The organism is Leucobacter sp. WKLB1 (genome assembly GCF_059696215.1).
In genome coordinates this window covers 1884242-2345614 of record NZ_AP046115.1, presented here as the reverse complement: position 1 = coordinate 2345614, position 461373 = coordinate 1884242, and the positions used below count along the sequence as shown (strand labels likewise).

General features: G+C 66.7%; 419 protein-coding genes and 4 tRNA genes (2 of these 423 only partly in view). 272 read left to right on the top strand and 151 right to left on the bottom strand.

Going from position 1 to position 461373, the window contains the following annotated elements; all coding sequences use genetic code 11:
• The 20 genes from ACZF5Y_RS10675 to ACZF5Y_RS10580 all read left to right on the top strand — a co-directional run.
• On the top strand, nucleotides 1-758 hold the 3' portion of the coding sequence (locus ACZF5Y_RS10675) for a M16 family metallopeptidase (protein ID WP_497532633.1). It extends 637 nt beyond the left edge of the window; 758 of the gene's 1395 nt are visible here — the last part of the coding sequence; the start codon falls outside the window, past its left edge; its stop codon occupies nucleotides 756-758.
• Between the two features lie 46 nt (nucleotides 759-804).
• Nucleotides 805-1563 (top strand): 4-hydroxy-tetrahydrodipicolinate reductase, encoded by a 759-nt coding sequence (dapB, locus tag ACZF5Y_RS10670; RefSeq protein WP_497532632.1) that lies wholly within the window; start codon nucleotides 805-807, stop codon nucleotides 1561-1563.
• Nucleotides 1560-2018: a tetratricopeptide repeat protein gene (locus ACZF5Y_RS10665; RefSeq protein WP_497532631.1), complete on the top strand. Its 459-nt coding sequence runs from the start codon at nucleotides 1560-1562 to the stop codon at nucleotides 2016-2018. Before dapB ends, ACZF5Y_RS10665 begins: the two co-directional genes overlap by 4 nt.
• Nucleotides 2019-2131: 113 nt before the next feature.
• Nucleotides 2132-3730 carry an APC family permease gene (locus ACZF5Y_RS10660; RefSeq protein ID WP_497532630.1) on the top strand — a complete coding sequence of 533 codons (1599 nt, stop codon included), beginning with the start codon at nucleotides 2132-2134 and terminating at the stop codon, nucleotides 3728-3730.
• Nucleotides 3731-3843: 113 nt separating this feature from the next.
• Entirely contained in the window at nucleotides 3844-4845 is a 1002-nt protein-coding gene (locus tag ACZF5Y_RS10655; protein WP_497532629.1) for a GGDEF domain-containing protein, read from the top strand.
• 10 nt (nucleotides 4846-4855) lie between these two features.
• Nucleotides 4856-5665: a thymidylate synthase gene (locus ACZF5Y_RS10650; protein WP_497532628.1), complete on the top strand. Its 810-nt coding sequence runs from the start codon at nucleotides 4856-4858 to the stop codon at nucleotides 5663-5665.
• Between the two features lie 14 nt (nucleotides 5666-5679).
• Nucleotides 5680-6180, top strand: coding sequence for a dihydrofolate reductase (locus ACZF5Y_RS10645; RefSeq protein WP_497532627.1), 501 nt, complete (start codon nucleotides 5680-5682; stop codon nucleotides 6178-6180).
• A 22-nt stretch (nucleotides 6181-6202) separates the two neighbouring features.
• Nucleotides 6203-7180: a 4-hydroxy-tetrahydrodipicolinate synthase gene (gene dapA / locus ACZF5Y_RS10640; protein WP_053353629.1), complete on the top strand. Its 978-nt coding sequence runs from the start codon at nucleotides 6203-6205 to the stop codon at nucleotides 7178-7180.
• A 15-nt stretch (nucleotides 7181-7195) separates the two neighbouring features.
• Entirely contained in the window at nucleotides 7196-8872 is a 1677-nt protein-coding gene (locus ACZF5Y_RS10635) for a ribonuclease J (protein WP_053353438.1), read from the top strand.
• 4 nt (nucleotides 8873-8876) lie between these two features.
• Complete coding sequence (locus ACZF5Y_RS10630) at nucleotides 8877-9950, top strand: lipid II:glycine glycyltransferase FemX (RefSeq protein ID WP_497532626.1); 1074 nt, start codon at nucleotides 8877-8879, stop codon at nucleotides 9948-9950.
• Nucleotides 9950-11569, top strand: a complete 1620-nt coding sequence (murJ, locus tag ACZF5Y_RS10625) for a murein biosynthesis integral membrane protein MurJ (RefSeq protein ID WP_497532625.1) — start codon at nucleotides 9950-9952, stop codon at nucleotides 11567-11569. Before ACZF5Y_RS10630 ends, murJ begins: the two co-directional genes overlap by 1 nt.
• On the top strand, nucleotides 11566-12600 hold the full coding sequence (locus ACZF5Y_RS10620) for a lipid II:glycine glycyltransferase FemX (protein WP_497532624.1): 1035 nt from the start codon (nucleotides 11566-11568) through the stop codon (nucleotides 12598-12600). The genes murJ and ACZF5Y_RS10620 overlap by 4 nt, the downstream gene beginning before the upstream one ends.
• Nucleotides 12601-12715: 115 nt before the next feature.
• Nucleotides 12716-15610, top strand: coding sequence for an FtsK/SpoIIIE family DNA translocase (locus ACZF5Y_RS10615; RefSeq protein WP_497532623.1), 2895 nt, complete (start codon nucleotides 12716-12718; stop codon nucleotides 15608-15610).
• Nucleotides 15611-15666: 56 nt separating this feature from the next.
• Complete coding sequence (locus ACZF5Y_RS10610; RefSeq protein WP_497532622.1) at nucleotides 15667-16677, top strand: Cif family virulence factor; 1011 nt, start codon at nucleotides 15667-15669, stop codon at nucleotides 16675-16677.
• A 10-nt stretch (nucleotides 16678-16687) separates the two neighbouring features.
• A complete protein-coding gene (pgsA, locus tag ACZF5Y_RS10605; protein ID WP_497532621.1) occupies nucleotides 16688-17284 on the top strand; it encodes a CDP-diacylglycerol--glycerol-3-phosphate 3-phosphatidyltransferase in 597 nt (198 codons plus the stop codon).
• Nucleotides 17281-17883 carry a CinA family protein gene (locus ACZF5Y_RS10600; protein ID WP_497532620.1) on the top strand — a complete coding sequence of 201 codons (603 nt, stop codon included), beginning with the start codon at nucleotides 17281-17283 and terminating at the stop codon, nucleotides 17881-17883. The genes pgsA and ACZF5Y_RS10600 overlap by 4 nt, the downstream gene beginning before the upstream one ends.
• A gap of 22 nt (nucleotides 17884-17905) precedes the next feature.
• Nucleotides 17906-19363, top strand: a complete 1458-nt coding sequence (locus ACZF5Y_RS10595; protein ID WP_497532619.1) for an amino acid ABC transporter substrate-binding protein/permease — start codon at nucleotides 17906-17908, stop codon at nucleotides 19361-19363.
• Nucleotides 19360-20133, top strand: coding sequence for an amino acid ABC transporter ATP-binding protein (locus ACZF5Y_RS10590; protein WP_497532618.1), 774 nt, complete (start codon nucleotides 19360-19362; stop codon nucleotides 20131-20133). The genes ACZF5Y_RS10595 and ACZF5Y_RS10590 overlap by 4 nt, the downstream gene beginning before the upstream one ends.
• Nucleotides 20134-20352: 219 nt before the next feature.
• The gene (locus ACZF5Y_RS10585) at nucleotides 20353-20673 is read left to right on the top strand and encodes a helix-turn-helix domain-containing protein (protein ID WP_053353429.1); all 321 of its coding nucleotides are present in this window, start codon (nucleotides 20353-20355) and stop codon (nucleotides 20671-20673) included.
• A 116-nt stretch (nucleotides 20674-20789) separates the two neighbouring features.
• Nucleotides 20790-21023: a DUF3046 domain-containing protein gene (locus ACZF5Y_RS10580; RefSeq protein WP_497532617.1), complete on the top strand. Its 234-nt coding sequence runs from the start codon at nucleotides 20790-20792 to the stop codon at nucleotides 21021-21023.
• Here ACZF5Y_RS10580 and ACZF5Y_RS10575 read toward each other — a convergent pair.
• The gene (locus tag ACZF5Y_RS10575) at nucleotides 21020-21679 is read right to left on the bottom strand and encodes a CatA-like O-acetyltransferase (RefSeq protein WP_497532616.1); all 660 of its coding nucleotides are present in this window, start codon (nucleotides 21677-21679) and stop codon (nucleotides 21020-21022) included. The genes ACZF5Y_RS10580 and ACZF5Y_RS10575 overlap by 4 nt on opposite strands.
• Nucleotides 21680-21952: 273 nt before the next feature.
• Between ACZF5Y_RS10575 and recA the strand changes: the two genes are divergently transcribed.
• Nucleotides 21953-23017 (top strand): recombinase RecA, encoded by a 1065-nt coding sequence (gene recA, locus ACZF5Y_RS10570; protein ID WP_497532615.1) that lies wholly within the window; start codon nucleotides 21953-21955, stop codon nucleotides 23015-23017.
• Nucleotides 23018-23191: 174 nt separating this feature from the next.
• On the top strand, nucleotides 23192-23854 hold the full coding sequence (locus ACZF5Y_RS10565) for a regulatory protein RecX (protein ID WP_497532614.1): 663 nt from the start codon (nucleotides 23192-23194) through the stop codon (nucleotides 23852-23854).
• Between the two features lie 13 nt (nucleotides 23855-23867).
• On the opposite strand, the gene ACZF5Y_RS10560 is transcribed toward ACZF5Y_RS10565, so the two are convergent.
• Nucleotides 23868-24686 (bottom strand): N5-glutamine methyltransferase family protein, encoded by an 819-nt coding sequence (locus tag ACZF5Y_RS10560; protein WP_497532613.1) that lies wholly within the window; start codon nucleotides 24684-24686, stop codon nucleotides 23868-23870.
• Between the two features lie 92 nt (nucleotides 24687-24778).
• On the opposite strand from ACZF5Y_RS10560, the gene miaB reads away from it, so the two are divergent.
• From miaB to dapF, 4 genes are read left to right on the top strand one after another with little or no spacing between them, the layout of a single operon-like run.
• Nucleotides 24779-26347 (top strand): tRNA (N6-isopentenyl adenosine(37)-C2)-methylthiotransferase MiaB, encoded by a 1569-nt coding sequence (gene miaB / locus ACZF5Y_RS10555; protein WP_497532612.1) that lies wholly within the window; start codon nucleotides 24779-24781, stop codon nucleotides 26345-26347.
• The gene (miaA, locus tag ACZF5Y_RS10550; RefSeq protein WP_497532611.1) at nucleotides 26344-27312 is read left to right on the top strand and encodes a tRNA (adenosine(37)-N6)-dimethylallyltransferase MiaA; all 969 of its coding nucleotides are present in this window, start codon (nucleotides 26344-26346) and stop codon (nucleotides 27310-27312) included. Before miaB ends, miaA begins: the two co-directional genes overlap by 4 nt.
• A 16-nt stretch (nucleotides 27313-27328) precedes the next feature.
• Nucleotides 27329-27793: a GNAT family acetyltransferase gene (locus tag ACZF5Y_RS10545; protein WP_497532610.1), complete on the top strand. Its 465-nt coding sequence runs from the start codon at nucleotides 27329-27331 to the stop codon at nucleotides 27791-27793.
• A gap of 10 nt (nucleotides 27794-27803) precedes the next feature.
• The gene (gene dapF, locus ACZF5Y_RS10540) at nucleotides 27804-28685 is read left to right on the top strand and encodes a diaminopimelate epimerase (protein WP_497532609.1); all 882 of its coding nucleotides are present in this window, start codon (nucleotides 27804-27806) and stop codon (nucleotides 28683-28685) included.
• Here dapF and ACZF5Y_RS10535 read toward each other — a convergent pair.
• Nucleotides 28682-29149 (bottom strand): bleomycin resistance protein, encoded by a 468-nt coding sequence (locus ACZF5Y_RS10535; RefSeq protein ID WP_497532608.1) that lies wholly within the window; start codon nucleotides 29147-29149, stop codon nucleotides 28682-28684. The genes dapF and ACZF5Y_RS10535 overlap by 4 nt on opposite strands.
• Nucleotides 29149-29763, bottom strand: coding sequence for a class I SAM-dependent methyltransferase (locus ACZF5Y_RS10530; RefSeq protein WP_497532607.1), 615 nt, complete (start codon nucleotides 29761-29763; stop codon nucleotides 29149-29151). Before ACZF5Y_RS10530 ends, ACZF5Y_RS10535 begins: the two co-directional genes overlap by 1 nt.
• 86 nt (nucleotides 29764-29849) lie before the next feature.
• On the opposite strand from ACZF5Y_RS10530, the gene hflX reads away from it, so the two are divergent.
• Complete coding sequence (hflX, locus tag ACZF5Y_RS10525; protein WP_497532606.1) at nucleotides 29850-31427, top strand: GTPase HflX; 1578 nt, start codon at nucleotides 29850-29852, stop codon at nucleotides 31425-31427.
• Between the two features lie 76 nt (nucleotides 31428-31503).
• Here hflX and lipA read toward each other — a convergent pair whose 3' ends face one another.
• The 3 genes from lipA to lexA all read right to left on the bottom strand — a co-directional run bounded on the left by lipA (nucleotide 31504) and on the right by lexA (nucleotide 34039).
• Nucleotides 31504-32517 carry a lipoyl synthase gene (lipA, locus tag ACZF5Y_RS10520; RefSeq protein ID WP_497535331.1) on the bottom strand — a complete coding sequence of 338 codons (1014 nt, stop codon included), beginning with the start codon at nucleotides 32515-32517 and terminating at the stop codon, nucleotides 31504-31506.
• A 26-nt stretch (nucleotides 32518-32543) separates the two neighbouring features.
• Nucleotides 32544-33260, bottom strand: coding sequence for a lipoyl(octanoyl) transferase LipB (gene lipB, locus ACZF5Y_RS10515; protein ID WP_497532605.1), 717 nt, complete (start codon nucleotides 33258-33260; stop codon nucleotides 32544-32546).
• Between the two features lie 113 nt (nucleotides 33261-33373).
• Nucleotides 33374-34039: a transcriptional repressor LexA gene (lexA, locus tag ACZF5Y_RS10510; RefSeq protein ID WP_497532604.1), complete on the bottom strand. Its 666-nt coding sequence runs from the start codon at nucleotides 34037-34039 to the stop codon at nucleotides 33374-33376.
• 259 nt (nucleotides 34040-34298) lie between these two features.
• On the opposite strand from lexA, the gene ACZF5Y_RS10505 reads away from it, so the two are divergent.
• From ACZF5Y_RS10505 to ACZF5Y_RS10480, 6 genes are all read left to right on the top strand, one after another.
• Nucleotides 34299-34706 carry a LysM peptidoglycan-binding domain-containing protein gene (locus tag ACZF5Y_RS10505; protein ID WP_497532603.1) on the top strand — a complete coding sequence of 136 codons (408 nt, stop codon included), beginning with the start codon at nucleotides 34299-34301 and terminating at the stop codon, nucleotides 34704-34706.
• A gap of 26 nt (nucleotides 34707-34732) precedes the next feature.
• On the top strand, nucleotides 34733-35821 hold the full coding sequence (locus ACZF5Y_RS10500; protein ID WP_497532602.1) for a histidinol-phosphate transaminase: 1089 nt from the start codon (nucleotides 34733-34735) through the stop codon (nucleotides 35819-35821).
• A gap of 32 nt (nucleotides 35822-35853) precedes the next feature.
• Nucleotides 35854-36462 (top strand): imidazoleglycerol-phosphate dehydratase HisB, encoded by a 609-nt coding sequence (gene hisB, locus ACZF5Y_RS10495; protein WP_053388067.1) that lies wholly within the window; start codon nucleotides 35854-35856, stop codon nucleotides 36460-36462.
• Nucleotides 36459-37106, top strand: a complete 648-nt coding sequence (hisH, locus tag ACZF5Y_RS10490; protein WP_497532601.1) for an imidazole glycerol phosphate synthase subunit HisH — start codon at nucleotides 36459-36461, stop codon at nucleotides 37104-37106. The genes hisB and hisH overlap by 4 nt, the downstream gene beginning before the upstream one ends.
• Before the next feature lie 71 nt (nucleotides 37107-37177).
• Nucleotides 37178-37924 (top strand): bifunctional 1-(5-phosphoribosyl)-5-((5-phosphoribosylamino)methylideneamino)imidazole-4-carboxamide isomerase/phosphoribosylanthranilate isomerase PriA, encoded by a 747-nt coding sequence (gene priA, locus ACZF5Y_RS10485; RefSeq protein ID WP_053353411.1) that lies wholly within the window; start codon nucleotides 37178-37180, stop codon nucleotides 37922-37924.
• Between the two features lie 75 nt (nucleotides 37925-37999).
• Nucleotides 38000-38893, top strand: coding sequence for an SseB family protein (locus tag ACZF5Y_RS10480; protein ID WP_497532600.1), 894 nt, complete (start codon nucleotides 38000-38002; stop codon nucleotides 38891-38893).
• Nucleotides 38894-38899: 6 nt separating this feature from the next.
• Here ACZF5Y_RS10480 and ACZF5Y_RS10475 read toward each other — a convergent pair whose 3' ends face one another.
• Genes ACZF5Y_RS10475 through ACZF5Y_RS10465 form a run of 3 tightly spaced genes read right to left on the bottom strand, consistent with a single transcriptional unit; the run spans nucleotide 38900 to nucleotide 40386 of the window.
• On the bottom strand, nucleotides 38900-39226 hold the full coding sequence (locus tag ACZF5Y_RS10475) for a branched-chain amino acid transporter permease (protein ID WP_497532599.1): 327 nt from the start codon (nucleotides 39224-39226) through the stop codon (nucleotides 38900-38902).
• Nucleotides 39219-39986, bottom strand: coding sequence for an AzlC family ABC transporter permease (locus tag ACZF5Y_RS10470; protein WP_497532598.1), 768 nt, complete (start codon nucleotides 39984-39986; stop codon nucleotides 39219-39221). Before ACZF5Y_RS10470 ends, ACZF5Y_RS10475 begins: the two co-directional genes overlap by 8 nt.
• A gap of 10 nt (nucleotides 39987-39996) precedes the next feature.
• On the bottom strand, nucleotides 39997-40386 hold the full coding sequence (locus ACZF5Y_RS10465) for a DUF1844 domain-containing protein (protein WP_053353407.1): 390 nt from the start codon (nucleotides 40384-40386) through the stop codon (nucleotides 39997-39999).
• 192 nt (nucleotides 40387-40578) lie between these two features.
• Between ACZF5Y_RS10465 and infC the strand changes: the two genes are divergently transcribed.
• The 10 genes from infC (at nucleotide 40579) to ACZF5Y_RS10415 (ending at nucleotide 50407) form a co-directional block, all read left to right on the top strand.
• Nucleotides 40579-41232: a translation initiation factor IF-3 gene (infC, locus tag ACZF5Y_RS10460; RefSeq protein WP_075201432.1), complete on the top strand. Its 654-nt coding sequence runs from the start codon at nucleotides 40579-40581 to the stop codon at nucleotides 41230-41232.
• 75 nt (nucleotides 41233-41307) lie between these two features.
• The gene (rpmI, locus tag ACZF5Y_RS10455; protein ID WP_024356294.1) at nucleotides 41308-41502 is read left to right on the top strand and encodes a 50S ribosomal protein L35; all 195 of its coding nucleotides are present in this window, start codon (nucleotides 41308-41310) and stop codon (nucleotides 41500-41502) included.
• 53 nt (nucleotides 41503-41555) lie between these two features.
• Nucleotides 41556-41939, top strand: coding sequence for a 50S ribosomal protein L20 (rplT, locus tag ACZF5Y_RS10450; RefSeq protein ID WP_053353405.1), 384 nt, complete (start codon nucleotides 41556-41558; stop codon nucleotides 41937-41939).
• Between the two features lie 100 nt (nucleotides 41940-42039).
• The gene (locus tag ACZF5Y_RS10445) at nucleotides 42040-42873 is read left to right on the top strand and encodes a TrmH family RNA methyltransferase (RefSeq protein WP_497532597.1); all 834 of its coding nucleotides are present in this window, start codon (nucleotides 42040-42042) and stop codon (nucleotides 42871-42873) included.
• A gap of 1 nt (nucleotide 42874) precedes the next feature.
• The gene (locus ACZF5Y_RS10440; protein WP_497532596.1) at nucleotides 42875-43630 is read left to right on the top strand and encodes a LamB/YcsF family protein; all 756 of its coding nucleotides are present in this window, start codon (nucleotides 42875-42877) and stop codon (nucleotides 43628-43630) included.
• Nucleotides 43620-45542, top strand: a complete 1923-nt coding sequence (locus ACZF5Y_RS10435; protein ID WP_497532595.1) for a 5-oxoprolinase subunit B/C family protein — start codon at nucleotides 43620-43622, stop codon at nucleotides 45540-45542. The genes ACZF5Y_RS10440 and ACZF5Y_RS10435 overlap by 11 nt, the downstream gene beginning before the upstream one ends.
• A gap of 11 nt (nucleotides 45543-45553) precedes the next feature.
• Nucleotides 45554-46594: a phenylalanine--tRNA ligase subunit alpha gene (gene pheS / locus ACZF5Y_RS10430; RefSeq protein ID WP_497532594.1), complete on the top strand. Its 1041-nt coding sequence runs from the start codon at nucleotides 45554-45556 to the stop codon at nucleotides 46592-46594.
• Nucleotides 46594-49203, top strand: a complete 2610-nt coding sequence (gene pheT, locus ACZF5Y_RS10425; RefSeq protein WP_497532593.1) for a phenylalanine--tRNA ligase subunit beta — start codon at nucleotides 46594-46596, stop codon at nucleotides 49201-49203. The genes pheS and pheT overlap by 1 nt, the downstream gene beginning before the upstream one ends.
• Before the next feature lie 38 nt (nucleotides 49204-49241).
• Nucleotides 49242-49655: a VOC family protein gene (locus ACZF5Y_RS10420; protein WP_497532592.1), complete on the top strand. Its 414-nt coding sequence runs from the start codon at nucleotides 49242-49244 to the stop codon at nucleotides 49653-49655.
• Nucleotides 49652-50407, top strand: a complete 756-nt coding sequence (locus ACZF5Y_RS10415; RefSeq protein WP_497532591.1) for an SDR family oxidoreductase — start codon at nucleotides 49652-49654, stop codon at nucleotides 50405-50407. Before ACZF5Y_RS10420 ends, ACZF5Y_RS10415 begins: the two co-directional genes overlap by 4 nt.
• Nucleotides 50408-50413: 6 nt before the next feature.
• On the opposite strand, the gene ACZF5Y_RS10410 is transcribed toward ACZF5Y_RS10415, so the two are convergent.
• The gene (locus tag ACZF5Y_RS10410; protein ID WP_497532590.1) at nucleotides 50414-50845 is read right to left on the bottom strand and encodes a VOC family protein; all 432 of its coding nucleotides are present in this window, start codon (nucleotides 50843-50845) and stop codon (nucleotides 50414-50416) included.
• Between the two features lie 193 nt (nucleotides 50846-51038).
• Between ACZF5Y_RS10410 and ACZF5Y_RS10405 the strand changes: the two genes are divergently transcribed.
• From ACZF5Y_RS10405 to ACZF5Y_RS10370, 8 genes are all read left to right on the top strand, one after another.
• Nucleotides 51039-51944 (top strand): VOC family protein, encoded by a 906-nt coding sequence (locus ACZF5Y_RS10405; protein ID WP_497532589.1) that lies wholly within the window; start codon nucleotides 51039-51041, stop codon nucleotides 51942-51944.
• Between the two features lie 59 nt (nucleotides 51945-52003).
• A complete protein-coding gene (locus ACZF5Y_RS10400; protein WP_497532588.1) occupies nucleotides 52004-52735 on the top strand; it encodes a P-loop NTPase family protein in 732 nt (243 codons plus the stop codon).
• Entirely contained in the window at nucleotides 52732-54627 is a 1896-nt protein-coding gene (locus tag ACZF5Y_RS10395) for a YhgE/Pip family protein (protein ID WP_497532587.1), read from the top strand. Before ACZF5Y_RS10400 ends, ACZF5Y_RS10395 begins: the two co-directional genes overlap by 4 nt.
• 85 nt (nucleotides 54628-54712) lie before the next feature.
• Nucleotides 54713-55381, top strand: coding sequence for a GntR family transcriptional regulator (locus ACZF5Y_RS10390; protein WP_497532586.1), 669 nt, complete (start codon nucleotides 54713-54715; stop codon nucleotides 55379-55381).
• Nucleotides 55378-56916, top strand: coding sequence for an MmgE/PrpD family protein (locus ACZF5Y_RS10385; protein ID WP_497532585.1), 1539 nt, complete (start codon nucleotides 55378-55380; stop codon nucleotides 56914-56916). The genes ACZF5Y_RS10390 and ACZF5Y_RS10385 overlap by 4 nt, the downstream gene beginning before the upstream one ends.
• Complete coding sequence (gene prpB, locus ACZF5Y_RS10380; protein WP_497532584.1) at nucleotides 56916-57815, top strand: methylisocitrate lyase; 900 nt, start codon at nucleotides 56916-56918, stop codon at nucleotides 57813-57815. The genes ACZF5Y_RS10385 and prpB overlap by 1 nt, the downstream gene beginning before the upstream one ends.
• Before the next feature lie 88 nt (nucleotides 57816-57903).
• Nucleotides 57904-59043 carry a bifunctional 2-methylcitrate synthase/citrate synthase gene (locus ACZF5Y_RS10375; RefSeq protein ID WP_497532583.1) on the top strand — a complete coding sequence of 380 codons (1140 nt, stop codon included), beginning with the start codon at nucleotides 57904-57906 and terminating at the stop codon, nucleotides 59041-59043.
• A complete protein-coding gene (locus ACZF5Y_RS10370; protein WP_497532582.1) occupies nucleotides 59040-59816 on the top strand; it encodes an enoyl-CoA hydratase-related protein in 777 nt (258 codons plus the stop codon). Before ACZF5Y_RS10375 ends, ACZF5Y_RS10370 begins: the two co-directional genes overlap by 4 nt.
• Nucleotides 59817-59823: 7 nt before the next feature.
• Here the strand turns inward: ACZF5Y_RS10370 and ACZF5Y_RS10365 are convergent, their stop codons facing one another.
• Nucleotides 59824-60147, bottom strand: a complete 324-nt coding sequence (locus ACZF5Y_RS10365) for a putative quinol monooxygenase (RefSeq protein ID WP_497532581.1) — start codon at nucleotides 60145-60147, stop codon at nucleotides 59824-59826.
• Between the two features lie 116 nt (nucleotides 60148-60263).
• Here ACZF5Y_RS10365 and argC point away from each other — a divergent pair, with 116 nt between their 5' ends.
• The 14 genes from argC to ACZF5Y_RS10295 all read left to right on the top strand — a co-directional run bounded on the left by argC (nucleotide 60264) and on the right by ACZF5Y_RS10295 (nucleotide 76492).
• The gene (gene argC, locus ACZF5Y_RS10360) at nucleotides 60264-61325 is read left to right on the top strand and encodes an N-acetyl-gamma-glutamyl-phosphate reductase (RefSeq protein ID WP_497532580.1); all 1062 of its coding nucleotides are present in this window, start codon (nucleotides 60264-60266) and stop codon (nucleotides 61323-61325) included.
• Nucleotides 61322-62479, top strand: a complete 1158-nt coding sequence (argJ, locus tag ACZF5Y_RS10355) for a bifunctional glutamate N-acetyltransferase/amino-acid acetyltransferase ArgJ (protein ID WP_497532579.1) — start codon at nucleotides 61322-61324, stop codon at nucleotides 62477-62479. The genes argC and argJ overlap by 4 nt, the downstream gene beginning before the upstream one ends.
• 7 nt (nucleotides 62480-62486) lie before the next feature.
• Entirely contained in the window at nucleotides 62487-63389 is a 903-nt protein-coding gene (argB, locus tag ACZF5Y_RS10350; RefSeq protein WP_053353387.1) for an acetylglutamate kinase, read from the top strand.
• 11 nt (nucleotides 63390-63400) lie between these two features.
• On the top strand, nucleotides 63401-63922 hold the full coding sequence (locus ACZF5Y_RS10345) for a prepilin peptidase (protein WP_497532578.1): 522 nt from the start codon (nucleotides 63401-63403) through the stop codon (nucleotides 63920-63922).
• 212 nt (nucleotides 63923-64134) lie between these two features.
• A complete protein-coding gene (locus ACZF5Y_RS10340) occupies nucleotides 64135-65472 on the top strand; it encodes an ABC transporter substrate-binding protein (RefSeq protein WP_497532577.1) in 1338 nt (445 codons plus the stop codon).
• A gap of 6 nt (nucleotides 65473-65478) precedes the next feature.
• Nucleotides 65479-66828, top strand: coding sequence for an ABC transporter permease (locus ACZF5Y_RS10335; protein ID WP_497532576.1), 1350 nt, complete (start codon nucleotides 65479-65481; stop codon nucleotides 66826-66828).
• Entirely contained in the window at nucleotides 66825-67763 is a 939-nt protein-coding gene (locus tag ACZF5Y_RS10330; RefSeq protein WP_497532575.1) for a carbohydrate ABC transporter permease, read from the top strand. The genes ACZF5Y_RS10335 and ACZF5Y_RS10330 overlap by 4 nt, the downstream gene beginning before the upstream one ends.
• Before the next feature lie 21 nt (nucleotides 67764-67784).
• Nucleotides 67785-68489, top strand: a complete 705-nt coding sequence (locus tag ACZF5Y_RS10325; protein WP_497532574.1) for an HAD family hydrolase — start codon at nucleotides 67785-67787, stop codon at nucleotides 68487-68489.
• Complete coding sequence (locus tag ACZF5Y_RS10320; protein WP_497532573.1) at nucleotides 68486-71035, top strand: glycoside hydrolase family 65 protein; 2550 nt, start codon at nucleotides 68486-68488, stop codon at nucleotides 71033-71035. Before ACZF5Y_RS10325 ends, ACZF5Y_RS10320 begins: the two co-directional genes overlap by 4 nt.
• A 78-nt stretch (nucleotides 71036-71113) precedes the next feature.
• Entirely contained in the window at nucleotides 71114-71434 is a 321-nt protein-coding gene (gene fdxA, locus ACZF5Y_RS10315; protein ID WP_053353380.1) for a ferredoxin, read from the top strand.
• A 7-nt stretch (nucleotides 71435-71441) separates the two neighbouring features.
• Entirely contained in the window at nucleotides 71442-72557 is a 1116-nt protein-coding gene (gene dapC, locus ACZF5Y_RS10310; protein ID WP_497532572.1) for a succinyldiaminopimelate transaminase, read from the top strand.
• A gap of 160 nt (nucleotides 72558-72717) precedes the next feature.
• Entirely contained in the window at nucleotides 72718-74010 is a 1293-nt protein-coding gene (locus tag ACZF5Y_RS10305; protein ID WP_075201433.1) for a citrate synthase, read from the top strand.
• Between the two features lie 65 nt (nucleotides 74011-74075).
• A complete protein-coding gene (locus ACZF5Y_RS10300; protein ID WP_497532571.1) occupies nucleotides 74076-74846 on the top strand; it encodes an ABC transporter ATP-binding protein in 771 nt (256 codons plus the stop codon).
• Nucleotides 74843-76492 (top strand): hypothetical protein, encoded by a 1650-nt coding sequence (locus ACZF5Y_RS10295; RefSeq protein WP_497532570.1) that lies wholly within the window; start codon nucleotides 74843-74845, stop codon nucleotides 76490-76492. Before ACZF5Y_RS10300 ends, ACZF5Y_RS10295 begins: the two co-directional genes overlap by 4 nt.
• Before the next feature lie 35 nt (nucleotides 76493-76527).
• Here ACZF5Y_RS10295 and dapD read toward each other — a convergent pair whose 3' ends face one another.
• Complete coding sequence (gene dapD, locus ACZF5Y_RS10290; protein WP_497532569.1) at nucleotides 76528-77484, bottom strand: 2,3,4,5-tetrahydropyridine-2,6-dicarboxylate N-succinyltransferase; 957 nt, start codon at nucleotides 77482-77484, stop codon at nucleotides 76528-76530.
• A 99-nt stretch (nucleotides 77485-77583) separates the two neighbouring features.
• On the opposite strand from dapD, the gene dapE reads away from it, so the two are divergent.
• Nucleotides 77584-78681, top strand: a complete 1098-nt coding sequence (gene dapE / locus ACZF5Y_RS10285; RefSeq protein ID WP_497535330.1) for a succinyl-diaminopimelate desuccinylase — start codon at nucleotides 77584-77586, stop codon at nucleotides 78679-78681.
• Nucleotides 78682-78778: 97 nt separating this feature from the next.
• Entirely contained in the window at nucleotides 78779-78949 is a 171-nt protein-coding gene (locus tag ACZF5Y_RS10280; RefSeq protein WP_075201434.1) for a DUF3117 domain-containing protein, read from the top strand.
• A gap of 78 nt (nucleotides 78950-79027) precedes the next feature.
• Here ACZF5Y_RS10280 and ACZF5Y_RS10275 read toward each other — a convergent pair whose 3' ends face one another.
• Nucleotides 79028-79660 carry an O-methyltransferase gene (locus ACZF5Y_RS10275; protein ID WP_497532568.1) on the bottom strand — a complete coding sequence of 211 codons (633 nt, stop codon included), beginning with the start codon at nucleotides 79658-79660 and terminating at the stop codon, nucleotides 79028-79030.
• A gap of 183 nt (nucleotides 79661-79843) precedes the next feature.
• Between ACZF5Y_RS10275 and ACZF5Y_RS10270 the strand changes: the two genes are divergently transcribed.
• Together ACZF5Y_RS10270 and ACZF5Y_RS10265 are read left to right on the top strand one after the other, a co-directional pair.
• Nucleotides 79844-80212 carry a twin-arginine translocase TatA/TatE family subunit gene (locus tag ACZF5Y_RS10270; protein ID WP_497532567.1) on the top strand — a complete coding sequence of 123 codons (369 nt, stop codon included), beginning with the start codon at nucleotides 79844-79846 and terminating at the stop codon, nucleotides 80210-80212.
• Nucleotides 80212-81963, top strand: coding sequence for a putative bifunctional diguanylate cyclase/phosphodiesterase (locus ACZF5Y_RS10265; protein WP_497532566.1), 1752 nt, complete (start codon nucleotides 80212-80214; stop codon nucleotides 81961-81963). Before ACZF5Y_RS10270 ends, ACZF5Y_RS10265 begins: the two co-directional genes overlap by 1 nt.
• Nucleotides 81964-81993: 30 nt before the next feature.
• On the opposite strand, the gene ACZF5Y_RS10260 is transcribed toward ACZF5Y_RS10265, so the two are convergent.
• Genes ACZF5Y_RS10260 through ACZF5Y_RS10250 form a run of 3 tightly spaced genes read right to left on the bottom strand, consistent with a single transcriptional unit; the run spans nucleotide 81994 to nucleotide 85063 of the window.
• Nucleotides 81994-83160, bottom strand: a complete 1167-nt coding sequence (locus tag ACZF5Y_RS10260) for an Mrp/NBP35 family ATP-binding protein (RefSeq protein WP_497532565.1) — start codon at nucleotides 83158-83160, stop codon at nucleotides 81994-81996.
• Complete coding sequence (locus ACZF5Y_RS10255; RefSeq protein WP_497532564.1) at nucleotides 83157-83750, bottom strand: DUF1003 domain-containing protein; 594 nt, start codon at nucleotides 83748-83750, stop codon at nucleotides 83157-83159. The genes ACZF5Y_RS10260 and ACZF5Y_RS10255 overlap by 4 nt, the downstream gene beginning before the upstream one ends.
• Nucleotides 83747-85063: a magnesium transporter MgtE N-terminal domain-containing protein gene (locus tag ACZF5Y_RS10250; RefSeq protein WP_497532563.1), complete on the bottom strand. Its 1317-nt coding sequence runs from the start codon at nucleotides 85061-85063 to the stop codon at nucleotides 83747-83749. Before ACZF5Y_RS10250 ends, ACZF5Y_RS10255 begins: the two co-directional genes overlap by 4 nt.
• Nucleotides 85064-85468: 405 nt before the next feature.
• Here ACZF5Y_RS10250 and ACZF5Y_RS10245 point away from each other — a divergent pair, with 405 nt between their 5' ends.
• The 3 genes from ACZF5Y_RS10245 (at nucleotide 85469) to ACZF5Y_RS10235 (ending at nucleotide 88500) form a co-directional block, all read left to right on the top strand.
• Complete coding sequence (locus tag ACZF5Y_RS10245; RefSeq protein ID WP_497532562.1) at nucleotides 85469-86665, top strand: YncE family protein; 1197 nt, start codon at nucleotides 85469-85471, stop codon at nucleotides 86663-86665.
• Between the two features lie 72 nt (nucleotides 86666-86737).
• The gene (locus tag ACZF5Y_RS10240; RefSeq protein WP_239684034.1) at nucleotides 86738-87238 is read left to right on the top strand and encodes a YflT domain-containing protein; all 501 of its coding nucleotides are present in this window, start codon (nucleotides 86738-86740) and stop codon (nucleotides 87236-87238) included.
• A gap of 50 nt (nucleotides 87239-87288) precedes the next feature.
• Nucleotides 87289-88500, top strand: coding sequence for a hypothetical protein (locus ACZF5Y_RS10235; RefSeq protein WP_497532561.1), 1212 nt, complete (start codon nucleotides 87289-87291; stop codon nucleotides 88498-88500).
• Here ACZF5Y_RS10235 and hrpA read toward each other — a convergent pair.
• The 4 genes from hrpA to ACZF5Y_RS10215 are packed head-to-tail and all read right to left on the bottom strand — an operon-like array spanning nucleotide 88497 to nucleotide 94732.
• Entirely contained in the window at nucleotides 88497-92486 is a 3990-nt protein-coding gene (hrpA, locus tag ACZF5Y_RS10230) for an ATP-dependent RNA helicase HrpA (protein ID WP_497532560.1), read from the bottom strand. The two genes, ACZF5Y_RS10235 and hrpA, sit on opposite strands and share 4 nt — an antisense overlap.
• 32 nt (nucleotides 92487-92518) lie before the next feature.
• Nucleotides 92519-93211: a DUF3349 domain-containing protein gene (locus ACZF5Y_RS10225; RefSeq protein ID WP_497532559.1), complete on the bottom strand. Its 693-nt coding sequence runs from the start codon at nucleotides 93209-93211 to the stop codon at nucleotides 92519-92521.
• Nucleotide 93212: 1 nt separating this feature from the next.
• Nucleotides 93213-93515 carry a hypothetical protein gene (locus ACZF5Y_RS10220; RefSeq protein WP_497532558.1) on the bottom strand — a complete coding sequence of 101 codons (303 nt, stop codon included), beginning with the start codon at nucleotides 93513-93515 and terminating at the stop codon, nucleotides 93213-93215.
• Nucleotides 93516-93529: 14 nt separating this feature from the next.
• Nucleotides 93530-94732, bottom strand: coding sequence for an inorganic phosphate transporter (locus ACZF5Y_RS10215; RefSeq protein ID WP_497532557.1), 1203 nt, complete (start codon nucleotides 94730-94732; stop codon nucleotides 93530-93532).
• Between the two features lie 187 nt (nucleotides 94733-94919).
• Between ACZF5Y_RS10215 and ACZF5Y_RS10210 the strand changes: the two genes are divergently transcribed.
• The 3 genes from ACZF5Y_RS10210 to argG all read left to right on the top strand — a co-directional run bounded on the left by ACZF5Y_RS10210 (nucleotide 94920) and on the right by argG (nucleotide 98263).
• The gene (locus tag ACZF5Y_RS10210; RefSeq protein WP_497532556.1) at nucleotides 94920-95756 is read left to right on the top strand and encodes an aldo/keto reductase; all 837 of its coding nucleotides are present in this window, start codon (nucleotides 94920-94922) and stop codon (nucleotides 95754-95756) included.
• A gap of 7 nt (nucleotides 95757-95763) precedes the next feature.
• A complete protein-coding gene (locus tag ACZF5Y_RS10205) occupies nucleotides 95764-96762 on the top strand; it encodes a malate dehydrogenase (RefSeq protein ID WP_497532555.1) in 999 nt (332 codons plus the stop codon).
• A 79-nt stretch (nucleotides 96763-96841) separates the two neighbouring features.
• On the top strand, nucleotides 96842-98263 hold the full coding sequence (gene argG / locus ACZF5Y_RS10200; protein ID WP_053353361.1) for an argininosuccinate synthase: 1422 nt from the start codon (nucleotides 96842-96844) through the stop codon (nucleotides 98261-98263).
• Between the two features lie 369 nt (nucleotides 98264-98632).
• On the opposite strand, the gene ACZF5Y_RS10195 is transcribed toward argG, so the two are convergent.
• Nucleotides 98633-98881 carry a WhiB family transcriptional regulator gene (locus ACZF5Y_RS10195; protein WP_010156721.1) on the bottom strand — a complete coding sequence of 83 codons (249 nt, stop codon included), beginning with the start codon at nucleotides 98879-98881 and terminating at the stop codon, nucleotides 98633-98635.
• A 191-nt stretch (nucleotides 98882-99072) separates the two neighbouring features.
• On the opposite strand from ACZF5Y_RS10195, the gene ACZF5Y_RS10190 reads away from it, so the two are divergent.
• On the top strand, nucleotides 99073-99492 hold the full coding sequence (locus ACZF5Y_RS10190; protein WP_497532554.1) for a hypothetical protein: 420 nt from the start codon (nucleotides 99073-99075) through the stop codon (nucleotides 99490-99492).
• 197 nt (nucleotides 99493-99689) lie between these two features.
• Here ACZF5Y_RS10190 and bcp read toward each other — a convergent pair whose 3' ends face one another.
• From bcp to aroA, 3 genes are all read right to left on the bottom strand, one after another.
• Nucleotides 99690-100163 carry a thioredoxin-dependent thiol peroxidase gene (bcp, locus tag ACZF5Y_RS10185; protein ID WP_497532553.1) on the bottom strand — a complete coding sequence of 158 codons (474 nt, stop codon included), beginning with the start codon at nucleotides 100161-100163 and terminating at the stop codon, nucleotides 99690-99692.
• 96 nt (nucleotides 100164-100259) lie between these two features.
• The gene (rsgA, locus tag ACZF5Y_RS10180; protein ID WP_497532552.1) at nucleotides 100260-101321 is read right to left on the bottom strand and encodes a ribosome small subunit-dependent GTPase A; all 1062 of its coding nucleotides are present in this window, start codon (nucleotides 101319-101321) and stop codon (nucleotides 100260-100262) included.
• 4 nt (nucleotides 101322-101325) lie between these two features.
• On the bottom strand, nucleotides 101326-102831 hold the full coding sequence (gene aroA, locus ACZF5Y_RS10175) for a 3-phosphoshikimate 1-carboxyvinyltransferase (RefSeq protein WP_497532551.1): 1506 nt from the start codon (nucleotides 102829-102831) through the stop codon (nucleotides 101326-101328).
• Between the two features lie 44 nt (nucleotides 102832-102875).
• Between aroA and ACZF5Y_RS10170 the strand changes: the two genes are divergently transcribed.
• Nucleotides 102876-103490 carry a sigma-70 family RNA polymerase sigma factor gene (locus tag ACZF5Y_RS10170; RefSeq protein ID WP_156316697.1) on the top strand — a complete coding sequence of 205 codons (615 nt, stop codon included), beginning with the start codon at nucleotides 102876-102878 and terminating at the stop codon, nucleotides 103488-103490.
• Complete coding sequence (locus ACZF5Y_RS10165) at nucleotides 103487-103744, top strand: zf-HC2 domain-containing protein (protein WP_053353356.1); 258 nt, start codon at nucleotides 103487-103489, stop codon at nucleotides 103742-103744. The genes ACZF5Y_RS10170 and ACZF5Y_RS10165 overlap by 4 nt, the downstream gene beginning before the upstream one ends.
• 16 nt (nucleotides 103745-103760) lie before the next feature.
• Here ACZF5Y_RS10165 and ACZF5Y_RS10160 read toward each other — a convergent pair whose 3' ends face one another.
• From ACZF5Y_RS10160 to ACZF5Y_RS10145, 4 genes are all read right to left on the bottom strand, one after another.
• Nucleotides 103761-104681, bottom strand: a complete 921-nt coding sequence (locus tag ACZF5Y_RS10160; RefSeq protein ID WP_497532550.1) for an alpha/beta fold hydrolase — start codon at nucleotides 104679-104681, stop codon at nucleotides 103761-103763.
• Nucleotides 104682-104690: 9 nt separating this feature from the next.
• Nucleotides 104691-105059 carry a Fe-S oxidoreductase gene (locus ACZF5Y_RS10155; protein ID WP_497532549.1) on the bottom strand — a complete coding sequence of 123 codons (369 nt, stop codon included), beginning with the start codon at nucleotides 105057-105059 and terminating at the stop codon, nucleotides 104691-104693.
• Nucleotides 105056-105937, bottom strand: coding sequence for an arginase family protein (locus tag ACZF5Y_RS10150; RefSeq protein ID WP_497532548.1), 882 nt, complete (start codon nucleotides 105935-105937; stop codon nucleotides 105056-105058). The genes ACZF5Y_RS10155 and ACZF5Y_RS10150 overlap by 4 nt, the downstream gene beginning before the upstream one ends.
• A 66-nt stretch (nucleotides 105938-106003) precedes the next feature.
• Entirely contained in the window at nucleotides 106004-106840 is an 837-nt protein-coding gene (locus tag ACZF5Y_RS10145) for a DUF3097 family protein (protein ID WP_497532547.1), read from the bottom strand.
• Nucleotides 106841-107032: 192 nt separating this feature from the next.
• On the opposite strand from ACZF5Y_RS10145, the gene ACZF5Y_RS10140 reads away from it, so the two are divergent.
• Genes ACZF5Y_RS10140 through ACZF5Y_RS10130 form a run of 3 tightly spaced genes read left to right on the top strand, consistent with a single transcriptional unit; the run spans nucleotide 107033 to nucleotide 110079 of the window.
• Nucleotides 107033-107557 (top strand): hypothetical protein, encoded by a 525-nt coding sequence (locus tag ACZF5Y_RS10140; RefSeq protein ID WP_497532546.1) that lies wholly within the window; start codon nucleotides 107033-107035, stop codon nucleotides 107555-107557.
• 24 nt (nucleotides 107558-107581) lie between these two features.
• Complete coding sequence (locus ACZF5Y_RS10135; protein ID WP_497532545.1) at nucleotides 107582-108904, top strand: MFS transporter; 1323 nt, start codon at nucleotides 107582-107584, stop codon at nucleotides 108902-108904.
• Nucleotides 108905-108945: 41 nt separating this feature from the next.
• Entirely contained in the window at nucleotides 108946-110079 is a 1134-nt protein-coding gene (locus ACZF5Y_RS10130; protein WP_497532544.1) for an enoyl-CoA hydratase/isomerase family protein, read from the top strand.
• A 14-nt stretch (nucleotides 110080-110093) separates the two neighbouring features.
• Here the strand turns inward: ACZF5Y_RS10130 and ACZF5Y_RS10125 are convergent, their stop codons facing one another.
• Complete coding sequence (locus ACZF5Y_RS10125; RefSeq protein ID WP_497532543.1) at nucleotides 110094-110450, bottom strand: VOC family protein; 357 nt, start codon at nucleotides 110448-110450, stop codon at nucleotides 110094-110096.
• Nucleotides 110451-110534: 84 nt separating this feature from the next.
• On the opposite strand from ACZF5Y_RS10125, the gene ACZF5Y_RS10120 reads away from it, so the two are divergent.
• Complete coding sequence (locus tag ACZF5Y_RS10120) at nucleotides 110535-111473, top strand: DNA-methyltransferase (protein WP_497535329.1); 939 nt, start codon at nucleotides 110535-110537, stop codon at nucleotides 111471-111473.
• 4 nt (nucleotides 111474-111477) lie between these two features.
• On the opposite strand, the gene pdxT is transcribed toward ACZF5Y_RS10120, so the two are convergent.
• Nucleotides 111478-112152 (bottom strand): pyridoxal 5'-phosphate synthase glutaminase subunit PdxT, encoded by a 675-nt coding sequence (gene pdxT / locus ACZF5Y_RS10115; RefSeq protein ID WP_497532542.1) that lies wholly within the window; start codon nucleotides 112150-112152, stop codon nucleotides 111478-111480.
• The gene (pdxS, locus tag ACZF5Y_RS10110) at nucleotides 112146-113093 is read right to left on the bottom strand and encodes a pyridoxal 5'-phosphate synthase lyase subunit PdxS (RefSeq protein ID WP_497532541.1); all 948 of its coding nucleotides are present in this window, start codon (nucleotides 113091-113093) and stop codon (nucleotides 112146-112148) included. Before pdxS ends, pdxT begins: the two co-directional genes overlap by 7 nt.
• A 95-nt stretch (nucleotides 113094-113188) precedes the next feature.
• Here pdxS and pdxR point away from each other — a divergent pair, with 95 nt between their 5' ends.
• From pdxR to ACZF5Y_RS10095, 3 genes are all read left to right on the top strand, one after another.
• Complete coding sequence (pdxR, locus tag ACZF5Y_RS10105; RefSeq protein WP_497532540.1) at nucleotides 113189-114781, top strand: MocR-like pyridoxine biosynthesis transcription factor PdxR; 1593 nt, start codon at nucleotides 113189-113191, stop codon at nucleotides 114779-114781.
• A 4-nt stretch (nucleotides 114782-114785) separates the two neighbouring features.
• Nucleotides 114786-115508 (top strand): metal-dependent transcriptional regulator, encoded by a 723-nt coding sequence (locus ACZF5Y_RS10100; RefSeq protein ID WP_497532539.1) that lies wholly within the window; start codon nucleotides 114786-114788, stop codon nucleotides 115506-115508.
• A 148-nt stretch (nucleotides 115509-115656) separates the two neighbouring features.
• Entirely contained in the window at nucleotides 115657-116313 is a 657-nt protein-coding gene (locus ACZF5Y_RS10095) for an asparagine synthase (protein ID WP_497532538.1), read from the top strand.
• Nucleotides 116314-116355: 42 nt separating this feature from the next.
• On the opposite strand, the gene ACZF5Y_RS10090 is transcribed toward ACZF5Y_RS10095, so the two are convergent.
• Nucleotides 116356-116676, bottom strand: coding sequence for a GNAT family N-acetyltransferase (locus tag ACZF5Y_RS10090; RefSeq protein ID WP_497532537.1), 321 nt, complete (start codon nucleotides 116674-116676; stop codon nucleotides 116356-116358).
• 62 nt (nucleotides 116677-116738) lie between these two features.
• Between ACZF5Y_RS10090 and ACZF5Y_RS10085 the strand changes: the two genes are divergently transcribed.
• From ACZF5Y_RS10085 to ACZF5Y_RS10055, 7 genes are all read left to right on the top strand, one after another.
• Nucleotides 116739-117377, top strand: coding sequence for a hypothetical protein (locus ACZF5Y_RS10085; protein WP_497532536.1), 639 nt, complete (start codon nucleotides 116739-116741; stop codon nucleotides 117375-117377).
• Nucleotides 117367-119001, top strand: coding sequence for an adenosylhomocysteinase (locus ACZF5Y_RS10080; protein ID WP_497532535.1), 1635 nt, complete (start codon nucleotides 117367-117369; stop codon nucleotides 118999-119001). The genes ACZF5Y_RS10085 and ACZF5Y_RS10080 overlap by 11 nt, the downstream gene beginning before the upstream one ends.
• The gene (locus ACZF5Y_RS10075; RefSeq protein WP_497532534.1) at nucleotides 118998-120323 is read left to right on the top strand and encodes an amidohydrolase family protein; all 1326 of its coding nucleotides are present in this window, start codon (nucleotides 118998-119000) and stop codon (nucleotides 120321-120323) included. The genes ACZF5Y_RS10080 and ACZF5Y_RS10075 overlap by 4 nt, the downstream gene beginning before the upstream one ends.
• A gap of 68 nt (nucleotides 120324-120391) precedes the next feature.
• Nucleotides 120392-121222 (top strand): ABC transporter substrate-binding protein, encoded by an 831-nt coding sequence (locus ACZF5Y_RS10070; RefSeq protein WP_497532533.1) that lies wholly within the window; start codon nucleotides 120392-120394, stop codon nucleotides 121220-121222.
• 7 nt (nucleotides 121223-121229) lie between these two features.
• Complete coding sequence (locus ACZF5Y_RS10065; RefSeq protein ID WP_497532532.1) at nucleotides 121230-122114, top strand: amino acid ABC transporter permease; 885 nt, start codon at nucleotides 121230-121232, stop codon at nucleotides 122112-122114.
• Nucleotides 122111-122878 (top strand): amino acid ABC transporter ATP-binding protein, encoded by a 768-nt coding sequence (locus ACZF5Y_RS10060; RefSeq protein WP_497532531.1) that lies wholly within the window; start codon nucleotides 122111-122113, stop codon nucleotides 122876-122878. The genes ACZF5Y_RS10065 and ACZF5Y_RS10060 overlap by 4 nt, the downstream gene beginning before the upstream one ends.
• Nucleotides 122879-122998: 120 nt before the next feature.
• A complete protein-coding gene (locus ACZF5Y_RS10055; protein ID WP_497535328.1) occupies nucleotides 122999-124471 on the top strand; it encodes an MDR family MFS transporter in 1473 nt (490 codons plus the stop codon).
• Between the two features lie 51 nt (nucleotides 124472-124522).
• On the opposite strand, the gene ACZF5Y_RS10050 is transcribed toward ACZF5Y_RS10055, so the two are convergent.
• The gene (locus tag ACZF5Y_RS10050; RefSeq protein ID WP_497532530.1) at nucleotides 124523-125473 is read right to left on the bottom strand and encodes a LysR family transcriptional regulator; all 951 of its coding nucleotides are present in this window, start codon (nucleotides 125471-125473) and stop codon (nucleotides 124523-124525) included.
• Nucleotides 125474-125560: 87 nt separating this feature from the next.
• Between ACZF5Y_RS10050 and ACZF5Y_RS10045 the strand changes: the two genes are divergently transcribed.
• Nucleotides 125561-127186, top strand: a complete 1626-nt coding sequence (locus ACZF5Y_RS10045; RefSeq protein WP_497532529.1) for an aminotransferase class I/II-fold pyridoxal phosphate-dependent enzyme — start codon at nucleotides 125561-125563, stop codon at nucleotides 127184-127186.
• A gap of 101 nt (nucleotides 127187-127287) precedes the next feature.
• On the opposite strand, the gene ACZF5Y_RS10040 is transcribed toward ACZF5Y_RS10045, so the two are convergent.
• Nucleotides 127288-127512, bottom strand: a complete 225-nt coding sequence (locus ACZF5Y_RS10040; protein ID WP_053353337.1) for a hypothetical protein — start codon at nucleotides 127510-127512, stop codon at nucleotides 127288-127290.
• A gap of 131 nt (nucleotides 127513-127643) precedes the next feature.
• Here ACZF5Y_RS10040 and ACZF5Y_RS10035 point away from each other — a divergent pair, with 131 nt between their 5' ends.
• Nucleotides 127644-129332, top strand: a complete 1689-nt coding sequence (locus ACZF5Y_RS10035; protein ID WP_497532528.1) for a DUF885 domain-containing protein — start codon at nucleotides 127644-127646, stop codon at nucleotides 129330-129332.
• Nucleotides 129329-129715 carry a YchJ family protein gene (locus ACZF5Y_RS10030; RefSeq protein ID WP_497532527.1) on the top strand — a complete coding sequence of 129 codons (387 nt, stop codon included), beginning with the start codon at nucleotides 129329-129331 and terminating at the stop codon, nucleotides 129713-129715. The genes ACZF5Y_RS10035 and ACZF5Y_RS10030 overlap by 4 nt, the downstream gene beginning before the upstream one ends.
• A 26-nt stretch (nucleotides 129716-129741) precedes the next feature.
• On the opposite strand, the gene ACZF5Y_RS10025 is transcribed toward ACZF5Y_RS10030, so the two are convergent.
• From ACZF5Y_RS10025 to ACZF5Y_RS10015, 3 genes are read right to left on the bottom strand one after another with little or no spacing between them, the layout of a single operon-like run.
• Nucleotides 129742-130284 carry a hypothetical protein gene (locus ACZF5Y_RS10025; RefSeq protein WP_497532526.1) on the bottom strand — a complete coding sequence of 181 codons (543 nt, stop codon included), beginning with the start codon at nucleotides 130282-130284 and terminating at the stop codon, nucleotides 129742-129744.
• An 11-nt stretch (nucleotides 130285-130295) separates the two neighbouring features.
• Nucleotides 130296-130859: a hypothetical protein gene (locus tag ACZF5Y_RS10020; protein WP_497532525.1), complete on the bottom strand. Its 564-nt coding sequence runs from the start codon at nucleotides 130857-130859 to the stop codon at nucleotides 130296-130298.
• 51 nt (nucleotides 130860-130910) lie between these two features.
• Nucleotides 130911-132299 carry an aminopeptidase P family protein gene (locus tag ACZF5Y_RS10015; protein ID WP_497532524.1) on the bottom strand — a complete coding sequence of 463 codons (1389 nt, stop codon included), beginning with the start codon at nucleotides 132297-132299 and terminating at the stop codon, nucleotides 130911-130913.
• Nucleotides 132300-132362: 63 nt separating this feature from the next.
• Between ACZF5Y_RS10015 and ACZF5Y_RS10010 the strand changes: the two genes are divergently transcribed.
• Entirely contained in the window at nucleotides 132363-133217 is an 855-nt protein-coding gene (locus tag ACZF5Y_RS10010) for a PHP domain-containing protein (protein WP_497532523.1), read from the top strand.
• Between the two features lie 28 nt (nucleotides 133218-133245).
• On the opposite strand, the gene ACZF5Y_RS10005 is transcribed toward ACZF5Y_RS10010, so the two are convergent.
• From ACZF5Y_RS10005 to ACZF5Y_RS09995, 3 genes are all read right to left on the bottom strand, one after another.
• On the bottom strand, nucleotides 133246-135033 hold the full coding sequence (locus ACZF5Y_RS10005; protein WP_497532522.1) for an ABC transporter ATP-binding protein: 1788 nt from the start codon (nucleotides 135031-135033) through the stop codon (nucleotides 133246-133248).
• Nucleotides 135030-136643 (bottom strand): ABC transporter transmembrane domain-containing protein, encoded by a 1614-nt coding sequence (locus tag ACZF5Y_RS10000; RefSeq protein ID WP_497532521.1) that lies wholly within the window; start codon nucleotides 136641-136643, stop codon nucleotides 135030-135032. Before ACZF5Y_RS10000 ends, ACZF5Y_RS10005 begins: the two co-directional genes overlap by 4 nt.
• A gap of 185 nt (nucleotides 136644-136828) precedes the next feature.
• Nucleotides 136829-138439, bottom strand: a complete 1611-nt coding sequence (locus ACZF5Y_RS09995) for a DEAD/DEAH box helicase (protein WP_497532520.1) — start codon at nucleotides 138437-138439, stop codon at nucleotides 136829-136831.
• A gap of 141 nt (nucleotides 138440-138580) precedes the next feature.
• Between ACZF5Y_RS09995 and ACZF5Y_RS09990 the strand changes: the two genes are divergently transcribed.
• From ACZF5Y_RS09990 to ACZF5Y_RS09980, 3 genes are read left to right on the top strand one after another with little or no spacing between them, the layout of a single operon-like run.
• The gene (locus ACZF5Y_RS09990; protein ID WP_497532519.1) at nucleotides 138581-139300 is read left to right on the top strand and encodes a ferritin-like fold-containing protein; all 720 of its coding nucleotides are present in this window, start codon (nucleotides 138581-138583) and stop codon (nucleotides 139298-139300) included.
• Nucleotides 139301-139307: 7 nt separating this feature from the next.
• Nucleotides 139308-140486, top strand: a complete 1179-nt coding sequence (locus tag ACZF5Y_RS09985; protein ID WP_497532518.1) for a methyltransferase domain-containing protein — start codon at nucleotides 139308-139310, stop codon at nucleotides 140484-140486.
• Nucleotides 140487-140536: 50 nt separating this feature from the next.
• On the top strand, nucleotides 140537-141925 hold the full coding sequence (locus ACZF5Y_RS09980; protein WP_497532517.1) for a bifunctional phosphopantothenoylcysteine decarboxylase/phosphopantothenate synthase: 1389 nt from the start codon (nucleotides 140537-140539) through the stop codon (nucleotides 141923-141925).
• Between the two features lie 100 nt (nucleotides 141926-142025).
• On the opposite strand, the gene ACZF5Y_RS09975 is transcribed toward ACZF5Y_RS09980, so the two are convergent.
• Nucleotides 142026-142250, bottom strand: coding sequence for a DUF3107 domain-containing protein (locus tag ACZF5Y_RS09975; RefSeq protein ID WP_497532516.1), 225 nt, complete (start codon nucleotides 142248-142250; stop codon nucleotides 142026-142028).
• 205 nt (nucleotides 142251-142455) lie between these two features.
• Between ACZF5Y_RS09975 and ACZF5Y_RS09970 the strand changes: the two genes are divergently transcribed.
• Together ACZF5Y_RS09970 and ACZF5Y_RS09965 are read left to right on the top strand one after the other, a co-directional pair.
• Nucleotides 142456-145719, top strand: a complete 3264-nt coding sequence (locus ACZF5Y_RS09970) for a PD-(D/E)XK nuclease family protein (protein WP_497532515.1) — start codon at nucleotides 142456-142458, stop codon at nucleotides 145717-145719.
• Nucleotides 145716-149255, top strand: coding sequence for an ATP-dependent helicase (locus ACZF5Y_RS09965; RefSeq protein ID WP_497532514.1), 3540 nt, complete (start codon nucleotides 145716-145718; stop codon nucleotides 149253-149255). Before ACZF5Y_RS09970 ends, ACZF5Y_RS09965 begins: the two co-directional genes overlap by 4 nt.
• 9 nt (nucleotides 149256-149264) lie before the next feature.
• Here ACZF5Y_RS09965 and ACZF5Y_RS09960 read toward each other — a convergent pair whose 3' ends face one another.
• Nucleotides 149265-150572 carry a phosphotransferase gene (locus ACZF5Y_RS09960; protein ID WP_497532513.1) on the bottom strand — a complete coding sequence of 436 codons (1308 nt, stop codon included), beginning with the start codon at nucleotides 150570-150572 and terminating at the stop codon, nucleotides 149265-149267.
• Nucleotides 150573-150698: 126 nt separating this feature from the next.
• Here ACZF5Y_RS09960 and nudC point away from each other — a divergent pair, with 126 nt between their 5' ends.
• The gene (gene nudC / locus ACZF5Y_RS09955; RefSeq protein ID WP_497532512.1) at nucleotides 150699-151706 is read left to right on the top strand and encodes an NAD(+) diphosphatase; all 1008 of its coding nucleotides are present in this window, start codon (nucleotides 150699-150701) and stop codon (nucleotides 151704-151706) included.
• Nucleotides 151696-153396 carry an ATP-dependent helicase gene (locus ACZF5Y_RS09950; protein WP_497532511.1) on the top strand — a complete coding sequence of 567 codons (1701 nt, stop codon included), beginning with the start codon at nucleotides 151696-151698 and terminating at the stop codon, nucleotides 153394-153396. Before nudC ends, ACZF5Y_RS09950 begins: the two co-directional genes overlap by 11 nt.
• A gap of 3 nt (nucleotides 153397-153399) precedes the next feature.
• Here the strand turns inward: ACZF5Y_RS09950 and ACZF5Y_RS09945 are convergent, their stop codons facing one another.
• Together ACZF5Y_RS09945 and ACZF5Y_RS09940 are read right to left on the bottom strand one after the other, a co-directional pair.
• Nucleotides 153400-154257, bottom strand: coding sequence for a hypothetical protein (locus tag ACZF5Y_RS09945; RefSeq protein WP_497532510.1), 858 nt, complete (start codon nucleotides 154255-154257; stop codon nucleotides 153400-153402).
• A 269-nt stretch (nucleotides 154258-154526) separates the two neighbouring features.
• A complete protein-coding gene (locus ACZF5Y_RS09940) occupies nucleotides 154527-155951 on the bottom strand; it encodes a zinc-dependent metalloprotease (protein WP_497532509.1) in 1425 nt (474 codons plus the stop codon).
• A 129-nt stretch (nucleotides 155952-156080) separates the two neighbouring features.
• Here ACZF5Y_RS09940 and ACZF5Y_RS09935 point away from each other — a divergent pair, with 129 nt between their 5' ends.
• Nucleotides 156081-157214 (top strand): YlbL family protein, encoded by a 1134-nt coding sequence (locus ACZF5Y_RS09935; RefSeq protein WP_497532508.1) that lies wholly within the window; start codon nucleotides 156081-156083, stop codon nucleotides 157212-157214.
• Between the two features lie 105 nt (nucleotides 157215-157319).
• On the top strand, nucleotides 157320-160349 hold the full coding sequence (locus ACZF5Y_RS09930; RefSeq protein WP_497532507.1) for a UPF0182 family membrane protein: 3030 nt from the start codon (nucleotides 157320-157322) through the stop codon (nucleotides 160347-160349).
• A 661-nt stretch (nucleotides 160350-161010) separates the two neighbouring features.
• Here the strand turns inward: ACZF5Y_RS09930 and ACZF5Y_RS09925 are convergent.
• A tRNA-Met gene (locus tag ACZF5Y_RS09925) sits at nucleotides 161011-161084 on the bottom strand.
• 253 nt (nucleotides 161085-161337) lie between these two features.
• Here ACZF5Y_RS09925 and ACZF5Y_RS09920 point away from each other — a divergent pair.
• The 3 genes from ACZF5Y_RS09920 (at nucleotide 161338) to ACZF5Y_RS09910 (ending at nucleotide 169104) form a co-directional block, all read left to right on the top strand.
• Nucleotides 161338-164640 (top strand): hypothetical protein, encoded by a 3303-nt coding sequence (locus tag ACZF5Y_RS09920; protein WP_497532506.1) that lies wholly within the window; start codon nucleotides 161338-161340, stop codon nucleotides 164638-164640.
• A 189-nt stretch (nucleotides 164641-164829) separates the two neighbouring features.
• The gene (locus ACZF5Y_RS09915; protein WP_497532505.1) at nucleotides 164830-166590 is read left to right on the top strand and encodes a S1C family serine protease; all 1761 of its coding nucleotides are present in this window, start codon (nucleotides 164830-164832) and stop codon (nucleotides 166588-166590) included.
• 126 nt (nucleotides 166591-166716) lie between these two features.
• Nucleotides 166717-169104 (top strand): CDP-glycerol glycerophosphotransferase family protein, encoded by a 2388-nt coding sequence (locus ACZF5Y_RS09910; protein WP_497532504.1) that lies wholly within the window; start codon nucleotides 166717-166719, stop codon nucleotides 169102-169104.
• Here ACZF5Y_RS09910 and ACZF5Y_RS09905 read toward each other — a convergent pair.
• Nucleotides 169101-170156, bottom strand: a complete 1056-nt coding sequence (locus ACZF5Y_RS09905) for a glycosyltransferase family 2 protein (RefSeq protein ID WP_497532503.1) — start codon at nucleotides 170154-170156, stop codon at nucleotides 169101-169103. The genes ACZF5Y_RS09910 and ACZF5Y_RS09905 overlap by 4 nt on opposite strands.
• Before the next feature lie 96 nt (nucleotides 170157-170252).
• Here ACZF5Y_RS09905 and ACZF5Y_RS09900 point away from each other — a divergent pair, with 96 nt between their 5' ends.
• On the top strand, nucleotides 170253-171485 hold the full coding sequence (locus ACZF5Y_RS09900; protein ID WP_497532502.1) for a CDP-glycerol glycerophosphotransferase family protein: 1233 nt from the start codon (nucleotides 170253-170255) through the stop codon (nucleotides 171483-171485).
• On the opposite strand, the gene ACZF5Y_RS09895 is transcribed toward ACZF5Y_RS09900, so the two are convergent.
• Together ACZF5Y_RS09895 and ACZF5Y_RS09890 are read right to left on the bottom strand one after the other, a co-directional pair.
• Entirely contained in the window at nucleotides 171482-172207 is a 726-nt protein-coding gene (locus ACZF5Y_RS09895) for an ABC transporter ATP-binding protein (protein ID WP_497535327.1), read from the bottom strand. The two genes, ACZF5Y_RS09900 and ACZF5Y_RS09895, sit on opposite strands and share 4 nt — an antisense overlap.
• Nucleotides 172208-172253: 46 nt before the next feature.
• Nucleotides 172254-173042 (bottom strand): ABC transporter permease, encoded by a 789-nt coding sequence (locus ACZF5Y_RS09890; RefSeq protein ID WP_497532501.1) that lies wholly within the window; start codon nucleotides 173040-173042, stop codon nucleotides 172254-172256.
• Nucleotides 173043-173171: 129 nt separating this feature from the next.
• On the opposite strand from ACZF5Y_RS09890, the gene ACZF5Y_RS09885 reads away from it, so the two are divergent.
• The 3 genes from ACZF5Y_RS09885 (at nucleotide 173172) to ACZF5Y_RS09875 (ending at nucleotide 176148) form a co-directional block, all read left to right on the top strand.
• Nucleotides 173172-174272, top strand: a complete 1101-nt coding sequence (locus tag ACZF5Y_RS09885) for an ABC transporter ATP-binding protein (protein WP_497532500.1) — start codon at nucleotides 173172-173174, stop codon at nucleotides 174270-174272.
• Nucleotides 174242-175813 carry a hypothetical protein gene (locus ACZF5Y_RS09880; RefSeq protein ID WP_497532499.1) on the top strand — a complete coding sequence of 524 codons (1572 nt, stop codon included), beginning with the start codon at nucleotides 174242-174244 and terminating at the stop codon, nucleotides 175811-175813. The genes ACZF5Y_RS09885 and ACZF5Y_RS09880 overlap by 31 nt, the downstream gene beginning before the upstream one ends.
• Before the next feature lie 62 nt (nucleotides 175814-175875).
• Nucleotides 175876-176148, top strand: coding sequence for a DUF3039 domain-containing protein (locus ACZF5Y_RS09875; RefSeq protein WP_053353311.1), 273 nt, complete (start codon nucleotides 175876-175878; stop codon nucleotides 176146-176148).
• 75 nt (nucleotides 176149-176223) lie between these two features.
• On the opposite strand, the gene ACZF5Y_RS09870 is transcribed toward ACZF5Y_RS09875, so the two are convergent.
• Genes ACZF5Y_RS09870 through imuA' form a run of 4 tightly spaced genes read right to left on the bottom strand, consistent with a single transcriptional unit; the run spans nucleotide 176224 to nucleotide 183408 of the window.
• Entirely contained in the window at nucleotides 176224-177540 is a 1317-nt protein-coding gene (locus ACZF5Y_RS09870; RefSeq protein ID WP_497532498.1) for a nicotinate phosphoribosyltransferase, read from the bottom strand.
• Between the two features lie 41 nt (nucleotides 177541-177581).
• Nucleotides 177582-181121 carry an error-prone DNA polymerase gene (locus ACZF5Y_RS09865; RefSeq protein ID WP_497532497.1) on the bottom strand — a complete coding sequence of 1180 codons (3540 nt, stop codon included), beginning with the start codon at nucleotides 181119-181121 and terminating at the stop codon, nucleotides 177582-177584.
• A gap of 47 nt (nucleotides 181122-181168) precedes the next feature.
• Nucleotides 181169-182761: a DNA polymerase Y family protein gene (locus tag ACZF5Y_RS09860; protein WP_497532496.1), complete on the bottom strand. Its 1593-nt coding sequence runs from the start codon at nucleotides 182759-182761 to the stop codon at nucleotides 181169-181171.
• Nucleotides 182758-183408, bottom strand: coding sequence for a DnaE2-dependent mutagenesis accessory factor ImuA' (imuA', locus tag ACZF5Y_RS09855; protein ID WP_497532495.1), 651 nt, complete (start codon nucleotides 183406-183408; stop codon nucleotides 182758-182760). Before imuA' ends, ACZF5Y_RS09860 begins: the two co-directional genes overlap by 4 nt.
• A 111-nt stretch (nucleotides 183409-183519) precedes the next feature.
• Between imuA' and ACZF5Y_RS09850 the strand changes: the two genes are divergently transcribed.
• The 4 genes from ACZF5Y_RS09850 (at nucleotide 183520) to ACZF5Y_RS09835 (ending at nucleotide 187007) form a co-directional block, all read left to right on the top strand.
• A complete protein-coding gene (locus ACZF5Y_RS09850; RefSeq protein WP_053353613.1) occupies nucleotides 183520-183843 on the top strand; it encodes a DUF2469 domain-containing protein in 324 nt (107 codons plus the stop codon).
• A gap of 132 nt (nucleotides 183844-183975) precedes the next feature.
• Nucleotides 183976-184392, top strand: coding sequence for a YraN family protein (locus ACZF5Y_RS09845; RefSeq protein WP_497532494.1), 417 nt, complete (start codon nucleotides 183976-183978; stop codon nucleotides 184390-184392).
• The gene (locus tag ACZF5Y_RS09840) at nucleotides 184389-185348 is read left to right on the top strand and encodes an ATP-binding protein (RefSeq protein ID WP_497532493.1); all 960 of its coding nucleotides are present in this window, start codon (nucleotides 184389-184391) and stop codon (nucleotides 185346-185348) included. Before ACZF5Y_RS09845 ends, ACZF5Y_RS09840 begins: the two co-directional genes overlap by 4 nt.
• Nucleotides 185349-185363: 15 nt before the next feature.
• Nucleotides 185364-187007, top strand: a complete 1644-nt coding sequence (locus ACZF5Y_RS09835; protein ID WP_497532492.1) for a recombinase family protein — start codon at nucleotides 185364-185366, stop codon at nucleotides 187005-187007.
• A 183-nt stretch (nucleotides 187008-187190) separates the two neighbouring features.
• Here the strand turns inward: ACZF5Y_RS09835 and ACZF5Y_RS09830 are convergent, their stop codons facing one another.
• The 11 genes from ACZF5Y_RS09830 to ACZF5Y_RS09780 all read right to left on the bottom strand — a co-directional run bounded on the left by ACZF5Y_RS09830 (nucleotide 187191) and on the right by ACZF5Y_RS09780 (nucleotide 200687).
• Nucleotides 187191-187781: a hypothetical protein gene (locus tag ACZF5Y_RS09830; RefSeq protein ID WP_497532491.1), complete on the bottom strand. Its 591-nt coding sequence runs from the start codon at nucleotides 187779-187781 to the stop codon at nucleotides 187191-187193.
• Nucleotides 187782-187789: 8 nt separating this feature from the next.
• Nucleotides 187790-188251, bottom strand: a complete 462-nt coding sequence (locus ACZF5Y_RS09825; RefSeq protein WP_497532490.1) for a single-stranded DNA-binding protein — start codon at nucleotides 188249-188251, stop codon at nucleotides 187790-187792.
• Nucleotides 188252-188297: 46 nt separating this feature from the next.
• Complete coding sequence (locus ACZF5Y_RS09820; protein ID WP_497532489.1) at nucleotides 188298-190097, bottom strand: type IV secretory system conjugative DNA transfer family protein; 1800 nt, start codon at nucleotides 190095-190097, stop codon at nucleotides 188298-188300.
• Nucleotides 190094-190681 carry a hypothetical protein gene (locus tag ACZF5Y_RS09815; RefSeq protein WP_497532488.1) on the bottom strand — a complete coding sequence of 196 codons (588 nt, stop codon included), beginning with the start codon at nucleotides 190679-190681 and terminating at the stop codon, nucleotides 190094-190096. The genes ACZF5Y_RS09820 and ACZF5Y_RS09815 overlap by 4 nt, the downstream gene beginning before the upstream one ends.
• Nucleotides 190682-190841: 160 nt before the next feature.
• Nucleotides 190842-193883 (bottom strand): hypothetical protein, encoded by a 3042-nt coding sequence (locus ACZF5Y_RS09810; protein ID WP_497532487.1) that lies wholly within the window; start codon nucleotides 193881-193883, stop codon nucleotides 190842-190844.
• Between the two features lie 80 nt (nucleotides 193884-193963).
• Nucleotides 193964-194974: a DNA-processing protein DprA gene (dprA, locus tag ACZF5Y_RS09805; protein WP_497532486.1), complete on the bottom strand. Its 1011-nt coding sequence runs from the start codon at nucleotides 194972-194974 to the stop codon at nucleotides 193964-193966.
• Between the two features lie 168 nt (nucleotides 194975-195142).
• Entirely contained in the window at nucleotides 195143-196645 is a 1503-nt protein-coding gene (locus ACZF5Y_RS09800; protein WP_497535326.1) for a putative type IV secretion/conjugal transfer ATPase, read from the bottom strand.
• The gene (locus ACZF5Y_RS09795; protein WP_497532485.1) at nucleotides 196642-197463 is read right to left on the bottom strand and encodes a hypothetical protein; all 822 of its coding nucleotides are present in this window, start codon (nucleotides 197461-197463) and stop codon (nucleotides 196642-196644) included. Before ACZF5Y_RS09795 ends, ACZF5Y_RS09800 begins: the two co-directional genes overlap by 4 nt.
• Nucleotides 197464-197486: 23 nt before the next feature.
• The gene (locus ACZF5Y_RS09790; RefSeq protein WP_497532484.1) at nucleotides 197487-198956 is read right to left on the bottom strand and encodes an SCO6880 family protein; all 1470 of its coding nucleotides are present in this window, start codon (nucleotides 198954-198956) and stop codon (nucleotides 197487-197489) included.
• Nucleotides 198957-198961: 5 nt separating this feature from the next.
• Nucleotides 198962-200386, bottom strand: a complete 1425-nt coding sequence (locus ACZF5Y_RS09785; protein ID WP_497532483.1) for a conjugal transfer protein TrbL — start codon at nucleotides 200384-200386, stop codon at nucleotides 198962-198964.
• A gap of 31 nt (nucleotides 200387-200417) precedes the next feature.
• Nucleotides 200418-200687: a DUF6112 family protein gene (locus ACZF5Y_RS09780; RefSeq protein WP_022883069.1), complete on the bottom strand. Its 270-nt coding sequence runs from the start codon at nucleotides 200685-200687 to the stop codon at nucleotides 200418-200420.
• Nucleotides 200688-200789: 102 nt separating this feature from the next.
• Between ACZF5Y_RS09780 and ACZF5Y_RS09775 the strand changes: the two genes are divergently transcribed.
• Nucleotides 200790-202142: a hypothetical protein gene (locus ACZF5Y_RS09775; RefSeq protein WP_497532482.1), complete on the top strand. Its 1353-nt coding sequence runs from the start codon at nucleotides 200790-200792 to the stop codon at nucleotides 202140-202142.
• Between the two features lie 35 nt (nucleotides 202143-202177).
• Here the strand turns inward: ACZF5Y_RS09775 and ACZF5Y_RS09770 are convergent, their stop codons facing one another.
• The 10 genes from ACZF5Y_RS09770 to ACZF5Y_RS09725 all read right to left on the bottom strand — a co-directional run bounded on the left by ACZF5Y_RS09770 (nucleotide 202178) and on the right by ACZF5Y_RS09725 (nucleotide 211590).
• Nucleotides 202178-202444 carry a DUF6112 family protein gene (locus tag ACZF5Y_RS09770; RefSeq protein ID WP_497532481.1) on the bottom strand — a complete coding sequence of 89 codons (267 nt, stop codon included), beginning with the start codon at nucleotides 202442-202444 and terminating at the stop codon, nucleotides 202178-202180.
• Nucleotides 202444-203619, bottom strand: coding sequence for a M23 family metallopeptidase (locus tag ACZF5Y_RS09765; protein ID WP_497532480.1), 1176 nt, complete (start codon nucleotides 203617-203619; stop codon nucleotides 202444-202446). The genes ACZF5Y_RS09770 and ACZF5Y_RS09765 overlap by 1 nt, the downstream gene beginning before the upstream one ends.
• 7 nt (nucleotides 203620-203626) lie before the next feature.
• Nucleotides 203627-204328, bottom strand: coding sequence for a hypothetical protein (locus ACZF5Y_RS09760; RefSeq protein ID WP_497532479.1), 702 nt, complete (start codon nucleotides 204326-204328; stop codon nucleotides 203627-203629).
• A gap of 76 nt (nucleotides 204329-204404) precedes the next feature.
• Nucleotides 204405-205484, bottom strand: coding sequence for a ParB N-terminal domain-containing protein (locus ACZF5Y_RS09755; protein ID WP_497532478.1), 1080 nt, complete (start codon nucleotides 205482-205484; stop codon nucleotides 204405-204407).
• On the bottom strand, nucleotides 205481-206335 hold the full coding sequence (locus ACZF5Y_RS09750; protein ID WP_497532476.1) for a hypothetical protein: 855 nt from the start codon (nucleotides 206333-206335) through the stop codon (nucleotides 205481-205483). The genes ACZF5Y_RS09755 and ACZF5Y_RS09750 overlap by 4 nt, the downstream gene beginning before the upstream one ends.
• 521 nt (nucleotides 206336-206856) lie before the next feature.
• Nucleotides 206857-207552, bottom strand: a complete 696-nt coding sequence (locus ACZF5Y_RS09745; protein ID WP_497532475.1) for a DUF2637 domain-containing protein — start codon at nucleotides 207550-207552, stop codon at nucleotides 206857-206859.
• Nucleotides 207549-208466 carry a bifunctional DNA primase/polymerase gene (locus ACZF5Y_RS09740; RefSeq protein WP_497532474.1) on the bottom strand — a complete coding sequence of 306 codons (918 nt, stop codon included), beginning with the start codon at nucleotides 208464-208466 and terminating at the stop codon, nucleotides 207549-207551. The genes ACZF5Y_RS09745 and ACZF5Y_RS09740 overlap by 4 nt, the downstream gene beginning before the upstream one ends.
• On the bottom strand, nucleotides 208466-209554 hold the full coding sequence (locus ACZF5Y_RS09735; protein ID WP_497532472.1) for an ArdC-like ssDNA-binding domain-containing protein: 1089 nt from the start codon (nucleotides 209552-209554) through the stop codon (nucleotides 208466-208468). Before ACZF5Y_RS09735 ends, ACZF5Y_RS09740 begins: the two co-directional genes overlap by 1 nt.
• A gap of 225 nt (nucleotides 209555-209779) precedes the next feature.
• Nucleotides 209780-210721 (bottom strand): helix-turn-helix domain-containing protein, encoded by a 942-nt coding sequence (locus tag ACZF5Y_RS09730; protein ID WP_497532471.1) that lies wholly within the window; start codon nucleotides 210719-210721, stop codon nucleotides 209780-209782.
• Between the two features lie 179 nt (nucleotides 210722-210900).
• Nucleotides 210901-211590, bottom strand: a complete 690-nt coding sequence (locus ACZF5Y_RS09725) for a hypothetical protein (RefSeq protein ID WP_497532470.1) — start codon at nucleotides 211588-211590, stop codon at nucleotides 210901-210903.
• A 107-nt stretch (nucleotides 211591-211697) separates the two neighbouring features.
• On the opposite strand from ACZF5Y_RS09725, the gene ACZF5Y_RS09720 reads away from it, so the two are divergent.
• The gene (locus tag ACZF5Y_RS09720; protein ID WP_497532469.1) at nucleotides 211698-212351 is read left to right on the top strand and encodes a hypothetical protein; all 654 of its coding nucleotides are present in this window, start codon (nucleotides 211698-211700) and stop codon (nucleotides 212349-212351) included.
• Nucleotides 212344-212643: a transcriptional regulator gene (locus tag ACZF5Y_RS09715; RefSeq protein WP_497532467.1), complete on the top strand. Its 300-nt coding sequence runs from the start codon at nucleotides 212344-212346 to the stop codon at nucleotides 212641-212643. Before ACZF5Y_RS09720 ends, ACZF5Y_RS09715 begins: the two co-directional genes overlap by 8 nt.
• On the opposite strand, the gene ACZF5Y_RS09710 is transcribed toward ACZF5Y_RS09715, so the two are convergent.
• A complete protein-coding gene (locus ACZF5Y_RS09710) occupies nucleotides 212640-213761 on the bottom strand; it encodes a DNA cytosine methyltransferase (protein WP_497532466.1) in 1122 nt (373 codons plus the stop codon). The genes ACZF5Y_RS09715 and ACZF5Y_RS09710 overlap by 4 nt on opposite strands.
• 303 nt (nucleotides 213762-214064) lie before the next feature.
• On the opposite strand from ACZF5Y_RS09710, the gene mobF reads away from it, so the two are divergent.
• Both mobF and ACZF5Y_RS09700 read left to right on the top strand, forming a co-directional pair.
• Nucleotides 214065-217601, top strand: a complete 3537-nt coding sequence (gene mobF, locus ACZF5Y_RS09705; RefSeq protein ID WP_497535325.1) for a MobF family relaxase — start codon at nucleotides 214065-214067, stop codon at nucleotides 217599-217601.
• A gap of 149 nt (nucleotides 217602-217750) precedes the next feature.
• The gene (locus tag ACZF5Y_RS09700; RefSeq protein WP_497532464.1) at nucleotides 217751-218107 is read left to right on the top strand and encodes a sulfate permease; all 357 of its coding nucleotides are present in this window, start codon (nucleotides 217751-217753) and stop codon (nucleotides 218105-218107) included.
• A 296-nt stretch (nucleotides 218108-218403) separates the two neighbouring features.
• Here ACZF5Y_RS09700 and ACZF5Y_RS09695 read toward each other — a convergent pair whose 3' ends face one another.
• The 8 genes from ACZF5Y_RS09695 to ACZF5Y_RS09660 form a co-directional block, all read right to left on the bottom strand.
• Nucleotides 218404-219372, bottom strand: a complete 969-nt coding sequence (locus ACZF5Y_RS09695) for a helix-turn-helix domain-containing protein (protein WP_497532462.1) — start codon at nucleotides 219370-219372, stop codon at nucleotides 218404-218406.
• Between the two features lie 94 nt (nucleotides 219373-219466).
• Entirely contained in the window at nucleotides 219467-220153 is a 687-nt protein-coding gene (locus ACZF5Y_RS09690) for a response regulator transcription factor (RefSeq protein ID WP_497532461.1), read from the bottom strand.
• Nucleotides 220143-221348, bottom strand: a complete 1206-nt coding sequence (locus tag ACZF5Y_RS09685; RefSeq protein ID WP_497532460.1) for a sensor histidine kinase — start codon at nucleotides 221346-221348, stop codon at nucleotides 220143-220145. Before ACZF5Y_RS09685 ends, ACZF5Y_RS09690 begins: the two co-directional genes overlap by 11 nt.
• Before the next feature lie 98 nt (nucleotides 221349-221446).
• Nucleotides 221447-222262: an ABC transporter permease gene (locus ACZF5Y_RS09680; RefSeq protein WP_497532459.1), complete on the bottom strand. Its 816-nt coding sequence runs from the start codon at nucleotides 222260-222262 to the stop codon at nucleotides 221447-221449.
• Between the two features lie 34 nt (nucleotides 222263-222296).
• Nucleotides 222297-223103, bottom strand: coding sequence for a hypothetical protein (locus tag ACZF5Y_RS09675; protein WP_497532457.1), 807 nt, complete (start codon nucleotides 223101-223103; stop codon nucleotides 222297-222299).
• On the bottom strand, nucleotides 223100-224011 hold the full coding sequence (locus tag ACZF5Y_RS09670) for an ATP-binding cassette domain-containing protein (RefSeq protein WP_497532455.1): 912 nt from the start codon (nucleotides 224009-224011) through the stop codon (nucleotides 223100-223102). The genes ACZF5Y_RS09675 and ACZF5Y_RS09670 overlap by 4 nt, the downstream gene beginning before the upstream one ends.
• A 132-nt stretch (nucleotides 224012-224143) precedes the next feature.
• A complete protein-coding gene (locus ACZF5Y_RS09665; protein ID WP_497532454.1) occupies nucleotides 224144-225484 on the bottom strand; it encodes an FtsX-like permease family protein in 1341 nt (446 codons plus the stop codon).
• Complete coding sequence (locus tag ACZF5Y_RS09660) at nucleotides 225481-226194, bottom strand: ABC transporter ATP-binding protein (protein WP_497532453.1); 714 nt, start codon at nucleotides 226192-226194, stop codon at nucleotides 225481-225483. The genes ACZF5Y_RS09665 and ACZF5Y_RS09660 overlap by 4 nt, the downstream gene beginning before the upstream one ends.
• 417 nt (nucleotides 226195-226611) lie before the next feature.
• Here ACZF5Y_RS09660 and ACZF5Y_RS09655 point away from each other — a divergent pair, with 417 nt between their 5' ends.
• The 5 genes from ACZF5Y_RS09655 to ACZF5Y_RS09635 all read left to right on the top strand — a co-directional run bounded on the left by ACZF5Y_RS09655 (nucleotide 226612) and on the right by ACZF5Y_RS09635 (nucleotide 228849).
• Nucleotides 226612-227190 carry a hypothetical protein gene (locus ACZF5Y_RS09655; protein WP_497532452.1) on the top strand — a complete coding sequence of 193 codons (579 nt, stop codon included), beginning with the start codon at nucleotides 226612-226614 and terminating at the stop codon, nucleotides 227188-227190.
• A gap of 62 nt (nucleotides 227191-227252) precedes the next feature.
• Nucleotides 227253-227696 carry a DUF6389 family protein gene (locus tag ACZF5Y_RS09650; RefSeq protein ID WP_497532451.1) on the top strand — a complete coding sequence of 148 codons (444 nt, stop codon included), beginning with the start codon at nucleotides 227253-227255 and terminating at the stop codon, nucleotides 227694-227696.
• Entirely contained in the window at nucleotides 227689-228165 is a 477-nt protein-coding gene (locus ACZF5Y_RS09645) for a hypothetical protein (RefSeq protein WP_497532450.1), read from the top strand. The genes ACZF5Y_RS09650 and ACZF5Y_RS09645 overlap by 8 nt, the downstream gene beginning before the upstream one ends.
• A 4-nt stretch (nucleotides 228166-228169) precedes the next feature.
• Nucleotides 228170-228589 (top strand): hypothetical protein, encoded by a 420-nt coding sequence (locus tag ACZF5Y_RS09640; protein WP_497535356.1) that lies wholly within the window; start codon nucleotides 228170-228172, stop codon nucleotides 228587-228589.
• Complete coding sequence (locus ACZF5Y_RS09635; RefSeq protein ID WP_497532448.1) at nucleotides 228499-228849, top strand: pentapeptide repeat-containing protein; 351 nt, start codon at nucleotides 228499-228501, stop codon at nucleotides 228847-228849. Before ACZF5Y_RS09640 ends, ACZF5Y_RS09635 begins: the two co-directional genes overlap by 91 nt.
• A 77-nt stretch (nucleotides 228850-228926) precedes the next feature.
• On the opposite strand, the gene ACZF5Y_RS09630 is transcribed toward ACZF5Y_RS09635, so the two are convergent.
• Entirely contained in the window at nucleotides 228927-229463 is a 537-nt protein-coding gene (locus ACZF5Y_RS09630; protein ID WP_497532446.1) for a hypothetical protein, read from the bottom strand.
• Nucleotides 229464-229500: 37 nt separating this feature from the next.
• The gene (locus ACZF5Y_RS09625) at nucleotides 229501-230322 is read right to left on the bottom strand and encodes a hypothetical protein (RefSeq protein ID WP_497532445.1); all 822 of its coding nucleotides are present in this window, start codon (nucleotides 230320-230322) and stop codon (nucleotides 229501-229503) included.
• A 171-nt stretch (nucleotides 230323-230493) separates the two neighbouring features.
• Here ACZF5Y_RS09625 and ACZF5Y_RS09620 point away from each other — a divergent pair, with 171 nt between their 5' ends.
• The 4 genes from ACZF5Y_RS09620 to ACZF5Y_RS09605 all read left to right on the top strand — a co-directional run bounded on the left by ACZF5Y_RS09620 (nucleotide 230494) and on the right by ACZF5Y_RS09605 (nucleotide 235746).
• Nucleotides 230494-231180 (top strand): hypothetical protein, encoded by a 687-nt coding sequence (locus tag ACZF5Y_RS09620; protein ID WP_497532444.1) that lies wholly within the window; start codon nucleotides 230494-230496, stop codon nucleotides 231178-231180.
• The gene (locus tag ACZF5Y_RS09615) at nucleotides 231177-231755 is read left to right on the top strand and encodes a DUF8467 domain-containing protein (RefSeq protein WP_497532443.1); all 579 of its coding nucleotides are present in this window, start codon (nucleotides 231177-231179) and stop codon (nucleotides 231753-231755) included. The genes ACZF5Y_RS09620 and ACZF5Y_RS09615 overlap by 4 nt, the downstream gene beginning before the upstream one ends.
• 93 nt (nucleotides 231756-231848) lie before the next feature.
• Nucleotides 231849-233315: a hypothetical protein gene (locus ACZF5Y_RS09610; RefSeq protein ID WP_497532441.1), complete on the top strand. Its 1467-nt coding sequence runs from the start codon at nucleotides 231849-231851 to the stop codon at nucleotides 233313-233315.
• A gap of 559 nt (nucleotides 233316-233874) precedes the next feature.
• Nucleotides 233875-235746, top strand: a complete 1872-nt coding sequence (locus ACZF5Y_RS09605; protein WP_497532439.1) for a serine hydrolase domain-containing protein — start codon at nucleotides 233875-233877, stop codon at nucleotides 235744-235746.
• A 118-nt stretch (nucleotides 235747-235864) separates the two neighbouring features.
• Here the strand turns inward: ACZF5Y_RS09605 and ACZF5Y_RS09600 are convergent, their stop codons facing one another.
• Complete coding sequence (locus tag ACZF5Y_RS09600; protein WP_497532438.1) at nucleotides 235865-236404, bottom strand: hypothetical protein; 540 nt, start codon at nucleotides 236402-236404, stop codon at nucleotides 235865-235867.
• 35 nt (nucleotides 236405-236439) lie between these two features.
• On the opposite strand from ACZF5Y_RS09600, the gene ACZF5Y_RS09595 reads away from it, so the two are divergent.
• Nucleotides 236440-237150: a HEAT repeat domain-containing protein gene (locus tag ACZF5Y_RS09595; RefSeq protein ID WP_497532436.1), complete on the top strand. Its 711-nt coding sequence runs from the start codon at nucleotides 236440-236442 to the stop codon at nucleotides 237148-237150.
• 488 nt (nucleotides 237151-237638) lie between these two features.
• Here ACZF5Y_RS09595 and ACZF5Y_RS09590 read toward each other — a convergent pair whose 3' ends face one another.
• The 10 genes from ACZF5Y_RS09590 to ACZF5Y_RS09545 form a co-directional block, all read right to left on the bottom strand.
• On the bottom strand, nucleotides 237639-238184 hold the full coding sequence (locus ACZF5Y_RS09590; protein ID WP_497532434.1) for a hypothetical protein: 546 nt from the start codon (nucleotides 238182-238184) through the stop codon (nucleotides 237639-237641).
• Nucleotides 238185-238264: 80 nt separating this feature from the next.
• On the bottom strand, nucleotides 238265-239323 hold the full coding sequence (locus tag ACZF5Y_RS09585) for a hypothetical protein (RefSeq protein WP_497532433.1): 1059 nt from the start codon (nucleotides 239321-239323) through the stop codon (nucleotides 238265-238267).
• A complete protein-coding gene (locus ACZF5Y_RS09580; RefSeq protein ID WP_497532432.1) occupies nucleotides 239320-239955 on the bottom strand; it encodes a hypothetical protein in 636 nt (211 codons plus the stop codon). The genes ACZF5Y_RS09585 and ACZF5Y_RS09580 overlap by 4 nt, the downstream gene beginning before the upstream one ends.
• A gap of 499 nt (nucleotides 239956-240454) precedes the next feature.
• Nucleotides 240455-240778 (bottom strand): hypothetical protein, encoded by a 324-nt coding sequence (locus ACZF5Y_RS09575; RefSeq protein WP_497532431.1) that lies wholly within the window; start codon nucleotides 240776-240778, stop codon nucleotides 240455-240457.
• Between the two features lie 168 nt (nucleotides 240779-240946).
• Nucleotides 240947-241705 carry a TatD family hydrolase gene (locus ACZF5Y_RS09570; protein WP_497532429.1) on the bottom strand — a complete coding sequence of 253 codons (759 nt, stop codon included), beginning with the start codon at nucleotides 241703-241705 and terminating at the stop codon, nucleotides 240947-240949.
• Nucleotides 241702-243063 (bottom strand): Qat anti-phage system QueC-like protein QatC, encoded by a 1362-nt coding sequence (gene qatC, locus ACZF5Y_RS09565; protein WP_497532428.1) that lies wholly within the window; start codon nucleotides 243061-243063, stop codon nucleotides 241702-241704. The genes ACZF5Y_RS09570 and qatC overlap by 4 nt, the downstream gene beginning before the upstream one ends.
• Entirely contained in the window at nucleotides 243060-243785 is a 726-nt protein-coding gene (locus ACZF5Y_RS09560; protein WP_497532426.1) for a Qat anti-phage system associated protein QatB, read from the bottom strand. The genes qatC and ACZF5Y_RS09560 overlap by 4 nt, the downstream gene beginning before the upstream one ends.
• Nucleotides 243766-245802, bottom strand: a complete 2037-nt coding sequence (locus ACZF5Y_RS09555; RefSeq protein WP_497532424.1) for a KAP family P-loop NTPase fold protein — start codon at nucleotides 245800-245802, stop codon at nucleotides 243766-243768. Before ACZF5Y_RS09555 ends, ACZF5Y_RS09560 begins: the two co-directional genes overlap by 20 nt.
• A gap of 203 nt (nucleotides 245803-246005) precedes the next feature.
• A complete protein-coding gene (locus ACZF5Y_RS09550; RefSeq protein WP_497532422.1) occupies nucleotides 246006-246503 on the bottom strand; it encodes a hypothetical protein in 498 nt (165 codons plus the stop codon).
• A gap of 84 nt (nucleotides 246504-246587) precedes the next feature.
• Nucleotides 246588-247067: a GNAT family N-acetyltransferase gene (locus ACZF5Y_RS09545; RefSeq protein ID WP_497532421.1), complete on the bottom strand. Its 480-nt coding sequence runs from the start codon at nucleotides 247065-247067 to the stop codon at nucleotides 246588-246590.
• Between the two features lie 666 nt (nucleotides 247068-247733).
• Between ACZF5Y_RS09545 and ACZF5Y_RS09540 the strand changes: the two genes are divergently transcribed.
• Nucleotides 247734-249350, top strand: coding sequence for a recombinase family protein (locus ACZF5Y_RS09540; protein WP_497532420.1), 1617 nt, complete (start codon nucleotides 247734-247736; stop codon nucleotides 249348-249350).
• Between the two features lie 645 nt (nucleotides 249351-249995).
• Here the strand turns inward: ACZF5Y_RS09540 and ACZF5Y_RS09535 are convergent.
• A complete protein-coding gene (locus ACZF5Y_RS09535) occupies nucleotides 249996-250796 on the bottom strand; it encodes an ADP-ribosyltransferase domain-containing protein (protein WP_497532419.1) in 801 nt (266 codons plus the stop codon).
• A 243-nt stretch (nucleotides 250797-251039) separates the two neighbouring features.
• Here ACZF5Y_RS09535 and ACZF5Y_RS09530 point away from each other — a divergent pair, with 243 nt between their 5' ends.
• From ACZF5Y_RS09530 to dprA (ACZF5Y_RS09520), 3 genes are all read left to right on the top strand, one after another.
• Nucleotides 251040-251447, top strand: a complete 408-nt coding sequence (locus ACZF5Y_RS09530; protein ID WP_497532417.1) for a hypothetical protein — start codon at nucleotides 251040-251042, stop codon at nucleotides 251445-251447.
• A gap of 124 nt (nucleotides 251448-251571) precedes the next feature.
• The gene (locus tag ACZF5Y_RS09525) at nucleotides 251572-252210 is read left to right on the top strand and encodes an ATP-binding protein (RefSeq protein WP_497532416.1); all 639 of its coding nucleotides are present in this window, start codon (nucleotides 251572-251574) and stop codon (nucleotides 252208-252210) included.
• On the top strand, nucleotides 252207-253493 hold the full coding sequence (dprA, locus tag ACZF5Y_RS09520) for a DNA-processing protein DprA (protein ID WP_497532414.1): 1287 nt from the start codon (nucleotides 252207-252209) through the stop codon (nucleotides 253491-253493). The genes ACZF5Y_RS09525 and dprA (ACZF5Y_RS09520) overlap by 4 nt, the downstream gene beginning before the upstream one ends.
• A gap of 16 nt (nucleotides 253494-253509) precedes the next feature.
• On the opposite strand, the gene ACZF5Y_RS09515 is transcribed toward dprA (ACZF5Y_RS09520), so the two are convergent.
• A complete protein-coding gene (locus tag ACZF5Y_RS09515; RefSeq protein ID WP_497532413.1) occupies nucleotides 253510-253842 on the bottom strand; it encodes a DUF7882 family protein in 333 nt (110 codons plus the stop codon).
• 203 nt (nucleotides 253843-254045) lie between these two features.
• Between ACZF5Y_RS09515 and ACZF5Y_RS09510 the strand changes: the two genes are divergently transcribed.
• Nucleotides 254046-255752, top strand: coding sequence for a putative bifunctional diguanylate cyclase/phosphodiesterase (locus ACZF5Y_RS09510; RefSeq protein ID WP_497532411.1), 1707 nt, complete (start codon nucleotides 254046-254048; stop codon nucleotides 255750-255752).
• An 88-nt stretch (nucleotides 255753-255840) separates the two neighbouring features.
• Here ACZF5Y_RS09510 and ACZF5Y_RS09505 read toward each other — a convergent pair whose 3' ends face one another.
• A complete protein-coding gene (locus tag ACZF5Y_RS09505; protein ID WP_497532410.1) occupies nucleotides 255841-256593 on the bottom strand; it encodes an SDR family NAD(P)-dependent oxidoreductase in 753 nt (250 codons plus the stop codon).
• 182 nt (nucleotides 256594-256775) lie between these two features.
• Between ACZF5Y_RS09505 and ACZF5Y_RS09500 the strand changes: the two genes are divergently transcribed.
• On the top strand, nucleotides 256776-257729 hold the full coding sequence (locus ACZF5Y_RS09500) for a tyrosine recombinase XerC (protein ID WP_497532408.1): 954 nt from the start codon (nucleotides 256776-256778) through the stop codon (nucleotides 257727-257729).
• 8 nt (nucleotides 257730-257737) lie between these two features.
• On the opposite strand, the gene ACZF5Y_RS09495 is transcribed toward ACZF5Y_RS09500, so the two are convergent.
• The gene (locus ACZF5Y_RS09495; protein ID WP_497532407.1) at nucleotides 257738-258274 is read right to left on the bottom strand and encodes a murein hydrolase activator EnvC family protein; all 537 of its coding nucleotides are present in this window, start codon (nucleotides 258272-258274) and stop codon (nucleotides 257738-257740) included.
• Between the two features lie 307 nt (nucleotides 258275-258581).
• Between ACZF5Y_RS09495 and rpsB the strand changes: the two genes are divergently transcribed.
• The 8 genes from rpsB to ACZF5Y_RS09455 all read left to right on the top strand — a co-directional run bounded on the left by rpsB (nucleotide 258582) and on the right by ACZF5Y_RS09455 (nucleotide 264371).
• Nucleotides 258582-259451 carry a 30S ribosomal protein S2 gene (gene rpsB / locus ACZF5Y_RS09490; RefSeq protein ID WP_053353301.1) on the top strand — a complete coding sequence of 290 codons (870 nt, stop codon included), beginning with the start codon at nucleotides 258582-258584 and terminating at the stop codon, nucleotides 259449-259451.
• A 40-nt stretch (nucleotides 259452-259491) separates the two neighbouring features.
• Nucleotides 259492-260322 (top strand): translation elongation factor Ts, encoded by an 831-nt coding sequence (gene tsf / locus ACZF5Y_RS09485; RefSeq protein WP_497532406.1) that lies wholly within the window; start codon nucleotides 259492-259494, stop codon nucleotides 260320-260322.
• 126 nt (nucleotides 260323-260448) lie between these two features.
• Nucleotides 260449-261168 carry a UMP kinase gene (pyrH, locus tag ACZF5Y_RS09480; RefSeq protein WP_497532405.1) on the top strand — a complete coding sequence of 240 codons (720 nt, stop codon included), beginning with the start codon at nucleotides 260449-260451 and terminating at the stop codon, nucleotides 261166-261168.
• Nucleotides 261169-261245: 77 nt separating this feature from the next.
• Nucleotides 261246-261800, top strand: coding sequence for a ribosome recycling factor (frr, locus tag ACZF5Y_RS09475; RefSeq protein WP_497532404.1), 555 nt, complete (start codon nucleotides 261246-261248; stop codon nucleotides 261798-261800).
• A 6-nt stretch (nucleotides 261801-261806) separates the two neighbouring features.
• Complete coding sequence (locus tag ACZF5Y_RS09470) at nucleotides 261807-262724, top strand: phosphatidate cytidylyltransferase (protein WP_497532402.1); 918 nt, start codon at nucleotides 261807-261809, stop codon at nucleotides 262722-262724.
• A 50-nt stretch (nucleotides 262725-262774) separates the two neighbouring features.
• Nucleotides 262775-263329 carry a DivIVA domain-containing protein gene (locus ACZF5Y_RS09465; RefSeq protein WP_497532401.1) on the top strand — a complete coding sequence of 185 codons (555 nt, stop codon included), beginning with the start codon at nucleotides 262775-262777 and terminating at the stop codon, nucleotides 263327-263329.
• Between the two features lie 112 nt (nucleotides 263330-263441).
• Complete coding sequence (locus tag ACZF5Y_RS09460; protein ID WP_497532400.1) at nucleotides 263442-264065, top strand: aggregation-promoting factor C-terminal-like domain-containing protein; 624 nt, start codon at nucleotides 263442-263444, stop codon at nucleotides 264063-264065.
• A 9-nt stretch (nucleotides 264066-264074) separates the two neighbouring features.
• Nucleotides 264075-264371, top strand: a complete 297-nt coding sequence (locus tag ACZF5Y_RS09455; RefSeq protein WP_497532399.1) for an Rv1322 family protein — start codon at nucleotides 264075-264077, stop codon at nucleotides 264369-264371.
• On the opposite strand, the gene ACZF5Y_RS09450 is transcribed toward ACZF5Y_RS09455, so the two are convergent.
• Nucleotides 264368-264892: a ribonuclease H family protein gene (locus ACZF5Y_RS09450; RefSeq protein ID WP_497532398.1), complete on the bottom strand. Its 525-nt coding sequence runs from the start codon at nucleotides 264890-264892 to the stop codon at nucleotides 264368-264370. The two genes, ACZF5Y_RS09455 and ACZF5Y_RS09450, sit on opposite strands and share 4 nt — an antisense overlap.
• A 78-nt stretch (nucleotides 264893-264970) precedes the next feature.
• Between ACZF5Y_RS09450 and ACZF5Y_RS09445 the strand changes: the two genes are divergently transcribed.
• A complete protein-coding gene (locus ACZF5Y_RS09445) occupies nucleotides 264971-265699 on the top strand; it encodes an alpha/beta hydrolase (protein ID WP_497532397.1) in 729 nt (242 codons plus the stop codon).
• A 22-nt stretch (nucleotides 265700-265721) separates the two neighbouring features.
• Here the strand turns inward: ACZF5Y_RS09445 and ACZF5Y_RS09440 are convergent, their stop codons facing one another.
• Nucleotides 265722-268652 (bottom strand): hypothetical protein, encoded by a 2931-nt coding sequence (locus ACZF5Y_RS09440; RefSeq protein ID WP_497532396.1) that lies wholly within the window; start codon nucleotides 268650-268652, stop codon nucleotides 265722-265724.
• Between the two features lie 265 nt (nucleotides 268653-268917).
• Here ACZF5Y_RS09440 and ACZF5Y_RS09435 point away from each other — a divergent pair, with 265 nt between their 5' ends.
• The 10 genes from ACZF5Y_RS09435 to gatB all read left to right on the top strand — a co-directional run bounded on the left by ACZF5Y_RS09435 (nucleotide 268918) and on the right by gatB (nucleotide 281057).
• A complete protein-coding gene (locus ACZF5Y_RS09435) occupies nucleotides 268918-269718 on the top strand; it encodes a hypothetical protein (RefSeq protein WP_497532394.1) in 801 nt (266 codons plus the stop codon).
• Nucleotides 269718-270923, top strand: coding sequence for a DUF8094 domain-containing protein (locus tag ACZF5Y_RS09430; RefSeq protein ID WP_497532392.1), 1206 nt, complete (start codon nucleotides 269718-269720; stop codon nucleotides 270921-270923). Before ACZF5Y_RS09435 ends, ACZF5Y_RS09430 begins: the two co-directional genes overlap by 1 nt.
• Before the next feature lie 70 nt (nucleotides 270924-270993).
• Nucleotides 270994-271968, top strand: coding sequence for a co-chaperone YbbN (locus ACZF5Y_RS09425; RefSeq protein WP_497532391.1), 975 nt, complete (start codon nucleotides 270994-270996; stop codon nucleotides 271966-271968).
• A gap of 14 nt (nucleotides 271969-271982) precedes the next feature.
• Nucleotides 271983-273173: a cysteine desulfurase family protein gene (locus tag ACZF5Y_RS09420; protein WP_497532390.1), complete on the top strand. Its 1191-nt coding sequence runs from the start codon at nucleotides 271983-271985 to the stop codon at nucleotides 273171-273173.
• Nucleotides 273174-273231: 58 nt separating this feature from the next.
• Entirely contained in the window at nucleotides 273232-274398 is a 1167-nt protein-coding gene (gene mnmA, locus ACZF5Y_RS09415) for a tRNA 2-thiouridine(34) synthase MnmA (protein ID WP_497532389.1), read from the top strand.
• 29 nt (nucleotides 274399-274427) lie between these two features.
• Nucleotides 274428-276800, top strand: a complete 2373-nt coding sequence (ligA, locus tag ACZF5Y_RS09410) for an NAD-dependent DNA ligase LigA (protein ID WP_497532388.1) — start codon at nucleotides 274428-274430, stop codon at nucleotides 276798-276800.
• A gap of 119 nt (nucleotides 276801-276919) precedes the next feature.
• Nucleotides 276920-277576, top strand: a complete 657-nt coding sequence (locus tag ACZF5Y_RS09405) for a DNA-3-methyladenine glycosylase I (RefSeq protein ID WP_497532387.1) — start codon at nucleotides 276920-276922, stop codon at nucleotides 277574-277576.
• 84 nt (nucleotides 277577-277660) lie between these two features.
• The gene (gene gatC, locus ACZF5Y_RS09400) at nucleotides 277661-277981 is read left to right on the top strand and encodes an Asp-tRNA(Asn)/Glu-tRNA(Gln) amidotransferase subunit GatC (RefSeq protein ID WP_497532386.1); all 321 of its coding nucleotides are present in this window, start codon (nucleotides 277661-277663) and stop codon (nucleotides 277979-277981) included.
• A gap of 8 nt (nucleotides 277982-277989) precedes the next feature.
• Entirely contained in the window at nucleotides 277990-279540 is a 1551-nt protein-coding gene (gene gatA / locus ACZF5Y_RS09395) for an Asp-tRNA(Asn)/Glu-tRNA(Gln) amidotransferase subunit GatA (RefSeq protein WP_497532384.1), read from the top strand.
• A complete protein-coding gene (gene gatB / locus ACZF5Y_RS09390) occupies nucleotides 279540-281057 on the top strand; it encodes an Asp-tRNA(Asn)/Glu-tRNA(Gln) amidotransferase subunit GatB (RefSeq protein ID WP_497532383.1) in 1518 nt (505 codons plus the stop codon). Before gatA ends, gatB begins: the two co-directional genes overlap by 1 nt.
• A gap of 76 nt (nucleotides 281058-281133) precedes the next feature.
• On the opposite strand, the gene glpK is transcribed toward gatB, so the two are convergent.
• The 3 genes from glpK to ACZF5Y_RS09375 form a co-directional block, all read right to left on the bottom strand.
• Nucleotides 281134-282648, bottom strand: coding sequence for a glycerol kinase GlpK (gene glpK, locus ACZF5Y_RS09385; protein ID WP_497532382.1), 1515 nt, complete (start codon nucleotides 282646-282648; stop codon nucleotides 281134-281136).
• A 46-nt stretch (nucleotides 282649-282694) separates the two neighbouring features.
• Nucleotides 282695-283456, bottom strand: coding sequence for an MIP/aquaporin family protein (locus ACZF5Y_RS09380; RefSeq protein WP_497532381.1), 762 nt, complete (start codon nucleotides 283454-283456; stop codon nucleotides 282695-282697).
• Between the two features lie 105 nt (nucleotides 283457-283561).
• Nucleotides 283562-285283, bottom strand: coding sequence for a glycerol-3-phosphate dehydrogenase/oxidase (locus ACZF5Y_RS09375; protein ID WP_497532380.1), 1722 nt, complete (start codon nucleotides 285281-285283; stop codon nucleotides 283562-283564).
• A 79-nt stretch (nucleotides 285284-285362) separates the two neighbouring features.
• On the opposite strand from ACZF5Y_RS09375, the gene ACZF5Y_RS09370 reads away from it, so the two are divergent.
• Together ACZF5Y_RS09370 and dinB are read left to right on the top strand one after the other, a co-directional pair.
• On the top strand, nucleotides 285363-286358 hold the full coding sequence (locus ACZF5Y_RS09370; protein ID WP_497532379.1) for a sugar-binding transcriptional regulator: 996 nt from the start codon (nucleotides 285363-285365) through the stop codon (nucleotides 286356-286358).
• A gap of 26 nt (nucleotides 286359-286384) precedes the next feature.
• Complete coding sequence (gene dinB / locus ACZF5Y_RS09365) at nucleotides 286385-287614, top strand: DNA polymerase IV (protein WP_497532378.1); 1230 nt, start codon at nucleotides 286385-286387, stop codon at nucleotides 287612-287614.
• Nucleotides 287615-287620: 6 nt separating this feature from the next.
• Here dinB and ACZF5Y_RS09360 read toward each other — a convergent pair whose 3' ends face one another.
• The 3 genes from ACZF5Y_RS09360 to ACZF5Y_RS09350 are packed head-to-tail and all read right to left on the bottom strand — an operon-like array spanning nucleotide 287621 to nucleotide 288863.
• Nucleotides 287621-288229, bottom strand: a complete 609-nt coding sequence (locus tag ACZF5Y_RS09360; RefSeq protein ID WP_497532377.1) for a DUF2017 family protein — start codon at nucleotides 288227-288229, stop codon at nucleotides 287621-287623.
• Nucleotides 288226-288513 (bottom strand): ATP-dependent Clp protease adapter ClpS, encoded by a 288-nt coding sequence (gene clpS, locus ACZF5Y_RS09355; protein WP_497532376.1) that lies wholly within the window; start codon nucleotides 288511-288513, stop codon nucleotides 288226-288228. The genes ACZF5Y_RS09360 and clpS overlap by 4 nt, the downstream gene beginning before the upstream one ends.
• Before the next feature lie 2 nt (nucleotides 288514-288515).
• The gene (locus ACZF5Y_RS09350; protein WP_053388191.1) at nucleotides 288516-288863 is read right to left on the bottom strand and encodes a metallopeptidase family protein; all 348 of its coding nucleotides are present in this window, start codon (nucleotides 288861-288863) and stop codon (nucleotides 288516-288518) included.
• 134 nt (nucleotides 288864-288997) lie between these two features.
• On the opposite strand from ACZF5Y_RS09350, the gene ACZF5Y_RS09345 reads away from it, so the two are divergent.
• A complete protein-coding gene (locus ACZF5Y_RS09345; RefSeq protein WP_497532375.1) occupies nucleotides 288998-291322 on the top strand; it encodes a putative bifunctional diguanylate cyclase/phosphodiesterase in 2325 nt (774 codons plus the stop codon).
• Nucleotides 291323-291362: 40 nt separating this feature from the next.
• Here the strand turns inward: ACZF5Y_RS09345 and ACZF5Y_RS09340 are convergent, their stop codons facing one another.
• The gene (locus tag ACZF5Y_RS09340) at nucleotides 291363-292214 is read right to left on the bottom strand and encodes a hypothetical protein (protein WP_497532374.1); all 852 of its coding nucleotides are present in this window, start codon (nucleotides 292212-292214) and stop codon (nucleotides 291363-291365) included.
• A 298-nt stretch (nucleotides 292215-292512) separates the two neighbouring features.
• Here ACZF5Y_RS09340 and ACZF5Y_RS09335 point away from each other — a divergent pair, with 298 nt between their 5' ends.
• Nucleotides 292513-293235 carry a hypothetical protein gene (locus ACZF5Y_RS09335; RefSeq protein ID WP_497532373.1) on the top strand — a complete coding sequence of 241 codons (723 nt, stop codon included), beginning with the start codon at nucleotides 292513-292515 and terminating at the stop codon, nucleotides 293233-293235.
• Nucleotides 293232-294179, top strand: a complete 948-nt coding sequence (locus tag ACZF5Y_RS09330) for a ThiF family adenylyltransferase (protein ID WP_497532372.1) — start codon at nucleotides 293232-293234, stop codon at nucleotides 294177-294179. Before ACZF5Y_RS09335 ends, ACZF5Y_RS09330 begins: the two co-directional genes overlap by 4 nt.
• Nucleotides 294180-294303: 124 nt before the next feature.
• On the opposite strand, the gene ACZF5Y_RS09325 is transcribed toward ACZF5Y_RS09330, so the two are convergent.
• From ACZF5Y_RS09325 to orn, 5 genes are all read right to left on the bottom strand, one after another.
• Nucleotides 294304-294379 (bottom strand) — tRNA-His (locus tag ACZF5Y_RS09325).
• 132 nt (nucleotides 294380-294511) lie between these two features.
• A complete protein-coding gene (locus tag ACZF5Y_RS09320) occupies nucleotides 294512-295936 on the bottom strand; it encodes a mechanosensitive ion channel domain-containing protein (RefSeq protein ID WP_497532371.1) in 1425 nt (474 codons plus the stop codon).
• A gap of 1 nt (nucleotide 295937) precedes the next feature.
• On the bottom strand, nucleotides 295938-297563 hold the full coding sequence (locus ACZF5Y_RS09315; RefSeq protein WP_497532369.1) for an adenylate/guanylate cyclase domain-containing protein: 1626 nt from the start codon (nucleotides 297561-297563) through the stop codon (nucleotides 295938-295940).
• A 196-nt stretch (nucleotides 297564-297759) separates the two neighbouring features.
• The gene (locus tag ACZF5Y_RS09310; protein WP_497532368.1) at nucleotides 297760-298095 is read right to left on the bottom strand and encodes a hypothetical protein; all 336 of its coding nucleotides are present in this window, start codon (nucleotides 298093-298095) and stop codon (nucleotides 297760-297762) included.
• A gap of 71 nt (nucleotides 298096-298166) precedes the next feature.
• The gene (gene orn, locus ACZF5Y_RS09305; protein ID WP_497532367.1) at nucleotides 298167-298820 is read right to left on the bottom strand and encodes an oligoribonuclease; all 654 of its coding nucleotides are present in this window, start codon (nucleotides 298818-298820) and stop codon (nucleotides 298167-298169) included.
• A 141-nt stretch (nucleotides 298821-298961) separates the two neighbouring features.
• On the opposite strand from orn, the gene def reads away from it, so the two are divergent.
• Nucleotides 298962-299525 (top strand): peptide deformylase, encoded by a 564-nt coding sequence (gene def / locus ACZF5Y_RS09300; protein WP_497532366.1) that lies wholly within the window; start codon nucleotides 298962-298964, stop codon nucleotides 299523-299525.
• Between the two features lie 6 nt (nucleotides 299526-299531).
• Here the strand turns inward: def and ACZF5Y_RS09295 are convergent, their stop codons facing one another.
• Nucleotides 299532-300752 carry an MFS transporter gene (locus ACZF5Y_RS09295; RefSeq protein ID WP_497532365.1) on the bottom strand — a complete coding sequence of 407 codons (1221 nt, stop codon included), beginning with the start codon at nucleotides 300750-300752 and terminating at the stop codon, nucleotides 299532-299534.
• Nucleotides 300753-300820: 68 nt separating this feature from the next.
• Between ACZF5Y_RS09295 and ACZF5Y_RS09290 the strand changes: the two genes are divergently transcribed.
• Both ACZF5Y_RS09290 and ACZF5Y_RS09285 read left to right on the top strand, forming a co-directional pair.
• Complete coding sequence (locus tag ACZF5Y_RS09290) at nucleotides 300821-301438, top strand: PadR family transcriptional regulator (RefSeq protein ID WP_497532364.1); 618 nt, start codon at nucleotides 300821-300823, stop codon at nucleotides 301436-301438.
• Nucleotides 301435-302931: a DHA2 family efflux MFS transporter permease subunit gene (locus tag ACZF5Y_RS09285; protein ID WP_497532363.1), complete on the top strand. Its 1497-nt coding sequence runs from the start codon at nucleotides 301435-301437 to the stop codon at nucleotides 302929-302931. The genes ACZF5Y_RS09290 and ACZF5Y_RS09285 overlap by 4 nt, the downstream gene beginning before the upstream one ends.
• A 66-nt stretch (nucleotides 302932-302997) precedes the next feature.
• Here the strand turns inward: ACZF5Y_RS09285 and ACZF5Y_RS09280 are convergent.
• The 7 genes from ACZF5Y_RS09280 to ACZF5Y_RS09250 form a co-directional block, all read right to left on the bottom strand.
• Nucleotides 302998-303070 (bottom strand) — tRNA-Arg (locus ACZF5Y_RS09280).
• 84 nt (nucleotides 303071-303154) lie between these two features.
• Nucleotides 303155-304093 carry a GGDEF domain-containing protein gene (locus ACZF5Y_RS09275; RefSeq protein WP_497532362.1) on the bottom strand — a complete coding sequence of 313 codons (939 nt, stop codon included), beginning with the start codon at nucleotides 304091-304093 and terminating at the stop codon, nucleotides 303155-303157.
• 43 nt (nucleotides 304094-304136) lie between these two features.
• Complete coding sequence (locus ACZF5Y_RS09270; protein WP_497532361.1) at nucleotides 304137-304715, bottom strand: HhH-GPD-type base excision DNA repair protein; 579 nt, start codon at nucleotides 304713-304715, stop codon at nucleotides 304137-304139.
• Between the two features lie 71 nt (nucleotides 304716-304786).
• Nucleotides 304787-305284, bottom strand: a complete 498-nt coding sequence (locus ACZF5Y_RS09265; RefSeq protein WP_497532360.1) for a globin — start codon at nucleotides 305282-305284, stop codon at nucleotides 304787-304789.
• Complete coding sequence (locus ACZF5Y_RS09260; protein ID WP_497532359.1) at nucleotides 305281-306192, bottom strand: mechanosensitive ion channel family protein; 912 nt, start codon at nucleotides 306190-306192, stop codon at nucleotides 305281-305283. The genes ACZF5Y_RS09265 and ACZF5Y_RS09260 overlap by 4 nt, the downstream gene beginning before the upstream one ends.
• The gene (pepN, locus tag ACZF5Y_RS09255; protein WP_497532358.1) at nucleotides 306193-308778 is read right to left on the bottom strand and encodes an aminopeptidase N; all 2586 of its coding nucleotides are present in this window, start codon (nucleotides 308776-308778) and stop codon (nucleotides 306193-306195) included.
• Nucleotides 308779-308857: 79 nt separating this feature from the next.
• A complete protein-coding gene (locus ACZF5Y_RS09250; protein WP_497532357.1) occupies nucleotides 308858-308989 on the bottom strand; it encodes a hypothetical protein in 132 nt (43 codons plus the stop codon).
• A 183-nt stretch (nucleotides 308990-309172) separates the two neighbouring features.
• On the opposite strand from ACZF5Y_RS09250, the gene ACZF5Y_RS09245 reads away from it, so the two are divergent.
• The 12 genes from ACZF5Y_RS09245 to ACZF5Y_RS09190 all read left to right on the top strand — a co-directional run bounded on the left by ACZF5Y_RS09245 (nucleotide 309173) and on the right by ACZF5Y_RS09190 (nucleotide 320578).
• Nucleotides 309173-310141, top strand: coding sequence for an aldo/keto reductase (locus tag ACZF5Y_RS09245; RefSeq protein WP_497532356.1), 969 nt, complete (start codon nucleotides 309173-309175; stop codon nucleotides 310139-310141).
• A gap of 5 nt (nucleotides 310142-310146) precedes the next feature.
• Complete coding sequence (locus ACZF5Y_RS09240) at nucleotides 310147-310770, top strand: mycothiol-dependent nitroreductase Rv2466c family protein (protein ID WP_497532355.1); 624 nt, start codon at nucleotides 310147-310149, stop codon at nucleotides 310768-310770.
• Nucleotides 310771-310827: 57 nt separating this feature from the next.
• Nucleotides 310828-311319: a ribose-5-phosphate isomerase gene (locus tag ACZF5Y_RS09235; protein ID WP_497532354.1), complete on the top strand. Its 492-nt coding sequence runs from the start codon at nucleotides 310828-310830 to the stop codon at nucleotides 311317-311319.
• On the top strand, nucleotides 311319-312323 hold the full coding sequence (locus ACZF5Y_RS09230) for an Fpg/Nei family DNA glycosylase (RefSeq protein ID WP_497532352.1): 1005 nt from the start codon (nucleotides 311319-311321) through the stop codon (nucleotides 312321-312323). The genes ACZF5Y_RS09235 and ACZF5Y_RS09230 overlap by 1 nt, the downstream gene beginning before the upstream one ends.
• Nucleotides 312324-312519: 196 nt before the next feature.
• A complete protein-coding gene (locus ACZF5Y_RS09225; protein WP_497532350.1) occupies nucleotides 312520-313119 on the top strand; it encodes a dihydrofolate reductase family protein in 600 nt (199 codons plus the stop codon).
• 121 nt (nucleotides 313120-313240) lie between these two features.
• A complete protein-coding gene (gene rplS, locus ACZF5Y_RS09220; protein ID WP_053353259.1) occupies nucleotides 313241-313585 on the top strand; it encodes a 50S ribosomal protein L19 in 345 nt (114 codons plus the stop codon).
• Nucleotides 313586-313737: 152 nt separating this feature from the next.
• The gene (lepB, locus tag ACZF5Y_RS09215; protein ID WP_497532349.1) at nucleotides 313738-314457 is read left to right on the top strand and encodes a signal peptidase I; all 720 of its coding nucleotides are present in this window, start codon (nucleotides 313738-313740) and stop codon (nucleotides 314455-314457) included.
• Nucleotides 314458-314460: 3 nt separating this feature from the next.
• On the top strand, nucleotides 314461-315165 hold the full coding sequence (gene rnhB, locus ACZF5Y_RS09210; RefSeq protein WP_497532348.1) for a ribonuclease HII: 705 nt from the start codon (nucleotides 314461-314463) through the stop codon (nucleotides 315163-315165).
• 9 nt (nucleotides 315166-315174) lie between these two features.
• Entirely contained in the window at nucleotides 315175-316080 is a 906-nt protein-coding gene (gene murI, locus ACZF5Y_RS09205; RefSeq protein WP_497532347.1) for a glutamate racemase, read from the top strand.
• Nucleotides 316073-316813 carry a ribonuclease PH gene (gene rph / locus ACZF5Y_RS09200; RefSeq protein WP_497532346.1) on the top strand — a complete coding sequence of 247 codons (741 nt, stop codon included), beginning with the start codon at nucleotides 316073-316075 and terminating at the stop codon, nucleotides 316811-316813. The genes murI and rph overlap by 8 nt, the downstream gene beginning before the upstream one ends.
• Nucleotide 316814: 1 nt before the next feature.
• The gene (locus tag ACZF5Y_RS09195) at nucleotides 316815-317414 is read left to right on the top strand and encodes a non-canonical purine NTP pyrophosphatase (RefSeq protein ID WP_497532345.1); all 600 of its coding nucleotides are present in this window, start codon (nucleotides 316815-316817) and stop codon (nucleotides 317412-317414) included.
• 161 nt (nucleotides 317415-317575) lie between these two features.
• Nucleotides 317576-320578: an aminotransferase gene (locus ACZF5Y_RS09190; RefSeq protein WP_497532344.1), complete on the top strand. Its 3003-nt coding sequence runs from the start codon at nucleotides 317576-317578 to the stop codon at nucleotides 320576-320578.
• Between the two features lie 31 nt (nucleotides 320579-320609).
• Here ACZF5Y_RS09190 and mgtE read toward each other — a convergent pair whose 3' ends face one another.
• A complete protein-coding gene (gene mgtE, locus ACZF5Y_RS09185) occupies nucleotides 320610-321968 on the bottom strand; it encodes a magnesium transporter (protein WP_497532343.1) in 1359 nt (452 codons plus the stop codon).
• 365 nt (nucleotides 321969-322333) lie between these two features.
• Here mgtE and ACZF5Y_RS09180 point away from each other — a divergent pair, with 365 nt between their 5' ends.
• Both ACZF5Y_RS09180 and ACZF5Y_RS09175 read left to right on the top strand, forming a co-directional pair.
• A complete protein-coding gene (locus tag ACZF5Y_RS09180) occupies nucleotides 322334-323287 on the top strand; it encodes an endonuclease/exonuclease/phosphatase family protein (RefSeq protein WP_497532342.1) in 954 nt (317 codons plus the stop codon).
• Between the two features lie 147 nt (nucleotides 323288-323434).
• Nucleotides 323435-325108, top strand: a complete 1674-nt coding sequence (locus tag ACZF5Y_RS09175; protein WP_497532341.1) for a ParB/Srx family N-terminal domain-containing protein — start codon at nucleotides 323435-323437, stop codon at nucleotides 325106-325108.
• 54 nt (nucleotides 325109-325162) lie between these two features.
• Here ACZF5Y_RS09175 and ACZF5Y_RS09170 read toward each other — a convergent pair whose 3' ends face one another.
• From ACZF5Y_RS09170 to fepB, 5 genes are read right to left on the bottom strand one after another with little or no spacing between them, the layout of a single operon-like run.
• Nucleotides 325163-326008, bottom strand: a complete 846-nt coding sequence (locus ACZF5Y_RS09170) for a siderophore-interacting protein (RefSeq protein ID WP_497532340.1) — start codon at nucleotides 326006-326008, stop codon at nucleotides 325163-325165.
• On the bottom strand, nucleotides 326005-326865 hold the full coding sequence (locus tag ACZF5Y_RS09165; protein WP_497532339.1) for an ABC transporter ATP-binding protein: 861 nt from the start codon (nucleotides 326863-326865) through the stop codon (nucleotides 326005-326007). The genes ACZF5Y_RS09170 and ACZF5Y_RS09165 overlap by 4 nt, the downstream gene beginning before the upstream one ends.
• 10 nt (nucleotides 326866-326875) lie before the next feature.
• Entirely contained in the window at nucleotides 326876-327880 is a 1005-nt protein-coding gene (locus tag ACZF5Y_RS09160; RefSeq protein ID WP_497532338.1) for a FecCD family ABC transporter permease, read from the bottom strand.
• 47 nt (nucleotides 327881-327927) lie between these two features.
• Nucleotides 327928-329037 (bottom strand): FecCD family ABC transporter permease, encoded by a 1110-nt coding sequence (locus ACZF5Y_RS09155; protein WP_497532337.1) that lies wholly within the window; start codon nucleotides 329035-329037, stop codon nucleotides 327928-327930.
• Between the two features lie 5 nt (nucleotides 329038-329042).
• Nucleotides 329043-330041 (bottom strand): Fe2+-enterobactin ABC transporter substrate-binding protein, encoded by a 999-nt coding sequence (gene fepB, locus ACZF5Y_RS09150; protein ID WP_497532336.1) that lies wholly within the window; start codon nucleotides 330039-330041, stop codon nucleotides 329043-329045.
• Nucleotides 330042-330127: 86 nt separating this feature from the next.
• Between fepB and ACZF5Y_RS09145 the strand changes: the two genes are divergently transcribed.
• The gene (locus ACZF5Y_RS09145) at nucleotides 330128-331591 is read left to right on the top strand and encodes a helix-turn-helix transcriptional regulator (protein ID WP_497532335.1); all 1464 of its coding nucleotides are present in this window, start codon (nucleotides 330128-330130) and stop codon (nucleotides 331589-331591) included.
• Between the two features lie 9 nt (nucleotides 331592-331600).
• On the opposite strand, the gene ACZF5Y_RS09140 is transcribed toward ACZF5Y_RS09145, so the two are convergent.
• Both ACZF5Y_RS09140 and ACZF5Y_RS09135 read right to left on the bottom strand, forming a co-directional pair.
• Nucleotides 331601-331682 (bottom strand) — tRNA-Leu (locus ACZF5Y_RS09140).
• A 30-nt stretch (nucleotides 331683-331712) separates the two neighbouring features.
• Entirely contained in the window at nucleotides 331713-332501 is a 789-nt protein-coding gene (locus ACZF5Y_RS09135; RefSeq protein ID WP_497532334.1) for a TIGR00645 family protein, read from the bottom strand.
• A 264-nt stretch (nucleotides 332502-332765) separates the two neighbouring features.
• Here ACZF5Y_RS09135 and ACZF5Y_RS09130 point away from each other — a divergent pair, with 264 nt between their 5' ends.
• From ACZF5Y_RS09130 to ACZF5Y_RS09100, 7 genes are all read left to right on the top strand, one after another.
• Nucleotides 332766-333818 (top strand): TerC family protein, encoded by a 1053-nt coding sequence (locus tag ACZF5Y_RS09130; protein ID WP_497532333.1) that lies wholly within the window; start codon nucleotides 332766-332768, stop codon nucleotides 333816-333818.
• A 237-nt stretch (nucleotides 333819-334055) separates the two neighbouring features.
• Nucleotides 334056-335594, top strand: coding sequence for a 3-isopropylmalate dehydratase large subunit (leuC, locus tag ACZF5Y_RS09125; RefSeq protein WP_497532332.1), 1539 nt, complete (start codon nucleotides 334056-334058; stop codon nucleotides 335592-335594).
• 3 nt (nucleotides 335595-335597) lie between these two features.
• Complete coding sequence (gene leuD / locus ACZF5Y_RS09120; protein ID WP_497532331.1) at nucleotides 335598-336200, top strand: 3-isopropylmalate dehydratase small subunit; 603 nt, start codon at nucleotides 335598-335600, stop codon at nucleotides 336198-336200.
• Entirely contained in the window at nucleotides 336197-337627 is a 1431-nt protein-coding gene (gene murA, locus ACZF5Y_RS09115) for a UDP-N-acetylglucosamine 1-carboxyvinyltransferase (protein ID WP_497532330.1), read from the top strand. The genes leuD and murA overlap by 4 nt, the downstream gene beginning before the upstream one ends.
• Nucleotides 337628-337711: 84 nt before the next feature.
• A complete protein-coding gene (locus ACZF5Y_RS09110) occupies nucleotides 337712-338488 on the top strand; it encodes a lysophospholipid acyltransferase family protein (protein WP_497532329.1) in 777 nt (258 codons plus the stop codon).
• 20 nt (nucleotides 338489-338508) lie between these two features.
• Nucleotides 338509-339606, top strand: coding sequence for an NAD(P)H-dependent glycerol-3-phosphate dehydrogenase (locus ACZF5Y_RS09105; RefSeq protein ID WP_497535324.1), 1098 nt, complete (start codon nucleotides 338509-338511; stop codon nucleotides 339604-339606).
• The gene (locus ACZF5Y_RS09100; protein WP_497532328.1) at nucleotides 339603-340736 is read left to right on the top strand and encodes a D-alanine--D-alanine ligase family protein; all 1134 of its coding nucleotides are present in this window, start codon (nucleotides 339603-339605) and stop codon (nucleotides 340734-340736) included. Before ACZF5Y_RS09105 ends, ACZF5Y_RS09100 begins: the two co-directional genes overlap by 4 nt.
• Nucleotides 340737-340773: 37 nt before the next feature.
• On the opposite strand, the gene ACZF5Y_RS09095 is transcribed toward ACZF5Y_RS09100, so the two are convergent.
• Nucleotides 340774-341268 (bottom strand): DUF3515 family protein, encoded by a 495-nt coding sequence (locus ACZF5Y_RS09095; protein WP_497532327.1) that lies wholly within the window; start codon nucleotides 341266-341268, stop codon nucleotides 340774-340776.
• 110 nt (nucleotides 341269-341378) lie between these two features.
• On the opposite strand from ACZF5Y_RS09095, the gene thiL reads away from it, so the two are divergent.
• From thiL to ACZF5Y_RS09075, 4 genes are all read left to right on the top strand, one after another.
• Nucleotides 341379-342470, top strand: coding sequence for a thiamine-phosphate kinase (gene thiL, locus ACZF5Y_RS09090; RefSeq protein WP_497535323.1), 1092 nt, complete (start codon nucleotides 341379-341381; stop codon nucleotides 342468-342470).
• Nucleotides 342463-343089 carry an SIMPL domain-containing protein gene (locus tag ACZF5Y_RS09085; protein ID WP_497532326.1) on the top strand — a complete coding sequence of 209 codons (627 nt, stop codon included), beginning with the start codon at nucleotides 342463-342465 and terminating at the stop codon, nucleotides 343087-343089. The genes thiL and ACZF5Y_RS09085 overlap by 8 nt, the downstream gene beginning before the upstream one ends.
• 69 nt (nucleotides 343090-343158) lie before the next feature.
• Nucleotides 343159-343803: an RNA polymerase sigma factor gene (locus ACZF5Y_RS09080; RefSeq protein WP_497532325.1), complete on the top strand. Its 645-nt coding sequence runs from the start codon at nucleotides 343159-343161 to the stop codon at nucleotides 343801-343803.
• Nucleotides 343754-344929 carry a hypothetical protein gene (locus ACZF5Y_RS09075; protein ID WP_497532324.1) on the top strand — a complete coding sequence of 392 codons (1176 nt, stop codon included), beginning with the start codon at nucleotides 343754-343756 and terminating at the stop codon, nucleotides 344927-344929. Before ACZF5Y_RS09080 ends, ACZF5Y_RS09075 begins: the two co-directional genes overlap by 50 nt.
• 28 nt (nucleotides 344930-344957) lie before the next feature.
• Here ACZF5Y_RS09075 and ACZF5Y_RS09070 read toward each other — a convergent pair whose 3' ends face one another.
• The gene (locus ACZF5Y_RS09070; RefSeq protein WP_497532323.1) at nucleotides 344958-346565 is read right to left on the bottom strand and encodes a PucR family transcriptional regulator; all 1608 of its coding nucleotides are present in this window, start codon (nucleotides 346563-346565) and stop codon (nucleotides 344958-344960) included.
• A gap of 163 nt (nucleotides 346566-346728) precedes the next feature.
• On the opposite strand from ACZF5Y_RS09070, the gene gabT reads away from it, so the two are divergent.
• Nucleotides 346729-348066 carry a 4-aminobutyrate--2-oxoglutarate transaminase gene (gabT, locus tag ACZF5Y_RS09065; RefSeq protein ID WP_497532321.1) on the top strand — a complete coding sequence of 446 codons (1338 nt, stop codon included), beginning with the start codon at nucleotides 346729-346731 and terminating at the stop codon, nucleotides 348064-348066.
• A gap of 36 nt (nucleotides 348067-348102) precedes the next feature.
• Nucleotides 348103-349572 carry an NAD-dependent succinate-semialdehyde dehydrogenase gene (locus ACZF5Y_RS09060; RefSeq protein ID WP_497532320.1) on the top strand — a complete coding sequence of 490 codons (1470 nt, stop codon included), beginning with the start codon at nucleotides 348103-348105 and terminating at the stop codon, nucleotides 349570-349572.
• 180 nt (nucleotides 349573-349752) lie between these two features.
• Here the strand turns inward: ACZF5Y_RS09060 and rsmD are convergent, their stop codons facing one another.
• On the bottom strand, nucleotides 349753-350340 hold the full coding sequence (gene rsmD / locus ACZF5Y_RS09055; RefSeq protein WP_497532318.1) for a 16S rRNA (guanine(966)-N(2))-methyltransferase RsmD: 588 nt from the start codon (nucleotides 350338-350340) through the stop codon (nucleotides 349753-349755).
• Nucleotides 350341-350383: 43 nt separating this feature from the next.
• Here rsmD and ACZF5Y_RS09050 point away from each other — a divergent pair, with 43 nt between their 5' ends.
• The 17 genes from ACZF5Y_RS09050 (at nucleotide 350384) to ACZF5Y_RS08970 (ending at nucleotide 365982) form a co-directional block, all read left to right on the top strand.
• Nucleotides 350384-352576, top strand: a complete 2193-nt coding sequence (locus ACZF5Y_RS09050) for an ATP-dependent DNA helicase RecG (protein ID WP_497532317.1) — start codon at nucleotides 350384-350386, stop codon at nucleotides 352574-352576.
• Nucleotides 352577-352723: 147 nt separating this feature from the next.
• Entirely contained in the window at nucleotides 352724-353635 is a 912-nt protein-coding gene (locus ACZF5Y_RS09045; protein WP_497532315.1) for an ABC transporter ATP-binding protein, read from the top strand.
• Nucleotides 353636-353701: 66 nt separating this feature from the next.
• Entirely contained in the window at nucleotides 353702-354613 is a 912-nt protein-coding gene (locus ACZF5Y_RS09040) for an ABC transporter permease subunit (RefSeq protein WP_497532314.1), read from the top strand.
• A gap of 40 nt (nucleotides 354614-354653) precedes the next feature.
• A complete protein-coding gene (locus ACZF5Y_RS09035) occupies nucleotides 354654-356048 on the top strand; it encodes a sensor histidine kinase (RefSeq protein WP_497532312.1) in 1395 nt (464 codons plus the stop codon).
• A complete protein-coding gene (locus ACZF5Y_RS09030) occupies nucleotides 356045-356740 on the top strand; it encodes a response regulator (RefSeq protein WP_497532310.1) in 696 nt (231 codons plus the stop codon). Before ACZF5Y_RS09035 ends, ACZF5Y_RS09030 begins: the two co-directional genes overlap by 4 nt.
• A 103-nt stretch (nucleotides 356741-356843) precedes the next feature.
• Nucleotides 356844-357890: an iron-siderophore ABC transporter substrate-binding protein gene (locus tag ACZF5Y_RS09025; protein WP_497532309.1), complete on the top strand. Its 1047-nt coding sequence runs from the start codon at nucleotides 356844-356846 to the stop codon at nucleotides 357888-357890.
• Nucleotides 357887-358921 (top strand): FecCD family ABC transporter permease, encoded by a 1035-nt coding sequence (locus ACZF5Y_RS09020; protein WP_497532307.1) that lies wholly within the window; start codon nucleotides 357887-357889, stop codon nucleotides 358919-358921. Before ACZF5Y_RS09025 ends, ACZF5Y_RS09020 begins: the two co-directional genes overlap by 4 nt.
• Complete coding sequence (locus tag ACZF5Y_RS09015) at nucleotides 358918-359970, top strand: FecCD family ABC transporter permease (protein WP_497532306.1); 1053 nt, start codon at nucleotides 358918-358920, stop codon at nucleotides 359968-359970. The genes ACZF5Y_RS09020 and ACZF5Y_RS09015 overlap by 4 nt, the downstream gene beginning before the upstream one ends.
• A complete protein-coding gene (locus ACZF5Y_RS09010) occupies nucleotides 359967-360821 on the top strand; it encodes an ABC transporter ATP-binding protein (RefSeq protein ID WP_497532305.1) in 855 nt (284 codons plus the stop codon). The genes ACZF5Y_RS09015 and ACZF5Y_RS09010 overlap by 4 nt, the downstream gene beginning before the upstream one ends.
• Nucleotides 360818-361786, top strand: a complete 969-nt coding sequence (locus ACZF5Y_RS09005) for a siderophore-interacting protein (RefSeq protein ID WP_497532304.1) — start codon at nucleotides 360818-360820, stop codon at nucleotides 361784-361786. The genes ACZF5Y_RS09010 and ACZF5Y_RS09005 overlap by 4 nt, the downstream gene beginning before the upstream one ends.
• 68 nt (nucleotides 361787-361854) lie before the next feature.
• Nucleotides 361855-362346, top strand: a complete 492-nt coding sequence (gene coaD / locus ACZF5Y_RS09000; protein ID WP_497532303.1) for a pantetheine-phosphate adenylyltransferase — start codon at nucleotides 361855-361857, stop codon at nucleotides 362344-362346.
• Between the two features lie 30 nt (nucleotides 362347-362376).
• On the top strand, nucleotides 362377-362961 hold the full coding sequence (locus ACZF5Y_RS08995; protein WP_497532302.1) for a YceD family protein: 585 nt from the start codon (nucleotides 362377-362379) through the stop codon (nucleotides 362959-362961).
• A gap of 13 nt (nucleotides 362962-362974) precedes the next feature.
• Entirely contained in the window at nucleotides 362975-363178 is a 204-nt protein-coding gene (rpmF, locus tag ACZF5Y_RS08990) for a 50S ribosomal protein L32 (RefSeq protein WP_053353224.1), read from the top strand.
• A gap of 1 nt (nucleotide 363179) precedes the next feature.
• Nucleotides 363180-363920, top strand: coding sequence for a ribonuclease III (rnc, locus tag ACZF5Y_RS08985; protein ID WP_497532301.1), 741 nt, complete (start codon nucleotides 363180-363182; stop codon nucleotides 363918-363920).
• Nucleotides 363913-364869 carry a bifunctional DNA-formamidopyrimidine glycosylase/DNA-(apurinic or apyrimidinic site) lyase gene (gene mutM, locus ACZF5Y_RS08980; RefSeq protein ID WP_497532300.1) on the top strand — a complete coding sequence of 319 codons (957 nt, stop codon included), beginning with the start codon at nucleotides 363913-363915 and terminating at the stop codon, nucleotides 364867-364869. Before rnc ends, mutM begins: the two co-directional genes overlap by 8 nt.
• A gap of 4 nt (nucleotides 364870-364873) precedes the next feature.
• Nucleotides 364874-365368, top strand: a complete 495-nt coding sequence (locus ACZF5Y_RS08975) for a hypothetical protein (RefSeq protein WP_497532298.1) — start codon at nucleotides 364874-364876, stop codon at nucleotides 365366-365368.
• A 38-nt stretch (nucleotides 365369-365406) separates the two neighbouring features.
• A complete protein-coding gene (locus tag ACZF5Y_RS08970; RefSeq protein ID WP_497532297.1) occupies nucleotides 365407-365982 on the top strand; it encodes a hypothetical protein in 576 nt (191 codons plus the stop codon).
• 73 nt (nucleotides 365983-366055) lie between these two features.
• Here ACZF5Y_RS08970 and ACZF5Y_RS08965 read toward each other — a convergent pair whose 3' ends face one another.
• The 5 genes from ACZF5Y_RS08965 to ACZF5Y_RS08945 all read right to left on the bottom strand — a co-directional run bounded on the left by ACZF5Y_RS08965 (nucleotide 366056) and on the right by ACZF5Y_RS08945 (nucleotide 373397).
• Nucleotides 366056-370405, bottom strand: coding sequence for a discoidin domain-containing protein (locus ACZF5Y_RS08965; protein ID WP_497532294.1), 4350 nt, complete (start codon nucleotides 370403-370405; stop codon nucleotides 366056-366058).
• A 245-nt stretch (nucleotides 370406-370650) separates the two neighbouring features.
• Nucleotides 370651-371106: a MarR family winged helix-turn-helix transcriptional regulator gene (locus tag ACZF5Y_RS08960; RefSeq protein WP_497532292.1), complete on the bottom strand. Its 456-nt coding sequence runs from the start codon at nucleotides 371104-371106 to the stop codon at nucleotides 370651-370653.
• Between the two features lie 299 nt (nucleotides 371107-371405).
• Nucleotides 371406-372317 (bottom strand): GNAT family N-acetyltransferase, encoded by a 912-nt coding sequence (locus ACZF5Y_RS08955; RefSeq protein WP_497532291.1) that lies wholly within the window; start codon nucleotides 372315-372317, stop codon nucleotides 371406-371408.
• Between the two features lie 10 nt (nucleotides 372318-372327).
• A complete protein-coding gene (locus tag ACZF5Y_RS08950) occupies nucleotides 372328-372849 on the bottom strand; it encodes a DUF1648 domain-containing protein (RefSeq protein ID WP_497532289.1) in 522 nt (173 codons plus the stop codon).
• 29 nt (nucleotides 372850-372878) lie between these two features.
• Nucleotides 372879-373397, bottom strand: a complete 519-nt coding sequence (locus tag ACZF5Y_RS08945; RefSeq protein ID WP_497532288.1) for a DUF1648 domain-containing protein — start codon at nucleotides 373395-373397, stop codon at nucleotides 372879-372881.
• A gap of 140 nt (nucleotides 373398-373537) precedes the next feature.
• On the opposite strand from ACZF5Y_RS08945, the gene ACZF5Y_RS08940 reads away from it, so the two are divergent.
• The 4 genes from ACZF5Y_RS08940 (at nucleotide 373538) to ftsY (ending at nucleotide 379698) form a co-directional block, all read left to right on the top strand.
• Nucleotides 373538-373933, top strand: coding sequence for a DUF4260 family protein (locus ACZF5Y_RS08940; protein ID WP_497532287.1), 396 nt, complete (start codon nucleotides 373538-373540; stop codon nucleotides 373931-373933).
• A 103-nt stretch (nucleotides 373934-374036) separates the two neighbouring features.
• Nucleotides 374037-377774 (top strand): AAA family ATPase, encoded by a 3738-nt coding sequence (locus ACZF5Y_RS08935; RefSeq protein ID WP_497532286.1) that lies wholly within the window; start codon nucleotides 374037-374039, stop codon nucleotides 377772-377774.
• A gap of 3 nt (nucleotides 377775-377777) precedes the next feature.
• Nucleotides 377778-378785 carry a hypothetical protein gene (locus ACZF5Y_RS08930; protein ID WP_497532285.1) on the top strand — a complete coding sequence of 336 codons (1008 nt, stop codon included), beginning with the start codon at nucleotides 377778-377780 and terminating at the stop codon, nucleotides 378783-378785.
• A 37-nt stretch (nucleotides 378786-378822) separates the two neighbouring features.
• The gene (gene ftsY / locus ACZF5Y_RS08925) at nucleotides 378823-379698 is read left to right on the top strand and encodes a signal recognition particle-docking protein FtsY (protein ID WP_053353212.1); all 876 of its coding nucleotides are present in this window, start codon (nucleotides 378823-378825) and stop codon (nucleotides 379696-379698) included.
• Nucleotides 379699-379701: 3 nt separating this feature from the next.
• Here ftsY and ACZF5Y_RS08920 read toward each other — a convergent pair whose 3' ends face one another.
• Entirely contained in the window at nucleotides 379702-380247 is a 546-nt protein-coding gene (locus ACZF5Y_RS08920; protein ID WP_497532284.1) for a hypothetical protein, read from the bottom strand.
• A 78-nt stretch (nucleotides 380248-380325) separates the two neighbouring features.
• Here ACZF5Y_RS08920 and ffh point away from each other — a divergent pair, with 78 nt between their 5' ends.
• From ffh to ACZF5Y_RS08875, 9 genes are all read left to right on the top strand, one after another.
• The gene (gene ffh, locus ACZF5Y_RS08915) at nucleotides 380326-381888 is read left to right on the top strand and encodes a signal recognition particle protein (RefSeq protein WP_497532282.1); all 1563 of its coding nucleotides are present in this window, start codon (nucleotides 380326-380328) and stop codon (nucleotides 381886-381888) included.
• 9 nt (nucleotides 381889-381897) lie between these two features.
• Nucleotides 381898-383067, top strand: coding sequence for a hypothetical protein (locus ACZF5Y_RS08910; RefSeq protein WP_497532281.1), 1170 nt, complete (start codon nucleotides 381898-381900; stop codon nucleotides 383065-383067).
• A 138-nt stretch (nucleotides 383068-383205) separates the two neighbouring features.
• On the top strand, nucleotides 383206-383634 hold the full coding sequence (gene rpsP / locus ACZF5Y_RS08905; RefSeq protein WP_053388360.1) for a 30S ribosomal protein S16: 429 nt from the start codon (nucleotides 383206-383208) through the stop codon (nucleotides 383632-383634).
• A gap of 5 nt (nucleotides 383635-383639) precedes the next feature.
• Entirely contained in the window at nucleotides 383640-383915 is a 276-nt protein-coding gene (locus ACZF5Y_RS08900) for an RNA-binding protein (protein ID WP_053353208.1), read from the top strand.
• Complete coding sequence (gene rimM / locus ACZF5Y_RS08895; protein ID WP_497532280.1) at nucleotides 383915-384526, top strand: ribosome maturation factor RimM; 612 nt, start codon at nucleotides 383915-383917, stop codon at nucleotides 384524-384526. The genes ACZF5Y_RS08900 and rimM overlap by 1 nt, the downstream gene beginning before the upstream one ends.
• The gene (gene trmD / locus ACZF5Y_RS08890; protein WP_497532279.1) at nucleotides 384523-385263 is read left to right on the top strand and encodes a tRNA (guanosine(37)-N1)-methyltransferase TrmD; all 741 of its coding nucleotides are present in this window, start codon (nucleotides 384523-384525) and stop codon (nucleotides 385261-385263) included. Before rimM ends, trmD begins: the two co-directional genes overlap by 4 nt.
• Before the next feature lie 23 nt (nucleotides 385264-385286).
• Nucleotides 385287-386645: a MurT ligase domain-containing protein gene (locus ACZF5Y_RS08885; RefSeq protein WP_497532278.1), complete on the top strand. Its 1359-nt coding sequence runs from the start codon at nucleotides 385287-385289 to the stop codon at nucleotides 386643-386645.
• Nucleotides 386642-387364, top strand: a complete 723-nt coding sequence (locus ACZF5Y_RS08880; protein ID WP_497532277.1) for a type 1 glutamine amidotransferase — start codon at nucleotides 386642-386644, stop codon at nucleotides 387362-387364. The genes ACZF5Y_RS08885 and ACZF5Y_RS08880 overlap by 4 nt, the downstream gene beginning before the upstream one ends.
• 158 nt (nucleotides 387365-387522) lie before the next feature.
• Nucleotides 387523-388080 carry a YceI family protein gene (locus ACZF5Y_RS08875; protein ID WP_053353203.1) on the top strand — a complete coding sequence of 186 codons (558 nt, stop codon included), beginning with the start codon at nucleotides 387523-387525 and terminating at the stop codon, nucleotides 388078-388080.
• A 176-nt stretch (nucleotides 388081-388256) separates the two neighbouring features.
• Here ACZF5Y_RS08875 and ACZF5Y_RS08870 read toward each other — a convergent pair whose 3' ends face one another.
• Genes ACZF5Y_RS08870 through ACZF5Y_RS08860 form a run of 3 tightly spaced genes read right to left on the bottom strand, consistent with a single transcriptional unit; the run spans nucleotide 388257 to nucleotide 391051 of the window.
• Nucleotides 388257-389327 (bottom strand): FUSC family protein, encoded by a 1071-nt coding sequence (locus ACZF5Y_RS08870; RefSeq protein WP_497532276.1) that lies wholly within the window; start codon nucleotides 389325-389327, stop codon nucleotides 388257-388259.
• Nucleotides 389324-390373, bottom strand: coding sequence for an App1 family protein phosphatidate phosphatase (locus tag ACZF5Y_RS08865; protein WP_497532275.1), 1050 nt, complete (start codon nucleotides 390371-390373; stop codon nucleotides 389324-389326). The genes ACZF5Y_RS08870 and ACZF5Y_RS08865 overlap by 4 nt, the downstream gene beginning before the upstream one ends.
• A 9-nt stretch (nucleotides 390374-390382) precedes the next feature.
• Complete coding sequence (locus ACZF5Y_RS08860) at nucleotides 390383-391051, bottom strand: DedA family protein (RefSeq protein WP_497532274.1); 669 nt, start codon at nucleotides 391049-391051, stop codon at nucleotides 390383-390385.
• 290 nt (nucleotides 391052-391341) lie between these two features.
• Here ACZF5Y_RS08860 and ACZF5Y_RS08855 point away from each other — a divergent pair, with 290 nt between their 5' ends.
• From ACZF5Y_RS08855 to cydC, 4 genes are all read left to right on the top strand, one after another.
• Nucleotides 391342-392796: a cytochrome ubiquinol oxidase subunit I gene (locus ACZF5Y_RS08855; RefSeq protein WP_497532273.1), complete on the top strand. Its 1455-nt coding sequence runs from the start codon at nucleotides 391342-391344 to the stop codon at nucleotides 392794-392796.
• Nucleotides 392797-392805: 9 nt separating this feature from the next.
• The gene (cydB, locus tag ACZF5Y_RS08850; RefSeq protein ID WP_497532272.1) at nucleotides 392806-393834 is read left to right on the top strand and encodes a cytochrome d ubiquinol oxidase subunit II; all 1029 of its coding nucleotides are present in this window, start codon (nucleotides 392806-392808) and stop codon (nucleotides 393832-393834) included.
• A gap of 99 nt (nucleotides 393835-393933) precedes the next feature.
• Nucleotides 393934-395655: a thiol reductant ABC exporter subunit CydD gene (cydD, locus tag ACZF5Y_RS08845; protein ID WP_497532271.1), complete on the top strand. Its 1722-nt coding sequence runs from the start codon at nucleotides 393934-393936 to the stop codon at nucleotides 395653-395655.
• Nucleotides 395652-397397, top strand: a complete 1746-nt coding sequence (cydC, locus tag ACZF5Y_RS08840) for a thiol reductant ABC exporter subunit CydC (RefSeq protein ID WP_497532270.1) — start codon at nucleotides 395652-395654, stop codon at nucleotides 397395-397397. Before cydD ends, cydC begins: the two co-directional genes overlap by 4 nt.
• Here cydC and ACZF5Y_RS08835 read toward each other — a convergent pair.
• Both ACZF5Y_RS08835 and ACZF5Y_RS08830 read right to left on the bottom strand, forming a co-directional pair.
• Entirely contained in the window at nucleotides 397372-398202 is an 831-nt protein-coding gene (locus ACZF5Y_RS08835; protein ID WP_497532269.1) for an aminotransferase class IV, read from the bottom strand. The two genes, cydC and ACZF5Y_RS08835, sit on opposite strands and share 26 nt — an antisense overlap.
• Nucleotides 398199-398903 (bottom strand): maleylpyruvate isomerase N-terminal domain-containing protein, encoded by a 705-nt coding sequence (locus tag ACZF5Y_RS08830; RefSeq protein ID WP_497532268.1) that lies wholly within the window; start codon nucleotides 398901-398903, stop codon nucleotides 398199-398201. The genes ACZF5Y_RS08835 and ACZF5Y_RS08830 overlap by 4 nt, the downstream gene beginning before the upstream one ends.
• A 34-nt stretch (nucleotides 398904-398937) precedes the next feature.
• Between ACZF5Y_RS08830 and ACZF5Y_RS08825 the strand changes: the two genes are divergently transcribed.
• The 5 genes from ACZF5Y_RS08825 (at nucleotide 398938) to holA (ending at nucleotide 407948) form a co-directional block, all read left to right on the top strand.
• The gene (locus ACZF5Y_RS08825; protein WP_497532267.1) at nucleotides 398938-400440 is read left to right on the top strand and encodes an anthranilate synthase component I family protein; all 1503 of its coding nucleotides are present in this window, start codon (nucleotides 398938-398940) and stop codon (nucleotides 400438-400440) included.
• A 211-nt stretch (nucleotides 400441-400651) separates the two neighbouring features.
• Nucleotides 400652-403177, top strand: coding sequence for a leucine--tRNA ligase (leuS, locus tag ACZF5Y_RS08820; RefSeq protein ID WP_497532266.1), 2526 nt, complete (start codon nucleotides 400652-400654; stop codon nucleotides 403175-403177).
• Nucleotides 403178-403314: 137 nt separating this feature from the next.
• Nucleotides 403315-404271, top strand: coding sequence for a ComEA family DNA-binding protein (locus ACZF5Y_RS08815; RefSeq protein WP_497532265.1), 957 nt, complete (start codon nucleotides 403315-403317; stop codon nucleotides 404269-404271).
• Complete coding sequence (locus tag ACZF5Y_RS08810; RefSeq protein ID WP_497532264.1) at nucleotides 404268-406838, top strand: ComEC/Rec2 family competence protein; 2571 nt, start codon at nucleotides 404268-404270, stop codon at nucleotides 406836-406838. Before ACZF5Y_RS08815 ends, ACZF5Y_RS08810 begins: the two co-directional genes overlap by 4 nt.
• A gap of 69 nt (nucleotides 406839-406907) precedes the next feature.
• Nucleotides 406908-407948, top strand: coding sequence for a DNA polymerase III subunit delta (gene holA / locus ACZF5Y_RS08805; protein ID WP_497532263.1), 1041 nt, complete (start codon nucleotides 406908-406910; stop codon nucleotides 407946-407948).
• Between the two features lie 124 nt (nucleotides 407949-408072).
• On the opposite strand, the gene rpsT is transcribed toward holA, so the two are convergent.
• Nucleotides 408073-408333, bottom strand: coding sequence for a 30S ribosomal protein S20 (rpsT, locus tag ACZF5Y_RS08800; protein ID WP_497532262.1), 261 nt, complete (start codon nucleotides 408331-408333; stop codon nucleotides 408073-408075).
• Nucleotides 408334-408653: 320 nt separating this feature from the next.
• Here rpsT and lepA point away from each other — a divergent pair, with 320 nt between their 5' ends.
• The 6 genes from lepA to ACZF5Y_RS08770 all read left to right on the top strand — a co-directional run bounded on the left by lepA (nucleotide 408654) and on the right by ACZF5Y_RS08770 (nucleotide 415880).
• Nucleotides 408654-410507 (top strand): translation elongation factor 4, encoded by a 1854-nt coding sequence (lepA, locus tag ACZF5Y_RS08795; RefSeq protein ID WP_497532260.1) that lies wholly within the window; start codon nucleotides 408654-408656, stop codon nucleotides 410505-410507.
• Nucleotides 410504-411511 (top strand): DUF1990 domain-containing protein, encoded by a 1008-nt coding sequence (locus ACZF5Y_RS08790; RefSeq protein ID WP_497532259.1) that lies wholly within the window; start codon nucleotides 410504-410506, stop codon nucleotides 411509-411511. The genes lepA and ACZF5Y_RS08790 overlap by 4 nt, the downstream gene beginning before the upstream one ends.
• Nucleotides 411512-411517: 6 nt before the next feature.
• The gene (hemW, locus tag ACZF5Y_RS08785; RefSeq protein WP_497532257.1) at nucleotides 411518-412744 is read left to right on the top strand and encodes a radical SAM family heme chaperone HemW; all 1227 of its coding nucleotides are present in this window, start codon (nucleotides 411518-411520) and stop codon (nucleotides 412742-412744) included.
• 164 nt (nucleotides 412745-412908) lie between these two features.
• On the top strand, nucleotides 412909-413946 hold the full coding sequence (hrcA, locus tag ACZF5Y_RS08780; RefSeq protein ID WP_497532256.1) for a heat-inducible transcriptional repressor HrcA: 1038 nt from the start codon (nucleotides 412909-412911) through the stop codon (nucleotides 413944-413946).
• Nucleotides 413947-414003: 57 nt separating this feature from the next.
• On the top strand, nucleotides 414004-415101 hold the full coding sequence (gene dnaJ / locus ACZF5Y_RS08775) for a molecular chaperone DnaJ (protein ID WP_497532255.1): 1098 nt from the start codon (nucleotides 414004-414006) through the stop codon (nucleotides 415099-415101).
• A 2-nt stretch (nucleotides 415102-415103) separates the two neighbouring features.
• Complete coding sequence (locus ACZF5Y_RS08770) at nucleotides 415104-415880, top strand: 16S rRNA (uracil(1498)-N(3))-methyltransferase (protein WP_497532254.1); 777 nt, start codon at nucleotides 415104-415106, stop codon at nucleotides 415878-415880.
• 43 nt (nucleotides 415881-415923) lie between these two features.
• Here ACZF5Y_RS08770 and ACZF5Y_RS08765 read toward each other — a convergent pair whose 3' ends face one another.
• The gene (locus ACZF5Y_RS08765; protein WP_497532253.1) at nucleotides 415924-417339 is read right to left on the bottom strand and encodes a cation:dicarboxylate symporter family transporter; all 1416 of its coding nucleotides are present in this window, start codon (nucleotides 417337-417339) and stop codon (nucleotides 415924-415926) included.
• A gap of 184 nt (nucleotides 417340-417523) precedes the next feature.
• Here ACZF5Y_RS08765 and ACZF5Y_RS08760 point away from each other — a divergent pair, with 184 nt between their 5' ends.
• Genes ACZF5Y_RS08760 through ACZF5Y_RS08725 form a run of 8 tightly spaced genes read left to right on the top strand, consistent with a single transcriptional unit; the run spans nucleotide 417524 to nucleotide 424042 of the window.
• Nucleotides 417524-418879, top strand: a complete 1356-nt coding sequence (locus ACZF5Y_RS08760) for a sensor histidine kinase (RefSeq protein ID WP_497532252.1) — start codon at nucleotides 417524-417526, stop codon at nucleotides 418877-418879.
• Nucleotides 418876-419616 carry a response regulator gene (locus tag ACZF5Y_RS08755; protein WP_497532251.1) on the top strand — a complete coding sequence of 247 codons (741 nt, stop codon included), beginning with the start codon at nucleotides 418876-418878 and terminating at the stop codon, nucleotides 419614-419616. The genes ACZF5Y_RS08760 and ACZF5Y_RS08755 overlap by 4 nt, the downstream gene beginning before the upstream one ends.
• Nucleotides 419617-419625: 9 nt before the next feature.
• Nucleotides 419626-419976, top strand: coding sequence for a histidine triad nucleotide-binding protein (locus tag ACZF5Y_RS08750; RefSeq protein WP_497532250.1), 351 nt, complete (start codon nucleotides 419626-419628; stop codon nucleotides 419974-419976).
• Nucleotides 419966-420958 carry a PhoH family protein gene (locus ACZF5Y_RS08745; RefSeq protein WP_053388275.1) on the top strand — a complete coding sequence of 331 codons (993 nt, stop codon included), beginning with the start codon at nucleotides 419966-419968 and terminating at the stop codon, nucleotides 420956-420958. The genes ACZF5Y_RS08750 and ACZF5Y_RS08745 overlap by 11 nt, the downstream gene beginning before the upstream one ends.
• Nucleotides 420955-421416, top strand: a complete 462-nt coding sequence (gene ybeY, locus ACZF5Y_RS08740) for an rRNA maturation RNase YbeY (protein ID WP_497532249.1) — start codon at nucleotides 420955-420957, stop codon at nucleotides 421414-421416. The genes ACZF5Y_RS08745 and ybeY overlap by 4 nt, the downstream gene beginning before the upstream one ends.
• The gene (locus ACZF5Y_RS08735) at nucleotides 421413-422702 is read left to right on the top strand and encodes a hemolysin family protein (protein WP_497532247.1); all 1290 of its coding nucleotides are present in this window, start codon (nucleotides 421413-421415) and stop codon (nucleotides 422700-422702) included. Before ybeY ends, ACZF5Y_RS08735 begins: the two co-directional genes overlap by 4 nt.
• The gene (gene era / locus ACZF5Y_RS08730) at nucleotides 422699-423622 is read left to right on the top strand and encodes a GTPase Era (RefSeq protein WP_497532246.1); all 924 of its coding nucleotides are present in this window, start codon (nucleotides 422699-422701) and stop codon (nucleotides 423620-423622) included. The genes ACZF5Y_RS08735 and era overlap by 4 nt, the downstream gene beginning before the upstream one ends.
• A 51-nt stretch (nucleotides 423623-423673) precedes the next feature.
• Nucleotides 423674-424042: a DUF5684 domain-containing protein gene (locus ACZF5Y_RS08725; RefSeq protein WP_497532245.1), complete on the top strand. Its 369-nt coding sequence runs from the start codon at nucleotides 423674-423676 to the stop codon at nucleotides 424040-424042.
• A gap of 26 nt (nucleotides 424043-424068) precedes the next feature.
• Here the strand turns inward: ACZF5Y_RS08725 and ACZF5Y_RS08720 are convergent, their stop codons facing one another.
• Entirely contained in the window at nucleotides 424069-425880 is a 1812-nt protein-coding gene (locus ACZF5Y_RS08720) for a DUF2207 domain-containing protein (protein ID WP_497532244.1), read from the bottom strand.
• Nucleotides 425881-426108: 228 nt separating this feature from the next.
• Here ACZF5Y_RS08720 and leuA point away from each other — a divergent pair, with 228 nt between their 5' ends.
• The 7 genes from leuA (at nucleotide 426109) to ACZF5Y_RS08685 (ending at nucleotide 435529) form a co-directional block, all read left to right on the top strand.
• A complete protein-coding gene (leuA, locus tag ACZF5Y_RS08715) occupies nucleotides 426109-427887 on the top strand; it encodes a 2-isopropylmalate synthase (protein WP_497535322.1) in 1779 nt (592 codons plus the stop codon).
• Between the two features lie 93 nt (nucleotides 427888-427980).
• A complete protein-coding gene (gene ruvA, locus ACZF5Y_RS08710) occupies nucleotides 427981-428622 on the top strand; it encodes a Holliday junction branch migration protein RuvA (protein ID WP_497532243.1) in 642 nt (213 codons plus the stop codon).
• Entirely contained in the window at nucleotides 428619-429617 is a 999-nt protein-coding gene (gene ruvB, locus ACZF5Y_RS08705) for a Holliday junction branch migration DNA helicase RuvB (protein ID WP_497532242.1), read from the top strand. The genes ruvA and ruvB overlap by 4 nt, the downstream gene beginning before the upstream one ends.
• 171 nt (nucleotides 429618-429788) lie before the next feature.
• Entirely contained in the window at nucleotides 429789-430253 is a 465-nt protein-coding gene (yajC, locus tag ACZF5Y_RS08700; protein ID WP_497532241.1) for a preprotein translocase subunit YajC, read from the top strand.
• 64 nt (nucleotides 430254-430317) lie between these two features.
• The gene (gene secD, locus ACZF5Y_RS08695) at nucleotides 430318-432081 is read left to right on the top strand and encodes a protein translocase subunit SecD (protein WP_497532240.1); all 1764 of its coding nucleotides are present in this window, start codon (nucleotides 430318-430320) and stop codon (nucleotides 432079-432081) included.
• Between the two features lie 2 nt (nucleotides 432082-432083).
• Nucleotides 432084-433139, top strand: coding sequence for a protein translocase subunit SecF (secF, locus tag ACZF5Y_RS08690; protein ID WP_497532239.1), 1056 nt, complete (start codon nucleotides 432084-432086; stop codon nucleotides 433137-433139).
• A gap of 143 nt (nucleotides 433140-433282) precedes the next feature.
• The gene (locus ACZF5Y_RS08685; RefSeq protein WP_497532238.1) at nucleotides 433283-435529 is read left to right on the top strand and encodes a RelA/SpoT family protein; all 2247 of its coding nucleotides are present in this window, start codon (nucleotides 433283-433285) and stop codon (nucleotides 435527-435529) included.
• Between the two features lie 41 nt (nucleotides 435530-435570).
• Here ACZF5Y_RS08685 and ACZF5Y_RS08680 read toward each other — a convergent pair whose 3' ends face one another.
• Complete coding sequence (locus ACZF5Y_RS08680) at nucleotides 435571-436161, bottom strand: hypothetical protein (RefSeq protein ID WP_497532237.1); 591 nt, start codon at nucleotides 436159-436161, stop codon at nucleotides 435571-435573.
• A 93-nt stretch (nucleotides 436162-436254) separates the two neighbouring features.
• Nucleotides 436255-437493 carry a DUF349 domain-containing protein gene (locus ACZF5Y_RS08675; RefSeq protein ID WP_497535321.1) on the bottom strand — a complete coding sequence of 413 codons (1239 nt, stop codon included), beginning with the start codon at nucleotides 437491-437493 and terminating at the stop codon, nucleotides 436255-436257.
• Between the two features lie 188 nt (nucleotides 437494-437681).
• Between ACZF5Y_RS08675 and ACZF5Y_RS08670 the strand changes: the two genes are divergently transcribed.
• The 10 genes from ACZF5Y_RS08670 to aroB all read left to right on the top strand — a co-directional run bounded on the left by ACZF5Y_RS08670 (nucleotide 437682) and on the right by aroB (nucleotide 448671).
• A complete protein-coding gene (locus tag ACZF5Y_RS08670; RefSeq protein ID WP_497535320.1) occupies nucleotides 437682-438977 on the top strand; it encodes a replication-associated recombination protein A in 1296 nt (431 codons plus the stop codon).
• Between the two features lie 249 nt (nucleotides 438978-439226).
• Nucleotides 439227-439856, top strand: a complete 630-nt coding sequence (rpsD, locus tag ACZF5Y_RS08665) for a 30S ribosomal protein S4 (protein WP_053388288.1) — start codon at nucleotides 439227-439229, stop codon at nucleotides 439854-439856.
• Nucleotides 439857-440034: 178 nt separating this feature from the next.
• Complete coding sequence (locus ACZF5Y_RS08660; RefSeq protein WP_497532236.1) at nucleotides 440035-440256, top strand: hypothetical protein; 222 nt, start codon at nucleotides 440035-440037, stop codon at nucleotides 440254-440256.
• A gap of 61 nt (nucleotides 440257-440317) precedes the next feature.
• Complete coding sequence (gene alaS, locus ACZF5Y_RS08655) at nucleotides 440318-442972, top strand: alanine--tRNA ligase (RefSeq protein ID WP_497532235.1); 2655 nt, start codon at nucleotides 440318-440320, stop codon at nucleotides 442970-442972.
• Nucleotides 442973-442974: 2 nt separating this feature from the next.
• Nucleotides 442975-443544, top strand: coding sequence for a Holliday junction resolvase RuvX (gene ruvX / locus ACZF5Y_RS08650; protein WP_497532234.1), 570 nt, complete (start codon nucleotides 442975-442977; stop codon nucleotides 443542-443544).
• Nucleotides 443541-444650, top strand: coding sequence for an endolytic transglycosylase MltG (gene mltG / locus ACZF5Y_RS08645; RefSeq protein ID WP_497532233.1), 1110 nt, complete (start codon nucleotides 443541-443543; stop codon nucleotides 444648-444650). The genes ruvX and mltG overlap by 4 nt, the downstream gene beginning before the upstream one ends.
• Nucleotides 444580-445497 (top strand): shikimate dehydrogenase, encoded by a 918-nt coding sequence (locus ACZF5Y_RS08640; RefSeq protein ID WP_497532232.1) that lies wholly within the window; start codon nucleotides 444580-444582, stop codon nucleotides 445495-445497. The genes mltG and ACZF5Y_RS08640 overlap by 71 nt, the downstream gene beginning before the upstream one ends.
• A 72-nt stretch (nucleotides 445498-445569) precedes the next feature.
• On the top strand, nucleotides 445570-446766 hold the full coding sequence (aroC, locus tag ACZF5Y_RS08635; protein WP_497532231.1) for a chorismate synthase: 1197 nt from the start codon (nucleotides 445570-445572) through the stop codon (nucleotides 446764-446766).
• A gap of 13 nt (nucleotides 446767-446779) precedes the next feature.
• A complete protein-coding gene (locus ACZF5Y_RS08630; protein ID WP_497532230.1) occupies nucleotides 446780-447574 on the top strand; it encodes a shikimate kinase in 795 nt (264 codons plus the stop codon).
• Nucleotides 447571-448671, top strand: coding sequence for a 3-dehydroquinate synthase (gene aroB, locus ACZF5Y_RS08625; RefSeq protein ID WP_497532229.1), 1101 nt, complete (start codon nucleotides 447571-447573; stop codon nucleotides 448669-448671). Before ACZF5Y_RS08630 ends, aroB begins: the two co-directional genes overlap by 4 nt.
• Here the strand turns inward: aroB and ACZF5Y_RS08620 are convergent.
• Nucleotides 448668-450209 (bottom strand): AAA family ATPase, encoded by a 1542-nt coding sequence (locus ACZF5Y_RS08620; RefSeq protein ID WP_497532228.1) that lies wholly within the window; start codon nucleotides 450207-450209, stop codon nucleotides 448668-448670. The two genes, aroB and ACZF5Y_RS08620, sit on opposite strands and share 4 nt — an antisense overlap.
• 54 nt (nucleotides 450210-450263) lie before the next feature.
• Between ACZF5Y_RS08620 and ACZF5Y_RS08615 the strand changes: the two genes are divergently transcribed.
• Entirely contained in the window at nucleotides 450264-452279 is a 2016-nt protein-coding gene (locus ACZF5Y_RS08615; protein ID WP_497532226.1) for a vWA domain-containing protein, read from the top strand.
• Nucleotides 452280-452343: 64 nt separating this feature from the next.
• Nucleotides 452344-453321 (top strand): hypothetical protein, encoded by a 978-nt coding sequence (locus ACZF5Y_RS08610; protein WP_497532225.1) that lies wholly within the window; start codon nucleotides 452344-452346, stop codon nucleotides 453319-453321.
• On the opposite strand, the gene ACZF5Y_RS08605 is transcribed toward ACZF5Y_RS08610, so the two are convergent.
• Nucleotides 453318-453896, bottom strand: coding sequence for a thioesterase family protein (locus ACZF5Y_RS08605; protein WP_497532224.1), 579 nt, complete (start codon nucleotides 453894-453896; stop codon nucleotides 453318-453320). The two genes, ACZF5Y_RS08610 and ACZF5Y_RS08605, sit on opposite strands and share 4 nt — an antisense overlap.
• Nucleotides 453897-454026: 130 nt before the next feature.
• On the opposite strand from ACZF5Y_RS08605, the gene efp reads away from it, so the two are divergent.
• The 8 genes from efp to carB all read left to right on the top strand — a co-directional run.
• Nucleotides 454027-454590, top strand: a complete 564-nt coding sequence (efp, locus tag ACZF5Y_RS08600; protein WP_053353158.1) for an elongation factor P — start codon at nucleotides 454027-454029, stop codon at nucleotides 454588-454590.
• Nucleotides 454591-454596: 6 nt separating this feature from the next.
• Nucleotides 454597-455013 (top strand): transcription antitermination factor NusB, encoded by a 417-nt coding sequence (gene nusB, locus ACZF5Y_RS08595; protein ID WP_497532222.1) that lies wholly within the window; start codon nucleotides 454597-454599, stop codon nucleotides 455011-455013.
• A gap of 162 nt (nucleotides 455014-455175) precedes the next feature.
• Nucleotides 455176-455772, top strand: coding sequence for a bifunctional pyr operon transcriptional regulator/uracil phosphoribosyltransferase PyrR (gene pyrR, locus ACZF5Y_RS08590; protein ID WP_497532221.1), 597 nt, complete (start codon nucleotides 455176-455178; stop codon nucleotides 455770-455772).
• A complete protein-coding gene (locus ACZF5Y_RS08585) occupies nucleotides 455769-456725 on the top strand; it encodes an aspartate carbamoyltransferase catalytic subunit (protein WP_497532220.1) in 957 nt (318 codons plus the stop codon). Before pyrR ends, ACZF5Y_RS08585 begins: the two co-directional genes overlap by 4 nt.
• Complete coding sequence (locus ACZF5Y_RS08580; protein ID WP_497532219.1) at nucleotides 456722-458104, top strand: dihydroorotase; 1383 nt, start codon at nucleotides 456722-456724, stop codon at nucleotides 458102-458104. The genes ACZF5Y_RS08585 and ACZF5Y_RS08580 overlap by 4 nt, the downstream gene beginning before the upstream one ends.
• Nucleotides 458101-458658, top strand: coding sequence for a PH-like domain-containing protein (locus ACZF5Y_RS08575; protein ID WP_497532218.1), 558 nt, complete (start codon nucleotides 458101-458103; stop codon nucleotides 458656-458658). The genes ACZF5Y_RS08580 and ACZF5Y_RS08575 overlap by 4 nt, the downstream gene beginning before the upstream one ends.
• Nucleotides 458659-458711: 53 nt before the next feature.
• Nucleotides 458712-459881 (top strand): glutamine-hydrolyzing carbamoyl-phosphate synthase small subunit, encoded by a 1170-nt coding sequence (carA, locus tag ACZF5Y_RS08570; RefSeq protein WP_497535319.1) that lies wholly within the window; start codon nucleotides 458712-458714, stop codon nucleotides 459879-459881.
• A 4-nt stretch (nucleotides 459882-459885) separates the two neighbouring features.
• Nucleotides 459886-461373, top strand: the start of a protein-coding gene (gene carB / locus ACZF5Y_RS08565; protein WP_497532217.1) for a carbamoyl-phosphate synthase large subunit. 1800 nt of this gene lie beyond the right edge of the window; the window shows 1488 of its 3288 coding nt (coding positions 1-1488); its start codon is at nucleotides 459886-459888; the stop codon falls past the right edge of the window.

Genomic DNA, 461373 nt, shown 5'->3' with positions numbered 1-461373 from the left:
TCGTCACGGCGGCCGGTGCGGTCGATCATGATGCGCTGGTCGCGCAGGTGGTCGCCGCGCTGGATGCCTCAACGGAAGAGCGGTGGCACACCGACCGTGCGGGGGCGCCCGTGCGCCGACTGCAGCGCGCGGATACCGACTTCGCCGAAGCGACATCGCTCGACGCAGCGCAGGCCGCCGAGCCACGTGTGCAGATCACCGAGCGACCCTCCGAGCAGCTCAATCTCCTCATCGGCACGCACGGATTCAGCGCGAACGATCCGCGCCGCTTTGCGTTCGGCATCATGAACTCGGTGCTCGGCGGCGGCATGTCGAGTCGACTCTTCCAGGAGATTCGCGAGAAGCGGGGGCTGGCCTACACGGCCTACTCGTTCGGCGCGAGCTACTCCGACGCGGGCCTCTTCGCCATGTATGCCGGATGCGCTCCGCAGAAGGCGGCAGAGGTCATCGAACTGAGCCGCCTCGAACTGCGCGCCCTCGCGGATCGCGGCATTACCGCCGACGAACACGAGCGCGCGCTCGGCCAGATCGCCGGATCAACCGCGCTGGCGCTCGAGGATTCGGATACACGTATGGGGCGACTCGCGCGCGCGGAACTCGGCAGCGGGGAGCTGTTCGATCTGGACGCGTCGCTGGAGCGCTTCGCCGCGGTCACGCTCGACGATATCCGCGACGTGGCGGCGCAGCTTGCCGCGCGACCGCTCACGGTGGTCGCGGTGGGAGACGCGTCGCGATCTACCATCACGGAGCACGCCTGAGCCCGGCCAGTCCGGGCATGCGGTCGGTGCCCGGTAGCCTGGACGCATGACGCATCGTGTAGCCGTTTCGGGTTCGACGGGCCGCCTGGGCCGCCTCGTGTGCGAGGTGGTCGAGGAGCACCCCGATTTCGAGCTGGTCGCACGCCTGCGCAGCTCGTCGGCGCCCGAAGAAGGTGCTGACGCCGACATTCTGATCGACGTCAGCCGGCCCGACGCGTCCCCCGACATCGTGTCGCGTGCGCTCGCGCGGGGGCAGCAGATCATCGTCGGCACCAGCGGCTGGTCATCGGATCGCCTGGCCGAGCTCGAAGCCGGGCTCGCCGAGCAACCGGATCGCGGAGTGATCATCGTGCCGAACTTCTCGCTCGGTTCGGTGCTCGGCACTGCGCTCGCACGCATCGCCGCCCCCTACTTCGACGCGGTAGAGATCATCGAGGCGCACCACCCCGGCAAAGTGGATTCGCCGAGCGGCACGGCAGTGCGCACTGCGGAACTGATGGCCGAGGCCCGCGCGGGTCGACCGGTCGATGCGCCGTTCGCCGAGCAGCCGGCGCGCGGCGAACTCGTCGCGGGCATCCCGGTGCACAGTCTGCGGCTCGCCGGGGTCGTCGCCAAGCAGGAGGTGCGCTTCGGCGGGCCTGGGGAAGTGCTGACGGTAACCCACGACACGCACTCGAACGAGGCCTATCGCGCGGGCGTGCGAGCCGCGTTGGAGGCGATCGTCGCGGCGCGCGGCCTCACGGTCGGGCTCGATGCCCTGCTCGGGCTCGGCGCCATCGGCGCGCGCTCGGAGGGTGCAGCATGAGCGGGCGCACCCGCGCCATCGTCGGCGTCACGATCATGAGCGCCGTGCTGGTGCTCTACTTTGTGTTCGTCGGCATCCGCGCGATCGCGCTGCTCGGTTCCGGAGAGATTGTTGCGATCGTGATGGGTGCGGCGATGCTCGTGCTGCCGCTCATCGGCGCGTGGGCGCTGCTCCGCGAAATACGCTTCGGCAGCTCGGCGACGCGTCTGGCGGATCGGCTGGAGGACGAGGGGGCGCTGCCCGAAGAGCCGGTCGCCACCCATCCGTCCGGTCGGCCGGAGCGTGCCGATGCCGACGCGGCGTTCCCGCGCTACCGCGACGCCGTCGAAGCCGCGCCCGAGTCGTGGCGCGACTGGATGCGTCTCGGAATTGTCTACGACGCGTGCGGGGATCGGAAGCGCGCGAGGGGTGCGATTCGTCAAGCAATCGCGCTTGAACGACAGGATCTTCGGTGAGGTCCTCCACCGTTTCGTGAATCACTATCCACCTGCATAGACTCGATGCCCGGGCCGCCACGTCCGGATCATTCTGGAGCGAGCAATGATGCCCCGAAGTCTGGAAAGGTGACATGGCCAAGTACGATCTCAACGCACCGGAGCCCGCGACGCGAACGCTCGACTCGGTGAGCGGTATCAGCAAGAAGGGGCTCCCCTCGGGCACGGTGGGCGTGCTGGGCGCCCTCGTCATCGGCCTCTCGACGTGCGCTCCGGCGTACACCCTCACCGCGGCGGTCGGTCCGGCGGCGAGCGAGGTCGGCTACCAGACGCCCGCGATCTTCCTGATGGGCTTCATCCCGATGCTGCTCGTCGCCCTCGGCTATCGCGCGCTCAACACGGCGATGCCCGACTCAGGTACCTCGTTCACCTGGGCGACCCGCGCGTTCGGCCCCTGGATCGGGTGGATGGCCGGGTGGGGCCTCATCGCCGCGACCGTGCTCGTGCTGTCGAACCTCGCCGGCATTGCCGTGGAGTTCCTGTTCCAGTCGCTCAGCATCCTGATGAACGACCACTCGATCGCCGAACTCGCGACGAACAAGTTCATCAACATTGCGGTGTGCCTCGGGTTCATGGCCCTTGCGACGCTCATTTCTTACCGGGGCATGACCTCCACCAAGATCTTCCAGTACGTCACCGTCGTCTTCCAGATGGCCGTGATGATCTGGTTCATCGTTGCGATGTTCGTCGGCTCGGGCGACCCCGCCAACGTCGAAGGCCGCACCCCGGAGCTCTCCTGGTTCAACCCGTTCGAGGTGTCGAGCTTCAGTGCATTCGCCGCAGGCATCGCCGTCTCGATCTTCGTGTACTGGGGCTGGGACACCGTGCTCACGATGGGTGAGGAGACGAAGCCGTCGAAGGGCCGGCTCTCGACCGAGAGCAAAGCGGCGATGATCCTCATCGGTATCCTCCTCGTGCTCTACGTCGGCACCGCGACGGCAACGGTCGCCTATGCGGGCCTCGGCGACGGGCCGACGGGCCTCGGCAACTCCGCGATCGTGGAGAACGTCTTCGCCGCCCTCGCGCATCCCGTAATGGGGCCGGCGGCGATCCTGCTGTCGCTCGCGATTCTCGTGAGCGCCATGGCGTCGATCAACTCGACCGCCATCTCTCCGGCCCGCACCCTGCTCGCGATGTCGCACTACCGCGCGCTGCCCGCAGCGATCAAGCGCGTGCACCCGAAGTACAAGTCGCCGTACATCGCCCTGCTGCTCTCGTCGATCGTCGCCTCGGTGTTCTACGCGGTGATGCGCTTCATCAGCGAGGATGTGCTGTGGGACACGATCACGGCACTCGGCATGATGGTGTGCTTCTATTACGGCATCACCGCGCTCGCGAGTCCCTGGTACTTCCGCAAGACCGCGGTGCGCGAGGGCCTCGGTTCGGTGATCTCCAAGCTCGTGCTGCCGGGTCTCGGCGGAGTCTTACTGCTGATCGTCTTCGTGAAGACCACGATCGATGCAATGGACCCGGACGCCGGGTCGGGCAGCAGCATTGCCGGAGTGGGGCTCGTCGGCATCATCGGTGTCTCCGTGCTCGCCATCGGCGTCGTGCTGATGCTGCTGCAGGCGAAAGCTTCGCCGGCGTTCTTCCAGGGTGGGGTGCTCGCGCGCGTCGACGCGTCGAGCGACACTTCCGCCATGCCGGTGTTCGACGACGGCCTCGGCTCGTAGCGTTCGAGCAGCACTGATGCCGCCGCGCACGATTCGTCGTGCGCGGCGCGTCATTCCAGGTGCATGTTCACCGGTCATGACATAGGATCAGACCTCTGACAGACGGGTGGGGCATGATCGCGGTGATTCACAGGCTTCGTGCGCGCCAGAATGATCGCTCCATCGCGACGCTTGCGTTCCTCGTGGCCGGCGTGCTCTTCGCGAGCGTGAACGCGACGCTGTTTCTTCCGCCGGGCGATCAGCGACCCGACCTCGTCGCGGTCGCGATGGCCTGTCTGGTGCCCGCGGTCGCGATCGCGATCGCGGGGGAGCGTTTCTCTGCGACGGCATCAGGCATTCTCATGGTGGCCGCCTTCCTCGTCGTGGTTCCCTCGGTGCTGCTCGCCCCCGATCGCGTGCGCGCCCTGAACACGGCCCTCTTGTTCGGGCCGTTTTTCCTCTACCTCGTCTGGTTCTTCCCGATGTGGTTCGCACGTCTGCTCGGCTACGCATGGATCGGGTTCGTGGATCTGTTCATCCTGCTGCGTCACGGAGTGGAAATGTCGTCGGTGCTGCTCACACTGACGACGACGGGCCTGCTGCTCGGGGAGCTCATCGGCCTCTTCAAGCGTCGTCTCGAACGCGCGTCGCTGACCGACCCGCTCTGCGATGTCTGGAACTCGCGCGGATTCGCGCGCCTCCTCGAACGCGAGGTCGCGGGATCGCAGCGCAGTGGTCGACCGGTGACGCTGGTCTACCTCGATCTCGACGACTTCAAACTGATCAACGACCGACTCGGGCATTCCGAGGGCGACCGCGTGCTGCGCGACTTCGCGACGCAGATGCAGGATCGCTGCCGTCCCGGCGATGTCTTCGCGCGCTTCGGCGGCGACGAGTTCGCGCTGCTGCTCGTTGACGCCGACGCCGAAATGGCGCAGACAATCGCTGAGCGTCTGCACCGTGAGATTCCGACGCCCGGCTGGTCATACGGAATCGCCGAGTGGATGCCGGGCGAGACTGCGGATGCCTTCATTTCGCGCGCCGATCTCGGCATGCTCACCTCGAAGCGTGCGCGCAAAGCGAACGACAGCGGAGAGACCGAACATCGGGCCGAAGCGGAGCCCGAGCCGCGATAGACTCCTGCTCGTGAGTGCGAATGCGATCCTGACCCCCTACGAAGATCTGCTGCGAGAGGTGTACGAGCACGGCACGCAGAAGTCGGATCGCACCGGCACGGGCACGCGAAGCCTCTTCGGGCGGCAGCTCCGATTCGATCTCGCGGAGTCGTTTCCGCTCATCACGACGAAGCGCGTGCATTTCAAGTCGCTCGCGGTAGAACTGCTCTGGTTTCTCCGTGGCGAGGGCAACACGCGGTATCTGACCGATCACGGCGTGACGATCTGGGACGAGTGGGCCGACGAGAACGGCGACCTCGGCCCGGTCTACGGCGTGCAGTGGCGCTCGTGGCCGACACCCGACGGCGGTCACATCGATCAGATCGCGAAGGTTGTCGAGCAGTTGCGCGACACCCCGGACTCGCGTCGCATCATCGTGTCGGCCTGGAACGTCGCGGAGCTCGACGAGATGGCGCTCGCGCCGTGCCACGCGTTCTTCCAGTTTTACGTGGCCGACGGCAAGCTCTCGTGCCAGCTCTACCAGCGGTCGGCCGACATGTTCCTCGGCGTGCCCTTCAACATCGCCTCGTACGCGCTGCTGACGCTCATGCTCGCGCAGCAGGTCGGGCTGGAGCCCGGTGAGTTCGTATGGACGGGCGGCGACTGCCACATCTACGACAACCACGTCGAGCAGGTGGAACGGCAGCTGTCGCGAGATGCGTTCTCGTACCCGAAGATCGAGATCCGCAAAGCCGAATCGATCTTCGACTACACACTCGAAGACTTCGACGTCATCGGTTACGAGCACCACCCCGGCATCAAGGCGCCGGTCGCGGTCTGACCGTGCGCATCGGAATGATCTGGGCGGAGGCCCGCGACGGAGCGATTGGCCGTGATGGCGACATGCCCTGGCGTCTGCCGGAAGACGCCGCGTTCTTCAAAGAGCAGACCCTCGGCGCTCCCGTCATCATGGGTCGCAGCACCTGGGAATCGCTGCCCGAGCGATTCCGGCCGCTTCCGGGCCGGGCGAACATGGTGGTCACGCGCAACCCCGTCTTCAACGCACCGGGCGCGCGGGTGGTGGGTTCGCTCGACGATGCCGTCGCTTCGCTGACGGGTGAGGTCGAACCGGTGGATCGCGTCTGGGTCATGGGCGGCGGGCAGCTCTATCGAGCGGCCATGCCGATCGCAGATGAACTTGTGGTGACGAAAATCGACCTCGACGTGCCCGACGCCGACACCTTCGCTCCCGAGATCGGCCCGGAGTGGCAACTCGTCGACCCCGGCACCCCGCAAATCTCGCGCACCGGGCTCGCATACCGCTTCGAACGCTGGAGTCGCGCGCGTACCGTGTGAAATCGTCCGGTAGCCTAGTCTCGTGGCACACCCAGAGAATCCGTTCGGTCAGGTCCTTGTCGCTCTCATCACGCCGTTCCAGGCTGATGGCGAAGTCGATTGGGCCGCGACCGAGAAGCACATCGACGACTGCATTTCGAACGGTGCGGACGGCATCGTGGTCACCGGCACGACCGGTGAGACCAGCACGCTGACCGACCCCGAGAAGCTCAAGCTCGTCGAGGTCGCGAAGTCGGTGTCGGGTGGGCGTGCCAAGATCATCACGGGCGGCGGGTCGAACGAGACCGCGCACGCGATCGAGCTGTACCGCGCCAGCGAGAAGGCCGGCGCCGACGGTGTCATGATCGTCACGCCCTACTACAACAAGCCGACCCAGGCGGGGCTGCTGACGCACTTCCGCATGGTCGCCGACGCGACCGACCTGCCGGTCATCCTGTACGACATTCCCGGCCGCACCGGTGTGCCGATTAAGTACGAGACGATCCTGCGGCTCGCGAAGCACCCCAACATCCTCGCTGTGAAAGACGCCAAGGGCGACTTCAGCGAGGTGAGCCGGGTGCTGAACCAGACCGATCTCATGTACTTCTCCGGCGATGACGCGAACGTGCTGCCGCACCTCTCGATCGGCGCCACCGGGCTCATCGGCGTGACCGCGAACATCGCCGCAGCACCGTACCGCACCATCATCGATGCCGTGAACGCCGGTGACCTGCACACGGCGCGCGAAGTGCATCAGCGCCTCGAACCGCTGGTGCGCGCGGTCATGACCCACGTGCCGGGTACCGTCGCCGCCAAGTACATCCTCCACGGCCTCGGCCGTATCGGCAGCCCGCGCGTGCGGCTGCCCCTCGTCGGCCCGGAAGAGTGGGAGGCGGCGCTCATCGAAGACGAGCTCGCCCTCATCAAGGACTTCCCGGGTGTCGACCTTTCGAACTTCAGGCCGGACCGCAACGCGGCTGCCGGCGGTGCCCTGCCCCAGATCGCAGGCACCACCCGCTAACAAACAGGAGGCCCAGTGCCCAACCCCGTAATGACCCCGCCCAAGCTCGAGGCGGGAACCCTGCGCATCACTCCGCTCGGTGGTCTCGGTGAAGTCGGTCGCAACATGACCGTCTACGAGATCAACGGCAAGTTGCTCGTGGTCGACTGCGGTGTGCTCTTCCCCGAGGAGCACCAGCCCGGCGTGGACTTGATCCTGCCCGATATCTCGAAGATCGAGCACCGACTCGGCGACATCGTCGCGGTCGTGCTCACCCACGGCCACGAAGACCACATCGGCGCCGTGCCGTACCTGCTCAAGCGACGCGAGAATATCCCGCTGATCGGCTCGAAGCTGACGCTCGCGTTCGTCGAGGCGAAGCTCAAGGAGCACCGCATTCGCCCGGAGACCCGCGTGGTCGCCGAGGGCGATCGCATCACCACCGGCCCGTTCGATCTCGAATTCATCGCGGTGAACCACTCCATCCCGGATGCGCTCGCTGTCGCGATTCGCACCGAGGCCGGCCTGGTCATCGGCACCGGCGACTTCAAGATGGATCAGCTGCCGCTCGACGGCCGCATCACTGATCTTCGCGCCTTCGCCCGCCTCGGCGAAGAGGGCGTCGACCTCTTCATGACCGACTCGACCAACGCCGAGGTTCCGGGATTCACCGCCCTGGAGAAAGACATCGGGCCGGTGCTCGAGCGCGTGATCGAAAAGGCTCCGGGCAAGGTCGTGGTTGCGAGTTTCTCGAGCCACGTGCACCGCGTGCAGCAGGTGCTCGACGCCGCGCAGAAGAACGGCCGCCGCGTCGTGCTGCTCGGCCGCTCCATGGTGCGCAACATGAAGATCGCGTCTGACCTCGGCTACCTCACCGTACCCGAGGGCGTGCTGGTCGACTTGAAGAAGAGCGGCGACATCCCCGACGATCGCATCGTCTACATGTCGACCGGTTCGCAGGGGGAGCCGATGGCCGTGCTCTCGCGCATGGTCAACCAGGAGCACCAGGTCGAGATCGGCCCCCGTGACACCGTGATCCTGGCTTCGAGCCTGATCCCGGGCAACGAGAACTCGGTCTACCGCATCATCAACGGACTCATGAAGCTCGGCGCGAATGTCGTGCACAAGGGCAACGCCAAGGTGCACGTCTCGGGGCACGCCTCCGCGGGCGAGCTCATGTACTGCTACAACATCGTGCGCCCGAAGAACGTCATGCCGATCCACGGTGAGTACCGTCATCTCATCGCGAACGCTCGCGTCGCGATCGAGACCGGAGTGCCGCAGAACCGCACGGTCATTGCCGAGAACGGCACCGTCGTCGACCTGGTCGACGGCGTCGCACGCACCGTGGGGCAGCTCGAGATCGACTTCATCTATGTCGACGGCAAGAGCGTGGGGCGCGTCACCGACGACGATCTGCGCGATCGCCGCACGCTCGCCGAAGAGGGCTTCATCTCCGTCATCACGGTCGTGGAGACGAGCCTCGGTCAGATCGTTTCGGGTCCCGAGGTGCACGCCAAGGGGGTCGCCGAAGACGACCGGGTCTTCGACAAGATCAAGCCGCAGATCGCCGATGCGCTCGAGCAGGCGATGAAAGAAGGCGTCACCGATCAGCACGCGCTGCAGCAGATCACCCGACGCACTGTCGGCCGCTGGGTCGGCACGAAGCTGCGCCGCAAGTCGATGATCGTTCCCGTCGTGGTGGTGGTGTAACGCCGTGGCTCATGCTTCGGCGGGCGCGCACGCGCGCCTGGCCACCGCCGACGAGCGCGCCGACTGGGATGCGCTCATCGCGGCGAACCCGGGCGGCGGCGAGGTCTGGCAGGGGGCCGAATACCTCGCCGTGAAGCGCGCGCAGAACCGGTACCACGATCTCGCGGTGATTGTCGAGCGCCCCGGACGCCCATCGCTCGCCGTCGGAGTGCTCGCGAAGCGGGTGCCGCTGCTCGGCTCATGGTGGCATGTGCCGGCCGGGCCCTCTGCCGAGGGCACGGACGAGGTGCTCGAGGCGGCCACGGCCATCGGGGAACTGGCACGCTCACGCGGCGCGTTTCTGGTGAAGATCGAGCCCCGGCTCGGTCTGGCCGCGGTGTCTGAGATCCACGGGTCCGGGTATGCGAGCACCGTGCGCATCATCCCGAACCCGTCGACCATTCTGGTCGATGTCTCCGGAACCGAAGACGACGTTTTCGCGCGTCTCGGCAAGAAGGCCCGAAACGCAATCAACCGGGCCCGCCGCGACGGCATCGTCGTGACCCGGGTCGACGCGACCCCCGAACACGCGGCTCAGCTCTACCGGCTGCTGCAGGAGACCGCGGAGGGCCGCTTTGTGCTGCGTTCCGAGCAGTACTACCGGGAGTTCTGGCGCGAGTTCTCAGAGGCGGAGCAGGGACAGATGTTCCTCGCGCATCGCGACGGCGCGCTCGTCGCCGGTGCCTACGCGATGGGGCTCGGTGCGAAGACCACCTACAAAGATGGCGCTTCCGTGCGCGCGAAAACCGCATACGGAGCCTCGCACGCGCTGCAGTGGGAGGTGCTGCGCTGGGCCAACGAGCGCGGTGCCGTGGTGCACGACCTGTGCGGAGCACCGCCCGCCGACCGCGCCGACGACCGGGAGCACCCGCTTTTCGGCGTCGGGCAGTTCAAGCGCTCGTTCGCAGCTGAGATCACCGACTACGCGGGGGCGTTCGACCTGCCGCTCAGGTCGTTCCCGTATCGTGCATGGGTCACGCTCGGCGACCGTCTCGCACGACGCGCCTCGCTCGCCCTCCGGAAGGACCCGTACTACTAATGGCCGCTGGTCTCATCCGCGCGAGCGCGATCATGGCGTCGGGCACGATGGTGTCGCGCGTGCTCGGGCTCGTGAAGGCGGTGCTGCTCGCGTACGCGATCGGCAACGTCGGCTCGCTCTCGGCCGACGCGTTCGCGAACGGCAACCTGCTGCCGAACACGATCTACATGATCCTGCTCGGCGGTGTGTTGAACGCCGTGCTCGTGCCCCAGATCGTGAAGGCCGCGCATGGAGCTGACGGCGGCGCCGGGTACATCAACAAGATCCTCACTCTGGCGACCACCGCGCTCGTCGGCATCACGATCATCGCGATGCTGGCGGCGCCGTGGCTCATGCACGTGCTGGTGGCGGATTGGAGCGAACAGCAGATCGCCCTGGCGACGGGCTTCGCCTACTGGTGCATTCCGCAGGTCATCTTCTACGGCATCTACACGGTGATGGGGGAGGTGCTCAACGCGCGCAGCATCTTCGGCCCCTTCACCTGGGCGCCCGTGCTCAACAACCTCATCGCCATCGCCGGCATCATCGTGTTCATCGTGATGTTCGGTGCGGACCCGAACGGCCTGCTCGCCGTGACGAGTTGGTCACCCGTCATGATCGGTCTGCTCGGAGGCTCGGCGACCCTCGGCATCATCGCGCAGGCGCTCGTGCTCTTCGCATCCTGGCGCAAAGCCGGCATCCGCTACCGCCCCGACTTCTCCTGGCGCGGTGTCGGCCTCGGGCACACGGCGCGCATCGCTACCTGGACGCTCGCCATGGTCGGCGTGATGCAGATCGGCGGAGTGCTCACGAACCGCATCGTGTCGATCGGCTCGGGTGACGGGCCATCGTCGAGCGCGATGCAACTGGTGTGGCTGATCTTCATGATGCCGCACTCAGTGATTGCGGTGTCGCTTGCCACTGCCTACTTCACGCGACTCGCGGAGTGGGGGCAGTCGAAGCGCATGGCCGAGTTCCGGGAGGATCTCTCGGCCTCGCTGCGCCAAATGTCGCTGGTGATGATGCTCGCGTCGATCGCGATCATCGCGGCGGCACCATTCATCAGCCGCATCATCAATGTCGGAGCGAAAGAAGAACTGGTCGATCAATTCAGCGAGCCTTTGATGGCGTACGCCGTCAGTCTTGCCGCCTACAGCTTTCTGTTCGTCGTGCAGCGCGCCTTCTACGCACTCTCAGACACCCGCACCCCGTTTGTCTTTACTACCATTCAGATGGCGATCGTGCTCGTGCTCTCGTTCGGCATGACGTTCGTGGTCGAACCGCGCTACATCGGGCTCGGGTTCGCGGCGATCTGGTCGTTCGCCACGATCGTCGAGACGGTACTCGCCGTCTGGCTGCTGCGCCGTCGCATCCATGCCCTGGACGGACTCCGCATTCTGCGCAGCATCGTGAAGTTCGTGCTCGCAAGCATTCCGGCACTTGGCGCGGGGCTGCTCGTGACCTGGCTGCTGCGTGTCCAGTTCGGGCAGGTCAATGCCCTGCTCGCCGTCGTGTTGGCACTGGTCGTCGCCGTCGTCGTCACCATCATCTATCTCGGGGCGTTGCGCCTGCTGCGCTCGCCCGATCTCGCGGAGCTGACCGGATTCATCAGCCGCAAACTCGGAAGGACCCGATCGTGACCACCCTGAACGTCGCCCCCTGCACCGACCGGGCACTCTGGGACGCCACCGTTCGTACTCTCGGAGGCCATCCGCTGCAGCTCTGGGGCTGGGGGGAACTCAAGTCTGCGCACCGCTGGAGTGCCGAGCGCGTGCTCGTACGTTCCGGTGACGCGAGCGATGCGCCAGTCGTGGGCGCCGCGCAGCTGCTCACCCGCGCGCTTCCCCGGCCGCTCGGCGGCTTCGTGTACGCACCTCGGGGCCCCATGGTGGCTCGCGAGCCCGGTGCTGAAGACACCCCGGCGACCATTCCCGGGAGCGCCGCGGTCTCGGACGCCATCGCCGCCTACGTGCACCGCACGCGCCGCGCCGTCGCACTGTCGATCGAGCCCGATGAAGACGCGGGGGAGTTTCCGCTCTCGAACACGTGGCGCACAGCTGAGACGTCGGTGCTGCCGGCACGGACGCTGATTCTCGATCTGCGCAAGTCGGAAGACGACCTTCTGGGCGACATGTCGAAGAAACACCGTCAGTACGTGCGCAAAGCCGGCCGCGAGGAATCGCTCGAGATCCGACCGGTGGAGACGATCGCGCAACTCGATGTGTGCCTTGAGGTCTACCGGCAGACGAGTGAGCGAGCCGATTTCGGGCTGCATGAGGATTCGTACTACCACGACGCATTCACCATGCTCGGCGACGACTCGCCTGTGTGGGCGGCGTATGTCGACGATCGCCCCGTGGCCTTCCTGTTCATGGCGAAGTCCGACCGCACCGCGTTCGAGCTCTACGGGGGCATGGACGAGACCGGCCAGCGCCTGCGCGCGAACTACGCGCTGAAGTGGCACGTGATTCGGCACATGAAGTCGATCGGCATCGAGCGGTACGACTTCGGTGGGCTCATCAATGATGGTGTGACGACGTTCAAGAAGGGGTGGGCCTCGCACGAGAACCTGCTCGCAGGCACCTGGGATCGCCCGGGCTCCGGGTATGCGCTCTGGACGAAGGGTCTCCCGCTCGCGAAGCGTGCGGTGCGCGCACTGCGCCGACGCTGATTCGGCTGCCAGCACGCCGCTGTGCGGTCTGTAGTGACGCCGCGGAGTGCGGCGATTCCGGGGGAGCCCGGAGCGTCAACTCGCCAATGTCGGCGGTCGAACGTACCCTCTTAGCATGGCCAGTAAAGCTTCGTCGCGCCAGCAATCGGGCAAGACCGCGGCACGGGGTACCCGTTCCACGGCGACCCGGGCGACCGCAAAAACGAAGGTGCTCGCCGAGCCGGTGCACACGGACGGGGTGCTCGTGCGTGCCTGGAACGGGCTCGCGCACGCCGTTGGCGCCGCAGCCCGGGCGTTCCGCGTCGAGCCGCTCGCTCCTGAAGATCGCCGCGATGGTGTGCCACTGCTGCTGGTGCTGCTGGCCGTCGTCGGTGCTGTCATTGAATGGTTCTTCATCGGTCAGCCGTTCGCCGTCGCAATGGATGCATGGTCGTTCGGCGGCCTCTTCGGCCGTGTCGCCTTCGGGTTGCCCATCGTCATGGTCGGCTTCGCACTCTGGCTCTTCAACCATCCGTCGAGCGTGCACGATAACCGGCGCATCGCGACCGGTCTGACGCTTGCGGTGCTGTCGGTCGCCGGCCTCTGTCACCTGTACGGGGGGCGCCCGAATCCCTGGGAGCATCCGCAAGAGCTCAGTGCGGCCGGTGGAGTATTCGGATGGCTCGTCGGTGGCGCACTCGGCTATCTCACGTTGTGGGTGGCGGTGCCAGTACTCTCGATCATCATTCTGATGTCGGTATTGATCATCACGAAGACGCCGCCATCGCGCATTCTTCAGCGCCTGCGCGAGGCCTACGCATTCTTGTTCGGCGTCAGCCCCGCTGAGCACGGTGATGCCCAGGCCATCGAATCCCCGCGTCGTGGTCGCGGAGCGGAGAAAGACGAGCCCCAGGCACTCTTCGATCTCGAATCCGACGATGGTGACGGCGGGTCGATTCCGTGGTGGCGGCGCACGGCGTCGGGTCGCGAGGAAGACCCCGAGTACGCGGGCGACCGCAACGGCCTGGACGCCGTGCTCGGAGGCCAAGAACCCGAGCCTGATCGCGGGGGCGCGTTCGAGAAGGCCCTCGAGCCTGAGACCGTCACCGACGTGTTCCCGTCTGATTTGTTCGATGATCTGGATCAGGCCGAGGCTGCGGTGCAGGCGGCGACGCCCGCGCCCGCATCAGGTCTGGGTGATGACTCCTGGGACTCCTTCGGCGAGCCCGCCCAGACCGCCATCGTTCCGGTTGAGTCGACTGACGCATCAGCTGAGGCTTCCCCCTTTGTCGTCGCGCCCCCGCACGATCCGGCCAGCCAGGCCGCCTACCGGCTTCCCGATCAGTTCGCGCTCGCCACCGGCGACGCGCCGAAGACGCACACCGAAGCCAACGACCAGATCATGGCCGCGCTGGCGCGCGTCTTCGAGGAGTTCAAGGTCGACGCCCGCGTCACCGGGTTCTCTCGCGGCCCGACCGTGACCCAGTACGAGGTCGAACTCGGCCCGGGCGTCAAAGTCGAGAAAGTCACCGCCCTCTCGAAGAACCTCTCGTATGCTGTGGCGTCGAACGAGGTCCGTATTCTGTCTCCGATCCCGGGCAAGAGCGCCATCGGTATCGAGATCCCGAACCAGGATCGGGAGAACGTTGCGCTCGGCGATGTGCTCCGCTCGAATAAGGCGCAGCGCAGCACGCACCCGATGACCATCGGTGTGGGCAAAGACGTCAAGGGCGGGTTCGTCGTGGCGAATCTCGCGAAGATGCCGCACCTGCTCGTCGCCGGTGCGACTGGTTCTGGCAAGTCGAGCTTCATCAATTCGATGATCACGAGTCTGCTGATGCGCTCCACGCCGGCCGAAGTACGCATGGTGTTGGTCGACCCCAAGCGAGTCGAACTCACCGTCTATCAGGGCGTGCCGCACTTGATCACCCCCATCATCACTAATCCCAAGAAGGCGGCCGAAGCGCTGCAGTGGGTCGTGAAAGAGATGGACATGCGCTACGACGACCTCGCGAGTTTTGGCTTCCGCCACATCGACGATTTCAACGAAGCCGTGCGCTCAGGCGGCATCGTGCTCCCCGAGGGCAGCCAGCGTGTGCTGAAGCCTTACCCGTACCTGCTCGTCGTCGTCGACGAGCTCGCTGACCTTATGCTCATCGCCCCTCGCGATGTTGAGGACTCGATTCAGCGCATCACTCAGCTCGCCCGCGCGGCGGGTATTCACCTCGTGCTCGCGACCCAGCGCCCCTCGGTGAACGTGGTGACGGGCGTCATCAAGTCGAACGTGCCGAGCCGATACGCCTTCGCCGTGGCCTCGGGAACGGACTCTCGGGTCATCCTGGACGAGGTCGGTGCTGAGCGCTTGATCGGTCAGGGCGACGGACTCCTGCTGCTCAACGGGGAATCGACGCCGATGCGAGTGCAGGGCGCCTGGGTCGGTGAGGCCGAAATCGCTCAGGTCGTGGCGCACGTCAAAGCGCAGGCGCAACCCGAGTACCGGGCCGACGTGCAGCAGGTCGTCGAAAAGAAAGACATCGATGAAGACATCGGTGACGATCTTGAGGTGCTGCTCGCGGCGATTGAGCTCGTGGTCACCTCGCAGTTCGGCTCCACCTCGATGCTGCAGCGCAAGCTCCGTGTCGGGTTCGCCAAAGCGGGTCGGCTCATGGATCTGATGGAGTCCCGTGACATCGTCGGCCCGTCGGAAGGTTCGAAGGCCCGTGACGTACTCGTGAGTCCGGAACAGCTTCCTGAGGTCATCGCACGCATCAAGGGCGGCGGTTCGCCGGCAGCGCCGGCATTCGTCACGCCACCCAGCGCCCCCGTTGCGGCCGCTTCGGCTTCGGCAGTCGTCGACCCGACACCGACGACGCCCCTTGAAGCTGCGACTGATGTCATCGAACCGCTGGGCTCCGAACACGGCTATGGCGACACGAGATATGACGACCCCGTCGCGCAATATCAGGCATCGCTCGAAGAAGTTGACGGCGATACCGATGAAGACGCCTGGCAATTGACCGGACGCGATTGACGATGCGCCGGCCGGCCGTGCAGTGATCACCCGATCGACCGACTCGAGGAGGACCCATGACCCTGACTGATGAGACGGCTGAGCGCACAAGTTCTCCGAAATGGATGTGGGGAGTCACCGGGGCACTCGCGGTCGTCGTGCTCGGGGGAGCCGGCGCCGTTGTCGCGATCGATGCGCAGGACAACGATCGTGGAGCGGTGCGAGCGATTGCCGACTCGTACGTGGCCGCGGTGGAATCCGGCGACGTCGCCCGAGCGGAGGCGCTGTTCGATGGAGGGAAGACGTCGGACGCAGAGGTCACTCTGTCGCCCGAGGTCGTCGGTTCGGCTGCGCTGATTGCATACCCCGAATTGGAGCAATTCCGCGTCGACTTTGACGGCGGTCGTGCAGCGGCGCACGTTCGGTTCGAACTCGAGGGGGAACCCTACTCCGAGCGGCTCCAGATGCGTCGCGATGCCGATGGCGTCTGGAAGGTGACCGCAGGTCTGCGGTACGAGGTCGAGCTCGATTCGGCGTCCCGCGGAGCATTGGCGTTCCGAGGCATGGACCGTGCGTTCCCGAGCGACACCGAGTCGCTCACGATGTACGCCGGCGCCTACACATTCGTCTCACACAACAAGTACTTCATCACCGACAACGACGCGGAGTACGTCGCCGCATCGCCCTACGGGTCGATCTACGCGACGGATTGGTTGCGCCCCGGCCCCGGGTACGAAGCCGAGGTGCAACGGCAAGTAGAAACAGTGTTCGCCGAATGCGCGAAGTCAGACACACTCGATGCCCTGCGCAGCTGCGGTATTGAGGCTCCCGAACCGGACGCGCGATTCGCGAGCTCGTCAGAAGTGTCTATCTCTGTTGACATGGAGCGCGCACCGACGGCCAGGGTCGAACCGGGTATCACTGGGTGGGCGTCTCTTGCAGATCGAGGCAGCTTCGATCTCACCTACACCGGGCGCGATGCTTCCGGTCAACGGGTGACCGATCAGACGACGGCTTCGGCGCAATACGCGGACCTCGAGATTGCCGCGACCGAAGACGGCCTCAGCGTCGAAGTCACGAACTACTAGGCTGCTCATCATGACCGGCATCGAGCAGCCAGCAGCTGCACCCAGCAACTGGAACGCCCCGAATATCATTACCGGCGCGCGAATCGTCGCGACACCGTTCTTCCTGTGGATGCTGCTCGCCGGAGGCGCTGACGGCCCGTGGCGATGGGCCGCGGCCGTGTTCTTCGTGTTGGCAATCGCCACGGATGCCTGGGATGGCCATCTGGCCCGGTCTCGAGGCCTCATCACTGATCTCGGCAAGCTGCTCGATCCGATCGCCGACAAATTTTTGACGGGCGCTGCGCTCGTCGGGTTGTCGATCCTGCTGGAACTCCCGTGGTGGGTGACTGCAGTCATTCTCGTGCGCGAGATCGGCATCACTATCCACCGTCTGATGGTGGCGCACGATGTCGTGCTGGCTGCAGCCTGGGCCGGGAAACTGAAGACGGTGGCGCAATCAGTCGCAATCACGCTCGCGCTGCTCCCGTTGGCCAGTGTCATGGGGCCCGCCGCACCGGTCGCGGTGTGGGCCAATATCGTGACGATGACGATCGCACTTCTCCTCACCATCTACAGCGGCATCGACTACGTGCTCGGCTACCTGCGGGCGCGAAACGCGGCGCGATGACCGCGTCGCGACTCGGGGAGGAGGTCGTGTCGCTTGCGACGCGCCTCACCGCGCGTATCGCGATTGCGGAATCTCTGACTGGCGGGATGCTGACCGACGCGATCGTTTCGATTCCGGGGGCCTCGCGCGTGCTGAGCGGGGGCATCGTGGCCTACGACACATCGCTCAAGCGAACGTTGCTCGGCGTGGATGCCGGGCTCCTGCACCGACAGGGTCCGGTCGACCGACAGGTGGCGATCCAAATGGCAGCCGGCGTGCGCGTCGCCTGCGCGACGCCGCGCACGACATCAGCCGCCGCACCCGCCGACTTCGGTATCGCCACGACAGGTGTTGCGGGCCCTGACCCCGATCCGCAGACCGGGCAGCCTGCCGGTACGGTATGGATCGCTGTCGCCTGGGACGGGGGCGTCGAGTGCGAAGAGCTTGCCTGCTCGGGCGACCGTGCGGCGGTGCGTAAAGCGACCGTCGTGCGAGCGCTTGAGCTTCTGCACCGAGTGCTTGCGTCCGTAGAGAACGCCGCACCGCACCGTGCCGGCACCGACTCTCGCTACGCTGGAGACGAAACGGTCACCGCAGATCGCGGTGACCCCGTTCCGTAAAGGGGAAACGAGAGTGCCGAAAATGAAACGCTGGAACCGCGTGCGCGCGGGGCTCGCGGCGGGCTTTGCGGCGGTACTGCTGCTGGGAACTGCTGCAGCTGCGACGGCGGTCGCGCCGACTCAGGCCGAGGGGAAGACCTTCGTCATCGCGACCGATACGACGTTCGCACCGTTTGAATTCCGGGATCCGTCAACCGGTGATCTCGTCGGTATCGACATGGATCTGATCAATCAAATCGCTGAAGATCAGGGATTCGACGTCGAGATCCGCTCGCTCGGGTTCCAGGCTGCGCTGTCCGCGTTGCAATCGGGCCAGGCCGACGGAGTCATCGCCGGCATGTCCATCACCGACGAGCGCAAAGAGATCTTCGATTTCTCCGAGCCGTACTTCGAATCCGGCGTGCAGATGGCAGTCGCCGCGAACAACTCGAACATCTCGAGCTACGAAGATCTCGAAGGGGAGACCGTCGTCGCGAAGTCGGGTTCGGAAGGACTCGCCGAAGCCGAGAAGCTCTCCGGTGAGTACGGATTCACCGTGAAGGCACTGGACCAATCGGCGACGATGTACGAATCGGTCAAGAATCAGTCCGCGGTCGCGGTCTTCGACGATTACCCGGTGCTCGCCTACGGCATCACCCAGGGCAACGGTCTCAAGGTCGTGACCGACAAGATTCCGGGTGGTGAGTACGGCTTCGCCGTATCGAAGGGGAAGAACCCGGAACTGCTCGCAGCGTTCAACGATGGCTTGGCGAAACTGAAAGCCGACGGAGGCTACGACGACATCCTGAACACGTATCTCGGCGACACCGAGGCGACGTCGAGTGCCGGTGGAAACATCTTCGCCCTCGTGGGGCAGAGCTGGCCGGCGCTCTCGAAGGGCCTGTGGAACACCGTTTCCATCACCGTCGTCTCGTTCGTGATCGCGCTCGTGCTCGGCCTCGTCTTCGGGTTCATGAAGATCTCCACCTCGCGAATTCTGCGCGGGATTGCGAGCGTGTACGTCGCGGTCTTCCGCGGTACCCCGATTCTCGTCTGGGCGTTCCTGTTCTACTTCGGTCTGCCACAGTTGACCGGAGCGCCGGGCAACGTCTTCATGGCAGGCGTTGCAACGCTGGCATTGAACGCAGGCGCCTATCTGACGGAAATCGTGCGCGGTGGCCTGCAATCGGTCGACCCGGGCCAAATGGAAGCGGCGCGGTCGCTGGGGCTCGGCTGGGGTCGCTCGATGCAGCGCGTCGTCATGCCGCAGGCCGTGAAGATGTCGATGCCCTCGATCATCAACCAGCTCGTCATCACGCTGAAGGATTCGTCGCTGCTGCTGACGATCGGATTCGCCGAGCTGCTGTACCAGGCCCAGCAGATCTACGCGGCGAACTTCCGCACCACCGAAATGCTCATCATCGTCGGCGTGATGTACTTCATCGTCATCACCCTGCTGACCTGGCTCGCGAACATCGTTGACAAGAAGGTGAACAAGTGACCGAGAGAATCGTGACCGAAAACCTCGTGACCCACAATGGAACGCCGGCGATCGCCGTCACCGGGCTGCGCAAGTCGTTTGGGAGCAATGAAGTGCTCAAGGGGATCGACTTGACCGTCGAGGTGGGGGAGGTCGTCTCCCTCATCGGCCCCTCCGGGTCGGGGAAGTCGACGATCTTGCGATGCCTGAACCGTTTGGAAGAGCCTTCCGGGGGCAGCGTCGTCGTGGGTGGCGTTGAGATCACGCAGGGCAATGTCGATATCAATGCCGTGCGTCAGCACATTGGAATGGTCTTCCAGCACTTCAACCTGTTTCCGAACATGACGGTGCTCGAAAACATCATGCTCGCACCGGTCGACCTCAAGAAGAAGTCAAAAGCCGATGCCCGTGATGCTGCCCTCGCGCTGCTCGAGCGCGTCGGCCTCGGCGAGAAGGCCGATGCGCGGCCCGCTTCGTTGTCCGGCGGTCAGAAGCAGCGCGTCGCCATCGCCCGCGCGCTGGCGATGGAGCCGAAGATCATGCTCTTCGACGAGGCAACATCGGCGCTCGACCCCGAGATGGTGGGGGAGGTGCTGCAAGTCATCCGCGACCTCGCCGCCTCGGGTATGACGATGGTACTGGTGACGCACGAGATGGGTTTCGCGCGCGAAGTCTGCGATCGAGTGGTGTTCATGGCAGACGGCGTCGTCGTCGAGTCGGGGCAGCCGGAAGCCGTGTTCGGAAACCCGCAACAGCCGAGAACCCAGGAGTTCTTGTCGAAGGTGCTGTAGTGCTCGACCTGTGAATCGATGATGCGAAAGCTGGATCTTCGCTGAACTTGAGTCGCCTTGACTCAAGTTCAGCGAGATTTCAGGAATACAACGGTTATGCTCGGAGTTGTTCACAGTACGGCGATCGAGATTCGGTCGGCGCACTCGCAGCGACAACCGTGTCGCTCTGCGGGTATGGTGGAGGCACGACTCGGGTTGTGCACGTAAAGGAGGGTTCACATGGTGCTGATGCGTCAAGAGATCGGCGACGTGCTGCGTGACTTCCGGTTGCAGAAGGGCCGCACGCTGCGTCAGGTAGCCGGCGAGGCCAGTGTTGCACTCGGGTACCTCAGCGAGGTCGAGCGCGGGCAGAAAGAGGCGTCGAGCGAGATTCTTGCTGCCGTCGCCGATGCGCTTGATACGCCGCTGTCGGTCATTATGGGCGAAGTGAGCGAGCGACTCGCGGTGGTCGAAGGGCTGTCGCTTCCGATGGTTCACCGGGTGCCCGACACTGTGCCAGCGGAATTGGTCTCGGGCTTCGCGCCCGAATTGGTGTCTTAGTTCGTGCGCATGGAATGCGCCCGGCGCGCTGTGCCGGAAAGCGCCCGCCCCCATCGGGGCGGGCGCTTCGCTGTGCTCGGGGTTGGTCGTGGTCGCGAGGGAGCGCGCCTGTGCGCATGAGTGAGTTCCGACGTGCGTGCCGCGCGGAGTTCGGCTCGGAGTATGCGCCGATTCTGCTGCGAGATCACTGGCTTTCGGTGTTGGGCGGAACGGCTGATGAGGCGATCGCGCGAGGCGTGGCGCCTCGCGCGGTGTGGGATGCGCTCTGCGCCGACCTGCAAGTTCCTGTGGCGCGCAGGCACGGCCGCGGGCTCCCCGATCCACGAGACGGGGCCGGGCGCGAGCCTTAGGCGCCTTGCAGCCAATTGGGCTGAGCGAATCGTTCGCTGATGTCTGCCAGTAGGCGACCGCTGTGCAGGCCGTCGGCTGCGGCATGGTGCACCTGCAATGCGAGCGGGAGCAATACGCGTTCATCGCGTTCCACATACCTGCCCAGCGTGAAGATGGGTGCCAGGTGCTGCGTGCTCTTCGGAATGCTCAGCGCAAACGCCGTAAAGCTCGCCCACGGCAGGCTGGAAATGTCGAAGGTGTTCGGCGGGGCGTCGTGCTGAGGAAACATCTGAGTGGCGCGAGATGCGCGATCGATGAGTTCGCTGGCGCGATCGTGAAACTCGGTGAAGTCGCTGGAGTAGGGCGCCCAAACGGCACTGAATGTCTCTCGCTCCGGGTTGAGCACGGTGAACATGGGGTGCGTGCGTTCCCAGATCGCGGGGGCGCCTGAAGCCATCGACGTCATGCGGAACGGGTCGTGGCGCTGCACGGCATCGGAGATGGCCCAGATCTGAGCGGCGTATGCGCGCTTCCGGTAAGCGCGTGTCGCGGCGACGAATTCGGTGACATCGACCTCGACGGTGATGGCGTAGCTGCAGGGAACCCGCGAAAAGTAGTGTTCAAAGGCTTCGTGGCGGGGCCAGTGCTCGACGTCGATTGGTACGGCGGTATCCATGGTTCATTGTCCCAGAGGGTGCCGATGGTCAGGTAGGGCGGACACGCCGTGCGCATATTCGAAACTGTGTTCGAATGGTGTTATGTTCATCCACAGGTGGTTGTGTGCACGTATTCATCCACAGTTCCGTCAAACCGAGCTCGAATGTCGGTGGCGGAATCTAGGGTAATCAGCACACGGCACCCAACGCCTTGTCTGCCCCAATCGGGGCCGAGACAGTATGCAGGCACCACCACCCAGCGGCTCGCCGCGCAGATGAAAAGGAACCCAGCCATGGCAGCACCGAAAGATCGCGAGAAGGCCCTTGAGGCAGCACTCGCGCAGATCGACAAGAACTTCGGCAAGGGCGCGATCATGCGCATGGGCAGTCAGGAGCGCGCGCCGGTCGAGGTGATTCCCACGGGCTCGGTCGCACTCGATGTCGCCCTCGGTATCGGAGGCATCCCGCGGGGCCGTATCGTCGAGATCTACGGCCCGGAATCTTCGGGCAAGACCACACTGACGCTGCACGCTATCGCGAACGCGCAGCGGGCTGGAGGCATTGCTGCGTTCGTCGATGCCGAGCATGCACTCGACCCCGAGTACGCGAAGAAGCTGGGTGTCGATATCGATGCACTGCTCGTGGCACAGCCCGATACGGGTGAGCAGGCGTTGGAGATCGCAGACATGCTGATCCGGTCGGGGTCGGTCGACCTGGTCGTCATCGACTCGGTTGCGGCGCTCGTGCCGAAGGCCGAGATCGAGGGTGAGATGGGTGACGCACATGTCGGTCTGCAGGCTCGACTGATGTCGCAGGCCCTGCGCAAGATCACCGGCAGCCTCAGCGCGACGAAGACGACCGCGATCTTCATCAACCAGCTCCGTGAGAAGGTCGGGGTGTTCTTCGGCAGCCCTGAGACGACCTCAGGCGGTAAAGCCCTGAAGTTTTACGCGTCGGTACGACTCGATATCCGTCGTATCCAGACGCTTAAAGACGGTACTGACGCGGTCGGTAACCGCACGCGCGTCAAGGTCGTCAAGAACAAGATGGCGCCGCCCTTCAAGCAGGCGGAGTTCGACATTTTGTACGGCATCGGCATCTCGCGTGAAGGTTCGCTGATCGATTACGGTGTCGAGCAGGGCCTCATCAAGAAGAGCGGCGCTTGGTTCACCTATGACGGAGACCAGCTGGGCCAGGGCATGGAGAACGCTCGTCGCTTCCTGATCAACAACCCTGATATTGCGCTCGAGATCGAAGAAAAGATTCTGACGAAGCTGGGTGTGAACGGGCGCAAGGAAGAGGCTCCGGCTGAGCCCGCTGTGGCGGATGCAGCTCCCGAACAGCGGGCGAGCGCGTAGCCCATGGCCGTGCGCTTCTTGCCTCCGTCTGACGCGGAGCACCCGCGTCAGACGGAGGACCGAGGTGACCTCGCCGAGGTGATCGAGCTACGCTCACAGCTACGGCGCCCAGACCGGGTTGCCGCTGCCTCCCCGGAAGCGGCAAAGCCGTCCCCGGGCGTCGAGCCTACGGTGTTGCGGGGCCATGCTGGCTCCGAGGCGACGACGGGAACGCGACCGATCGTTCGTGCGGATTTCGGAGGCGTCGCGTCGCTGCTGCAGACCCCGCCCGAGGAGTCGACGGCCACTGAAACCGTGAGCATGCCCGACCTCGACGAAGAGCCCGAGAAGCCGATGCGTACTGCGCATGAAGACGGCGTGCGCGTGCTCGGTAGAAGAGCGCGCTCCAGCGGGGAACTCCGCGCGGAGCTCATGCGACTTGAGCACGATGCAGATGAGATCGAAACGGTGATCGACGAGTTCACCCGCAGTCTGTATCTCGATGACCTCGGCCTGGCCCGCACCCTTACGGAGAGGCTGCGTGACTCGAAAGGAGCGAGTCGCTCCCAGATTCGGGTCAAATTGAGAGCCCGCAAACTCCCCGACGATGCCATCGAAGCAGCTCTCGGCGAGCTCGATGTCGATCAGGAATTCGAGCTGATGCGTGAGACAGCGAAGCAACGAGCGGCGAAACTCGGTGGTCTGGAGCATCAGGTCGCCGAGCGTCGACTGCTCGGCTTCCTCGCTCGACGAGGCTGGTCGGGTGAGCCAGCGATGCGCGCGGCGCGCGAAGCACTGGAAGGGTCACGCCGAGCTTCGCGAGGCTCGCGCGGTGGTTCCGGCGTGCGGTTCCACTGACCGGCGCCATCGTTCAGCGCAGGAGCGTGGCCGCCAGTACGCAGGTGTGCCCGTCGCTCGCGTTGTGCCGCGTCGCCGCGTAGCCTTTTCTCGCGGCGCATTCGGCCGCCGCATCGAACTGCTCGTCATGCAGCTCGATCAGCAGAGTCCCCGCCTCCAGCTCACGTGCATCCTCGATCAGTCGGCGCACGTGATCCAACCCATCAACGCCGGCAGTCAACGCGGTGCGCGGCTCGTACTCGGATGCTTCTCGCGGCAACAGGGCGAGCGCGTCGTCTGGTACATACGGCGGCACGGCAGCAATCACATCGATCCGTTGATTGCATTGCCGAAGCAGCGTCGACAGCCCGTCGCTGACGCGCGTCTGCCCACCCGATCCGAGGTTCACCGACGCGTGAGCGACGGCACGTGCATCATGATCGACCGCCCACACTGCGGTGCTCGGACATGCGCGTGCCACCGACGTCGCGATGGGAGCGACGCCGCAGTAGGCCTCCACGAAGACGGTTGATACGCCAGCGCGTGCCACTCGCTGCACCCGCTCGACGGCGAGAGCAGCCAGAAAGAGCGAACGCTGACGCGGCACGAACACGCCTGGGCCGACCGACAACCGGAGGTCGCCGAACTCGACCCACCCCACCAGAGGCTCGAGAGGCTCACCCGCGGCCCGGCGTTGTTCCATCGATTCGAGCAGATGCCAGTCACCCGCTGCCCGTTCCCGAAGGATTTCGGCTTCCTGTTCGGCGAAGACGCTTCCGGCGGCGCGCAGCCGAGCGGTCAACCGCTCGTGCGACCAATGCTCCGCCGCTGCGGTATCAGGGGAACTCGGCATGCGTCGAGTGTACGCGCGCACGTGAGATGAGCTCGCGGGAGCCGCGTGCGTCCGTCAGGGAAGGTGCGGAGCCCGCGAGTACACTGAATCTCATGAGTTCCGCCCTTGCCGACCCCATCGAAATCGCCCCGTCGCCAGCCGCATTGCGCAGCGACGGCACGCGGCGGAGCTTTACGGTGCGCACGCTCGGCTGCCAGATGAACGTCCATGATTCCGAGCGACTCTCAGGCTCTTTGGAGGCCGCGGGGTACGTCGAGGCCGAGCGCGCAGACGACGCCGATGTCGTCGTCATCAACACCTGCGCCGTGCGTGAGAACGCGTCCAACAAGCTCTACGGCAATCTCGGTTACCTGGCCTCTGTGAAGCGCGAACGCGACGGCATGCAGATCGCCGTGGGCGGTTGTCTGGCCCAAAAAGACCAGGGCACGATCGTTGAAAAAGCGCCCTGGGTTGACGTGGTCTTCGGCACCCACAATATGGGGTCGCTACCGGCACTCCTGGAGCGCGCACGCCACAATGCCGAAGCGCAGGTCGAGATTCTCGAGTCGCTCGAGGTCTTCCCGTCGACACTGCCGACGAAGCGCGATTCGGCGTCGAGCGGTTGGGTGTCCATCTCGGTCGGGTGCAACAACACGTGCACGTTCTGCATCGTTCCCTCCCTGCGTGGCAAGGAGAAAGACCGCCGCCCCGGCGACATTCTCGCCGAGGTACGGGCGCTTGTTGACGACGGTGCGATCGAGGTCACGCTGCTCGGCCAGAACGTCAACACGTACGGCGTCGAGTTCGGCGATCGAGGGGCGTTCGCGAAGCTGCTGCGCGCCATGGGCGATATCGAGGGCTTGGAGCGCGTGCGTTTCACGAGCCCGCACCCCGCAGCGTTCACCGATGACGTGATCGATGCGATGGCCGAGACTCCCAATGTGATGCCGGTGCTGCATATGCCGCTGCAGTCGGGCTCCGACACGATTCTGAAGGCGATGCGGCGCTCCTACCGGTCGAAGAAGTTCTTGGGAATCCTCGACGCCGTGCGTGAGAGAATTCCGCACGCTGCGATCACTACCGACATCATCGTCGGCTTCCCCGGAGAGACCGAGGAAGACTTCGCCGATACGCTCCGTGTGGTTGAGCAGTCGCGATTCGCCAGCGCGTTTACGTTCCAGTACTCGATTCGCCCGGGCACTCCCGCGGCCGAAATGGACGGGCAGCTGCCGAAAGCCGTGGTGCAAGAGCGGTACGAGCGGCTGCACGCGCTGCAGGAGCACCTCTCGTTCGAAGAGAATCAGGCGCAGATCGGTCGCACGGTCGAAGTGCTGGTCTCGGCCGGCGAGGGCAAGAAGGACGCGGCGACTCGCCGGCTCTCAGGGCGCAGTGAAGACAACCGACTGGTGCACTTCGCAGTTCCCGAAGGTGCAGACGAACCTCGCCCGGGCGACGTGGTGCGCGTCGAGGTGACCTCGGCAGCTCCGCACTTCGTCATCGCGGATTCCGGCCTCCCGACAGAATCCGGTGTCCCAGGCACGTACGCGGTGCGTCGAACGCGCGCGGGCGACGCCTGGGATCGCCGGCAGGCCGAAAGCTGCGGCGTGCCGGCAGCGCCGGCCGCGGGCGACACGGCGCCCCGCGTTGTGAGCCTGGGGCTTCCCGCGATCCGCACGCGATGATCGCGCAGCAGGACGCTGCGTCACCGCGTCTCTGGGCGATCGTCGGGGCAACGGGCACCGGCAAGTCCGCGCTCTCGCTCGACCTCGCTGAACGGCTTGCCGAATCCGGGGTGCGCGCGGAGATCGTCAACGCCGATTCCATGCAGCTGTATCGCGGAATGGATATCGGCACGGCGAAACTGCCGCCCAGTGAGCGCCGGGGGATCCCGCATCATCTGTTCGACGCGCTCGAACCCCGAGAAGAGGCGACGGTCGCCTGGTATCAGCCCCGGGCCCGCAGGGTGATCGAGGAGATTCATGCGCGCGGTGCCGACGCGGTACTGGTCGGTGGATCGGGGCTGTACGTCTCAAGCGTGCTCTTCGACTTCCAGTTTCCGCCCCGCGATGACGCGTTGCGCGCCGCACTGGAAGCCGAACTGGCCGAAGACGGCGTGCACGTGTTGGTCGAACGGTTGCGCGGGCGTGACGCGGCGGCAGCCGATGCGGTCGACATACGCAACCCGCGTCGGGTCGTGCGGGCGCTTGAGGTCGCGCTGCTCGGCGGAGATGCTCAGGTCACGCTGCCTGCGGAGCCGAAACTCTGGCACGATCGTGCGCCCGGTGCGACCCGCATCGTCGGGGTGCGCGCCGAACGCGCGGATCTCGTCGAGCGGCTCGACCGACGCGTCGAGCAGATGTGGGCCGATGGCATTGTCGACGAGGCGCGCGGCTTACTGCCCCACGGGATCGCCGAGGGGCCGACTGCCTCGCGCGCGATCGGCTACGCGCAGGCGCTGGCGCAGCTCGAAGGCCGCCAGACGCAGGACGACGCCATCGCAGAGACGCGGATGCTGACCCGGCGCTATGCACGCCGCCAGGTGAGCTGGTTCAAACGCTACCCCGCGGTCGAATGGGTGGAGGCGGGGGAGCTGCCGCGATCCTGCACCGCCTCGGCCCCCGCAACCCCGCCGATATCGGCACCGTGACGTCGAGGAGTGACGCATGACGAACCTTCCCGGAGCGACCCCGAGCGAGACCGTGCAGATCCGGGCCTGCACAGACGACGATCGCGCCGCCGTGATTGGGTTGTGGGAGGCCGCCGGGCTCACGCGTCCGTGGAACGACCCGCAAGCCGATTTCGCCCGCAAACGGCTCGTGCAGCCGGAGCTCTTCTTGGTCGCGGTCGTCGGTGGCACGATCACCGGAACAGTCATGGCCGGCTATGACGGGCACCGTGGGTGGTTGTACTACCTCGCAACCGATCCGGCACGTCGCGGCGCCGGGATCGGGTCATCGCTCGTGCGTGAGGCCGAGCGTCGCCTCGTCGAGATGGGATGCCCGAAAGTGCAGCTCATGGTGCGTCCCGACAACTCCGGCGTGATCAGTTTCTACGAGGGCCTGGGCTACGGCGAGGGTGAAGTGCTGTTGCTCGGCAAGCGCACGATTGAGGACGCACCACCCGCGTAAACTGGTCGGTATGGCGACGCTCGCATTCACCAAGGGACACGGCACTGGCAACGACTTCGTGCTCTTCACCGACCCCGATGGCGAACGGGCGTTGACCCCGGAGCAGATCCGCTTTCTGTGCGATCGCCGGTTCGGTATCGGTGCTGATGGCGTGATTCGCGCCGTGCGTTCGCGGGCGCTGCCCGAGGGTGCCGCGATCCTCGCCGAAGAGCCCGATGCCGAGTGGTTCATGGATTACTGGAATGCCGACGGCACCCCGGCCGAGATGTGCGGCAACGGTGTGCGGGTTTACGCGCACTACCTCATCTCGGAGGGGCTCGTTGCTCCCGAGCGCCGCGACACCCTCCCGATTGGCACGCGCGCTGGCGTGAAAGACGTGCTGGCCGGAGTTTCGGGGTACACGGTCGACCTGGGGCGCTGGCGGCTCGCAGGTGAACGCCTGGTCGCCGCGCAGGGGCTCGACGTGGCGCGACCGGGGCTCGGTATCGATCTCGGCAATCCGCATGTCGTGACGGCGCTGGCGGATCCCGCCGAGCTCGAGGGGCTCGATCTTGCGCGGGTGCCCGCGCTCGACCCGGTGCCCGCCGACGGTGCAAACGTCGAGTTCGTCGTGCCCGAAGAACCGCTGATCCAAGACGGGGTTGCGCGCATTCGCATGCGCGTGCACGAGCGCGGGGTCGGCGAAACGCTGTCGTGCGGCACCGGCACCGCGGCGGCTGCACTCGCGTTCCGCCACTGGGGTGGGGAGGGCATGCCCAACCACTGGCGTGTCGACGTTCCGGGCGGCCGGTTGGCTGTGCGAATGTTTCCGACGGAGGAGGGCGAGCATGTGTCGCTCAACGGGCCGGCAGAGCTCGTCTACTCGGGCGAGATCGAACTGCCTGACGCTTAGAGGCCGGCCGTTTCGGATCCCGCTCGATTGCTGCGGTCCCGGTGACCGAGCGAGGTCTGGAAACGAACGAGATATCCGTCGGGATCGGCGACGATGAACTGGGCAACGCCGACCTCTCGGATTTCGTCGACGCGGTACCAGCGGGTCTCGGGTTCCATGAAGAGAGGGTGGTTCGCCACCCGAAGCGCTGCAAGAATCGGCGCAAGATCACCCACCGAGATCTGAAAATTGATGCCACGGCCCAGGGGGCGCTCAAGCGGGGCCGGAATCCAGTTGCGCCCGACACCCTGCTGTTCGAGCATGATGTGCGCGCTGCCTCGGGTGAGATAGGCGAACCCCTCCTCGGGACGGTCATACGCAATCTCGAATCCGCAGAGACCGCACCAGAATGCGAGGCTCCGAGGGGTGTCGTCAACGAGCAGCTCAGGGACGAGTGCTGGTGCGGGCTCGCATTGCGCCACCATCAGCGCTCGATGCGGATGATGTGGAAGCCCTTGTCGCGGGCCGCCCGCTCCACCTCGAGTTCGGTGAATTCGTCGGCGATCCAGCGCTGCAGCGAATCCGCTCCGAGATGCTTTGCAACCACAAGGTGCGCGAAGCCGCCCTCGTCCAAGCGCGGCAGCCAGGTGCGCAGAATGTTGTGCAGTGCCTCCTTGCCCACGCGGATCGGCGGGTTCGATCGAATCTCACCGAAGCGCAAATCGGCCGGCACTTCGTCGGGTGCGGCGACATGCACATTCGTGAGCCCGAGTCGGGTGGCGTTGCGGCGGGTGAGTTCGCGCGAGCGCTCGTTCACATCGACCGCCCACACGTCGCGCTCCGGAGATTCGAGTGCGGCGTCGAGCGCGATCGGGCCCCAGCCGCAGCCGACGTCGAGCACTGATGCTGCCCCCGCGCGGCCGAGGGCTTCGGCCGCGGGCAGCTCGCGGAGCAGAATCGCCGTGCCGCGATCGAGCTGCTCGGGGCTGAAGACGCCGCCGGCGGTGAGCACGGTGCGGGTCGCACCCGCGAGTTCGACCTCGATCTCACGGGGTCGGAAGTCGCCATCGGGTGCTGCGGAGAAGTAGTGCTGCGTCACGTGACCAGTATTCCAGCCCGAAGGGGGATGCGCCGACGGCGAACGCGCGACGCGCCCGGGCGCACGCCGCGTACACTTGAGGTCAGATGACGAAACGTAGTGCAGAAGATGCAGGCCTCGCAGTCGAGGACGCTCCCGTGACCGGTGAGCGCGAAATCACCCCCGCCGACTCGGTCGATCCGCTCGACCGGGTGCTGGCGCGTGCCCGCGCGACGGGCTCCGCCACAGTGATTCGCGATCTGACGAGCGGCGCGCAGGCGCTCGGCGATGCCGCGCACGACGAGCTCGGAGCGAATCTCGACGCGATTCGCATGGAACGCGAAGATCGCGCCTCCCTGAAACGCGTCGTCGGGCTTTCGACCGAGCTCGAAGATGTCACCGAGGTCGAATATCGCCAGCTGCGGCTCGAGAACGTCGTGCTCATCGGCGTCTACTCCCAGCGCACGACCGATGACGCCGAGAATTCGCTGCGCGAGCTCTCGGCACTCGCCGAAACCGCAGGCGCCCGAGTTCTCGACGGGCTGCTGCAGCGCCGCGCCAACCCCGACCCGGCGACGTACCTCGGCAAAGGCAAGGCCCAGGAGCTCGCAGAACTCGTTGCGGCCGTGGGAGCCGATACGGTCATTGCCGACACGGAGCTGGCCCCCAGCCAGCGTCGCGCGCTCGAAGACGTGGTGAAGGTGAAGGTGATCGACCGCACCGCGGTGATTCTCGACATTTTCAGCCAGCACGCGAAGAGCCGCGAGGGCAAGGCCCAGGTCGAACTCGCTCAGCTGCAGTACCTGCTGCCGCGACTGCGCGGGTGGGGTGAATCGATGTCTCGCCAGGCCGGTGGCCAGGTCGGGTCGGCGGGCGCGGGCATGGGCTCGCGCGGGCCGGGTGAGACCAAGATGGAGCTCGACCGACGCAAGATTCACACGCGCATGTCGAAGCTGCGCAAGCAGATCGCCGGCTTCGCCCCCGCGCGCGAGGCGAAGCGCGCGAACCGCAAGCGCGGCGAAGTGCCGTCTGTTGCGATCGCCGGGTACACGAACGCGGGCAAGTCGAGCCTGTTGAACCGATTGACCGGCACCCAGGAGCTGGTGCAGAACCAGCTGTTCGCGACGCTCGATACGGCAATCCGCCACGCCGAGACCGCGGATGGCCGCACGTTCACCTACGCCGACACGGTCGGCTTCGTGCGCAATCTGCCGCATCAGCTCGTCGAGGCCTTCCGATCGACGTTCGAAGAGGTGGGCGACGCGTCGGTGATCCTGCACATCGTCGACGGTTCGCACCCCGACCCCGAAGCGCAGCTGCGCACCGTGCGCGACGTCATTTCCGAGGTCGACGCGCAAGACATTCCCGAGCTCGTCGCCTTCAACAAAGCCGACCTGCTCGACGATTCGCAGCGGTTGGTACTGCACGGCCTCGTGCCCGATGCCGTGTTCGTGTCAGCACGCACGGGTGAGGGGATCGAGGAGCTGCAGCGGCGCATCGATGCGGCTCTGCCGGTTCCGGATCGCGAGGTCACCGTCATCGTGCCCTACGATCGCGGAGATCTCGTCGCCGAACTGCACGAGCGCAACCGCGTGCTCGAGACCGAGTACGTCGAAGCAGGCACCCGGGTGCGCGCCTACATCACCGCCGAGATGGCGTCGAAGATCGAACCGTATCTGATCTAGGACGTGTGTTCCGGGTGCCGACTGCAGCACGGCGCCCGGAACCCCCGTTTCGGCGCTGTCTTGAGGCGTTCCCGTGTTACACCGAGCCAACGGCCGAAGCGCCGATCGCCTGCGGGTAGGAGGCGGGGGCACGCTCGGTCAAGTGTCGCAGTGCCTCAGGCACCGGCCGACCTTGAGCCTGCATCGTCTGAGCCCAGAGCCGACCGGCGCGATACGACGAACGCACCAGCGGGCCGGCGAGTACCCCGTCGAATCCGAGCGACTCCGCCTCCTGCTGCAGTTCGACGAACTCTTCTGGCCGCACCCATCGGTCAATCGGGTGGTGTAGCGACGATGGGCGAAGGTATTGCGTCAGCGTGATGATGTCGCACCCGGCATCGCGCAACTCGACCATGGTGTCGGTGATCTCGGCGCGGGTCTCGCCCATGCCGAGAATGAGATTGGACTTCGTCACCATGCCGGCATCCCGGGCGAGCGTGATGACTCCGAGTGAGCGCTCATAGCGGAACCCCGGCCGAATGCTGCGGAAGATGCGCGGAACGGTTTCGAGGTTGTGCGCGAACACCTGCGGAGCGGCTTCGAAGACCTGCGCCAGATCTTCGGGGCGCCCGCCGAGATCGTCGGCGAGTACCTCGACGCCGGAACCCGGATTGAGTTCGTGAATCTGCCGGATCGTCTCGGCGTACAACCACGCACCGGTATCGGGCAGGTCATCGCGCGTCACGCCTGTGATCGTCGCGTACTTCAGGCCCATGGTGCGCACCGACTCCGCGACGCGGCGCGGCTCGTCGCGGTCGAGCGGCAGCGGTTTGCTGCTCGTGATCATGCAGAAGTCGCACCGACGCGTGCAGATCGACCCGCCGATGAGGAAGGTCGCTTCGCGATCCTCCCAGCACTCGAACACATTCGGGCACCCCGCCTCTTGGCAGACGGTGTGGAGCTTCTCGCTGGCAACGAGGTTGCGCACCTCTTGGTACTCGGGCCCCAGCCGTGCGCGCGTCTTGATCCACTCGGGCTTTTTCTCGATGGGCGTCTCGGCATTGCGTGCCTCGATGCGCAGCAGCTTGCGACCCTCGGGCTCCGGGCGCAGGCCGGTCGAAGGGAGGCGACGCGCGCTCATGCGACGAGCTCCGCGATTGCCTCGATCACGAGGGGGTGCAGGATCGGGGCGACTTCGGCCGGCCGCACCGTGCGCCCGGCGAGCGCGCTGATGGTGGTGACCCCGGCATCGCGAATGCCGCACGGTACGAACTGCGCGAACGGGGCAAGATCGTTGCTGCAGTTGATTGCGAGGCCGTGCGTGATGACTCCGGCCCGCGCATGCAGGCCGATCTGGGCAACCTTCGTCGGGGGATCGGCCGGTGTCGTCGCGTCGCACCACACACCGGAGCGCCCCTCGACGCGGTACCCGTCAACGCCGAGCGCGTCGAGCGTGGCAATAATGGCGGTCTCGAGCGACCGGACGAGATCGACCACGCCGGCTCCCGGACGCAGTCGCACGATCGGGTACGCAACGAGTTGCCCCGGCCCGTGCCAAGTGACCCGGCCGCCGCGGTCGACCGGAACGACGGGCGTACCGTCGGTGGGGTACTCGTCGCGGTCAGCGCGTCGGCCCGCCGTGTAGACCGCGGAGTGCTCGAGGAGCAGAAGCGTGCCGGAATCGGTGCCACGGGTCACGCGTTCCGCTGCTGCGGCCTGCAGGCGGAGTCCGTCGGCATATTCCACGAAGTCTGGCGCGAGGCCGATCACGTCCACTCGGGGTGATGTACCGAATCTGGCGACGGTGTACTGCGATGCGGAGGAGGACGGAGGTGCTGCAGCGATGCTGGACATGCGAACAGATTAGATGTACTCGGTGCAACAAATCAAATTGCGCGAAAAAGGCGCACACCTCATGGAGCGAAGTGTGAGCCTCGGGGCGTGAGGTGCAAGGGTCGGTTGTGGCGTTACACCGAGCGGAAGACTGCCACCACGCGACCGAGCACTTCGGCGTGGTCGCCGAGAATCGGTTCGAATGCGCTATTGCGCGGAAGGAGCCATGTGTGGCCGTCGCGGCGACGGAAGACCTTGACCGTGGCCTCGCCATCCAGCATCGCGGCGACGATGTCGCCATTCTCCGCTTCGCGCTGCTGTCGAATAACTACGAAATCACCATCGCAGATCGCAGCATCGATCATCGAATCGCCGACGACGCGGAGCATGAAGAGCTGGCCGTCTCCGACGAGTTGCCGGGGGAGCGGAACGATCTCTTCGACTTGCTGGTCGGCGGTGATGGGAACGCCTGCCGCAATCTGGCCGACGAGCGGCACGTACGCGGCTTCCTCGACCTGCTGGGTCGGCGCGTCTGCGACTGCGTTCGCAGTCGAAGCGAGTTCGACGAGGATCTCGAGGGCCCGAGGCCGGTTCGGATCTCGCCTGATATAGCCGCCCAGCTCGAGGCGGCTGAGTTGATGGGTCACGCTGGAGAGTGAGGAGAGGCCGACCGCATCGCCGATCTCGCGCATGCTCGGCGGGTAGCCACGGCTCTCGACGGAGCGCGCGATGCACTCGAGGATCGCCTGCTGCTTTTCACTCAGGGGCTTCGTGGAACGGGGCACGGCGGTGTCGCTCATCGCGGTCCTTTCTCGAGCCCGGAGGGCTGTCTGGCGGCGGCGATCCATGAATGTCGGTGGTGGCTGATTCAGTGATGCCGTTGACGAAACCATAGCCGCGACATTCGAACACGGGCAAACACGTGTTCGAGTGTCGGCGAAAAAGATCGGAACATATCTTCGATCACGGGCTTGAAGTTTCGATTCATCGAATATATATTCGAAACAGATGTTCGCACGGACGCATGTTCGTGGCGATCACGACCGAAGGGACACCATCATGAGCGCAATCGCGACCCTGACTCACGAGACGATGCCGGCACCGCGCGTGGCAACTGCGACGCTGCGACTGACCCGTCGTGGCCGTGTGGTGTTCGGCGCGCTCGCGACGGTGCTGGTGGCCGGAGTGCTCGCCCTGGTGGCAGCCTTCGCGGCACCGGAAGCGATGGCAACGGCGCAGGGCTCCGATGGTCAGCAGTTCGAATACGTAGTGGTGCAGCCGGGGAGTTCGCTCTGGTCGCTGGCGACGGAGCTCGACCCCTCTGCCGACCCCCGAGACCTGGTCTCGGAGATTGTGCAGCTCAACCAGCTCGACGAGTCGTCGGTGCAGGCCGGCGAGGCGATCGCTGTACCGCTGCGATACTCAGAAAGCCCGTTGGTCGTGTCGGGCGACGAACTCGGAGCCTGAGGTACTCTCGCCTCTAGACTGGTTCGGTGACCAGTCTGAGTGACCTTCCTCTCCGCGACAACCTCGTCGGCAAAGAGCCCTACGGGGCTCCGCAAGATGCGGTTCCTGTCAGCCTGAACGTGAACGAGAATACGCATACGATTCCGGAGCACGTCGCCATTGATATCGTGCAGTCGCTTGCACACGCAGTGACTGGCGTGAACCGATACCCCGATCGTGAATTCACTGAATTGCGTGAGGCGTTGGCCGGGTATCTCGGGCACGGTCTCACTGCGGAGCAGCTCTGGGCGGCGAACGGGTCGAACGAGGTGTTGCAGCAGATACTGCAGGCCTTCGGCGGGCCTGGCCGGACTCTCCTCAGCTTCACGCCGACCTACTCCATGTACCCGCTGCTCGCCTCGGGCACCGACACCGCGTGGATTCCGGTCGAACGCCCCGCCGACTATGCGCTGACGCCTGAGCTGGTGGTCGCTGCGCTGCGCGAGCACCAGCCCGACATCGCGATTCTCTGCGGCCCGAACAACCCCACCGGCACTCCGCTCGATCGCGCCGTCATTGAAGCGGCGTACGAGGCGTTCGACGGCATGCTCATCGTCGATGAGGCCTACCACGAGTTCGATGCGGAGCACGAGAGTGCTGTCACGCTGCTCCCGGGGCGTCACCGACTGTTGGTGTCTCGCACGATGAGCAAGGCATTCGCTTTTGCGGGGGTGCGCCTCGGCTATCTTGCGGCTGATCCCGCGGTCGTCGATGCGCTGCGGCTCGTGCGTCTGCCGTATCACCTTTCCGCGCTGACGCAGGCGGCTGCCACAGCAGCGATTCGTCACGCCGATGCAATGCTGGCCACTGTCGCTGACATCCGGTCGCAGCGCGATCGGCTCGCCGAGGCGCTGGTGCAGCTTGGCTATCGCGTGCATAATTCGGGTGCCAATTTCCTGCTGGTCGGCGGGTTCGCCGACCCCGAAGCGACCTTTGCCGCGTTGCGCGAGCAGGGCATCCTGATTCGCAACCTGAGTATTCCGGGGCACCTCCGCATCACGGCCGGTACCGAGGCCGAGACGAGCACGGTGATCGCCGCGATCACTGCGCTCGGTGCCGGAGGCGCCCGCTCCTGAGCGAGCTCCCGCAGACGGATAGACTGAACACCATGACCGCAGCACCGCGTACCGCCTCGCTCGAGCGTTCCACGAGCGAGTCGCAGATCAGCCTGAGCCTCAACCTCGATGGTTCGGGCGACTCCGACATCGACACCGGGGTCCCGTTCTTCGATCACATGCTGACGGCGTTCGCGCGCCACTCGCTCACCGATCTCACGATCCGTGCGACGGGCGATGTGCACATCGACGTACACCACACGGTGGAAGACACGGGCATTTTGCTCGGGCAGGCGATCCTCGCAGCGCTCGGCGACAAGTCAGGCATATCACGGTACGGCGACGCGCTCGTGCCGCTCGACGAGGCGCTCGCCCAGGCGGTGGTCGATATCTCGGGTCGGCCGTACCTCGTCCACTCGGGTGAGCCTGCAGGGTTCGAGTTCCATCTGATCGGTGGGCACTTCACCGGGTCCATGGTGCGGCACTTCTTCGAGGCGCTCACCCTCAACGCACGTCTCACGGTCCACCTCCGTGTGATCGAGGGTCGCGACCCGCACCACATCGCCGAAGCGGAGTTCAAGGCTCTGGCGCGCGCATTCCGCGTCGCCAAGGCGCTCGACCCCTTGGTCAGTGGAGTTCCATCCACCAAGGGTGCTCTGTGAGCGCAGCTGCTGGAGCCCGCAAGACGGTCGTCGTACTCGACTACGGTTCGGGCAACGTGCACTCTGCGGTGAAGGCACTCGTGCGCGCTGGTGCTTCAGTCGAACTCACGCGTGACCCCACAGCGGTGATGGACGCCGACGGCCTGCTGGTTCCCGGAGTCGGTGCGTTCGACGCGGTGATGCAACAGCTCAGCGCCGTTCGCGGCGACGAGCTGATCGACCGTCGTCTGGCTGGTGGGCGGCCGGTGCTTGGCATCTGCGTCGGTGAACAGGTGATGTTCGAGCGCGGCATCGAACGCGGTGTCGAGACGGAGGGGCTCGGCCAGTGGCCGGGCACCGTCCGCGAACTTGACGCAGAGGTGCTGCCGCACATGGGCTGGAACACGGTGTCGGTGCCCGAGGGGTCGCGGCTCTTCGCCGGAATTGAGCAGGAGCGCTTCTACTTCGTGCACAGCAACGCGGCGACCGAGTGGACGCTGGAGGGGCGCACGGAGGCGACCCGGCCGCTGGTGACCTGGGCCGAACACGGGGAGCGCTTTGTCGCCGCGGTTGAGAACGGTCCGCTTGCTGCGACGCAGTTCCATCCCGAGAAGTCTGGCGAAGCGGGCATCCGCCTGCTCCGCAACTGGATCAACACGTTGTAATCTGCACCCGCGCGTTCGTGCGCGGAACCGGCGCGTTGCGCGCGGAATCGACTCGAGGAGAATTCCACATCATGACCGAACTGGCCGAGGGCCCGAAGCTCCAACTGCTGCCCGCCATCGACATGGTCGACGGGAAAGCCGTGCGTCTCACGCAGGGCGAGGCCGGCACCGAGACCAATTACGGCAGCCCGGTCGACGCAGCGCTCGACTGGATCGATCAGGGCGCTGAGTGGATCCATCTTGTCGATCTCGACGCGGCATTCGGTCGGGGCAGCAATGTCGCCGTCGCGCGCAAGATCATCAAGCGCGCCGGGTCCGTGAAGATCGAATTCTCCGGTGGCATTCGTGACGACGCCTCTCTCGAGGCAGCGCTCGATATGGGTGCGACGCGGGTCAATCTCGGTACCGCCGCGCTCGAAAACCCCGAATGGACCCAGGCCGTCATTGCGCGTTTCGGGGAGCAGATCGCAGTGGGCCTCGATGTGCGCGGTGAAACACTGGCCGCCCGGGGTTGGACGCAGGAGGGCGGCAACCTCTGGGACGTCCTGGAGCGCCTCGAATCCGTGAACTGCGCGCGATATGTCGTCACCGATGTCACGAAGGACGGCACGCTGCAAGGTCCCAACGTCGATCTCCTTGCGAAGGTCTGCGCGCGCACCGATCGTCCGGTCGTCGCCTCGGGAGGCGTATCGAGCCTCGACGATCTCGCCGCACTGCGCCAGCTCGTTCCCGCCGGGCTCGAGGGTGCGATTGTCGGCAAGGCGCTCTACGATGGGGCCTTCACCTTGCCCGCAGCTCTCGACGTCGCCGGCCGCTGAGCCTGCTCGACTGACCGAGCACCGCCAGCTCAAGGCATCCTGAGCGGAACTCAGCGCAGGTGAACGGAGGATCCGATGGCCATCAAGAAACTCCCATCGACGGGTGACGCGCCGCGAGCAACCGGTGTCCCCGAGAGTCTGGTCGCGGGAGGAAACGGCGATTCAGCGGGGTTCCCCTGGGAAGGGCGCACCTTTGATCACCACGACACCGCGTTCGCGGGTGATGACGGGAGCACCCCGGAGGGGGTGACCTCGCTCATCGAGGCAGTGCGGCGGTCGGCGGCGAGTGCCGCTTCCGCCGCGACGGCGGGCGACTACTGGGATGCCGTTCGCGACGTCGCGGATGCGCACGCCGACGCGATCGCCGGTCTCGGCACCGAACGGTTCCTCGTGCCGATGCTCGCGGAAGCCGGTGCGCTCGGAGAGACGCCCGATGGGCGCACCGTCGAGAAGTCCCAGGAACTCTCGATCGTCACGGTTGCAGCACCTGACGGTCGTCGCGTGCTCCCCATCTTCAGCTCAGTCGAGACGCTCGCGCACTGGAACCCGGAGGCTCGGCCGATTCCGGTGCCCGGTGCGCAGGCGGCGCTCGCTGCGGGGCAAGACGGTACCGCGATGATCATCATCGATGCCGGCACTCCGGAGCGCGAGTACGGCGTGCGGCGTACGGCGCTGCACGCGCTCGCGCTGGGGGAGCGCGTGCTTCCCGCATGGGCGGACGCGGAGGTGCAGGAGGCGTTCCGTGAGATTGGTCTGGCCGATCCGCGTATCGATCTGGTCTGGCTGGCGCCCGACGACCTGGAAGGTCGCCTGCTCACGCCCGAAGTGTCGGTGCTGGTCCGTCTGAAGCCGGGCGCGGAACCGGAGCTTGCGGACGTGCTTGAGCAGGTGCAGTCGCGCATCGCCGCGTCTGAGATCGTGGCGGATCGCGTGGACTCCTTGTCTCTGCGTCCGACGCACGCGGCGTAGACGCGCTCACCCGAGGTTGATCAGCAGGATGTAGGCGGCGGTGCCTGCCGCAATGCTGACGAGTGCGCGGCGGCGACTGATCAGATGCACGATGATGGTGATCGCGGTCGCGATGAGCACTGCCCACCAGTGCTCGGGGGCGGCGACGATCTGATCACGAAGTACGACCACCGCCAGAATGAGCAGTATGCCGGCGGGCATCCATGTGCCGAGTCGTGCGATGAATCGTGAGCGGCGCAGCGGCTGCACAACGGCGAAGGGCAGTGCGCGCAGCGCAAGCGTGATGACCCCGGCGGTTGCGATCGCGACGATGAGGAAGACGGTGTCAGGCATTGTCGCCCTTCGCGGGTTCTGGGTGCCTCGCATCGGCATTGCGATCGCGGATGCGCTGCCACAGGAAGCGCCCGGTCAGCAGTACCGTGAAGAGCAGGAGCGCAACGAGCAGTGCGTAGCCGGGGGCGGCGAGGAGCGCTGCGGCGACTGAGAGTCCGGCGAGGAGCACGGTCGGGATCTCGCGTGTTCCGCGCACGGCGTCGAGCGTCATGACGACGAACAGCGCGACGAGCGCGAACTCGAACCCCTCGATCGGAGCGGGCAGCAGGCCCGCCGCGGCGACGCCGAGCAGCCCACCCGCCACCCAGTAGGCCTGCATGGCCAGCTGCCCGGACACGATCCGCGCGGAGGTCACTCCCGCATCATCGCGGAGTACGTACGTGGCGTAGGCCTCGTCGATCATCGCGTAGATCGCGTAGGCCCGAGCGGGGCCGCGGTCGACGCGCTCGATGGGAAACGAGAGTGCGTAGAAGACGTGCCGGAAGTTCACGGCGAACACCGTGACCGCGATCGTCACGAGCGGCGCTGCCGTGGCAAGCATCGACACCAGCAGGAGCTCGACGGAGCCCGCGAACACGCCGATGGACAGCGCCGGTGCCACCCACCAGGGGAGGCCGGCTTGAATGACCAGCACGCCGAGCGCGAACCCGAGCGGAGCAATGCCGATGCCGACGCCCAGTGAGTCGCCGATCCCCGCGGCGATCTGGGACCGTCGCGAGCCGGCGGGCTCCGCCACTGCGCGCGATGCGGAGTCTCGCACGAAGTTCGAGTTAGTTGACGGGGCCGGTGTACTTCTCGCCCGGACCCTTGCCCGGCTCATCAGGAATTGCGGACGCCTCGCGGAAGGCGAGCTGCACCGAACGCAGCCCGTCGCGGAGCGGGCGTGCGTGCGAGTCGCTGATCTCGGGCGCACCTGCCGTGATCAGACCGGCAAGGGCGTTGATGAGCTTGCGGGCCTCATCGAGATCGGTCTGGGTCTCGGGGTCATCAGCCAGGCCGCACTTCACGGCGGCGGCGCTCAGGAGGTTGACGGCCGCGGCGGTGATCACCTCGACCGCGGGGACCTCAGCAATGTCGCGCGTCGCCTGCGCGAGGTCATCGCGCTCATGCTCAGCGCCGGGAGCGGTCTCGTGCGGGTGATCGGCGGCGTGCTCGCTCATCGTGTCCTGTTCTTTCGCGCGGTAGGTGTGCTACCATAGGTTCGGTTCTCGGCGTTTTGCCGGGATACGGAAGAGGAGATTCTCCCACCCGGCACCGCTTTAAGGTTACCGGGTAGTTGACACCCCGCCGGTCATCCGGCAGCTCGACAAAGGGTGTAGGGCAGCGCGTGCGCGGCCCTGATCTCAATTTCCGTGGCTCCGCATCGGAGCGTCCACCCATTGAGATCAGAGGAGCCGGCGATCAGCGATCCCCGTACGAATGACAAAATCCGCGTCCCCGAGGTGCGACTGGTAGGACCCAGTGGCGAGCAGGTCGGCGTCGTGCCGATTGAGACTGCGCTGCGCCTGGCGGCGGATGCCGATCTCGATCTCGTCGAGGTTGCCCCCGGCTCGAAGCCTCCGGTCGCCAAGATCATGGACTTCGGCAAGTACAAGTACGAAGCTGCTCAGAAGCAGAAGGAAGCCCGTCGCAACCAGGCGAACACGGTGCTGAAGGAAGTTCGCTTCCGCCTGAAGATCGATACGCACGACTACGAGACCAAGACCAAGCGCGCTGTCGGCTTCCTGTCGCAGGGTGACAAGGTCAAGGCCATGATTCTGTTCCGTGGTCGCGAGCAGTCGCGTCCGGAGATGGGTGTGCGCCTGCTGCAGCAGTTCGCAGAAGATATTGCGGAATTCGGCACTGTCGAATCCAACCCCCGGATCGATGGCCGCAACATGGTCATGGTCGTCGCGCCGGTCAAGAACAAGTCCGAGGCCAAGGCGGAGCAGAACGCCCGTCGCGCCGAGGAGAAAGCCACTCGCCGGGCTGACAAGTCCACTGGAACGGTTCCGGCCGGCGAATGAACTGCGGGGCGCTGCTCGCGCAGCGCCCACCCGCAATCCGCGGCCGTGAGGCTCGCACACAACAAGGAGAAATCGATGCCCAAGCAGAAGACCCACTCGGGGGCCAAGAAGCGCTTCAAGCTCACCGGTTCCGGCAAGCTGATGAAGCAGCAGGCCGGCATGCGCCACAACCTCGAGGTCAAGTCCTCGAAGCGCAAGCGCCGCCTGAACGCCGAGCAGGTGCTCGCCAAGGGCGACGCCAAGCAGGCAATGAAGCTCCTCGGCCACTGAGCCGACGCGAGCGCACAGCTTTCATCTAAGAATTTTTGTAAGGAAGAACTGAAATGGCTAGAGTCAAGCGGGCGGTCAATGCCCACAAGAAGCGTCGCGTCATCCTCGAGCGCGCCGAGGGCTACCGCGGTCAGCGTTCGCGCCTGTACCGCAAGGCAAAAGAGCAGGTTATCCACTCGCTCGTTTACTCGTACAACGACCGTCGCAAGAAGAAGGGCGACTTCCGTCGCCTCTGGATTCAGCGCATCAACGCGGGTGCCCGTGCGAACGGCCTGACCTACAACCGCTTCATCCAGGGCCTGAGCCTGGCTGGCGTCGAGGTCGATCGCCGCATGCTCTCCGAGCTTGCCACCAACGAGCCCGCAGCATTCGCCGCGCTCGTCGAGGTCGCGAAGAACGCGCTGCCCGAGGACACCTCGGCTCCGAAGGCTGCGTAATCGCCGCGTTCTGAGCCGGCTGCTCGCGCAGCCACACCGCAGAGAACCCCCGCTCCGTTCGGAGGGGGGTTCTCGCGTTTCACGCCGGTACGCTGGGAGCGTGAATGATGCGATCCTGAGCAACCCGAAGTCCGAGCGCGTACGCCGTATCGCCTCGCTCGCCCGCAAGAAGGATCGTCAGTATCACGGCCGCTTCCTCGTTGAAGGGCCGCAGTCGGTACGCGAACTGCTCGTGCACCGAGCCGACCTGGTGGAAACGGTCTATGCGACCAGGGGTGCAGAGTCCTGGCAGCCCGAGCTCGATCGACTCGCGTCAGAGGCCGGGGTGCGACTCGAGCACGCGACGCCCGAGGTGATCGCGGCAATGGCCGAGACGGTGTCGCCGCAGGGAGTGGTCGCCATCGCGCGGATGTGGGAGAGCGATCTCGCCGAAACGCTGTCGGGTGCGCGACTGGTGGCGATCCTGCACGAGATTCGCGACCCCGGAAACGCCGGCACCGTGCTGCGCGCCGCCGACGCCGCCGGTGCGGATGCGGTGGTGTTCGCGGGAGAGAGCGTCGATCCGTTCCACCCGAAGGTCGTGCGTTCGACGACCGGGTCACTCTTCCACCTGCCCGTCGTGGCCGCCGGGAGCCTTGCCGAGGTCATCGGGGCCGCACGCGAGGCCGGCCTCCCGTCCATCGCGGCGGATGTGCGGGGTGCCGACCTGCTCACCGCCCGCATCGACGGGGTACTCGACGGCCCGGTCGCCTGGGTATTCGGCAATGAGGCGCGGGGCCTCACCGAGGCGGATCGAGCGCTCGCCGATCGATCGGTGCGGCTCCCGATCTACGGAGCCGCGGAGTCGCTCAACCTCGCCACTGCGGCGAGCGTGCTGCTCTACGAAACGGCGTTCGCGCAGCGCGCGGTGACCGGCGAGGCCGTGGGCGACTGAGATGCCGGTCATCGACCTGAACTGCGATCTCGGTGAATCGTTCGGGGCGTACACGTTCGGCGACGACGCCGCCGTGCTCGAGACGGTGACGAGTGCGAACGTCGCCTGCGGGTTCCACGGAGGCGACCCGCATGGCATTCGCGAGACCTGCCGAGCTGCCGTTGCGGCGGGCGTGACGATCGGCGCGCATCCGGGCTACCGCGACCTCGCCGGTTTTGGGCGCCGCTTCATCGAGTACGCGGCGCAGGAGCTGACCGATGAGGTGATCTACCAGCTCGGCGCCGTGCGTGCCATTGCCCGCAGCGTCGGCGGAGATGTTGCGTACGTCAAGCCGCACGGGGCGCTGTACAACGCCATCGCGACGCATGAGGCTCAGGCGTACGCCGTGGTCGAAGCCGTCGCGGCGTTCGACGCGTCGCTGCCGCTCCTGGTGCAGCCCGGCACGGCGGTCGCGCGGGCGGCGACGCACGCCGGAGTGCGCGTGATCGCCGAGGCGTTCGTCGATCGGGGGTATGCCGCAGATGGGCGCCTGGTGCCGCGAGGCGCGCCCGGTGCGCTGCTCGACCATGACGCTGCGGTCGCGCAGGCGATCGAGATCGCCGCGCACGGGAGTGTCACTGCGATCGATGGATCGGTCGTCTCGGTGCCCGCCGAGAGCCTGTGCTTGCACGGCGACCACCCGTCTGCCGTGCGACTCGCGGCCGACGTGCGCGCGGCGCTGGTGGCACGCGGAATCGAGATTCGCAGTGCCGTCTGACGAGTCGTTGATCGCGGCGCCGCTCGAAGCCGGAGTGCCGCTGATTCGGCCGATCGGCGACCGCGCATGCATCATCGACCTGCCTTCGCTGGACGCGGTGCTCGAGATGGCCGAGTCGATGCGCGCGGCGGCGCTCGACGGGGTGATCGACGTCGTGCCGGCGTCGCGCACGGTGATGGTGCGGTGCCGTGATCGGCGCAGTGTGTGGGCGGCGATGGATATCGCGCGCCGGGCGGCGGCGCAAACGAGCGGCGCCCGCGATGCCGGTGCACCGGGGCGTCATTTCGAGGTGCCCGTTCGCTACGACGGGATCGATCTCGGTGATGTGGCGCGGCTGACAGGGTTGAGCGTCGATACGGTGATCGCCGCGCACACGGGCACCTCGTGGACAGCGGCCTTCGGCGGATTCGCCCCGGGATTCGTCTACCTCACCGGGGGTGACGAGCGTCTTCGCGTACCGCGTCTCGATGCGCCGCGCACGACAGTGCCGACCGGGTCCGTCGCGATCGCCGCGGAGTACTCGGCCGTGTATCCGGGCGCCTCGCCGGGCGGATGGCGGGTGCTCGGACGCACCGAAGTGCCGTTCTGGGATGCCGAGCGCGAACCCGCGGCGCTGGTCGCACCCGGCGACACGGTGCGCTTCCGTGCCGTGCGAGAGGCGGTCGAGGTGGTCCGGTCGCCGGTCATCGAAGCGCCCGTGTCTCGTGAGATTGTGGATCACCCGGAGCCGCGAGACTCCGCGCTGCGGGTGCTCGACCCCGGTCTGCTGACACTCGTGCAAGACGCCGGACGACCAGGCTTCGCCTCTGTCGGGGTGACCGCCTCTGGAGCCGCCGATCGCAGCGCATTGCGGCGGGCGAATCGTACAGTCGGCAATGCAGACGGTGCGGCGGCGTTCGAAACGCTGAATGCCGCGCTGTCGATTCGGGCCGAGCGGCCTATCAGCGTCGCCCTCGCCGGCACGGACGCGCACGTCACGATCGTGGACGGTGCAGGCGCGCATCGCGCCGTTCCCAACGATCGCGCGGGGAGCGGCCTGATCGAACTCGCTGCGGGGGAGACCCTCGAGGTCGGGGCCGCGACTCGTGGGCTGCGAAGTATCGTCGCGGTGCACGGCGGTCTCGCGGTGCGCACGATACTGGGCAGTGCCGCGCACGACACGCTCTCGGGGCTCGGGGCCTCACCGGTCAGCGCCGGTCAGTGCTTCGCACTGGGCGCGGTTGACGGTGCGACGCGCGGTGCGGCACATGGCGCGGATGCAGTCGGACCTGATCGTGCGGCTGAGTCGGCAGACGACGTCGGAGGGTCGGAGACCGTCGAGCCCGCTACCGACGGTGCGTACGTGCTGCGCTTCGTGCCCGGGCCGCGCGCCGACTGGTTCGGCACCGGGTCGCTCGAACGGTTCGCCAGTGGCACCTGGTCGCTTTCTGCCGACGCGAACCGGGTCGGTCTGCGGTTCGACGGTGCGCCGCTCGAGCGCGCGAGCGACGCCGAACTGCCGAGCGAGGGGACCGTGCGCGGGGAGATTCAAGTGCCGCCCAACGGGCAGCCGGTGCTCTTCCTCGCCGATCACCCGGTGACCGGCGGGTACCCCGTGATCGGCACCGTCGTCGATGCTGACACCGACCTCGCCGCGCAATTGCGCCCGGGTGAGACGGTGCGCTTCGTGCCGGTCGACCCCGATGCGTTGCCGGATCGTCGTGAGTTCGAACGCCACCCCCCAGTGCACCGTCGCACCGGCGCCCCCGTGCGCTTTTCCATCGAGGTCGATGGGCGCCGTCGCGCCGTGTCACTGCCGGAACCCGTCGCCGCGGCGCTCGATCAGGCATGGGTGCAGGGGCAGGTCGACGCCGTCGACGTCTTCGCCGCCGCGCTCGCCGCCGCGACTGCCGAAGCGCCCGACCGACGGTAAGATCGATACTCGTGGCAGACACGAATCCCATCACCCAGGAAGCGGCCGACGCAGCCGTCGAGGCCGCGCTCGCGGCCTTTGCAGCGTCAGGCTCCGTCGCCGAGCTGAAAGCCGCGCGCACCGCGCATGTCGGCGACGGTTCGGCCATCGCTCAGCTCAACGCGCAGATGCGCGCGGTGCCCAAAGATGAGAAGGCCGCGACCGGCAAGCTCATGGGGCAGGCGCGCGACCGCATCGAGGGCGCGTACCAGGGTCGCGAGAGCGATCTCGTCGCGCAGGAGGCCGCTGCGCGCCTCATCGCCGAGACCGTCGATGTGACTGCGGCGCCGGTGCGTCGCACCGCGGGCTCGCGTCATCCGCTGACGCAGCTGCAAGACGAGATCTCCGACGTATTCATCGGCATGGGCTGGGAGATCGCCGAAGGGCCCGAGCTCGAGCACGAGTGGTTCAACTTCGACGCGCTCGGGTTCGATCCGGATCACCCGGCGCGCGCGATGCAGGACACGTTCTTCGTCGATCCCGCCGACCGCCACCTCGTGCTGCGCACGCACACCTCGCCGGTGCAGATCCGCTCGCTCCTCGACCGAGACCTCCCGGTCTATGTCGTCGCGCCGGGTCGCACGTACCGCACCGACGAACTCGATGCGACGCACACCCCGGTGTTCAGCCAGGTCGAGGGCATCGCGATCGATCGCGGTCTCACCATGGCGCATCTCCGCGGTACTCTCGAGCACTTCGCGCGCCAGATGTTCGGCGCCGAGGCAGAGATCCGTCTGCGCCCGAACTTCTTCCCGTTCACGGAGCCATCCGCCGAGATGGACGTGTGGCAGCCGCACGCCAAGGGCGGCGCGCGCTGGGTCGAGTGGGGCGGCTGCGGCATGGTCGACCCGAACGTGCTCGCCGCGGCGGGCATCGACCCCGAGGAGTACCAGGGCTTCGCCTTCGGCATGGGCATCGAGCGCACGCTGCAGTTCCGTCACGACATCAACGACATGCGTGACATGGTCGAGGGCGATGTCCGTTTCAATCGTCAGTTCGGAGGACTGGTCTAATGCGCGTTCCGCTCAGTTGGCTCGGCGAAGTCGTCTCGCTTCCCGAGAACGTCACCCCCGAGCAGGTGCACGCCGATCTCGTGCGCGTGGGCTTCGAGGAAGAGTCGATCCGCCGCTTTGAGGTGACCGGCCCCGTGGTGGTCGGCGAGGTGCTCTCGCGCGAGCCCGAGGAGCACTCGAACGGCAAGACCGTGAATTGGTGCCAGGTGCGCGTCGCTCCCGAGGGGCGCGAGGCCGCCGATGGTGGCGCCGACGTGCGCGGCATCGTCTGCGGCGCACACAACTTCGAGGCCGGTGACAAGGTCGTCGTCTCGCTGCCCGGCGCCGTGCTGCCCGGAGGATTCGAGATCTCCGCGCGCAAGACCTACGGCCACACCTCCGACGGCATGATCGCCTCGGCGCGCGAACTCTCGCTCGGTGACGACCACGACGGCATCATCGTGCTGTCGCGCCTCGGGCTCGACCCCGAGGTCGGCGCAGATGCGAAGGCGCTGCTCGGGCTCTCTGACGCGGCCGTTGAAATCAACGTGACCCCCGACCGCGGCTACGCGTTCTCGATTCGTGGCGTCGCCCGTGAGTATGCCCACGCCACCGGCGCATCGTTCACCGACCCGGCGACGACCGTCACGCCCGAGTCGGCGTCGGGCTTCGCTGTCGCCATCGATGATCAGGCGCCGATTCGGGGCCGCGTGGGCGCCAGCGGGTTCGTGACGCGCGTGGTGCGCGGCATCGATCAGTCGCGCCCGACTCCGCCCTGGATGGTGTCGCGTCTGCAGCTCGCGGGCATCCGCTCGCTCTCGCTCGAGGTCGACATCTCCAACTACGTGATGCTCGAACTCGGCCAGCCGCTGCACGCCTACGATCTCGCAAAGCTCACCGGTGGCATCACCGTGCGCCGTGCCGCCGCGGGCGAGACGCTCGTCACACTCGACGGCCAGGAGCGCGCGCTGCACGTCGAAGATCTCGTCATCACCGACGAGTCCGGGGTCATCGGGCTCGCGGGCGTCATGGGCGGCGAATCGACGAAGGCCGACGCCTCGACCGTCGACGTGCTCGTCGAGGCCGCGACATTCGACCCGGTGTCGATCGCGCGCACCGCGCGTCGCCACAAGCTGCCCAGCGAGGCGTCGAAGCGCTTCGAACGCGGGGTCGATCCGCTCGTGGCGCGCGCCGCCGCGCAGCGCATGGTCGATCTGCTCGTCGAGCTCGCCGGCGGCACCGCTGACGCACTGGGGTCTGAACTCGTCGCCGACTGGCAGCCCGTCGAGGTGCGCCTGCCCCTGGCGCGGGTCAACGGGCTGCTCGGCACGGACTACACCGACGACGAAGCGCGTGGAGCGATCCAGACGATCGGCTGCAGCATCACCGCAGACGCCGACGGCGTGCTCGCGGTGACCGCACCCAGCTGGCGCTCGGATCTCAGTCGCCCGGCCGACTTGGTCGAAGAGGTGGCGCGCATCGTCGGCTACGACCGCATTCCGTCGGTGCTGCCGATCGCACCCGCCGGACGCGGGCTGACGCGCGAGCAGCGCCTCCGTCGCCGTGCCGCCGACACGATCACGGCGGCCGGCCTGGACGAGGTGCAGAGCTACCCATTCGTCTCACGGTCGCAGCTCGACGCGTTCGGTGCGGGTGCCGAGCCGCAGACCGCGGAGTCGGCAGCCGCTGCCGCCGATTCCGCTGCTGCGCCGATCGCGGCGATCAAGCTGGCGAACGCACTCGACGCGCAGTCGCCGTTCCTGCGCCGCTCGCTGCTGCCGGGTCTTGTCACCGCGGCGCAGCGCAACGTGTCGCGCGGGCTCACCGACCTCGGTCTGGTCGAGTTCGGGCTCGTGTTCGAACCGCGGGCGACCGGCGAAGCACTGGGCACGCAGTCCGTTCCGCCGCTCGCGGAGCGCCCCTCGGCAGAGGTGCTGGCCGAGTTGAACGCCTCGATTCCGTCGCAGCCGCGCCGCGCCGCCGGCCTGCTGCTCGGCGACGCGGTTGCGAAGCAGCCGGGTGAGGCGCCGCGAGCGTTCGATTGGAGCGACGCGCTGGATGCGGCGCGCACGATTGCCGGCGCGGTCTCCGCCGAGCTCGTGGTCGCGCAGGGCGCGCACCGTGCCTTCCACCCGGGCCGCACCGCCGAATTGGCGATCCGCGTGACCGACGGTTCCGATGTCGACGGTGACGAGGGCGGCCTCGTGGTCGTGGGCGTCGCGGGCGAGCTGCTGCCCGAGCTCGTCGCCGAGCATCACCTGCCCGGTGCCGTTGCCGCATTCGAGCTCGACCTCGAGCGCATCATCGAGCTGGCCCCGCGCCAGCCCGAGACGGCGCAACTGTCGACGTATCCGGCCGCGACCCAAGACCTGACGCTGGTCGTCGCCGAAGACATCGCCGCGGGCGATGTGCTCGCGGTCGTCGCTGCGGGGGCCGGCGAGCTCCTCGAGAGTGCGCGCATCGTCGACGATTATCGCGGTACGGGCATCGAGCCCGGCACGAAGGCGCTGACGTTCGCGCTGCGCTTCCGGGCCGAAGATCGCACGCTCAAGGCCGAGGAGGCCAGCGAGGCCAAGCTCGCGGGCGTCGCGTCGGCCGAACTCGCGTTCGACGCGAAACTGCGCGACTAACGACGCGGCACGGCGCGCCCCGGGAACTGGAGGAACATATGACGGGCATCACCCCTTACCTGCTGTTCCCGGGCAACGCCGCCGAAGCGCTCGCGCACTACCGTGCGGTGTTCGGCGGTGAGCTGCAGACGCACTCCTTCGCCGAATTCGGGCGCACGGACGGCCCTGGCGCCGCGATCGCCCACGCCACGCTCACCGGGCCCGTCACGGTGTACGCCGCTGATGCCGGGCCTGACGAAGACGCCGTGCACATGGGCGGGATGTTCTTCGCCTTGCTCGGCGCAGCGGAACCCGAGACACTGCACCGCTGGTTCGATGAGCTGGCGGCCGCCGGTCGGGTGATCCTTCCGCTTGAATCGCGCCCCTGGGGTGCGAGCGACGGTCAGGTCGTCGATCAGTTCGGAGTGCGGTGGTTGATCGGATACGAGGCCGAGACAGGAGCGCGCGCGTGAGCATCATTGCTGTGGCCGGAGGCACCGGCACGGTCGGCACCCACGTGGTCGAGGTGGCTCGTGAACAGGGCTTCGAGGTGCGCGTACTGTCTCGTGCGAGCGGCGTCGATCTCGTGTCGGGCGCTGGCCTCGACCTCACGGGAGTCGATGCGGTGATCGACGCATCGGGCACGACCACGACCTCGGCCGCGAAGTCGCGCGAGTTCTTCGCGGCGGCGAGTGCCGCCCTGCTGCGGGCGGGCGCGGCGGCGGGGGTGCGTCACCACGTGGCGCTGTCGATCGTGGGTGTCGATCGCGCTCCGTACGGCTACTACGCCGGGAAAGCCGTGCAGGAGGCAGCGGTGACTGCGGGTGATGTGCCCTGGAGCCTGCTGCGCGCGACGCAGTTCCACGAGTTCGCCGCGCAGATGATCGACCGCATGCGGTTCGGTCCGTGGATCGGCGCGCCCGCGATGCGTGCGCAGCCGGTCGCCGCGCGCACCGTGGCCGAGCGCCTCGTCGTGCTCGCCGCGGGGGAGCCCGTCGGTCTTGCGCCTGATCTGGTAGGCCCCCGCGAGGAGCGGATGGCGCAGATGATGCGGGCGCTGCTCGCACACCGCGGGGACGGTGCGCGCGTGATCGAGCTGCCGCTTCCGCGTGGGTTCGGCCGGGCGCTCCGAGACGGGAGCATTCTGCCGAGCGACCCCGCCCGCGCCGAGATCGCCGGGCCGGCCTTCGACGCGTGGCTCAGTACGCAGCCGACGCGATCCTGACCGCGATCAGCCCGCTGACTTCGGGGCGAGACTGAACATCCACGGCACGCCGAACCGGTCTTCGAGCATGCCGAACGTGTCGCCCCACGGAGCCTGAGCGAAGGGCTCGCGAATCTCCGCGCCCTGCGAGATGCCGTCCCAGAGCGCGCGGATGCGGGCGTCGTCGTCGCCCGAGATGCAGACGGAATTGCCCGGCGTGGCCGCGTCGGGAAGCTCCGACATCGAGGCGGGGTAGTCAGCGGCCATGATGGTGAGTCCATCGGGGGTGTCGATCTGACCGTGCATGATCTTTTCGGCCTCCGCCGGATCGCCCATCATGCCGGGAATCGAGTCGTACTGCATGATGCGGATCTCGCCGCCGAGCACCGAGTGGTAGAACTCGAGCGCCTCGCGCGCGGTGCCGTGAAAGTTGAGGTACGGGTTGAGGCTGATGGACATGGGGGTCTCCTTGCAGCTCGGGAGATCCGGGAGCGGACCTCTGCCCACATTGTGCCGCGCCGCCGGCGAATTGTCACCGGTCGGACACCCGCTGACCCCTTGTCGATGGGCGGGAGCGGGCCGATACTGGGAGCAGCGCGACGGTGCCCGGACCGGGTGCGCCGCGAGGCAGCGGAGCCGAAAGGAACGGATCATGACCGACCAGTTCATCGTGCCGAACATCTGGTGCACGCGAAACGCGGAAGAGGTCGGCCAGTTCTACGCCGATGTGCTTCCCGACACCACGACGGAGGTCGAGTCGCGATACCCGCAGACCGGGCTGCTCGATTTTCAAGAACCGTTCGCCGGGCTGCCGCTCACGGTCGCGGTGAACGTCGCCGGATACCGGTTGACCCTGGTGAACGCGGGGGACGAGTTCTCACCGAACCCGTCGATCTCGTTCTTTCTGATGTTCGGTGCGGATCGCTTCGGCAGCGTCGAGCAGGCGCGCGAGGCGCTCGACCGCGTCTGGGAAGGGCTGCAGCCCAGAGGCTCCGTGATGATGCCGCTGCAGGAATACCCGTTCAGCGACTACTACGGCTGGGTGCAGGATCGCTACGGTGTCAGCTGGCAGCTCGGTCTGGCCGACCCGGTCCGCGAAGACGGTGCTTTCGTGATTCCCTCGCTGCTCTTCGGCGGTGCGGCCCAGAATCGTGCTGGTGAGGCCCGGGCGAAGTACGCCGCAGTGTTTCCCGAGTTCGAGGCGGGCGGCGCGTACCCGTACGGCGAGGCGCAGGGGCCGGCGACCCCCGAGGCGCTCATGTACAGCGAGTTCCGCATCAAGGGGCAAACCTTCGGGGCGATGGACTCGGGGGCCGAGCAAGATTTCTCGTTCACCTGCGGCGTCTCTCTGGAAGTGCACTGCGCCGATCAGGCGGAGATCGATCGCATCTGGGACGCGCTCTCGGCGGTTCCCGAAGCAGAGCAGTGCGGCTGGCTGGCCGACGAGTTCGGCGTGAGCTGGCAGATCGTTCCGGCGAATATGGGCGAACTCATGGAACGCCCGAATGCGTTCGAGCACCTGCTGCAGATGCACAAAATCGTCATCGACGACCTGTGAACCCGAACGCCTGTTCACCCGTCGCGCGAGGGTGCTGAGAGAGGACTACACTCGCAGGGTTGAGGATCGAACAGGACGGAGACGGACTGATGCGGGTGCGGGCGACGGCGGTCAGCAAGGGACCGGGTGGGCGAGCGCTCCCACCGAGCGATGTGACCATGGCTTCGGGTACGGCGGTGTTCGTGGAGGCCGAGACGGCGCAGCGCCCGACGGTGCTCGGCCTGATCGTGACCGGGCGTATGAAGCCCGACAGTGGCGAAGTCGCGATCGACGATGCCCCCGATGCGAAGCAATTACGACGCAGGATCGCGCTCGTCGATGCTCCCGACGTCAGTGAGCCGCACAGCGACGTTCTGCTCGCCGACGTCGTCGCCGAGGAGCTCATGTTCGCGGGCAAGTTCGGCGGCCCGCCGGCGGTGCGCCGCGAACTCGAACGCCTGGGGCTGCGCCACCACGCGCGGCTGCCCATCGGCGATCTCGCGCCGGGGGACCGAGTGCGGGCGCTGTGCGAGTTGGCGTTGCAACGGCCGGGCGTCGAAGGCATCGTGCTCGTGTCTCCCGACCGCCATGGGGGAGACCCCGAGGAGTGGTGGCGCACCGCCTGCGAACTTGCCGACGCCGGTGCCGCGGTGCTGGTGATCGCCGGCCGCGCCGCGCGTGCGGCGATCGCTGCGCACCCCGACGGGTGGGGCACGGGCGAAGTCATGCCGCTGCGCGAGTTCGTCGCGATTACCGAGAAGACGTCATCGCGCACGCAGGCGCTGACGCGGCACGTGGAGGATGAGGCGTGAAGATTCCGCAGATGATTCGGGCCGAGTTCGCGCGCCTGTGGGCGACGAAGATGGCGCGTCTCGCGTTCGTCGCGCTGATGTGCGTCCCGCTGCTCTACGGTGGCCTCTACTTGTGGGCGAACCAGGATCCCTACGCCAAGCTCAATCAGGTTCCCGTCGCGCTGGTGGTCTCCGATCAGGGTGTGAAGCAGGGCGATGCCGTACGCGTCATCGGCGACGAGGTCGCGAAAAACCTCGTCGAAGACGGCAGCTTCGATTGGCATGAAGTGAGCGAGAACGACGCCGAAACGGGTGTGAACAACGGGGTGTACGACTTCGTCGTGACGCTGCCGAAAGACTTCTCGGAATCGCTGCAGTCGTCTCAGGCGGACGACCCGCACCGCGCCGAGGTCGTCCTCACCACGAACGACGCCAACAGTTACTTGGCGACCACGATCGGCGAGCAGGCGGTGCAGCGCATCCAGAAGCAGATCGTGCAGTCGGTGAACCGCGAAGCCGCGAAGTCGCTGCTCGACGGGATCGCAGAGATCCGCGGCTCGCTGATCGAGGCGCGCGACGGCGCCACGAAGCTCACCGATGGCGCGCAGAGTGCAGAAGACGGCGCCGGCAAGCTGCACGAGGGCGCACAGCAGGCAAAAGACGGATCTGCGCAACTCGCCACCGGTCTCGGCCAGTTGCGCGACGCGACCTCCTCCCTGCCCGAGAACACCGAGGCCCTCGCGAGCGGGGCGGCGCAGGTCGCCGCCGGGAACGCGACGGTCGCCCAGTACGGGCGCGACGCGGCCGGGCTCAGCCAGCAGGCCGTCGACGCGCTCGCGGGTGATCGCACCGCGATCCTGCAAGATCTGACCGATGCGGGAGTCGATCAGAGCGTCATCGACCGCGTGAGTGCGGCGATGGATCGGGTCGGCGGCGACCTCACGAACGTGAACGCACAGGTGCAGGGCGCGAGTGCACAGCTCGACACGCTCGCGAGCGGTGCGCAGCAGGTGGCCGACGGCTCGCGCCAGCTCGCGGATGCCACGCCTCAGCTGACGAGCGGCATCGCGTCGGCCGCCGACGGATCGGTGGCGCTCGATGACGGGCTCGCGCAGCTCGTGTCGGGTTCAGGCGAACTCCAGACCGGGCTCGGCACCCTCACTGACGGCGCTGGGCAACTGCGCGATGGGCTCGCCGAGGGTGTGAACAAGCTCCCGGACAGCTCGGCCGACCTCCGCGCCGATCAAGCGAAGAACATCGCGCAACCGGTCGACGTGCAGACGAGTCGCGTGACATCCGCGGGCAGCTACGGCGCCGGGCTCGCGCCGTTCTTCATGAGCCTGGCGGCCTGGATCGGCATCTACGCGCTGTTCCTGATTCTGAAGCCGGTCTCGCGTCGCGCGGTCACCGCGCTGCACACGCCGCTGCGGATCACGATCGCGGGCTGGGCCACGCCCGCACTGCTCGGAGCGACGCAGATGCTCGCGCTGTTCGCAATCGTGGCGTTCGCGCTGAAGTTCGACTTCTCGCACCCCGTCGCGGCCTACGGCACCATCGCGCTCGCCTCGGCGACGTTCGCCGCGATTATTCTCGCGCTGAACGTGTGGCTCGGCAGCGTGGGTCAGTTCCTCGGACTCGTGCTGATGGTGGTGCAACTCGTCACTGCGGGCGGCACCTTCCCGTGGCAGACACTGCCCAGCCCGCTCGCGACGCTGCATCATTACCTGCCCATGTCGTTCGCGGTCGACGGGCTGCGGCAGCTCATGTACGGCGGTGATCTCGCCGACGCGGCCAGTGAGGCGTTGAAGCTCGGCCTGGTCCTCGTCATCGCGGTGCTGATCTCGGCGCTCGGGGTGGCGAAGACGATGCGGTCTCGAACGCTGAAAGACCTGCAGCCCAGCCTGATCGGGTAACGCAGGCACGGACGCTGCGTATACACTGCGCGAATTCTGGGCCAGGTATCTGGCGCATTGGTGCTGTTGTGTATACGCTAGCGGTATGTCGGGAAGCAGCGAGCGCACGAGCGATCGGGTGTATCGCGAGCTCCTGCGCGACATTCAGACGGGGGCACTGCGCCCCGGCAGCGTGATCGGTGAGGTCGAGCAGGCCGCCCGCCGGGGCGTAAGTCGCACCCCGATGCGCGAAGCCATCGGACGCCTGGTCGCCGACGGCCTGATCGCGCAGCAGTCCGCGCGCGTGCTCGTCGTGTCCGGCTTCGACGTCGGGGACGTGCGAGCACTCTTCGAAACCCGGCGCGCGCTCGAAGAGGCGGCCGCCCGGCTGGCCGCCGAGCGCGGCGACCCGCACGTCTTCAGCACGATCGCCGACGCGTTCGACACCGCGCACCCCGACGACGGCGCTGCGGGCACCGACGACTACTACGCACTCATCGCGCGCTTCGACACCGCCATCGATGCCGCGGTGCAGAACACGTACCTCACGCAGGCTCTGCGCCCGGTGCGCACGCATCTGGTGCGCGCCCGCGGCCTCGCCCGCGACAACCACAATCGGCTCGTGAGCTCCGTCGCCGAACACGCGCTCATCGCCCGCGCCATCGCCGACGGCGACGCCGAGCTCGCCGCCCATGCCACGCACGTGCACCTGCACCGTGCGCTGACCTCGATCCTCACCTCAATCGCCGACACGGAAGAGAGCGCCTCCGCATGACCGTCACCCACCACGTTCGCGTGTACCGCAGCGATGAAGCGCTGCCGCGCGAGGAGCAGCTCGCGCAGAAGATCGCTCACGTCGCCACCGATCCCGTCGAGGTCGATGCCGACGTCGTCGACATGATCATCAACCGCATCATCGACAACGCCTCCGTCGCGGCGGCGTCGCTGACCCGCGCCCCGATCGTCTCGGCCCGCGCGCAGGCGCTCGCGCACCCGGTGTCGCTCGGCGGTGCGGGCAGCACGATCTTCGGCCTGGCGGGCACGGGCGCGGATGCGGCGCTCACGAGCCCCGAGTGGGCGGCGTGGGCGAACGGGGTCGCGGTGCGCGAGCTCGATTACCACGACACCTTCCTCGCCGCCGAGTACTCGCACCCCGGCGACAACATTCCGCCGATCCTCGCCGTCGCGCAGCACGTCGGCGCCGACGGGCGCGCGCTGGTACGGGGCATCGCGACCGGGTACGAGATCCAGATGGACCTCGTGCGCGCCATCTGCCTGCACCGCCACAAGATCGACCACGTCGCGCACCTCGGGCCATCGGCCGCCGCGGGCATCGGCACGCTGCTCGGCCTCGAGACGTCAGTGGTCGCCCAGGCCGTCGCGCAGGCGCTGCATACGACCACCGCCACCCGGCAGAGCCGCAAAGGCGAAATCTCGACCTGGAAGGCGCACGCCCCCGCGTTCGCCGGCAAGGTGGCTGTGGAGGCCGTCGACCGTGCGATGCGCGGCGAGACCTCGCCGTCGCCGATCTACGAGGGCGAAGACGGCGTCATCGCCTGGATGCTCGACGGCCCGACGGCCTCGTACGAGGTGCCGCTGCCTGCAGCGGGGGAGTCGAAGCGCGCCATTTTCGACAGCTACACGAAGGAGCACTCCGCCGAGTACCAGGCGCAGGCCTGGATCGATCTCGCCCGCAAGCTGCACGGCGCGCACCCCGAACTCGCCGACCCCGCGAATGTCGCCCGCATCGTGCTGCACACGAGCCATCACACCCACACCGTGATCGGCTCGGGTGCGAACGATCCTCAGAAATACGACCCGACGGCCTCGCGTGAAACGCTCGACCACTCCATCCCCTACATCTTCACGGTCGCGCTGCAAGACGGCGGATGGCACCACGTCGACTCCTACACGGCCGAGCGGGCCGGCCGCACCGACACCGTCGCGCTGTGGCAAAAGGTCACCACCGCCGAAGACGCCGAGTGGACGCGTCGCTACCACTCCGAAGACCCCGATGAGAAGGCGTTCGGCGGCCGCGTCGAGATCGAACTCGCCGACGGCTCCACCATCGTCGACGAGATCGCCGTGGCCGACGCGCACCCGCTCGGCGCGCGCCCGTTCGTTCGCGACAACTACATAGCGAAGTTCCGGCTGCTCGCGGAGCCCGTACTCGAGCCCGCCGAGATCGAGCGATTCCTGGAGCTCGTGCAGCGGCTGCCCGAACTCACCCCCGCCGAGGTGCGCGAGCTGAACATCGTCGCGCGATCCGGCACCCTCGATCTCGCCGCCGCACCGAAGGGACTCTTCTGATGCTCTACGCCCAGACCCCCGCGCATGAGAAGCGCCGCACCTTCCGCGAGCGCCTCGACTCGGGGGAGCTGCTGCGCTTTCCCGGCGCCTTCAACCCGCTCTCGGCTCGACTCATCGAGCGCAAGGGCTTCGACGGCGTCTACATCTCGGGCGCCGTGCTCTCGGCCGATCTCGGACTGCCCGACATCGGGCTCACCACGCTCACCGAGGTGGCGGGCCGCGCGCAGCAGATCGCGCGCATGACCGAGCTCCCCGCCATCGTCGACGCCGACACCGGCTTCGGCGAGCCGATGAACGTGGCGCGCACCATCCAAACGCTCGAGGATGCGGGGCTCGCGGGCGCCCACATCGAGGACCAGATCAACCCGAAGCGCTGCGGCCACCTCGACGGCAAGGCGGTCGTCGACGAGAGCACCGCCATCAAGCGCATCCGCGCGGCGGCCGACGCGCGCCGCGACCCGAACTTCCTCATCATGGCGCGCACCGACATCCGCGCCGTCGACGGGCTCGACGCGGCGGTCGACCGCGCGAAGGCCCTCGTCGACGCGGGCGCCGACGCGATCTTCCCGGAGGCCATGCGCACCCTCGACGAGTTCGCCGCGATGCGCGCCGCGCTCGACGTGCCGATCCTCGCGAACATGACGGAGTTCGGCAAGAGCGACCTCTTCTCGACGCAGCAGCTCGCCGACGTCGGGGTCAACATCGTGATCTGGCCGGTATCGATGCTCCGGATCGCCATGGGCGCCACCGAACGCGCCCTCGACGAGCTGAACCGCGAAGGGCATCTCACCGGCAAGCTCGGCGAGATGCAGCATCGCGCCGACCTCTACGAGCTCGTGGACTACGAGGCGTACAGCCGGTTCGACACCAACGTCTATACCTTCGAAGTGGAGCGATAGACCGGTTCGACCAGATCCGGCCCGGTCCGCACTCGCAAGAGCCGCAGTAATCGCACGTCGTACGTCTCACGCCGCAAAGGAGCGCAGCATGGATGCAGAGATCAAGAAGGGCCTCGCGGGGGTTGTCGTCGATACGACGGCGATCTCGAAGGTGAACCCCGAGACGAACAGCCTGCTCTACCGGGGGTACCCGGTGCAGCAGCTCGCCGACACCCAGCCGTTCGAGGCCGTTGCGCACCTGCTCTGGCACGGTGAGCTGCCCTCGGCGGAGCAACTCGCCGAGCTGCGCGCGACTGAGCGCGCGCACCGCGCGCTGACGCCCGAGGTGCGCGCCGCGATCGACCTGCTGCCGCTCGAGGCCCACCCGATGGACGTGGTGCGAACAGCTGTGAGTGCGATCGGGGCGATCGACCTTGCCGGGGCGGGATCGGTGCTCGACGCCTCGGGGAGCCCCGAGCAAAATCTGGAGCGCTCCGTGCGCCTGTTCGCGGTGCTGCCCGCAATCGTGGCCTACGGGCAGCGCCGCCGCAGGGGTGAGGCAATCGTCGAACCCAGAGACGATCTCGACTACTCGGCGAACTTCCTCTGGATGACGTTCGGGAGCGATCCCGAACCGGTCGTCGTCGATGCGTTCAACCGATCGATGATTCTGTACGCGGAGCACTCATTCAACGCCTCCACCTTCACGGCGCGCGTCATCACGTCGACGCTCTCCGACCTCTACTCGGCGGTTGTCGGGGCGATCGGGGCGCTCAAGGGCCCCCTGCACGGCGGGGCGAACGAAGCGGTGATGCACATTCTCGACGAGATCGGGTCGGCCGACCGGGTGGTGCCGTGGCTCGACACCGCGCTCGCCGAGAAGCGCAAGATCATGGGCTTCGGGCACCGCGTCTACAAGCACGGCGACTCACGGGTGCCGACGATGCGGGCGGCGCTCGACCAGCTGGTGGAGCACTTCGAGCGGCCCGACCTCGCCGAACTCTACGCCACGCTCGAGAGCGAGTTCGTCGCGCGCAAGGGCATCTACCCGAACCTCGACTACCCGTCGGGGCCGGCCTACCACCTCATCGGCTTCGACACCCTCACATTCACGCCCCTCTTCATCGCGTCGCGGGTCACCGGGTGGACCGCGCACATCAGGGAGCAGGCGGCGTCGAATGCGCTGATCCGCCCGCTCTCGGCGTACGACGGCCCGGCGGAGCGCGACGTGTCAGACTGGACCGCATGAGCGACTACACGACGATCATCGCCGAGACGCAGGGACGCGTCGCGACCATCACCTTCAACCGACCCGAAGCGCTGAACGCCCTGAACGGCACGCTGGTGCGCGAGCTCATCGACGCCGCGACCGGGTTCGACGCCGACCCCGCGATCGGCGCGATCGTGCTCACCGGCTCGGCGAAGGCCTTTGCCGCGGGTGCCGACATCAAGGAGATGGCGGAACTCGGCTACGCCGACATGCTGCTCGGCGGGCCGTTTCCGAGCTGGGGCGGGTTCGAGCGCATGCGCACACCGCTGATCGCCGCGGTCGCCGGATTCGCGCTCGGCGGCGGCTGCGAACTCGCGATGATGTGCGACATCATTCTGGCCGCCGACACCGCGAAGTTCGGGCAGCCCGAGATCAACCTCGGCGTGCTGCCGGGCTTCGGCGGGTCGCAGCGCCTGCCGCGAGCGATCGGCAAGTACAAGGCCGCCGAAATGGTGCTCACGGGGCGCATGATGGGCGCCGAAGAGGCCGAACGCTCGGGGCTCGTCTCCCGAGTGGTGCCCGCCGGCGAGCTGCTGGCCGAGGCCGCGAAGGTCGCCGAGACCATCGCATCGAAGTCGCTGCCCGCCGTGTACGCCGCGAAGGACGCGCTGCAGGCGGCGCAAGAGATGCCGCTCGCCGAGGGCCTGCGCTTCGAGCGCCAGGCGTTTGCGGCGGCCTTCGCGACCGAGGATCAGAAAGAGGGCATGCGCGCGTTCGCCGAGAAGCGCGCCCCCGAATTTCGCGGGCGGTAGTCGCGCCCTACGCGTCGATCTGCAGCTCGCCCATCGCGTCCCAGCCCGTGCCGTCAACCTGCCGCGAGATGATCTGCGGGGTCGAGACCAGGTGCGGGCGCATGGACTCGAGTCCGGCCGCGAAGTGGTCGGACGAGACGTGCGGGCCGGCGCCCTCGTCGGTGAACGCCTCGATCAGTACGAACTCGTTCGGAGTCTCGAGGCTGCGAGACCAGTCGAACCAGAGGTTGCCCGGCTCGGCGCGGGTCGCCTCGGTGAAGGCGCGCACGATCTCGGGCCACTGATCGACGCTCTCGGGCTTGACGGGGAATTTCACGGTGATGACGTACATACGGCAAGCCTATCGGCGGCCAGTCATGCGTCCACAGGGGTCATCCGTCGATTCGATGCCGCTCTGAGTGGTTGAATAGGAGCACGCGTGCGTGCCGTGCGCGAGAGAGGGAGACGATGACGATCAGCGTCGCTGTGGCGGGAGCCAGCGGGTACGCGGGAGGCGAGCTGCTGCGTCTGCTCGACGCCCATCCCGAATTCGAGATCCGCACGGTCACCGGGCATTCTTCCGCGGGGCGCCCGCTCGTCGAATCGCAGCCGCATCTCCGATCGCTTGCGCATTTGACGCTGCAGCCCACCACGCCAGAGGTGCTCGACGGGCACGACGTCGTCATCTTCGCGTTGCCGCACGGAGCATCGGGCGCGCTCACGGCGCAGCTCTCGAATGTTGGCCTCGCGGTCGACTGCGGCGCCGATCACCGACTCACGAGTGCCGACGACTGGGCCGCGTTCTACGGCGGGGAGCACCACGAGGCGTGGACCTACGGGGTGCCCGAGCTCATCGTGCGCCGCGAAACCGGCGAATCGGGCCGTCAGCGCGAGGCGCTCGTCGGTGCGACGCGCATCGCGGCCCCCGGCTGCAACGCGTCGACGGTGGCACTGTCGCTCGCACCCGGCATCGCCGCCGGCGTCATCGAAGCGCGCGACATCGTGAGCGTGCTCGCGGTCGGGCCGTCGGGCGCGGGGAAAGCCGCGAAGACGCATCTGCTGGGAGCGGAACTCATGGGCACGGCGAATCCGTACGCGGTGGGGGGCTCCCACCGTCATATTCCCGAGATTCAGCAGGCGCTGCGCGGAGCGGGAGCCCGTGATGAGCCGACCATCAGCTTCACCCCGGTGCTCGTTCCGATGAGCCGAGGCATACTGGCCACCACCACCGCGCGCATCGCGCCGGGGGTGACCGCCGCAGAGGTGCGGGCCGCCTGGCACGACGCTTACGGCGACGAGCACTTCGTGCAGCTGCTTCCCGAGGGCACGCTGCCCCGCACCGCAGACACGCTCGGCGCCAACACCTGCCTCATGAGCGTCGTCGTCGACGAGGCCGCGGGTCGCGCGGTGATCGTCGCCGCGCTCGACAACCTCGCCAAGGGCACCGCGGGTGCCGCGATCCAATCGGCGAACATCGCGCTCGGACTTCCCGAGCACACCGGCCTTTCCGTGAATGGAGTTGCACCGTGACCGTCACCGCGCCCCAGGGCTTCCGCTCAGCCGGTATCGCCGTCGGCCTTAAGAGCACCGGCAAGCCGGATCTCGCGCTCGTGGTCAACGACGGCCCGTCGCGCGCGAGCGCCGTCGTCTTCACCACGAACCGCGCCCAGGCGAACCCCATCCTGTGGAGCCGCAAGGCGGCGCAGGGCGGCGCGGCCTCGGCCATCATTCTGAACTCGGGAGGGGCGAACTGCTTCACCGGCGACTTCGGCTACGAGACCACCCGGCTGACCGCCGAGGCCGTGGCGACGGAGATCGGTGAGACCGACGCCGAGCGCGTGCTCGTCTGCTCGACCGGGCTGATCGGTACCGGCGACCAGGCGTTCCGCGACAAGATCGTGGGCAACGTCCCGGCGCTCGCCGCCGCGCTCGCCGCCGACGACACGACAGTAGCGTCAGCGATCCTCACCACCGACTCGGTTGAGAAGACCGCGGTGCACCAGGGTGACGGGTGGGTCATCGGCGCCATCGCAAAGGGAGCCGGCATGCTCGCGCCGGGTCTCGCCACGATGCTCGTCGTGATTACCACCGACGCGCTCCTCGACGACGCCGCACTCGATCGCGCTCTGCGCGCATCGACCTCGACCAGCTTCGATCGCCTCGACTCCGACGGCTGCATGTCGACCAACGACCAGGTGACCCTGCTCGCAAGCGGCGCTTCGGGCGTCGTGCCCGACGAGGCCGACTTCACGTTGGCGCTGGCCGCGGTGTGCGACAGCTTGGCCGCTCAACTGCAGGCCGACGCCGAGGGCTCGAGCCACGACATCGACATCGAAGTGCGCGGAGCTGCTTCCGCCGCCGATGCGGTCGAGGTCGGGCGATCCGTCGCCCGCAACAACCTGTTCAAGGCCGCAATTTTCGGCAACGACCCGAACTGGGGCCGTGTTCTGGCAGCGATCGGCACCACGCAGGCCGCATTCGACCCGTACCAGGTCGACGTCGCGTTCAACGGTGTGAGACTCTGTCACGCCGGTGCGCCAGACCGCCCGGTCGACGAGTGCGATTTGACGCCCCGGCGCACGCACGTCGAGATCGACCTGTTCTCGGGCGAGCACACGGCGACCATTCGCACGAACGATCTCACGCACGACTACGTGCACGAGAACAGCGCGTACTCGAGCTAGGAGTCAGATGTCCACGACCACGAAGCCGCTCGATCACGAGCGCGCTCGGGCCATGACCGAGGTGCTCATCGAGTCCCTGCCCTGGCTGAAGAAGTTCCGCGACACCATCATGGTGATCAAGTTCGGCGGCAACGCGATGGTCGACGACCGATTGCTCGAGGCCTTCGCTGAAGACATCGTGTATCTGCGTCACACGGGCATCAAGCCCGTCGTCGTGCACGGCGGCGGCCCCCAGATCAACGCGATGCTCGGCCGGCTCGGCATCGAGAGCGAATTCCGCGGCGGCTACCGAGTGACCACGCCCGAGGCGATGGACGTCGTGCGCATGGTGCTCACCGGCAAGGTGAATCCCGAGCTCGTCGACCAGATCAATGCGCACGGCCCCCTGGCGGCCGGTACGACGGGAGAAGACGCAGGTCTCTTCGTCGGCCGTCGCCGTCCGCCGTTCGAGGTCGACGGCGAGCTCGTCGACCTCGGGCTCGTCGGCGACGTCGTCGACGTGCGCGTCGAGCCGGTGCTCGCGCTACTCGACGCGGGGCTGATCCCGGTCGTGTCGTCGATCGCTCCCGATGTCGACCGCCCCGGTGACTCCCTGAACGTGAACGCCGATGCCGCAGCGGGAGCGCTCGCGAGTGCGCTCGGCGCCGAGAAGCTCGTCATTCTGACCGATGTGGCGGGGCTGTACGCCGACTGGCCCGATCGTGATTCGCTCGTGTCGTCGATTACGGCGGGGGAGCTCGAAGAGCTGCTGCCGAGCCTCGAGTCGGGCATGATTCCGAAGATGCGCGCCTGCCTCGACGCTGTGCGCGGCGGAGTGTCGAAGGCGGCCATCATTGACGGGCGCGAACCGCACTCGGTGCTGCTCGAGATCTTCACCGAGCACGGCATCGGAACCGAAGTCACGCAGTAGTCGCTCCGCTGATGCACGACGCCGCGCACACCTGGGCGGTGGTTGGCGGCGCACTCTTCGGTGCGTGGTCGATCGCGCTGAGCATCGTCGATCTCCGGTCGCACCGACTGCCCAACACGTGGGTGCTCGCGGCGACGGTCACCGTTATGCCAGCGCTGCTGATGAGCGGCGGTATGCGCTGGAGCGCCGATGCTTCCGGTGCACCGGGCGCCGGTGAACGCGCTGGGGCCACGGTATTGCTCGATACCCTCGCCGTATCGGGAGTACTCGGGCTGGGATTCTGGCTGCTGTGGCGCTTCGCGCCATCCGGGCTCGGCGGCGGTGACGTCAAGGTTGCACCGCTCATCGGTGCGATGCTGGGATTCGCGGGCGGCTGGTCAGGAGCACTGGTCGGGGTGTTCGTCGCGTTCGTCGCCGCGGCGGTGTGGGGGTTCGTGATGCGCGCTCGTCGACCGAGTGCGCGTGCCGCAGTGGCATTCGCCCCGTGCCTCTGTCTGGGCGCATGGCTGGTGATCTGGATGTTCTCGCCGTAATTGGGCCGCCGCCCGGGTATTGTTCCGAATTTCGGAGCGCGATGCAAGGGGCAGACAGGGCCACGACCCGCTCGATACCGTGGCAAGCGGAGGCGAAGTCGCCACACTCAGCTACCCCCGCGTGTCGCCGCGCGGAGCGCGCGCTCGGCGACCTCGCGTTCACGGCGCGGGAGGGGCCCGTGCCGGTTACGCATCGGTCGGATGGAGTTCTCATGCACACCACACGATTCGCGCGATCACGGATGATCCGCGCGACGACGGGCCTCGCGGCCGCGGCACTGCTGCTGACCGCTTGCGCGGGAGGCGACGGCGGAGGATCGCGGGATGCCGGAGCCGGCGATGCTCCCGCGGGTAACGAGTTCGCGGGGACCTCGCTCAGCGTCGCCGCGTCGTGGTCGGGTGCCGAGCAGAAGAACTTTGAGGCGGTGCTCGATGAGTTCAGCCGCCAGACCGGTGCCGATGTGTCGTACACGAGCTTCGGTGACAACGGCCCCACGTATATCAGCGGGCAGCTCGAGGGCGGTTCGCCGCCCAACGTCGCCGTGCTCGGCCAGCCAGCCCTGATGCAGTCGCTCGCGCAGGATGGAGACATCAAGCCGGTGGCCGACGATGTCGCGCAGGCTGTGAGCGACAACTATTCGCAAGACTGGATCGACCTGGGCACGGTCGATGATCAGCTCTACGGCGTCTGGTTCAAGGCCGCGAACAAGTCGACGGTCTGGTACAACGCCGATGTCTACGATGAGGCGGGTGCTGAGGCGCCGGAGGACTGGGATGGGTTCACCGAACAGCTCGGGCTCATCACCGATGCCGGCTACGCGGGTGTCTCGGTCGGGGCTGATGTGGGGTGGCCACTGACCGACTGGTTCGAAAACGTGTACCTGCGCACGGCCGGGCCCGACAAGTACGATCAGCTCACGCAGCACGAGATTCCCTGGACCGACGACTCGGTGAAGGAGGCGCTCACGGTGCTCGGCGAGCTGTGGGGGAGCGACCTGGTGCAGCCGGGCGGAGACCAGCGCGACTTCCCGACGAGCGTCACCGAGGTCTTCGGATCTGACCCCCAGGCCGGCACGGTCTTCGAGGGCGACTTCGTCGCGGGAAACATCACCGCTGACGGCAACTCCACCGTGGGCGAAAACGCGCTGTTCTACGACTTCCCGTCGATCAACGGGTCGAAGCCGTCGGTCGTGGGCGGCGGTGACGTCGCGGTCCAGTTCGATGATGATGAGGCGACCACGGCGCTGATGGCGTTCCTCGCCTCACCGGAAGCCGCGGAGATCTGGGTGCCGAATGGCGGCCTGACCTCCCCGAACACCGGGGTCGACACCTCGCTGTACCCTGACGACACCTCGCGCCAGATCGCCGAGGCGCTGACGGGAGCCGAAGACTTCCGATTCGATCTCTCCGATCTCGCCCCGAGTGCGTTCGGCGGCACGCCGGGCCAGGGCTTCTGGCAGGAAATGATCTCCTTCTACCAGAAGCCGGATGACGTGGACGGAGCTGCGCAGCGCCTCGAGGCTGCCGCGGCCGCCGCGTACGCGAAGTAACCGACGATGACTCGGACGCAGACGGTTCCGATTGCGCTGCGCAGTGGCGCCGTGCGCAATCGGAGCCGGCTGCGCCAGTGGCTGCTCATCGGGTCGTTCCTCGGCCCGGCGCTGCTGGCGCTCGGCGCGCTCGTCGTGTACCCGATCGTGTACACGGTGATCCGCTCATTCTTCGATCGCTCGGGTTCGGCCTTCGTGGGGTGGCAGAACTACGTCACGATGTTCACGAACGACACGACGTTCACCGCGATCCGCAACAACCTCGTGTGGGTCATCGTGGCTCCTGTCACGGTGACGATCATCGGGCTGCTGCTTGCGGTGCTCGTCGACAAGATCGGGTGGAAGACGGCGTTCCGGTTGATCGTGTTCATGCCGATGGCGATTTCGATGCTCGCTGCGGGGGTGATCTTCCGCGGCATGTTCCAGGAGAGCCCGCAGCTCGGCGTCGTGAATGCCGCGATCACGAGCGTACAGAGCGTGTTCACGGATCAGGCCAGTTACCCGGGCGCGAAGCCGCGCGAGGGCACGGGTATCGAAGCTGATCAGGGGGTGATCGCGTCCTCCGAGACGGTCACCACTGGCGACGTGCAGAACTTTCCACTCATCGGGGTGAAGCGCAGCGCGCTCCCTGAGGGCTCCGTCGACGCGAAAGCGGCGGGCGCGGCGAATGACACCCAGATCTCGGGCACCGTCTTTCTCGATCTGATTCGTGGCGGGGGCGGCACGCAAGGCGAACTCGAAGCGGGCAAGACCGGGCTCGCCGGGGTTCGCGTGGATGCGGTCGACGCCGATGGCTCGATCCGCGGCTACGCGACCACGGGAGCCGGCGGCGCCTATACGATCGAGGGTCTCGATGCCGGAACCGAGTACCGCATCGCGCTGCCCGCGTCGAACTTCGGGGAGGGCGCAGCGGGCGTCTCCTGGCTGAGTGCGTCGTGGATCAACGTGGTGGTGATTCTCGCGTATATCTGGATCTGGGCCGGATTCGCGATGGTCATGATCGCGTCGGGCCTCTCCGCGATGGATCGGTCGCTGCAGGAGGCCGCGCGCACCGACGGCGCGAACGAGTGGCAGGTCTTCACCCGCATCACGGCGCCCCTGCTCGCACCCGTGCTGCTCGTGGTGTTCGTGACGCTGATCATCAACGTGCTGAAGATCTTCGACCTGGTGTACGTGATCCCACCAGGTGCCTCGAAGCCCGCGGCGAACGTGATCGCGGTCGAGATGTGGACGGTCTCGTTCGGTGGCGGCAGCAACCAGGGGCTGGGCTCCGCGCTCGCGATCCTGCTGCTGATTCTCGTGCTGCCGTCGATGATCGTGAATGTACGCCGTTTCCGATCGGAGCGAGGACGATGACGACGCAACTGGAACCTCCTGTCAGCGGCGCGGGATCACCGAAACCCGCCGGCACGAATCCTCCGGGGGCGGTGCGCCGGCGCAGCCAGACGCTCGGCGCACGTATCGCGCGCGTCGCGAGCAGCGGCGTCGTGCATCTTGTGCTGGTGATCATCGCGATCTTCTGGCTCGTCCCGACGGTCGGCCTGCTGCTGACCTCGTTCCGCACTGCCGGCGACAACGCGTCGAGCGGCTGGTGGACGGTGCTCGCGAAGCCCACCGAGATCACCCTCGAGAACTACGCGAATCTGCTGACCAACGCGACGATCACGGGATCCTTCTGGAACACGATCGTGATCACGGTGCCGACGACGATCCTCGTGGTGATCATCGGCGCGCTCGCCGCGTACGCGTTCGCGTGGATGAAGTTTCCCGGCCGAGACTGGCTCTTCATCGCGGTGATCGTACTGCTCGCCGTGCCGCTGCAGGTCGCGCTGATTCCGCTCGCGCGCCTGTTCGGGTCCCTGGGCATCTTCGGGAGTGTGGTCGGAGTCATCCTCTTCCATACCGCGTTCGGGCTGCCATTCGCGATCTTCCTCCTGCGCAACTTTTTCGCGCAGGTTCCGGAAGAGCTGCTCGAGGCCGCTCGCATCGACGGCGCGCGCGACTGGTTGATCTTCTTCAAGATCATGCTGCCTCTCGGTCTCCCGGCGATCGCTTCGCTCGCGATCTTCCAGTTCCTCTGGACCTGGAATGACATGCTCGTCGCGCTGATCTTCACGAACACGGACTCTCAACCGCTGACGGTGGCGATCCAGTCGCAACTCAGGCAATTCGGAGCGAATATCGACGTGCTTTCGGCCGGTGCCTTCCTGTCGATGCTCGTTCCGCTGATAGTGTTTTTCGCGTTCCAGCGGTATTTCGTGCAGGCGCTCCTCGCGGGCTCCCAAAAGTAGTATCTGGAAGGGGAATACCGGGTGATCGATCGGTACGATGCGTATCTCTTCGACCTCGACGGGGTGATCACGCCCACCGTCGAACTCCACAAACGGGCCTGGCAGGAGACGTTCGACGCGTTCTTCGCCGCCCGCGGGGGGGAGCCGTACGCCGAGCGAGAATACTTCGCCTCCCTCGATGGGAGGCCCCGGTTCGCCGGCGTCGCGACGCTGCTCGCAGCGCGGGGCATCGTGCTCCCCGAGGGGTCACCGAGCGATCACGGCCTCACGTCGGTGCGAGGTATCGGCAACCGGAAGAACCTTGCATTCGTCGAGGTGCTCGAGCGCGACGGCATCGACCCGTACCCCGGTTCGCTGAGGCTGCTGGATCATCTGGCCGAGCGCGACGCTCCGCTCGCGGTGGTGTCGAGCTCGCAGAATGCCGAAGCCGTGCTGCGCGCAGCCGGGCTCCGCGATCGGTTTCGTGCGGTGGTCGACGGCGTCGTCTCGGCGCGCGAGGGCTTGCCCGGCAAACCCGCGCCCGAGACCTATCTCCGAGGGGCGCAATTGCTCGGTGCCGCGATCGACCGGACCGTCGTGTTCGAAGACGCAGAGTCGGGCGTCGCAGCGGGCCGGGCGGGGTCGTTCGGACTCGTCGTCGGAGTCGATCGCGGCGCGGGTCGTGAGGCCCTCATCGCTTCGGGAGCAGATATCGTCATCGCAGATCTTGAGGAGTTGCTCGCATGAGTCATGAGTCATTCGACAGTCCGGTCAAAGAACTGCAGCGAGACTTCGGCGATGACCCGTGGCGACTCGTCGTCTCGGGCATCGACCCCGAGCTCGCGGGTCAAGACGAGTCGATCTTCGCGCTCGGCAACGGGTACCTCGGCATGCGCGGCAATCACGAGGAGGGCCTGCCGCTCGGCAGCCATGGCACGTTTTTGAACGGGCTGCACGAGACCTGGCGTATTCGCCACGCCGAAGACGCGTACGGCTTCGCGGAGCACGGCCAGACGATCGTCAATGTGCCGGATACGAAGACGATTCGCATCTACGTCGACGATGAGCGGTTGAATCTGCAGTCGTCGGACATTCTTGACGTGCGGCGTGTGCTTGATTTGCGGGAGGGCACACTGACGCGTACGCTGCTCTGGCTCACGCCGACGGGCAAGCGCGTGCGGGTCGACACGCGGCGCATGGTGTCGTTCGCGTCTCGGCATCTCGCCACTCTCGAAATGCGCATTACGGTGCTCGACGCCGACGCAGAGGTCACGGTAAGCAGCCTCATCGTCAATCGGCAGGATCTCGGGCGCGTGCACACAGAGGCGCCGCGCGAGGCCGGTGCCGGGTTCGATCCACGCAAGAGCGACCAGTTCGACGACCGAATTCTCGATCCGGGCCCGCTGCTGCACTCGGGAGAGCGATCTGTGCTGAGCTACCGCGTGCGCGACTCCCGCATGACGCTCGGCGTCGGCGTCGATCACCACTTCGACACCGGCACTGACGAGCAGTGGCGCCACCGCGTCGACAAGTCCCAGGATCGCGTGCGCCACGTGTATCAGGGCACGGCGCGAGCCGGCAAGACGGTGCACCTGCTGAAAACGGTGGCGTATCACCACTCGGCCACCGCGGTGCTGTCTGAGATGCTCGATCGCTGCATCCACTCGCTGAACAGCGCCGCCACGGAGCCGCGCGAGACGCGTTGGGAGCAGCAGCGCGCCTATATCGCCGACTTCTGGGAGCGCAGCGACGTGCGCGTCGACGCCGACCCCGGGGTGCAGCAGGCGATCCGGTGGAACCTGTTTCAGGTCGCCCAGGCTTCTGCCCGGGCAGACGGGCGCGGGATCCCGGCGAAGGGGCTCACCGGATCCGGCTACAGCGGGCACTACTTCTGGGACACCGAGATCTATGTGCTCCCGTTCCTCACCTACACCTCGCCGTTCTGGGCGCGTAATGCGCTGCGCGCCCGAGAGCGGATGCTGCCGCAGGCGCGCAAACGGGCCGCGACCCTCAACGAGAACGGTGCGCTGTTCCCGTGGCGCACGATCAACGGCGAAGAGGCCAGCGCGTATTACGCGGCCGGCACCGCCGGGTATCACATCAACGCCGACATCACGTACGCGCTCGCGCGCTACGTCGCCGCGACCGGCGACCTCGAGTACGTGCTCTCGGGCGCCTCCGACATCGCCATCGAGACGGCCCGGCTCTGGGCGAGCCTCGGGTTCTGGCGATGGGACGACGACGGGGTGGAGCGCTTCCACATCCACGGCGTCACCGGACCGGACGAGTACACCACCGTGGTGAACGACAACCTCTTCACGAACGTCATGGCGCGGTTCAATCTGCGGTTCGCCGTCGAGATCGCGCGGCGGCTGGTTGCCGAGGCTCCGGCCGAGTACGCGGTGCTCATCGACCGCCTCGGTATCACCTCCGAAGAGATCGACTCGTGGGAGCGCGCCTCCGAGGGCATGGCTGTACCGTACTCCGAGCAGCACGGCATCCACCCGCAGGACGCGCACTTCTTGGAGCGCGAGGTGTGGGATCTCGCGGCCACCCCGCCGGAGCAGAAACCCCTGCTGCTGCACTTTCACCCCCTCGTCATCTACCGCTTCCAGGTACTCAAGCAGGCGGACGTGGTGCTCGCACTGCTGCTCGCCAGTCACGAGTTCGGGCGCGACGAGAAACGTCGGGACTTCGAGTACTACGACGCGCTGACCACAGGCGACTCGACGCTGTCGGCAGTGGTGCAGTCGATCATCGCGGCCGAGGTCGGGTATCGCGACCTCGCCTACCGGTACTTCGATCACGCGCTCCGCGTCGATCTCGATGACTTGCACCACAACGCGTCGGACGGGCTGCACATCGCTTCGACCGGCGGAGTGTGGATGGCACTCGTGCAGGGCTTCGCCGGCATGCGCGACGCCGGTCGGCAGTTGACCTTCGATCCTCGTCTGCCCGACCACTGGGGCTCACTCGAGTTCCGCCTCGAGTGGCGCGGGCAGCGGTTCGAAGTACTGCTTGAGCGCGAGGCGATCAGCTTCGCCCTGATCTCGGGCGACGGGCCGATCGTGGTGCGGGTGCGCGATGCGGATGTGCGGATCGTGGCGGGGGAGACGACTCGAGTCGCCCTCGACGACCAGGGGCCCGACCTCGGAGCATTCGGCGGGCTCTCGGCGGGCATCCTGCCGCGTCAGGGTGACAGCGGCACGATGCCGCAGTTGTCAGCCGAGGTTCCGGTCGTCACGACGTCGATCCCCACGCGCCCGGTGCACGGGGAGCACGACGCTCACTGAGCGAGCGACCAGGAGCGCCGCGAGTAGGATGGGAGCTGTCGGGCATTCCCGGCATCTCCCGAGTGAAAGGCGGGTCCCGTGACTTACGTGATCGCTCTTCCGTGCGTCGACGTGAAAGATCGCGCGTGCGTGGACGAGTGCCCGGTCGACTGCATCTACGAGGGCGAACGGTCGCTCTACATCCACCCCGATGAATGCGTTGACTGCGGCGCCTGCGAACCGGTGTGCCCGGTCGAGGCGATCTATTACGAGGACGACCTGCCCGAAGAATGGGCCGACTACTACAAAGCCAACGTCGAGTTCTTCGACGAGATCGGCTCGCCCGGTGGAGCCGCGAAGACCGGTGCCTACGACTTCGATCACCCGATCATCGCCGCGCTCCCGCCCCAGGGCGAGTAAGGACACCATGCGCCAGCCGCTGCCCGACTACCCGTGGGACGCGATGGAGCCGTTCGCGGCGACCGCGGCCCGACACCCCGAGGGGGCACTGAACCTCTCGGTCGGATCTCCCGTCGATCCGACTCCCGGTTCAGTACGCGATGCGCTCGCCGCAGCCACTGATGCGCACGCCTACCCGGCGACTGCCGGTACCGGCGAGCTGCGTGCCGCGATCTCGGAGTGGTTCTCCCGTCGCCGGGGCGTGACGGTGGAGCCGAGTGGCGTGCTGCCGACGGTCGGATCGAAGGAGCTCGTGGCGCTGCTGCCATTCTTGCTCGGTGTCGGTGCCGGGGAAGCCGTCGTGTTTCCCCGGATCGCATACCCGAGCTACGCGATGGGGGCGGCGCTCGTCGGCGCCGATGCGGTGGCGTCGGACGACCCCGCGGAATGGCCCGAGCAAACGAAGCTCGTCTGGATCAACTCGCCGGGCAACCCCGACGGCCGGGTGCTCGATGTCGCCGCACTGCGCGCGGCGGTGACGCGTGCCCGCGAACTCGGGGCCGTCATCGCCGGCGACGAGTGCTACGCCGAGTTCGGCTGGGACGCTCCCTGGGATACGGAGCGCATCCCATCGATTCTCGACCCCCGTGTCGTCGGTGATGACCACACCGACGTGCTGAGCGTGTACTCGCTGAGCAAGCAGTCGAACCTCGCGGGCTATCGAGCCGCATTCATCGCCGGAGATCCCGACCTCGTCTCCCGGCTTCTGACCGTGCGCAAGCACGCCGGTCTCATGCTGCCCGCGCCGGTGCAAGCTGCCATGACCGCGGCACTGCGCGACGAAGAGCACGTCGCTGCGCAGCGCGAACGCTATCGCGCACGTCGTGCCGTGCTGCGCCCCGCGCTCGAGGCGGCAGGCTTTCGCGTCGAGGGGAGTGAAGCCGGCCTGTACCTCTGGGCGACCCGGGGCGAAGACGCGTGGGACGCCGTTGCGGAGTTCGCTGCGCTCGGGATCGTCGTCGGGCCGGGGCACTTTTACGGAAGCCACTCGCCGCGGCACGTGCGACTCGCTCTGACCGCGAGTGACGCCGATATTTCCGCCGCGGCCAACCGAATCCGAGCCGCCGCGACACGAGCGGCGTGACCCGTCCCGAATCGACATTTCGCTTCACATCAAGATATTCTGAGCCGGGGGCGTCACCGCTGCGCCCTCGACCCAGGTTCCCCCGGAGCCACTAGGGTGATAGGAATGGCCGTGTCACATCCGACGCAGCGCCAGCATTGAGACCTCACGAGGAGACGACGTGACCGAATCGACGCAGGGCCCGGCCACCGCCAAATTGACGTTTCCCGGGGGCAGTGCCGAGTTTCCGATCGTCGAAGCCGTCGACGGCCACTCCGCGATCGATGTCAGCACGCTGACCAAGCAGAGCGGCCTCACAGCACTCGACTACGGCTTTGTCAACACCGCGTCGACCAAGTCCGAGATCACCTACATCGATGGTGAAGAGGGCATTCTGCGCTATCGCGGGTATCCCATCGAGGAGCTCGCACGTCACTCGACATTTCTCGAAGTCGCCTACCTGCTGATCTACGGCGAGCTGCCGACGGCCGACGAGCTGGGTGCGTTCGACGAGGAGATTCGTCGACACACGCTGCTCCATGAAGACATGCGCTACTTCTTCGAGGGCGTGCCGCACACCGCGCACCCGATGGCGGTGCTCTCGGGCGGCCTGCAGACGATGTCGACGTACTACGAGTCGTCGCTCGACACGGCGGTGCCCGAGTTCGTCGAGGTCAACACGATCCGCCTTCTCGCGAAGCTGCCGGTACTCGCCGCGTATGCGCACAAGAAGTCGATTGGCCAGGCGCTGCTGTACCCCGACAACAACCTCAACTTCGTCGAGAACTTCCTGCGTCTCAACTTCGGCAACAAGGCCGAGAAGTACGAACTGAACCCGGTGCTCGTCGACGCACTCGACAAGCTCCTCATTCTGCACGCCGACCACGAGCAGAACGCGTCGACGTCGACGGTGCGACTCGTCGGGTCGACCGGAGCGAACATGTTCTCCTCGGTCTCCGCCGGCATCAACGCGCTCTCGGGCCCGCTGCACGGTGGAGCGAACGAGGCCGTGCTCGACATGCTCGCGCGCATTCGCGACTCCGGGCAGAGCGTCGAAACCTTCGTCGAAAAGGTGAAGAACAAGGAAGACGGCGTGAAGCTCATGGGCTTCGGGCACCGCGTCTACAAGAATTACGATCCGCGTGCGCGCATCGTCAAGGAGAGCGCCGCAAAGGTGCTCGAAGAGCTCGGCGTCAACGATCCACTGCTCGGCCTGGCACAGGAGCTCGAACAGATCGCGCTCGAAGACGACTACTTCCGGGAGCGCAAGCTCTACCCGAACGTCGACTTCTACACCGGGGTCATTTACAAGGCGATGGGCTTCCCGACCCGCATGTTCACCGTACTCTTCGCGATCGGGCGACTGCCCGGTTGGATCGCGCAGTGGCGCGAGGCGCGCGGCGACGGCCAGACCAAGATCGGCCGCCCGCAGCAGCTGTACATCGGGTCGCAGGAGCGCCACCTCGAGCGCTAGCTTGACGCCGCGCTGTCGCGCGACCCCCTGGCGGGCCTCGCGACGCGCTCGCTAGGGTGGAGGGTATGGACTCATCGACGCCCATACCTGCACTTGAACTCCGCGGTCTCGCGAAGCGGTTCGGCGAGAAGATCGCCGTCAACGGCATCTCGCTCACGATCCCGACCGGCTCCTGCTACGGTCTCGTCGGCCCCAATGGGGCGGGCAAGACCACGACGCTCTCGATGGCGACCGGCCTGCTGCGCCCGGAATTCGGCCAGGCCCTGATCGCCGGGGTCGACGTGTGGCAGCACCCGACGGAGGCGAAGCAGCTCGTCGGCGTGCTCGCCGACGGCGTCAAGCTCTTCGACCGGCTCACGGGCGAACAGCTGATCACCTACACCGGCCTGCTGGCCGGTCTCGACGCCGCAACGGTCGCCGAGCGGTGCGCAGATCTGCTGCAGTTGCTCGACCTCGGAGAGGCATCGCGCACGCTCGTGGTCGACTATTCCGCGGGCATGACGAAAAAGATCGCGCTCGCGTGCGCGCTCGTGCACGCGCCGCGCCTGCTCGTGCTCGACGAGCCGTTCGAATCCGTCGATCCGGTTTCTGCGGCCAATATTCGAGACATCTTGCAGGGGTTCGTGCGCGGTGGCGGCACCGTGATCGTCTCGAGCCATTCAATGGACCTCGTGCAGCGCCTCTGCGACCACGTCGCCGTCATCGCTGCGGGGCGCGTGCTCGCCGCGGGCACGGTCGATGAGGTGCGTGGCACCTCGACACTCGAAGAGCGCTTCGTCGAACTGGTCGGCGGGCGGCAGCACCTCGAAGGGCCGTCGTGGTTGAGTCAGGGGTGACCGCAGCGCCGGGTGGCGCCCGGATTCCCGCGCCCGTCTCGGCAGCCGTACCGACGCAGCGCACGAGCGGAATCGCTCGCGTGCGCATCATGGTGCGCCTGCGCTTCGTCGTGCTCGGCAACACGCTGCGGCGGCATCCGTGGCAGCTCGTCGGTGCGATCATCGGCGCCGTCTACGGGCTCGGGGTCTTCGCCGGAGCGGCAATCGGGCTCGTCGGTCTCGGCTTCGCGGACTCCGAGACGGCCCGCACGGCACTCATCTTGGGTGGCGTCGTCGTCGTGCTCGGGTGGTCACTCGGCCCGATTCTGTCGACCGGCATGGACCGCACACTCGATCCCGCTCGCCTCACCTGGCTCCCCATGAGCCCGACGCTGCAGGTCAGCGGTATCGCCGCGGCGAGCCTGCTCGGCATCCCCGGAATCCTCACGCTTGTGCTCTCAGCGCTCTCGGCGGCGGCGTGGGTGCGCGCGCCCGGCGCAGCGGTCGCAGCGATCCTGCTCGCCCCGATCGCGACCGTCACCTGCGTGCTCGCGTGCCAACTCGTCGTGACGCTCATCACGCGCGCGTCCTCGAACCGGCGCTTCCGTGAGGTTATCGGCGGGCTGGTGCTGCTTGTGCTCGTGCTCGTCGGTCCGCTGATCTCCGGAATCAGCCAGGGAGTGGCGACGCTCTGGGATCGTCTGCCCGCGATTGCAGAGGGGTTCTCGTGGTCGCCGCTCGGCGCGGTGTGGGCGGTGCCCGCGGAAGTGGCGTCGGGTGAATTCGGCGTGGCCGCTCTCAAGCTGCTCATCGCGCTGGCGACCCCGGTGGTGCTGTTTCTGGGGTGGCGTCGACTGTACATCGCGAACACCGGTGCTGAACCGAGCGGTGCGCGCGCCGTCGGGCGCGCGGGAACGGGCTGGTTCGGTCGCTTTCCCGCAACCCCGCGCGGTGCCGTGGCGGCGCGTGCCCTCACGTACTGGTTGCGCGACCCGAGATATCTGCAGAGCCTGATCGTGGTGATCGTGATGCCGGTGCTGTTCGGGTTCGTCTCGAGCACGACGGGGCTCCTCATCATGCTGCCCGCGTCGACGATCATTGTCGCGGCGCTGATCTCGCTCAGCACATTCACCGACATCTCGTACGACGGCACCGCTTTTACGGCACACGTGCTGCGCGGGGTGCGCGGGATCGACGACCGACTGGGGCGCGTCTGGGCGAACGCGATCATCGGCGTGCCGCTGATCCTCATCATCGCCGTGGTGACAACCGCGATCGTCGGCCGCTTCGATCAGCTGCCGACGCTGCTGGGGCTTGCCACAGTGGTGACGCTCGGCGGCTTCGGCGTATCGAGTGTGTGCTCGGCGATCTTCGTGATGCCGGTGCCACAGGCGGGCGACAACCCATTCGCCTCGAAGCCGGGCGCCGGGGCGCTCAGCTTGATCGGCATGGGCGGATCGTATGGCGCGCTCGCCGTACTCTCGATTCCGACGATCGCGTTCGTCATTGCAGCCGGCGTCACGAACGATCCGCTGTGGGTCTGGGTGAGTCTCGGAGTCGGCGTGATCTCCGGAGCAGCGGCGTTCTGGGGCGGGGTGCGCTGGGGCGCGGCGATCTACGACCGCCGCGCGCCCGAGCTGCTGGCGAGCGTGACCGCGCAAAGCTGATCCATCTCAGCCCTCGCGGTCACGCCCAGACGCTCTCAGGCGTGCAGTGCCGCGTTGAGCTCGATGCCGGTGCCCTCACGGGGGAGCGCTTCGACCGCGCCCGTGCGCGAGTTGCGGCGGAACAGGAGCCCGGCAACCCCGGAGAGCTCCACGGCCTTGACCTCGGCGGGTGACCCCGGCGCTGCACTCGTGCCGTGTGGCAGCACGACCTTGGTGCCGGCGGTGACGTACAAGCCGGCCTCGACGACGCTGTCGTCGCCGATCGAGATACCGATACCCGAGTTCGCGCCGAGGAGCGCGCGCTCACCCACCGAAATGCGCTGCGTGCCGCCGCCCGACAGCGTGCCCATGATGGACGCCCCGCCGCCGATGTCGGAGCCGTTGCCCACGACGACGCCCTGCGAGATGCGGCCCTCGACCATTGACGCGCCGAGCGTGCCCGCGTTGAAGTTGACGAAGCCCTCGTGCATCACGGTGGTGCCGGGAGCGAGGTGCGCGCCGAGGCGCACGCGCGAGGCATCGGCGATGCGCACGCCCTGCGGAACGACGTAGTCGGTCAGGCGGGGAAACTTGTCGACGCCGACGGCGGTGATGCCGGCGCGCTTGAGCTGGGGGAGACGAGCCGCGAAGGTCTCGGGCTGCATCGGGCCGGCGGTGGTCCACGCATTGTTCGGAAGCTGACCGAAGATGCCGTCGAGGTTGAGGTCGTTCGGCCGCACGAGGCAGTGCGACAGGAGGTGCAGTCGCAGGTACGCATCTTCGGTCGACGCGGGGCCGGCGTCGAGATCGATCTCGACATTGACGAACTGCAGCGTCACCTCACGTGTCTCGTCGCGACCGAGGAGCCCCTCGAGATCCGCGGGAGCGATGCGCGGGTCGCGGTCGGCGGGTCGCGCTCCGAGTTCAGGGGCGGGGAACCAAGCATCGAGAACGGTGCCATCGGTCGCGATCGTAGCGATACCGGCGGCCCAGGCAGTGCGAGAAGCAGTCATGCGATCCATCGTATCGTCGCGGAAGCGGTCGCCGACGGGCGGAAGGCCACAGAAAGCAATAGGCTGATTCGGGTGAGCAACACATCGAATCCGACGCCGATCACCACCTTCGACCCCACGGCGGGCCCGGTCGCGCTGACGCGTCAGTTGTGCAATATCGCCTCGGTCTCCGGCGATGAGCAGTGCATCGCCGACGCCGTCGAGGCGACCTTGCGCGAGTACGCCCCTCACCTCGTGCTGACGCGCGACGGCGACACGGTCATCGCGCGCACCGAACTCGGCCGGGCGCGACGGGTGGCGATTGCCGGGCACCTCGACACGGTGCCCATCAACGAGAATCTGCCGGTGCGCGATGTGACCGACGACGTGTCGGGCGAGCCGATGATCTGGGGCCGCGGCACGGTCGATATGAAGGCGGGCGTCGCGGTGCAGCTCGCGCTCGCCGTCGAGCTCGTGGAGCCGACCGTCGATCTTACCTGGGTCTGGTACGACCACGAAGAGGTCGCTTCCGAGCTCAGCGGTTTGGGTCGCGCGATGCGTCACCACCCCCAGCTGTTCGGCGCAGACTTCGCAATTCTGGGGGAGCCGTCGAATGGAACCATCGAGGGCGGCTGCAACGGTACGCTGCGTGCACGCGTCACCCTGCGCGGCACCCGTGCCCACTCCGCGCGCAGCTGGATGGGCGTCAACGCGATCCATCGCGCCGGAGCGCTGCTCGAACGCCTGGCGCAGTTCGTCCCCGAGCGGATCGTCGTCGACGGCTTGGAGTATCGGGAGGGTCTCAACGCCGTGCGCATCGACGGCGGTGTCGCAGGCAACGTCATCCCGGATGCGTGCGTGTTCGAAGTGAATTACCGATTCGCGCCGAGCCGGAGCGGCGCCGAGGCGAGCGCGTTCGTCGAGAGGTTCTTCGCGGATGCGGATGCGGTCGAGATCGTAGACCTGGCTCCGGGAGCGCGGCCCGGGCTCGACGCGCCGCTGGCGCAGCGATTCGTTGATGCGGTGGGAGAAATTCCGACGGCGAAGTTCGGCTGGACCGACGTGTCGCGGTTCTCGGCACTCGGCATCCCGGCGGTGAACTTCGGCCCGGGCGACCCTCTGCTCGCACACGCCGACGATGAGCGCGTTCCGATTGCGCAGATCGAGTCGAGTGCGGCGGCTCTGCGTGCGTGGCTGACGAGCGAGTTCGACGACTAAGCGGGAACTTCCGCGTCATTCCGCGACGATCAGTTGGCTCTCGCCAGCCTGAAACCGATAAAATGGAATCTATCCATCAAACCTGCAAGGAGGCGTCATGGCTGCAATGAAACCGAGGACCGGGGACGGGCCCATGGAAGCGGTGCGTGAGAGCCGCTTGATCGTGGTTCGTGTACCGCTCGAGGGCGGCGGACGTCTGGTGGTGTCGGTCAACGATCAAGAGGCCGCTGAACTCCGCGACGTGCTCGCAGGCGTGCTCGACGGCTGAGCAACGCCAGAGCAACAGCTGAGCCCCCGTGATCCGCATGGACACGGGGGCTCAGCTGTTGCGAGAGTCGCTGACGACTCAGCCGTCCAGGCGCACGAGAGTGAGGAGACCGTCACCCGCCGGCGACAGGATCGGAGCGATCGCCGTCGACTCGGCGACGAGCGCCAGCAGATCGCGCATGGCCTGCGTGCCCTCGTCGCGTGCCGCCGGGTCGGGGACCCGGCCGTGGGCGAACGCGCCGGGCACGATCACGCTCCCACCGGGTCGCACGATGCCGAGCGCATGCTCGAAGTGCTCGAGCAGCTGAGACGGCTCGGCATCGAGCAGCACCAGATCGTAGGCTTCCAAGTTCAATCGCGGCATCACGTGTCGCGCGTCGCCCTCGATGAGTCGGAGACGCGATGCGGCGATGCCCGCTTCGGAGAACACGCTCTTGGCTTCGCGCAGATGCTCCGACTCGAGTTCGATCGACGTCAACGTTGCGCGATCCGAGTAGCGCAGCAGCGCGAGTCCGCTGACGCCCACGCCGGTGCCGACCTCGCAGATCGCCTGCGCGCGTGACAGCACAGCCAGCCCGGAGAGCTGTGCCGCGATCGAGCGGCTCACCGGCTCGATCCCGAGTTCGAGCGACAGCCGGCGGGCCCGCACGAGTGCTTCGGTCTCGCCGGGGTACTGCTCGGCGTACTGCCAATTGCGTTCGAGCTTGCTCACGATTTCCTCCGGTGCTGCGGGCGCTCAGGCCAGCGACGAGCGGCCGTGGCGGGATGTGATCCTGCACCATAGCGTAGGCCCCGGGCTGCGGCGGGCGCGTCGTACACGCGGAGGCGCCGCAAAGCGGTCAGACCGCATGCGTTGCGTACAGCGTCGCGCAGCGCCGTGAGCGGTACGATGAGCATGATGGGCCTGACGATCGACAAACTCATGGTGATCCTTGTGATCGCCCTGTTTGTGCTGGGTCCAGAGCGCCTTCCGGTCTATGCCCGAAAGCTGGGGGAGCTCGTGCGCTCGCTCAAACGTATGGCCAACGGGGCGAAAGATCGCCTGCGCGATGAAATGGGCCCTGAATTCGATGATGTCGATTGGCGGCAACTCGACCCCCGTCGGTACGATCCGCGTCGCATCATTCGTGACGCGCTCCTCGAAGATGAACGCGACGCACAGGGCGAGGCCAGGCGATCGCGCATGGCCGAATCCGAAGCCAGACGCGGCATTCGTGAGGAGTCGGCCGTGGGCGGCCTCCACTTCGATGAGGAAGCGACGTGATGGTGGCTCCCGAACCGGCGCGGTTCTTCGATGAGATCATGGGGGCGCTCAATGCGCACTCGATCGTGGTGATCACCGATCTCGACGGGCGCATCACGTATGCGAACGACCGGTTCTGCCAGATCTCGCAGTACTCGAGTGATGAATTGATCGGGCAGACGCATCGCATCGTCAACTCGGGGTTCCACCCGCCCGAGTTCTTCGCCGAGCTCTGGAATACGATCACGCGCGGCGAGGTCTGGCAAAACGAGATCTGCAACCGAGCGAAAGACGGCTCGGAATACTGGGTGAATACGACGATCGTTCCGCTGCTCGACGCCGATGGGGCCCCGACCAGTTACGTGTCGCTCCGCACCGAGGAGACGCAGCGGCATCTCGCAGAGCAAGAGGTGCGGCGACTCGCGTATGTCGATCCGGTCACCGGCCTCGACAACCGTGCGGCGATGCTGCAAGCGATCGAAGATCACGGGGCGCTGGGAGCCGACGGACAGACGTTCGCAGCGTTTCTCACCGTGAGCGTCGACCAGCTGTCGACGGTCAACGATGCGTTCGGCTTCGAAGCCGGTGACAGGTTGCTGCTCGACGCCGCCCAGCGGCTGTGTCGCCTCGAGAGTGGCGCGGTGCGCATCGGCCGCATCGGCTCCAACACCTATGGGCTCTTGCTGACAGACCTCGGAGCAGACCTCGACGTGGCCCTGCGTCGCACCGTGACCATGATCGAATCGGTGCTCGATCTGCTGGTCGACACCGTCGAACTCGGCTCTGATATCACCGTCGGTTCAGGCGCGAGCGTGGGCTATGTGATCTGGGCGTCTGAGCGGGCCGACATTGGGGCGTGGCTCGACGCGAGCACCTTCATCGTCTCGAACGATCCGAACGAGATCGTCAAATGCTCGGAGATCGCGCGCAAGCGGGCGCGCCGCTTGAGCGGTCAGCGTCGGGTGCAACCTTTCGAGCAGCGCATGATGACGGCGGTTCAGGAGCGCATGATGCTCGTCTCCGAGCTGCGCACCGGAATCCGCCAGGGCGAGCTCCGGCTCTTTGCGCAGCCGATCGTGGATCGCTATCGGCGAGTCATCGGGCATGAGGGGCTGATTCGCTGGCAGAACGGGTGCCGCGGCTTGGTGCCGCCCGACGCGTTCATCCCGCTTGCCGAGCAGACGGGTCTCATCGTCGAGATCGGCGAATTCGTGCTCGAGGAAGCCTGCCGCATTTTGTCGATGTGGGCGCTTCGCCCGGAGACCCGCGACCTCACCTTCTCGGTCAATCTCAGTGAGCGGCAGCTTCGCGTTCCCGATTTCGCGGAGCACATTCGCGACGTTGTCACCCGTCACGGTATTCCGGCTGATCGCCTCAAGCTCGAGCTCACCGAAAGCGTGCTGCACAGCGATCTCGACCGCACGGTGCGCCTGCTCAAGAGCCTGAGAGCGGAAGGGGTGATGTCGTCACTCGATGACTTCGGCACCGGCTACTCGTCGCTCAGCTATCTGCGGCAATTGCCCGTGCAGCAGCTGAAGATCGATCGTTCCTTCGTGTCGTCGGTCGTCGAAGACACGCAGGCTGCGGCAATCACGGAAACGATCGTGCAACTCGGCCGCATTTTCGACCTGCAGGTGGTCGGCGAAGGCGTTGAGACGGAGGAGCAGTTCGAGATGCTGCGCAGACTCGGAGTCGATGCGTTCCAGGGGTATCTGTTCGGCCGGCCAGTTCCGATAGGCGCCGAACTCGAAGGTGCGGCGCCACGCGACTGAATTCCGGGCGCCTGAGTGCCGAGCGCTTCGTCAGGGGCGCACGCTGATGCCGAGAGGCTTTCCGGCGAGTCCGCGCCCCGATGCGCTGATGGCATCGGCGATGCTGATCACGGCAGCTGCTGCAGGATCGCCGGGGAGTTCGAGTACCGCAGGCGTGCCGGCATCCCCGCCGGCACGAAATTCTGCACTGAGCGGCACACTGCCGAGGAGCGGCACCGTACCGTGCTCCGCGTCGCTCAGGCGATCGGCGACGAGGGCGCCGCCGCCGCTGCCGAAGAGGTCGAGCACGGTGCCGTCGGGCTGTGCGAGACCCGCCATGTTCTCGACCACCCCGATGACTCGTTGACCGGTCTGCCGAGCGACGAGCGCGCTGCGCACGGCGACATCCGCTGCGGCCTCCTGCGGCGTCGTCACGACCAGCACTTCGGCCTGGGGGAGCAGCTGACCGACACTGATGGCGATATCGCCGGTGCCGGGGGGCAGATCAAGCAGCAAGACGTCGAGATCGCCGAACCAGACGTCGCGCAAGAACTGTTCGATCGTGCGGTGGAGCATCGGCCCGCGCCAGGACACGGCGGTCGTGCGCGGGTCGGCGTCACCGAGAAACATGCCGATCGAAATCACCTTCACCCCGTGTGCGACTGGGGGCAGAATCATGTCGTCGACGCGGGTCGGCTGCTCAGTGCGCCCGTCACGGCTGAGCCCCAGCAGACCAGGAATCGAGAATCCGAAGACATCGGCGTCGACGATGCCGACCGCGAGGCCGCGCGCCGCGAGCGCGACGGCGATGCCTGCGGTCAGCGATGATTTGCCGACCCCGCCTTTGCCGCTGGTGACTGCGATGATGCGGGTCAGCGATTCAGGGCCGAATTGCTGCGGACGCGTGCCGCGATCGCCGCGCACGCGCTCGATGAATTGCTGCCGTTCGTCGCGGCTCATGACACCGACGATCACCTCGGCATCGGTCACGCCGGTCGCGGAACTCGCGGCTGCGAGCGTATCGGCTTCGATGCGCCGTGCCGCGGGGCATCCGGCGATGGTGAGCAGGATCTCCACGCGGGCACGACCCGCTGCGTCGACCTCGACGGCCTGCACCATGCCGAGTTCGGTGATCGGGCGCAGGATCTCAGGGTCTCGAACGCGATCCAGCGCCTCCCAGACCGCTCGAGCCGCACCGTGAGCCGGGCGGGCGTTCATCGTTCGGACTCGGATTCGGATTCCGATTGAACGGCAGAGTCGATGGTCCGGGGCAGGACGTCTGGCGCTTCACCGGTGTCGTCGATATCGTCTTCGGTGGCGAGTTCGGCGAGCAGCGACTTCAACTCGGCCCGCACGAAGTCGCGGTCGGGCAGGTCTTTGAGCGCCAGCCGCAGCGCGACGACCTCGCGAGCGAGAAACTCGGTGTCGGCGAGGTTGCGCTCGGCGCGCTGACGATCCTGCTCGATCTGCACGCGGTCGCGGTCGTCCTGGCGGTTCTGCGCGAGCAGCAGCAGGGGAGCGGCGTATGAGGCCTGCAGCGACAGGATGAGCGTCAGCGCAGTGAAGCCGAGCGCGGCGGAATCGAAGCGGTAGGTTTCGGGCCCGAACGTGTTCCAAGCCAACCACGCGACGCAGACGACCGTCAGCGCGAAGAGGAACCACGGGGTTCCCATGCCGCGTGCAATGCTCTCGGTCCAACGCCCGAATCGTTCGCTCTGGCCCGATTTGCCGTCATCGGATCGGGGCGTGACTCGGCCAGCGAGCCCGAGTGGTGCGTCGAGGCCGTCGCCACGCTTGAAGAAGCTCATCGCCGCGTCTCCGCGGCCGAGCTCGCGGCCGAACGTGTGGGGGGCGTCTGCACCGGGGTGTGCGCGTCGTCGTCTGCGTGGCGCCAATCGTCGGGGAGGAGGTGATCGAGCACGTCGTCGACCGTGACGACCCCGACGAGCCGCTGCTGATCGTCGACCACGGGGAGCGCGACGAGGTTGTAGCTGGCGAGTCGGCGAGAGACCTCGGCCGCGCTGGCGTGCACGGTCACGGGCTCGATCTCGGCGTCGAGCAGGGACGCCATGCGCTCATGGGGCGGAAACCGCAGCATGCGCTGGAAGTGGGCCAGACCGATGTATTCGCCGGTCGGCGTCTCATACGGGGGGTGGGTGACGTAGACCGCGGATGCCATCGCTGGTGAGATCTCGGCGCGACGAATCATCGCGAGGCCTTCGGCGACGCTCGATTCTGCGGCCAGCACGATCGGAGCGGGGCTCATGAGACCACCGGCGGTGTCGGCGTCGTACTCGAGCAGGCGGCGCACGTCTTCGGCTTCTTCCGGCTCCATCAGATCGAGCAGTTCGGCGCCTTGGGCGGCGGGCAGCGCGGAGATCAGGTCGGCGGCATCGTCGGGCTCCATCTGATCGAGCACGTCGGCGGTTCGATCTGCGGGGAGCAGGGCGAGAAGCTCGAGCTGATCCTGCTCGCTCATCTCTTCGAGTGCGTCGGCGACGCGCTCGTCTGCGAGCTCCTCGATGACCTCGATCATGCGTGCCTGAGGCAGCTCGAGCAGCGCTTCGGCGAGATCGGCAGGCTTGAGATCAACCATCGTTTGAATGAGGAGCTCGGCCGATCGCGTGCCTTCGGCGTCGCTCGGGAACTGCAGCTCCGACCAGCGCACGATGCGCGCGTCACCGCGGCTGAAGGGCGCGGCGGGCTTGGGAAGTCGCACGAATACCTCGGAGACGAGCCACTCACCCGTGCGCGAGCGTTCGATCGCGGCATCTTCGATGCGGGCAGAGAGCGGTGCGCCGCTCGGCTGTTCGCCGGCCAACTGGGCATCGCGGCCGATGAGCTCCGCGATCATGCGAGTCTCGCCACCGCGCTGCTCGAATCGCCGCACATTGATCAGTCCTGTAGTGATGACCTGCCCCGAGCCGATCGACGTCACTCGGCCGATGGGCACGAATACGCGGCGCTTGCCCGGAATCTCCACAATCAAGCCGACGACGCGCGGGGCGCTCGCGGCGCGGAACACGACCAGCACGTCGCGCACCTTTCCGATGCGATCGCCGACCGGGTCGAAGACGCCGCGCCCAGCGAGCCGACCGACGAAGACCCTTGAAGTACTCACCCTCCTACGGTACCGCTCCCGGTGCGCAGGGGTGCTCTACTCGGCGAAGTCGGCGTGCATGTTCACCCGGGGTTCAGGTGCCTCCGCCCACAGCAACAAATGTATATCACCGAATCTGAAACGCTGGGGTTTTTCATTTTAAAATTTCAACGTCGGATGCGCGGCACAACGCTCACCCGATATCGGCACATCGAAATCGACATCCTCCCCCACTTGACGGCGTCGATGTGCCGCAGGGCCCCGGTCTCACCCCATTCGTGACCGGGGCTCATTTTCGTTCGTGCAACTCAGTGCAACGCAGTGCAACGCAACGCCTCGCGAACACCGCACCGTGCTGGTGCGCGGCGCATCGAGATCCATCGATCGGTTGAGGCGCTCATCGAGAGCCGCGGCGACACTGGAAACATGACTGCTTCTTCCTCGCGGCCCTGTGAGCGTCGCAGACTGCTGACCGCTGTCATCGCGATCGGCGTCTTCGCGGCCGCGCTCCTGCTCGCAGGGTGCGCCCCCGAACCGCGCACGACTCCTGCGGCACCATCGGAGCCTTCCGTTCAGGCGGATCCGGCGCCACCGGAGACGCCCGCGGCCGAAACGGAGTCTTCGCTGCTGCTGGCGTCACTCGCGCACACCGATGCGGTCGCGATCATCGACCCCTCGCAGCCCGACGCATCCGCGGTGCAGCGCATCACCGTGGGCGCTGCCCCCTGGGGCGTGGGCGTCGCCGACGACGGTACCACCGGGTACGCGGCAACCGCTGAGGGCCTTGCCGTCATCGACCTCGACTCCCTGGCGCGTACCGCCCTCATCCCTTTCCAGCACTCCGCCGACCGCCTCGGAGTCGGCGAGTACCGTGCTGGTGGGTTGGGCTTGGCCGTCTCTCCGATTGATGCCCCCGGTGGTGCTCGGGTGTACGTGGCGACGACGTCAGTCGACGGAACATACTTCCTCGAGGTGTTCGATGTCGTCACCGAGCAGTTCATCGCTGCGGTGCCGGTCGGACTGCGCCCGTTCGACGTGCTGGTCGCTCCCGACGGCAGCTGGGCCGCCACCGTCGACCACGACGGATTCACGGTCACCGTGGTCGATGCGCAAACGCTCGAGGCTGCGACTCATACGGTTGCGCCGTTCGGCACCGAGGGCGACCTCGCCTCTTGGGAGAAGCCGCACTACGGTGCGGTCGCCGCTGACGGGTCGGTCCTGCTGCCGTACCAGGGCAAAGTCGTCGTCCGGCTCGATCCCCGCACCGGGCGAATGTCGACGATCGCCAGCGCTGCTGATTCTCACGCGCACGGCACGGCGCTCGACGGTGATCTGCTGCTGACCGTCGGCACCGGGTCGTTCGGCAATGCAACCGGATCGCCCAACCTGTCGCTGCTCGATGTCGTGAGCGGCGAAGAGCGCATCGTGCCTCTCGACGTGCCGCACGAGACGGTCGCGGTGTGGACCGCCGTCGACGGTACCCGTTTCGCTGCCGTCGCCGGGGGAAATACGCGGAACGAGGGGTGGGACGGCATCACTCTCGTCTCAGTGGACACGCTCGATACCCGCTCGTTGCCGGTCGATGGGTATCCGCAGGCCGTCGTCTCGTACGCGCACAGCTGAACTCACCTCGAATTCGCCCCAGTTTCGCGGGTCCATGGGCGCGCAGCCGGTTGAAATGGGAGAATCGGGGGTATGAGCTCTCCTGGTGGACCCATCCGATCGTCGCGTCTCCCGATGGTGCCCGAGATTCCCAAGGGCGACATCGTCTCGACCTACGACCGGTACGAAGACGCGAAGCATGCCGTCGACGTGCTCGCCCGCGCGAGTTTTCCGGTGCAGCAGATCAGCATCGTCGGCAACGACGTCCGCAGCGTTGAGCGTGTCACCGGCCGATTGACGTACGGTCGCGTGGCGCTGATGGGGGCGCTCTCGGGGGCATACCTCGGTCTCTTCCTCGGCCTCCTGCTGTTCATATTCCAGCCGGACAACGGCGCGATTCTCGGCGTCTTCGTTGCCGCCGTGGTGATCGGTGCGGGCTTCGGCATGCTGTTCGGTGTGCTTTCGTACGCCATGAATCGCAACCGCCGAGACTTCTCGTCGGTCATGCAGATGGTCGCGACGCGGTACGACCTCGTGACCGAGCCCGAGCTCGTGCACGAGGCACGGCGCGTGCTCACCGAGTCGGCCCGCTGACCCCAGCAGTGCGCGAGCAGCGGCGGCGGGCGTCGAGTCAGCATCGCGAGTTGTCACGGACACGACGTGCGTGGCGATCTGCACTCGCATGGGTCGTGGTGCTCGCGGTGCTGGGCTCGATCTTCGGCATGCCGCCTCTCATCCGTTATCTCAAAGCTCCGAACATCTCAGACGATTTCGGCATCGAAGATGCGGTCGTGGCGCTCCGGCTCGAGGCGCGAGATGTGTCGTATCTCACGCTGATCGCCGAGACCGGGGAGACCCGATCGGTGCGCGTCGATGAGCGCGGGTTCGAGCAGGCCAGAATCGCCTGGTCCGAGCACGGGCTCAGCACGGGGAGCCGCGACACGGAGTACCTGTTGCGTGCCCACGACCTCGCGGCGCTCCCGCTTCCGGCGTCGACGGCCAATCGCACGGAGAGCCGTCGCGTCGCCACCGATGACGGCTTTGTCGTCTGGTCGTCTTCCGCCGTCGAAGAGCGCATTGTGTCCTTCATCGATGCTGAGCACGGCACGATCGAGAACGCGGAGGCCGTATACGGGACCCCGGGACTCACCGTCTGCAATGGGGCGCCGGTCTTCGTGCGCGATGCGGAGACGCCGATGAGCGGTGTCGACACCGATGCTGATGCGCCCGACGATCGCCCGCTCATCACCGAGCTGACCCCCGCCACCGTGAGCATGCCGGGTCTCGGGGTGTTCGACGATGTCGAGGCGCTGGCGTGCGACTCCGGGACGGTGTTCGGGCTCGGCCACGTCTGGGGCGCACCGGATTCGCGTCAGGTGCTGCGCGCGTGGAGCGAGGGGGACGATGTACCGCGCGAGATCGAGATTCATTACCCGCAGGCGTTGACCTGGACGACTCCGTCGACCTTCTGGATCAGCGAGGGCACCGCCTACTGGGCGATTGACAGCACCCTCTGGGCGGCTCCCGTCACTGCCGACTCCGAGTCGGTCGACGCGATTCCTATCAGCGATATTCGCGATTCCCTCGGTGACGGGTTCTGGCCGGTCGTGGGTACCGACAGCGGGGTCCTCGACCATATCGGCGACCGGGTGTACGGAGTTGCGGCCGATGAGGAGTTCGTGCAGCGGCGTCGCGGGTCATCGTTCGACCGCCTCGATGGCTTGGCGATCTTCAGTGCCGATGTCGCCGGCGGTGCACCGCGCATCGAACTCACGGTGAGCGACTTCGACATTCCGCGCCGCGATCTTCGGGTCAGCGCGATCGCGGTCAACCCGGAGTGGGCCGCCGCGCGCTAGCCGTCGCGCAGAGCCTTCTGGATGCGCTGCAGTGATACCGGCTCCGCCGTGCGCAGTTGCTGCGCGAAGAGGCTGATGCGCAGCTCTTCGATCAACCAGCGGGCGCGATGGAGGCGCTGCGGGGCGTCGGGCGGCAGCGGGATCGTGCCCCCCGCCTCCGAGTACATGATCAGGGCGCGGTCGACGTCGTTCTGCCAGGTTCGGTCGCGGCCGGCATTCTCGGTGAGACCCCGCATGCGCTGCTGGAGCGCTTCGAGGTAGACGGGCACGCGTTCGAGCTGCGCAAGGCCGGTCACCGAGACGAACCGGTCGAAGACGAGCCCGTCGATCTGCTTCGCGGCGTCGGCAACCTGACCGAGCACCTGGATCGACTTCGCGCCGTCGATCGCCTTCCGAGCCAGACGCGCGCCGTCGAGCACGCGCGCGGCGAGCGCGATGGCGCCGTAGATGTCATCGATGAGGGATCGCGCATAGTCGTCGGCGAGCGCTTCGAAGGCGGTCGCCGTCCAGATGAGCCCGTCGGGCGCGTGCCGTCGAATGATGCGGTCGGCCACGGCGAGCGACACGTCGGCGATCGCGAGATCGAGTGAGCGGTACGGCCCAGCGCCGAGCAGCAGCTTCTCCTGGTTCGAGAGGTGGTCGCGCACGTAGGAGGCGGGCGACGGTGAACTCAGCACGAGCAGGCGCCGGATGCCGCGGCGCGAGATCCGGGCTTGCTCGGATTCGTCGGCCACGAGAGCGAGGTCGACCGAGGTGCGACGATCCACGATCGCGGGATAGGCCCGCACCACGCCCGCTCCCACTCCGCCGCGTCCCTTGGCGTACGCCGAGTCGACGTGTCGCGGAATGTCGCCGAACGTCCAGGTCGTCGCGCCCGTGCGCTCGAGGTCACTCTTCGGCAGCGCCGCGGCGGCGACCTTCGCGACGCCGTGGGTGGCCTGCTCCTTGTGCTTCGACTGCAGCTCGCCGAGATCCTTGCCGGTTCCAACGGTGCGACCGCGCCCATCGACGACACGGAACGTCGGGGTGAGGTGGCTCGGCAGGCGTTCGGCGTCGAAGTCGGAGGGGGAGACCGGCACGCTCGTGCGTCGTGTGATCTCGGTGGCGAGGAGCGCGGTCAGCGCAGGTGCGGCGGCCCCGGGGGCCACGGGGGCGTCGAGCTGGGGGCCGACCGTGGCGAGCAGCGTGCGCGCCCAGTCGGCCGCCGGCACGACGTGCTTGCGGATCGCCTTCGGCAGCGTCTTGATGAGTGCGGTGACGAGCTCCTGACGCAGACCGGGCACGAGCTTCTCGAAGTCGGATCCCTCGAGCCTCGGCAGGAGCGGAAGCGGCACGTTGACCGTCACGCCGTCATCGTCTGCGGTGGGGTCGAACCGATAGCGCAGCCGCAGCGTCTGATCGCCGTGCGTCCACTGCTTCGGGAACTCCTGCTCATCGACGGCGTCGGTCTCGTCTTCGATGAGGTCTTCGCGACGCAGATGCAAGAACTGCGGGTCGGTGGCGCGCTTCTGCTTCCACCACCCCTCGAAGCTACGCGTCGAGACCACGTCTGCCGGAACACGGGCGTCGTAGAACTCGAAGATCGCCTCGTCGTCGCCCACGATGTCGCGGCGGCGGGTGCGTTCCTCCAGCTGCTCGAGTTCACGGCGCAGCTGCCGGTTCGCGCGGTCGAAGGCCTGCGGAGAGTCCCACTCTCCATCGACCAGGGCGTGGCGAATGAAGAGTTCGCGGGCGTGCCCCTGGTCGTACCGCGCCAGCTGCACGCGGCGGCGGTCGACGATCGCGACGCCGTAGAGGGTGACGCGCTCGTACGCGACGGCCGCCCCCTGATTCTTCTCCCAGTGCGGCTCTGAGAGCTGTCGCTTCGCGAGCGGCCCCGCCAATTCTTCGGCCCACGCCGGGTCGACGACCGCGTTCGCACGCGCGAACAGCCGTGATGTCTCGACGAGTTCGACGCTCATCACCACCTCGGGCGGACGCTTCGCGAGCACCGAGCCCGGGTAGAGCACAAAGCGCGTGCCCCGTGACCCCAGATATTCCTGCGCGGGCTTGCGCTTCACCGCGCCCGCGGCCGAGCGGCCGCGGCTGGGGGCCGTGCGATCCTGCCGGTCATCTCGCACGCCCAACTGCGACAGCAGACCTGCGAGCACCGAGCGATGGATCGCCTCGCCCGAGCCACCGGTCGCCTCTGCCGCAGTGCGATCGCGCGGCAGCTTCGCGATGCGCGCGATCTGTCGGTACAGATCCATCCACTCGCGCACGCGCAAGAAGTTCAGGTACTCCGCTTTGCAGAGCCGTCGGAACGCGCTCGACGACAGCTCGCGCTGCTGCTCCTGCAGGTAGTGCCACAGGTTCAGCAGCGTCATCAGGTCGCCCTGGGGGTCGGAGAACCTGCCGTGCAGCTCATCGGCCCGGCCGCGCTCCGCCTGCGGGCGCTCGCGCACGTCTTGAATGGTGAGCCCGGCCACGATAGCGAGCACCTCGGGTACCACCTCGTGGCGCCGCGCCTCGAGTACCATGCGCGCGAAGCGCGGCTCGAGTGGCAGTCGGGAGAGCTCCCGCCCGATCTTCGTAATGCGATGGGTGCCGCCGCGCTCGCCGCCGGTGCCGTCGCCGCTCCTGCCGCGACCGCGGTCGCCCCGCCCGCGCGCGCCGCCGCCCGACCGCGAAGCTCGGGCGGCCTCGACCGCCCCGAGCTCGGTCAGCAGCCCGAGCCCGTCGGCGATGCCGCGCTGGTCGGGGGGAGTGAGGAACGGGAAGCGAGCGATGTCACCGAGGCCGAGCGCGAGCATCTGCAAGATCACCGAGGCGAGCCCGGTGCGCCGCACCTCGGGCTCGGTGAACTCGGGACGCGACGCGAAATCCTCCTCCGAGTACAGACGGATCGCGATACCCGGGCTCGTACGCCCTGAACGGCCGGAGCGCTGGTTCGCGCTCGCCTGCGACACGGCCTCGATGGGGAGACGCTGCACCTTGCTGCGCGCGCTGTAGCGCGAGATGCGCGCGGTGCCCGCGTCGATGACGTAGCGGATGCCGGGCACCGTCAGCGAGGTTTCGGCGACGTTGGTCGCGAGCACGATGCGGCGGTTGCCGCCCGCACCGCGCTCGAAGACGCGGTGCTGCTCGGCGGCGCTCAGGCGCCCGTAGAGCGGCAGGATCTCGGTTCGCGCGGACCGGGAGGATCCGCGCAGTCGACCCTGCAGTGCGTCAGCGGCGTCGCGGATCTCGGCCTCGCCCGAGAGGAACACCAGGACGTCGCCGGGAGCCTCCCTCGCGAGTTCGTCGACCGCGTCGCCGATACCGTCGAAGAGGTCGCGCTCGACGGTTGTGATCTTCGGGGTGCCGCCCTTTGGGTCGGGCCGCTCGATGCGCTCGACGAGCGGCCGATAACGAATCTCAACAGGGAAGGTGCGCCCCGACACCTCGATGACGGGAGCGGGCTCGCGCGTATCGACGTCGGCGAAGTGCTGCGCGAAGGATTCGGGGTCAATCGTGGCCGAGGTGATGATGACCTTGAGGTCGGGCCGCCTCGGGAGAAGCGTCTTCAGATAGCCGAGCAGGAAATCGATGTTCAGGCTGCGCTCGTGCGCCTCGTCGATGATGATCGTGTCGTAGGCCGTGAGGTCGCGGTCGCGGTGGATCGCGTTCAGCAGAATCCCGTCGGTCATGAGGCGCACGCGCGTCTCCGCAGAGACCTGGTCGGTGAAGCGCACCTGGTAGCCGACCAGCCCGCCGAGTTCGGAGCCGAGCTCCTCCGCGACGCGTTCCGCGATGGTGCGCGCTGCGATGCGGCGGGGCTGCGTGTGTGCGATGCGTTCCCGGCCGAGGGCGAGAGCGATCTTCGGCAGCTGCGTCGTCTTGCCTGAGCCGGTCTCGCCCGCGACGATGACCACCTGGTGCGATCGAATGGCGTCCGAGATCTCGTCGCGCATCTGCGAGACGGGCAGCTCCTCGGGGAACGTGATGCTGAGCGGGGGGAGCGTCATGGTCCCTCTATTATCCCGCGCGGAGCGGTGAATCAGACGAGCGTGACGCCCACGCGCTCGAGGCGCTCGCGCACCCGCGCCAGATCCTCCTCCGAGGGCAGGTCGTTGAGCACGCGGCTCATGACCACACGGGCGTCGATCGACGAGATCTCACCGTCGTCGCCGGCTTCGAGCTGCAGCGCCTGCGCGACCTCGGTGATCTCCTCCTCGGAGAGCCGGCGGCGCAGCAGAGCGAGCAACGGAATGAAGTCGGCGCTCGGCACGCCCTCGGGGTAGCCGATGCGCAGCCAGTCGAGCACGCGCTGCACGAGACTGCGGCGATCCTCTTCGAGTTCGGCCGCTTCCGCGGGCGCCGGATCGCCCGACGCCGCAGTGCCACCGTCATCGGGCAGGTCGGCAGCCGGCAGATCGGCTGCCGGGAGGTCGGCGAGTCGCAGGGCCCCGCCGCTCAGCGGCCAGCCCGCAGAGGCGAGGCGCGCGGCGACCTGGCGCACCGCGTCCTCGCTCGGCGGCTCAGAGGTGACGTGCGCGATGGCGTCGCGAATGTCCGATTCGGCGACCGGGGTCTCCTCACCGGCAAGGCGCTCTGTGATGCGCGCGAAGTCCTCGTCCGAAAGCGTGCGACGCAGCAGCGCGAGGAGAGGGAAAAAGTCCTGCGGCGGCACTCCCTCCGGGTAGCCGGCGCGCAGCCAGCGCAGGACCGCGGTGATGATGCTGTCGCCCATGTCAGCCTCCGAACAGGGTGATGCCGAAGTAATGGTGCAGGCTGTGCCGCGTGATGAAGAGCACGCCCGCGATCACCGCGCAGATGACGAACGCGAACAGCACGATCGCGAGTGCGGAAAGCGCCGGATTGCGGGGGCCTGACGCTGTGACCGTGCCCGACGCGTCGACCGTCACGTCGCCGGCACCGCGCGCCTGCAGGTGCATTGCGATGGCGAAGATCGCCGGGAGCCCCGCACCGAGCATTAGGCCGATGCCGAGCACGCGGAGCGCAGAGAGCAGGATGGCTGCGAAATCAATGTCCATGAGGGGCTCCGTGATCAGTTGGCCGCGGGGGCCGGGTCAGTGGAGGGAACGACGTCGCCGGTCCACTCCTCATTGACGTTGGACGCGTCGACGCGCTGGCGACGACTGCGCAGGTACATCCACACCGAGGCGATGATGAGGATCGCGAACACGGTGAGGGCCCCGGGCAGACGGCCGATGCCGTTTTCGATGAAGAAGCAGACCGCGCCCACGAGGCCCGCGGCGGGCATGGTGATGAGCCATGCGGTCGCCATGCGGCCCGCGACGCCCCAGCGCACTTGCGCTCCCGGCTTGCCGACACCGGAACCGAGGATCGATCCCGTTGCAACGTGCGTGGTGGACAGGGCCATGCCCATCGACGACGAGGTCAGGATGATCGCGGCGGAGGAGGCCTCGGCTGCCATGCCCTGGGGTGAATCGATCTCGACGAGCCCCTTGCCGAGTGTGCGGATGATCCGCCACCCACCGAGGTAGGTGCCGAGCGCGATCGCCACACCGCAGACGACGATGATCCAGACCGGCAGGCCGTTCTGCTCGATGCCCTCGGTCGTGAGTGACCCGTGGGCGATCAGCGCGAGTGCGATGACGCCCATCGTCTTCTGTGCATCGCCGGTGCCGTGCGCGAGTGACACGAGCGACGCCGTACCGATCTGACCCCAGCGGAAGCCGCGCTCGCGGCGGGCTCCCGACACACGCTTCGTGAGCGCGTAGACGAGGGAGGTGCCGACCGCGGCCACCGCGCACGCGATTACGGGGGACAGGAAAGCCGGAACGATGACCTTTGCGAGGAGCCCCGACCAGTTGACGCCGGCCGCGCCGATACCCGCGATGCCCGCACCGATGAGTCCGCCGAAGAGCGCGTGCGAGGAGCTGCTCGGCAGCCCGAGCAGCCAGGTGATGAGGTTCCAGAGGATGCCGCCCACGAGGCCAGCGAAGATGATCATCATTGCGGTTTCCGGAGAGAGCCCCTCGACCAGCGCGCCGCTTTCGGTCTGAATCTTCAGCACATCTTTCGTGATCGTCGCGGCGACCTCGACAGAGAGGAACGCGCCGACGAGGTTCAGCATGGCCGAGATGGTCACCGCCGTCTTCGGGCGGAGTGCGCCGGTGGCGATCGAGGTCGCCATCGCGTTGCCGGTGTCGTGGAATCCGTTGGTGAAGTCGAAGCCGATGGCCGTGACGATCACCAGGATCAGGATGAGGATTTCGGGGCTCATGACGCTCATCGTCGCACCGCAAATCCGGCCGCGAAAACGAAAAGTTCCTGAACAGCCCGTTATTCGTTCCCCGTTTACGCAGTGTTCACGGCGCTGACCCCCACTCAGGTGTCCGGGCGTAGACTGGCCGCGGTCGCGCCGCGCGGAATCGACCGCCCGGCACCTCGCGTCGAAACGAAAGGGTCCCATGCCTGCACTCTCGATTCCGAACGTTCCGCTTTCTTCGGGCACTGCGATCCCGCAGCTCGGCGTGGGTGTCTACCTCGTCGAACCCGCCGACACCGTGGACGTCGTGAGCACCGCGTTCGACCTCGGCTACCGCCACATCGACACCGCCGCGCTGTACCGCAACGAGGCCGAGGTCGGGCAGGCGATCGCTCAGAGCGGGCTCAACCGTGACGACGTCTTCGTGACCACGAAGCTCTGGAACACCGATCAGACGCGCGCCGCCGACGCGTTCCAGGAGAGCCTCGACCGGCTGCAGCTCGACCGCGTCGACCTGTATCTGATCCACTGGCCGCAGCCCATGTTCGGCGAGGCGGTCGGCGCCTGGCGATCCCTCATCGATATCGCGGAGTCGGGCCGGGCATCGGCCATCGGTGTCTCGAACTTCGAGGTCGAGCACCTGCAGCAGCTCATCGACGAAACCGGGGTCGTGCCCGCGGTCAACCAGATCGAGCTGCACCCGCTGCACCAGCGCCGCGAACTCGCCGAGTTCTGCGCCGCCCACAACATCGTGATCGAGGCGTGGGCGCCGCTCGCGCAGGGCAAGTCCGACCTCTTCGAGCGCCCCGAGCTCATCGAGATCGCCCAGGCCCACGGCAAGAGCCCGGCCCAGGCTGTGCTGCGCTGGCACGTGCAGCAGGGTCGCGTCATCTTCCCGAAGACGCTGCGCCGCGAACGACTCATCGAAAACGCCGACATCTTCGACTTCGAGCTCAGCGCCGACGAGATCGCCGTCTTCGACAGCTTCGAGGCCGGCACGAACTTCGGCCCCGACCCCCGCACCTTCGATCGCCGATAGGACCGTCATGACGCACGCACCCGTCACCATCACGCTTACCGGCGCCGGCGGCCAGATCGGTTACGCCGCGCTGTTCCGGATCGCAGCCGGCGACCTGCTCGGCCCCGACCGGCCCGTGTCGCTTCGTCTCCTCGAGATTCCGCAGGGCATACGCGCCGCCGAGGGGGCGGCGCTGGAACTCGCCGACTGCGCCTTCCCGACGCTCGCCGGGGTCGAGATCACCGACAACGCGAACACCGCGTTCGACGGCGCCAACCTCGCGCTGCTCATCGGCTCGCGCCCCCGCACCGCCGGCATGGAGCGCGGTGACCTGCTCGCGGCGAACGGCGCGATCTTCGGGCCGCAGGGTGCCGCGATCAACGCCGGCGCCGCTGATGACGTGCGCGTCGTCGTAGTCGGCAACCCGGCAAACACCAACGCGCTGATCGCGCAGCAGCACGCGCCAGATGTGCCCGCCGACCGATTCACCGCGCTCACGCGCCTGGACCACAACCGCGCTGTCGGGCTGCTCGCCGCCGAGGCGTCGGCGCCGGTCGCAGAAGTCGAGGGCGTCACCATCTGGGGCAACCACTCCGCCACGCAGTACCCCGACCTTAGCCACGCAACCGTGCGCGGTGCGGCAGCACTCGAATCGGTCGACGCTGCCTGGGCCCGTGGCGCCTATATCGAGCGGGTCGCCCAGCGCGGCGCCGAGATCATCGAGGTGCGCGGCGGATCCTCCGTCGCCTCTGCAGCCAATGCCGCGATCGAGCACGCGCGCGACTGGGTGCTGGGCACCGGCGAATCGGCATCGTCGCACTGGACGAGCGCCGCGGTCGTGTCGCGGGGCGAATACGGGGTGCCCGAAGGGCTCATCTCCTCATTCCCTGTGACCGCCGCGAACGGTTCCTGGCAGATCGTCGAGGGACTCGAGATCGACGCGTTCTCGCGCGAACGGATTGACGCCTCCGTCGCCGAACTCGTCGCCGAGCGCGAAGCGGTGCGCGAACTCGGCCTGATCTCCTGACGGAGTATCGCGCAGCCGAGTGGCGTCGAGCGCTCGCCCGCGGATTTTCGAAGGTCGGATGAGCCCTAGGATAGAGAGCATGTCCAAGGTTCTTTCTTCCCTCCCCGTGGGCGAGCGCGTCGGCATCGCCTTCTCCGGTGGTCTCGATACCTCCTGTGCCGTTGCCTGGATGCGCGAGAAGGGCGCGGTGCCCTGCACGTACACCGCTGATATCGGTCAGTACGACGAGCCCGACATCGACGGTGTCGCGGGCCGCGCCAAGGAGTACGGTGCCGAGATCGCGCGCCACGTCGATGCGAAGCGCCCCCTCGTCGAAGAGGGCCTCGTCGCGCTGCAGACCGGTGCGTTCAACGTGCGATCGGGCGGCAAGACCTACTTCAACACCACGCCACTCGGCCGCGCCGTCACCGGCACGCTGCTCGTGCGCGCGATGAAGGAAGACGGCGTCGACATCTGGGGCGACGGCTCGACCTACAAGGGCAACGACATCGAGCGGTTCTACCGCTACGGCCTCATGGCCAACCCCGCGCTGCGCATCTACAAGCCGTGGCTCGACAAGACGTTCGTGGAAGAGCTCGGCGGCCGCCACGAGATGAGCGAGTGGCTCGTCGCCAATGGCTACCCGTACCGCGACGCGACCGAGAAGGCGTACTCGACCGACGCGAACATCTGGGGTGCGACGCACGAGGCGAAGAAGCTCGAGTTTCTCGACGCCGGCCTCGACATCGTCGATCCGATCATGGGCGTCGCCGCGTGGCGCGAAGACGTCGAGATCGCGACCGAAGAGGTGTCGGTGCGCTTCGAGGCGGGTCGCCCCGTCGCGATCAACGGCGTCGAGTACGACGATCCGGTGGCACTCGTGCTCGAGGCGAACGCCATCGGCGGCCGTCACGGTCTCGGCGCCTCCGACCAGATCGAGAACCGCATCATCGAGGCGAAGTCGCGCGGCATCTACGAGGCCCCGGGCATGGCGCTGCTGCACATCACGTACGAGCGCCTCGTCAACGCGATCCACAACGAGAACACGCTCGCGAGCTACCACACCGACGGCCGCAAGCTCGGCCGCCTGATGTACGAGGGTCGCTGGCTCGACCCCGAGTCGCTCATGCTGCGCGAGGCGCTGCAGCGCTGGGTCGGCTCGGCGATCACCGGCGAGGTCACGCTGCGCCTGCGTCGTGGCGACGACTACACCATCCTCAACACCGAGGGTCCCAGCCTCAGCTACCACCCCGAGAAGCTCTCGATGGAGCGCACCGTGGGCGCCGCCTTCGGCCCCGAAGACCGCATCGGTCAGCTCACCATGCGCAACCTCGACATCGCCGATTCGCGTCAGCGCCTCGAGCAGTACGCGCAGCTTGGCCTCGTCGGCGGCTCGATCGCGGGTCTCGTCGGCCAGCTCGAGCAGGGCGGCGCATCCGAGATCGCGAACGCGGTCGGGGGCATCGATGAAGACGCTGATGAGCTCGGCCTGTCGGCCGCGTTCGACGCCGGCACCGACTGAGCTGTAGCCGGTTCGCTGATCCGCAGCGGGGTGCGGCCTTCGGGTCGTGCCCCGCTGCGGCGTTATAGGGTGCAGTGGCTGCTGCGCTGCTGCGCTGCTGCCGCGCTGCTGTTGCGCTGCTGTTGCGCACGAGGGCGTAGCGGCGCCTCTGCGCCCCGGCACGTCTGCGCGATCCGGGTAACTTCGGACCAGTGCGGAGGCCAGTTGCGGTCGCAACACTGGTCCGAAGTTACCCCAATCCGTGAATTTAGTGGGGCGGGCCGTGCAGCGATGCCCTGGCCGGGGGAGTGCGGCGGGCTGCGCCGCGCGGGTACGCAAACGGGGTCCGGGTTCTTGCTGAGAACCCGGACCCCGTTTGCGTTGCTGCGACTAGGAGGCGCGGCGCGCGCGTGCGGCGCGACGCTTGAGTGCGCGACGCTCGTCTTCGCTGAGCCCGCCCCAGACGCCCGAATCCTGGCCGGTGTCCATGGCGTACTGCAAGCACATCTCAGTAACGGTGCATCGTGCGCACACCGACTTCGCGCGCTCGATCTGCTCCACCGCGGGGCCGGTGTTGCCGACCGGGAAGAACAACTCCGGGTCTACGGTGAGACACGCTGCCTGTTCACGCCAATCCATGGGGTCCTCCTCTGTAACGCACGCACGCGAACAATCCGGAGACCGGATAGCCTAGAATTCGCGCCGTAACTACCTAATACGTGGCTGAGAATGCTCACGTCGGTGTGCGCGATACTCGACGGGTTATATAGTTTCACGGAAATAGATGCAAATCAATAGGTAACCTGCAATTGATTGGAAAGCGAGCCGCAATGCCTCAGACACCTGCTGATCACCCCCGTTCACGGATGGGGTGGCGCGTGCTGCGGGTGCTGCTCGTGCTCGAATCGCTTCTGCTCGCAGGTGTCTCCGTCTTTGCGCTGGTCGCGGCAGCGCGCTCGGCCGGCCCCATCGCGCAGAACATCAGCCTGGTACTCATGGCGGTGATCGCGTTCGTGTGGGTCGTCGTCACCGCCGTCGCCGCGGTGCGCGGTCGCCCGAGTTGGGTGCGCGGCTCTGCCCTGACCCTGCACGTACTGCTCTTCGCTGCGGGTACCGGCTGCTTGCAGCTCGGGATCGGTACGTGGCAGTTCGGCTTCGGTCTGGTCGCGGTCGCGCTGCTCGGGTTCGCCGCGGCAGTCATCTCTCGGCCGGATCCGCGGGTCGAGTACGACGCCGCCCTGCACGGCTGAACCGCGCCGCTGCCCTGAGGTCTGGCTGTCCACGTGGGGCGTGGGCGCACGTGCGCGCTGCGCGCTGGGCTACGCGCGCGAACGCACCCCTTTCTCCCGAACGCACCAAAGCCTTAATGGTCCATTCGAGAGAAAGGGGTGCGTTGGATGGTGAGAGCGCGCGGCGCGGTCGAATCGCGGGGTGAGCGCGCGCGGCGCTACACCTCGAGGAGCTTGCGCAGGCGCGCGACGTGCCCCGTGGCCTTCACGTTCGTCAGCGCGTGCGTGATCGTGCCCGACTCGTCGATGACGAAGGTCGAACGAATCACACCTTCGACGATACGGCCGTAGTTGTTCTTCTCGCCGAAGGCGCCGTAGGCGTGGTGCACTGCCGCGTCGGGGTCGCTCAGCAGCGGGTACTCGAGACCGTCACGGTCGGCGAAGCGGCGCAGCTTTTCGACGGCATCGCGGGAGACGCCGAGCACGTGGTAGCCCTCGGCTTCGAGCGGTGCGGTGGAGTCGCGGAAGTCGCACGCCTCTTTCGTGCATCCGGGGGTCATCGCTTCGGGATAGAAGAAGAGGATGACGCGTTTGCCCTGGTACTGCGCAAGTGCGCGGGTGTTGCCGTCTTGGTCGAGGAGGGTGAAATCGGGGGCCTGCTGGCCGGCTTCGAGCACTACGCGATCAGTCATGGTGCCAGCCTAGCGGCCGGTGTCTTCGGTGCGCGCAGCGTACCGGCTCTCGCACTGTGGCGAAGCAGTGTGCAGAGAACTCGTCACTCGGGGCGACTACTTCAGCAGTCGGCGCAGCGATTCGACGCGGGCCGCGCCGGCCGCATCGAGGCGGCCGTCTGCGACAGCTGCGTCGAGCTCGCAGTCGGGGGCGTCGTCTTGATGCGTGCACCCGCGCGGGCACTCGTCGATGATCTGGGCGAGGTCGGTGAAGCCCCGCAAGATGCCCTCGGCGGTGACGTGCCCGAGGCCGAACGAACGGACGCCCGGGGTGTCGATGACCCATCCCGTATCGCCGCCCGCGGCACCCGGCGTCAGGGCGCGCAGTGCGACCGACGATGACGACGTGTGCCGACCGCGCCCGGTCACCTCGTTGACATGCCCCGTCGCCCGGTCGGCTTCGGGTACGAGGGCGTTGATGAGTGTGGACTTGCCGACGCCGGAGTGACCGACGAACACGGTGGTGCGCCCGGCGAGCGACTCGCGGATTTCGGCGAGCGGCCAGGCATCGGGTGCGGAGCGGAAGACGGGTACTTCGAGTGCGGCGAAGTGGTCGAGGAACGGCCCCGGGTCGGCGAGGTCGACCTTGGTGATGCAGATGAGGGGCGTGATGCCGGCATCGTACGCGGCCACGAGATAGCGATCGACGAGTCGCACCCGCGGTTCCGGGTTCGCCGCGGCCACGACGATCAGCATCTGGTCGGCGTTTCCCACCATCACGCGTTCGACGCGGTCGCTGTCATCGGCGCTGCGGCGCAGCAGGGTGCGTCGCTCTTCGACGCCGACGATGCGCGCAAGCGAGCCTTCGTCGCCCGAGGTGTCGCCGACGAGTTGCACGCGGTCGCCGATGACGATGGGGGTACGGTGGAGTTCGCGTGCACGCGAGGCGAGCACGGAGCGTTCGCGCGAATTGGACGGGTCGGCTGCGGCGTCGACCAGTGCGGTGTAGCGGCCCCGGTCGACCGCGGTCACCATGCCGATGACGGCGTCCGCGTGCTCGGGCCGACGCTTCGTGCGCGGTCGATTCGCCTTCGGATTCGGGCGTTGACGCACCTGATGGTCGGCGTAGGCGGCGTACGGGTCATCGCCGTCATCGTCGTCGGGAGTCAGCCAGCTCACGCGGTCAGATCCCTTCGAGGAACCCGCGAGCGGCCCGGCCGAGCGCCCCGAGGTGCGGAGCAACGGTGGAGCCCGTCTCGAAGGCGACGTCGATGGCTGCGCCGCTGGTCTCTGCAGTCGACGGGCGGGTGAGTAAGCGGTCCCAGAGCTCGGTGAAACGGGGGAGGGTCTTCGCCGTGGAGGCGACGTCTTCGACTTCGACGCCGGGTATACGGAGGCCGATGAGCGCTCCGGTGGTCGCCATGCGGTGGTCGGCGTAGCTGTGCCAGACGCCCCCGTGCAGCGCGGCGGGTCGGATCGCGATGCCGTCGTCGAGCTCTGACGCGTCGCCGCCGAGCGCGTTGATTTCCGCGACGAGCGCGGCGATGCGATCCGTCTCGTGGTGACGGATGTGCCCGATGCCCGTGATCTCGCTGGGGGTGCCGTCGGTGCCGTCGGTGCCGTGCGCCGCGAGTGCGGCGAGCCCGATCAGGGTCGGGGCGAGTTCACCGGCCTCGGGAACGTGGATCGACACTCCCGGAACGGCACCGTCGCCGCGCACGGTGAGCGAGCCGTCGGCGTCGTGCTGCACCTCGGCTCCGAACTCCGCGTGCAGAAGCGTGCGCAAGAGGTCGCCCACCTGTGTCGTCTCGGTCGGCCAGAGCGGCACGGTGACGGAACCGCCGACGGCGATCGCGGCGGCCAGAAACGGTGCGGCGTTCGAAAGATCGGGCTCGATCGTGACGTCGGCGGCCCGGATCGCCCCGGGGCGCACGATCCATTCCCCGACGGCGGGTGTCTCGACCGAGACTCCGCGGGCCCGCAGCGTGGCAAGGGTCATCTCGATGTGCGGCAGGCTCGGCAGGCGGTCGCCCGTGTGCACGACGTGCACGCCCTCGGAGAAACGGGCCCCGGCGAGCAGCAGCGCCGAAACGAACTGGCTCGAGAGCGACGCATCGAGTTCGACGCGGCCGCCGCGCACACCGCCGGTGCCGTGCACCGTGAAGGGGAGCGCGCCGCGGCCCTCGTCTGCGATGTCGACACCGAGTGCGCGCAGCGCGTCGAGCACGGGGCGCATGGGACGCTTGCGCGCGTAGGGATCGCCATCGAACGCGACGGGGCCGAGCGCGAGCGCGGCGACGGGAGGCACGAATCGCATGACGGTGCCCGCGAGCCCGCACTCGATGGTGGTCGACCCCGTGAGTTCAGCGGCCGGGGTGACCCGCAGTTCGGGGTCTGCACCGTGCGCAGCGGGGATCTCCTCGATCTCGGTGCCCAGCGAGCGGAGTGCATCGACCATGAGCGCGGAATCGCGGGACTTCAGGGGGGCCTGCAGCAGGCCAGGCCCGTCGGCGAGTGCCGCAAGTACGAGTTCTCGGCCGGTCAACGACTTCGACCCCGGGAGCGCCACGGTTGCGTGCAGCGCGCCCTCGGCGACCGGCGCCGGCCAGTGCGCGGCAGCGCCCTCGACACCCTCTCCGGTGCCCGTTTCTTCGCCGTCTTTTCCGGGGTTCATCTTCGCGATCAGCATCGTCGTCGAGTCTACCGGTCGTGCTCGACAGTAGGATCGAGAGTGTGAGTGATACCGCAGCGCAGGCGAAGCTGGAACAGCGCTTCACATCGGAGGCGCTTCCGATGCTCGATCAGCTGTACGGCGCAGCCATGAAAATGACGCGAAACCCTCAAGATGCGCAGGACCTGGTGCAGGAGACGTACCTGAAGGCGTTCTCGGCGTTCGCGTCGTTCCAAGAGGGAACCAACCTCAAGGCCTGGCTGTACCGCATCATGACGAACAGCTACATCAATACCTACCGCAAGAAGCAGCGGGAGCCGCATCTGGGGGCGGTCGATGAGCTCGAGGACTGGCAGCTGGGCGGGGCCGAATCGACGACCGCCATGTCATCGCGGTCGGCCGAGGCCGAAGCGATCGACCGCACGCCCGACTCGGTCGTGACGCAGGCGCTCAATGCCCTGCCCGAGGACTTCCGTATGGCGGTGTATCTGGCCGATGTCGAAGGATTCAGCTACCAGGAGATCGCTGACATCGCGGAGGTGCCGATCGGCACGGTGATGAGTCGATTGCACCGCGGCCGGGCACGATTGCGGAAGACCCTCGGGGAATACGCGAACGAGCAGGGCGTTGGACTCAATGCGGGAACGAAACCGACGAAGAAGGGAGCAGCGCGATGAGTGATTGCGAGCAGGCCAAGGCGAATCTGTACGAGCTGCTCCGCGGCGAGCTCTGCGCGGAAGAATCGGCGCCGATCAGAGAGCACATCGCTGAGTGCTCGTCGTGCCAGAATGAACAGCACGTCTGCGAACAGCTCACGAGTGTCGTGAAGCGCGCGTGCGCCGAAGAACGGGATAGCAATTGCCCGCCTGTCGACCTGCGCAATGCGATTCTGCGGAGCCTGCAAGCCGAGGAGCCCGGCGCGGTCGTGTGACCCGAGCGCGCGCTGGTCAGCCCTGCGTCATGCTGCGAACGGCATCCGCCAGTTCGCGCGGAGCTGCCTCGTGGAGGTTGTGGGGGCCGCTCAATGTGATGACGGCGCTGTGCGGCAGTACCTGGCGCCACTGATCCACGTGATCTGTCGTGAGCATGCCGGTCGACGCCGCGATGAGTGCAATGGGAATGTCGAGCGATTCGAGCGACGCCCAGATCTGCGCGTACGGCTGCGGATCTTCAGGGTCGCCCGCGGCGGGAAGACCGTCGAGATGCGCCAGGTGGTGCGTCCACTCGAGGCGTCCGTCGGGCCGCAGTCGCGTATTCAGCGTGACGCCACGGGTGAGCGCGGTACGGTCGCGGCCGATGCCGAACCGTTCGGCGCGTTCGACGATCTCGGCGATGCTGCCGAAGTCGCGCTGGCCCTGGATGAACTCGCGCACGACCCCGGCGTCGCGCGCCGGTGAGACACCGGGAGTCATATCGACGAGGATCACCTGGCGCACGAGTTCCGGCCGTGCTGCGGCAGTCAGCGCGGCAGCCAAGCCCCCGAGGGAGTGGCCGAGCAGGGTGACGGGTTCGGGCGCGAGCTGCTCGATGGCGTCCGCGATGTCGACCGCGAGGTGATCCGGCCGGTAATCGGCGTCGTCGCGCCATGAGCTGCGCCCGTGCCCGGGCAGATCGAGTGCGAGCGCGGGGCGGCCGAGAGCCAGCAGCATCGGATCGAAGCTGTGCGCGTTGAGGCCGGCGCCGTGCAGCGTCACGAGCTCGGGTGCGAGCGCACCATCGAAGCTGAGCCCGCTGACCGTTCGGTGATCCGCCGTACTGGCAGATACGCGGGAGACTGAAGGAAGCGGGTCGGTGCGACCTACCCGAGCGGCATCGCCATCGAGAAATCGGAACTCGTCGTCGGAATCGGGTGCCGAAGGAGCGCTCATACTGGCAGTCTATGCGTCGCGGACGTAGCCGCCGTCGCGCAGACCGGCCTCGATCTCGAAGCGATTACGCAGAGGGTCGCGGCCGGCGAGTGCATAGAGGATCGGCATCGCCATGCCATAGTGTCGCCATTGCTCGCGGTGCACGCGTTCGTGCCGCAGCACGCGTGCGGAGACGTTGCGATCGGTGAGGTAGCAGCCGCCGACGCAACTGCCGCCGCGGCCGAATGCCCACTTCGGCATGCCCTGGAACACCCACAGCCCATCGCGTCGTTCGATGCGTCCCTGGCTCCAGATCGCGCCCCAGATGAAACCGACGGCGGTGGCGTAGGCGTACCCGAGTCGGGCGAACGGCCAGGCTCGGCGGGTGCTCCGGGTCACGCGGCGGATCCGGCGGTTCGGGGGCCCGACGCCGAGGTCAGGGCGGCCAAGATGCGGAGTACCGTCGGCAGATCTTCGGCACCGCGGTCGCGATCGGCCGGGGCGAACTCGCAGATCGCCGCACCCGCCAGCGGCACCGTGCTCACTGCGGCGCGGATCGCGTCCGTCAACTGCGCAACGGTGAGCCCGAATGGCACCGGCGCGTGCACCGAACCAAACTCGGCCGGGTCGAGCACGTCGAGATCGAGATGCACGTAGACGGCATCGGCCCCGGCGATGCGCTCGCGGATCGCCGAGACGAGCGCAGCTGCGGGGTCGTCGGCGAAGCTGTCGATCTGCAGCAGGTGCAGGCCGCGCGATGCGAGCTCATCGTCTTCCTCGGGGTCGATCGCTCGCGCGCCGACGAGCGTGACCGTCGCCGGATCGAGCGGCGCGCTCGACACGAGGTCGGGTGCTCCATCGCCGAGCGCGTGGCGCAGGGTCATGCCGGAGGCCGCACCGGAGGGCGAGGTGCTCGGATGCTGCAGATCGGGGTGGGCGTCGAACCACAGCACGGCGAGGCGCTCGAAGGCTCGCGATGCGGCCTCGAGGCCGGGCAAGGATGTCGCGCAATCGCCACCGACAATGATGGGTGGGCACCCGTCGGCGTGCACCGGCCGCAGTTCGGCGCGTGCCGCATCTCGCGCGCGGATCAGGCTGCTGAGGCGCGCGACCGGAGTGCCCATCGCGTCACCTGCTTCAAGCGGTACCTGCACCTCGCGCAGCGCAGAGGCCGGGAGGTCATCGCGAAGCATTTCGGCCCCCTCGGCGAGCTGCATCGCTCGCGTCGATGGGGATCCCTGCCACTGGGGCATGAGCACAAACATCGGTCGAGTCACCGCAACCTCCTCAGAGATCCAACTCCTCCAGAATACGCCCGCGCAGCCGTGTGATCGCTCTGGGCGTCACCCGACGGTGACGAAGTCGATCAGGTGTTCCACCCGGCCGACGAGTTCCGGCTCCAGGTCGCGGAAACTGCGCACCCGACCGCGGATGCGCGACCAGGCGTCGGCGATATCCGCGGGTTCGTCGCCGGGCCACCCGAGCGCTCGGCAGATCCCCGACTTCCATTCGATGCTGCGCGGGATCACCGGCCATTCCTGCAACCCGACCCGCTCGGGTTTCACCGCCTGCCAGATGTCGACGAAGGGGTGGCCGACGATGAGGACGTGCCCGCCGTGGGGCCCGCGCGCGATCGCATCGGCGATCCTCGTCTCCTTGCTGCCGGTCACGAGGTGATCGAGCAGCACGCCCGCCCGTCGGTCGGCAGCCGGCCCGAATTCGGCCAGCACCTGTTCGAGGTTATCGGCCCCCTGGAGGAGCTCGACGACAACGCCCTCCACGCGGAGATCGTCGCCCCACACCTGCTCCACCAGCTCGGCGTCGTGCTTGCCCTCCACAAAAATGCGACTCGGCATCGCGACGCGCGCCCGCTGCTGCGGAGCGGCGAAAGACCCCGAAGCGGTGCGCTGCCGACCCGCAGGGCGAACCGCTGGTCGCACGAGCCGCACCGGCATGCCGTCGATCAGGAATCCATCGGTCAGCGGGAACGCGCGCACCTTGCCGCGGAAGTCCTCGAGCTGCACCAGGCCCTCACGCGCTCCGACGACGGCGCCGCACCACTCCGATTCCGTGTGTTCGACGACGAGACCTTTCGCGAGCGGCACCTCACGGCGCTCGACGGGCCCGCGACGCGGCTTCATGCGCGCGACGGGGTCGAGGTCATAGCGGTCGTCGAACATGGCTCGAGACTATCTGTGATCGACCCCATCACGCGTGCGGCACACTGCCAGGCGGGCGCATTGCGAGGCGAGACGGCGAACCCCTACATTGGGAAGTGATCCGGCTCAAGAACGCGGGGGAGCCTGCGATCGTGCGAGCGATTCGGGATGGGGCGCTGAGCACCGTCACCGATGATTTTCGAGGAGCACGCGATGCGCATAGGCCACCACCGAACCCTCACTGCGGTAACTGCGGTGCTGATCCTGCTTTCCGGGTGCAGTGCGCTGGAACCCGAGTCGACGAGCGCCTCGACGCCGACCACGCGCCCCGAGGCCGCCTGGCAGGTCGCCAAACGGGAAGCGCAGCGGCTCGAGACGGTCGCGGTGGGATTGCTCGCACCGGATGCCGTCGCCACCATCGAACAGGCGAATACCGGAACGATTGAGCCGTGCAACTCCCGCGAGTACCGGTGGCGCGGAAGCACGACCGTGCAACTGCGCGAGTCGGTGCGAGCGGACCAGGTCATCGCCGATCTGCAGACACGTCTCACCGAAAACGAGTGGAATGTGCAGGGCGATAGCGACGTCATGCGCACGCCGAGCATCATCGCCAGCGATCCTGAGACACGAACGCGCCTGCACATCACGACCGACGTGGACACCGGCATCGTGCGATTCGCTTCGGCCTCGCCGTGCTTCGATGCTGCCGACGATGTGACCGCCGGTGACGGGTACTGACGCGGCTCGGTTTAGTCTGGTGCGGTGAGTGATGTCCCCGAGCGCCGCCGTCGTTCACTGCGGTCGCTGCTGGTCGACACGGCGCCGCTCCGCGCGAGTCCCGCGTTCGCGAAGCTCTGGACTGGAACGTCCATCGCGCAGATCGGTGCGCAGGTCACCATCGTCGCGGTCGGGCTGCACATCTATGAGCTGACCCACTCGACCTTCGCCGTCTCGCTCGTGGCTCTGTGGGCACTCGGGCCGATGATTCTCGCGGGCTTCGTCGGCGGCGCCCTGGCCGACGCATTCGACCGGAGGCTCGTGGCACTCGTCACGGCCGTTGTCGCCTGGGCCAGTATCGGTACTATGGCCGTGATCGCGTTCGTCGACGTGCAGCAGACGTGGCCGTACTACGCGCTCGCCGCCGTCAACGCGGCCTCGGCAACCATCATGGGTGCCACTCGCGGCGCGATGCTGCCGCGGCTGCTGCCCGCGCACTTGCTGCCCGCCGCCGCCGCGCTGGGCGGCATCACCATGGGACTTGCGATCACCGTTGGCCCGGCGGTGGCCGGAGTGCTCGTGGCAAGCGTGGGCGTGCCCTGGACGTACTTGCTCGACGTGGTGCTCTTTTCCGGCGCATTTCTCGGGATCCTCAGCCTGCCGCGCATGGCACCCGAGGGACATCAGGTCGCGCCGGGGTGGAGCTCGATCATCGGCAGCCTCAGATTCTTGAAGCGCGCACCGAACGTCCGCGCGACGTTCATCTGGGATCTGGTCGCGATGATCTTCGGTACCCCGCGCGTCGTATTCCCGGCAGCGGGAGCACTGGTGCTCGGCGGCGGCCCGGTCACCGTCGGCGCATTGACCGCCGCCTTCGCGCTGGGCTCGCTCGTGAGCGGGCTGTTCTCGGGCCCGCTGGGCTCGGTGCGTCGGCAGGGACGCGCCGTCACGCTGGCCGTCGCGAGCTTCGGCGTCTTCACCGCGCTCTTCGGCCTCGTGCTGCTCATCACCGCGCTCACCGCTGGCACCGAGGATCGCACAGACCACGCGATCATCCCCGCGATCGTCTGGGCCGGTCTTGCACTGGCGGGCACCGGCGCCGCCGACAACGTGAGCGCCGTCTTCCGCACGACCATTCTGCAGTCGGCCGCACCTGACGACGTGCGCGGGCGCATGCAGGGGCTCTTCTACGTGGTGGTGGCGGGCGGCCCCCGGGTGGGCGACCTCCTGGCAGGCAGCATCGCGACCGCGATCGCACTCTGGGCGCCCCCGCTCTTCGGAGGGATCGTGATCCTCGGGATCATGCTGGTGCTGCTGCGGGCAGCCCCGGGATTCCAGCGCTACGACGCGCATCGCCCGACGCCGTAAGTGCGCCCCGGCGTCTGATGGAGCGGTGATACGGTGCTGCAATGAGCGCCGCACCCACCAACGCCGCCCCCGGCTCGCCGCAGACGCCCCTCGTGCTCGCCCGCCGCATCGGTGCAATCACCCACGTGACGCTGAACCGGCCGCGAGCGATCAACGCGCTGACGAGCGAAATGTTCACGCTGCTCGATGCGGCGCTGTCGGCGGCGCACCACGACGGATCTCGGGCAATCTTGCTCGACGGCGCCGGCGAACGCGGGTTCTGCGGCGGTGGCGATGTCAAAGAGATCTCGAGCGGAGACACCCGCGCCATACTGGCGAGCGAGTACGCCGTCGATGCGGCGATCGCGTCTGCATCGGTGCCCGTTGTCGCGGTCATGGACGGCATCACGATGGGCGGTGGCATCGGACTGGCCGGCCATGCCGCGGTGCGCATCGTCACGGAGCGAAGCCGACTCGCCATGCCCGAAGTGCGCATCGGAATCGTGCCCGATGTCGGCGGTCACCTGCTGCTCGCGGCTGCCCCCGGGCGACTCGGAGAATACCTCGCGGTGACCGCGGGCGAAATGACCGGGGGAGACGCGATCGCTCTCGGATTCGCAGACTGTTTCGTGCCGTCAGAACGTCTGCCCGCGTTGGCCGACGCGCTCGCCGCAGATGATCACGTCACGGGCGATGCGCACACGGACGTCGAGGCGGTGGTCGCGCGGTTCGCGGAAGCAGCACCGCCCTCGGCGCTGCTCGCGGTGCAGGCATGGTGGGATCCGATCGCTGAGACAGCGCTCGGGGAAGCGCCGGGCAGGGTGTTCGCGGATCCCGCCGGCGCAGCGCTCCGTCTTGCCGACACGCTGGCAGCCGCGGCCTCGCCTGAAGCTGCGAGCGCCGCAGAGATCATGCGTGCCATGAGCCCGACCTCCGTGGCGATCACGCTCGCGCAGATCGAACGCACCCGTGACGAGCGGCTCGACCTCGCCCAGGTGCTCGCCGATGACCTGCGCGTGCTCGTTCGGCTCGGTGCACTGCCTGACTTTCGTGAGGGCGTGCGCGCACAGGTGATCGACAAGGATCGCGCGCCTCGCTGGAGCCCGGCGCGCCTTGAGGATCTGCGCCCAGAAGTACTCGACGCGGTGCTCGACCCGTCGCCGCGGGACGACGAAAGGTCGCTGCGCCCCGCGTGAACTGACGCCGACGCTCAGTGCGGATCGCCGATGCAGAACTCGTTGCCGTCGGGGTCCGCGAACGTGTCCCAGGAGAACCCTGCCTCGCCTCGGCGCCCGAGGTGGCGGGCCCCCGCGGCCACCCACTCATCGACCAGTGCGGCGCGATCGACCGTGCGGTCGACGTCGAAGTCGAGGTGCAAGCGGTTCTTGCCCGCGGTCGGGTCGTCGACCTTCTGAAAGCCGATGGCGGCGGGCAGCTGTGGGGCGCGCACGATGCAGAACCAACCATCTGCTTCGTGCACGATCTCGCCGCCGAGCCGTTCGGCCCACCAGCCGGCGAGCGCGTGCGGATCGGCCGTGTCCATCGTGATCATGCTGAGCCCCACCATGGCTGCCCCCTTCGTCGGTGTGCGGTGAGATCTACCGTACGGGGTGCCGGGGACATCTGCGACGACCGCTAGCCTGGGAGTGTGATGGAACCCTGGAGTATGAACGGGCCGAATCGGGTGCTGCAGGGTGACAATCTGCCGATCCTACGCGGTTTGCCGTCTGCGTCGTTCGCGGTCGTCTACCTCGATCCGCCGTTCAATACGGGGCGTGCGCGCCGTGCTGAGCGCGTGCGTGGCACACGGGTGACCGGCCCACTGGAACCCGATTCGGGTGACCGCCTCGGCTTCCGTGGGCAGGGGTATCGCGTGACTCGCGAAATGACGCACGCGTACGATGACCGCTTCTCCGACTACTGGGATTTTCTCGAACCCCGCATCGAGGAGGCCTGGCGTCTCCTCGCGCTCGACGGTCTGCTGTACCTGCATCTCGACTATCGAGAGGTGCACTACGCGAAGGTGCTGCTCGATGCGCTCTTCGGGCCGGAGTGCTTCATCAATGAGCTCATCTGGGCCTACGACTACGGTGCGCGCACGAAGCGGCGCTGGCCGGCGAAGCACGACAACATCCTCGTCTACGCGAAGCATCCCGAGTGGTACACGTTCAACGCCGACGCGGTCGACCGCGAACCTTACATGGCGCCGGGTCTTGTGACGCCCGAGAAAGCTGCGCTCGGCAAGTTGCCGACGGATGTGTGGTGGCACACCATCGTGTCGCCGACGGGCAAAGAGCGCACGGGATACCCGACGCAAAAGCCCGTGGGCATCATGCGGCGCATCATTCAGGCGTCGACGCGCTCGGGCGACTGGGTACTCGATCCGTTTGCGGGGAGCGGCACGACGGGAGCTGCGGCGGCCGAACTCGATCGCCGATTCGTGCTCATCGACGACAACGCGGCGGCGTTCGACGTGATGCACGAGCGTCTCGCGCACACCGGCGCGACCTTCATTCGGACGGAGGGTGGTCCAGAGGTCGGTCCCGCTCCGGATCCGGAATCGGCGCCGGGTCAGGCTCCCGCGACCTGACGCGTCAGCGCCGCGCCGCGGCCTCGAGCAGCGAGGCGTGGAACCGGGTCTCCCCGCAGACCTCGGGGTGGAACGCGAGGCCGGTGACGCTGCCCAGGCGGCGCAGCGGGCTGCCGTCGGGATCGTCTCCACCGTCGAGTGATGTCGCCCCGATCACGCGGCCGCGATGCGTGGCAATCGCTCGTGCCCCTGGGCCGCAGTGCTCGATCTCGGGCCCTCGGATGAGGGCACCGTGCACGTCGGCAGTGCCGCCCACGAGGTCGACACCGGTGACCTCGAAGCGATCCGCCACCGAATCGAACTGGGGGCCGAACGCATTGCGCCGCACCGCGACGTCGAGTGCCGCGAACCCGGGGCGAGCGGGGCCGCGATTGCGCACGGTTCGGGCGAGCAGGATCAACCCCGCACAGGTGCCGAGTGTTGGCACGCCGGCGGCAATCGCGCCCGCGAGGGGCTCCCGCAGATCGCAGAGGTCGAGCAGTCGACTGATCACGGTCGATTCGCCTCCCGGGATCACGAGCGCGTCGAAGCGCGGCCCGTCGGGTCCGGAGGCCTCTGCGGCGGTGCGCAGCGCGACTGCGGTGTGACCGAGTGCCGCCACGATGGCGAGGTGGTCGGCGACACCGCCCTGCACCGCGAGGACGCCGCAGGTCAGGCGCCGCGCTGCCTTCGTTACCACCCGCGCTCGGCGAGCCGATGCGGTGCCGCAAGATCGGCGACATTGATGCCGACCATCGCCTCTCCCAGGCCGCGCGAGGCCTCCGCAATGCGGTCGGCGTCAGCGTACTGGGCGGTCGCGCGCACGATCGCCGCTGCTCGTCGAGCTGGATCGCCCGACTTGAAGATGCCCGAGCCGACGAACACGCCGTCAGCGCCGAGCTGCATCATCATCGCCGCGTCCGCCGGAGTCGCGATGCCGCCCGCGGTGAACAGCACCACCGGGAGCTCGCCAGCGCGCGCGACCTCCGACACCAGATCGTACGGGGCCTGGAGTTCTTTCGCGGCGACGAAGAGCTCGTCCTCGCTCAGCGCACCCAATCGCGCGATTTCGGCGCGGATCGTGCGAATGTGCCGAGTCGCTTCAGAGACGTCGCCAGTTCCTGCCTCGCCCTTTGAGCGAATCATGGCGGCGCCCTCGGTGATGCGACGGAGTGCCTCGCCGAGGTGGGTCGCACCACAGACGAATGGCACGGTAAATGCGCGCTTGTCGATGTGGTGCGCCGTGTCTGCGGGGGAGAGGACCTCGCTCTCATCGATGAAGTCGACGCGCAGTGCCTGGAGCACTTGGGCCTCGACGAAGTGGCCGATGCGCGCTTTCGCCATTACCGGAATCGAGACTTCTCTTTGGATCGATTCGATGAGGTCGGGATCGCTCATGCGCGCCACGCCGCCCTGCGCGCGGATGTCTGCCGGCACGCGCTCCAGCGCCATCACGGCGACCGCACCGGCGTCTTCGGCGATGCGCGCCTGTTCGGGGGTGACCACGTCCATGATGACGCCCCCGACGAGCATGCGGGCGAGTCCGCGCTGCACCGTGACGACTGGGGCGGCGTTGTTTTCCGTACTTGTGGGCGGAGTGCGGGCTGAAGGGTGGGCTGAAGCTGACGGTTGTGCGGGCATGCGCACCAGATTGCCTCGAGAAATGGTCTGTCTCAAGATCCATTCTGCAGCAACATCGATGGACCAATACTGCGCCACTGTGGCACACTGGCGCCATGCATTCCGAGCGCCGCGATCCCGCCGAACTCGTGCTGCCGGTCGATCGCGGCCGCGCCGAGCCATTGCCGGTGCAGCTCGCGACGGCACTCCGCTCGGCCATTTTGAGCGCGCAGTTGCTGCCCGGGGACGACTTGCCGTCGTCGCGGGCGCTCGCGAGCAGCACGGGGGTGGCGCGCGGCGTCGTCGTCGCCGCCTACGAGCAGTTGCTCGCGGAGGGGTACCTGTACGCAGAGGCAGGTCGAGGCACCCGCGTGAATCCGGCGCTCGCCGCCCGCGACGGCGCCGCCCACGTGACGCGCGAGTCGCCGTCGGGCGCACCGTTCACCGGAGCCCCCGCGATCCGGGCGTCACTCGCCGTCCCCGCAGCGGATGCAGAGTCCACACGAGCTTCCGCACTGCCCCCCGATCCGCGCGGCAAGAACTCCCGACCGCCGCTGTCGCCGGGCGCCGGGTCGAGCGGAGCGCTCGAGAGCTCCGCGTGGCGCTCGGCTTGGCGCACGGCGCTCGAGTTCTCAGATCATGCCCCGCACGCCTTCGGAGAGTCGCGGCTGCGCGCCGAGATCGGCGATCACCTGCGCCGGGTGCGCGCGACCCCGACGGCGTCCTCCGATGTGCTCGTCACCGCCGGCGCACGCGAGGGGCTCGGGCTGCTACTCACCGCGCTCGGCACCACTCGCGGCAACGCACTCGTCGTCGGCGTCGAAGACCCCGGCTACCCCTCGCTTCGGGCCGTCGCCACCCGCCACGGTGCGCAGGTGGTGGCATTGCCCGTCGATGAGCAGGGGCTGCGCGTGGACCGGCTCCCCGAGGGAGTACTCGACCTCGTCATCGTCACACCGAGCCATCAGTATCCGCTCGGCGGATCACTTCCGCTGCCGCGTCGCCTCGAACTTCTCGAGTGGGCGCGCCGGAGCGGAGTGCTTGTCATCGAAGACGACTTCGACTCGGAGTTTCGAGTCTCCGGGAGCCCGCTGCCCATGCTCGCAGCACTCGACGACCCCGAGCAGCGCTGCGTCATCACGCTCGGCACCTTCTCAAGCACGGTAACCCCCGCGCTCGCCGCAGGGTACCTCCGCGCTCCCGAGCACGTGCTGCGGATGCTCTACCCGGTGCGGCGAGATCTCGGATCGCCCGTCGCGATTGCGGTGCAGCGCGCACTGGCGGAGTACCTCGCAAGCGGTGCGCTGCGGCGCAACATCGCGCGGCAGCGACGGCGTCACGCGCGCCGCCGCGACCTGATCTCTGACGCGTTCGTCGGTGTCCCCGGGCTGCGGCCTCGACCGCTGAGCGGCGGGCTGCATGCCGTCATTGAGCTGACGCGCGGCGCGGCGGACGCGCTCGAGGTCGAGCTGGTGGCGCGCGCAAACGCACCGAGTGCGGAGTTCCCCTTCGGGCTCGGGGTCGCGGCGCTCGGATCGTACTGGCGCCATCTCGCGAGCGAGCGCATGTTCGGGCTGGTCATCGGTATGGGCGGCACCGACGATGCGGTCTACGCCGATGCGCTGCGCGCGCTGCGCGATCTCGCGCGCGGCGTGGTCGCACCCGCGGATGCCGAAAGGGGGGCCGCGTCAGGTGCCCGAGTATTCTGAATCTGTGAGCGTCGACGATCTCTCCCCGAGCATGCAGAACTATCTCAAGGTGATTTGGGGGCTGCAGGAGTGGTCAGACGCGCCCGTGTCGAACTCGGCCATCGCGGAATCCGCCGGGGTGCGGCTCTCCACGGTCTCGGACGCGCTTCGCAAGCTGTCAGACCTTGAACTCGTCGGGCACGCCCGGTACGGCAGTGTCACCCTCACCGATCTAGGCCGCGTGCATGCCGTGTCGATGATTCGTCGGCACCGCCTGATCGAAACATTCCTCGTGCGGCATCTCGAGTACGAGTGGGACGAGGTGCATGACGAGGCCGACCGCCTCGAGCATGCGGTGTCGGACGCATTGATCGATCGTATGGATCGCGTGCTCGGGTTTCCGACGCGGGATCCCCACGGCGATCCCATTCCGAGTGCTTCGGGGGCCGTGCACCGACCCGATGCAGTACAGCTCATCGCGGCGCCCGCGCCCTGCCGGGTGCGCGTCGAGCGCATCTCCGATGCCGACAACGGCATGCTGCAGTTTTTCGCGAGTCGCGACATCGTCGTCGACGCGGTGCTGCACGTGCTCCCGGGGCAGCCGTACTCCGAGACCGTGACGGTGCGTGTCGGAGATCTCGGAGCCGTCGCCGATGCAGACGATGCCTCGGCTGTCAGCCTCGGCCCGGCAGCAGCAGCCTCGGTCTGGGTGTCTCTGGAGGCGACGCCGGATCATTCACGGCTCTGAGTCGCAGCCAGCTTCGTGCAGTGCGCGGTAAACGCCACGCATGACACCGGCAGCACCGGGCGCGCCGTGAGCCCGCCGAAATCAGGGCACCCGGCCGAGCATGCGCGATAATGATGCGGAGTGGCCTTGACGGCCGGGAAGGAGCGCGATGTTCGGCTGGCTCAAGAAGCGCAAGCGGAAGTCGTCGCGCCCGCCCCGCCGGCTGCCGAGACGCGTGCTCGCACCGGTGGAGGAGATCGCCGAGCAGGGGCTTCTTGTCGCCGATGTCGCGGTGCGCATGACGGTCAAGAACGCGATCATCATGAATGCGCTGAAGAAGCACGTCGATTACGACGCCGCGCAGATCGTCGACATGGTGCGGGAAGCCACCGTTGACCTTGCGGTTGAGCGGGAACGGGACGCGCAGCACATCGCTCGAATGCGCGGGGAGATTCGTGATACCGGTCGCAGCTCGTGGAGCGAGTCCGATTACGGCAACGACGACAACCGCACACTCCGTCACCGACAGGAAGTGTACGAGAAGGTCGCCGAAGAGCTGCGTGCGCGAGCGGCAGACGAGGCGTACCTGGACTCGGCGGCGGAACGCGCGCGCAGCATGGCCTGGGACGAAATCGGCACCTCGCTCGCCGATCGCGCGCAGCACCCCTACTACAGCGGCGGCGACAACGACGAGTACCGCGACGAGCGCGATCAGCGCATTCAGCAGCTGATCGAGAAAGATCTCACAGCGCTGGTGCAGCAGCACGCGGCGCCGCCCGCGAAGAAGAGCATGTTCAAGCGCAAGGATCGCGACGTGGCCGAGTAGTCCAGCAGACCGCGGGTGATCCCCGCGTCACGGACGGTTCGGTCAGCCCGCGTCGCTGACAAGCTCGGGGTGCCGCTCGAGGTACCCGGCGATAAACCAGCACGATGCGCGAATGGTGCGTGCGCCGACCGCGTCTCCGGTGACCGCGCGATGCGCGAGCAGCCCCGAGATGCCCGATCCGCGCAACTCGGGAGCGACGACGGTGTGGTCGAAATCGATCTCGCCGTCACCGAGCAACGAGTAGTGCGCTTCGCCGACGAGACGGCCACCCTCGGCGTACACCGCGTAGCACGCGCGCTCGGGTTCGTGCACGATGGTGAAGCCGTCGGCGGCGGCTTCCGCTTCGTTCTGATATCTCGACATGGCGTCAGCCTACTGCCGGCGTGCGACACGCGTGGTCAGGAGGTGGTCAGTAGTCTGGGGGCATGCGTGTATCGCTTCGTGTGTTCGTGCCGCTGGGCGTCGTGATGCTGATTTGCGGCCTCACCGGGTGCGCCGAGGAGGTTCCGGAGCCGCAGGAGCTCACCGTGTCCGAAGCCGGCGCGGAGTATCTGGAAGCGGTCTGCCCGGTCAATGCGGCCTGGGATGACGCCGATGTCGCGCTGGATCGCCTGCGCTTGGAAGCAGACCGTGCCGCCGAGCGCGATTCGGGCGATGTCGAGTCCGTTGACGTGGCCGACTTTGCACAGCGCATGCGCGCGGTCGCGAAGCACAGCGCAGATGCGGCAGCCGCACTCACCGCGTCGACCACGCGCTGGCCCGATGCGGCGGCGGGCAGCATCGCCGAGGTCGCCCGCACGCTCGAAGACGATGAGGGCCAGGCGGCTCGCGTCGCGAAGCTGAGCGCCGAAAAAGCGCTCGACTACCGCTGGGAAGGCGCCGAAGACGTGGGGAGTGCGGCCGCATCCGCGCGTGCCGCACTGGGGCTGCCCGATGACGCGGATGCGGCGTGCGCGCAGTGGCGTGAAGCATCTGATGACGCGGATTCGGCGTCTGACTCCGCGTCGCCCACACCGGGTGCGTCCGCGTCACCAAACTCGAAGGGAGAGACCCGTGACCCGTGATTTTGCCACGGCACTGCGCAGTGAACGCGCGGTGCGATCCGCAGCTCGCGTCGGCAACCGGTTGCTCGCCGGGCGCACCGCCTCCGTTGTGCTGTCGGACCCGGAGTTGCAGCGCGAACTCTCGTGGGTGCTTCGGGGCATGGGCGTGCGTCTGCGGGGGGCTGGCGAAGACGTCGATTTCGCGTTCGTGGATCGCGTTGATCCGGCGTCCATCTCTGCGGGCAGCGCCGAGCGGGATCCCCACTCGAGCGGACTCCCCGGCATGCGCATCGGGCTCGACGGCTCGACGGAGTCGCTGCGCAACGCCGACGCTGAGTCGCGGATCGCCTGGGCGGTCGCCGGCATGCCCGCAACGGCGGCGCTCGCCGACGAGGTGCGCACGGCAGCCTCACGCCGAGACGATGGGGCACGTATCGGTGTCAGCCTCGTTCTCGAACCGAAGACCGCGGCATTTGCGCGAACGCTGGCCGAGGCCGGATGTGAGGTGGCGGTCTTCAGCGCGGTGTCGGAGACCGACCCCGAAATCGCTGCGGCGCTGGCGGGTGACGGCCGTGTCGCGGTGTTCGCCCCGCAGCACGCGGTCGATGCCGCGCATGCCGCCGAAGTCGACGCGCGGCATGCCGCAGCACTGCTCGACTGGGCCCCGGCCTATCTCGTCGATGACGGGGCGCACCTGCTGAGACTTGCCCACACGGAACGGCGCGCGGCACTGGCGGCGCTGCGAGGCGTCGCTGAAGAGACGACGAGCGGCGTGCGACCAGTGCACGAGATGGCGTCGCTCGGTGCGCTTCGGGTTCCGGTGATCGCGGTCAACGACGCACGCACCAAGACCGATTTCGACAACCGGATCGGCACCGGCCAATCGTGCGTCTTCGCGATCGGAGACGTGCGCGATCACGCCGCCGCCGGACATGAGTACCGCGGGGTGGCGGGCGAGCACTGGGTCGTCTATGGGTACGGGCCCGTGGGTCAAGGCGTGGCGCAGTTCGCCGCCGCACTCGGAGCTCGCGTCACGGTCGTCGAACGCGACGCGGTGCGTGCGCTGTCGGCGGTGCACGACGGGCACGAGGTCGCGACCGCCGCGGCAGCGCTTCCCACTGCCGACGTGGTGGTCAGCGCGACGGGTGTGTGGCACACGATCGGCGCGGCCGCATTCGCGCTCATGCCGGCCGGTGCAGTGGTCGCGGTAGCGGGTGGCATTGATGACGAACTCGCGCTGGACGAGCTTCGCGACGCGGGCTGGCGGCCGGCGGTCGCGGGCCCCGACATCGTGGAGTGGCGCGCTCCGGGCGCCGACGGGCCCGGGCCGCGAGTGCTCGCCGGCGGCGGCGGGATCAATTACACCGCAGCCGAGGGCAACCCGATCGAGGTGATGGACTTGTCGTTCGCCACCCAGCTCTCGGCGATCGCACGACTCATCGCGTCCGAAGATGCCGAGCCGCGACTGCACACGCTGTCGGCCGCCGCCGAGGATCGCGTGGCCCGTGCCGCACTCGATGCGCTGGGGGCTTCGGTCGAGCCGTCGCCCGTGGGAACGCGACCGGGCGGCGCCGCGCAGCACTGGACCGTGCACCGTTATCGTGCGGGGGCATCGGAGCCGGACGCCCTACACTCGAACGGGTGAACCCTGCAGCACCGATCGTCGTCTACAGCGCGGCCCTCGTCTTCCCCGTGACCAGCCCGCGCATCATCGACGGTGCGGTCGCGGTACAGGGGGATCGTATCGTCCATGTCGGTGATCGGCGGTGGGTGCTCGAGGTGCTCGCCGAGCGGGGCGCGTCGTTCACGGAAGAGCGCTGGGACGGGGTGCTCGCACCTGGTTTGGTCAACGCGCACACGCATCTGCAGTACACGGGAATGCGCGAAGTCGCCGCCCGCAACTACACGGGCTTCGATCACTGGGGCGATGCCTTCGACGCGGTGTACGCCCGCGAGTCTCACGATTGGGCCGCGGCCGCGGCCGAGGGCGCTCGACTCTCGCTCGCCGCGGGCGTGACCGCCGCGGCCGACGTCGTGACCGACCGTGAGGCGCTCAGCGCGTTGCACGACGCCGGCATGCACGGCATCGCCTACTGGGAGGTCTACGGGGCGAACAACGCCGACTGGACTCCGGAGGCGAAGGACGCCGTGCGCGAGCAGATCCGGAACATCCCGACCCCTCCCGGTGCCGGTGTCTCGCCGCACGCGCCCTATTCGCTCGAGGTGCAACCGCTCCTTGAGCTGCCCGACATCGTGCGGGAAGAGGGACTGCGCCTGCACATTCACCTCGCCGAGGCCCACATGGAGCGCGAGTTCGACGGCATCGACGGTTACGTGGGCGCCGGCCCGGGCGGGCACGGGGCCTGGCCCGAACTCGGCGCAGATAGTTTTCGCGCGCTGCGGTCGCACGGCATCGGCGTCTCATCGACGCAGTTCGTCGACCACCTCGGGGTGCTCGGGCCCGACTGCCACATTGCGCACGGCGTCTACGTGAGTGCCGAAGATCGTGCGCTGCTGCGCGCTCGCGGCACGAGCGTGGCGCTCTGCCCGCGGTCGAATGAGGTGATCGGGCTCGATATGCCCCCGGTCGCGGCGTACCTCCGCGAGGGCAACGCCATCGCGGTCGGCACCGACTCGCTGTCGTCATCGCCGTCGCTCGACCTGCTCGCCGATGTCGCCAAGCTGTACCAGGTCGCGCGTGCGCAGGGATACCGCGGCGACGATCTGCACCAGCGACTGTTCGGTGCGGCGACCCTGGGCGGGGCGACCGCGCTCGGGCTGAACGTGGGCAAGCGTCGCATCGGCCAACTCGGCGTCGGCGCCATGGCCGACCTCGCATTCTTCGCCGTTCCCGTGCACGACCCCGACGCGGCGCTTGCCGAACTCGTCGAAGCCGGGGCCGGGCGGGCGCGGCGCACGATCGTCGGCGGGGTGGAGCGTTACCGATCCGTTCATCACGCCCGGTGATGTCTCGTAGAATGAACCCCGTCCGGATGCCCGCGATCCTGCGCGTCCGCCCGAAGCCAAGGAGTCCCATGTTCCGCACGTCACGCCTCGCCGCGACCCTCGCCGTCGGCGCAGCAGCGATGCTCGCCCTTTCCGCATGCACCAACGGTGCGACCGGCGATGACGCCGGCGTCGGTGCGGTGACCGAGGGCAAGCTCACCATCGCCACCGGCGAGCCCGCCTACGCGCCGTGGGTGATCGATGATGCTCCGGAGAGCGGCGAGGGTTTCGAAGCTGCGGTCGCCTACGCGGTCGCCGATGAGCTCGGGTACGCGAAAGACGACGTCGAGTGGGTGCGCACCAGCTTCGACGCCGCGATCGCGCCGGGGCCGAAAGACTTCGACCTCAACATTCAGCAGTTCTCCGTGAGCGATGAGCGCAAGCAGGCCGTCGATTTCTCGTCGCCGTACTACACGACGACGCAGGCCGTTGTCGCAGCGGGCGGCACGGACGCCGCGAAAGCGACGAGCATCGCCGACCTGAAGAACGCGACCATCGGTGTCGCCTCCGGCACCACCTCGCTCGAGGTGGCGGAGCAGGTCATCGCGCCGACCCAGGAGCTGCAGGTCTTCAACTCGGTCGACGACACCGTCGCCGCACTGAAGAACGGCACCATCGACGCACTAGTCACCGACCTGCCGGGCGCCTTCTACGTGCGCGACGCCCAGCTCGACGACGGTGTCATCGTCGGCCAGCTCGATTCGCAGTCGGGCGGCGATGATTTCGCTTTCGTGCTGCCCAAGGGCTCGGCGCTCACCGCCGACGTCACGAAGGCAGTCGACGCGCTACGCGAGAACGGCACGCTCGACCAGCTCGCCGCCGAGTGGATCGCCGACCAGGGCGCTCCCGTACTGAAGTAGTCGTCGGGTGACCCACTCACCTGACCGAGCCGGCTCGTCGGCCACGCAGCCGGGCGGCGTCAGCCAGATCGAGCTCGACCGACGCGCCTACCGACGGTCGCGCGGGCAGCAGTCGATCCTGATCAGCATCGCGAGCACGCTCGTGTTCGCGGCGCTGATTCTGCTGGTGCTCGTGAACAGCCCCGGCTGGGAGCGGGTGCGCGAGACGTTCTTCGACCCGCAGGTCGCGGTCGAGTCGTTCCCGCGCGTGATCAAGGGGCTGTGGCTCAACATCCAGGTGCTGTTCGTTGCGGCGATTGGCGTGGGCGTGCTGGGCACGTTGCTCGCGATCGCTCGGACGCTGCGCGGCCCGGTCTTCACCCCGATCCGGTTGCTCGCGGCCGGCTACACCGACATCTTCCGTGGAATCCCCGTGCTGCTGGTGCTGTACCTGGTGGGGTTCGGCATTCCGGGGCTCGAACTGACCGGGCGGCTCCCAGCGCAGTTTTGGGGAACAATCGCACTCATTCTCTGCTATTCGGCCTACATCGCCGAGGTGCTCCGGGCCGGCATCGACGCCGTGCACCCGTCGCAGCGGCTGGCGGCACGCTCACTCGGGCTCAGCCACGCGAAGACGCTGCGACTCGTGGTGCTGCCGCAGGCCGTGCGCAAGGTCACGCCCGCCCTCATGAACGACTTCGTCTCCATGCAGAAGGACGTCGGCCTGATCTCAGTGCTCGGCGCGGTCGACGCGGTGCGCGCGGCGCAGATCGAGGTGGCGTCGAGCTATAACTTCACGCCCTATGTGCTCGCCGGAGTACTGTTCGTGCTGCTGTCGCTGCCGTTCATTCGTCTCACGGATTGGCTCACGGCCCGGGCACAGCGACGCGAACAGATCGGAGGTGTGGTGTGACCGCTCAGGATCACCCGACCGACCCCGTGCTCGACGTGCAGGGGGTCGTCAAGCGCTTCGGCGACCAGGCCGTGCTGCGCGGCATCGATCTGACCGTGCACCGGCACGAGGCCGTGGTGTTGATCGGCGCATCGGGTTCGGGGAAGTCGACGCTGCTGAAGACGGTGAACTTGCTCGAGCAGGTCGACGATGGGCGAATTCTGCTCGCCGGTGATGACATCACCGACCCGCGCGCCGATGCCGACACCGTGCGCGCTCGGATCGGTGTCGTCTTCCAGCACTACAACCTCTTTCCGCACATGACCGTACTCGACAACGTGACGCTCGCCGCGCGCAAGGTCTTCCGCACGCCGCGAGCCGAGGCCGAGCGCCGCGGGCTCGAACTGCTCACCCGTATCGGGCTCGGCGAGAAATCGGGGGAGTACCCCGATCGTCTCTCGGGCGGTCAGCAGCAGCGCGTCGCGATCGCGCGCGCGATCGCGACCGATCCCGAACTGCTGCTGCTCGACGAGATCACGAGCGCGCTCGACCCGCAGCTCGTGGGCGAGGTGCTCGATCTGGTGCGCGAGCTGAAAGAGGCAGGCTCCACGATCGTGATGGCGACGCACGAGATGTCGTTCGCACGGCGCGTCGCCGACCGGGTGGTCTACCTCAAAGACGGCGTCATCGTCGAGTCGGGCACGCCCGAGCAGATCTTCGAGCACCCCGAGCGCCCGGAGACGCGGGAGTTCCTCGCACGGCTCGGCGATCCGTTCGGGAAGTAAACAGTTGGAGATCCGCGGAATGGAAACCCGCGGATCTCGGTTAGACTCATACGTCTGCCTACGAGGAGCTTCGCGCGCTCCTGGCCCGGGGCAGCGTCGTCTTCTCGAGGAGTGCCACTTTTGACACCCGATACCGCTTCCGTACGCACGCCGAAATCGGCGGGCGACACCATCGACCCCGCAGGCATGCGGGTCATCTGGCTGCTGCTGATCGCCGCGTTCGTCGCGATCTTGAACGAAACCACGATGGCGATTGCCATTCCCGAGCTCAACGTCACGCTCGGCATTCCGCCCGAGCTGGGGCAGTGGCTGACCAGTGCCTTCATGCTCACCATGGCCGTCGTGATCCCGACGACCGGCTTCATGCTGCAGCGCTTCACCACCCGTCAGGTGTTCCTGGCGGCCATCTCCACCTTTGTGCTCGGCACGCTCATCTGCCTGGTCGCGCCCGGATTCAGCGTGCTGCTTGTCGGTCGTGTCGTGCAGGCAGCCGGCACCGGCATCATGATGCCGCTGCTGATGACCACCGTCATGAATGTCGTGCCCCCGCAGTCGCGCGGCCGCATGATGGGGCGTGTCGGCCTCGTCATCAGCCTCGCACCCGCACTCGGCCCGACGCTGTCGGGCGTCGTGCTCGACACGCTCGGGTGGCGCTGGCTCTTCGGCATCATTCTGCCGATCGCGATCATCGCGCTGCTGCTCGGCGCCAAGTGGATGACCAATCTCGGCGAGACCACGCACGCGCCGATCGACGTGCTGTCGATCGTGCTCTCGGCGCTCGCCTTCGGTGGCATCGTCTTCGGACTCAGCCAGCTGGGTGGACACGGCGCCTCGACGGGCGGCCCCGCGATGACCGCCATCATCATCGGCGGCGGAGTCGTGTTCCTCGCACTGTTCGTGTGGCGTCAGCTCGCGCTCCAGAAGAAGAACGATGCACTGCTCGATCTGCGAGTGTTCCGCTCGAGCAACTACGTGCTGTCGGTCATCATCATGGCGATCATCTCGCTCGCGATGTTCGGCACGTTCTCGCTGCTGCCGCTGTATCTGCAGAATGTGGCGGGGCTCGATCCGACCGCCGCCGGCCTCGTGCTGCTGCCGGGCTCGGTGCTCATGGGCGTGCTCGGGCCGGTCATGGGGCGCATCTACGATGCCCGCGGGCCGAAGACACTGCTCGTGCCCGGCACGATTCTGATCGCCGCGGCGATGTTCGTGTACTCGACCGTGGGCACGCACACGCCGATGTGGTTCCTCATGCTCGTACAGATCGCGATGTCGCTGGGCCTCGCGGGCTCATTCACCCCGCTGTTCTCGGCATCGCTCGGTTCGCTCGAGCGTTCGCTGTACTCGCACGGATCCGCGGCGCTGAATACGCTGCAGCAGGTGGGCGGTGCCGCGGGCACCGCTGTGCTGATCTCGATCTACTCGAGCTTCTTGCACGCCGGTGAGGCTGACGGCCTCGCCACCGCCGATGCGGGTGCGCCGGGTGCGCACGCGGCGTTCTTTACCGCGGCGTGCATCGCGGTGGTGCCGATCGTACTGTCGTTCTTCATCAAGAAGCCCGAGGAGACCTCGGGCGGCCACGGCGGGCACTGACCCGCTCAGTGGGAGGGACGCCGTTCGGCGCCCCTCCCACTGCACCGCGCCCTACCCGAGGGCACTGATCGAGCGCCGCACCGCCTCGGCGAGTTGGCGCACGGCCGCTGATGGGCCACCTGGCCCGGCCGGAGCCGCGAGCAGCAGCTCGCGCGCATATCTCGGGTCCTCGATCGGCCGCAGCACGACTCCCTCCGGCGGGTTGAAGCTCACGAGACTCGGCACGAGCGCGACGGCCATGCCGGCGGCGATCAGCCCCAGTACCACCGAATAGTCGTCCGTGCGAATCGCAACGTTGACCTGCAGCCCCTCGGCATGAAAGAGCTCGCGCACGAGGTCGTCCAGCGTATCGCCCGGTGTTGATCCCATGACCCAGCTGTCGTCGGCGAGCGACAACAGCGCCTCGCGGTCGAACGACGCGTGCGACGCGGCGGGGTGCGTCGCGGGTAACGCGATGAGCATCGGGTCGGTGAAGAGGTGCGTGGTGTGCACCTCGGCGCGGAACGGGAGCCGATACCCGCCCGCCGCGTAGACGAGCGCGGCGTCGAGCGTGTGCTGGTTGATGCGGGTGATCAGTGGTGCGAGTTCTTCGAGCGTCGCGTCGAGTTCAATACCGAGTTCGGCGACGCGGCTGGCGATGCCGGGGAGCAGCCGTGACGCCGCCGTCGGAAACGTGCCGAAGCGCAGACGAATCTTGCCGAGCTGCGCCAGATCGCGCACGTCGGTCAGCGCGCGGTCGGCAAGACTCAATATCTCGTCGCCGCGTTCGAGCATGAGGTTGCCCGCGGTCGTGAGCTTGCTGCCTCGGGTACTCCGCGTCGTCAGATCCGTGCCGACGAGGCGGTCGAGGTTCTTGAGATGGTAGTCCACGGTCGGCTGACTCCACCCCAGACGCTTGGCCGCGCGCGCTACGGATCCCTCCGCGGCTACCGCGCTAAGCGCTTGGAGCTGTCGGAAATCAATCACCGGGTACCTCGGTTCTTCTGGATCAACCGGGGTCATTCGCCCCGGTGCGTTCCAGACAGTATATGGCTCCCGGGAGGCGATTGCGGGCTTCACGCCGGCGCCCTGCGCGGCCACGCTGGAGTCATGCTGGAACAGGATTCGCGTATCGACCCCCGTCATTCGCCGCTGGGCAACGAAGCCCCGACCGTGGCACCGATCGGTGGTGCCGCCGGGCCCACGGCGCGGGGCACCGATCCCGCGCCTCGGTCACGGGAAGCCGCCGCCGCATCGCCCGCGCAGCTCACGGCTCCGTATGCCGACGCGCTGCGCCGGTTCGCCGACGCCCGCCCCATGTCGCTCATGGTGCCGGGGCACGGCAGTGACCCCGAGCACGGTGCCGCCCACCTCACCGACCTTCTCGGCGAGCGGGTGCCCGCAGTCGATATCCCGCTCATGCTCGAGGGCATCGATCTGGGCGAGGACTCGCCGCTCGCGCAGTCGCAGCAGCTCGCCGCCGAGGCCTGGGGCGCACGCCGCACGTGGTTCCTGACGAACGGTGCCTCGCAGGCGAACCGCACCGCCGCCATCGCGGTGCGCGGGCTCGGCGAGCGCATCCTCGTGCAGCGCAGCATGCACTCGAGTCTGACCGACGGAGTGCTGCTCTCAGGTCTCGTACCCGCATTCGTGCGGCCCGGGATCGACGCGCATCACGGCATCGCCCACGGACTGACGCCCGCGGCACTGGAAGCCGCACTCACGCGAGAGGCTGAGGCAGGCCGTGCGGTGTCGAGCGTGTACGTCGTGTCGCCCAGCTACTTCGGGTCGACCGCAGATGTCGCCGGTCTTGCCGAGGTGGCGCACGCGCACGACGCGGCCATCATCGTGGACGGCGCCTGGGGAGCGCACTTCGGCTTCCATGCCGACCTGCCCGAGTCTCCGGCCCGTCTCGGCGCCGACCTCGTGGTGTCGAGCACGCACAAGCTCGCCGGTTCGCTGACGCAGTCGGCAATGCTGCACCTTGGCGAGGGGCCTTTCGCCGACCGTCTCGAGCCGCTGGTCGCCCGCGCCTACTCGATGACGGCGTCCACCTCGATGAGCAGCTTGCTGATGGGGTCGCTCGACGAGGCGCGGCGCGCGCTGGTGCAGGGTGAGGTGCGCATCGGCGAGGCGATCCGCGCGGCCGATGAGATTCGGGATCGGCTCCGCGCCGACGTCCGCTTCGCCATCATCAGTGACGGCTTCGACGCGTTCCCCGACATCGTGGCGACCGACCGCCTCCGGGTGCCCATCGACGTCTCTCGCATCGGCCGCAGCGGGCACTGGGTGCGCGGTCGCATGAGCGCCGAGCACGGCATCTACCTGGAGATGTCGACGGCGACGAGTGTCGTCGCCGTGATCGGTGCGCTCAACGTTCCCGACGTCGAGCGCGTGATCTCGGCGCTCGACGAGGTCGCCACGGCTGCACTTGCCGACCCCGACACCGAGGCCGCAGCAGGCTTCCCCGAGTTGCCCGAGCCCGGCGCACTGCGCGTGCTGCCACGCGACGCGTACTTCGGCGACAGCGAAGTGGTGCCCGCTGCGGACGCGGTCGGCCGTATCTCCGCCGACACGCTCGCCGCGTACCCGCCGGGTATTCCGAACCTGCTTCCGGGCGAGGAGGTGACGGCCGAAACCGTCGCGTTCTTGCAGGCCGTAGCGGCGTCGCCCACGGGGTATGTGCGCGGCGCCGTCGATACGTCGGTGTCTGGCATTCGCGTGGTGCGCAGCTGAACGCGGTGCGAGCCTGAGCGCACTCAGGTGCCGCAATGCCGAAGGGCGGCGATCCGAATCCGGATCGCCGCCCTTCGTACGGTGATGTCTGAGTGCTGCGCTTACTTCTTTTCGAAGAGGTTGCCGACGAGCGTGGAGCCCACGAGCACGATGAGCAGCAGTACGATGCCGACCGCGGCGATACCCGCGTAGTTGAGCGGCTCGCCCGCGTGCGACAGCATCGACGCCGTATCGTCTCCGCCGCCGCTCGCAAATGCGGGGGCAGCGACGAAGACCGAAGCGAGCGCGACAGTCACGGCGGTGGCGATGCGGGTGCGGATCTTCACGGAAACTCCTCGGTCGTGCGGGCGCGCGAATGCGCAGCGAATACGTTTAGTGTAGCGTGCGCGCGCTCCGGTTCTCGCGTCGTCGCCGCGTCGCTCGGAAGAAGCCGAGGTTTCCGTCGTAGCGTTGTCGTATGACTGAACAGCGCCAGCAGACCGCGATCGACCGTATCGCCGAGGCCTGGGTGGACACCCTGGTCGAACACGACCCGACGATCGGTACCTATATCGGCCGCACCGTGGACGGCTTGCCCGACCTCTCCCCGCAGGGCGCCGAGGCGCTCGCGGCCGATGAGCGTCGCGCACTCGCGGAGCTCGTCGCGACCGCGCCCGTTGACGAGGTCGATGCCGTGACGCGCGCCGACCTGGAAGCCGAACTGCGCCTCTCGCTCGCGCAGCACGACGCGGGCGAGCATCTGCGCGACCTGAACGTGATCGCCTCGCCGTCGCAGAACATCCGCGACATCTTCGACCTCATGCCCACCGATACCGAAGCGGATTGGCAGCACGTCTCGGCGCGTCTGCGCGCCGTGCCCGCGTCGCTTGCGGGGTACCGCGAGACGCTTGCGGACGGGGTGCGGCAGCGTCTCGTCCCGGCGATCCGCCAGGTCGAAGAGGTTGCCGCCCAAGCGCGTCGCACCGCCGGCACGCCCGAAGATCTTGGTTTCTTCGGGCGGCTCGCGGGCACGGCGGGGATCCCGGCGGGTCTCGCGATCGAGGTGGCCGCGGCTGCCGCAGAAGCGTCGACTGCCTACTCCGAGCTCGCCGACTTCCTCGAGCGCGAGGTTGCGCCGAACGCGCCCACCGCGGACGCATTCGGTCGGGATCGCTACGCGCTCGCCTCGGAGGCGTTCCTGGGCGCGAAGATCGATCTCGACGAGACGTACGAGTGGGGGCTCGAGGAACTCGCGCGCATGGTCGACGAACAAGAGCGCACGGCGGCCGAGATCGTCGGTGGATCGCCCCGCCCCGGCATCGTCGCGGAGGCGATCGCGAAACTCGAACAGGATCCGTCGCGTAAGCTCCACGGCACCGAGGCGCTGCAGCGCTGGATGCAGGAGACCAGCGATCGTGCGGTCGCCGAACTCGCGGGCACACAGTTCGAGATTCCCGAGCAGATCCGTGCGCTCGAGTGCCGCATCGCACCGACGCAGGAGGGCGGCATCTACTACACCGGGCCGAGCGACGACTTCGCCCGCCCCGGCCGCATGTGGTGGTCCGTTCCCGAGGAGGTCACCGAGTTCGACACCTGGCGCGAGCTCACCACGGTCTACCACGAGGGCGTGCCCGGTCATCACCTGCAGATCGGCCAGGCGGTGGTGAATCGCGGGTCGCTCAACGAGTGGCGCCGTCAGCTCGCCGGCACCTCGGGTCACGCCGAGGGGTGGGCGCTGTACGCGGAGCGCCTCATGGAGCAGCTCGGGTACCTCGATGACCCGGCGGATCGCCTCGGCATGTTCGATGGTCAGCGCATGCGGGCCGCCCGCGTCGTGCTCGACATCGGCGTACACCTCGGCAAGCGTCGCCCTGATGGCGGCGTGTGGGATGGCGAGTACGCCTTCGGGTTCCTCGCCGAGAACGTCAACATGAACGACGGTTTCGTGCGCTTCGAGGTGCTCCGCTACCTCGGCTGGGCCGGGCAGGCTCCGTCGTACAAGGTCGGTCAGCGCATCTGGGAGCAACTGCGCGATGAGGCATCCACGCGCGCGACGAGCGACGGGGGAGCCTTCGACATCCGCGCCTTCCACCGCGACGCGCTCGCACTCGGTGGCGTGCGCCTCGACACCCTGGAGCGCGCCCTGCGGGGCGGCCTCGGCGCGTGACCGACGCGCTCTGCCCCTGCGGCCGCGGCGTCGCCTACGCGGGGTGCTGCGGCCCGTTGCACGCGGGGGAGCCGGCGCCCACGGCAGAGCGCCTCATGCGGTCGCGGTTCAGTGCATTTGCTCTTGGCGACGCCGCGTATCTGCGCGCGAGCTGGGACCCGGCAACACGGCCCGACGAAATCGACCTCGACGACGGCACCGAATGGAAACGGCTGTTCATCGAGGGCGCGGAGGGCGGCGGACCGTTCGACGAGACCGGCACGGTGACGTTCACCGCGATCGGTCGCGGGCCGGCGGGGCGCATCGAACTGCGCGAGCGCAGTCGTTTTGCGCGATCCGGATCCGACCGCCGCTGGGTGTACGTCGACGGCGACGTCGAGTAGTGCGCCGCGCGTCTCGCCCTGGAGGCCTAGAGGCGCACCGCCGCGAGCGGTTGGACGTCGGGCAGGTCGGGGCGCTCCTGATGCAGTACCGACTCCGTACGCAGTCGAGGGAGCGCTTCGTCGAGGGTCGCCCCGAGCAGATGCAAGGAGTCGGCGCGGCGCGACTCCCAGACCGGGAACTCGCCGTCTGCGGTGGCGTTTGCCGGATCCCAGAGCAGAAAATCACCGTTCTCGCTCCAGCCGAACACATCCAGACGCTCCGCGAGCTCCCACGAGCCATCGGGCTCGATCATCCAGTCGAAGTCGTCGGCGCGACCCTCACGGAATTGCGCGCGAAAGCGCGTGGTGAGGTGCTCGGCGCGTGCCCGACCATCGGCGAAGCCGGCGTGTACGGGCGGGTAGATCAGCCACAGGCCGAAGGTGCGGGCCCACCCGTACCGCTCGATGAAGTCGACATACGATCTCGGAAAGCCGAGGCCGTTCGTGAACCGGAACTGCCGCAGTGCCTCGCGATCGAGGTGCTCGGTGGTCGGGTCACCGTCGACGCGCCAAGGCTGGGAGTGATGCATGCGAGACCGAATCAGCGGACGTAGACGTCGAGGTGCGTGCCGAACGTGCCGCGATCGTAGATTTTGCCGGGATGCCCGAACGGTGTCTCGAAGACCGTGCCCTTCGGGGCGTCGCCGGCGAGCACGATGTAGCCATCGGAGTCGCTGACGTAGCCGTCATCGTTGACGTGGCGCCCGGGAATCTCGAGCCCCGGGCCTGGGAGCACTTGCTCGCTGTAGTAGGTGAACCGGTAGCCGCCCCAGTTCACGGCGCCGCTGAACATGAACTGCTCGAGCGTGTAGAGCGCGCTGCTGGTGGTGCCGGTTGTGGGCTGCTTCTGCGTCGTCGCGGGCGCCTCTGCCGCAGCGACGTCGATGCCGGCCTGCGTGGCGCTGCCGATCGGCGTCGCAGCGGTGACCGACTGCGTGATACCCGTGCTCGCCGCAGTCGCGTCGCCGGGTGCCGCGAACGCTGCCGTCATGGAGAACGGTGCGAGCGCCGTGGTGCCGAGGAGTAGAGCGGCGGTGCCGGTCGCTCCCACGGCGTATACGCGGCTGCGCCACGGAGCGCGTGAGCGTGCAGTACCGGAGACCATGGCCACAGAGTCTAGCCTCCGGTACTGCGAGCCCGCGGCGCGCGCTTCGCGTCAGCTGCGCGGCGCGCGCAGGCGCTGCACCCAGGCTTCGACCGCTGCGGCCTCGCGCGGAATCCCCGCCGACAGGTTCACGCAGCCATCGGCCGTCACGACGATGTCGTCTTCGATGCGCACGCCGATGCCGCGGTACTCCTCGGGTACGGTGAGGTCGTCGGGCTGGAAGTAGAGCCCGGGCTCGATGGTGAAGACCATGCCGGCCTCGAGCACGCCGTCGAGATACAGGTCGCGGCGCGCCTGCGCGCAGTCGTGCACATCCATGCCGAGATGGTGGCTGGTGCCGTGCACCATGTAGCGACGGTAGTAGGCGGTGCCGTCGTCTTCGGGGAGGAAGCCCCACTCGCGCGTGCGGCGCTCGATGATCTCCATCGCGGCTGCGTGCACCTCGCGGAAGCGGATGCCCGGCTGCACGATGGCGCGCGCGGCGTCGGCCGCTTCGAGGACGGTCTCGTACACACGACGCTGCACCTCGCTGAAGGTGCCCGAGATGGGTACTGTGCGGGTGATGTCCGCGGTGTACAGGCTGTCGAGCTCGATTCCGGCGTCGAGCAGCAGCAGATCGCCGTCACGCACGGGGCCGTCGTTCTGAATCCAGTGCAGCGTGCAGGCGTGGGGGCCCGACGCGGCGATGGTCTCGTATCCCACCGTGTTGCCCTCAAGGCGGGCGCGCTGGTTGAAGACGCCCTCGACAATGCGTTCGCCGCGCGTGTGCGCGCTCGCCTGCGGGAGTGCCGCGAGCACGTCATCGAATCCCTGCGCCGTCGCGTCGACCGCGGCCTGCATCTCGGCGAGTTCGTACGCGTCTTTCACGAGTCGCAGCTCGGAAGCGACGCGGGCCACCTCGGGGTCGTCGAGCGTGCGATCGGCGTCACTGGCAACGAACTCCGCGAGTGCGGCGGTGGCGACGCCGAGCGCCGCCGAGACCTGCGCGAGCGACGGGCGCGGCCCGATCCAGAACTCACCGATTTCAGGGTTCGCGAAGAACTCATCGCTGTCGCGACCGGCTCGCTCGCGGAAGTACACGGTGGCGTCGTGGCCTCCATCGCTAGGTTCGAACACGAGAATGGCGCCGGGCTCGCTCGCGGACCCCCACCCGGTGAGGTGGGCGAACGCACTGTGCGCGCGGTACTGGTAGAACGTGTCGTTCGAGCGCTGCTTCATCGCACCCGCGGCCACGACGACGCGCTCACCCGGGAACTGCGAGGCGAAGGTCGCGCGGCGCTCGGCAGCGTGCGCCGCGACCGGCCAGGCCTCGGGGAGCGTCTCCGGGCGATCCGCCCAGTGCGTGGAGAGGTACTCCACGAACACGTCGGTCTGCGGAGTGGTGCTCCGGTTGCTGTTGTCGATTTCCACCTCGTGAGTGGTCTGAGCGCTGTCGGTCATGCGTCCATCTTCTCACTTCGACGACGCATGCGACCGGCAGCGACCGCGCCGTAAGATGGCAGGATGACGGATTCCGCGGCGGGGCAGCCTGGCTTCGATCTGCACACGCACTCGGTGTTCTCGGACGGCACGACCCGCCCCGCTCAGATCGCGCGCGACGCCGCCGACATCGGCCTGGCGGGGTTCGCCCTCACCGATCACGACACCATCGACGGCTGGGGCGAAGCGCGTGAGGCGGCGGCCTCGGTGGGCGTCGATTTTCTGCCGGGCATCGAGATCACTACCAAACACGGCGGCAAATCTCGGCACCTGCTCGGGTACGGCATCTCTCCGCTCGCCGGTGAACTCTTCGACGCCCTCGCCCACGTGCGCCGGTCGCGATTGACCCGCGCAAGAGAAATGGTGCGTCTGGTCGCCGCCGATTACGCGATCACCTGGGAAGCCGTCGTCGGCGATGAGGACGCACGCACCGTTGGGCGGCCGCACATCGCCGACGCGCTCGTCGCCGCCGGGTATTTCCCCGATCGCAGCACGGTGTTCGCCGAACTCCTCCATCCGCGCTCCCGGTACTACCTCGGCACCGACGCGATCGAGACCGTCGAGGCGATTCGCATGGTGCGCGCTGCCGGGGGCGTCGCCGTGCTCGCCCACCCGGCTGCATTCCGACAGCGGACTCCCGTATCCCCGCGCGAGCTCGGCGAACTCGCCGAAGCGGGGCTCACCGGCGTCGAGCTGCGCCACCCCGAGCACCGAGATGACTGGATGCCTCCGATCATCGCGGCGGTCGCGCAGCAGGGACTCGTGGCCACCGGCTCGAGCGACTATCACGGCGCCGGCAAGCCGAACCTCCTCGGGCAGCAGACCACCGACCTCAAGACGGTGGCGCGGCTCCGCGAGGGGCTCGCGACGCCGCGCTGAATCGACGCGGGGTGATGTGCCAGTCGTCTCAGTGACCCTGCGACGCCGACCAGAGTTCGGCGTACGGGCCCGGCACTGCCCGCAGTTCGTCGTGCGTGCCGGTTTGGGCGATCCGGCCGTCGTGCATGACCACGATGCGATCCGCGCTCGCGGTCTGGGCGAGTCGATGCGCGATCACGACCGAGGTGCGCGGGCCGGCGGCGGCGCGCGACGCGGCGTCGAGCAACTCCGCATCTTGCGAGCCTGCTTCAGCGGTCGCCTCGTCGAGGATGACCAGCGGGGCTTCGGCGAGCGCGACGCGCACGAGCGCGAGGTGCTGGGCCTGGCCGGGAGTCAGGGTGAGGCCGGTATCGCCGATACGGGTGTCGAGACCCTCGGGCAGATGCAGGATCCACTCCGCACCCAGGCGCCCGATCGCCGCGGTGATCTCGGCGTCATCGGCGTCGGCGAAGAGCGTGAGGTCATCGCGCACGGTACCGTCGAACACGTGCGGCTCCTGCGCGAGCAGCACGGACGCCGCACGCTGATCGGCGGGGTGTGCCTCGGCGAGCGCGCGTGCGTCGTGCCGCACCGTGCCGCGGCGGGGCACGAGCTCGCCGGCGACGACGCGGGCGAGCGTCGACTTGCCCGCGCCGCTCGCGCCGACGACGGCGACGAACTCCCCGGGAGAGATGGTGAGCGCAACATCAGCGAGGTCGGTGGTGTCGGCGCGGTAGCCGAATTCCAGATCGACGATCTCCAGGTGACCGCGCGGCACCGCAGCGGCTGAAGCGCCAGGTGTCGGCGCGCCCGCTGCCGATTCGATCGCCGTCGTCTGGCGATCCGGCACCGTGAGCATGATGACGCCGGTGAGTCGCGCGAGGCTCGCCCCGGCGTCTTGCAGATCGTCGATGCGTGCGAGCAGGCTGCCCATCGGGCCGAAGAGGCCGAGAAAGTACAGTGCGGCGGCGGTCGCAGCACCGATTTCGAGCGTGCCCGAGGAGACCAGGAGGTACCCGACGAGCAACACGGCCGTGAGCCCGACGAACTCCGCGAAGTTCAGGTTGCCGAAGAACACGTTTCGCACGTGCGTCGCGCGCACCTCCAGCCCGATGGCCTGCTCCGATGCGTCGCCGATGCGGGTCAGATGTCGGGTTTCGGACTGGAGGGCGGCGACCGTGTCGGCGCCGCGCACGGCCTCGATGGTGCGCTGGCCCCGCTCGGCGACCGCGGCTCGGTGGTCGCGGTAGACCGGAGCGCTGCGCCGCAGGAACACCCGTAGGGCGATGATCTGGATGGGGGCCGCAGCGAGAGCCGCCAGGGCGAGCCTCGGGTCGAGCACGCTCATGCCGACGAGGCTGAGCGCGATTCCGAACCCCGCACTGAGCAGCGCCGGCAGCGCTTCGGAGACGACCTCCCCAACGGCCCGAACATCGGTCGAGAGGCGGGAGATGAGGTCGCCGGTGCCGGCGGCCTCGATGCGCGCGGCCGGCTGTGCGAACGCCGACGCGAACGCCGATTCGCGCACGACACGGATCGTGCGCTGCGCCAGACGCGCGAGGAGCACGCGGCCCCACCACGTGAGTGCGGCGCCGACGGCGAAGGCGACGACGAGCGCGATGACGACGGGAACGAGCACGGACGAGTCGTCGGCGACGACGCCGTCGACGAGACGGCCGACGAGCCACGGAGCGACGAGTGCGGCACCGGTGCCCGCGCCAATCGCCAGGAGCGCGGCGATGGGGAGCAGCGGCGTGCGGCCGATGGTGCGTGTGAGGAATCGCGCCGTGTCGCGACCGCTCGCCACCGGGAGCTTGGTCGTCTGTGGATCGCTCAACGGGTGGCCTCCCGGAGGTCGTGCACTCGGTCGCAGGCGGCGAGCAGACTGGGGCGATCGGTGATCAGCAGCATGGTGCGGCCCGCCGTGCCGAGCGCTGCGGCGATGCGCGCCTCGGTCACCGGGTCCATCGCGGTCGTCGGCTCGTGGAGCACGAGCACCTCGTGCGGCTGGTGCAGGGCGCGGGCGAGCAGCAGCCGCTGACGCTGGCCGCCCGAAAGCCGCAGCCCCCGCTCGCCGAGCGGCTCGTCGAGCCCGAGCGGCAGGCGTTCGACCACCTCGTCGAACCCTGCAATCGCGAGGTGCGCTTCGTCGGCGGGTGCGCCGAGGTTTTCAGCCGCCGACCCGCTGAAGACGGCAGCGGCGTGCGGGGGTGCGAAGACGGCAGTGCGCAGCGCCCGTGAGTCGAGCGTGCTGGCATCGATGCCACCGATCGAGACCTCACCGGGAAGCGCTCCGCGTCGCGCGCCCAGCAGATCGGCGAGGTCGTTCGCGTGTGCCGGGTCGCACCGCACGCCGACGACCGCGCCCGGGGGCACTACGACGGAGCCTCGTGCAGTGGCGATGGTGAGCGGGGCGGGCGCGCTGCTCGCCGTCGATGTCGTGATCGGTTCGGCAGATTCGGTGCGGGGTGCCGGAACCTCCAGCCCTGCATCGCGTGCCGCGTCGCCCGAGAAGTATTCCGACAGTCTCCGCGCCGAGCCGTGCTTCGCCGCGATCTGTGCCGGTACCGAGCCGAGGGTCTGCAGCGGTTCCTTGATGATCTGCGCCAGTCCCATGGCGGTGACGAAGCCGCCGACCGATACGTCGCCGTGCAGCGCGAGCCAGCCGCCGAGGGCGGCGATGCCGGCGAAGACGCAGCCGCTCACCAGCGTTGCGAGTGACGCGAGACCCGCTGATGAGCGCTCGGCGCTGAGAGCGGCCTCCGCGGCGCTGGCGCTTTCCGCGCGGTAGCGTTCGCTGGCCCGTTCAGCGCCGCCCAACGAGCTGAGCACGCGGAAGCCGGTCGCGAAGTCGGTTCCCACCGTGTCGAGGCGCGCCGCGCGGTTCTGCGCGGCGAAACCACGGCGACGCAGGGGGCCGCTCACGACGTGCACGAGGGCGCCCTGCACCAGCGCGCCGACGATGGCGGCCACCGCCAGCTGCCAGGCGATGCCGAGCAGCACGAACACCGAAAGGCCGACCGCGGCAACGGACGCCGCGATCTCGGCCGCGACCCAGAAGATGCCCGCCGACTGGAACGTGTCTGAGGCTGACAGCGCCAGCACGTCGCCCGTCGGGCGGCGGCGACGCGATCCGTCGAACAGTGCCACCCCGATCACGCGTTGACGCAGGGTGTGCTCACCACGGGTGTACACACGGGTGCCGACGCGCACGCCCGTCTGCCAAGCCACGATGAGCAGCAGGAACGCTGCGGCGAGCAACCCGAGCGACCAGACGAGGGCGAGCGGATCTCGAGGTCCGATCGCGTGATCGATGACGATGCCGACCGCGACCGGCACGAGCACCTCGCCGAACTGGTGCGCCGCGAACCCCGACAGCGCGAGCGCGGTGCGCCCGGGGCGCCGACCGCCCGAGAGCGCCTCGCCAAAGACTGCTCCTGGCGTCATCCCGGTGCGCTGCGCACGATGTCGGCGTCGGTAGTTGAAACGGGACAATCAGTGACCTCGGCGAGAAGTAAGTGCGAGCAGTGCCGTAATGGCAGTACCACCAGCCTATGCGAGAGGGATGTCGCGATGCGGACAAACGCAGTCGCACAGGAGACGGAACGACCGTCTCCTGAGCTGGCGATCGACTAGCTCTCTGAACTTACTTCCTGCGATGAACCGGTGGACACGGATGAATCTGAACTCGCAGCGTTTGCCGTGCTCGATGCGTTTGCGCCGCCACTGCGGCGACGACGGCGACGACGCTTCGGGGCCGCGGTCTCGCCCGATGCAGCGAGTGCGTCGGCCGGCGTCAACGGGGCACCGGGCTCGCCGCCGCCCTCGGTATCGTGACCGTGCTGCTCATGGCTGTGGCCCTCATGACGGCCACGGCCATGCGGATTCGCGCTGCGGGTGCGGCGGCGCGTGCGAGTGCTCGTGCTGACCCCGTCGCCGTCGGCCGGCAGTCCGTCGGTCGATCCCGAGCCGCCGGTGCGCTCACCGCGCTCGCTGCGTCCGCCGCGCTCACCGCGTCCGCCGGTGCGCTCGCGCGGAGCGCGCTCCTTGACCGGGGTGGCCTTGAGTCGGCCCTTCGACCCCTCGGGAATCTTGAGGTCGGCGAAGAGGTGCGGTGATGACGAGTAGGTCTCAACCGGGTCGGGCACGCCGAACTCGAGCGCTTTGTTGATGAGTGCCCACTTGTGCAGGTCATCCCAGTCCACGAAGGTGACCGCGATGCCGGTGCGACACGCGCGGCCGGTACGGCCGACGCGGTGCAGGTAGGTCTTCTCGTCATCGGGCACGGTGTGATTGATCACGTGCGTCACATCGTCGACGTCGATGCCGCGGGCGGCGACATCGGTGGCGATGAGGATGTCCTTCTTGCCAGCCTTGAAGGAGGCCATCGCGCGCTCGCGCTGCTCCTGGTTCAGATCTCCGTGCACCGAAGCCGCGGAGAAGCCGCGATCGACGAGCTCCTCCTGAAGCTTTGCCGCCGCGCGCTTCGTGCGCATGAAGACTACGGTCTTGCCCCGGCCCTCGGCCTGCAGAATGCGGCCGATCACCTCGTCTTTGTCGAGCGAGTGCGCGCGATAGATGATGTGCTCGATGTTGGCCTGCGCCGCGCCCTCATCCGGGTCAGACGCGCGGATGTGGATGGGGTTCGACATGAAGCGACGTGCCAGCGTCACGATCGTGCCGGGCATCGTCGCGGAGAACAGCATCGTGTGACGCGTCGGGGGCGTCAGCGAGAACAGCTTCTCGATGTCGGCGAGGAATCCGAGATCGAGCATCTTGTCGGCCTCGTCGAGCACCATCTCGCGCACCTTGCCGAGATCGAGCAGGCGCTGATTCGCGAGATCGAGCAGACGGCCGGGGGTGCCGACGACGATCTGCGCCCCCGCCTTCAGCTGCTCGATTTGCCCTTCGTAGGCCTTGCCGCCGTAGATCGGCACCACGGTCGCTGCGCGATTTTTCGCGGCGAGTTCGAGATCTTCATAGACCTGCACCGCGAGCTCGCGGGTCGGCACGACGACGAGCGCCTGCACGCCCGGTGCTGGGTCGGTGCCGATGCGCTGCAGCACGGGCAACCCGAAGCCGAAGGTCTTGCCGGTGCCCGTCTTGGCCTGGCCGATGATGTCTTGCCCGGTGATGGCGAGCGGGATCGTCTGCTCCTGGATGGGGAAGGCATCGACGATGCCTTCCCCGGAGAGCGCATCGACGAGATCCTGATCGACGCCGAGTTCGAGGAATGTGGTCATAGTGCGTCCTGTTCGATCGGTGCGGTGCTGCGCGCGCGATTCGATAGAGCGCAGCGGCCGGGGCTCCGGTGGCCCTGGCGTTGTGGTCGTTCCCGGTCAGTCTATTCCAGGGCATCCCGGTGGCGACGGTAAGCTGACAGGGTGTTCGAGTGGATCAAAGGACTGCGCCGAAAGAGCGCTCCGCAGCGCAAACTGCGCTCGCGCGGTGACGACAGCGACACCGAGCGCGTCGAGCTCGCCGAGTTCGCTCCCGCGATCCTGCCGTTTCTTGGGCTGACCGCCTATCTGCAGCTCGAGCTCTACGAGGCCGCTACGCGCGCGGTTTCAGGGGCGCCCTCGCTCAAAGCGAAGGATGTGCTGGCGCGCGTTGCCGGGCAGACACTCGCGAAGCATCAGCAGCTCACGAACGAGATTCGTGAGCGCGGGCATGAGCCCCACATCGTCATGGAACCGTTCTCGACGGTGATCGACTCGTACGTCGAGCGCATCGATGCCGACGACTGGCACCAGCACGTGCTGTCGCTCTACCTCGTCGGCGGGCTGTTTGACGATTTCTTCGCGAGCCTTGCGGGCGGGCTGAGCGACGGGTATCGCACCGAGGCCATCGCGATCCTGAGCAACGACACCGGTCGACCCGAGTTGAAGTCCCTGCTCGAAGAGGCCCTCGCCGCCGATGCGGAGCTCGCGAGTTGGCTCGCGCTCTGGGGGCGCCGCCTCGTGGGCGACACCCTGCTCGTGTCGCGTGCGGTGCTGTCGCTCAGCGACCACCGTCCGTTCGTCGCAAGCGAGGTCGAGCCGGTCTTCACCGAGCTCATCGCCGATCACATCCGCCGCATGGACGGGCTGGGGCTGACCGCCTGAGGCGACCATGCTGACCGTTCCGCACTGCGCCTACTTCGAGGCCGGGCGCTGCCGATCGTGCGCGCTCATCGAAACGCCGTACCCGAAACAGCTCACCGATAAGGAGCGGCGGTGCCGCGAGCTGCTGCCGCAGGTCGCCGAAGCGCAGTGGCTGCCGAGCGTTGCCGGGGGAGTCGCCGACTTCCGCAACAAGGCGAAGCTCGTCGTCGGCGGAACCGCGGGTCACGTGACGCTCGGCATCCTCGGGCGAGACGGGCGAGGCGTCGACCTGCGCGACTGCCTGATCCAGGAGCCCGGAATCCGCGAGGCGATCCCGCCGCTCGGAGCGTTTCTCGAAGCCACCCGACTCGCGCCCTACGACGTTCCGACGAAGCGCGGAGAGCTGAAGTTCGTGCATCTCACGCTGGCGCCCTCGGGAGCGCTGATGCTGCGCTTCGTCGTGCGCACGCAGCAAGCGCTGCAGACGCTGCGCAAGGCTCTCCCGGACCTGCTGCGCCGCGTGCCGCGTGCCGCCGTGGTCAGCGTGAACCTGCTGCCCGAGCACAAGGCAGTGCTGGAAGGCGAGCGCGAGGAGCTGCTGCTCGGATCATCGCTCGAGATGGAGCTCGGCGAAGTGTCACTGCACCTCCGACCGCAGAGCTTCTTCCAGACGAATACGTCGGTGGCCCGCGCACTTTACGCTCAGGCGGCCGAGTGGGTGGTCGCCGAGCGGCCCGCATCGATCTGGGACCTCTACTGCGGTGTCGGCGGGTTCGCGCTTCACTGCGCGACCGCCGCCCGAGACGCGCTCCGGTCGTCGCGCACCGACGCGGCAGTGCCTCGCGTGCAGGGTGTCGAAATCAGTGCGTCGGCGATCGAGTCGGCCCGACGCAGCGCCGCGGACGCCGAGATCGAAGCCGACTTCGTGGTCGCCGATGCCACCGCCTACGCGCTCGCCGCACCGGCGGAGCAGATCCCGCACACCGTCATCGTGAACCCGCCGCGCCGCGGCATCGGCGCGCAGCTCGCGGAGTGGCTCGAGGCAGCGCCCGCGCAGCGTGTCATCTATTCGAGCTGCAATCCCGAAAGCCTCGCGCGCGATCTCGCGGCCATGCCGTCATGGTCGGTGCGCAGCGCGCGCGTCTTCGACATGTTTCCACACACGAACCACCTCGAAGTCATGGTGCTGCTCGAGCGGCGAGTCTGATCTCGGTCGCGTCGTATCCCGTTTCGGTGCGGGGATGGGAGGATGGCCCCATGAACATCGTGCTCGGAGTCACCGGCGGCATCGCCGCGTACAAGGTTGTGCTGCTCGCCCGGACCCTGGTCGAGGAGGGGCACGAGGTGCATGTCGTGCCGACGGAAGACGCCCTGAAGTTCGTCGGAAAGCCGACGTGGGAGGCGATCAGCCGCAATCCGGTGACGACGTCCGTGCACGAGGATGTTCCCGAGGTGCGCCATGTGGCGCTCGGCCAGCACGCAGACCTGGTCGTCGTGGCGCCCGCGACCGCGAACACCCTCGCGCGCATGACCGCGGGCCTCGCCGATGACCTGCTCGGCACCACGCTGCTCGCGACCCGTGCGCCGGTGCTCGTGGCGCCCGCAATGCACACGGAGATGTGGCAGCACCCGGCGACGCAAGACAACGTGGCGATTCTGCGATCGCGCGGCGTGCACTTCGTGGGGCCGGAGTCGGGGCGGCTGACCGGCGCCGATACCGGGCCGGGGCGCATGAGCGAGCCCGACACCATCGCCGCTCGCGTGCGCGAACTCTTATCGGGTGCGATCGAGGTCGACGATGCGGCTGAGGCGACCGATGCGCCGGATCACCCAGACGTCATCGACGCGCCGCCGACGGTTGCCGCACCGACGATCGCGCCGGAACCGCCCCTCGAGACCACGGCTGCCGAGGCATTCGACTCGGCGCGCATCGATACGTCGGGCGCCGTCCACACTCCGGACCTGGCGGGGCTGCGCATTCTCGTGACCGCCGGGGGAACCCGGGAACCCATCGACCCGGTGCGCTACCTGGGCAACCGTTCGAGCGGCCGCCAGGGGGTCGCCGTTGCCGCCGCTGCAGCGGATCGTGGAGCGAAGGTGGTGCTCCTCGCCGCCAACATCGACGACGCCGTGCTCGACGAGGTGCGAGATCGGGCCGCCGTGCGCGTGGTGCCGGTCGGCACGACCGCCGAACTCGAGACGGCTGCTCGCGCCGCCGCCGCGGGTGCCGAAGTCATCATCATGGCCGCGGCCGTCGCCGATTACCGTGTCGCGAACGTCGCCGATCATAAGATCCGCAAGGAAGACGCGCCCGGCTCGGCTCCCGTGCTCGAACTCGTCGAAAACCCCGACATCCTCGTCGGGCTGGTGCATGAGCGGCGGCCCGGGCAGATCATCGTCGGGTTTGCCGCCGAAACGGCGGAGAGCGAAGACGAATTGCTCGAGCGAGGTCGTCGCAAGCTCGCGCGCAAGGGCGTCGACCTGCTCGCCGTGAACGCGGTCAGTTGGGACGCCGGATTCGAATCCACCGAGAATACGCTGCATCTGCTCGCCGACGACGGCGAGCGCGCCGCCGTGGCCTCTGGCAGCAAGCGCGACGTCGCCGACGAACTGCTCGACGCGGTGCGCGACGCACTGCGCGGGTAGGCGGATCATTCCGCGAAACGTCGCTGCCCGGTGAACCTCGAGGGTTCACCGGGCAGCGACGTGGTGAGACGTCAGGTCTCGGGCGATCGCGACGAGCGCGTCAGCTGATGAAGCCGACCTTGCGACCGCCTTCGCCGCCGAGCTCCACGTAGGTGATCGACTCTGCGTTCACCAGGTACTGATGGCCCTTGACGTCCGAGAACGACACGAGCGCGTCGCCCTTCGACGCGGCGTCTTCGATGCTGCTGCGCACCTGATCTGCACTCGCGTCGGTGTCGAACGCGAGTTCACGGGGAGAGTGCTTGATACCGATGCGGATTTCCACGGGGCCTCCTGAAAGTGCGGTGGCGGGATCGCCACATGAGTCTGAAATCGAGTCTACGGGCGGCGCGCTATGAGCCGGCCCGGTGAAGCGGCGCGTTCGCCAGCAGCGCACCGACGCTCCCGACGATCACCGTCCGCAGCACGCTGGTCGGTCGCCTCGCAGCGGGTGCACCGAGATTGTCAGCGGTGCTCAGTAGGCTGACGATATGACCGAATTCGACCCGTCGCAGGTGCGCGCACGCGATCTCGTGACGCACCTCGAATCCGGGCAGCACGCCCGCGTACTCGGTGCTCCCGGCAGCGGCAAGACACTGGTGCTCGTCGAAGCGTTCTGCCAGGCGCACGAGCGTGAAGGGTGGGGCGAAGGCGATGTGTTGGCGATCGCCCCGAACCGCCTCGTGGCCGCCGATTTGCGGGCCCGGGTCGAGCGTCGCATCGGTCGTGCCATCGGCGGCACCCCCGTGCGCACCGCGGCGTCTTTCGGGTTCGCCGTGCTCGCCCGTGAACACGCGATTGCCGGCACCGAGGCCCCGCGTCTCTTGACCGGCACCGTGCACGACGAGGTGGTCGCCGAGGTGATCGCTGCGATCGATGCCCCTGCCGCGGCGGCGGCCGCTGGTCTGATTCCGGAAGTGCTCGCGACCGCCTCGTTTCGTGCCGAGCTGCGCGATCTGGGGCGCGTGCTCGACGACTACGGGCTGCAGCCATCGGAGCTGCTCGCAACGCTCGACGGTGCCGCTGCGAGCGACTCGGCGTACTCGTTGGCCCCCGACGCCGAACTCGCATCGCGTTGGAGGGTCGCCGCGCGGCTCATCGACGCGGTCGAGCACCGGCTTCGTTCCACGCGTGCGGGGGAGTCGAGCGCCAGCGGGTTGCTCCGCGCAGCCGGAGCAGCGATTCGAGCCCACGGTATGCGGTCGGACGCACTCGCTTCGGCGCAGGCATTCGCGGTGCCGCGCCTGATCCTCGTCGATGACGCGCAAGAGCTCGGCGAAGGGCCGCTCGCGTTGCTTGCGGCGTGCGCCGAAGCCGGGAGCAGCATCGTCGTGTTCGGCGACCCAGACATCGCCACAGGGGCCTTTCAGGGCGAGCGCGCAGGGGTGCTCGCCGGCGTCGACGCGGCACTGTCTCGACGCATCACACCCGAGCGACTGCGATCACGTGCTGCGGCCGGCGTGCCTGATGAAGTGTGCGTGACACTCGATCTGGTGCATCGGCAGCACCCAACATTGCGGGGGTTCGTTCGGTCGCTCACCGATCGCATCGGTGCAGCCGGTGTCGGCGCGCAGCGGGCCGCTGAGGCGGCATCGCCCGAGACGACTGCGTCCGCAGGGTCTCCGTGCGCAGCGGACGCCGCAGCCGCGGCGATGACGAATGCGGTGCAGTTCGCCCGTGCCGAGTCGCCGGCTGAGCAGCTCGGCATCATCGCGCACCGACTGCGCGCGCGACATCTCGGGCTCGACGGCGGGTCAGCCGTCGACTGGAACGATATGGCGGTGATCTGTCGCAGTCGAGGCGAGGCGATGCGCGTCGCTCGCGCGCTTGCGGTGCACCAAGTGCCCACGGGTATCGCTTCCGGGGGGCTTGTCCTGCGCGAACATCGGATCGTCCGAGAACTCGTCGAGTTGCTGCAGCACGCACTGGGCCTTCGATCGCTTACGGCAGACGAGATCATGCGGCTGGCGGGCGGGGTCATCGGTGGCCTCGATCCGGTCGCCGTGCGTCGACTGCGCGGCGCACTGCTGCTCCAAGAGCGCCGAGACGCTTCTGCTGAATCGCGGGCGCCCGAGCCCATCGACGCGCTCGTGCTCGATGCGTTCGCGTTTCCCAGTGCGACACCCCTCGTCGACAGCGCCGGCGGTCGCACGCTGCGCCGTCTCGGTCTGATCGCCCAGGCGGCGACGCGCGTGCGCGAGGCCGGAGGCACGGCTCGCGAAACGCTCTGGGCGGTGTGGGACGGCACGCGACTCGCGCCCAAATGGCAGGCCGATGCGTTAGAAGCGCGAGGCGCACGGGCCGACGACGCCCACCGCTCACTCGATGCGGTGATGGGCCTCTTCTACACCCTGCAGCGACACGAGGAGTCGGCGAGTGCTCAGCCGGTCGACGCGCTGCTGAGCGATGTGCTCGAAAGTACCGTGCCCGAAGACTCGCTGGCGCAGCGCAGCCAGCGCGCCGCAGTCACCGTCACGACCCCACAAGGAGCGATCGGGCGCGAATTCTTGATCGTTGCGGTGGTCGGGGTGCAAGACGGCGCGTGGCCCAATTTGCGCTCGCGCGGCTCGCTGCTGGGCACGGCAGCCCTCGAACGCTGGCTGCGCGGTGCGGCTGCAACCTCGCCTTCCCGACGCGACACGATGCACGACGAGATGCGTCTGTTCGCCCACAGCTGTGCGCGGGCTCGCGGCGAACTGCTGGTGGTCGCGATCGGCGACGAGCAGCAGCATCCCAGCGCATTCTTCGGGCTCGGTCGTGAGCACTCGGTCGTCGGGTTGCCCAGCACGCGCCTGACGCTGCGTGGGCAGGTGGCGGCCATGCGTCGCCGCGTGGTCACGGATGCAGACGATACCGAGGCGCATTCGACGCTCGTCGCGCTGGCGCGCGCGGAGGTGCCGGGGGCACACCCTGATGACTGGTACGGAGTGCGCCCCCCGAGCACCAGCGCGCCGCTCACCGACCTCGAAGCCGACCCTGACGCGACGGTCGGTGTCAGCCCATCGCAGCTCGAACGCGCCGAGACGTGCCCACTCGATTGGGCAGTCTCCAGTCTGGGCGGTGGATCGGGCAGCGTCCAGGCGAGCCTCGGCACACTGCTGCACCATGCATTCGAAACGGCGACCGAGCCCGACCCCGATGCGCTCCTGGAAATCGTGCAGCAGGAGTGGGCGAAGCTGCCGTTCGTCGCCCCCTGGGAATCCGAACGCACCGAGCGTCTCGCGCGCGCGATGACCGCCGGGCTCGCCGCCTACCTCCAGGAGTTCACGACATCAGATCGCCAGCTCATCGGAACCGAGGCGGCATTCAAGGTGCGCATCGACCGCGCTGAATTGCGTGGCATCGCCGACCGTTTGGAACGACGGGAGACCGCTGATGGCGCAGAAGAAGTGACCGTGCTCGACCTGAAAACCGGGCGCACGGCCCCGAGCGGTCCGGCTGCAGAACAGCACGCGCAGTTGCAGGCCTATCAGCTCGGGGTGCTGCTCGGTGCATTCGAGACCGGGGCAGCGCGCAGCGGTGGCGCGCGTCTGCTGTACGTGCATCCAGACGCGGCGAAGCAGAAGGGGTTCATCGAGCGTGTGCAGCAGCCGCTCACAGACGAAGCCCGCGAAGCCTTTGCGGAACGGGTGTCGGCGGTCGCCCGTGTGATGGCGGGCGGGAGCTTCACCGCACGTGTCGAACACCACTGCTCAGACCCGCACCAGCCGGGCAACTGCCGCCTGCACGTGATCCCGGCGGTGAGCCGCGCATGACCGCTGCCGCACAACGCGAACCGGTGTTCTCCGCGACCCGTATCGCGGAAATCCTCGCGGTACCTCCGTCGACTCCACTGGTGCCAACGGCCGAGCAACGCGGTGTGATCGAGCACCCGCTCGGCAGTTCGACGCTGGTCGTCGCGGGCGCCGGCAGCGGCAAGACCGAGACGATGGCCAATCGCGTCGTCTGGCTCGTGGCGAACGGTCTCGCCGCCCCCGACGAGGTGCTGGGCCTCACCTTCACTCGCAAAGCCGCAGGTGAGTTGCGCGAGCGCATCTCGATGCGCTTGGCAGTGTTTGCAGAGCGATTGCGCGATTCCGAGGAACGCGGCGCGCTCGAACCCGGTGAAATCGAGCGGGCCGGTGAACTCCAAGCGCTGCTCGCCGACGGGCTCGAGATTCCAGAGGTCAGCACCTACAACGCGTTCGCAGCCGGAGTGCTGCAAGAATTCGGCATCGCTGCCGGGATAGCACCTGGACCATCGGTGATCGATGAAGCGACGGCCTGGCGCATCGCACGCGAGGTCGTGCTCACGAGTCGCGATCCTGCGCTCGTTGACAGCGAGTTGCGGGTGCCTGAACTGGTTCGTCACATGCTCGCACTCGACCACGCGGTCGCGGACAACCTCACCTCGCTCGACCGTGTCGACCGGGTGGTCGAAGAGTTCAGGCGGGTTATTCACCTCCCGTACAACGAGAACGAGATCGGGCGCGAGCCGAGCGGCAAGCAGTACGCGCCGGTGCGAGACGCCGTGGCGAGCCTCGGCGAAACCCCGCTCATCACCCGCCTGGCCCGAGCGTATGCCGCCGAGAAGCAACAGCGCGGGGTTATCGAGTTCTCCGACCAGTTGGCGCTTGCCACTGAGGCGATCGAGCAGTCGCGGGAGGCACGGCGAGTGCTTCGCCGTCGGCACCGAGTGGTGCTGCTCGATGAAGTGCAAGATACGTCGGTCGGCCAGACGCGCTTCCTCTCACGAATTTTTTCGGGAGGGTCGGTTATGGCCGTCGGCGACCCGCATCAGTCTATTTACGGGTGGCGCGGCGCCTCCGCTGAGGGGCTGCAATCGTTCCATGCTGATTTTGCTCCTCGGAAAATCGCCGGGGGAGACCGTCGCGAACCGGAGAGAGCACTGCGATCTGAGCCGGCGACCCTGACACTCTCCACGAGCTGGCGCAACCCGAAATCTGTACTCGATATCGCGAACGCCATTGCGCGTCCGCTCGCAGCCGAATCGCTCATCGACGTCCCGGTGCTGGCGCCTCGGCCCGGAGCCGGAAGCGGTGGCGTGGAATGGCGATATCCCGAGACGGTGCACGAGGAACGTGTTGCGGTCGCCGAATGGCTGCGCGACGCACGGCTGAAGCACGTCGAAGAGTATGGCGAACTTCCCACCGCCGCAGTGATCTTTCGCACGCGCGGGTCGATGGCGGCGTTTGCCGCCGCGCTCGCGGAGGTCGGCGTGCCGGCGCGCATCGTCGGTCTCGGCGGCCTGCTGTCGACCCCTGAAGTCACCGACGTGGTCAGCGCACTGCGCTGCCTGTGGTACGCAGACGCTGGTGGCGAGCTCATCCGGTTGCTGACCGGCCCCCGCTTCCGCATCGGAGTTGCCGACATCGCCGGGCTTCGGGAAGCCGCGCGTTGGTTCGGGGAGCGCGACGTGACGCAGCGCCCCTTGACCCCCGAGGAGCGTGCGCCCGACCGGGTGCTTCCCGACCCCGACCGTACGTACACCCTCATCGACGCGCTCGACCAGATCGCCGGCATGCGCGGACTCGATCATCGTGCGCTGTCGAACATCAGCGCAGTCGGTCGAGAGCGCCTACGTGATGCCGGGCGCATGCTTGCCACGTTGCGTCAGAGCGTCGGCGGCAGTATTGCTGAACTGATCGGTGCGACCGTGCACGCGTTGCGCATCGATATCGAACTCGACGCCAATGAAGCAGGCCCGCATGCCGGCAACTCAGCGGCGCACGCCAACCTTGATGCGTTCACCGCGCTGGTCGAGGGATACCTCGCGATCGACACGCTCGGCACGCTGCCATCGCTGCTCGAATGGATCGAACGCGCTACTGAAAACGATGATGCTGCGGAGCACGTTGCCGCACCCGCTCCAGGTACCGTGCAGCTCATCACCGCGCACGGATCCAAAGGGCTGGAATGGGATCTGGTCGCCGTTCCGCGGTTCGTCACCGGAGAATTTCCGGGCTCCGCGCGCGCGGGTGCCGGGTGGCTGCGCACCGGTCAGATTCCTGACGAGTTGCGAGGTGATGCGTCGGCGCGACCCACGCTGAACTGGCGCATCTCAGAGACGCAGCAGGAGCTTCGCGACCGCATCGCGGAGTATCGCGAGGCTTTGAAAACGCGTCACCTCGACGAGGAGCGGAGGCTGGCCTACGTCGCCGTCACACGCGCCGCCGATCGATTGCTGCTCACCGGTTCGTTCTGGGGCGGCCAGATCCGGCAGCGCACCCCGTCACCGTTCATGGTCGAGCTCGTCGATGCCGGCCTACTGGCCGGCCTCCCCGAGGAGTCTCAGCACGACGCGGATCCGAGCGAACGCGAAGAGCTCACTCTGCAGTGGCCGCTCGACCCCCTCGGAACGCGAACGCCGGCCGTGCTCGCCGCTGCTGACCGAGTGCGTGCGGCGCTCGACGGCGCGGACGCGCGCGATGCGAGCGGTGCGCGCGACGAGAACGACGCGGATACGCGTGGCACGGTAGCGGGAGCGGCTGCGGGAGTGGCTGCGGGAGTGGCTGCGGGAAGCCCGGAAGACGCCGATGACATCGACCCCGCAGTTCGTCTGCTGCTCGCCGAGCGAGCAGCGACCGAACGGGGGATGGCCGCGGTGGCGCCACCCGCAGAGCGACTGACCGCGTCGACCTTCCACGAATTCGTCGAAGATCCGCGGGCCGCAGAACACGCGAGACTTCGTCCGATTCCGCAGCGCCCGTATCGACGCACCCGAGTGGGCAACCGTTTCCACGAGTGGGTCGAGCGACGCGCCACCACGGCGCGCGGCACTGAGCTGGCACTCGTCGGGCTCGACGACCTCGTCTGGGACCAGGGCCGCTCGCTCGACAGCGACCCGCACGAAAACGACCCCGATGCGGCCGAGCTCGCGCCGCTCATCGAGCGCTTCGAGCAGTCGCGGTGGTCGCCACTCATCCCGATCGCAGTCGAACAGGAAGTGACGCTGCCGTTCGCCGGCCGCACGCTCGTGTGCAAACTGGACGCCGTGTATGCGCACGATGATGGCCGCATCGAGGTCGTCGACTGGAAATCCGGACGCTCACCGCGGACTGAGGCCGAGCGCGCATCCCGGTTCTTCCAGCTCGACCTGTATCGGCACGCGTATGCGCAGTGGGCCGGTATTGAACCCGATCACATTGATGTTGCGCTGTTCTATGTCGCCGAGGGAGTCGAACTCACCGGCGGCGCGCTTCGCAGCCTGTCCGAACTTGAACAAATCTGGCTCGACGCGGCATCGCGTCTCACGGGCGACGGCGTCATCGAGAGACCGTCGCCCGTGTAAAGCGTCTCGCTACCGCTGCGCGCCGGAGGGGAGATCGTCATCGTCGATGGGTGCTGTGAGCTGCGCATCATGATCATCATCGGCCGTAATCGACCCGCTCGCCGGGAGCGGGTCGATCACGTCGGTGATGCCCTCGATCACATCGGTCGCGTGCGCATCGGTGCTAGTCGCTGCCGTGTCGGAGTCGGTCGTGGTGCCATCCGTCGTGTCCGAGGCCCTTGAATCGGCAGATTCGCCGGGCTCGGTGAGCGGCTCGATAAAGTCGGTGTCGACGCCGAACATGCGATCCTCATCGAGACCCTCGAACGCCGCCGTATCGGAGTGCGCCTCGTCGATGATCGGCGTCTGCGAGAGCAAGGCGATGACCTCGGCGGCGTCGAGCGGCGCTGCCGCAACCGCCGCGGTGAACGCAGCGCCGAGCGCGCCGCCCGTGCCCACCAGGCGGTCGAGCATCGTCACGGCATCGTCGATGACTGCCTGATCATGCGATTCGGTGCCGTGGAGCAACCACCGCGCGACCTCAAGCTCGTGGTACAGCGCCGCTCGGGCCCGCAGATGAGCCAGCGACTCGCTGTTTCGCGCGCGTGCATAGCGTGCAATCACTGCATCGAGCACGTCGGAGCTTCCCTCGAGCAACCACGCGAGATCCGACGCGGGATCGCCAACGGCCAACTCCGACCACCCCAGCACTGCGGTGATCCGGTCATCTTCCACGCGCATGAGCTCGGCATCGAGTGAACCGTGCACCATCGTCGGAGTGAAGTCCCAGAGATCCGCCGTCTCGAGCACGTGCGTCCACCGGCGACGCACGGTCTCCGGCAGCAATCGCGTGGCGTCTGCGCGATCGACGAGGCGCGTGGCGAGCAGCCGCAGATCGGTCGCGGTGCGCACCGGCAGGCCCCCGTTCTGGGCCACCGTGATCGGAAGTTCATGGATGGCAGCGATGGCTTCGGCGATCGGGCCGAGCAAAATCGCGTCGTCGGTGAGATCTCCGGTCGAGAACCGCGCGCCATCGAGGTGCGTGGTCACGACCGCGCGAGAATCGCCGGCTCGAGTCAAACCCATCGTGGTCGGCACAGCGAACGGAAGACGACTGCGCGGTCCGTCGGTGAGCGCCGCGAGTCCCAGCAGCTCAGCAGACTGTTGCACTTCCGCATGCTGAGTGCGCGGCACCCGCACGAGCAATTCTGCATCCTCCGTGACGACCACCGCTGCGACGAACGTATCGTCGTTTTCATACTCGCGGACGCCGAACACCGTGAGTCCCGGCACCGCGGAGGTCGACAGCGCGGCTAGAGTGAAAGGGATGCTGGCCATGTACTCAGGGTATGCACGCGCGACGGTCATGCCGCTGCGCCACGCGCACCGAGTCGCAGCCCGCTGGCAACTCTAAGCAGCGAAGCGATCCCCGGTCGCCGGGGGTCGCTCACGAGAGGGGAATTCATGACCTCGGATCGGCCACCACTGGCGAGCGGAGCGCTCGACCGAGACGCTGGCACGCGTCTCGACCCGGAACTGCTGCGCGCCGCGATGTCGGATCCCTCCGCGCGACTCCTGCTCATGCGCGGTGTCGAGATTCCGGTTCTCGATACGAACGACTCGGTCACAATCGCGTGGTCGGTGCCGGGCGCACTTGATGTTCCCGGAGCAGCGGAAAGCGAGACCGGCACTTCGGCCTCTGAATCGATTCCCGACGTCTATGTTGGGCGAATCGATGGAGCTCCGGTCTTCGCGCGGGCGATTCCTGCGCAAGGCTCGGGGGAGACTGGTGACGAAGGCGAACCTGCTCCTGAATCGCTCACCGGCCACCCCGAGGCGCAGTGGGTGCACCCGTTTCTCGTCGGGGCCCGACTCTCCGATACCGAACGCGAGACGATCGGGGTCGCGTCGGCGCTGCTCCGCTGGCATGAAGCGGGGAGTTTCTCGCCGCGTGACGGATCGCTGACTTCGCCAGTGCAAGGCGGGTGGGCTCGGCTCGACGCGCGTGGCGGGGAGCACTTTCCGCGCACCGACCCCGCGGTGATTGTGCTGATCGAGCACGAAGACCGGATCCTGCTGGGCTCGAATGCACTCTGGGAAACCGGACGCTTCTCACTGCTCGCCGGCTTCGTCGAAGCCGGCGAGTCGCTCGAACACGCCGTCGCCCGCGAAGTGTTCGAGGAATCGGGCGTGCGGCTCGACGGAATCACCTATGTGACCTCGCAGCCGTGGCCCTTCCCGCGCTCACTCATGCTCGGATTCCGCGCACGACTCGCCGCCGGGGTCGACCCGCAGCATTTGGTCGCCGACCCGGCCGAAATTTCCGAGCTGCGGTGGTTCACCCGCGCGGAGTTGCAGCATCCAGCTCCCGATCTGACGCTGCCGATGCCGTTGTCGATCGCCCGCTGGATGATCGATCGATGGGTGGCCGAGGGCGACGACCGCACCCCGCAGGACATCCGTGAGCACTGACGCTGACGCGATTCTCGATGCGCTCGACCCCGAGCAGCGAGAGATCGCCGAAAGCCTGCGCGGGCCGGTCGCCGTGCTCGCCGGTGCGGGCACGGGCAAGACGCGCGCGATTACGCATCGCATCGCCTACGGCGTGCGGACGGGCGCGTACGATCCGGAACGGGTGCTCGCAGTGACGTTCACCCGCAAGGCTGCGGGGGAGCTGCAGGGGCGACTTCGCGGATTGGGTGCCGACGGTGTGCGCGCGCAGACCTTCCACGGCGCCGCACTCGCACAATTGAACCATTTCTGGCCGCAACTGGTCGGCGGTGCGGCTCCGCAGATGCTGCCCGGAAAAGTCGCGGCGCTGTCGCAGACCGTCGAATCGCTTGGGTTCCGACTCGGGGGCGAGGCTCTCCGCGACGTGGCATCCGAAATCGAGTGGCGCAAGACCAGCATGCTGAGCATCGATGCCTACGCCGAGCGACTCGATCACAGACCCGTTCCGCAAGGCTTGACCGCGGAACAGCTGCTCGACGTGCACCGGGGATACACGTCGCTGCTCGAACAGCGACGGCAGATCGACTTCGAAGACGTGCTGGTGCTCATGACCGGCATGCTAGAGGCTGAGCCTCGAGCGGCGCTCCAGGTGCGCGAGCGCTACCGGTTCTTCACCGTCGACGAGTACCAGGATGTCTCGCCGCTGCAGCACGCGCTCCTCAAAGTGTGGCTCGGCGACCGCGACGATCTGTGCGTCGTCGGCGATGCGAGTCAGACGATCTACTCGTTCGCCGGGGCGTCGAGCGGGTACCTGCTTCGATTCCGCAGCGAGTACCCTCGGGCGCGCGAGATCCGCCTGGAACGAAACTATCGATCCACGGAGCCGGTCGTGCGCATTGCCAACCGATTGATGCGCGATCGCCCCGGGGCGCTGACGCTGCGGGCTGCTCGTGACGCTGCAGAGGGCCGCGGCGTGGCCGCCCCGACATTCGAATGGTTTGCCACCGAGCACGACGAGGCCGCGGCCGTCGCCGGGTCGATCGCCGCAGCGATTCGTTCGGGGACGCCGGCCTCAGAGATCGCCGTGCTGTATCGCACGAATGCGCAATCGGCCCGGATCGAGGAGGCCCTGCGCCAATTCGAGATCAGCTCTCGCGTTCACGGTGCCCAGCGGTTTTTCGAGCGCGCAGACGTGCGGCAGGCTGTCATGCTCATTCGCGGCGAGGCGAAAGTGGCCGATAGCCGGCCGCTCTTTCAGATCGTCAGCGACGTGCTGCGCTCGGGAGGGTGGAGCGCCAAAGCCCCGGAGGGCGCTGCGCAACGAGAGAAATGGGAGGCGCTCGGCGCATTGCTCGGACTGGTCGACGAAATGCCCCCGGGCACGAGCATCCGCGAGTTCAGCGAGGAGTTGCTCGCGCGGCAGCGCATGCAGCACGAACCCACGGTCGAAGCGGTCACCTTGAGCGCGATCCATGCGGCAAAGGGGCTGGAGTGGTCGCTCGTGCACGTGGTCGGGCTGAGCGAGGGACTGTTGCCGATTGCGCACGCTGACACTGAAGACGCCATCGACGAGGAGCGTCGGCTCTGCTATGTCGCCTTTACTCGAGCGCGTGACCTGTTGAGGCTCTCGGGCGTCGCCGGCGGCGCGCGAGCGAGACGTCAGCCCTCACGGTTCATCGCGGAAGCCGGCATGGTCGCCGCGGGGCGTTAGGCGTCACCCGCTCACGGCTTCTCGCGGTGCATCAAGAGCTTGCGAAACGGTCGCCGATATCGGCGACGACGTGCAGAGGCACTCGGGATGGGCAGCGACAGCTTCCACATCGATGCTGGCCTGGTGCAGGGCCTCGGGACAGGTGATACGCGTTTGCGTCAGATGCACTGACGGGTCGTGCGCGAGCCAACGGCGCACGTAGTCGGCGACGTGCGCGGCCGCCAGCACCGCGGCGTCGCCGCGCTCGCTTGCAACTGGAGATGCGGAAAGCTGGGCGGCTAATGCGGCAGTGGCGCCGTCGGCTGCGACGCGATGCAGCGTTAAACACGTGTGGCAGGGCCCGCGGCCGGCAACGATGAGTGGGCCGATGACGACTGCTCGGTCAGTAAAACGAACCAGCAGGTGCGGAGTGCCGCGCATCGCCCATCGATCGGCGCGCGCGAGCGGATCCCAGTACCGTTCGACGACGATGGCGAGGTCAGCTGCCGTGTCGGCGTGCGCGGTTGCGGTTTTCCGGTCCGATACTCCACTGACTCTGGCGGAGGGGTTCCTCAGCCAGTTCGAATCGTCGATTCCTTCGGATTCTGCGATGATGCGCACGCCACACGCGAGCAACCCGAACTTCAGCGCGGGTGAGGGGCGAGCGCCCTGGCACACGACGGCTCTGAGGGCGCTCGATTGGAGCTCGCGTGCGTCAGTGTTCGCGGCCTGCACCTCTGACCCGCCTGAGACAGGTTCGACAGTGACGGTCACCGGCGCAAGCGCGTCGATGACGGCGCGCGCATCTGCGAGGGTGGCCCCGACCATCATCGCCTCGATGCTGAGCCGGTCCGCATCCACGCCGCGACGAAGGGCACTCACGAACCGTTGCTGGCCGGCGCTGGGGGAGTGGAGTCGGGCGACAGGTCGCTCAAACCCCCAGCGCAAGGTATGTGGATCTTCCCAGCACACGGGAACATCGGTGATGAGCTGGATGCGTTGCGGAGTTCGCGGTGATGCCTGCATAAGAGCAGTGTGGGTGCTCCCGCAGTGTGAAATTCAGTTATGCACAGCTCGCGCGGCTCAATGCATTGTTACGCCCACATCCTGTGGAATGTGAGCGCATCACGGATGAGCTCACGAGCCGAACCTCAGTGGCGCGGCTCGTCGCCGTCGCGGTGATCCTCTCCGTCTTCGCCACCGGCATGCGGCGGCAGCGACCCATCGAGCAGCTGAGCCAGCGCAACATCGAAGTCGGCGGCGGCGGGGTCCGCGGCCGCGCCCGCGAGTCCCAGGCGTTCGAGCAGTTGCGCCGGGTGATCCAGCTCGGCTGAGGTTGGCAGCAGGTCCGGGTGCGCCCACAGGCCGTCACGAGTGGCAATGTTGCTGCGCTCGCCGACGAGTCGCCACAGAGATGCAGCCTCGCGCAACCGCCTCGGCCGCAGCTCGAGACCGGCCAGGGCGGCGAATGCATGCTCGGCCGGTCCACCCGTCGCACGGCGTCGACGCACCATCTCAGCGACTGCTTCGGCCCCCGGAATGCGTTTCGCAGCATCGGCAGTGACGACATCGACCCACCCTTCGATCAGGGCGAGCATCGTTTCCAGACGTTGATGGGCCGCTTCCTGCGACTCTGATTTCGGAGGGATCAGGGCGCCGTTCGAAATCAACTCCTGGATCTGCTCGGGATGCGACGGATCGATATCGCGCGCGATCTCCTCGATACGGTCGGTATCGATGCGGATGCCGCGCGCATAATCGCCGATGGCACTCAGGAGGTGCAGTCGCAGCCATTTCGAATGCCGGAAGAGCCGGGCATGGGCGAGCTCCCGAATGGCGAGATAGAGCGTGACGGTCTCGGCATCCTGATCGAGCCCCTCGGCGAACGCCGCGACGTTCGCCGGAAGCAGCGCGCCGCCCTCGCGTCCATCGCCGGAGAGCAGCGGAATGCCGATGTCACCTGCAGAGACGACCTCGCCAGATAGTCGACCGACGATCGTGCCCAACTGCACGGCGAACAACGCGCCTCCCACGCTGCGGAGCACGGGCGTAGCGCCCTGCAGCGCCCCACTGAGCTCTTCGGGCATCTGGCTTTCGAGCGCGTTCACCAGAGCGGCCGTGATCGACTCGGCGACGGGCTCGGCAAGCCCGACCCAGGTGTCGATCGACTGCTGCACCCACTCGATGCGAGAAATGGTGCGCGGGGCATCGGGGGTGGGGCCGAGATCGGTTGACTCATCGAGCCAGAGCGCCGCGACCGGAAAAGCGCGGAGCGCAGCAGCCGGATCGCCCGCACCAGCGCCATCGCTTGCCACCTCGATCGCCGTCTTGCGTGCGACCGACCAATCGATTTCTTCGGACGGGTGCTGCATGGCTCCTTGCAAGGTACTGAAGAGCCCCTGGAGCGTCTGCGGATCGATGGGGATGCCGGCTGCCTTGGCGAATTGCTCGGGATCGAACCCGTTGGGAGGTGTCGCCCCGGTGCCCGAGAGCATGTCGCGCAGAATGCGCTGCAGCTCTTCGAAATCGCCCCCGGAATCCGGTCGTTCGACGCCGTCGTGGTCGTTCGCGCTCATGGCCGCCCCTCCGTTGTTGCTTCCTGAACAACGCTACGGCACCGCGCTCAGATGCGCCTGCTAGATTGACCGTCGCACGGCGATTTCCATTGCGCCGAGTGCGAACAGCACGGGGCATCAAGGAGTGAGTTGGGCAAGCAGGATGTGGGCGCGAATCCCGGATCGCAGGTTCGTCAGACGCCCGCCGCCCGGGGCAACAGGCGGCTGTGGGTGGCTCTCGCGATCGCGATCCCGGTGCTGCTCGCCGGCGCGATTCCGTCGCCCTACGCCATCGAGCGGCCCGGTCCGGTCGTGAACACACTCGGCGAGGTCGAGATCGACGGCTCCGCATCACCGGTGGTGAACTTCGGTGACGCCCAGACTTATCCGACGACTGGCACGCTGAACCTGCTCACGGTGCAGATCCTCGGAAGCCCAGAGCAGCATCGCAGCTGGCTCTCCCTGCTCCCCGCAGTTTTCGATCCGTCCCAGCGAATCGCGCCGCTCACTGACTTCTATGCGACTGGTGAGACTTCGGAAGATCGTCAGGCACAGAACACGGCGCTCATGTCAAGTTCGCGGGCGACCGCGGCCGCCGCAGCATTTCGCGAGCTCGGTGAAGCGGTAGGCGTCGAACTCACCGTGGCGAATATCGCGGAGGGGAGCGCCGCCGATGGCGTGCTTCGCGAGGGCGATCGCATCACCGAGGTCGACGGCGACGCGGTCGTCGATTTCGCGATGCTGCGGCAACGCACAGCCGACACGGGTGCCGGCGGCACGATGCGCATCGGCATTGAACGCGACGGGAAGTCGCAGACGGTTGATCTCTCGCCGGCGGTGCCGAGCGGGGGTTCGGAGCCGTTGATCGGCGCGACTATCTCCATCTCCTACGATTTGCCGAGCCCCGTCGACATCGAACTCGAAGACATCGGCGGGCCGAGCGCCGGAATGGTCTTCGCGATCGCGATGGTCGACCGACTGACGCCGGGCGATCTGCTGAACGGTATGACCGTGAGCGGCACCGGAACGATGGCCGACACCGGAGAGGTCGGTGCGATCGGCGGCCTCGAGCAGAAGATGTGGGCGGCTTCGAGGGCCGAGAGTGATCTGTTCCTCATGCCGATCGGCAATTGCAGCGACGTGCCCGAGCACGTTCCGGACGGTTTGAACGTCGCACCGGTCGCCACGCTCTCCGAGGCGATCGACGCGGTGCAGCTCACTGCCGACGGCGGAACCCCCGCCGGGCTGGAGCGCTGCACCGCAGCGACGGCGAACGCGCAGTAGTCGCGCGTCGCCAGAGATACTGACCTCGGGTTTTGTCAGCCCCGCCCGATAGGGTGAAGTGATCCACCCCGCCCGGCACCCCTCGGGTGCGCTCAGGACAGGAAAGTGAACGAAGACGTGACCGACCCGAATAGATCGGCCGAGGCGACCAGCCAGCGCCGACTCTCGCCGCTCGCCATCACCATCATGCTGGTGGTGGCTCTCATCCTTGGCTTCCTCGCCGTCGCCGCAGTGATGGCCGAAGTGATGTGGTATCGCCAAGTGGGGTACTTGCCCGTGCTCACGACCCAGTGGGTCGCGGCGGGCGTCATGTTTGTCATCGGGTTCCTCGGCATCGCCGTGCCCGTGTTTCTCGCGATCGACATGGCCTATCGACGCCGTCCGGTGTACGCACGCCTCACCGCGCAACTCGATCGGTATCAGGAGCTCTTCGAGCCGCTGAGGCGTCTGGTGAAGTGGGCGCTCCCGGCAGTCGTCGGCCTGTTCGGCGGTTTCAGCACCGCCACGCAGTGGCAGAGCGCGCTGCTCTGGATCAACGGTGAGGCAACCGGCGAGAAAGACGCGCAGTTCGGCCTCGACATCTCCTTCTACCTCTTTAATCTGCCGATGCTGCAGGGCATCGTGGCGTTCGCGTCGGCCGCGACATTGCTCGCGTTGATCGCCGGCGTCGCGACCAGCTACCTGTATGGAGGCATCGCGTTCGCCGGTCGCGATGTGCGTGTATCGAAGTCGACGCGCATTCAAGCCGCGGTGCTCGCCACCCTCTACCTGCTGCTGCAGGCGGTGAGCCTCTGGCTCGACCAGTACCGCACCCTGACTGGCTCGAGCGGCATCCGCACCGGTGCGCTCTTCCAGGATGTGCACGCGGTGATTCCGGGCAAGCAGATTCTCGCGGGCATTGCGATCATCGTCGCGATCCTGTTCCTCGTCACCGCCTTCACCGGCAAGTGGCGACTCCCGGTGATCGGTACTGCACTCTTCCTCGCATCGAGCATCGTGCTCGGCATCGGTTACCCCTGGGGTGTGCAGCAGTTCCAAGTGGGCCCCGACGAGAAGAGCCTCGAAGCCGACTACATCGAACGCAATATCGAGGCCACGCGCACGGCGTACGGCATCGATGACGTGCAGGTGGAGCGCTACGACGCATCGACGGATGCCGAGCCCGGCGCGTTGCGCGACGACGCGACGACGACGGCGAACATTCGCATCATCGATCCCGAGGTCGTCTCGCCGACGTTCTCCCAGCTCGAGCAGATTCGCCAGTACTACCAGTTCCCGACGTCACTGAACGTCGACCGATACGAGATTGACGGCCAAGTCGAAGACACTGTGTCCGCGATCCGCGACATCAATATCGAGGATCAGACGGGCTGGTACAACCGCACGCTCGTGTACACCCACGGCTATGGGCTCGTCGCGGCATTCGGCAATCAGCGCTCCCCGGGCGGTGAACCCGTGTTCCTCGAGAACGGCATCCCGACGAGCGGCAAGCTCGGCAAGTTCGAACCCCGCGTGTACTTCGGCATGGACTCTCCCGAATACTCCATTGTCGGCGGGGAGCGGTCGAAAGCGATCGAGCTCGACTTCCCCGCTGACGCGGAGAGCACGGCCGAGGCCTCAGCAGAGGACGCGACCCCGGCTGAGCCCGATGCCGCCGAGTCTGAGCAGACTACCGAGGAGCAGACCACCGAGGCCGCGCCCGAGGGTGAAGAAGCTGCCGAGGAGGGCGGGCGTCAAAACATGACGACGTTCTCCGGCGATGGTGGTCCGGTGCTCGACAACATCTTCACCAAGCTCATCTACGCCCTGAAGTTCCAGGACATGGAGGTGCTCCTCTCGGGCGCTGTCGTTGACGGCTCTCAGATCCTCTACGACCGCAACCCGGTCGACCGCGTACAGAAGGTCGCGCCGTATCTGACGATTGACAAGGCACCGTACGCTTCGGTGGTCGATGGGCGGATCGTGTGGATCGTCGATGGCTACACGACCTCTGACAACTACCCGTACTCCGAGAAGTCGGACATGAACGCGTTGACGGTCGACGCCGATAACAAGGAGCGCGATCCGCTCGGCAAGCCGATCAATTACATTCGCAACTCAGTCAAGGCGACGGTCGACGCGTATGACGGCACCGTCTCGCTCTACGCCTGGGATACGGAAGATCCCATCTTGAAGTCGTGGGGCAAGATCTTCCCCGGCACGCTGAAGAACGTGTCTGAGATGAGCGGTGATCTGCTCAGCCACGTGCGCTACCCGAGCGACATGTTCAAGGTGCAGCGCGCCATGCTCGGCGAGTACCACGTCACCGACTCTGATGCCTTCTACTCGGCAGAGGACAAGTGGCGCACCCCCGATGACCCGGTGTCGAGCGCGTCCGCCGGTGCGCAGAAGTTCGCTCAGCCGCCGTATTACCTGACGCTCGCGGCAGGCGCGGATGCGGAGCCGAACTACTCGATCTACTCGACGTACATCCCATCGCAAACGGGCGAGGGCTCGCGAGACATCCTCACGGGGTACCTGGCTGCCAACTCCAATGCGGGGTCGAGCGACGGAGAAGTGTCGAAGGACTACGGAACGCTGAAACTCCTGCAGCTTCCGAAGGGCGACCCTATTCCGGGCCCTGGCCAGGTGCAGAACAGCTTTACGACCGATTCGAACGTGTCGAACCTGCTCAACATCCTGCGACAGGGCGAGAGCGAAGTGATCAGTGGAAACCTGCTGACCTTGCCCGTCGGTGGCGGGCTGCTCTATGTGCAACCGGTCTACGTGCAAGCGAAGTCAGGCACGAGCTTCCCGATTCTGCAGAAGGTGCTCGTCTCGTTCGGTGATCAGATCGCCTTCGAGGACACGCTCGACGAGGCGCTCGATGCGCTATTCGGCGGGAACTCGGGAGCCGATGCTGGCGACACGGGAACCACCCCCACCACGGAAGATCCTGAGACACCGAGTACTGGTGACACGGGCAGTAGCAACACGGGTGGAGATTCCAAACCGTCGTTGGATGCGTCGCTGAAGGACCTGCAGGAGGCCTTCGCTGACCGTGACGAAGCAATGAAGTCGGGCGATTGGGCCGCGTACGGTGAAGCCGACAAGCGCGCTAAGCAGGCGCTCGAGGACGCACTCGCGGCGGAATAACGGGCGTCTGATCCGACAGTTGGAGCCCCGAACGATGTCATTCGTTCGGGGCTCCAACTGTCTCTGCATGTGGTCAAATCTGAGGATGGCGAGTGGTCCGCTCACATCAGGCGCTGTCGAGAGAAAAGTGAACGCGTGTGAACGGCTGCATTGCTTCATGAACAGCGAAAGGCCCCTGATCTGAATCCCAGATCAGGGGCCTTTCTCATCGTTGCGGGGCAGTGTCTGGTTTCAGCACATATTGGACACCTGTCTCACGACATCATGGACACCCCACCGCAACCAACTCCTCATCCACGCCCTAGCGATTCAGCGCCCTTTCTGTAGCTGCCGCTAAGCGGTTCTGCCATTGAGCCGCACTTCCCCTTCAGGGGTTGGTGTCAAAAAGTGCTGTGTAGCCCTCGAATCCGTGCCAGAAACGTGCACAAAGTGACACCAATTCTGGAATGGCGCCGTCTGCGGAGCTGGAGCCGAGAAGCTGCGCGCAGCAGAAGCCACGAGGCCTCTGGGAACGAACCGGTTGGGCCGGACGCTAGTGAACACGCGCGAACCCATCCACTAATTTTGGCCGGTTAACCCGGTTACCCCCCCGTGGCTGCATCGCTTCGTGAACAGCGAAAGGCCCCTGATCTAAATCACAGATCAGGGGCCTTTCTCATCGTTGCGGGGGCAGGATTTGAACCTACGACCTCCGGGTTATGAGCCCGGCGAGCTACCGAACTGCTCCACCCCGCGGCACAAGAACCTAGGTTAGCACGCCCGAACGTGGTACGCAAGCACGCGGTGTCGTCAGGGTGTGGATAGCTCCTGCACGCCGCTCGAGTGCTCGGCGAGGATCGCTCCACGCCATCCGTCACGCCGCCCGGATGGTGCGGTGTCGTCGCGGCCTGGAAAGGAGCATCACATGTTGCATCGCCTACGAATCGTTGGGAAGGTGCGCCGATCGTTCGTGCGCAGAAAGGGGAGGAGGTCGAGTGTCGGTGCCCGGATGCTGGGCGCTGTGCTCGTGACGGTGATGATGATCACTGTGGGCGTTGCCGGAACTCCTGCGGTGGCAGAAGCCGTGCCGCGCGGAGAGCAAGTCACGTTTCCCGGGGGAGTGACGATCAGCAATTTCGTGATGCCGAACGGCACGAGGGCATACTGCGTCGAAGTCTCCATGGGCGAACCATCGGGCGTGATCTCCGAAGCGGGGAGGCTGTCGTATCTGCTCGGTCGAGAAGGCAGGTTTCCGGCATTCATGGAAACCAGTGGAATCCGGCAGATGAACTACCTGATCGATCAGCACGGCCAGACGCGCGACGCCTGGACCGCGGCTGCCGTTCAACTGACGATCTGGAGAATGCGTGAGCGTTTTCAGCCGGGCAATGCAACGCTCGACCGCATGATCGGTGTGTTGCAGAGTTCGACTCGTGGACAAGATCTGATTCAGACGTCCGATCGTCTCTATGCGGAAGCGCGTGACGCAGCGGTGCCGCCGGCGAAGCCTCGGCCGGTCACCGGTGCGCTGGGGCTCACACGCACAGGTGGAGCAGAAAGCCTCGAATTCACATTGACATATCCCGCGGGTACCACGTCAGTGTCGGTCGTCGGGGGTACGTTTGAACGCAACGGTGCAGCGAGACTCGACGTTTCAGGCCGCGAGGGTGGCACCGAACGGGTGACGGCCAGCGCCGATGCCGGCGAGCTTCGTGCCTCGGGTTCGTGGGTTGCCCAGGGCGCTCGCGGCTGGGAGGCACTGCTCGATGTGTACAACACCTCCACGAGTTCAGGTGGAGTGGGGCAGCGTATCGTGGTGGCCACCGGGAGCTCGACACAATCGGACCTGACCGGGCGCTTCACCGAGGCTACTCACGATGTCCCGCCGCCGCTCGCACCGCCGACTGCGGCCTCCCACGCACTTGCTGCTGCAACGGTCGGTGGGGTCATGTATGACGAACTGATCGTCACGCAACAGCCGGGAACGCGCTTGCGCATGTGGCCGGAGGCCACAGCAGAATTTGTAGCGTACCTCGAGCCGGAGGTCGGTGCGGTGAAATACGATGCATCCTGGAAGCCAAAACTCGGTGCGGCGTACGAAGCACAAGCGGAAGATCCGGAGTCAGGAGTGCCGCTCTGGCGCGAATGGTGGGCGGATGTCGATGGGAAGCCCCTTCGAGATGCTGCGGGCGAACCAATTCCCACAACGGATGCTGCCGGTGCCCCGACCACGGGTGTCGCCGCAAACGGCACCCCGTATCCCCAGCAAGAGATCACAGCGAATGGTCTCCCTCGAACGGATGCTGAGGGAAACCCTGTGTTGCTGCAGGGGCGAGATGCAGTCATGGAACAGCGGCAAGATCCCGAGCGTTGGAGCGCTGAAGAATTAGCGGCGCTCTCGACGGAGCAGCGCTGTGTGGTCCAGCCGGTGTTCACGTCCGCGAACATCGAGGTGTCTGGTGCCGGCACGGTGCGGTCGGAGGAGACTCCGGTGCGATCCTCAGGAACCATTCACTGGGTGGAACGCGTCAGCTCATCCGGAAAACTGGTGCACGAGGGCGAGTGCGGCGTCGCGAACGAGACGACGAAGATCGACCAACCCGCAATCGAGACGCAGGCGCTCAGCGAGGCCGTGCTCGGTGACGAGATCTACGACGTCGCAATCGTCTCAGGGACACTCGCGGAAGGAGCGGAATACTCAGTGCAGTTCGACGCATACCGGGCGCCGGAGACCGAATCCGGCGAATCTGCAGCTGAAGCGACATGCACGGCTGCGAATGTCGTGTTTCGTTCGGCAGCCGTGCCGGTGACCGACATCGGCGAGGTGCGATCTCCGAGCGTTGTCGCGACGCCCGAACTGGGAACCCGTGTGTGGTGGGTCGAAACGCTCCGTCTGGAGACGCCTGATGGTCCGGAGGTGCTGCATCGCGGTGCATGCGGACTCGACAATGAGACGACGAATGTCGGGAGGCCGGTCGTCGAGACCATTGCGATCGAGACGTCCCCTGCCGGTGCAGTCATCACCGACACAGCGATCGTCTCGGGCGGCATTGCGGAGAACGCAGGCGCACGTTGGGAGATGACCTTCGAGGGATACCGAGCCTCGAGCGGCTCGGCTGAGTCGCCTGGAGAAGACACTGATCGGTCCGTTGCGCCCCTGGCGGTCTGCACGGCCGAGAATCTCCTGTTCGAGACCGACCCAGTTCCCGTCTCGGGGCCAGGTGAAATGCGTTCGCCAGAGGTGATCGCGGAGCCCGATTGGGCGGGCGCAGTCTGGTGGGTGGAGACGCTGTGGCTGATCCAGGGTGATGCGCGCACGGCGCTCCACACCGGGGAGTGCGGTCTCGACACGGAGACGACCGTCGTTACGAAACCGGAGGTCACGACGCACGCGAAGGCAGCCGTCGCCATGGGAGATCGCATCTCTGACACGGCGACTGTCACCGGAGAGCTCGCCGTGCGTGCCGGGACTGAGCATCAGATCGTCTTTCGCGGATATCGCGGAGATGCGTCGCTGACGGGTACTCCCGCAGCAGTGTGCACCGACGAGAACCTCCTGTTCACGACAGATGCGGTTCCGGTCACTGAGACGGGCGATGTGCAATCTCCCGAAATCACGGCTCTGCCAGACTTTGGCGACACCGTGTGGTGGGTCGAAGAGCTCTCGCAACGGGACGAACACGGCGATCGCGTGCTGCACACTGGAGAATGCGGGTTGCCCGGCGAAACCAGCACCGTGCAGACTCCGCTGGTGCGCACCGAGTCGGCGGGGTCGGTCGAGGTCGGGCAGCCGATGTTTGATACGGCGATAGTCACCGGCGCATTTCCTGAGCGCGAAGATGTGGACTTCCGCGTGCGATTCGCGGCGTTCCAACGGAGCTCGAACGGTGACTTGAGCTGTGCCCCTGAGACAGAGATCCCAGACTTGAGCGATCCGGAAGGCGTTGCAGTGACCGGTCCGGGGCGTTTCGCTTCGCGTTCGGTCGAGACTCGCCAGGCCCACCTCGGCCTGGGCGGATTTGTCGAGACGCTGGTCATGGTCGTCGACGGCCGAGAGCACGTGGTAGCTCGTGGCGAGTGCGGTGCGGCCGATGAGAATTTTGAAGTGCGTCTGCCAGGGACTCCGCCTACGGAACTCCTGGCACAGACCGGGGGAGCTCGCGGCCCCCTCGTCTGGTGGATCGTTGGCGGCGGCGTCGCCCTCGTGGGTGCCGCGCTGCTGGTGCTCCGCACCGTGCGTCACCGGCGCCGGCCACTCGTGCATGAGTGCCCGGACCTGAGCGAGGGAGGCTTCTTGCCGACGCGTGACTGACGCGTTCTCGACGGCGCCGTGCAGGTGAGGGCTCGATCCTTGCGGTCATCTGAGCCCGCACCTGCACAGCGCCGGGGTTCCCGGGTGCCGGATCGGACCACTGTGCGGAAGATGCAGTCGCTCTGCAGGTCTCCCAAACGTAATTCATAGATTCGCTGTCCATGCTGTACGTAAGAGAAGGGAGCCCCCATGAGCACCACACCCGAGAACGACCCATACGGTCGCCCGATCACCCCCGAGGGCCGCGTCGCAGGTGACGCCCCCGCAGAAGCCCATGCGGCACCGACCGTCCACACGCAGGCGACGTCGCCGTTGCCCGAGGCGCCCGCCGCGGTTTCCGCGGCCGATGCAACGGAGACTTCGCGACTCCCTGAGACCGTGCAGCCCGCGTACTCCCCGCAGCCGCCCGCAGCGACGAACGCTCCGGCCCCGCCAATCCAGCCCGAGACCCAGGTGCAGCCTGCCGTCCAGCAGGCACACGTTCCGCAGCAGCCGCTCGCGCCGCAAGGGGCGTACCCCGCTCCCGCCGGCGCGGTGCCGCAGCCGACGCACCAGTACTCGGGTGCCGAGACGCCGCAGACCCCGGCTGGAGTCGCTTTCGGCACCCCGGTGCATGAGCAGCAGCACCCGCAGGCTGGAGGCGGAGCCGGCGTTCCCGCTTTCCCAGCGGCAGCGCCCACGGGTGGAAACAGCGGCGGCAAGAATCGCACCGGGGCGCTCCTCGCTGGACTCGCAATCGGAGCGCTGCTCGGCGGGGTCGTCGGCGGCGGAGTCGCTGCCGTCGTGTCGGCCAATGCGAACCACAGCAGCACTGCCACGGCGAGTGGTAACAGTGCGATCACGCTGAACAATGCCGAAAATGCCACGGCGATTTCAGGGGTGGCGGCAGTCGCGACCCCGAGCGTCGTGACCCTTGAGGTGTCCGGTGCCAGCGCGAGCGGGTCGGGCTCGGGCGTCATCTATCAGAAAGACGGTTACATCATCACGAATGCGCACGTCGTCACGCTTGACGGCGCTGCGATGAGCGATGCGAAGATCCGGGTGAAACTCAGCGATGGGCGCATCTTCGACGGCAGCGTCGTGGGCGTCGATCCCTATGCTGATCTCGCCGTCGTGAAGGTCGATGCCACTGATCTCCCCGCGATTACCGTGGCGGATTCCGACAAGATCGATGTCGGCGACCTCACGGTCGCCATCGGCGCCCCGCTCAACCTCGCGAACACCGTGACGAGTGGCGTTGTGAGCGCACTGAATCGCGGCATCTCGGTGGGCAGCCCGCTGATCGGCGACGACCAGAGCCAGCAAGACGACGGCAGCGGTGACACCGGCAGCGAAGGCAATGGCGACAGTGGAAACGGTTTCCCCTGGGACTTCCGCTTCGGTCTTCCTGATGAACAGAACGGTGACAGCGGTCAGCAGCAGCAGTCGACGTCATCTGGAAGTGTAACTCTGCCCGTCATCCAGACCGATGCATCGATCAACCCCGGAAACTCGGGCGGCGCACTGCTGAACGGCAACGGCGAACTCATCGGCATCAACGTGGCGATCGCCTCGACTTCCACCACCGGTGATACCGCTGGCAGTGTCGGGCTGGGCTTCGCGATCCCGGCGAATCTCGCGACGCGGGTTGCCGACGCGATCATCGCCGGCGAGCAGCCGTCGCACGGATTGCTCGGCGCGTCGGTCGCTGACTCGTCGCAAGACACGGATGCAGATGCGAATCACGCGGGCGGTCTGCTCGTCGACGTGTCGAGCGGTGGCGCGGCCGACAAGGCCGGGCTGAAGTCGGGCGACGTCATCACGGCGGTCGACGGTGTCTCGGCGGTCGACGGCACGTCGGTATCCGCATTGATCCGCGAGCACGCCGGGGGCAGCACCGTCAAGATCGAGTACACGCGAGGCGGTGAACCCGGCGAGACCGAAGCAACGCTCGGCACGCTCGAATACTGACTTCGACACTCGTACGGTTCTCTCTGAACGCCGCGAACGACATCCTCTCGATGTCGTTCGCGGCGTTCGCGTGCGTGTGGGTCGGTGCCGGTCGCTGCGGCAACTGCATGCCCTACAGTTGTGGGAATGAGTACCGCAGGAACCCCCGCATCGAGCGGTGCTACCTCTCGACTGTTCGCGATGGCGGCCTTCGCGATCTCACTCCTGGTTTCGTGGTTCGTGCCGCGACGCCCGGATCAGTGGATGTTCGGCAGCTGGATCGGGGTCGGTGAGGGCGCACTCGCCGTCGCGCGCGAACTGCGCGACACCGATTCGACTGCCCACATCTTCTGGGCCGTCGCCGACGAAGCCGAAGCGGAGCGAGCGACCGCCGAGGGGTTCACTGCGGTTCCCCGTGACAGTTGGGCGGGGTTCACCGCCACGCTCACGTCGCGTCAGATCGTGATCACTCACGGCTACCGAGATGTCAATCGATTCGGGATCGCCGGAGCCTCGATCACCCACCTCGGGCACGGGGTGCCGCTGAAACGCTTGCATCACCACCTCGCGCGTTCGACGGATGGGCCGGGATTCGCGCGGGCGATCCTGCGTCGCGTGTATCGCCTCGGTGCCGAACGCGTGCAGCTGTACGTTGCGGCATCGGTGACGAGTGCGAGACGGCTGCGCCAGGCGAATCGTGTTGCTCCCGGACGCGTGCGCGCTCTCGGGGACGCGCGCGATGACGTCCTCGCAGCGCAGGCGGCGAATCCCGTGCTTGCTGCGAATGCCCGCGCGGAGGTGCGCCGACTGCTCGGCCTCGCTGCGGATGCATCGACAGCGCCCGAGTCCCTGATCTTTTACGCACCCACCTGGCGTGACGGCGCGCCAGACCCCGCCGTACCGACCCCCGAAGAAGCCGCTGCAATCGCGACGTGGCTGGCAGCGCACGGCGCACGATTGGTCATCCGATCGCATCCCATGGGGAGCGGTGCGTACGATGCGGCGTTCGGCTCGGCCGACGCTGACTCGGGGAACGCGCGCGTGCACGCGCTGCCGGCAACCATCGCCCCCGACATCACCCCGCTGCTCGGGGCATTCGATGTCGTGATCACCGATTACTCGTCGATCGCGATTGATTTCGCGCTGCTGGAGCGCCCGATCGTGTGGTTCGCGCCCGATGTGGTGCACTACTCGGCGACACGAGGGCTGTACGAGCCCCTCGAAATCACGGCATCGGGTCACGTGCAGCTCACGTGGGAGGCGACGATTCGGCGCCTGAGCACGGTCATGGGCACAGGCCCTGGGAGGCGACAGGCCGAAGTCGACTCTCGCAATCTCGCACGCCGCTTCCATGACGCGCCTCAGGGCGGCGCGGCGGCGAGAGTACTCGCCGAGATTCGGAGACTCGCGCTGCCGGCGGCCGAACGGGTCGAATCCGGTGTCTTCTTCGAGAGTTTCGAAGGGCGCCAGGTGAGTTGCAATCCACTCGCCATCGACCGTGAACTGGCTCAGCGCTTTCCTGAACAGAAGCGGTACTGGAGCGTGGCCGACGAAGCGATCGCCGTGCCCGAAGGTGCGATTCCAGTGCTCGTCGGCGGTGCAGATTGGTTCGCCGCGCGTGCGCGGGCTCGCCTGCTGGTGGTCAACGATTGGCTCCGATACGGGTTTCGGCGCGGTCGGCATCAGTTCGTGTTGCAGACGTGGCACGGCACCATGCTCAAGCACCTGGCCCTCACCCGGCCGAACACGGGCCTGCAGACACGCATCGCGACGCGGCGCGAGAGTCGTCGATGGAGCCTGCTGCTCTCCCAAAACCCGCACTCGACGTCGCAGTTCCGCGAGAGTTACGCGTATCAGGGCCCGATGCTCGAAACCGGGTATCCGCGCGACGATCGATTGGCGAGAGCGGTGGTGAACTCCGCTCGTGGCCCGGAGCGCATACGCATTCTGCAAGACGGAGCGAGGCGCGCTCTCGGAATCGTCGATGGCCCCCGGGTACTCGTGTACGCGCCGACATGGCGCGAGAGCCGTCGGGGGCAGGCGGCGGATCCACGAGTGCTTGATATTGCGGCGCTGATACCGGCGCTCGACGAGCCAGACGATCCCTGGGTGATCGTGACCCGCGGGCACGTGCGAGTGCAGGGTCTGCCCGGAGGAGCGATGGGTGCGCACGATCCGCGAATCATCGATGCCTCGACGCACCCCGATGTCAATGACGTGATCCTTGCCGCTGACCTGTTCGTCACCGACTATTCGTCAACGATGTTCGATGCCGCGGCAGCTGCGGTGCCGATGGCGTTCTACGTGCCTGATCTTGCCGACTATCGCGATCGTGAGCGCGGGTTCACGTTCGACTTCGAGGCGTCGGCCCCCGGCCCACTGCTCACGACTCCGGAACAGTTGATCGACGCGGCCCGCGCGGGGGTGCCGTACTCCGACGCATACGCGGCATGGCGACAGCGCTTCACCCCGCACGACGACGGCGGCGCGGCCAGCAGGGTCGTCGATGAGCTCGTCGATCGAGGCGTCTGCTAGACCCGCGAGCGATCGACCACGCGACCACCGCCGAAGGCGATGCCGCGTAGAAATCCGCTTCCCCAGCTCAGATGCATCGTGATGAGTGTCACGGCGGTGAGCGCGCGGTCGCGGATGCCGTGCTGATCAGGGATGCGCCAGGTTGCGAACAGGATCGCCCCGAGGTAGAGCGCGGCGGGCGCCAAGAGTGCCGGTGCCGGTGACGCCCACGCGACGAGTCCGCTGATCAGCAGCGCGAGCGCCACGAGGCTCAGAGCGAGCCCGAGCACCAGAATTCCCGGCATGAAGAACCGCCAGGGGTTCGCACGGCCGTAGCGCCGCACGAGTACTGCGCGCCAGGTGCCCGTGGCGAAGAACTGTCGTGCGAGATCGCCAAGGCTCGCGCGCGGCCAGTACGTGACGCCCAAGGCGGGCTCGAACCAGACCGTATAGCCGGTTCGGCGCAGTCTGAGGTTGAGCTCCCAGTCTTCGCCGCGCAGGATCGCAGGGTCGTACCCGCCCACCGCCTCGAGGGCGGTGCGACGAAAGATCCCGAGATAGGCCGACTCTGCCGGGCCGGGGGTGCCGTCTGCGTGGTAAGCGCCGCCGCCGAGACCGAAGGGGCTGTTGTACCCGCGCGCGATGGCGCGCTGTACCGCACCGGCGCCGGCAGCGCGCATGACACCCCCGACATTTGCGGCGTCGGTCTGCTGCAGAGCGGCGACGCCGCGGCGCGTGTAATCGGGGGTCAACTCAGAGTGCGCGTCGACACGAACGATCACCTCGTGCGTGCTCGCAGCAATGGCGTGATTGAGGCCGGCCGGGATATCGCGTTCGGGGTTATCGACGAGCACGACTCGCGGATCCTCACCTGCGAGTCGTGCGGCAATCGCGTCGCTCCCGTCACGAGACGGGCCGAGGGCGAGCACAATTTCTTTTTCGCCGGCGTAATCCTGAGCCAAGATGGTGCGAACCGCCTGCTCCAGAAACCCCTCTTCGTTGAGCACCGGCATGACATACGTCACCGCGGGAAGCGCATCGAGCGCAGGAAGCCGGGGAGTCGGTGAGGTCACTGGACGATCCTCCCATATCGGCCGCCGCGTGATCCTCCATGCACGGCCGTCGCACGTCGCCAGTGGCTTCGCAAGCCTGCCCAGTAAGCTATTCGGATGCAATTGGCGAAAGATGCGAAACGCGCGCTCCGACTCGGCAAACGAGTGCTGAAGGGGCGTCAGTCGTACTTTCAGGTGCGTCAGCTCATCGCCGAACGTGGCGACCTCCCCGCGCAGCACTATCGTGTGGGGGTCTACTTCGCCGACAGCGACGTCAACATCTACCAGATGCGCCAGTGGTATGCGCCCCTCCGCCGGCTGTCCGAAGAATGGCCGGTGCTAGTACTCGCGCGCAACGCGGCGGGCGCCCGTCAGCTGATGCAAGAGAGCGGGCTCGACGTCGAGTTCGTGCCGAAAGTCACCCACCTCGAAAACGTCGTCGCCGAGCAGCGCCTCGATGTGGTGCTGTACGTGAATCAGAACACCCGCAACTTCCAGATGATGCGCTACGGGCATCGCTGGCACGTGTTCGTGAACCACGGCGAAAGCGACAAAATGTACATGACGAGCAACCAGCACAAGTCGTACGACTTCGCGTTCGTTGCCGGAGATGCGGCACGGGAGCGGCTTTCGGCGGCGCTCTGGGGGTACGACGTTGCCACCCGCACGTTTGCGATCGGCAGACCCCAGGCCGATCACCTCTCGGGTGAGCCACCGTTCACCGCAGACGAGCGCACCGTCGTGCTCTACGCGCCGACCTGGGAGGGCGACCGCCCCGCTGCAGCCTATGGCTCAGTGGCGACGCACGGCGAAACGCTCGTGCGGCAACTCCTCGCAACCGGGAGGCACCGCGTCGTATATCGGCCGCATCCGCGCAGCGGTGTTGTCGACAGCGACTTCGGTGCGGCGAATCGGCGCATCATCGCGATGCTCGAGGTGGCGAATCGTGACGACGCGTCGGCTCAGCACGTCTACGACACGAGCCCGGCACTGAACTGGCAGCTCAGCTTGCCCGATGTGGCGATCTGCGATATTTCGGCGATGGTGTACGACCGACTCGCAACGGGGAAGCCGCTGATGGTCACCCGGCCGCTCTCGGCTGACGCCGCAGTCGACAACGGCGGGTACTTGAGCGTCTGCGAGTGGCTCGACGCGCCGCACACACCGGATATCGTGGCGGTGCTGGACCGGGTGATCGGTGATTCCGCGGCTCGCGAACGGCTCGGCACCTGGTCTCAGCGGTACTTCGGCGATACGACGCCCGGTTCGCCGACGCGGCGATTCCACGCTGCGATCGGTGAGCTCATCGAGCGGGCCGATGCGGAGCGCAGGGCCGAGCAGCCCAACTAGGCCGGATGGTCGGTGTTGTAGCGATCCAGCACCGCATCGATCGAGCCGTCGAGCACGAGCGAACCGCGATCGAGATAGAGTCCGCGCGTGCAGAACCGTCGCAGGTCGCGCTCATTGTGCGAGACGAGGAAGAGTGTCTTGCCCTCGGCAAGTATCTCTTCGATGCGCCGATAGCACTTTGCTCGGAAGGTCTTGTCGCCCACGGCAAGCACTTCATCGACGAGCAGCACGGGCTCGTCGAGCTGCGAGATGACCGAGAACGCCACGCGCACTTTCATACCGCTTGAGAGGTGCTTGAAGGGGGTGTCGGCGACATCCTCAGCGCCGGCGAATTCGATAATCGACGCGAAGCGCTCGGCGATTTCCGCACGCTTCAGGCCGTGCAGGCCCGCCGTGAGCCACACGTTGTCTCGTACGGTGAGATCCCCGACGAACCCGCCCGTGATCTCGATCAGTGGCGCGACACCCGCGTGCACCTGCACCCGGCCTTCGTCGGGGAACAGCACCCCGGCGACCAGCTTGAGCAAGGTCGATTTCCCCTGGCCGTTTCTGCCGACGACGCCGATGGCTTCGCCGGGGCGCACGTCGAACGACACGTCGCGCAATGCCCAGAACTCGCCGGGCCGACCGCGTCGTGCGCGGCTGGCGAAGAGATCCTTGAAACTGCGTCGCGAGCCTCGGTTGCGACGGAAGCGAACACCGAGCCCGGAAGCCGAGATGATCTGATCGGTCGTCGACGCGGACGACGACGCGGGTGATGCGGTCACGTCACAGCTCCTTCAGCACGCCGCCGATGGTGCGGCGGAAGACGATGATGCCGATGCCCAGGAACACGAATGTGAGCACGGTGGAGACCGCCATGAGCGGCCAGTTGATCTGATCCGGGAAGAATCCGGCCCGGAACATCGCGAAGATGCCCGAGAGCGGGTTGATCCAGGCGAGCGGCTGTGCGAAGTGCGGCAGATCCGAGGCGCCGTAGATGATCGGTGATGCGTAGAAGAGGACGCGCAGCACGAGCTTGGTGGCGCGCTCGAGATCACGGAAGAAGACGACGAGCGGGGCGATGATCAAGCCGACACCGAGGGTAAGCACTGCGAGCAGGATCACCGCGACAGGCAGCAGCACGATCTCCCAGGTGACGTGGGCGCCCGTGAAGATCGCGAACGCGGCCAGTACGGGGAGACTGAGCAGAAACTCGATGCCCTTCGAGCACACGATGCGTCCCACCCAGATCCAACGCGGGAGCGCGACCGAGCGCACGAGTTTCACGTCGCGCAGGAAAGCCTTCGTCGAGTCGGTGATCGCACCGTTGACCCATACCCAGGGCAGCATCGCCGTGAGCAGGAAGACGATGTAGGGCTGTTCCCCGACCGTGCGGTTGAAGACCTGCGTGAAGACGAACCAGTAGATCAGGCTCATGAGCAGCGGATCGAGAATCGACCACAGGTACCCGAGCAGCGAGGTGGAGTAGCGCACCTTCAAGTCGCGCCGGGTGAGGAGCCACAGCGACGACCACGCGCTGGCGCGCGAGGGGCGATGGTGGGGTGCAGAAGTCACACCGCTATTCTGCCGCTTCTCGAGCTTCGGCGAGGCCATCACGGGCGGGCCGGATGTTTTGCTAAATTAGATCTCGTGCCGCCCGTAACTCCGTCAGCCATGCCCGTGCCCGAACCCCAAGGGGGGTCGATGCCCGGCGAAGAGACGGCAATCGGCGAATCAGTGAGCCCCGGAGCGGGGGGCTCGCGTGTGCGACCGAGCCGCGCTTCCGGCGGAATTCAGCCGTCGAGTCAGCCGTCTCAGCAGGGGGTCGCGGTATCTGACGATGCCCCGAATGCGAGCGTCGACGATGCATCCGCGCCCACTGAAGCTGTGAATGTGCAGGCAACGCGGCCCGAGGCCACACCGGCGGAAGCGGCGCAGGCATCGGCCGAAGAACCGCGCGCACCGCGCACCGGGCGCATTCAGGTGCCCGTGCCGTCGGTCGTTCGGGCTCGCGAGCGCGGGCGCATTGCCGAGCAGAACCCGGTGGTGCTGCGCACGGAGATGCTGACGAAGACTTACGGCTCGCTGGTGGCCGCGGGTGACGTGTCGATCGACGTGCACGCAGGCTCGTTCACGGGCTTCGTCGGCCCGAACGGTGCCGGAAAGACCACGACGCTGTCGATGATCAGCGGACTGCTGCGACCGACGTCCGGCCGCGTCACGGTGGGCGGCGTCGATGTCTGGACCGACGGCCCCGCCGCGAAACGCCTCATCGGCACGCTGCCCGACCGCCTGCGGCTCTTCGACCGCCTCACGGGAGCCCAACTGCTCTACTACAGTGGCGTGTTGCACGGCGTCCCCGAAGCAGCCGTCGCACAGCGTTCGGCTGAGCTCGCGGAGGCGTTCGGCTTGGAGAGCGCGCTCGGTCGACTGGTCTCCGATTACTCGGCCGGCATGCAGAAGAAGATCGCGCTCGCCTGCTCGATGATTCATGCGCCCGAGGTTTTGGTGCTCGACGAGCCGTTCGAAGCGATCGACCCGGTCTCTGCCGCCAATGTGACCGAAATCCTGGAGAAGTACGTCTCCGGCGGCGGCAGCGTGGTCATGTCGAGCCACAGCCTCGACCTCATCCAGCGCGTCTGCGACCACGTGTCGATCATCGTGGGCGGCAGCGTCATCGCTCAGGGCACCGTCGACGCGGTGCGCGACGGTCTCAGCCTGGAGGAGCGCTTCGTGCAGCTCACCGGAATCAGCGATGCGAAGAAGGGGCTCGAATGGCTCTCCGGCTCTTCCGACTCCGAGTAGCGCTGCTGGGCGGCAGCTTCCGCGGAGGGTTCGGGGCTGCGTTCCGCACGTTCGCCGTCTTCCTGCTCCTGGCGCTGGGAGCGGTGGCGCTCGCAGCGCTGCCGCGTCTGCTCGCGAATTCGTCGAGCGAGCTCGCTCTAATTGATCTCCTGGTGGGCTCGATCGTGCTTGTGGCCGTATTCCTGGTGCCGTTTTTCGAGAATCGCCGGGCGCTCGATCCGCGTCAGCTCGCCCAGTTCCCTGCAGGTTCGGGCGCGATCGCCAGTGGGCTGCTGGTTTCTACCGTACTCACGTGGCCGTTTTTCCTGCTCGTGGTCTGGGTGACGGCGCTCGGTGTGCTGCGTCCCGAGTGGAACGCAGCCGGTTGGGTCGCTCCGGCCGCACTCATTCTCATCGCCGTGTTCGCCATGTGCAGCGTGCGCGTCGTCTCGCTGTTGTCTCGACTCATCGCCGGAGAGCGATTCGCGGGGGCACTGCGCACGGCGGGGTCCGTGCTGCTCGTCGCGCTGCTGCCACTGGCGGTGTTCGCGGGAGCCACGCTGTTCGGTGCAGGCGGAATCGCCACGGCCGAACAAGCCGGCCGGGTATTGACTTGGACTCCGTTCGGGGCGCCGTTCGCGGCGATCGATGCTGCTGCGAGCGGAGATCAGTCGGCCGCGCTCACACTGCTCGGTGTCAGCGCCGCCGCATCCGTGGTGCTGCTTGCGATCTGGTTCCCGCTCGTCGCACTTGCCGTGCAGCGAATCGAACGACCGCTTGCTCCGGGCGTCGCCCGCAGCGGCCTGGGATGGTTCGAACGCTTCGCCGCCCGCCCTGCCCAGGTGATTGCCGCTCGGCAGCTGACCTACTGGTCGCGCGACCCCCGCTATCGGGTCGCGCTCTTCGCGATCCCCCTCGCTCCCGTGCTCATGCTGGTCGCCTTCGCGGTCGCTGGAGCCGACCTGCGGATGCTGGCGCTCATTCCGCTGCCCGTCGTTCTCCTGCTGCTGGGATGGTCGCAGCACAACGACGTTGCTATGGACTCCACAGCGATCTGGGAGCACGTGGCCAGCGGCACGCGAGGTCGCGCGGACCGAGCTGGGAGACTCGCTCCCGTGCTCATGATCGGGGTGCCCACCGCGGTGATCGGATCGAGCATTACGGTCACGGTGTTCGGCGATTGGAGAGTGCTGCCGGCGGTCGTCGGCATGAACCTCGGCGTGCTGTTCGCCGCGGCCGCGATCTCCAGCGTGTTCTCGGTGCTCTCCCCGTATCCGGCGACGCGGCCCGGCGACAGCCCATTCGTGCAGCCGCAGTGGTCGGGCTCAGGCTCGGGCCTCGCGCAAACGCTTTCGATGGTGCTCGCTCTGGCGTTCTCAGTGCCTCCGGTCTGGTTCGCGGTGCAGGCGATCATCGACGTCGAATTCTTCACGAACATTTGGGCGCTCGGATTCGGCATCGTCTACGGCATCATCGTGCTCGTGCTCGGTATCGTGATCGGCGGCTGGCTTTTCGACCGCAGCGGCCCCGAGCTCATTGCGGTCACGCAAGTCTTCGACTGAACGCGAGTACGGCCAGATTGAGAGCCATTCGCGTGGGCAGTTCGGCGGAGTACACTGAGCGCATGGGTATCTTTACGCGTAACGACTCATCCCCGGCAGGCGGCACTGATGTGCTCGATCGCGAGCTCGAGAAGCTGCTCGAAGACGCGCAGATCGAAGACGGCGATCACGAGCGGTTCTCGCATTACGTCCCCAAAGACAAGATCCTCGAATCAGCGGTGACCGGCAAAGCGGTGCGTGCCCTCTGCGGCAAGAAGTGGACCCCGTCGCGCGACCCCGAGAAGTTCCCCGTCTGCCCTGACTGCAAGAAGGTCTTCGAACGCATGAAGAAGTAGCGTCGATGCGCAGATGAGTGCGGCCTCCGCTTCCCGGTTTCGGGGAACGGAGGCCGCACTCATCTGCGGTGCCGACTAGCGGTACTCGGTCGGAATTGCGGGATCGCCCCGCGTGAGGCTCATGGCCACCGGGGGCAGCTCGGCGAGTCGCGCCTGGTGCCGTTCGCGCGCGGCAACGATGCCCGCGTGCCCGGTGTGGCCCGGGGTCAGCTCGCCGCCAATGACGAGGGGTTCGAGCACGGCGCGGCCATCGGCGTCAGTGCCTTCCACGACGCCTCCCGGCCCGTCGCCGAGCAGGATGCGCTCGGCTGTTGCGATTCCCGCCGCGTTGTGAGCACGTCGGACGCTCTTGCGGCCCCCAACAGATGCCTTATCGGCCGATTTCTTCGCAACCGCGACCCACTCGCCCGAGGCGTCCTCGTGCGCGACGAGCTTGTAAACCATGCCCATCGTCGGTGTGCCTGAGCCGACGACGACGGAGGTGCCGACGCCGAAACTGTCGACGGGGGAGGCGGCGAGTGCCGCGACGGTGTGCTCGTCGAGATCGTTCGTGACGGTGATGCGGGTGCGCGTCGCACCGAGCTCGTCGAGCAGGCGGCGTACGTGAGCGACGACGATCGGCAGATCCCCGGAGTCGATGCGCACGGCCCCCAGCTCTGTGCCCGCGACCTCGACTGCGGTGCGCACCCCCTGATCGATGTCGTAGGTGTCGACGAGCAGCGTCGTGCCGACGCCGAGCGCATCGACCTGAGCCTGGAAGGCGGCGCGTTCGCTCTCGTGCAGCAGAGTGAAGCTGTGCGCGGCGGTGCCCATCGTCGGAATTCCGTAGGTACGCCCAGCCTCAAGGTTCGATGTCGCGGTGAAGCCGGCGATGTAGGCGGCGCGGGCTGCGGCAACGGCACTGCGCTCGCCGGTGCGTCGGGAACCCATCTCGGCGAGCGGTTTTCCGCCTGCGGCGTGGCTCATTCGTGACGCTGCGGTTGCGACGGCCGAGTCAGAGTTGAGCATGCTGAGTGCGAGAGTTTCGAGCAGCACTCCCTCGGCGAATGTGGACTCGACGGTGATGAGCGGAGACCCCGGGAAGAACACTTCGCCCTCGGGGTAGCCCCAGATGTTGCCGCTGAAGCGGAAGTCAGCGAGCCAGTCCAGCGTCGGTGCACTGACGACGTTCTGCTCGCGCAGGAAGCCGAGTTCGGCATCGGTGAACCTGAACTGCTCGATGGCTTCGAGCAGCCGGCCGGTGCCGGCGACGACGCCGTAGCGCCGCGCGCCCGAGAGCCGCCTTGCGAACAGTTCGAAGACGCTGCGGCGATGCGCGGTGCCCGCTTGCAGGGCGGCATCGACCATAGTCAGTTCGTAGTGGTCAGTGAGCAGAGCCGTCGAGGTGTGCACGTCGCCAGCATACCGGTGCCCGCCTGGAGCGGTGATTGCACTCACCGGAAATCCCGGGAGGCCACGCCGACCGGTGCGGCGAGCGGCTCGAACGTCTGCGCGATCACATTCACGACGCCCTCGGGTGAACGCTCGAGCACTCCGCGGATGATGAGTGCGGGGGAGGAGCGCGCGACCAGCCGGTTGCGCGCCCAGACCTGGGCCCACGTGACGATGTTCACAGTGCCGGATTCGTCTTCGAGCGTCAAAAACGTAATACCGCTCGCCGTGCCCGGGCGCTGCCGGTGCGTGACGAGGCCGGCGACTTCGACGATGCTGCCGGGAGGTGCGTGCTTGGCGCGGTCGGATCGGGTGACTCCGCGGGCGTCGAGGCCGTCGCGCAGCAGTGCGACCGGGTGGGTGCCGGTGGCGACCCCGGTGGTCCACAGGTCGAGTGCGGTCTGCTCCGCCGTGCTGAGCACCGGCAGCAGCGGCGGCTGCACGTGTACGGCGATACCCGGGAGAAAGCGTTCGCGATTGTCGGCTGCGGGGGCTGCGGCCCAGAGCGCCTCGCGGCGGTCGAGCCCCAGCCCGTCGCACGCTCCGGCGGCGGCGAGTGCTTCGAGACGAGTGCGGTCGAGATCTGCGCGGCGGGCGAGGTCGGCGAGATCGGTGAAGGGAGCGTGGGCGCGTGCGCGCGCGATGCGCTCAGCCGTTTCGAGCTCGATGCCGCGAATCTCGGTGAGGCCGAGACGCACGGCGAACGCCCCATCGCGACGATGCAGTGCGCTGGTGTCGGGAGCATTGCGGTCGAACGGGCCGGGCGCAGGGTGGTGCGCTGCCACGCACTCGTCAGACCCGGTCGGCGCACGGCGATCCTGTTCATCGTCGAAGGTCGACCCGCGCGGCGTGATCGGGTGAAGCGGTTCGAGCCCCGAGAGCGCCCCCGAGTGCTGCACGTCGGGCGGGCGCACTTCGACGCCGTGCCTGCGGGCATCTTCGACGAGTGAGCGCGCCGAGTAGAACCCCATGGGTTGTGCGCGCAGCAGGCCGGCGAGAAATGCGCCCGGGTAGTGCAGTTTGCACCAGGAACTCACATAGACGATCAACGCGAAGCTGATGGAATGGCTCTCCGCGAAACCGAAACCCGCGAAGGCTTCGATCTGCTCGTACATGCGCGTCGCTTCGTCGCCCACGATGCCATTGCGCGCCATGCCCTCGAACAGTTTCGTCTTGAGGCTGTCGATGCGTTCGAGCCCGCGCTTGGACCCCATGGAGCGACGCAGCAGATCGGCGTCTTCGCCGCTGCATCCGCCGACGGTCATCGCCATCTGCATGAGCTGCTCCTGGAAGAGCGGCACCCCGAGCGTGCGCTCGAGCACCGGGACGAGTTTTGGGTGGGGGTAGGTGACTTCTTCTTGTCCGTTCTTGCGGCGCAGATAGGGGTGCACCGCCCCGCCTTGAATCGGCCCGGGGCGAATGAGGGCGATCTCGATGACGAGGTCGTAGAACCTTCGGGGCAGCAGGCGCGGCAGCGTGTTCAGCTGCGCGCGACTTTCGACCTGGAACACCCCGATCGCGTCGGCGCGGCACAGCATGTCGTACACACCGGTTTCTTCTTTCGGCACGGTGTCGAACGTCCACTGCTCGCCGGTCGAGGCGGCGATGAGATCGAAGGTGTGGCGCAGTGCACTGAGGATGCCGAGGCCGAGCATGTCGAACTTGACGAGCCCCATGGTCTCGCAGCCCTCTTTGTCCCACTGCAGCACGGTGCGATGCTCCATGCGCGCGTGCTCGATAGGGCAGACCTCGCCCACGGGTCGCTCTGTGAGCACCATACCGCCGGAGTGGATGCCGAAGTGGCGCGGAGCTTTCTGGAAGGCTTGCGCAAGGCGCTGCAAGGCGAGTGGGATCGGGCTCTCGGGGTCTTCGGTGATGGTGCGACTGCGCTCGAGCCCGTGCGTCCAGGCGCGCTGCTGGCCGGCGCTGTATCCGAGGGCTTTCGCGGCATCGCGGATCGCGGCTTTCGGCTGGTACGTGATGACGTTCGCCACCTGGGCGGCATTGCGCCTGCCGTATCGCTCATAGACGTACTGGATGATCTCTTCGCGGCGTTCGGAATCGAAGTCGACGTCGATGTCGGGCTCTTCGTCGCGCAGGCTCGAGAGGAAGCGCTCGAAGGGGAGGTCATAGAAGATCGAGTCGACCGAGGTGATGCCGAGCACGTAGCAGACGGCGGAGTTCGCGGCCGACCCACGGCCCTGGCAGAGGATGTCGCGATCGCGCGCCTCGCGCACGAGGTCGTGCACGATGAGGAAGTACCCGGGAAAATCTTTCTGCTCGATGACTTCGAGCTCGCGTTCGATGCGTGTGCGGTGGTCGTGCGGCATGTCGGTGCCGTAGCGTTGCGCGGCGCCTTTCCAGACGAGTGCGCGCAGCCAAGACATCTGGGTCTGGCCCCCAGGTACGTCGAGCTTTGGGAGCTTCGGTTTCGCGGCGCGCAGGGGGAATGCGAGTTCGCGTGCGAGCGGTACCGTGCGTGCGATGGCGTCTGGAAAGCGCGAGAATCTGCGCAGCATCGCGGTTCCGCTGCGGAGATGGGCGGTGCCCGAGGCGGGGAGGTGCGGGTCGAGCTCTGCGAGGCTGCGGCGTGCGCGCACCGCGGCCATGGATTCGGCGAGCGGTGCGTGTGCGGCCGTCGCGTAGTGGACGTTGCCCGTGACGAGCGTGGGGAGTCCGTGCTCGGTCGCGAGCGCTGCGAGGCGTTCGTTGCGCAGGTCGTCTTCGGGGCGGCCGTGGTGGGAGAGTTCCACGTGCACGTTGTCGTGCCCGAACAGGGCGGTCAGGCGGTCGAGCTCCGCGCGTGCGCGCGCCTCGGCGTCGGACCGGTTCGTAGCGGTGCTGAGTGCGCGACGCACGGCTCCTTTACGGCAGCCGGTCAGGATCGCCCATTCTCCGCCTCCCGCGGCGCCGAGGGCTTCGAGATCGTAGACCGGCCGCCCCTTCTCGCCTCCTCCCAGCTGCGCCTCGGTGATCGCCGCGGCGAGCCGGTGATATCCGGCTGCGCCTCGCGCGAGCACGAGGAGATGAGTGCCCTGTGGATCCGCTACGCCGAGTTGCGGCGCGTCGAGGTCGAGCGAGAGTTCTGCGCCATAGACGGTGAGCGGTGATGCCGAAGTCGATGCTGGGGGTGTGCTCGCGTCACCGGAATCTGATGCTCCGACCTCGGTCGATATCGTGCGGCGCCGAGCGGCGAGTTCTGCCGCTTCCGCGAATGCGGCGGCACCGTAGAAGCCATCGTGGTCGGTGAGCGCGATCGCCTCCAACTCGAGGCGGGCGGCCTCGCTCATGAGCGCTTCAGGTGAAGAAGAACCGTCGAGAAAACTGAAGTGGGAATGGACGTGCAGCTCGGCGTAGGGGACGTGCGGTGCGGGCGCTGGCGCAGCGGGGTCGTGCGGGTGGGGTGCCGCAGCGTGATGACGGACAGGGTCGATGCGGTCGGATGTTTCCGAAGTCTCGGAGACGGGGGGAGTCTCGGGAGCTCGCCCGGAAAGGCGCCGTTCGAATTCGCTCCAGGGGAGTTCTGAGTTGTTCCAACGCACGGGATCCTCCGATCTGCGAGTGTGCGCATCGGTCGATGCGCTGGGGTTTAGTCGTAGCGGCCCTCGGCAGTCCACCTCCCGTGGGCGAAGAGCAGGAGCCAGGCGTCTCCGGTGACGAGCTGCACTTGGAGTCGAAAACGCTCGGGGACGCCATCCCACCACCGTTCCCGAATCACCCAGGGCGGCGACCACCCCGAGATATCCACATCGTGCACCGACCCGTCGACATGTAACCGTGCGGGGGATGCGGTGAGGAGCTCATCGGCATCGACCGTGACCGCTTTCCCGTCGGTGTCACGGAGTTCTGCCGGTTGAGGAGTCGGGAACACTCGACTGGGGGTGGGGCCCCGGAGTGCGCCGGGCCAGGGGCCCGATGCGAGTGCGCGGGCCCGTTGCGACTCGACCCGCGCCGTGCTCCACGGCACGAATCGTTGTCGGTCGGTGAGCAGCCGCCCGCCGGCGAGTGCGACCGTGCCGACCCCGGTATGCCCGAGGCGACTTTGCGCGCGGCTCAGATGATGGTGCACGCGCTCATCGGGTTCGGTACTCCACAGGGCTGGCTCGTGCGCGGCGATGCGGTCGGTGTGTACCGGAGTGATGCGCACCTGCACCACCCCGGCTCCGCTGCGTTCGGTCTCTCGGGCGGTAGAGGCGGCTTGCCAGCGGATGCGACCGAGCGCGTCGACCGCGGTGAAGTGGCGAGGGTGCGCCCATTCCCGTTCATGCCGGGCGCCGATATCGTCGGTGAGTTCGATGCGTAGGGCGGTGCAGACGAGGCGCTCGGCCGTCAGCCCGTTGATGAAGCGCTCCGCGAGAGCGCTGCACGCGAACGCGAGTTGCTCGGCGGTATCGATCGGGGTGTCAAACTCGAGCGCGACCGCCAGTTCGCGCACCGGGGCTCGCGGGAGCACTTCGGCGCCCCTGCTGACCCCGGCTGCGGTGGCGCGGCGATGGGCGGCGAGTCCGCCCGGGCCGAATCGCTGCCGCACGGCTTCCTCGGGAAGCGCCGCAAGCGCGCCGAGCGTGCGGATGCCGAGGCCGTGCATCGTCTCTGCGAGCGCAGCATCCATCGCGCGTGTGACGGGGAGTGGCGAGATGAATGCTGCCGATGCTCCCGGCGCAACGATGCGCAGCCCGCCAGCCGGCGCGGCGACACCGGGGTCCGATGCTGTTGCGCGCGCCACCTGCTCGGCGGCGAATCGTCCGTCAGCGATCCCGACTCTCGCCTCGCCGAGACCCAGTCGCGCGGCGAGCGCCAACACCGCGAGCCCTGCCTGCTTCTCGCCGCCGTAGTAGCGGGCGGGCCCTCGTGCGCGTATCGCGCAGAGCCCGGGGCGTGCGACTTCGATGCCGGGAATCAGCTGTTCGAGCTGAGCGGCGACGGGAGCGAACCGTCGCTCGTCCGTGGCGGGATCGTGCGGGTAGACGGCGAGATCCGGGCAGCGGCTCTGCGCCTCGCGCTCCCGCAACCCGACGCGTACTCCCTCTCTGCGTGCCGCCTGCGTGCACGCGACCACGATGCGATTGGCGATCAACGCGAGTGGCGCGGTGAGGGAGAGATCGTCTGCGCCGTCATCGCGCAGCAGCGCGTGTACGGGCCAATCCGGCACCCAGAACATGAGGGTGCGATCCGCGTTCATGATGCGACCAGGTGTCTGAGTGGGGCGATACCGGGGTCTGCGATGGCGCCATCTTGGAATCTGAGCGTGTGGCTGCGCGTGCCGCGGCGATCCTGCGTCTGCACCGTCAGCTCGCGGTCTGTGAGCATGCCGTACCCGTGCCCCAGCCCGTCCCAGTGGGAACGGGCGACGCGCAACGTGGACTCGGGGCGCGGCCAGTCACCGGTCACGACCAATGCGGCGTCGTGCTCTCTCAGGCGTGCAGCGATGCGTTCCGACTCACCGGCGCTCGGTTGCGTGGTCGGTGCCAGCAGCACCACGGTCAGCACTTCGGCCAGGGCTCCGGTGAGCCCGATCGCATCGGCGCCCGGTTCGGGGATGATGACGCACCGATCGAGTGCGATTCCCAGGGCAACTGCAGCCTCGGCGCCGAATGCCGTGTCGCCGATGATGCCGCACCACGCACCCGAAGCGGAAGCCTCTGCGAGCAGTGCCAGTGCGAGCTGCCGAGACCCGTGCACCGCATAGCTCGCCCCCATGCGCAGTGAGCCACCGGGGAGCAGCGGACGCAATCCGGCCGCAGTCGGAATGGTGCGTGCGTCGAGTCGCATCGGCTGCATCTCGGAGATTCGCTGCTGCAGCGAGCGGACGGTCACGGGGGAGTTCATGCAGGTATATTCGAACATATGTTCGAATAAGTCAATCTCGATTGCCTGGGCGCGTCGCAGCCCGGTAGTCGTTCAGAGCCATGCCTTTGAGACGGCGGTAGGATGGGGTCGATGAACGAAGACGAGCTAGACGATTACGAGCGCGAAGCCGAGCTGTCGCTGTTCCGCGAGTACCGCGATATCGCGAGCCAGTTCCGCTACGTCGTCGAGACCGAGCGGCGGTTCTACCTCGCCAACGAGGTCGACCTCAAGCGGCAAGATGCGGGGAACGACTTCTACTTCGAACTCGCCATGACTGACGTGTGGGTGTGGGATGTGTACCGTGCCGACCGGTTCGTGAAATCGGTGCGTGTGCTGACCTTCAAAGATGTGAATGTCGAAGAGCTTTCGGCGCGTGAGTTCTCCCTGCCGCAGGAGCTCGCGCTCGACGAGTGATCGCGCATCTGCTCCGGTGATTCGTCCCCGGTGCAGGCATCGCATGTGAACCGGGGTCTTCTCCACAGATCCGACTGATCCCTCCGTGCGGCGTCGCTCCAGCGACAATGCTGGTGCGCCAGGAGGTGCATCATGACGCACACGGCAGCAACGTACACAGCCCCGGAAAACGATCGGGTACCCGGAGCTCAGCAACCGCACAACCAGGCGCTCGGCGCGCACGGCGAATCGCTTGCGGCGGCGTACCTGGAGGCGCTCGGGTATCGAATCCTCGCACGCAACTGGCGCAATCGATCGGGTGAGCTCGACCTCGTCGCGCGAGACGGCGAGACGGTTGTCGCGATCGAGGTGAAAACCCGCAGCGGCACCGGGTACGGCAGCCCCTTCGCGGCGATCACGGCGCAGAAGGCATCACGCATTCGACGACTCCTGCTCGATTGGGTGCGCGGCTATGACTTCCAGGGCAACAATCTGCGCATCGACGCAATCGCCATCACGATGCGTGCGAATGCGGAACCGCGCATCGAACACCTGCGGGGAATTGCGTGAGCGGCGTGGTGTGCCGGGCAGCCTCCATCGCGCTGACCGGACTGCAGGGCACCGCGGTGATGGTCGAATCGGCTGTCTCGCAGCAGTTGCCCGGAATCGCCATCATCGGTCTTCCCGATGCCGCGCTCGCCGAAGCAAAACTGCGGGTGCGGACCGCCACCGCTCAGGTGGGCCTTCCGCTCTCTGACCGATTTCACACCATTAATCTCAGCCCCGCGTCTCTGCCCAAGCACGGCTCCGGATTCGACCTGGCCATCGCGCTCGCCGCGCTCGCCGCCTCGCGACACCTGCCCGCTGAGGGGTTGGCGACCACGGCTCACCTGGGTGAGCTGGCGCTCGACGGGGAGCTGCGTCGGCCCGCTGGCCTCCTCTCGCTCGTCGCGGCTGCGCGGACTCTGGGATTCGCTCGGGTCATGGTTCCCGAGACCTGCGGGGGTGAAGCGGCGCTGGTGCCCGGCATCGAAGTGATCGCGGTTCCTGACCTCTCCAGCGCGGTCGCGTGGTACCGCGGCGAACGCAACCGGGGTCGCATCGTGCAGCCCGGCCGAGGCCGTGATGCGGTGCACGCTTGCGTTTCTGAAGCGGACATGGTCGACGTGGTCGGTCAGCCCGAAGCTGTTGAAGCGATGGTCATTGCCGCAGCGGGGAAGCACCACGTGTCGTTGCTCGGCCCTCCGGGGGCGGGGAAGACGCTGCTCGCCACGCGACTGCCGTCGTTGCTGCCGGAGCTCGACGATGATTCGGCGCTCGAAGCCAGCAGCATCGCCTCGCTCGGCGGAAACGCGCTGGTAGGGCTGGTGCGCCGCCCGCCATTCGAGAGCCCGCACCACACAGCTTCCGCGGCATCGATCATCGGGGGTGGTCAAGGGATCGAGGTGCGCCCCGGTGCAATCACTCGCGCCTGCCATGGGGTCCTCTTTCTCGACGAGTTGGGGGATGGAAAGTACACCTCCTGATCAAGGAGGAAGCAGATGGAGACTCTGGACCGTCGCCCAGGCTTGAATGCTCGTCCGGGTCGGACTACTCGATCCGTTGTCTATCCCGCGTTCGCACAGACCGGCCCGGAGGTGCCGATGCCTGGTACGCGGCCGATCTACCTGTATCTGAGGCTGTCGAAGTATCACAAGGACAAGGCGGACGCGATCGAGCGGCAGCGGATCGACCTGACACGGATGCTTGCGGCCGAGGGCGGTTGGACGGTGATGGGCGAGTACATCGACAACGACTCGGCGAGCTCGTCGGCGGTCAAGACTCGGAAAGGCTGGCGTCAGCTCAACTTGGATATCAAGGCTGAGAAGGTGAAGGCGGTCGCGTTCTGGAAGCTCGACCGCACGAACCGGATCGCCGCGAAGTGCATTGAGTGGATCGGTGACTGCCAACGCGCGAGCGTTTTGCTGCGATCTCATCAGGACTCAACTGATGAGCTGAACACGGCGACAGCGGGAGCGAAGCTGGTGACCGGAATCAAGGCTCTGCTTGCCGAGGTCGAGACAGACTCGATGAGCGAACGGCAACTTGCGTCGAAACGGCACCTTGCTGAGGCGGGTTTCCATCACGGTGGGACGCCGCCTTTCGGGTGGATGTCGGGGCCGCGCATGACGGACGAGCTGGGGCGCACGGGGGTTCGTCTGATCCCTCACCCTGTAGAGCATCAGGCTTTGAGGGATGCCGTGGACATGGTTCTGGCCGGGAAGAGCCTGTCTCAGATCGGCCGCTACTGGAAGGAGCGCTACGGGATCACGACGGCTTCCGGCGCATACGTCTACGAAGCGTCCATCTATCGTTCGTTGGTCTCGCCGCGGATGATCGGGTACCGGATGCGGCAGGTCCCCGAGCATCAGCGGGGTGTGAAGCTCGATCTTCTCGACTACATCGCTCGGGACGCGCATGGTGAACCTGTGATCTCCCAGGAGCCCGTGTGCGATCGCCCGACCTGGTTGCGGGTGCGGCGCTTGTTGGAGCAGGCCAAGACGTCGAAGGCACGGAAGCCGTGGGGTTCACATGAGTGGCTCTTGACGGGTCTCCTGTTCTGTCAATGCGGCGGACGCCTCTATGGACTCCAGAAGAAGCGGAGGCGCGCTGGAGGTGACTCCGAGACGGAGTATGTGTATCGCTGCATGACGAATCGGCATCGTGGCGCAGGGAACTGTCCGGGCGGTTGCACGATCAGCGCGTCGAAGGCGGAAGCGTACGTGCTGGGCTGGTTCTTCGCTCAGATCACCGACGAGGCCCTGGCAAGGGCTCGCGCGAGGCGGAGGCTGGCACGAGCGGACGACGAAGTGAATGCTCTCCTGACTCAGCTCGATGAAGCCACCGCGGAGAAGAACGCGCTCCTGGTGAAGCAAGGAACCGGGGTGTACAAGGGAGCGATGGTGACAGTGCTTCTCGGATTGATCGAGGACGCCCAGAACCGCATCGATGCTCTCCAACGCCGGGTTGACGCGGTGGAGTCGGACGAGTTGATGATTGCCGATGGCCCTGACGTGATTCGTTCGTGGGAGAGCAAGGGAATCAAGGAGCGGCGAAACTACCTGCGCCGTATGATCCACCAGATCGACGCCTTGCCAGGACGCGGGCCCATCGAGGAGCGGATCAGGATCACTCCCGTGGGTTGATCCTCTCGACCAGGGCGGCTGACTCAAGGAGGAGAGCGAGGTCTTCGACCACTTCGATCGGTGCGGGGTTCGCGATGCAACGGGCAACACCATCGCGCCACCCTGCACCGAACTCGGCAAAGTCGCGGGGGTTTACGAGCCCGGCCAGCTTCACGGACGACGGGCACGGAACGGGCTCGCTCATCACACCTCGCCGGCCAGGCTGCTGTAGAACTCGTCCTCGACGGCGCGTCGGGCTTGGACGTCGGCGTGCATGTAGGCGACGAAGTCTTCCTCCCGGTTCGGAATCGTGATGTCCTCGACCGGTTCGGTGGCTTCTTCGCCGGGCCAGGCGATCTGGCGGGTGGGCCGGTCGGTGTTCAGGCGGGTGCCGCAGGCGGCGGTCCAGTGCCGGAGACGTTCTTGAGCTTCGGTGAACTCGTGGTGCCATGCGAGGGGTGCGGTGCCTTTGGCTTCAGGGTCGTACGCGCACAGCCAGTGAAGGTGCAGGGCAGAGAGCTCCCAGACGAGTTCGGGGTGGCGGTGCCAGAACGGGGGGATGATGGCGACGGGCAACCCGTAGGTGCGGCGCAGCCAATGGACCCACTTGTTCAGGGCAAGCCATTCTTCTTCGGCGGCGTCGGCGGTGAGCAGGTTCCAGTTGAGCGGGTGCGGGGGTCCGTCCGGCTCGTTGTTCTCGGCGACCTCGCCGGTGTCGGGGTCGTAGCTCTCATCGAACTCGTCCTCGACATCTTCGATCTCCGGCTCGGGCACGCTCTGGTTGTCGTCGCTCATGACCGGGCTCACCTCCCGATCGCGTTCGCGGTCGCGCCCGTGGTGCGGCGTGAACTGGTGGACAGCGATTCGTCGTCGATGGCGCCTGCGGGCGCCGCGGTGTCGGTGCGGGCCTGGCGGTTGACGGTGTAGCGGGTCCGGGCGAGGTCATGGCCGATCTTTTTGGCGACGAACTCCTCGGCCTGCACGCTCTGGCCGTTCTCGTCGGTGCGGTCGTAGCGGTGGGTGTATCCCTCGGCGAGGAACTTGTCGCCTTTGGCGAGGCGCTGGTGGGCGCGTTCGGCGGTCTTCCGGAACGCGACGAGGTCGTGGAAGGTGGTCTCGGTCTGCGTGAACGAGCCGTCGTCTTCGCGGCGGTAGTGTTCCTGCCCGATCTTCACGAACAGGCGGGCGTCGCCGCGTTCTGTGAACGACAGGTGCGGGTCGGAGGCGATGAACCCCGACAGGGACTCTTGGGTGTGGATGGCCATTGGACACTCCCGGTCAGTGACGGCACCCCAGGGCGGGGTTGCTCTGTCACTCAGGTGCGCCCGTGACCTCCGGCGCAGGTTGTTGCAGCACGGTCTCGATCTCGGTCCGCTGGTCGCGCAGGGTCGTCGCGTCGGGACGGCTGGTCCAGGGGCGCAGGCGGGTGACGATGGGCGGGGCTGCGCGGAGCAGGATCAGGCCGGTGCCGAACGGGAGGGTGCGGATCACGTCGGGCGGCATGATCGCTACCCGACGGATGGAGCGTTGCGCGGAGCGGGAGCCGTGGTCGCCGACTGTGGTGGAGTCGGTGATCTCGTCGCGTTCCCCGATCAGGGTGGTCAGGTCGTGCAGGTCGCGGGAGTTGGAGGCTCCGCCGAGGATGATCTTCACGATGGAGGCGTCCCAGATCGCTCCGGCGGCGTTCTCCGACCACTTCTCCCGCGCCTGCGCGAGCGATTGTAAGACGGGCATGGTGGTGATTCCGGTGCCTCCGCCTTCGGCCATCAGCGTCGGCAGAGACGGCAGCGGGGCGAGGTTCCCGACCTCATCGAGCGCGAGCAGCAGCGGCGGGTCGAGGCGCGCGGCCGGTGAGCGGGCGGCGATGCGGCGGGCGGCTTCCACGAGGTCTTCCACGAACGCCGCGACCAGGGAGGCACTGTTGTTGGCTCCGGCGCCGGTGGCGAGCAGATACACCGTGCCCTGCTTGCGCAGGAACTCTTCGGGGTCGAACCGCTCATCCGGGCCGGGGCTGACCGCGTCGAGCACCCGCGGATCGGCGAGCGCGGCAAGGGACAACGACACGCCTTGCCAGATGGAGTCGCGGGTTCTCGGGTCGGAGTCGATCATCGCCTGCAACGAGTCCGCCCACCCGGTCGCCGCCCGCGGGTTGCCGGTCAGGATCGCGACGGCATCCGAGGCGGCGGCGGGGTCGAGGGTCCACCGGAACAACTCGGCTGGTGCCCGGTGGTCGAGGGCTGCGGCGTGGAGGAGGGCTTGGAGGGCGGTGCGGGTTTTCCCTTCCCAGAAGTCGCCGCCTTCGACCCCGCCGGCCGACAGCCCGGTGCCCGCGGCGAGGCCGGTGGCGCGGATCATCGCCGTCAGCGGGTCCTCGCAGCCGCGGATGGGTGACCACCGCAACCCTGCGGGGATGCCTTCGGCGAGGTGCTGCGGATCGAACACCGCCACCGGCCGCCCCTCGCTCCCGCGCGCCTTCAAAGTGGCGGTGAGATTGTCCGGGCGGGTCGAGGTCGTCACGACCGCGCCGGGTGCGTCGAGGATGGCGTTGATGACGACGTGCAGGCCTTTCCCGGAGCGGGGCGGCCCGATCAGGAGGATCGAGTCCTCCACGCTCGCCCACACCCCGACGCCACGCGAGATCCCGAGCCGGTAGCCGACCTCGCCCGGTGTCGGTGTGGTCAGGGAGGGGCGGAGCTGTCTCGCCCGGCGCAGTAGCGCCTTCTCGGAGGCGGCGCTGGTGACGTCGGTGCGGGTGGCGATCCCGACGATCCGGTACGGGTCCGCTTTCGTCTGGCGGCCGTGCTCACGGATCGCCCGCCACACCCACCACCCCGCAGCACCCACGGTGACGATCAGGACACCCGCGGTGACCCAGTAGACGACCGGGTTGAGGCCGTCGGCGCCGAGCGGCACACCGGGATCGCTCGGGTTCAACAGCACCCCGAGGCCTGCTTCGATCCCGCCTGCGGGCTGGGAGGTGCCGGTGATCCACGCGGCCACCGAGCCTGCCCCGCGCAGGACCGCGGCGAGGATCGCCGCGGCGATGAGGGCGATGATGCCGAAGTTCGCCAGCTCATCCCCGAGCGCGCCGCCTGGTCTGGGGGTGCTCATTGGGGGCGTCCGATGACGAGGGTGCCGGAGATGCGGCCGAGGAGGATCACTTCACCCGTGTGCGCGGTCGTGAGCTGTTCGGCGGTGAGGAGGGCACGGGCGGTGCCGTCGCTTCCGGCGTCGGAGTGGGCGTGGATGATCGCGACGGCGACATCCTCACCGGGCACGAACCCCGCCCCGGTCACCTGATGCAACACCACGGGTGCTGCGCTCTCCGTCGAGGCGACTGTGGACGCCGGCGCCGCCTGATGCTGGTCCTCGTTCCATGGCTCAGCGGTGGTGCGGGGCTTGGGTGGGGTGATGATCTCGGTGAAGGTGGTCCCGTCGGCTTCGCGCACGTGCACGCGCAGCGGGGTGGCGTGCCGGGCGGCGAGGTCATCGAGGATCGCCGGGAACGATTCGCGCTGCCACGCCGGGGCGAATGGCGGCGGTGTGTGCGGGGCGCCGTCGACGGTGACGCTCATGCTGCCGTCCGGGTGCACGGTGAACTCCACCACCGGCACCACTACCGGCCCGTTGCTCTTCGCCGCGCTCGGCGACTCGTCCTCGGGGCTGGTGCGGCGGTAACGGGGCTTCGGGCTCACAGAGCGGTCCTTCCAGACGGGGCGCGGATGTCGTCAGGCAGGTGCGCCGCCGTCGCCTGGACGCGGAAAGGTGGGAGGGCACGAACCCTGGGGGTGGTTCGTGCCCTCCCGGTGCTGACCCGCCACACAGGGGGGTGCCAGGCGGATCAGCCGTTCAGTGTCAGCTCTCTTCCTCCTTCGCTCCCTCGAACTGGGCCTTGAACTCCTCGAAGGCTTCGTCTTCCTCCCGCACGTAGCCGGCGCGTTCGCGGGCGATCGCGAGGCGACGACCGAACAGCAGCACCCCACCCGTCGCCGCCGCCATCAGGCCTCCGGCGAGCCCGAGCGGCCACCAGTCCCCGCCACCAGTCAGTGCCAAAGAGGTCGGCAGGTCCGGCGTGCCAGGCACCTCCGGGGCGTCCGGGGTCTCCGGCGTGGGAGTCACGGTCGTGGTTTCGTCCGGTGCTCCGCAGATGCCGCGGTGCAGGATCGTGCCCTCGGTGTCGGTCACGGTCTCGACCCAGTAGTAGACGCCGACCTGATCGAAGATCACCTCGTCGGAGCGGTACTCGCCCGGCCCGTCCAGGTCGATCACTGTCGAGGTGAACACCAGCTTCTCCGGAGTGCAGCGCGCCGCGTGACCGTCCTGCCGGTACGCCTCGAACATCAGGCGCGCACCGGTGGGGATGGTGCCAGTGACGGTCGCGACATCGTGCGCCGGCTCACCCAGCACAACTTCGGGCACCGCGTTCGTCTTCACCGTCAGCTCGTCGGGCTGTTCACGGATGACCGTGGTCTCACCCGGCGCCCCGCAGGTGCCTTCGGCGATCACGTCTCCGCCGGTGTCGTACAGGGTCTCGACCCAGTACACGTTCCCCGCGGCATCGGCGGTGGTGGTACCGGAGCGGTAGACGCCGGCCTGGGTGACCGGGATCTCCGCGCTGACGAAGAACGGTGACTCGCACACCGCCTCGGCCTCGGCCGGGTGGGGTCCGTAGGCGCGGAACACCAGGTAGGCGCCGTCGGGAATCTGTGTGCCCTGGACGAGCGCCGTATCCTCGAACGGCTCGCCGACGAACGCTTCCGGGGTGGCCTGCGTGATCACCGACACCGGCACCTCGCTAACGGTGGGTGGGACGTAGAAGCGTTCCAGCACATCCGCCGGGGACGACTGGTACGGCTGCACTCGGTCATCACCGGCGAAGGTGGTGACCAGGACGTAGTAGCCCGGCTCGGTCGGGGTGATCTTGTCGGCGTCGGTGTAGCCGAGCTTGTAGACCCCGTTCCGGGCGGGGGTCGTCAGCTCGGTCAGCACCGGCGCAGTGGTGAGGTCGAGATCGTCGGTGAGGTCCGCGTCGGTGGAGAAGGGTCCGTAGACGGTGTGGCGCAGCTCATCGACATCCGCACCCCAGTACCCGTCGCCGGTGAACTCGCCGTGGCCTGCGGGGAACCCGGTGACGGTGACGACATCGAACGCGCGCCCGCCGGGGTGGACGTTGTACTCGCGCATCAGCGAGGTCGTCGTGATCGGCCACCGCACCGAGGTCGTCTCCACCGTGATGCCGTACTCGTCGGTCCAGTCATTGGCGAGGTAGTCGCGCACCCATTCCGGCTGCGTGCTCTTGTTCACCTCCCACACCCACGTCACGAACCCGCCCGTTGGCGCCACCACCGCAGGTGAGGTGTAGACGCCGGGACCATCCGCGGTCACCGTCACGGTGCCGAGCGGCACGGCGTCGGGGTGGATAGTGGCGGACTGTGTCGGGGGCAGGGTGCCGGGCACCTGGTAGGCGGTGCCCTCGAAGACCACCGGGATGTGTGCGCCGTCCTTCTTCAGCCAGGCGCCGTTGCTGCTGGAGACGGTGATCGTGTCGGTGAGTGCGTCGCCGGGGACCGCGAGACGCTGATCCGCCTCCGAGGCGGCGACCGGCTGGAACGGCACCACCGCGGTCTCCTCCACCTGACCGTACCGGTCGGTGAACGAGTCGGTGAGGTACCTCGCCTGAGCCCCGTGCGCGGCCTTGTCGATCGCCCACACCCAGGTGTAGAACCCGGACTCCGGCGCGATGATCGTGCCCGGCGACGTGTACGAACCCGCACCCGTCAAGGTGACCGTCTCCACGCCCGCGACGGGTGCCCCGTCCGGTGGGGTGTCGGCTTCGGCGGGCTGCTCATCGAACGGCCCATACAGGGTGCCGGTCGCGGTCACCTCGATCGGTGCGCCGTCAAGGTGAATCCAGGTGCCCTTTGTCACCGTCACCGCGAGCCCGTCCACGAACGCATCGCCCTCGGCGACGTAGCGGGAGGCGACCTGGGTGGTGACCTCGGGCTGGAAGTCCAGCTCGATCACCGGCGACTGCGCCTGCGCGGACAAACCGGTGGAGGAGCCCGCGACGGCGGCGAGGAGGCGCTGCGCACCCGGCATCGAATACACGTCGACCGCTGCCCCGTACCCCGCGGCCGGAACACTCATCGAAGCCGAGACCCGATACGAGGGCACCCCGTCGGCCGGGGTGCCGGTGACCGGGTGCGTGCCGGCGCCGAGCGTGCGGGTCGTGGACCCGTCGGCGAACACCCCGTCCGTCAGCGACGCCGCCCCGGTCAATGACGCGGGATGCGCGGAGACGGTGAGGGTTCCGGCGTACTGATCCGACATGTCCAGCGTGAGCGACAGGGTCGGATCGGTGACCGCATTCGAGGCCGCCTGCTGGCGCATCGTGGCGAGGCTCGCGAGGATCGTGCCCCGCTCCGAGACGGGAGCACGGGCGACGTAGTAGTCATCCCCGGACATGCCGTGCGAGTTGTACGTACCGGCACTGGTCACCGACCACACATACAAGGCGACCGCTGCCGTGGTGTTTGCATCCTGCGACTGTCCCCACCGATCCAGCACGTAGTTCAGCTCCGCGAGCTGCTGACGCGACAGCGAATCCAACGACGTCACCCTCTCCGGCCCCGAGATGTTCCCGTACGGGGCGGGCATGTCCAGGTCGGCGCAGTACGCCTGCCGGCCATCCACGTCGGTGTTGTACGCGCCCAGGAACGACCCGTCGGACCAGTAGCCGACGCCCTCACTGGCGGCATGGGCGGGGCTCGTGCCGAGCACGACGCTCCCGGCGAGCATCAGCATGGCGATCAGTACCGCCGCGATCCGTCGCAGCACGGTGCTGGGCGGGTCGGGCTCCCTCCGCGGGGTTGCTGGGTCGAGTGTGGTGACAGACATACGGCTCCTCCTGGCGTTCGGACCGGGAACGACACGGCACGGTCATCCCCACCCAGCAGGTGCACCCCACCCCACAGCGGTCACATGGACAGGCCGCGCCCCGACGACCGCGAAGGTGTGTTGCGGTCGGGCGCATGATCCTCGCGCCCCGCCGCCCGGCCGGCGGCCCGCTGCGCTCCGTCGCGCACGGTGTCGAGGAGGCTGCGGATGTCGTCATAGCCGGTGATGACCTCGGCGAGGCCGTCGCGCATCAGCCGGTGACAGCCCGCCGACGCCGCGCTCGTGACCGGCCCCGGCACGGCGCCGACGGGACGCCCCAGCTCGGTCGCGCGGGCGGCGGTGTGCAACGACCCGGACCGGTACCCGGCCTCAGCGACCACGACCGCACCCGACAGCGCCGCCAGCAGGCGGCTGCGCGCCAGAAACCGCCACTTCGTCGGTGCCGTACCCGGCGGCATCTCACTGAGCAACAGGCCGGCCTCACCAACACGAGTGAGAAGGTCGGTGTGCCCGGCGGGGTAGAGCCGGTCCAGGCCGCCCGCCATCACCGCGACCGGCCTGCCGCCGGCGGTGAGCGTCGCGCGGTGCGCGGCGCCCTCGATCCCGTACGCGCCCCCGGCGATCACCTGACGGCCATCGGCGACCGCCGACTGTGCCAGCTCGGTGGTGACGTGCTCCCCGTACCCAGTGGCCGCGCGAGCCCCCGTCAACGTGAGCCGATCCCGCACGGGAGCAGCCAGCAGCCTCGTGTCGCCCTTCGCCCACAACACCAGCGGAGCGCGATAACCGAGCACCTCCACCGCGGTCGGCCAGTCCGCATCGCCGGGAATCAGCACCCGCAACCCATGCCGTTCCGTGTCCGCGAGCACCCGAGCGATCTGGGTGGGGTCGATGCGGGGCGAGAGACGCCGCTGCCACGTATCCCCATCCGGCCCCGCCGGGACCTCCGCACCGGCGACGCGGGCGACCGCGCCGGTCGCACCCCAAGCGCGCACCATCCGGCCCGTCACCTCATCTGCCGGCTCCGACGCGGCCGCGAGGATCACCCGCGCCGTCCGCTCGTCCGCCGCCAGCTCCTCGATCGTGTCCATGCGCCTGCTCCCTCGTTCCTGGTGGATGAATCGAGAGATAGGTGCGAACACGCCCGCCCAGACGAGCGCCGGCGGACTCTCCGACGTCACACCGGCATCAGCGAACTTGCACCCCCACAGAAAGGCTCGGGATGCCGCGGGATCGGCGGAATCACGCGGAAACCGGGCTCAGGACCCCGCAGTTTCCGCGTTGCCTCTCATGCGGGCGGTGGTGTCGAACGCGGCGAGCTCGGCGGGATGGAGCTGGTGCTGCACCACGAAGGATCGTTCCTTGATCCGCCACAGCCCTTGCCCGGTGCCCAGCGACGGGAGGAGTTTCTGTTCGGTGCCAGTCAGGCCCAGAGCGGCGGCGGTGGTGCCGAGCTGATCGGGTTCTTGCCGGTAGATGATCCTGGTCTCAGCGTTCGCAAGCAGCGAGTTGGCGAGGGCCCGCATCGCGGAGCCGGAGTCGCCAACGTTGTCGAGATCGGTGAGCTTGTGGAAGATCAGCATGTTCGCGATCCCGTAGTGCCGCGCGAGCCGCCACTGCGCATCCATCCTTCGGAGCAAGGCTGGGTAGGCCATGAGGCGCCAGGCTTCGTCATAGATCACCCACCGGTGCCCACCATTCGGGTCCATCAGCGCCGACTCCATCCATGCACTGGAGCAGGTCATCAGCACTGAGATCAGCGTGGAATTCTCCGCGACACGGGATAGGTCGAGGGACACCATCGGTAACGAGGGGTCGAACCGGACGGTGGAGGGTCCGTCGAAGAGCCCTTGGAGGTCGCCGGCGACGAGACGGCGCAGCGCGTGACCGACGAGGCGCCCGTCTTCGCCGAGGCGTCCATCGGTGTCGGTTGCGGGGTCGGGGGTGAGGATGCGGTCGACGACCATCGGCAGGATCGGCACCTCAGACGACCGCACCGTGTCCCTAAGGGCGAGGTCGATGGCGGTGTGCTCCAACGGGGACAGCACCCGATCCAGCACCGTCTCTGCCAGCGCGCCGATGAGCTCTCGCCGGCGGGAGGCGACCTGTGCTTGCCATTCGGCGTCGGAGAGGCCGCCGGGTCGGTGGCCTTCATCGAGGGGGTTGAGGCGGTTGCGCAGGCCGTGGCCGAGGACGATCGCCCGCCCGCCGACGGCTTCGGCGACGGCGGTGTGCTCGCCTTTCGGGTCGCCGGGGACATACACGCGCCGCCCGAACGGGATCGACCGGGTGTAGAGGGACTTGGCGAGGGAGGACTTGCCGGAGCCGACGATGCCGGCCAGGACGATGTTGGGGGCGGTGATGACCCCGCGAGCGTAGAGGGTCCAAGGGTCGTAGACGAACGAGCCACCGGAGTAGAGGTCCTGCCCCACGAACACCCCGTCCGCGCCGAGCCCGCCCTCGGCGAGGAACGGATACGCCCCCGCCAACGTCGCACTGGTGTCCTGATGACGAGGAAGCCGGAACCTGCCCGGCATCCGCAACGCCGCGCGCCCGGTCTCGCCCGCGCCGGGCAGGTAGGTGGTGGCGCGGCGTTCGGCGCGTTCCGCGTCCCGTCGTGCCTGTGCTTGGGCGTGTTCGGTGTGGCGGGCGTGCTGTTCGATCCGAGTCTGGGCCTTCTGGCGGGCTCGGCGGTGCGTGCGGCGTTCCCCGGCCGGCTCGACCAGCGCCGCCGTGTGCAGTCGGCCCTGATCGTCGGTCACAGCGACCGCCCCCGAGACGTCGACGCCGGTCGCGAGGGCGCCCACTCATCGTCCTCCTCAGCCGCCTCCCGGCGCACCGGCCGGCGCGACACGGCACGACCGGGAGTCGCACGGGGCGGCTCCTGCTCGTGCTGTCGCGCCGGGGTGGGGGTGTCGAGGTCGAGGAGGGCGGGGTCGGGGGTCGCGTCGTGTTCGCGCAGCAGCGACACGTGCCCGAGGAACGGGTTGTAGGTGAGGGTGTAGACGTCCCTGGTCGCGGTCTTGTCCAGCGCCCCGGTCGGCGGGGTGTCGTAGACGTACCCGTTCACGAGCGCAGCGTGCACGGTCTCCTCCCCGAAGTCGTACCCGGCGAGGTGCTGAATCGCCGCGTCCGTGCCGTCATGCTCGATCAGGTCGAGCACCCGGTCGGCGTCCTCGCCCTGCAGGAACACGACACTGATCCACCGTCGCGGCGACTCCGGCAAAGCGGGGACGTCGTGCCAGGCGATCCGCCCCGAGGCCGACATCGCCGCATCCAACCGATCATGCACCGCATCCAGCAGCGTCGCCGCCTGGTGCAGCTCGCCCGCCGCCGACAGAGCGAACGTCGCGCCAGCCGCTTGGTTCCCGGCGTCGTCATGCGCGCGCAGCCGGTTCGAGGTGTGGGCGGTGGCGAGCTGGTCGATCACTTGCCGGAGCGAGCGCACCCCGGCGAGCAGATCACCGAGCACCGGGTAGGTGTCGGCGAGGTTGTCGAAGACGCGGGTCGCGTGGGCCAGGCCACGCAGCGCCGCGGACGCTTCGGCGGCATCCGCGGTCGGGTTCTCGAAAGTGGGCATCAGCGGTTCCTCTCCACAGGTGGTCAGACGACGCGGCACAGCGGTAGGGCGGCGACGGTGAAGGCTTGGGCTTGCTGGCCGACGAGGCGGCGGGTCTCCAGGGACGCTTGGATCGCGGCCTGTTCGATCGCGGCGACCGCAGTCTCCAACTCCTCCGAGGTCGGCGCGCTGATCGAGATGAGGCCGGTGTAGCGCAGGACGCCGTGCCCGGCGGTGAGGTCGGCTTCCTGTTGCAGCACGTCGCCGTATTCGGCGGTCTGGGATGCGTCTTCGATCTGGCCCATCTTCTGCCGTTGCGCGGCGTCGGAGATCAGCTCGGTCTTCTTCTTCCGAATGTCACGTGCGGCCTGGTCTGAGCGGATCGGGGTGCAGATCAGGGAGAACGCGCGTTGGATGCCGGAAGACAGCAGCACCGGGGCGAGGAACCCCGGATACACCTGCGAACGCGGCCACTCGCTGACCCACAGCACGGCATGGTGCGCGGAGTCCGACCGCAGCCGGTCCCAGGTCTCGGTGACCGCGACCGGCCCCGCTGTCGCCAGGGTCCGCCCGATCTCGCCGTGGCGTTCCAGGGACGCGGCGGCGGCGGGATCGTAGGCGGCGCGGAGGATCACCGCGACCTCCGGCGGGGTCAGCCACCCGCGGACGGTGAGTTCCGCGGCGCGCAGCGCGGTAGTGAGGGTGGTCATCTCCTGCCGGAGGACGGCGCCGGCGCCGGGGATGCCGCCGCCGCTGGTGCGGACCTGGCGGGCGGCGGCGCGCAGGTCGAGTGCGACGCTGATCGTGGTGGCGTGGCGTTCCCCGGCGGGGCCGGCACGGTCGATCAGTTCCCGGTACACCGTCGAGGTCCACGACCCGTCATCACGCCCGTGACGGCGCCACCACTCCATCAGCCCGGAACCGCCGTCGGGGAGGGTGCGTTCGCAGACTTGGAGGCGGGCGATCCGACCGGACCGGCAGGCGGTCGCGAGCACGCGCCCCCAGGTGGCGACGCGGCGTTCCTGCTCACCGGGATCCAGGAGCACGAACGCGGGATGGGAGACGGCGACGATCGCGGTGAGGGTCTGCTGATGGGGGTCGTGGATCATCGCGGCCCCGGTCTCGGGGTCCTCCCACTCCCGCAACGCCGCCGCATCCCCCGGCAGCGCGAGCGTCCCTGCCGGGCGGGGCTTCACGATCCGCCGCCGGAACACGGTCTGCCTGGCGTGCACCCGGGCCGTCCAGCGGACGGTGACGGGCAGCCACTCGATGAGCTTCCTACCGCCGACCGGCGTCCACGCCAGGGCCGCGCACAGCAGCCACACCGGGGCGGTCCAGGCCAGCAGCATCCCGCCGCCGGCGTAGAGGGCGCCGACGATGGACAGCACGCCGATGGCGAGGACGATCAGTTGCGGCAGAGACAGCCCCAACAGGATGCCGCGGCGGGTGAGGCGGGAGAACTGCACCGCCCGCAACCCGAACTCCACCCCGCCCGCGTGCTGTTGGCTACTCATCGCGGTCACTCCTTCCCACCGGTCGGACGGTTCGACGGCGGCGGTGTCGGACGCTCGGCAGGGGGCGGCGCGGACGGCGCCGGACGAGGTGGCACCGTCGGTGCAGGATTCGGGCTCGGGGGCGGTGGTGCGGGTTGGGCGGCCTGCTCGGCACCGGCGGCATGTCCTTCGGCGGCACCGCCGACCGTGCCGCCGAGCTTCGGCCCCGCAGTCGCAGCGGCCCCGGCGACTTTCGCGCCGATCACGACCGCCGCAGCCGGACCAGCCGCCGCAGCCCCTGCACCTGCACCCGCGCCGCCCGCTCCAGCCCCAGTCCCGGCGCTCGCACCGGCTCCGCCCGCGGCCCCCGCAGCGGCACCACCGGCAGGAGCCGCACCACCAGCGGGAGCGGCCTGACCGCCACCTGGCGGGGCCGCGCTACCCGAACCGCCGGTCGCGGGCGCTTCGCTGCCGCTGCCGCTGCCGTCGAGGACCTTCTTCGCCCCGTCGGTCTTCGGCGCCGACGGCACCGGGACGGGACGGTTCAGTGCCGATTTCGCTTCCTGCTCGCTGCTCATCGCGTGGTACATGTCGAAGCCGACGAAGGAGAGGAACTTGTAGGTCATGTAGGGGGCGAACGCGGCGATGAACATCAGCACGACACCGGCGATGGGGTCGCTGATCGACGCGAGATCCAGCTCGATCGGAGCGGAGACTTGGGTGATGGCGACGAGGAAGATCACCACCAGCACCAGCTTGGACAAGATCAGCGCGATCACGAACGTCGCCCACTTCGCGAACCACCCCTTGGTCGCATCCCACGAGAACCCCGCCAGAGCGATCGGCGCGAACACGATCGCCACTAGCAGCAGGGCTTTGCGGATCAGCAGCGAGAACCACACGATCGCCGCCGCACTGATGGCGAGGCCGGCGAGGAAGATCGTCACGATCGCCCCGACACCAGGAGCGGTGATGTTCAGGGCCGCGAACCCTCCGGCAAGCAACGAGATGCGGTCGCCGATGGATTCCATCGTGTTCCCGGTGGCCTGCACGATCCCGACCGCGAGCTGATCGGTGATCTCCAACAACAGCCCGGTCAGGCCGATCGCAACGAACGAGCCGAGGATGCTCTTCGCCGCTCCCAGGGCGGCGCGAGACAGGGCGGAGGGGTCGCGGTGGATGAGGCCGGTGATCAGTTGCAGGCAGAAGAAGATCAGCACCACGAACACCGCCACCCCGAACAGGATGTTGTACACGTCCACGTATCCGGGGTCGGTGACATCCACGAGCGTGGTGGTGTCGAACACCGCCCAGACCGCCTCGAACAGCCACGCCGCCGCCCCGCCCATCGCCTGGGCGAGCCAGTCGAACGGGGCCGCTACCAGCGTCGCCGCGCCCTGCCCGACGGCGTCGCACACCGCCGAGATCACCGGCACATCACACACGCTCACGACGCGCTCCCTTCCTCACGAATCGACCGGGCTATACGGCTTGGCCCACGCCCCAGAAGAAGTTGATGAGCGTCACCGCGGCGCCGCAGATGATCGCCGCCCCACAAGACACGAGCACGCCGACCTTCCCGCGCGAGGCGAGGTGCGGGTTGGAGCTGTTGGCGCCGAAACCCCACACGATCGCGCTGATGATGAGCGCGAGCACGGAGAGGATGAGGCCGACGGTCATAACGGCGCCGACGATGATGCGCAGCTGCTCGATGCCCGGAAGGCCCGAGCTGTTGGGGTCGATATCGATCACTGGGAGTGCTCCTTCTGCTGACAGTTCCGGGACGGCGGACTTGCCAGCCAGGTGCACCCGCGCTCACCGTGTCGCGTTGGGCTGCTTGACTAAAATGTGGGGATGACGGGAAGCGCGGCGACGACGAAGCCTCTGGTGATGTACGTCGTGCATGCGAAGGGCGCGAACCGGATCAGCTACCTGAGCGCAGAGAAGATCAGCGAAGCGTTCGACAAGGAAGCTACGCCGACCGCTGGCTCGCTCTGTGCGATCGTCCGTGAAGATGATGAAGAGCTCGGCCCCGGGGAGTATCTGATCGGCTTAGCCGTGACGCGCGGCGTCGCTGGGATCGCAAGCGGAACCTTGCGCGCGACGCTCTCGCCGATCCTCCGCTTGCTCGCTCCTCTGGAGCTCGGAGGGCTGCGAGAGCAGGCGGTTCCGATGCCCTCGATACCGCAACACTTCTATGCTCGCCGACTCGACCTCCCTACGGCCGATGCCCTCATCAGCTACCTCAGAGAGACTGACCCTACGGTCGGCCCATGGTTGGACTCCGTATTTCGGGAGCCGCGAACGTTCGATGATGAAGTGCAGCAGTCCAGAGTTGAAGCACGAGATGCCGTCTTGCTCGCCTCGCAGATCGCGGAGATCCCGCTGCCCGCGGACGCTTTCAGCGACCCTCCGAGTACCGAGGACGAGGAAACCCTTCTCGACACGGTTTTGAATGCCGGCTACGAGCGAGATTTAGAGGAAGAGCTGCTCCCACTCGATCTTCAACGTTTCGACGGAAAGCTCATCGTCGACCAACGCGCTGCGAGCTTGGCCGTGTTCGAGGATCGAACCGGTCAGAAGAGACTGCTGGTGATGTCCGTGAACAAGAAGCCAATCGAGGAAGAGCTTGGTGTTGACCTTCTCTACTGGGATCAGGTCCACGATGCCTTCACCTTCATCCAGTACAAGCGCCTACAGAAAACGGAAAGTGGCGACGGAAGCGGTCACTACGAGTGGACCTACCGCCGCAAGGGCGAGATCGAGAAACAACTAGACCTCATGCCCAAAGGGCGCGAGGCTCCGAAGGACGCTGCGGATTGGCGTGCGTTCGATACGCCGTTCTGGTTCAAGTTCGTCCGCGGAGACGCAGGCCGTAAGCTCGACGGGCAGACCCTCAAGGGCATGTACGTCTCCGCGGACTGGTTGCGGCTGGCAATGCTGGATTCGACGTTCAAGGCGGGACCACGTGGTGGTTTCCGGGTCACCTACCAGAACGCCAAGTACCTTGGGCGAAAGGTCTTCACCCAACTCATTTCGCGTGGATTCATCGGAACAGCAAGTACACGCACGAAGGCATTCAAGAACGCCATGGCGAAACTCGGTTCTGATCGTGAGCTCATCATCGCCATCAAGACCGAGTGGCAGGAAGATACCGGGACCGACTCGGCCTCCACACGCACTTCCTCAACCGATCTTCCATTCTAGAAACGCGGCCAGTCGGTTCTCACGTTCAAACCGAGTCACAGGCGCTCGCCGACCCCGAGGAGGAAGTTGACCCAGCCGACGCCGGCGCCGGCGAGGGCGGCGGCGCCGAGCGCGACCCAGGCGCCGATCCTGGCTTTGGTGGCGGTGTGGTGGTTGCCGGTGGAGGAGGCGATGGCCCAGACGATCGCGGAGACGATGAGCATGAGCACGGCGATGATGAGCACGAACATCAGCAGCGCGCCGACGACGGCGCGCAGGTCGCTGCTGCCGCCGACGGACCCGAAGTCGGGGAACACGTCCATCAGGCCGCTCCGGTGAGTGTGCAGGTGGCTTGGGTGGCGGTGCCGCCGGTGATGCCTTCCGCGCCGTGGTCGGTGAGCCATGCGTCGGCGTCGACGGGTTCGGCGCCTTGTCCGCCGGGGCGGATCTCGAAGTGCAGGTGTGGGCCGGTGGATTGTCCGGAGGAGCCGACGTCGCCGATGTGCTGCCCGGCGGTGACGGTCATCCCTTCGGTGACGTGGATGCCGTGCTCCCACATGTGCGCGTAATAGGACGCGACCCGTTGGCCGCCGACGGTGTGTTCGATGACGATCAGTCCGCCGTAGCCGCCAGAGAACTCTGCCAGGGTCACGAGTCCGTCGGCGATGGCGAAGATCGGGGTGCCGTCGGCGGCGGAGAAGTCGCTGCCGGTGTGGAAGGCGCGTTCCCCGGTGATCGGGTGGATGCGCCACCCGAAGGGGCTGGTGCGCACCCAGGTGCCCTCCGGCAGTGGGAACACGATCCGGGTGGTCTCGGGCACCACCGGTGGCGTGTCACTGCCGCCACCGGAGGATGTCGGGCGGGTGAGGGCGGTGAGGATCGCTTCGGCGACGGGCTGGTAGTTCTGATACCTGTCCGGGTACGCGGACACTTCGACGGCCTGTGCGGCTTCGCCCGGGTCGAGCTGCTGCCAGCCAGGGATGTCCAGCAACCCCCTGGGGCTCGGGTAGTTCGGGCCGGTCGGTCCGCCGTAGAACGCCCGTGCCTGGTAGTTCGGGTCCATGAGCTCGGCGACGGTACCCCACCCGGACGCGGGGCGCATCTGGAACAACCCGAGCGAGTCGTGATCGGAGCCGTTGCCGTCGTTCGGGTAGTCGCCGGATTCGGGGTACGCGCTGGTGTTGGCGAGCATCCGCAGATGCGATTCGGTGAGCGCCGCCATCAACGCGATCACCACACCCGGCCGGCCTACGCCGGTGATCTGCCCTCCGACGGTGATGATCGTGGCGGCGTGGGTGAGCTGCTGCCGGTTCAGGGTGACGGTCTCCCCCTTGCGGGTGGTTGCGGTCAGGGAGTCGGGGATGGGGCCGACGATCAGCGACCCTGGTGTGCAGGCGGCGATCGCGGGGGTGGCGAGGACGGCGACGGAGGTGACGACCACAGCGGGGCCGAGGAACACCCCGGCCAGCGCGAGTGCGGCGATCAGCTTGCGGAGCATCAGCGGGTCACCGCAGCGGGTTGTCGAGCTGGGACAGCCGCAACAGCTCACACGACACCACCAGCGCGTCTTGTGGGGGTGGCGCGGCGGAGCGTTCCGGGGTGCAGACCAGGAACACGGTGAACGCGACCGGGCGGGCGGTGGTGACCGGTTCGGTGCCCCAGGTGCCTTCCCGGTGCCGGGTGCCGGTGATCGTGTACGCGACCGCGCCGTCGGGGAGCTGCCCGGCCGCAGCCTGGCTCACGGCGGTCTCCCACGCGGCGGGGATGGTGATGGTGTCGATGGTGAGCCATTGCCGGGTCTGGTGGGGGCGCAACTGCGCCCACGCCGCCGGGGTCGGCAGGTAGGCGCGCACGTCACTGGCGGCGGCGTCGGCTTCGATGCTCGCGGTGACATCCGCGATCACCTGCGCATAGTCGGCCGACCCGTATCCGCTGGTGGTGTCCCAGGTGAACAGCGCCTCCGCGACCTCCCCGGCGAATGCTTCCGGTCCGCCGAGCGTGAGCACCGGCACCGGCCCAGCACCCGCAGCAGTCGTTGGGGCGGGATCACCGATCGTGGCCGACGCCGATGGTGACGGGGCGGGCTCGCGGGCGTCGGGGCCTTGGAGGAGGCCGTAGATGCCGACACCGATCAGGAGCAGCAGCACCAGCCCGCCGGAGAGGGCGGCGATTAGTGCGGTGCGGCGGCGGCGATCCGTGGGGTCCATCCTGGGTTCCTTCCGAACACGGCGGGGAGGTCACCAGATAGGTGCACGCGCACATCCGACGCAGGACTGCGAGGGGTCAGGCGGTTTCGCGGCGCGCGGCGCGTGCGGTGCGGGCGGTGTCGGCGAACGCGATCGTCTCCGCGACGGTGGCCTCGAACCGCTCCCACTGCGCCGAGGTGAGGGAAGGGCCGATCACTGCGGGGTCGTAGCGTTCGGTCCAACCGGCCAGTTCCTCCCACACGTACACGAACGACCGCACCGGCAGCAGGGTGCGCGGCTCGTCCTCGACCGCGCGAAGCCGTCCCGTGTCGGCGCGCCGGGTCGGGCGTCTCTTCGTCGCTGTTCTCGCGCGCTCCAGCGCCATCTGTCCGAGCCGTTCCAGGTCCGCCGCCCGCGCGGTCGCCTCCAGCTCCCGCAGCCTGGCGGCGCCGGTGGCGGCGGTGTCGCGGATGCCGGCCGGCTGGGTGGTATCGGCGGCGAGGGCGTCTAGCTCCGCGAGAGCCTGGGCGGCGTGGATGCGCTGCTGCGCGCCGGTGATCGACCCGCCCGCATCGATCCGATCCAGCTCGTCCTGCGCACGGGTGCGGACCTCGGCCGGTTGCGTCTGGTCGGTGAGGATCGTCTGTAGTTCGTTGATGCGTTCCAGGGAGGTGTAGGCGTTGCGGCCGGTGACCAACTGTGCCGCCTGCTCTCTCGTCTTCCCGGTAGCGCCCGGTGACGGTGGGGCCACCGTGGCCCCACCGTGTGACCTGGGGTTTTCCTGTTGCGCGGTGAACCGTGATGCTTCCTGCCGGCCGGCGGCATCCTCGGCCATGAGGGCCTTCAGCTCCGCGTAGAGGGTGGCTTGCTCGGTGCGGGTGAGGGGCTTGTGCAGGAGGTTGTCGTCGCGTTCGGCCAGCAGCAGGCCCAGGCCCGTGGATATCCCGGACCTTACCCACACGTTGACGGTCTTCCACCCGAGCCTGCGGATCGCGGCGAGACGGCGGGCGCCGCAGATCAGCATCCCGTCCGGGGTGATCGTGATCGGCTGCAACAGCCCGTCCTCCGCGATCGAGGCTGCGAGCGGGTCGAGGTCGCCGTAGTCCTCGCGGTGCCGGCGGCCGGCCCAGATCGAATCGACCGACCGTTCCAGCTCGATATGCCCCGACCTGCTCATTCCGATCGCCCCCGCAGCACGCCAGGGGCGGCGAGGGAGACGGCGAGCACCAGGTCCTCGTCGGCCAGCAGGTGTCGTAGGGGTTCACTGATCAGCAGTCGCAGCAGCATCCCGCGGGCTGCGTTCGTGCCGGCTAGGTTCGCATCCGGGGTGCCGAGCACGATCCGCAGCAGCCGATACCAGGACGGTGCGGGCAGGTCGAGGAGGGCTCTGGCGTGCCGGTCCCGCCGCAACGACTCGTACGCGCCCGCCCGCGACATGGACTCTGCCAGCCTGGCGCAAACGTACTCGATCCCGGCGCGCGCGACCTCCGGCTCCCACCCGTGGCGGCTGAACAACGCGATCGTGTCCTCGATCGCCGAGCCCACACCCGTCGACGCCTCGCTCTCGGCCAACAACTCGTCGTCTTCGTCGTCGTCGGTGTCGAAGGGGTCGATGTGGAAGGCGGGGTGGTAGTCGCTGAGGGGGTTTTCCCGGTCGGAGAACCGTTCGGCGTCATGGAAGCTCGAGTATCGGGGGCGGCGGGCTTGATGCACGGAGCACAGCAGCCCGTTGGCGCGGTCTTCGGCGATGCAGGTGATCTGCACCGCTTTGGTGATGACCGCCCACGGGTCATCTGCCCGCCGCACTGCGGGGGTGCGCATCGCCTCGAATGCGGCCGTCGCCGCCTCCCACGGGTCCAGTCCGTGCTTGCGTGCCAGCGCCGCGTACTTCACCGCGGCGTGCCGCATCAACGCAGCAGCATCCGGGTCGCTCCGCCACGCCTCATCGTCGTGGAGCCGATGCAGCAGTTCCCGCAGCGTCTCTGAGTTCTCGAATCCTGCCCGGCCGGCCGGGTTCTGGTGTGACATGGGTGCACCTCCTGAACGTGAGGTGCGCGTGCGCTCCCCATCACCCTCACGGCGGCCAGGAGAGACGGACATGGCGGTTCACCCCAGCCCGATCCCGGAGGCCCGCACCCACGACGAGGAGGAACGCCGGTAGCCGATGTCGAACACATCCGGTTCCACCTCACGCACCATGCCCCGCTCCGTTCGAGGCCGAGACGCCGCACGCTCCCGGACGGTACGGACGCCATGGCGGCCGGCGCGGATCGCCCGGCCCGGTACCCGGCGTGCCTGCCGGGCGAGCTCGGTCTGCAGGTCGAGCCCACGGCCGACAACGCGGGCGCTGCCCGACGCGATCAAATCCGACGGGCGCACCCACTCGATCCCACGCCCCACCCGGCCCCGCGATGCCCCGGTGCTCAGGGAAGGGTCGCGGTGCACCGCGAACGCTGACCGCTCTATCTCACCCGCCCCCTCCCCGTTGGAGGTCGTAGCCGGCTCCGGGCGCTCTGCCCGCGTTTCGCTCCCGCTGGTCTGTTGTTCGTTCACGGGGTTTCCTCCTGGATCGTCTCGATGGCGGTGAGTGTGGGTGGCGTGAACCAGCGGCCCACGGTCGAGGGGTGCACGCCGAGGTGCCGGGCGATCTGCTTGTTCGACCACCCCTGCTCCTCCCGAAGCCGTGCCGCCGCCACCCGCCGCTCACCCGCCACCTCCGCAGTGACCGCCTGCACCGGAACCACGGTCGGAGCCTCAGTGGGCGGCTCTCGGAGGGTGGGCGCTTCTGGTTCTGCTGCCTCGGCCGGGTCGGGCTCCGCCGCCGTTGCCTGGGCGGGGCGGGTGAGGATCACGGTGAGGTGCGTGATGGCGAGCAGCACCAGCGGGGGCACCGCCGCGACGGAGGCGGCGAGCACGCTGGGCACGTCGCTGTCGGCGGCGATGACGGCATGGATCGCGTTCGCGGTGACCGACACGACCGCACCCGCGGCCAGCAGCGTCCACGGATACCAGGTCGGCCGGCGCTGCCCGGCGAGGGCGACGACCGCGACGGTCGCGACGACGATGATGCCGTCCACGATCAACGGCCACGCCCACGCCTGCCCCGCGTCGATCCCAGACCGCTGCGCGAGGTCCGCGAGCGCCGTGAACGACAACCAGAACGCACCGGCGGCGATGAACACCGTCCCAGTGATCGCGGTGACCACCGCCAACCGCCCACCCCTCGCCGTGGTGATGGTGCTCATGAGAGCACCCGTCCGGGTGATCCGCGCACGATCCGGCGCGCATCGCCCCCAGCCCCATCGCCGGGCTCTGGGCGGTGCGACGCGGCGTGGGTGGTGCGGTAGGCGGAGCGGATCGTCGTGATGATCTCCCGTGCGCCGAGCCCAGCGTGTTCCGCTGCCGGCCCCAACGCATCCACTGCAGCGGACGGTGGTGTGCCGGCCTCGGCCAGACGGCACGCCGCCCAGAACAGGCCCCGATTGCGTTCGCCCTCGCCGCGTGCGGCGACCCACCCGGCCAGCACCTTCGCATCCGCACCCCGCCCCGCCTCCCGGCCCGTCCGGGGGCGGGGAAGCGGGATCGGGGCGCGCGGGTCGAGGAAGTCCCGCAACCGTCCCGCGTCCACCGGCGTCGGAGGGGTGCCGGAGGTGACGATCAGCCGATACGGTGCCCGCGCCCCGTTCGGGCGGGCGATCACCGAGGGTGGGGCGATGATGTATCCGCCGGCACCGCGGAAGTCCACATGCGCCCGCGCCGCCTGCCACGACGTCTGCGCCCGACGAGCGTCGGCGGGATAGTAGGCGTGCAGACCGCCCGACGGGGTGCGCACCAGCGCGCCCCACCCGGCGGCGTGACCCTCGTGATGGGCGGCGCGGAACGCGGGGAAGCCGGTGCCGGTGGGATGCACGTCGACATCGACGACCTCGACCCCGGAGACGGCGCCGGTGGGGATGGCGATGTTCGCCTGCGGCCACCTCCGCCACCACGCCCCCACCTGTCGCCCGTCGGTGGTGGCGTCGTGGAACCCGTGCTCGGTGAGCGGGCGTTTCCCGCCTGGCACGCACGGGAACACCGGCACCCCCTCCGCCGCGAACACTTCGGCTGCCTCTCGCAGCGAGAGTCCGTCGAGGCGGGTGAACACGTCGATCGCGCCCATCACAGGCTCCTCACCGCAGCAGCCGGCCGCCGCACAGATGACCCGGACAGCGCCTCGTCCGGCGGCGCCAGCTCGTGCACGGGTTCCGGGGCACGCGGCGCTGGGGTGTCGCGCGTCAGGCCGGGGGGATCGCCGTTGCTGATCTGTGGGGTGGGGAGGGTGTCGAGGATCGCGGCGGCGGTCTTGCGGACGCGCTCACCGGTGGCCTGGACCACCTCCACCGGGGCCTTCCCGTTCACGTTGCCCGCCCACCCGGTGACATACGGGATCGTGTAGCTGCTGGTGTCCATGCGGTGCGCGGCACCGATCATCAACGCGACCGACTCCGCCTCTACCTCACCGATCCCACGGTGACCGGCCCAGTCGGGATTGTCGGGGCCATGCAGGAGGACATGGGCGAGCTCGTGCGCGAGGGTCTTCACCTGAGCGGCGGGGTCCATGTTCTCCCGCACTGCCACCGACCTGGCCTGGAAATCGGTCATCCCGTTCGCGCCACGGATCATGCCCTCATGCGGCACCCGCACCACCGTGAACCCCTCCGCCTCGACCCGGGCCGCGAGCCCTTCCCACAGCCCGTCGGGTGCTTCCCCTTCCAGCAGGAGGGGTCGCGGAGGCTCCGGGATCGGATCACCCGTGGTCTGCGACGCATCCCACACATACGCCGGCCGCACCCCGACCAGGCGGGAGCGGACGGCCTCGCCGGGCTTGGGCTTCTCGAACCGGCCGAGCCGGCGCCACGACTCCGCCACCGAAGGGGTCGCCGATGCGAACCGGCCCTTCACCGGGGCGAACATCATGTACCCCGACTGGCCCTTGGCCACCTGACGGCCCAGCGCCTGCCACTGCTTGAACCCCGCCACATACGACGGCACCGGCTCCGGCACCCGACCCGCCTCATACGCGGCCTGATGCTGTACCCAGATCAGCAGCGTGTTGTTGAACGAGCGTGACCGGAACCGGGCAGCGAACTCCAACGCCTGCCGCCAGTCCTCACCCGAGGTGAGCTGCGAGACCGCATCGGTCAGCTTCTCGTGCAGCGCATCGAGCTTCGCATCCCGCGCCGCCCGAGCATCTTCGTCAGTTGCCATCGCGTCCTCCTCTCGCAGGTCTCCGCACACGGCGGGTGACCCTGCGACCAGAAGGTGCGCCAGGCGGATCAGCGAAGAACTCAGACGGACGACGGACGATAGAAGTGAGCGACCGCCAGGTGCATCACTGAACCCGACGTGGTCAGCCCCGGTCTACCTCACCCCCAACGATCCGGGTGATCCGAGCACCAGATCATGACCTTTTCACCCGGTCACCACGCGCATTCACTCCGGGTCGCTCGCCTGGCGACCGATACGCCGGTACTCGCTCGGAGAGACACCGAGACTGCGGCGGAACTGGCGGGCAGCGAAGTCAGCATCACTCCAGCCGACCTGATCGGCGATCACCGAAATGGGCAACTCCGTGCTCCGCAGCAGGTGCGCCATCCGTTCGGCACGCAGCATTGTCAGATACGCGATCGGAGACTTTCCGAACGCCTTCACGAACACGCGCCGCAACTGCGAAGGCGAGAGATGAACCGCCGTCGCCAACTCGGATACCGACCAACGATGAGACAGCTCACCGTTCAACAAGTCTGCGATCTGGCGCGCCTCGGCGCGTAGCGGGCGGAACGATCGGTGACGTGGCGCGGACGGTGCGACAGTGCTCCGCTGCGTAGGACTCATCCGCTGACCCGTGACCGCCAGGCGCGGGACAACAACATCGAGGATCGCGGAGAGCAATGCCTGCGCTCGGTAGAACCGCTCCGGGCGTAGCCCGTCGACGCTCAGCGCCACGAGCTCATCGAGCCACGGCATGAGCAGGCCGGCGCGGTCCTCGCCGAGGCGGATGACCTGCGCGGGTTCGGCGTAACGAACGTCGAGGAACTGCTTTGCATCCAGCCGATCGGTGAACTGCTCAGCATGCTGCCAGAACACCTGATCGATCACGTAGTCCCGATCCAGGTACAAAGTCGTCGTCGTGACCCAGCCTTCCGGCTCCGCCCCGCAGAGTGTGTTCGCGGCCAGCACGATCACATCGCCCACGTTGACATGCTGGGTGCCGAACTCACTGAACAGCAACGCGTCACCGGCTCTCACGATGATGATCTTCACCCAGTCATACGCGGTCGGCTCTACAGCGGTGTGGAAGGAGCGGGTCAGGGCTGACAGCGGCGCGAACAGACGGCCCGAATAGTCCGCAGAACTTGGGGCAAGGGCAGACAAGAGCGCCTCATCGCCGCGGGGTATCTCTGCGCGCGGATGTAGGCGACTCACTCGAAGTGATGACGGTGATTGTCACGATTCGTCCGTGGTGGGCGATGCGGCGATCGACTCATACTGCGAGCAGGATGCTCTGGCCGTGATGTTCATGAATGCTCGCCGCCGAGCGACGGGAACCAGTCTCAGTGGCTCGTGGGTGACAGCGCGTTCTGGCCGCGGGCGTCATTGGCAGTAGCAATGCTGGGCGCTGTTTTCCTCAGGGCTCGGTACCCATACAGCATGTAACCGGCATACGAACCGGTGGCGAGTGCTCCGCCGATGCCAGTGATCGCGTAGACGAGCTCCCACCTCACATCCGGTTGGGACGCCAGACATAGGCCGAGCACCGCGAACACGAGCGCCACGGGCGCAAGAAGATAGTCGATCTTTCGGTTGAAGATTCGTGCCATCGGGATGAAATGGAGCGCGATGATCGCGGCGACGATCGGGAGAATCCAACGAGGGTGTCCTGAGATTGCCAAGGCCGCGATCGCGATCCAAACCAGCCCGTAACTGACCGCTGAGAGCACACTCATCCGTTGTCCGATGCGGCGCCCGTCTTCGGTTGTGACGATCTCGAACTGTCGTGCGTGTCTGAGATTACGAATGCTGAGAGCCGTCACCCACGACGCGTAGCCGACGGCGATCCCGAACGCGACCGTTCCCCACACCGGCCATGCGAAGGCCCACCAGAGTGCATAGACGAGCATGAAGAAGGCCTGCGTGATGGGCTGAGGTGCCACGTTCCGTACGGCAACTGCGTACCAGTCGGGTACGCCAGGTGCGGTTTCAGAGGCCGGCAGCTCGTCCCTGACCCGCTCTGTGTCGCTCATGTCTCTCCTCCAAAACCTCAACGATCTATCAAGCTTTCTATCACAAAGTACCATCTAGCAGAAAGATACGTGTGATAGAAACGAGGGTAGCCGGAGGTGAAGACGACATGACCGATCACGAACAGCGTGTGGACGCTGCCGCAATCCTGCGCTCGATCGCCGACGACAGCACACACGCGCGTACCGCGCTGGCACCCAACGCGCGACTCTTGTACATGGCATGGGGCGTCGCGTGGATCGTCGGCTTCCTCGCCTTGGTCCTGTCCTTTTTCCCCGTTGACGATCCGCTCATGCCGTTAGGGGTGGGCGTCGCCATCGCCTGTGCCGCACTCGCGGCCGCGATCATGTCATCCGTCCTTCACTCCGCGAAGAGGAGCACCGGAACGCGAGGCCCCTCGACAGTGCAAGACGCGATCTATGGCGCCACGTACCCCCTCGCGTTCGCCGTGATCGGACTGATCGGGTGGCGGCTCATCAGTGCTGGCACGCCGATCAATGCGATGCTCTCCTACTGGATCACCGCCACTTGCCTCATCGTCGCGATCCTGTTCCTCGCCGGCGCAGCCATGTGGAACGATAGATCGCAGCTCATCTTCGGCATCTGGACATCCACCGTCGCCCTCGCCGCGATCGCACTCCCTGGCCCGTACAACCTCTTTGCGGGCTTAGCAGGAGGCGTCGGATTCCTGGTCATCGCCGTCGTTCAAACGATCCGCCCCACGCTCACCTCGGGCCCGATCACACGAGGAACCGATGGATGAGCTAGATCCCGTCATCCACGTTCAAGCGAGACTGCGCATCGTCACGATCCTCGACACCCTCGGGGCAGGCGACTCCCTCTCGTTCCCGCGACTACAAACGCTACTGGGAGTGACATCGGGAAACCTTGCCACGCACCTGCGCAAGCTCGAAGAGACCCAGTACGTCAAGGTTCAGAAAGTCCTCGAAGGACGCACTCCCGTCACCTACATCAGCCTCACTGAGAACGGAAGGCTCGCCTTCCGCGTCTACAAGAAGAACCTTCGCGCACTCCTTGATGACCCCGAGTTCTAAACCTCAGCATCAGCGCGCAACAGGGTGGTTAGGGCCGCGACCGCCTGGCGCGGGAGCACGCCATTACCCAGCGCCGCGAGCTGCTGCGGAACGCTGAGCTCATGAAGGCGGCCGGTGACCCACCCTTCCTCCAGTCCCATCAACCACTCCACGAATGACGGGGCGGGACGTGGGTTGCTCACCTCACTCAGAAGCGTAGGCACCGGGGCGGATCGGCCGACTATTCGTTCCCATCTGCTAATCGCTACGGCGTAGCGTCCCCGGCGTCGAAGAGCTGCCCGATCAGGGACCACAGGCTCTCCGGCTCCTCCGGCCGTGGGCATCCGTTCGGGCCGTGGAGGGCTAGGTCGATGATCTGGTGACTGAGCGCGATCGTTCCCCGCCGTGCCTTGACCTGCTGCAAGCTCTCCCCGCCCCTGGCCGCGTCGGATGCCAGCGGGGTGCGGAACAGTGCGGTGGGCGAGGATGAAGATGCGGAATCGGGGATGTGGTGCGCCGATAGCGGAAGCGGGTAAACCGAGCCATTGCGCGTCATACCCGAGGTCCACCAGGTCGCCGACCACGGCTGCCGCCGCCCGAAGAGGTCGAGCTGGCCCGTCTCCCAGACGCCACGGGTCGGGTTCCACGTCGCCAGGGGGTGCATCGGCACCCGTTGCGGTCTCGATTGCGTCGGCGGGGTTGCGTCGTTCATCGTCGTTTCCTTCCGGGGTCGGTCGGATCGCGGGGGCGGAGAGCAGTCCGCGGACGTTCTCGATGACGACCCACTCTGGTTGCAGCGCCTCGATCGCGGTCGCCATGTGTGCCCAGAGGCCGGAGCGGGTGCCGGGTGCGAGGCCGGCCATCTTCCCTACAGTTGAGACGTCCTGACAAGGAAAGCCGCCGCACAACACATCGACGGGCTCGACGGTGCTCCAGTCGATGGTGGTGATGTCGCCGAGGTTCGGAGCGTCGGGCCAATGGTGGGCGAAGACGCGGGCGACAGGTTCATTGATCTCTGAGAACCAGACGGTCCGGGCGTCGAAGACTTCCTCGACGGCGAGGTCGAGTCCGCCGTAGCCGGAGAACAGCGATCCGACGCGCAGCGTCGGGGGCTGATCGGAGCGGTTCTTGTCGAGCACAACGGGGCCTTGAGGAAGCGGTGAATCCCGAAGCCGCGTCGAACTGGCGAACTACTCCGGGCTGGTCACCTGCCAGGTGCGCGACGCTCCCCATAGAGCCGGGCCTGATCTTGGCCCCGCCGACTTACCGATCGCCGTCTGACGACCGACCTCAGCCCTTGCCTGACGTCCCTCAGCGGGTTGTCACGCGTCTTGCAAGCGAGGCCCGCCACCTGACTCGTCAGGCGTCGGAGAGCTCGCTGCGCGAGGACGGTCGCACCCACCTCGTGAGCAGGACGAGGGTGGTGTGTGGTGACGGTTTCGATGCGGGTGATGTCCGCCGGTGACGGCTACAAGTACCTCCTGCGCACCGTCGCCACGGGTGACGGTGACCGGATGCTCTCGACACCTCTGACGCGCTACTACACCGAGGAGGGCACCCCGCCCGGCCGCTGGCTCGGCTCCGCTGTCGCCGCTCTCGGTGGCGGTTCGGTCGTGGTGGGCGATCAGGTCACTGAGACGCAGCTTCAGCTCCTGATCGGTATGGGTCGTGACCCTGTGACGGGTGATCCGCTCGGGAGCGCGTATCGGAACTATCCGACGGTGACCGAGCGTATCCGGCAGCGCACCGCCGGGCTCGACCCCGAGATCCCTGTCACGGAGCGTGCGGAGGCGGTCGCGGTGATCGAGGCGGAGGAGACGGCGAAGGGGTCGCGGAAGGCGGTTGCGGGGTTCGATTTCACGTTCTCGATCCCGAAGTCCGCGTCGGTGTTGTGGGCGGTGGCGGATTCGGGCACGCAATCGTTGATTGCGGATGCGCACTATGCGGCGGTTGCGGAGATGGTTGCGTTCATCGAACGCGAGGTTGCAGCAACCCGTGTCGGCGCGGCGGGACCGGGCGGCGCGGTCGCGCAAGCCGATGTGACTGGGGTGATCGCTACCGCGTTCGACCATTACGACTCTCGTGCCGGTGACCCGCATCTGCACACGCACGTGGTGATCTCGAACAAGGTGCAGACCGCTCACGACGGCAAGTGGCGCTCCCTCGACGGACGCCCCTTGCACGCGGCGACGGTCGCGCTGTCGGAGCTGCACGAGGCGGTGTTCGCCGACCACCTCACCCGCGCCTTCGGCGTCGCGTGGGAAGCACGGGACATGGGGCGTGACCGGAATCCGGCGCGGGCGATCTCCACGGTGCCGGAGGGACTGGTGGTGGAGTTCTCGTCACGGTCCCGGCAGATCGAGCAGGAGAAGAACCGGCTCATCGCCGAGTACGTCGAACGCCACGGCCGGCAACCGTCGTTGGCGACGATCATCAAGCTCCGCGCGCAGGCCACCCTCGCCACCCGCCCCGAGAAGCAGGTCCGCTCCCTCGCCGACCTCACCGCAGAGTGGCGGGAACGGGCAGCTCACCTCCTCGGTGAAGACGCGACGGCCTGGGCTCGCGTCGTGACGGCGAATGGTGCCCCGTTGTTGCTGCGTGCCGATGACGTGCCGTTGGATGTGATCGCGTCGCTCGGGCGGAGCGTGGTCGAGGTGGTCGGTGAGAAGCGGTCGACGTGGCGGCGGTGGAACCTCACCGCCGAAGCCGCCCGCCAGACCATGCCCTACCGGTTCGCGACCACGCAGGATCGTGAAGCCGTCGTCGGGATGGTCGTAGACGCCGCCGAGCACGCCTCGCTGCGACTGACTCCTCCTGAGTTCGCGTCAAGTCCCGCCGTGTTCCGGAGGTCCGATGGCACGAGCAGGTTTCGTCCGACGGCGTCCACCGTGTACTCCTCGGAAGAGCTGCTTGCGGCGGAGGATCGGCTTCTCGAGCGCGCCCGCGCAAGGACGGCGCCGACGGTGCCTGTCGAGATGGTGGAGAAGGTCACCGCCCGTCCCGACCGCGACGGGCGACTCCTCGGGGCCGATCAAGCGGGCGCGCTCGTGGCGGTGGCGGTGTCGGGCCGGGTGGTGGATGTGCTGGTCGGCCCGGCCGGTGCGGGGAAGACCACGGCCATGCGGGCGCTGCGCACCGCGTGGGAGCGGGAGCACGGGCGCGGCAGCGTCGTCGGTCTCGCCCCGTCCGCGGTCGCCGCGCAGGTCCTCGCCGATGACCTCGGCATCCGCACGGAGAACACCGCGAAATGGTGGGACACCCACCAGCGCACCGGGAACACGTTCCGCCGGGACCAGTTGGTCATCATCGACGAAGCCTCCCTCGCCGGCACCCTCTCCCTCGACCGCATCACCGCAATCGCCGAACAGGCCGGCGCGAAGGCGTTGCTGGTCGGGGACTGGGCGCAACTGCAATCCGTGACTGCCGGAGGCGCGTTTTCCCTCCTTGTCCACGACCGTGACGACGCCCCCGAACTGATAGACGTGCACCGGTTCGTCAACGACTGGGAGAAGACCGCTTCCCTCGACCTCCGCCACGGCCGCCCCGAAGCGATCGACACCTACGCCGGCCACGGTCGCATCACTGGCGGGGACACCGAGGCGATGATCGACACCGCCTACACCGCCTGGCGCACCGACACCCTCGCCGGGGTTGCGACGGTGCTGATCGCGGACTCGAACGAGTCCGTCCACGCGCTCAACCAGCGCGCCCGCGCAGACCTGATCCTCGATGGCACCGTGAACGCGCTCCGCGAAGTCGAACTCCACGACGCCAGCCGCGCCGGCATCGGCGATCAGGTCATCACCCGCCGCAACGACAGGCGTCTTCGCGCCGGCCGTGGCTGGGTGCGCAACGGCGACCGCTTTACCGTCACCGACATCCGCGACGACGGCTCCCTCACCGTCCGCCGCGCCAGCGGACGCGGCACGGTTGTACTGCCTGCGGGGTATGTGGCCGATCACGTCGATCTCGGCTACGCAGTGACCGCACATAGAGCGCAAGGCATCACCACTGACACCGCACACGTCCTCGCCGGCCCCAGCACAACGAGGGAGAACCTGTACGTCGCGATGACCCGCGGCCGGGAAGAGAACCTCGTCTACGTCGCCACCGACCGCCCCGACGACAACCACACCACCCGACACCCCGCCGACGACCTGGACGCGACCGCGCGCAGCGTACTCCACGGGGTCCTGCAGCACGTCGGAGCCGAACTGTCCGCGCACGAGACGATCACCGGCGAGCACGAAACGTGGGGCTCGGTGGCGCAGCTCGCTGCCGAGTACGAGACGATCGCGCAAGCCGCCCAAAACGACCGCTGGGCCACCCTCATCCGTCAATCCGGGCTCACCCAAGACCAGGCGGACGACGCGATCCGCTCCGACACGTTCGGGGCACTCACCGCAGAGCTGCGCCGCGCGGAAGCCAACCACCACGACGTCGACGCCCTCTTGCCACGTCTGACCGCGGCACGAGGATTCCGTGATGCGGACGACATCGCCGCCGTCCTGCACTACCGCCTCGCACGCGCCACCGCCCGACCCGCAGGATCAGGCCGCACCCGCAGACCCCCTCGCCTGATCGTCGGGCTCATCCCCGAAGCCACCGGCCCGATGACCGCCGAAATGCGGAAAGCACTCACCGAACGCCGCGACCTGATTCACCAGCGCGCCGACACACTTCTCGACCAAGCTCTCGGAGAGAAGCAGGAGTGGGCGCAATCACTGGGCGAAGAACCTATAGACGCGAAGGCAGCAGCCACCTGGCGGAGGCACGCGCGCACCATCGCCGCGTACCGCGACCGCTACGGCATCACCACCAGCGCCCCGCTCGGACCAGCCCCCGATAGCGAGGCGCAGAAGATCGACGCCGCGCGAGCGAGGGCCGCACTGGAGAGGATCAGCGACCTCGCGGCGGCCGAACCCGGCGAAACCGCGTCGCGCCCGGCGCGACGCGCGAGCGCCGGCCGATCGCTGTGACAGTTGCGCTTCCGATTGTCACCGGTGCGTCGTACCCTGAAACGGAGGCGGATTTCTCCTTGATATGACGCTCCTCGGGGCAGGCCGCAAGGCCACTCACACACGCACCGCCTCCGACAATCCGTCGTGCTTGTGAGAGGAACCCTGTCATGATCCGCCAACTCTGGACCCTCAGCGTCCACACCCGCGCGTTCCTGCGCCGCTATATGCCGACCAACATCCTTCTCGACGCCATTCGCAGCAGAAGAGGTTTGAAGTGGGGCGTACCCGCGATGCTTCTCGCTGTGCCCTACCTCCTGGCCGCGAGCACGCTGACCACCCTCATCGCAGACGGCGGACCCGGATGGCTCAACCTCCTCGTCCTCCTCTGCCTCTGGAACACGATGAAGCTCATCATCATGGGGCCCGTCAGCCTAGTTCTGCTCGTTCGCGTGCGTGTTCGTGAAGCGTTCGCTGCCCGAACCGAGCGGCGTTCGAGCCCTGAGTTCGTAGGACAGAATCTCTGACCGATCACGGTCATGCCGTCCTGTGCCACGTTACGGCAATCAGGTGTGATTGTGTCTGCTGCTGACCGGCCGGGCCTGATGCGGCGGAGGCATCTCTGCCCGGTACATGACTTCGGTGACAGGGACACGACCGCCGGCATGTTCATAGACTTGCAACGTGTCCCAGCTGTGCTCCTCTGAGTCCTATCGAACCTGCGCGCAATGTGGCGCTGACTGCGCTCCTGAGCCTTTCGATGCGGGGCAGGGCCAGGGCATTCGCATCGCGTTTTCGTGCCCGCAGTGCGGGGTGCACAGTGTCATCGACCCATTCGAGAGTTCTCGCTAGAGAGATTGCTGGGGTAGGTCGGCAGAGGATTCTTGCGGCTGATCCGGCGATACTCACTCGGAGAAACCCCTACATTGCGTCGAAACTGACGTGCCGCGAAGTCAGGATCATTCCACCCGACGGATGCAGCGATGATCGAGATCGAGGAATCGGTGCTTTTCAGTAGATGCGCCATCCGTTCTGCGCGCAACATCGTCAGGTACGCGATGGGCGACTTCCCGTATGCGTCTACAAAGACTCGTCGCAACTGCGACGGTGATAAGTGGACTGCCCTCGCCAGCTCGGGGACCGACCAACGACGATTCAAATCACTGGCGAGGAATTCCGCCACCCTCCGTGCATCAGCACGCAGCGGTCGAAATGCACGGTGCCGGGGTGCGGAAGGGACGACCGTACTCCGTTGCGTCGGGGTTATCCTTTGCTCAGTGACAGCAAGACGTGGAACTACAACATCGAGGACTGCGGAGAGTAGAGCCTGCGCCCGATAGAAGTGCTTCGCGTGTAGGCCGTCATTGCTCAGTGCTGCGAGCTCGTCCAGCCACGGCATCAACAGTCCGGCGCGATCCTCTCCGATCCGGACGACTTGAACAGGTTCGGCATAGTTCGCATCGAGGAAAGTGCTCGCGTCAAGACGATCCTTGAACCTTGCGGCGTACTGCCAGAACACCTGATCGATCACGTAGTCACGATCCAAGAAGAGGGTTGTCGTCGTTATCCAGCCCTCGGGCTCGGCGCCGCAGAGCGTGTTTGCCGCAAGCGCCACGACATCACCGATGTTGACGTGATGGCTTCCGCACTCACTGAACAGTCGTGCACTGCCAGCACGCACGATGATGAACTTCACGCAGTCGAACGCGATCGGCTCCACGGCAACGTGGTCGGTCCGCGTGCGTGCGGCGACGGGCGAATAGTCGGAGACCCTGAGGCGTGATTGGTGCATGGCGTCAAAGCAAGGCTTCGAACCCTCGTCGGGGTAGCCTCGGAGAACCCGATCGGCTTTCGAGGGCGGACCGGGGTGATCTGACGCTCACCTTCTACTCGCGGACGGGGATGATCCCGTTTGTGTACGCGAGGATCACGGCCTGGACCCGGTCGCGGACGGCGAGCTTTGCGAAGACGCGGTTCACGTAGGTCTTCACGGTCGCGGGTGAGAGGTGATACCTCTCGCTGATTTCAGGGTTCGATAGGCCTTGGGCGATGGCAAGGAACACGTCGTATTCGCGTGAGGTGAGCGAGGCGAGCAGAGAGTTCACTTGGGCGTCTGCTTCGTGCCTGGTGCTGAGCGTGTAGTGGCTGATGAGCTTGGTCGTGATCCGAGGCTCGACCACCGATTCACCGCCGGCGACGGTGCGCACCGCCTGGGTGAGCAGTTCCGGCGTAGTGCTCTTGAGCAGGAACGCGCTCGCTCCCGCGTCCAGCGCGCCGAAGGCGTACTCATCGAGGTCAAAGGTGGTGAAGACAACAACCCGGGTCCGAGGCTGCCCGGTCGTGATGGTCTTGGTTGCCTGGATGCCGTCCATTCCGGGCATCCGCACGTCCATGAGCACGACATCGGGGGTGAGGTCAGCGCTGAGAGTGATGGCTTCGAGTCCGTCGGCGGCTTCGCCGACGACTTCGATGTCGTCGGCGGTGTCGAGAACGAGCGCGTTTCCTTTCCGCACGAGTGGCTGGTCATCGACCACGAGCACCCGGATCTTCTGGTTGGTGGCCTCATTCGTCACGGGTGGCCTCCCCGGTCTGGGGCACTCTGAGTGTGACGATGGTCTGCCACCCGCCGGTAACCGTGCGCCCGGCGACGAGTTCGCCATCGTATGCCGCGGCACGCTCGCGAATACCGATCAGGCCCTTCTTCGATCCGGGCTGATTCCCGGCTTCGACACCGGTTCCGTCGTCTGTGACCCGCAGATGGAGCATGTCTTCGTGCCGACTGATGCTGAGCTCGACGCGGGTGGCTCCCGTCGCGTAGCGCAGGGCGTTGGTGAGGGATTCCTGTGCGATGCGGTAGACGGTCGTATTCAGGGGAGGGTCGTCGGTGATGACGTTGCCCGTGCGGGTGAGAACGACCGGGAGACCGGCAGCTTGGAACACTTCGACCAGGTTCTCCAGGTCGGGGAGATTGTGCCCGGATTCGTGGAGGGCTGCATCTAGGTCGGCGTCGGAGTCGCGCAGAAGGTGGAGCACTCGCTGCATATCGGTGAGCGCGCCCCGCCCGACCGCGGAGAGGTGTTCGAGTGCGTCGGCGGAGCGTTCGGGGTGCTTCTGCCACGCTGTGGCCGCGCCGTTCGCCAGCGCGATCATCACCGACAGAGAATGTGCGACGACATCGTGCATTTCCGCCGCGATGCGGGTGCGTTCCAGGGTGCGTGCGTTCTCGATGCGCTGGTTGATGAGTTCGGTGACGGCTTCGCGCTGTGCGCGTCGTCCGCGGACGGCGATGCCGATGGCGAGTGCGACGAGGACGAACGGGTCGAGCACGCTGCTCGGGATCACGGGCTCTTGCGTGACGAGTTGCCGGATGAACGCCCCCGCCGCGGAGACTGCCAGGCTCGCGCCGGCGACAGCCGCCGTCCGCCCGAAGGAGAAGCGGGAGGCGACTGTGTAGACGGCGAAGGCCAGGGCGATGGTTTGGTTGGTGGCGGGGTGGATCGTGCCGGCCAGCGATATTGCAAGCAGCACCGCCGCTGGGTGAGAGCGCCGCCAGATCAGCGCGAGCCCAGTGAGGGCCACTGTCGCGTACGCGGTCCAGGGCTGGGCGCCGCCGGCGTAGATGAGAGCGACGATCTGCGGAGCGACAGCAAGGGCGATGATGAGGGTGTCGGCGACTTTCGGGTGACGATTCAGCCAGCGAAACGGGGGCCAGGGACGCACCGCGAACTCATCCGCATTGATGCGGGGAGCCGGTGTGTCATCGGGCATGGGTCTTCCTGTTTCGCGGGTTCTCGTCGGTTCCATTGTCTCGTGCAGTCCTGAGGGGGCTGCCGGGAGCACCACGATGGTCAATGGGCTGCCCCCTCTCACGCGTCTCGGGCGCGCAGCGCCCAGCTCGCGAGCGCGAGCAGGACGAGAGCCCACCCGGCGAGGACGGCGAGGCCCGGCCAGGCGGTGAGTCCCGCGGCGTTCTCGAACGTGGTGAGGATCACGCGACCCGCCACCGTGGGGAGGTAGCCGGTGAGCGTGGTGATGGCGTCGTTTCCGATGGATTCGAGTACCGGCGGCACGACGCTGAACAGGGCGACGGGGATGATGATCGCGACCACGACGTTGCGGATCAGCGCCCCGATGCACAGCGCCACGACTCCGGTGAGGGCGAGGTAGATGCCGGACGCGACCGCGAGCAGCAGCGCATCGCCGAGTACGAAGTCGTAGGCGATGTCACCGAAGGGCAGGATCAGCAGCGGCACGCACACGGCGATGAGCGCGGCGATCGTGCCGACGACGAAGCCGATCACTGAAATGACGATGGCTTTCGCGGCGAGTACCGGGATGCGGGAGGGTACAGCGGTGAGGGAGAGCTTGATCTGGCCGCTGGTGTACTCGCTGGTCGCGTAGAGCACCGCGATCACGGCAAACACGATCTGCATCCACAGAACGGTGTCCACGAAGCGGAGTGAATCGACGCTGGTGACCGTGTTGACGGCAGCTCCGGGGTTCGAGGACGGCACGGTCAGCGCGATCGCGGACGGCAGCGCCGAGAGCGCGATCAGTGCCCCGACCACGGATACGAGGATCGGGTTGGATCGCAGCGTGAAGAACTTGATGCGTTCGGCGGTGATGACGTCGATGAGACGCAGCCGGGTGGGGATGGCGGTGGAACGGGTCGTGGGGGTCATGGCTCCTGCTTGAGTGTCGGAACGATTCACGGCGTCACGCGTCCCTGAATCGAAGAGTGAGTGCGGCGGCGACCATCCCGGCACTCGCCCAGGCGGCCAGCACGCCGAGACCCTGCCACGGGGTGAGCGGTGATACGGGGCTGTCCGGGTACAGCACGAGGATGCCGGCGATGGTGGGAAGATACGAGGTCGCTTTCGCGACCCACTCGATCGGCACGGCGCTGAGCAGAAGTGGCGCCACGGTGAGCAGCGCGACGACGGTGAGGAAAGCACCGACGGTGTTCCGGATCAGCGCCCCGAGGCTCAGCGCGAGCAGTGCGATCAACGCCAGATAGAGGCCGCACCCGAGGATCACCTGTACCGGCGTCTGCGCGGACCAGTCCACCCCGATGCCGGCCTGGTCGAGGATCGCAGGGGCCGTGTACATGAGCGTCGCACTCCCGGCGACACCGATGAGCAGCCCCGCGGAGGCGACGGTCGCGGCTTTCGCCAGCAGGATCGGGATGCGCTTGGGGACGGCGATGACGCTGGTCTGGATGGTGCCCTGGGTGTACTCGGAGGTGACGAAGAGCGTGGCCACGATCGCGAGAAGGACCTGCGCGGTCTGCACACCATCCAGAACAAGCCCCGGCACTACCGGCTCGAGCGCGGGGCCGCCGTCCTCGGCCTGCCAGACCATCGCGAACGAGCTCAGCACGCCCAGCCCGATCAGCAGCGCCAGCGTTGCGAGCGCCGAGACGGTGTAGGAGGGCAGGGTGAGGAACTTGATGCGTTCCGCGTTCACCACGCTCAGAGGGGTGACCCGCCGGGCGTTGACTGGTGCGGCAGCGACGGTGGTCATGATCCTGCTTCGGTCGCGCGGTACTCCACTGCGTCGCGGGTGAGTTCGTTGTAGGCGTCTTCGAGCGAACGGGTCACCGGCGCGATCTGGTACAGGACGATGCCGGCGGCGCTGGCCCGCTCTGCGATCTGCTCCGCGGGGAGCCCGGATACCTCCACCGTGTCCGTCGACAGCACGGTCGTGCTCACCTCAGGCCCCGTCAGCACCTTCACCAGTTCGGCGACGGCCGCGGTGCGCACCTGGGTCGTCTCAGTTGTGTCCACGAGTTCGGCCAGCGGCTTGTCGGCGAGGATGCGGCCCTTGCCGATCACGATCACATGATCGGCGATCAACGACAGCTCACCGAGAAGATGCGAGGAGAGGAACACGGTGCGGCCCTCGTCCGCGAGCCCGCGCAGCAGGCTCCGCATCCAGGTCACACCATCGGGGTCGAGACCGTTGACCGGTTCATCGAGGATCAAGGTCTGGGGATCGCCGAGAAGGGCGACCGCGATGCCGAGCCGCTGCCCCATTCCGAGGGAGAAGCCGCCCACCCGCTTGTCCGCGACCGTGCTGAGCCCCGCCAGGTCGATGACCTCCTCGACACGAGACTTGGGGATGCGATTCGTGGCCGCCACCCAACGCAGATGATTGCGTGCGGAGCGGGAGCGGTGTGCCGAGCGGGCGTCCAGGAGAGCGCCGACCGCGTGGAGCGGCGCACCCAGTTCCGCATAGGGTCGACCGTCGATGAGGGCAGTCCCCGCGGTCGGATGGTCCAGCCCGACGATCGCGCGGAGGGTGGTCGATTTGCCGGCCCCGTTCGGTCCGAGAAAGCCCGTGACCTTGCCAGACGCGACGGTGAACGACACGTCCTGGATGGCGTACTTGCGCCCGTATCGCTTGCTGAGGCTGCGTGTCTCGATCGTCACGGTACGTCGTCCTTTCATGCCCCGTTCGGAGCGGTGGGAATGGTCTACCTTCAACGTAGAAATCGGCATACCCGCAGGAACATCAACCGTGGGTGACAATCCGCCTAGCCTCCGGCCACCCTCGGGTGGCGACTACAGCACCCGGTCGGGACGAGCGAGCACCGAACGCAGCACGGGCGTCGTCGCCGCCACAGCGACACGGACCGCACCGATACCGGCAATAAGGAGCAGCACCACGCCCACGACGAACAGGGGCGCCGTCGCGACCGCGATCGCGACCAGAAGGAACACCAACGCCGTCGACGCGAGCGCCGAGCCGATGGAGGCCACCAGAAGCGGAAGCAACACCGCACCCCACCGCGACCGGTTCATCTCGCGTCGAGGCATCCCGAGACGGTCGAGGCTGACATAGAACGCTCCGCGTTCCAGAACCGCCGCAGCCTGGGTGACGCCGACCGAGCAAGCGACCAGCAGGAAAGAGACGACCAGCGCGACCAGCAGCACCGTCCGGATGTCGGCGAACAGCACTCGCGTCTCGTCCGTCACCACGGGCGAGGTGCGCTGAATCATGTCGAGGTAGCCGAGCATCGACCCGGCTGGAACGACGAGGAAACTCGCCAAGGCGACCCCCGATACTTGCCGCCAGGCCGTTGACGGTGATTCCAAAACCACCCGTGCCGCGATCAACGCTGACGCTGTACTCGCCCTCTTGGCGCGCAGCCCTGCGAGCCTGGCGGTGAGGAATGGGCCGACCACCCCGAGTACCGACATCACGGCGACGAGGGCGACCGCGTATGCGGCGGCTATCCCGGTCGCACCCCAGCTCCCGGATACCGACTGCAAGAGAACCAGTGCCAGAGCGATCACCCCGCCGCCGATCAACAGCCGAAACCACCGCAGCCGAGGTGCCTCGCTCCGGGTCCGCACCCCCAAGGGCGACACGACGACCCTGCGCAAGCTCACCGTCGCACTCACCGCGGCGATCGCGATGACACCCGCCGCGAGGGACACCGTTGCCCACCACGGCAACCATGTCCCCGCATCCTGGGGCGTCTCGCCCTGCACCGGAATGAGGAGCAGCAGCGGGGCAGCAAGGTGATACAGCAGCGCACCGATGATCACGCCGATCGCAGCAATCAACACCGCCTCGCAAAACGCCACCCGGTGAACCAAAGACGACGACGCGCCAAGCAACCTCAACGTCGCAAGGCGATCATCTCGCCGACGTGCCGAGAGCCGAGCTGCGGCTCCCGCGAGCGTGCTCAGTGGAACGAACAAGAGAATGACCAGCCCCGCAGCCAGCAGGCGGTACGCACCGAACTCGTTGTCGGGCGCGAACCAAAACCGGACAGCGACGGTCACGATACCCAGCGCGATCGCCGTGATCACCGCGAACGCCAGAGCGGGAAGTACGACGGTTGAGAACCCGGTCCGGGCCGGGCGGATGAGAAGCCACAGCACGCGCCAGTTCACGGCCGTGACTCCACGCTGCCGGATACGACTTGGCCGTCCTTCATCCGCAACACCCGAGAACACCGGGCAGCGACGGACTCGTCGTGCGTCACAAGCACGAGAGCCCGGCCGTGGTGAGCGGTCTGCGACAGGAGAAGATCGAGCACGTCTGAGGCGGTGGTCGAGTCCAGCGCTCCGGTCGGCTCGTCCGCGAACACCACCGGCGGATTCCCGACGACCGCGCGAGCGATGGCTACCCGCTGGGCCTGGCCGCCCGAAAGCTGCCCGATCCGACGTTCCCCCAGACCATCAAGTCCCAGCGAGGCCAGCAGACCCCGAGACGATGACTCTGCCGCCGCGCGAGTGGTGCCCGCCAGCAGCAGCGGAAGCGAGACATTCTCCACCGCAGTCAGTTCCGGGAGCAGAAGCCCCTGCTGGAAGACGAAGCCGAACTCGCGCAGCCGGATTGCTGAGCGAGCATCGTCATCGAGCGAGCTGATGATCACAGGACCCGTATTGGTCAGCAGAACCACCTCACCGGCATCCGGTGGAACGATCCCGGCGAGCAGATGGAGAAGCGTCGTCTTTCCAGAGCCCGACGGCCCCATCACCGCCACCGACTCACCATCCCGTATCTCGACGTTGGCATCCTTGAGCGCCATCGTCGAGCCATAGGTCTTGGCGAGCCCTGATCCTCGGACTCTCGGCGTCGTGGTCGGGTTCGTAGTCATGCGGCCTCTCGATCCTCGATATGCGTGACCCTTCCACGCTACGAAGACGATGCACAGCGACAACATCAACCACGGGTTGAACTACAGCACACGGATGGCTGCACGACCTCGATCACAGATGACCGATAGTTCGTTGTTACTCCCTGTTCCTTCCAAACCGACCATGCTTCGAAATCGGCGCGAGCTATGCACGTGCAGACCTCGACCGGCCGCTAAACTGAGACCGCACAACGGGGTGTACTTTCCATTGCTTGCTGAGGCACGCGAGATCACTATTACACTCCTGGCCAGTGAGAGTTGGGACGACTGTTTGCTGATGGATAAGCAGCCGCATGCGACCCATCTTTCGATGAGCGTCGAATCGGCAAAGGCTCGGTTTTCGCCGTGATCGTTTAGGGGCGCCCTTAGGCTGGGATCATGCCTGCGTTCTTGTATCCCGCATTACCGGATCGCTGGGATGGGGCGCGGTTGGGTGGTGCTCCGCCATCCGTGATCGAGAAGCATCCACTTCTGGAGACGCATCGGTATCTGCTGACTCTTGCCGCGGATTGCGCATCGTGGACGGGTGGCCGTGAGGTGTCGGTGCTGTTGCGCGCCGGCTTCGGCATCGAAGACGAGGACGTCGTCTATCCGGACATGGCGATGCGAGCGATCGTCCACGACCCCTCGCCGCGTGGCGGACGGGACGACCTGGGGTGGCCAGGGCTGCGTGCGACGACGCTGATCCAACGACCGGACGCCGCGTCCACGCCGGCTCTGGTGCGGATCGATGACGAACCCGTCCTGATTCAGAATGAGCCTGCATTCGCTGATGCCGTGCGCGCCGATGGGCATCGATTCCTCTTTCAGATCGATGAGGAGGGGTGGCCTGTGGAGGGCGAGCTCGAGGACGTCATCGCGGAATACCTGTGGGGATACGGCTCGGTGTACTTCTATGGCGCACCGGGCGCGGACGGGATCGTGCGCGATGCCGTCGCAGGCTTCCTCGACTTCTAGCCGAACGTGACAACGGTGTTTGCGGCTTATCGGCCAGGAAGCGCGATCGATAAACTGCCCAGGTGGGTACCGTCGAATATCGTGATGCGCTGAGAGCCGTGCTCGACGCGATGTCACAGTCCGTGGCCGACCGGCTCTCCAGGCTCCATCGCGCAGCGACGGCTGGCGCCGACGGCGTGCTGATCGACGTGTTCCTCGATCAGGATGCCGAGGGCCCGTTCGGTGTGTGGGCGCGTTTCGAGGGCGCCGACTCGTTCACCCTCGACCGGCGACTCGGCGATTTACGGGAGCTGTTCAGCGTGATCTGGGGCGAGGAAGGCTGGGAGCCCCCGGTTCCGGCACGACCTGCCGGTTGGTCTCGAGACCAACTCGAAGATGCCATCGTCGAAGTCGTGGCCGAATGGATCGACCCGCTCATCCCGAGGGGAGCGCCTGATCTGCGTTGGGAGGTCGTGACGCCGGACGGCGCCACAGACCCGATCCAGGTGGGGATTCATGATGACTGATCCTTCCGGAATCGACGGCATGCCGAGTGGGCGGCTCACGTTCCGCACGGTGTGGGGTGGTCCGTCGCCGCGGGCGGGCTCTATCGAGGAGGTTGCGCGGATAAAGCAACACCTACGTACGGTGGAATTCTCGTATCAGCTCGACCTCTTCCTGACGGTCGGCGGCGAGATCACGCCCGTGCTCGGGCCGTCCGGGTTGCGGAGACCGCGGGTGTTCCTGTCGCGACGCACTGCCACGGGAGAGATCCGGATCAGCAACGACGATGTCAGCACCGCAGCTGATCCGATCGTCTTCCTGCGCCAGACGATCCACACGGCGATCACCGATCTCGTGAGTCGCATCGCTGCTCGTGACCCTGCCCTCGACGAGGACGCGGAGCGCGCGAAGACCTCGTTCCTCATCGACGACGAGGCCGCACCCGACGCACATGCAGATCCTGATGCGGCGACGGTGCTGCCGAGAGGATGAGCCAGTGACAGCCTCTGGCGTTGCCGAGCTGTCACGCCGGTGGACACCTGATCGGCTGGCTGCGCTGCGGGAGCAGGCTCTGGAGCAGCCTCGCATCGTGAAGGGTTCGCATCAGTTCGATACCGTCTGGCCGGAAACGGACGAGGGTCTGCTGGATTTACGCGGTGTGAAGTTGGGCCGCTATGGCCTGCAGTTCCTGTTCATCACGTTGTCCCGCGCTGATTTCCGCCGCGCACGAGGCCGCCTGATGTTCTTCGAGTCCGAGCTCCCCGGCTGCCTGCTCGATTCGGTATCGCTCGCCGGGCAGCCTCGTTTCGACCGCAGCTTCGTGCGATGCCGTTTCCGTGGCGTATTACTGAAGGGCTGGCGATCGGCGCGCAGATCACCGAGTGCGACTTCGCAGGCGCGAATCTGCACACGTTGAGATCGTTGCCGAGCACTCGATTCGAACGCCGCATTTTCGACGGCGCTGACCTCAGGGGCGCAGACTTTTCGGACACCACCTTCACGGACTGCACATTCGTCGATGCCACGTTCTCCGCGGCCACGAGCTTCAGCCGGTGCACATTTCTGACGCGTGTCCGTCGCGTTCGGTCTCGCCCGCGTGACACGCTCCCGTCGTCGTGGGGGCGAGTCGCTGCCGGACCAATGGGGCGGCGAGAAGCACGCCGACGCTGCGCGTGAAGCGCACGTGCAGCGCTACGCGCGGGCCGCGGCCGCTGGGTGTGCCGATGATCTGCCCTTGGACTCGGAGTCTCGGTCTAGTGGCTCCGTGTCGTGTCGGGGATGCCGGTGACACCGAACAGTAATCTCTCGACGACGTGGTTCCGGGCCACTGCTGGCCGCGCGCTGATGTACTTCAGTAGATCCTCGAAGTGAGAGAACACGACGACCGTCTCTTCGAACTCTGGCTCCGTTCCGCGGACGACTGCTCCGTCATCTCGTACAGCCAGGTACTCGTATCCGTCTCGAACGGAGAGCAGGATGGGCAGGTGGCGCTTCCAGAACCGGGAGACGGCGGCTGCCTCATCATCCGTCATTGCAGCTTGGAGGCTCAGCTGTTCACATTCGTTCCAAGCGAACGCACCCTCCGCACCCGTCGAGTAGTCGTCGCGGGCTAGGAACCACACGGTGTCGTCTGAGTTCGACAGCGCCGAGAACGAGGACACCCAGTGGATCGCCGTTTCGGATGCGGTGTGCTGCGCGGCGGGAGTTCTGTCTTCCGCGGACATCGGCGGCTCATTCGTCCACCCGGCGTCCTGCAGGCGTCCGATTGCACTTCGGAAGAGTTCCGTCATGCCTCCCGGCTCCTGAGCAGCTTCTTGGGGCAGACGGTCACCAGGTCGCGCCGGTGTTGGCCCAATCCAGTGTCGACAACTTTGCCTCGATCTTCTCGAGGCCGATGGTCCCGCATCCGACCAGGGTGAGTCTGCGCAGTCGGGGGAGGTCGTTGATGGCGGCGATGCCGGTGATCTTCTTGCAGTACTGGATGTTCACGATCTCGAGTTGCTGGAGAGTGGCCAGCTCCGAGATGTCACCCAGAGAGGTGAGGTTCTTCAGGCGCAACGACTCCAGCTGGGGGAGCGCGCTGATCCCGGTGAGGCTCGTCAGCGTGCGTCCACCGATCAGTCCGAGACGGCGAAGCCCGACCGGTTCGACGAGGCGGAAGATCTCCTCGTCCGTGGGCACGTTCAACAGGTTCAATTCCTCCAACGGGAGTTCGAGCGCCTGCCGCACGTTGGTCAGAGATCTCTGCGGGTACAGGGAGAGCGCTCGGAGCCGGGGGAAGTGCTCGTTCTTGAAACGGAAGGGTTCGCCGACGTAGAGGGTCTGCAGGTTCGGCACCACGACATCCGGCCACACGAGGGTCCGATCGCTGATGTGTACCGAGAGCTCTTCCAGACTCTCGGGGAGATCGCCCGGCCGCAGTTCGGTGACGACAGTGGGGAGGATCCTCCCCGGCCCGATGCTGAGAGATTTCAGATTCGTCATCGCGGCGACGATCTCGGGGAGACGATCGATGGGCCCGTCAAGGGGAGACCACAGGTGCACATCGGTGACGCGTGAGAGATGCTCGGTGTCGTAGGGCTGGTCGTAGAAGACGAGGTCCCTGTCCGGCACATCGAACTGGTCCTGGTGCGCACTGTGCAACACCATGGTCCGCTTCGTCGTCGACACACTCATCCGCTCACCCCTGAATCCGTCGGCTGTCGCCCACGCCACGACCAGATTACCGACGCATACTGTCGTCGTTTCGGCTGCGCCGCGCCGATCCCACAAGACCCGCGCACGCCTCGCCTGCGTCCCGGTGGTCGGGATAATGGAGGGGTGACATCGAATCAGGAGGTCGTGACCTACGACGGATTGCCGGCCTCGGCGGGCGGTGCGCACTCGCTTCGCACGAAGAATCCCCGCGCGGCCGCCGAGCGCGTCCAGGCCTTCGTCGATGCCACGGTGCTGACCATCGGTGCGGCGGAGATCTCCTTCCAGGTCTGGGCCGGAGGCCCGTCCGAGGTCGCAGGCCGCTTCGAATCGTTCGCGGCAGCGCACTTCGGCGGACCCCAGAGTCGACAGCGCACGCACACCCAGTGGCGGGTGCGCGCAGACGACGTCGATGCCGCGCTCGACGCCCTGAGCGGTGCGGATTCGGGAGCGGTGACCGGCCACGGGCATCCGCTGGCCTCGTTGGTCTGGAACGCGCAGGTGGCTCTGGTCGACCCCGCGACAGGAACGTCGTACGAGGGGATCGAGGCCGATGCGTTCGGTCGGTTCGCGGTGGATGGCTACGGGCGTCTCCTCGGTACCTCGGGGGTGCGTGCCGCGTTCGGCACGACCGCCTCGTCGCTCTCGCTCTGGCTCGCTTTTCCCGCCGGCGACCGGTTGCACGATGCTGCCGCTTATGTGCAGCAGCATCTGCCTTTCCGGATGTCGACGAAGCAGTGGCGACGGTGGCGTGCCACGAAGGATGGGCAGTCCTACCGTGCGGCCAAGATCACGTCGCCGCTGGAGTCATGAGCACGCCGTCGAAGCTCCATCGGCTCTGTGTCTTCATGACGCCCGCTGATGAATCACATTTCAGCGATGCGGTGCGGATGAGTCTTCCTACGGTGAGGTTCGTCGACGTATCTCAACAGCCCGAGACACCCACCCCGACGTTTCGCTCATCACTGAGTGAATGCGCCGGCCCTCACGTCACACTCGTGGACACGAGCATCATCTCCGAGAGCGTGTTCCATCGTGACTATGTGGTGCCTCACCCGTCCGGTCGGGGCTGGGTGTACGCGATCGTCGGCGCGGGCCTCGCGAGCCTCGTGCGGTCACGTTCCGAGGACGACGGCTTGCGGAACGGCGAGTTGCGGGCATCCGTGCCGACAGGTGACGGCCGCACTGCCGAGTACGTTCGTGAGTTGATGCGCGCGGTGCGCGCCGGCGGGACGGGCGTGTTCGCCGTCGACCCGGTGGCGAAGAACATCATGCTTCGCGCGGAGAGGAACTTCGTCGCGTGGCCGGATGCCGCATCGCGCTTCGGGGCAAAGGAGGCCCCGATGCTCACCAATGGCCCCACGGCGTGGTTCACCGTCCAGCGCTGACGGAACCTGCTGCAGGTGGGCCCGGAGCGTGGAATGCACGGCTGAGATACGCTGTGAACCGTGGGATTGCGGCCGACTGAGACGCCTGCTGGCATGCAGGAACTTCACGTTCCGGTGGCGGAAGACGCACCGCATCACTTTCCCACTGCCACAGTGGTGCTGGACAGCCGCATCCTGCTCACCTCCTGGGTCGAGGGCCGCGCAACGCACCGACTCGGCATACTCGACCTGCACACCGGACAGTGGCGCGTGCTGCCGGGGCTCCGCGGGATGCTGCGCGACGCGCTCGCCCTCTCCGCTCACCGTGCGCTGGTGTTGACCGACCACGCTCTGACCGAGATCGACGTGACCGTACCGGAACCCACACGCCGGTTGACCGCCAAGATCGGAAAGTACAACACCTACCTCCGCCGCGAGGAAGATGACGTCGTCGCGGTCGGAAACTCCGCCGCTGCCATGGAATCGCTGGTCTCGTTGGCGACGATGACCGTGGTGAAGCGGAGACGTCGAAGTCCGCAGCCGCAGGACACGATTCCCGAGGGTGCAGCGCGAGCAGGTGCTGCGCGTGTCCTACATCACGGCCCGGAGCTGCTGGTCGCCGCCACGCAGATCCGCGTGTCGGCTCCCCAGCGGCTCCTCGTGCTCTCCTCGGGGGATCTCTCGGAGATCACCTCCGTCGACTTCCCGCTCGGGCTGAACAGTGCGCACGTCGTCAGTGACGGCGTGATCGCCGCGGGGCCGGATATCGGACGCGCCCGCAACCTCACAGCGATGCCGGGACTGATTCCTCGCGTCCCGGATTCGAGTTCGGTGCCCCTGGCTGAGGTGGTCCTCACCGCGCACGAATCGGCCGCGGGACTGCTGAAGAAGAATTCCCGCCGGAACCCGCCGCGCACCGTCTATCGTGACCAACGGCTCGAACCGGGCCACGAACTGGCTGATGTGACCGGTCATCGGGTGACCCTGGAGAACTGCGTCGCAGCCCGAGCCACGCGACGCCAGGAGCGCCCTCGGATATCACGGGTAAACATCACCGACCTCGAATTGCAGTCCAGCTCGCTCAACGGCGCCGTGCTCGAAGACGTCACCGTCGATGGTCTGCGCTGCCCGCATAGCTCCGGGTTCCTCTTCGGCTGCGAGCTTCGCCGCGTCACGCTACGAGGACGCGTGCGCGGCCTGATCCTCAACCCGACCCTCGACGATCCCGACCCCGAGACGACCGCCCGCTACGCGCAATGGCAGCGCGAACGCATGCAGGACCCCGAATGGATGCTCGACCTCACCGACGCCACAGGGGACATCACCATCCGCGGATACCCATCACGATTCATCCGCCGCAACCCCGAACTTCAAGCCGTCGTCACCGCCGAGGCCGCCCGCACTCTGGACTGGCGTGCGGTAAATCCAGGACGCTCATCACTGAGGATCGCTCTTCAGGAACTCGTCCGATCTGATTGGGAAGACGTGACCCTCATCGCGGACACCCACGGTGCGCGCGCCCGTGACGACCTCCGCTACCTCCAGCAGCTCCGAGCACTGGGCATCGCACGGGCCGACTGATCAGAGGCGAAGCCACCGCTTCGCGAAACCGGAATCACGGGGTTGATGTGCAGGGGCGGAGTATGCGCGGACAGCGCCGCGATGGGATCCTCATTCTTGCTGCGATAAAAGAACGTTGTCAACAAGAGATGATGGGGTCTCCTCATAAACTCTCGTATCGAGATCGTGAGCAGGATTGAGCGGACCCACTACCGCCACAGGAGACAGCACGGCCTCGGTAGGTTTCCAGTTCGAGGTCATCAATTCATGGGCCTGAGTTGCGGCCCGGAATCCCGAGACACGACGAATCAACAGAATCGTGAACAGGTCCCTTGTTCTTGTGTGGACCTCGTATGTGAGGCAGCGTTGCCTTGCGGCGGTTGGGTGCGCCGAACGAGCGATCGTGTGATCAGGGAGGACTGACACAGTTGTGCTGCAAGCGTCAGTGCATTTGCGGAGGCTGGCACAGGGTGCGGTGGTTGGCAGAATTGGGCGTGTGAGTTTTCGTCGATGGTCTGTTGTGTGCTGTGCGCTTGTCGGGGTGTTGGTGTGTGTGTCGGCGTGTTCGCCGCAGCAAGCGGTGCTTCGGCCCTCTGGGTCGGCCGGGTCTGTTGCGGAGTTGTCGGCGGGGGATGCGCAGGCGTGGTTGGACGAGGTGTTGCCGGCGGCGTTGGAGCGGGAGGGCGTGGTCGGTGCCACGGTCTCGATCGTTGCCGACGGGGAGATTATCGCCGCGGAGGGCTACGGACATGTGGACGCGTTAGCTGATGCTGCACACGCTGTGGATCCGGAGTCTTCCCTTTTCCGGATCGGGTCGATCTCGAAGGTGTTCACGGCGACCATCGTGATGCAGCTGGTCGAAGAGGGAGTGCTGGATCTGGACGCCCCGGTGCAGGAGGTGCTCGATTTCACTCTGCCGACGAGCTTCGAAAAGCCCATCACGTTGCGGCACCTGCTGAGCCACACCGCCGGGCTTGAAGACGAGCTCGCTGGCCTCATCACCGCGCCTGGGGGTGAGATCATGTCGTTGCATGATGCGGTGGTAATCGACCCGCCTGCGCAGATTTTCGAGCCCGGGTCGACGCCGGCGTATTCGAACTACTCCAATGGGCTCGCGGCCTACGTTGTTGAGCGTGTCACGGGTGTGCCGTTTGAGGAGTTGGTGCAGCAGCGCATCTTCGATCGGATCGGGATGGCCACGGCGACGATGGCTCAGCCGCTTCCCGCCGACCGGCAGATCGACATGTCGAACGGATACCGTTTCGAGGGGTCCGCGGAGGTCCCATTTGAGGTGGTGTCGCCCGCCCCGGCTGGTGCGATCTCGGCGACCGCGGCCGACATGGGCGAGTTCATGCTCGCGCAACTCGGAGACTCCGAGACACCGTTGATGAGCCCGGAAACGCTCGCGCTCATGCACGAGCCCGCCCTGACGAGCGCTGAACTCGGGGGCCTTGCGGCGGGCCCGGTGATGACACTGGGGTTCTTCGAGCGCGACCGCAACGGGCATCGGATCCTCAGCCATGCCGGCGACCTGACGGCATTCCATGCGCAGATGGAGATCTACCCGGATGATAGGGCCGGCATCTTCATCTCACTGAACAGTTCCGGCATCCACCCTGATTCCTCCACCGTCATCCGCGACGCCCTCACTACGGGTTTCGCTGATCGTTACTTCCCCGACGAGCGTCCGGCCCGGACTGCCACGACCACTGCCGCCGAACATGCAGAGGCGATCGCAGGGACGTATCAGCTGTCACGGCGCGGTGAGACGACTTTCATCCGCGCGTTCTTCATCCTTTCCAGCATCACCATTGCCGCCGACAGCTCTGGCGACGTGACGGTCTCGGCCATCGTCGACCCGGACGGGCAACCCATCCGTTTCGTCGAGACCGAACCATGGGTGTGGTCGGAGGTCGACGGTCAACGGATCATCGCCGTCGATCAGCATGATGGTGAGGTCGTCGCGATCGGATTCGACCCGGCGTTCACGCTGCAGCCGATGCCGGGGGAGCGGGCAGCGCTCCCGATCGTCGCCGCGCTCGCCTTGCTGATCCTGCTCACGCACCTGATCGCGCATCCTGTGGCCGCTCTCGTCCGCCGGCTTCGCACGCGGAACGATGGTCGCTCACGTGCCTGGCGTCGTGCGGGCTGGTTGACGTGGTTGGCCGTGGTAAGTCTGGCGGTGTCGGTGCTGCCGTGGTCTGCGGCGGCGAATGCCCTGCTGACGGATGGCCCGGCACCAGACTCTCTCGTCATCCGTGCAGGTCAGGTTCTGCTCGTCACCGCGGCTCTCGGCATCATCCCCGCCGTGTGGCGGCTGGTGATGTCATTCCGCCGATCCCCACGCCGATGGATTGCTGTGGTCTGGTCGATCGTGCTCACCGCAGCATTCGGAGGACTGATCTTCACGCTCCTCATCGGCGGAATCCTGCAACCCAGCCTCAGCTACTAGCCCCCACAGACACGGAAGGCGAGGGAGCGGTCCTGCGCTCGGGTGGGCTCACCCCGTCGAAAGCGTTGCGCCCACGCGTGCGAACAGACGGCACTTGCGGGCTCAACACCACAGTTCTTCACACACCGGCGCCGGCACCTGCACCTGCACCTGCACCTGCACCTGCACCTGCACCTGCACCGTATCCATTCGCACGGGCGCGGGACTTCGATGTGTGGTCCCTCTTGGTGTTCGGGTCGCGGGCGAGGAAGGGACGTGGCCACGCGCCGAGTGCGAGCAGAGCGAGGGTGACTTGCGCCAGTCCGGTGCCGAAGAAGATCGCGTGGAGGGGCGACCATTCCAGGACGATGGCGAGTTCCACAAAGATCCAGATGAGCAAGATCAGCCCTGCCGCCGCATGCAGCCCCCACCCGATGCGGAGCCGGCGGGCTCTTGCCAAGAGAGCGAGTGCTTGACTCCCGCCGACGAGAACGCCGAGAAGGATTCCAGGTATCACCCAGGAGGAGAAGGACGTCGCATCGAGCCACTCGGAGGGAAGACCCATCCCGCCAGCGAGGGTGAGCCCGCACATGCCCACCAGCGCGGAGATCATGGTGAACCAGGCCACGGCGGCGAGGCCGACACGGATCGCACGGCAAGGGAGGGTAGTCGCGGTCATGTCCTCAAAGATACTGTCCGTCATATGCTCGGTCGATGACCAACGACGTCGACTGGGTTGCGATGCTCCAGGGGCTGACCCCGCTCGAATGGCCCAACTTCCTGGCGGCGCATTCTGGACTTCCCGGGCCACGTGCGAACCTCAGCCTTCTCCGCGCGGTGGTTCGTGTCGCGACTCCGGACCTGATCGCGACGCTGGAGACGAGCGGTGATGAGTATTCGGTCATGTGTGCCGCCGCATCCCTCGGAGCTCGAGCGGTTGACGACGAGACCGTCAAGCGGTTGAGGATGCATGTGACAGACCACCGGTGGCGCGTCCGCGAGGGCGCCGTGATCGGCTTGCAACTCCTCGGCGACAACGACATCGCATCCCTCCTCCGCATCGCGAGCACCTGGGCCAGCGACCCTGATCCGCTCGTGCAGCGTGCAGCAGTTGTCGCGCTCTGCGAACCCCGGCTGCTGCACGACCGGGACACCGTCCAGGCCGCGCTGCAGATGTGTCGAACAGTCACGTCACAGTTCACCCAGTGGCCGGATCAACGCCGCCGTTCACCGGACGCGAGAACACTCCGGCAGGCTCTCGGATACTGCTGGAGCGTTATCGTCGCCGCGAACCCCAGCATCGCTCTTGCACCCTTCCTCGACCTCGACACCAACAACCCCGACATCAACTGGATCGTCACCGAAAACAAACGCAGGAAACGACTCGCGAAGATCCTGCCGGCGTCACCGCACCCATCTGTGTAAGAGCGAACGCACGCGTGACACCCACGCCGCCCGCTCGAGCAGACCGGCTTACTGGCTAGGCTGGCCGCATGAAATCGGACGAGAAGAGATCATCCCGCCGCAATACCATCGTGGGGCTCGTGTTCTTTGTCGTGGGCATTCCACTCGCAGTATGGATCATCACACTCTTCTAGCCATCTGAAGCGGGTCGCGCTGTGGCCGGCTTGTCCGCCGAAGTGATCATCATGACGCGTTGTCGAGCCAGGCGGACTCGAGAGATTCGTAGTCTTTTCAGTTGCTCGCTAGGGAAAGCACCGCGCGAAAACATCTTGCAGTCGGCGAGCTTCTCTGAGAGAAGTAGGACGCGGTATTGGCCGTTCCTATGGTGTCCGTCACCCACCGAGCAACCCATCGATACTCCGAGTTGCTGAGGCTGAGATGTGGTCGCGTGGGGGAGATCTGCGCGCGTTGACCTGTCGCGGTATCGGTGCGGGTATCGCCGCTTGACTTCAGTGCAGTCCGTGCTGGTTCGTGTGCGCTTGGCAGCGCGCGAGAAGGTCGGCGCGGCTTTCAATGGCGGCCTCGGCGCTCTCTATAACGCTGCGTCCCTTGCTGCTCGCGGTGGTCACATCGAGCTCAGGGCGAGCAAACATGACGTCGTAGAACGGAGCGAGAGTTTCGTCGGAGAACTTGAACGTACGGCTCAGCGTTTGCAGGGGTGTGCCCCACCGGCTACCACTGTCAGCGTTGATATCCGCGCCTTCATCGAGCAGGCGGGCGAGCAGGGGAGCTTCGGCGGTGAAATCATGCTTTGTTGCGCTCAGCAATACGTGCAAAACGTTCACATGGCTCTCGGTTGCGGCGCTGGCCTCAGCGCCGTCATCGAGTAGCCGTGTAGCGATCGCGACGCGGCTGGCAGGATCTCCGTTGCGGAGAGCTCGCATGAGCAGCGTCAGCCCGTCTTCATCAGCCCACGTCGCGAGCGTCGGTTCGTAGTCGGCGAGAAACTCTGCCTCGCTCTTGGTCACTGAAAAGTACACGCGGGGGTAGGCCATGCCCTCAACGGTAGCGACGATCCGGACAGCCGGCCACCGGGACAACTCAACCCCCGTCGGCGCGGATTCCGCGCCGACGCTCAGTTCGTGAAGAAGCCGCCCAATGCGGGGCGGCGAGCCAGCCGGACTCGTAGCCGCTGCACGGTCGTCAACGCGTCGGCGCGTGAGGCCGCGTATGTCGGGGATTCGACGAACCACGGCTCGATGACGAACATGTCGTCGTACCAGAGGAAGCCCAGACAGGTCATTGAGTCGCCGATGATCTCGGCGAACTCAGCGGCGGCCCCATCGAGCGCCTCCTTCGACATGATGACATCAGCGGGTTCGACGCGCCCAAGCACGGCGGTAAAGGCATGCCAGCAGTCGCCGAATCCACGCGACCACACCGTGGTCGCGCTTACCTCACTGACAAGACCACCCTCGGGGACCACCACTTCGCGTGCGGCGGCGTACGCGAGCCCACGCCACCCGATCAGCACAGAACTCGTCGCTTCGAACACCAGCCGGCCGATAGAGCGATGGCCTTGGTATGCGGCGACGGCAACGTCGAGGTTCGCCTGGAGGTCGGTAATGATCGTAGCCGGCTCCCACAACGGCTCGCCGCGGCGGAACTCGTCGCCGACGCTGATTTCTGCCCGATACTCCTCGATGATCGCCGCGGCGCCGCCGACAAGATTGAGGTTGCGGAAAGTCGCGGTAGGGTCAGGCTGATAGACCTGCTGGTTCTGGTGCATGACGACGTGCTGCGTCTCGTGCACGAGCACACGCTTGGCGATCAGCTCGTTGACCTCGGTCTGGTCGCGATCGAGATCATTGCGAAAGTAGTGCGCGTGGAGCAGCACGACGGCGCGGCCATTGGGTAGCCGAATCGTCTTGCCTGCGGAGAGTCCCGCACCGTGCTCGACCGTTTGGGCTCCAGCGGCGTCGTCTTGCGGAGCCCAGCGTGCCACCGAGCCAGCCATGTACCCGGTCACCACCAACTGCACCCGTGACGGATTCGGAACGGAGCGTTCGAGGTGCGCCCAGCACCACGCAAGCATCTTCGGGACGGACGGCGGCGTGAGCGTGACGTCGATCAGCTCGAGATCGACACCTTCTACGAGCAGTTCGACCAGCGGCTGTGGTGCGTCGCCCGTCATCCGGTCGCGCCGGTCATGGGCCTCGCGAGCCAGTTTCTCCAGGGTGTGTCGGGGGAAATGCGCGCGGCGACGTCTTCGAGCCGCCCAGCGAGCTTTTCCCGCCGCGATTGCTCGGCGAAGTGCTCGTGCAATCCAGTGACGAACGTGCGCGCTTTCACGAGCTGATCGTGGTCAAGATACCAACCCAAAATACCCTCGAAGGAGGTGAGTTTCATGCCGGAGAGGCTATCGACGGCGTCTGCCGCTGTCCTAATCGTCGCCATCTTTCCGAGCAGCACATCGATGCCGCACACTGTCCCGGCCGCGATCTCAACCAGGTCGGAATCCTGAGTGATGCGGATGGAAGTCTCGATGCTTTCATCGATCCGATGAGGGCGGAACATGATTACGCAGGGAGGGCTCGAAGCATCTGGAGGTTTGAGATGTCCGAGGAGCTCGTCGACCGCAGGCATATGAGTGCGGTTATCAAAGAAGCCCATGCCTTGAGCCCCGCCAACGCCATGGCGTTGAATCTCCGCCATCTGGGTGATCTCGCAGACCGAACGTCGGAAGGTGGTTCCTTGCGCTTGGAACCATTGATCCATGAGATAGGGCTGCAGCGTGTAGCGAACAGCCGCGGTGATGACGTCCAACGGCCTCATACTGATCAACCATAGTTACGCCACATCATTGTGGGTGCGTGCAGCACCAATCACCACCGCAAACGGCTCGATAGGCGGAGCTGCAAACGGGCCCGTCAAGCTCGGGCCTTCTCCTGCTCGTACTGGCGCCTGCGCTCGCCTCGAGATCATCCCTCCCAGATCGACGGATCCCGTCGCCCGTCCCAAGGCCCGACTCACGCCCGGCACTGTGTATTCGGTGGCGTCTGGGGAGTGGCGGGACGTCGTCCCGAGCCGCGGCACACGTCCTACGACGTTGTTCTTCGGGACGATCTCATGGGCCCGTGCATGAAGAGGCTCTACGTGCGCGCGGAACTCGCGGGTCGCGATCGCCGCCAGGCCATGAAGGCATATCAGAGAGACATAACTCTCGACGGCTAGAGTGGGAGCGCACAACTGAGGTGTATTTTCCATTCTTTGCTGATAGGAACCGAAGCGCCACAGAGAACGGTCGCCACCGAGTTCATCAAGGCTAGGTTAGGTCGTTCCCTTTCAGCGAGCGAAAGCGCTGTTCGTCCTCGTCATAGACGCACACACGATCAGTCCGGACATTTAGGCTCCCGGCGGGTTGGCTACCGTGTAGTTCGATCAGTTCTCCGTCTGGCGAGAGTCTGAAGGCGCCGCGGTCGGTCGTGATGAGGGAATCGACTCCCACAGCGAGGCGGCCTGTCGGCTTGTCGAGATCAAGAGATGCTTGGCCGTACAAGATGAGCGTGCCGTCGTTCTGTTGGATGTCGCCGTTGAAGCTGCCCTGAACCATGAGGATCGCGTCGTTCTCCACGATGATCGGTCCCACGACCGCGCCTTGAACCGTTAGCTGAGCACCAGACCGGATTGTTGCTCCTTCTCGGATCGCGCCTTGGATTGTTCGAGACCTGGCAACGTCGAGGTGTTCGGTGAAATCATGTGCACGTGCCATGCGGAGCCCTTCAATGCTGGACGTTAGGACGATGAGTGTCGGAGGCTAACGGCGGTCAGCGGCGTCGGTCTCTTTAAGGAATCGACGTTGGTTGTCGACGATGATCCCCGTGGCTGCTTCCAGAGTGATGCCCCACCCGTGGGCGAATGCCTTCACGACATCGGTGAGTTCGTGTGGATAGGTGACTCGGCCACGAGCTTTGGCGTATGGTCCGTCCGTTTCGAGCAGTATTCGCTCTCTTGGGATGGATCGAAGCAACGCTGGGAATCGTTTGGAGACAGTCATCGCGGTGTTGAAGGAGAAGTAGAGGCCAGCGGCGAGGGCATCATCGATCGGGCCGAGCGGGCCTGAGTACCAATGTAGAACGCCGGGTAGGTTCGCGTCTGTAAGGCGCCCAATGACATCCTTTTCAGCGCCTCGGCTATGGACGGTGAGGGGATGTCGTCCCGGTTGTGCTTCGGTGAGCACCATGTCGAAGACTTTGAGTTGTTGCTTCCTTGTAGAGGCTCCAGCTCGCGAGAAGTCCAGTCCGACCTCTCCGATCCATTTGCTTTGCGGTACGAACCGGAAGAATCGTGCGAGATCGTTGGGCGTGAACGACGCGGCCCGGAGTGGATGCAGTCCGAGGGCGACGTCGATGTCGGGTCGGGAGCCCAGGCGCGTTCTGAGTCGTCGATACTCGTCAGGGTCCTCGGTGACGGCCACGATTCGGGTGTGTGCTGCTTGCGCGTCTCGAAGGACCGTGACGGGATCCGGGTACATCCCTAGGTGGCAGTGCGTATCGATCAGGACATCTGGGCTCATCCGAGCTCGCTCACCGCGTCGCGGGTGGCACCGCTGGCGCCGCCGAACCATTCGCGCAGTTCGCCGATTCCTCCCCGCCAGACACGGAGGAACTCTCTGTGTTCCCCGTCGGGGATTGGCCCGTTGCGGAAGATGTCTCGATCCGGCCGATCCGCGTAGACGCCGTTAATCACGGCGCGCAGGTCTGCGGAGCGGCGCGTGTTGCGGTCGAGCAGGTCGGTGCCGGCGAGCGCATCCCATGCGTACCCGTCAGCTCCGTCCCATCCAACGTGCGCCATCGAGGCGCGCCGAATGAGGCACGGGAAACAGTAGCCGCAGTTACCTTGGGGACGCTTCACATAGCGTGCAGCCTCCGGATGGGAGCAAGAAACGCTGAGTGGTGCTAGCCGTTCCAGCAGGTCCGGATTCTTGGTCTCGGCGAGAATCTCACCCTTCGTTTTGAGGCGGAACGGGTTCAAGATGGGGTTGCTCACCCCGATCTCGCTGATCGCTTCGCTCAACGTCTTAATGAAGAACGGGTGTGTAGTGCGCGTGCTGTAGCTGCCGCTACGAGCGCGGGTCAGGGGCACGTTGATACCGATGAAGCCGTTCTCGGGGATATACACCGGGGTCGTAGGGCTCACCGATGACGCGAGAGCAAGCGCAGCGGTCAGAAACAACAGTGACCTTGCACGTGTTGTGTTCTCACGTGCCGATGGCAGAGAACGAGCTTGTTGCCCGTTGACCGGTGCAGGTCGTAGGAACAATCGTCGGCTCTGAATACGCTCCGCGCCGTAGTGGTCTCGTAGTGCAGCCAGCAGTTCTTGCTGGGCAGTCGAGGCCTTGTCACCCTCGTTATGGGAGAGCAAGCAAAGACGGCGATCGGGGCTCTCTTCGAGAAGGTCGATCACGCCTGTGAGCGAGTCCAACCCGCCGGAAAACAGGCAGACCGCATCGACATCGGCGACGGGTGCTACATCGTCGGGCACGCGTTTCAGGTCGGCGAGCGGAGACCGCGCCTCCCGGTACGGCTGGATGGCCCATCGATCGCCCGTGAGGAAGTCCAGCACCGAGGTGATGCTGGAGTCTCGCCAGCGATCAACAGCTTCCACAGGCAGTTCGAGACGGAGGTCACGGGTCCAGCTATCGGCAGTCGAACGTCGCAGGCTGGTCTTGTCGACGCAGTACGCCGCTGCACCGAGGAGGAACAGGTCGAGCGCTTCGCGCGGCGCACGCCACCCATCGAAGAACCGAGCTCCAGCACGTCGTCCGATCTGAATGGTCGCTGACGCCTTGCCCGGATTCCAGTCAAGGACGAGGACGTCTTCGTCGGTTTGGAGGGCCGTTGTCGGATTGCTCCTCAGCCGGTAGTTGTTCATGACTGCTCCTGATCGTCGAGCGCGGCGAGTGTGTCGTAGACGGATCGGAGCGCGTTATCGGCCAAGGCCTTTCCGCCGCTTCCTTGCCAGTCGATGCTCGACAGGTCGTCGGGGAGACTGATGGCAACCAAGTCGGAGATGATCTGCCGCATCTGTTGATCGGCCTGACGCATGGCGGCGGGGTCGGCGAGTCTGCTGAGTCGTTCGGCCACCACAGGTATGCGGTTGTACACGTACAGAGCCAAGAATCGCTCAAGGATGGTCGCCAACTCGGCTTCGTCAACGCTGACGGCGGCGATCTCTTCTGCAGTATCCGCGTCGGCGAAAATCTCGTCGAGAACGTCGCACGCGGCGTCCCGCGCAGCTTGCGCATCCAGATCGTCGCCGTCGCCCGTGATGAACGTGATGAGTTCGTCGAGCACGACGAACCTGTCCGCTCCGATGAGGCGCGACAAGCCGAGGGCGTTGAGAGCACCCGTAACACCCTCGGTAGCGATTCCGGAAAGCAGAGCACCCAACTGACGAATGCCAGCGCTGCCGGCCCGTGCCGATGACGCCGCTCCAGCCGGGCCGCCGAGCAGCGGCACATGCCGCGCCAGAACCCGTTCCGCTCGAGTGTTGGAGTCGCTACGTCCGATGCCGCGGACGTAGGAGTTGGTCGCATGCTTCAACGGTGTCCAGGCGCCGCCGCTGCCTGCGGACCTATCGGCCGAGGTTCCCACTGGAGCCTCCCTTCTGGGCCTGCGTCTTGCGCGCGCTGGCGATGAGTGTTTTGAGAGTGGCGTTGTCGCTCGCACCCCAGTGATTGAGGAGCGCATCGACTGAGGGATGACCCGCGGGTAGGCGACGGACCGCAGTGGTTCCAGTGGCACCGACGATGCTCGCGGCCGGGATTCGCATCAAGGCGTCACAGACGGATTGGATGATGTCGGGGTTCTGTTCTGACAGTTCGAGGAGCGCTGTCATCGCGATGCTCGATGGGTGGCGCCGGACACGGTCGATCAACGCTTCGGTGAACTGTGCACGTTCGATGGGATCGAGGGCACTGATCGCCGAATAGTGACTACGCCGGTTAGCGTCGATATCCGACTGGACATTGCCGAGCAGCTGCTGAAGGTGTGGTGCAAGGCGAGAAGCCGAGACTCCGAAGGAGAGCTTGTCTCTCGAGTAGGTGAAGTAAGGGCGTAGATCTGTTTCGGCAAGAGCTGGTTCGGCTCGGAGCCACTCGGCGATGCTGGGTTTGGCCGCCCACGACTCCGCGTCGGTAGGAGCCTTCTCTGGCTCCGCGGTGAGGACGGGCGTCTTGGCACGTGTCGAAGACGGTTTCCGCGATGTCGGCTTCTCGCCGCTAGACGCTTCCTCAGCTTCAACTCCTGGTGTGGCGTCGCGAAGGCCGTTACGCGCTACAGATTCGGCGATCCCGATCTCCGGACACTTCCCGCCTGCCACCATCTCCCAGTCGAATAGTTTCTGGAAATCGGTGTTGTACTGGTCTTCGAGCACCATGAGCTTGGCGAGGGTGGGCAACTTCAGGTCGACGTCTCGACGGGCGGCACTTCGATGCTTGAGCAGCAAGTTGTTGAGAAATCTCTTGAGCTGGCGGGGGTTCCCGCGCAATGACGATCCAAGGATTGGAGTGATCTCCGCTGCCCACCCCAAGTCGTCGGTGAGCGACTTCGGCGGCTTGGAGAGTACGTCGCCCGCGATACCGGTGTTGAACGCGACCGATAGACCGTTCGTCTTCCGGTTCTCCTTCGCGGCCTCCAATACTTGGTTGAACTCTGCCGGGTTCAAGTGCAGGTCGGCGAAAAGAAGGTTGACGTAGGTCTCAGCCTCAGCAGCTGAGAGCGCGGGTACTGAGACTTTCAACTGGAGCATCTTCTCCAGATAGTCGCGTCCGATCCCGCCTCCGTCGGCCTTCTTCAGATCCGGGTACCGCGAGTCGATCGCGGACTCCACGACGTTCTGGTTGAGCGCCAAGACGTATGCAGTCTTCGGGGTATTCAAGAACAAACGAATGGCTTCGAACGTGTCGACGACGGTCTCGGGCAGGCATCTGTCCAGGTCATCGATGAAGACGATCACAGCTTCACCGCCCGGTATCCGCTCGACGAGCCGACCGAACTCCGCACGGAACGCCTTGATATCAGCGAGCGGCAAAGGCCCATGTGCGTCCGAGCCGGACGGTTCGCCTGTGGGGTCCGCGAAAGCGCTCTGAGCCTCCTTCGCGACAGCTCCCGCAGCCGCGGTGACAGCAGTCGTCAGCTCAGCTCCCATCTCCGGCGCGACACCCTGCAGAATGAGTGGCAGAACGGTCGGCGTCGCGATCGCGCCTACGCGGCTGACCCGCCGGCCCCAACGCTTCAGCCGGTCTATGAACTCCCGAAGGCGTCCAACCTCTGCTTGCGCGTTCGGCACGCGCTCGGCGAGAGCATCGAGAACCGTGGTCATCAGCGCGATCTTGACGTCCTCGTGGTCCTCGTACTGCCATGGGCTGAAATCCACGACCAGATAAGGGAAGGCATCACGCTCGTCTTCGGGCGGTGTGTCGCATTCTCGCTGTACCTGTCGCAACTCGTCCGCAGCGATCCGCATCAGGCTGCTCTTGCCCGACCCCCAGTCGCCGAGCACTCCAACGGTCAGCGGCAGCAGACGTGGCTCGGTCAGTGCGATGACGAGGCCGTCGACCAAGAAGTCGAAGCCGAGCAGATCGACGTCTGCCTCGTTGTCCGCCCACATCCTTTTCTCCGCTCCGAAGACCGTGCGGCAGTTGCGGTGGTGCGCGAGCTAAACCGCCGTTGCCCCCGCGGTTACGATCTCACTGCCTCTGTCTCCTATGACGTTTTCGAGCTTACAGCCGAGGTTTGCTCCCTTTCCGGCGTCGACCAGCGAGTCGCGGACAACCTGACGAGTGGGCTGAGATTCGTAACGGCTGTGCCGGCTTAGGTCGAGGTACTGGCGGCCCAGTTGAGCATGATCTCGCTGTAGGCCTGCTCGCCGATGCGCATGGTCACGACGCTGTCCCGCAAGAGTCGCTTCAGGTCGTCCAGCGTGTACTGGCTATAGTCCTGCTCGCGTTCGCTCTCTGGCGCATCGATGATCGAGACTGTGGCTATATCGCCGGATGTCTGTTTCCTTGTCTTGTATCGAATGGCAAGAATCACATCGGGGTTGGTCGTGTGAGCACCGATCACCCAGTACGAGTGCACGATTGCGTTTCGATCGGTCTGTCCTGCGGCCAACCTGGCGAGGAACTGCTCGGTTTTCCTGTTCGACGTCGTCTCGTTGGAAGGGAGGTGATTGAGCCGGTCCCGCAGGTACTCGATCTTTCCGTGCACCGCCAGAATCCGGCCGAGAACTTCGAACAGCTCCGGAGGTGCCTGTTCGCCGAATGCGTGGGTCGGGACCCCATACGCGTCGACAGGTGTTTCATGACTCATTGCTGGAGCGGTCCACGTCAGCCGGTGGGGTGCGCCACAGCCCGAGTCTGCGTAATGCCATTGGTTTAGTTCCTCTGTGTGGGGTTATCGGGTTGCCGAGGCAAGTATCTCGTCTGGGTGACTCCCGAAACTATCGAACCTGTTGACGACGAATCCGAGACGTTCGAAGAACGCCTTCCTTCCCGTCACGTCGGAGGTGCCGTCCAGGTAGCCGCCGATGAAGCCGCAACCATGCTCGATCGCCTCGACCGCGAACTGCGCTACTAGCGCTCGGCCTATACCGTGGCACCTCGCGGAGTCGCGAACATGTATGCGTGTGACTAGGGCGTGCGGTGAGTGCGGGAGATCGAAGCCGCTGAAGTCGCGGTTGTCCGAGAAGTCATGTCGGATCGTTCCCGTGAGCAGCCCGTCGATTTGGCCGTTGCGTCGGGCGATGAGGTTCTCGTCCGGGCCGGCTGATCGTTGGTAGAGGTACAAGAGGTGCTGAGGGAAGTCTTTCTCGCCCTCAAGCATCTCGCATAGTTCTGAACGGTCGGCGCGCGCAAGGTGCTCAATTCGGGTCACTGTCTCATTCTCGCTACGCCGTTCGGCGAAAGCTATCGCGCCCGCTTTAGCGGTGAACGTGAGCGGAGTCGTGAAGAGGTGACGGGTGTAGTTGGCGCAGATGCGCGGCGACGGTAAGCGTCACTAGGCTCGCGAGCACGACTTCATCCTGAACCGTCGACGCGTCGCGGCGTAGATTCGAGCCATGGAGCTCGGGAGCGGTGACCTGGCGTATCGCACGTGCTCCGAGTGCGGCCGCGATCTTCCGCCTGAGCCGTTCGAGGCCGATGGACATCTTCGGGTTGGTTTCGTGTGTGCCGAGCATGGCGTGCAGTCGGTCGTGAGCCCGTTCGAGGCTGACCGCACCGCGTAAATGTCGGTGGTCGCGCTGACGATCGTCGTATGGACTATCTGTATACGAAGAACGGTCGGCCGCTGAAGCGTCGTGGAGATGACCTGTTCAGTTCATCGGGCACCCACGTTGGTCGTGTCCGTGGGGAGAAGGTTTTCGACTCCGCCGGCCGGTATGCAGGCACCGTTGTTGGGGACCGGGTGATCTACCGCAGTACACACTCGGCCTCGATCAGCAGCCCGTTCGCGCCGCGTGCGAGCGCGGGGTTCGGGCGCGCGAACCGTGCCGGAACGGGCGCGTGGGGTGACGAGCCACCGTTCCCGGACTAGGCATCTATGACGACAGTCCTCCTTCAGCCCGCACAGGTGAAGCCTCCGCCGTTTCGGTGGACAGGCCCCGAGACACCGCTACCAGGCACTCGGCCGGTGTTCCTGTATCTGCGGCTTTCGCGTGCGCACGGCGACGGCCGTGACGCGATCGAGCGGCAACGCCTTGACCTGACGCGCAAGCTCGCGGCGGAGGGCGGGTGGACGGTGATGGGGGAGTACGTCGACCGCGACTCCGCGAGCGCCTACGCCCGGACGGAGCGTGCGGGGTGGCGTGCGTTGAATGCGGGGATCGCGTCGGGGCGGGTGCGGGCGGTGGCGTTCTGGAAGCTTGACCGCACTCTTCGGGTCGCGTCGCGTTGCCTGGAGTGGGTGACGTCGTGTCAACAGCAGGGTGTGACGTTGTTGTCGCATCAGGACTCCACGAAGGAGCTGAACAGCGTCACCGCCGCTGCGAAACTCTCCACTGGTGTGAAGGCGTTGTTGGCGGAGGCGGAGACGGACACGATGAGTGAGCGGCAGCGTGCCGCGAAACGTCACGCCGCGCAGGCCGGGTTCATCAACGGCGGACGCCGCCCCTTCGGCTGGCAACCCGGACCCCGAGTCACCGATCATGCAGGACGCACAGGGCGGCGCCTGGAACCACACCCCGTCGAGCACCAGGCATTGAAAGATGCCGTCGCCTTGGTCCTCGCCGGCGCCGGCCTACGCGAAGTCGCAGTGCACTGGCAGACGCGCTACAGGATCACCGGTTCACAGGGTGGGCTTGTGAGTGAGCAGAGAGTCCGTGCCGCGTTGGTCTCGCCCCGGATGGTCGGCTACCGCCAGCACCAGTTACCGCCGCACCGTCGAGGTGTCCGTGTTGATCCGCTCGACTACGTCGCCCTGACCCCGGGTGGGGAGCCGGTGATCAGTCAAGAACCGGTCTGCGACCTCGACACCTGGCACCGTATCCAAGCGGCCCTCAGGTCACGCAGTACTGACGCACGCAACGGGTGGGGTGCCCGCGCGTGGCTGCTCACTGGGCTGCTGCGATGCCCCTGCGGAAGGCGATTGGCCGGTGTTGCTCAGTCGCAGAAACCTGACGCAGACGGCCATCGGCTGGTCCGGTATGTGTATCGGTGCAAAGCGAATCGCCGTCACGGGGCCGGCACCTGCATCGGTGGTGCGTCTATCACTGCACCGGTAGCCGAGCAGTACGTCATTGACTGGTTGTTCGAGTTCTTCTCCAGCGACCGCCTCGACGCCCACAACAGAAAGGCGGAGAGCACGAACACTGAAGCGGTTGCTCGGGTTGACGCAGAACTTGCGGTGGCGCGTGAAGAACTCGCTGCCGTTCGCAGCAAGGCGTCTTCGCTCGTGGTCGGTAGTGAGCTCCACCAGATCGTCACCGGGATGATCGCCCGCGTCCTGGAGCGCATCGCGAATCTGAACGAGGAACGCGTCGCACTCACCATCGAACACCCGGCACCTTTGACCCATGAGCAACTCGTCGCCGTGTGGCCGACACTGAACACTGAGTCACGCCGGACGCTCCTGCGTCAGCTCATCCATCACATCGATCTCGCTCCAGGTCGTGGCAGTCCCGCCGAACGACTCAACATCGTCCTGCACTCCGAGGAGTGATGCTCGCGCGGCGGCGACACGACGCTCCGCACGGTCGAGCTGTCGTCTCAATCTCGCGATCTCGTCGAGCGCACGCCGATGCTCAACGTGAACCTCTCGGAGACGCCAGACTCGCTCTCGAGCGTCATGCGCGTGGGCTGAACCGATCACTCGGCGACGGTGCCCGCAATCGGCGCATGACCAGGTCGGGGAATCGGGCGCGTGGAGGCTGGCGTGCTGCCCGTACCGAACCACATGACCGCACACGAGCGATATCTCCCACACCCGCATCGGTGGCTCGATGGCGGCGGCTGACTCGATGAAGCTCCGCAACTGCTCAACGGTGGACGATGTCAACGGTGGGATGGTGTTCGCGTTCATGCGTCAATCTGATCGTGCTTGATGCAGATTCGCCCGCTGATCACACACGTTCTGAGCCCGCTCGCGGCCAAAATGAGGGCACCGATTGAGAACTGTTTTTCATTCATTGCTGAGGCTCGCGAGATGACAACTACATCCGGCTGGCATCGACGTCCAGTCGCCTTCCAGCCGGGGCAACTGGTGTCAACCCGCCGAATGGAGTGTGCAGTCTGTCGGATGGAGCCGGCCCGGAAGTACCTATCGGAAACCGCACGGTCGCGGTCGGCGCGATCTGTCGGGGGTGAATCAGTTGTGATCGAAGAGATCTAGGTGAATGACCGTTCTCCCGCCCTCGCGCCGCGTGGTGGTCACCTTGAACGCACAACCCAATGGAAGGAGCACTTCCGCTTCTTCGGGGAATGCAGATAGGTGCGAAATGGCCCGGGGGGCACGCTTGCCGTGCTCGGAGATCGCGCTCCGCGGTGTAACGACGAAGAGAACGTTGCCGTCGAGACATTGGCCCCGGTCCGTCGACAGAGATGTGAAGGACGACCAAACGAACATGCGATTGACGCGGTACTCGGAGATTGTGGAGGCGTCCATCTCAGCACCTCTGAAGCAGGTCTTGAGAACCTCCGCTTGGGTTCGGATCGCTACGTTCAGATGCGAGATCCACGGCACCAGCGGATGCTTGGCGATGCTCTCTTCACGATGGCCCCGACGAAGAAGCCGATTCACGGTGCTATAGAGCGGGTCCTCCTCTGTGTACTGGCGAATTACGTGCCGATTGAACGCGACCTCATCGGCCAACGCGGCGAGTTCACGTGCTTGGACCGTGAAACCTGCATCAGAGAGACCGTCGACAACCCTGTTGCGGAGGTCCGGGAAGTGGTCGCCAGCAGAGTATGGATCCTCCCCGGAGACCTGGAAGTAGAAATGCGCGACATGGGCTGCCCAGTACGCCGAAACCTCGTCAACGACGGAGCCTTCAAGAAGGAAGTTCTCGCACTCGTAGATCTCGAGGTTCTCGGTCAGAGTAAGCAAATCACTGACGGGCGATCTCGAAAGCCTGTCGCGCACGAACACTCCGCTCTCGTCGACACCCACCTAGATCGGTTCCAGCGATGGATCGGCCAACACCACCTAAGTCTGCCGCACACGAGGTCGCCTGAGCGGCTGAGCGGCTGAGCGGATTGTTGAGGTCAGCGCCGTCCGCAACCCATTGAAGGACGATGCGCTGTGCTTCGTTGAGTGTGAGGTCCATGTGCTCAGTCTGACTGCGGTTGCTTCATCATCAGGGTGACTGACGAGGGACGCGACTACGTCAGGGGCGGCCGATACCGTTGATTCATGGCGCTGACGAAAGATAACCAGGTCAAAGAAGTCGTGATCGGCATGGCCCTGGGCGTGCTCGCGCAGGGAGTCGAGGCCGTCACGAGCAACAAGATGGCGTTCGAGTTCGGTTTCAACCATGCCTGGCGTCAATGGGACAAAGTGAATCACTTCCCGAGCATCAAAGGTCACGACCCTGGCAACCTCTTTTGGATCGGCGTCGGCAAATCCGAGCGTCGCAAAGGTGCGTGTGCTGCGTGGGAGTCTGGACGCTGGAACGAGCCATACGTCACCTACGACAGTTGGACGGTCGAGGAGGCTCTTGATCTGCACGCCGATGACAGCGTGACCGCAAGAGACTGGATCGAACTGGGACGCCTCTTCGTCGAGTACTTCAAACCGGAGGAAGTGCTGCGAACAAGCTAGACACTCAGGCAGTTGCCGAGCGCCAGCGGCTCTCGCTGAATCTGATCGAGCGTGATCGAGATTCGCCCACTGATCAGGCCTGTTCTGACTTGGTCGGCGGCTAGAATGAGAGCACACAACCGGGGTGTACTTTCGATTCCTTGCTGAGGCTCCCGAATTCCCCCGCACGGTACTCGATGCACTCAGGCAACCGTTGGAAACCGGGCGTATCGAGATTCATCGTTCCTGTATTCGCACCGAGCTGCCCGCACGAGTGCAACTCGTCATCGCAGCGAATCCCTGCCCCTGCGGAAACGCCGGGTCGGCGGAAACCGCGTTGAGCTGCCGATGCAGCCCGCGAGTCCGGGTCGCGTATCAGCAGCGCATCTCGGGTCCGCTCAGTGACCGCATCGACCTGCGGCTCACACTGCACCGCGTATCAAAGGTGCTGCTCGACGACGCCGAGACAGTGCGGCCCACGAGCTCGCGATTGCGCGAGCGCGTCATCGTGGCGCGCGCTGCTGCAGCGGAACGCTGGCGGGGGTCTCCATGGACGGTGAATGCCGAGATTCCCGGAAACTGGCTGCGCAGCGAGCGGTTTCGGCTTCCGCGGGCCGACACGGCGGTGCTCGACCATGCGCTCGCCCGTGGTGGGCTCACGCTTCGGGGGTACGATCGGGCGCTGCGCGTCGCCTGGACGATTGCCGATCTGGCCGGAAAGGATCGGCCTCGGCGCCCCGAAGTCGCTCAGGCGCTCGTGTTGCGCGGGGGTGATCTCGGATGATGGGGGCGCGGCTTGATCTGGGAATCGATGCGTCGATCGCCTCGATGCTCGATGCGATGGCCCCTCCGAGCGATGCACCCCCGGAATCGCACGACACGCTGTTTGCCCGTACCGCGTGGGCGCGCGTCATCGAACCCGGTGACGCGGTAGCCGGGGCGTTGATTGGGAGCCTCGGGGCGGCGCCTGCTCTCGCGCTGCTCATCAGCGGAGCCTCGCCCACCGAGCTTGTCGCAGAAGCCGCCGCGAGTGGAGCGCAGATCGATCGTCGCTCGATTGCAGCCGCGGTCAAACGGTGGGTCCCAAGACTCGACCGCGCTGAAAGCGTCCGCGATCTCGAGCGGGCGCGCGCCGCCGGTGTGAGACTCGTCGCGCCGGAATCGGGCTGCTGGCCAGTGCAACTCAACGACCTTGGAGCGCACGCGCCGCAGTTGCTCTGGGTGATCGGCGACACCGCGGCCCTCGTGGTTCCATCGCTTGCGGTGGTGGGCGCACGCGCCTGCACAGGGTACGGCGCCCATGTCACCGCCGAGCTCACCGATGCGGCGTGCGCTGCCGGTGCCGCAATCGTCTCGGGGGCTGCGTACGGTGTCGATGCGATCGCTCATCGCACGGCGCTCGCCGCGGGCGCGCGGACAGTCGCAGTGCTCGCCGGGGGAGTCGACCGTGCGTACCCCAGCGCGCACGCCTCGCTGCTCGAACGCATCGCGCAGCAGGGCGCGGTCTGCTCGGAGATGATTCCCGGCGCCGCGCCGACACGTTGGCGCTTTCTCCAACGGAATCGGTCGATCGCCGCGCTCGCAGAAATGACACTCGTGACCGAAGCCGGAATCCGCTCCGGGTCGCTGAACACAGCGGGTCATGACGCGGAGATCGGCCGCAACCTCGGAGCTGTTCCCGGCCCGGTGACCAGTGCGACCTCAGCCGGATGCCACCGACTGATTCGCGAGTACGGCGCGCTCCTCGTGAGTAACGCAGAAGAACTCAGGGAGTGCATCGGCGCCACTGACGCGGCGTCGCAGCTCATCGACGTTTCTCGCGATCCGCTCTCGTGGGCGGGGAGTGGCGGGGAATCGCAGGATCGCCAACCCGCTCTGCATCGTCGGCTCCTCGACGCGCTTCCGCTCCAGGGGCAGCGCACCGAAGAATCGGTCGCGCTCGCCGCAGGTCTTGCGCCGGAAGAATGCCGTGCGCTCCTCGCAGAACTCGAAATGCTCGGTTTCGTACGTCGGTCTTCGGAAAGCGGCACTCACGGACCGCGATGGCGGCTGGTTCGACGCGAGTGATATCTCGAGGCGGGAGTCAGGCCGCGAGGAGCGGGTTGCGTTGGACCCACTTCGAAGCGTCCTGCTCCGACAGCACGACCAGCCCCCGAGACGTGTGAGAGACGGCGAGGAGGGCCTTGACCCACTCTGGGTTCAACTGCGGGAGCTTGCTCCCGCTGAAGCGGAACGCAATCGGGGCGTATTCCGAGATCCACACCTCGTGCCGACCGCTTCCCTGATGCATCCCGAGTGACCAGCTCAGGAAGAAACTGTCGCCCTTCGCGAGTTTCATCCCAATGACCGTCTTGAGATGCGCGAGCGTGCGATCCTCGAACTCATATTCACGTCCACCGTGCAGCATGTACCCCATACAGGAAGTATGACATAAATTAAGTAATTATGAGAGTGAAGCGTCACGGCGTGTTTCGTCTTGGAGAGATATCGTCTCTCCGGTTCACCGATGCGAGAGGTTGGGGAAATGCGTCTTAGAATCGCACGGGGGAGTCGAGAGTCCATGATTGGGTTCGCTGTATCTGGGGCGTTCGTGACCTGCCGGTCGCTGGAGAGGTCGTAATGCAAGGCGACGCTGAGATGTTCCGCTTTCTCGTGGAGGCAGTGCAGGACTATTCCATTTATCTGCTCTCCACGGAGGGAGTGGTGACGAGTTGGAATACCGGCGCCGAGCGCATCAAGGGGTATCGGCCCGATGAGATCATCGGGAAGTCGTTCGAAGCGTTTTTTACCGGCGAAGATCGCGCCGATGGGCTTCCCGATCGCATCCTGAGCGAAGCGATTCGCGAGGGGCGATTCGAGACCGAGGGATGGCGGGTGCGCAAAGACGGCTCGCGATTCTGGGCGCACGTCACAGTGAACGCGGTGCGTGATGACGCGGATACCGTCATTGGCTTCGCGAAGATCACGCGCGATGTCACCGTCGCCCGCGAAGCGTCGAACGCACTGCGTCGGGCAGCGTCCACTGACCCACTCACCGGTATGTGGAACCGGTCGGCTTTTCTCGCGGAGCTCACGCGTTGGGCGAGCGACTCTGCACCCTTCGCGGTGAGCATCATCGATCTCAACGGATTCAAACAGATCAACGACACGCTCGGTCACGCGACCGGAGACGAGCTGCTCCGCGCGACGGCCGATAATTTGCATCGCCGCACGCACATGGGCATCGTCACAGCACGTCTGGGCGGCGACGAGTTCGCTGCGGCAGCGCTTGCGCCAGACGAACAGGCGGTCGAGGAGTTCGCGCAGGGCGTCAGTGCGGCCATGCGCGAGCCGGTGCACTTCGATGGGAAGACGCGGGTGATTCCCGCAAGCATCGGTATTGCGCGCTTCCCGCGAGATGCGAGCGACGTCTCTGAGTTGCTCGTGCGCGCGGACGCGGCCATGTACGACGCGAAAGAGCGCAGTGACGACCGTGCGATGCTCTACCGTGATGGACTGCTCGAGCACTCCGCGTCGCGTCGTTTTCTCGGCAGGCAAATACTCGGGGCCATCGCGCGTGGAGAATTCACGCTGCAGTACCAGCCGCAATCGTCTCTCAAAGATGAGGCGGTGGTGGGCTGGGAGGCGTTGATCCGCTGGGAGCATCCGATTCTGGGATTGCTCAACCCCGGAGAATTCATTCCGCTCGCCGAGGCGAACGGAACAATCGTGCAACTCGGCGAATGGGTGGTGAGGCGCGCCTGCCGAGATGCTGCGCGATGGCGCGATGACGCCAGGGTGGCGGTGAACGTCTCGGCGTCGCAACTGACGGATCGCACGTTCGTCGATGTCGTCACGCGCGCGCTTGCCGAGAGTGGCTTGGAGCCGCGCAATCTGGAGCTCGAGATCACCGAATCGACGATGATCTCGCACCGTCGTGAGGTCATCGAGACGTTCGCCGAACTGCAGCAGTTGGGCGTGCTCATTGCGCTCGACGACTTTGGCACCGGTTTCTCGTCGCTCGATACGCTGCTCTCGTTCGGCTTCGACCGGGTCAAGATCGATCGGTCAGTGCTGTATGAGAGCCTGCAGCCGTCGCGCACCCGCGACGTGCTGCGAGCAATTCTGGCTCTGGGGCACGCATTGACCGCGACCGTTCTTGTGGAGGGTGTCGAGACGGAGCAGCAGCGGGAGATTCTGCGACACGAAGGCTTCGACGAGATCCAGGGCTTTCTCACTGGGCGCCCCGGCGCCGGCCCCGTAGCAGTCTCGCAGGATCTCCCGGGGCACTCCGGTGGTGCAGGCGCGGGGTCGACGACTGAACCGATTCTCCTGCCTTTCCTGTGAGGTGATTTGATCGATACGGGTGCGCGGCACTGGCTGGCAATCACGGGCACCTCTCGAAGATCGCCAGCCAGTGCATCGGCGACGTCGCTCAGTGAGCCGAGTAGCCGCCGTCGACGAGGTGGTAGCTGCCCGAGATGAACGAAGCATCGTCGCTCAGCAGGAACAGGGTCAACGCGGCGACCTCACGGTCGGTTCCGAGCCGCTTCGTGGCGTGCTCCGCCTCCAATGCGGTGAGGGCTTCGGGCGAGAGCGATGCGCGCACCAGCGGCGTATCGATGAACCCGGGGCCGACGGCGTTCGTGCGCACACCCTGCTCCGAGTACTCCAGCGCCGCCACTTTGGTGAGTCCGATGAGTGCGTGCTTGCTGGCGACGTAGGCCGCATTCTGGGCGATGCCGACCGATCCCAGCACGGATGCCATGTTCACCACAGCGCCTCCACCCGCCGCGACGATCGCGGGCAACTGGAACCGCAGGCCGTAGAACACTCCATCGAGGTCGACCGCGCGTACTCGATCCCAAGCATCGATGTCGTACTCGCCGATGTTCGCGGGGGCCGCGCCGATGCCTGCGTTGTTGACGGCAAGGTGCAACGCACCGTAAGTCTCTTGAGCGAATCGGACCGCCGCTTCCGAGTCTTCCCACTTCGCAGTGTTCTGCGCGAATGCCGCGGCCGCGCCGCCGGCCGCGATGATCTCATCGACGACCGTCTGGGCTGACCCGAGCTTGATGTCGGTGACCACCACGGAAGCACCTTCCCGGGCGAGCTCGCGAGATATCTCTGCACCGATTCCGCTGCCGTCACCAGTCACGATCGCTACCCGATTCTCGAACTTGGACATGTGTGTTCTGCTTTCCTGTCTGCTTCGGTGCGGTTCCGCATCGGCGGGTTACATGCCCGCGCATGTATTCAACGACGCGGAGCCGCGAAATATTTCCCCATTCGGAATCTTTCGCTCCGATCAGGCAGGGGGGCGTCGCGGTGCGTTCGCACTCGGGCGTCGCTTGGAGCGAGAATATGGATATGAGCGAGTCTGAATCGATTGCCGTCGCTGTCCGGGGCTTCCTCGACGCCGTGCGCCTCGAATACGGCTACTCGGAACACACGATCCGTGCGTATCGACGCGACCTCGACGCGTTCGCGGCCTTCGCTGACGCGCACCACGCGAGCACGCTTTTGGAGTGCGATATCGAGTTGATGCGCGCCTGGCTGTGGGATCGCCAGCAGCGTGGACTCGCGTCGGCAACTCTGGCGAGAAATGTGGCGACGCTCAAATCATTCGGCACCTGGCTCGAGCGTGCGCGCTTGGTCCCGGGCAATCCGGCTTCGCGGCTCCGGGCTCCGAAGGCGCCGAAGAATCTTCCTCGAGTGCTGACCGACGTACGCGTGGAACGGCTCATTGATCGTGTCGCGCACCGGAGTGATGCGGAGCACCCCGAAGCGATGCGCGATCTTGCCGTATTGGAGCTGCTCTACGCCTCTGCGCTGCGAGTCTCCGAACTGTGCGCGCTCGTGCTCGACGGTGTCGACCTGCGTGAGCGAACAGTGCGGGTCATCGGCAAAGGCAACAAGGAGCGCGTGGTGCCGTTCGGTGCGCCCGCGGCTCGGGCACTCGACGCCTATCTCCGCACAGGGCGACCCCAGCTCGCTTCTCGCGCTGCGGCGAGTGCTACTGCCGTGGCATCGATGCGCGCGATTTCCGACGCGGTCTTCCTCGGGAATCGGGGCGCCGCGATGTCGAGCAACTCGGTGTACCGCATGGTTGCCCGTGAGCTCGAGGCGGAGCCCGGAAGCGGGCCGCGTGGCCCGCACACGCTGCGGCACTCGGCGGCCACGCATCTCTTGAACGGTGGAGCTGACCTGCGCGTGGTGCAGGAGATGCTCGGGCACTCCAGTCTCGCGAGCACCCAGGTCTACACGCACGTGTCGACCGAGCGACTCGCCCAGACGTACCGGCAGGCGCATCCGCGCGCCTAAGGCGGCGATCACCAGGGGAGCAGTACAGGGCGATCGAAGAAGTATCTGGCGGGGTCGACGTAGATGTCATCGACCCTGACCCCGAGATGCACGCATTCCGCATCGCAGTGCCCGCCTCCGCTCACGGTGCCGAGGAGCGCGCCGAGACCGACGGTGTCACCGACGTTGAGGGCAGCCGTGATCGGCTCGATGGAGTACAGCGTGGAGTCATTCACCCGTACTGTGATGACACCCCGATCGGCCACCGTGCCTGCGTAGGTGACGGTGCCGGGTGCGGGGGCTCTGACCTCCGACCCCGGATGCGCGCTGAGGTCGACGCCGCGGTGCCCCGGCCCGTAGTCGTGCTCCGGTGCGCGGAACGGGCCCGATATCTCCATTGGGATACCGAGCGGAGGGATCCAGCGGGGCACCGCGCTCTCAGAAGATACGCCGTTCGCGGACGTCGATGCGCCGGTCACCGAGTATGCGGTGATGCCGATCATTGCGATGCACACGATGAGGTGGGAGGCCCTGGTGGGCCGATGCGTGCGTGCCGGAGGTGTCATGACGACAGCCTGTCGGGGTGCGAGACGTGTGGCGGGTGTCCGCGCAGGAATATGTGGACCAACCGCAATTGCGCTCGGAATCGCCCGGGGTGGGGACGAGTGATGGACGGCTTGAGCTGGTGTATGCTGGTTCAGCACCTTGTCAGAGGTGACTTCGCGTGCCCACGCATCGGAGAGACGTCACCGGTCCTCGCTCATCACGAGTGGGGCGGCGGATCCCGAGGGCACCAGGATCGGGTCGCATTCCGCGGCCGATGATAACCGCAATCGGTGCGTCCATACGGCCGCCCAGAACAGGAGGACGGCAATGGCCGTCGTTACCATGCGCCAGCTGCTCGACAGCGGCGTCCACTTCGGACACCAGACTCGTCGCTGGAACCCGAAGATGAAGCGCTTCATCTTCACCGAGCGCTCGGGCATCTACATCATCGATCTGCAGCAGTCGCTCGGCTACATCGACGCCGCATACGACTTCGTGAAGCAGACCGTTGCCCGTGGCGGCAACATCCTCTTCGTCGGCACGAAGAAGCAGGCTCAGGAGGCCATCTCCGAGCAGGCCACTCGTGTCAACCAGCCCTACGTGAACCAGCGTTGGCTCGGCGGCCTCCTCACGAATTTCCAGACCGTCACCGGCCGTCTGGAGCGCATGAAGGAGCTCGAGCAGCTCGACTTCGAGGGCACCACCAGCGGCTTCACGAAGAAGGAGCTCCTCCTCAAGAAGCGCGAACTCGAGAAGCTGCAGAAGTCACTCGGCGGCATCCGCAACATGGGCAAGACCCCCTCGGCGCTCTGGGTGGTCGACACCAAGAAGGAGCACCTCGCAATCGACGAGGCGAAGAAGCTCGGCATCCCCGTGATCGCGATCCTCGACACCAACTGCGACCCCGACGAGGTCACCTACCCGATCCCGGGCAACGACGACGCGATCCGCTCGGTCGCGCTGCTCACCCGCGTGATCGCCGATGCTGCTGCTGAGGGCCTCATGGAGCGTCATCAGAAGCCCGCTGAGGGTGCTGAGCAGGCCGCTGAGCCGCTCGCCGAGTGGGAGGTAGAGCTGCTGAACGCTGACGCTCCGGCCGCTGCCGAGGCGCCCGCCGAAGAGGCGCCCGCTGCTGAGGCTCCCGCCGCGGAAGAGGCTCCGGCCGAGGCCGCTGCCGAGACCCCGGCCGCCGAATAATCTCTGACCGTTCACCGAACGACCACTGAAGGAGTCACACATGGCTGCAGTAAGCATGGCCGCTGTGAAGGAGCTGCGCGAACGCCTCGGCGCCGGCATGCTCGACAGCAAGAACGCACTCGTCGAGGCCGAGGGCGACATCGAGAAGGCCATTGAGATTCTGCGTCTCAAGGGTCTGAAGGGCGTCGCCAAGCGCGGCGACCGCGAGGCGACTGAGGGTCTGGTTGCCGTGCGCCAGGCCGAGGGTTCTGCCACGATGATCGAGCTCGCTTGCGAGACCGACTTCGTTGCGAAGAACGAGAAGTTCATCGCCCTCGCCGACCGCGTGCTCGATGCCATCGTCGCGGCGCAGGCAGGCACCGTTGAGGATGCCCTCGCGGCACCCCTCGACGGCAAGACCGTCGCTGACGTCGTCACCGATGAGGCCGCCATCATCGGCGAGCGCATCGAGATCCGGAAGGTCTCGCGCGTCGAGGCCCCCGCGACCTCGGTCTACTTGCACCAGACCTCGAAGGATCTGCCGCCGCAGATCGGCGTGGTCGTGGGCTACGAGGGTGACGACGCCGAAGCTGCGCTCAGCATCGCCCGTCACATCTCGTTCGCGGATCCGGTGTACCTGAACCGTGAAGACGTGCCCGAGGCCGACGTCGAGAAGGAACGTGCAATCGTCACCGAGATCTCGAAGAACGAGGGCAAGCCCGAGGCGGCACTGCCCAAGATCGTCGAGGGTCGTCTGACCGCGTACTTCAAGCAGGTCGCGCTCAACGAGCAGGTTCACGCTCTCGACGCAGACAAGCGCGAGGTCAAGAAGGTCGCTGAAGCCGCTGGCATCACCGTGACCGGCTTCGCTCGCAGCAAGGTCGGCGCCTAGCCACTGACACCGGGACCCGGGCCGAATGGCCCGGGTCCCGTGCTGTGTCCGCACTATTATGGCCTCGGGTACATACGGGGCCCACCGGCGCTCGCGCCGCAGAGATCGACTGAAGGAGAACCCCACATGACGAAGACCGCCGATCGCAAGCGCCGAGTCCTGCTCAAGCTCTCGGGAGAAGCCTTCGGCGGGGGCACGTTGGGAGTCAATCCAGACGTCGTCAGTCAGATCGCACGCGAGATCGCCGCAGCACTGAACGATGCCGAAGTCGCCGTCGTCGTGGGTGGTGGAAACTTCTTCCGGGGTGCGGAGCTCTCGCAACGCGGCATGGACCGCGCTCGTGCCGACTACATGGGCATGCTCGGCACGGTCATGAACGCGCTGGCGCTCCAAGACTTCCTGGAGCAGGCGGGTGTCGAAACCCGCGTGCAGTCCGCGATCACCATGACGCAGGTTGCAGAAACGTACATTCCTCTTCGCGCGGTGCGCCACCTCGAGAAGGGGCGCGTCGTCATCTTCGGCGCAGGTGCGGGCTTGCCGTACTTCTCGACGGATACGGTGGCCGCGCAGCGCGCACTCGAGATCGAAGCCGACGAGGTACTCGTCGCGAAGAACGGCGTCGACGGGGTCTACACCGCTGATCCCCGTCAAGATCCTGATGCCACCCTTATCGAGAAGATCACGTACAACGATGCACTCGTGCGCGGACTGAAGGTTGTCGACTCGACCTCGTTCAGTCTCTGCATGGACAACGGCATGCCCATGCGCGTGTTCGGCATGGAGCCCGCCGGCAACGTGACCGCTGCGGTTCGCGGCGAGACCCTCGGCACCCTCGTTCACGCCTGACCTGCGAGCAAGCGGGAGGGCCGCGGAGCCGTGCCCACTAAGCTGGAACAACGAGCGAAATCACTAAGGAGTACACCGTGATCGATGAAGTCTTCGCCGACGTCAAGGAGCGCATGACCCGTGCGGTCGAAGCCGCGAAGGAGAGCTTCGCTACGGTTCGTACCGGCCGTGCGAACCCTTCGCTGCTGCAGAACCTGCAGGTCAACTACTACGGCACGCCGACGCCGCTGCCCCAGCTGGCATCAGTGCAGAATCAGGATGCGCGCAGCCTGCTGATCACCCCGTACGACAAGGGCGCCCTCAAGGACATCGAGCAGGCGATCCGTGACATGCCGAACCTCGGGGCGAATCCGTCGAACGACGGCACGGTGATCCGTGTGTCACTGCCCGAGCTCACCGCGGAACGCCGCAAGGAGTTCGTCAAGATCGTCAAGGGCAAGGCGGAAGACGCTCGTGTGGCGATCCGCAACGTGCGTCGTTCGGGCAAGGATGATTTCGACGCGCTCAAGAGCGAGGTCGGTGAAGACGAGATCTCGCGTGCCGAAAAGGAGCTCGAAGTCGTGACGAAGCAGTTCATCGACCAGATCGATGATGCGCTCAAGCGCAAAGAGGCCGAGCTGCTGGAGGTCTGATCGCGCATGGCCGGCTCGGAGAAGCGAGACGAGCTGCGCACGGCGATCGAATCGACACGTGCGCAGCTCGAAGCGACCAATGCGCGCATTGAGGCGCGTGCGGGTCGCAATCTCGTCTTCGCCATCGGGTCGGGTGTGGTTTTCGGCGGTATCTTCCTGGCGAGCCTGCTTCTGGTCAAGCAGATCTTCGTCGTGCTGGTCGCTGCCCTGGTCGCCATCGCACTCGTGGAACTCGCTTCGGCGTTTCGAGTCGCGGGCCGGCGCGTGCCGCGCATCGGGGTGGTCGTCGGCGGGCTCGTCGTCGTCGGCGGCGCGGCGTTCTGGGGCGCCCAGGGCATGCTGCTCGGCTTGTTCGCCGGGTCGCTCGTGCTCATCGTCTGGCGGTTGATCGAAGGCTTGGTGCCGGCGTGGGAGGCACCTCCGAAGACTGTCGTCCGCGATGTGTTCTCGGGGCTGTTCACGATCGTGTACGTGGCGTTTCTCGCCTCTTTTGCGGTGCTGTTGGTCGCTGCGGAGCACGGCGAATGGTGGGTGTTCGCGCTCGTGCTGGTCGTCGTATCGGTCGACGTCGGCGCCTATGCCGCCGGAGTGTCGTTCGGAAAGCATAAGATGACGCCGCGCATCAGCCCGAACAAGACCTGGGAGGGATTCGCTGGTGCCGCAGTCGTCGCGGCGGGAACCGGTGTGCTGGTTTCCGTATTCGCATTGCACCAACCCTGGTGGGTCGGCGTCATCATCGGCGTGGTAGTGCTCTTCACGGCCACCGGTGGGGACCTGACCGAGTCGCTGATCAAACGAAACCTAGGTGTGAAAGACATGAGTTCTTGGATTCCGGGCCACGGTGGCTTCTTGGATCGCCTGGATTCGCTGCTGCCCTCTGCCGTCGGCGTCTACGGTGTCGCGCTCATGCTGGGGGTGGTCTGATGGCCCGCCGTTCACAGGGATCAGCCGAGGAGCCCGTGCAGACTGGACGGGTGCATACCTCGTTTCCCCTCGCGACCGGAACCCAGCTCGGGTATCAGCAGGAACAGGTCGATCAGTTCCTGTCGTCTGCACGCAGCGCCTATGAGGCCGCGGCAGGGTCCGCGGAGGCCATGACCTCCGAATCGGTTCGCCGCACGGCGTTTCCGGTCAAGCGGGGAGGGTACGCGGCTCGCTACGTCGATGCGGCCATGGACCGACTCGAAGAGGTCTTCTACGAACGCGAGCGTCGTGCGCGTGTGCGCGACGCAGGTGAAGATGCGTGGTGGGATGAAACGCGCCAGTTGCTCTCTGAAGTTCGAGGGCGGATCCACCGGCCCCGGGGCAAGCGATTCCGTCGCCGTGGCCTCTTCGCGACCGGTTACCGTCGCTCGCAGGTCGATGCGTTTCTCGATCGGGTCTCGGAGATGTTCGAGCGCCGCGAACTCGGTCTGAAGCCGGCGGAAGTGCGTGATGTGGTGTTTCACTCTCAGTGGCGTGGCTACGACGAAGAACAGGTCGACGCGCTGCTCGACGGTGTCGTCGAGCTGATCCTGGCAACGCGATGAGGCGAGCGCCTTCGGTGGCCGTGAATCGTCGCTTGTCGGCTCGGGTTCGCTGAGATACAATCGTTACATTGTGTCTGCACTGAATCGAAATCCCTTGTCGCGATGGACCCGCTTGCGCGCTCCAGTCGCCGGCCTCGCCGTCGCTGGATTCTTGGGAGCGGCCGTGGTTGCTCCGTTCGCGATGCCCAGCGCGCCAGCTGATGCCGAGGCGATGGCGTTCCAGCAGCGGATCCATCAGGAGTTCACCCCGAACACGTCGGAAGACGCTGATCTCGTGTACACGAATGTCGGAGTCGTCGAGCTTCCCGACCCTGAGGAAGTGCGCAAGAAGCAGGAAGCTGAGGCTGCGGCGAAAGCGGCGGAGAAGGCAGCGGCAGAAAAGGCCGCGGGAACTGCGGACTCCGAACAATCGAGCGGGGCATCCGAGAGCGCTGGGGCGCCACCCAAGTACACGGGTGGCGGTTCGATGGCGGAGTGGATGGCTGCGGCGGGAATCGCTGAAACCGACTGGTCGTATGTGGTGTATATCGCTGAGCGCGAGAGCAGCTTGAATCCGAACGCGACGAACGCGAGCTCGGGGGCATGCGGGCTCATTCAGGCGTTGCCGTGCAGCAAGGTTCCTGGCAACGGGTATGATCCGGTCGACAACCTCACCTGGGCCAATGGGTACGCGGTGGGACGATACGGAAGCTGGAGTGCCGCCTACAGCTTCTGGACGGCAAACCACTGGTGGTGATCGGTCGCCATGGCGAAGAGCCGTCGACCGAATAAATACCAGCGTGCCGCTCTGCAACCCGTGAGTAATGTCTCACGTCTCGCACATGGCGGCGCGCGTCGTGAATCCCGCTCGGGCGCGGAATGGTTCGTGCGAGATATTCCGTCGCATCGGGCGGAGAAAGCGTATCGGTGCCCGGCTTGCGGTACTGATGTGCCCCCAGGTCAGGCTCATATTGTCGCGTGGCGCGCAGACGATATCTTTGGCGACGAATCGGCAGTCCGCGATCGACGGCACTACCACGCACACTGCTGGCGTCTGCGTTAGAAGAGCGTCGGGGGAGCTTTAGCAGGGGCGACGTCGACATCGCGAATCGGGGACGCGCCCGCGAATCCTGGGCCGTGATCGGGTTGCTTTCCGGCTTGAAATGCGGTGGCTGCCGCTCGGGCTCGCTGATCCGCCGCTTCATTGAGCGCGTGGCCCGCGTGACCCTTCACCCACTCGAACGACACGGACCTCCCCGTGAGTGCAGCATCGAGTTGCTCGAGGAGTTCTCGGTTGAGCACAGGCTTGCCATCGGCCTTGCGCCATCCCCGTCGCTTCCAGCCGGGCATCCATTGCGTGACCGAGTTGATGACGTACTGACTGTCGCACAGCACATGGAGCGCTTCATCGCTGCGCTCTGCCGTGGCATTGAGCAGATCGAGCACCGCCATCAGCTCACCCTGATTATTGGTCGCACGCGGCCATCCGCCCGCACGCCACTGGTCGCCGTCGATGACCCACGCCCACCCTGCGGGGCCGGGGTTGCCGAGTGCGGATCCGTCTGCTGCTGCGGTGATGGTCATGATCTCAATCCTGCCAGAGGGCGGCTGCGCGGCGAGCTAGGCTGGAGCAGTTCGGCCGCGATGAGCAGGGAGACAGTGATGATCGAGATTTCCAGTAATACGGTGCTGCGCGCGCGTCGAGAAGACATCGAGTTGCATACGGCGGATGGCTTGACGCTGTACGGTGAGCTGGCTCTCCCAGTCGACCGTGAGCCTCTGGCGACGCTCGTCACATTGCATCCGCTGCCGACCGCCGGGGGCTTCATGGAATCCCACGTCTTGCGGAAGGCGGCGAATCGACTTCCTGAACTCGCCGATCTTGCGGTCTTGCGGTTCAACACGCGAGGCACGTCATCCCCGCGAGGAACAAGCGAGGGTGCGTTCAGTGAAGGAATCGAGGAACGGTTCGACGTCGCCGCGGCTATGGATCTCGTGCAGTCGCGTGGACTTCCCCACCCCTGGCTGGTGGGCTGGTCATTCGGCACTGAGCTGACGCTGAAGTATGGGCTCGAGCACGACATCGACGGTGCGATTCTGCTGTCGCCCCCGCTGCATCGGGCGACATCAGCGGAGGTTGCCGCGTGGCAGCCGGCGGCTCCCGAACTCGTCGCGCTCATTCCTGAATTCGACGACTATCTTCGACCTGAGGAGGCGTCGCAGCGATTCGCCTCAGTTCCACGCATGCGTCTCGTCACTGTCGAGGGTGGCAAACACTTGTGGGTGGGGGAGAAGCAGACGCGACGCGTGCTCGACGAGATCGTCGCAGCTGTCGGGACCGCGTCGACACCGCTGCCGGGCGAAGTCACGGAGGATCGCCTGCAGAGGTGATCGCCGCGACTCCGCCCGCCGCTCACCCCAGAGGCGTTGCGTCGCCCGCCTGCGCGTTGTCGGCGGCCTCGGAAGTGTTCGCCGCCGCGTCCTCCTGCTGGAGCGACTCGGCAACAGGTTGCTCGACGAGCCGGCCCGCGACCGTGCTCATCTTCTGTGCGTTCGTGATGACCTCGCCGAGGCTCTCGAAGTAGCGGGCCACGGCACCGCGCTCAACCTTCAGCTGCGTCATGCGGTCTTCTGCGGCCGCGAGCACCTTTGTCGCGCGATCTTCTGCGGAAGCGAAGGTGGTCTGCGCGCGTCGTTCAGCCTCGAGCACAATGTCCGCGGCTTGACGCTCGGCCGATGCGCGTACCTGACGTGCGTCTTGCGTCGCGTCGGCACTGAGTCGCTCGTACTCCTCGCGCGCAGCGTCGAGCTGCATGCGGAGTTCGGCGAGTTCTGCGCGGGTCGCATCGAGCTCGCGCTGCGCGGCCTCGGCGGCGGTGCGCTGGCGTTCGGCGAGGTCGTGCTCGAGCGACTCGCGCTGTTGAGCCATCGACGTTGCGAACGCAGCGCTCTCAGTCTCGATGCGCTCGGTCATCTGACGCACGGCGTCTTCAGCATCGGCCCGCAACTGTGCGAGGCTCGTCTCTTCGGCGTGGCGGTGCTCTGCGAGCTCCGCCAGCGTCTCAACGCGCAGCAGATCGGTTTCCTCGGTAACCGATGCGCGGAGCGCGGCTGCCTCGCGCTCGCTCGCTGCGGTACGCTCATCTCGCTCGCGTGCGAGATCGGCGGCGTGTTGCTCTGCGGCAGCGGCAAGCGTGCGCTCGTGCTCCGCGCGCTCACGCTGCAGGTCGTCATCGAGCTGCGCGCGATCGCGCTCGATGCGCAACTCCAGCGACTCCCGCTCGATGCCGAGTGCCGACGCTGCCTCATCGCGGGCGATGCGAAGTCGCTCGTCTGCGGCTGCGGATTCATCGGCAATGCGTTGCTCGTGCTCGCGTTGTGCGGCCGAGAGCCGTTCTGCGTGCACGGTGCTTTCATCCGAGATCCGTGCCGCGTGATCGGCTTCCGCGCGCTCAAGTTCGCGCTGCTGAGCAGCCCGCGCCTCGGCGACGCTGCGCTCATGCGTGGCGAGCTCATCGGCGATACGAGTGCGGTGTTCCTCCCACTCCGAAATCAATCGGTCCTGATGCTCCGCGAGGTCCGTTCCGAGTTTCTCAGCGTGAGCCGCGAGTTCTGAGGCGATACGCGCCTCGTGCGCCTCCGTCGCGGAGGCGAGCTCGAGCTGAAGCTGATCGCGCTGGTCGGTCTGCTCGGTGGCCCACGCTTCCCGCTCTGCTGCGAGCTGCGTCTCGTGCATCTGGCGTTCATTGGCGAGCGCAGCGTCATGATCGGCGCGCTCACCGCTGATGGCTTGTTCATGCGCGCGCCGTTCTTCGGCGATCGATGACTCGTGCGTTGACCGTTCCGCAGTGAGGGCGGCGTCGTGCGCCTCGCGCTCGTTCGTGAGAGCGGTTTCGTGCGCTTCGCGTTCTTGCGCGATGCGAGAGACATGCGCCGCCAACTCGTCGGAGAGCCGTACCTCCTGGCGATCCTGCTCGTCACGCATACGGGCCTCGTGTGACACGCGCTCGGCTCTGATCGCGGTGTCATGCTCGTCGCGCTCGCGCGTGATCAACGTGCGATGCTGCGCGAGTTCTTCCGCAAGTGCGGCCTCTTGCGCGTCGCGCTGCTGGGTGAGCGTATCGTCGTGCGCCAGAGCTTCGCGCTCGATCGCGGCTTCGTGAGCGTTGCGCTGCTCCGCAAGCTCGGCGGTGAGGCGGGTTGCTGCGGCGTCGCGATCTTCTGACGCGATGCTGTCGGCGCGTTCCCGCTCGCGTTGGGACTGCGTTGCGAGCGTGCTGAGTTCTTCGGAGAGGGCAGCGCGCTCGCGTTCGATCGCGGCCTCGTGCTCGGCGCGCTCCTGCGCGATGCGGTCAACGTGCGCCTGAACTTCGGCAGCGATGCGTCGCGTGTGCTCGCTGCGCTCCTGCGCGATTGCGGTGTCGTGCTCGGTGCGCTCCTGCGCGATGCGGCCGCGCAGGGTCTCCTCTTCAGCGGTCAGGGCTCGTCGACGTCCATCGAAGTCTGCCTCGAGCGCGCGCTGCTGCTCGGTGAATCGCTCCTCGAGCTCGGCTTCCTCGCGTTGGCGCCGTGCGTCGAACTCTGCACGGGCCCGCTCACCGTCTTGCGCGAGGCGGGAGCGCTCGAGTTCTGCCTCGCGCTCGCTCTCCGCTCGCTGGCGCTGAAAAGTCTCGGCCTGAGTTTCCGTTTGCGTGCGCAGTTCGAGCGCCGCTGCCTGTGCCTCAGACCTCACTCGGTCGGCCTCGGCCTGCGCGGCCGCGATGGCGGCCTGGGTCTCGCGGTGCGCGGTCTCGCGTGCCGAGACGGTCTCGCGATCGACTGCGGCTCGCGTGAGCTCCGCCTCGCGCCGAGCTTCGTCGAGCAAACGCGCACGCTCGGTCTCGGCTGCCGCGCTCTGCGTGGCGACGTCGTTGCGCGCCCCGGTCAAAATGATCTCAGCTTGCTCGGAAGCCGACGTCAGCTGCTCATCGGCCCGCTGCTGCGCCTGCGTCAGTACCCGCTGCGCTTCGGCCTCTGAGTCACGACGCAGTTTCTCGGCATCGAGGTCGGCCTGCGCCATGAGTCGCTGCGCGTGATCTTCGGCGACCTGCAGGCTTTTCTCGACGCGAAGCCCGAGACCCGAATAGCCCGAGGCGCCGAGCTCTGCAACCTGCTCTTGCAAGTCCGAGATGAGCTGCCGCTGCTGTTCGCCGGTGTGCGATACCTGCTGATGCGCGGTCTGCAGGGCCTCGATGTGGGCCTGCAGCGTCGAGATATGGCCGGTCAGCGCGCCGACGCGTTCGTCGACCTCGTCGCGGTTGTATCCGCGGAACGCAGGGGTGAAAGGCTGGGCTGGTTCGGACACGGGCCCTCCGGTGTCTGGGTGTCGAGACGTCGCACTCCCGAAACCGGGTCGCAGCGCGTACAGAATTGCTTCCCAACGATAGCGCACGAGGGGGTGTGCGGGCCGGGCCGATTCGTGATGAAACGCGCCCGTGCGTGTGCTTTCTGGTGAAGTGTTCATGCCAACCCAGGGAAGCTCCGGTAGCGTTGCAGGTTGAAGAATCGTGTTCGGGTGGTGGGGCTGTTGCCGCACTCGTGAGAACCGATGCCAATGTAGAGGAGTTCCCGTGCGACATGCGGTAGCGATTGCAGTGCTGGTGGTCTCCGGCGTGCTCATACTTCTGGGACTCGGGCAGCGCACCTTTCTCGCCGGCCCCGCAGAGATCAGCTTTCCGGTCGACACGCAGTCGGAGTCGCCGTTCGCGGTGGTCAACGGGTCTGAATTCACCAAGCTTCCGGGCCAGGCGAACGTGGTCGTCTCCGGTCAAGATGCATTCGTGGCCACGGCGATGACGCGCGACGTCGAGGCCTGGGTCGCAGCATTCCCGCATGCCGAGCTGTCGGTCGACCAGCGTTCACAGCGGTTGCTGAGCGCGTTGATTCCCGCGGCGGTCAGCGATGCGCCGACCGCGGGCACCGATGATGCGGCCTCGACTGAGCCCGACTCAGCTGGGCTCGACCCGCGTGGCAGCGACTTGTGGCTCGAGTCGCGGTCGATCGATGACGCGGGCAACGGCACGGAGAACGAGACTCTGCGTGTTCCGGTGGCACTCGCGAAAGACCAGTCCGTGATCATCGCGACGAACGGAACGGACCCGATCCCCAGCGAGCTCTCGCTGGTGTGGGTGCAGGATCGCAGTACCCCTCTCGCAGGGCCGTTCTTGGCAGGCGGCGCTCTGCTCGCGATCGTCGGTGCGGTCCTCTACCTGCTTGCGGTCGACCACGATCGCCGGGGCCTCGGGCCACGACGCGGTCGCCGCGGTCCGTTGCAGGGGATTCGCAATGCATTCGGACGGCGGGGCCGCCGCAGCGCGAGCGCGAGCGGTGCACCTGATACGAATGCGCAGACGGCCGGAGGGCAGAAGTGATGCACGAGTCGCAGCAACAGCAGGCATCGGGCGCAGCACCGCGCAGCCGTAAGACCGGACGTCACCTGCGGCGTTGGGCTCCGGTGATCGGTCTTGCGATGGTGCTCGGACTCTCGGGGTGCTCCGCCGAGTACTGGCCGCAGCTCGGCGGTGCCGCAGCGCAGGATCCGGAGCCGACGCCCACTGAACAGTCGTCGTCGATCGCTCCCGTGCCGGTGAACGAAAGCCAATTGCACCGCATCGTCGAGCAAGTTTCAGCAGCGGCAAACGCTGGCGATGATGCACTCGATGCGACGGCGCTTGAGGCTCGGTTCGTCGACGACGCGCTCGCACAGCGCACGGCGAATTACGCGATTCGCGCAGCGGTACCCGACTACGCAGTGGTGCCGCCGCGAATCACGGATGACGAACTCGACTACGCGCTGGTGCAGAGCACCGAGTCATGGCCTCGCACCGTCTTTGTGACGGTGGCCTCGACGTCCGGTCAGACGACGGCCGACGCGGCTGCCGATGGCACGGCTGACGCGAGCGCCGATGGGGCGGAAAGCGCCGATGCCGACGCCAGCGCATCGGAAGAGAAGACGTCACCTTCGTTGGCGATGATTCTGACCCAGGAGTCCCCGCACGATAATTTTCAGGTCTCACGGGTGATCGCGTTGCGCGGCGGCATCTCCATGCCGCAGGCGGCTCCGGCGAAAGACGGCACGGCACTCCTGGCGAACGACATTTCGACCCTGGTGCTTCCGCCTGATCAAGTGGGTGCGGCCTACGCCGCGGTGCTGCAAAACGGAACGGCGGCTCCCGAGGCCGCATCGTTCGACCTTGATGGAGACACCATTCTCGAGAACTATGGGCAGGCGCGCGCTGCGGCGGCCCAGGCGAAGTCCGACGAGAAGGGCCAGACCATGAAATACTCGGCGCTCGCGCGTCAGGGCGACGCACCCGTGGTCGCGCTGTCGACGGGTGCCGGCGGTGCGCTGGTGGCGACGACGGTGATCGACGAGCAGATCGTCGACGCGGCCGGTGGCCGTTACAAGCCGCAGGCGCAAGACGCGATCACCGCGCTGTCTGGCCTCGAAGGCGAGCAGGAGAAGCTGGTGCAGCAGGTCGCTCACCAGATGCTCTTCTTCGTTCCCAGCAAGGGCGACGACGCGCAGATCGAACTCCTCGGTGTGACGAGCGAGCTCGTCGCCGTTACGAACTGAGTGTGCGCGTCGCACCCCGGGCTGCCGGGGCGCGACGCCTCGCAAAACCCGGTGAAAGGACCGTGTTGAGATGACCCGACAGATGCCAGAGCGGATTCCTGGAGGAGGCGTGGACCTCAGCCACCTCGCCGCGCGCGGACAGAGCGGAGCACCCGCGGGCGCTCCGGCTTCTGCCGCGGCGCAGAACGGTCAAGGGGCCCCTGCGGTCGTCGATGTCCCTGCGCTGGTCATCGATGTCACTGATGCGTCGTTCGAGCCAGTCGCGCAGTTGTCGAGCGTCGTTCCGGTTGTGGTGCTGCTCTGGGCTGAGCGGTCTGAGTCCGCAAAGAGTCTCGGATTCGTGCTTGAACAGGTGATCGCCGAACTCGCCGGTCGAGCGCTGCTCGCGAAGGTGGACGCCGACGCGAACCCTGGCCTGGCCCAGGCGTTCCAGGCGCAGTCGGTGCCGACCGTGGTCGCCCTCGTCGGGGGTCGGCCGGTACCGCTGTTCCAGGGTGAGATTCCTGATGCGCAGGTGCGCGAGATGCTTGCGCAGCTGTTGCAGCTCGCCGAGCAGCACGGGGTCACGGGGCGTGTGAACGCGCCGGATGCGGGATCGGACGCGGCACCGGCGGAGCCCGCTGAGCCTGAAATTCCAGAAGCGCATATCGCCGCAGTGGAGGCGGCGGAACGCGGGGACTACGCAGCCGCTGTGACGGAGTGGGAGGCGGTGCTCACTCGGGCGCCCGCAGACGCCGACGCCCGTGCGGCGCTCGTACAGGTGAAGCTGCTGGAGCGCCTGCAAGGACAGACAACGGATGGCATTCGGTCGGCGGCCGCTGCCGCGCCGACGGATGTCGCGGCCCAGCTCGCCGTCGCTGATCTGGATGTCTCGGGCGGCCATGTCGAGGATGCGTTCCTGCGGCTCCTCGAACTGTTCTCTTCCCAGGACGATGCGGGGCGAAGCGCCATTCGTGAGCGTCTGCTCGAGCTTTTCGAAGTGGTCGGCGTCGCGGATCCGCGTGTGATCGCCGCGCGCGGGCGTCTCGCCAGCCTGCTCTACTGATCGACGGGCCCGTCATGCCCGGCTCTCGCGCCTACCTCGATCACGCCGCAACCTCTCCGATGCCCGAGGAGGTCCTTGCCGCATACCTGTCCGCGCTCCGTACCGTCGGCAACCCGGCATCAACCCACGGGCACGGCCAACGCGCAAGCGAGTTGCTCGAGTCCGCTCGGGATCGGGTAGCGCGGGCGGTCGGATGCGATCACGCCGAACTGATCTTCACAGCGAGTGGTACCGAGTCGATCAATCTGGCGATGAAGGGCATCTACTGGGCGCGGCGGCGATCCGGAGCCGGTCCGGTCATCGTCGTTGCCGACGGGGAGCATCACGCCACGATCGAGGCCGCAGAGTGGTTGCGCGACGCCCAGGGCGCTCAGCTCGTCTGGCTCCCGATCGACGCGGAGGGCCGCGTGCGACCCGAGGCGCTCACCTCGGTCATCAGCGACCACGGAGCCGATCAGATCGCGCTCGTGAGCTTCCTCTGGGCGAACAACGAGGTCGGCACGGTGCAGCCGGTCGCGGAACTCTGCAGCATCGCCGCGGCGCAGGGAATCCCCGTGCACGTCGACGCGGTGTCGGCACTCGGCCAAGTGCCGATCGATTTCCGCGCCTCGGGAGCCGCCGCGGTCAGCCTCTCCGCGCACAAGATCGGCGGCCCGGTCGGGGTGGGGGCGCTCCTCCTCGGACGCCGAGTGACCGCTGATCCGCTGCTGCACGGCGGCACCCAACAGCGGTCGCGATCCGGCACCCAAGATGTGGCGGGAGCGGTTGCGTTCGCCGCCGCACTCGACTTGGCGGTCGACGACGCCGGCTTCCCGCGGGTCGAGCGCATTGCGCATCTCGAGGCCTTGCGGGATCGCCTGATCTCGGGCGTTCGGGTGGTCGATCGCACGGCCGTGCTTCGTGGCGCGCCGGTCGGGCCTGAACGACTGCCGGGCAACGCGCACTTCACGTTCCCCGGCTGCCAAGGGGATTCTCTGGTCTATCTGCTCGACGCCGGCGGGGTCTCTGCCTCTGTCGGGTCAGCCTGTCAAGCCGGAGTCGCGGAGATTTCACATGTGCTCCTCGCACTGGGTCTGTCGCCCGAAACGGCTGCGGGAGCGCTGCGGTTCACGTTGGGCGCCGATACCGAGTCGGCAGAGATCGATGCGCTGCTCGCAGCGCTCCCGGCAGCGCTGGCGTCGGCACGTGCAGCCGGACTCAGCTGATGCTCGTGCGGCGGATGCGCGACTCGACGTGGGCACAAAGCGGGAGTAGGCTGTTGCGGTGAAGATTCTGGCAGCGATGAGTGGCGGCGTCGATTCCGCGGTCGCGGCGGCCCGCGCCGTTGAGGCCGGTCACGAGGTCGTCGGCGTCCATCTGGCGCTGAGTCGCATGCCGGGCACGATCCGCACCGGATCTCGAGGCTGCTGCACGATCGAGGATGCGATGGATGCGCGACGCGCGGCCAATCTGCTCGGCATTCCCTTCTACGTGTGGGATCTCAGTGAGCGCTTCAAGGAAGATGTCGTCGACGATTTCATCGCCGAGTACGCTGCGGGCCGCACGCCAAATCCTTGCATGCGTTGCAACGAGAAGATCAAATTCGCGGCACTGCTCGACAAGGCGATGGCGCTGGGGTTCGATGCTGTGGCGACGGGGCACTACGCCACGCTCGAGGATGGGGCACACGGACCCGAATTGCACCGGGCCAGTGCCTGGGCCAAAGATCAGTCGTACGTGCTCGGTGTGCTCACCGAGCGCCAACTGCGGCACTGCTACTTCCCGCTGGGCGATACGCCGTCGAAGCAGCTGATTCGTGCGGAAGCTGCGGAGCGCGGTCTCCAAGTGGCGCAGAAGCCCGACAGTCATGACATCTGCTTCATCCCTGATGGCGATACGCGCGGATGGCTGTCCGGCCACGTCGATCGCAAGCCAGGAGAGATTCTCGACGAGGCGGGAGACGTCATCGGGACGCACGACGGAGCTCACGGGTACACCGTCGGTCAGCGCCGCGGATTGCAGCTCGGGAGGCCCGCCGACAACGGCAAGCCGCGCTATGTGCTGTCGATCCGTCCCGTATCGAATCAGGTCGTCGTCGGTCCGAAAGAACATCTCGCCATCTCACGAATCGCCGGTGGGCGTTTCAGCTGGGCGGGTGAGCCGGGCTTCGATCTTGCCGAACAATTCGCCTGCGAGGTGCAGATCCGCGCCCACGCCGACCCGGTTCCGGCATTCGCCCGGCTGGAGCCCATCCTCGAGTCGGAGCGCACTGAGCAGCACCGCGCCGAGGCGACGCATGAAGTCGTGGTCGATATCGACCTCGACCACGCCGAGCCGCTTCTCGGGGTTGCTCCCGGCCAGACCGCGGTGCTCTACGTCGGCACCCGGGTGCTCGGACAGTTCACCATCGATCGTGCCGTCTCGATGGAGTCCGCTGCAGTCAGTGCATAACTGTCCGTGGTCGCTCCTACACTGGGAGCGTGAGCACGAACACGCAGCAGATCCCGCAAGACTTCGACTCGGCCCGCGAAGAAGCCGAGCGGCTCGCCGAGCACATCGAGCGTCTCCGTACGTCGTATTACTCTGAGGCCGCGAGTCTCGTCTCCGACGCGGAGTACGACGCCATGTTTCATCGCCTCGAGGCGATCGAACGCGCGTTTCCCGAACTCGCCGGGCAAGACAGCCCGACGCGCGAAGTCGGCGCCGCTGTCGTCTCCGCCGGGTTTCCCGAGCACGAACACGCTGAACGCATGCTCAGTCTCGACAATGTCTTCTCCATCGAGGAGTTCCGAGAGTGGGCCGCGAAAGCGGCAGCGTCGGCCGGTCGGCCGGTGCGCTGGCTCTCGGAGCTGAAGATCGATGGTCTCGCGATCAGTTTGGCGTACCGCGCCGGGGTACTCGAAACCGCCACAACGCGCGGCGATGGTCGTGTCGGGGAAGACATCACGGAAAACATCGACTTGATCCCGGTGATCCCTCGGCGGCTGACCGGTGAGAACCTCCCGCCGTTCTTCGAAGCTCGCGGCGAAGTCTTTCTCACGAGCGCGAATTTCGCGGCCCTGAATGAGCGCCAGCACAAGCTTCAAGCCGCCTTCGCTGCTGAGCAGCGCGAGAAAGGCCGCCCCGAAGAGCAGATTCCGGTGCGATATCCCGAGTTCGCGAACGCCCGCAATACCGCTGCGGGCAGTTTGCGGCAGCGCGCAGAGAAGAAGTCAGAGGCCGACCTCGCCTTGATGCGCGATCGACTGGGCAGACTCTCGCTGCACGTGCACGGTATCGGTGCCTGGCCCGACCCGCACATCGAGAATCAATCGGATGCGTACGCGCTGCTCGCATCGTGGGGGCTTCCGGTGTCACCGCATTCTCGGGTGTTCGACACCGTCGACGATGTCGCGAACTTCATCGAAGACCGGGGGGAGCACCGCCATTCGGTCGAACACGAGATCGACGGCATCGTCGTCAAGATCGACGAACTCGCGCTGCACAGCGAACTCGGTGAGACCAGCCGTGCGCCGCGCTGGGCGATCGCATACAAGTACCCGCCCGAGGAAGTGCACACACGCCTGCTCGACATCCGTGTCGGGGTCGGCCGCACCGGGCGTGCGACCCCGTATGCCGTTATGGAGCCGGTGAAGGTGGCCGGCTCGACGGTGAGTCAGGCGACACTGCACAATCAACAGGTGGTGAAAGCCAAGGGCGTGCGCGTTGGCGACACTGTGGTGCTTCGGAAGGCCGGCGACGTGATTCCCGAAGTACTGGGTGCAGTGCTCGAGCTCCGAGATGAGCATGCCCCGGAGTGGCGGATGCCGGAGCACTGCCCGGAGTGCGGCACTGAGTTGCGCGCGATGAAAGAGGGCGATATCGATCTCCGCTGCCCGAACGCGCGGGCCTGCCCCGCGCAGGTTCGCGGTCGAGTCGAGCACATCGGTTCGCGCGGAGGCCTCGACATCGAGGTGCTGGGTGAGATCACGGCGGCCGCGCTGACGCAGCCCGAAGTTCCGTCCACCCCACCGCTTGAGACCGAAGCCGGGCTGTTCGACTTGACGCTCGACCAGCTCGTGCCGATCGAAGTAATTGTGCGCGATAGTGAAACGGGCGAACCGCGTCTCGATGACGCGACCGGCGAACCCAGGCGGCGCAGGCCGTTCCAGAAGACGGAGAAGTTCTACCCCGAGCCGTGGGACCGCGCGACCGCTGCCGAGCGGCGTAAAGCCGGTATCACTCAGGAGGAGCGCGTTGTCGCTTCGCGGGATGCCGAGACATTCCTCGCAGAACTCGAGCGGGCGAAGACCAAGCCGCTCTGGCGACTGATCGTCTCCCTGAATATCCGCCATGTCGGGCCGGTCGCAGCGCGCGCGCTCGCCGACTGGTTCGGTTCACTCGAGGCGATCCGTGCAGCCTCTGAAGCCGAGCTTGCCCAGGTCGACGGTGTCGGGGGCATCATCGCCGAGTCGCTGCTGGCCTGGTTCGACGTCGACTGGCATCGCGAGATCGTGGATCGCTGGGCTGAGGCCGGAGTGCAGTGGGCCACGCCCGGGCATCCGGGACCGGGCGCAGCGGTCGCCGAGGGGGGAGTGCTCGCCGGCCTCAGCATCGTGGCCACGGGTTCGTTGGACGGCTTCACCCGGGACGGGGCGAAAGAGGCGATCATCGCAGCAGGCGGAAAAGCCGCTTCAAGCGTGTCGAAGAACACCGACTATGTCGCCGCCGGGCCGGGCGCCGGATCGAAGCTGGGGAAAGCTGAAGATCTCGGCATTCCGGTGCTCGATGCCGCCCAGTTTGCGGTGCTCGTCGCACAGGGGCCGGAAGCCCTCGGACTGTCGGCTGAAACGGAAGCCGAGACGTCGGAGTAGACCGGCCGTTGCCCGAGTTATCCACAGATATCCGGGTTCGGTGTTCAGGGCGTCCAGCGGGTCGCTAGCGTCGACAGGAGGCGCGAGATCACTCCGCCTCCGACGAGATGGGAGCTTGCATGAGCGACACCCCGACGCCGCGACGAGCGGGCTGGGCAACACAAGATCCGCTGTTGACCGAGTACTACGACAGCGAATGGGGCATGCCGAACTTCGACGACAACGGCGTGTTCGAGCGCCTGTCGCTCGAAGCCTTTCAATCGGGGTTGTCGTGGCTGACCGTACTGCGCAAGCGTGAAGCATTCCGTGCCGCGTTCGATGGGTTCGACATCGACCGAGTCGCCGACTTCGGTGATGCCGATGTCGTGAGGCTGCTCGATGATGCGGCAATCATTAGGAATCGACGCAAGATCGATGCCACGATTGCGAACGCGCGTGCCGCGCAGCGCCTGGTCGCAGAGACCGGGAGCGGGCTCGCCGCGTTCGTCTGGGGGTTTCGGCCTGAACGATCGCCGGCACCGGTGACCGACGCCGATGTGCCGAGCACGTCAGTCGAATCCGTCGCGCTTGCTCGCGAACTCAAACGCCGGGGCTTCGCTTTCGTGGGGCCGACGACGGTATACGCGTTGATGACGGCAATCGGCATCGCCGATGCACATCTCATCACGAGTCATCGTCGCGGGTGCTCCGGCCTCTGGAACATCGACGGAACCTGGGCGAATACGCCGCTCCCGTTGACTCCGTGGAGCACTGAGGAGCCTTCGGCGCGCACGTGACCTGTCCCGAACCCTGAGCCGGTGGTACGACCGCCGCAGATAGGATGGAACGCGTTCCCAGAAGACCACTCCCGATGGAGCAGCATGCCTGAACCCAGCGCGGCGAGCACCGAGATCACGGCCGAAACCGTGCAGCATCTCGCAGGCCTCGCCCGAATCGCCCTGACCCCCGATGAGATCACATCGCTCACCAGCGACCTCGGCTCGATCCTCACGAATATCGCGAAGGTGGGCGAGGTCACGACGCCCGATGTGCCGACCACGAGTCACCCGATTCCCCTGAACAACGTGACGCGCCCCGATCAGGTCGCAGACGTGCTCACGCGCGACGAGGCGTTGCAGAACGCGCCGGAGGCGACCGACGGCATGTTCCGAGTCTCGTCCATCCTCGGCGAAGAGCAGTAAGGCGCATCATGACTGAACTGACCCAGCTGACTGCGGCCGACCTGGCTGCGAAGATCGCCAGTGGCGACGTCTCCTCGGAAGAGGCCACCCGCGCGCATCTCGACCGCATTTCGGCGGTTGACCCCGCACTGAACGCGTTCCTCGCGACCGATGCCGAAGCATCGCTCGCCGCTGCGCGATCGATCGATGCTCGTCGCGCCGCCGGCGAATCGCTCGGTGCGCTTGCCGGTGTGCCGCTCGCGGTCAAGGACGTACTGGTCACCACCGACATGCCGTCGACCTCGGGTTCCAAGATTCTCGAGGGCTATCGTTCGCCGTTCGATGCGACCGCAGTCGCTCGCGCCCGCGCAGCGGGACTGGTCTCCATCGGTAAGACGAACATGGACGAGTTCGCGATGGGGTCATCCACCGAGAACTCGGCCTACGGTCCGACGCTGAACCCCTGGCAGCTCGACCGAGTGCCCGGCGGCTCGGGCGGTGGCTCCGCAGCGGCGGTCGGCGCGTTCGAGGCGCCCGTGGCTCTGGGATCAGATACCGGTGGCTCGATTCGTCAGCCCGCCGCGCTCACCGGCACCGTCGGCGTGAAGCCGACGTACGGCGGCGTGAGCCGCTACGGCGCGATGGCGCTCGCCTCCTCGCTCGACCAGATCGGTCCGTGCGCGCGCACCGTGCTCGACACGGCGCTGCTGCATGATGTGATCGCGGGGCACGATCACCACGATTCGACCTCGCTCGACTTCGCCTGGCCGTCGATGGCTCGGGCGGCTCGTGACGGTGCCGACCCGGCATCGCTGCGCGGGCTGCGCGTCGGCGTCGTGAAGCAGCTCATGGTCGACGGCGTACAGGCCGGCGTCAAGCAGCGCTTCGAAGAAGCGCTCGCGCTGCTTGAGGCCCAGGGCGCTGAGATCGTCGAGATCGACGCACCCCACTTCGAGTACGCCGTGGCCGCGTACTACCTGATCCTCCCCGCGGAGGCCTCGAGCAACCTCGCGAAATACGATTCCGTGCGCTTCGGACTCCGCGTCGCACCCGAGGGCGGCGGCACCGTCGAGAGCGTCATGAGTGCGACGCGAGCCGCAGGGTTCGGCGCCGAAGTGAAGCGACGCATCATCCTCGGCACCTACGCGCTCTCCGCGGGCTACTACGACGCCTACTACGGCAGCGCGCAGCAGGTACGCACGTTGATCCAGCGCGATTTCGCGGCGGCGTTCGACCAGGTCGACGTCATCGCTTCGCCGACCGCTCCCACCACCGCCTGGGCGTTGGGCGCCCACGCCGGTGACCCGCTGCAGGATTACCTGAACGATGCCACGACGATTCCCGCCAACCTGGCCGGCATCCCGGGCATCAGCCTGCCGATTGGCACCGCCGCAGAAGACGGGCTGCCCGTCGGGCTGCAGCTCATGGCTCCCGCGTTCGAGGACGCGCGGCTCTACCGCGCCGGCAGCGCGATCGAACGACTGATCGCCGACCGCGACGGCTCACCCTTCTGGGCGCAGGCCCCGTCGCTCGACGCGGCATCCCTCGCAGCGGCTGCGGCCGGAAAGGCGGCGCTCTAATGGCGAAAACGCCCGTGCTCGACTTTGAACGAGCCCTCGAACTCTTCGAACCGGTCATCGGCCTCGAAGTACACGTCGAGCTCAACACGAAGACCAAGATGTTCTCGCCCGCGCCCAACGTATTCGGCTCGGAACCGAACACGAACCTTGCACCGGTCTGCCTCGGTCTGCCCGGCTCGCTTCCCGTGCTCAACCATGAGGCGGTGCGCTATTCGATCAGCCTCGGTCTTGCGCTCGGCTGCGACATCGCCGAGGTCTCGGGCTTCGCGCGGAAGAACTACTTCTACCCCGACATGGGCAAGAACTATCAGATCTCGCAGTTCGACGACCCGATCGCGCACGACGGATCGGTCGAGATCGAGCTCGCATCGGGCCGAGTCATCCACGTGCCGATCGAGCGCGCGCACATGGAGGAGGACGCCGGCAAGCTCAACCACATCGGCGGGTCCACCGGACGCATTCAGGGCGCCGAGTACTCTCTCGTCGACTACAACCGCGCAGGTGTGCCCCTCGTCGAGATCGTGACGCGTCCGATCTTCGGCGGCGAAGCCGACACCCCCGAGATCGCCGCCACCTACGTATCGACGATCCGCGATATCGTCGTGGCGCTCGGCATCTCGGATGCCCGCATGGAGCGCGGCAATATCCGCTGCGACGCGAACGTCTCGCTGCGACCCCGTGGCAACGAGGGGGCCGGCATGTCGGTGCTCGGCACCCGCACCGAGACGAAGAACGTGAACTCGCTGCGCTCGATCGAGCGAGCGGTGCGTTTCGAGATCCAGCGTCAGGCGAAGATCCTCTCTGAGGGTGGCACGATCACGCAAGAGACGCGCCACTGGCACGAAGATACGGGGGAGACCTCGCCCGGACGCCCGAAGAGCGACGCCGATGATTACCGGTACTTCCCCGAGCCCGACCTCGCCCCGCTCACGCCGTCTCGCGAGCTGGTCGAGGAGCTGCGCGCGCAGTTGCCAGAGCACCCGACGCTGCGCCGTCGACGCCTCCGCGACGACTGGCAGTTCTCGGTGCTTGAGTTCCAGGACCTGGTGAACGCGGGTCTGCTCGGCACCATCGAAGCGACCGTAGCCACCGGCGTGCCGGCCCAGACCGCGCGCAAGTGGTGGACGGGTGAGATCGCCCGTATCGCGAACGAGCGCTCCGCCGCGTCAGCCGATCTGATCACACCTGAGCAGGTCGCTTCCGTCGTCGCGCTCGTCGACGACGGCACCCTCAACGACAAGCTGGCGCGCCAGGTGATCGCCGGCATCATTGACGGCGAAGGCACCGCATCCGAGATCGTGGACGCCCGCGGGCTGGCGATCGTCTCCGACGAGGGTGCACTCGTCGCGGCTGTCGATGCGGCGCTTGCCGAGCAGCCCGACGTACTCGCCAAGATCCGCGACGGCAAGGTGCAGGCCGCCGGCGCGATCATCGGTGCCGTGATGAAGGCGATGCGCGGCTCGGCCGACGCGGCGCGCGTGCGCGAACTCGTGCTCGAGCGTGCTCAAGCCGAGTAGCTCACCCCGGTAGACAACGAAACGGGCGGTCGGCGCGTGAAGCACCGACCGCCCGTTTCGTTGTGCGGAGACGCGGTTAGCGAGCGTCCTCGTCGACCCAGTCCATCGACTTGGTCACGGCCTTGCGCCACTGGCGCAGCAGGCGCTCCTGCTCGGCCGAATCGAGTTCCGGCTCCCAGCGACGATCCTCCTGCCAGTTGGCGGAGAGATCGTCGAGACCCGACCAGTAGCCCACAGCGAGGCCCGCGGCGTAGGCAGCGCCCAGTGCGGTCGTCTCGGCGACCACCGGACGCACGACCGGGACGCCGAGGATGTCGGCCTGGAACTGCATGAGCGCGTTGTTCGCGACCATGCCACCGTCGACCTTGAGCTCGGTGAGGTCCACCCCTGCATCCGCGTTCACCGCGTCGAGTACGTCGCGCGTCTGGTACGCCACGGCTTCGAGCGCCGCACGCGAGATGTGGCCCTTGTTCGCGTAGCGGGTGAGCCCCAGGATCGCGCCGCGCGCATCCGGCCGCCAGTACGGCGCGTAGAGCCCGGAGAAGGCGGGCACGATATAGACGCCCCCGTTGTCGGGCACGGAATCGGCCAGCTGCTCGACCTCGGGAGCGCTCTCGATGATCCCGAGCTGGTCGCGCAACCACTGGATCAGCGACCCGGTCACGGCGATGGAGCCTTCGAGCGCGTAGTGGGTCGGGCCGTCGCCGAGCTTGTACCCGACCGTGGTGAGCAGCCCGTTCTTCGAGTGGACGATCTCTTCGCCCGTGTTGAAGATCAGGAAGCAGCCGGTGCCGTAGGTGTTCTTCGACTCGCCGGCAGTGAACGCGGCCTGGCCGAAGGTTGCGGCCTGCTGGTCGCCGAGGATGCCCGCGATCGGCGTTTCGCGCAACAGCGAGGAGTTCTTCGCGACGCCGTACACCTCGGACGACGACTTGACCTCGGGGAGCATCGAGCGCGGTACGCCGAAGGCCTCGAGGATGTCATCGCGCCACTCGAGCGTCTTGAGGTCCATGAAGAGCGTACGCGAGGCGTTGGTCACGTCAGTGACATGGACGCCGCCGTCTACGCCGCCGGTCAGGTTCCAGATGACCCAGCTGTCGGTCGTGCCGAAGAGCAGATCGCCGGCATCGGCGGCTTCGCGAGCCCCCTCGACGTTTTCAAGGATCCAGGCGACCTTCGTACCCGAGAAGTAGGTGGCGAGGGGGAGCCCGACGATGCTCTTGAAGCGATCGGTGCCGCCATCGGTTGCGAGGCGGTCGACGATGTCTTGGGTGCGGGTGTCTTGCCAGACGATCGCGTTGTAGACGGGCTCACCCGTCTTGCGGTTCCAGACCACCGCGGTTTCGCGCTGGTTGGTGATGCCGATCGCCGCGATGTCGTGGCGGGTGAGGTCGGCGCGTCCGAGGGCGACGCCGATGACCTCTTGCACATTGCCCCAGATCTCGGAGGCGTCGTGCTCGACCCAGCCGGCGTGGGGCATGATTTGCTCATGCTCCTTCTGGCCGACGGAGATGATCGAGCCCTTCTTGTCGAAGATGATGGCGCGGCTCGAGGTGGTGCCCTGGTCGATAGCGATGATGTATTCGGACATGGGATTCCTTTCGGGTCAGCTTCGTTGCGTGTCGATGCCTGCGAGCCTAGGCTGCGCCGACGAATCCGAGCAGTGCGGGGGCTGAGAGTGCGGCGATCGCGCCGCCCACGAGCGGGCCGGCGACGGGAATCCAGGCGTAGCCCCAGTCGCTCGAGCCCTTGCCCTTGATCGGCAGAATCGCGTGCGCGATGCGGGGGCCGAGGTCACGGGCGGGGTTGATGGCGTAGCCGGTGGGGCCGCCGAGCGACGCGCCGATACCGACGACGACGAGTGCGACCGGCAGTGCGGTGAGCGGCCCGAGGCCCCCGGGCACTCCGACCTGGATGTCGCCGTAGTCGGCGAAGGCGAAGACGGCGAAGACGAGCACGAAGGTGCCGATGACCTCGGTCAGGAAGTTGCCGAAGGGCGTGCGGATCGCGGGGCCGGTCGAGAAGACGCCGAGCTTGGCGGCGGCGTCCGGCTCCTCATCGAAGTGCGAGCGGTACGCGACCCAGCAGAGCACGGCGCCGATGATCGCGCCGATCAGCTCGGCCGCAGTGGCGACCAGGAACTGCACCCCGCTGATCTTGCCAGCGATCGCCAGGCCGACGCCGACGGCGGGGTTCAAGATAGCTCCCGAATATGCGGAACCCAGCACGCCGACGAATACGGCGAGGCCCCAGCCCCAGTTCACGAGGAGGAAGCCGCCTCCGTTGCCCTTCGTCTTGGCGAGGGCGACGTTCGCGACGACGCCGCAGCCGAGCAGCACGAGGAGCCCCGTGCCGACGAGCTCTGAGAGGAAATACAGACCGAGGTTGACATCTGGCATGTCGTCTTTGACCTTTCGGGAGTGCGAACGCTGGTGGCGTTCGCGGGTGGTGATGGAGTGCGGGGGAGCCGAAGGTAGTGCGGCGCCCCCGCGGACCGAACCGGATTAGATATCTACGACAACGCCTCCGCGTTCGACGTCGATACGGTGGGCGGTGCGGAGCAGTTGGACCGTGCGGGCGATTTCGTCATCGACGCGCGCGGCATCCCAGTTCAGTGCCTCGGCGATTGCCTCGGCAGCGGCGCGCACACGCTCGAGCGTGAGGCCGCCGACGAAGGCGATCGAGGTACGCCGCAACAAGAGGTCGTCGAGGTGCACGACGTCTTCCGTCGCCGCGAGGTGCGCGAGCTCTGCGGCCGTGTAGCCCCGGAGGTGCGGGAGCTCAGTGGCGTCCTCCGGTGCCGCGGCGAGAATTTCTTCGGCGCGCGTTCCATAGCGTTCGAGCAACTGCTCGGTGCGCGCGCGGTCGGTGCCGTCAGCGTGCTCGGCGACCCAGCGGGTGCGCGCGGACTGCGAGCGCGGGAAGTTCTTGCCGCCACCGATCGCGAGCATCTCGGTGCCCACGGTGCGTTCGACTCCGAGCAGCGCAAGGGTGTCGTTCGCGAGGTGCGCGGCGAGCGCACGGAACGTCGTCCACTTGCCGCCGACGAGACTGAGGAGCGGCACGCCTGCGCGCTCTGAGGCGACGATGCGGTAATCGCGCGAGACGAAGCCGGGGGCCGTATCGTCGTGGCGCGGCAGCGGCCGGATTCCGGAGAACGTGTACACGATCTGCGAGCGGTCGACGGTGATCTTCGGAAAGACGTGCGAGATCAGGTCGAAGAAGTAGTCGACCTCGTCAGCCGTGGCGCTGACCGGAGTACTCGGGTCCGCGTTGATGTCGGTGGTGCCGACGAGCACGCGATCCTTCAGCGGGTAGATCAGCACGATGCGGCCGTCTGAATGCTCGAAGAAGATCTCGCGGCCACCGGTGGCCGCGAGCAGCTCGGGGTGGTCGAGCACGATGTGCGAGCCCTTCGTGCCGCCCATGAACTGCGTGCGCTCGCCGAGAGCGGCGTTGGTGAGGTCGGTCCACGGTCCGCTGGTGTTCAGGATCACCTGTGCGGTGAAATCGAACTCGTCACCGGTGGTTTCGTCGCGCAGCTGCACCGCGCCGTTCTCGAAGCCGACCGCGGGCAGGTAGTTCGCAGCTCGCGCCCGATCTCCGCCAGCTACGAGGCCGTCGTGCAGCACGTCGAGGGCGAGGCGCTCGGGGTCGTGCATCGACGCGTCGTAGTAGGTCGCCGTGTACTTGATGCCGTCGTTAAGCTGCGGCAGCGCGCTCAGCGAGCCGCGCTTGCCGTGGAACTGATGGCGCGGAACCTGACCGCCATCGCGAGAGAACGTGTCGTAGAGCGTGAGGCCGATCTTGATCAGGGCGGCGCCGCGCTCGTTCGGCTTGCCGCGACCGTGCGTCACCAGCAGGCGGAACGGAGCCGACAGGATGCCCGAAAACGTCGAGAAGATGGGGATGGTCGTCTTCAGCGGTCGCACGTAGTGCGGTGCCGTGCGGAGCAGGCGATTGCGCTCGGTCACTGCTTCTTGCACGAGTCGGAACTCGCCGTTCTCGAGATAGCGCACCCCACCGTGCACCATGTGGCTCGACGCCGACGACGCGCCCGATACGAAGTCTCCGCGCTCGACGAGCGCGACATCGACGCCCTGGAGCGCCAGCTCGCGGAAGGTCGCGATCCCGTTGATGCCCCCACCGATGATCAGCACATCGGCGTGCGGGCGATCCTGCAATCGCGTGACAGCAGGGCGAATAGTCGGGGTGCGATCGTTCATGGCTCCAAACCTTTCAGCGTTGGCCTCAGCTTCCTCCACTCGTGCACTGAGTTGCAAGACCGTTGCACGTATGTGCATGATGTGTTCATCTCATGCGACGAAAGGGGCACCGGTGTCTGCAAATCCGTCCAAATCACGGGAAGCATTGCGTGCAGCGCAGCTCTACTACCTGCAGAATCTCACCATGGAGGCGATTGCAGGGGAGATGCGGATCTCCCGCTCATCCGTGTCGCGGCTCCTCACCTACGCGCGCGACACCGGCCTCGTCGAGATTCAGGTGCACTCGCCGCAAGAGGCTCGCTCGCAGCTCGAACAGCGCTTGTCCGAGCACTACGGGATTACGGCGCACGTTGTGTCATCACCGGTTCGCGCGAGCGAGGCTGATCGTCTCGAGCGCACGGCGCGCACGGCTGCCTACCGGGTCGCCGCGGCGGTCGGCGATCGATCGACCATCGGCGTCGCCTGGGGTGCCACGATGAGCGCCGTGGCGCGGCACTTGCCCTCGAAGACCGTGCACGAGGCACGCATCGTGCAGATGAACGGCGCGGCGAACGTGCGCACGACCGGTGTGTCATATGCGGCCGAGCTGCTCGGAGGCTTCGGCAACGCTTTCGCCGCATCCGTCTATCAGTTCTCGGTACCCGCGATTTTTGACGACCCGAACACCCGTCGTGCGATGTGGCGCGAGCGATCCGTGAGTCGTGTGCTCGAGCTCCAAGCGTCGAGCGACCTGTACGTCTTCGGTCTCGGGTCCCGTATCGGAGACCCCAGGTCCCGCATCTATTCCGGAGGATACCTCGACCGTGATGATTTGCAGGATCTCGTGCGATCGGGCGTCGTCGGCGATTGCGGCACTGTCTTCTACCGCAGCGACGGCAGCACTGACGGAATCGCGATGAATGAGCGGTCGAGCGGACCGTCGCTCGACGTCGTGCGACGGATTCCGCGTCGCCTGTGCGTCGTCTCGGGCACGGCGAAACGCGACAGCCTGCGCGGTGCCCTTGCCGCACGAATCGTGACGGAGCTCGTGGTCGACGAGGAACTCGCGCGACTCGTGCTCGAGACTGGCAGCTGACCCCCTGACGTGATGAAATAGTACGTATGTTCGAAGCGCCGCGTGAGATTGCCTCGATGCTGCACGTCGATATGGACTCGTTCTTCGTCTCCGTGGAACTGCTCGAACGCCCCGAGCTGCGCGGTCTGCCGGTCGCTGCGGCGCACGACACCTCGCGGTCCGTGGTGTCCAGTGCCAGCTACGAGGCGCGAAAATTCGGTGTGAGGTCGGCGATGCCGGTCGCACGCGCCAAGCAGCTCTGCCCGCAGCTCGTGCTCGTCACTCCCACCTACGCGAAGTACCGCGAGGCATCGCGCGCGGTGATGGCCGTTTTCGAGGAGTTCACGCCCCTGGTTGAACCGCTGAGCATCGACGAGGCGTTCCTCGACGTCGCGGGTACCGTGCGGCTCTTCGGTGCTCCCATGGAGATCGCGCGTGCGATTCGTGAGCGCGTGCGCGAGCGCACGGGGCTCCCCGCCTCGGTGGGGCTGGCCGGCACGAAGTTCATCGCGAAGCTCGCGTCCCAGCGGGCGAAACCCGATGGCATCCTCGAGATTCCCCCCGCGCGCACGCTCGAGTTCTTGCACCCCCTGCCGATCGGAGCGATGTGGGGCGTCGGGCAGGCGACCGAACGCGCGCTGCACGCGCGAGCGATTCACACGGTAGGGGAGCTCGCTCGTGAGCCGCTCGCAGCTCTGGAACGCATTGTCGGGCGTGCGAGCGCGCAGCGCTTGCACGATCTCGCGAACGGTCGCGATGCGCGCCGGGTCGAGACGACGCGCGCAGAGAAGAGCATCGGGCATGAGGAGACTTTCGCCCATGATGTCTCGGATCAGGCGGTGCTGCATCGTGAACTGCTGAGGTTATCGACGCGCGCTGGTGAGCGGTTGCGCGCAGCCGGGCTCGAATCGCGCACGATCTCGATTAAAGTGCGCTGGGGCAACTTTGAAACCATCACCCGTTCCCGAACGCTGGGTGAAGCGACGCACGCGACTCAACGCATCTTCCAGACCGCGAAAGAACTGTTCGAGGGCGTCGACCGCGGCGGCCGAGCGGTGCGGTTGATCGGCGTGCGTGCCGAGCAACTCGTCGCCGCCGGTAGCGATCTCGCAGCGCTGTGGAGCGATGACGACGGCTGGCGCGCGGTCGATCACGCGGTGGATGAGGTGCGGGGGCGGTTCGGTACCGACGGTGTCACCTCTGCGAGCCTGCTCACCGGGCGCGGGGTCGTCGTCGACCCGCGTTCGCTCGAGACCCCTCGGCCCGATCAGGGATAGCCGGTCTCACTCGACTTCGTCGTCGCTGTGTTCATCCGAGACGCCTGCTTCTGCCGTCACCGACGCGAAGATGGCCAGTACGGACTCGAGGATCGCGGCCAACCAATCGAACACGAGCACGGTGCCCCGTGAGTCTTCATGCTCGAGCAGCCGTTCGCGATCCTCCGCTTCATCGAGACCGATGCGTGCGGCGATCGCCAGTCGAAGTGCGGTGACAGTGCGCACCCAGGCCGGCAGCGATGCGGGGGTGATCTCCACCTCGACCGCGGAGGTCTCGTCGATGGCATCGGCGCCGAGCCCCAGGGCCGCCGTCACTTCCATCGCATCGTGCAGTTTACGATTGATGAGTCCCTGTTCCGTGACGCTGCGGAACGTGCCCGACTCGTCTGAGTCCTCGTAGACGTCTGGAAAGAGTCGGGCGAGCGCCGGATCGTCGGGAGTTTCGTCTGAACCGCCTACTTCGAGACTTGCGAACAGCGGGTCGGGATCGAGCGCGGTGCTGCTGTGGCTCTGCAGCAGTTGCGTGAGCTGCGTGATGAGCTGGTCGAGCATCGCGGCTTCGTCGTGGTCGAGGAGCAGCCGCAATCCGGTGCCGGGGATCGGGAGGAGTTTCATGAGGGCCCTCCCTGGCGCACGGTCGCCCAGAGACCATAGCCGTGCATCGCTTCGACGTGCATCTCCATCGCCTCCCGAGCGCCTTCGGCGACCACCGCGCTGCCTCCGTGGTGCACGCGCAGCATGAGTTCCTCCGAGCGTTCCCGTGAGAACCCGAAGTGCTGCTGGAAGACGTAGGAGACGTACGACATCAAATTCACCGGATCGTCCCACACCACGGTTTGCCAGGTCGGATCATGGCGTGCCACCAACCCTTCGCTGCGCTGCGCATCCGTCGCCTGCATGGTCAACCCCATCCGAGCTCGTGGATGCGCGATTCGGAGATGCCGTAGAAGTGGGCGATTTCGTGCACCAGCGTGACGCGGATCTCGTGCACCAGCTCGTCGTGGTCGGCGCAGTGCCGCAGGAGATTCTCCCGGAAGAGAATGATGCGATCCGGTTCCTCGCCGTATCCGTAGACGCCGCGTTCTGCCAAGGAGAAGCCCTCGTAGACGCCGAGCACATCGCTGCCGTCTGCCGGCTCGTCTTCGACGAGAAAGATCACGTTGTCGAGTTGCGCGAGCATGTCGTCATGCAGCGAATCGAGGCCGTCAGCGACCAGGGATTCGAAGTCCTCGTGCGAGATCTCGAGCATGTCTTCACCCTACACAGAACGACTCATTCGCGGGTGACGAATAGGTGAGTCGCGACATCCCGCGCATGCCATAATGAGCTGCTGCCACTCGCAATTACACTGCTGCGACAGGCATATTCGGGAATGGGGTCGTGGTGGGACGCGAAGCAATGATGGTGCGCGACCGGGTATTCGCGGCGCCGTTCATCGTGATTGCGGTCGCCGCGGTCATCGTCGGCATCGTGGCGCTCGCCGGTTCTGAACCGAGATCGTGGACGCTTGTGCTCACCGTGATCGCCAGCGTGATCATCTGCGGGCCGTTCCAGCTGCGCATCGGATATGAGCGGGGATACCCGGTCGTCGGCGTGTCAATCGTGATGCTCGCAATCGAGCCGATGCACGGCGCGCCGTTTCTCGGAATCTGCGTGTGGGCGATCGGCGTGCTGATCTCACAGACGATTATGCGACGCAATGTCGTGCACGCCTGTTATCTCACCGGAGTGAGCACGCTCGGTGCCTGCGCGTTCGTGGGCGTGCGGGTCGGCCTCGCCGCACTTGACATCTGGTTCGTCGCCGCGTTCGTTCTGGCAACAGCGGCCTACTACTCCGTCTTCTTGGTCGTCGAGTTCGTGCGTCAGCGCACGCGATCCGCATCCGACCGGAGCATCATCACCTCGGCGGTGCGCCCGCTGCGGGTACTCGTTGTCATCTGCATCGTCGCGGCAGCGTCCATTCTGATCAACTACGTCGACGCGTCCGTGATCTCCTGGCTCGAGGGCGACCCCAATGTGAGCCTGACCCCATTCGTCGTGCTGCTTGCCGGGTCGATCTTCTACGTGCTCGCGCAGCGCTCACGCTCTGATGATGTGGAAGCCCGCCTGCACGCTGTTGTGGACGCGGCCATTGAGTTCCCCCGTCAAAGCGGAGAGGCGCTTGCAGGGGTGCTGCGCGACCGCGCGCAGGCGATCGTGCACGCCGACGAGGTCGAGCTTCGTGGTGGCGCCCCCGAGCGCCGAGAGATCGGTGCCCCAGTGCGCGTCGAATCTGGCGTCGACCAGTTTCTCGTTGCGTCAGGCAAGGTCGGTGGGGGCACCTTCAGTCGCGATGACGAGCGCACGCTTTCGACACTCGCGCATCTCGCCACTGAGGCGGCGCGCATGCAAGAAGAAGTTGACACCCTCGAACAGCGGGCGAACAGCGATCCCCTCACCGGCTTGCCCAACTACGGTGCGTTTCAAAAGGCTCTCGTCGAGGCGAATGAGCACCGACCGTATCACGAGGGCATCGCGCTGCTGTTTCTCGACCTCGACAACTTCAAGAAGCTGAACGACAACTACGGTCACCGCGCAGGCGACGAACTGCTGTGCGCGATCGCACGCCGACTGCAGCGCGCAGCTGGCGGTGGCGATTTCGTCTCGCGCGTCGGCGGCGATGAATTCGTGGTGATTCTGACCGGTCTCGTCTCAATCGATCAGGCGAAGGACTCTGCAGATCAGATTGTCGCCGCGCTCAGCGAGCAGATCGATCTCGAAGGCCACCTGATGCGCCCCGTGGTGAGCGCAGGACTGGCGTTCTCGAGTCATCGAGAGATCGACGCACAATCACTTGTCGAAGACGCGGACCGCACCATGTTGCACGCGAAGCGCACGCGACGGCAGGGGAGCGTCGTTGAGAGCAGCAGCGTGAGCGTCTCCTCCCACCGTTCGACGCGATTGAACGAAATCGTCGCGCGTGCGATTCGCGAGAATCGATTGATGTTGGCGTTCCAACCGATCGTGGATATGTCGACCAACCGCCTGTGGGCGTTCGAGGCACTGACGCGTTACGTTGACCCCGAACTCGGCCCGATCTCGGCGCCCTCGCTCATCGCTCGCGCGAAGAGCTTGGGGCTCATGAATGAACTGACGCAGCAGGTCATCCGCAAGGCTCTGGAAGCCGCCGAGCAGTTTCGAACGATCGAGCCCTCGGTCGAGTGCATGACGGTAAATCTCGAACTCGGGCAGATCAGCGAGAACCAGCTCGGCCCCTACATTCGAGACGCTGCGCAGGCCCACCCGAATATCAAGTTGTGCATCGAACTCAACGAGCGCTCGCTGCGCACCGTGACCGATGATCTGCGGCACGACGCTGAACGCCTGCAACGTGCTGGTGTGCTGCTCGCCCTTGACGATTACGGATCCGACGACTCCGTGGTCGGCGCCCTCGTTCATTTTCCGATGGATATTCTGAAGATCGACAAGAGTTTGATCGACAACCTTGATGATGCGCGTCAGCGAGAGGTCATCAAAGCATTCCAATCGTTCGGCGACAACCTGGGGCATCGCGTGATTGTCGAGGGAATCGAGAGTCGAGAAATGGCCGACATTCTGATCAATCTCGGTGTGCGCGATGCGCAGGGCTACTACTTCGGGCGGCCGGTCACACTCGCGCTGACGTTGGATCGCCTGCGTCGACGCGGCATCGTCGCCGATATTTCTTGATGGTCGGCCACCGATGCCGCACCCAATTGCGGAGCTGTCGTCAGTAGGCGGTGTTTTCCGATGGCGGAGTGACGTCGACGCCTGAGCTCAAGCGCGAAATGGCCTCGTCGGCGTCGAACTCGGGGTCGCGCTCGATGAAGGCGTCGACAACACCCATGAATGAGAGTGCGGCAACCGACCAGGTCTCGGCATCGTTGCCGGTTTCGCGGGTGAAATGGGCTTGCACGAGCGACGGTACGGTCGCCCGAACGATGCCCAGGCCCTCGATGACGGAGGCGGCAGCGACCACGAACGGCTGGTAGTCGTTGTGGAACATCGGTTTAAGCCGATAGCCCACGGTCGGGAGCACGTTGCGGTAGAAGTTTTCCATGGTCTCGACGAACGACATCTCGCTCGCACGCAGTGCATCGAGTACACGCGTGCGAGCTTCGCCGTGGGGCCACGCAGTAATCGTCGTAGAGAGAGCGGCGTAGGTGCGCCACTTGCTCGAAGCGGTGATGACATCGAAGTTGTATTCCGCGGCGGTGCGGATGATATCGATGAGTACGCTGCGCCGTCCTTCGGCCGACCGCAGGTCGCCGACCCGCATGCTGAGGTACTGCCATGTGGTCAGCAGCGTCTCAGTATCGGCGCGGTCTATCTGCGCTTGGTTCGCGAGTTCGGTGAAGAGATCGGCGAGGAACGCCTCGTGCGACGGCCACGCCTGCGCGAATTGCTTGTTACTGACGCCGGCATTGGCCGCGATCTGCTCGATCAGGCCGGCAGTGACGCCGAGGGTCAGCCCAACCGACTCGACGTGCTGCACCGCGGCGGAGAGCATTTTTGAGCGCGCGTCATCGAAGCCCGGGCGGGAGCGCACACTGCTCGCCCGGTTCCAATTCTCGTCCTGCACCGTTCCCCCCATCGTCGATGACCGTAGTTGCCACATGCTATCACCCGCGTGTTTCGACCGAATCAGGCGCGCGCGATATGCCATGACTTTCACGTATGTCGTAGCGCGACTCGCCGGACATCGCATTCCGTGCATTGGATATCGCAATTAGTGCAAAATGAGAGTACACAGGAGTCGTTCGCGGTCATCGCCCGGGGATTCATGATTTCCATGGCCGTCACAGCTATGCAGCCTCAGGAGGGCCCCGGCGTTGTCTCATATTGACCGTTCTGTCACGAATCACGACGTTATCCCTGTCGTGGACTCTGACGTATTTGCTGACAACCCGGCCGCGCGGTTGGCCGTCGGTCTCATTGCTGTGCACGACGTGCCGCTTCCCGGGCTCGAACGGGAATACCTGGCGCACTTCGATTTGCGCCGCCGTGTGTACGTGGATCAGACCGGTCAACTCGATGCGAGCGAGTTGCAAGATGACGGCACCGACCGTGACTCCGACGATGCCCGATCGGCCACCTTCGCCGTATTCGAGAATCACGCTGACGGGGTGCGTGTGATCGGCGTGTCGCGCCTCATTATTCGCGGTCAGGATCACCCCCTCCCGGTTGAAGACTTCTGCCCTGATTCGTTCAGCCCGGGTGACCTGAACGCCGTGAGCGTCGAGGTTTCCCGAGTCATCGCCCGGCATGAGAAAGCCGTCATGCAGGAGATGGCGCAGTGGCATCTGTTCGCCGTGATGCTGGCCTACGTTGCGAATCACGGTCTTGAGCGGACATTTGCGATCATCGAGCCCTGGCTTGAGCGGCATCTTCACGGTTCTATCGCGATCTCGCGAATCGGCGAACCGCGGTACGTCGAGCACTACCTCGATTACAACCTGCCCATCGAGATCGACATCCCGGCATCAGCCACACGCGTCAACGCGCGCGGCGGCGACTTCATCGACCAGTACCGCGCCGCTGAGCCCGGCATGCTGTTCGTCGGGCGTGCGCCGAAACGCGTACTCTCGGAGCCGGCGCTGTGACGAGTCGAGCTGCGCATGAGCTCGAGTTCGCGCGCAATTACGGGTTCTGGAGCGAAGACGAACAGTTGGCTCTGACGCGATCCCGTGTCGCGATCGCTGGCGTGGGCGGCGTCGGGTTTCAGCTGGGGCTGAAGCTCGCGCGCATGGGCGTGAGTAGCTTCAGTATCGCCGACCCTGAAGTTTTCGAGCCCGAGAATGTGAACCGCGTTGACGGCGCAGTTCACTCGACCTTCATGCGGAGCAAGGCCGAGGTGTTTCGCGAGCGGTTGCATGACATCAACCCTGATGCGGCGATCGATCTGTTCACCGACGGCGTGAATGCCGAGAACGTGCAGGAATTCATGCACGGTGCTTCGGTCGTGCTCGACGAGACCGAGATGACGATGCCCGACGTGGGAACCCTGGTTGCTCGCGAGGCTCGTCGAATCGGTATTCCGGATGTGCTCGCGATGAACATCGGATTCTCGGCCCAGGTCACCTCGTTCGATCCGCACTCCGCATGGACCTTTGAGCGGTATCGCGGCTTCAGCGACCAGGCACCTCTCGACGAAATTGCCGAGCTTGGAGTCGATTTCGCGCGCTGTCTGCCGTACATTCCCGCCTACACTGACCTGCGGTCGCTCGCGACGGTGCAGGGAGACGAGGCGCATGCTCCGGCATCATTGCCCTCGATTTCGGTCGGCGTCGACGTAGCGTCGGCATTGGCGAGTGCTCAAGTCTTTCTGCATATCACGTCGTCGTTGGGTAACCGTCGACGCAAGCCCATCTGGGCGCCCCGTGTGGCGTACACCGATACGTATGATCTGCGCACGCGCGTCGTGCGAGCAGGGAAGTGGTCCCACCTGCGGCACCTGGTGCGTGCTGCGCTGCGGCAGAAGGCGGGGCTCAATCCGCTCGCAAGTTACACGCACGGGGATATCGCGCGCCGCGCCGCTGCGCGCTGAGTGAGACTTCGCGGGGCGCCATCTGCTGGCCTGCCCCGTGAATCTCCCGTCACTCAGTGGTGATGTCACACGACGAAGCCCGCCTCGCAACTGGATTCCAGTGTGAGGCGGGCTTCGTTTATCTTGGGGTGGCTAACGGGACTTGAACCCGCGACCACCGGCACCACAAGCCGGTGCTCTACCGACTGAGCTATAGCCACCATGCTGTTCTGGCCCACCGAAGCGAACCAGGCAACCGTATCATCATAACCCAATGCTGCGATCGAACGCCAATCCGCGCGGCCCCCGCGGCGTCTCGGCGTGTTGCGCGAGACCGGGGGCCGCATCTCCGGTCACGTGCGTCGAATGATGCCGCGATTGATGCCGATCTGCTGCGCGGCTTCGGCGGCCAGCTTGCGCTTGAGGTCGAGTGATTCACCGATTTCGGCCGCCAGTCGCGGTCGTGACGCGATGAGTGCGTCGACGGTGTCGATGGGCAGCGACAGCACCGTCAAGATTTCACCGGCGACCACGACCGCGTGAGACGGCTCGCGGGTCAGTGCCGTCAGGCCGACGAGGTCTCCCGGCCCCGCCGAGGTGAACTCCAGTCGCCCGCCATCGGACTCGAGCGCCACCGATGCGCGGCCGGACACGACCACCTGCACCGAGTTGGGGACAGCGCCGGTCGGCAGGACGACCTCGCCCACACCATAGCGCTCGAGTCGCGCAGTTTTCCGCACGAGTTCGCGACCATCTTCGCGAAGGTGCAGCGTCGGTGTGACGAACTCGATTGCTGCGTCCAACCGTTCGGGCTCGGCGATCGGATCCGTTGAGTCGCCGTCGAGTGCGAAGCCGCGTCGGCGCGCTGCATACCAGAGCCATGACAGGTACAGCGTCTGAGCCCGCTGCGCATCCGACGGGCCGTCAACCGGAATCGAGACTTCGAATGCCGCATTTCCCGAATAGTCGACCGTCGCGTTCTCGCCGCGGCGTTTCATCGGCAGCGCATTCGCAACTTCGACCAGGAGCGCCATGACCTCGTGCGGCGGATCGTCGGTGGTGAACTTCACTGCAGACGTTGCGAAGTAGGGACCGGCGGGTTCGCTGAGATTCGTGAAAGAAGCACCCGAGAGGGTGGAGTTCGGCACGATCTGAATGCCAGATCCAGTTTCAATGTGCACCGCACGCCAGTTGACTTCGACGACTCGACCGCGCACGCTGCCGGTGTCGAGCCAGTCGCCGATCTTGAACGGCTGCTCGAAGAGCAGCAGCAGGCCGGAGATCACGCCACCAACGGCGTTCTGCAGTGCGAGCCCGATGACAATCGACGTGACGCCCAGAGCGGCGAACAGGCCGCCGACGTCGGCCTCCCACACCCAGGAAAACAGAATCGCGAGCCCGACAACCACCAGCACGAGGCGCGCGATCTCGATGAAGATCGACGGAATGCGTTCGCGCCACGACCCGGGCTTCGCGTTTGCGAAGAGCGCTGCGTTGAAGGAAGACAGTACGAGCAGGATCAGCAGGAAGCCGAAGACCGTCGCGGCAACGCGCACCCACACGAGTTCGGCGGGGGAGGTGATCGCGAACGCGAGCAGGGCGAAGAGCGCCCCGGACGGGATGACCCAGTTGCGGAAGAATCGCACCGGCCCCGCAAGCGGATGGCGGCGACGCGCGAGGAACGTGATGAGTTCCGTGAGTCCGACGAGTACGACAGGCACGCCGACGGCGAGGACGATGATCCACCACGTCCACGCTTGAGCGAAGAGATCAGCCATATCAGGGGACCTTCCAGACCGTCTCGTGCTCGCCGCGCGACTCGACAGTGCCGGCCTCGACGTACTCGAAGATCTCCTGCGTGCGGTTGTACACGGTCTGGCTCACATACACGCCGGGGTCGCCGGTGACCGAGCGCACTCGGTAGGCCAGGCTCACCGCATCGCCCCACAGATCGTAGGCGAGGGTCTTGCGGGCGACGAGGCCGCTTGTCACGGTGCCGGTATCGACGCCGGCTCGCACGGAGATCGAGGACCGGTTCTGTGCATTGAAGCGCTCCACCACCGTCACGAGTGACTTCGCGAACTCCACGCTGCGGCGTACGTTGTCGACGCGCGGCACGACGAGACCGGATGAGACGAGGTAGCCGCCGCGCAGAGTACGCACCTTCTCAACACCGGCCTTCTCAGCGGCTTCATCGAACCCGCGCATCAGCGTGTTGAGCTGACTGATCTCCTCTTCGGGGGTGAGGCCGCGCGCATAGTCGTCGAATCCGACGAGCTCTGCAAAGGCCACCGAGACGTTCTCGTGCGCCTCGCTGATCGCCTCGTCGCCCTGCTTGTAGCGGGCGGCGACGCTCTCGGGCATCAAGGTGTGCAGCAGTTTCTCGTTCTCGACGCGCTGCTCGTCGATCAGATCCTGCTTCAAGCGCAGGCTCGAGGCCATGTCGTTGAAGGCGCTGCCGAGTCCGCCGAACTCATCGCGCGATGCATCGGGCACCCGCACGTCGAGGTCGCCCTCGGCAATGTGGTGCGTCGCATCGACGAGACGTCGGATCGGTCGGGTGAACACCTGAGCGAGCGCGAGCGAGAGGAGCGATACCGCGACGAGTATGCCGAGTAGCGAGAGCAGCACGTTGCGGGTGAACGCGGTGACCGGGGCGAAGGCTTCGGAGGTATTGATGCGTGCGACGACCATCCAGTCGAGCCCCTCGATGTTGAGTGGTGCGTAAGCGGTGATGCTCTCATGGCCAACGTAGTCGCGTCCGACGATTGCCCCCTTCTCACCAGCTTTCGCCGACTCGATCGCGGGGGTGTTGATCTCTTGCAGCAGCGTCGTGCCGCCCACGTCGACGATGCGCTGGGCCACCGCGGGAGAATTGCCGCCGTCGACGGCGAGTTGTGCATAGTTCTCCGGATCCTCGATGAGCATGCGCGAGTTGCTGCGCATCAGATTATCGCGGCCGACGAGGTACACCTCGCCGGTGTCGCCGAGGCCCTGCTGCTTCCACTGCTCGTTGCCGGTCATGACATCGTTGATACGGTCGATCGACACCTGATACGCCAACGCTCCGGTGATCCCGCTGCTGTTGCCGATCGGCGAGATGACCCACATGGCGGGCACGTTCAAGGAAGGGATCCATCGTTCAAAGTCCGTCATCATCACGGTGTCGACGGAGTTCGTCGCGATGGCCGCACGGTACTGATCGGCGAACGAGGTTTCACGATACGGGCCGGTATTGAGGTTCGTGCCGAGCTCGGTGCCCTTGAACGCTGAGAATACGACGTCGCCGTCGAGGTTGAGCAGCAGCGCATCCTCGTATCCGGCCTGATCGATCAGACGAGTGAAGTAGTCGCCATAGCGATCAGCCGCGGCCGAGTAGGTCGTTCCGTCGCCGGCGTCATTCATGCGCAACTGGGCTTCGTAGCCGCTGTCGTCGAGTGTCAGATTGTTGGTCGTGTACTGGGACTGCAGATACTTGCCCGCAACTGAGTCAGGAATGAACGCTTCGTCTCCATAAGCGTGATCAGCCCGCTTCTCGAGCTCGGGAATAAATGTATCCGCGTAGTATGACGTGAGCGCTGCGTTGTCGGCTTCGCTCAGCTCAGAACGGCTCTGCAGCTCTGTTCATTTCACGCGACAGTGTCTGCGCGCTGAGATTGCGCGACTGCAGCGAGGCATCGAGACGGATCGTCTGGATCGCCGTCTCGATCTCGGTCGCGCGCATGGATCGGATCGTCGTTACTTGATCGATCGCCGAATCCTGCAGTGACTGCCGCCCGTTCACGAAGCCGATGGCGCCCACCACAATCGACGAGACCAGGCTCACGCCGAGCAGCATGATGAGCAACTTTGACTGAATGCTCAGCCCGCCGAATTGCCGTTTACGTCGTGGTGTCGATCCATCCGCGAGCGTTGCGGCGGTACTGCTGTCACTCATGCATCCCCCAATGCTGTGGGCACGCATTGCCCAGTCCAGGTTTAACTGTAGTGGGCGAGGGGGGAGTGGGACTACTGCGGTTCGGGCTCGGTCTGCTCCGTGTCGATGAGGCTCGCGTAGCGGTCGATTGCGGCGCGTGAGAGCTCCGTCGCGGCTGCCTTGTCGGGCCCGGGCTGAGCGACCATCACGGCGTCGCGGAAGTAGGCCAGCTCCTGGATGGACTCGGCGATATCGGCGAGCGCACGGTGCCCTCCGCGCTTCTCGGGCGCTGCGAAGTACCCAGCCGGATACCAGCGACGGCTGAGCTCCTTGATGGTCGATACGTCGACACTGCGATAGTGCAGGCGCTCTTCAAGCGTCGGAAGATACTTTGCAATGAATCGGCGATCCATGCCGATCGTGTTGCCGGCGACGAGCGGACGACGGCCCGCCGTGACGAATCGCTTTAGATAGTCGATGACCTGCTGTTCGGCATCTGCGAGGGTCGCGCCACTCGCGATCTTCGGCAGCAGCCCCGACTTCTCGTGCATTGAGCGCACGAAGTCGTTCATGTGCGCGAGTGCGGCTTCGCCCGGGTTGATGACGATTTCGAAGCCGGCGTCGAGCGGTTTCAGGTCGAAATCAGTGACGATGACCGCGATTTCGCAGAGCCCATCGGCATCGACGTCGAGACCTGTCATCTCGCAGTCGATCCAGACGATCTGGTCCGCTGGCGTGTTCGGCACGATTGCTCCTCGCTGCTGCGTAGCGAGCGTCGGTGATCGCTCGCAATCGCTCCAGTCTAGTCGCGTGCATTCTGCTGCTGGATCGCCGGGCGGGTTCGGGGGCGGCGCGGCTGGCACAGGCGACGCCGTAAACTGGCCGGCATGGCTGTTCTCCCCATCGTGATCTCTGGCGAGCCCGTGTTGCATCGTCCCGCCGCCCCAGTTACCGCGTTCGACGACACCCTGCGCGCGCTCGTCGACGACATGTTCGAGACGACGGTGGCGGCTCCGGGAGTCGGGCTGGCAGCACCTCAGGTGGGCGTCGATCAGCAGGTGTTCGTCTGGATCTATGAGGATCAGGACGAGGCGCCCGAGCGAGGCGTTGCGATCAATCCCGAACTCTGGATCACCCCCGCGGAACCGGGACTGCCCGACGATGACGAGGTCGAGGGGTGCCTGTCGTTCCCGGGGAAGCGGTTCGCCCTGCGCCGGTCACCGAGAGCGCTGCTCCGCGCGCAAGACATCGATGGGAAGCACTACGAGGTCAGTGCATCCGGGTGGTTCGCGCGCGTTCTGCAGCACGAGTTCGATCATTTGCAGGGGTTGCTGTACGTTGACCGGCTTGTGCACCCGGAGAATCGCGGCGCCCAGAAGGCTCAGCGAAAGAACGGTTGGGGCAAGCCGGGGCTCAGCTGGCTTCCGGGGGTCGACGACCTCGAGGGGTGACCCCGGTCATGCTCGTTCGGGCATCCCAGTGTCTTCGAGCAGCGGTCGAGAGGCCGGCGTCAGCGACCACGCGATCGCCGCGACGGCGATGAGCGCCGCCGTAACGCCAAACGCCCAACCGAAGCCGGCGATGTCGACGATGGCTCCGGCGATGAGCGGGCCGAGCACTCCGCCCAGATCGCTCATCATCGAATAGCCGGCGACCACCGCGCCGCCTCGTCGGCCTGCGAGTACATCGGCGAGGACCGCTTGCTGCCCGGGATTCACCAGTGCCGACCCGGCGCCGGCGACGAACATGATGACGATGGCCGCCCACAGCACGGGCGCGGCGGGAAATGCGGCGTAGGCGGCGGTCAAGATGACACTTCCGCTGACCAGGAGCGGTTTGCGTCCGACCGTGTCGTTCCATTTCCCGGAGGGAAAGATCAAGAGCGCGTTTCCGGCAGCGTAGGCGGCGAGCACCCAAGCGGCCATGGTGGCATCTCCCTGAAAGGTGACGGCGACGAGGATCGGGATGATCGAGACGCGCACGCCGAACGACGACCATCCGAACGTGAACACCGACCAGAGCAGCGTGCGGTACTGCGGAATGCGCAGCGCCGCACCCAGCGTGAGCTCCGCGCGTTCGTCGTGGGAGCCGCGCGGGGCGCGGCCGGCAGCTGCAGAACGGCGGAGCGCGATCGCGACGACCGTCGCCGCTGCGATGAGGGTGAAGAAGTAGCAGACGAAGGGCGCGCGGAGACCGAATACGGCGACCGCCCCGCCGAGCACTGGGCCCAGGAGCCCGCCGAGTAGGAACCCAGCGGCATTGACACTCGCTACGCGCCCGCGGGCATGAGTCGGGCTGACCTTGATGAGCAGTGCGGTCGCCGCGACGGTGAACATCGCGGAGCCGATACCGCCGATGCCGCGGAGCACGAGAAACTGCGGGTAGCTGACGGCGAGTGCGGCAGCGCCGGTCGAGCCGGCAACGACCAGAATGCCGATGATGTAGGTGCTGCGCTCACCGAGCTTGCCGACGACCCAGCCCGCGAGCGGCGCCGACACGAGTCGCATTAGCGCAAAGGCGCTCACGATGGCGGATGCGGCGAAGCTCGACACGTCGAATTCGAGAGCGAACTGAGGGATCGCGGGAGCCACCACGCCGTAGCCGAGCGCCACAGTGAAGCCTCCGGCAACCAGGGCCCACACCTCGAAGGGGAGTTTCTGACGGCGGGAAGCGGGCACCTCAAGATCCTACTGGTCGTAGCTTGCTGTTCCAAGTGGTATATTCCATGTGGACCAATAGGGGGATGATGACGAATCCGAAGCTGACGCCGCTCGGCGTGATGCTCCTCGCGCTGCTGCGCGAGGGCGACATGCACCCCTACGAAATGATGCGGCTGCTGCGAGCTCGCGAGCGCGATCGACTGTTGAAAGTGACGAACGGCACGCTGTACCACACGGTCGCGCGACTGCTTGAGCACGCGCTCCTCGAAGAGATCGGGGTGGACCGAGACGGCAACCGCCCCGAGCGCACGACTTACTCGCTGACCGAACGCGGCGACGCGGCAATGGTGGCGTGGGTGCGCGAGCAGCTGCCGCGGGTGGATCGGGCGACCGACTTCCGAGTGGCGCTCGCCGAAGCGCACAACCTCTCGCGCGAAGACACCCTGATGCTGCTCACCCAGCGGCAGACCGCACTCGCCGAAAGTCTGACCCGAGCCGAGCAGGCGCTCGATGCGGCGACGGCAGCGCACGCACCGATGCAGTACGTGATCGAGATCGAGCGAACGGCCGCAATGAGACACGCTGACCTGCAGTGGTTGCAGACGCTGTTGCAGCGTCTGGCCGATCCCGCATTCCCCTGGGGCCCTGGCGCCTCACCACAGACTGAGCACTACTTGCAACTCCGAAAGGCAGCACGGCAATGACCGATACCTCCAGCGCAGCGACCCCCGCGGCAGCGACCGGCGCGTCGCACACCGCACCGCGCAGCCCCTGGCCCGCGCTCTGGGCGATGATCATCGGCTTCTTCATGATCCTCGTCGATACGACGATCGTTTCGGTCGCCAACCCCGCGATCAAAGCGGCACTCGACCCCAACACCAACAACCTCGACAACGTTGTATGGGTGACCAGCGCCTACCTGCTGGCGTACGCCGTGCCCCTCTTGATCACCGGCCGCCTGGGCGACCGCTTCGGGCCGAAGAACGTTTACCTCGTTGGCCTCGTCATCTTTACACTCGCCTCACTGGGGTGCGGGCTCTCAGGCTCGCTCGAGTGGCTCATCGTCTTCCGTGCGGTGCAGGGCATCGGTGCGTCGCTCATGACACCGCAGACCATGGCCGTGATTACCCGCACCTTCCCGCCTGCTCAGCGCGGAGCGGCCATGGGCCTGTGGGGTGCCACCTCAGGTGTCGCGCTACTCGTCGGCCCGCTCGCCGGCGGCCTGCTCGTCGACGGCCTCGGCTGGGAGTGGATCTTCTTCGTCAACCTGCCGGTCGGCATCATCGGCTTCGTGCTCGCCGCGATCCTCGTGCCGCAGCTCGACACCCACGAGCACAAGTTTGATCTGTTCGGCGTCTTCCTCTCGGCGGTCTCGCTGTTCCTCATCGTGTTCGGTCTCCAGGAAGGCGAGAAGTACGACTGGGTTGCATGGATCTGGGGCACCATCGCTGCCGGCGTGGCGGTCATGGGCCTCTTCATCTGGCAGCAGGCGAAGACCCGCAGCGAGCCCCTGGTGCCGCTGCGACTCTTCAGCGATCGCAATTTCTCGATCGCGAACATCGGCATCTCAGTGGTGGGTTTCGTCGTCACCAGCATGACGCTGCCGATGATGTTCTTCATTCAGCTCGCACGCGGCCTCACGCCCACGCAGTCGGCACTGCTCATGGTACCGACGGCGGTTGCTGCGGGAGTGCTCTCGCCACTCGTCGGTCGGCTGCTCGATCGCATCGACGCCCGCTTCCTGCTCGTCCCCGGTCTACTGCTCGTCTCGGGTGCGTTGTTCTGGTACTCGGCGCTCATGAACGCCGACACTCCGATCTGGGTCTACCTGCTGCCGTCGTTCCTTATCGGTGTCGGCAACGCCGGCATGTGGGGCCCGCTCGCCACCACGGCGACGCGCAACCTCGACCCGCGCCAGGCCGGAGCCGGGGCCGGTATCTACAACACGACCCGCACCATCGGATCGGCGATCGGCTCGGCGGCGATCGCGGCGTTCATCCAGTCGCGCCTCGAAGCGAACCTGCCCGGGGCGGCTGACGCGGCGGGCGGTATCGGTGGCGGGCAGCTGCCCGCACAGATCGTGCCCGGATTCTCCGACGCGATGTCGCAGACGCTGTTGCTCCCCGCGATCGTGATGCTCGTCGGCGTCGTCGCGGTGCTCTTCCTCGAGCGGCCGAAGCACCTCGCGCGCGGCTAGCTCGAGCCTGCAGAAAACGCGCTCGCACCCCTCAAATCGACGGGGTGCGGGCGCGTTGTTCGTGGGTGCCCCCGGCAGGATTCGAACCTGCGACCAACGGATTAGAAGGCCGTTGCTCTATCCACTGAGCTACGGGGGCAGCCCTACGAGCGTACACCGATCAGGGAGCCCACCAACGCACCGTGCACTGTTGTGACTGGGGGCCGTGGCCTCGCTCGCTTGATCAGATACGCACCGCGTGCTTCTGGGCGTACATCTCCGCGTCTGCGGTCGAGATCGCCTCCAAGACCGTCGCGACGCCCGGCACCGCAGGGGCGCAACCGAGTGATGCGGAGACTCCCGCCGTGTTCAGCGCATCGCTGAAACGTTGAAAGTGTGCGGGCAACTGATGCGTCGTGACGCCGTTCGCCAGAATCGCGAATTCATCGCCACCGATGCGGGCGACGCGGTGCGCGGGCGATGCCGCAGCCTGCAACGCTTCGGCGGCTCGCGCGATCAGTCGGTCGCCGGCGGCATGGCCGTCGCGGTCGTTCACGACTTTGAGTCCGTTGAGATCGATGATCGCAATCGAGACTGGATCGCCGAAGGCATCGACGCGCTCCTGCGCGTCGGCGACGACCCGATCCCAACCTCGACGATTCAGCACCCCGGTGAGCGCATCGGAGTGCGCGAGCGCGTCGGCGATGGCGATGCTGCGACGCTCACGGTCGATGTTGCGCGAAAGCTCGAGCTGCGTCGAGAGCAGCTCGCTGAGCAGTCGCACCAGCTCTTCATCGACGGTCTCTTCGATGCGCAAGGGTTCAGGCCGCACCCCGCAGAGCACACCGAACAGGTCGCCATTGTCATCGCGGATCGTGTATCCGGCGTACGCGCCTACGTCGGCCGCTGCGGTGAGATCGGCGTAATCGGGGTCGGCGCGGGAATCGCGAACCACGTGAGCGGCGCCGTTCGACATTCGACTGCAGAACGATTCGCTCCAGTCGACACGGTCGCCCACTGAGAGCACTTGGTCATGCTGCACGTGCACGTGGATCTGCTCGCCGTTCGCGACGCGTGAGACCGACCAGTCGGTGAGCGGAGTATGTTCGCGCAGGTAGGCGACGACGCGTTCGGCCGATTGCGTGAATGTCGTTGCGCCGTTGAGCGCGAGTGGATCGGGCATCAGCACATCGGCTCTGCTTCTCGGCGCCGGACCGAATCGCGGATCATGCCGTGCGCCCCTGTTTCGCTGCCGCTTTCGCGGCACGCTTCGTCTCACGCACCTCGAGCAGCGTTTCCGGCGAGGTGATGTCGGCGACGCTGCGTCGTGACCCCTCTTCGCCATAGGCGCCGGCGGCTTCACGCCACCCCGCGCCCGAGAAGCCGAGCTGCTTGCCGATCAAGGCGAGGAAGATCTTGGCCTTCTGCTCGCCGAAACCGGGAAGGGCCTTGAGACGCTTCAGTACGGTCTTGCCGTCAGGATCGCCCTCGGTCCAGATCGCCGCGGCGTCGCCGCCCCACTCGTCGACCAGCGTCTGGCAGAGCGTCTGCACGCGCGTCGCCATCGAGCCGGGAAACCGGTGCACCGCGGGCGTCTGCTTGAACGCTTCGAGGAACACCTCGGGGTCGGTCGCCGCGATGGTACGCGCATCGACGTCACCCACGCGCTGCTGAATCTTGAGTGGGCCGACGAACGCGACCTCCATGGCGATCTGCTGATCGAGCAGCATGCCGATGAGGAGCGCGAGTGGATTGTTCGTCAGCAGCTCATCGGCTGCAGGATCGTCGGTGAGATGCAGGCTCATGCCAGCAGTCTAGTAAGCCGGGCTTCCGGATTTCGAGTGACGCGACGCGAAACATCTTGGTCGTCGGAAGCCTATTCGAAGCGGTTCACCATCGCGGTCGCGGCGCGCTCCACGTAGTCGCGGAATGCGGCGTCGTGCATCGGTGGCAGTGCGGCCTCGTCGAGCGCCGCGTGCATATGGCGCAGCCAGCGCTCGCGTGCATCCGGGGTGACCGCGAACGGCTGGTGCCGCATGCGCAGTCGCGGGTGGCCGCGTTGTTCGGAGTAGGTCGTCGGTCCGCCCCAGTACTGTTCGAGAAATGCGCGCAGGCGCCAGGTGGCACCCTCCCAGTCGTCATCGGGATACATCGGGGCGAGTACCTCGTCGGTGCGCACCCCGCGGTAGAACGCCTCGGCGATGATCTCGAAGGTGGGGGTGCCGCCGACCTGGGACCACACGGTGTCGGTCACCGCGTTTCCTTGCTCGCCCGAACGCAGCGTGAGTTTCGCGGGCGCCGTTGGCGCGGCCTGCGGCAAGTTCGCTGCTGGGTGAGCGCTGGAACTGCCTGGGATCGACGGAATGCTGGTCATGCTGCGCCTCCGGGCGGCTTCGGCAGCTCGTCTGCCAGGGTGATGTCGTGCTCGCGGAACTTGCGGCGCAGTTCTGCGCGAATGCCGCGTTGCACCTCCCACTGCGCTTCGGGCCGCGTGCGCACGGTGAGCCGCAGCGTCGCGCGGTCGCCATAAATGCTTTCGAGGCCGAGCAGTTCGGGCGAACCGGTGACCTTGCGGGCGTAGCGCTCGGAACGCAGCAGCTCTTTCGCCGCATCGAGGGTGACCTCGGTGACGTGCGCGAGATCTTGCCGGGCGTCAACGGTCACGTCGATGACGGCCTGGCCCCACCCTTGCGAGGCGTTGCCCAGGGTGAGGATCTCGCCATTGCGAATGAACCAGAGCGTGCCATCGATCGCGCGCACCTGTGTCACGCGGATGCCGACGTCTTCGACGGTGCCGCTGACGGCGCCGATGGTGACGACGTCCCCGACCCCGAGCTGATCCTCGAACACCATGAAGACGCCATTCAAGATGTCTTTCACGATGTTCTGAGCCCCGAAAGCGAGCCCGGCGGCGACGATGCCCGCAGAGGTGAGCAGCGCGCCCAGATCGACGTTGAGCTGGCTGAGGATCAGGATCAGCGCGATGACCACGATCGCCCAGGTGATCACTGCGCGGCCGACGGTGCCGAGGGTGCGCGTGCGCTGCACGGCGCGTGCGCTCACGTAGGGCGCCGCGCGCATCTCAGACGTCGTGTCGACGTCTTGCGCCTTCTTCACCCCGCGCACCACGTGCGTGACGGTGCGCATCAGGAGCTTGCGCAGCAGCCAATTCAGAAGCACCGCCACGATCACGATGAGCGCGATCGTGAGCGGCACCTGATAGGTGGTCAGGAAGTCGTGAAACGCGTTCCCGACTGCCTCCTCGACACCGTCGCCATCCATTTAGGCCTCCTGGTCGGCCGCCTGCACGCGCAGCGCGCGCTCGACACCCGAAAGGTGCTCCGAGACCATGCGGCGCAGGGCCGCCGGGGCTTCACCGTTCGCTTCGAGCCATGCACGGGTCGCCTGCGCAAGGGCTTCGCTTGCCAGCTCCGCCGGGTAGAAGCCCTCGACGAGTTCCTCGGCGATCGCGTAGCTGCGCGACTCCCAGATCGGCAGCAGCGCGGCAAAGAAGCGCTCGACGTACGGCTCGAGCACGGCGAGGTCGTGCGCGTGCGTGAACCCTGCGGCGGTCGCGCGGACGATCGCGTTCGGCTTGTCGGCATCGTCGAACACCGAACTCCAGGCGCGTGCCTTGTCATCCGCCGTCGGAAGCGCAGCACGCGCGTGCGCGGCCGACTGATTACCGTTCGCCGTGCGGTCTTCCGCGAGACGCGCATCGATCTGCGCGTCGGTGGCGCGGCCGCCCGCGGCGAGCGAATAGAGCAGCTCCCACCCGAGGTCGGTGTCGATCGCCAGCCCGTCGAGCGAACGGTCGCCGTCGAGCAGAGCCTGCACGATGTCGAGCTGTGCGGCGCTCGTGGCAGCCTGCGCGAACGACTTCACGAACTGGAACTGTCGATCGGAGCCAGCCTCGGCGTTCGCCGCGAGCTCCCACAGCGCATCCGCGACCTTTGCCCCGGTCGCCTCGCGTCGATCGCGAGCCACATAGCTCGCCGCCGAGAGCAGCAGCTGGCCGAGCAGGGTGCGCAGCGTGGTCGATGCCGCCTCGCGGCCGATGTGCGCCAGCACGATGTCGATGAACCGGCTCGCTGGAAACTCGCCGTCTCGCGTCGCATCCCAGAACGTGCCCCAGAGCAGCGCGCGTGCGAGCGAATCCTCGGCGCTGCCCAGGTGCGCCGCAGCCGTGTCGAGCGAGCGCTCGTCGAGGCGGATCTTCGCGTAGGTCAGATCGTCGTCGTTCAGCAGCAGGAGCGCGGGCTGCGCCACGCCGACCAGTTCGGCGACGTCGGTGCGCTCGCCATCCACGTCGAGTTCGATGCGTTGCGTGCGGCGCAGCACGCCGCCCTCGACCTCGTAAAGTCCGACGGCGATGCGATGCGGGCGGATCGTGGGGTACTCGGCGATCGCCGACTGCGCGATGGCGAAGCGGGCGTAGCGGCCGTCTGCATCGAGCTCGAACTCCGGGCGCAGCGTGTTGACGCCCGCGGTCTCGAGCCACAGCTTCGACCAGCCGGTGAGGTCGCGGCCGCTGCGGGCTTCGAGCTCCGTGAGCAGGTCGGGCAGCTCGGTATTCGAGTGATGGTGCTTCACGAAGTAGTCGTGCACGCCCTGCATGAAGGGCTCGCGACCCACCCAGGCGACGAGCTGCTTGAGCACCGACGCGCCCTTCGCGTACGTGATGCCGTCGAAGTTGACGAGCACGTCTTCGAGGTCACGGATCGGGGCGACGATCGGGTGCGTGGAGGGCAGCTGATCCTGCCGGTACGCCCATGACTTCTCCGAAGCGACGAACGTCGTCCAGCACTCGGTCCACTCGGTCGCCTCGGCGACACCGAGCGTCGACATGTACTCGGCGAACGATTCGTTGAGCCACAGGTCGTTCCACCACCGCATCGTCACCAGGTCGCCGAACCACATGTGCGCGAGTTCGTGCAGGATCGTGACGACGCGACGCTCGCGCATCGCGTCGGTCACCTGGCTGCGGAAGACGTACGCCTCGGTGAAGGTGACCGCGCCGACATTCTCCATCGCACCCATGTTGTATTCGGGCACGAACAACTGGTCGTACTTGTCGAACGGGTAGGCGTAGTCGAATTGCTCTTCGAAGAACTCGAAGCCCTCGCGCGTCTTATCGAAGATGTAGTCGGCATCGAGGTGCGGTGCGAGCGACTCGCGGCAGAAGACGCCGAGCGGAATGGTGCGACCGTCGCGGCTCGTGAGCTCGGAACGGACGACGTGGTACGGGCCGGCGATGAGGGCCGTGATGTAGCTCGACATGACAGGCGTCGGCTCGAATGCCCAGGTCGCGATGGCCTGCTCCGCCCAGTCTTCGCCCTGCGCGGCGGCCTTGACGCCGGCATCGGCGGGCTCGGGGGTCGGTTGGTTGCTGACGACGTGCCAGCGCGCGGGCGCGGTGATGGTGAACGCGAACGTAGCCTTGAGATCGGGCTGCTCGAAGACCGGGAACATGCGGCGCGAGTCGGGCACCTCGAACTGCGAGTAGAGGTAGACCTCACCGTCGGCGGGATCGACGAAGCGGTGCAGCCCCTCACCCGTGTTGGTGTAGCGCTGCGTCGAGGCGATCCTGAGCACGTTCTCGGCGGCGAGACCGGGCAACTGGATACGCGAATCGGCAAAGACCTCGGCCGGGTCGAGCGCGGCACCGTTCAACTCGACGCGCTCCACTGAGTCCGCGATGAGGTCGATGAACGTGGACGCCCCGGCGGTGCCGCTGAAATGAATCGTGGTGACGGCGGCGAAATTCTGCGCGCCGGTCGTGAGATCGAGGGCGACCTCGTAGCGATTCGTCGAGACGACTGCGGCGCGCTCCTGCGCCTCCGCACGGGTGAGGTTCGTTCCTGGCACTGAAGCTCCTGACGATCGGGAATACGTGATGCGCCCAGCCTAGGCCCGGCGCCTATCATCCCGCTCGGAACGACGCGGCTCAGGCGATCGTGAAGACGATGTCGCCGCGCTCGCACACGGCCCATTCGATGAGCCGGCGCATCGCCACCGCTGCCTTTCCGGGGGTGCGGCGAGTGGTCTGCATGGGCGTGGCATCAGCTGTGGCGTGCATGGAACTTCCTTCGTTCGGTATTCACGGGGCTCGTGCAACGCCCGCTGGTCACTCGTAATACGGGTCCAGGTGCGAATCGTGACGCGCGTTTGAAGAATTCATGCGGCCGCCGTCGGTGTCGGCGCCGACACCCGTGTGCGACCGCGCGCCGCAGCCTCACGTTGCTCCTCTACAGTGGGAGCCATGCAACGCCAGCTCGGTGTCTCTGACCTGTTCGTCTCGACCGTCGGCCTCGGCTGCAACAACTTCGGGCGGCCGGGCGCCGCGACCGAGACGCAAATCGGCACCGACGCGGTGATCGGCTCCGCGATCGACGCAGGCATCACCCTGTTCGACACCGCAGATCTCTACGGGTACGCCTTCGGGCGCAGTGAGGAGATGATGGGGCGTGCTTTCGGCTCCAGGCGTGACGAGGTCGTGCTCGCCACGAAGTTCGGGCACCCCGACGCCGACGCCCCCTATGCCGGTGCTCGCGGCTCACGGGAGTTCATTCGTGCGTCGGTTGAAGGATCGCTGCGCCGCCTGCAGACCGACCGCATTGATCTCTATCAACTGCATGTGCCCGACCCGACGACACCTATTTCGGTCACCGTCGCGGCACTTGACGAGCTGGTAAGGGAAGGCAAGATTCGCGCGTTCGGGCACTCGAACTTCAGCGCTGACGAGATGCGTCTCGCCGCTGAAGCCGCGAGTGAACTCGGCACCGGCGCGTTCGTCTCGGCGCAAAACGAGCTGAGTCTCGTGCAGCGCGACGCCGACCGAGACGTTGTGCCCGCGGCCCGCGATCTCGGCCTCGGGTTTCTCCCATTCTTCCCGCTCGCCAATGGCTTGCTGACCGGTAAATTCGCTCGCACGCGATTTCCTGCCGACAGTCGCATCATGCGGCAACGCCCCCACGTCGCCGAACAGGCCGACTGGGACGCGCTCGATGCCTATCGGGCGCACTGCGCCGAATGGGGCGTCACGATGCTGGAAGCAACGTTCGGCTGGTTGCTCGATCATGCGCCCGTCACAAGCGTCATCGCCGGGGCCACGACTCCGGAGCAGGTGCGACAGAACGCCCGGGCAGGGGAGCGGTGGCGCCCCGATCACGCCCAGCGCGAACGCATCGAACAACTCTTCCCGGTGCCCGCCGGCGCGCGAGTAGGCTGAGCCGCATGAGCACCGAAACCGCATCGCCGTCAGCGCAGCCGTCCGTCGAATTCTGGTTCGACCCGATTTGCCCGTGGTGCTGGATGACGAGTCGATGGGTGTCGAATGTCGCTGAGCAGCGCGGCTTCGACGTCGTCTGGCATCCGGTGAGCCTGAAGGTGATCAACGAGGGCAATGAGCCCGGGCCGTACGATGAGGCGATGCGTCACGGCCATCGCTTGGGTCGCGTCGCCGTCGCCGTCGGTCGCGAGCACGGCACCGAGACGGTCGGCAAACTCTACACGGAGTTCGGTACCGCGATTCACCCGGGCGGTCGTGAGGATTTCGACGCCATCCTGACCGATGCACTTGCCGCGCTCGGCCTGGATGCGGCGTTCGCCGCAGCCGCCGACGATGAGCAGTACGACGCCGAGGTGCGCGGCAACACGGCGCACGCCCTCGAGATCGCGGGGCCCGATGTCGGGGTGCCTGTGATCTCGGTCGACGGCGTGGCCTTCTTCGGTCCCGTTGTCACCCCGGCGCCGCAGGGCGAGCAGGCGCTCACGCTCTGGGACGGCATCGTTGCGGCCGCCAGCGTGCCGGGATTCTACGAGCTGAAGCGCGGTCGCACCCAGGGGCCCCAGTTCTGACTCGTGTCGCCGGTGCGCGGGGTCGCTGAGCTCCCGCGCACCGGTAGCATTGACCCCATGCGTATTCACGTCGCCACGGACCACGCCGGGCTCGAGTTCAGCCAGCAGTTGCAGCACCACTTGAGCGAGCTGGGGCACGAAGTCATCGATCACGGGCCTGCCGAGTACGACGCACTCGACGACTACCCGTCGTTCTGCATCAACGCCGCCGTCGGCGTCGCTCGCGACGAGCGAGCAGGCGTCGACGCGCTGGGTGTCGTCTTTGGCGGGTCGGGTAACGGCGAGCAGATGGCAGCGAACAAGGTTGAGGGCATTCGCGCTGCGCTCGTGTGGAACGAATCGACGGCGACGCTCGCGCGTGAGCACAACAACGCTAACGTCATCTCGATCGGCGCGCGCCAGCACGAGGTCGCCGACGCGATTCGATTCATTGAGCTGTTCATCTCGACGCCGTTCCCCGGAGACGAACGTCACGTGCGACGCATCGGGCAGCTCGGCGAGTACGAGCGCACCGGTGAGATCGTCGGCAAGCAGGTCGACAGCCTCTAATGCCCGAGGGCCACTCCGTACACCGCATTGCCCGGCAGTTCGCGGTCAATTTCGTCGGTTCCGCCCCTGAGGTGACGAGCCCCCAAGGGCGATTCGCTCAGGGCGCCGCATTGTTGAACGGCCGCGAGATGACCGACGCGCGCGCCGTCGGCAAGCAGATGTTCCTCGAGTTCGCTGGCGGGCACTGGCTGCGCGTGCATCTCGGCATCTATGGCGCCTGGGACTTCGCCGGAGATGTGCGGGTCGACGCGTCGATTCAGATCCACGGCCAGACCCCGGGGCACTCCAAATTGGGTCAGACCGGTGAGTACTCGAGTCCCGATCAGGCCCGGCCCCTCGACCGTGATGCCGAGGACTCGGTGGCCTCGATCGGGGCGCCCCGCCGCAGTCGGGTGCGCATGGCCGAGTCGGATCGCGCATCTGATGCCTCTGCAGAGTTTCCACCCGAGCCGGTCGGTCAGGTGCGTGTGCGTCTGCTGAACGATCGGGTGTGCGCCGACCTGCGCGGCCCCACCGCGTGCGAGGTGCTCACTCCTGCGGAGGTCGACGCGGTAGTATTGAAGCTCGGTCCCGACCCGGCGAATGCGAACACCCCTGAAGAGCGGGAGCGTTTCGTCGCGCGAGCACTGCGTAAGAAGACGCCCATCGGTCTGGTGCTCATGGATCAGTCGGTGATCGCGGGAATCGGCAACGTGTACCGGGCCGAGATGCTGTTCCGTGCAGAGTTGAACCCGCACACGCCTGCGAACGCGATCGACCGTACGGTGCTCGAATCGCTGTGGGATGACTGGGCGCACCTGCTGCAGATCGGCATCACAGTGGGCCAGATGATCACGATCGACGGGCTGACCGGCGAGGCATATCAGCGAGCGCTCGAGGAGCGCGACGAGCGGCACTCGGTGTACAAGCTTGAGGGCACGCCCTGCAAACGATGCGGCACGAATATCGTGCTCGAGGAGTTCGGAGCCCGCAAACTCTACTGGTGCCCGGGCTGCCAGTCCTGACGCAGTCAGGTGAACGGCCATTTCTGGCCGTTCATGCAGCCCCGGATGCCGTCTCGGCATCCGTGCAGCGCGCTGCGTGATGCGCGCGCGTGGCTGCCAGTCCTGACGCAGTCGGGTGAACCGCCTTCAATGTCGGTGGTCTGAGTCACACTGGAAGCGCCCTGAACACCCCGCATTCCCGTGAAACGAGCCGCACATGACCCGCACGATCTTCTATACCGCGACGACCCTCGACGGGTTCCTTGCCGATCCCGATGACTCGCTCGATTGGCTGTTGCGCCAAGACCAAGAAGAGGGGGGACTCGGCGACTACTCCACGTTTCTGCAGGGCGTCGGCGCGATCGTGATGGGCTCGACCACGTACGAGTGGGTGCTGGCGCACGAGAACGGCGAGTGGGGGTACGACCTGCCCGCATTTGTGTTCACGACGCGTGAACTGCCGCTGCCGAGCCGAACCAGTCACAGCGGCGCGCCCGACGTGCGATTTCGGCGGGGCAGTATCGCCGACGCGCTCGAAGAACTGCGCGCGGCGGCGGGGGAGCGCGATCTCTGGGTGGTCGGCGGCGGCGACCTGGCCGGGCAGTTCGCCGACCTCGGCGCACTGGATGAAGTACTCACCTCCATTGCCCCAGTGACCCTGGGCGCGGGCCGGCCGCTGCTGCCCCGAAGGCTCGACCTTGAACTGCTCGAGGTATCGCGAAATGCGGGCTTCGTTGTCGCGAGGCACCGGGTGGTGGGCCGATTGCGTGAGGATGTGCAGGCAGACGGTGCGTCGGGCTCCCGAAGTGTGGCATAATTGATCCTTGTGCCACGGTGCGGCACTGCCGCGAGGGTCCGCACGAACCGTGAGCCGAACACCTCAGTACTTTTTCGATATCCGCGTTCCGACTTGCGGCGGGCGCAGAGAGTAGACAACCATGCAGAAGCTCGACCACGTCGATGCCGCGTCGCTCAAGAGCGACATCCCTGAGTTCCGTGCCGGTGACACCGTCAAGGTGCACGTGAACATCATCGAGGGCAACCGCTCGCGTGTTCAGGTGTTCCAGGGCATCGTGATCTCCCGCCACGGCGAGGGTGTTCGCGAGACCTTCACCGTTCGCAAGATCAGCTTCCAGGTCGGCGTGGAGCGCAAGTTCCCCGTGCACTCGCCCGCGATCGACAAGATCGAGGTCGTCACGCGCGGTGACGTGCGTCGCGCCAAGCTCTACTACCTGCGCGGCCTCACCGGCAAGAAGGCGAAGATCAAGGAGAAGCGCTTCTAATCGAACGCTTCACTCACGGCATGTCCACGGCATGCCGATACGCTCTCAGGCTCCCCCCGGCAATAGGGTGGGAGCCTGAAGTGTCTCACCGGTAGGGGAGACACGAGCATCCGCACCACCGCAGCACCACACCCATCGACAGGGGCACCCACATGAGTGAAGCCGAGGCATCGACCTCAACGCGTCGAACCCGGCGGGGAGGTGTCGTCGGTTTTCTCCGCGACCTGCTCGTCATTCTGGTCGTCGCGTTCCTCGTGTCGTTCCTGCTGAAGACGTTCCTCGTGCGCAGCTTCTTCATTCCGTCGGAATCGATGGAGAACACGCTGCAGATCGACGATCGCATCCTGGTGAATCAGCTCGTTCCCGATCTCGTGCCCGTGCAGCGCGGCGACATCGTGGTCTTCAAAGATCCGGGCGGGTGGCTGTACCCGCGCAGCACTGAGCCTCCGCAGGGCTTCGAACGCGTGCTGCAGTCGGTTGGTCTCGCCGCCGACACGAGTAACGAGTACGTGGTGAAGCGCGTCATCGGCATCGGTGGCGACCGCGTCGAATGCTGCGACGCCCAGGGCCGTGTGATGGTCAACGGGGTGCCGATTGACGAGCCCTACATCGTGAAGCCCGAGGGCGAAGAGCGGGCGTCGGCGATCGACTTCGACGTCACTGTTCCCGAGGGATCGCTCTGGGTCATGGGCGACAACCGTTATCAGAGCAAGGACTCGCGATACAACCAAGACCAGCCGGGCAAGGGCTTCGTGCCTGATGATGAGGTCGTCGGTCGTGCCTTCGTGCTGAACTGGCCGCTCAACCACTTCGCCTGGCTCGGCACTCCCGAAGGCACGTTCACCGGCGTCGACGCGGCGAAAGCGAAATAGCCGGTGGCGGGCGAGGCTGCCGCGACGCGGTCGAAAGATCCCACCCTCGACGTCGAGCACGAATACTTTGCCGAGGGCGCCGAGATCGTTATCGGTATCGATGAGGTCGGTCGAGGCGCGATCGCCGGACCGGTCGCCGTCGGCGTGCATGCGGTCACGGCGGGTACCGACGAATTTCCTGACGGGCTGCGCGACTCCAAATTGCTCAGCGAGAAGCGGCGCGACGCGCTCGCTCCGCTCGTGCGCGACTGGGGCAACGGGGCCGTCGGCTTCGCCAGCGCCGAAGAAATCGATGCTCAGGGCATCACCGCGATGCTGGGCCATGCCGCGCGGCGCGCGCTGCTCGAGCTGCGCTCGACGGGTGTGCCGGTTGAACGTGCGGTGATCCTGCTCGACGGATCGCACGACTGGCTGTCGGGCGTGCTGCGCGCCCCGCTCGACGTGCGCACCCGCGTGGGCGCCGATCGTGATTGCGCGAGTGTCGCAGCAGCGTCGGTGCGGGCGAAGGTGGCGCGCGACGCTCTGATGCGTGACGCCGATGAGGCGCACCCGGAGTACTCCTGGGCGTCGAACAAGGGGTACGGGGCGAAAGCGCACTACGCGGGTATCGCGAGCGCGGGTCTGACCGAGTTGCATCGGCACACCTGGATCAAACTCGCCGCGCTCGGAGACTCGGCCCCCGCACCGGCTTCGACGCCCCTCGGGTAGTCTGGTCGAGTGAGTTCGCAAGCTTCTGACGCGTTCGCGCCCATCGGGGTGTTCGACTCCGGAGTCGGCGGGTTGACGGTCGCCCGCGCGATTCGAGACCAGCTGCCCGGCGAGTCCATGATCTACGTCGGCGACACCGCACGCACCCCGTACGGGCCCCGGCCGATTGCCGAGGTGCGGCGCTTCGCGCTCGAAATACTCGACGGGCTGGTCGATCAGGGCGTGAAGATGCTCGTGATCGCCTGCAACACCGCGTCGGCCGCCGTGCTGCGCGACGCCCGTGAGCGATACGACGTTCCCGTGGTCGAGGTCATCGGCCCGACTGTGCGCAGCGCCGCATCGATCACCCGCAACCGACGTGTCGGGCTCATCGGCACGCAGGGCACGATTCAGTCGCGCGCCTACGACGACCTCTTCGCCATGCGTCCCGAGATCGCCCTCACCTCCGCCGCGTGCCCGCAGTTCGTCGAACTCGTCGAATCGGGTGAAACGAGCGGTGCTCGGGTGCACGAAGTCGCTGAGCAGTACCTGGCGCCGCTCGTCGCCGAGGGCATCGACACCCTCGTGCTCGGGTGCACGCACTACCCGTTCCTGCGCGGTGCGATCCGCCAGGTCGTCGGTGCCGATGTGGCCCTCGTGTCGAGCGACATCGAGACCGCGAACGAGGTCTTCCAGGTGCTCACCGATCGCGGGCTGCTGCGCCCGACCGGGTCGGGTGAGCCCGAGCTGCGCTACGAGGCGACCGGGCCCGATACCGCTGCATTCGTCGAGCTCGCGAGGCGCATGCTCGGGATCGGCATCGACGCCGTCGACCGACTCGAAACCGGCGCGATTCGCCTGCCGAACTCGGCAGCCGCGCCAGACCTTACCCACGTATCCGATCCGCCTGAACCCCCGGGAGCCCCAAATGACTGAGACCCTCCGCGCCGACGGGCGCACCCCGCAGCAGACCCGCCCCGTGACCATTGAGCGGGGGTGGAGCGCGCAGGCGGAGGGTAGCGCGCTGATCTCGTTCGGCGACACGAAGGTGCTCTGCACGGCGTCGTTCACTCCGGGGGTTCCGCGCTGGCTCGCGGGTAAGGGCACCGGCTGGGTGACCGCCGAGTACTCGATGCTGCCTCGATCGACGAACGAGCGCATGCAGCGCGAGTCGATCAAGGGCAAGGTCGGCGGGCGCACGCACGAGATCTCGCGCCTCATCGGGCGCAGCCTGCGCGCCGTCATCGACACGAAGGCGCTCGGCGAGAACACGATCGTCATCGACTGCGACGTGCTGCAAGCCGATGGCGGTACTCGCACGGCGTCGATCACGGGCGCGTATGTCGCCCTCGTCGACGCGCTCGAGTGGGCGCGCGAGCGCGGGTTCATCGCGAAGAAGGCGAAGCCGCTCACCGACAGCGTCGCGGCAATCTCGGTCGGTATCGTCGACGGGGTACCGCTGTCTGACCTCGCCTATGTCGAGGATTCGCGTGCGGAGACCGACATGAACGTGGTGGTGACCGGCTCCGGCGACTTCGTCGAGGTGCAGGGTACCGCCGAGGGCGCACCGTTCAAGCGCGACGAACTCGATGCGCTGCTCGATCTCGCGCTCGTCAGCACGACCGAACTCTCCGAGCTGCAGCGCGCGGCGCTGGCGGAAGGACGCTGAGATGACGACCGTCGTGCTCGCCTCGCACAACGCGCACAAGCTCGAGGAGCTGCGGCGCATTCTCGGCCCGCTGATCCCGGGTATCGAGCTCATCGGTTATGACGGACCCGAACCGGTCGAGAACGGCCTCAGCTTCGAGGAGAACGCGTTCATCAAGGCGCGCGCAGCCGCCGCGCACACGGGGCTCCCGGCCATCGCCGATGATTCGGGCATCGCGGTCGACGTGCTGGGCGGCTGCCCGGGCATCTTCTCGGCGCGCTGGGGCGGCCCGGCTCGCAACGATCGTGCGAACGTCGACCTGCTGCTCTGGCAGCTGACTGACATCGCCGATGAGTTTCGCGCCGGCGGATTCGTGTGCGCTGCAGCGCTTGCCCTGCCCGGTGCATCGCGCGACGGCGATGTGTGCGAGCTCGGCGTGTGGAAGGGGAGCGTACTGCGCGAACCCGCGGGGGAGCACGGGTTCGGATACGACCCGATCTTCCAGCCGGAGGGCGAGACGCGATCCGCCGCAGAACTGACGAGCACGGAGAAAGACGCGCACTCGCACCGTACCCGTGCCTTCACGGCGCTGGCCCCCGCCATTCAGGCGCTCGCCGGGTAGCGGAGGTCATCGCCCGCGACACCCACGAACTTCGACGTCGGCTTGTGCGGCCCCATGGCCCGAGCCCGAGTGCCCCGCACCGCACGCGCACCCGCGCCGCACCGCGATGGAGCACCCAACACACGAGTGACATCATCGACATCAGAGATGGAGACCACGCGATGACTGAATCATCACCGGGTGGATTGGTGCGACCCGCTGTGACCGAGGCCGACGCCGTAACGATTGCCCGCGACTGCTACGGAATCGAGGTGACGGCCGCAGAACTCGGCAGCAACCAAGATCGCAACTTCGCGCTGACCGCCGCCGACGGCACCCGCAGCGTACTGCGCATCGACAACCCGATTTTCGCCGATGACGCGCGTGACGCGCAGCACGCGGCAATCGACGCCTATCGCGCTGCGGGCGTACGGCCAGCAGCGGTGCTTCCGGGGCTGAACGGCGACTTGACGCAGCGCTGGGGCGGCTTCGCCGTGCGGCGCAGCGAGTTCGCCGCGGGCGAGCCGATGGTCGACCTCGGCTACTTTGCGCCGGTCGTGCTCGAGGAGTTCGGGGCATTGGCCGCCGCCTCGGCGAACGCGCTCGCCGAGCTGCGGCACCCCGGGCTCGACCGCGAGCACATGTGGGACATGCGCGTGGCGTTCGCCGAGACTTCGAAGCTGGTCGACGCGATTACCGACGAAGACCTGCACGAGCGCGTGGTGCTCGCCGCGACTGCGGCTGACGAAGCGCTGGCGCCACTCGTCGACGCGCTGCCGGTGCAGGCGATCCACGGCGACCTCACCGACGATAACGTGACAGGCGTGCGCGGCGACGACTCGCGCGTGCACCCGTCGACCGTGCTCGACCTCGGCGACCTCTCGTACGGCTGGCGCGTCGCCGAGCTCTCGGTCACGGCGAGCTCACTGCTGCACCACGAGCCCGAGCGGCCGCTGCGGTTGCTCGACACGATCGCCGCGTTCCATCGCGACGCACCGCTGTCGGCTGCCGAGGCGCGCGCCGTGTGGCCGCTCGTCGTGCTGCGGGCCGCGCTGCTCGTCGCGAGCGGGTGGCGCCAGCTGCAGATCGACGGCGACAACGACTACGCCCGTGACCGCATCGCCGGTGAGCAGGCCATCTTCGACGCGGCGACCTCGGTGCCGCTCGCCGAAGCGACGGAGCAGGTGCTGGCGCGTCTCGGGTTCCAGGGCGTCGCGCAGGGGAGCGGACTGCAGCTCATGGCGCTGCCGCAGGCGGTGGCGGGCGCCCCGCTGCAGGCGCTCCTGCCGGGTCTCGACGGAGACGTCGAAACCGTGGATCCGAGCGTCGAATCCGAAGCACTCGGGTCAGGCACGTGGCTCGAGCCCGACGCGGAGGCGAGCTTGGTCGCCGCGGCGCTGGGCGCCGGAAACGCCGCCGCGGTGCTGCCCTACGGCGTGTACCGCCTGACTCGCGCAACCATCGACACGAGCGAGGCTGCGGCGACCTGGCCGATCGCGACGGAGATCTGGGTCAACGGCGGAGGCGCGCTCGACGTGGCTGCCCCGGTCTCAGGGACCGTCGCGGTCGCGACCGAGCAAGGCCTGCTGCTCGAACTCGACGGCGGCTGGTTTCTCGCAATCGACGGTGTCGCAGCGTCGCTCGAGGCGGGCGACGAGGTTGCCGCCGGGGCGCTCCTTGCGCGTTTCGCCGCGTCTCAGGAACCCCGGGCGCTGGCCGTGACCCTGTGTCGCAGCGATGCGCTCGACGGGGCCGAACCGCCCATCCTCGTGGTGGCCGAACCAGAACCGGGTCGCGCGCCACTCGTGGCTCCCGAGCGGGTGCCCGCCTGGAGCCGTTTCACCCATGACGCGGCGCTGGTTCTGGGACTGCCTCGTCTCGCTCAGCGCGACGAGGCCAGTGACGAACTGCAGCGTCGCGAGCAGATCTTCGCTAGTGCGCAGGAGCGCTACTACGAGCGACCGATGCAGATCGAGCGCGGCTGGCGCCACCACCTCGTCGACACGACGGGCCGCACGTACATCGACATCGTGAACAACGTCACGGGGCTCGGTCACGGACACCCCGGCGTCGCCGATGCGGTGAACCGGCAAATCCGCGTGCTCAACACCAACTCGCGCTTCCTCTATCGCGAGCTTGCCGAGTACAGCGAACGGTTGCTCGAACTCGTGCCTGAGGGCTCGGGTCTCGATACGGTGCTCCTCGTCAACAGCGGCTCCGAGGCAGTCGATCTCGCCCTCCGACTTGCGCAGGCGGCGACCGGCCGCAAGACCGTCGTCGCGCTGCGCGAGGCCTACCATGGCTGGACCATGGCTTCCGATGCGGTGACGACGAGCGCCTACGACAATCCGTATGCGCTCGAGAACCGCCCCGATTGGGTGCATGTCGCCGACGTGCCCAACCGGTTCCGCGGCACGCATCGGGGCGATGGCACAGGCGCCGCCTACGCCGCGGATCTCGGTCGAGACCTCGACGAGTTGTCGACCGAAGGCCGAGACATTGCCGCGTTCATCTGCGAGTCGGTGCTCGGCAATGCGGGTGGGGTGCTGCTGCCCGAAGGGTATCTCGTCGATGCCTACGCGTGCGTGCGTGCCGCCGGTGGCCTGTGCATCGCCGACGAGGTGCAGGTCGGCTTCGGGCGTATGGGGTTGAGCTTCTGGGGCTTCGAGCAGTCGGGGGCGGTGCCCGACATCATCACGATTGCGAAGCCCATGGGCAATGGATTCCCGATCGGCGGCGTCATTACGTCGAAGCGCGTCGCAGACGCGTTGGCGAGCCAGGGCCAGTTCTTCTCGTCGGCCGGCGGCAACCCGCTGAGCTGCCGCGTCGGCATCGCCGTGCTCGACGCGATGGCCGAGGAAGGTCTGCAAGAGAACGCGCGCGTCGTCGGCGAGCGCCTGGCGAACGGGTTCCGTGAGCTGGCCGAGCAGCACGACATCATCGGCCCCGTGCACGGCGAGGGCCTGTATCTCGGGGTCGAGCTGGTGCGGGATCGCGACACTTTCGAACCGGCGAAGGCCGAAGCTGCGGCGATCTGCGAGCGGCTCAAGGAACTGGGCGTCGTCGTGCTGACGACCTCGGAGCGGTCGAACGTGCTGAAGGTGAAGCCGCCGCTCTGCCTCACCGCGGAGAGCGCCGACTTCGTGGTGTCGGCGCTCGACCGCGTGCTCACCGAGGGCTGGTAATCCTGCCGCCCTCGGCGGTGCTGCGGCTGGCTTAGAGCCGCAGCACCGCCGAGGCGATGCCGAAGTACACGAGCAGACCCGTGGCGTCGACGAAGGTCGAGATGAACGGGTTCGAGAACACCGCGGGGTCGACCCGCACGGCGCGTGCGAGCAGCGGCATACAGCCGCCGACCACGGCGGCCACCGTGCAGACGGCGAGCAGCGTGAGCCCGATCACGGCCCCGATGGGCAGGGAATAGAGCGTCCCGGCGATCCCGAACCCCAACGCTCCGAGCAGCAGCCCGAGCAGTGCCCCGGTGCGGAGCTCCCGCGCGAGCACGCGGAAGATATCGCGCGGTCGCACGTCGCCGAGCGCGAGCGCGCGGGTGACGGTGGTCGCGGCTTGGTTGCCGGTGTTGCCGCCCGTGCCGATCAGCAGGGGCACGAACAGGGCGAGTACGGTGACCTGCTCGATCGTCGCTTCGAAGATCTCGAGGACCTGCACCGTGAGTGTCGCGCCCACCGCGAGCACGAGCAGCCAGACCACACGCGAGCGCACCAGCGTGCGTACCGGGGTCGAGAGGTACGGGCGGCGCAGCGGCTCGGAGCCGCCCTGACGCGCGGCGTCCTCGCTCTCCACGTTCTCGAGGATGCGGATCGCGTCGTCGATCGTGAGCATGCCGACGAGGCGCTCCTCACTGTCGACGATCGGCAGCGCGAGCAGCGAGAGATCGGCGCAGCGGCGCGCGGCCGTCTCATCGGACTCGGTCGCCGCAGCGGTGTGCACGGGGCGCATCAGGTCCGAAATGATGGCGTCAGGCTGCGCCGCGAGCAACTCGCGCAGGCTGACCACGCCGACGACCGTGCGGGTGCCGTCGAGCACCGGAATCGTGTAGACGGTCTCCGCGTCATCGATGTGCGCTTGCACGAGCTGGAGGGTTTCCGAGACCGTCAGCGTGGCGCGCGTCGACACGTACTCCGGGGTCATGCGTCGCCCGACGCTGCCCTGCGGATACCCGAGCAGGGATGCGGTGAGCGCGCGATCCTCTGCGGGCAGCCCGCGCAGCAGCTGGGTCGCGAGCACCGACGGTACCTCGTCGAGCAGCCACAACCGGTCGTCGGGATCGAGCTCCGCGAAGAGCCGACTCACCTCGGCATTCTGCAGCCCGTCGAGCAGATCACCCTGCAATGAAGGCGGCAGCGCTTCGAACACCTCGATCGCGCGGGGCTTCGGCAGGAGGCGGAACAGCACTGCGCGCTGGCGCAGGTCGAGACGTTCGAACATCGGAACGAGCTCCGCGGCTGAGACCGACGTGAGGTCGTGCGTCAGCGCGGGCAGGTCGGTGCCGTCGAGATGCGTGATGATCTCGGCGAAGCGGTCATCGATGGTGGGGATCGGCTGAGTGGTCATGAGAACTCCTTCGGCTCGGGCGCAGAAATGCGCCTTGGCGCCCGAACAGAGTCGGGCGACTGGATGGGAGCCGGGCAGACGCGGAGCCTCGCAGGGAACGGCGGGATGTGCTCGGAGGAGTACGTGCCGTTATCGTGCGTGCGAGAACCGGAGCGCGGAGCCCGGCTGCTGACTATTACTGTCACTGGACATCGGGCTCACCTCGCTTGGGTTCGGGGTCGTGCTGACCACGGGAACCCTAACAGTCGGGCAGCAGATCAGCAAACTCGGCGTGGGGCAGGCATTCCGCATCTCCCCAGGAACTGCCTGTGCCGCGTTGGTAGCATCGGGAGCTTCGCGCCGAGATCCGGGCGGAGGGAGCAGCCATGAACGACGACGCACGCCGGCGACGGCCGGGCATCATTCTGGCTGCGCTCGCAGGCGTACTCGGTGTGATGGTCTCCGTGCCGCACCTTCTCCCGGATGCGCTTGGTGTGGCGATCGCGGTCGAGGCCGTGCTGCCCTGGTTCGGGATCGTCATTGCGCTCATGCTGATCGCCGCGCTGGTGCGCCGCCGCTCTCTTGCCGTCGTCGTGGCCATCGCCGCAGCGATCGCGTGGTGCGTCGTCTTCGTGCCGCGCATGCTGCCGCTCAGCGTCTCCGCAGACGCCGCCGCGAGCGCCGCAGCGGGGGAGCGCACGCTCAGCGTGATCAGCCAGAATCTGCACGGTGCCGTCGGCGACCCGGCGGGCACGGCGCAGGCAGCGCTCGACGCAGCTCCCGACCTCATCGCATTTCAGGAGCTCGACGGCGGCTCGCGCGATGCGGTCGACGCGGTGCTCGCCGAGCGGTACCCCTATCTCTCGCGAGCGGGGTCCGTGTCGCTGTGGAGTGCATACCCGATTACCGCCGATGAACCACTCGATCTCGGGCTGGGCTGGAATCGTGCGCTGCGCGCAACGGTCGCGGCGCCCGGCGGAGACGTCGAAGTGTATGTCGTGCACGCCGCTTCGGCGCGCATCGGGGAGCACGGGCCGCGGGATCGCATGCTCGCCGAACTCGCCGACACGGTGCGGGCAGACGGGAGCGCCCGCATTCTCGCCGTCGGCGACTTCAACGCCGGCACCGACGATCGCGCGTTCGCCCCGATCGCCGCACTGCTGTCCGAGCCTCGGCAGACGACCGGTGGCTTCGGGTTCTCCTGGCCCGAGGAGTTTCCGGTGACCCGCCTCGATCACGTGCTCACGCGCGGCCTCACCGCGACCGCGTCGTCGACCGAGCGCCTCGGAGCGAGTGACCACCTGGGGGTGCGCGCCGAGTTCGTGCTCAGCGACGAGTGAGACGGGTAGCGGCCGCGCGGGTGAACGATTCCGTTCACCCCGGGGTCGCAGGCGAGACACTTCTGGTTCATCCACGCTCGGAATGATGGTCGAGGTTGCGGTTGGAAACGGTCGCGCCGATCCGACATTCGATCAGGAAAGGCCTCCGTGCTCCCCACCCCGAATTCTGCCGTTCCGCGTGCGCGCCGCCGGTTTGCGTCGCTCAGCGTCGCCACCGCGCTGCTGGCCGCACCGCTCGTCGCGGGCGTCGCCGCACCGGCGCTCGCCGACCCCCTCACTGATTCCGGCGTGACGCAGGCTGCCGATCCGACCCTCGACACCGCCGCTGCGGGTGGCTACGCCGACGCCGAAGCGGGCGATCTGCTCGACGTGCGCATCGGCGACGTGCACCCGACGCAGCCGTCGATCGGCTACGACGAGATCTACTACAAGCTCGGGCGCTACGACGCGACCCTGGGCAAGGACGCCGTGAACAAGCGCTTCGGCGACTGGTGCGAGGCCAACGGGCAGCTGGATGCCGTCGCCGCTGAACCGACCGCGACGCTCCGCGATCCCGCGTCGTTCACCTGCGAACTGCCGCTGGGCAGTGAGACCGACGAGAGCCGGGCGGCAATGAAGACCGTCGTCATCGGCCCCGAAGGGGTGCCGTATCTGACCGACGGGCACCACACCCTCACGTCGCTTGCTGAAACGCCCGACGGAGGGCTCGACCTGCACGTGCGTCTGCGCGTGGTCGCGAACCTCTCAGATCAGGCGCCCGAGCAGTTCTGGCAGACGATGATCGCGAACAAGTGGACGTGGCTCGAGCAGGTCGACGGCTCGGCCATCACCCCCGATCAGCTTCCGACTGCGGTGGGCATGAAGAACTTCGCGGACGACCCCAACCGCAGCCTGTTGTACTTCGCACGCGACATCGGATTCGCGTCGGGCACCATCCCGTTCCAGGAGTTCTACTGGGGCGCATGGCTGCGCGACAGCAACCCCGCATATCTCGCGAGCTGGAACAGCAGCGATCGCGAGAGCTACCTCGCCACCGTGCGGGCGCTCTCTGAGCAGCAGGTCGCCCTCCCGAAGGATGGCGTCGTGTACAGCGACTTCACCGCCGCGGATCTCGGCGCACTCGCCGAGTGGAACGATGGCAAGAAAGAGAACAAGGGCGAGTGGGACAAGCTGTCGCAGCCGTACGAGGCCGCGAAGCCGGGCAAGCTTGCCTACGCGATGGCGTACAAGGCGACGCTGCCGGAGACCGAGGAGCCCGGCACGGAAGAGCCCGGTACGGAAGAGCCGGGCACGGAAGAACCTGGGACGGAGGAGCCCGGCACCGAGGAGCCTGGTACTGAGGAACCCGGAACGGAGCAGCCCTCCGACCCCTCGACGGTGCTCGGCGCCCTCTCGGTGCAGGGCGAACTGGTGCCCGGTGGCACGATTTCGGTGAATGGCACCGGGTTCGCGCCATCGACGAGCGGATTCTCGCTGGAACTGCACTCCGATCCGGTCAAGCTGGCCGACGTGACGACCGATGCCGACGGTGCCTTTACGATGGCCGCGACCCTGCCTGAGTCGCTGAGCGGCGCGCACCGCGTCGTGCTGCTGATCAACGGCGTCGAGGTCGGCGGGGCGGCGGTTGAGATCGCCCCAGTCGCCGGCGAGCAGGCGAACGGTGCGGTGAACGCCAACGGCACCGACCTGACGACGGGAACGACGGATGCGCTCGCGCAGACCGGTGCGGCGTCGGTACTGCCCGCTCTTGCGCTGGGAGGTGCGCTGCTGCTCCTGGGCGCTACTGCCCTCGTGCTGCGTCGCAGCGCTGCGCAGCGCTGACCCGCTGGTTCGGGCGTCCGTAGATTGCGGGTGCCCGAACCAGCGCGTGACGGGTCAGATGGCGAGCGACAGGTCGTCAAGCTCGGTGAGCGAGCCGCCCTCCGCGAGGAGTTTCTCGTAGGCGGCGAGACGCTGCTCATCGATCTGCGTGTTGGTCGTGCCGCGCTTCCAGTAGCCGAACACGGCGACGTCGTCTTTCGCGAGTCCGTGCTCCGAGCGGAAGAACGACCGCACGGTGCGCATCTCGTCGCGCTCGCCGGCGCCCCACACCACCATTTCGCCGGGCAGGTCGATCGACGTGAGCTGCTCAGAGAACCCGGCGCCCGGTGCCAACCGTGTGAGTTTCAGCCCTGGCAGTTGGGGGAGCTCGCCGAAGGCCACCGTGTCGTCGGTGGCGACCCAGCCCACTCCACTCAGACCTGGGCGCGCCTGCATCAGGATCGCGTAGAGCGCCGGAATCGCGGTCGCATCGGCGAAGATCGCGACCGCACGGCCCTCGGTTTCCGGGATGGGGAAGTGCGGGCGCGGGCCACCGAATGAGACGGTGTCGCCGATGCGCAGCGTCTGCAGCCACTGCATCATCGGGCTGCGCGCACCGTGCCGCACGACATCGACCTCGATCGTGTCGGCGTTCAGATCGGCAGACCGCACGGTGTAGACGCGGGTCGACGCCTCGAATCGGTCGTCGAGGTAGAAGCGAATCGCGACGTTGGGTGCGGTCCAGAGCGGTTCGTCTGAGAGACCCTCGATGTGCAGAACGACGCGGGCGAGCTCCGCCGTGATGTCGTCGATGCTGCGCACGGTCGCGGTGCCGAGCACCAGGCCTCGGTTGTGGTCCGACGACTGCACGGCGGATCGCTCCTGCAGCGGGGTTGAGCTTTCGGGGGTGGGCTGCGTCATGAGCGCTCCTGTTCTGCCGCGACGGGTGCCGCGGCGGTCGTGGGTGTGTGGTTCAGAGGCCTCCGGCGGTCGCGCGGGATCACCAGCGGTCGACCGGTCTCGGGGTCGTTGATGACGCGCGCGTCGAGCCCGAACACCTCGCGCAGGGTCGGTTCCGTGAGCACCTCATCGGGAGCGCCGGCTGCAGCGATCCGACCATCGCGCATTGCGACGATATGCGTGGCGTACCGCGCGGCGAGGTTGAGGTCGTGGAGCACCGCGACGAGCGTGCGACCGCGCGAGTGCAGCTCGGAGCAGAGATCGAGCACGTCGATCTGATGCGCGATGTCGAGGTAGGTCGTGGGCTCGTCGAGCAGCAGGATCGGGGTTTCTTGCGCGAGTGCCATCGCGATCCAGGCGCGCTGGCACTGCCCGCCGCTGAGCTCTTCGACGAGCCGGTCGGCATCAGCGGTCAATCCGACTTCGGCGAGCGCTCCGTCGACGGCGAGTTGATCGTCGGGAGACCACTGGCGCAGCAGCGACTGATACGGATTGCGGCCGCGCGCAACGAGATCGGCCACGGTGATCGCCGCCGGGGTGACGGGAGATTGCGCCAGGGTGCCGATGGTGCGGGCGACCTGCTTCACACGCATGGTCGACAGATCGGCGTCGTCGAGGGTGACTGCACCCGAGCTCGGGGTCATCATGCGGGCGAGGGATCGCAGCAGCGTCGATTTGCCGCATCCGTTCGGGCCGATGACGGCCGTGAACCCGCCGTCGGGTACCGCGAACGTGAGGTCCGAAATGATCTGCCGGTGACCGTAGCCGACGTCGAGGTGCGCGGCGGCGAGCCGTGGGGTGGTGGGTACGTGGTGCATAGAGTTCCGTTCAAGCGCGGCGTGCGAGAAGCCACAGGAGGTAGACGCCGCCGAGCACGCTGGTGACGAGCCCGACCGGCGTGCGCAGGCCGATGTCGAGATTCTGGGCGAGGAGGTCGGCGCCCACGAGCAGAGCGGCGCCGACGAGAGCGGAGAGGCCGATGAGGGCTCCGGGAACCGGGGCGAGTCGGCGTGCGATCTGCCCGGACGCGAACGCGATGAATGCGATGGGCCCCGTCGCCGCGGTGCCGACCGCCGCGGCGACGACGGCGACGACCATGGCCAGAAATCGAGTGCGTTCGACGCGTACCCCGAGCCCGTGTGCGCTGTCGTCGCCCATCTGGATGAGCGCGAGATCGCGGCCGAGCCAGAGCAGCAGTGGCAGCACGATGGCGAGTGCAGCCGTGGTGGCCCACACGTGCGGCCAGCCGCGACCGATGAGCGAGCCAGATGTCCATACCTGGGCGAGCAGGGCGTCGTCGACGTCGGCGCGGGCGATGAGCAGGGCGGTGATCGCACTCACCACGGCACCCACGCCGATGCCGACGAGCACGAGCCGGAGGCCGCCGGTGACGCCGTCGCGGCGGGCCAGCGCGTACACGATCAGTGCTGTCAGCACGCCGCCGAGTACGGCAGCGGCTGCGGTGGCGAGCATTCCGCCGTCGAACACCACGATCTGAAAGACCGCACCGGTCGCCGCGCCTGAAGTGAATCCGATGATGTCGGGGGAACCGAGCGGGTTGCGCGAGAGCGACTGGAATGCGGCGCCGCTCATGCCGAGCAGCGCCCCGACGAGCGCGGCGGTCAGTGCGCGCGGCAGGCGCCGGTTGAACACCGAGCGTTCGAGTGCTGGTCGGGCGTCTCCGGTCAGTACGGCCGTGATCTCCGCGAATTCGAGGCTTTGTCTCCCCACGATGACCGCGGCGATCACGACAACGGCCACCAGGGCGACGAGGATCGCCACGCTGCGCGCGAGACGCCGCCGCATCACGAAGCTGGAGCTGCCGATCCGCACGATGATCCGGGACCGCGGAGCGCGGCGCTGCGCGATCGCTCGCCTGTTCACAGCGCGGCGACCCGGCGTGAGCGCACGAGTGCGATGAAGAGTGGCGCGCCGAACAGGGCCGCAGCGAGGCCGGTCTGCAACTCTGCGGGGGCGACGAGCGCGCGACCGAGCGTATCTGCGGTGACCAGCAGGGCCGCGCCGACGACGATCGATGCGGGGAGGAGTCGACGGTGCTCATTGCCTGCGGCGAATCGAGCAATGTGCGCGGCGCCCAGACCGATGAATCCGATCGGACCGGCCGCCGCGGTGGCGGCACCGGCGAGCACCACAACCACTGCTGCGGCGCCGATCCGCGTCCCTGCGACGCGCGTACCGAGGGCACTCGCAGCATCGTCGCCGAGCGCGAGCGCGTTGAGCGGCCCCGCGAGCAAGCCGGAAACGAGCAGTCCGACCGCGATGAACGGCAGCACCGACCAGATGACGTCGGCTCCGCGCCCCTGGAGCGAGCCGAGCGCCCAGTATCGGAAGATCGTGAAGCTCGTCTCGTTGCTGATGAGTACCATCTGCGTCAGTGCGGAGATGACGATCGCGACGGCGGTGCCTGCGAGCGCGATGCGCACCGGCGTCGCGGCGCTCCGTCGTGCGGTACCCAGCGCGTAGACGAGCACTGCGGTGAGTGCAGCGCCCGCGAACGCGAACCAGATGTACCCCGTGACGCTGTGCACTCCGAAGTATGCGATCGCAACGACGACGCAGAGTGACGCACCCGCGTTGACGCCGAGGATGCCGGGGTCGGCGAGCGGATTGCGCGTCATCGACTGCATGAGCGCCCCCGCGAGCCCGAGTGCGGCGCCCACGAGCGCGCCGAGCAGTATGCGCGGCAGACGGGACTGCACCACGATGAGGTGCGCGTCACTGCTCGGGTCGTACGCGACGAGCGCCTGCACGACCGTGCCGGGCGGCACCGAGTGGGAGCCGAGACCGAGACCGAGCACCGACGCGGTGATGAGCAGGGCGACTCCGCCGCCGAGCATCGCCGCGGTGCGCCTGCGCGGAGATCGGCGGGTGCGCGATGTCGGGTTCGCAGGTGCGGTGCCGGACGGCTCTTCGGGGTGCTCCGGAGCGCCGTGCGCGTCGGCACGACGCCCCGGTGAGGTGATGGTCATCGCGGTCAGTTGCTGAAGGTGTCGACCAGCAGCTCGACGGTCAGTTTTGCGCTGTAGTAATCGAGTCGGAACGCCTGGGTGCCCATGGAGTACACGCGGTCGTTCTGCACGGCCGGCTGATTGGCGAGCAATGGATCGCCGGAGAAGTCTGCGGCAGGATCCCCGCCGCCCATCGCGACGGCGAGCACGGTTTCGGCGTTTGCGAGACCAGCCGACGTGTTCTCGGAGGTGAGCACGTCGACGCCGCGTCCCTGCGCGTCGTCGGTCTGATACTTCTCGGCGACCGGTGCGTAGGTGAAGCCGAGCGATGTGAGCAGTTCGGCCTGCGGGCTATCCGCAGTGAACGCCCACGAGCCGTCGGCGCCCATGTAGACCAGGGCGGTGGTCGGCTGCTCCGGGAGCTCGATGCGGGTGGCCTGGTCGGCGACCCAGTCATCGTACTCGGCGATACGATCCGCCGCAGCGTCTTCGAGCCCGGTGATCTCACCCAGCTCGGTCGTGAGTTCCTGCCACGTGATACTGCTGTAGTCGAGCATGACGGTCGGTGCGATTTCGGAGAGCTGATCGTAGGCGTCGGCGGTGGCGTCGCCGCCATTGGCGGAGCCGATGATCAGGTCGGGTTCGAACGCATCGACGGCATCGACATCGAGGGTGAGGTCGGTGTACGCGACTTCGACACCCCGGTCTTCAGCCACATCGGCCCACTGCGTGAAGAACCCGTGGTCGTCGGTCAACGGGGAAACCGTGGTGGCGCCGGAGGCAACGAGCGGTGCGTCGATGGCGAGCAGGCTGCCGGTGATCGAGGGAGACGTGGAGACGATGCGCAGCGGTGCCGCCTCGATCTCGGTCTCGCCGGATTCGTGGGTGATTGTGCGCGGCCAATCGCCCGAGGAATTGGAGGACTGGGTGGCGTCGGCGTCAGTCGCTGCGCTGCTCGTGCTGCAGCCTGCAAGGAGCGCGGTCAACGCGGCGGCCAGAATGATCGGGGCAAGGGGTTTCGCCATGCGGCGCACCTCCGTGGAATCGAGTTCAGCGCGGGCGAATCGCCGCGCGGTACCCTAAGTTAGTTGAGCCTAACTTGCATCTGTTGATGGAGAACGACACCGTGTTACCAGGACCCACCGGGCGCATTGCCGAACCATTGCTGTACGTCGCGGTGCGCGGTACGTGCACGATCACCGTGGGTGACGTCGACTGCAGCATCGCGACGGGTGATGCGCTCTGGGTGCCGGCGGGGTCGATCGTGGATGCGTCCCTCGCGTCAGTAACCGGCATCGTGCTCCCGGTTCCCGGACACGCATCGGGGCCCGCGGTCATTGCGCAGATTCCCGGCGCGATCGAACACCTGCCGGTTCTGCTTGCGGCCTTCTCGAGAGGGCTCGGGCACCTCGATGACGGCGCGGCGCGCGGTGTTTCCGTGCGCCTTGAGACGTCTGTGTTCGTCGAGCCCCCTCCGGCACCGGTCTCGGCCGAGCTCCACGACCTCGCCGACACGTTGGCCGACAATCCCGACCTCGATCTCGCTGCGGCGCTCGATGCCGCGGTCACCGGCTGGAGCATGCGCTCGGTACAGCGGAGATTCCGTGCCGAAACCGGGCTGTCGCTCACCGCGTGGGTGCGTCGCGCGCGCATTCATGCGGCCGCCGAACTCCTGCGGAGTGGCCGTGATCTCGAATGGACGTCGCACCGAGTCGGCTTTCGCAGCGTGCCCGGGTTCGTGCGGGCCTTTCGTGAGATTGTCGGATCACCACCTGGCGAGTGGCGTCGTACCGCGACGGGTGCCGAGCTCGCCCGGGCGCAGATCGTTCCTCCGGTCGCACTGGCGGAGACCCGCACCTGGGAGCGGGTGAACGGCGCGCACGTCGCCGTGTGGGCAGCGCTCGGCGTCGTCGATGTGACCATTGGCGGGCGGCCGATGCGCCTGCGTGAGGGAGACGCCGTGGTGCTCCCCGCAGGATTGCGCAACCGTGTCACGGTGCCGGCCGGGTCGCTCATGCTGCCCATCGGGTATCGATCGGGCCGGGCGGGTGCGGTGGGGATGCCGCTCGGCCCGGTGCACCTGGCTCCACGGCTCGATATCGATGCGATCGCGTGGATGATCGATGCGTATGCCAGGCCGGGTGCGACCGGCACCGGTGCCGAGGGCGTCGAGGCGGGATTCGCATCGGTGCTCCGCGGAGGCTCTCTTGCGCCCACCGACGCGGATGACCACCGGCTCGCAGCGCTTGCGAGCGCTGTGTCGCTGCGACCCGAATGGAGTTTCACCGACATCGCAGCGCTACTCGACGACAGCGAGCGCGATCTCAGGCGGCTCGTTCGCGAGCGCGCGGGGGAGTCGAGTGCGACCTGGCTTCGTGCGGCGCGCATGACCCGTGCCCGCAACCGCCTCAACGAAGGGCAGGCGGCGTCGCGCATCTCCCGTGATCTGGGCTACGCGCACCTGCCCGCGTTTTCACGCGCATTCCGAGAGGTGCACGGGGCCGGGCCGGCGGCGGTGCCGCTCACCGATATCTCGGCGGTGTGGCCACCTGCCGGGGCCGGGTCGGTGCGCTGATACGCCACGTGCGCGAGGGGGGACTTGAACCCCCACGTCCGAAGACACTGGAACCTAAATCCAGCGCGTCTGCCAATTCCGCCACTCGCGCGTGGGCCGGGAATTCCGGCCGGGTACCACCTTAGCGGTCGTGCGAGACCACTTCGGCGCCCTCGGGCAGTTGTGCGCCCGCCGGCAGTCGCACGGTGACGAATCCTTCGACTGCGGGCGCCGCAACCGGAGCAACCGTCGCGGGAGTCGGCGCGGCCGGAGGCGCGTCACCGCGCAGCCCCGCCTCGATCGCTCCCGCGCTCAGGCCGCTCGGTGCCGCCGGTGCGTGGTGCTGGCTCATCCGGTCGATCCAGGCGAGCGCGATCGCGGAGACGATGAAGGCCAGGTGAATGGCGACCTCCCACATCACGCCCTCCGACGAGTACAGCACGGTGCCGTTGGCGTTCTTCACGAGGCCGTCGTGCATGCGGCCGACCTCGATGAATGTCTTGAGCAAGTGGATCGATGAGATCGAGATGATGGAAACTGCGAGCTTGACCTTCAGCAGGTTCGTGTTTACGTGCGACAGCCACTCGGGCTCGTCATGGTGACCCTCGACGCGAATCTTCGACACGAAGGTCTCGTACCCGCCGATGATCACCATGATGAGCAGGTTGGCGATCATGACGATGTCGATGAGCGCCAGCACGCTGAGCATCACATCGGTTTCCGTGATGTGGCCGGTCGCGATCACGTTCTCGACCAGGTGCCAGAGCTCTACGAAGAAGAGCACGACGTACACGGCCTGTGCCACGATCAAGCCGAGATACAGCGGTGCCTGCAGCCAGCGGCTCGCGAAGATGAAGCCGGCGAGCGTGCGCGACGCGACCCCGGGGCCGGCTTCGGTGCTGCGTTCGATGGTGTTGGGTCGCTTGCTCACGTGGTGGGCCCTCTCATGATGTGAATGGCATGATGCTAGCGCAGCGCGGTTGAGCGTTCGTAAACAACCTGCGTCACGGTCTCCGCGTGCGAGTACACTGTTGCGAGCGAAGGGGAGTATCCCGGTTCGCCCGTGTCGTCAATACGTGCCGCTCCGTAGCGGTGCCGGTCCGGGCGCGGTGCCGCAGACATGACGTCAAGCACCGGGGAGAGACTTTCGGTCATTCGCGCGCCCGCCGCGCCCTGCCGAAAGAAGTGCACCCCGGTGACCTCAGTTCTCCCGCTCTGGTTCGAAATCGGATCGATGGTCGCGCTTGTTGCGATTCTCGTCGTCGATCTCGCCCTGATCATTCGTCGCCCGCACGTCCCATCGATGCGCGAGGCGAGCCTGTGGGTCGGCTTCTACGTGCTGCTGGCACTGGTCTTCGCCGGAGCGATCTTCCTGCTCGGCGACGTGCAGCACGGCACCGAGTTCTTGGCCGGCTGGCTGACGGAGTACAGCCTGTCGATCGACAACCTCTTTGTGTTCGTGCTGATCCTCGCAAGTTTCAAGGTGCCGAGCGCCTACCAGCAGCGCGCGCTCATGATCGGTATCGTGCTCGCACTGCTCTTCCGTGGCGCGTTCATTCTGGTCGGTGCCGCCGTGATCGAGCGCTTCATCGCCATCTTCTTCGTCTTCGGTGCTTGGCTCATCTGGACCGCGTGGCAGCAGATCAAGCCGGGCGGTCACGACGACGAGGGCGACAGTTGGATCATTCGCCAGATCAAGAGGGTCATGCCGTTCAGCGAGCACTACGACGGTGGCAAGCTGCGCACCACCGTAGACGGCAAGCGCATGTTCACTCCGTTCCTCCTCGTGCTGATCTCGCTGGGATTCACCGATCTGCTCTTCGCCCTCGACTCGATTCCGGCAATCTTCGGCATCACGCAGAGCCCGTTCATCGTGTTCACCGCGAACGTCTTCGCGCTCATGGGCCTGCGTCAGCTCTACTTCCTGCTCGGCGGGTTGCTCGAACGTCTCGAATACCTCAAGTACGGCATTGCCGCGATTCTGGCCTTTATTGGCGTGAAGCTGATCCTGCACGCGCTCCACGAAAACGAGTTGCCGTTCATCAACGGAGGCGAGCATGTTCCCGTTCCTGAGATCACCACAGGTGTATCACTCGGATTCATCGTCGGTGCAATGGCGATTGCGACCATCGCGAGCCTGATCAAGGCCAACCGGGAGGCGAAGGCGAGCGGAGAGCGCCTGCACTTGGGGGTGGCCGAGCCGCACGATTCGACCGGCCAGCACCACGACCGGGTCAACCGCCACTAGGCCCCTGCTCGGCCCGGGCGCCGAATGCAGGCTGCCCGGGCCGCGCGGTGGTAGACTCTCGGCATGCGTTCGCGGGCTCTGCTTCTTCACAGCCGCGACGGGGTCTAGTCCATCGACCGCCCGTCGCGGAGTTCGCGCATGGTCGATCCGCCGCGTCAGAGCTTGCGAAATAGTTTCGTGCCGCGCGGTGTTGAACAGCACAGTGCTGAGTGCACGAAACCGGGAAGAGAAGCACACATGAGCGAGCAGAATGCGACGGAGGCGGCCGATCGGCCGCGGACCCTGGCAGAGAAGCTGTGGGACGACCACGTGGTCGTCAAGGGCGAGAACGGCGAGCCCGACCTGATCTACATCGATCTTCACCTCATTCACGAGGTCACCAGTCCGCAGGCGTTTGACGGCCTGCGTGTCGCCGATCGGCCCCTGCGTCGCGTCGATCTCATGATCGCAACGGAAGACCACAACACTCCGACGCTCAACATCACTCGCGAGATCGAAGACCCGACGAGCCGTCTGCAGATCGAGACGCTGCGTCATAACGTCGCCGAGTTCGGCGTGCGCGCGCATCCCTTGGGCGACCGCGAGCAGGGCATTGTGCACGTCGTCGGCCCGCAGCTCGGTCTGTCAATGCCGGGCATCACCGTGGTCTGCGGTGACAGCCACACCTCGACGCACGGCGCCTTCGGTGCACTCGCGTTCGGTATCGGCACCAGCGAGGTCGAGCACGTGATGGCGACTCAGACGCTGCCGCTCAAGCCGTTCAAGACCATGGCGATCAACGTCGATGGTGAACTGCGCCCGGGCGTGACGGCGAAAGACATCATCCTCGCGGTCATCGCGAAGATCGGGACCGGTGGCGGGCAGGGGTACGTGCTCGAGTACCGCGGTTCCGCGATTCGTGGCCTGTCAATGGACGGCCGCATGACGATGTGCAACATGTCGATCGAAGCCGGTGCGCGCGCCGGAATGGTCGCCCCCGACGAGACGACCTTCGCGTACGTCAAGGGTCGCCCGCATGCACCGCAGGGCGCCGATTGGGACGACGCGGTCGCATATTGGAAGACGCTGCCCACCGACGAGGGTGCGGTGTTCGACGCCGAGGTGTTCATCGATGCGAACGAGCTCGAGCCGTTCGTCACCTGGGGCACGAACCCCGGCCAGGGTGTGCTCCTCAGCGACACGGTGCCGAACCCCGAGCTCATCGCCGATCCCAATGAGCGCGCCGCAGCCGAGCGTGCACTCGAGTACATGGATCTCGCTGCGGGCACCCCGATGAAGGAGATTCCGGTCGACGCGGTCTTCATGGGATCGTGCACGAACAGCCGACTCGATGATCTGCGCACCTTCGCGGATCTCATCAAGGGCAAGCAAAAGGCGGAGGGCGTGCGGCTGATGGTCGTTCCCGGTTCCGCTCGAGTGCGCGCTGAAGCCGAAGCCGAGGGCATCGACCGTATCGTCGAGGCATTCGGTGGCGAATGGCGCTTCGCGGGCTGCTCGATGTGCTTGGGCATGAACCCGGATCAGCTGGCGCCGGGTGAGCGGTGCGCGTCGACGTCGAACCGCAACTTCGAAGGCCGGCAGGGCAAGGGCGGTCGTACCCACTTGGTCTCACCACTCGTGGCGGCGGCAACCGCGATTCGCGGCACGCTCTCGAGCCCGTGGGATCTGCAGGAGGACGCGGCGAACGGGGTGTCTCACGACGCGCCTGAGGGCTCCGAACTCCCGGTGCGGCGACGCATTCCGATCATGCCCGTCTCCGAGCAGGCAGGAGCCTGAGCCATGGATAAGTTCACCACGTTCACGGGCATCGCAGCGCCGCTGCAGCGCTCGAATGTCGACACGGATCAAATCATCCCTGCTGTCTTCCTGAAGCGGGTCACCAAGACCGGTTTCGACGATGCGCTCTTCTACCACTGGCGTCAGGACGAGCAGTTCGTGCTCAACCAGCCGGCGTTCCAGGGAGCGCAGATTCTCGTCGCGGGCCCCGATTTCGGCACCGGCTCGTCGCGCGAGCACGCCGTCTGGGCACTGCGCGATTTCGGGTTCAAGGTGGTCATCTCTCCGCGTTTCGCCGATATCTTCCGCGGCAACTCGGGCAAGCAGGGCCTGCTCGCTGCGGTTGTCCCTGAAGACGACGTGAAGCGTATCTGGGCGGCCATCGATGCGCAGCCGGGCGTCGAGCTCACGGTGAGTCTCGAGGATCGCACGGTGACAGTCGGCGACCTGACCGTAGCGTTCGACGTCGACGACTACACGCGTTGGCGCCTGCTCGAAGGCCTTGACGATATTTCCCTGACGCTCCGCAACGCGGATGCGATCACCCGGTTCGAGGCGAAGCGCCCGAATTGGATGCCGACGACGACTCCCGTGGAGGCCGCATGACCGAGAAGCTCACGACCGAAGACACTGCGGTCGAGACCGCAATCGAAGACGCAGATGCCGCCGGGCGCAAGCTCGACGCACAGCGCGCAGGCGCCCGAGTCGGCCTCACCTCCGACGAGATCATCATCAACGGTGGTCGACCGCTGAAGGGGCGCATCGAGGTGCGCGGTGCGAAGAACCTCGCGACGAAGGCGATGGTCGCGGCGCTGCTCGGCAAGACGCCGAGCGTGCTGCGCAATGTGCCGAACATCTCCGATGTTCGCGTCGTCGCCGGGTTGCTCGCACTGCACGGCGTGCTCATCACCAAGGGTGATCAGGCCGGGGAATGGCGCCTCGACCCATCGAACGTCGAGGTTGCGCATCAGGCCGATATCGATGCCCACGCGGGCTCGTCGCGCATCCCGATCCTCTTCTGCGGGCCGCTGCTGCATCGCCTCGGAGAAGCATTCATCCCTGATCTCGGCGGGTGCCGCATCGGCGACCGCCCGATCGACTTCCACCTCGATGCGTTGCGTCAGTTCGGTGCCGTCATCGAGAAGCTGCCGAGCGGCATCAGCCTGACGGCCCCGAACGGGCTGAAGGGAGCGAACATCGAGCTGCCCTACCCGTCCGTCGGTGCCACGGAGCAGGTGCTGCTCACCGCCGTGCTCGCCGAGGGCCAGACCGAGCTGCGCAACGCGGCGATCGAGCCCGAGATCGTCGACCTCATCTGCATCCTGCAGAAGATGGGCGCCATCATCTCGATGGAGCCGAACCGTGTCATCTTCATCGAGGGCGTTCCCGAGCTGCGCGGCTACGACCACCGTGCGATCTTCGACCGCAACGAAGCCGCGAGCTGGGCTGCTGCCGCGCTCGCGACCAAGGGCGACATCTTCGTCGGCGGTGTCGAGCAGGAAGAAATGATGACCTTCCTGAACGTGTTCCGCAAGGTCGGGGGCGATTTCGACGTCCACGACGACGGCATTCGTTTCTGGCACCCGGGCGGCGAGCTCAAGCCCGTCGTGATCGAGACCGACGTGCACCCCGGCTTCATGACCGATTGGCAGCAGCCCCTGGTGGTCGCGCTCACGCTCGCGCAGGGCGAGTCGACGATTCATGAGACCGTCTACGAGAACCGCTTCGGCTTCACGGACGCACTCGTGAAGATGGGAGCGGACATCGTGGTCTACAAGGAGGGGCTGCACGACGAGAACCGTCGCGTCAAGCGTCGCGAGTTCGAGCAGGCAGCGGTGATCACCGGGCCCGTGCACCTGCACGGCGCCGATATCGAGGTTCCCGACCTGCGCGGCGGATTCAGCCACCTGATCGCAGCGCTCACTGCTGAAGGTCAGTCGAAGGTCACAAACCTCGGCATCATCTCTCGCGGCTACGAGAACTTCATCGAGAAGCTGCACCTGCTCGGGGCTGATTTCGTCTACGAAAGCTGATCCCGCAGCAATCATTTTCTGCGAATGCGGCGGTGGCCCGGAGCGTATGCTTCCGGGCCACCGCCGCTTCGGGATAATGGACGTATGACTGACACGGTGAAATTCCGCAGCCGGCTTTCCGCGGAGAAACGCCGACCCTCAGCGTTCTGGGTGCTCGCATCGTTGATACTGCCGTTCTGGTCGATGATGGTGCGCTATCGCTTCACGCCGAAATCGAAGCTGCCCGAGAGCGGGCCGTTCATTCTCGCGCCCAACCACTACAGCGAAGTCGATCCGATCGCCATGGGTGCCGCGGTCTGGCATCTCGGTCGGTTGCCGCGCTTCATGGCGAAGGCGAGTCTCTTCAAGGTGCCGGTACTCGGGTGGCTGATGCGCGCGTCAGGGCAGATCCCAGTGCAGCGGGAAGGCGCCGCTCGTTCTGCCGCCCGGGACGGAAACCCCATGAGTGCGGCGTCGCTGCTGATCGAACGCCAGCAGGGTGTCATCGTGTACCCCGAGGGCACTTTGACCCGCGATCCCGACCTCTGGCCGATGCGCGGCAAGAGTGGAGCGGTGCGTCTCGCGCTTGAGTCGGGTATTCCGCTGATCCCCGTGGCGCACTGGGGCACGCAGCACTTGATGCCGCGGTATGCGAAGCGACTGCACCCGTTCCCTCGGAAGACGATCGAGGTATCGATCGGGGCGCCGCTCGATCTGAGCAAGTTCGAGGGCCGGCCCCTCGATCAGCGCGTCATCAACGAAGCGACGCGCGAGCTCATGGACGCCATCACTGCGCTGCTCGCGGAACTGCGCGGCGAGACGCCGCCCGTTGAGCGCTGGGATCCGAGTAAGCACCAGCAGAGTGAAACGGGACGCTTTTGAGTACTCGACCCGTGCCCGTAGTGTCTGCGAGCGCGACGAAGAATCGGGGCCGCAAGGTCGCCGTCATCGGTGCCGGAAGCTGGGGCACGACCTTCGCCAAGGTGCTCGCCGATGCTGGGTGCGACGTCACGATCTGGGCCCGTCGCCCCGAAGTCGCGAATGAGATCCGCGTGGCGAAGCGCAACAGTCAGTACCTGCCGGGCATCAATCTGCCCAAGCGGCTCAGCGCCACCGATGATCTTTCGGTTGCTCTGAAGGGCGCTCGCCTCGTGTTCCTGGCTGTGCCCAGCCAGACGCTCCGTCAGAATCTCATCGACCTCGAGCCGTTTCTCGATCGCCGCTCGGTGCTCGTCAGCCTGGTGAAGGGTGTGGAGAAGACCACCACCATGCGCATGTCCGAGGTGATCGCGGATACGCTCGATCTTGACCCCGAGCGCATCGCGGTGATTTCGGGCCCGAACATCGCGCTTGAGATCGCCAAGGAGCAACCCACGGGCGCGGTCGCGTCATGCGTCGATCTGGGCGTTGCGCAAGAGGTGGCCACGGCCGCGAACGCTCCCTACTTCCGTACGTACGTGAACACCGATGTGGTGGGTACCGAACTCGGCGGCGTGCTGAAGAATCTGATCGCGCTGGCGATTGGCATCGTTGACGGAGTGGGGTACGGCGAGAATACGAAAGCCGCGATCATCACGCGTGGATTGGCGGAGATGACCGAGTTCTCGGTGGCATCCGGGGCCGACCCGGCGACGCTGTCGGGGTTGGCAGGTCTGGGTGACTTGATCGCCACCTGTCAGTCCCCGCTTTCGCGCAACAACACTGCGGGGCGACTCATCGGGCAGGGGTACACGCAGGAGGAGACCCGCGAACAGATGCAGCAAGTTGCCGAGGGCATCACCTCGGTGCCGCCCGTGCTCGAACTCGCCCGTGAACGGGGCATCGTCATGCCCATCGTGGAGCAGGTGCAGATGGTGCTCAGCGGGCGCATGGCGCCGAAGCACCTCGGCCCGCACCTGGCGACCGAAGACGAGGTGCCTCAGGCCGAGCTCAGTCTCGCCGCACCGCAGGCCGGAAGAATCCGGCGACTATTCAACCGTTTTAAAGGAGAATCTTCGTGACTGAGACTCAGCCCCAGGGCAGTGAACACGCGAAGCGCGCCGTCGTGCTGCTGTTCGGTGGCCGATCGAGCGAGCACGGCATCAGTTGCGTCACCGCCGCCGGCGTGTTGCACGCGATCGACCGTGAGAAGTTCGACGTAATTCCGGTCGGCATCACGAAGCACGGCGCGACCGTGCTGATGCAGGAAGAAGATCTCTCGGAGTACCGACTCGACGCCGCGGTGCTGCCCGAGGTGCGCGACAACGGCACGCGCGTGCTCTGGCCGGCGTCGACCGCGACGCGTGCGGTCACCGTGATCGATCAGCAGGGCACACTGCGCAGTCTCGGCCATGTCGACGCGGTGCTGCCGATGCTGCACGGACCGTATGGCGAAGACGGCACGGTGCAGGGCATGCTCGAACTCGTCGACATGCCATACGTCGGCAGCGGAGTGCTCGGGTCGGCGCTGTGCATGGACAAGCACGCGGTGAAGACGGTGCTTGCCGATGCCGGCATCGCGGTGGCCCCGTGGAACACCGTCACGCGTTCTCAGCTCGATCACGACCCGTATCTCGTGTCGCGTCTCGACGAGGGCCTGACCTATCCGCTCTTCGTGAAGCCGGCGCGTGCCGGTTCGAGCGTCGGAGTCAGTAAGGTGACGGAGCCTGCGGGACTGGGCGCCGCGCTCGAGGTCGCGTTCGCGGAGGATCGCACGGTGCTCATCGAATCCGCCATTATCGGCCGCGAGGTCGAGATCGCGGTGCTCGAGGGGCGCGGCGACGACCGCCCGCGTACGAGTTCGGTGATTGGCGAGATCGTCATCAGCGGTTCGGGATTCTACGATTTCGACGCGAAGTACCTGGGTGCTTCGGGCGTTGAACTCCAGCTGCCGGCATCGGTAACGGAATCCGAATTCGCGGCGCTGCAGCGGGACGCAGTGCACGCGTTTGAGATTGCACAGTGCGCCGGGCTCGCCCGCATCGACTTCTTTCTCACGGCAGACGGCCCCGTGCTCAACGAGCTGAACACGCTTCCCGGCTTCACGCCGATCTCGATGTACCCGCGCCTCTGGGAAGAATCGGGTCTCAGCTACACCGATCTCATCACCGAACTCATCGAGCTCGCCATCGAGCGTCGCCCGGCCCACTGACCGACAGCACGATCCGGGGCGTCTCCCGGCGCGATGATTACTGTTTCGCGCCGGGAATGTCGAACGTATCGGAGAGGGCCGTGCACTGGCGCTCCTGCGGCAACTGCTGCACAACGTTGTTGAGGTCGACGGTCGTCTCGGTTCCGCTGACCTGCTCGGAGTCAACGTAGACCACGATGCCGGGGGTGCGTCCGTACGGCTCGAACTTGTAGATGGGGGCAGCCGAGTCGTCGATCACCCAATCGACTCCGTTTACGTCGACGCAGGCATCGGTGGTCGGCCCGCTCGGTTCGGTGCCGCAGATCAATTGGACCGCGCTGTCACCCCACGCCCCGGTCGACTGAGCGTTGGTGGTGCGGCGATCCTGCCCCGCGACCGTGTCTGGCAGGCGCACGATGACGTTCGCGCACGCGGGATTGTTGGCATCGTCGGCCGCAGTCATGGGCACCGTCGGTGCGCACGCGGTGAGCAGGGATGCCGCGCCCAGCAGTGCGGCGGTCGATGCGGCGATCTTCAGGGCACGAGACTTCACCCCGCCAGCCTACTCGTCGGCATCTGGTGGATCGCCGCACGGTGCCGTCTCGGGCGCTCGGGGCGGTCGCCCGGTAGCGTGGAGCCGTGACGCCTGTCGAAGAACCTGAAATGACCGTGGGAGCGTTGGGGGAGCGCGGCGTGCTTGCGCGTGTGCTCGCTCGCTTCGCGGCCGCCGAGGCGGCGTCGGTCGGTCCCGGCGATGATTGCGCGGTCGTTCGGCATTCCGGCGACATCGTGGTGACGACCGACACCATGATCGAGGGCCCTGATTTCCGTCTGGCCTGGCATGACGGGTTCGAACTGGGGTGGAAGCTGGCGGCGACCAATCTGTCTGATGTCGCGGCAATGGGCGCGAGGCCGACGGCGCTCACGGTTGCGCTCGCCGTGCCGCACGACACCCCGGTCGTGCTGCTCGAGCGCATCGCGGAGGGGCTCGATGCCGCATGCCGCATGCTCGCGCCGGGGTGTGGGGTGGTCGGCGGTGACCTCGGGCGCGCCCCCGTCGTGACGGCCGCGGTGACCGCGATCGGTGACCTCGACGGACGGGCGCCGGTGTTGCGTGGCGGCGCGTGCCCGGGTGATGTCGTCGCGTACGCGGGGGAGCTCGGCCTCGCGGGTCTCGGCCTATCGCTGCTCTTCGCGGAGGCGGCCGACAGCGAGGGCATCGCGCACGATCGTGTATTGCCCCAGCTCTGGGCGACCCACCCCGAGGTGCTCGCTGCGCAGCTCGCGCCCGCGCCGCCGATTCCGCTGGGGGTCATTGCCGCGCAGTTCGGGGCGACCGCAATGATGGATGTGTCAGATTCGCTGTCGATCGATGCGGAGCGCCTCGCGCGCGCGAGCGGGGTCGGCGTCGATCTGTCAGCGGAGCACTTGCTGGCGTCGTTTGGCGAGCAGAAGGGGGTGTCGGTGCCGCTGACCGCAATGCTCACCGGCGGCGAAGACCACGGTCTTCTGGCGACATTCCCTGCGTCGGTGGCTCTTCCGAGTGGGTTCCATCGAATCGGCACCGTTGTGCTCCCCGGCACGGGAACCAGCCTTCGGCTCGACGGCAAAGCGCTTGCTGCGCAGGGGTGGGATCCGTACACCGTGCGACTTCCTGGCGCCGATGCGCCGAGAGCCTCTACTGTGGTGCCAGGGCGTGCACGCGCAGGGCAGGGGCACGTGGATTCGACCGACGATCGGAGCAGCGATGACTGAGATTCGAGTGACTGGCGCAGCGACGCGATCGTTGCCCGCGGACCAGGCGACCGTGCGCGCATCGGCGCGATTCGCAGACGCATCGCGCGACAACGTGGTCGCCAGTGCCAATGCGCTGCAGGATCGGGTGCTCGATCGTCTCCGCGCTGTCGTCACCGCGGGCGGCGCCGACGCATACATCGCGGACCCGATCAGCACGTCGAGCAGTTCATGGTCGGGCGAGGGCGGCGTACGCGTCGTCGAGCACAGCGCCGCGGTGTCGGTGTCGGTGACGCTGCACGACCCGCAGCGCGCCGGCGAACTTATCGCGGGCCTCATCGAGGACGGTGCCGATGCCGATGCAAGCTGGGAACTCAGTGCCGAGCGCCGCGCAGCCGTGATCAGCGAGCTCCGAGCCGAGGCGGTCGCCGACGCTCGTGCGGCGGCGGGAGACTACGCGACGGCGCTCGGCGCACCAGGGGTTGAGATCACCTCGGTCGAAGACGCGAGCGATACGGGGTTCCCCGGCCCGCCTGTCATGCGGATGGCCGCCGCAAAGGATTTCGCACCCGAGGTCACCGCCCGCGACATTCAGGTGAGCGTGCGCATCGACGTGCGCGCGCAAACTGCGCAGGGCTGATCCTGCGGCCGTTTTCAGTGATCTGAGGCGAATCGTGAACGCCCCGGTACCGGGGTGGCAATACTCGGTATGAGATCCAGTTACGTGCAGAGCGATGCCGAGATCATCGCGAGCGCGCGCGAGCAGCCCGAGGCCTTCACCGAGCTGTACCGACGACATGCTGCTGCGGTGTTCCGCTATGCCATCTCGCGACTCGGCCGTGATGTTGCCGACGACCTCGTCGCCGAGACGTTCTTGGTGGCGTTCGAGCGACGCGACACCTACGATGTGGCGGTTCCCGGTGCGCTCCCGTGGATACTCGGGATCTCCACCCGTCTGATTCGTCGGCGACGCCGGCAGGAAGCCGATCTGTGGCGCCTCGTCGCCGCAGTGGGCGGGGTCGGCGGCGATGGCACCCTGCACTCGGGCCACGATCCCAGTGACGAGATCGATGCTCGCCTCGACACGGATACAGCCGTGAGATCGATTTCTGCGGCCATCGCACGGTTGCCCAAGCGCGACCGTGACGTGCTCATGCTTTCGGCCTGGTCGGGGCTCGACTCCGCGGGCATCGCTATCGCGCTCGGAATTCCGGAAGGCACCGTGCGGTCTCGACTGCATCGTGTCAGGCGCATCCTTCGTACACAACTCGCTGCGGGTGCGGCCCGCGAACTGGAGAATGCCGATGAATACACTGCAGCACGACGAACTGTCGTCCGTGCGCCGAGCGCGTGAACGCGTCGGCGACGTCGAACCGACCGGCGATGATGTCGTGCGCGGTCTGGCACGATTCGAACGCGACCTCGCGCACAGCACTGCGGGGACGGCGGAATCGTCGACGCGCGTCCGCACGCGCTCTCGCCGCAGACGAATGACCTGGGCCGGTATCGGGGCGATTGCAGCCGGAGCCGTTGCCGGCGTCGCGATTGTCGCGACGCCGGCCCCAGTGCTCAGCCCGATCGCGCCGGTCGACACATCAGCTCAGGCCGCCGAACTTCTCGGGCGTGCAGCAGATCAGGCGCTCGTCGCGGACGCCGAGCTGGCTCCAGATCAGTACTTGCGTGTCGTCTCTCACTCCGAGGGGCTCGGTTCGATGTGGAACGTCGACGACTTCCAGAACGAGGGGGAGCCGGCTGCGCTTGAGAAGTCTCAGTACGAGGTGGCGACCTACCTTCCTGCAGATACGGACGCGCCGTACACGGTGCGCCAGTCAGCAACATTCGGTCGACAGCTGATCTACCCTTCGGGCGGCGACCTCGAACTTCAGGTGCGCGAAGAGTTCGCGGTCGTCGATGACGCGGTGACGGGCCCGTCGGCCGAACCCGCGCCGGGGGCGGAGAATGACGACACCTGGCCGCGCGGAGCGGCGGAGGGCCGGTCACAGGCGCCGACCGATGTCGATGCACTGCGCGCGTACGTCCTCGAAGAAGCGCGTCAGCGAGAAACTGATGACGCGCCCATCTCATCCGAGAAGCGCGCCATCGCATACGGCGCCTGGTCGATCGCAGCTGACCAGAGTCTGCCCGGTGACCTTCGTGCAGCGGCATATCGCCTCCTTGCCACGGACTCGGATCTCGAAGTGACGTATTTCGCGGGCTACGACGCAAGTCGGGAGTGGGCGTCGCCCAAGGACTCCACAATCTCGATCGGAGCGGGCACCAGCGTGTCGATTCACGTGCTGCCCGACGTCATCACTCAGCTGATCTTCGATGATGCGACCGGGCGGCTCATCGGTACCCGCGACGTGCTCGAACGCGTCTCTCGCGAGTACCCGGGTTTTGCGCCCGGCGATGTCATCGGCGCGAGTGCAATCAGTACGACGATCGTGGATGAGATCCCCGACATCGAGAACTGGGACTAGGTGGTCTGTGCGCGGGGCGGGCCGGGAACTATTCGGCACGCCCCGTGAGACGGAGCGCCGCCCACAATTCGGCGCGAGTGTCGGGGGAGTCCAGATCGCTTTGCAACAACTGGGCCGCGGTCTGCACCCGAGCTTTGAGCGTGTGCCGGTGCAGTCCCAGTTCGGTGGCAGCGGCGCTGGTCTGCCCGTGGTGCGCAAGCCATACGGCAAGCGCTTCTTCGATGTGGTCGTCGTGGCGCTCATCGTGGTGCCGTACCGGCGCGAGCAGCAGCTGGGCGCGTCGCCGTGCCTCGGGCTGGGCGTCGAGCAGATGCAGCACTCCCTGATGCAGTGCCGGGAGATAGTCGACCGATCCGCCGGCGTCAGTCGCGAGGGCTCGGTCGAGCGCGAGGTCGGCTTCGGCCGCCGCTTCGTGCAAGCGGGTGAGCGCACCCCGCTCAGAGATGCCGGCAGCGAGCTGGTGGGAGGCGAACAGGCGCCGGATCGCCGGAAGGTGGCGCACCTCGGCCACCATGAGCGGTGCGCCGTTGAGCGCGGCCGTGAAGAGGCCGGGGCTGCCGGCGTCGAGCGACTGCAGATCTTCGGCGAACGTCGGGTCGAGGTGATCCGGAACCGCGTAGCGCACCGCCACCACTGGCCCCTGCGGGAAACGCGAGAGCGTGCCGCGCGAGAGACGCTCGGCGAGTTCGATCTGGCCGGCGAGCAGGAGCTCCAAGATCGCGTCGCGAAGCGCGGTCTGCGCTGACCGGATGCCGCTGCGGTGCTCCAGTTGCACCGTTGCGAGCGCCGCGATCAGCCCGTGCAAAGCACGCTCCGCGGTGTCGGTGATCCCTCGCTCCTCAACCGCGAGTACGCCGAGCACGTGCCCCTGACGGCCGAGCGCCTGCAATTGCATGCCCGTACCGTCTTCGTTCTCGATGCGGCCGGCGCTCACTCCGCGCTCGATGATGCGTCGGGATTCACGGCGCACTCCGTCTGCAGGGAACGTGGATCGCTGGGCCTGCGGAGCGAACTCGACAATGCGCCCGAACCGGTCGGTGAGGCACACCCAGCGACCGAGACGGCCCGAGGCTTCGCGAATGGCGGCTCCGAGCCCGTCACGGTGCAGAGACGCATTCGCGACGGCCCGCTGCGACTCGAGCGACCAGATGTCGCGATCGCGGGCCTGCGCATCGAGGAGTCGCGCGGCGGTCTGCACGATTTCGATGAACGCCGTGTCGTAGGGCACGCGGAAGAGGGGGAGGTCGAGACGGTCGCACGCCGAGACGATGGATGCGGGAACGCGCTCCCAGTGCAGCCCGACTGCGACGCCGAGCGCCGTGACGCCGGCGTCGATGAGGCGCCGCACGTACCCATCGGCATCTCGAGCGTCGTCGAGTGCGCTGAAGCGGGCACCGGTCGTCAGGAGCACGGTGCGCGGCGTCAAGAATGGCGCTGGGTGTTCGAGCTCGCTGACGTGCACCCACTGCACGGGGCGCGAAGCGGCCTCGCGGCTGGCGCCGGCGATCAGTGAGAGCTCAAGCTGGTACTGGTGCAGCAGCTCGCCGAGCTGAATCGTGGGGGCGTGAGGCGGGGGAGTCGTGGTCGCAACCCCCGTCGGTGGCGCCATCGAATCGAGTCGTGTTCCGTGACTCATCGCGCTCCATTCTCAACTCTGCCATGTTGGTGAAACAAGGCGTCCATCGTCACCATTGTGGCAGATTACGAAACATGGCACAGGGGTTAGGCTGAACCCGCATCACAACGAACCCGTGATTCTGGTCGCGGGCACGTTCCGAACCTCACAAGGAGAATCAGTCATGGCTGAAGTCACCGGCGGCCCGTCGCTTCCGCAGGAGCGCAAGCTCGTCACCAGCATCCCCGGCCCGAAGTCGCAGGAGCTGCTCGCGCGCAAGAACGCCGCAGTCGCTGCAGGCGTCGGCGTTGCGCTTCCCGTCTCCATCGTCGCCGCAGGCGGCGGCGTCATGGTCGACGTCGACGGCAACTCGCTCATCGATCTCGGTTCCGGCATCGCCGTGACCGGTGTCGGCAACTCGGCACCCGCGGTGGTCGAAGCCGTGACGAACCAGGTGCAGCAGTTCACGCACACCTGCTTCACCGTCACCCCTTACGAGGGCTACGTCGCCGTCGCCGAGAAGCTCAACGAGCTCACCCCCGGCGACCACGAGAAGCGCTCGGCACTGTTCAACTCGGGCGCCGAGGCTGTCGAGAACGCGATTAAGATCGCTCGTCACTTCACCAAGAAGAACGCCGTCGTTGTCTTCGATCACGCGTATCACGGCCGCACGAACCTCACCATGGGCATGACCGCGAAGAACATTCCCTACAAGGATGGCTTCGGCCCCTTCGCTCCCGAGGTCTACCGCGTACCCACCTCGTACCCCTTCCGCGACGGCCTCTCGGGCGTCGACGCCGCAGCGGTCGCGCTGACCCAGATCGAGAAGCAGGTCGGTGCGGGCAACCTCGCGGCGATCATCATCGAGCCCATCCAGGGTGAGGGCGGCTTCATCGCTCCCGCAGAGGGCTTCCTGCCCGCGCTGCAGGAGTGGGCGACCGCGAACAACGTCGTCTTCATCCTCGACGAGGTGCAGACCGGCTTCGCACGCACCGGCGATCTCTTCGCTGCGAATCACGAGGGCGTCGTCCCCGACCTCGTCACCACGGCAAAGGGCATCGCGGGCGGCCTGCCGCTCTCGGCAGTGACCGGCCGTGCCGACATCATGGACTCGGCGCACGCGGGCGGACTCGGCGGCACCTACGCCGGCAGCCCCATCGCCTGTGCCGCGGCCCTCGCGACCATCGATACCTACGAGCGTGAGAACCTCACCGAGCGCGCCCGCGAGATCGGCGCGATCATCGACGAGTTCTTCGGCGAGCTGCAGAAGTCGGACGATCGTATCGGTGATATCCGCGGTCGCGGCGCGATGAAGGCCGTCGAACTCGTCGAGTCGGGTTCGCAGAAGCCCGCGGCAGCGCTGACCGGCGCGATCGCGAAGGCAGCCGGCGAGCAGGGCGTTGTAGTGCTCACCTGCGGCACCTACGGCAACGTGATCCGCTTCCTGCCCCCGCTGTCGATCTCCGACGAGCTGCTCCGCGAGGGCCTGCAGGTCGTCGCCGACGCGCTCGCTGCCAACTGATCCGACGATCCCGAAGTCTCTGAAAGGACATCGAACATGGCTTTGAAGCCCAACGAGCAGGAGCTGCTCGACCGCGTCCAGTCCGGTCTCGGCATCGGCGGCACCTGGGAGCCGTCGTCGTCGGGTGCGACGATCGACGTGCACGACCCCGCTACCGGTGAGGTCATCAAGCAGATCGCCGACGCGACCGTCGAGGACGCCGTGCGCGCACTCGACGCCGCCGTCGAAGCACAGGAGAAGTGGGCCGCGACGTCGAGCCGCGAACGCTCCAACATCCTGCGCCGTACCTTCGACCTGCTCATGGAGCGTAAGGAAGAGTTCGCGCTGCTGATGAGCATGGAGATGGGCAAGCCCATCGCCGAGGCCCGTGGTGAAGTGAACTACGGCGGCGAGTTCCTCCGCTGGTTCTCGGAAGAGGCCGTGCGCGTTCCCGGCGACTACCGCCAGAACCCCGAGGGAACCGGCACGATGATCGTCTCGCAGATGCCCGTGGGCCCCTGCTACTTCATCACCCCGTGGAACTTCCCTCTCGCCATGGCGACTCGTAAGATCGCTCCGGCGCTCGCTGCCGGCTGCACGGTCGTCATCAAGCCCGCCGCGCTCACCCCGCTCACCACGGTCTTCTTCGCGCAGCTGCTCGAAGAAGCCGGCCTGCCCGCGGGCGTGGTCAACGTCGTCGCGACGTCGAAGTCGAGCGCTCAGTCGAGCGCGCTGCTCTCCGACCCGCGTCTGCGCAAGCTTTCGTTCACCGGCTCGACGCCGGTGGGTGTGAAGCTGCTGCAGGCCGCTGCCGAGAACGTGCTGCGCACCTCGATGGAGCTCGGCGGCAACGCGCCGTTCGTCGTCTTTGAAGACGCAGATCTGGATAAGGCCGTCGAGGGCGCGATGCTCGCGAAGTTCCGCAACATCGGCCAGGCCTGCACCGCGGCCAACCGCATCATCGTGCACGAGTCGGTCGCCGACGAGTTCGCTCGTCGCGTGGGCGAGAAGGTCGCGGCGATGTCGATCGGCCGCGGCGCCGACGAGGGCAACGACATCGGTGCGCTCGTCGAAGAGAAGGCCGTGACCAACACGGCTCGTCTCGTCGCAGATGCAGTCGAGACCGGCGGCACCATCGTGACCGGCGGCGAAGTTGTCGACGGCCCCGGGTTCTTCTTCCAGCCCACCGTGATCGATCACATCAGCCCCCAGGCGGCGATCATGCGCGAGGAGATCTTCGGTCCGGTGCTCGGCATTATCCGTTTCTCCACCGAGGAGGAAGCGGTCGAGATCGCCAACAACACCGAGTACGGTCTCGTGAGCTACGTGTTCACCGAGAACATCGGTCGCGGGCATCGCATGATCGAGAAGCTCGAGACCGGCATGATGGGCCTGAACACCGGCCTCGTGTCGAACGCTGCGGCACCGTTCGGTGGCGTGAAGCAGTCGGGCATCGGCCGCGAGGGCGGCTTTGAGGGCATCCACGAGTTCCTCTCGTCGAAGTACACTCTGCTGCCGCGCTCCTAAGCGCTGGTGAGTGCAACGGGCTCGGGATCGCAAGATCCCGAGCCCGTTGTATGTTTGCGGGCAAGCAATGGTTGGTAGAGAGGAGCCCGCCTGTCGGCGGCAGAACTCGCGCGAAGCGTTGCTTCGCTATTCAGCGACCGCCTGTCGGCGGCAGAATCTGCGCAACGCTACGCGTTGCCGTTAAACAGATTCTGCCCACCACAGCGCGGTCTCGCCGTAGCGCTTCTCACGAATCAACTCGATGCCGGTCGGCCATGCCGGTTCGGGGGAGCGCGTGCTGCGTTCGACGAGCACCGCGCCGCCCGGCGCGAGCAGCGGAACGAGTGCCGTCAGGTTCTCGGCGATCTCCTGATCCGAGAGATCGTACGGCGGGTCAAGCAGCACGACATCCCACTGCGGCGCCGGATTTCGTGCTGACGCCGCCGCGACGAAGGCTTGGACCGCCTGGCGCACGACCTCGATGCGCGGAGCCGACTCCGATGAGCGTTCGAAGGCGCCGGCGACGATGCGGCCATTGCGCTTCGCAACCTCGGCGGCCTGCGGATGCTTCTCGACGAGCGTGACGTCGGTGGCGCCGCGGCTCGCCGCTTCGAGCGCTAAAGCCCCGGATCCTGCATACAGGTCGAGCACGCGCGTTCCCTCGACGAGATCCCAGGAGCCCAGCGTGGAGAAGATCGCCTCGCGCACGCGATCACTCGTCGGTCGGGTGCCGGCCTTGGGAATCTCGAGCCGCAGGGATCCGGCGACTCCGGCGATGATTCTCGTCACCACACGAGCGTAGCGTGTCGGTGGTCCCCGATACGCTGGAGACATGACCCGCGCCACCCTCGACACGCCCCTCCCGGGCGTCGTCGGCGACCGCACCGCGAAGCCGCTTGCGCAGGCCTTCGGCATGCAGACGGTCGGCGATCTGCTGATGCACTTCCCCCGTCGGTACTCACGCCGCGGTGAGCTCACGCCGTTGAACGGTCTGCCGCTCGGCGAGCAGATCGCCGTGGTCGCGCAGGTGCTCGACGTGCAGCAGCGGCAGATGCAACGGCGCAACGGTAAGTTGCTGCAGGTGCGCGTCACCGATGGCACCGGCCACCTCACGCTGACATTCTTCAACCAAGATTGGCGCGCGCGCGAACTGCTTCCCGGCAAGCGCGGGCTCTTCGCGGGCAAGGTGAGCGAGTACCGCGGCAGCCTGCAGCTGCAGCACCCGGTGTATGAGCTCTTCGAGAACCGCGACGACGTTCCCGGTGCCGACCAACTCGACGAGGCGGCAGCGAAAGCCTGGTCAGAGACTCCGGTGCCGATCTACCCCGCGACCGCGCAGATGCCGACGTGGACGCTGCAGCGCGCCGTCGAATTAGCGCTTGACGCGCTCGGAGACCTCGACGATCCGGTTCCCGAGCACATTCGAGCCGACGAAGGCATCGTCTCGCTCGGGCTCGCATTCGAGCGGATCCACCGCCCGCAGCACGACGCCGACTGGCGCGGCGCACGCGACAGCTTCAGATTCCGCGAGGCATTCGAATTGCAGCTCGCGCTGCTCGACCGACGCCGCCGTGCGGGGCTGCAGTCGAGTACGCCCAGGCCTGCGGGCGGCGCAGGCGGGCCGCTCGAGCGGTTCGACGCGGCGCTGCCGTTCCAGCTCACCGGCGATCAGCAGCGCGCCGGTGCAACCATCAGCGCCGAGCTCGCCGAGGGCCATCCGATGCATCGCCTCCTGCAGGGCGAGGTCGGCTCGGGCAAGACCCTCGTCGCGCTTCGCGCGATGCTGCAGGTTGCCGAAAGCGATGGCCAGAGCGCATTGCTCGCACCGACCGAGGTGCTCGCCGCACAGCACTACCGCTCGGTCGTGGATGCCCTCGGCCCCGAGCTGACCGCTGAACTGCAGCCGGTGCTGCTCACCGGACGCATGCCGGTCGCCGAGCGCAAGCGCGTGCTCCTCGCGCTGGTCTCCGGTGCGTCGCGCATCGCGATCGGTACGCATGCGCTGCTGAGCGAGGGCGTGACGTTCCTGGACCTCGGCTTCATCATCGTCGACGAGCAGCACCGATTCGGGGTCGATCAGCGTGAAGCCCTGCGGCAGAAAGGCGCGCAACCGCACGTGCTCGCAATGACCGCGACGCCGATCCCGCGAACGGTCGCGCTGACCGCGTTCGGCGATCTCGAAGTGACGACGATTCGCGAGCTGCCACCGGGCCGCCAGGGCATCGAAACGTTCACTGTCCCTGAAATCGAGATGCCGGCACGTGCCGCGCGCGTCTGGGCGCGCTCGGCTGAAGATCTTGCCGCAGGGCGTCAGATCTATGTCGTCTGCCCCGCGATCGCTCCGGGTGAAGTCGAAGACGGCCTCGATGCAGCGGAGGACATCGACGGAGACGCCCCCGGTGATGCGCGGCGTCTGGCGAGCGTCGCTGAAACCGTCGAAGAATTGCGCGCGCAGCCGGCGTTCGCACGCGCGGGCGTCGAAGGTCTGCACGGAGGCATGCCCTCCGATGAGAAAGACCGGGTCATGCGCGCCTTTGCCGCGGGCGAGGTCGGGGTGCTGGTCGCGACCACCGTGATCGAAGTGGGCGTGAATGTGCCGAACGCCTCCATCATGATCGTGCGCGACGCCGATCGGTTCGGCATTTCGCAGTTGCATCAGTTGCGCGGCCGCGTCGGCCGCGGCGAGCACGCCGGTCTGTGCCTGCTGATGACACGTGCCGAAACCGGTACCGTCGCGCGTGAGCGCATTGACGCCGTTGCGGCGACGACCGACGGTTTCGCTCTCGCTGAGGTCGACCTCGAATTGCGCCGTGAGGGCGACATTCTGGGCACCGCGCAATCGGGTGGCCGGTCGACTCTGCGACTGCTCCGCGTCGCCGAGCACGGCCCGCTGATCGCGCACGCCCGCGAGATCGCTGCCGCACTGCTCGAGCAAGACCCCGAGTTGACGAGTGCTCCCGAGCTTGCCGCCCTCATCGCCCGAGATCACGAGGCCGGCGTGCTCGACAACCTCGCGAAATCGTAGGCTCGGCGATCCCGCACACCCGACGGTACCCAGGTACCACCCACAATCGCACCGCGGATCGATGCATCGACTGATAATCCCGCCTACCGTGGAACCATCGCCCCACTGCGGCACGTGCCGCATTGCCCACGGAGAAACGGAGACGCCATGATCGAAGCACGTGGACTGACCAAGCACTACGGCACCAAGACTGCGGTGCACGACGTGAGTTTCAACATCAAGCCGGGCCAGGTGACCGGGTTTCTCGGGCCGAACGGCGCGGGTAAATCGACGAGCATGCGACTGATGGTGGGGTTGGATCGCCCCACCGCCGGCACCGTCACCGTCAATGGCGCTCGCTACGCCGACGCGCAGGCACCCATCGCCGAGGTCGGTGCGCTGCTCGACGCGAAGGGCGTGCACCCCGGCCGCAGCGCGCGCAGTCACCTGCGTGCCCTCGCCGCGACGCATGGCATTTCGGATAGCCGCGTCGACGCAGTGCTCGAGCAGACCGGCCTCGCCGCAGTGGCGAATCGCCGCGTCGGGGGGTTCTCGCTCGGCATGGGGCAGCGACTCGGCATCGCGGCAGCGCTGCTCGGCGACCCGCAAGTGCTGATCCTCGACGAACCCGTCAACGGGCTCGACCCCGATGGCGTGCTGTGGGTGCGCCAGCTGCTGCGCCACCTGGCTTCCGAGGGGCGCACGGTACTGCTGTCGAGTCACCTGATGAGCGAGATGTCGCAGACCGCCGATCACGTCATCGTGCTCGGGCGGGGCCGCGTCGTCGCCGATGCGCCGATCGCTGAATTCGTCTCGGGCGGTCGCACCACGCGCGTCACCGTGCGCAGTCCTCACGCGGCACGGCTCGCGTCGCTCCTCATGGAAGCGCATCGCGACGGCGCCGCACTCGAACCGCTCGGCGATGAAGGGTTCACGGCAAGCGGGTTCACCGCCGCAGAAATCGGTGACCTGGCCGCGTCGCAGGGCCTCGCGCTGCACGAGCTCAGCCCGGTCGCCGCGAGCTTGGAAGATGCGTACCTCGAACTCACCCGCGGCGAAGTCGAGTACGCCACCGCATAGCGCAGGCGCCTCGCCCGCCCCAGACACCGACCGTATTCACCGCACCAGCGAAGAATCGAGACTCTCATGACCTCCTCCATCGTCATCGATGCCGGCTCGGCAACGACCCCCGGCCAGCCCCCGCAGCACGGCACCCGTCAGACCCGTGACCGTGTCGCCCGACCCGTCAGCTTTGGCGGCGTGCTGAAATCCGAGCGCATCAAACTCACGTCCCTGCGGAGCATCAAGATCACGCTCATCATTACGGTGCTGTTCGGGATCGCATTGAGTGCAGCAATCGCGTTCTTCTTCAGCAACGAACTCCGCAACACCTCGGCTGACGGCGCGCCGTCGTTCTTGACGGCGGATGCGGCGGGGCTGCAGAGCTATCTCCTCATCATCGCCACGTTCGCGACCCCATTCCTGGCCCTCGTCTTCGGAGTGCTCGGCGTCTTCGCGATCTCGAGCGAGTACTCCAGCGGCATGATCCTCTCCACGCTCACGGCGGTGCCGAAGCGCACTCCCGTCTTCTTCGGCAAAGCGCTCATGCTCGCGGCGGTTGCAGCGATCGGGGCACTCGTCTTGGTCGGTGGCAGCCTCGCCGTCGCGGTGCTGTGCTACCCGGCTGCAGCAGCTCAGCTCGGCAGCGGCATCGTCGTCTCGGGTGCGCTCGGCACGATCGCCTACCTCGTGCTGATCTCGCTCTTCGCATATGGCGTCGCTGCGCTGCTGCGGTCGACGGCCGGCGGTATCGCGGTCGTCGCCGGCGTGACCTTCGTGCTGCCGATCGCGTTCCAGCTGCTCGCGATGACCGGCTGGGAGTGGGTTGCCGCCGTCACGCCATACCTGCCGGCACAGCTCGGGTCGCTGCTCTCCCAAGGGGTCGTCGAGGTCAGCACTGGCCCGAACTTCTGGGTGGCGCTTGCCGCAATGGTCGGCTGGGTTGCCGTGGTCGTGCTGCCGGCGGCGGTGCTCTTCAAGCGTCGCGACGCACGCTGAGCGTCGCAGTAGTGCAGTCGCCCGGCAGTAGGGTGAGATCATGACGCGCGACGCCGAGGTGCGACTGCCGCGCCCGCCGGGTGTGATCCGGCGGGCGTTCGCCGCGCACCCGCTGGCGGTCGATATCACGATTGTCGTCTGGTACTTCATCGGCAGCGGCATCGGCATCTTGCTCGATGTGCTCAGCACGCAGCAGTGGAACGAAGCGACTGAGTCCATCGAGTGGCCCGGGCCGCCCATTCAGCTGACCTGGCCCTGGGTGCTCATCACTGCCGCGCGCATCCTGATCATCGCCGCGGCACTGCTGTTCCGACGCAAGTACCCGTTGGCGGGATTGATCGTCATCGTCGTCGCGACCTTCGGCGAGCAGGGAATTCAGTCGTTCGCGAATGGCGTTGCGCTGATGTTCTTGCTGTACGCGGTTCCGGTGTACCGGAGCGTCACCGCGGCGTGGCTGGGGTACGCCATCGCGACGGCGGGTGTCATCTTGCAAGGCCTGCTCGCGTACTGGCGAGGCTTCGGGGATGTCGCCACCGCGAGCCCGGCGAATCTATTGGTCGCCGAGACGAGCGCGGTGCGCAGCTTCGGCGAGTTGGTGACCATCACGATCATGGGCGCGCTGTGGATGCTCGCGGTGCTCATGCTCGGAATCAACCTGGGGAATCGTCGTCGATACATCGCCGCGGTAATCGATCGCGCGCATCAGCTGGCTCGGGAGCGCGATCAGCTGGCGCAACTCGCCGTTGCCGAGGAGCGTTCGCGCATCGCACGCGAGATGCACGACATCGTCGCGCACTCGGTCTCGGTGATGATCGCGCTGTCAGAAGGCGCCTCGCGCGCCGCGGCGACTGCGCCCGAGGCGGCGACCGACGCGATGCGGCGCAGCGCCGAGACCGGCCGAACGGCACTCGCCGAGATGCGCCGCCTCCTCGGAGCGCTCCACGCTCCCGATGAGCAGGCGGCGCTGCTGCCGCAGCCGGGGGTGGAGGATCTGCCGCAACTTGTCGCAGGTTTCCGAGATGCGGGGCTCGACGTGTCGCTCGACGTTTCCGGCGCCGCCGCGGGGGACCGCGGTCAAGATCTGGCGATCTACCGTATCGCGCAGGAGGGGCTCACGAATGTGCTCCGTTACGCGGGAACGGGGGCCCGGGTGCGTGTCGAATTGCACCGGGATGCGGAGCGCACGACCGTCGAGGTGCGCGACTTCGGGCCGGCGGTCGGCGCGGCGGCGCCCGTGACGGGGATCGGTTCGGGGCGCGGGTTGACGGGCCTCGCCGAGCGGGCGCGCGTGTTCGGCGGGCACATCGAATCCGGCCCGGTCGGATCCGCCGACGGGGGAGGGTGGCGCCTCTGGGCGGAACTTCCCGTCAACGCCGGTGCCCGCGAATCGACGCCAATACTCAACACTTCAGCTGCAGAAAGGGAGACGCTGTGAGCACCGCACCGATCCGAATCATGTTGGTCGACGACCAGGAGTTGATCCGTACCGGCTTCCGGCTGGTGCTGCTTGCTGAGGCAGACATCGATGTCGTCGCCGAAGCCTCCGATGGTGTCGAGGCGCTTGAGCGGCTCTTCGAGCTCGGCCCAGGCGGGTGCGACATCGTGCTGATGGATGTGCGTATGCCGGGCATGAACGGGATCGAGGCCACGGCAGAGATTGCACGTCGGTTCCCGGAGACGCGGGTCGTGGTGCTCACCACCTTCGATCTCGATGAGTACGCGACCGGAGCGATTCAGGCGGGAGCCAGCGGGTTCCTGCTGAAAGATGCCCGACCCACCGAGCTCGTCGACGCTATTCATCGAGTTGCGGCCGGTGACGCGACTATGGCTCCGAGTGTGACGCGGCGCCTGCTCGAGCAGTTGCGCGCGGGCACCGGATCAGGAGTGGCGCTCGGCTTCGCAGCCAGCGCGGAGGCCGAGGCCGACGTCGCGGCGCTCAGCGCCCTGACGGAGCGGGAGCAGGATGTGCTTCGACTGATCGCGGAGGGGAAGAACAACGCCGAGATCAGCGCGGACCTGTTTCTCTCAGAGTCCACGGTGAAGACCCACGTGGGGCGGGTGCTCGCGAAGTTGCACTTGCGCGATCGTGTGCACGCGGTGATTTTTGCCAAGCAACACGGTCTGTAGCGCCAATGGCGCACGGGTGAAACCTGGACACGGTGCAGGCCGCACGGGCAGTGAGCAAGTGTAAGCTTCGTATGATCTGATGTTTCATGACGAAGGAGAACCGTTGACCACTCGAACGATGCCTCACCGTCGTGCGCTGCGAATCGCCGGAGCCGCTGGCGCCGGCGTGCTGGCGCTCACTCTCGCCGCCTGCTCGAGCGGTGCCGGCGACACGGCGGGTGACTCCAGCGCTTCGAGCGGCGAGTTCCCCGTGACCATCACCCACGCGCTCGGCGAGACCACGATCGACGCGCAGCCCGAGCGACCTGCAATCGTGGGTTGGGGCAGTGCGGATGCGGCGATCGCCCTCGGCTCGATTCCGGTGGGCATGCCCGAGCAGAGCTACGGCGACACCGATGGCGACGGCGTGCTCGAGTGGATCAGCGACGCGCTCACGCAGGCCGACGCGGAGACCCCCGTGCTGTACTCCGAAATGGACGGCGTTCCCTTCGAGAAGATTGCGGACACCGAGCCAGACGTGATCCTGGCCGCGAACTCCGGGCTCTCGGATCAAGATTTCAGCACCCTCAGCGAGATCGCACCGACGGTTGCCTACCCGGGCCAGCCATACGGCACGAGCTGGCGCGATACCACCGAGCTCGTCGGCAAAGCGCTCGGCAAGGAGCAGCAGGCCACGGAACTCGTGAGCCAGACCGAGCAGACCATCGCCGATGCGCTGGCGAAGCACCCGGATCTCGAGGGCAAAACCGGCATGGTCGCCTGGGTCGATGCGGCGGATCTCGGAAAGATTCAGGTGTACACGCCGGCAGACACCCGCGTGCAGTTCCTGCAGGATCTCGGCCTCACGATCGCCCCGGGCGTGGAAGAGCTCTCGAAGAACGAATCCGGTTTCGTGTTCAGCATCAGCGCTGAGCAGGCCGACAAGCTCGACGCCGATGTCGCGATCATGTTCGTGCAGGGCGGCGACCTGTCGACGCTCGAGAAGGATCCGCTGCTCAGCAAGATTCCGGCGGTCGCGAATGGCACCGTCGTGCTCACCAACGATGAGGACGTGCTGATGGCGCTCTCCTCGCCCTCGGTGCTGTCGATCCCGTGGGCGATCGACAATCTGACGCAGCGCCTCGACGACGCCGCAGCCAAGGTCAAGTGACCGCTGCCACTGCGACGGTCGCCCGAGCCACTCGGCGGCGGCGTCCGCTGAGCCTCGTGCTGGCCGTCGCGGTGGTCGTGCTGATTGCCGCGGTGCTGCTGTCGCTGACGATCGGAGCGCGCGACGTCTCGCTCGCGACGGCGTGGGCGGCATTCACGCATCCTGATGCGGCGTCGACCGATCAGGCGGCCGTGCTGTCGCGCGTCCCGACCACCATCACGGGTCTGCTCGTGGGCGCCGCGCTCGGCATGGGCGGTTCTTTGATGCAGGGGATGGCCCGCAATCCGCTCGCCGATCCGGGTCTGCTCGGTGTGAACGCCGGCGCGGCGCTGTTCGTGGTGCTCGGCATGTCGGTGTTCGGTCTGCAGCAGCCGTTCGCGACCGTGTGGCTCTCGTTCGCGGGCGCCGGCGTCGCGGTGGCGCTCGGCTATGTCGCCGCTGCAGCGAGTCCCGGGGGAGCGACACCCGTGACCCTCGCGCTCGCTGGTGCCGCGATTACGGCGCTGGCCGGGTCGGGTATCGCGGCGATCATCATCTTCGACCAGAGCACGCTCGACCGGTATCGGTTCTGGCAGCTCGGTTCGCTCACCGGCGCAACCCCGGAGACGCTCGGGCAGCTGTCGGGTTTCCTGCTGATCGGTGCCGTGCTGTCGGTGTTCAGCTCGGGAAATCTCAATGCGCTCGCGCTGGGCGACGACGCCGCGCGCGGGCTCGGCGTGCAGGTCGGCCTGCTGCGCGTGACCAGCGCGGGTGCCGTGGTGCTGCTCTGCGGCACGGCGACGGCGCTCGCCGGGCCCATCGGGTTCGTGGGTCTGGCGGTGCCGCACGCGGTACGCGCGTTCGCGGGCACCGACTATCGACGTATCGTGCCGCTCTCGGCCGCGGTGGGCGCGGCGTTCTTGCTCGTCTGCGATGTGGCAGGTCGCGTCATCGCCCGCCCGGGGGTGCTCGAGGTCGGCATCGTCACGGCGGCGATCGGGGCGCCGATCTTTATCGTGCTGCTGCGACGCGGGCGAATGGTGGGAGTATGAGCCAAATGTTGGGTGCCGGATCACCCACCCTCGTGACCCCCGAACGTCTGCGGGCCGATCGCCGCGGCAGGCGTCTTCGCGACACCGTTGTGATGGTTGCGCTCGCGTGCGGCGTTGTCGCGCTCGCCACCCTGGTGCTCGTCTGGGGCACGAAATTCACGCCGCTCGACCAGGTCCTCGCGGCACTGCGCGGCGAAAGCATTCCCGGGGTGTCGTTCTCGGTCGGCACGATTCGGGCGCCGCGCGCACTCGGGGCGGTGCTCGTGGGGGCTGCGTTCGGGCTCGGCGGCATCATCTTCCAGACCCTGCTGCGCAATGTGCTCGCGAGCCCCGATGTGATCGGAATCTCGTCGGGTGCCAGTGCTGCGGCCGTCGTTTCGATTGCCTTCTTCGCCGCCTCGGGCACCACCGTGATGGCCGCCGCAGTCGTCGGTGCAATCGCCACGGCGCTGCTCATCTGGGCGGTCGCGTCGAAGCGTGGTCTCTCGGGCATGCGTTTCGTGCTCGCCGGGGTCGCGGTCGCCGCGGGCCTCCAAGCCGTGATTGCTTACGCGCTGACCCGCACCGACGTGAACCAGGCGCACGAGGCCGTGGTCTGGATGACCGGCTCGCTCTCACGAAGTCTCTGGGACCAGTTGCGGCCGATCGCGCCGATCCTGTTCGCACTGCTCGTCATCGCATTGATCGCGGCGCGGCGCGTTCCGCTCCTGGCGTTGAGTGCTGACACGGCGCGTGCACTCGGCGTCCGCGAGCAGCGGGATCGGTTGCTGCTCATCGTGCTGGCGGTGCTGCTCGTCTCGGTGGCCACGTCGCTTTCCGGGCCGATTGCATTCGTCGCGTTCCTCTCCGGGCCGATCGCCACGCGCCTCGTGCGTCGCCCCGAGTCGCGTCCGCTCGCATCGGCGCTGGTCGGCGCCCTGATCGTCTTGCTCGCCGATGCGGTGTCGCAGCACGCATTCCCGGCTGCCATGCCCATCGGCGTGATTACGGGCGCGATTGGCGCCCCGTTCCTCATCGTTCTGCTCATGCGGGGAAGGACCCGAGTATGACCTCCCACTTGCTCGCCGCGAAAGACCTCACCGTCGGCTACGACGGCGACCCGGTGATCACGGGCCTTGACCTTGCGCTTCCTGGGTCGGGGATCACGATGATCGTGGGGGCGAACGGCTGCGGAAAATCGACGCTGCTGCGCACGCTCGCACGACTGCTGAAGGCGCGCAGCGGTGCGGTGCTGCTCGATGGCGAGCCGATCCACCGCTTGCACACGAAGCAGGTCGCGCGCATCATCGGCCTGCTGCCCCAGGCGCCGATCGCACCCGACGGCATCACGGTGTCTGAATTGGTCGATCGCGGGCGTACGCCGCACCGTGAATGGCTCGGTCGTCGCAACCAGCATGATGATGAGGTCGTGGCCGAAGCACTTGCCCTCACCCACATGGACGCCTTCGCCGACCGATCCGTCGACGCGCTCTCGGGCGGTCAGCGGCAGCGAGCGTGGGTCGCCATGGCCCTGGCTCAGGAGCCGGACATCCTTCTGCTCGATGAACCGACCACCTACCTCGACCTCGCCCACCAGGTCGAACTGCTTGAACTGCTGGTCACGCTGCAGCGCACGCGAGGCACGCAGATCGTGGTGGTGATGCACGAGCTCAACCTCGCGACGCGCTATGCGGATCATCTCATCGCCATGCGACACGGTGAGATCGTGGCCGAGGGCGCGCCTAGGGAGATCGTGACTGAGCAACTCATCGCCGACGTGTTCGGGCTCGCCTCGGTCATCGTGCCCGACCCCGTTGCCGGCACTCCGATGGTCGTCCCTGTCGGAGCACCGCACCCCATCGATCCCGAGCCGCAGCGCGCACCCGCAGCCCCCACCGACGCCCCGGAAGGAACCGCATGAGCACCACCGCCTACCGCCTGTTCGAGGTCACCGCGACCGAGGTGAGCCGACCGGCCCCGGGATTTGTGCGCGTCGTGTTCGCCGGCCCCGAGCTCGAACGGTTCGGTTTCGCGGGGCTCGACCAGCGCATCAAGCTGCTGCTTCCCAACGAGCACGGCCGGATTCCTGCGCTGGAGAACGGTGACGGCTGGTACCAATCATGGTCGGCCATGGCCGATGATGAGCGGCCGCCGATGCGCACGTACACGCCGCGCGATGTGAGTCGCACGGATGGAGAGGTGCGGGTCACCGTCGATTTCGCGCGGCACGACACCCACCCCGGCCCGGCCTCAGCGTGGGCAGAGCAAGCCGCTCCAGGTGCTGCGCTCACGATCCTGGGCCCGGATGCACAGTTCGCCGGGCCGAACACCGCGGTCGGATGGATCCCTCCGCAGGGCGCCGAACGATTCTTGATCGTCGGAGACGATACGGCGCTTCCCGCGATCGCCGGCATTCTGGCATCGCTCGAAGCCACGGCCTGCGCGCACGTCATTCTTGAGGTGGCGGATTGCGCGGACGCCGCACTCCTCGACGCCGATGCGCTGCTCGCGTCGGGGCGAGTCGAACTCACCGTGCTGCAGCGCGATCCCGCTGCGCCGGGTGCGGCCCTGGTGGAGGCGGTACGCGGACTCGAATCCGTGTTCCCGGGTGGGCTCGGCGATGTCGAGCGATCGGTGGCGGCTGCGCAGCACGAGCTGCAGGAGATCGACGTGGACCGCGACATCCTCTGGGAAGTGCCCGGAATCGACGCGTTGACCGGAACGCCCGCCGCAAGCGACACGCGTTCTTCGGCGGGATACGCGTGGCTGGCGGGAGAGGCGGGGGCCATCAAGCTCATTCGACGGCACCTCGTTGCCGAACGTGGCATCGACCGTCAGTCGGTCGCGTTCATGGGGTACTGGCGGCGCGGGCGGGCCGAGAACTAATCGGGCTGCATCGCAGATCACAGCGGACCTCAGGGTCAGGGGCATGGGTCACCCCCTAGGCTGAAGCCATGACGAAAATCGCTGTGGTTCCCGGCTCCTTCGACCCGGTCACGATGGGGCACCTCGATGTCATTCTGCGCGCAGCGCGCATCTTCGATGAGCTGCACGTGCTGGTGGTGCACAATCCGAATAAGACGGCGATGCTGCCGATCACCGAACGCATGTCGCTCATTCAGAAGTCGCTCGCCGACGCCGGCGCACCCACCAACATCACCGTCGCGTCATGGTCGGTCGGGCTGCTCGTCGACTACTGCACCGAGGTCGATGCCTCGGTGCTCGTGAAAGGCATCCGGTCGCAGATCGATGTGTCGTACGAAACCCCCATGGCCATCATGAATCGCAGTCTCGCCGACGTCGAGACCGTGTTCATGCTGCCCGACCCGGCACACGCCCACGTCTCGAGCACCCTCGTGCGACAGGTCTCCGAGATGGGCGGCGACGTCAGCCCGTACGTTCCCGTCGCCGTCGCCCGCTTCCTCGAGAAGCGTCACCCGGCGTAGGCCCGGGCGCGCACGCGGTAGACTGCTTCGGTGAGTAAGAGCCGTGTCTACGAGGAGAATATCCGCGACATCATCAACCGTCCGGGGGAGATGCGCGAACGTTCGCGCACGCTGACGGTTCCCGAGAAGTTCGGCGAGGGGCTCGCTGAGATTCCTGCGGGCGTTGAACTCGATCTCGATGTGCGCCTCGAATCGGTGCACGAGGGCATTCTGGCCTCCGCTGAGATCGCGACGACCATGCACGCCGAGTGCGGTCGGTGCCTGAAAGATTTCACCACGCCGTTTCAAGTCGAGTTCCAGGAACTTTTCGCGTATACTCCTACGGAGGCCGAAGAGTATGGGGTTCACGGTGATCACGTGGATCTTGAACCCCCGCTCCGAGACGCGGTAGTGCTTGCACTGCCGTTCCAGCCTGTGTGTCGTCCGGACTGTCCGGGACTCGATCCCGAGTCCGGTGAGCTGCGCGACACCGAGGCTGCGGTGGCAAACACCACGGATGTAGATCCGCGGTGGGCGGCGCTGGCGGGTTTTGCTCCGGAAGGCGCGAAGACCAACGCAGTCGAGGCTGAAGAAGACCACGGCTCGGGTGAGACTCCCGAGTCCGAAAGCAAGTAGGAAAGAGAGCATCATGGCTGTTCCCAAGCGGAAGACGTCGCGATCGAACACCCGCCACCGCCGTTCGGCGTGGAAGGCCGAGGCCCCCACTCTGGTGAAGACCGTTGAAAACGGTCGCACCGTGTACAGCCTCCCGCACCGCGCCCGCGTGGTCGAGGATTCGCAGGGCAACGCCCTCTTCCTCGAGTACAAGGGCCGCAAGGTCGCTGACGCCTGAGTTGACCCAGAGCGTTGTAGAGCCGTCGGGCTCCCCTGAAGGGGACCCCGGCGGCTTTCTCCTTGCATTCGGCGTTCGGGCCGATCCCGAACTGATTCGACTCGCCCTGACACATCGTTCATGGGCGTACGAGCACGGCGGTGCACCGCACAACGAACGACTCGAGTTTCTCGGCGACTCGGTGCTCGGGCAGGCTGTCACCGTGAAGCTCTATGAGACCTTCCCTGATTTCAGTGAGGGCGAGCTCGCGAAGCGTCGCGCCGCACTCGTGTCGACCGTCGCACTCGCCGAAGTCGCCCGACAGCACGGCATCGGAGAACTGCTGCGTCTCGGCAAGGGTGAAGAGCTCACCGGTGGGCGAGACAAGGATTCGCTGCTCGCCGACGCGGTCGAGGCGGTGATCGGGGCGGTCTACCTCTCCACCGACCCGGCGACCGCGACCCGCTTCGTGCTCGATCTGATCGAGCCGCTGCTCGAAGACGCCGATCGGTTCCTCGAGTCGCTCGAGGCACTCGACCCGAAAACCTCACTGCAACAGGAGGCCTCGCGTCGCGGGCTGCCGCACCCGCCGTTCGAGACACGAGGCTCGGGCCCCGACCACGACCGGCGGTACACGTCGAGGGTGGTTCTCGATGGCATCGTCGGCGAGGGAACAGGGACCAGCAAGAAAGCCGCCGAACTTGCCGCGGCTCGCGACGCCGTGAATCGACTGCGCACGCCCGCGAAGCGTCGGCGTGCCTGAACTCCCCGAAGTCGAAGTGGTGCGCGCCGGGCTGGCGCCCGCCGTCACCGGTGCCCGTGTCGTCTCGGCTCAGGTGATGGATCCGCGCGCGTTGAAGCGCCATCTGCCGACCGCTGGCGACGATGGTCTCGGCGGCCACGGAGTGACATTGACGGCTGCGGCTGGCGCGGCACGCTCGGGCGACTTCGAACGGCGCGTGACCGGGCTCACGCTGAGCGCGCCCGAGCGTCGAGGCAAGTTCTTGTGGGTGCCGACGAGTGGTCGGTCAGCCGCAGGGGAGCCGCTGGCGCTGCTCGCGCATCTCGGCATGAGCGGCCAGGTGTTGCTGCGCGCGCACGACGCGGTCGACGACCGGCACGTGCGCATTCGGCTGTGGATCGCGCACCCCGACCACGGTGAGCTGCGGGTGGACTTCGCCGACCAACGGCTGTTCGGCTCGCTGGCGCTCGATGCGTTGCACCCCGCGAGTGACGGGCCCGGTGTGATTCCGACGCAGGCCGCGCACATCGCGCGCGACCCGCTCGACCCGGCTTTCGACGATGTCCGTTTCATCGCCTCGCTGCGCTCGCGTGCTTCCGGGGTGAAGAAGCTGCTGCTCGATCAGACGCTGATCAGCGGTGTGGGCAACATTTACGCCGATGAGGCGCTGTGGCGAGCACGGCTGCACCCGGAGACACCCGGCAGTGCGGTCGGCCCGCGCAAGGCGGTGGAGTTGCTTGCACTGTTGCGTGCGGTGTTCGCACAGGCACTCGTCGAGGGCGGCACGAGCTTTGATGCGCAGTACGTCAACGTGAACGGGCAGGCGGGGTACTTCGCGCACTCGCTCAACGCGTACGGTCGCACCGGGCAGCCCTGCCCGCGGTGCGGCACCCCCATCACGCGCATCGCCTTCGGCGGGCGTGGGTCGCACTTCTGCCCGAAGTGTCAGAAGCGGCGCACCGTATCCTGAAGGCATGGCAGATGCGGCGACACGTGCGATCGCGAACCTCGGGGGAGCGGGTTGGCGATATCGCCCCTCGGTGCCGTCGGAGTCTGAAAAGCCCGATGCGCTCGGCAACGCGTCTCCTGCGCTGCTGACGTGGGTCAACTCCTTCAGAGAGTTGTCGAGCTCCGACGATGCGGTTTGGTTTCTGAGTCGAGAAGACTTCGCAGTCGAAGACGCCGACGGGTTCGCGTGGAATGCCTACGAGATGCTGAGCCTGGATACCGCGAACACTGCAGCGGAAGTGGCCGCAGTCACCGCTTATTGGCGCGAGCACATCCCAAGTCTGCTCAGCGTCAGCGGCCATTACGCGTATCTGGCTGAGCGTGCGGACGGCGCGATTGTGCACGGTACAGAGCCCGAGTTCGAGGTCTCCACTGTGGTGGCACCTGATCTGACGACGTTTCTCAACGCGCTTGCCCAACCGGGAGACCCGCGCGCTGCGTTCCTCGGCCTGATCGGGTGACACCGCGCGCTGAGACACGACAGGCATAGACTGGCGCGATGACGCAGCCGTATTCGTCGCAGGTTCCGCAGCCGCAGGTTCCGCAACCGCAGCAGTTTCAGTATCCGTACGCCGTGTTCACCGGTGCATATGGAGACAACTCGACCGGTGCCTATTATCCGGCGCGCGCAGAGATCAGCAACGGGTGGATCACGCTGTGGGTTATCAATGCCACGGGGTGGGCTCAAGTGTTCCGTGTGGCGGCGACCGAGGTGACGGTGAAATCGGCAGCACAGCGCATCACCCTGGTCGTGCGGGGACAGAGCTGTCCGCTGCTCGCCGATCCGACCGTGGTCAACCGGGTGCTGCGCTATGGCATCGCAGGCACCGTCGCGACGGTGCTCGACCATGATCGATTCGCGGCGGGCGTCGACGTCAGCCGAGGCTTGACGCAAGTGTCGGCCGCGGGGTCGTGGTTGACCCAGGGAGGGCCGGAGTTCATCGCCGCCGCACGCGCATCGGGCGCTCGAACCTCTCGGATGGGCTACGGCGCGCTGATCGGTATCGGCTGCGGCGCCGGGATCGCCGTCGTGCTGCTCGTGACGGTGGTCACCGTGGCGATGCTCAGTCTGTAGCCCGCAGAACAGCATCCCGCAGAAACGACAGCGGGGGCCGTGCGTTGCCGCGCGACCCCCGCTGATTTCGCGTCTACGCGCGCGAGCGCACGCGCACTCGGCGTGCGAGCACGAGGCCTGCACCGAGCGCGATGAGCAGTGCGGCACCGCCGATCACGCCCACCGGCAGCGCGGAAGACGCTCCGGTGACCGGGAGCTGCGACGTAGCAGCGAGCTCGTCGGCCGAGGCGATCGCGATCGGCACCCATCCGATGATGGTGCCCGACGCGTCATACGCGGCGAGGCGATGCTGACCGCTTACGTTCTCGGGCAGCGTCACGGAGAAGGTGTTGTTCGCGCTCACCGTGTGCGTTCCGAGATCCGTCGGCGACGAGAACAGGTACGCAGCGACGTTCTGCCCCGCGTACTCGTCGCGGATAGCGACCTCGATCGTTGAGCCTGCGATTGCCGTCGGCGGGGCCACAATGCGCCCCTCGAGCTCAGCAGTCAAGTCGTCTTCCGACGGCGTGACCGAGATCGGGTCGGGATCAACGCCCGGGTGAGTGCCGGGATCGGTTCCGGGGTCAGTTCCGGGGTCAGTTCCGGGATCGGTGCCCGGATCGGTCCCGGGGTCAGTTCCCGGGTCGGTTCCCGGGTCAGTTCCCGGATCGGTCCCGGGATCAGTTCCCGGGTCAGTGCCGGGGTCGGTTCCGGGATCAGTGCCCGCACCGGCGAAGGTCACCGGGGTGAACGCTTCGAGTGCTGAGTCGCGGCCACCGTGCGCGCCGATGGTGAAGACACCGCAGGTGATCCCGCTTGCCAGACAATCGACCACTGCGCCCGAGGCGCCGATGAACTTCGACTGCACGGTGAATCCGTCGGCCGTGAAGCCGCCGTCGGCGAAGACGCCCTGTGCCGAGCCCGCTGTCGCGGAGTCGGGCCACGCGATGAAGCGCTGATTCGCCATTTCCGGAATGTAGTCGTAATCGGTGCCGAGCTTGCCGCCCTGCGAGGGAGCCTTGGTCGAGTATCCGAACAGCAGATACGCGCCCGAGGTGTTGGTGTGCTTCTCGTAGCCGGATCCCGACACCGAGACCGCGGTCTCGTTCGCGAGATCGGCTCCCGGTGTGACGACGAGCGCGGGGCCGCCGTCGGGGTCGGTGTCGATCGGCTCAGACGTCACGGTGACGACGGCGGTATCGGTCGTGACCGATTCGCCTCCACCCGTGAACACTGCGCGATACGAGTACGTGCCCTCAGTGAGCTTGGGCGTGACGAAGGTCGGCTGAGTGGCGCCGGCGATATCGTTCCAGGCCTCGTCGACGAGCTGCTGCCACTGCACGGTCGGCGCGGGGGAGCCGGCGGCACTCGCGGTGAGTGTCGCGGTGCCGTCGACGGCGATCGTGACCGAGCTTGGCTGCTCAACGACGGTCGGCGATGCCGGAGTGAACGGGTTCTTGCCATCGCCGAGCGGGTCAGCATGATCGATGCGCGCGCCGTCTGTCGCAGCCGCATCGGTCGACACTGCTGCGGTCGCGGTGACCGGGAGCGGGGTCTTCTCAGGGTCGCGGTCGCTGCCGCTCGCATAGAACCAGGGCTGGTTCGAGACGTCGAAGTAGCTCACGAACGACAGCGGGAAGCTGTTCGGGTAGGTGAGCCCGGCGCCCTGCGTGTAGCTGCGGCCTTCCCATTCGGGGGTGCCCGAGAAGGTGAGCGAGTCATCTGAGCCAGTCGTCAGGTCGCTTGCGGCGAACGTGGCGACGATGACCCGGCGGTAGCTGCTCTCGACCGGCCCACTCCAATGGCCGCCGCCATCGTTCCAGGCGACCTCTGCCGTCAGCGTGGCGCGACCGTCGGCTCCCACGGCGAGATAGGGATCGGCGAGTGCCATGTAGAGCCCGAGGTATCCGCCGTACGGGCGGTAGATGGCAGTGCCCTGCCAGGTCATCTGGGCCTCGCCGGTTGCGGCGTTGCTCCATCCGGTACCGCTCGTGAAGTCGAAGCCCGTGTCGCCGAGCGCGACATTCGGAGATGCGGTGTCGCGAACCCAATCGTGCGCGTACTGCGAGAGATCGAGCGTGAAGCTGGCATCGCTTGTCGTCACCGCACCCGCGGGCGCTGCCCCGAGGGCAACGCCAACGGGCGCCATGACACTCACCGTCGCCGCATCGCTCACGACCTCCGAACCACCCGATGTGAACACGGCGCGGAACTGCGCACCTGCGTCACTCGCCGTGGCGGTGAAGGTGTAGGTGTTCGCAGTCGCCTGGTCGATGTCGGTCCACGTCTGGCCATCGGCGGAGCGTTGCCACTGCACTGCAGGGGTATCGGCCGCGGTAGCTTCAGACTTCAGCGAGGTCTGCTCGCCGACGCTGACGCGAGCGGACTCCGGCTGAGCGGTGACGCGCAGGCTCGTGTCGACTTCCTGTTCGTCTGCGAAGACGATGCGCGTGGTGTTGCTGGCGCGCGAGCCGTAGGGGCTCTCGACGCGGTAGCGCCAGAGCGCGTCCAGCTGCTCGGTGGGAACCTGCAGTTGCGACGAGAACGAGCTGGTCGTCGACGTCGCCCAGACGTCTTCACCGGTCTCCTGGCGCAGGTACGGTGCCTCGTTGTTCAGCGGATCAGGCTGAGCAGCGGGGAGCGTGGTGACGTTTCCGATGTCGGACAGCGCTGAGTTCCACGATTCGCCGCGCTTCGCCCACGACTTGCCCTCATCGAGGCTGTACTCGAACCACACACGGTTCAGCTGGATGTCGGTGCCGGCAGCGCCGTAGCCGAAGTCAATGCCTGCGCCGCGCGTTGCCGAGTTGAGGCTGAGCGTCGAGTAAGGCTTCGGTGCGGTGATGTACTCGGTGCGATACGAGTAGGATCCGGAATCGAGCGCGACGAGCATCGTCGTGGCGGGGCGCCATCCGATGTGCGAGCGCAGCGAACCGGCGATGACGGTGCCTGCGACGTCGAGCGACGTGCGTGCGGTGTCGTTTTCGGTGGCGAATCGCAAGATCGAGTCGCTCTGCGCAGTCGTCACCTGCAACTCGTCGAGGTACCCCACGTAGGCCAACGATGCGGCGTCTGCGCCGAGGTCGAGCACCTTGCGAGTCGACTGCACCCCCGACGAAGAGTTGGCGTCGACCAGTGCGACATGTCCGGCGTCGTCGGCGACAGCGACGAAATCGTTGGCGTCGAGCAGCCAGTGCTGCACCGTTCCGAGGCCCTCGACCTTCGCGGAGGCGGGGGATGCGAGGCTGTAAAGCGATACGGAGTCGATCTGGCCAGGCTTGCTCGAGAACACGTTGCCGTAGGAATCGGTGGCGAAGGATCGCTGAGCGCCGTCGAACGGCAGCGCGAAGGGCTCGCGACCGGACTGCGGGGCCAGTCCGTACGTCAGTCGCTTGCCCGCGTAGGCATCGGCATCGCGGTAGACCGCGAGCATGCCGGTGCTGAACGGGTTCAGCAGCTGCAAGTCGGCGAGCGCCACACCCGTGAGCGACTTGAACTTCGCGGCGTCGGTCACGGTGAATGTCGAGGTCGACGTCGTGCCGAGCGTGCCTGCGCTGGGCGTCGTGACGGTGAGGAGGCGTCGTTCGCCTGCCTGCTCGCCGAGCACGTAGACGTTGAGCGGTCGCGGTGCGGTCTGATCCCAGTCGACGGCGGCGGAAGCCGAGGTCACCGAGTCCAGGTACTGCGAGAGATCCAGGCTCTGCGTGACCTGACCGGTTTCTTCGGTGACCTGCTGCAGCACGATGCCGGCGTCGGATGTGACGGTGCGCAGCGTGTTGTTGCCGTTCTCGGACGGGGTGTCGATGAGGAGTGCCTGCGCGTTCGCGCCGATCGTGTCGGGCTGTGCGGTTGGCGTGCTGTCGAATCCGGCGTAGAACGGATCATTGGCGGGTTCGCCACCCGTCCCCGAGCCGGGGTCGTCACTCGAGTACAGCTGAATCTCGCTCAGCGTCGGCGTGTAGATCTCGCCGGGGAGCATGTCGGTGATCGACAGACGCACTTTCTCAGTGCTGATCTGCTCATCGAGGTTCAGGGTCTTGTTGTGCCCGATCCCGCCGCTGTATGAGCCGAAGGTGCTCCACGCGCCCGATTCCGCGTCCCACTGCTGGAGCTGGAAGTGATCGACGCGCGGGTCGGTGCCCGAGTCCGTGTACTCGTCGAGATAGACCTCGTCGAAGGTCTGCGTTTCGCCGAGGTCGAGATCGATGGTGATGGGGAACGTGGCATCGTCGGCTGCGGCCCAACGGGTCTGCACAGAGCCGTCGACGAGGTTCGCGCCCGCGAGCGCGCTGTTGTTCCAGGGGTGGGTCGAGCTGGCGGTGACTTGGGCGCCGTGCGCGAAGTTCACGCGCCCGGTCACTGCCTGTGCGGTCGAAACGCCGCCCAGCGTGACGACTGCGACCAGCGCTGCAGCGAGCGCCGGCTTCAGGATTCTTCGGGACAAGGGATTGCATCCTTTCGGCGCGCCGAATCGAGAGCTGTTCGCGGGTCGGCGCGTGGAGTGATCAACACAGGAGGCACCTGAGATCGCGGCGTGCGCAATCATCGGAGGTTGCCGAGGTAAGCCTATCCTTAGTGTGATGTCATTCTGAAACGATTCAGTAACGCTGTGCTTCGCGGGGTGCGCGATCCGGGGCTGGGTGGAGTGGCCCGGAGTGGCCCGGAGCGATCGTGCGTGGGTGCGGGAGCTTAGTCGCGAGTTGCGGAGCGCTCGACCGCAGCGATGATGCCCGTCAGTTGATCGCGGAGTGCGACGAGTTGCTCAATGGGCAGGCCGAGTCGATCGACGACGGCGGGAGGCACCGTGAGTGCGCGTTCGCGAAGCGCGGTGCCCGCCGTGGTCGGGGCGAGGGTGAACGTGCGCTCGTCCTCCGCAACCGGTGAGCGTTCGATGAGCCGGGCCTGCTCCAGGCGCTTGATGATGGGCGAGAGCGAGGCGCGGTCAAAGTGGAGCAGCTCGGCAATCTCTCCGAATCGCAGTGGCGTGCCGCCCCAGAGTGCCAGCATGACGAGGTACTGCGGATGCGTGAGGCCGAGTGGCTCAAGGATGGGGCGATACACCCCGATGACGCTGCGGTTCGCGACGGCGAGTGCGAAGCACACCTGGCGGTCGAGTTCGAGCGGATCACCGGAAAGCTGTGCCATGCCGACGATTCTAACTCGTTCGTGCGTGAACGAACGTGATATGATTTCGTTTGTGCGCGAACGAAAACGACGACTCTGGCATGCGACGCCGTGGGATGGTCAGCCCGGTTTCTGGGCGGCCTGGCGGCGATTCTTCTATCAGTTCGAGGGGACCGCGCAGCTCGGCGACCCGAACGAGCCGGCGTACATCGCTCCCGCGGACCCGAAGTGCCCGATCTGCGGCGCCTCGATGAGTGTTCACCGCGTCGATCGCGGAGGCCCGGGCAAGCCGACCTACCTGCGTTGTCCGCCGAATGAGGTTACGGTTGCGCAGTCTGGGGATGCAGACCGTCCTGCGACATGATGCGGTGGGTGTGCAGCTCGAGGTCGATGAACCCGGCGATGAGCGCGCGATAGGCCCCTTCGACGACGTCGGGTGAGGCGTTCGCGGTGCGTGCGAGTTCGCGCACTTTCTCGATGACCTGCTCGACGCGGGCGGGCGCGCGAACAGCGGATTCGTCGGACTTCAGCGATCCTGCTCGAACGACCCAGCGCTGACGCTCCGCGATGAGATCGACAATGCGGCGATCGAGGTCGTCGATCTGAGCACGCACCTCGGTCATGGTGGGGGTGCGCTCGGCATCGACGGTGTCGTCTGCCGTGCTCGTGCCGTGTGCGGTCACGGGTGTGGGAGACGCAGCGTCGTCGAGCCGCAGCTCCATGCACGTGAGATCGAGCCAGGAGCCGAACTTCGCGCCGACCTCGGGGAAGGTGCCGACGCGCGTGAATCCGAATTTCTCGTGCAGGCGGATGGAGGCGGCATTCGTCGCATCGATGCCGGCAATCATCGCGTGTTTGCCGAGCAGCCGCGCCCGGGCGATGAGCTCGCCCATGAGGAGTGCGCCGACTCCCGTGCGACGCACGTCAGTGCGCACATAGATGGAGTGCTCGACCGTCTGCCGATACCCCGAGAACGGGCGCCAGTCGCCGAAGGACGCGTAGGCGATGGTTTCGCCGTCACCGCGCTCGGCGATCAGAATCGGGAAGCCGGAGCGGGCGCGATCGCGCATCCAGGCACGTCGGTTCTCGATGTCGACCGGGGTCTCGTTCCAGATCGCCGTGGAGTGGAGCACCGCGTTGTTGTAGATCTCGGTGATGGCCGCAAGATCGTGTTCGCCGGCGTCGCGCACCCGCAGGGGTGTCTGGGCTGCAGTCTGGTCGTTCGCGCTCACGGGGTTCAGGTTAGCGGGATCCCTGAGCGAAGAGCCGAATCAAGCCGACGATGACTGACACGCCGATAAGCGCTACTGAGGCGAGGGTCAGCGCGCCCGTGCCCCACAGTTGGAGCGCTGCGTACGACATGCTGACCGCGAGTATGCCGGCCGCGAGGGCGATCTGCGCGAGCATTTGCCCCGCGGTACGACGTATGCGCGCTTCGTTGCCTTCATGGATGGGGAACGGAAGGCTCAGCGGCACACGGCGAGTCGAGAGCCAGGCGAACACTGCGGCGAGCGCGGAGACGAGCACGATACCCGCGATGGCGGCCCCGGGTGGCCCCCAGGCGTCAGGTTCGCCGGTGATGCCGAAATGCGTCGGCATCGGGTGAGGCAGGCGGTGCAGGTGCGTCGCAATGTTGCCCACCGCGATGACCGCACACAGGTAGGCGAGACGCCGCACCCACCTCGTTGCCTGGCCGATGCGAAATGCCGCCGGGTCGGCTGCGTCTTCGGTCGCCAGGGAATTCGGGTCGTGCGCGAAATTCATACGTTCAAACTAGCGTGGCGGCCGTACCGCTACACCCGCACCATGCGCACGATCCCCACAACGAGCGAGACGACGAGGCTCACGAGCCCGGCAATTGCAAATGCGAGGATCGGCAATCGAATCAGCACGGCGAGCGAGAGACCGAGCAGCATTACCGCGACAATGCCCGTCTTCCACACAATCATCTGCTCGCCTGCGCGGTAGAGGCGTTGGGCGTTCTCCTCGGTGAGGGGAACGGGATAAGTGAAGAGTCGGGGCGCGTGCGACACGATCGCGAGCAGCACTTCGATGAGGGCAAGCGCCGCGAGCACGACGAGGAGCGTCGACTTCGGGCCGTACCCGTCTGCACGGCCAGCGTTGTCGAAATGCGTCGGGATGGCATCCGGCAGCGCCGGATACGCGAGGAGACTGCCCACCACCGTGAGGGCAGTGAGGATCAACGCGCCGCGTCGCACCCAGACCGTGCCGCGACCCGTCGCGTACCGGCGCTCCGGCCGCGCGATCAGCGTGCCGGCCGGCGGCTCAGGGGGCAGATCATCGGGGTGCACACGGCCACGGTACTCCTCGCACCGCACTCACGGCAGTGCCTGTGTCAATGCCGCATCGCGCTCGCCGCAGCGCTCGCCGCAGCCCGCGTCGCCGCCGCGACTCGGCAGATTGGGCCGTCGCGGGGCCGTAGAATCGCCCTATGAACTTCATGCGTCTGAGCTGGGGCATGAGCGCCGCCGTCTGGTTCGCCGTCATCGTGCTCGTCTGCGTCGGCCTGGGCCCGCTCGCGGTCATCGTGGCACTGGTGTTCGGGCTCGGCCCCGACGTGTCGCTGCTCGGTGCATTCTCTGAACGAGGCCGACTGAAGCCGAACCGCGTGCGGCTCTACAACACGTTGCACACCATGATCACGCCGGTCGTGCTGCTCGCCATCGGCCTCATCGTCTTCTTCCTCACTGGCGGGGTGAACGGCGGGTTCGTGTACGTGGCGCTTGCGGGCGCAGCCTGGTTCGTGCACATCGCAGCGGATCGCGCGTTCGGCTTTGGGTTCCGCGACGCCGACGGCACGATCATCCCGGTGGGCGTCACCATCTGACGCTTCCCGCCGCGCGCCACTGCCGGGCCGATCACAGGTTGCCTTAAGGTGAACTCAGCGCCCGCGCGGGGGTGCGGCGCTCACGATACGAGGAAGGACCGGCGTGCATCTCAAGAGCCTGACGCTCAAGGGCTTCAAGTCCTTTGCACAGCCGACCACATTCCAGTTCGAGCCCGGGGTCACCGCGATCGTTGGCCCGAATGGATCGGGTAAGTCGAACGTCGTCGATGCGCTCGCCTGGGTGATGGGCGAGCAGGGCGCCAAGACGCTGCGCGGCGGGAAGATGGAAGACGTCATCTTCGCCGGCACCTCGACGCGCGGACCACTGGGGCGAGCCGAGGTGAAGCTCACCATTGACAATGCTGATGGCGCGCTGCCGATCGAATACACCGAGGTGACGATCAGCCGCACGCTGTTCCGTAACGGCTCGAGCGAGTACGCGATCAATGGCGAGTCGTGCCGGTTGCTCGACGTGCAGGAGCTGCTGAGCGATTCGGGTCTCGGGCGCGAGATGCACGTGATTGTCGGCCAGGGGCAGCTCGATGCCGTTCTGCGCGCGACGGCGGAGGATCGCCGGGGGTTCATCGAAGAGGCCGCGGGCATTCTGAAGCACCGGCGGCGCAAAGAGCGCACGCTGCGCAAGCTCGAGGCCATGGAGACGAACCTCACGCGTCTGAACGACCTGGCCGGTGAGATTCGTCGTCAGTTGAAGCCGCTCGGCCGGCAGGCCGAAGTGGCGCGGGCGGCGCAGGGGATCGCCGCCGAGGTGCGTGACGCGAAGGCACGACTGCTCGCCGACGATGTGCACCGCCTGCGCGCCGAGCTCGACGCGCTCGCGCGCGATGAGTCGGAGCAGCACTCCGAACGCATCGTGCTGCAAGAGCAGGTCGAGCAGAAGCAGCTGCGCATTCAACGTCTTGAGCACGAGCAGCAGAGCGATGAGCTCGATGCGGCTCGACGCGTGACGATCGGCCTCGAATCGGTACAGTCGAAATTACGCGGCCTCTACGCTCAGACGCAGCAGCGACTGACCTTCCTGGCGACGCAGGCGGAGGCGCCCGAGCAGTCGACGCGACTCTCGCGTGCCTCGGTCGAGGAGGCCGGCGACGAGGCCGCCCGGCTCGAGAGCTTGGTTCCGGAGACGGAAGCTGCATGGCAGCGTGCGCAGTCGGCGACGCGCACGGCTCAGCAATCGCTCGACGCCATCGACGAACACATCGCCGCGCAGAGCGAACTCGTGTCGAAGCACGATCTGCAGCTCTCTCAGTTGCGCGGGCGCGCTGAAGCCGCAGAGCAGAAGCGTGCGACCGTGGCGCAGGAGGTCGAACGGCGCGAGGCTGCGGTCGCCGGCGCAGAAGCTCGCGCTGAGGAGGCGCGGCTTGCGCTCGCAGAGTTCGAAGAGCGCGAGGACCTGGCCGACGATTCGGTCGATGAGCAGTCGGGTGAAGATCGCGACGCGGCGTATCGGGCTGCGCAAGAACGACAGGCCGCTGCAGAGCAGCAGCGCGACGCAGTGCGGGATCACCTCCACCAGCTGGAACAAGAACTCGCGGGGTTGGAGGCACGTGTCAGCGCACTGACGCGGTCGCTCGATCGTCGCGACGCGTCGGGGGCGCTCTTGAGCGATGCGCCCGATGGCATTTTGGGTCGGGTGGCCGACCACGTGCGGGTCGCGGAAGGATCGGAAGCCGCGATTGCCGCAGCGCTCGGTTCGTTTGCCGACGCCCTCGTCGCTGATACGGCAGCGGCCGCGGGTCGCGCCGTAGCGTCGGCTCGAACGCAGGATCTCGGCCGTTTGCGGGCCGTGATCGCTGGCGCTGCGGGTCGTGAATCCGATGCGGCTGAATCGAGCACCATCGACGCTCCGACGGTTCCGGGCGTGACGCGCGCGATCGACGCGCTCATCGACGCCCCCGCGGGGGTGCGCGGACTCCTGGAGCGCAGCTACATCGCCGCCGATCTCGACGGTGCGATCGCGACGGCCGAAGCTCTGCACGCGCGCTGGCCATCGGGCGGGTTCACCGTGGTGACCGCAGCCGGCGATGTCGTCACGGCGCACACGCTGAGCGGCGGGTCGGGGCAGGCTCCCTCACGCATCGAACTCACGGCGGAACTCGAACAGGCCGAGCAGCAGCGCGCTGCGGTCGCCGAGTCGGTCGCAGAGCGCGAAGCTGAGCTCGCTGAGCTGCGTGCGGCCTCGAGCCGTGCGAAGACCGACGCGCAGGAGGCGTTTTCCGACCTCAGAGCCGCTGATGCTCGCCTCGCCGCGGTCTCCCAAGAGCGCAATCGTCTCTCGGCGCGCGCCGAGTCGGCGGTGGCCGAGGCCGAGCGTGCCCGCCAGGCGCTCGCGTCGGTGGCCGAGTCTGCGACCGGCGCAGCGGCGGAGGCAGAGCGGGCAGTCCATGCCCACGATGAGGCGTCCTCGAAACCCCGGCCCATGCTCGACGCCAGTCAGCGCGAGGGCGTCTGGGCTGACGTCGAACGCGCCCGCGCAGCGGAACTTGAGGCTCGCCTCGCACTGGAAACCGCGCGCGAACGTGCGCGCGCCGCGGCAGCGCAGCGAGCAACGCTCGCCGAGCAGTTCGAGGCCGAACGACGCGCTGCCGACGAAGCCGCCCGCCGAGCGGTGCTGCGAGCGCGGCAGGTAGCGCAGGCAGAGCGGGTTGCCGCACTGCTTCCCGCGATCCTCGACGCATGCGATCGTTCGCTGGCCGAGGCGCGGATCGCGCAGCAGCAGGCCGAGCAAGAGCGTGCGCGCCACAGCCAGGAACTCACCTTGCTGCGTTCGGAGGAATCTGCGGTGCGTCAAAAGCTGCAAACGCTCACCGAGCGGGTGCACGGCGCCGAACTCAAGAGTTATGAGCGCAAGCTGCAGCTTTCTGCGCTGCTCGAACGCTCCGGCAATGAGCTGGGACTTGTCGAAGACGTGTTGATCGCGGAGTACGGCCCTGAAGTCGCCGTGCCGATCGATACGGGAGAACCCGTGGCCGCACCCGCGACCGCTCGTTCCAATGCCCCGTCAGAAACGCCTGCGTACGCGAATGATCTCGAGGCGCAGCTCGCCGCCGAACTCGGACTCGATGCCGAGGGGGAGCGATCCGCCGAAATGCCGGGCTCAGTCTCTTCGGAGACCGAGTCGGATGCATCCGAAGCCACGCAACCGATGCGCACGGTTCCCTTCGTGCGCGCCGAACAGGAGCGGCGGCTCGCAAAGGCCGAGCGCCGCCTCGCCGAGCTCGGGCGAATCAACCCGCTCGCGCTCGAAGAATTCGCGGCGCTCGAGCAGCGGCACAGCTTCCTCACGGCACAGCTGCAGGACCTCGCGAAGACGCGCACCGACCTGATGGCGATCATCGACGACCTCGATGAGAAGATGCAGGGCATCTTCGCTGCCGCGTTCGAGGACACCCGGGTGGCCTTCGCCGAGGTGTTCCCAATCCTGTTCCCGGGTGGATCCGGCGAGATCGCGCTGAGCAACCCCGACGACTTGCTGAACACCGGCATCGACATCGCGGTGCGACCCGCCGGCAAAAAGGTCGAGCGGATGTCGCTGCTCTCGGGCGGTGAGCGCTCGCTCGCGGCGGTGGCGTGGCTGATGGCGATCTTCCAGGCCCGACCGAGCCCGTTCTACATCGTGGACGAGGTGGAGGCCGCGCTCGACGACGCGAACCTCGGCCGTCTGCTGCAGGTCTTCGAACGGCTCCGCGAGAATTCGCAGCTCATCATCATCACCCACCAGAAGCGCACGATGGAGATCGCCGACGCCCTCTACGGCGTCTCAATGCGTCAGGACGGCATCTCCGCCGTCGTCGGCCAGCGGGTCGGCCGCGAAGAGGACTGATCCGTGACTCCCGAGGAGCTGCTCGAAGGACCCCGGGGGCGTCGTGTCTGCCTCGAGGTGGCCATGTTGTCTGCACCCGGCGCAGTAGAGCCGAACGTTCGGCAGATTGACGCCCTTGAACGAGTGCCCCTGATTCCGCTGACCCCAGAGCTGCTGCTCGAGTCGTTGATCGAGTCGGTCAATTCGGCGCGCTACTGGCAGGAGCCCGACGGGCACGACGTGTTCGCGGCGATGCCGCAAGCCCGCCCCGGCCTCCTGCGATTCGCGCGCGCCATCGTGTCTGCCGTGGCCGCGGAATGGTGGGAGCGACCGGTGGGAGCGGCGCACGACGTCGAGACCGAGTGGATCGCGCACGAACCCGAACCGGAAGAGGCGCCGTCGCCTCTCGATCCCCCCGAGAGCGCGCTCGCGGCGCTGATCGACTGGGAGAACGAGACCACCTACTGGGAGCAGCGCGCCAGAGCTGAACTGCAGGAGTGTCCCGACGGGTCCACCAATCACTGGTGGTCGAAGCCGCCGTGGGGTCTCGTGAGAACGACGAGCGAGATCCCCAGCTTCGGGCCGGCGCAACTGCACCTGAAAGAAGATTCGCACGGCCCGGAAATCGCCGAAGTACGCGCAGTGCGCGTGGCAGATGGCGCTCGGGTGTTCCGGATCGACCGCGCGGAGCATTGGGCCGAACTCTGCCGCCGGTACCCCACAGACGTCACGCTTCAGAAGCAGTGGGATTGGTGCGAGACGACCGGGCGCCGCGGGGCGTGGGTGATGCCCAACTGGCGTGCGGTTGCGACGGACTGGGACGCCGTACATCTCAGCGTGGCCGGATACTTGCGCAGCGCCGGGACCGCGATCGTGTGCGACGAGAGCACCGCTAGTGTGATCGCGGGGTGGGATCCGGATACGACGTACTGGCTCGGGTCGGCCGCGGTACCCGAAATCGCTGCGGTCGAATGGCGTCGCTGCGAGCCAGATACGCACGTGAACGTGCACGCCTGGTCGCCCGTGGAGTGAGCGAACGTGGCGCCGACCGCGCCGGTAGACTCGACGTATGGCAGAGCGATCCTGGTCTTTCTCGAAAGCGTTCCGCAACATCTTCAGCGGTCCCGAACTCATCACCGAGGAGACCTGGGACGACCTCGAGACGGCACTCATCACCGCAGATTTCGGCCCCGACGTCACCGACGCGATCCTCGGGGAACTGCGCGCCGATATCGAGCGGCACCGGGTCACCGAGGTGGCCGAGATGCGTCGCATGCTGCGCGACGTGATCGAAGAGCGTCTCGCGAAGTACGACCCCACCCTCAACCTGTCGGAGCGCCCCGCGGTGATTCTCGTCGTCGGTGTGAACGGTGTCGGCAAGACGACCACGATCGGCAAGTTCGCCAACTATCTCACGGCGTTCGACAAGCGCATTCTCGTCGGTGCCGCTGATACCTTCCGCGCCGCCGCCGTCGAGCAGCTCGCCACCTGGGCGGATCGCGCCGGCGTCGATATCGTGAAGCCTCAGCAGGCCGGGCAAGATCCGGCGTCGGTCGGGTTCCAGACGGTGCAGCGGGCGGTCGAGCAGCAGTACGACATCGCCATTATCGACACCGCCGGCCGGCTGCAGACCAAAGGCGGTCTCATGGATGAATTGACGAAGGTGCGCCGGGTCATCGAGAAGCAGGCCCCGGTGTCAGAGGTACTGCTCGTGCTCGACGCGACGACCGGGCAGAACGGGCTGGCTCAGGCCGAAGCCTTCATTGAGCACGCCGGCGTCACGGGTCTCGTGCTCACCAAGCTCGACGGCTCCGCGAAGGGCGGCTTCGTGCTCTCCGTGCAAGAGAAGACGGGCCTGCCCGTGAAGCTCGTGGGGCAGGGTGAGGGTATCGGCGACCTGACGGGTTTCACCCCGCACGTGTTCGCCCAGCAACTCGTCGGGTGATCCTTACCAGGGGTACCCGTAGCGCGTGACGAACAGCGCCGCCGAGACGAGCGCGAAGAGCAAGAATGTGCCTGCGATCCAGGGGCAGGCCCACCGGCTCGTGGTGGCGGTTGAACGCGTGAGCGCCGGGCGCATAGCCAGAAGGCCGATCACCTGTACGAGCGCCAGGACGCCGTAGGAGGGGTCGGCGAAGAGCCACGCCAACGGCACGAAGTGCAGGGCGACGCAGAGCCCGATCCACCACCCGTACCAGCGCGTCGCGCCGCGACGGGCGAGCACGATGCACCCGCCACCGATGAGTGCGGCCTCGGCGAGCACGATGACGCCGAACACCCAGTAATTGCCCTCGAGCGCACTCGGCGTCGACCAATTGCGCCATACCAGCAGGCCGAATGCGACGGAGACGAGCAGGCCGACGACTGAACCCGCGCCCCACCATCCGCTCAGGCGTTTGGGCGGATCTTCCTGCGACCAGCCGAACCAGCCGCCGGCCATCAGTGCCAGCCACGCGATCGCGGTGGCCTGGTCTCGGAGAAACTCGGTCAGCATCGTCGACTCCTCGTGGATACACGGGTGATGCGTTCAGCGTAACGTCATACGCGGGACCCGCGATAGAATGCTGGGGCTATGGCTACTTTCGGAAACCTCTCGGCTCGACTGACCGAATCCCTCAAGAACCTCCGTTCGAAGGGCAAGCTGTCGGCTTCCGACGTCGACAGCACGGTCCGCGAAATCCGGCGCGCGCTGCTCGAAGCCGACGTCGCGCTCGACGTCGTCAAGGAGTTCACCGGAAAGGTGCGCGAGCGGGCGCTCGGCGATGAGGTGAACCAGGCGCTCAACCCCGCGCAGCAGGTCGTGCAGATCGTCAACGAAGAGCTCGTGACGATTCTCGGCGGCGAGCAGCGTCGACTCGAGTTCGCGAAGAACCCGCCGACCATCATCATGCTCGCGGGTCTGCAGGGCGCCGGCAAGACGACGCTCGCGGGCAAGCTGGCCAAGTGGCTGCGCGATCAGGGGCACACGCCGTTGCTCGTCGCCTGCGACCTGCAGCGCCCCAACGCGGTGACCCAGCTCGGCGTCGTAGCCGAGCAGGCGGGCGCCGACATCTTCGCGCCCGAGCCGGGCAATGGTGTCGGTGATCCGGTGCAGGTCGCGAAGCGCGGCGTTGCCGAAGCGAAGGCGAAGCACCACGACTTCGTCATCATCGATACCGCCGGTCGTCTCGGCGTCGATGCCGAGCTGATGCAGCAAGCCTCCGATATTCGCAAGGCGACGCAGCCAGACGAGGTGCTCTTCGTGATCGACGCGATGATCGGTCAAGACGCCGTCGCGACGGCGCAGGCGTTCCAGGAGGGCGTTGATTTCACCGGTGTCGTGCTGACGAAGCTCGACGGCGATGCGCGCGGTGGTGCGGCGCTGTCGATCCGCAGCGTGACCGGTCGCCCGATCCTATTCGCATCGACCGGCGAGGGCCTCGGCGATTTCGAGCCGTTCCACCCCGACCGTATGGCGAGCCGTATCCTCGACCTCGGCGACATTCTCACGCTGATCGAGCAGGCGCAGTCGGCGTTCGACGAAGACGAGGCGCGCAAGGTTGCCGAGAAGATCGCGAAAGACGCGTTCACGCTCGACGACTTCCTTGGTCAGATGCAGCAGCTGCGGAAGGCCGGTTCGCTCAAGAAGATGATGGGCATGCTGCCCGGCATGGGCAAGATGCAGGCCCAGCTCGACAACTTCGACGAGCGCGAGATCGTGCACACCGAGGCGATCATCCAGTCCATGACGAAGGCCGAGCGCGACAATCCGAAGCTGCTCAATGGCTCACGCCGACTGCGCATTGCGAAGGGCTCGGGCATGACCGTGACCGATGTGAACCAGCTCGTGCAGCGGTTCGACCAGGCCGCGAAGATGATGAAGACCGTCGCTCGGGGTGGCGTGCCGCAGATCCCGGGCATGGGTCCGGTGCCGGGCATGGGCGGTGGCGGTCGCAAAAAGCAGCAGCAGTCTAAGGGCAAGGGGAAGCAGCGTTCGGGCAACCCGGCGAAACGTGCCCAGGAGGCCGCCGGTCTTTCCGCGCAGCCCGAAGCGGCTCAGGGCGGGTCGGGCTTCGGTCTCGGCTCAGGTGGCGCGCAGCCGAGCGAGCAGGACCTCGCGAAGCTGCAGCAGATGCTCGGCAAGGGGCTGCGCTAGTCCCTGCGCATGATTGACGAAGCGGGCCGAGGCGGCGCTGGGCGCGGCGACGCACGGCTTGCGATGTTCCGTGAGGAATGGCCGCGGCGCGTGGCGTGGTCGCGTGCGCGCGCGGAAGCGCCCCAAGCATTTCGGCAGGCGGCACTCGGTGGCATCCTGATCGCTCCTGCTGCAGCCTGCACGCTGCTCTGGACCTGCCTGGTGCTCGAGACGCCCGTTCCGTTAGTGCTTCCGGGATGGTTGGAGGCTCTGCGCGGGCTGTTCACTGTTGCCGGCATGTGGCTCTCGATCATGCTCTGGTTGGCGGCGCTGCTGCTCCTGCGCATGCCTGCAGATACGCGGCGCGGGCTCGCGTTCGCGGAATTCGCGGAACGACGTGGGCTGAGATTCGCGCGCTATGGCCTGACCCCGCCCGAGCAGGGGGTGTTGTTCGGCGAGGCTGCTGGGGCACCCGCGCCACCGTTGCCGCGTCGTATCGCCGGGCGCGTGCCCGCGCCGGGATCGGCGGGGGCACGGTACCGCTCTGAATTCTGGCTCGCTTCGGAGCCGTCGATGTGGAATGGCCGATCGCGCACCTCGCTCGCGGCCCCTGCCGATCTGCAGCTCGGCCTCGCCGTGTTTGCCGGCGGCAAGAATGACCCCCGCGGCCCGCTCGGCACTTTCCGGTTCGCGAGCTTTCAGTCGACACGCCCGTTGCCGCACCTGTTCATCGACTCGCGGCGCAACGGCCGGGTGCGGGCCGTGCTCCGCGGCGGCCAACAGCTTGAGCTCGAAGGTGATTTCGGTCGTCACTTCGTGCTGCACGTACCCAGCGGATACGAGCGAGATGCGCTCGAACTGCTCACCCCCGACGTGATGGCGTGCCTCATCGATCTCGGTCGGTTCTGGGATGTCGAGATCGTCGAGGATCGCGTCATCGTCGCATCCACTCGCGTGCGGCGGCGCTTCGATCGCGCCGAGACCACCGCGCTGCTTCGATTCGCCGAGATCTGTGGTGCTGAGCTCGCTCACCAAGTGGCGACCTACAGCGACCCGCGTGCCCCGCGGCCGCGGCTCGACATCGACATCGCGGGGCGGCGCCTCCGACGGCGATCGGGAGTGTGGAACACGGTCATCGGCGCTGTGGTCGTGGCTGCACTGTTGGCGTTTCCGTGGGTATTGGGAGCCTTTCTCGACTAAAATCCCAGGTGGTGACAAAAATTGCAATTGCGCTGCGAGTGTGGCAAGATTGACGAGTTCGCGCATCTCGCGCGCCCACGCTTCCGTACCGCCAAGCCGGCAGGTTCGGCGTCGTTCACTTTCATCAAGGAGTCACTCATGGCTGTCAAGATTCGTCTGAAGCGCCTCGGCAAGATCCGCGCACCGTACTACCGCATCGTCGTCGCCGACTCGCGCACCAAGCGCGACGGTCGCGTGATCGAGGAGATCGGCAAGTACCACCCGACCGAGCACCCCTCGTTCATCGAGGTCGATTCCGATCGTGCGCAGTACTGGCTGAGCGTCGGCGCACAGCCGACCGAGCAGGTCGCCGCCATTCTGAAGCTCTCGGGCGACTGGGGCAAGTTCACGGGTGAGGGCAACACCGAGTCGCAGATCCTCGCTCCCGAGGCCAAGGCCGTCTTCGAGGCTGACGCTTCGAAGAAGACCGTGCTGCGCCCCAAGGCTGAGAAGCCGGCTGCGGCTCCGGCTGAAGAAGCGACCGAAGCTCCGGCCGAAGAAGCCGCTGCAGAGTCGACCGAGGCGTAATTCTCTTGGCTGAACAGGCGCTCTCCGACGCGCTGGCGCACCTCGTGCGCGGCATCGTCGATCACCCGGATCGCGTGCGCGTCGACGCGCGCGATTCCGGTCGCGGCGACGTGCTCGAGGTGCGTGTGCACCCGAGCGATCTCGGCCGCGTGATCGGCCGCGGCGGGCGCACGGCGTCGTCGTTGCGCACGCTGGTCTCGTCGCTCGCCGACGGTGATCGGGTGCGTGTCGACGTCGTCGATACCGACGGTGCCGATTCTGAAACGGAGAGCGGCGCCTGATGGCCTACCCGAATGGGCGTTCGCAGGCTCCCCGTCCCGCTAGCGGGGCGGGGAGTTTGCGCGTTGGCCGCCTCACGAAACCGCACGGTCTCAAGGGTGGCATCAAGCTCGAACTCTTCACCGATAACCCCGAACTGCGCTTCGTGCCCGGGGCCGAGTTTCACCTACAGGTGCCGGCCGAATCCGAATGGTTCGGTCGCACCATCACGCTGCGCGAGTTGCGCTGGTTCAACGATTCACCGGTCGGGTTCTTTGCAGAGGTTGCCGACCGCACCGCGGCCGAAAGCATCGTCCGCGCTATCCTCTGGATCGATGAGCAAGCGGTCGAAGCCGGCGAAGAAGAGAATGCGTGGTATCACCACCAGCTGGTCGGCCTCGATGTCGTGCGCGACGCACCCGGAGCCGATGAGCCCCCGGTCAAGCTCGGCGTCGTCAGCGAGATTCAGCATCTGCCTGCGCAAGACCTGCTGGTCGTGAAGACGGAAGACGGTTCGGTGCTCGTGCCGTTCGTCGAAGCGATCGTGCCTTCCGTCGATATTGCCGCCGGCGTGGTGCGGGTCACCCCGCCGCCGGGGCTGTTCGACGCATCCGAGGCTGAGGACGCACGGTGAAGATCGACGTCGTCTCCATTTTTCCGGGGTACTTCGACGCGCTCGAGCTGTCGCTTCTGGGCAAGGCGCGTCAGCGCGGGCTCATCGACCTGCGAGTGCATGACCTGCGCGAGTCCGCGCACGACAAACATCGCACGGTCGATGACACCCCGACCGGGGGTGGCGCCGGCATGGTTATGAAGCCGGAGCCCTGGGGCACAGCGCTCGATGCGGTACTCACCGCGGACGACGCCGGTGATGATCCTCTCGTGATCTTTCCATCGCCGGCGGGTGACGTCTTCACGCAGGCGATGGCGCGAGAGCTCGCAGATGAATCGCACCTCGTCTTCGGCTGCGGCCGCTACGAAGGAATCGATCAGCGCGTGTTCGACGAATACGCGTCACGCGGTCGCCTGCGCCTCGTGAGTATCGGCGACTACGTGCTCAACGGGGGCGAGGTGGCGACGATCGCCATGATCGAAGCCATCGGGCGCCTCGTGCCGGGGGTTGTCGGTAACCCCGAGAGCCTCGTCGAGGAGTCGCACGAAGAAGACGGACTGCTCGAATACCCCAGCTACACGAAGCCGGCGACCTGGCGCGATCGTGCGGTGCCCCAGGTGCTGCTCAGCGGCAACCACGCGGCGATCACTCAGTGGCGCCAGGAGCAGCGCGTGGAACGCACGCGCCGAGTGCGCCCCGAGTTGCTGCCTCGGGCCTTGCGCGGGGATACGCGCGGTCGTCACGCCGCTGACGACTAGCCCAGTCGCACTAGGCTGGACGCATGCGTGATGTGCTCTCAGCCGTCGTCGGAAAGACGGTACGACAGATCGCCCGCCTGCGCGGCGGCGGCTCTGCACTGCCCGGCCTGGTGATCGAGAAGATCGACCCCGGGTTCCTCGGGAGGGTGCTGGGCAGGTTGCCGTACGGCGTGGTGGCGATCAGTGGTACGAATGGCAAGACGACCACTACGAAGATGGTCGTCGAGCTGTTGGAGGCTCGTGGGCTTCGGGTGTTCACGAACCGCACCGGATCGAACTTCTCACGCGGTGTCGTTGCTGCGGCGATCCAGGAAGGCGATGTGCGCGGGCGCCTCGACGCCGATATCGCGGTGCTCGAACTCGATGAGGCGCACGCCATGTACTTCATCGATCGCGTACCGCCTCGGTTCACACTCCTGCTCAATGTGCTGCGTGATCAGCTCGACCGCTTCGGCGAGATCGACACGACGGCCAAGCTGCTCGAGCGCATCGCAGATGCGACGACCGAGGGGTTGGTCGTGAACCGGGAGGATCGCTTGGTCGCCGCGATCGGTGAGCGCACGCGGGCCCGCGCCGGCGTCGCGACGGAGCTCAGTGGCGGCGCGTCGATCGATGTGCGCGAATTCGGGCTTTCGAATGACCTGCTCGCCACGTTCCCGAGCGATGATGACTTCCATACGGCTGCTGCCGGTTCGGTCGAGGGTGCCGAGGTGCGGGAGCCGGCCGACGTGACGCTCCTCGAAGTCGGTGACCACGAAGCCCTGTTTTCGATCGATGGGGAGCAGCTGCGCACGACGCTTCGCCTCGAAGGGCTCTACAACACGTTCAACGCCGCGTCGGCACTCGCACTGGTGCGTCAGGTCATCGATGCCGGCCCGATCGATTCCGCAGATGCTCCCATAGCCGCGACTGCAACGAGTGCCGAACTCATCACCGCGCTCGCCGAGATTCGCCCCGCATTCGGTCGAGGCGAGCAGCTCGAACTCGATGGGCAGCCGCTCGAGCTCGTCCTCGTGAAGAATCCCGCCGGGTTCCGACTCGGCCTGGCGTCGTTCGAGGCGACGGGCGTCGCCGCGATGATCGCGATCAACGACCAGTACGCCGACGGTCGCGATATGTCGTGGCTCTGGGACGTCGACTTCACGTCGCTCTCGGCGGCCGGCGTCGACACGGTCTCGGGCACGCGCGCCTGGGATATGGCGCTGCGACTCGAGCACGATGACGTGCCGGTCGCACGCGTCGACGAAGATTTGCGCGAGGCGCTTGCCGCGTTCCGGTCGCACACGACTGGCCGACCTCGGCGCATTTACTGCACCTATACCGCGATGCTCGAACTGCGTCGTGCGCTTGCCGAACTCACGGATGTGGAGGATGTCTGGTGACAGATCGCGAACTCACCATTGTGTCGCTGTACCCACGCGACATGAACATCTACGGCGACCGGGGCAACGTACTCGCGCTCACCCGTCGAGCGCGCGCGCAGGGATTCAGCCCTCGGCTCGTTGAGGTGAATCCCGGTGACCCGATGCCCGAGTCGGTCGATATCGTCGTCGGGGGAGGCGGGCAGGATTCGGGTCAGGGTCGTGTTGCGCTCGACCTGGGCGTGCGCGCCGATGAGATTCGGGCGCTTGCCACCGACGGGGTGCCGATGCTCATGATCTGCGGCCTCTACCAGCTCTTCGGGCACCGTTTCGTGACGCACCAGGGCGAGGAACTGACGGGAATCGGGGTGCTCGACGTCGAGACGCTCGGTGGCACCGAGCGAATGATCGGCAACATCGTGCTCGACACCACCGAGTTCGGCGAGATCATCGGGTACGAAAACCACAGTGGCGCAACGACGCTCGGATCGGGGTCGCAGCCGCTCGGTCGCGTGGTGCAGGGGGCGGGGAATGCGCCGGGTGCCGGCTTCGAGGGCGCCCGCACGGGCAATGTCATCGGGAGCTACCTGCACGGTTCGTTGCTTCCGAAGAACCCCGCGCTCAGCGACTTCCTGATCGGCGAAGCGGCTCGCCGACGCTACGGAACGTTCACCCCCGTCGCCGCTGACAGTGATCTGGTGCGCAACGCGCGTGCGAGCGCGAAAAAGCGCCCGCGCTAGTCAGCCGACTGCGGTACGGTACTGCCCGCGGGGGAGTCATCGTCACGATGACGCGCCCGAATGACGCGACGAAACATTTCTGGACGAGTCCGGGAATATTCGTTTGCATGTAATAGTTGTGTTCAGCAGTACCTCGCACGACCAACGAAAGGCACGTCATGAGCATTACCGCAGAGCAGATCCCCGGCTACCGCGTCGGAACCTGGAACATCGACCCCACCCACTCCGAGGTGGGCTTCTCCGTACGCCACCTCGCGATCAGCAAGGTCAAGGGCAAGTTCGAGTCGTTCGAGGCGACCTTCACCACCGGTGAGAACCCGCTCGACTCCACCGTTACCGCGAGCGCCGACGTGGCCTCGGTGAACACGAACGAGAAGAACCGCGATGGCCACCTCGCGACGGGCGACTTCTTCGCGGCCGACGAGTTCCCGAAGCTCACCTTCGTGTCGACGGGCGCGCGCGAGGAGAACGGCGACTTCTTCGTGGACGGCGATCTCACGCTGCGCGGCGTGACCAAGCCGGTCACCTTCGCGTTCGAGTTCGGCGGCTTCGGGGAAGACGCGTACGGCAACTACAAGGCCGGCTTCACTGCGACCACGGTCGTGAAGCGCGAAGACTTCGGCCTCACCTGGAACGCTCCGCTCGAAAAGGGCGGCCTGCTGCTCGGCTCTGACGTCACCATCACGCTCGACGTGCAGGCGGCGCTCGCCCAGTAATCGTTCGCCCTCGGGCGACCGTTGCGATTGGGGTAACTTCGGACCGGTGCGCGCCGCGAAAGCGGCCGTGCCACGGGTCCGAAGTTACCCCAATCGGCGTTTGGGCGGTGGGGCGACGCAGCGGCAAAGCGATGGGTCGGTGCGGCGCCGCGGCAGTGCGGCGTCGTGCCGCCGCGTCAGTCGAGCTCGCCGGTGATGCGACCGCGAACGCGTCGCAGATCCTCCATCAGCGAGCCGATGAGCACCCAGTGCTCCGGATTCGCCCGGGGAATGGTGAACGGCTTCGTCAATGCCGGCGGCTCGGTGTGCGGCGAATCTGCCGTCTCAGGCGTCTCGACGAGCAGTTCGAGGTCGTGCGCCGCGCGGCGCATCTCTTCTGCCATGCCGATGACCGATGGATCGTCGACGAGGTCGGCGGCGTAGTTGTCGGCGAGCGCGCGGGCCATGCCGATGACCTGCGTGACGATGCGCTGCAGTCGCTGAAACTGGTCATCGTCGATGGCCAGACCCTCGCGATATCGACGACTGCGCGGGTTGAAGCGCAGACTCTCGCGCGCTTGGCGCAGCAGCGCGTGCACGCGGGTCCGCTCGTCTTGGAGCCCGCGCGCCTCGGCAAGCATCTCTGCGAGCCACGCGGCGTCGCGCGGCTCTTCCAGCGCATCGGCGATGCGACGGAGCACCGCCGCGGAATGCTGCGTGAGATCGACGATCGCGAGGTGCACGGACGTCGTGCGCACGGGCGCGACGACTAAGGCGTTGAGCAGCACGCCGATTGCCGCGCCGATCGCAGTCTCGATGAGCCGTTCGGCTCCGTAGTGCAGCTGAATGCCGCCGAGCGCGATCATGAGGAGCGCGCTGATGGCGACCTGGTTCGCGGCCGACGGGGTCATGCGCAGCAGCCAGCCCACGCCCATCGCGACGATGATGGCCGCGATGAAGAGCCACGACTGCGGGCCGAACAGTGCGCCCGCACCGATCGCGACGGTGACCCCGACGAACACGCCGATGACGCGCTCCAGGCCGCGGGTGAGCGACTGATCCACATTGTCTTGCATGACGATCAGGGCCGCGATCGCGCCGAAGATCGGGAGCTGTTCGGGGAAGATCGCGAGGCAGACGAACCAGGTCAGAATCGCTGCCGCAGCGCCTTTCGCGAGCTGCCACCAGGCCGGTCGCACGGAGACGGTGAACCGGCCGGTGAGGTCGCGGTTGAACCGTCGCCACGGGCGGGTGACCGGGCTCGTCACAGGAGGTCCAGCTTGCGCAGCTCCTCGCGCAGGGTGGCGCCATCGGGGCCGTACACCCACGGCACGCCACTCGTGCTGCGGTGCAGTCGCGCCTTCGACCGGCCGCCAGCGAGCACGGCTTCACCCACGGAGAGCTGGCGGATGAGCACCGCGGCCACGCTCTCGGGGTGCGCCATGGCGAACTCGTGGTACAGCGTCTCGTCATGCTGGCCGTCGTCGCCGATGAGCACCCATTTCACGCCGGGGAACTCGCGCGCGATGCGCCGGAGTTCGCGGCTCTTGTGCTCACGACCGCTGCGGAACCAGCGGTCGTGAGTCGGCCCCCAGTCGGTCAGCAGCAGCGGGCCCATCGGGTAGAGATTGCGCGCCAGGAAGCGGCTGAGCGCCGGGGCCGCATTCCAGGCGCCGGTCGACAGGTACATCACGGGGGAGCCGGGATGCTCGGCGACGAGGTGATCGAGCATGACGGCCATGCCGGGCGTGGCAGATCGCGCGTGCTCGTCGAGCACGAAGCTGTTCCAAGCGGCGACGAACGGGCGGGGCAGCGCAGTGATGAGGATCGTGTCGTCGATGTCGGAGATCACGCCCAGCTGGGCGTCGGGGGTCACGACGTTGACGGGGGCGTCCGCCGCTTCGCTGTCGCCGGCCTGCAGCGTCACGGTGTGCCATCCCGGTTCGAGGCGCACCGGGACCATCGCATCGATGACGCCACCGCGATCCGCGATCACCTCGGTCACCGGCTCACCGTCGATGAGCACGCGCACGGGTTGATGCGGTACCGACAGGCTCGTGAACGTGCGCCAACCGCGCACGCGCGAGACTTCAGCGACGTCGGGCCGGAAGCGCGTGTGCTCGCGGCTCTCGGGGCGCAGATACAGCACGCGGCCGAGCACGCGCACCCATTCCGTCGTGCCGTACCCGATGTAGGGGATGACCGAGGGTTTTTTGCCCCGGGAGATCGCGCGACGTGCGCGACGCACATGGAGCCAGTCTTCCAAGCGAGCCGCGAAGCGGGGTCGGTGGTCGGGCTGCACGGGCGAAGTCACCGTGCCAGTCTAGGGCGTGGGGTCGTGGTGAAGCTCTGCGTCCACGTCGAGGTGCCGTTGCTCGCGCTTCAGGAACCAGCGCTTGACGAGCCAGACGGTGACGGCGACGAGCACGGCGAACCCGGCGAAAATGAAGCCCGCACCTTTGACCTGACCGGCCAGCTGATCGAAGCCCGCGGCGGCACCGGAGCCGAGCGATACGACGATCAGCGCCCAGACGACGCTGGCCGATGCGGTCCACGGCAGAAATCGGCGGTAGCGCATTCCGGCCATCCCTGCGGTGAGCGGAATGAGTGAATGCAGTACCGGAAGGAACCGCGACAGGAACACGGCGACACCCCCGCGCTCGCCGAGGTAGTGCTCGGCAATCCGCCAGTTGCGCTCGCCGAGCTTGCGCCCAGCCCGGCTGGCACGGATGCGTGGCCCGGCCCAGCGGCCGAGGAAGAAGCCGATGCTCTCGCCGCCGATCGCGCCGAGGACGAGGGCTATGACGAGCCAGACGAACTGCGGCGTCGAAGTGACGCCGATCGATGCGACGAGTGCGATGGTGTCGCCGGGCACGACGAGCCCGACGAAGACAGATGTTTCGAGCAGCATGCCGACTCCGGCGAACAGCGTGCGCAGCACCGGATCGAGGTCGCGGATCCACTCGATGAGCGTGCTGAGGAAGTCGGTCACGCCCCAGAGTGTAGCGATCCGGCCCGAAAAATTGACCGGTGCGGCACGCCAGATGTCGCGTGCGAAACCCGATATGTGCGACCTCACTCGGCGTCGAGAGATATTCCGTTCGACCCCGAGTGAAATATGCTTCGACGCCAAACCAAACTCGCAGCAAACTCACAGACTCGGTAGAATCGAGTCAGTCGGCATCCCGCCGATGGCTCCGGCGAGAATGACATCTCGTGGCGGATCTCACTAAGGGAGTGCATCTCTGCGTGAGGTGCGCGCTCTGTGTTCAGGAGCGTGAAATGAACGAGTTCCTCGATCCGTTGACCCTGTCCAGGTGGCAGTTCGGGTTGACAACGCTGTACCACTTCATCTTCGTGCCACTCACGATCGGCATGTGCCTGCTCGTCGCGATTCTGCAGACCGTGTGGGTGAAGACCGGCAAGGTGAAGTACCTGCGGCTGACCCGCCTATTCGGCAAGATCTTCTTGATCAACTTCGCGATGGGCGTCGTCACCGGAATTGTGCAGGAGTTCCAGTTCGGTATGAACTGGTCGAACTACTCCCGCTTCGTCGGCGACATCTTCGGTGCGCCGCTCGCGATGGAGGGGCTCATCGCCTTCTTCTTCGAGGCCACCTTCATCGGCCTCTGGATCTTCGGCTGGGACAAGCTGCCGAAGAAGATCCACGTCATGACGATCTGGTTCGTCTGGCTCGGCACCGTCGCCTCGGCCTACTTCATCCTCGCGGCGAATGCGTTCATGCAGAATCCCGAGGGCTTCACGATCAACGAAGAACGCGGCCGCGCCGAGCTGGAGAGCATCGGCGCTGTGCTCACCAACCCGGTCGCGGTGACGCAGTTTCCGCACACCATCTTCGCCGCGGTCATGTTCGCCGGCGTCGTCATCGTGTCGACGGCCGCCTGGCATCTGCGTCGAGGGCAGCACGTCGAGGAGATGCGCACGGCGCTGCGCTTCGGTGCGTGGACGAACATCATCGCGTTCATGGGGGTGGGCCTCACCGGCCACTCGCTCGGCATGGTGATGACGGAGACCCAGCCGATGAAGATGGCCGCGGCCGAGGCGCTGTACAACAACGCCTCGGGTGCCGACGCCTCGTTCTCGATCTTCAGCCTCGGCACGCCTGACGGCGCCCATGAGATCTTCTCGATCCGTGTGCCGTACCTGCTCTCCTTCCTCTCGAACGGCACGTTCAACGGATCCGTCGAGGGCATTCGCGATCTGCAGGCCGAGTTCACCGCGCAGTACTGCGGTGCGGATTCGCTGCTTACCTGCCCGAGCGATGGCCAGTTCGCTCCCATCATCTGGGTCACCTACTGGGCGTTTCGCTGGATGATCGGTCTCGGGGCACTCGCGGCGCTGGTCTCCGCAGTCGGGCTCTGGATCACTCGGAAGAACGCGGAACTTCCCGATTGGGTGTGGCGGGTCGCCATCTGGACCGCGCCGCTGCCGATGCTCGCGTCGCTGGTGGGATGGATCTTCACGGAGATGGGCCGTCAGCCCTGGATCGTATTCGGGGTGATGACGACGGAACAGGGCGTGTCTCCGGGGGTTCCGGGGTGGGCGATTCTCGTCTCGCTCATCGTGTTCACCCTGGTCTACGGATCTCTCGCCGTGGTCGAGTTCAAGCTGATCACGCGTGCCGCCAAAGAGGGGCCGCCGGAGATCGCACTGGGCGATTCGACCGACGGCGGATCCGGCGAACCCGACCATCAGCAGCTCGCGACGGTCTACTAGGAGACGGACATGGAACTCACCACACTCTGGTTCTTCATCGTCGGCGCGATGCTCATCGGGTACTTCGTGCTCGACGGGTTCGACTTCGGCGTCGGCATGTCATTGCCGTTCCTCGGGAAAGACAACACCGATCGTCGACTCATCATCAACACCATCGGCCCGGTCTGGGACCTCAACGAGACCTGGCTGATCGTCGCCGGCGCTTCGCTGTTCGCTGCATTCCCCGAGTGGTACGCCACCATGTTCTCGGGGTTCTACCTGGCACTGCTGGTGATCCTCGTCGCACTGATTCTGCGTGGGGTGTCGTTCGAGTACCGGCATCTCGGCAAGGGGCAGCAGTGGACCCGCTGGTTCGATCAGTTCATATTCTGGGGCTCCGTCATCCCTCCGCTGCTCTGGGGCGTCGCGTTCGCGAACCTCGCGCAGGGGTTGCCGATCACCCCGATGGAGAACGGCGGGTGGCTGTACGAAGGCACGCTGCTCACGCTGCTCAACCCCTACGGACTGCTCGGCGGGTTGACGATGCTGCTCATCACGTTCACCCACGGGCTCGTCTTCGTCTCGCTGAAAACTGCGGGCGAGATGCGCGACCACGCGCGGGCCCTCGCCACGAAGGTCGGCGTCGCGGCGATCGTCGCCGGAGCCGCATTCCTGGTCTGGACGGTGCTGCAGCACCTCGATAGCCCGTGGCTCTGGGTCATCGTGCTGAGCGCGGTCGTCGCCGCAGTCGCCCTCATCGGAGCATGGGTCGCGAATCTGCTGGGCCGTGAGGGCTTGGCGTTCACCGGCAACGCAGTGGCGATCGCCTTCGCGCTCCTCGCGATCTTCATGTCGATGTTCCCGAACCTCATGGCGTCGAGCATCGACCCCGCCTACTCCATGACGGTGGCCGGGGGAGCGAGCTCGCAGAAGACGCTGGAGCTCATGACCTGGGTCGCGGTCTTCACCCTGCCGCTGGTGCTCGCGTATCAGACGTGGACCTACTGGGTCTTCCGGAAGCGCTTGACCCGCGACGCGATCCCGGCGGGCGCGCACTGATGCCGGTGGCCCGGGGTTTCATCTGATGTGAGGCCCCGGGCTCCCGTAGACTGCCTCGAGCGGCTCCGCACCGCACCGCTTCGACTCGTCAGGAATCTCGTGAAACCCTTCGACCCGAGACTGCTTCGCTATGCGCGCGCAGCCCGCGGCGTTCTGCTCATCGGGGCCGGCCTCGGCCTGCTGCGCACCGGGGCAGTACTCGCCTGGTCATGGTGCCTGGCACAGGCGATCACCGCTGCGGCACTTCCGTACATGGACGGGATTCCCGGAGTGCGGGGTCGCATCGATGAGGGGGCGTTCGCTCGGGATCAGGTGCCGTGGCTTGTGACCGGCGCTCTTGCTGCCGTGCTCGTGCGATCGGCCGCGAGCTGGGGCATGGATGTCGTCGCCGCGCGGGGTGCCGTCGCCGTGAAGGCGCAGCTCAGAGCGGCGGCGCTCGACGCGCTCAATCGCCGATCCCCGCAGCGAGATGGCGGTGCGAGCGACGCCGAGCTCGCGACGGTGCTCGGGCGCGGCCTCGATGCGCTCGACGGCTATTTCTCGGGCTACATTCCCCAGCTGATCTTGACGGCGGCGGCGACGCCGATCCTCATCTTTGCCGTGCTCCTCGCCGATCCGCTGAGCGGTCTGATCGTCGTCGTCGTGTTCCCCGTCATCCCGGTGTTCATGATTCTGATCGGCCTTGCAACGCAGACGGTGCAGGATCGGCAGTGGGATCAGCTGCAGCGACTGTCTTCCTCGTTCGTCGATGTCGTCGCTGGCCTCGCGACGTTGCGGATTTTCGGGCGAGAGCGACGTCAGGTCGCGCGCATCGCTCGGGAGACCGACGAGTACCGTTCGCGCACGATGACGGTGCTGCGTGTCACGTTCCTCTCCGGGTTCGTGCTCGACCTCGCCGGCACGTTCTCGATCGCGCTGGTCGCCGTGACCGTTGGCACGCGGCTCGTCAGCGGAGAGTTTCCCCTGGGACTCGGGCTGTTCGTGCTCCTGCTGCTGCCAGAGACCTTTGTGCCGATTCGGCAGGTGGGTTCGGCCTTCCACGCGTCGACCGAGGGGCTTGCGGCGGCCACCCGCGTCTTCGACATCATCGAAGACGACGGAGACGTTGCGTGTGTGCGCGCGAAGACTCCCGCGGAGCCTGCGGCGGAGAGGGCGGGCTCCGAGACGGACGCGGGTCGCGGCGTGCGCTTCGACGCGGTGAGTGTGGCGCGCGGGGGGCGCCGAGTGGTCGGCCCCGTGAGCTTCGACGTCGCCCCCGGAGAGGTCGTCGCGCTCGTAGGCCCCTCAGGCGCCGGCAAGTCGACGCTGCTCGCCGCGCTCCTCGGCTTCACCGCGCCGATTCGCGGCACGATCACCGCAACCGACCGCCTCGCGTGGGCCGGCCAGCGCCCGGGCCTCTTGCACGGCACGATCGCCGAGAACGTCGCACTCGGAGCCGATGCCATTGATCACGACCTGGTGAGGTCGGCACTGGCCGACGTGGACCTCGCAGACCTCGATACGGCGTTCGAGCTCGGCGCCGGCGGTACCGGAGTGTCAGGCGGACAGGCCCAGCGCATCGCAGTGGCGCGCGCGCTGTACCGAGCCCGCGCACTCGACTGCGGAGCGCTCGTGCTCGATGAGCCGAGCTCTGCCCTCGATGCCGAGAGCGAGGCGCGCATCGGCAATATCGCCCGCGCCGAAGCCGACGCCGGCCGCGCCGTGCTCCTCGTGACGCATCGCGCCGCGCTGCAGGCGACGGCCGACCGCGTCGTGCAGATCGTGCCGGCCGTCGCTGAAGCTCCCGGTACTGACACGTCCGTCTCGGAGGTCTCACGATGAGTCGGCTCACCGAAACCGCGCAGTGCACGGATGCGCAGCGCACCGGCCAGAAGCGCACCGCAGAACAGCGGGCCGTGCTTGCGCGCGCGATGCCCAGCCGTCGACGTCGCGCTCCCGGCATCGTGCTCGGCGTTCTGGCCGATGCCTGCGTGGTGGGTCTGCTCGGGCTGAGCATGTGGCTCATCGTGCGGGCGGGGGAGCAGCCGCCCATTCTTCACCTCACCTTTGCGATAGTGGGAGTACGGGCGCTGGCGATCGGGCGAGCCGCGTTCCGCTACGCGGAGCGACTCTTCAGCCACAATGCGGCGCTCGCGCAGCTCGCCACGCTGCGGTCGCGCACCTTCGCGGCGCTCGTGCCCCGGGTGCCGGGCGGCATCGAATCCCATCGCCGCGGAGAGGTGCTGGCCGCGTTCGTCGACGACGTCGACCAGTTGCAAGACGAACCTTTGCGTGTGCGGCAGCCGCTCATTGTGAGCATCGCGGTCACGGCTCTCAGCGTGGTGGTCATCGCGGTGATCTCCTTCCCTGCCGCCCTGGTGCTGCTCGCAGCGCTGCTCATCGGCGGCGGCGCAGCCGTGGTCGTGTCATCGCGTTTCTCGGGGGCCGATGACCGCCGGGTGAGCGCCGCGCGTGCCGAAGTCGTCGACGCCCTGCTCGAGCGGTTCTCAGCGGCCGAGGTGCTGACCGCATTCGGGGCGGTGGATCACCAGCGCGCCCGCATCAGCGACGCCGAGCGTCGGCTCGCGCGGGCGCAGCTCAGTCGTATCCGCACCGCCGGGTTCTCGGGCGCCGTGCTCGGCCTCGCATCGGGACTCGCGGCGATCGTCGGACTGCTCGTCATGCTGCCCGCGCTCGGAACGGAACCCGGTGCCCTCACCGCACCGTTGTTCGCTGCCGCTGTCGTGGTTCCCGCGGCGGTGTTCGAAGTGTTTGCCCAGGTGCCGGCAGCGCTCAGCGCCCGGCGCGCAGTGCAGGCGAGCGCGGAGCACGTCGCCGATCTGACGGAGCGGGCGCTTCCGGCCGAGCTCGTGCCGGCCACGTTTGCCGACGACGCAGACGAGACAGTGTCGGTCTTCGCGCCCGAACCGGGGGCGCCACTCGTCGAGGTGCAGCAGCTCGCGGTGCGACACCCGGGCGCCGACCACGATGCGGTCGCGGACGTCTCGTTCAGCGTCGCGGCGGGCGAGACGCTCGTGATCACCGGAGCGAGCGGAGCTGGCAAGTCCACGTTGGCGCTGGCACTCGTGCGGTTCCTCGAATCGCGCGGCGGGTTCGACGTCGGCGGCAGGGATGCGCGCGAATTGGCACCCGAACGCGTTCGCGAGATCATCGGACTCTGCGAGCAACGTCCGTACCTGTTCGACTCCGACCTGCGGCAAAACCTGAAGTTCGCCCGCGACAGTGCTGCCCGCGGCTCGGCGACCGACGACGAGCTGTGGGCCGTGCTCGACCGGGTCGGTCTCGCCGATTGGGCACTGGAGCGCGGTGGACTCGACGCGCGTCTGGGCGCCGACGGCGCGTGGATTTCGGGCGGTCAGGCGCAGCGCATTGCGCTCGCACGCGCCATCCTCGCGGACTTCCCGGTGGTCGTGCTCGACGAGCCGACTGCCGGGGTCGACCGCGAACTCGCCGATCGGCTGCTGACCGACCTGCTCGGCGCGGTCCCGGCTGACCGTGCGGTGATCCTGATCACCCATACGGTACTCCCGGAGGGGATCAGCGCGGCCCGTCTGTCGCTCTGACGGGCTCCCAGCTCCGGTCGAGCACGCTGCGGAAGTGCTCAAGCCGTTCGGGGTCGGGCACGGCGAGGGGCGTGCCGTCGAGGTGCGTGACCGGGCGAATGCCGTGCAGCGCATTCACCGCCCACACCTCGCTCGCGCGGAGTTCGTCTGGGGTGACTCGGGCGGGCACCAGGTTCGTCACGGCCGCCCGAAGCGTGGCCTCGGTCACGGACGGCACGCGAGCGGCCAGCGCCACGACGGAACCCAGCAGCGAGGTGCCGCGATCCGGCCACCAAACGAGGCTGGTCGTCGCACCCTCGAGCACCCAGCCGGCCTCATCGGTGAGCAGCGGCTCGGCCCCCAGCTCGCGAATCAGCGCGCCGTAACGGGCGATATTGGGTCCCTTGCGTTCGGCCACGGGCGCAACGCCGCGCGGAGCCGACACGAGTGACACCCGGTCACCGAGCGTGGGGAGCGGGCGCAGCGCGAGTGCCAGACTCGGTGCAGACGGTTCACAGGTGGCCTTGGCGCTCGCCGACCAGAGTTCGAGCCGGGGAAATCCATTGCCCGAGTCGGCAATGCGCTCGCGCGCCTCGGAGCAGAACGCTGTCAGTGCCTCCGCGATGTGTCGCGGATCTGCGGTGCAGTCGTGCTCCAACCAGGCGGCGGTCGCCGTGGCTGCGAAGCGCGTCAGATGCGCAGGGAATGCCCGCACTTGCGGCTCGCCCGCGTGCGTACTGACGCGGAAGGAGTCCGCGGCGAGCAGGTGCGGCTCGGGGGCCGGCTCGCGACGCCCAGCGCCACTCGAGACCGGCACGGAGCTCACGCGGAGCTCCGGTGCGGAGCCGGGCGATCGCTGTCGGGCGCCGCAGCCGGGGCTGCGAGCACCGAGTATCCCGCGGGCAGAGATGCTCGGCCGGTGAGCGCGAGCAGCAGCGTGGCGCCCGATCCGCCTCGGGCAGCGAGCGACCCGGCCAACTGCAGACCGCCCGCGAGCACCTCGGCCGGCGGATCGCCAGGCCCATCAGAGGATGCACCGCGTGAGCCGGCGGTGGCGCGTTGAATGTCGAGGCCGTGCACCACGAGCTCGAAGGCCCGGGTCGGGAGGTACGCATCGAGTCGCATGCCGCCCACGATCGTCTCGATCACCGGGTTCCCGGCGTCGCGCACGGCGCGCAGCACGCGGGCGGCGATCTCTGCGAACGCCAACGCCGGGTCAGCGCCGAGTGCTGCGCCGGCATCGACGCCGCGCTGCAGCACTGCAGACTCATCGGTGCTGGGCTGCGCGAGGGTGCGCGCGTAGTACTCCTCGGCGCTGCGCACGACCTCGACGTCCGTGGGCCGGGCGAGGTACGTTTCGACGGTGAGCAGGGCTCGGCTCGTGTGCCCCACGAGCGCGCGCAGGTTCCACGCGCCGAGCCCTGGCCCCTCCCAGTCCGCATCGCCGAGCGCATCGACGATCTCGACCGCCCAGACCGCGGCCGCAGCGAAGTTCGTGCGCGACTCCGCGATTCCGTCGATCTGCATGTCGTGAGCGTAGCACCGGCGGTACGCTGTGACGATGCCCGACGACCGGTCCCATCCGCCCGCTGCACCGAGTGGTGCCGTGCGTTCCGTGGACACGTTTTTCGAGGACGCCGTCGAGCTCGCGCGGCGCTTCGCGGCCACAGGACGGGCCTGGTGCTGGTTCGACGGCGAGGTCTCGGCGCCCGGAGAATCGCGAGTGTCGTACTTCGCGCTCGCGTCGGAGGTGCGACGAGCCGAACGCGGTCGCGAGTCGGCGTTTCTCGATGCTTTGCGGGCGGCTGATGCGGCACCGACCGCGGGTAGCGGAGACCGCTCGGTTCGTTGCGGTTGGGCCGGCGGTTGGGCGGTGGCGCTGGGGTACGAGTTCGGAGTGGCGTTACTCGGCATCGAGCCGCTTGCCGATTTCGGCCACCGAGTCCGTGACGATCGTCGTGCCCAGCTCGCACCCGGGTTCGCGCTTCGCTGCGATGTGGTGCTGGCCATCGACCACGATGCGCTGACCGCGCGGCTGCACGGCCCGAGCGAACACGCGATCGACGCCTGGCTTGCCGAGCACGGTGGTCTCCTCGACGCACCGGCATCCGCACCGGCAGCCTCAGCCGAATCTGGGCCTTCGGCCGAGCCGGGCGGTGCCGCGATCGCGCCCGCGGCACAGGTCTCACTGCATCCGCAGTGGCGCCGCGACGACGCGAGCTACGCAAGAGAGGTGGACGCGTGCCGCGACGCGATTCGAGCCGGTGACGCGTACGTGCTGTGCCTCACCGACACGGCGGATGCGGCGTGGGCACCGCGGGATGCGCGCAGCGCCGTCGACATCTACGCTCGGCTGCGCGCCGTCGGCACGCCGATACGCGGCGGCATCGTCGAGGCGGGAGACCGGGCGCTCGTGAGCGCGAGCCCCGAACGATTCCTCTCCGTGCGCGGCGATCGGGTGGTGACGCACCCGATCAAGGGCACACGGCGTCGCGGCGACACCGTGGCTGCCGATCTTGACCTTGCGGCGGAACTCGCGGCGGATCCGAAAGAGCGCGCTGAGAACCTGATGATCGTCGACCTGATGCGCAACGACCTGAGTCGCGTGTGCGTGCCGAGCACGGTGCGGGTCGAGCGGTTCCTCGAGGTCGAGACCCACGCGCACGTGCATCAGCTGGTGAGCACTGTCGCCGGCCGGTTCACCGAGCAAGCTGGAATCTGGGATGCGATCGCCGCGGCCTTCCCGGGCGGATCGATGACGGGCGCCCCCAAGCGGCGCGCAGTGGAGCTGCTCCAGGAACTCGAAGGCGGCCCGCGCGGGCTCTATTCGGGGTGCTTCGGATGGGTCGATCGCGGAGGCGACGCCGAGATCGCCATGACGATCCGCAGCGTCGAACTGCTGCGCTCATACCGCGATGACGGCACGGTCGCCACCGTCCGCGCGAGCCTCGGCGCGGGCGGCGGCATCACGATCGATTCGGTGCCGGAACGCGAAGTCGCCGAGAAACACCTCAAAGCGGCGGCGCTGATGGCCGCGCTCGAGCCCAAGGCGATCGCAGACTAAGCTCCGGCCGCTTCACTCTCGGCGATGCGTGCGAGGCCCTCGGTTGCAGCCGTCCACCCCGCCGTGAACCCGAGGTCTGCGTGCGTCTGGCGATCCTGCGCCGTCACGTGATGAGCGATCGACGCGAGTATTCCGCAGCGCTCGACGCGGTATCCTGGACGGAAGTGTGCGCTCGCGACGGCGGGCGATCCCGAACGAGATCGAGGTATGTGTGACCGAGCAGCAGGGCCGCGACGCCGAAGGCTACGACTTCCAGGCGATTCAAGACCGCTGGCTTCCCGTATGGGATGAGCTGAAGCCCTTCGAGGTGCCGAACGAGGGTTCGGAGAAGCCGAAGAAGTACGTGCTCGACATGTTCCCGTACCCTTCGGGCGACCTGCACATGGGCCACGCCGAGGCGTTCTGCTTCGGCGACGTGCTCGCGCGGTACTGGCGCGGGCGCGGCTACGACGTGCTGCACCCGATCGGCTGGGACTCGTTCGGGCTGCCCGCCGAGAACGCGGCGATCAAACGCGGCGTCGATCCGCGCGAGTGGACGTACGCGAACATCGCGCAGCAGAAGGCATCGTTCCGCCTGTACGCTCCGTCGTTCGACTGGAGCCGCGTGCTGCACACGAGCGATCCCGAGTACTACCGCTGGAACCAGTGGCTCTTCCTGAAGATGTACGAGAAGGGGCTCGCGTATCGCAAGGCGAGCTGGGTCAACTGGGATCCGGTAGACCAGACCGTGCTCGCGAACGAGCAGGTGCTCGCCGACGGCACGTCTGAGCGCTCGGGCGCGATGGTCGTGAAGAAGAAGCTGACGCAGTGGTACTTCCGCATCACGGATTACGCGGATCGCCTGCTCGACGACCTCGACGACCTCGAGGGCCAGTGGCCCACCAAGGTGCTGAACATGCAGCGCAACTGGATCGGCCGCTCGCGCGGGGCCGAGGTCGAGTTCGAGATCGAGGGCCGCGCCGAGAAGGTGCCCGTCTTCACGACCCGGCCCGACACCCTGCACGGAGCGACCTTCATGGTCGTGGCTCCCGACTCCGACCTCGCGGCCGAGCTCGCCGAGGGCGCGTCCGAGGAGGCGCGATCGGCCTTCCAGGAGTACCTCGCCGCGACGCAGAAGCAGACCGAGATCGAGCGCCAGAACGCCGATCGCGAGAAGACCGGCGTTTTCCTCGACCACTTCGCGGTCAACCCGGTGAACGGTGAGCGCATCCCGGTCTGGGCGTCCGACTACGTGCTCGCCGATTACGGTCACGGCGCGATCATGGCGGTGCCCGCGCACGATCAGCGCGACCTCGACTTCGCGCTGAAGTTCGAACTCCCGGTGCGCGTCGTCGTCGACGTGCGCGACGCCGAGGGCGCCGAGCTGCCCGATCCCGCCGAGAGCGGCATCGCGACGGCGGGTGAAGGCGTGCTGGTCAACTCGGGCGAGCTCGACGGCATGTCGAAGACCGAGGCGATCGCGCGCGCGATCGAGGTGCTCGAGCAGCGCGGCACGGGCCGTGCCTCGACGACGTATCGCCTGCGCGACTGGCTGATTTCGCGTCAGCGCTACTGGGGCACGCCGATCCCGATCTTGCACGGTGCCGATGGCGAGATGCGCCCGGTCGAAGCCGATGCGCTGCCGGTCGAGCTGCCCGCCTCCGAGGGTCTCGACCTGAAGCCGAAGGGCGCTTCGCCGCTCGGCGCGGCCACCGAGTGGGCAACCGTCGTCGATTCCGAGACCGGCGACACCTGGACGCGCGACCCCGACACAATGGACACCTTCGTCGACAGCTCGTGGTATTATCTCCGGTTCCTGTCGGCGACCGACAGCACGCAGGCGTTCGACCCCGAGGTCGTCAACGCCTGGGGTCCGATCGATCAGTACGCGGGTGGCGTCGAGCATGCCATTCTGCACCTGCTGTACTCGCGATTCATCACCAAGGTGCTGCACGATCTGGGCTACCTCGATTTCGATGAGCCTTTCACGTCACTGCTCAATCAGGGGATGGTGCTGCAAGACGGCGCGAAGATGTCGAAGTCGAAGGGCAACCTCGTCGAGTTTGCGAGCGAGCTGCAGGCGCACGGCGCCGACGCGCTGCGCGTGACGCTCGCGTTCGCCGGCCCGCCCGAAGACGACATCGACTGGGCCGACGTGTCGGTGCAGGGCTCTGCGAAGTTCTTGGCGCGCGCTTGGCGCATTGTTGACGACGTCGAAGCCTCGGGCGCGGCCCGCGGCGCTGACTTCGCGGCGGGCGACAAGGCACTCCGCCGTTCGACCCACCGGTTGCTCGCCGACGCCCCGGGGCTCGTCGAGGCGTACAAGTTCAACGTCGTGGTCGCGCGCCTCATGGAGCAGGTCAATGTGACGCGCAAGGCGATCGACTCGGGCGCCGGTGTTGTCGACCCGGCCGTGCGCGAGTCGGCTGAGGCGATCACCCAGATCCTGTCGCTCTTCGCACCGTACGCGTCCGAAGACATGTGGGCGAAGCTCGGGTACGAGCCGAGCGTCGCGCTCGCCGAGTGGCCGTCCGCCGACGAGTCGCTGCTCGTCGAAGACGAGGTCACCATGGTCGTGCAGGTCGACGGCAAGGTGCGGGATCGCCTGACGCTTCCCGCCTCGGTGTCTGAGGCGGAAGCCGAGGCAGCTGCCCGTGCGTCGGCCGGTGTGCAGCGCGCGATCGGCGACCGCCAGATCGTCAACGTCATCGTGCGCGTGCCGAAGATCGTGAGCATCGCGACGAAGCCCGCGGGGTAGGTCGCGGCGGCGCGGCACCGTGTTTGAGCTGTACCGCACGCGTCCACAGCGTCGCGCATGACGCCCGTGGTGGCGATCTGTTCACAGATCGCCACCACGGGCGTTTTTCATACCCGACGTCCCCATAGCGTTTCGGCATGGACGTTGAGCAAGCCGGGCGCGGTGCGGCGAGACATGAAGCGATCGAACCACATCCTGGGGGCGAGACTCAGGCAGGTTCTCTTGACACCGTGCCGGTCGATATCGCCCGCGCCTGGACATCAGAGCGTGTGCTCGAACGCGGACACTGGGCCCGAGGCGAATCCTCGGGTCTGTCGAGCGATGCTGCCCCCGGGGCCCTGGCCTGGGCACCCGCGACGCGCGTCCGAGATCGGCTGAAGCGTGCTGTCGCTCTCCCTGTGCTGGTCGGCGTGGTGGTCTTCGTCGCAGCCGTTGCCGTGGCGATTGGGTTCACGATGGCACGCGGGCACGCGGTGCCCGCTGATGCTGCGTCCCTCGACGCCGATCTCATTGCTGGGGAGAACGCCGGCGGTGGCGATACCGATGAGGATGCTCGTACCGATGGAGTGATCGAGCCAGGGGGCGGCGCCGACGCTGCCGCAACCGGCGGCACGGTGACCCTGCACGTGGTCGGTGCGGTGTCAGCCGCGGGCGTCGTCGAATTGCCTGCGGGTGCTCGGGTGTCCGATGCGATTGCTGCGGCGGGCGGCGCGACCGAAGCGGCTCAGCTCGACGCGGTGAACCTGGCGCGCACCGTCGTTGACGGCGAGCAGATCGTCGTGCCCGACACCGCGCTGGCTGCACTCTGGGCCGAAGCGGGCTCCGGCGGGCTCTCTGCGGGTCCAAGCTCGGCGGCCGCGGCGGCGGGCGCTGGCGGACCTGAATCTGCAAGCGCGAGTGCGGGCAAGATGTCGCTCAACTCGGCGACGGTCGCCGACCTTGAGACATTACCGCGGATCGGGCCCGCGCTCGCGCAGCGCATCATCGATTGGCGCGAGTCGAACGGCGGGTTCAGTTCCGTGGATGAGTTGCTCGAAGTCCCCGGGATCGGAGCGAAGACACTTGAGGGATTCAGAGATCTGGTCGCGCCATGACCCGCCGCTCCGCACCCGCAACCGATGATCCCTCAGCCGTGAGTGGCCACTCCGCACCCGCGCCCGACCCATTTGCCTCCGCGACGCGCGCGACACCGGGAAACTGGCGCCTGTTCGCCCCGGCACTCGTGATCTGGGCCGTGGTGTCCGCGTGTATCGTGCTCCCGGGTACCGGCTGCCGGCTCGCCATCGGAGCGGCACTGGCCGGCACGATCGCAATTGTCTTGACGCGCTGGGTGACTGCGCGATGTGTGCTCGCCTGCATGATCGTGCTGTGCGGCTTCGCCGTGGTGCTGGGCGCGCGGGTGGACGCGCTCGAAACGGTCCGAGCCGACCCGGGATTCCGTAGTGCGGCCGAGCGCGGTTCACCCCTCGAACTCGAGGTGACGCTGCGTGCGTTTCCGAAGCTCGGCACGGATGCCGACGGACGACGTGCCGGGTGGGTGTCCGCTGCAGCGCTGAGTCACAGCGGGGCGGTGCCGGTGGTGCTGTGGTTCGATGAACCGAACGGGGTAGAGCAGTGGGCGCCGGGTTCACGAGTTCGGGTGCAGGGCCGACTGGTGGTGCTCGAGCCCGGTTCAACGGCCGCGTACGGCGTGCGCGTGTCCGAGGCCGAGATCAGGAGTGACTCCGATGGGGCGAGTGCGGTCGATCGAACACAGGCGTTATTGCGCCGGTGGGCGACGCATCTGCGCGGGGGATTGCGCGATCTTTCGGCGGGAGTGCCAGGTGCATCGCTCGTGCCCGGGTTTGCCGTCGGCGACACGTCATTGGTCTCCGACCAATTGAACGCAGACATGCAGCAGAGTTCATTGACCCACCTCGTCGCCGTGTCCGGTGCGAATTGCGCGCTGGTCGTGTCGGCGATGGCCTCCGTCGTCGCGAGAATCGGTGTCGGGCGGCGGGGGCGAATCATCGGTTCAGCGCTCGCACTTCTTGGCTTCGTCGGTGTGGTCGGGCCCGATGCGAGCCTGCAGCGGGCAGCGGTGATGGCCGCGGTCGTGCTGGTCTCCGGGTACGGCGGAAAGCGCGCATCGGCGCTTCCCTGTCTGGCGCTCGCGATTCTCACGCTGCTGATCGCTGACCCCTGGCAGGCGCTTCAACCCGGATTCGCGCTCTCGGTCACGGCCACCGCGGGCATCCTGCTCTGGGCTCCCGGCATCTCGCGAGCGATGGGTCGAGTGTTCGCGGTGCCGCAGTGGGTGCGCCTTCCGGTTGCAGTGGCGATTGCCGCACAGTTCGCCTGCGGGCCGCTCCTGCTGCTGGTGCAAGATGGTTTCCCTGCTGCAGGCTTGGTCGCGAACGTGCTCGCCGCGCCCGCGGCACCGTGGGGCACGGGCCTCGGGTTGCTCGCCATGCTCGCAGCCCCGGTCTCGAGCTCAGCGGCGGCGGCATGCGTGTGGGGCGCGGCGATCGCGGCGCGATGGATCGAGGCGACCGCTGCAGTGACCGCTGCGCTTCCGGCCGCGCGTTGGCTCTGGCCGGGTGGATGGAGCGGCGCGCTGTTACTCGGAGCGGTCGAGGCGCTGGTACTGATCGTGTGGTGGATCCTGCGCGATCGCCCCGGTGAACGAGGTGGTAAGTCGCGAGGCTCGGGTGCGCGGGGGAGTCGCAGTACAAGCGAGGTGGGTCGAGCATCTTGCGCCGAATCTCGCTCGACACTGGCGAGCGGACCCGACCCGTGGGGCGAGGTGCGCCCGCGTCCGACGAAGATACGTGTCTGGCTCGCCGCACTCTCGGCTGCGGCTGCCGGAGTGTTCCTCGGCCCGACATTGATCGTGCCGACTGCGGATCAGATCGGCACTCCCGGAGATTGGAGCGTGGTGGCCTGCGATGTGGGGCAGGGTGACGCGCTGATACTGCGCGATCCCGGCGCACCTGACACCGTCATGCTGGTGGATACGGGCGATGACCCTGAGCTGCTGGCCGCATGCCTGGACCGTTTCGACATCGGACGTGTGGCGATCCTCGTCCTGTCCCATGACGATCGCGACCATGTCGGTGCACTCCCGTCTATCATCGATCGTGTCGAGCGCGCATTGGTCGCGCCGAACAATCGTGAGGACGGGGACGCGCGCCCGGTCGTGTCAACGCTCTCGGAGGCCGGCGTGCCGGTGACGCCCGGGGTCGCCGGCGTGCGTGGCGCACTGGGAGACCTGCGCTGGGAAGTGCTCGCGCCTGCTCCAGATATCGTCCCCGCTGATACGAACGCAGCGAGCCAGGTGCTGCGGGTTCACACCGGTGAACTCACGGTGCTCCTCCTCGGCGATACCGGGGAGATTGAGCAGCTTGCACTCGAACGGTCAGGCGCAGCGCTCGAGGCCGACGTCATGAAAGTCGCGCATCACGGCTCGTCTGACCTCGATCCGGCGCTGTTTGCGCTCGTGCACGCCGAAGTCGGGTTGATCTCGGTCGGAGCAGACAACTCGTACGGTCACCCGACGGTCTCCGCGCTCGAGGGCCTGGCGCAGGCGGGAACGCGAGCGCTGCGCACGGATCAGCTCGGGTCCATCGCACTGAGCGGCCGCGCGGGGGCGCTGCGCACCTGGGTTGAGCGGGGGAAATGACATCGGCGCTCCTCCGGTACGGACGGCCTCGCGCGCCTGAATGTCTGAGCGCGCCGGTAGGCTGGTGAGGTGGCACAGGCACGGAAAGCGGCACCCCGGGCGGGTGCTGCGAAGGCGAAGATTCAGCAGCTCGACTGGAGCGAGGCTCGACCGGCTCCCGTCGTGCTCATTTCGGGTCCCGAAGCCTTTCTTGCCGATCGCGCCGGCCAGGCGATCAAGTCTGCTCTCGTCGATGCGCACACCGACCTCGAAGTGCATGACGTGGATGCCGCTTCATACACGGCAGGGGAGCTCTTCACCATTGCCAGTCCGTCGCTCTTTGCCGAGCCCCGTCTCATCCGGGTCGACGGCGTCGAGAAGTGCTCCGACGCGTTCCTCGAAGATGCGAAGCGTTACGTGGTCGAGCCCGCAGACGACACGACGCTCGTGTTGCGGCACTCGGGCGGGCAGCGTGGAAAAGCGCTGCTCGATCTGGTGCGTGGTGGCGCGGGAGCCGGCATCGAAGTGGTCTGTCCTGAAATGAAGAAGGATCAGGACCGCCTGGCGTTCGTGCAGGCAGAGTTTCGTCGGGCCGGCGCGCAGGCGACTCCGGGTGCCGTGCGTCAGCTCGCTGCGGCGTACTCAGGCGGAATCGGTGAGCTCGCCGGAGCGATTACCCAACTCGTGTCTGACGTGGGCACGCGCATCGACGAAGATCAGGTCACCCGTGCCACCGAGGGGCGCGTGGAGACGAACGCCTTCCGCGTGGCAGACGCCGCGACAGCGGGGCGCGCTGCCGACGCGCTCGTGCTGCTGCGTCAGGCGTTCTCGACCGGCACCGATCCGATTCCGATGCTCGCGGCATTGAACATGAAGGTGCGTGCGATGGCTCGGGTGTACGGAGCCGCGGGATCCGGCGGCCAATTGGCGAAGGAGCTCGGCATGGCGCCGTGGCAGGTCGACCGCGCATTGCGCGAGGTGCGGGGGTGGCGCGAGGAGGATCTCGCGCGGGCCATCGACCTGGCCGCGGAGACCGAGTGGCTGCTGAAGGGCGGTAGCCGTGACCCCGAGTACGCGCTCGAGAAGTACTTGCTCTTCGTCGCGAAGCGCGGCCGGGTGTCGTCGCGCTGAAGCGCGGTGGCGCGCTCGAAAGGCGTCGTTCTCGCGCGTCGTGTCTTCGACTGTGGGAAACGTGCGGGCGCACGAAAGAGGGCCCCGCCGAAGCGGAGCCCTCAATACTGCTGCGCAGTGAGTTTTAGAGCGCTGCGACCTGGGCAGCGAGGCTCGACTTGCGGTTCGCAGCCTGGTTCTTGTGGATGACGCCCTTGGAGACGGCCTTGTCCAGCTTGCTGCCGGCGATCTTCAGCTTCGCCTCGGCGACGCTCTTGTCACCCGAAGCGATTGCGGTGCGGGTCGCGCGCACGACGGTGCGGAGCTCGCTCTTGTACGCACGGTTGCGCTCGGTCGCCTTGAGGTTGGTCTTGATGCGCTTGAGCTGCGACTTAATGTTTGCCACGTTGAGATGTGTCCTTTGAAATCCAGTTGACGGGTTTGATCCGCACGGTGAGAGAGGGCACCTTACGGGAGGTGTGGTTGTTGACCACACGCAAGCCAAGAGTCGAGTCTAGCAGAAGTCGGAACGTGATACCCGGTATTGCGGGTCGCGTCAGTCATGTCGGTGGTCCTTGATGGAATGGAAGCATGACTTCCGCGACTCGCGAGCAACGCGTCACCGATCCAGGGGTGGGCGTGGCGTTCAGGCGTTCTCCTGCTCGAAACCGACCAGATGTCGGCACGCGCGCGATCCGGCGCCGGCGCGTGCGATAATTGCGAACAATGTCTCCACGCAGCTTGAACCCCCCGGCACCGGCGTCGACCGACCCCGCGAAGATCCGCAACTTCTGCATCATCGCGCACATCGATCACGGCAAGTCGACGCTTGCCGACCGCATGCTGCAGGTCACCGGAACGGTGCCCGACCGTGAAATGCGGGCGCAGTACCTCGACAAGATGGATATCGAGCGCGAGCGCGGCATCACGATCAAGTCGCAGGCGGTGCGCATGCACTGGGCAACCGATGCTGGTGACTTCGCCCTCAATATGATCGACACCCCGGGTCACGTCGACTTCAGCTACGAGGTGTCGCGCTCGCTCGCCGCGTGCGAGGGCGCGATCCTGCTGGTCGACGCTGCTCAGGGCATCGAGGCGCAAACGCTCGCGAACCTCTACCTCGCGATGGAGAATGACCTCGAAATCATCCCGGTCCTGAACAAGATCGACCTCCCGGCTGCCGACCCCGAGCGCGTGTCGCGCGAGATCGCTGATCTGATCGGTGGCGATCCCGACGACATCTTGAAGGTCTCGGGCAAGACCGGCGCCGGTGTAGAGGAGCTGCTCGATCGCGTCGTTGAGCGCATCCCCGCGCCCGTCGGTGTGGCCGATGCCGCCCCGCGAGCGATGATCTTCGACTCGGTGTACGACCCGTACCGCGGTGTCGTCACCTACGTGCGCATGATCGACGGCAGGCTGACGCCGCGCGAAAAGATCCAGATGATGTCGACCGGTTACGACCACGAGGCGCTCGAGATCGGCGTGTCGGCGCCCGAGATGCGGCCGACGCAGGGGCTTGCCGTCGGCGAGGTCGGCTATCTGATCACCGGCGTGAAAGATGTGCGGCTCTCGAAGGTCGGCGACACCGTCACCGCGAAGCGCAGCCCGGCGACCGAGGCGCTGCCCGGCTACACCGACCCGAAGCCCATGGTGTTCTCGGGCCTGTATCCGCTCGACGGCTCCGACTACCCGGTGCTGCGTGAAGCGCTCGACAAGTTGAAGCTCGAAGACGCAGCGCTGCAATACGAACCCGAGACATCAGTCGCACTTGGCTTCGGCTTCCGCTGCGGCTTCCTGGGCCTGCTCCACCTTGAGATCATCTCCGAGCGCCTGCGCCGCGAGTTCGACCTCGATCTCATCGCCACCGCACCGAGCGTCGTCTACCAAGTCACCAAAGAAGACGGCACTGAAGTGACGGTGACGAACCCGTCGGAGTACCCCGACGGCAAAATCCGCAACGTGCGCGAGCCCGTCGTGAAGACCGCAATCCTGGCGCCGAAAGACTACGTCGGCGCCATCATGGAGCTCTGCCAGAGCCGCCGCGGCAGCCTGCTCGGCATGGAGTACCTGGGCGAGCGCGTGGAGCTCCGCTACAGCATTCCGCTCGGCGAGATCGTCTTCGACTTCTTTGACCACCTGAAGAGTCGCACGCAGGGCTACGCAAGCCTCGACTACGAACCGATGGGCGATCAGGAAGCCGACCTCGTGAAGGTCGACATCCTGCTGCAGGGAGACACGGTCGACGCCTTCAGCGCGATCGTGCACCGCGACAACGCCTACAGCTACGGCACGATGATGGCGGAGCGACTCCGCAAGCTCATCCCGCGCCAGCAGTTCGAGGTGCCGATTCAGGCAGCCATCGGCGCGAGAGTGATCGCTCGTGAGACGATCCGCGCGATCCGCAAGGACGTGCTCGCGAAGTGCTACGGCGGCGACATCAGCCGCAAGCGCAAACTGCTCGAGAAGCAGAAAGAGGGCAAGAAGCGTATGAAGATGGTGGGGCGCGTCGAGGTTCCCCAAGAAGCCTTCATCGCAGCGCTCTCCGGAGATGTGGAGGGCAAGGAAGGCGCCAAGCGATGAGCAAGGAGCAGCCCCCGCGCCGCAGCAGCCACGTCGAGATGCCGGTGACGTACGCCGCCGTCGGCGCGTCGAAGCAACCCGATATCGTCAAGTTTCCGCCGGAAGGCATGACGTCGTACGAGGAAGAACTGCGCCTCGGCAGCGGACAGGAGCGCTTCCTGCTCGCATCGAGCCTCCTCATGACCTGGGGCGCGCAACGCGGTTCGGGCGTGCGCGTCACCGACATCGTGCGCGGTTCGGGAGCGGAGTACGCCGGCCCGTCGTTCTCGGGTGACGGCATCCCCGAAGCCGCGGGTGAGCTCGAAGAGCACTTCGGGCCCGACGGCGAACCGTACATCGTCGCCGGAACGACAGCGACACTGCACGCAGATGGTCAAGACCCGCGAGGCATACTCGTGATCTACACCATCGATGACGATCGGTGCGTTGGTTTCGCGTGGGGTACTCGAGACGAAGAGGGAGCAGTCGGGGAGCAACGCTTCGCGATCGAATTTCGCCCCGATGACACCGTGTGGGCCGTCGCCCGCGGATTCGTCGCTGCCCCGAAGAGCGGGCTGCTGGGGCTCAAGGGGCGTGCCGACGTGCGCATCGCGCTCGACGCCGTGAAATCGCAACTCGCGAGCCTCGCCCCGGGCGCACAACCCGCACCCAACTTGGGGGCGGCAGGCGATGAGACACCTGCCGCTATCACTGTCGACGGCGATGCCGCCGACGTCGTCGATCGCGTCGAGTCGTCGCCGGGGGCTCCCGAAGTGCTCGAACCTGAGTTCGTCGAGTCAGGCGGGACTCCCGCGTCCGATGAGTCGTCTGAGTCGAGTGCGGCATCAGAGCTGATCGTGAAGGAGCAGACGACTGAGTCCGCTGAGCCCGAAGAATCTGATGAGCCGGAATCGCCGCAATCGAGCCCGGTGGCTGAACCGGTTGGGGCCTCAGACGACGACCCCTCCACATCCGAAGTGCCCGTGTCGACCACGCATCAGCGTCGGCCGAGCAGCCGTCGGTGATCCGCCGTGCCGAGCGCGCTCCCCGAGGGTGATCCGGCTCCCGAAGACGGCTCGCTTCCTGCGAGTGTCGCCATCGGGGCCGAACACCGAAACTTCGGCGTCTACGTGCACGTTCCGTACTGCCGTGTCCGCTGCGGGTACTGCGACTTCAACACCTATACCGCGAGTGAGCTCGGCGGCACGACGCGTGACGATTACGCGTCTCAAGTCGGCCAGGAGCTCGCGCTGGGCGCGTCGGTGCTCCGCGACGCGGGTCTTCCCGAACGCCCGGTTTCGACCGTGTTCTTCGGGGGTGGCACGCCGACGCTGCTGCCGGCGAGCGACCTTTCGGCCATGCTCGGCCGCATCCGCGAGGAGTGGGGGCTGGCGCCGGGAGCTGAGGTGACGACGGAAGCGAACCCCGATTCCGTTGACGCCGCGTACCTGCGCACGCTCGCCGAGGCCGGCTTCACCCGCGTGAGTTTCGGCATGCAGTCTGCAGTGCCGCACGTGCTCGCCACACTCGACCGCACCCACTCGCCCGAGCGCGTGCCGCTCGTCACCGAATGGGCTCGCGACGCGGGCCTTCAGGTGAGCGTCGACCTCATTTACGGCACACCAGGCGAAAGTCTTGCCGACTGGGAACGCTCGATCGACGCCGCACTCGAGTGCGCTCCCGATCACATTTCGGCGTATGCGTTGATCATCGAGCGCGGCACGAAACTCGCAGCGCAGATTCGTCGTGGCGAGGTGGCGGAACCCGACGAGGACTTGCACGCCGAGATGTACGAGCTCGCCGATGCGCGCTTCGCTGCCGCTGGCTTCTCGTGGTACGAGATCAGCAATTGGTCGCGCACCCCTGAGTCCCGCTCCCGGCACAATCTCTCGTACTGGACCGGCGAAGACTGGTGGGCTGCTGGGCCAGGCGCCCACAGCCACGTCGGCGGCGTGCGGTGGTGGAACGTCAAGCACCCTGGTGCCTATGCGCAGCGCATGGCGGCGGGCGTCTCCCCAGCGCACTCGCGCGAAACACTCACCGATGCGTCACGCCGTGAAGAACGCATTCTGCTCGAAACCCGGATCGCCGAGGGCTTGCCTGCCGAGGTGTTGTCGGCGGAGGAGCGTCGGGCAATCCCGCAGCTCATCGCCGACGGACTCATCGACGGGCGCGCCGCAATCGGCGGTCGGGTGATCCCGACCCTGCGCGGTCGACTGCTCGCGGATACCGTCGTGCACCGGCTGCTCGGCAGCTGACGTGCGTCGGAGCGCACACCACCGATCTCGCCGCAGGCGAACACGGAGCCGCCGCTCCGAATGCCTCCTGGTCGCCGGACTGCGGTAGGCTTAGCACTCGGAATAAGCGAGTGCCAGCGCCTGTGCGCGGGGCCCGCATCCACGATTCGGCGTCAGGAGGGGCAATGGTTTCCGAGCGCAGCCTTGCCGTACTGCACGCGATCGTCAGCGACTACGTCTCCTCGAACGAACCCGTGGGCTCGAAGGCGATCGTCGATCGCCACAGCTTCGGGGTGTCCGCGGCGACGATCCGCAACGATATGGCGCTGCTCGAAGAAGACGAGCTGATCGCGCAGCCGCATACATCGTCGGGTCGCGTCCCGACCGACAAGGGGTACCGGCTCTATGTCGACACGCTGGCCCGAATTCGCCCCTTGACGGTCGCTCAGCGCACGGCGATCGAGCGCTTCCTCGGCGATTCCTCGGATCTCGACGACGTCATGGCCCGCACCGTGCGTCTGCTCTCGCAGCTCACCAATCAGGTCGCTGTGGCGCAGTACCCGTCGTTGCGTCGCACCGCGGTGCGGCACATCGACCTCGTGGCGCTCGGTGAAGATCGGGTGCTGAGCGTGCTGATTCTCGGCAGCGGGGTCGTCGAACAACAGGTCGCCTGGCTGCCGGCTTCGCGCGTCACCGAGGCCTGGGTACACGGCCTGCGTCAGCGGATCGCCGAAGCGGCGGTCGGCATCGACGTCGAGTCTGCAGCTGCAGCCGTCGCCGAACTCGAGGCAGATATCGAGACTTGGGCGCAACCCGATGAAATTGACCTCGTGCGGCGCGTGCTGACCGTCGTCTCCGACCAGCTCCAGGCCAATCGCAACGACCGCATCGCCGTCGCCGGCGCAGCGAATCTGTCGCGCCCCGACGGTGAATTCGCCGGATCGTTGCCCGTGGTGCTCGAGGCGATCGAAGAGCAGGTGACCCTGCTGCGACTCTTCGGCGAACTCGCGCACGATGGCAGAGAGGTTTCTGCTTCGATCGGGCGCGAAAACGAACCGTACGGATTATCTGAGACTTCGATCATCGCGTCCACGTACGAAGAAGGCATCGCCGTCTCGAAGCTCGGCGTGCTCGGCCCGCTGCGCATGGACTATGCCGGAAACATTTCGACGGTGCGCGCGGTTGCCCGATACCTCAACCGATTCCTGGGTGAGGAGCGGTAAGCTGCCGCCTCGTCCGACCCACACGTTCCACCACCAACCCCCAAGGAGTACAACAGCGTGGCCGATCACTACGAGACCCTCGGAGTCACCCGCGAGGCGACCCCCGAAGAGATCAAAAAGGCCTACCGGCGCCTGGCGCGCCAGCTGCACCCGGATGTGAATCCGGGCGAAGAGGCAGCAGAGAAGTTCAAAGATGTGACGCACGCCTACGATGTGCTCAGCGACCCCGAGCAGCGTCAGCGTTACGACATGGGCGGCGGCCAGGGCGGTGCGGCGGGCTTCGGCGATATCTTCGAGACGTTCTTCGGGGGCGGCTTCGGCGGCGGTCAGCGCGGCCCGCGCTCGCGTTCGGAGCGCGGTGACGATGCGATGATTCGCGTGGACGTATCGCTCGAAGACGTCATCTTCGGCACCCAGCGCGAGATCACGGTCAATACGGCCGTGCTCTGCAACGTCTGCCAGGGCAGCTGCTGCCAGCCCGGCACGCACCCCGTCACCTGCGATGTCTGCGGCGGGCAGGGTCAGGTGCAGCGCCAGGTCCGTTCGCTGTTCGGCAACGTCGTCACGATGCACCCGTGCGGCAGCTGCCAGGGGTACGGCACGGTCATCGAGCATCCCTGCGTCGAGTGCGCGGGCAAGGGGCGCGTGCGCGAGCGCCGCACGTTCCCGATCGATGTGCCCTCGGGCATCGATACCGGCACTCGCCTGCAGATGCGTGGCGGTGGTGAGGTGGGCCCGGGCGGCGGACCCAATGGTGACCTGTTCATCGAGTTCCGCGTGATGCACCACGATATCTTCAGCCGCGACGGCAACGATCTGCTCTGCACGATGCAGCTGTCGATGACCGACGCAATTCTCGGGGCGAGCGCGAAACTCGCGGGGCTCGACGGTGAGGTCGAGGTCGAAGTCGAAGCCGGTACCCAGTCGGGCGACATGTTGACGGTGCGCGGGCGCGGCATCCAGGGCCTGCGCAGTACGACGCGCGGCGACCTGAAGATTGCGGTGCAGGTGGCGACGCCGACCAAGCTGTCGAACCGAGAGAAAGATCTGGTGCGCCAGCTCGCCGCGCTTCGCAAGGACGAGCAGCCGCATCTCGGGGAGTTCCACCAAGGCTTCTTCGGAAAGATTCGCGACCGCTTCTTCCGCCAGGGCTGAGCATGGCGAACCTCTACTACCGGGAAGATCTCGACGATGCGGCGTTCGCCCCGGGCGCGCTGGTCGAGATCACCGGTGAGGAGGCGCGGCACGCGGTTCGCGTGAGCCGTCTGCGCGCGGGCGAGCGCATTCTCGTGGGCAATGGTCGCGGCGCGATCGGTGCCGGCACCGCAGAGCAGGTCGCGAAGGATCGCTTCAGCGTGCGCATCGATCATGTCGAGGGCGGTGACGCCCCGGTCGGGCCGCGCCTCGTGCTCGTCCAAGCACTCGCCAAGGGTGATCGCGACGAGCGCGCCGTCGAGCAGGCGACCGAGTTCGGCGTCGACGCGATCGTGCCCTGGCAGGCGAGCCGCTCCGTTTCGCGCTGGGACGGCGCGGGCGGTGCTGAGAAGACTGCGAAGGGCGTCGCGAAGTGGCAGCGTATTGCGCGTGAAGCGGCGAAGCAGTCGATGCGGGCCGCGATTCCGGTGGTGGGCGAACCCGTCGCGCTTTCCGACATCGAACTCCTGGCACGGAGTGATCGTTCCGCGGTGATCGCGCTGCATCCGCGGGGCGCGCTGACGCTGTCGGAGTGGGGGCGATCCGCCGCGGCCAGTGCAGATGCGATCGACGACGTCGTACTCGTCGTCGGCCCAGAAGGCGGGTTTGCCGATGCCGAGCTCGACGCGCTCGAGGCAGCGGGGGCACACGTTCTGGTGCTCGGAACGACGGTGCTCCGCACCTCCTCGGCGGGGCCGGCTGCGATTGCCGTGCTGAATACGACGTTCGGGCGCTGGTAAGGGCCGAGGCGCTTCGGCCCCGGCCCGTCACCGCCCAGTGCGTTCAGTTCACGTCGGCGGGAACCCGTTCGGCGGTCGCACGCGGCGACTGCGGCGCGGTCGATGTGGTGTTCGCTGCACCGTGCCCGTCGCCGGCGAGCATCGACTCGTCGAACGGGAGCGCCCCGCTGAGCACACGACGCACCCGCTCGGTGTCGACCTGCCGCGTCCACGACCCGATGAGCAGTGTTGCCACCGCATTGCCGGTGAAGTTGGTCAGCGCGCGACCCTCCGACATGAAGCGGTCGATGCCGACGATCACGCCAACGCCGTCGACGAGTTCGGGGCGGTAGGCCTGCAGCCCGCCCGCGAGCGTCGCGAGGCCCGCACCGGTGACTCCGGCGGCACCCTTCGAGGCGATGATCATGAAGACGAGCAGTCCGATCTGCTCGCTCAGGCTCATGGGGTCGCCCATGCCCGTCGCGATGAAGAGCGACGCCATGGTGAGGTAAATCGCGGTGCCGTCGAGGTTGAATGAGTAGCCGGTCGGCACCGTGATACCGACGACGGGCTTCGAGACCCCGACGTGCTCCATCTTGGCGATGAGACGGGGGAGTGCCGACTCCGATGACGAGGTGCCGACGATCAACAGGTACTCCCGGCCGAGGTACTTCATGAGACTGAAGATGTTGACGCGGGTGACCGCGTAGAGCAGCGTGCCGAGTATCCCAACGATGAACACGATGCAGGTGACGTAGAACGCAATCATCAGCACGCCGAGGCTCCAGATCGCAGCGATGCCGGTCTTGCCGACCACGGCGGCGATCGCCCCGAAAGCACCGACGGGAGCGATCCACAGGATCATGCTGAGGATGCGGAAGACCAGCGCCTGCAGATGCTTGACGCCCGCCATAATCGGTGCGCCTCGCTCGCCGAGTCCTTGCAGCGCAAAGCCTGCCAACAGTGCGATGAAGAGCACCTGCAGCACGCTCTCGCCGGTGAAGGCGGAGAAGAACGTTGTGGGGATGATGCCGAGCAAGAACTCGTGCGTGCCGCTTGCCGCGCCTTCGGTGGCGTACTCGGCGCCCTGCATGTCTAGGCCGGCGCCGGGATGGATGACGTTGCCGACGACCAACCCGATGGAGAGTGCGAGGGTCGACATCGCCATGAAGTAGACCAGGGCGAGGCCGCCGATCTTGCCGACCGTCGCCGCCTTCGCGATCGACCCGACGCCGATCACGATCGTGCAGAAGATGATCGGCGCGATCATCATCTTGATCAGACCGACGAAGGCCTTCCCGAGCGGCTCGAGGGAGACGGCAAAGTCGGGCACCACCAGGCCGACGACGGCGCCGAGCACGACCGCGATGATGACGGAGACGTACAGCCAGGTGTGCTTGTCCCAGCGACGGCGCCGGGCCGGTCGTGGGTCGTGTGCTTCGTTCGAGCGGGAATGCCGCGCGGGGGCCGGGATGACCATGAAGTTCCTCCTGAGAACGCCGTTGTCCATGTGCAATGCGGCGGTGATCGAGAAGCGCTCGGTTCCGTCGCGTTCAACACGCTAAGCGGCGCGAAGATGACGAGCGCATTTCGGGCTTATCGGACCCCGGCGAGGTGAGATCGGAGCGTTCGAGCCGGGCAAGGTCCGTGTCACAATGTTCCGCATGGCAGCGAAGGCGGTACCGCGAACGGCGCGCAGCGCGACGTCCCGGGTGTTCCTCGTGCTCTCCGCCGCCGTGCTCGTCGTGACGGTCGCGGTCACCGCGCTCCTCGTCTGGGACAGCCGTCGCGCGGAGTATGGCGAGGCCGAGCGCACCACGCACGCGCTCTCGCTCGCTCTCGCCGCATCTCCGGCGACCGCCACGGCTTTGGGCGAGGGGATCGATTCGGAACCCGCCGAGGAACTCCGCGCGCTGGTCTCGCGTCTGAGCCGTGAGGCCGGAGTGAGCTATGTCACGGTGATGGATGCGGAAGGCATTCGGTTCACGCACCCTGACGCGAGCGAGATCGGCCAGCGCTATCGCGGCACGATCCCCGTCACCCCCACGGTGCTCTCCGAACGGTGGACCGGCACGCTGGGCCCCTCCGTGCGCACGATCGCCCCCGTGGTCGCGGTGGGCGATCCGACGGCTCCTGACCGTGTGCTGGGCTGGGTGTCGGTCGGCATTACGGTCGAGTCGATCGGCGGCGAGATCGCGCAGGATCTGCCGCTCGTGTTCGGCGTGAGCGCCGTGTTCGTCGCACTGGGTGTGCTCGCCGCGGTACTCGGGCGGCGGGCGACGCGGCGCATCACCGGAGATCTTTCGGCATCTGCCGTGCACGAGGCTCTCGTGTCGCACGAGTCGCTCCGCACGCTGAGCGAGTCGCTGCGCGCCCAGACCCATGAGCACGCGAACCGGTTGCACACCGCGATCGCGCTACTCGAACTCGGTCGCACCCAGGACGCGATCGAGATGCTTGCTGATACGTCGCGGCGCAGTCAGGAGCTCGTCGATCGTGTGACCGCGCCGGCCGCGCTCGACCCGATAGTGAGCGCGCTGATCCTCGGCAAGACTGCGCAGGCGGCCGAGCGCGGCGTGCAACTCGACGCCGACATCGACCTCGCGCCCGTCGACGCGCAGCTCGCGGAAACGATCGCGCTGTCGACCATGGACCTGGTCACGGTCATCGGCAACCTCCTCGACAATGCCATCGACGCTGCGGCCTCCGGTGCGGCGAGGCCGAGAAGCGTTTCGCTCGACATCGTGTGGACGATCGAGGGCGAGCTCCGCGTGGCCGTCTCGGATTCGGGCGACGGTATCGATCCGGCGCTGCGCGAGCGCGTGTTCGACTGGGGCGTCTCGACCAAGACTGCCGCGAGGGGTGCCGCTCCCGAGGAGCGCGGAGTGGGGCTCGCGCTCGTGTCCCGGCTCGTCACGAACGTTGGGGGAGACGTGGCGTTGTCGAGCGCGCCCACGCGGTTCACCGTAGTGGTGCCCGCCAGCAACATCCCGGCCATATCCGCTGAGGTGGCGCCGTGAGGCACATCGCTCCCGAAGCCTCCGGATCATCCGCCGCCATCCGCGTCATCCTCGTAGATGACGATCCCCTGACGCTCGAACTGCACCGCGCGCATGTGCAGCGCGTGGGCGGGTTTTCCGTGGTGGCGGAATGCCGCGATGCGCATTCGGCTGCGCGCGCTGTCACCGACCCCACACTCGCTGCCGACCTCGTGCTGCTCGATGTGACGATGCCGGATGGGACCGGCCTCGAGGTGCTGCGGCATGCACGCGCACGCGGTGTACGCACCGACGTCATCGCGGTGAGCGGGGTGCGTGACGTCGACGTCGTGCGCGAAATGGTGGCACTGGGGGCGGTGCAGTATCTGATCAAGCCATACACGTTCGCAATGTTCCGCGAGCGAATCGAAGCGTTCCGGGAGTACCACCGCAGGTCGCATCAGACCACCGGCGACGCGACACAGCACGAGGTCGATGCGATGCTGGCATCGCTGCGAACCGCGCCCGTGAGCACCCTGCCGAAGGGGATCGCCGCGGCCACCCTCGAGTCGGTCACCCGTGTGGTGCGCGATCGTGGCCCGAGCACGGCGAGCGAGGTCGCCGCCGGGCTCGGAATCTCGCGCGAGGTGAGCCGGCGCTATTTGGACTTCCTCGCAGACGCCGATCGCCTGGTGCGCGACCCCCGCTACGGCGCGCGCGGCCGACCACAGGTCGAGTACCGCTGGCACGACGGGTCGACACCCTCCGGCAGCGTCTAGACTGGACGCATGGCAGTAGACACCGTGTTCGGCAAGATCGTGTCCGGCGAGATCCCGGTCGAGATCCTCGCGGAGACCGAGCGCGTCATCGCGTTCCCCGACATCAACCCGCAGGCACCGGTGCACATCCTCGTGATCCCGAAGAGCACGGCGTACGCGAACGTTGCGGAGCTCGCGGCGGCCGAGCCCGAAACCCTCGCGGAGATGGTCGCGGTCGCGAAGCGTCTCGCCGAAGAACGCGCCAACGGTGAGTTCCGCCTCGTCTTCAACAGCGGTGCGGCCGCAGGTCAAACGGTGTTCCACGTCCACGCTCACGTGCTCGCGGGCGACCTCGAGGAGCGTTCACTCGGTGACGCCTGATCCTGAGCTGCAGCGCACCATCCTGCTCGCCGGAGTCGACCTCGCGTCGTTCCTCGGGCATCGCGACCAGTTGATCTCCGACCTGGAGGCGCAGCACCCCGACGTGCGATTCCACGCGCGCGACCAGGTGCTCACACTGCACGGGCCGTCTGGCGCGGTGCGTGCCGCCGAGCAGGTCGTCAACGAAATACTCGAATTGGCACGTCGCAGCGGTGCGGTGTCGCGACGCGACGTGCAGGAGGTGACACGCATGGTGCACGACGGTCAGGGGCCGACGGCCGCGCAGGTGCTCAGCGAACCGATCCTGTCGGTGCGCGGGCACGCCGTGCGCGCCCAGACTCGCGGGCAGCGCGCCTACGTCGATGCCATCGATCAGCACACCATCGTGTTCGGCATCGGGCCGGCCGGAACGGGCAAGACCTACCTCGCGATGGCGAAAGCCGTGCAGGCGCTGCAGCGCCGAGAGGTCGCCAAGATCATTCTGACGCGCCCCGCAGTCGAAGCCGGTGAGCGTTTGGGCTACCTTCCGGGCACGCTCGAAGACAAGATCGACCCGTACCTTCGGCCGCTGTTCGACGCGATCGGATCGATGATGGATGCCGATGTGGTGCCCAAGCTCCTCGCGAGCGGCACGATCGAGGTGGCGCCGCTCGCCTATATGCGCGGCCGTACGCTCAACGAGTCGTTCGTCATTCTCGATGAGGCGCAAAACACGACCCCCGAGCAGATGAAGATGTTTCTCACGCGTCTCGGCTACGGCTCGAAGATGGTGGTCACGGGTGATATTACGCAGGTCGACCTGCCGATCGCGGCGAGCGGTTTGCGCGTCGTCAACCGCATTCTTCGCGGAGTCGAGGACATCCACTTCGCCGAACTCGGCTCTGACGACATCGTGCGGCACAATCTCGTCAGCCGCATCGTCGACGCCTACAGTGCGTACGATCAGTCGGCCCAGCAGCACCAGAACGGAGGCGCCCAGTGAGCGTCGAGATCAATAACGAGTCAGGGATCGACGTCGAGGTCGGGCGCATGCAGCGTCTTGCCGCATTCGTGCTCGAGTCCCTGCATGTGCACCCCGATACCGAGGTGGGCGTCATGCTCGTCGACGAGGGCTCCATCGAGCGCCTCCACGTGCAATGGATGGACGAGCCCGGGCCGACCGACGTGCTCAGTTTCCCCATGGACGAGCTGCGCCCGGGGCGATCCGACGCGCAGACACCCGCCGGCCTCCTCGGCGACATCGTGATCTGCCCGCAGGTTGCCGAGGCGCAGGCCGACGCGGCGGGTCATGATCTGCCGCAGGAGATTTCCGTGCTGCTGACCCACGGCATGCTGCACCTGCTCGGGTTCGACCACGCGATCCCGGAAGAAGAGGCGGAGATGTTCGGGCTGCAGCGCGACCTGCTGCTCTCTTTCGCCATGCACGAGCGCTCTCGATGAGTCTGCCGCTCGCGCTGCTCTTTCTCGCAGCTGCGGCGGTGCTGCTGGGGGTCGGCGGCCTGCTCGCGGCGGCGGACGCTGCCCTGGGGGTGCGCTCGAAGGCCGAACTGCTCGCGCTTGCGGAAGAATCACCGCGCACCGGTGCCGCGATTCACGTGATCGCGGAAGACGAGGCCCGCCATGCGAATGCGCTCGGATTCGCTCGCGTGTTCGCCGAAGTGCTGTCGGCCGTGCTCATCACGCTGGTGCTCGCGTACTCGCTTGAGCAGTTGTGGCTCGAGCTGGTGCTCGCCACCCTGGTCATGACCGCGGTGACCTTCGTACTGGTGGGGTCGAGCCCGCGCACGGTGGGATCGCACCACCCCGACGCCGTCATTCGCTTCGCGGCCCCATTGCTCCGCGGGTTGCGCATCATCCTCGGCCCGATCGCTACCGGCCTCGTGCGCTTCGGTGATCGCGTCACTCCCGGGCGCGGCACGAATCGGCGCATTCGCGACGAGCAGCAGCTGCTCTCAATGGTCGATCAGGCCGCCGAGCAGGCCGTGCTCGAAGACGACGATCGCAATTACATCCACTCACTCGTCGAATTCGGCGACACGCTCGTGCGCGAGGTCATGGTGCCCCGTATCGACATGGTGACGGTCGATGCCGATCAGACCGTTCGCGAAGCGCTTGAGCAGTTGCTCGCCGCGCGCCATTCGCGCGTGCCGGTCATCGACGGCGACGTCGACGACGTCGTCGGCATCGCCTATCTGCGAGATGCGAGCGGCTTCATGCTCCGCCGGCCCGAAGAGGCAGAGCAAGCGCCGGTCACGCGCATCACGAAACCCGCGATCTTTGTGCCCGAAGTGCAGCGTGCCGACCGGTTGCTGCGACTGATGCAGCAGGAGTCCAATCACCTGGCGCTTACCGTCGATGAGTACGGCGGGATCTCTGGGCTCGTCACACTGGAAGACCTGATCGAGGAGCTGCTCGGCGACATCTCGGACGAGCACGATCGGGAGGTCCCCGAGATCATCACTCGCGACGATGGCTCATTCCTCGTCGGAGCGCGCCTTTCAGTCGACGAACTCGGTGAGCTCTTCGGCATCGAGCTGGAGGACGACGAGGTCGAGACCGTCGGCGGATTGGTCGCGAAAACCCTGGGTCGCTTGCCGGAGCGCGGCGATACCGTCACTATTGCAGGAATTGAGCTCACGGCCGCCGACACGGAACGACGGAGACAGCGGTTGCGCACTGTCGAAGCGCGCTGGGTCGGGCAGGCCGAAGGAGAGGAAGAACTATGACCGAGCAGCCAGAGGAGACCACGGTGGATTCGCCGGAGTTCCGGGCAGGATTCGTCTCGTTCGTGGGGCGCCCGAACGTCGGAAAATCGACGCTGACCAATGCGCTCGTCGGGGAGAAGATCGCCATCACGAGTCCGAAACCGCAGACGACGCGGCGGGCGATCCGAGGTATTGCGCATCACGCGCATGGTCAGCTCATCATCGTGGACACTCCGGGGATTCACCGTCCGCGCACCCTACTCGGTGAGCGTCTCAACGCGCTGGTCGAAGCGACCCTCGGCGATGTCGACGTCATCGGGTTCTGCGTCCCCGCAACCGAGAAGCTTGGCCCCGGTGACAAATTCATCAATGATCGCCTCAACGACTTTCCCCGTGCGAAGAAAGTCGCCGTGCTCACCAAGGTGGATCAGGCGTCGAGCGGCGAGATCATCGATCAGCTCACGCGCCTCGGTGAACTCCGCGAATGGGACGCGGTGGTGCCGATCTCGTCAGTGACGAATGATCAGCTCGACGTGTTGACCGACGTGCTGCTCGAACTCATGCCGGTTTCGCCTCCGCTGTACGAAGAAGAGCAGACCACCGATGAGGGGGAAGACGACCGTATCGCCGAGCTGATTCGTGAGGCGGCGCTCGAAGGAGTGCGCGACGAGCTGCCGCACTCGCTGGCAGCGACCGTCGAAGACCGCGAGGAGCGTGAAGACGGACTTCTGGAGATCTACGCAAACCTCTACGTGGAACGCGACAGCCAGAAGGGCATCATTATCGGACACCGCGGGTCGCGCCTCCGCGACGTGGGCGAGCGAGCGCGCAAGGAGATCGAAGCGTTGCTTGGCCGACGCATTTACCTGTCGCTGCGGGTCAAGGTGCTGAAAGAGTGGCAGCGCGATCCCAAAGCACTGGGAAAGCTCGGGTTCAACTAAGCTCTCGCGTAGGTGGCGCCGCAGGGGCGCCAGCGTATCGAAGGGATCGCCATGGATATCACGGACGAGACGCAGATCACCACGCTGTTCCAGAGCTACGGCATCGTCGGAATCGCCTGGTACATCGTCATCGCGATCGCGCTCTGGCGTGTGTTTTCGAAGGCGGGCTATCCCGGAATTCTGGCAATCATCCCGATCGTCAACGTGTTCATCCTGGTGAAGGTGGCGGGGTATTCCGCGTGGATGGGGCTGCTCTACCTGATTCCGATCGTGAACATCATTTTCGGCATCTTCGTGGCGATCCGGCTCGGTGAACGCTTTGGCAAAGGTGGCGCGTTCTCGTTCTTCCTGCTTTGGCTCTTCGCGTTCATCGGCTACCTCATCATCGGGTTCGGTGACGCGAAGTACCAACGGCGCTGAACCGTCGGGGCGAGGGTGCGGGTCGATCATCGTCCGCCGGAGAAGCCCCCACCACCGCCGCCTCCGGCGAACCCACCGCCGGTCGATCCGCCAGAGCTGCTCGACGTGTAGCTCACGGATGAATTCAGTGACTGCGTGAATTGCGAGATCGTGCTGGTCGCGTGTTCGATCCCAGCGAGTCCGACCGCGAGGTACCACAGCGGCACTGACGCCGGGTGCTCCTGATAGGCGACCTGGAGCACTCGCGTCCACTCCTTCTCCAAGCCGAAGAGCATGGCGTAGGGGAGGAGCCGTTCGTAGAGACGCACGACCTGAACCGAACCGTCCGCCGCGCGCTCCGCACCCGTGTATGACTGCAGCATCCGCAAGCGATCGGCCTCGGCGACTCGGATGAACTCACGGACGCCGTCGAGGTACTCGCGAGCCTCCGCGCCCGCTGGTGTGCTCACGCGCTGCTTCACGATCGATCCGATGGCCAGCACCGTCGCGAAGAGCCCCATGGCGATGAATGCCACCGCGAGTGAGTTGTTGCGCTGCGCAAGCGCAAGGAATGTGAGCACGGCGAGTATCGCGACGCACGCCAGTGAGATCCACCCCCAGCGCCGGGCGTGACGACTCACGATGCGCTCCCAGAATCCGCGATCGGTCGCTGCGGCTACGCCCGCAGCCTGCAGGGCTGCCATGTGCTTGCCGAACTGCTCATCGCGCTTCGGAACCGAAAACGCCTCGCCCGGTGCACCGTTCGGGAACAGATGTCGCAGCGCTGCGACATCCAACGGATCGGCGGCCCGTGACGGGTCGATGAGGCGGAGCACGGGCTGGCCGGGCTTGTCGCCGAAGAGGCCGTGTTCGGGCTCGCCATCTTCGATGCGGATCGCCCCGCGCACCGCCAGGTGCACGAGTTGGGCGGCCGCCGTCTTCCCCGAGGCGCCGACCAGCGGGCCGGCGAGGAGCGGCGGGAGCGAATCGGGCACGTCGTACTGCGCGACGACGGTGCCGCGACCGCGAGCGCGCTTCCGGCGCATAGACATTGCAGATCCGACGCCGACGCCTGCGGACGCGAGTGCCAACCCGCCGACGATGAGGGGCAACGTATCGAGGGAGAAGTTCGGCAGGCGCGCGGCGGGCTGCGCGACGGACCCCGGGTCGAGGCCGATCGCCACGCTCACGCCCTGCTGCGGGATAAGGGAGATCGGTGCGACCTCGAAGGCCGAGCCGGTGCGCTCGATCGAGCAGGCGTCGGTCGAACCGGCTGCACCCACATAGCAGCGGGCGTTGCCGTTCAGATGATCCGACAGGCTTTCCGAAACAGTGACCGTCGCGCTGAACGCGTCGACGGGCTGTAGATGTTCGAAGTCCATCAGATCCCAGTAGAACTCGTCTGCCGCGCCATCGTCGCGCGCGAGCACGACATCGCGCAGCGTGTACGAGATGACGTAGGTCTGCTCGCCGTGCACGTACTCGTTGGTGCCGGTGAGTACCGCGACGAAGCCGTCATCCTCTTCGAGCTCGAAGGGCACGGCCGCGCCGTCGGCGTCGGTGACGCTGAAGCTCGACGGCTCCGTATCGACGCCCTCGTAGCTCTCGGGGAGACCGCGCACGATGCCGCGATTCTGATCGACATCGGGGAACTCGGCGACCAGGGTCTCCGTGATCTGCGCCGTTGCGCGGCCGTCGGCGTCGGTGTCCAGATGCGCGTCGACCTGCCAGCTGCGGTAGGAGAAATCTGAGACGTCGGCGCTGGCCGCACCCGCGGGGAGCAAGAGACCAGCGCAGGCGAGCGCCCCGAGCAGCAGAGCTCCAAGGGTCGTGCGGGCGAAGCGGGAGCTGAAGGTCATGCCTGCCAGGGTAGGCCACTCCGGGTGATCCGCAGTGTCGCGGCTTTGGCGGCGCTCGAAGCGTCGAAACGCGACGTTCCGAAGTGCTAGAGTGATCCACATGCTGTTCGGCTCGCTTCTTCTTAGCTGCCGCGACGAGTCCTCGACTTCGAACTAATCAGTCTCTGGCCTCCCTCGTCGCGGCGTTTGTGTTTGGCTGAGCAAGTTTTCGACGAGAAAGACGAGTCCATGCAGAATCTGCAGCAGCCTTCGGGAATGCCCACGCACCGCTACCGCCCGTTCCACGAGATCATCGCCGTGGACCTGCCGGATCGCACCTGGCCATCACGCCGCATCACCGAGGCGCCGCGTTGGTGCGCCGTCGACCTGCGCGACGGCAACCAGGCGCTGATCGACCCGATGAGCCCTGAGCGCAAGCGCATCATGTTCGACCTGCTTGTGAAGATGGGCTACAAAGAGATCGAGGTCGGCTTCCCGTCGGCGAGTCAGACGGATTTCGATTTCGTGCGTCACCTGATTGAAGACAACGCGATCCCCGACGACGTCACCATTCAGGTGCTGACTCAGGCCCGTGAGCACCTCATCACCCGCACCTACGAATCGCTGATCGGGGCGAAGCGCGCCATCGTGCACCTGTACAACTCAACCAGCATTTTGCAGCGCGACGTCGTGTTCCGCTCGGATCGCGCCGGCATTAAGCAGATCGCCGTCGACGGCGCGAAGCTGTGCAGGGCGAGCGAGCACATCTGCGCCGATACCGAGATCTACTACGAGTACTCACCCGAGTCGTACACCGGAACCGAGCTCGAGTACGCAGTCGAGGTGTGCAATGACGTGCTCGAGGTGTTCGAACCGACAGCGGAGCGCAAGGTGATCATTAACCTTCCCGCGACGGTCGAGATGGCGACGCCCAACGTCTACGCCGATTCGATCGAGTGGATGAGTCGGCACTTGAATCACCGCGAGAACGTCATCCTGTCGCTGCATCCGCACAACGACCGCGGCACGGCGATCGCGGCGGCCGAGCTCGGCTACCAAGCCGGCGCCGACCGCATCGAGGGCTGCCTGTTCGGCAACGGCGAGCGCACTGGTAACGTCGACCTCGTCGCGCTGGGCATCAACCTGTTCACGCAGGGCATCGATCCTCAGATCGATTTCTCGCGACTCGATGAGGTGCGCCGCACCGCCGAGTACTGCAACCAGCTTCGGGTGCCCGAGCGCAGCCCGTGGGCCGGCGACCTGGTCTACACCGCCTTCTCGGGGTCGCACCAGGACGCGATCAAGAAGGGCTTCGAACGGATGGCTCACGACGCCGATGCCGCCGGGGTCACCGTCGACGACATCGAGTGGGCCGTGCCGTATCTGCCCGTCGATCCGAAAGACTTGGGTCGCTCATACGAGGCCGTCATTCGCGTGAACTCGCAGTCGGGCAAGGGTGGCGTCGCCTACCTCCTGAAGACCGATCACCACTTGGATCTGCCTCGTCGCCTGCAGATCGAATTCAGCTCAGTCGTGCAGGGCGTGACCGACTCCGAAGGCGGCGAGGTCTCGAGCGACGAGATCTGGCGCATCTTCCAAGACGAGTACCTTCCGTCGCAGCACGCCGATGCCGAGCGATGGGGCCACTACGAGATCTTCCGCACCTCGTCGACGAGTGCCGGCGACGGGGTCACTGAACTCACCGTCGATTACCGCGTGGGGAGCGAAGATCAGCAGACGACAGCTCGGGGCAACGGTCCGGTCGACGCGTTCATCGCGGCGTTGAACGCTGGTGGGCATTCCGTGACGCTCTTCGACTACGTCGAGCACGCGATGAGCTCGGGCGGCGATGCGGTCGCTGCGTCGTATGTCGACCTCGAGGTCGACGGTCAGCGTCTGTGGGGTGTCGGCATCGACCCCGATACGAGCCGGGCCACGCTCAAAGCGATCATCAGTTCGGTGAACCGATCGATCCGTAATGCGGCAGAGACCGGCGTAACCGCAGAGCCGGCCCAGCTCGGCGCCTGACGCGGCGGCAGCGCCGCTCCCGAATCGTACATATGTTCGATTGCGCGGAGTGGCGCTGCGGCCGATGTCGATGGAACCTCGTAGGGTGATGGGGTGATTGCTTCGATTCGCGGGCCGGTGCTCGCCTCCGGTGCCGGCTGGGTAGTGATCGAGGTCGGCGGCCTCGGTATGCGTGTGGAAGTGCCGCACGGGCGCGTCGCTCAGGCGGTGCCCGGCGATGAACTTCTCCTGTTGACCTCGCTGGTCGTTCGTGAGGACTCGCTCACGCTCTTTGGCTTCGCCTCGCAGCAAGAACTCGACGTCTTCGGTCACCTGATCGCGGTGTCGGGCGTCGGCCCGCGGAGTGCGCTCGGTGTGCTCTCTGCTTTGACGCCCGGTGAGATTGCCAGCGCTGTTGCGAACGACGACGAGAAACCGTTCCGCAAGGTGTCGGGCATCGGGCCGAAGACGGCGAAGCTCATCACCGTCTCGCTCGCCGGCAAACTCTCCGAGATCGCAGTCGGTGCCGGGCCTGGCGGAGAGGGGGCCTCGGTTCCGGACGCCGGTGAGGCAACCGCCGCCGCCGTGGCCGATGGGCTCGCGGGCCTGGGCTGGAGCGAATCCGATGCTCGCGTTGCCGTCGATGACGCGCTCTCGGCAGGGGCCCCCGCAGACCACGCCGGGCTCCTTCGAGCAGCCCTGGCGCTGCTTCAGGCGGGCCGCGGCGGCAGTCGTGGGTCGAGAGGCGCACGATGACGGGGGAGTTGTCGGCGCAGGCGACGCCCTCCGAGCAGGGGTACGAGGGTGCATTGCGCCCTGCGACGCTCTCAGAGTTCGTCGGCCAGGCGAAGGTGCGTCGGCAGCTGTCACTGCTGCTCGATGCCGCGACCATGCGCCGCCACACTCCGGATCACATCCTGCTCGCTGGGCCGCCCGGGCTCGGCAAGACTACGCTGTCGATGATCGTCGCCGCTGAACTCGACAAGCCGTTGCATCAGACCTCAGGCCCCGCGATTCAGCATGCGGGTGACCTCGCCGCTGTGCTCTCCGCGCTCACCCCGGGCGAAGTGCTGTTCATCGATGAGATCCATCGCATGGCGCGCAGCGCCGAGGAGATGCTCTATCTGGCCATGGAAGACTTCAAAGTCGACATTATGGTCGGCAAGGGAGCCGGAGCGACATCGGTGCCCCTCGACCTGGCGCCATTCACGCTCGTCGGTGCGACGACTCGCGCCGGGCTGCTCCCGAACCCGCTGCGCGATCGTTTCGGCTTCACCGCGCATCTCGAGTTCTACGCCGATGAAGAGCTGGCCAGTGTCGTGCGCCGGGCAGCCGGACTGCTCGGCTTCTCGTTGTCTGAGACCGGTGTTGAAGAGATCTCCCGCCGCTCACGCGGAACGCCGCGCATCGCGAACCGACTGCTGCGACGCGTGCGCGACTACAGTCTGGTGCACGAGGCGCCGGGTGATACCGGCACCGTGCGCGCCGCGCTGGCGCTCTACGACGTGGACGAGCACGGGCTCGACCGTCTGGACCGCGAGGTGCTGCGAGTGGTCGTCGAGCGATTCAACGGCGGGCCGGTCGGTTTGTCGACGCTCGCGGTGTCGGTCGGCGAAGAAGCGGAGACGATCGAGGCGGTCGTGGAACCGTTCCTCGTACGCACTGGATTGCTGTCGCGTACCCCGCGCGGTCGCGTCGCGACGCGCCTCGGGTGGGAGCACGTGGGCCTTGAGCCCCCGACGATGGGGTAGTCGCAACCGCTTGCGCTGGCAGAGGGGCATGCGATCCACCTAGAAAATCATCAGATGGCGGGGAGCATTCACAGCGACCTCCCGATAAACTGATCGAATCTGTGCCTCACGAGACGCACGTGCACGCCCATTGAAAGGACCATTGTGGCTCTGGACCCGATCACTATTGTGATGTTCGCGCTGATCGCGCTGTTGATCTTCTTCATGTTCCGCAACGGCAAGAAGCGTCAGGCAGCGATGCAGGAGCTGCAGAACAACGTCCGCCCCGGTGCCGAGGTGATGCTGCAGTCTGGCATTTACGGCACGATCGACTCGATCGATGAACAAGACAACAAGGTGACCGTGCGCAGCGGCACCTCGACCTTCGTCGTGCACCGCAACGCGGTGTCGCAGGTCGTATCGCCGGTAGATGCAGCTGCCGCTGCACCCGCTGCAGATCTCGCGCCCGATGACGACCCCGCTTTCGGCGAGCGTCTCGGGGCTCAGAGCGAGACCTCGCCGATCGCGGATACCGCTGCGGAAGCCGAAGCGGCTGCGCAGAATGGCGCTGCCGCCGCTGAGTCCGATGTCACGGGCAACGCCGGCGAAACCCCCGATGCCGATGAGACGGGAACCGGTTCAGCGCCCAAGGCCTGATCCTGGGGTTGCGGCTCTCGGGCCGCAACCATCCCCGCTCGCGTAGAGAGAAAGCAGTCCAGTCTTGGCGTCTTCACCCGCCGTGAGGCGAGCCCGTCGCTCACTCATCTTCCTTCTGATCATCATTGTGGGCCTCTCCGGTCTCATCGCCTACGGCGTGTTCCGGAGCAGCGCAACGTGGACGCCGAAGCTGGCGCTCGACCTCCAAGGCGGAACTCAGATTCTGCTCGCGGCGGAGCAGACCGATGGCGAGACGGTCGCGGGCGACCAACTGCAGCAAGCAGTGTCGATCATCCGCCAGCGCGTCGACGCCGCCGGCGTATCCGAGGCAGAGATCACGACGCAGGGCAACCAGCACATCTCGGTCTCGATTCCCGGGAAAGCCGACGAAGCCACGCTGCAGCGCATCGAAGCCTCGGCGAAGCTCGACTTCCGCCCCGTCCTGACATACAACGTTGGTGCGAGTACCGCGACAGCGGATACCGAGGGCAGCGAAGACGAGACGGCCGCCACGGAAGATGACGCGAAGGCCGATGATGCCCAGGCCGACGACTCGGCTGAGAGCGACACGAGTGATCTCGATCCCGAGACGATTCCCGAGAGCGCGGGTGATCTTGCCTGGATCACGCCAGCGCTCCAGGAGAAGTTCGATGCGTTCACCTGCAACTCCGAGGACGCTCTGGGAGCCGGCGACGCTCCTGACGACCGCCCGCTCATTACCTGCGACGACACGGGCGCACTGAAGTACATCCTGGGTCCCGTCGAACTCGATGGATCCGTGATCAGTGACGCGACGGCTCAGGTCGGCACGACATCCACCGGCGCCTCCACCGGCGAGTGGGTCGTGCAGATCATCATGAACAAGCAGGGCACCGAGACGTTCGGCAAGATCAGCACGCGACTCTTCGGCGCAACTGCGCCCCAGAACCAGTTCGCGTTCGTGCTCGATGGTCGTGTGCTCTCCGCGCCGACGATGCAGGCTCAGATTCTCGACGGTCGCCCGTCGATCAGTGGCCAGTTCACGCAGGAGTCGGCCGCGGCGCTTGCCGATCAGTTGAAGTTCGGCGCACTGCCGATCGACTTCACCGTGCAAAGCCAGGAAGATATCTCCGCGACGCTCGGCACGAACCAGCTCGCGGCGGGGCTCCTCGCCGGTTTGATCGGCCTCGTGCTCGTGGTCATCTACTCGGCGTTCCAGTACCGCGCCCTCGGTTCTCTCACCGTCGCATCCCTGGTGATCGCCGGCATTCTGACCTACCTCCTGCTCACCTTCTTCTCGTGGCGACAGGGCTACCGATTGTCGTTGGCCGGCGTCGCGGGCATCATCGTCGCGGTCGGGTTCACAGCGGATTCGTTCATCGTGTACTTCGAGCGCATTCGAGACGCGCTGCGCGACGGATTCTCCATCGAGAGCGCAGTCGAGCACGGGTGGAAGCGCGCGTTCCGCACGGTGCTCGCGTCGGATGGCGTCAACTTCCTTGCCGCGGTGATCCTGTTCATCCTCGCTGTGGGCAACGTGAAGGGCTTCGCGTTCACACTGGGCCTCACGACACTCGTGGACGTCGCAGTCGTGGCACTCTTCACACACCCGATGATGACGCTGCTCGCGCGGACGCGGTTCTACCAGGGCGGGCACCCCTTCTCCGGGCTCGATCCGAATAAGCTCGGCGCGGTCTACCGAGGCCGCATGCAGTTCCGCGAGCCGGTGGTGTCCAGCCAGGGCGCCGGTAAGAAGAACGCACGCAGCCAGGGCGAAGCCGCCCGTCGCCAGACGATCGCCGAGCGCAAGGCCCTCGCAGCCGACGCCTCGACCGGAAAGGACAGCTGATCATGGCTCGTCGCTCATTCGCCGAGTTCGGCAACGCGCTCTATACCGGTGAGAAGTCCATCAACTTCGTCGGTCGACGCAAGACGTGGTACCTGATCTCGCTGATCCTGATCGTGATCTCGATCGTAGGCCCGATGCTGCGCGGCGGGTTCGCCTTCGGTATCGAATTCACCGGTGGCAGCCAGTTCCAAGTGCACCTGGCCGATGGTCAGGACCGCGACCCGGCGATCGCCGAGGCGGCGGTCAAGGAGGCGCTGCCGTCGAGCGCCCCTCGCGTGTCTCAGCTCGGGCCCACCGACATTCGTGTGCAGACGGAAGCGTTGGACGACGCAGAGAACCGAGTCGTCGCCGAGGCGCTCGCCACGAAGTACGATGTGCCGGTCGATGAGGTCACAACCTCGTACATCGGGCCTGCATGGGGGCAAGACATCACTCGTCAGGCGATCATCGCTCTGATCGTGTTCATCTTGTTCGCGGCCTTAGTCATGGCGATTTATTTCCGCACGTGGAAGATGTCGCTCGCTGCCATCATCGCATTGCTCCACGACCTGGTGATCACGGCTGGCATTTATGGAATTTCCGGGTTCGAGATCACGCCTGCGGCGATGATCGGGTTCCTCACGATTCTGGGCTACTCGCTGTACGACACCGTCGTGGTGTTCGATAAGATCCGCGAGAACACGGCCCCGGGTGAGCTGAACGATCGACGCACGTTTGCAGAATCGGTCAACTTGGGCGTGAATCAGACGCTGGTGCGTTCGATCAACACCTCGATCGTTGCGCTGTTGCCCGTCGGTTCGATTCTCTTCATCGGCGCATTCGTGCTGGGTGCGGGAACACTGCGCGACATCTCGCTCGCGCTCTTCATCGGTATCTTCGTGGGAGCGTATTCCACAATCTTCATCGCCTCTCCGGCGTACGCGCACCTGCGCGAGGGCGAAGCGGCAATCAAGAAGCGCGATGCCAAGGTGCTGCGGTTGCGCGAGCGCGACGACGCCACGGCCGCGGATGCGGTCGCAGACGCGGGCGACGGCAGGCTCGAGGAGCCGGTACGCTAATGCGCGTCTGTGAAACGCCGGGGGAACGGGTTGCCATCTCCCTCGGCGTTTCGTGTATCCATCGGGGTGCGCGCGCCGCATCGCTCGTTTTGCTCCGCGCTGGGCGCGGGGTGTAGCGTTCAATCATTCCAGGGAGGTGAGCCGTGGCGACACAAGACGCAACGACAGGTGGCACGACGGCGCTCCGGCGCCTGGTGCCCAGAATCTTCTCGCGGGGCAGCGCCCCGGGTGCCGTTGATCAGTTGATTCGTACGGTTCGAGGCAACCACCCTCGTGCTGACCTGTCGGTGATCGAACGGGCCTACGCGGTTGCCGAACGCGCTCACCGGGGCCAGAAACGGCGGAGCGGTGAGCCGTACATCACCCACCCCATCGCGGTCGCCCAAATTTTGGCCGACCTGGGCATCGCGCCCGTGGCCATTGCGGCTGCGCTGCTCCACGACACGGTCGAGGATACGGAGTACACGCTCGATCAGTTGAGCCAGGAATTCGGCGACGAAATCGCGATGCTCGTCGATGGCGTGACGAAGCTCGACAAGGTGAAATACGGCGACTCGGCACAGGCCGAGACGGTGCGCAAGATGGTCGTCGCAATGTCGAAAGACATTCGTGTGCTCGTCATCAAACTGGCTGATCGACTGCACAACGCGCGAACCTGGGGTTTCGTGTCGAGCGATTCCGCGAAGCGCAAGGCGCAGGAGACCATCGAGATTTACGCACCGTTGGCGCATCGACTCGGTATCCAGTCGATGAAGACTGAGCTCGAAGATCTCTCATTCGCCGTATTGAAGCCCAAGCTCTACGCCGAGATCCAGAACCTCGTCGCGCAGCGCAACCCGCAGCGTGACGAACTCGTGGGCGTGGTGATCAGTTCCATTGAAAGCGATCTCCGCGAGTCGAAGATCCGCGGTGAGGTCACCGGTCGCCCGAAAGAGCTCTACTCGATCTATCAGAAGATGATTGTGCGGGGTCGCGACTTCGACGAGATCTACGATCTCGTGGGAATCCGGGTGCTGGTGAATTCTATCCGCGATTGTTACGCGGTCTTGGGTGCCGTGCACGCGCGGTGGACTCCGATACCCGGCAGGTTCAAGGACTACATCGCAACGCCGAAGTTCAATCTGTACCAGTCGTTGCACACAACGGTGATCGGGCCCGATGGCCGAGCAGTAGAAATTCAGATTCGCACCGTCGAGATGCATCAGCGTGCTGAGTACGGTGTCGCGGCCCACTGGAAGTACAAGCAGCGTCAAACGGGCCAGACGCAGACGTCAAACGATATGGCGTGGTTGGCGCACATCTCGGACTGGCAGGCTGAAACGGAAGACCCGAGCGAATTCCTCGACGCGCTGCGCTACGAGATCGGCGCGAAAGAGGTCTACGTCTTCACACCGAAGGGGCGTGTGATCGGGCTCCCGGCGGGAGGAACGACTGTCGACTTCGCGTATGCCGTGCACACCGAGGTAGGCCATCGCACTATGGGCGCGCGCGTCAACGGACGCCTCGTGCCGCTCGAAACCGCGCTGCAGAACGGCGATGTGGTCGAGGTCTTTACCTCTAAGGGCCCGAATGCCGGGCCCAACCAAGACTGGCTCAATTTCGTGCAGAGCAAGCGGGCGCAAAACAAGATCCGTCAGTGGTTCACGAAGGAACGTCGCGAAGAGGCGGCGGAGGCTGGCAAGGTCGAGATCACGAAGGCGCTGCGCAAGCAAGGCCTCCCACTGCACCGCGTCATGAACTCTGCGGCGCTACAGCAGATCGCCCTGCAACTGCGATATCTCGACGTCACGGCACTCTACGCCGCAGTGGGCGAGGGGCATGTTTCGGCGCAGTCCGTGGTCGAGAAAGTCACCGCGCTGGTCTTCGACGAGCAGACGTCCACGGAACCGGCGCTTGCAACGCTGCCGATCATCGAGGCTCCGCGTGCGTCCAAGACCACCGATTCAAGCGGCGTCGTGGTCACCGGGGCGTCCGATGTGCTCGCAAAGCTCGCGAAGTGCTGCACCCCGGTTCCCGGCGACGAGATCCTCGGATTCGTCACCAAGGGTCAAGGCGTCTCAGTGCATCGTGTGGATTGCCATAACTTCCTCGCGCTTCGCGAGCAGGAAGACCGCGTGGTGGGTGTTGAATGGGCGCCGACGTCGAAGAGTGTCTTCCTGGTGCAGATTCAGGTCGAAGCACTTGATCGTTCGGGCTTGCTTTCAGACGTCACTCGTACGCTCTCAGAGCACCATGTGAACATTCTGTCGGCCTCCGTGAATACGTCAAGCGCGCGCCTCGCGATCAGTCGTTTCGTGTTTGAGATGGCGAACGCGACGCACCTCGAACATGTACTGAACGCAGTTCGGCGCATCGATGGCGTCTACGACGTCTACCGCATCACGAATTGAGGTGAATGCTTGGCCCACGCGCTGAGCTCGGCGAGCGGCGCTCAAAGCGTAGAGAGGCGGCGGAGTGCGACTTGCCGTTGACGCAAGCGTCCGTGATGCAGACTCACAGCCACGGTATGGCGAGCGTGGGGGACGCGAAGCATCAAGAGTCTGCAAGCGACCCGGTCGGACTGAGAGAACTCGCCGGGCGTTCGCAGTAAGTCGCAGATGACGCGAAGCGGAGTGGCGACTCCGAGCGGGCCGAACCAGGTTGCATCTTTGGTGTCGAGTGCATACTCGTGGATGACGACTCCGGAGGGCGGCATGTGCGGATAGCGCTGCCGCCGCTGCGTCGAGAACTCGAGCGTCGCGCGTGGAGCGTGAGCAACGCCCCACACCCAGGCTGCGGTCGAGGCCACCGCGATCAGCGGAACATCGGCGTGACCGTGCAGTGTCGATGCTGCAAGCGCGGCGAGGCGTACTCGCGGGGTTTCAGGCCAGCCGAGCGGTCGAAAGCCGGGGCCGCACACGACGAGCGAGCCGCGCAGTCGCTCCGCGGTGAGCACCGCCACAGGCCATCGACCCAGCGGCGGAGGCTGGCGGCGGGGAACACGTGCGCGGGGAAGCTCGGGGAATGCGTTCGGGCGGATCATGCTCCCATCTTGAGGGATGCATGACCCGCCCGAACGGTGGAGCCGTGAATCTGTGGAGAACCCGAGACTCCTGATTGCAACGGGTGCAGGAAGTCAGTCGCCGAGCGCCGCGAGCCACGACTGCTGCGTAGCGAGCTTCTCTTCGGCATCGGCGACCTTGCGGGCGTTGCCGGCGCTTCGCGCGGCATCGAGCTCAGCGGTCAGATCGGCGATCGACGACTCCAACTGCCCCCGCAGCCCTTCGCTCCGAGCCTTCGTCTCGGGGTTCGTCTTTCGCCAGTGCTCCTCTTCGAGTTGCTTGACGTGATCTTCGATCTTGCGGAGACGACCCTCGATGTCGCGAAGCGCCTCGCGGGGCACGCGTCCGAGCTCGTCCCAGCGCAGCTGTACTGCGGTGAGCTGCTTGCGTGCCGCAGCGTGTTCGGTGACCTGCAGAATGGGTTCGGCCTCGTCGAGCAGTGCCTGCTTTGCAACCAGATTTTCTGCATACTCTTCGTTGGTCTGCGCAGCTTCGGCGGCCTTTGCCTCGTAAAGCACGTCGCCCGCGGCCTTGAAGCGTGCCCAGAGTTGATCGTCGAGCTTGCGACTCGCGCGCCCGGCTGCCTTCCATTCGTCGAGCAGTGACCGATACGCGGGGATGCCCTCGATGCCGCGCGGCGCCAGGGCCTCCGCCGCGGCGATGATGCGCTCCTTGCGCTGCTTCACGTCTTTGTTCGTGGCGTCCATCTGGGCGAAGTGCGCACGGCGAGCGCCATCGAAGCTCTGGCGTGCACTGCGGAAGCGCTTCCAGAGCGCGTCGGCTTGCGCCTTCGGAATCTGCGGGCCCGTGCGCTGCGCGGTCTGCCAATCAGTGAACAGCTGCTCGAAGGCCTGGCTGGTGTCTTTCCAGCGAATCGAAGCCTCAGGCTGTGCGGCCAGCCGTTCGGCCTCGACCGCGATCGCTTCGCGCTGGGCGACGGCCTCCTGCCGAGCGGCCTCACGTTCTGCCTGCTGCTTTTCGCTGAGCGCAGCGGTCTTCGACCCGAGCTTCTCGACGCGTTCACGCAGCGCGACAATGTCGCCAACAGCGGCGGGTTCAACGAGCGACTCGCGGAGCTTCGCGACGGTATCGGCGGCAGAAGCATCGGCGGTACCTCGGGCGATGCGCGCTTCGAGCAGCGTCACCTGACCTTCGAGGTCTGCGAACTTGCGCGTGAAGTAAGCGAGTGCCTCTTCAGGGGTGCCATCGGGGAAGGACCCCACGACGCGTTCAGCATCGCCCTCGCGCACGTACACGGTGCGGTCCTCATCGACTCGTCCCCAAGACGTCTCGTTGCTCGCTTCGCTCACGATTCTGCTCACCTGTCGTGTGTGGGGCCGGGGCTCCGGCCAGACGGAATAGTCACCCCCACTATGCCATAGTGAGCGGCTGAGAGCCCGAGCGCTGGAAGGAGTTCGAACGGAGGTGATCCCGCGCTCGTTACGATGGAGGCGTGCAATCCCGACCCGTTCCCGCGCAGACTGCGCCGCTTGCGGTGCGCATGCGTCCGCAATCGCTCGACGAGGTTGTCGGGCAGCAGCATCTGCTGAAGCCCGGGTCGCCGCTGCGCACATTGGCAGCAGATGCCGAAGGCGGCGGCGGAGCGGTGTCGGTGATTCTCTGGGGGCCGCCAGGTACGGGCAAAACCACGCTGGCGCAGGCGATCGCACATTCGAGCGGTCGTCGGTTCGTCGAGCTGTCGGCGATCACGGCGGGTATCAAAGATGTGCGCACCGTGATGGAGCGTGCGCTGAACGACCGTGATCTCTATCAGATTGCGACCGTCCTCTTTCTTGACGAGATTCATCGATTCACCAAGGCGCAGCAGGATGCATTGCTGCCCGGCGTCGAGAACGGATGGGTGACGCTCGTCGCCGCGACCACGGAGAATCCGTCGTTCTCGGTGATCAGCCCCTTGCTGTCTCGGTCGCTTCTGCTCACGCTCGAGCCACTTGAAGATGCTGACCTGCGCACGCTACTGGAACGCGCTGTGCGTGATCCACGTGGACTGAACAATGCCGTCGACGTCGACGACGAGGCGATCGACGCGCTCGTGCAGCTCGCCTCGGGCGATGCTCGCCGCGTGTTGACCGGGCTCGAAGCGGCCGGTGCCTCAGCGATCGCGAGTGCGGAGGGCGAGCAGCGACCGGTGGTGACCGCGGAGACCGTGGCCGTCTCGATTGATCGTGCGCTCCTGCGCTACGACCGGAACGGCGATCAGCACTACGACGTCATCAGTGCATTCATCAAGTCGATGCGCGGTTCCGACCCCGACGCGGCTATTCACTATCTCGCGCGCATGATCGAAGCTGGGGAGGATCCCCGCTTCATTGCCCGCCGGCTGATGGTGCACGCTGCGGAAGACGTGGGAATGGCGGATCCGCAGGCGCTCCAAATCGCAGTGGCTGCTGCGGAGGCCACGCAACTCATCGGACTTCCTGAAGCGCGCATTCCGCTCGCCGAGGCGACCATCTACATTGCGACCGCACCGAAGTCGAACGCTGTCATCAGTGCGATCGACGCGGCGATCTCCGATGTGAAGGCGGGCCGCTTCGGTCTCGTCCCCAAACATCTGCGCGACGCCCACTATCCGGGTGCGAAGCGCATGGGGCACGGAAAGGGATACCGGTATCCCCACAGCGACCCCCGCGGCGTTTCCACGCAGCAGTACCTTCCCGACGAGTTGCGAGATCGCGTCTACTACGCCCCAACTCAACACGGGAACGAGCGGGAAGTCTCGGATCGACTCGAGAAGATTCGTCGGATCACCCGAGGCTCGAGCGGCGACTCGAGTTAGCCGGTTCGGCGTCGATGCCGAATCAGTGATAAGATCTTCCTTGGCCAACTTTGCTTTTCACTGCAGGCTGCAGGTGAGAAGTAAACGGCAGTCGCCCTGTAGCCGGGTTTCTGCGCTGGTCGTTCCCTCACCGAACAACGGTTCGTTGTGTCGCGTGCATCACTTGTTGATGCGGGCACAGCCTGGCCGAGAGAACCTGTGCGTGCGCGAGCACGCACTGTGATTGACAGAAAACCCGAAAGGACCCACGTGTCGACTACGTCGCGTACCCGTTCCCAGACCCGACTTTCCCGTTCGCTCGGGATCGCACTGACCCCCAAGGCTGCGCGCTACCTCGAGAAGCGCCCCTACGGCCCCGGCCAGCACGGTCGCACCAAGCGTAAGAGCGACAGCGACTACGCCGTTCGTCTGCGTGAGAAGCAGCGTCTTCGCGCCCAGTACGGCATCCGCGAGAAGCAGCTCACCATTGCGTTCAAGGAAGCCCGTCGCCAGGACGGCCTGACCGGTGAGAACCTGGTCGAGCTCCTTGAGATGCGTCTTGACGCACTCGTGCTGCGCGCAGGCTTCGCACGCACCACGGCGCAGGCGCGTCAGCTCGTCGTGCACCGCCACATCCTGGTCGACGGCAAGATCGTCGATCGTCCCTCCTTCCGCGTGAAGCCGGGTCAGCTCATCCACGTCAAGGCACGGTCGGAGGCCATCGAGCCGTTCCAGGTCGCTGCAGCTGGTGGTCACGCCGAGGTGCTCCCGAACGTTCCGGGCTACCTCGAGGTCGAGCTCGACAAGCTCCAGGCACGTCTCGTGCGTCGCCCGAAGCGCGCTGAGGTCCCCGTGACCTGCGAAGTGCAGCTCGTCGTCGAGTACTACTCGGGCCGCTAAGCCTCATTACTCTCCGCTCGAAGGGGGCGCCGGATTTGATCCGGCGCCCCCTTCGTCGTCGATGGGCTCAAACGGCTGTGAGGAGTACCCGAGACCGAACAGCCCACCCGCTAAGCTTGTCTGGTGCCGTTGCACGCGCGCCGACAGGCGCGACCGCTGCCGTTGGGAGGATCGAGACATGGGCAAGCTGTTCTGGCTGGTCACCGGAGTCGCGCTGGGATTCGTCGGTGCGCACTTCGTCAATCAGACTCCTGAGGGGCGTCGTTTCTTCGCTCGCGTCAACCGTGGGGTGGATGAATTCGGCCGCGCCTTTGCCGCGGGCTATGAAGCCGAGGCCGACGATGAGTTCTCCGAGGCTGACGCAGCCGAACTGGGCGATGCCCTGCGCGAGCGTGGTTGATCCCGCACCTCGGCACTCCACTTCACGTACTTCACCACTGACTTCCACAGAAGGACCCCGGATGCAGACCGCTGAAATTCACCGTCGCTGGCTCGACTTCTTCGAGAAGAAGGGGCACTCGGTTGTTCCCTCAGCATCGCTCATCAGCGATGACCCCAGCCTCATGTTCACGGTGGCCGGCATGGTGCCCTTCGTGCCGTATCTGTCGGGAATCGTTCCCGCACCCTTCCCGCGGGCGACGAGCGTGCAGAAGTGCATCCGTACGAACGACATCGAGGAGGTGGGAAAGACCCCGCGTCACGGCACGTTCTTTCAGATGTGCGGCAACTTCTCCTTCGGTGACTACTTCAAGGAAGATGCAATCCGCTTCGCATGGGAGCTGCTGACATCGAGCGAGGCCGATGGCGGCCTGGGCTTCGACGCCAATGATCTCTGGGTCACGGTCTACGAAGAAGACGATGAGGCGCTCGCCCTCTGGCAGCAGCACTCGACACTGCCTGACGAGCGCATTCAGAAGCTCGGCAAGGACACCAACTACTGGTCGACCGGGCAGCCCGGCCCGGCAGGTCCCTGCTCCGAGATCTTCTTCGATCTGGGGCCGGAGTACGGCATCGACGGCGGCCCGGCGACGGATGACGACCGCTATGTCGAGATCTGGAACCTCGTGTTCATGCAGTACCAGATCACGAACGTGCGCTCGAAGGTCGATTTCGACATCGTCGGCGAACTGCCGAAGAAGAACATTGATACGGGCATGGGTCTTGAGCGCGTCGCCTTCATCAAGCAGGGCGTGCAGAACATGTACGAGATCGACCAGGTGCGCCCGGTGCTCGATCGCGCTGCTCAGATCGCCGGCAAGACCTACGGAGCGGATCACACGGATGACGTCCGGTTACGCGTGATCGCCGATCACGTGCGTAGCGGGCTCATGCTGATCGCCGATGGAGTGACGCCGTCGAATGAGGGCCGCGGCTACATCTTGCGCCGTTTGCTGCGCCGGGTCACGCTCTCGATGCGCCTGCTCGGTGTCGAGGGACCCAGCTTCGCCGAGCTCTTCCCGGTGTCGCGCGACGCGATGGCCGGGGGCTATCCGGCAGTTGCGAACGACTTCGACTTCATCTCGCGGGTCGCGTACGCCGAGGAGAAGACCTTCTTGCGCACGCTCGCATCGGGTATTCAGATCTTGGAGACGGCGGTCGACTCCGCGAAGAGTGCGAGCTCGAGCGTGCCCGGCGATACCGCCTTCTTGCTTCACGACACGCACGGCTTCCCGATCGAGCTCACGCTCGAGATCGCCGAAGAAGCCGGTGTGCCGGTTGACGCCGAGGTGTTCTCGTCACTCATGCAGGAGCAGCGGGATCGCGCCAAGGCTGATGCGAAGGCGAAGAAGGGGCAGCGCGCCGATCTGTCCGTCTACAAGGAGCTGCGCGGTCTGGGCGAGACGCTCTTCACCGGGTATGACGAGCTCGTGCACGAGGGCAAGGTGCTCGGCATCGTCGTTGATGGCGCCCCCGTGCGCGAAGCACGCGAGGGCGATGTTGCCGAATTGGTGCTGTCAGAGACCGCGCTGTTCGCGGAGTCGGGCGGCCAGGATTCGGATCAGGGGCTCATCGTCGGCGACGGATTTGAAGCCGAAGTGCTCGACGTGCAAAAGCCGGTGCCCGGCCTCATCGTGCATACGGTCAAGGTGACGATCGGCACGATCGGCGTCGATGCACGTGCTGAGACACGTGTCGATGCCGATTACCGTCGCGGTGCCACGCAGGCTCACTCCGGTACTCACATCGTGCACGCAGCGCTTCGCGAAGTACTCGGGCAGGGCGCACACCAGGCGGGCTCGTACAACAAGGCCGGGTATCTGCGTCTCGACTTTACGCATTCCGAGGCGCTGTCTGCGGAGACGAAGAGCGAGATCGAGGAGATCTCAAACCTCGCCATCCGCTCGGACTTCGAAGTTGTCACCCGCGAAATGGCACTTGACGATGCCAAGGCGCTGGGCGCAATGGCGCTGTTCGGTGAAAAGTACGGTGACCGAGTGCGCGTTGTCGATATCGGCGGGCCGTGGTCGCGCGAACTCTGCGCGGGCACGCACGTGGCGAGTTCGTCGGAGATCGGCATGATCAATCTGATTTCGGAGAGTTCCGTCGGTTCGACGAACCGACGCGTGGAGTCGCTCGTCGGTATCGAGGCGTTCCGTAACTTCGCCGCAGAGCGCGCGATCGTGCAGCAGCTCACCGGTGGGTTGAAGGTGCCGCGCACCGAGCTCGTCTCGAAGGTGCAAGATCTGGGGTCGCAGTTGCGCGCGGCCGAGAAGAAGATCGCCGCCCTCGAGGCTGAGAAGCTCAGTCAGCGCGTTCCGCAGCTGCTGGCGAACGCCGAGCAGCTCGGCGGCGTTCGCGCCGTGGTGGCCTCCCTCGGATCGGTCGGGTCGGCAGACGACATTCGCGGCCTCGCGCTGCGCGTGCGTGAGCAGTTCGGTGCCGAAGCCGGTGTCGTCGTGCTCGCCGGTGAAGCCGCCGGAAAGCCCGTGGTCATTGCCGCTACGACCTCTGCGGGTCGAGACGCCGGCGCGAAGGCCGGGGCACTCGTGCGCGTCGGCGCGCAGGCGCTCGGCGGCGGCGGCGGCGGGAAGGACGACCTCGCCCAGGGCGGCGGCACCGATGTCTCGCAGATCGATGCCGCCCTGGCTGAGATCCGCCGGAGCCTGGTCGGCTGACGGTGCGGGTCGGCGTGCGTATCGGCATCGATGTGGGGAAGGCCCGCATCGGTGTTGCTCGAAGCGACCAACACGGGATGCTCGCGACTCCGGTCGAGACGGTGCCTCGTGAGACGTCGGGCACGGCCGACTTGGATCGCATCACGGCGATCGCGAGCGATCTCGATGCGTTTGAAGCTGTGGTCGGGCTCCCGTTGAATCTGCGCGGCGAGCGCACACTTTCGACCGAAGATGCCGAGGCGTTCGCCGGGCGTTTGGCGGCTCACCTGCGACCGCGTGCTATCTCAGTGCGTCTCGTCGACGAGCGGCTGTCGACGGTGTCCGCGCAGGGCCAACTGCGGCAAGCGGGCAAGAAGACCAAACAGAGCCGTTCCATCATTGACCAGGCGGCAGCCGTGGTGATTCTGCAGCACGCGCTCGATATCGAGCGGGCTCGGGGCTCGGCGCCCGGCGATCCGGTGCTGCTGCCCGGTGTCGACGAGACGGCCGACCATGCTCGAGAAGAACTGGCTGACGTGAGCGACACGTCCGCTGAAACGCACACACCAGTGACCGAGGAGGCCACGGAATGAATGCACGCACGCGCGAAGATAAGCGCCAGACGGGGCGGCGCGTCATCATCTCGTTGCTCGTGACTGTTCTTTTGCTCGGCGGTCTCGCAGGTGCGGGAGCCTATCTCTGGTCGCACTACGGCTCCGGCATCTCGAAAGCGCTGGGGTGGACCTCGGACGACTACGAGGGTGAAGGTCACGGTGAGGTGCTGATCACGGTGACGTCCGGGCAGATCGGCTCGGATGTGGCAGCCGCCCTTGCCGAGGCGGGCGTCGTGAAGACTCCTGAGGCCTTCTACGATCTTCTGCTCGAGCAAGACGAAGAGGTGCAGTTCCAAGTGGGCACCTACCGCTTGAAGCTCGAGATGAGCGCGCAGTCAGCCCTCGATGCCATGCTTGATCCGGCGAATGTGATGGAGCTCACCGTCACCATTCCCGAAGGAATGGCTGCGATGGACGCGCTGCAGACGACGGCCGATGTGGTCGGCATTCCGATGGCCGATTTCGAAGCGGCAATCGCCGACCCCACGAAGTTCGGAGTCCCGGCGCAGTTCCCATCCATCGAGGGGTTCTTGTTCCCAGCGACCTACACCTTCGAGCCCAGCGACACTGCCGAGACGATCGTGCAGACCATGGTCGATCGCATGAAGCAGGCGCTCGCCGAGCACGGCGTCCCCGAGGGCGACGAATGGCGCGTGCTCACGCTCGCGTCGGTGGTGCAGCGCGAGGCCGGCGCGAATCTCGACGACTTCCCGAAGATCGCGCGGGTGTTCTTGAACCGTATCGATCAGGGCATGCTGCTGCAGTCGGACGCGACGGTCGCGTACGGTACGGGGAATACGCACACGGTGTGGACCACGGAGGAAGAGCGCGCGAACGCATCGAACCTCTACAACACGTATGCGAACCCCGGTCTGCCCGTGGGGCCGATCGGTCTGCCCGGTGACGTCGCCATCGATGCCGCGATCCACCCGGCAGATGGCACCTGGTTGTTCTTCGTGCCGATCAACCTCGAGACCGGTGAGACGGTGTTCTCCACCACAAACGAGGAGCACGATGCCGCCGTGGCGAAACTCGGCGAGTGGTGCACGGCGCACCGCGACGCCGGCGGCACGCGGTGCGACTGAGATGACGACACCGGTGACGAGCCTCGCACGACTGGCGGTGCTGGGCTCGCCGATCGCGCACTCGCGCTCGCCGCGCATCCACGAGGCCGCGTATCGCGTGCTCGGCCTCGACTGGACATATCGTGCGATCGAGTGCGGTGAACCCGAGCTCGAAGCGTTTCTCGCAGAGCGCGGCCCCGAGTGGCTCGGCTTTTCGGTCACGATGCCGCTGAAAGTCGAAGCCCGCCGAATCGCGTTCGAGGTCGACGACGTCGCGCGTGAGAGCGGTGTCGTGAATACGCTCGTGCGACGCGAACTCGGTTGGTATGGCGCCAATACTGATGTCGCGGGGCTGGCAGCGGCAATCACTGGTGCGGACCTCGACGTGAGGAGCACCGTTGTGCTCGGATCTGGCGCAACGGCAGTGTCGGCGATCCTGGCGTTGCGTCGTCTCGGGGCTGAGCGCGTGATGGTGCGCGCGCGCAATCGCCCAGCGGTGGCCGATCTCGTCTCGCGCTTCTCGAGAGACGCGCCGGGGGCCGGGGGAGCCGCCTTCATCGTCGAACCGCACGAGGATGCGCTTCAGGATTCGCCCACGATGGTCGTCTCCGCGCTTCCTGGGCAGGCGGCGGCGTCGATCGATATTCCCGAATCTCTCCTCGCCGTTCCACTCTTCGACGTCGCCTACGATCCCTGGCCGTCGCCGTTGGCCGCGCGCTGGCGAGCCGCGGGCGGCGCCGCAGTGGCAGGCACGGAGATGCTGGTGGAACAGGCCCTCGTGCAGGTGCGCCTGTTCCTGAATGGCGATCCGGATCGCCCGCTCGATCATGAAGCCGAGGTGCTTCGGGCGATGCGCGCAGCAGTCTGACCTCGCAGCCGGGGGAGTCGTCTTGCGTTGCGGAGTCGGTTCGTGCCGCCGTGATGTGGGAGGATAGCGGGTATGCTGCGTTGGCTGACCGCCGGAGAATCTCACGGCCCCGAACTGATCGCCGTCCTTGAAGGGCTGCCTGCGGGCGTGCCCGTTTCGCTTGACGGGATCCGTGAAGATCTCGCTCGTCGCAAGCTGGGTTATGGCCGCGGCTCGCGCATGAAGTTCGAACAAGACGAACTCAATGTCTCGGGCGGAGTCGTGCAGGGCGTCTCGATCGGCGGCCCCGTCGCGATTCGCATCGGCAACACTGAGTGGCCGAAGTGGACTGAGGTGATGTCTGCGGAGGTGATTGAGCTCTCCGAGAAGTCCCGCGGCCGCGGTGCACCATTGACGCGCCCCCGTCCGGGGCACGCCGACCTCGCGGGGATGCAGAAGTACGGCTTCGATGAAGCGCGCCCGGTGCTTGAGCGCGCGAGTGCGCGCGAGACCGCCGCTCGCGTTGCGCTCGGTGCCGTCGCCCGCGCGTTCCTCGCTGAGCTCGGCATCCGCCTCGTCAGCCACACACTCTCGATGGGCGAGGTCGCAGTGCCCGCAGATGCGCCGCTGCCGCGACCTGACGACGTCGCCGCGCTCGATGCCGATCCGTTGCGGTGCTTCGACGCGGAGACCAGCGCTCGCATGGTCGCCGAGGTGGACGACACGAAGAAGTCGGGCGACACGCTCGGTGGCATCGTCGAGGTGCTCGCCTACGGCTTGCCGCCGGGGCTCGGATCGTACGTGCACTGGGATCGTCGTTTGGATTCGCGTCTAGCCGGCGCACTCATGGGCATCCAGGCGATCAAGGCCGTCGAGGTCGGTGACGGCTTCGAGACCACGCGCCGTCGCGGGTCGGTCGCCCACGACGAATTGCATATCGAAGGCGGACGCATCGCGCGCGAGACTACTCGCGCCGGAGGCATCGAGGGTGGCATGACCACCGGGCAGGTGCTTCGCGTACGCGCCGGTATGAAGCCCATCGCGACGGTGCCCCACGCGCTTCCGACGGTCGATGTCGCCACGGGTGAAGCGTCGAAGGCTCACCACCAGCGCAGCGACGTGTCGGCGGTGCCCGCTGCGGGTGTGGTCGCGGAGGCGATGACGGCGCTCGTGCTCGCCGATGCGGTGACAGAGAAGTTCGGCGGCGACAGCGTCGCCGAGACTCGTCGCAATCTCGAGGCGTACGTTGCGGCCATCCCGGAGCGGTTGGCGACCGTCATCGAGTCGTGAGCGGTCGAGCGCGATGAGCGCGCATCGGCGCATCGCGCGCGATGCCGGGCCACCGGCGCATCGCCCGAAGCCATCGCCTCCGACGAGCCCGTTGCAGATCATCACTGCAGCCGAGGCGGCAGCGACGGCCAAGACAGACGGTGGAGAACAGCGGTACGATCGGGCGAAGGCCGAGAGTGCTGCCGCTGGAGCTTCGCCCGCGCGCTCACGCAATCGACGACGCCGGCGACGGAAGCCGGGGGCACGACTCCCGGATCGTGCGATCGTGTTCGTCGGTCCGATGGCCGCGGGCAAGACCAGCCTCGGCAAGCGCGTCGCTCGTGAGCTGGGAGTGCCGTTCGTCGACACTGATGCCGTGTTCGTGCGTCGACACGGTGTGATTACCGAGTTCTTCGCGGCGCACGGCGAACCAGAGTTTCGCCGCATTGAAGCCGAGGTCATCGCGGAAGAACTCGCTGCTGAAGGATGCCGTATTGTCGCCCTCGGCGGCGGTGCGGTGCTGTCGGAGCGGACTCGAGAACTGTTGAACTCGCACCCGGTCGTGCTGCTGATGACAACGCAGGAAGCCGTGCTGCGCACGGCAAATCTGTCGCGGCGACCCCTGTTGCGCGACGATCCGGAAGCCTGGGGGCGCATTCTGAAGGAGCGGCGCCCGCTCTACGAAGAGGTGGCCGATGTCACCTATCGCACCGACCGCGCGACGCAGGAACAGCTGGTGCGCCGCGTCGCACAGTGGGCCCGCGGCCATGGCCGAAGCCAGCGCCCGCAACGCACCGACCGATCAGTATCCACGGAGGAACACGAATGACCGAGGCTGCGCAGAGCCACACGCAGGTGACTGAGATCCAGGTCACGGGGGAGACGTCGTACACGGTGACCGTGGGTCGTGGGCTACTCGAGCGCGTGCCTGAGGCGCTCGGTGACCGCGTGGCGAAGGTCTTGATCGTGCATACGCCGACCGTGGGCAAGATTGCCAATGACCTCCGTGAGTCGCTCCAGGGGCGCTACACCCAGGTGCTGCTCGCGGAAGTGCCCGATGCCGAATCGGCGAAGCGCGTCGAAGTGGCTGCATTCTGCTGGCAGATCCTGGGACAGTCCGATTTCACGCGTACCGATGCCGTGATCGGCCTCGGTGGCGGAGCGGTGACCGACCTCGCCGGGTTCGTTGCGGCCACCTGGCTGCGCGGCGTGCGTCTGGTGCAGATTCCCACGACCGTGCTCGGCATGGTAGATGCTTCCGTCGGGGGCAAGACCGGCATCAACACCACTGAGGGAAAGAATCTCGTCGGCAGTTTCTATGCGCCCGCCGCGGTCATCTGCGACTTGGAGCTGCTCGATACGCTGCCGCGCAATGAGACCCTCGCCGGTTTCGCCGAGATCGCGAAGTGCGGGTTCATCGCCGAGCCCGAGATCCTCGACATCCTCGAGCGCGACGTCGACCGGGCGACCGAGCCGTCGACTCCTGAGTTCCAGCGCGTCGTCGAGCTGTCGATCGGTGTCAAGGCCCGGGTCGTCTCCGAAGATTTCAAGGAGGGTGGGCTCCGAGAGATCCTGAACTACGGGCACACGCTCGGCCACGCGATCGAGCACGCCGAGCGTTACCAATGGCGGCACGGCGTCGCGATTTCGATCGGCATGATGTACGCGGCCGAGCTCGGACGGATGGCGGGTGCGTTGTCCGACGAGGCGGTCGACCGGCACCGGCGCATCCTGTCGTCGCTCACGCTGCCGCTCGCGTATCCCGCTGGCCGCTGGCCGGGGCTGCTCGCCGCGATGCAGCGCGACAAGAAAGCGCGTGCGGGCATGTTGCGATTCATCGTGCTTGACGAGATCGGCAAGCCGCGGGTGCTCGCCGGCGTGGACGAGTCGATGCTGCAGTTCGCGTACCAGGAGATCGCGAACTAGCGCGAACGCGATCCGGCCGCACCTGAGCTGAGGCCGCCGAGACGGAATCCTTGACCCTCGAGGATCAGCGCGAGCACGCGCCGGTCTTCGCGGTGCATCGTGCCCTCGACGAAGCGGGTGAGCGCGCGCTCGAGAGAAATCGCTCCGGCGCTGCCGGCCACTTTGCGCAGGATCGCGACCAGCGTTCGGGGTGCCAACACCGTCTCCTCGAGACCGGGTCGACCGTCGATGCTGCGCTCGGAGCTCACGTATTCGGAAAACCCGGTTCCATGAGCTCCGGCGAACACCTGCTGGCTGATGAACGCGGCGCGGGCGACGCGGGTCAGCGCGTCGACGCGCACGTGCTGGGGGAGCCGGCCGTGCTGGTCGGCCACCGATGCCACCGCAAGCAGGGCATTCTCCGCTGGGAAGTCCGCGTAGTCGTTGCCCGAATCGGGGTAGTGCACGCGGTAGGCGTGGGCGCCGAATCGGTTGACGAGCTCTGCGCTCAGCCGATCGAGACCGCGGTAGCGGTGCGGGGTCTGCTCATTCGCGGTTGCGATGATGGCGAAGCCCCGGGCGATCTCGACGCGCCGGCCTGCGTCCTCTTGCACGTCGAGGTGGTCGCCGGGACGCAGCTGCAGGATGCGATTGAGCCGCTTCAAGAACTCGGCGGGCATGGCGTTGACCTCGTCAAGAATCACCGGCCGTCCCTCCGCCATGGCGCGCACGAGGGGCCCGGGCGTAAACACGGTGACGGTGGCACCGCCTTCCGCCCGGAGCTCATGTGTGCCGATGACCTGCGCGCTCGTGATGTCGCCGTAGCCTGACACGAGCTCGGGCTCGCGGCCGAGTCCGTGGCGGGAAAGATATTCGGCGAGCGCGGTTTTCGCGCCGCCCGTCTCACCGATGAGCAGCACCGGATCACCGAGCCGCAGCCCGGGGAGCGCCTCCGAGATGATGCTGCGCATCTGGGAGGTGCGCAGCAGGCCGTCCCGCAGTTGGCCGCGAGCCTCGCGGATGCGCACGGTGCCGAGTGCATCGAGGACCGCGTCGCGACGCTGCTCGGTGGTGATGCCGGATCGCCAATCGCCGAACACGGCCGGGGACTCTGGGCGCTGAGAGTGTGTTCGACGGCCCTCGCGCAGGTCTCGCGCCGCACTGCGGAGGGCGGCGATGCGAACCAACTCGCCGCGGGTGACCTCACGGGCGCCGCTGGACCGCGCTGCGCGCGCGGCACTCGCGAGGATGGTGTCGGCGTCTGCGTCGAGGCGCTTGCTGCGGCGGGCGTCGATGCGCAGGCGGGCGGCCAGTCGGAGCGTCGCCGCCCGGTCGTCGAGCGCGCGGTCGATCCGAGCGGCATGATCGGGGTGCTGCAGCAGCGCCGCCAGGTCGCGCTCGATGGCGGCGAGGTCGTGCTGGAGCTCGACGTGTTGCGAGCCGGTGTCCGAGAGATGCGCGCCGGAGTCGAAGGATGCGAGCGCGTGCAAGATACGACGGCGTTCGGCGCGAAGCTCCGCTGCCTCGAGCACGACGGGATCGGAGACGGACGGCGACATGAGCGTCACGCTACCACGGGTGCGAATGTCGGAGCCCGGCGATAGGGTGGCGACATGATCGACCCGGACGGTACGCCTGCGGCAGCTTCTGCGGCAGCGCTGGCCGAGCGTGCAACCGAGGCGGTTCCCGGCCCCGACGCCGAAGCGCGGGCTCAGGCCCGAGCCCAGTTGGAGGCCGCACGTGCGATCGTCGGCATCACCCTCGATGTCAGCGACGGTGACCACTGGGAGCGCACCGACGAGGGGCTGTCCGTCGGCCTCGGTTGGTACGCCGCGCGGGGGCACGGGGTGCGGGAGACGGTCGCGCTCGCGCTGCTGCATCTGTGGGAGGGTCCCCGAGCTGAACGCGTCGAAGTGCCCCGATCTCGACGGCGGGCGTCGCTCGCTCGGCTTCGGCCTGATGCGATTCCGCTCCTCGACACTGTGCACCGCGCGCAAGCCATCGCCGAGCTCATCGGTGTGATGCCGGGGTTGCGTTCCGCGCTGGGCGCAGCACTCGCGCGGAGCTTGCCGACCGATGTGTCGGCGCTTCCGCGCCATTTGCAGTGGGTCGTTCTAGTGTTATCAGTGGCAGTCGACGTATCAGAAACAGACAGTATCTCGGGGTTCGACCGCGAGGTACGCGTGGAATGGCAGGCGGTGCACGCCGAGGCCGAGGTCAGCACCGGTGTAATCGGCGTGCGTCGCGTGCTCAACTCTGATCGGCGTCGATCCGCGCTGCAGCGCTACCTGCGCGCGATCGCACTCCTGCTTCCGGGCTACGAACGGCTGCTGGCGCTCGACGCGCGCGAGCGCGGCTTGGATGCCGATGTCGCGACCCCGGACGCAGACGCTCGCGGTTCGGAGCATCCCGACGACGCGGCCGCCGACCTTGGGCTGACGGCTCCCGGGAGCGGCGACTCAGACGCGAGTGCGCAGTCGGCCGATGATGCCGAGTCCATGCCCGACCCGGGTGCGGAGCCGAACGCCTCGAATGATCGCGCGCGTGCGGGCGAGGGGCGTGAGCACGCGGAGGGCGCGGACCTGTTCGCTGCCGAGCACGCCGGCTTCGTCGAGCACATGCTCGACACGCCGATGCCCGGCGGGGGCCACCTCGACAGCCGGCTGCCGACAGCGTCAGATCGCGCACACGATGCGGAGCCGGACCCAGTGTCGACGCAGCGCCGCGAGAACGCCGGCGCCGGATCCGGGGGAGGCGCCGCGCGAGTCTCGCTCGATGCCTATCGCGCGCGGGCTGAAGCGCTCTCCGCAGAGATCGAGCGGATGCGGTCGGTTTGGGCGGAGGTGATCGCCGACAGGTTGGTGCCACGACGACACCCCAGCTCACGGCCACGGTCTACGGGGTCCGAGCTCGCTGTCGAGGCCCTCGCGAGTGCCGTTGCCGAGGCCCGGGCGGGAGCGCCGGAACCGCGCGCCTTCCGAGACCGCACCGTGCGCATGCGGCGCAAGCGTTGCGCGGGCAGCACCGACTACGTGCTGATTGTCGACCGCTCTGCCTCGATGCAGGGCGCCGCGGCCGCCCTCGCTTCGGACGCCATGCTCATCATGTGCGAGGGCCTCGCTGGTGTCGCTCGCGACGTCGCTGACGCCGAACGCGTGGGAGGTGTGCCGCTGGACCTCGACATCCGGGCAGCCCTGATCGTGTTCGACTCGACGGTCGAGGTGGTCAAACCGCTTTCTGCGGGCATGAGCGATGCGGCCCGCATCGCCGTGCACAGTGCGCTGCGCGAGCCGCGCGGTTCGACCAACGACGGCGCGGCTTTGCACGCTGCTGCCACCACACTCGGACTCGATGTCGATTCGGGTCAGCCCACCACCGAACCGCTCGAGCGGCGGCGCGTGGTGGTTCTGGTCACCGATGGCGGATCCAACGATCCGCTTGCCGCCGAGCACGCGGCGAAACGTCTCCGTCGGGCAGGCATTCGGGTGCACGCGATCGGGCTCGGCGCCGGCGATACGGTGGTGCGCTACGCTCCCGACGCGCGACGTATCGACGACGTGCGGGCGCTTCCCGACGCGCTGCGCGCACTCGTCGTCGACGAAGTCGCGTCATCGCGGGTGCGGGGTTGAGGCTCGCGCGTGCGACATGAGTGCGCGCTCCGAGGTATCGTGGCGACGGTGAGAGGAGCAAGACGTGTGCGCGAAGCATGATGCGGTCGGTCTCGATGCAGCGACGGCTGCCGGTGGTCCCGCGACGGCGCCGGCGGTGCAAGGCGCCGATACAGGAGCCGGGGTGCAGCTCGCGAGACTGCTCTTCCCAGAGCTCGCAGCCCAACTCGATTCCGCGCTCGCCGTGCACGGCACGCGAGACGCAGCGGCGGTAGCGGCTGCCGCGGCGGATGCCGAGCTCGATCGAGCGGCGTCGAAGCTTCTGCCGCACGCGGCGTTCGCAGACGTGGCGGGTGCTGCAGCGACTGCGTTCGCCGAGCGCTCTTTCGCTGCGGCGCGCACGGCCGCTGGCTGGCTCGGCGTATCGTTGCCCGAACCCGAGGCGTTTGCCGCCGCAGGGGTCGACCTTGCGGAGATCGCCCGGTCGCTGCCGCATGACGACGCGGCACGTGCGAGTCGTAGCACTCGTGGCACGGGGCGCGAGGGTGGCGCTGCGACGGGGGAGTACCTCGCGGTGCCCGCCCCGCACGGCCTCGGCCGCGACCGCTGGATTGCTGGGTTCACGCGTGCCGCTGAGTCGGGTGAGGGTCAGGCGTACGCGGAATCCGCGGAGGGTGCACCACTCGTGTTCGGGCCCGAAGCCGAGCGGGAGTTCCCGTTGCTCGACGCGACTCCGGAAGGTTCACCCGCGGTGCCGGGCGCGGATGCCGTTTGGACGCTCAGAGCCGTGCCGTCGGGAGCCCGCCCGCCTGTACTCGGACTCGGGTTCGACCATGGGCGGCACGCGACCCTCCCCGAAATGCTCATGCTGCAGCTGATGCGTGCGGCTGCGGGCGAATCGCCCGTCGACAGCGCAAGCTTTACGTGGGTTGCGGGGCCGCTCTCCGAAGGGCGTCTCGCAGCCAGGCACGTCTACGATGCCAGCGAGCGGGTGATCCGCATCACCTGCCGGGAGATCGGGAATCAGGGCCCCCACCTCGGAACGCGCACCCCGCTGGGTTAGCGCCGCGAGTCGGTCCAATCGCTGATCGCGTCCGTTCGCGTCGACGGGAGTCGCGTCGTGCGCCCCCACTCAAGCACATCGTCGGGCACGACGAGCTGGGCGGGGTCGGCTCCACTCTTCTCGAGAATCTCGTCGACGGGTACGACGCCACCCGACCGACGGAGAATGCGCGCGCGCACCACTGCGCGGGCATAGATGTCGGGTCGTCTCTGCGCGTCGGGGCGCACGAATCGCTGCTCCATGTACACCGCCTGGTCGTCGAATCCCAGAATGCGAGATTCGATCCAGAACCGCATCCACGGGTTCAAGGATTTGCGGTACGAGATCGTCTGGCCGACAACAACCGGATACCAGCTCTCGCGCGCGAACAGCTCCCACACGCCGTTGCGCTGGATGAGATCGAATCGTGCGACATCCATGATCGACAGATACTTGCCGTTGTTCATGTGGCGGAGGATGTCGAGATCGGTGGGCCAGACGCGGAACCGGGATCGCGAGACCCCGTCGAACCCGAGTTTCTGGCCGCGCCGACCGACGAACCACTGATGCCAGAGCGTTCGAAAAATCATGTGCATGCTGCGAGCTTAGAAGAATCGTGCACGCCGCAGCCTCGGCGTTGTAGAGAGTGTCCAAAGCGGGTGCCGTGTATGCTGGTTCGGCGCGTATTTGGGCGCTTGAACTTTACAGAATCCGGAGAAACACTGCATGGCCAGCTCGAATGACATCAAGAACGGTACCGTCATCAAGGACAACGGCCAGTTGTGGAGCGTGGTGGAATTCCAGCACGTGAAGCCGGGCAAGGGCGGCGCGTTCGTGCGCACCAAGCAGAAGAATGTCGTGTCGGGCAAGATCATCGACAAGACTTACAACGCGGGCGCAAAGATCGAAACCGCGAATGTTGATCGTCGCGACTTCCAGTACCTGTACCAGGATGGTCAGGACTTCGTCTTCATGGATCAGAGCGATTACGATCAGCTCACCGTGTCGAACACCGTCGTCGGCGATGCCGCGAAGTTCATGCTCGAGAACCTCCAGGTGCAGATCGCGCTGCACGAGGGCGAGCCCCTCTACATCGAGCTCCCGGCGTCGGTCGTGCTCGAGGTGACGTACACTGAGCCCGGCCTGCAGGGCGATCGCTCGACCGGCGGTACGAAGCCTGCGACCGTTGAGACGGGCGCGGAGATCCAGGTGCCGCTGTTCCTCGAGACCGGCACGAAGGTCAAGGTCGACACCCGCACGGGTGACTACCTCGGCCGCGTCAACGATTAATCCTGAATGTCTGCACGCACCAAGGCGCGCAAGCGCGCGCTCGACATGCTCTACCAGGCCGACTTGCGCGGCGAGTCCATGGCGACGATCGTGAACGCCGAGGCGCAGCGCGCCGCGGGCGAACCCGATCGCGCTGCATCCTGGTTATACGCCCGCGAGATCGTCGACGGGGTCTCTGACCACCGGGACGAGATCGATGAGCTCATCGTGAGTTACGCGCAGGGGTGGACCCTGGAGCGTATGCCGCACATCGATCGCGCGCTGCTGCGTCTCGCGGCGTGGGAGATCATCCACAACGATGAGGTGCCCGCCGCCGTCGCGATCGACGAGGCCGTGGAACTCGCGAAAGAATACTCCACCGATGACTCTGGCCGGTTCGTCAACGGGGTACTCGGCAAGATCGCGGATCACGCCGGCGCCTGACGCTCTGCACTGAAGCCCCACCTGTCGGTACGCCCGGAGGTGGGGCTTCGTCGTTTCGATGGATGGAGCGCACGATCGCGGCCTGCGGATGCGGTAGGCTGGCGTGGTTGCAAGCTTTTCTTTAAATTCCGTCCCGTGAGGCGGGGAAGGGGGGCTCGGTTAATGGGAACGCGAACGGTGCTCGAAGGCGCTGAAATCTCGCGTGCGCTGACCCGAATCTCGCACGAAATCATCGAGGCCAACAAGGGCGTCGAGGGGCTCGTTCTCGTGGGCATTCCGACCCGCGGCAGTCACCTCGCCCGACGCATCGGTGACATCATCTCGCGCATCGAAGGCGTCGAGGTGCCCGTCGGCAGCCTCGATGTCACGATGTATCGCGATGACCTGGCACAGCACCCCACGCGCGCACCGCACCCCACCGAGATGCCGGTCGCCGGTATCGACGGCGCAACGGTCATGCTGGTCGACGACGTGCTGTACTCCGGTCGTACCGTGCGCGCCGCGCTCGATGCGCTGAACGATCACGGGCGGCCGCAAGTGGTGCGCCTCGCCGCGCTGATCGACCGCGGTCACCGCGAGCTCCCGATTCGCGCGGACTACATCGGCAAGAATCTGCCCAGTGCGAAGCACGAACGCATCGCGGTGCGGCTCGAGGAGCACGACGGGGTCGACGAGGTCACCATCGCTGCGGAGATCACCATCCCCGATGACGGTCGCGCGAGCGTGGAGCCCGGGGCGAGCACGGAGCCCACCGCATGAGGCACCTGCTCGATACCCGGAGCCTGTCGCGCGACGAGGCGATTCTCATTCTCGATACCGCTGAAGACATGGCGGCGACGCAGCAGCGCGAGATCAAGAAGCTCCCCACCCTGCGCGGCAAGACCGTCGTGAATCTCTTCTTCGAAGATTCGACGCGCACCCGCATCTCGTTCGAGGCTGCCGCGAAACGTCTGAGCGCCGACGTCATCAACTTCAGCGCCAAGGGATCATCGGTGTCGAAGGGCGAATCGCTCAAAGACACGGCGCAAACCCTGCAGGCGATCGGTGCAGACGGTGTGGTGATCCGCCACCCCGCTTCGGGTGCACCGGCGAAGCTCGCGAGCAGCAACTGGATCGATGCCGGGGTGCTCAACGCCGGCGACGGCACGCACGAACACCCGACGCAGGCGCTGCTCGACGCGTTCACGATGCGCCGGAGACTGTTCGGCGATGCGAGCCGTGGCCGCGACCTCGATGGGGTGTCCGTCGTGATCGTGGGCGACATCGCCCACTCGCGGGTCGCTCGGTCGAACCTCTGGCTACTCACGGCGCTCGGCGCCCATGTGAGCTTTGTCGCCCCCGAGACGCTGCTGCCGTACGGCGCCCGCGGGTGGCCCGTGACCGTGCACCACTCTTTCGACGCTGCGCTGCGCGAGGAGCAGCCCGACGTCGTCATGATGCTGCGCATCCAGAGCGAACGCATGCACGCTGCCTTCTTCCCGAACGAGCGTGAGTACGCCCGCATTTGGGGCCTCGACGACGCGCGATTGGCGGCGCTGACCGAACGCGCAATCGTGATGCATCCCGGCCCCATGAACCGCGGACTCGAGATCTCGTCGAGCGCAGCCGATTCGGTACGGTCGACCGTGCTCGAGCAGGTCGCCAACGGTGTCTCGGTGCGCATGGCGGCCCTCTATCTTCTACTTTCCGGCGAACGAACGGAGCAGGCATGACCGACACGACCTCAGGAATTCTCATCCGCGGAGCCCGTCTGGCTGCCGCACTGACGCAGCGCGGGCAGCAGGTTTCCGACGCGGCGGCGGTGGATCTGCGCATCGCCGACGGCGTCATCGTCGAGCGCGCGACCCAGGCCGCGGGCGGTCTCGAGCCCCGCACCGGCGAGCGCGTCATCGACGCGGAAGGACTCGTTGCCCTCACCGGCCTGGTCGACCTGCACACCCACTTGCGCGAGCCCGGGTTCGAGCAGTCGGAGACGGTGCTCACGGGCACGCGCGCGGCCGCTGCGGGCGGCTTCACGAGCGTCTTCGCGATGGCCAACACGTTGCCGGTGCAAGACACGGCGGGCGTTGTGGAGCAGGTGCAGGCGCTCGGCGAAGCGGCGGGCTACGCGACGGTGCGCCCCATCGGTGCGGTCACCGAAGATCTCGCGGGGGAGCGCCTCAGCGAGATCGGTGCGATGGCCGACTCGCGCGCCACCGTGCGCGTGTTCTCCGACGATGGCAAGTGCGTGCACGACCCACTGCTCATGCGCCGGGCCCTCGAATACGTGAAGACCTTCGACGGTGTCATCGCGCAGCACGCGCAAGATCCCCGCCTGACCGAGGGGTCCCAGATGAACGAGGGCGCGCTGTCGAGCGAACTCGGGCTGAAGGGATGGCCTGCGGTCGCCGAGGAGTCGATCATCGCCCGTGACGTGCTGCTCGCCGAGCACATCGGTGCACGCCTGCACATCTGCCACCTCTCGACGGCGGGCTCGGTTGAGGTGATTCGCTGGGCCAAGGCCCGCGGGGTGCAAGTGACGGCTGAAGTGACGCCGCATCACCTGATTCTCACCGAGGAGCTCGCGCGCAGTTACGACGCCCGGTACAAGGTGAATCCGCCGTTGCGTCGCGAGGAAGACGTGCGCGCTCTGCGTGCGGCTATCGCCGACGGCATCATCGACATCATTGCGACCGACCACGCGCCGCATCCGGTCGAGGCGAAAGACTGCGAATGGGACGCCGCGGCATTCGGCATGGTGGGCCTCGAGTCCGCCCTGCCGATCGCGCTGCTCACCCTCGTGCAGGAGGCGCACGCGAGCTGGGCCGAGCTCGAGGTGCTGCTCTCGCAGCGCCCAGCCGAGATCGGCCGACTCGAGGGGCACCCAAGCGCCCTGGAAGCGGGCCAGCCCGCCGACCTCGTGCTCGTCGACCCGAACGGTCTGAGCACGTTCTCGACCGACCACCTGCGCGGTCAGAGTGTGAACTCGCCGTTCCTTGGTATGGAGCTGCCCGGCCGGGTCGCCTACACCGTGCGTCGCGGGTATCTCACAGTCGACGACGGGGAGCTCGTCGCCCCCGAAACCGTAGCTGCCGCAGGAGCCGCCCGGTGAGCCGCGGCACCTTTGCGATCATCATGATCGCCATCGCGGCAATCATTCTGCTCGGCATGTGGCTCGGCTGGCGCGCGCGAGCACGTCGCCACGGCGGCTTCGCCGAGCACGGCGCGGCGCTGGTCGGCGCAGTGCTCGCCGAGTTTCCGCACGCGAGCTACGTCTCGACGACCCCGATCGGTGCACCGCTCGAACGGCTCTCGATTCCGGGCCTGCGCTACAAGGGCTTCGCCGACCTCGCCATCCGCGCCGACGGCGTCACGGTCGCGGTGACCGGCGAGTCGCCCGTGCACCTGCCTGCGAATCGAGTGCTCGGCGCCGGCGTCGCGAGCCGCCGCGTCGGCAAGGCGGTCGAGCGCGATGGCCTGTCACTGCTGCAGTGGCAAGCCACCGACGGACGCGAGGTCGAATCGAGCTTCCGCTTCACCGATCCCGCCGAACAGGTGCGCTTCGAGCGCGCCATCGCCGCACTCTTTCCGGCTGCGCTGGCCGACTCAGCTGCGCCGGCTTCTCAGACCCATACCCCTTCCCACACCACCCAGGAGGATGCGTGACCACGAACACGACCGAAGAGACGGCAACCGCCGTGACGCCCGAAGGCGTCACCGTGCCCCCGGCTGCGGCGGTGCCCACGGGCAGCGCTGTGCTGGTGCTGGAAGACGGCCGACGATACGTGGGACGCGCTTACGGGGCGACCGGGCGCACGCTGGGCGAGGTCGTGTTCTCGACGGGCATGACCGGATACCAGGAGACGCTGACCGACCCGTCCTACGCCGGGCAGATCGTGCTCATGACGGCACCGCACATCGGCAACACAGGCGCAAACGACACCGACATGGAGTCGCGCAAGATCTGGGTCGCCGGGTTCATCGTCCGTGACCCCGCGCGGCGGGTGTCCAACTTCCGCGCCGAGCGCTCGCTCGACGAGGACTTGGTGAACGACGGCGTCGTGGGCATCTCGGGTGTCGATACGCGTGCGATCACCCGTCACATCCGCTCGGCCGGTGCCATGCGCGCGGGCGTGTTCTCGGGCGCGGATTTCGATCTCTCTGATGAGGCGCAGCTCGAGCTCGTGCGCGAGCAGGAGTCGATGGCCGGCAAGAACCTCTCCGAGGCCGTGACGACGCCGGAGCGCTACGACGTTCCGGCGGCCGAGGGCGTCGACCGCGTCGGCTCCATCGCGGTGCTCGACCTCGGTATCAAGCGAGCCACGGTGCAGTACCTGTCGGAGCACGGCTTCGACGTCATCGTGCTGCCCGCTTCGACTTCGCTTGAGGAGATCCGCACGATCGCGCCCGACGCGCTGTTCTACTCGAACGGGCCCGGCGATCCTGCAGCGAGCGATGCGCAGGTCGTCGTGCTGCGCGAACTGCTGCGCGACGGCGTGCCCTACTTCGGCATCTGCTTCGGCAACCAGCTGCTGGGTCGCGCACTCGGCTTCAGCACCTACAAGCTGCCGTTCGGGCATCGCGGCATCAACCAGCCCGTGCTCGACAAGCGCACCGGTCGCGTCGAGATCACCGCCCAGAACCACGGCTTCGCCGTCGACGCGCCCATTGAGGGCGAAATTGACGCGCCCGAGGGCTTCGGTCGCGTGCAGGTGAGCCACTTCAGTCTCAACGACCAGGTCGTCGAGGGCCTCGAGTGCCTCGACATCCCCGCGTTCTCGGTGCAGTACCATCCCGAGGCGGCCGCCGGCCCGCACGACGCGTTCTACCTCTTCGATCGATTCCGCGCTTTGGTCACCGAGCGCAAGACCACCGCCACGGAGGCCTAAAGACATGCCCAAGCGTTCAGACATCAACTCCGTTCTCGTCATCGGTTCGGGCCCGATCGTCATCGGTCAGGCCTGCGAGTTCGACTACTCGGGCACCCAGGCGTGCCGGGTGCTCCGCGAGGAGGGCGTGCGCGTCATCCTCGTGAACTCCAATCCGGCGACGATCATGACCGATCCCGACTTCGCCGACGCGACCTACGTCGAGCCGATCACCCCCGAGGTCATCGAGTCGATCATCATCAAGGAGCGCCCCGATGCGATCCTGCCGACGCTCGGCGGCCAGACGGCGCTCAACGCGGCGATTGCACTGCACGATCTCGGCATCCTCGAAAAGCATGGCGTCGAACTGATCGGCGCCAAGGTCGACGCGATTCAGCGCGGTGAGGATCGCCAGATCTTCAAGGAGCTCGTGCTCGAGTCGGGTGCCGACGTGGCACGCTCGCACATCGCCCACACGATCGAAGAGGCGAAGGAGTTCGCCAAGGATCTGGGCTACCCCCTCGTGGTCCGTCCCTCGTTCACCATGGGCGGCCTCGGTTCTGGCTTCGCCTACACCGAAGAAGAGCTCGTGCGCATCGCCGGTGACGGCCTCCACTACAGCCCGACCACCGAGGTGCTCCTCGAAGAGTCGATCCTGGGCTGGAAGGAGTACGAGCTCGAACTCATGCGCGACACTGCCGATAACACGGTCGTCGTCTGCTCGATCGAGAATGTGGACGCCGTGGGCGTGCACACGGGCGACTCGATCACGGTCGCGCCCGCACTCACGCTGACCGACCGCGAGTACCAGAAGCTGCGCGACATCGGCATCGACATCATCCGCCGCGTGGGCGTCGACACCGGCGGCTGCAACATTCAGTACGCCGTCGACCCCGTGACCGGCCGCATCATCGTGATCGAGATGAACCCGCGCGTCTCGCGCTCGTCGGCGCTCGCATCGAAGGCCACCGGCTTCCCGATCGCGAAGATCGCCGCGAAGCTTGCGCTCGGTTACCGTCTCGATGAGATTCCGAACGACATCACGCAGAAGACTCCGGCGAGCTTCGAGCCGTCGATCGACTACGTCGTCGTGAAGACGCCGCGCTTCGCGTTCGAGAAGTTCCCCGCCGCCGACGACACGCTGACCACCACCATGAAGTCGGTCGGTGAAGCGATGGCCATCGGCCGTAACTTCACGACGGCGCTGCAGAAGTCGCTGCGCTCGCTCGAGAAGCGTGGCACCTCGTTCCACTGGGGCGCAGAGACCCGCCCGGTCGCCGAGATCCTCGAAATCATCAAGCGCCCGACCGACGGCCGCATCGTCGACGTGCAGCAGGCGCTGCGCCTCGGCGCGACCATCGAGCAGGTGTTCGAGTCGACCGCGATCGACCCCTGGTTCCTCGACCAGATCCAGCTCATCAACGAGGTCGCGGAGGCCGTGAAGCAGGCGCCGCAGCTCACGCTCGAGGTGTTGCGCGAGGCGAAGGATCACGGTTTCTCGGATGTGCAGATC

Coding starts and splice junctions, on each gene's coding strand:
- dapB (WP_497532632.1), top strand. CDS start 805: ATGACGCATCGTGTAGCCGTTTCGGGTTCGACGGGCCGCCTGGGCCGC.
- ACZF5Y_RS10665 (WP_497532631.1), top strand. CDS start 1,560: ATGAGCGGGCGCACCCGCGCCATCGTCGGCGTCACGATCATGAGCGCC.
- ACZF5Y_RS10660 (WP_497532630.1), top strand. CDS start 2,132: ATGGCCAAGTACGATCTCAACGCACCGGAGCCCGCGACGCGAACGCTC.
- ACZF5Y_RS10655 (WP_497532629.1), top strand. CDS start 3,844: ATGATCGCGGTGATTCACAGGCTTCGTGCGCGCCAGAATGATCGCTCC.
- ACZF5Y_RS10645 (WP_497532627.1), top strand. CDS start 5,680: ATGATCTGGGCGGAGGCCCGCGACGGAGCGATTGGCCGTGATGGCGAC.
- murJ (WP_497532625.1), top strand. CDS start 9,950: ATGGCCGCTGGTCTCATCCGCGCGAGCGCGATCATGGCGTCGGGCACG.
- ACZF5Y_RS10615 (WP_497532623.1), top strand. CDS start 12,716: ATGGCCAGTAAAGCTTCGTCGCGCCAGCAATCGGGCAAGACCGCGGCA.
- ACZF5Y_RS10610 (WP_497532622.1), top strand. CDS start 15,667: ATGACCCTGACTGATGAGACGGCTGAGCGCACAAGTTCTCCGAAATGG.
- pgsA (WP_497532621.1), top strand. CDS start 16,688: ATGACCGGCATCGAGCAGCCAGCAGCTGCACCCAGCAACTGGAACGCC.
- ACZF5Y_RS10600 (WP_497532620.1), top strand. CDS start 17,281: ATGACCGCGTCGCGACTCGGGGAGGAGGTCGTGTCGCTTGCGACGCGC.
- ACZF5Y_RS10595 (WP_497532619.1), top strand. CDS start 17,906: ATGAAACGCTGGAACCGCGTGCGCGCGGGGCTCGCGGCGGGCTTTGCG.
- ACZF5Y_RS10585 (WP_053353429.1), top strand. CDS start 20,353: ATGGTGCTGATGCGTCAAGAGATCGGCGACGTGCTGCGTGACTTCCGG.
- ACZF5Y_RS10580 (WP_497532617.1), top strand. CDS start 20,790: ATGAGTGAGTTCCGACGTGCGTGCCGCGCGGAGTTCGGCTCGGAGTAT.
- ACZF5Y_RS10575 (WP_497532616.1), bottom strand. CDS start 21,679: ATGGATACCGCCGTACCAATCGACGTCGAGCACTGGCCCCGCCACGAA.
- recA (WP_497532615.1), top strand. CDS start 21,953: ATGGCAGCACCGAAAGATCGCGAGAAGGCCCTTGAGGCAGCACTCGCG.
- ACZF5Y_RS10560 (WP_497532613.1), bottom strand. CDS start 24,686: ATGCCGAGTTCCCCTGATACCGCAGCGGCGGAGCATTGGTCGCACGAG.
- miaB (WP_497532612.1), top strand. CDS start 24,779: ATGAGTTCCGCCCTTGCCGACCCCATCGAAATCGCCCCGTCGCCAGCC.
- miaA (WP_497532611.1), top strand. CDS start 26,344: ATGATCGCGCAGCAGGACGCTGCGTCACCGCGTCTCTGGGCGATCGTC.
- ACZF5Y_RS10545 (WP_497532610.1), top strand. CDS start 27,329: ATGACGAACCTTCCCGGAGCGACCCCGAGCGAGACCGTGCAGATCCGG.
- dapF (WP_497532609.1), top strand. CDS start 27,804: ATGGCGACGCTCGCATTCACCAAGGGACACGGCACTGGCAACGACTTC.
- ACZF5Y_RS10535 (WP_497532608.1), bottom strand. CDS start 29,149: ATGGTGGCGCAATGCGAGCCCGCACCAGCACTCGTCCCTGAGCTGCTC.
- hflX (WP_497532606.1), top strand. CDS start 29,850: ATGACGAAACGTAGTGCAGAAGATGCAGGCCTCGCAGTCGAGGACGCT.
- lipB (WP_497532605.1), bottom strand. CDS start 33,260: ATGTCCAGCATCGCTGCAGCACCTCCGTCCTCCTCCGCATCGCAGTAC.
- lexA (WP_497532604.1), bottom strand. CDS start 34,039: ATGAGCGACACCGCCGTGCCCCGTTCCACGAAGCCCCTGAGTGAAAAG.
- ACZF5Y_RS10505 (WP_497532603.1), top strand. CDS start 34,299: ATGAGCGCAATCGCGACCCTGACTCACGAGACGATGCCGGCACCGCGC.
- hisB (WP_053388067.1), top strand. CDS start 35,854: ATGACCGCAGCACCGCGTACCGCCTCGCTCGAGCGTTCCACGAGCGAG.
- priA (WP_053353411.1), top strand. CDS start 37,178: ATGACCGAACTGGCCGAGGGCCCGAAGCTCCAACTGCTGCCCGCCATC.
- ACZF5Y_RS10480 (WP_497532600.1), top strand. CDS start 38,000: ATGGCCATCAAGAAACTCCCATCGACGGGTGACGCGCCGCGAGCAACC.
- ACZF5Y_RS10475 (WP_497532599.1), bottom strand. CDS start 39,226: ATGCCTGACACCGTCTTCCTCATCGTCGCGATCGCAACCGCCGGGGTC.
- ACZF5Y_RS10465 (WP_053353407.1), bottom strand. CDS start 40,386: ATGAGCGAGCACGCCGCCGATCACCCGCACGAGACCGCTCCCGGCGCT.
- rpmI (WP_024356294.1), top strand. CDS start 41,308: ATGCCCAAGCAGAAGACCCACTCGGGGGCCAAGAAGCGCTTCAAGCTC.
- rplT (WP_053353405.1), top strand. CDS start 41,556: ATGGCTAGAGTCAAGCGGGCGGTCAATGCCCACAAGAAGCGTCGCGTC.
- ACZF5Y_RS10440 (WP_497532596.1), top strand. CDS start 42,875: ATGCCGGTCATCGACCTGAACTGCGATCTCGGTGAATCGTTCGGGGCG.
- pheT (WP_497532593.1), top strand. CDS start 46,594: ATGCGCGTTCCGCTCAGTTGGCTCGGCGAAGTCGTCTCGCTTCCCGAG.
- ACZF5Y_RS10420 (WP_497532592.1), top strand. CDS start 49,242: ATGACGGGCATCACCCCTTACCTGCTGTTCCCGGGCAACGCCGCCGAA.
- ACZF5Y_RS10410 (WP_497532590.1), bottom strand. CDS start 50,845: ATGTCCATCAGCCTCAACCCGTACCTCAACTTTCACGGCACCGCGCGC.
- ACZF5Y_RS10405 (WP_497532589.1), top strand. CDS start 51,039: ATGACCGACCAGTTCATCGTGCCGAACATCTGGTGCACGCGAAACGCG.
- ACZF5Y_RS10390 (WP_497532586.1), top strand. CDS start 54,713: ATGTCGGGAAGCAGCGAGCGCACGAGCGATCGGGTGTATCGCGAGCTC.
- ACZF5Y_RS10385 (WP_497532585.1), top strand. CDS start 55,378: ATGACCGTCACCCACCACGTTCGCGTGTACCGCAGCGATGAAGCGCTG.
- prpB (WP_497532584.1), top strand. CDS start 56,916: ATGCTCTACGCCCAGACCCCCGCGCATGAGAAGCGCCGCACCTTCCGC.
- ACZF5Y_RS10375 (WP_497532583.1), top strand. CDS start 57,904: ATGGATGCAGAGATCAAGAAGGGCCTCGCGGGGGTTGTCGTCGATACG.
- ACZF5Y_RS10370 (WP_497532582.1), top strand. CDS start 59,040: ATGAGCGACTACACGACGATCATCGCCGAGACGCAGGGACGCGTCGCG.
- ACZF5Y_RS10365 (WP_497532581.1), bottom strand. CDS start 60,147: ATGTACGTCATCACCGTGAAATTCCCCGTCAAGCCCGAGAGCGTCGAT.
- argC (WP_497532580.1), top strand. CDS start 60,264: ATGACGATCAGCGTCGCTGTGGCGGGAGCCAGCGGGTACGCGGGAGGC.
- argB (WP_053353387.1), top strand. CDS start 62,487: ATGTCCACGACCACGAAGCCGCTCGATCACGAGCGCGCTCGGGCCATG.
- ACZF5Y_RS10345 (WP_497532578.1), top strand. CDS start 63,401: ATGCACGACGCCGCGCACACCTGGGCGGTGGTTGGCGGCGCACTCTTC.
- ACZF5Y_RS10340 (WP_497532577.1), top strand. CDS start 64,135: ATGCACACCACACGATTCGCGCGATCACGGATGATCCGCGCGACGACG.
- ACZF5Y_RS10335 (WP_497532576.1), top strand. CDS start 65,479: ATGACTCGGACGCAGACGGTTCCGATTGCGCTGCGCAGTGGCGCCGTG.
- ACZF5Y_RS10330 (WP_497532575.1), top strand. CDS start 66,825: ATGACGACGCAACTGGAACCTCCTGTCAGCGGCGCGGGATCACCGAAA.
- ACZF5Y_RS10320 (WP_497532573.1), top strand. CDS start 68,486: ATGAGTCATGAGTCATTCGACAGTCCGGTCAAAGAACTGCAGCGAGAC.
- dapC (WP_497532572.1), top strand. CDS start 71,442: ATGCGCCAGCCGCTGCCCGACTACCCGTGGGACGCGATGGAGCCGTTC.
- ACZF5Y_RS10300 (WP_497532571.1), top strand. CDS start 74,076: ATGGACTCATCGACGCCCATACCTGCACTTGAACTCCGCGGTCTCGCG.
- dapD (WP_497532569.1), bottom strand. CDS start 77,484: ATGACTGCTTCTCGCACTGCCTGGGCCGCCGGTATCGCTACGATCGCG.
- ACZF5Y_RS10280 (WP_075201434.1), top strand. CDS start 78,779: ATGGCTGCAATGAAACCGAGGACCGGGGACGGGCCCATGGAAGCGGTG.
- ACZF5Y_RS10270 (WP_497532567.1), top strand. CDS start 79,844: ATGATGGGCCTGACGATCGACAAACTCATGGTGATCCTTGTGATCGCC.
- ACZF5Y_RS10265 (WP_497532566.1), top strand. CDS start 80,212: ATGGTGGCTCCCGAACCGGCGCGGTTCTTCGATGAGATCATGGGGGCG.
- ACZF5Y_RS10260 (WP_497532565.1), bottom strand. CDS start 83,160: ATGAACGCCCGCCCGGCTCACGGTGCGGCTCGAGCGGTCTGGGAGGCG.
- ACZF5Y_RS10255 (WP_497532564.1), bottom strand. CDS start 83,750: ATGAGCTTCTTCAAGCGTGGCGACGGCCTCGACGCACCACTCGGGCTC.
- ACZF5Y_RS10245 (WP_497532562.1), top strand. CDS start 85,469: ATGACTGCTTCTTCCTCGCGGCCCTGTGAGCGTCGCAGACTGCTGACC.
- ACZF5Y_RS10240 (WP_239684034.1), top strand. CDS start 86,738: ATGAGCTCTCCTGGTGGACCCATCCGATCGTCGCGTCTCCCGATGGTG.
- hrpA (WP_497532560.1), bottom strand. CDS start 92,486: ATGACGCTCCCCCCGCTCAGCATCACGTTCCCCGAGGAGCTGCCCGTC.
- ACZF5Y_RS10225 (WP_497532559.1), bottom strand. CDS start 93,211: ATGGGCGACAGCATCATCACCGCGGTCCTGCGCTGGCTGCGCGCCGGC.
- ACZF5Y_RS10220 (WP_497532558.1), bottom strand. CDS start 93,515: ATGGACATTGATTTCGCAGCCATCCTGCTCTCTGCGCTCCGCGTGCTC.
- ACZF5Y_RS10215 (WP_497532557.1), bottom strand. CDS start 94,732: ATGAGCCCCGAAATCCTCATCCTGATCCTGGTGATCGTCACGGCCATC.
- ACZF5Y_RS10210 (WP_497532556.1), top strand. CDS start 94,920: ATGCCTGCACTCTCGATTCCGAACGTTCCGCTTTCTTCGGGCACTGCG.
- ACZF5Y_RS10205 (WP_497532555.1), top strand. CDS start 95,764: ATGACGCACGCACCCGTCACCATCACGCTTACCGGCGCCGGCGGCCAG.
- argG (WP_053353361.1), top strand. CDS start 96,842: ATGTCCAAGGTTCTTTCTTCCCTCCCCGTGGGCGAGCGCGTCGGCATC.
- ACZF5Y_RS10195 (WP_010156721.1), bottom strand. CDS start 98,881: ATGGATTGGCGTGAACAGGCAGCGTGTCTCACCGTAGACCCGGAGTTG.
- ACZF5Y_RS10190 (WP_497532554.1), top strand. CDS start 99,073: ATGCCTCAGACACCTGCTGATCACCCCCGTTCACGGATGGGGTGGCGC.
- bcp (WP_497532553.1), bottom strand. CDS start 100,163: ATGACTGATCGCGTAGTGCTCGAAGCCGGCCAGCAGGCCCCCGATTTC.
- aroA (WP_497532551.1), bottom strand. CDS start 102,831: ATGCTGATCGCGAAGATGAACCCCGGAAAAGACGGCGAAGAAACGGGC.
- ACZF5Y_RS10165 (WP_053353356.1), top strand. CDS start 103,487: ATGAGTGATTGCGAGCAGGCCAAGGCGAATCTGTACGAGCTGCTCCGC.
- ACZF5Y_RS10160 (WP_497532550.1), bottom strand. CDS start 104,681: ATGAGCGCTCCTTCGGCACCCGATTCCGACGACGAGTTCCGATTTCTC.
- ACZF5Y_RS10145 (WP_497532547.1), bottom strand. CDS start 106,840: ATGTTCGACGACCGCTATGACCTCGACCCCGTCGCGCGCATGAAGCCG.
- ACZF5Y_RS10140 (WP_497532546.1), top strand. CDS start 107,033: ATGCGCATAGGCCACCACCGAACCCTCACTGCGGTAACTGCGGTGCTG.
- ACZF5Y_RS10130 (WP_497532544.1), top strand. CDS start 108,946: ATGAGCGCCGCACCCACCAACGCCGCCCCCGGCTCGCCGCAGACGCCC.
- ACZF5Y_RS10125 (WP_497532543.1), bottom strand. CDS start 110,450: ATGGTGGGGCTCAGCATGATCACGATGGACACGGCCGATCCGCACGCG.
- ACZF5Y_RS10120 (WP_497535329.1), top strand. CDS start 110,535: ATGGAACCCTGGAGTATGAACGGGCCGAATCGGGTGCTGCAGGGTGAC.
- pdxS (WP_497532541.1), bottom strand. CDS start 113,093: ATGCCCGCACAACCGTCAGCTTCAGCCCACCCTTCAGCCCGCACTCCG.
- pdxR (WP_497532540.1), top strand. CDS start 113,189: ATGCATTCCGAGCGCCGCGATCCCGCCGAACTCGTGCTGCCGGTCGAT.
- ACZF5Y_RS10095 (WP_497532538.1), top strand. CDS start 115,657: ATGTTCGGCTGGCTCAAGAAGCGCAAGCGGAAGTCGTCGCGCCCGCCC.
- ACZF5Y_RS10090 (WP_497532537.1), bottom strand. CDS start 116,676: ATGTCGAGATATCAGAACGAAGCGGAAGCCGCCGCCGACGGCTTCACC.
- ACZF5Y_RS10085 (WP_497532536.1), top strand. CDS start 116,739: ATGCGTGTATCGCTTCGTGTGTTCGTGCCGCTGGGCGTCGTGATGCTG.
- ACZF5Y_RS10070 (WP_497532533.1), top strand. CDS start 120,392: ATGTTCCGCACGTCACGCCTCGCCGCGACCCTCGCCGTCGGCGCAGCA.
- ACZF5Y_RS10050 (WP_497532530.1), bottom strand. CDS start 125,473: ATGACCCCGGTTGATCCAGAAGAACCGAGGTACCCGGTGATTGATTTC.
- ACZF5Y_RS10045 (WP_497532529.1), top strand. CDS start 125,561: ATGCTGGAACAGGATTCGCGTATCGACCCCCGTCATTCGCCGCTGGGC.
- ACZF5Y_RS10035 (WP_497532528.1), top strand. CDS start 127,644: ATGACTGAACAGCGCCAGCAGACCGCGATCGACCGTATCGCCGAGGCC.
- ACZF5Y_RS10025 (WP_497532526.1), bottom strand. CDS start 130,284: ATGCATCACTCCCAGCCTTGGCGCGTCGACGGTGACCCGACCACCGAG.
- ACZF5Y_RS10020 (WP_497532525.1), bottom strand. CDS start 130,859: ATGGTCTCCGGTACTGCACGCTCACGCGCTCCGTGGCGCAGCCGCGTA.
- ACZF5Y_RS10015 (WP_497532524.1), bottom strand. CDS start 132,299: ATGACCGACAGCGCTCAGACCACTCACGAGGTGGAAATCGACAACAGC.
- ACZF5Y_RS10010 (WP_497532523.1), top strand. CDS start 132,363: ATGACGGATTCCGCGGCGGGGCAGCCTGGCTTCGATCTGCACACGCAC.
- ACZF5Y_RS10000 (WP_497532521.1), bottom strand. CDS start 136,643: ATGACGCCAGGAGCAGTCTTTGGCGAGGCGCTCTCGGGCGGTCGGCGC.
- ACZF5Y_RS09995 (WP_497532520.1), bottom strand. CDS start 138,439: ATGACCACATTCCTCGAACTCGGCGTCGATCAGGATCTCGTCGATGCG.
- ACZF5Y_RS09985 (WP_497532518.1), top strand. CDS start 139,308: ATGCTGACCGTTCCGCACTGCGCCTACTTCGAGGCCGGGCGCTGCCGA.
- ACZF5Y_RS09980 (WP_497532517.1), top strand. CDS start 140,537: ATGAACATCGTGCTCGGAGTCACCGGCGGCATCGCCGCGTACAAGGTT.
- ACZF5Y_RS09970 (WP_497532515.1), top strand. CDS start 142,456: ATGACCGAATTCGACCCGTCGCAGGTGCGCGCACGCGATCTCGTGACG.
- ACZF5Y_RS09965 (WP_497532514.1), top strand. CDS start 145,716: ATGACCGCTGCCGCACAACGCGAACCGGTGTTCTCCGCGACCCGTATC.
- ACZF5Y_RS09960 (WP_497532513.1), bottom strand. CDS start 150,572: ATGGCCAGCATCCCTTTCACTCTAGCCGCGCTGTCGACCTCCGCGGTG.
- nudC (WP_497532512.1), top strand. CDS start 150,699: ATGACCTCGGATCGGCCACCACTGGCGAGCGGAGCGCTCGACCGAGAC.
- ACZF5Y_RS09940 (WP_497532509.1), bottom strand. CDS start 155,951: ATGAGCGCGAACGACCACGACGGCGTCGAACGACCGGATTCCGGGGGC.
- ACZF5Y_RS09920 (WP_497532506.1), top strand. CDS start 161,338: ATGCTGGGCGCTGTGCTCGTGACGGTGATGATGATCACTGTGGGCGTT.
- ACZF5Y_RS09915 (WP_497532505.1), top strand. CDS start 164,830: ATGAGCACCACACCCGAGAACGACCCATACGGTCGCCCGATCACCCCC.
- ACZF5Y_RS09910 (WP_497532504.1), top strand. CDS start 166,717: ATGAGTACCGCAGGAACCCCCGCATCGAGCGGTGCTACCTCTCGACTG.
- ACZF5Y_RS09900 (WP_497532502.1), top strand. CDS start 170,253: ATGCAATTGGCGAAAGATGCGAAACGCGCGCTCCGACTCGGCAAACGA.
- ACZF5Y_RS09885 (WP_497532500.1), top strand. CDS start 173,172: ATGCCCGGCGAAGAGACGGCAATCGGCGAATCAGTGAGCCCCGGAGCG.
- ACZF5Y_RS09880 (WP_497532499.1), top strand. CDS start 174,242: ATGGCTCTCCGGCTCTTCCGACTCCGAGTAGCGCTGCTGGGCGGCAGC.
- ACZF5Y_RS09875 (WP_053353311.1), top strand. CDS start 175,876: ATGGGTATCTTTACGCGTAACGACTCATCCCCGGCAGGCGGCACTGAT.
- ACZF5Y_RS09860 (WP_497532496.1), bottom strand. CDS start 182,761: ATGAACGCGGATCGCACCCTCATGTTCTGGGTGCCGGATTGGCCCGTA.
- imuA' (WP_497532495.1), bottom strand. CDS start 183,408: ATGAACTCCCCCGTGACCGTCCGCTCGCTGCAGCAGCGAATCTCCGAG.
- ACZF5Y_RS09850 (WP_053353613.1), top strand. CDS start 183,520: ATGAACGAAGACGAGCTAGACGATTACGAGCGCGAAGCCGAGCTGTCG.
- ACZF5Y_RS09845 (WP_497532494.1), top strand. CDS start 183,976: ATGACGCACACGGCAGCAACGTACACAGCCCCGGAAAACGATCGGGTA.
- ACZF5Y_RS09835 (WP_497532492.1), top strand. CDS start 185,364: ATGGAGACTCTGGACCGTCGCCCAGGCTTGAATGCTCGTCCGGGTCGG.
- ACZF5Y_RS09830 (WP_497532491.1), bottom strand. CDS start 187,781: ATGAGCGACGACAACCAGAGCGTGCCCGAGCCGGAGATCGAAGATGTC.
- ACZF5Y_RS09825 (WP_497532490.1), bottom strand. CDS start 188,251: ATGGCCATCCACACCCAAGAGTCCCTGTCGGGGTTCATCGCCTCCGAC.
- ACZF5Y_RS09820 (WP_497532489.1), bottom strand. CDS start 190,097: ATGAGCACCCCCAGACCAGGCGGCGCGCTCGGGGATGAGCTGGCGAAC.
- ACZF5Y_RS09810 (WP_497532487.1), bottom strand. CDS start 193,883: ATGTCTGTCACCACACTCGACCCAGCAACCCCGCGGAGGGAGCCCGAC.
- dprA (WP_497532486.1), bottom strand. CDS start 194,974: ATGGACACGATCGAGGAGCTGGCGGCGGACGAGCGGACGGCGCGGGTG.
- ACZF5Y_RS09795 (WP_497532485.1), bottom strand. CDS start 197,463: ATGCCCACTTTCGAGAACCCGACCGCGGATGCCGCCGAAGCGTCCGCG.
- ACZF5Y_RS09790 (WP_497532484.1), bottom strand. CDS start 198,956: ATGAGTAGCCAACAGCACGCGGGCGGGGTGGAGTTCGGGTTGCGGGCG.
- ACZF5Y_RS09775 (WP_497532482.1), top strand. CDS start 200,790: ATGACGGGAAGCGCGGCGACGACGAAGCCTCTGGTGATGTACGTCGTG.
- ACZF5Y_RS09770 (WP_497532481.1), bottom strand. CDS start 202,444: ATGGACGTGTTCCCCGACTTCGGGTCCGTCGGCGGCAGCAGCGACCTG.
- ACZF5Y_RS09765 (WP_497532480.1), bottom strand. CDS start 203,619: ATGCTCCGCAAGCTGATCGCCGCACTCGCGCTGGCCGGGGTGTTCCTC.
- ACZF5Y_RS09760 (WP_497532479.1), bottom strand. CDS start 204,328: ATGGACCCCACGGATCGCCGCCGCCGCACCGCACTAATCGCCGCCCTC.
- ACZF5Y_RS09755 (WP_497532478.1), bottom strand. CDS start 205,484: ATGAGCAGGTCGGGGCATATCGAGCTGGAACGGTCGGTCGATTCGATC.
- ACZF5Y_RS09750 (WP_497532476.1), bottom strand. CDS start 206,335: ATGTCACACCAGAACCCGGCCGGCCGGGCAGGATTCGAGAACTCAGAG.
- ACZF5Y_RS09745 (WP_497532475.1), bottom strand. CDS start 207,552: ATGAGCACCATCACCACGGCGAGGGGTGGGCGGTTGGCGGTGGTCACC.
- ACZF5Y_RS09740 (WP_497532474.1), bottom strand. CDS start 208,466: ATGGGCGCGATCGACGTGTTCACCCGCCTCGACGGACTCTCGCTGCGA.
- ACZF5Y_RS09735 (WP_497532472.1), bottom strand. CDS start 209,554: ATGGCAACTGACGAAGATGCTCGGGCGGCGCGGGATGCGAAGCTCGAT.
- ACZF5Y_RS09725 (WP_497532470.1), bottom strand. CDS start 211,590: ATGAGCGACACAGAGCGGGTCAGGGACGAGCTGCCGGCCTCTGAAACC.
- ACZF5Y_RS09720 (WP_497532469.1), top strand. CDS start 211,698: ATGACCGATCACGAACAGCGTGTGGACGCTGCCGCAATCCTGCGCTCG.
- ACZF5Y_RS09715 (WP_497532467.1), top strand. CDS start 212,344: ATGGATGAGCTAGATCCCGTCATCCACGTTCAAGCGAGACTGCGCATC.
- mobF (WP_497535325.1), top strand. CDS start 214,065: ATGCGGGTGATGTCCGCCGGTGACGGCTACAAGTACCTCCTGCGCACC.
- ACZF5Y_RS09700 (WP_497532464.1), top strand. CDS start 217,751: ATGATCCGCCAACTCTGGACCCTCAGCGTCCACACCCGCGCGTTCCTG.
- ACZF5Y_RS09695 (WP_497532462.1), bottom strand. CDS start 219,372: ATGCACCAATCACGCCTCAGGGTCTCCGACTATTCGCCCGTCGCCGCA.
- ACZF5Y_RS09685 (WP_497532460.1), bottom strand. CDS start 221,348: ATGCCCGATGACACACCGGCTCCCCGCATCAATGCGGATGAGTTCGCG.
- ACZF5Y_RS09680 (WP_497532459.1), bottom strand. CDS start 222,262: ATGACCCCCACGACCCGTTCCACCGCCATCCCCACCCGGCTGCGTCTC.
- ACZF5Y_RS09675 (WP_497532457.1), bottom strand. CDS start 223,103: ATGACCACCGTCGCTGCCGCACCAGTCAACGCCCGGCGGGTCACCCCT.
- ACZF5Y_RS09660 (WP_497532453.1), bottom strand. CDS start 226,194: ATGACTACGAACCCGACCACGACGCCGAGAGTCCGAGGATCAGGGCTC.
- ACZF5Y_RS09655 (WP_497532452.1), top strand. CDS start 226,612: ATGCCTGCGTTCTTGTATCCCGCATTACCGGATCGCTGGGATGGGGCG.
- ACZF5Y_RS09645 (WP_497532450.1), top strand. CDS start 227,689: ATGACTGATCCTTCCGGAATCGACGGCATGCCGAGTGGGCGGCTCACG.
- ACZF5Y_RS09635 (WP_497532448.1), top strand. CDS start 228,499: ATGCCGTTTCCGTGGCGTATTACTGAAGGGCTGGCGATCGGCGCGCAG.
- ACZF5Y_RS09630 (WP_497532446.1), bottom strand. CDS start 229,463: ATGACGGAACTCTTCCGAAGTGCAATCGGACGCCTGCAGGACGCCGGG.
- ACZF5Y_RS09625 (WP_497532445.1), bottom strand. CDS start 230,322: ATGGTGTTGCACAGTGCGCACCAGGACCAGTTCGATGTGCCGGACAGG.
- ACZF5Y_RS09615 (WP_497532443.1), top strand. CDS start 231,177: ATGAGCACGCCGTCGAAGCTCCATCGGCTCTGTGTCTTCATGACGCCC.
- ACZF5Y_RS09610 (WP_497532441.1), top strand. CDS start 231,849: ATGCAGGAACTTCACGTTCCGGTGGCGGAAGACGCACCGCATCACTTT.
- ACZF5Y_RS09600 (WP_497532438.1), bottom strand. CDS start 236,404: ATGACCGCGACTACCCTCCCTTGCCGTGCGATCCGTGTCGGCCTCGCC.
- ACZF5Y_RS09595 (WP_497532436.1), top strand. CDS start 236,440: ATGACCAACGACGTCGACTGGGTTGCGATGCTCCAGGGGCTGACCCCG.
- ACZF5Y_RS09590 (WP_497532434.1), bottom strand. CDS start 238,184: ATGGCCTACCCCCGCGTGTACTTTTCAGTGACCAAGAGCGAGGCAGAG.
- ACZF5Y_RS09585 (WP_497532433.1), bottom strand. CDS start 239,323: ATGACGGGCGACGCACCACAGCCGCTGGTCGAACTGCTCGTAGAAGGT.
- ACZF5Y_RS09570 (WP_497532429.1), bottom strand. CDS start 241,705: ATGAGCCCAGATGTCCTGATCGATACGCACTGCCACCTAGGGATGTAC.
- qatC (WP_497532428.1), bottom strand. CDS start 243,063: ATGAACAACTACCGGCTGAGGAGCAATCCGACAACGGCCCTCCAAACC.
- ACZF5Y_RS09555 (WP_497532424.1), bottom strand. CDS start 245,802: ATGTGGGCGGACAACGAGGCAGACGTCGATCTGCTCGGCTTCGACTTC.
- ACZF5Y_RS09550 (WP_497532422.1), bottom strand. CDS start 246,503: ATGAGTCATGAAACACCTGTCGACGCGTATGGGGTCCCGACCCACGCA.
- ACZF5Y_RS09540 (WP_497532420.1), top strand. CDS start 247,734: ATGACGACAGTCCTCCTTCAGCCCGCACAGGTGAAGCCTCCGCCGTTT.
- ACZF5Y_RS09530 (WP_497532417.1), top strand. CDS start 251,040: ATGGCGCTGACGAAAGATAACCAGGTCAAAGAAGTCGTGATCGGCATG.
- dprA (WP_497532414.1), top strand. CDS start 252,207: ATGATGGGGGCGCGGCTTGATCTGGGAATCGATGCGTCGATCGCCTCG.
- ACZF5Y_RS09515 (WP_497532413.1), bottom strand. CDS start 253,842: ATGGGGTACATGCTGCACGGTGGACGTGAATATGAGTTCGAGGATCGC.
- ACZF5Y_RS09510 (WP_497532411.1), top strand. CDS start 254,046: ATGCAAGGCGACGCTGAGATGTTCCGCTTTCTCGTGGAGGCAGTGCAG.
- ACZF5Y_RS09505 (WP_497532410.1), bottom strand. CDS start 256,593: ATGTCCAAGTTCGAGAATCGGGTAGCGATCGTGACTGGTGACGGCAGC.
- ACZF5Y_RS09500 (WP_497532408.1), top strand. CDS start 256,776: ATGAGCGAGTCTGAATCGATTGCCGTCGCTGTCCGGGGCTTCCTCGAC.
- ACZF5Y_RS09495 (WP_497532407.1), bottom strand. CDS start 258,274: ATGACACCTCCGGCACGCACGCATCGGCCCACCAGGGCCTCCCACCTC.
- rpsB (WP_053353301.1), top strand. CDS start 258,582: ATGGCCGTCGTTACCATGCGCCAGCTGCTCGACAGCGGCGTCCACTTC.
- tsf (WP_497532406.1), top strand. CDS start 259,492: ATGGCTGCAGTAAGCATGGCCGCTGTGAAGGAGCTGCGCGAACGCCTC.
- pyrH (WP_497532405.1), top strand. CDS start 260,449: ATGACGAAGACCGCCGATCGCAAGCGCCGAGTCCTGCTCAAGCTCTCG.
- ACZF5Y_RS09470 (WP_497532402.1), top strand. CDS start 261,807: ATGGCCGGCTCGGAGAAGCGAGACGAGCTGCGCACGGCGATCGAATCG.
- ACZF5Y_RS09455 (WP_497532399.1), top strand. CDS start 264,075: ATGGCGAAGAGCCGTCGACCGAATAAATACCAGCGTGCCGCTCTGCAA.
- ACZF5Y_RS09450 (WP_497532398.1), bottom strand. CDS start 264,892: ATGACCATCACCGCAGCAGCAGACGGATCCGCACTCGGCAACCCCGGC.
- ACZF5Y_RS09445 (WP_497532397.1), top strand. CDS start 264,971: ATGATCGAGATTTCCAGTAATACGGTGCTGCGCGCGCGTCGAGAAGAC.
- ACZF5Y_RS09430 (WP_497532392.1), top strand. CDS start 269,718: ATGCACGAGTCGCAGCAACAGCAGGCATCGGGCGCAGCACCGCGCAGC.
- ACZF5Y_RS09425 (WP_497532391.1), top strand. CDS start 270,994: ATGACCCGACAGATGCCAGAGCGGATTCCTGGAGGAGGCGTGGACCTC.
- ACZF5Y_RS09420 (WP_497532390.1), top strand. CDS start 271,983: ATGCCCGGCTCTCGCGCCTACCTCGATCACGCCGCAACCTCTCCGATG.
- ACZF5Y_RS09405 (WP_497532387.1), top strand. CDS start 276,920: ATGAGCGACACCCCGACGCCGCGACGAGCGGGCTGGGCAACACAAGAT.
- gatC (WP_497532386.1), top strand. CDS start 277,661: ATGCCTGAACCCAGCGCGGCGAGCACCGAGATCACGGCCGAAACCGTG.
- gatA (WP_497532384.1), top strand. CDS start 277,990: ATGACTGAACTGACCCAGCTGACTGCGGCCGACCTGGCTGCGAAGATC.
- gatB (WP_497532383.1), top strand. CDS start 279,540: ATGGCGAAAACGCCCGTGCTCGACTTTGAACGAGCCCTCGAACTCTTC.
- glpK (WP_497532382.1), bottom strand. CDS start 282,648: ATGTCCGAATACATCATCGCTATCGACCAGGGCACCACCTCGAGCCGC.
- ACZF5Y_RS09380 (WP_497532381.1), bottom strand. CDS start 283,456: ATGCCAGATGTCAACCTCGGTCTGTATTTCCTCTCAGAGCTCGTCGGC.
- ACZF5Y_RS09375 (WP_497532380.1), bottom strand. CDS start 285,283: ATGAACGATCGCACCCCGACTATTCGCCCTGCTGTCACGCGATTGCAG.
- ACZF5Y_RS09370 (WP_497532379.1), top strand. CDS start 285,363: ATGTGTTCATCTCATGCGACGAAAGGGGCACCGGTGTCTGCAAATCCG.
- dinB (WP_497532378.1), top strand. CDS start 286,385: ATGTTCGAAGCGCCGCGTGAGATTGCCTCGATGCTGCACGTCGATATG.
- ACZF5Y_RS09360 (WP_497532377.1), bottom strand. CDS start 288,229: ATGAAACTCCTCCCGATCCCCGGCACCGGATTGCGGCTGCTCCTCGAC.
- clpS (WP_497532376.1), bottom strand. CDS start 288,513: ATGCAGGCGACGGATGCGCAGCGCAGCGAAGGGTTGGTGGCACGCCAT.
- ACZF5Y_RS09350 (WP_053388191.1), bottom strand. CDS start 288,863: ATGCTCGAGATCTCGCACGAGGACTTCGAATCCCTGGTCGCTGACGGC.
- ACZF5Y_RS09320 (WP_497532371.1), bottom strand. CDS start 295,936: ATGGCTGATCTCTTCGCTCAAGCGTGGACGTGGTGGATCATCGTCCTC.
- ACZF5Y_RS09315 (WP_497532369.1), bottom strand. CDS start 297,563: ATGAATGACGCCGGCGACGGAACGACCTACTCGGCCGCGGCTGATCGC.
- ACZF5Y_RS09310 (WP_497532368.1), bottom strand. CDS start 298,095: ATGAGTGACAGCAGTACCGCCGCAACGCTCGCGGATGGATCGACACCA.
- def (WP_497532366.1), top strand. CDS start 298,962: ATGGCTGTTCTCCCCATCGTGATCTCTGGCGAGCCCGTGTTGCATCGT.
- ACZF5Y_RS09290 (WP_497532364.1), top strand. CDS start 300,821: ATGACGAATCCGAAGCTGACGCCGCTCGGCGTGATGCTCCTCGCGCTG.
- ACZF5Y_RS09285 (WP_497532363.1), top strand. CDS start 301,435: ATGACCGATACCTCCAGCGCAGCGACCCCCGCGGCAGCGACCGGCGCG.
- ACZF5Y_RS09275 (WP_497532362.1), bottom strand. CDS start 304,093: ATGCCCGATCCACTCGCGCTCAACGGCGCAACGACATTCACGCAATCG.
- ACZF5Y_RS09270 (WP_497532361.1), bottom strand. CDS start 304,715: ATGAGCCTGCATCTCACCGACGATCCTGCAGCCGATGAGCTGCTGACG.
- ACZF5Y_RS09265 (WP_497532360.1), bottom strand. CDS start 305,284: ATGACCAGCATTCCGTCGATCCCAGGCAGTTCCAGCGCTCACCCAGCA.
- ACZF5Y_RS09260 (WP_497532359.1), bottom strand. CDS start 306,192: ATGGATGGCGACGGTGTCGAGGAGGCAGTCGGGAACGCGTTTCACGAC.
- ACZF5Y_RS09250 (WP_497532357.1), bottom strand. CDS start 308,989: ATGCACGCCACAGCTGATGCCACGCCCATGCAGACCACTCGCCGCACC.
- ACZF5Y_RS09245 (WP_497532356.1), top strand. CDS start 309,173: ATGCAACGCCAGCTCGGTGTCTCTGACCTGTTCGTCTCGACCGTCGGC.
- ACZF5Y_RS09240 (WP_497532355.1), top strand. CDS start 310,147: ATGAGCACCGAAACCGCATCGCCGTCAGCGCAGCCGTCCGTCGAATTC.
- ACZF5Y_RS09235 (WP_497532354.1), top strand. CDS start 310,828: ATGCGTATTCACGTCGCCACGGACCACGCCGGGCTCGAGTTCAGCCAG.
- ACZF5Y_RS09230 (WP_497532352.1), top strand. CDS start 311,319: ATGCCCGAGGGCCACTCCGTACACCGCATTGCCCGGCAGTTCGCGGTC.
- ACZF5Y_RS09225 (WP_497532350.1), top strand. CDS start 312,520: ATGACCCGCACGATCTTCTATACCGCGACGACCCTCGACGGGTTCCTT.
- rplS (WP_053353259.1), top strand. CDS start 313,241: ATGCAGAAGCTCGACCACGTCGATGCCGCGTCGCTCAAGAGCGACATC.
- lepB (WP_497532349.1), top strand. CDS start 313,738: ATGAGTGAAGCCGAGGCATCGACCTCAACGCGTCGAACCCGGCGGGGA.
- rph (WP_497532346.1), top strand. CDS start 316,073: ATGACTGAGACCCTCCGCGCCGACGGGCGCACCCCGCAGCAGACCCGC.
- ACZF5Y_RS09195 (WP_497532345.1), top strand. CDS start 316,815: ATGACGACCGTCGTGCTCGCCTCGCACAACGCGCACAAGCTCGAGGAG.
- ACZF5Y_RS09190 (WP_497532344.1), top strand. CDS start 317,576: ATGACTGAATCATCACCGGGTGGATTGGTGCGACCCGCTGTGACCGAG.
- mgtE (WP_497532343.1), bottom strand. CDS start 321,968: ATGACCACTCAGCCGATCCCCACCATCGATGACCGCTTCGCCGAGATC.
- ACZF5Y_RS09180 (WP_497532342.1), top strand. CDS start 322,334: ATGAACGACGACGCACGCCGGCGACGGCCGGGCATCATTCTGGCTGCG.
- ACZF5Y_RS09170 (WP_497532340.1), bottom strand. CDS start 326,008: ATGACGCAGCCCACCCCCGAAAGCTCAACCCCGCTGCAGGAGCGATCC.
- ACZF5Y_RS09165 (WP_497532339.1), bottom strand. CDS start 326,865: ATGCACCACGTACCCACCACCCCACGGCTCGCCGCCGCGCACCTCGAC.
- ACZF5Y_RS09155 (WP_497532337.1), bottom strand. CDS start 329,037: ATGACCATCACCTCACCGGGGCGTCGTGCCGACGCGCACGGCGCTCCG.
- fepB (WP_497532336.1), bottom strand. CDS start 330,041: ATGGCGAAACCCCTTGCCCCGATCATTCTGGCCGCCGCGTTGACCGCG.
- ACZF5Y_RS09145 (WP_497532335.1), top strand. CDS start 330,128: ATGGAGAACGACACCGTGTTACCAGGACCCACCGGGCGCATTGCCGAA.
- leuC (WP_497532332.1), top strand. CDS start 334,056: ATGAGCGAGCAGAATGCGACGGAGGCGGCCGATCGGCCGCGGACCCTG.
- leuD (WP_497532331.1), top strand. CDS start 335,598: ATGGATAAGTTCACCACGTTCACGGGCATCGCAGCGCCGCTGCAGCGC.
- murA (WP_497532330.1), top strand. CDS start 336,197: ATGACCGAGAAGCTCACGACCGAAGACACTGCGGTCGAGACCGCAATC.
- ACZF5Y_RS09110 (WP_497532329.1), top strand. CDS start 337,712: ATGACTGACACGGTGAAATTCCGCAGCCGGCTTTCCGCGGAGAAACGC.
- thiL (WP_497535323.1), top strand. CDS start 341,379: ATGACCGTGGGAGCGTTGGGGGAGCGCGGCGTGCTTGCGCGTGTGCTC.
- ACZF5Y_RS09085 (WP_497532326.1), top strand. CDS start 342,463: ATGACTGAGATTCGAGTGACTGGCGCAGCGACGCGATCGTTGCCCGCG.
- ACZF5Y_RS09080 (WP_497532325.1), top strand. CDS start 343,159: ATGAGATCCAGTTACGTGCAGAGCGATGCCGAGATCATCGCGAGCGCG.
- ACZF5Y_RS09075 (WP_497532324.1), top strand. CDS start 343,754: ATGAATACACTGCAGCACGACGAACTGTCGTCCGTGCGCCGAGCGCGT.
- ACZF5Y_RS09070 (WP_497532323.1), bottom strand. CDS start 346,565: ATGAGTCACGGAACACGACTCGATTCGATGGCGCCACCGACGGGGGTT.
- gabT (WP_497532321.1), top strand. CDS start 346,729: ATGGCTGAAGTCACCGGCGGCCCGTCGCTTCCGCAGGAGCGCAAGCTC.
- ACZF5Y_RS09060 (WP_497532320.1), top strand. CDS start 348,103: ATGGCTTTGAAGCCCAACGAGCAGGAGCTGCTCGACCGCGTCCAGTCC.
- ACZF5Y_RS09050 (WP_497532317.1), top strand. CDS start 350,384: ATGACCCGCGCCACCCTCGACACGCCCCTCCCGGGCGTCGTCGGCGAC.
- ACZF5Y_RS09045 (WP_497532315.1), top strand. CDS start 352,724: ATGATCGAAGCACGTGGACTGACCAAGCACTACGGCACCAAGACTGCG.
- ACZF5Y_RS09040 (WP_497532314.1), top strand. CDS start 353,702: ATGACCTCCTCCATCGTCATCGATGCCGGCTCGGCAACGACCCCCGGC.
- ACZF5Y_RS09035 (WP_497532312.1), top strand. CDS start 354,654: ATGACGCGCGACGCCGAGGTGCGACTGCCGCGCCCGCCGGGTGTGATC.
- ACZF5Y_RS09015 (WP_497532306.1), top strand. CDS start 358,918: ATGAGCCAAATGTTGGGTGCCGGATCACCCACCCTCGTGACCCCCGAA.
- ACZF5Y_RS09010 (WP_497532305.1), top strand. CDS start 359,967: ATGACCTCCCACTTGCTCGCCGCGAAAGACCTCACCGTCGGCTACGAC.
- ACZF5Y_RS09005 (WP_497532304.1), top strand. CDS start 360,818: ATGAGCACCACCGCCTACCGCCTGTTCGAGGTCACCGCGACCGAGGTG.
- coaD (WP_497532303.1), top strand. CDS start 361,855: ATGACGAAAATCGCTGTGGTTCCCGGCTCCTTCGACCCGGTCACGATG.
- rpmF (WP_053353224.1), top strand. CDS start 362,975: ATGGCTGTTCCCAAGCGGAAGACGTCGCGATCGAACACCCGCCACCGC.
- ACZF5Y_RS08975 (WP_497532298.1), top strand. CDS start 364,874: ATGGCAGATGCGGCGACACGTGCGATCGCGAACCTCGGGGGAGCGGGT.
- ACZF5Y_RS08970 (WP_497532297.1), top strand. CDS start 365,407: ATGACGCAGCCGTATTCGTCGCAGGTTCCGCAGCCGCAGGTTCCGCAA.
- ACZF5Y_RS08960 (WP_497532292.1), bottom strand. CDS start 371,106: ATGGCACAGCTTTCCGGTGATCCGCTCGAACTCGACCGCCAGGTGTGC.
- ACZF5Y_RS08950 (WP_497532289.1), bottom strand. CDS start 372,849: ATGAATTTCGCGCACGACCCGAATTCCCTGGCGACCGAAGACGCAGCC.
- ACZF5Y_RS08940 (WP_497532287.1), top strand. CDS start 373,538: ATGAACTTCATGCGTCTGAGCTGGGGCATGAGCGCCGCCGTCTGGTTC.
- ftsY (WP_053353212.1), top strand. CDS start 378,823: ATGGCAGAGCGATCCTGGTCTTTCTCGAAAGCGTTCCGCAACATCTTC.
- ACZF5Y_RS08920 (WP_497532284.1), bottom strand. CDS start 380,247: ATGCTGACCGAGTTTCTCCGAGACCAGGCCACCGCGATCGCGTGGCTG.
- ffh (WP_497532282.1), top strand. CDS start 380,326: ATGGCTACTTTCGGAAACCTCTCGGCTCGACTGACCGAATCCCTCAAG.
- ACZF5Y_RS08910 (WP_497532281.1), top strand. CDS start 381,898: ATGATTGACGAAGCGGGCCGAGGCGGCGCTGGGCGCGGCGACGCACGG.
- rpsP (WP_053388360.1), top strand. CDS start 383,206: ATGGCTGTCAAGATTCGTCTGAAGCGCCTCGGCAAGATCCGCGCACCG.
- rimM (WP_497532280.1), top strand. CDS start 383,915: ATGGCCTACCCGAATGGGCGTTCGCAGGCTCCCCGTCCCGCTAGCGGG.
- ACZF5Y_RS08885 (WP_497532278.1), top strand. CDS start 385,287: ATGCGTGATGTGCTCTCAGCCGTCGTCGGAAAGACGGTACGACAGATC.
- ACZF5Y_RS08875 (WP_053353203.1), top strand. CDS start 387,523: ATGAGCATTACCGCAGAGCAGATCCCCGGCTACCGCGTCGGAACCTGG.
- ACZF5Y_RS08855 (WP_497532273.1), top strand. CDS start 391,342: ATGAACGAGTTCCTCGATCCGTTGACCCTGTCCAGGTGGCAGTTCGGG.
- cydB (WP_497532272.1), top strand. CDS start 392,806: ATGGAACTCACCACACTCTGGTTCTTCATCGTCGGCGCGATGCTCATC.
- cydC (WP_497532270.1), top strand. CDS start 395,652: ATGAGTCGGCTCACCGAAACCGCGCAGTGCACGGATGCGCAGCGCACC.
- ACZF5Y_RS08830 (WP_497532268.1), bottom strand. CDS start 398,903: ATGCAGATCGACGGAATCGCGGAGTCGCGCACGAACTTCGCTGCGGCC.
- ACZF5Y_RS08825 (WP_497532267.1), top strand. CDS start 398,938: ATGCCCGACGACCGGTCCCATCCGCCCGCTGCACCGAGTGGTGCCGTG.
- ACZF5Y_RS08815 (WP_497532265.1), top strand. CDS start 403,315: ATGGACGTTGAGCAAGCCGGGCGCGGTGCGGCGAGACATGAAGCGATC.
- ACZF5Y_RS08810 (WP_497532264.1), top strand. CDS start 404,268: ATGACCCGCCGCTCCGCACCCGCAACCGATGATCCCTCAGCCGTGAGT.
- lepA (WP_497532260.1), top strand. CDS start 408,654: ATGTCTCCACGCAGCTTGAACCCCCCGGCACCGGCGTCGACCGACCCC.
- ACZF5Y_RS08790 (WP_497532259.1), top strand. CDS start 410,504: ATGAGCAAGGAGCAGCCCCCGCGCCGCAGCAGCCACGTCGAGATGCCG.
- hrcA (WP_497532256.1), top strand. CDS start 412,909: ATGGTTTCCGAGCGCAGCCTTGCCGTACTGCACGCGATCGTCAGCGAC.
- ACZF5Y_RS08770 (WP_497532254.1), top strand. CDS start 415,104: ATGGCGAACCTCTACTACCGGGAAGATCTCGACGATGCGGCGTTCGCC.
- ACZF5Y_RS08765 (WP_497532253.1), bottom strand. CDS start 417,339: ATGGTCATCCCGGCCCCCGCGCGGCATTCCCGCTCGAACGAAGCACAC.
- ACZF5Y_RS08760 (WP_497532252.1), top strand. CDS start 417,524: ATGGCAGCGAAGGCGGTACCGCGAACGGCGCGCAGCGCGACGTCCCGG.
- ACZF5Y_RS08750 (WP_497532250.1), top strand. CDS start 419,626: ATGGCAGTAGACACCGTGTTCGGCAAGATCGTGTCCGGCGAGATCCCG.
- ACZF5Y_RS08735 (WP_497532247.1), top strand. CDS start 421,413: ATGAGTCTGCCGCTCGCGCTGCTCTTTCTCGCAGCTGCGGCGGTGCTG.
- era (WP_497532246.1), top strand. CDS start 422,699: ATGACCGAGCAGCCAGAGGAGACCACGGTGGATTCGCCGGAGTTCCGG.
- ACZF5Y_RS08725 (WP_497532245.1), top strand. CDS start 423,674: ATGGATATCACGGACGAGACGCAGATCACCACGCTGTTCCAGAGCTAC.
- ACZF5Y_RS08720 (WP_497532244.1), bottom strand. CDS start 425,880: ATGACCTTCAGCTCCCGCTTCGCCCGCACGACCCTTGGAGCTCTGCTG.
- leuA (WP_497535322.1), top strand. CDS start 426,109: ATGCAGAATCTGCAGCAGCCTTCGGGAATGCCCACGCACCGCTACCGC.
- ruvB (WP_497532242.1), top strand. CDS start 428,619: ATGACGGGGGAGTTGTCGGCGCAGGCGACGCCCTCCGAGCAGGGGTAC.
- yajC (WP_497532241.1), top strand. CDS start 429,789: ATGTTCGCGCTGATCGCGCTGTTGATCTTCTTCATGTTCCGCAACGGC.
- secF (WP_497532239.1), top strand. CDS start 432,084: ATGGCTCGTCGCTCATTCGCCGAGTTCGGCAACGCGCTCTATACCGGT.
- ACZF5Y_RS08680 (WP_497532237.1), bottom strand. CDS start 436,161: ATGATCCGCCCGAACGCATTCCCCGAGCTTCCCCGCGCACGTGTTCCC.
- ACZF5Y_RS08670 (WP_497535320.1), top strand. CDS start 437,682: ATGCGTCCGCAATCGCTCGACGAGGTTGTCGGGCAGCAGCATCTGCTG.
- ACZF5Y_RS08660 (WP_497532236.1), top strand. CDS start 440,035: ATGGGCAAGCTGTTCTGGCTGGTCACCGGAGTCGCGCTGGGATTCGTC.
- alaS (WP_497532235.1), top strand. CDS start 440,318: ATGCAGACCGCTGAAATTCACCGTCGCTGGCTCGACTTCTTCGAGAAG.
- mltG (WP_497532233.1), top strand. CDS start 443,541: ATGAATGCACGCACGCGCGAAGATAAGCGCCAGACGGGGCGGCGCGTC.
- ACZF5Y_RS08640 (WP_497532232.1), top strand. CDS start 444,580: ATGCCGCCGTGGCGAAACTCGGCGAGTGGTGCACGGCGCACCGCGACG.
- aroC (WP_497532231.1), top strand. CDS start 445,570: ATGCTGCGTTGGCTGACCGCCGGAGAATCTCACGGCCCCGAACTGATC.
- ACZF5Y_RS08630 (WP_497532230.1), top strand. CDS start 446,780: ATGAGCGCGCATCGGCGCATCGCGCGCGATGCCGGGCCACCGGCGCAT.
- aroB (WP_497532229.1), top strand. CDS start 447,571: ATGACCGAGGCTGCGCAGAGCCACACGCAGGTGACTGAGATCCAGGTC.
- ACZF5Y_RS08620 (WP_497532228.1), bottom strand. CDS start 450,209: ATGTCGCCGTCCGTCTCCGATCCCGTCGTGCTCGAGGCAGCGGAGCTT.
- ACZF5Y_RS08615 (WP_497532226.1), top strand. CDS start 450,264: ATGATCGACCCGGACGGTACGCCTGCGGCAGCTTCTGCGGCAGCGCTG.
- ACZF5Y_RS08605 (WP_497532224.1), bottom strand. CDS start 453,896: ATGCACATGATTTTTCGAACGCTCTGGCATCAGTGGTTCGTCGGTCGG.
- efp (WP_053353158.1), top strand. CDS start 454,027: ATGGCCAGCTCGAATGACATCAAGAACGGTACCGTCATCAAGGACAAC.
- nusB (WP_497532222.1), top strand. CDS start 454,597: ATGTCTGCACGCACCAAGGCGCGCAAGCGCGCGCTCGACATGCTCTAC.
- pyrR (WP_497532221.1), top strand. CDS start 455,176: ATGGGAACGCGAACGGTGCTCGAAGGCGCTGAAATCTCGCGTGCGCTG.
- ACZF5Y_RS08585 (WP_497532220.1), top strand. CDS start 455,769: ATGAGGCACCTGCTCGATACCCGGAGCCTGTCGCGCGACGAGGCGATT.
- ACZF5Y_RS08580 (WP_497532219.1), top strand. CDS start 456,722: ATGACCGACACGACCTCAGGAATTCTCATCCGCGGAGCCCGTCTGGCT.